This window comes from Streptomyces sp. CY-1, from assembly GCF_047218265.1.
In the GTDB taxonomy this organism is placed as follows: domain Bacteria; phylum Actinomycetota; class Actinomycetes; order Streptomycetales; family Streptomycetaceae; genus Streptomyces; species Streptomyces niphimycinicus.
The window spans coordinates 1-458,300 of record NZ_CP178393.1 but is presented as its reverse complement, the minus strand read 5'-3'; the positions used below and the strand labels follow the sequence as shown (position 1 = coordinate 458,300).

The window sequence follows — 458,300 nt, the reverse complement described above, 5'->3', positions numbered from 1 at the left end:
ACGGCCGACTCGAACCCGGCCGCCGGGACGGCGATCACCGCGAGGTCGGCGCGCTGCGGGAGTTCGGCCATGGAGCGGTAGGCGCGCTCGCCGAGCACCGGTTCACCGCGGCGGTTGATCAGGTACACCGGGCGCCGCTGCCGCATGCGCAGCGCCTGCACACTGATCCAGTTGCCCCATTTGGTCTGGTCGTTGCTGGCCCCGACGATGGCGACCGCGTTGGGCGAGAACAGCGGTCCGAGGTCACGTTCCGGAACGCGCCGCTCAGTGGCGGAGAGGGTCATGGGTGGTCCTTCGGGGACGAGTCCGGCGTGGTGAGGTCGGGTTCCGGCGCGGCGAGGTCGGGTACGGGGTGCCCGGCACCCCATGCGTCCGCTCCGCCGTCGACCACAACGGTGGTGCCGGTGATGTAGGAGCCCTGGGGGGAGGCGAGGAAGGAGATGAGGCCGGAGACGTCCTCGGGCCGGCCGAGCCTGCCCAGCGGCACCGACCCCTCCCAGCGTTGCCGGTCCTCTGGGGTGTAGTGGTCGTCAAGACCTCCGGTGGCGATGGTGCCGGGGGCCACGCACACGGTGCGGATGCCGTACCGGCTCCACTCCAGGCTGAGCCCGGCCGCCAGGTTCTCCACCGCGGCACGCGCGGAGGCGGCGTGGGCGAAGCCGGGAATGCCGCGGCGCGGAGAGAAGGCGAGGAAGAACACGGCGCCGGAGCGCTGCGGAATCATCGCCCGGCGGGCGACCTCGCGGGTCATCGCCCAGGTGGCGTCCACGGCGAGCCGGTGCACGGCCCGCCAGCCGCCCGGGCTGATCTCCTCGGCGGGCGCCGAGAACTGCCCGCCCGCGTTGTTGACCAGGACATCGATGCGGCCGAACGCCTCGAGCGCGTGGCCCACGACCGTGCTGACGCTGCCCTCCTCGCGGATGTCCGCGGACACCGTGAGGCAGGAGCCGCCGAGGGACTCGATCTCGTCGGCGACCTCCGCCAGGGGCTCCGGGCGGCGCCCGCAGATCACGACGCGCGCCCCGCCTGCGGCCAGGTCCAGTGCGGTGGCCCGGCCGATGCCGGTGCCTCCGCCGGTCACCAGCGCGACCTTGCCGGTGTGGATATCCGGCCGTAGCCCGCCGCCCGGCGGCATGGGTTGATCAGTCCGCACAGAGCCTCCTCGATCGGTGCGCCAAAGGTTTGACTGATGCGTCAGTTAGCCCTCTGGGCGAGACTGGCGTCAAGGGGGTGCGGCGAGAAAATTCCCATGAAAGAAGGGCGGTTCAACAGGTCGCGGGACTTGCCGAGGAGTTGACGTGTCAGTCAGAATGACCGGACCCTGAGCGCCATGATCAGACACTGAGCACCGACGCGGACGGGGAGCCAGGACCGAGGAATGGAGAGACGATGTGAGCACCGGCACGAAGACGGAGCCCAGGAGCGATGAGGACCGCAGGGCGAGGATCCTCGACGCCACATGGCAGTTGATCGCCGAGCGCGGCTTCCACGCGGTGCGCATCTCCGACATCGCCAAGGTCTGCGGCACCAGCACCGGCACGGTGCACTACTACTTCCCGGGGAAGAACGACGTACTGGCAGAGGCCCTCAAGTACTGCGTCGACCGGGCCTTCGCCCGCCAGTCCACCCAACTGCGCGCCATTCACAACGCACACGAGCGGCTGCTGAAGCTGATCGACATGCAGTTGCCACGGGTCGGCCAGGTCCGGGACGAGTGGGCCATCTGGCTCCAGTACTGGGCCGAGGCCACCATCCGGCCCGAGTTCCGCCCGGCCCACAACGAGTACTACGCACGCTGGCAGGAGACCGTGCGCCGGATCGTCCAGCGCGGCCAGCGGCAGGGGATCTTCCGCGCGGACGCCGATCCGCAGGTCGTCGCATTGCGGCTGACCGCACTCACCGACGGCGCGGCGATCCAGGTGCTGACCGGAGTGCCCGGCATGACCATCGGCACCATGCGCGAACTCCTGGTGGATTTCGTCCACCAGGAGCTGGTGGCGGGCGCACACTGAGCCGAGCCCGGCCTGGCGCGACGCCGCGCCGCATCGGCGGGGGAGGGACCCGCCGGGGCGGGATCACTGGATCAGCGTGCGCAGGACGGGGGCGCTGGCGCCCGCACTGGTCAGTCCGGCGATCACGGCGGCGGGCACAGGCACGCCGGTAAGGGCGGTGAGGCCACCGATGACAAGGCCGATGACGAGCGCGGTGAGCAGGACGACGGTGGTGTGAACGGTCAGGAACGGCTCCGCTCGGGCGGAATCGTTCGGCGATGAGGGCACCGGTTGCGGCGGCTGAGTGGTGGTCATGCCTCAACTCTGACGGCGCTCGGCGGCCTCACCTGCACGGATCGAACAACTCCGCAGAACCCTGATCAACGGGCCGACACCACCGAACGGCCGTCGCGTTCGACCGAACGCCGGGCCGTGTCGCGGACCGTTCGGTGGTGTTCCGGCAAGTTCGGTACCGTTCCGTGGCCATGGCTCTACCCTGGCTCCCCACGGCACGACGTGGGGGAACGTGGGGAACGGTGGACATGACGCAGCAGCACCAGGCGGCGGTCAGCACTGGCACGTATGACGACCTGCTGCGCCAACAGGCCGCGGAACTGACCCAGTTGCGGCTGCGACGGGGAAATCCGTCACTGCGCTCCATCGAGGCACGCGCGGGGCGCTTGTTCGGGCTGGAGGCGTCCTTACCGATCTCCACGCAAAGCGCGGCGTTCAGTGGCCGGTACGTCAGCCGGGACAAGCTGATGTGGCTCGTGCGCACCCTGATGTCATGGGACGAGTGGGGAGCGGAGTGCGAGCCGCCCGGAAACCGGTCCCATGAGCTGGACGCATGGCGTACCCGCTGGACGGCCATCGCCGCCGCGAAGCCGACACGCCGCAGAACACCGGCCGCGGCCGCACCGGCGGAGGCTGAACCGCCTGTGGCTGCACCGCCCGCACCCGCACCGCCCGTACCCGAACCCGCACCGGCTGAAGCGGTCCCGCCCCAGCCACCGCCGAAGAAAGCGGCGGATAGCCTCCCGCCCGGTCAAGCTCCTGATGAGCCGCCCGCCCCCTCCGGAATCGCATCGTTCTCCCCGGTATCTGCCGTCCTCACCGGCCACAGCAGCACCATCCGGTCCGTGGCGTTCTCTCCCGATGGCGCGCTTCTCGCCACCGGGGGTGGCGATCGGACGGTGCGGTTGTGGGATCCGCGCACCCGCGCCCCCGTTGGCGAGCCCCTCATGGGCCACACCGGCGCGGTCTACGCGGTGGCGTTCTCCCCGGACGGCGCGCTTCTTGCCACGGGGGCCGATGACCGGACGGTCCGGCTTTGGAACCGGCACCCCCGCACGCCGATCGGCGAGCCTCTCCCCACCCACACCAGCACGGTCCGGTCGGTGACGTTCTCTCCCGACGGATCCCTCCTCGCCACCGCGAGCGGTGACCGCACCGTGCGGTTCTGGGACCCACGCACCCGTACCCCGGCCGGCGAGCCCCTCACAGGCCACACCGGCGCCGTCCACGCGGTGGCGTTCTCGCCCGACGGGGCGCTTCTCGCCACCGGAGGCGGCGATCAAACGGTGCGGTTGTGGGACCCGTATACCCGCACGCCGGTCGGAGATCCGCTCACCGGCCACACCGGCTGGGTCCGGTCGGTGGCGTTCTCGCCCGACGGGACCCTCCTCGCCACCGTCAGCGGTGACCGCACCGTGCGGTTGTGGGACCCGCACGCCCGCACCCCGATCGGCGAACCCCTCACCGAACACGTGAGCTGGCTCTACGCGGTGGCGTTCTCCCCTGACGGCACGCTTCTTGCCACCGGAGGCGATGACCACACGGTGCGGCTGTGGGACCCGCATGCCCGCACGCCGGTCGGAGATCCGCTCACCGGCCACGCCGACTGGGTCCGGTCGGTGGCGTTCTCGCCCGACGGCACTCTCCTCGCCACCGCGAGCGGCGACGGCACGGCACGGCTGTACGAGCGCGAGGCGCTGCGAGACCTGAACACCCGCCGACTCGAGTTCCACCACCGAGTCGGCACGGCCATGCTGAACGTATACCGGGGAACGGCAGGAGGCGGCGGAGCGCCCAGCGAGGAGCCGCTGGCGGAGGTCTACCGCGACGTGCTGAAGGCGGCCGAAACAACCTTCGCCCGGGCGACCGAGACGGGGGATGTGGAACAGATGATCGCGGGCTGGGACGAGTTCACCGAGATCGCCACCCGTCTGGGGCAGAGCTCCGCGCTGCTCGGAGCCGCGCTGCTCGGATCGCTGGTCGAGCACACGGGCCTGTCCCCGCAGGAGGTCATCGCCCAGGCCATCGCCACAGCGCGGGCCCACCCCGCCGGGACGCAAGCGGCGCTTGAACCTGTCGAGCCCACCGATCCCAGCTCGCCCACCGGAAGGTGACCCGCCGATGCCCCCTCCGAGCCTCCTCGCGGTTTTCGCGCACCCGGACGACGAGTCCCTGTCGGCGGGCGGCGTGCTCGCCCAGCACGCGGCGGCGGGAGCACGAACCGCCGTCGTCACGGCCACCTGGGCAGAGGACACCCGACGCGCCACGGAGCTGGCCGACGCGCTCCACATCCTCGGCGCCGGCGAGCCACGGATGCTCGGCTACGCCGACGCTCGGGCACCACAGTCGGCCCCGGGCAGCGTCCGCTTCTGCGACGCGCCGCTCGATGATTCGGTGCGTCGGCTGGTCACGCACATCCGTGCGTTCCGCCCGGACATCGTCGTCACCCATGACGCCTATGGCGGACTGACCGGTCACCCGGACCATCTCCACACCCACCGGGTGACCACGCTCGCGGTCGAGGCCGCCGGGCTGGACCGGCTCTACCCGGACACCGGCGCGCCCTGGCAGCCGAGCGCCCTCTACCTGTCCACGCATCCGCACTCGGCCGCACAGGCGCTGGGCGCGCGCCTGGTGCGGGAGGGCAGGGCGATGTACAGCGTCCCCGACGAGTGGGTCACCGCGACGGTTGACGTCAGTCCCTGGCTCGAACAGAAGATCGACGCGGTATTCGCCCATCGCACCGAAGTGGCGCGGGGAGCGCTGCCGGGGCGGCTTGCGGCCCTCCCGTCGACCGACCGAGCGAAACTGGTGTCGACCGAGTGGTACATCCGCCGCGACCTCGTCCCCACGGCGGCAACCCAAACCCAACTGACGTCAGGCTGTTGAGCGATATCAACCGCCTCAAGACTCGTTCGCGCTCAGCTCTGCGGCCGCGGCCCGCTCTCCTCCGCCACTGCGTAGCCGGGTACGGACGGCCAGCGAACGGTCAGCACCACCGACTCCTCCTCCGCGAACCATGAGTGGTCGGTTCCGCGCCCCCACACGACGTAGTCGCCCTGCTCTTCCAGAAGGACACTGCGGCCGGGGAGTTCTACGCGGAAGCGGCCGCTGATCAGAACCAGGAGCGCTGTGCGTTCCTCGCCCTTCACCCACTGCAATCGCTCGTCGCCACGGGGGTGGACGCCCCATTTGATCTCTACGGCCTCGCTGTGGCGCGGATCGCCAACGTCCTTGAAGTGTCCGAGGAGCCATCCCCGGTCCAGCGCCGCATCCTTGCCCGCATTGCCCACGTACACAGTGTCGTTCACAGGACCGGACGCTAGCAGTCGCTCTTGCGGACGCGATCCGCGCCTGATGCGCGCCGACCAGGCCCTAGTGTGCTGCCATGCGCGACGACACGCCTGACGAAACGCGCCGTGTCCGGCTGAGCCGGATCTTCGACGAGGACGCGGAGCTGTACGACCGGGCCAGGCCCGGGTATCCGCCCGAGCTGTTCGACGACCTCATGGAGGTGGCCGGCACCGGCCCCGGCTGTCGTGTCCTGGAGGTAGGGGCAGGCACGGGCAAGGCGACCTTGCCGCTCGCCGAGCGCGGTTGCCGGATCACGGCCGTCGAGCTGGGCGCGGACATGGCGGCCGTCGCCCGGCGCAATCTGGCCGGGTTCGAAGCGGTGGAGATCGTCACGGCGGACTTCGAGACCTGGCCACTGCCGGAGGAGCCGTTCGACGCGGTCGTCTCGGCGACGGCGTTCCACTGGATCGATCCGGCGGTGCGGATGGCGAAGGCCGCCGACGCGCTGCGGCCCGGTGGCGCCCTCGCCGTCGTCGCCACGCAGCATGTGGCGGGCGGTAGCGAAGAGTTCTTCGTCGAGGTCCAGGACTGCTACGAGCACTTCGATCCGGCCACCCCGCCGGGGCTGCGGCTTCCGGCCGCGGCGGACGTCGACACCTCGGATCACGCGGATGAGGTCGCACGCAGCGGCCGGTTCGGACCCGTCGACTTCCGGCGTTACGAGTGGGACCTGACGTACACCACGGCGGAGTACCTGGCAGTGCTGCGGACCTACTCCGGCCACCGGGCGCTGCCGCCGCGGGCCAGGGCGGGGCTGCTGGAGTGCATCGCCGGGCTGATCGACAGGCGGTACGGAGGCCGGGTCACCAAGCGGTATCTCACGGAACTGCGGGTGTCACGAACGGCCCCCGCTCTTCGGTAGGCGCCGCTCCGGCCGTGCCCACCGCACGCGCACATCTGCCGGCTCGCCCCTCAGGTGATGACTCGGCCGCGCAGAATGATGCGACTCGGATGGGCCAGAGCCGAGCTGTCGAGGGTCGGGTCGGTGTCATAGGCGACGAGGTCGGCGGGGCCTCCATCGACCAGTCCGGGCAGCCCCAGCCAGGCTCGGGCCGCCCATGATGCCGCCCCGAGAGCCGCTTCCGCCGACAACCCGGCGCGTACCAGCCATTCGACCTCCGACGTGACCCTGCCGCAGGGGAAGCTGTCAGTGCCTGCCAATACCGTGACGCCGGCTTCGCATGCGGCCCTGACGTTCGGCAGCATGCCCTCCCAGCCGGCCAGCCACCAGTCGCGACGGGCGCTCGGCTCCTCGGCGCGCCGTCGGTCGGCTCCCGCGCCGAAGACACTGAGCGTCGGAACGAACGCGGTGCCCTGGGAAGCCATCTGGTCGATCAGGCCAGGGTCCAGGTGCATGCCGTGCTCCAGGCTGTCGACGCCCGCATGAACGGCACGGCGGCTGCCGTCGGCGGTCTGGCAGTGGGCGGCCACCCGGCCGCCGACCGCGTGTACGGCTTGCACCACGGAGGTGAGGACTTCCTGGGGCAGTGCCGGTTCGTCGTACTTCCAGTCCACGACGACCTTGCACCAGCCCGAGGACGCCTTGGCTTCCTCGACGGCCGCCCGCACCAGATCCGCTTCACTCACATCACGCCCGAAGCCGGGGAAGAAACGGCCCGGAGTGGCCAGCCGCCGTCCGGCCGAGCGCACCCGCGGCAGCTCCGGCTCCTCATCCACCCAGCTCGGTATGGGCGCGGCGGACCCGGGCGTCCGGACCAGCAGTACGCCGGAGTCGCGATGATCGGTCAGATGCCGGCGAAGCGTGTCGTCGCTGAACGGCACATCGATGTCCTCGGTGCCCGGATGCGTATGCACATCGACCAGGCCAGGCAGCAGCCATCCGCCGTCGACGACGAGATCCGCGCCGGGGACCGGTTCGGTCCGTAGCCGGTCCCCGTCGATCCAGAAGGACCGCTCTTCCCGCTCCGGCAACACGACGCCGCGCACCTGGAGTACCACCGGCGAGCGCCTCCTCGAAACCGCATGGGCCGATTTGTCGATCTTACTGATCGGCTCATATCCCGTGGGGCGCCCGCGCGGTACGCATTTCCGGCGCGGTGTCCGGCGTACGGGTCTTTTGGTGGAACAGGCCGCGGATGCCGACGACCAGCGCCCACGCCAAGAGGGGAAACGCCGCGACCCGCTCCATGCCTCCCATGCCGAGGCCGAGATAGTGACGGGAGAGAAAGAGCCCGAAGGCCGTGAGCGCGATGATTCCCAGCAAACTGGTCATCCGGCGCAGGGGAGCCGGGACATCGTCCGCCAGCCTGGCTCCTGCCAGGAGAAGACCGATGTTGCCCGTTCCCATGATGAGCAGGGCGCCCAGGACATGCTGGTTCTCGCGGACGTCCGCGGGCGCCAGCCCGGCCAGGACAAAGCCCATGCCGGCACCGGCCAACAGAAATCGGGTCACGGCCGAGGCGGAGCCGCGGCGCCACAGAACGCCGGTCAGGACGGTGCCGATGACGAGCAGTGTTCCCAGTGCGATGAACGAGGCGTTCATCGCGGCGTGTTCGGGCGAGCAGACATAGCGTGGCTCGGGATCGGGCTGTAGAGCGCAGTGAGCGTTTCCCAGGTCGCTGATGTTGTTCCATGCCCAACTGTACGGTCGCGCCCAGGCCGACTCGACGAACAAGTGGACCGCGAAGAACTGCACCACACCCGCCACCCACGCGGAATATCCGATTCGAGCCTTCACCTATCCGCCTTCTCTCGCACGATGATTGTGCAGACAGCGGATCATGCGGCGTCGGCCTCAAACACTCCGACAAGCCCCCGAAGCGAGGTGGGGCAGGCCCTACCTGTCTCCGCGTCTCAAGGCGTTCACGGAATCGCGGGCAGAGCGGAATTGAAGCTTCATCGCCGGCTCCCAGAGGCCGGGAAAAGAAAGTGGCCCTCACCGACGGGGGATGCGGTGAGGGCCAACCTCAGTGTGGCACGGCCGCAGCGCGGAAGCACGCGTTCCGCGCGTCACAGTCGCATATATCTACAACCGGAACGCGCCCGCCCGCCCCGCTGCGGCGGTCCCGGCGGCCCTGACCTCCTACGTTGTGTCTCGCCGAGCGGCGGCCCGGGTCTTTCCGTCCGCCGTTCCCGGCGACCGCCGGCCAGTGATTACCTGGATGCTCAACTGAAGTAGCTGTGGCGCGCCACCCACCAGATGCTGACCTGGGAATCGGCACCTCAGGTGGCATGAGGCCACTGGCCGCCCCATGCTCTCGCGGGAGAAGCACCATGCCCCACGTCAAACGTTCTGCTCTGAGCGCGGCCGCCGGCCTGGCGGCCGCCCTGTGCTGCGCGCCCCTGGCGGTGGCCGCCGCACCGGCCGCAGCCGCGACCGGCCCCCTGCCGCATCGCCATATGGAAGAAGTCTTCCTTCTGACGGCGAGGCCCACTCAGACCAACTCCGTCGACGTGGCCCCTCCCGGGAACAGTCAAGGGGACCAACTCATCGTCGCCGGGGACCTCCTGCGTTCCAACGTCACGGTGGGCCGATTCGACGAGACCTGCACGGTGACCCGCACCAGCCCCATGGATTCGAGTGACCTTCAGTGTCAGATCACTCTTTCGCTGTCCGAGGGGCAGATCACCGTGCAGGGGGTGTTCGCCATCACCGGTGCCGGTCCCGGCGACATCACCCTGGCCATCACCGGAGGCACGGGGCGCTTCCGCACAGCCCACGGCTTCATCCACGCCGTCAACAGCAGTAACACCGAAACGCAGCTCACCGTCCATCTCATCCGCTGAGCCGGAGAGCCGTAGAAGTTGGCGGGCGAAGGTCCGCGCCTCGTTCCCGTGCGTCCCACCGACTACCCTGATCTCCCACCGCGCCCCACGGGGCACGCGTCCTGCGAGAGAATGGCCCGAGCCCGAGCGAAGGCGTCTCGACTGGGGCCGCGGAACGTCACACCCGACGCGGGGAAGGGAACTCGGAGATGAGCGCACAGCCCGAACACCCCACCGACCGCAGGATCCCGGCGATCCCGAACACGATCAACGGCATCGGCGATGCGCTGTCCGGAGCGAACCGGGCCCACTTCTACGCCGAGGTCCTGGCCGCTGAGGAGGAGACCGTTCCCGGCATCATGCGCAAGTGGTGGAAGGCGGCCATGCTCGACAGCGCCCCCGGCGCGGCGGAGAGCCGTTCCAACGCCGCCGCCGGCACCCGCCTGGTCTCCGTGGAGGACCTCGCCGACCAGCTCGAGGGAATCAGCCGGTGACCGCCCAGCCGCGCCGCGGCTGGGCGGTGTGGACCGAGGAGATCCCCGCACAGACGCTGCTCGACATGCCACCGGACCTCTCCAAGAAGGTGGTGAACTTCCTCGGCGCGCTGGCCCTCGAAGTCGGCGGCGCGATCGACCGCGACCGGCGGCCGCCGGGTGACCCGATGGACGACCTCGGCGCCCGGTACAGCCTGCAGATCGGCGGGGAGCCGATCGTTTTCGAATACGTCGTACTCCCCGAACTCCGCGAGATCCGCGTCCCCGTATTGGTCTGGTTCCGCTGATCGGCCTCTGGTCGGCCCCGGTGCGAGGCGATCAGGACGGCGGCGTGGCGAAGTAGTCGCCGTGCTCCAGGTCGTCGAGCAGTGTCGGGTGGGTGGGCGACCAGCCGAGCAGCTCCTGGGTATGAGAGCTGGAGACGGGCGCGTCGATGCCGTAGACGGTGGCCATGAACGGGCTGACGAAGTGCCCGGCGGCCTCGTCCGGGGTCAGCGAGACCGCGGGCAGATCGAGGGCTCGGGCGATCGTCTCCGCGATAATCTTGAAGGTGACGCCGCTTTCGGCCACTCCATGCAGCACGCTGCCCGCTGGAGCCTGCTCCAGTGCCAGGCGGAACAGGCTCGCCGCGTCGAGCCGATGCACCGCGGGCCACCGGTTGCCGCCGTCGCCGACGTACGCCGAGATGCCGGTCTTTCGCGCGGTGGCCACGAGCATGCCGATGAATCCGTAGTCCCCGGGGCCGTGGACGGTGGGAGCGAGCCGGACCACGCTCGCACGTACTCCCTGGGCGGCGAAGCCGAGGCACGCCCGCTCGCCCGGGATCCGGAATCCGGCGATCCCGGCCGGGTCGGGCTCGTCCTTCTCGGTGGTCTCCCGTCCGAGGGGCATGACGAGCGTGCCGGAGGTGCTGACGAACGGCTTCCCCGAGTGTTCCAGCGCTCGGCCGAGCGTCTCGATCGCGGTCCGGTCGCGCCGCATCATGTCGTCGGGGTCGGCGAAGTCGCCACCGAAGGCCATGTGCAGGACGCCGTCGGCGGCTTCGGCGCCGCTCCGCAGGCTGTCGAGGTCGTCCAGGGAGCCGCGGTGCGGTGTGGCGCCCAGCGACTCCAGCCGAGCGGCGGCGTCGTCCGAGCGCGCCAGGCCGGTGACGGTGTGGCCGGCCGCGACGAGCTCGGCCACGATGGCGGGGCCGGTCAGGCCGGAACCGCCGGTAACGAAGACATGCATGAAACGCTCTCCCACTTAATGTCAGTGACTGGCACTACTTAGTGCCAGTCACTGACTCTACGCGTAGTGCCAGTCACTGGCGCAATGTGGTGTCGGTCACTGACACAACGCGATAGACTCGGGGCGTGCCACGGAGCGGACTAGAAGCGCGCCGCCGTCTTCAGCAGGCGGCGCTGGAGCTGTACCGGGAGCGGGGGTTCGACCAGACCACCACGGCTGAGATCGCCGCCCGGGCCGGTGTCAATGAGCGCACGTTCTTCCGGCACTTCCCGGACAAGCGCGAGGTGCTCTTCCATGGCGAAGCCGACCTGCGCGCCGAGCTGATGCGATCGGTGGCCGAGGCGCCCGACGGTCTTCAGCCCCTCGAAATACTGCTCCGCGCCTTCCGGGAAGCCGGACGGATCCTCGAGGAGAACCGCCCGTTCTCCGAACCGCGGCTGGAAGTCATCGCCAGGACACCAGCGCTCCGCGAACGCGAGTTGGCCAAGGCCGCGTCGCTCACCGAAGCCGTGGCGGAGGCGCTGCGGCAGCGCGGTGTCGCCGACCGGCTGGCCGGCCTGGCCGCCCAGACCGGCTGGGCCGCCTTTCACCAAGCGGCCGGGGCCTGGATCGACGACCCCTCACAGAGCCTGGACGCGCATCTCTCACGGGCCTTCGACGACCTGCGTGCCCTCTCCGCGACGTCGGGAAGCTAGACCGGGAGGGCAGACGCTCGTCGCTCCGTCGACCAAGCGCACAACGCCCCGGGGGCAGGCCGCTCGGCCTGCCCCCGGGGCGCCACCGCCGTCAGGTCCGCCGTGCCGCGACGCAGCGGACGTGGGCCGCCAAGAGGTCCGGCATCGTGAGCCGCGGGCCGTCCGGATCCTTCGCCGCGTCGTCCCAGCGGCGCAGCGCGACCGCGTCCGCACACAGCGGATGCGCCGCGAACTCCGCCGCCTCGTGCTCGTCCATCGGACCGCCCTGGACCTTCAGCGACGCGATCGACGCCGGGCTGAGCAGGGCGTGGTACGCCGGATCGGTCGCCACCAGATAGCGCTTGGCCGGTACATGCTGGGCGATGACCCACGCCGCCCGCTCGCTCACCCGGCGCCGGGCGAACTCGGCGCCCGCCACCTCGTGCGGCAGTCCCGGGTGTTCGGCCCGGACCGGCCGGGCCCGGCCGATGTCGTGCAGCGCCGCGGCCACCACCAGTTCGTCGTCCGCGCCCGCGTCCCTCGCCAGCCACGCCGTCTGAAGCGCGTGGGTCCGCTGGTCGACGGCCTCCCCGCCGTACGGCAGGCCCGCGAGGCCGTCGACGAGTGCGGTCAGCTCCTCGCCCGTGAGCGGGGCAGCGGGAATACCGCCGGTCATCGGTCCTCCGTTCCGCGGATGGTCTCCGCCAGTTCCTCCGCGAGCCGCGGGGTCGCCGCCACCACACCCGACCAGCGGCGGGTGAGGTCGGGGTCGATCTCCAGCGGCCGGCCGTGCACATCGATCACCGCGCCGCCCGCCGCGGGGACCGTCACCATCGCGGCCGCCAGGTCCACGATCCGGTGGGTGTCGGAACCGGCGTCGGCGAACGCGTCCGTCGACCCCTCGGCCACCAGCACCGCTTCCAGGCAACTCGTCGACAGGATGCGGATCCTGGCCGCCCGGGTCGCCACCCGCCACCACGCGTCGGCGATATGCGGCTGCGGCCGCAGCAGACTCACCGCCGCGCCGTCCAGCTCCGTACGGCCGTTTGTGCGGTACGGCGAGGGCCGGCCCGCCACCGTGTGCCAGCAGCGCCCGGTGTCCAGCCAACTGGTCAGTGCCTCCGTCGGCACTCCGTCCACCGCGATGACGCCCGCGAAGGCGGACAGGGGGACACCGGAGGCGGCGTTCGCGGTGCCGTCCACCGGGTCGGTGACCAGTGTGACGGCGGAGCCGTTGTCGATATGGCCCAGCTCCTCGCTGAGCAGATTGATCCGGTGGGCGTTCACGACCTCGGCGATCGCGGTGTCCACCAGGATGTCCAGCCGCATCGTGGGCGTACCGTCCGCGCCGACCTGTACCTTCTCGGCGAGCTGGGCCCGGTCGTACGCCTCGCGTGCGGCGCGGAACGCGTCCGTGGCGGCCCGGGTCGCCTCGGCCAGCGCCGGGTGGACGCCGGAGGGCAGATGCGGTTCGGGCACCCGCCAGGGGATCCGGCCGCTCATGCCGCGTCACCTCCCAAGGCCCCAGAGGCTCCCGAGGCCGCGCGCAGGACGGCCGCGACCACGGGCCAGGGGCGGCCCGGTTCGGCCAGCACCAGGTCGGCCCGCAGACCCGGCGTGAGCCGCCCGCGGTCCGGGAGACCGGCCACGTCCGCGGCGCCGCCGGTGACCAGGCCGACCGCCTCGGGCAGCGTCGCCAGCCCGTCCTCGGCGAGCAGCAGTGCCGCCGAGAGCAGCCCCGACGGCAGGTAGTCGGAGGCGAGCGCGGTGACCAGGCCGCGGCCGACCAGCTCACGGCCGGACGCGTTGCCGTTGTGCGAATGGCCGCGCAGCACGTTGGGCGCGCCCATCACGACCGGCATGCCGTGCTCGCGAGCGGCCTTCGCGGCCGCCGTCGTGGTGGGGAACTCCGCGACCGAGCCGCCCCGATCGCACAGCTCCTCGATCTCCCGCGGCGAGCTGGGGTCGTGGCCGAGCAGCCGGATCCGGCCCGCCCCGGCCTGCTCGCCGAGCCACTCCAGCGCCTCCTCGCGGACGTCGAGCCGGCCGTCCCGGTCCTCGATCAGCCGGTCGACGTAGGCGCGGGCCTCCTCCTCGGTGACGCCACGGGTGCCGACGAGATACCGCTCGTAGTAGCCGCGGTCCGCGTACTGCCCCTGCCCCGGGGTGTGGTCCTCGTGCGACACCAGGACCGGCCCCCGGGCGGTGCCACCGATCTCCGCGAGCCGCTGCCGCAGCCCGGCCAGGCCCTCCGGGCAGCGGATGTCCAGCCGGTGCAGGATCCGGTGGTCCACCAGGCCGTCGCCGCCGCGGCTCTCCACGGCCGCGCAGATCCGCCGTGCGCTCTCCAGGGTGCGGCGCATCCCGCGGCCACCGCTCTCCTCGAACGCCGCGCCGTGGAACGCCGTCGTCACACCGGCCGCGCGCAGCTTGCCCTCGAAGGACAACAGCGCGAACTCCATGGGAAGTTCGGCCCCGGGCCGCGGCAGCAGCTCCTTCTCCAGACCGTCGCTGTGCACGTCCACCAGACCGGGCAGACACAGCATCCCCTGGCCGTCGACATCGGCCTCCACACCGGCCGGGTGCGGTTCGACGGCCGCGATCCTGCCGTCCCGGACCGCGATCAGCGCGTCGTCCAGCAGCCGGTCCGGCAGCACCGCCCGTACGTGCCCCAGCACATAGTCCCGGGGCGGGTCGCCCAGCGTCCAGCCCTGGGCCGGTGCCTCGGCGGGTCCCCTGCTCACCAGTCCCGTGCTCATGCCGCGACCTCCAGCATCTGCTCCGGCGCGCCCTGCCGGGCGATCCGTCCGTCCCCGACGAATACCACCCGGGACGCCAGCCGCCGGATGGCGTCCATGTCGTGGAAGACGGCGAGGACGGCGACGCCCTGCCCCGCCAGCGAGTCGACCAGCTCCAGCGCGGCCTCCCGGTTGGCCGGGTCCAGTGCGGAGACCGGCTCGTCGAGCAGCAGCAGCCGGGGCGGCTGCACCGTGCCCGCGGCGAGGTTCACCCGCTGGCGCTCACCGCCGGAGAGGACACCGCAGTCGACGTCCCACAGCGTCTCGTCGAGGTTCAGCCGGCGCAGCGCGGCCGCGGCGGCCTCCCTCGCCTCGCCCCGGTCGAGCCCGCGCCGCCGGGCGGTCGCGGCGACGACCTCCAGCGGGCCGGTGCGCGGCGGTGCGGCGAGGAACTGTGACACATAGCCGAACTGCCGGCCGCGCAGCCGGGCCATCTCCCGGTCGGGCAGCGTGGTCAGCTCGACCGTCCCGGCCGGTGTGCGCAGCCGTACGGAACCCGAGTCCGGCAGGTAGGTGCGGTACACACAGCGCAGCAGCGAGGACTTGCCCGCACCGCTGGGGCCCGCGAGGGCGACGTGTTCGCCGGTGTGCACATCAAGGTCGACACCGCGCAGCGACGGCACGGTCCGCCCGTCGATGCTGTGCAGGGTGAAGGACTTGTACAGGGCGCGCACGGACAGCACGGTGCCCTGGTTCTCGGACGGGGAGTGGGTGGTGTCGGCGGTGGTGTTCACCGGGCTCACCTCCGGGCGGCGGCGACGAGCCGCTGGGTGTAGGGGTGGTGGGGATCGTGGAAGAGCTGGTCGGTCAGGCCCTGTTCGACGACCCGGCCCATCTGCATGACCAGCGTGCGGTCGGTCAGCGCCTCGATCACCGAGAAGTCGTGGCTGACGACCACGGCGGCGACGTCCCGCTCGGCGAGCAGGCTCCGCAGCAGATCGAGCACACCGGCGGCGACGGAGGCGTCCAGACCGGTGGTGGGCTCGTCGAGCAGCAGCACCGGCGGTTCGGTGGCCAGGGCCTTGGCGATCTGCACGCGCTGCCGCATGCCGCCGGAGAAGGTGTGCACCGGGTCGTCCATGCGGGACAGCGGCACCTCGACCCGGTCCAGCAGCTCCGCCGCGCGGCGCCGGATGGCGTGATAGCCGCGCCGGCCCGCCGCGGTCAGCCGCTCGGCGATGTTGCCGCCGGCCGAGACGCGCAGATCGAGTCCGGCGGCCGGGTCCTGGTAGACGACGGCCATCGAGTCGATCCGCAGCCGCCGCCGTACGGCCGCGGGGAGCGCCAGCACCTCGGACGCGCCGTCGTCCACCGAGGCCAGGTGGACCTGTCCGGCCGTGGCCGGTTCGTCGCCGATGACACAGCGCAGCACGGTGGACTTGCCGGAGCCCGACTCGCCGATGAGGCCCAGGGCCTCGCCGGGCGCCACGTCGAAGGAGACGTCCCATGCGGCCACCACCGCACCGGTGTACGGGCTGATCGCGGTGCCATGCTCGGGACCCGTGCCGGGTACGGCCGCTGCGCCGCCCGCGCCGTGCACCTTGCCGATGCCTTCGACCCGCAGGGCCCACTCGGGGCCGCCGGCCCGGGTCCCGCGGGCGGGCGCCGGCCTGTCGTCAGCCTCGGCGGCAGGGGCCACGGGCGCGCCCCGGCGCCCCGCGCGGGCCGCCGGATCGGGCAGCAGGGCCAGCGGTGCGCGCTCCCGGTGCGCGCCGGTGTCGGCGTCCCCCGCCTGGACCCGCGCGCACCACTCGGTGTCGCTGCACGCGAAGGCGCCCTCGGTACCGGCGTTGACGAGGTAGACGTCGTCGCTGCCGCAGAACTTGCAGCGCCCGCCCGGCTCGTGCTCGACCTCGAAGGGCACATCGTCGAAGGTGAGGGGCCGCACCTCGGTGTGCGGGGGAACCGCGTAGAGGCGCTTCTCCCGGCCGGCGCCGAAGAGGTTGAGGTGCTCGGCCTCGTGGAGCCGGGGGACGTCCCAGCGCGGGATGGGGCTGGTCGCCATCACATAGCGGCCGCCGACCAGGACCGGGTAGCCGGTGCTCGCGGTGATCATGCCGTTGCGGACGATGTCCTCGTAGAGGCTGACCCACATCGCGGAGTAGTCGCCCTCGGCGTGCATCCGCGCGCATTCGGCCACCGACTTCTGCACACCGCGCAGCGGCTCGGGCACCGGCACCTGGTAGACCAGCACATGCTGGGCGCCCAGCGCCTCCTCGGGGACGCGATGCCGGGTCTGCACGACCGTGGCCTCCCGGGTGTCGGCGGACTCGCCGCACCCGGTGGTCCCCGCGATCATGCGGCGCAGATTGGTGGCGTTGACCCCGGCGTCATCGCCCTGGTCGATCACCTTCACCGTGTCCTCGGCACCGATCACCCCCAGGGTGACCTGAAGTCCGCCCGAGCCCCAGCCGCGCGCCACCGGCATCTCCCGGGAACCGAAAGGGACTTGGTAGCCGGGCACGCAGACCGCGGCGAGCGCGGCCCGGCGGATCTCCCGCTTGGCGTCCTCGTCGAGGATCCCGGCGGGCGGGCTGCCCGCGTCCGCCTCGGCGACGAGCGCGCCGATCCCGGACACCTGTGGTGTGTCGTACGTCGTGCTCATCGGCAGTCCTTTCCGGCGGGCTCGGCGGCCCGGGCGGGCGGGTCCTCTCCCGCCTCGGCGGCGGCCCGCATGGCTTGCTTGCGCTCGACCATCGAGCGGAAGGTGACGTAGTGGGGGAGCTTCAGGTGCTCCAGGAAACCGCCCGAGTCGAGGCCGTCGATGGTGAGCAGCAGCAACTGCTCCAGCGGCCCGCTGCGGCCGAACCGGCGGTTGGCGATGTCCAGGTTGGCCATGGCGATCGCCTTGCGCTCGTTGTGCCCGAAGCACAGGCCGTAGCCGATGTCGAAGCGCGTACGGTCCTCGTCCGCGCCGTCCAGGTCCTCGATGGCCTCGGCCTCGGTGACCCGGAACTCGCCGACGGTGACGGGGTTTCCCGTGTGCGGGTGGCGGACCCGCAGCGGCAGCCGCCCGTGCCGCAGCTCACCCAGGGTGATCTCGTGCACATCGCCGTCCGGCCCGAGGATCGAGCGGTACCACAGTGCCACCAGCGCGCCGGATTCGGCGCGGGCCATGGCGGCCAGGACGGCGGACCGGTCGGCGGGCGGCCGGGCGGGCTTGCGGGTGATGTCGTGCGGCTCCCGATCGTCGGCGGTCCGCCCCTCGGCCAGCAGCTCCATCTTCCGCAGCAGGTCCATGAACCGGCGGGGGCTGCGCTGCTCCTCGGTGCGCTGCGCGCTGTCCGTGGCCTCCGCGGTGGCCGAGTCCTTCTGCGACGGCTTCGGCGGGCCGTCGGGCCGCTCCAGCAGGCGGCCGGTGTAGTCGGAGGTACGGCCGAGCAACTGCGGGCCGTCGGGCTCGCGGAACGCGGGCACGATGCGGCGTATCACGGTCATCTCGCCCGGGTCGACGGGTTCGCTGACCGCCAGCCGCGGCAGGGTTGACCGCTGCGCGCGCAGCAGGTGCGATGCCTCCAGGGTGTCCCCCTCGGCCTGCCGGAAGGCGTCGGCCGCGGTGGGCTCGTCGTACAGGCCGGCCTCGCCCATCACCCGGTCGACGGCCAGCCGGAACCGGGCGGTGATCTGCTCGGTGGACGACCATGGCGCGGGCGCGTGGTCCCGCTTGCGGCGGACCAGGTCCTCGGCGGCGAGAATCGCCTCGAGTCCTCCGCGTGCTCCCGAGTACCCCATCAGTCCTCCACCTCGGCTACGGCATCGGCCACGGCACCGGTCGCGGCACTGGTCGGCGCATCGGCCACGATCGTGACGGTCGTGCTGCGCGGCAGGCCCATGACGCGGCCGTCGGGCGTGGCGAGCAGCAGATCGGCCCCCGCGGGGAAACCGCCGACGGCCTCGGCACGCGCCGCCACGAACCCCTCCGGCACACCCCGCGGGGCGATGTCCCGTTCACCCGGCACACCGGGCCCGGACAGCCGCCAGGTGGACGGTCCGCCCTCCAGCGCGGTCACCGGCAGGCACAGAACGGCGCCGTCCTCCGGCGCGTCGGCGGTGCCGCGGGCCAGCCGCAGGATCTCCTCCGCCGCGACGGGCCGTACGGCGGCGGCGAGCCGGGCCTTCTCCAGTGGCACCGCGGGGGCGTTGGTGGCCACGCCCACCACGTCCGACCAGCGGTGCGAGCCATCCTCCTCCAGGACGCGGACACCGGTGCCGAGGTCCGCGAGCGCGAGGACCGGCAGCAGCGCGGACGGCACCGCGCCCGGGACGTCCGAGGGGAACCGGGCCACCGTGCCCGGCCTCGCCAGGGCGTCGAGCACGGCGCGGAAGACGCCCTGGGCCTGGGCCGGGCGCAGCTTGGCCGCGGTCACCAGCTCCGCGGTTCCGGAGGCGCGCGCGGCGGGTGCCGGTTCTGTTTCCACGGCGGTCACGTCAGCTCCTCGAATGCGACGACGGTCGGGGCGAGCTCCGCCCACTCCTGGCTCTCCCGCCGCTCGCGGCGTCCCGCGACGCGCTCGCACAGCAGGTCGATCTCGGCGGCCCGGGGGCGGCCGGACTGCGCCTCGGCGTCCAGCACCGCGGCGGCCAGCGCGGCCGCGCGGTCGTCCCCGAGACGCATGGCCCAGCCGCGGTGGCCGGCGAGCTCCACCTCGGCCCGGCAGGCCAGGACGTCACCGAGCAGGAACCGCTGCTCCAGGACCGGCTCGCGGACCTGCGCGGTCACGCACCCGACCTCGGGCCCCACCAGCACCCGTACCTGTGCCCCGTCGGCGATGCAGGCATCGGCCAGTTCGATCAGTTCGGCCCTCTCGGCCTCGGCCAGCAGGGCACAGCGATGCTCCCTGCTCATGACGTATGTCACTGCTTCTCCTGGTTCTCCTGGTTCATTGGGGTGTGGCGACTCTCCGCGGTGTGGCGACCTCGTCACCGGTGGCCGCCCGCTCGTCGAGTTCGACCACGACCCGGACGGCGTCGGCACGGGTCCAGGTACGGCTGCACATCAGGACGTTGCCGATCGCCTCGTCCCGGCTGACGCTCTCCACCAGCCAGGCGGGCTGGCTGCTCTCCATGCGCAGGACGCGCATGACCTCCGCCGGGGGGACGTCGATACTGACCCGGCACCAGGCCCGCATCGGCCGCACCCGCACCGTCTGGCGGAGCACGAGATCGACGGAGTCGACCGCGTGCAGTGCCAGATCCAGATGCGGCACCTCGTCCACCGGGATCCACTCATGGGTCCAGGAGGCGAGGAGGTCGTCGATGTAGAACTCGCGCACCACCTCGTGCACCGGCGACCCGACGGGCCGCTCGAACCTGTCCGCCAGTCCGGCGGGCAGGGGGATCGTGCGCACCGACTTGAGCAGCGCACGAGGTGTGGCGCCCGCCGCCGCGATCGTGGTGGACCACGACGGCGGGACGCTGCGCGAGATGACGTAGTCGATGCGCCGGTTGACGAACGTGCCCGACCCCTGGGTCCGGCGGACGACGAACCGTCGCTCCAATTCCTGAACGGCCGCGCGTGCGGCGGCCCGGCCCACGCCGAACCGCCGGGCGATCTCGGCCTCGCTGGCGACCCGTGTGCCACGGGCGCACTCGGCCAGCTCGGTGGACAACTGCTCCGCGATCTCCAGATACCTGGTCGCACTCACACCGGGAACTGTGATCGGCCCACTCGTCCGGACAACCTGCCGGATGGCCAACGAGTCAGGCCGGGAACGTGAACAAACGGGACAGTTGTTTCAGGATTCGAACCGGCCTTCTTCCTTGGAATCCAAGGTGTGCAGCGCGCTCGAGAGTTTCGTGATCAATCTGGTCTGGTGGCACGCCGGACATCTGGGCGAGCATCAAGCCCGTACCCATCGGCGGTGAACATCGCACGGCGAGAAGCCACGGCAAGGAACGAGGAGCATTCTTGTTGACGTCCCTGCGGAAACGACACGGTCTGGTCTTCGCCATCGGGGCGGTGTGCATCCTGGTGAACAGGCAGGGTCTGGGCCCGCTCTGGTTCTCAGGCGTCATTCTTCTGGTGCTCGGCGGGCTGATGCGCTGGGACCTGTGGCGTAAACAGCGCCCGCCGCAGGGACAGCCACCGGTCCCGGTCGAGGTGCCCGTCACCGGACGCTGGCAGGCCCTCAACGGCCCGGGCACGAAGGTGCCCAGCCACACGCACAGCCATGCGCAGACCTACGCCATCGACCTGACACACCACCCCTCGGCACAAGCCGCGCCACCGTTCCGCCGGATCTGGCCGCCGGGCCGCCGCCCGCACCATTACCCCGCCTTCGGCAGCCCCGTCCTGGCCCCCGGGGACGGCGTGGTCGTGGCCACCACCGACCGCCAGCGCGATCACTTCTCGCGCACCTCGCTGCCCGGCATCGCCTACCTCTGCCTGGAGGGCCTCATCCGCAGTCTGGGCCTGCCTCGCCATTTATGGGGCAACAACCTCGTGCTCAAGCTGGACCAGGGCGCGTATGCGGGCTTCGGGCACCTCAGGCGCGGATCCTTCCGGGTGGCCGCGGGCGACCGGGTCACGGTCGGCCAGCAGTTGGCCGAATGCGGCAACTCCGGCAACTCCTCCGAGCCACATCTGCACTTCCAGCTCATGAGCGGACCCGACTCCGAGACCGCCCACGGTCTGCCCTTCGTATGGCGCTACCGCGACGACGACGGCACCGAACATGGTGGGGTGCCCAAGGACGGCACCCACTTCACCCCGCCGCGGCCCTCCTCTCGGTCCCAGTGAGAGTTCGGAGTGGCGCGTTCTCCGGTCACCCGGCCGTCCAGGCGGTGAGGATGCGCAGGGCATCGTGCGACGGGGTGCCGGGATCGGCGGTGAGGACCATGAGGCGCTGCCCCGAGCCGTCGGGACTGCTCCAGACGTCGCAGTCCAGCGTGAGGTCACCGACCAGCCGATGCCGGTAGTGCTTGGTGCCGTAGCTGAGGTTGTTGACGCGGTGCTCGGCCCACCAGGTGCGGAAGTCGGCGTCCTGGACGGACAGTTCGCCGACGAGCTGGGCCAGCTCGGGGTCGTCGGGATCCGCCGCGGCCTCCATGCGCAGCGCGGCGACGGCGTCACGGGCGTCGTGCTCCCACTCCCGGTGCATATCGCGGACGATCGGGTCCGTGAACAGCAGACGGAGATAGTTGCGCCGCCCCGGTGGCGTCAGCGCGAAGTCGGTGAACAGGGCGGCGGCGGCAACGTTCCAGGCCACGATGTCCATCCGCTTGCCGAGAACGACGGCGGGGGTCCCCGTGAGCTGGTCGAGCAGGCGCCTCATGGCGGGCCGTATGCGCTGCGCGGACCCCCGCCGACGGCGCGGCCGGGCGTCGGACCTGCCGGCCAGTTCGTAGAGGTACCTCTGCTGGTCGTCGTCGAGGCGCAGCGCGCGGGCGAGGGTGGCGAGCACCGATACGGACGCTCGGACGCGGCCCTGTTCCAGCCGGGTGTAGTAGTCGACGCTGATGGCCGCGAGCTGGGCGACCTCTTGGCGGCGCAGTCCCGCGACCTTGCGATGCGAGTCCGTCTCGGGCAGGCCCAGGTCCTGCGGCGCGAGCTGGGCTCGGCGAGCCTTGAGGAAGGCTCCGAGCTCGCGGGGGGTGGGTGCCGGAGTCATGCCTCCCATTCTGGCGTGAGCGGCACACGTGGTGAGGGGGCAGATTTCTTCCCAGGCAAGAACGTGCCCCTTTTGCGTGCTCAGCGCCACACCGAGGGTGGAGACGTGCCTGGCGATGTGCCGGGCGCGGAGCCCACCGCAGGGGTGCGGCCCCGCCGAGACAGCACTCATGGAGCGTCCCCGTGGCGAAGACCGACGTCACCTTCGAAAGTGTCCGCATCCCGCTCGCCGGGCACCTCTGCCTTCCCGACACCCGGGCACCGGGGCCGCGCCCGGCGATCGTCGTCGGCCACCCCGGCAGCGGTGTGAAGGAGCAGGCCGCAGGTCTGTACGCGCGGCGCCTGGCCGAGAGGGGCTTCGTCACGCTCGCCTTCGACGCGGCCCACCAGGGCGAGAGCGGCGGCGAGCCGCGGGGTCTGGAGGACCCCGCCCACCGCGTCGAGGACATCAAGGCGGCCGTCTCCTACCTCACCACCCGAGGCGACGTCGACGCGGGGCGCATCGGCGCACTCGGCATCTGCGCCTCCGGTGGCTACGTACTGCCCGCCACCGCGAGCGATCACCGCATCAAGGCCGTCGCCACGGTCAGCGCCGTCGACATCGCCCGCCAGTTCCGCCTGGGAGCCGACGGAACCCAGGATCCGTCCGTGTTCCAGGGCATGCTGGAAGCCGCGGCGCAAGCACGCACCACCGAGGCCCGTGGCGAGGCGCCCCCGGTTCTGACCCTCTTCCCCGACACCGCCGAGCAGGCCCGCGCGCTCGGCGGAGAACACGGCGCCGAGGGCTTCGACTACTACCGCACCCCACGGGCCCGGCACGCCCGCTCGGCGGGCTTCTTCACCTGGACCAGCATCGACAAGATGGCCACCTTCGACGCCTTCACCCCGATCCCGCTGATCGGGCAACGGCCGCTGCTCATGATCGCCGGCACCCGCGCGGTCACCTCCTGGATGAGTGTCGAAGCGTTCCAGCGGGCGAATGGACCCAAGGAGATCCACTGGATCAACGGCGCAAGCCATGTCGACCTCTACGACAAGAAGCAGTATGTGGCCCCCGCCATCGAGAAGCTCACCGCCTTCTTCGGCGAGCACCTGGGCCAGCAGTGAATTCCGTCGACAGGCGCCAGGGCGGTCGTGACAATCGAGACCATGGACCGAGGTGGCCGAGGTGGCGAACTGGTGAGCGGTGGCGCGCTTCCCGTTCTGTGGCTGTGCGGACCACCGGGAGTCGGGAAGACCACGGTCGCCTGGGAGCTGTACTCCCAGTTCACACGGGCCGGGATCGAGGTCGGCCACGTCGACATCGACCAACTGGGCATCTGCTATCCCGAGCCCGCGGCGGACCCGGGCCGGCACCTCATGAAGGCACGCAACCTCGATGCGGTGGCGGCAGGTTTCCTGGCGGCCGGCGCCCGGTGTCTCATCGTGTCCGGAGTGGTGGATCCCGCCCAGGGGGTACACATCGACAGCATTCCGCGGGCCTCGCTGACGGTGTGTCGGTTGCGCGCCGACCGGGACGAGCTCCGGCGGCGGCTCGTCGGCCGCGGAGGCGATGCCTCGTTGGTCGAGGACGTGCTGCGGGACTCAGTGGCCGTGACCGCGCCCACGGGTGACGTGTGTCGGGGACGCGGGGCCGGGGGAGAAGGCCGGGTCAGATCACGCGGAAGAGGTCGGCGGCCGCGTGGACGTCGGTGAGGTCCTCGACGGCGCGGAGGTTGTCGCACAGGGCCTCCAGGACCGAGCCGGTATCGGCGGCGCGCGGGGCGCCTATGGCCACGCCGAAGACCCGGAAGCCCAACAGGTGCTTGGCGTCGTTCCAGCCGCGCATCCATTCCTCGGTGACGCCGCATTCGTCGTCGGTGATCATCACGATGTCGCCACGTGTGCGGGCGGTGTCGTTGAACTCCTTCTCCAGCAGCTCGCGGGCCGCTGTCAGCGGCGCCTGGTAGCTGGTGCCGCCGCCGAGGAAGGTCTCCGCGAAGTCGAGGATCCGGGCGATGCCCGCGGCCTGGTCGGACGGAAAGCGGAAGACCTGGATCTTGTCGGCGGCGGCGAACAGGACGCCGACGAAGTCACGCCCCGCATGGCGGGCCTGATCCAGCAGCGCCAGGGCGCACGCCTTGGCCCACGCCTCCCGGGTGACGCCGCCGGGCCCCGCCTCGTACATGGAGTGCGAGGTGTCCACGCACGCGATGATGGCGCCCTGGCCGGTGGCCTGCTCTCCCTGGCTGTCGTAGAGCATCAGCTCCCCGGCGGCGTAGCGCGCGGCGAACACCGCACGCAGCTCGGACAGGCCGAGGTTGGCCAGCTCGGACGGGATGACACGGGAGAGGTCATCGCCGAGCGTGACGCCGACCAGCTCGCCGGTGGCGTTCTCCACCTTGCGGGCGCGCTCACCGCCGGCCATCTGCCGGAAGCGACCGATCAGCTCGGCCCACTGTGCGAGCCGACCGGTGCGCAGCCGCTCGGCGAGCCGGGCGCGCTGGTCGAACGGCATCCGCTCCAGCTCGCCGGGGGCAACGCCCCATGCCCGCATCAGCGTGGCCTCCTCCCGTACGGCGCGGGCCGCCTTCGCCGCCGCGTTCCGCGCGGCGGCACGGATGCCGGGGGCCGCCGCCAGGGCCTGTGCGGCGTCCTGGGCGGCCTGCCGCGCAGCGGCGTCAGCGGCCTTGGCGGCCTCGATCGCCCGTTGTACGGCGTCGGCGGCCGGGGCCGGTACGGTGCCGACCCCGTTGGACCGGTCCGCCTCGTCGGCGGCCTGCTGGAGCGCCGCGCCCTCGGCGTCCCGCTGGGCCCGCTTCGCCCGCTCGGCCCGCTCCTGGGCCGTCCGGGAGCGCTCCAGCATCCCGCGCAGCGCGGCGGCCTGGGCGAGCACGGCCATGGCCGCGGCGTAGGGATCGCCGGCCGTCTCCCGGCGCAGCTCGGCGAACTCCAGTGACTCCACCAGCGAGGAGATGACCTGGTGGTTGACCAGCCGGGAGGGGTCCATCTCGGCGCGCTCGCGCAACCGCGGGCCGACCTTGTAGGCGGCCAGGAACACGTCGGTCAGGAGGTCGGTGGTGTAGCGGTAGTGCTCGTTCAGCTCCTCGGCCACATCGCGCAGTCCGGCCGACTGCTCGTAGGTGTCGCGCCATGTGATCCGGTCGAACCGGTCCGCGACCACGGCCGCGGTGTGCGCCTCGGGAGCGGCGGCGGCCCGGCCCAGCCACTTCCCGGCCCGGCTCGCCAGCTCGTCGAGCCGGCCCGGTGTCCGGCCGGGTGTCCCGCCCGGTGTCTCGCCCATGGTCCTGATCCCCCGGTGTTCAGAGCTGGGCCTGCACCGTGCTCGCGTCCACGCCGAGGGCCTCGGTCAGTACCCGGGCGCGGACGGCGCGCTGGCGGCCGGTGACCCGGTCGATGGCGGCGGTGGAGCGGCCCGCGCCGGCCGCGTCCTGGCGCAGCTTCTCCAGCCGCTTCCCCGCCATGGCGAGCTTGTTGTGGGCCTTCTTGATGACCCACTCGCTCAGCGCCTCGCGGGACTGCCCGGCCATGGCGTCGAGCTGGGCCTCCAGCTCCTCGATGGCGTCGGCCAGGTCGAGGGCCTCCTTGGCGTCGGGGTTGACCAGTTGCAGCACCTCGCGCTCGACGGTCGGACGCTGGGCGGGGGAGTCCCACAGCACATGCGTCAGCACCGACAGATCGGTCTCGGCGACCGCCGGACGGCCGTCGAGGTACGCGGACGCCTGGAGCAGGCCGACCGCCTGCCGCCAACGGCGGTCGGAGGCGATGAGCTCCTTACGGCGCAGGGCGGCCCGCAGCGTACACACCGCGTCGACGATCGCGTCGGGGACGTCCACGGCCGGGACGGCTTCGGTCACGGCGTGCCGTAACGCGGCCAGCTCGACCGTGGTCCGGGCCGGTGCCGCCGGGCGGCTGACGGCGGAGCGGACCAGCGCGGCGAAGTTCGAGGGGTCTTCCAGGTACCCGACCTCGATCCGGACCAGCAGCCGGTCGTAGATCGCGGCCGAATCCTCCCCGCTGGGCAGTTCGTTGCTCGCCGTGATGGCCCCGATCAAGGGGCAGCGGATCGGCTCGCCGCCGCTCTCGGGGTGGTAGATCCGCTCGTTGAGGTAGCCCAGCGTCTCGTTCAGCGCCGCCGTGGAGCACTTGAAAATCTCGTCGATGAACGCGACGTGCGCGGTCGTGGCGCGGCCGTCGTAGACCTGGCGGTACTCGCCCCGGGCCAGCGCGGCGACGTCGATGGGACCGAACATCCTCGTCGGCGCGGTGAACTTCGACAGCAGGATCTCCCAGTACGCCGCCCCCTCGATCCGGCCTGTGAGTTCCCGGGCCATCTCGGACTTCGCGGTTCCGGGCGGGCCGAGCACCAGTGAGTGCTGCCCGGCCAGCAGCGTCACCACCAGCGTCCGCACCACGTCGGCCCGCTCGTAGAAACGGTCCGACAGCTCGTCGCCGATCGCCCGCAGCCGCTTGGCCGTGTCCTGCGTGTCCTGCGTGTCCTGTGCGGTGTCCAACTCAACTCCCTGTCTGCGAAGCCCTGTTGGGCTCACGAGACGGCCCTTCCGCGACCTGCGCCCGATACCGCCCCGGTGTAATGCCGAACTCCCTCTCGAAGGCGTGTGAGAGTGCGTACGGGCTGCCGTAGCCGACTCGGCCGGCGATGGTGGCCAGGGTATCCGGAGTGTCTCGGAGCAGGGTGGCGGCAAGGATCACGCGCCACCACGTGAGGTAGGTCATCGGAGGGCGGCCGACCAGGGTGGTGAACCGGCGCGCCAGGGTGGGACGGGAGACGCCCGCCTCGGCCGCCAGACGGTCATTGCTCCACGGGGCGGCCGGGTTGGAGTGCATCGCCCGCAGGGCGGCGGCCGTCACCGGGTCGCCCAGTGCGCCGGGCCAGGCTCCGCAGGTGGTCTCGGCCATCCAGGAGCGGATCATATAGACGAGGAGGAGGTCGAGCAGATTCGGCAGCGCGACGCAGGAGCCGGGTCGGCTCTCGTCCAGCTCACCGGCGAGCAGGTCTATCGCGGCACGCAGTTCGAGGTGGCTGCCTACTCGGCTGGGGAGGTGGACGACCTCGGGCAGCTCCGCCATGAGCGGGTGCATGCGGCTACAGTCGAGCCAGTACTTGCCACAGAGCATCTCCGTCTCGTCGTGATCAGCCCGGGCTCGCGGCCCTTGCGCCACGAACCATTGCTCGAACGGCACCGCCTTCTCCTCCGCGGCCGCCGCATCGACGGGGGAGTCGGCGATCACATGGCCGGTGCCATGGGGCAGCAGCACCGCGTCACCCACGCCGAGCGGTACCAGGGTGCCGCCGTCGGTCAGCAGCCAGCAGTTGCCCTTCAGGACGACGTAGAAGCCCGCACCGTCGTAGGGGTCCAGCCGTGCGCACCAACTCCCACTCGCCCGCACCCGATGGGACCAGGGGTGGCCGAGGTGCACGGCAGAGATCGCGTCGCTCACCACATCCATGCGCCGAGGATATCTCTCGTATGAGACATGAGACGGATGCGTATTTTCTTGAGCTGGATGCGCATTGAGAGGATCGCTCGGCCTTTTTAGGTTCGAGCACATGATGAACGAGAACGAGCGTGTGCAGAGCATCGTGCTGGGGGATGTCGAGGTCATCCGGGTCATCGAGTGGCACAGGCCATTCCTGCCCACCTCCGGCATGTTCCCGGGAGCTACCGCCGAGGTATGGAAGGACAACGAGGACTGGCTGGCACCGGATCACTGGGAGCCGGACAGCGACCGGACGGTGCTCGCGCTACAGACCTGGGTGCTGCGCAGCGGTGGGCGGACCGTCCTGGTGGACACGGGAGCGGGCAGCGGGCGCGAGCGGCCGGGCATGGCGCCGTTTTTCCACCAGTCTCAGAGTGATTTTCCCGGCCTCCTGGCGAAGGCCGGTGTCCGCCCGCAGGATGTCGACGTCGTCGTCAACACCCACCTCCACGTCGATCACGTCGGCTGGAACACCGTTGACGTGGACGGGGAGTGGGTGCCGACGTTCCCCAACGCCCAGTACCTCATCCCGGCCGCCGACGACTCCCACTACGGTCCGGAGCATGCGAAGGGGAACGGTCTGCGCGAGGTCGACCGGCTGACCTACGAAGACAGCATCGCGCCCATCCACCGGGCCGGACAGGCCATGCTCTGGGATGGCCTCCACCGCATCGACGAACACCTCACCCTGGAGTCCGCGCCCGGCCACACTCCCGGTTCGTCCGTGCTGCGACTCGCCTCCGGGAGCGACCGGGCGGTTTTCGTCGGAGATCTGCTGCACAGCCCGGTGCAGATCCTCCAGCCCTGCTGCAACAGCGACGCCTGTCTGGCCCCGGGACAAGCGGTGGCCAGTCGCCGTCGGATTCTCGGACGGGCGGCCGATGAACGAGAGTTGCTCGTCCCGGCACACTTCGGCGGTGCGGGCGCCCTGGAAGTCCGGCGGAAGAGCGGCGGGTTCGCCCTCGGCCCATGGGCCGCATTCAGCCCGAAGAAGTAGCGCGGGTCAGCTCCGTCAGCTCTGCGGGACGTCCTTGACGAACACGATGCCGTGAGTGCCGGCCAGGTGGGCCGGGTCAAGTGGGGAGTAGCCGAACCAGGGGGACACGCGGGGCGCGGGCAGCGTGTCGCCGAGGGCGGTGGCCAGCCGTGGGGCGTCGATGACGCAGCGGTCCTCCGGGAGCGCGTACAGGAGCCCTTCGACGGTGTCCGGCGGCGGCGTGTCCACTCCCTGGTGCCGGATCGTGCCCAGGGCCGTGGCCACGAAGGCGTACTCCTCGCCGAGTCGGGCGCTCACCAGCGCACCGGCGCCCCACCACTCCAGCGGCATCCCGGCCATCCGCGTCGTGCTCTTCTCCCGCTGGAGATGGCCGTTGTGGGCGTGGACCAATGCCGGGCCCCGTTCCGCGAGGGTGCGGAGGTTGTGGGCCATCATCTGGTCCCGCAGCGCCACCAGCCAGGTCATACGGGCCGGTGAGGTGTCGGCCATCCAGTAGTGGTAGCGCAGCAGGCCGGTGGCGGTGCGCCCGTACAGCCGCGTCCGGTCCCAGTCGTCCCGAGGTGTCGCCGCGAGCAGGTGTGGTGTCTGCATGTCGAGCAGCGCCACCAGATCGTCGGCGAGCAGCCGCAACTCCCGAGCCTCGGCCGACCGCCCCACCGACTGGGTCGGGTCCATCATCGCGGCGGAGTCGGTCCACCGCTCGTCGGCGCCGAGCAGGCGGTCGAGCGTTTCCCCGGTGCAGGGGAGCAGATCCGCGTCCACCCGGTCCGCGAGGTAGCCGTGGAGCGCGGTGAGGGCCTGCCGGGGGCTCGCGGCGCCGGTGATCTCCAGCGGACCGTCGAAACCGGCGAAGCGGAGCCGATCGGACGCGGGCCTGCCGTTGTTGTGGGCGCGCATCCAGCGCACGAGTTCGCGGTTGGCCGCGGAGGCGCCCCAGCCGTGGCTGAATCCATGCTCCATGACCTCGTCGAGCGTGCCGGTGCCCGAGGTGACGTAGTCGTCCACGACCAGGCCCATCAGGCAGTCGCTCTCGATCGCGATCGTCCGGTAGCCCTCCTGCTCGACGAGCTGCCGGAAGAGCTCGTTGCGCAGGTCGAGCAGAGTGTCCTCGCCGTGGGTGGGCTCGCCCAGGGCGAGCAGCCGCGGCCGGGCCGGAAGCAGCCGCATGACGGCGGCGGCCTCGACGGCATGGGCGGTGTCCTTGATCTCGGTAGCCATGCCCTCAACGGTATCGTTGAACCTTCGGTTGAAACTTCTCCACGATATCGGCAGAACCATGGGACGAAACCTTCAAAGCGGTGCACGGCTCAGACCGGTTGATCTGGCGCGCGGGCACGGTCTGTCCACGCAGGCGATCAGGAACTACGAGGAGACCGGCATCCTTCCGGCCGCCGGTCGCACACCCCACGGCTACCGCACCTACACCTCGCTGCACGCGGCAGCCCTTCGCGCGTTCCTCGCCCTGGTGCCCGGCCACGGCCACCAGACGGCGACATCGATCATGCGGGCCGTGAACCAGGGCTCGGCCGATGAGGCGTTCCGGCTCATCGACGAGAGCCACGCCCAGCTTCTCGAGGATCGCCGGACCCTCCAGGCCGTGGAGAGCGCCCTGCGCGACCTGGAGCGCACCCCGGCGCCCGAACCCGGCGCGGGGTCCGAACCCGGCGCGGGGTCCGGGCCGGTCGCGGGGTCCGGGCCGGTCGCGGTGGCCGGGCCCGGCGGCACATTCATCGGGCCGCTGGCGGAGCAGCTCGGCATCGGGCCCGCGACTCTGCGCAAATGGGAGCGCGCCGGGCTGGTGCGCCCGCGCCGCGACCCGCTGACCGGGTACCGCGTCTACGACGAGGCCGCCGTACGGGACGCCCGGCTGGCCCACCAGCTCAGGCGGGGCGGCTACCTGCTGGAGCGGATCGCCCCGCTGATCGCCCAGGTGCGGGCCGCCGGGGGGCTGGAGCCGCTTCAGGCCACCCTGTGCGACTGGCACGGTCGGCTGTCCGCCCGCGGGCGGGCGCTGCTGACCGGGGCCGCGGAGCTGGAGGCGTACCTGCGCGAGCGCGGAAGCGGACTCCTCAGCGCCATCCCCGACGACTGAAAGGTCACTGGTGAAGAACCATCAGCTCTGGCCGCTCGAGGAACCGGGCGATGTCGCGCAGGACGAGTGAACCGAGCTCGCCGTCGACGAGGCGGTGGTCGAACGACATGGCGAGGGTGGCGGTGTCGCGCAGCCGTACGCGTCCCTTGTGTTCCCACGGTGTTCGCCGCACCTGGCCGAAGCAGAGGATCGCCGCTTCGCCGGGGTTGAGGATGGGGGTTCCGCCGTCGATGCCGAACACCCCGATGTTGGTGATCGTGAACGTCCCGTTTCGCATCCGCTCGGGTGGTGTCTTGCCCGCCCGGGCCTGATCGATGAGGTCGGTGAGAGCCAAGGCGATCTCACGCAGGGAGAGCCGCTGGGCCGCGGCGATGTTGGGGACGATGAGCCCTCTGGGTGTCGCCGCGGCGATGCCGAGATTGACGTCGGGGTACTGGACGATCTCACCGGCCGCGGCGTCCCACTTCGCATTGATCCCGGGATGCCGCGCGATGGCGGTGAGCGCCGCCTTGACGACGAGACACAGTGGTGTCAGGCGCACACTCCCGAACGCCTTGTCGGCGCGTGCCCGCTTCAGCAGTTTGAGGGACCGCCGCACGTCGACGGTGACCCATTCCGTGACGTGTGGAGCGGTGAAGGCGCTCGTGACCATGGCCTCCGCGGTGTGCTTGCGCACTCCGCGAATCGGCGTGCGCACCACGTCGTCATGGGGGAGGTCCGGGGTGTTCGACGCGGTTGCCCGCTGCTCGGCGAGGCGGTGGACATCCTCGCGCGTGATGCGTCCCCACGGGCCTGTGGCGGCCACGAGGCGCAGGTCGACTCCGAGGTCGCGGGCCAGCTTGCGCACCGGTGGGGTGGCGAGGGATTTCCCAGTGGAAGGCGTGACGGTCGGAGGCTCGGGCTTCTTCTTTCGCGGGCGTCGCGCTGTCCGCGCGTGCGCCGGCCCATAGCCGACCAGGACGGGTTCGCGGGCGGGGGTGGACGGCTGCTCGTCCTGGTCGGGCGGATCGACGGGCTCTTGGGGTGTGGCGTCGAGTCCGGTCCCCGCCTGCGGGGTGCCGTCGTCCTCGACCTCGAACGCGATGATCGGCGCACCGACGGCCACCGCCTCGCCGGCGGCACAGAGGATTTCGGTGACGGTCCCGGCATACGGGCTGGGTAGCTCCACCACTGCCTTCGCCGTCTCGATCTCCACGAGGGTGTCGTTGACGCCGACCGGGTCGCCGGGTCCCACGCGCCACTCGAGGATCTCGGCCTCGGTGAGACCCTCGCCCACGTCGGGGAGGTGGAAGTGCTTGGTCACGAGCATCGTGTCCTCCAGGAGAGCTCCGCCGGACGGTTCACGAGGCACACACCCGGTCGACGGCGTCGAGAACTCGATCGAGATCGGGCAGGTAGTCGTCTTCCGCGCGCGCCGGCGGATAGGGGACGTTGTAGCCGCCGACCCGTTCCACGGGAGCCTCGAGGTCGTAGAAGCAGTGGGCCATGACCGTGGCGGCGATTTCGGCGCCCAGGCCGACGTTGACGGGCGCCTCGTGTACGACCACGACGCGCCCGGTCTTCGACGCCGAGCGGCACAGCTCGGTGGTGTCGAGCGGCGACAGCGAGCGGAGGTCCAGGATTTCCAGCGACCGGCCTTCGGTGGCGGCGACCTCGGCCGCGCCCAGCGCGACGGCGACCGTGGGCCCGTAGGCGACCACGGTGACGTCGGTGCCTTCGCGCAGGACCTGGGCGCGCTGCAAGGCGTTGCCGTCCACGGGGCGACCGAGTCCGACCTCGGCCCGGTCCCAGTAGCGGCGCTTCGGTTCGTAGAAGATGACGGGGTCGTCGCACGCGATCGCGGCGCGGAGCATGTCGTACGCGTCCTGCGGGTGGCCGCACGCTACGACGCGCAGCCCGGCCGTGTGGCAGAAGTACGCCTCATTCGACTCGCTGTGGTGCTCGACCGCGCCGATCCCGCCCCCCACCGGGATCCGGATGGTGACGGGAAGCCGCAGCAGCCCGCGGGAGCGTGCCCGCATCTTCGCTAGCTGGCTGACGATCTGATCGAAGGCGGGGTAGACGAATCCGTCGAACTGGATCTCGCACACCGGCCGGTACCCCCGCAGGGCCAGGCCGATGGCCGTTCCGACGATCCCGGATTCGGCCAGCGGGGTGTCCACCACGCGGTCGCCGAACTCGGCGGCCAAGCCATCGGTCACCCGGAACACCCCGCCCAGGGAGGCGATGTCCTCGCCGAGCAGAACCACCCGCTCGTCGTCGCGCATGGCCTGCCGCAGTCCCTCGTTCAGGGCGCGTCCAAGTGTGGTCGTGGCGGCCTTGTCCTGGGTGTTCGGCGTGGCCGAGGTGGCCGAGGTGGCCGCGGCGGTGATGCTCACAGGAAGGACTCCAGATACGTCTCGAAGCCTTCGCGCTCGCGTCGCAGGGCCTCGGTCTCCTCGCACAAGGTGTTTCGGAAGGTGTCGCTCAGGGACGGCTCCGGAAGGGCACGGCACTCCCGGCGCGTCCGCGCCGCGAACTCCTCGGCGTCGGACGCGACCGTGGCGAAGTAGTCCTCGTCGGCCCAGCCGCGCGCCGTGAGCAGAAGGCGTACGCGTTCCACGGGGTCGTGGGCCTCCCACCGGGCGAGCTCGGCGCTGTCGCGATAGCGCTTGGGGTCGTCGGACGTGCTGTGTCCGGACATGCGATAGGTGTGCGCCTCGATGAACCCAGGTGCTCCGCCGGCCCGGACTCGCTCGACCATGCGCTGGGTGGCGGCGTGGACGGCCAGTACGTCGTTGCCGTCCACGGACACCGCGTCGAGTCCGAATCCCTTCGCACGTTCCCTCAGCGGGGCGGCGTACTGCTTGCTCGCGGGTGTCGAGATCGCCCATCCGTTGTTCTGGCAGAAGAACACGATGGGTGCCGACGCCACCGCCGCCCAGTTGAGCGCCTCGTTGGCGTCCCCCTGGCTGGACGCGCCGTCACCGAAGTAGCTGAACACGACGCTGTCGACGGCGTCGTACCGAACGCCCATCGCATAGCCGACCGCGTGCAGTGTCTGTGTCGCCAGCACCAGGCTGTAGATGTGGAAGTGATACCGCTCGGGGTCCCACGAGCCATGGCTGGCACCACGCCACTGCGACAGCAGTTCCGCCGGTGCGATGCCACGGCACAGGGCTGCCACGTGCTCGCGGTAGGACGGGAAGACCCGGTCGTCCGCTCGAAGGGCGCGGATCGACCCGGCTTGTGCCGCTTCCTGCCCGAGGGACATCAGCCAGAGCCCGAGCTCACCCTGGCGTTGCAGGGAGTACGCCTCCTGGTCGAAGCGGCGCCCGAGCACCATGTCGCGGTACAGCGTACGGACCAGTTCACCGGTCACCTCGAGCATGCCCGCGGCCGCCTGCTCGTTCAGCGTTCCGGCGGGATCGACCAACTGGAGGACGTCGTCGGCGTGGGTGGCCGCGGACGTGGCGCGGGAGTTCGTGCTCATGGCCGCCTCCAGGTGTGCTCGCGGTCCTCGGCGGTGTGGCCCTTCCGCAGGAGGCGCGGCATCCGGAGTGGCGCCGCCATCACGAGCTCCCGGATGGTGAAGCCGGAGAGCGCTTCGACGAGGGCATCGACATGGGCGGGCTCCGCCGCGGCGAAGACGGTGCAGCGAGTCCGGCCGGCTTCCACGACCTCCGCGGAAAACGCCCGAGCGATGGCGACGACTTCGGCGAGTCGGCCCTCGGGGAAGGCGACCGCCACGAATGCCCCGCGCCGATGGTGCGACGTGTCGTCAAAGAAGCGGATGACCTTGACGACGTCGGGTGACCGGTTCAGGAACTTGACGAGGCGCTCCAGCTCGAGCTCGTCTGCCGTGTCCACCTCGACGGTGATCCTCCGCAGCCCGTCGACGGGCGCGGCGACGTCCATGGTGACCACGTTGAACTGGCGATGCGCCAGGATCGATGCGATCCGAGCGAGCGCCAAGGGCATGGCCACGACATCGAGTCGCAGCACGGCACCGCCATGGTGCGTGTCCGGCTTCATGGCTTCAGAGGGGGCAGCGCGTGTCGCTGCTTGTATCGCGGCTGACATGAGGGACACAGTTCCAAGGGCCCGGTGCGTCCACAACAAAAGTGCGCGCAGCGATGCGAAGCGGGTGCATGTGAGCAGTCCAACCGGGTCGGGAGTGACCGTTTAGGGAAGTGCTGCTTACAGTTGCGGTATGTCAGCACCCGTACATCTCGACTCGGTCGATCTCCAGATCTTGGAGCTGTTGCGTGCCGACGGGCGGCGCACCGTTCGCGACATCGCACGCCTGGTGCAGCTCTCGCCGGCGCCGGTCCGTCGGCGCATCACACGCCTCGAGGAGTCGGGAGTCATCACCGGCTACACGATCACGACGGATCAGGCCAAGCTCGGTCAGGGCCTTCAAGCGGTCACCGAGCTGCGTTTCACGGGTGACACGGACATCCATGACATCGTGGAGTTCGCATCGACTCTGCCGGAGGTCGACGAGGTGTTGACGCTCACCGGCGACGTGGACGCACTTGTCCGGTTGCATGTCGACAATGTCGATGACCTGCAAAAAGTGGTCAATCGTCTGCGTCGTAAGGGGGTCGGCGTGCTCCAGACGAAGACACTGATCGTCATCGCCTCCTGGCAACGCGGAACGTCCGTGCCGTGAGATCGAGATGGCCGACGAGCCGATCGCTTCCGCTCGCACACCGCACGCGGGTCAGGGGTGCTCGCCACCGGCGAGCACCCCCATCCCCTTCGATCGTCTACGGCCGAGTGGTCGACGTCTCCTCGTCGTCCACGAGCGCGAGCAGCGGCCCCTGTTCGTTCTCGGGGACGTAGCCGGCGTAGTAGTCGTAGAGTGTGCGCCGCGAGATGCGTGCCGCCGCCTGGCCGTCCCGTACCCGGATCGCCTCGAGCACTTCCTGGTGGTGGTGGAGCGACTTCCGCATGAGCGCCGTGCTGTTGCCCGCGTGGGCGACCTTGTCCGAGATCAGCGAGAGGACGGCGCCCCGGACCACCTGATTGCAGACCTCGATGAGGGAGTTGCGGCTGGCCACGGCCACCGCCTCATGGAACGCGACGTCCGCCTTGCTGAACTCCTCGTACCCCGCCTCGATCGCGTCCGACATGACGGCGATCGTCCGTTCCATGGCGGACAGCTCCTCCTCGGACCGCAGCCGAGCCGCCAGCAGGCTCGCCGACCCGTCGAGAATCATGCGGAACGAGATCAACTCGGCCATCGAGACGTTGTCGAACTGGACGAGCCGGGTCATCTCCTTGGTCAGGCCGGCCGGTGAGAACGGCAGGATCTCCGGGCCGTTCGGATCACCCGGGCGGGAGCGGACCAGGCCATTGCTCTCCAGCACCCGCAGGGCCTCGCGCACGGTGGGCCGGCTCGCCCCGAACTGCGTAACCAACTCCCGCTCGCTGGGAAGCCGTTGACCGGGCTTCAGATCACCTCGCGCGATCGCCTGCTCGATCTGCTCGACGATGCGCTGATAAAGCCGCACCGGTGAGACCTGCCGGAACTGTGCACCGTCACTCATGGCTGCTTCCCTTCGAGCGTGGTACATGTCGACTTCTCCCCGGGCTCACCGGGGGCGCTGTCCGGCCAGTGCGGAACCGCCTCGGCGGGCCGGTTCCGTTCGTACCACGCCGCCGCCCTCAAGACGCCGAGATCGTCGAAGCGGCGGCCCGCGATCTGTACCCCGATGGGCCGACGGTCCGCCGTAAAGCCGCAGTTGACGGTCGCCGCGGGCTGCCCCGACATGTTGTACGGCGCGGTGAAACCGATGTGGGCCATGGTTTTCGCGTCCCCCGTGAACGGCATCGGCCGCTCGGCCGGAAACGCCGCCACCGGAGCCACCGGCGAGAGCACCAGATCGTACGGGTCCGTCGCCGCCACGGTCCGTGCCTGAATGCTCATGATCTGCTGGTAGCACTGGAGCACCTTCGTGCCCGGTACGTCCGCGCCCCCCTGGCACCACCTGATGATGTGGGGGTGCACGCGCAGCCCGGCCTCGGGCGTCAGTGCGCGGAAGTCGTTCCAGGACCGCACCCGCCAGAACAGATCCAGGTCGTCCAGGAGGTCCTGGCCCATAAACGGCTCCACGGGCTCCACGACGGCGCCCGCCGCCTCGAAGACCGCGGCGGCGCGCTTCACCGCGGCGAGGACCTCGGCGTCGCACGGCTCCCCGCAGCCGGCGTCCAGGTGCACCCCCACCCGCAGTCCGCGCACCTCGCCGGCCGGCGCCGACCAGTCGATGTCCTGCGGTGGCAGGCTGGTCCAGTCCCGGGGATCCGGCCGGCTCAGGACACGCATGAGCAGGGCCGCGTCCGCCACGGTGCGCGTCAGCGGACCGGCGGCGCGCCCCAGGTACGGGGCGTCCAGCGGGATCCTCCCGTAGCTGGGCTTGAGCGTGGCCAGGCCCAGCCAGGTGCCCGGCAGCCGGATCGACCCCCCGATGTCGGTGCCCACGTGGAGTGGACCGTAGCCCCCGGCGGCCGCGGCCCCCGCACCGGAGCTGGAACCGCCCGTGGTCCAGGCGGCGTTCCAGGGGCTGCGCGAAACGCCGTGCCGGCTGGAGACCCCCGAGGAGAGCATGCCCCAGTCCGGCATCACGGTCGACCCGAGGACCACCCCGCCGGATTCGAGGACCCGCGCGGTGATGGGCGCGTCCGCCTCGGGGACGACCGGCTCGGTCCCCGCGTTGCCCGAGGGCATGGGGACACCCCTGCGGGCGACGTTCTCCTTCAGCGTCACGGGCACGCCGTCGATGGGCCCGAGCGGTTCTCCCGAGGCCCATCGGGCCTCACTGGCCTGGGCCGCCTTGCGGGACTCATCCGGATCCCGCACCCAGAACGCGTTGAGCACACTCTCGCGCGCCTCGATGACCGACTGGACGGCGTCGTGGACCTGGACCGGCGACACCGTGCCGTCAGCGAATCGGGCCACCATCTCGACGGCCGGCATGGTGGCCAGGCCCTGTTCCGTGAGCACCCGCAGTCTCCTTCTCTCCCGGCTACCGCGGGGAGGTGCCTCCTGGCGGTAGCCGGGAAATTCGAACCCTTGACAAGAGCAATTTAAGTCGTCACGGTACCTGGCAAATGAGCTTACTGGTCAGGCCAGTCACAACGAAAGGTGGCGTCCATGACGCGGGAGCCCGAGGTCGTGCGGCTTGCCGTCATACCGGGCGACGGGATCGGCCCCGAGGTCGTCGCGGCGACCGTGCCCACGCTCCGCACCGCGCTGGAGGCCGAAGGCCACCGGCTCGATGTGACCTCGTACGACTGGGGAGGCGAGCGGTACCTCCGGCAGGGCGCGGCGATGCCGGCCGATGCGGCCGACCTCGTCAAGAAGGCGGACGCCGTGCTGTTCGGTGCCGTCGGACGTCCCGATGTGCCGGAGCACGAACTGGTCTGGGGCCTGATCATCGGCCTGCGGCAGCAGCTCGACCTCGCCGTGAACCTCCGCCCGGTGCGCGCGTTCCCCGGCGTTCCCACCAAGGTGCGCGACACCGAAGGCGTGGACCTGGTGATCGTGCGTGAGAACACCGAGGGCGAGTACGTCGGCGCCGGCGGGGTGGCGCACGCCGGCAGCGGACACGATCTCGGCATCGAGGTGGCGGTGCACTCCCGTCGCGCCATCGAGCGCGCGGCGCACCAGGCGTTCGCCCTGGCCGGCCGGCGGTCGGGGCATCTGTCGCTGGTCACCAAGTCCAACGCGATGCGATACGGCTATCCGCTGTGGGACCGGGTGGTGCGCGAGGTCGGCGAGCACTATCCGGCGGTGCGGCTGGAAACCGTGCTGGTCGACGCCATGGCCGCCCGCATGATCCAGGCTCCGCGCTCCCTTGACGTGCTGCTCGCGAGCAACCTGTTCGGCGACATCCTGTCCGATCTCGCCGCGGTGCTGGCCGGCGGTATGGGCATGGCGCCCAGCGCCAATGTCCTTCCGGGCGCCGACGTGCCGGGTATCTACGAACCCGTGCACGGCTCCGCACCCGACATCGCCGGGAAGGGCGTGGCGAATCCGGTGGCCTGCATGCTCTCCGGCGCGATGCTGCTCGACGACCTCGGGCACACCGGCGCGGCTCGCCGCGTCCGCGACGCGGTGGCGGCCACCTTGCGCGACGTCCGGCACCATACGGCCGACCTCGGCGGCAACGCCACCACGGCGGAGGTCGCATCCGCCGTCCTGCACACGATGGAAAGCCAGGGGTAGTACATATGAGACATACCAGGCGGCTGGTGCGGGGGACCGGGACCCTCGCGGCCACGCTCGCATGCCTGCTGCTGGCAGCCTGCTCGGCCGGGTCCACGGCATCCGGCGGCACCGGGAAGAACGCCCTGAACATCGGCCTCACCGCCGAGCCGGCCAACTTCGACTTCACCAAGACCGAAGGTGCCGCCATTTCGCAGGCACTGCTCTACAACGTCTACGAGAACCTGGTGAAGCTGGACCAGTCCGGGAAGATACGGCCGCAACTGGCCACCTCGTGGACCCTGTCCAAGGACCGCAAGACGTACACCTTCCACCTGGTGAAGAACGCCAGGTTCAGCAATGGCGCACCCTTCACGGCAAAGGACGCCGCATTCTCCATCGAACGTGTCAGCTCCGATTGGACGATCGCGCAGAAGGCCCAGATGGACGTCGTCGACACGGCGCGGGCGGTGTCGCCCACCGAGCTGAAGGTCACCCTGAAACGGCCGAGCAACGACTGGCTGTACCGGATGACCACCCGCGTCGGCGCGATGTTCAGCCGGACCGGCGTGGACAAGCTGGCCACCGAACCGGTGGGCACCGGCCCGTATGTGGTGAAGAAGTGGAACCGCGGCGACTCGATCACCCTCGGCCGTCGTCATGGCTACTGGGGGCGCGAGCCGCACTTCGCGTCGGTCACCCTCAAGTACTTCAAGGACCCGACGGCCATGAACAACGCGCTGCTCACGGGCACCATCAACGTGATCGGCACCATGCAGTCCCCGGATTCCCTGTACCGGTTCGCCAACAACCCGAAGTACAAGGTCATCGAGGGCACGACCAACGGCGAGGTGGTCCTCTCCCTCAACAATGGCTCGGGCCCGCTGAAGAATCCGAAGGTCCGCCAGGCAGTCCGCTACGCGATCGACCACAAAGCCCTGATGGACACCTGCTGGGCGGGCCGCGGCAAGCTCATCGGCAGCATGGTCCCGCCGACCGACCCGTGGTACCAGAACCTCACGAACGAGTATCCGTACAACCGAGACAAGGCCAAGAAGCTCCTCGAGGAGTCCGGCCAGGCCGGTCGTACGCTGCGGCTGCGGCTTCCGACGCTGCCCTATGCCACCGCATGCGGCACCGTGGTCAAGAGCCAGCTCGAACAGGCCGGGTTCAAGGTCAAGCTCGACCAACTGGAGTTCCCCGCCGCCTGGTTGACCACCGTGTTCAAGAACGCCGACTACGACATGTCCATCATCAGCCATGTGGAACCCCGCGACATGCAGGCGGTGTTCGGGAGCAAGACCTCCTACACCCGCTACGACAGCCCTGAGTTCCGCGCGCTGCTGAAGAAGGCGGACCAGGGCACCCAGAAGGAGCAGATCACCTCCATGCGGGCGGCTGCCCGGCTGCTGTCCAAGGACGCCGCGGCCGACTGGCTGTTCCTGCTCCCGAACCTGATGGTGGCGAACAAGGACATCACCGGTCTGCCGGTGAACACCGTCTCCGAGTCACTGGATCTCACCGGCCTGGGCCGGTCATGAAAGGCGGCCTCAACCCATGATCGTCCGTCTGGCGCAGCGGATCGCGATCCTCCTGGCCAGCCTTGCCGTGAGCTCCGTCCTGGTGTTCGCGTTCATGGCGGTCCTGCCGGGGGATCCGGCGCGCGTCGCACTCGGCACCAGCGCCTCGGACACCGCGGTGGCGCAACTGCGCGAGCAGTTCGGGCTCAACCGGCCGCTCGTGGAGCAGTATCTGAGCTGGATCCACGGACTGGTGACCTTCGACCCGGGCAACTCCTACATCTCACACGCGCCGATCGGCCCGCAGATCTCCGACCGCCTCCAGGTCACCCTGTGGCTCGTCGGCACCGGGATGGTGATCGCCTGCATCGTGGCCATCCCCATGGGCATGGTCATGGCCGTCCGGCACCGCAAGCCGTCCGGGCTCATCCTCTCGGCCCTGTCCCAGATCGGCGTGGCCGTCCCCGCCTTCCTCGCGGGCATCCTCCTGATCACCGTGTTCGCGGTGGGGCTCGGGTGGCTGCCGGCGAACGGCTGGACACCCCCGGTGGAGGATCCGGTCCTGTTCCTCAAACAGTTGGTGCTGCCCGCGCTGTCCCTCGGCGTGGTGCAGGGGGCAGTGCTCACCCGCTATGTGCGCAGCGCCGTGCTCGATGTCCTCAGGGAGGACTATCTGCGCACCGCTCGCGCCAAGGGACTCCGTCCGACGCAGGCGCTGCTGCGGCACGGCCTGCGGAACGCGGCGGTGCCCGTGGTCACCGTCCTGGCGCTGCAACTCGCCACGCTGCTGGTGGGCGCCGTCGTCATCGAACGGGTCTTCGTCATCCCCGGGCTCGGGAGCCTGCTGCTGGACAGCGTCTCCAACCGCGACCTCATCCTGGTGCAGGACGTGGTCATGATCATCGCAACGGCGGTGCTGCTCGTGAACTTCCTGGTGGACATCATCTATCTGCTGATCGACCCGCGGCTGAGGGTGGGTGCGTCATGAGTGCTCCGAACACCGAAGCCGCTGTCGCGTCCGCGGCGCCCGAGGGCCGTCGGCGGCGCCGCCCGGTGCCGGGCAGCCTCCTGGTGGGCGGTCTCATCGTCGTGGCCGTACTCGGCATGGCGCTGCTGTCCTTCGTGTGGACCCCGCACGACCCGACCCTGGTGAACCCCGCGGCGCGGCTGGAGACGCCGTCGTCGGAGTACTGGTTCGGCACGGACAAATTCGGCCGCGACGTGTTCAGCCAGATCATGATGGGCTCGCGCACCACACTCTTCGTCGGCTTCGTGGCGGTGGGAGTCGCCGCCCTGGTCGGAGTGCCGCTGGGCATCGTCGCCGGAATGGCGCCCGGCTGGTTCGGCGAGCTGCTCATGCGCGGCAACGATCTGATCCTCGCCTTCCCGGCGCTCCTGCTGACCATCATGTTCTCCGCCGTGTACGGCGCCGGCACGCTGGTCGCGATGATCGCCATCGGCATCGCGTCCATCCCTCATTTCGCCCGGCTGATCCGCGGCGGCACATTGCAGGTCATGCGGACCGAATACGTCATCGCCGCGCGCGCCGCGGGCCGCGGACCGTTCGCGATCGCCCTGCGGCATGTCCTGCCCAACGTCAGCGGTCTGGTCATCGTGCAGGCGTCGGTCGGATTCGCCATCGCCGTACTCGCCGAAGCCGCGCTGTCCTTCCTGGGCTTCGGAACCCCGCCCCCCACACCGTCCTGGGGCCGGATGCTTCAGGAGAGCCAGGAGATGCTGTCGATCGCCCCCCGGCTCGCCGTGTTCCCGGGCATCGCGATCGCGGTGGCGGTGCTCGGATTCAATCTGCTCGGTGACGGCCTGCGCGACCGCTTCGACCCCAAGATGGAGGACCGCCGATGACCCCGGCACCTGACACGGCACCGGCCTCCGCAGCGGGCTCACCGGACTCTCCCGGCTCGCCCGATGACGTATTGACCGTGCGGAACCTGGACGTCGCGGTGGGCGGCCGCAAGCTCGTCGAAGACGTCGACTTCACCATCCGGGCGGGCGAACGGGTCGGCCTGATCGGCGAGTCGGGCTCGGGCAAGTCGCTGACCGCGCTGAGCGTCATGGGCCTGCTTCCCGAGGAGCTCCGGGCCACGGGTTCGGTGCGGCTCGCCGGAGTCGGCCACGATCTGGTGGGGGCCGACGAGGCGCGGATGTCCCGGGTGCGGGGCAAGGAGATCGCCATGGTCTTCCAGGAGCCCATGACCGCTCTGAACCCCACGATGAAGGTCGGGCGGCAGATCGCCGAGGTACTGCTGATCCACCGGACCAGGCCCGACCGCGCGTCCGCTCGCGCCGCCGCCGTGGAACTCCTCGCCCAAGTGGGACTTCCCGATCCCGCGGTCGCCGCCGACGCCTACCCGCACCAGTTCTCCGGAGGCCAGCGGCAGCGCGTGGTGCTGGCCATCGCCCTCGCGAACGACCCCGCGCTGCTGGTCTGCGACGAACCCACCACTGCACTCGACGTCACGGTGCAGGCGCGGGTGCTCGACCTGATCGTGCGGGGCGTCCAGGACCGCAGGTCGGCCATGCTCTTCATCACCCACGACCTGGCCGTGGTGGCCACCGCCTGCGAGCGGGTCATGGTCATGTACGGCGGGCGGGTTGTCGAGTCCGGCCCGGTCCGGGAGGTGTTCACCCGCCCCCGGCACCGCTACACCCAGGGCCTGATCGGCGCCTCCGACCTGACCGTGGTCGACGACCGCGGCCGGCTGGTCACCATCGGCGGGTCGGTGCCGCCCGCGGGACAGTTCCCCGCGGGATGCGTCTTCAGGAACAGATGCGCCCAGGCGACCGAGGTGTGCGCCACCCGGCCGGAATGGGTCGCGACCGGGCCGGACTCCGGCTACGCCTGCTTCCACCCGGTGTCCGAGAGCGGCACACCCGGGACCGGCACCCCCACCAACCAGGAGGCCGGCCGTGGCTGAGCAGCCGACCAGCGCCCCCCTCGACCCCGGGCCGCGGACCGGCCCGGCGGATGCCATCAGCGTCCGCGCCGTCACCCGCGACTACCGGCGGCCTCGTACCTCGCTGCGCCACCCCAGCCCGCCGGTGCACGCGCTGCGCGGCGTCAGCTTCGCCGTCCCCGCGGGGCAACGGTTCGGCATCGTGGGCGAGTCGGGGTGCGGCAAGTCGACCCTGCTGCGGATTCTGGCCGGGCTCGACCGCCCCACCAGCGGCAGCGTCGCGATCGACGGCCGGGACATCACCGGGCTCCGGGAGAGACAGCTCCGGTTCGTCCGCGAGCGGCTCCAGCTCGTGTTCCAGGACCCGATGAGTTCGCTGGACCCGCGCATGCGCGTCGGCGACATCGTGGCCGAGCCACTCGTCGCGCAGGGCCACGGGAACCGCCGGGAGCGGGTGGCCGAGCTGCTCGAGGCCGTCGGCCTGCGGGCCGACGCCGCGGACCGGTATCCGCACCAGTTCTCCGGCGGCCAGCGGCAGCGCATCTCGATCGCGCGTGCTCTGGCCCCCCGTCCGAAGATCATCGTGGCCGATGAGCCGGTGAGCGCCCTGGACGTGTCCGTACGGGCCCAGGTCCTCAACCTCATCGCCGACCTTGTCGACGAGTTGAACCTCACGCTGGTCTTCGTCTCCCACGACCTGTCCGTGGTCCGCCATGTGTGCGACCGGGTCGCGGTCATGCACAACGGGCAGATCGTGGAGACCGGGGCCACCGAGCAGGTGTACGAGGACCCGCAGCATTCCTACACGCGCAGGCTGATCTCCGCCGTTCCCACTCTGGGCAAGGCACTGTCCGGAGTGTCGGCGGCCGACCTCAACCGGGAGTACCAACCGTGACGACCCATGCCGAACCCGCCGGCGAAAGCCCCGTGGCGAAGGAGTTTCCCGAGGGTCTTCCCATCGGCGACACCTGGGTGGAGGCACCCGCCACCGAGGACGTCCGTTTCCCCTACGACGGGACGCTCGTCGCACGGGCGCCGGTCGGGGACACCGCTCTCGCCCGCCACGCCGTCGACGCGGCCCTCGCGGTCCGCGAGCGCGTCGGCCGGCTCCCCTCGCATGTACGCAGGACGGCGCTGCTCGCGACGCACGAGGCGGTCGCCTCCCGGCGCGCGGACTTCGAGCGGCTCCTCGTCCTGGAGACCGGCAAGCCGCTGGTCGACTGCCGGGTCGAGGTGGACCGCACCCTGCTGACCCTGGTGACGGCGGCCGAGGAAGTGGCCCGGCTGCACGGGGAGACGGTGCCGCTGGACCTGCTGCCGTCGGGGGAGGGGCTGCTCGGCTTCTGGACCCGCAAGCCGATCGGCGTGGTGGTGGGCATCGCGGGCTTCAACTACCCGCTGCTGCTCGCCGCGCACAAGATCGCGCCGGCGCTGGCCGCCGGCTGCCCGATCATCGCCAAGCCCGCCCCGCAGACCCCGCTGGCCACCCTGTGGCTGGTGCACCTCCTCCGTGAGGCCCTGCACGCCGGCGGCGCACCACAGGCCGCGGTGCAACTGGTGACCGGCGGCCCCGAGGTGGGCATCGCGCTGACCACCGACCGCCGGATCGGAGCGGTGTCCTTCACCGGTTCCGCCGCCGTCGGCCACCAGATCGCCCGGGACGCGGCACCCACCAAGGTGCTGCTCGAACTCGGCTCCAACGCCGCCCTGGTGGTGGCCGCCGACGCCGACCTCGACGCCGCCGCCGACGCGGTGGTGCGCGGCGGGTACTACGCGTCGGGCCAGGCGTGCATCAGCGTGCAGCGGGTCATCGTGGTGGACTCCGTGCGGAAGGAGTTCGTGGCCCGTCTGACGGAGCGAGTGGCCCAGGTGACCGTCGGCGACCCCCGCGATCCGCGGACGCGCGTCTCGGCACTCATCGACAAGCGGTCGACCGAGCGGGTGCGCGCGTGGCTGGCCGAGGCGGTGGAGGCGGGGGCGTCGCTGGTGGCCGGAGGATCGGTCACCGATGGTGTGATCGAGCCCGCCCTGCTGCTCGATGTGGACCGGGCCCTCGCCGTCTGGGACGAGGAAGTGTTCGGCCCCGTGGTCGCCGTACGGTCCGTCCCCGATCTGGAGACCGCCTTCGACCTGGTCAACGACTCGCGCTACGGACTGCACGCGAGCGTCTACACCAGCGGCCTGGACACCGCGTTCGCCGCTCTGGACCGCCTGGAGGTGGGCGGAGTGGTCGTCAATGAGGTTCCCGGTTTCCGTTCCGATGTCATGCCGTACGGCGGTGTGAAGGACTCCGGGGCCGGACGGGAGGGCCCGAGGTTCGCCATCGAAGAGCTCACCGTGACCCGTATGGCAGTGATCCGTCCGACGACGAAGAAGCCGTGAGGACCATGCAGGACAACGACCGCACCAATGCGGTAGACAGCTACTCCCGTCTGTTCCGGCTCGACGGCCGCAAGGCGGTCGTGGTGGGCGCGGGCAGCGGTATCGGCCGCGAGAGCGCCCTGGCGCTCGCCGCGCACGGCGCCACCGTGGTGTGCGCCGACCGTGACCTGAGGGCCGCCGAGGAGACGGCGTCGCTGGGCCAGGAGATGTCGGCGTACGCCCTCGACGTGCTCGACGGCGACGCGGTCGCGCGTGCCGCCGAGGAGCTCGGCGCCGTCGACGTCCTCGTCTTCACCGCCGCGACGAATGTGCGCAAGCACCTGCTCGACTACACGGCGGACGAGTTCGACCGGGTCGTGGGGCTCAATCTGCGCGCCTCCTTCGACCTGGTGCGGGCCTTCGGCCGCGGCATGGCCGAACGCGGCCGCGGGAGCATCATCGGGTTCAGCTCGATCCGTTCGGTGGCCGTCGAGCCGGGCCAGGGCGTGTACGCGGCCACGAAGGCCGGCCTCGTCCAGATGCTGCGCACCGCGGCGGCCGAGCTGGGCCCGTCGGGCGTGCGGGTCAACGCCGTCGCTCCGGGAGTCGTCGACACACCGCTGACCGCGCAGATCCGGTCCGTGCCGGAGTGGTCGGATGCCTACGCGTCCAAGAGCGCCCTGGGCCGCTGGTCCCGGCCCGACGAACTGGCGGGCGCCGTGGTCTATTTGGCGTCGGACGCGTCGTCCTTCGTGACGGGCAGCCAGCTCTTCGTGGACGGAGGCTGGACGGCGATCGACGGACGTTATACGCCGCCTAGCTGACCCGGCAAAGACACGAGGGCTCACCACCGTTCCTTCCGGTGGCGGGCCCTCGCGCATGAGCGCGTCAGTCGACGCGCTCGAAGGGCTCCGTGCCCTCTTCGTCCGGCGCGACGTCGAAGACGACCCTCTCGAGCTTGCCGGTGAACGCGAACTCACCGTCGTAGCCGGACGAGGAGGGCGACAGGGTGTCCCGGCCGACGTCGAGGCCCTGCCATCCGAAGAAGTGCGGCAGGACCCGCGGCATGTCCGTCTCACCGGCCGGCATTCCGGACACGTACAGACGACCAACGCCCCGCACGTCACCGGTCTTGATGAAGTCGAAGGTCAACTCGGCCGGGCCGAGCGGAAGTTCGTCCCGCGACGTCACCGTGTAGCGGGTGCCGAGGAAGTTGTACTCGTAGACGAGCCGGTTGTCCTTGACGTACAGGACGTAGCCGCTGCTGATGTTGCCCAGGGACACCAGAACGCCCTCGTCCGACGTGGTGGCCCGGTCGACGTACGCGGTGATGCGGTGGGCGCGGTTCATCACCGGTGGCACCGCGGCGCCGGGCAGGTGCGCCATGCCCGGGTAGTACGTGAAGGTGGTGCGCCTGCGCGGCGACCCGGGGCGCGGGATCTTCGCGCGGAGGGCGAAGCCGTTGTCGTCCAGCGGCAGCACATCGTATTTTCCGGCCTCCACCCAGAAGCGGGCGACCATCTTCTGTAGTTGCTCGGGCTCCGTCTCCGCCAGGTCGTGGCACTCCGAGAAGTCGGTGTCGTGGTGGTAGAGCTCCCACTGGTCGTCGTCGAACGACGACCCCCGCTGATGGAAGGAGACGGCCTTCCAGCCGTCGTGCCAGATCGCACGGTGCCCGAACATCTCGAAGTACTGGGCCTCCTTGCGCGTCGGCGCGGTGGGCTCGTCGAACGTGTAGGCCATGCTCGTGCCGTGGATCGGCATCTGCGGGATGCCGTGGTAGACCTCGGGCGCCCGCAGATCGAGCAGTTCGAAGAGGGTCGGCATGATATCGCTGACATGGTGGAACTGCTGCCGGTTCTCGTCGGTGCGCGACAGCCCGCGGGGCCAGTTCACGATGAGCGGGCAGCGGACGCCACCCTCGTGGGTGTTCTGCTTGTAGCGCTTGAACGGCGTGTTGCCCGCCTGCGCCCAGCCCCAGGGGTAGTTGGCGTGCGCGCGCGTGGTGCCGATCTCGTCGATCCTCGCGAGCATCTCGCCGAAGTCCTCGGAGAGGCCGTTCTGGAACGCGGTGGGGTTGAGGGACCCCTTCTGCCCGCCTTCCTGGCTGGCCCCGTTGTCCGAGAGCAGGATGGTGATGGTGTTCTCCATCTGCCCTATCCGGGTCAGGAACTCCATGAACCGGCCGATGTGGTGGTCGGTGTGGTCGAGCATCGCCGCGTAGGCTTCCTGGAGGCGCACGGACAGCTTCCGCTCGTCGTCCGACAGCTCGTCGAAGGGCTCGACTCCGGGGTTGCGCGGGGCCAGTTCGGTGCCGGACGGCAGGATGCCCCGTTCGATCTGGCGGGCGTGCCGGGTCGCGCGCTCGACGTCCCAGCCGTGGTCGAACCGGCCCCGGTATTTCTCCAGGTACTCCTGCGGAGCCTGGTGCGGGGCGTGCGCCGCGCCGAAGGCCATATACATGAAGAAGGGCTTCTCGGGAGTGACCGACGTCTGGTCCGTGACGAATTCGATCGCCCGGTCCACCAGGTCCTCGCTGAGGTGATAGCCCTCTTCCGGGGTCTTCGGCGGAGCCACGGCGTGGTTGTCGTAGTACAGCTCCGGATAGAAGCTGTCCGTCTCGGCTTCCAGGAATCCGTAGTAGCGCTCGAAGCCACGGGAGAGCGGCCACTGGGTGTACGGCCCGGACGCGGTGGTCTGCTCCATGGGGGCCAGGTGCCACTTGCCCACGGCCATGGTGTTGAAGCCGTTGTCGCGCAGCACCTCGGGCAGCATCGCGGCGGCCTTGGTGACCCGTCCGCGGCCGCTGGGGAAGCCGGTGTCGAAGTTGGACAGCATCCGCATGCCGACCGAGTGGTGGTTCCGGCCGGTCAGCAGGGAGGCCCGGGTCGGCGAACACAGCGTGGTGGTGTGGAAGTTGGTGTAGCGCAGGCCGCCGGTGGCGAGGGCGTCCATGGCCGGGGTCTCGATGTCCGAGCCGAAACAGCCGAGGTCGGAGAAGCCGACGTCGTCGAGCACGATGACCACGACATTGGGCGTGTCCTCGGGCGGCGCCGACTGCTCGGGCCACCACGGGGTCGACTCCTCGTAGGTCGTGCCGATCTTGCCTTGGAAAGCGCCGTTCGCGGACGGCGGATGCGGAGAGGCGTTGGTCATCCAGGACGCTCCTATGCGTGGCGATGGGTGCGCTGTGCCGGCGGTCCGTCAGCGTGGCGGGGGCAGGTCCGCCGCGCAGCGGAACCCCATGTGCCCGGTGCTGCTGTCGGGTGTGTTGGAGGTGCGCGCGGCGACGCGGTAGCGGTTGCAGTACGAGGCATGGCACAGGTAGGACCCGCCGCGGATCACCTTCGCCTCACCGGTGGGAGGTCCGGTCGGGTCCCGGCGGGTCTCCGGGCGGTCGGCCGCGTGCCAGGTGGTGCTCCACCAGTCGGAGCACCATTCCCACACATTGCCCGATGTGTTGTACACGCCGAGGTTGTTGGGCCGGTAGGACTTGACCGGCGCGGTTCCCAGATACCCGTCCTCACCCGTGTTGACCTGCGGGAATTTCCCCTGCCAGATATTGCAGCGGTGCTGCCCCCGGGGCAGGAGCTCATCCCCCCACGGGAAGCGGGCACGCTCCAGGCCGCCACGCGCCGCCATCTCCCACTCCGCCTCCGTGGGCAGGCGCTTGCCCGCCCATGCCGCGTAGGCGCAAGCGTCACGCCAGGAGACATGGACGACGGGGTGGTTCGACAGATCGGTCCATGACGACCCCGGCCCGTAGGGCGCCCGCCAGCACGCCCCGTCCACCGCGAGCCACCAGGGTGCCTGCGCCACCGTGCCGTCGCGCACCAGGTGCCGGGCGTCGGGGTGGACGAGTGCGTAGAACACGAAGGACCAGCCGAAGCGCTCGGCATCGGTCCGGTAGCCGCTGCTGCGCACGAACGTCGCGAACTGTCTGTTGGTGACAGCGGTCGCGTCGATGAGGAACGGCGACAGCCGCACCGCCCGGACCGGGCCCTCACCGTCCTCGGGAAACGCGTCGGCGTCATCGCCTCCCATCAGAAACGTCCCCGCGGGGACGCGCAGCATGGCGCGCAGTCCCTGCGCCCGGTCCCGATCCGAGGACTGACGCCGCACGGCGGACGGCTCGGGGATCTCCCGGTCACCCTCTGATGCGGGGGCGCAACAGGCTCCTGACATCGCTCCTCCAACCACGGCCGCTGTTTCTCACCCGACGTAAGGTCTCCTGAGGTTACTGGTCTGGCCAGCATCATATTCTGGCTAGTTGAACGAGTGTGTTTCGGTCCGAATACCGCTGTCAAGGGAGTCATCGAGCCGCGGGGACGGCACGTGGAGCGGTACGTTCGGCTACCCGTAGCGGAACGAACCCGCCAGAAAGGTGGATCGTGACAGAAGAGCAGTACTTCCAACCGGTGCGCCCGACCCGTGCCTATGAGGCGGTCGTCGAGCAGGTGGAAGAGACGCTCGCGCGCGGCGCCCTGCGCCCCGGCGACCGGCTGCCGAGCGAACGGGAGCTGATGAGCCAGTTCTCGGTGAGCCGCTCCACCGTGCGTGAGGCCCTGCGGGTGCTGGAGAGCGCGGGCCTGATCCGCTCACGACCGGGCGATCCACGCGGCGCCGAGGTGCTGCCGTACTCGACGAAGAACCTGCGCAAACCCCTTGAACGGCTCGCCGGAAGGGACGGTATCCCGCTCGGCGAACTGATCCAGTTCCGCATGATCCTGGAGGGCTCGGCCAACCGGCTTGCGGCCCGGCTGCGCACCGACGAGCAGGTGGCGGCCATCGAGGCCGCGCTGGAGCGGATGCGGGAGGCGATCGACGAAGGATATGCGGCCTTCAGCGCCGCGGATGTCACCTTCCATGACGTGGTGGCGCAGGCCGGCGGGAACAACCTGATCCAGGTCTGCGGTGAGGTGGTGCGCGGCGCGGTCCTCGCGCTCATCGAGGACAAGCTGAAGCGGACCCCCGACAGCGCCGCGCTGATGCGCGAGTCCGTGGCCCACCACGCCGAGGTGTTCGAGGCGGTGCGCCACGCCGACCCCATACGGGCCGACCGGCTCGCGCGCTGCAACCTCTACGAGTACTACGCCTCGTATGTGAGCGAGGAGAGCAAGCCCATGCTTCAGGCACTCCTCGAGGAGTAGCCGCACCGCGTGTTCGCGGCCCGCTCCGCGCTCACCGCAGGGCCGTTGTCCGCGGGATGTGGTCGGTTTCGCGCTGGGCGGCGTACCAGCCCAGTGCGCGCACCATGGCCTTGTGCGGGGTGGGCGGGAGCAAGGGGGCGAGGGTGTCCCAGGTCTTGTCGACGAGTTCGCGGGCCTCGGCCATGCACGCGTCGAGGGCTCCGCTGCGCGTCAGCAGGTCGGACGCCCGGAGCGCACCGCTGTCGGAGCACTGCCGGAGGGCGTCGCGCAGACGTTTGCGGTCGGCGGTGTCGAGGAGGCCGGTGGCGTGGGCCACGGGGTAGGTGACCTCACCGTTGTGGAGGTCTTCGGCGGGGGAGCGGGTGGTGATGCCCTGCCGGTGTTCGTCGGGGGTGCACTGCCCGTACAGGTCGAAGACGTCGTCGGTGATCTGGTAGGCGATTCCGACGGCTTCGAAGTACGCGCAGATCGCTGCGAGTTGTCTCTCGTCGGCGCCGCCGAGGATCGCCGAGACCTCGGCGGTGCTGCGGACGAGCATGCCCGTCTTGAGCCGGTGGGCGGTGCGGATCTGGTCGAGGAGAGGGCGGGCGTCACCGGTTGCCACGGCTTGGTCGAACGCGGTGTGGTGCCCGGCGAGGTCGAGGGCCTGACCGGCGTGGGCGGCACGCAGATCCCGCAGATAGAGCCGGTAGATGCGCAGCATGGTGGCGGGGTCGGCCTGCGGCACGCGCTGGATGAGGGCGTCGAAGGTGTAGTAGCCGAGCGTGCCGGCGGTGATCGCGGGAGCGGTGCCGAAGATCTCGTGGACACTCGGACGGCCGCGCCGGGTGGGCGAGTTGTCCTGGATGTCATCGATGACCAGCGCCGAGACATGGAGCAGCTCGGTGACCGCGGTCAGCGGCCGGTAGGGCTCGGGGTCGGCGCCGAGAAGGCAGAGGACGGCCGCGGCCACGTAGGGGCGCCAGGAGCGTCCGGGGTTGTCCAGCAGATGCAGAAGGGGAGCGGCGACCGCCTGGTGGAGGCGGATCCGGGCGGCACTGTCCAGGTCCGTTCCGCCGCTGGTGCCGGTGAGCAGGCCCAGCGCGGTCTCGTCGGTGGCATCGGTGGAATAGAGCGCGGCGGCTTCCGTGCGGGCGATGTCATGGGTGCGGCGCATGTAGTGCTCGATATCGCCGATGGTGTTGGTCGGCAGGGTCTGAAGAAATGCCGTCCCGGCCACCGACGTGTTTCCCAGGACGCCGCGCACGGTGGCGGGGCTCTCCCAAAAGGCGCGTCCCACGATCAGGGTGCGGACCTCGCCCTCCGCCGCCGGAGCGATCACCTCGACATCCAGGCCGAGGTCGGGGACGCGCACGCGCACCGCGGTGGGGTAGGTGTTGAGGGTGGCCAGCGAGGTCCAGTGGCGTACGGGCTGCCAGTCCACGTCGTGGTAGCTGACGCCGCCGTCCGGGGCAACCGCCGTGGCGCGGGTGAATTCCAGCGTGGTGGCGCCCGTGGCGGGATCGGTGTTGCGCGCGTGAATGGAGCTGATCTCCCAGCCGTTGCCGAGCTGGATACCGGCCCACTCCCAGGTGTGGTCCGGCGTTCCCGGGGTCCGCTCGACGTCGTAGTAGGTACTGCCCCAGTCCTGCTCGAACCAGGCGTGCCCCTCCACCCGTCTTTGGGTGCCGTCCGCCCGACGCAGGGTCCCATGGGCGTGCAGCCGGGGCATGAAGTACGACGTCATCGCGTCCGCGTCGGTCGGAAGCCGCCCCGGATAGCGCCCGCGGGCGTCGAACTGCGGGACCGCCGCCTTGACGGGGGTGAGAAGAAGCTCGAAGCGTTCCCTGTCCTGGAAGGCCAGGCGGTAGCCGTCCTCCGTACGGCGCAGCGCGGCCACCTCCCCGAAGGACATGTCCAGCGTTTCGGCCGACTCCACCACCGGCTCGGGCAGCGGCCGGTCGGGCAGCAGCGGCCCCTCGGCGAGGGCCTCCGCCAGGGCCTCGCGGACCCGGTGATCCTGCGCGGTGTCGCCGCGGAGCGCCTCGCGGACCGCACGGTGCATGGTGGGCGTGAGCCAGGCGCCGTGGGAGACCCCTGCCGGGCCCGAGCACGTGGACACCACGCCGTACCCGGGACCGGCCGCGCGGTCCCGCACATCGTGGTGTTTCAGGACGCTGACCATCCACGTGTACTCGTCGCCGCTCTCATCCCGCAGATGCCCGTTGAGATACCACCCTTCGGCACCCGCCGAAGGGTGCGGCAGGCCCATGGGCGCTGAACCGGCGGTGTGCTGCGGTACGGCCTGCGAGGGGCCCTGCGCCGGGGGATGGGACGCGGAGATGGTCATGCCGGAAACCTAGACGTCCGCAGCCCGCTCACCGGGTGCTGCCGTACCGGCCCCACCTCATCGGATGACAGCGCGGCCCGGATTTCGGGTCGTCACCGTGCCCTCGGCGCCGCCCGCTCGTTATAGCGGGACGCCAAGGGGAGGAGGCCCTCGATGGAGGTGACCGGCGTGTACCACGCTTACGGCCGGCGTGCGGTGCTGGGCGGTGTCGACCTCCGACTGCGCCCCGGTGTACTGGCCGGAATAGTCGGGGAGAACGGCGCGGGCAAGACGACCCTGCCGCGGATTCTCTCCGGCGAACTGGCCCCCGATCGCGGCACGGTCCGCCACCACGGCGGTTTCGGGTACTGCCCGCAGGCCGCCGTCCTCAACGACGCGCTCACCGTCCGCCAGCATCTGAAGTACTTCCAGGTCGCCTACGGCCTCAGTGACCTGGTGCGAGCCGAAGAAATCATGGAGGCACTCCAGTTCAGCGAGTACGCCGACGAGCGGGCCGGAGTCCTCAGCGGCGGAACCCGGCAGAAACTGAACCTCACCCTGGCCCTCATGGACAACCCGCGGACACTGCTGCTGGACGAGCCCTACCAGGGCTTCGACTGGGAGACCTACCAGCGGTTCTGGGACCTGGCCACCCGGCTGCGCGAGGACGGCCGATCGGTCCTCGTGGTCTCCCACCTGGCCTACGACGCCGAACGCCTCGACACCTTGTGGCGCCTGGACGGGGGCCGTCTGCACGGGCAGATCACGGAGCCCACCGCATGACACCTCCCCGAGCCGTACGCCGCGACCGCACCCTTTTCCTGACCGCGGCCCGCTACGCGCTGATCGAGCACCTGCGCAACCGCTTCGCCATGGTCCTCATCGCCCTGTTCATCCCCGTGTGGACCGCGCTGGCGTTCTGGTCCGTACCCAGCACCCCCACCCGCTTCCGGCTGCGTGCGACCGGCCGGCTGCTCACCCCGCACGGCAACCAGCTCACCGAGATCACCGGCGCACTCAACGCCGTCACCCTGATCGTCGGCTTCATGATGTTCGCGGCCTCTTTCGCGGGCGGCCACTTCGACCGCCGACTGGCCCTGGCCGGCTACTCCGCACCCATCTCGTCCTCGCCAAGCTCACCTCCTTGACGCTGGCCTCCGCCGCCGTGGCCACCTACGCGACCATCCTCACCCGTACCTTCTGGGCACCCGAGCAGCCCACCCTGCTCGCCGCCGCCCTCTTCTGCGCCGGTATCACCTATGGCGTCCTGGGCGTGGCCTTCGGCTCACTGCTGCGCCGTGAGGTGGAGGGCATGTTCGCCATCGTGATGACCAGCGTGATCGACCTCGCCCTGCAAAATCCCCTCTACAGCTCCGGCTCCGACGGCAGCGTGGTGCGCTATCTGCCCTCCTACGGTGCGATGCAGGCCGCCACCGGCGCCGGGTTCTCCAGCACTCCGCTTCCGAAGTACCTCGCCATCCAGGCCGGATGGTTCACCGCCGCCGCACTCATCGCCCTCCTTGCCTTCCACTGCCGCACCCGAAACACCCTCGGCAAGAGCGGACGGCCGCGCTCGTGGCGGCCCGTCGAACTCGTCTAGTCCGCTGGGCCGCGCCCTCCCCGGGTGGGATTCGCTTGGATTTCCACCCGGGGGAGGGGCTGCGTTCAGGCCCGAGGGGCTGGGCTCAGGCCGTGGAGATGGCGGCGTTCATCTCCCACATGAGCACCTCGGCGCCGTCGGGGCCGCCGGTGACGCGCTGGCCCTCCGCGCCGGTGACACGGACCGCGTCGCCGGTGGCCAGTGCTCCCGCGCCCTCCAGCTCGGCGCTGCCGCGCGCGACGAAGAGGTGGACGAAGGGAGCGGTGACGATCTCCAGGGTCTCGGCGGGGCGGATGCGGGCCACGTGCAGGGCGGCGTGCTTCTGCCGGATGCCGATCGCCCGCTGGTTGCCGTGCTCGGGCATACCGGAGGCGAGAGTGGCCCAGCCGCCGAGGGCGAGTTCGTCGTTGATGTCGAGCTGCTCGTAGCCGGGGCGGATACCGGACTCGTCGGGGATGGTCCACATCTGGATGAAATGGACGGGGTCATCGTGCTCGGGCCGACCGGTAAGGGTCCAGGAGTCGTTCTTCTCGCTGTGGAGGATGCCGGTGCCGGCGCTCATCCGCTGGGCGAGGCCGGGGTAGATCACCCCGTTGTGGCCCTCGGAGTCCTGGTGGACGAGGCCGCCGTCGAGGACCCAGGTGATGATCTCCATGTCCCGGTGGGGGTGGGTCTCGAAGCCGGTGCCGGGGGCGACGACATCGTCATTGGAGACCAGCAGAAGCCCGAAGTGGGTGTTCTTGGGGTCCCAGTGGCGCGAGAAGGAGAAGGAGTGATGGGAGTCGAGCCAGCCGGCGCGGGTGTGGAAACGCTCGTTGGCGCGCCGGATGTCGAGCAGGGAGGCCATGGTGGTGGTGTCCTTTCTGTCCGTGCGGCCGGGGGTGTCGACCGGTGATGTAGTTGAACGTTATACAACATCGCGAGCCGAATCATTCCCGTCACTCCCGGTCGGCGGCATCATCGTCGCCCCCGGCTGCACGGCCCCTGCCAAGATCGCCGACGGCAACCCCTACGGCACTTCCGGGTCGAGACGCGCGGCCGTTCGCTCGACAAGCTGTCCGGTGCCCAGGTGACCGCGGTGGCCCCTCGCGTCACCCCGCCATGAGGTGGCCGCGCCCGGCTCGCCCCGCCGCGGGCTGCGCGCACGGCAAGCTGCGTGACGCTGTCGGGAATCTTGCAGTTTCCGAGCTCAGGCGGTGCAGGTCGGACGGTGCAGGTAGGCGCCGACGGGTGGGCCGACGACCTTGCCCGCCTGGAGGATGTGGTGGCCCCTCAAGAAGGTGTCGGTGACCTGGGCGGTCAGCTCGAAGCCTTCGAAGGGGGTGTACTGCTGCGTCGATTCCGATTCGGCGGCGCGCACGGTCCAGGTGCGGCCCGGGTCGACCAGGGCGATGTCGGCGTCGAAGCCGGGGGCGAGGCTGCCCTTGGTGCGCAGCCCGTAGCGCCGGGCCGGGTTCCAGGAGGTCAGCGCGGCGACCCGGCCCAGTGGCAGGCCGCGTTTCGTTCCCTCGGTGAGCAGGCCGGGGAGGAGGTACTCGGCGCCGCCGAAGCCGGCCTTGGCGAGGAAGACATCGTCCTCGGGCACGCCGAACTTCACCTCCTCGCGGCAGCACGCGTGGTCGCTGACGACCCAGTCGACGGTGCCGTCGAGCATGTACTCCCAGAGCGCCTCGACGTCGTCGCGGGGCCGCAGCGGCGGGTTGACCTTGCCGCCGAGGCCGCGTGCGGTGGTGATGTCGGCGAGCAGATGCCCGACGGTCACCTCACGGCGGAAGTCGATGTGCGGGAACGCCCGGCTCATCCGCACGGCCGCGTCGACCGCCTTGCGGGACGACAGGTGCAGCAGGTTGATCGTGGGCAGCCCGGTCTCGTGTGCCAGGTAGGAGGCGACGGCGACCGCGAGGCCCTCGGAGTGCTGCGGCCGGGAGGCGCTGTAGGCGGCGAGCCCGGTCAGGTCACCCGACTCCTCGACCAGCCTGGTGTACGCGGTCATGATCTCGGCGGTCTCGCAGTGCAGGGAGAGGGAGATCTCGTCGGCGAGGCCGGGGAACCGCTCGTGGGCGGCCCGCACCCCGCGCATGACGAATTCGAAGTGCGCGTAGTCGTACCGCTCGTCCTCGGGGAGCATCAGGAACGCGTTCTGGTCGGCCGACCTGCCGTGGAGGCCGTGGCTGCCGTAGAACATGAAGACCTTGAACGAGGTGACGCCGAACCGCTCGATCAGGTCGGGAATCTCGTCGATGTGAGCGCGCGAGATCGGCGCGAGGTGGAAACCGTAGTCGACGTGGGCGCGGCCGGAAGCGGCGGCCAGCACCTCGGGGAAGAAGTCGGCGTACGCACCGGCCTTGTTGAGGTAGTAGCGGCCGGTCCGGGTGTAGGTCAGGGCGCTGGTGACGCCTCCCTGTGCGCACGCGCGGCTCTCGCCGGCCGCGTCCTCGGACAGCGGGTGGTAGATCCCCCAGTGCTGGTGGGCGTCGACGACACCGGGGAACGCCAGCCTGCCGCCGGCGTCGACCACCCGACGGGCGCCTTCCGTGGCGATGCCGGAGGCTACGGCGGCGATCCGGCCTCCTTGGACGGCGATGTCCGCGGGGCGCGCGTCATCGTGGTCGTGGGCGACGACACGGGCGTTCTTCACCACCAGGTCGTATGCGGTCATGCGGGCCTCCCCCTCTGTCGTCCTCAGTTCGTCATGCGCCGATCACCCGGTTCTCCTCGGCCCAGAAGACGAGCCGCTTCTGGGCGAACCGGATGACGAAGTGGGCGATCAGCCCCAGCACGGAGAGCACCACCAGCACGGCGAACATCCCGGCGATGTCGAAGTTGTAGTTGGTCTGGAGCAGGAGGTATCCCAGGCCCTCCGTCGCGCCGATGAACTCGCCGACGACGGCGCCGAGGATCGCGAAGACGATCCCGATGTCCAGGCCGGCGAAGATGAAGGGGAGCGCGCTCGGCAGCCGCACCATCCGGAACACCTGGAACCTTCCGGCGCCGAACACCGTGAGCATCTGGATCCGGTCGGCGTCGGCCGAGCGCAGCCCCTCGATGACGTTGATCAGCACGGGGAAGAACGAGATCACCGCCGCCATGACGACCTTGCTCGTCATGCCGAAGCCGAACCAGACGACGAACAGCGGCGCGAGCGCCACCTTGGGCACCGTCTGGAAGGCGACGACATACGGCATGAAGGTGCGCTCGATCAGCCGCACCTGGGAGATCGCGGTGCCCAGCACCAGTGCCGCCGCCACTCCGAGCAGAAAGCCGTAACTCGACTCCAGGACCGTCACCTTCAGATGTCCCCAGAACAACGGGTCCGCCAACTGCGTGCGGAGGGCGTCGAGGATCTGCGAGGGGCGCGGTAGCACATAGTCGTCGATACCGAAGGCGGGGACCGCGAACTCCCAGGTCAGCATGGTGACGACGAAGACGGCGGGAGCGAGCAGCAGTTCGGGGCGCTCTCGCAGGTCCACGCGGAGCCGCCGCTTGCCGAGCCGCCTCATGAGTCGATCACCCAGGTGGCGTGGAAATGCCGGCGGATCCGCTCGACGAAGACCCCGGCGCGGTCCGAGGCCATCGCGCCGAGTGTGCGCGGGCGCTCGAGCTCGATGTCGACGATCTCGGCTATGCGGCCGGGGCGGGGGCTGAGAACCACGACCCGGTCGGAGAGGAAGACCGCCTCGGGGATGGAGTGGGTGACGAACACGACGGTCCGGCCGCTCTCCCGCCAGATCCTCAGCAACTCGACGTTCAACGACTCGCGCGTCAGGGCGTCGAGTGCGCCGAAGGGCTCGTCCATCAGCAGCACGGCCGGGTCGTGCACCAGGGCCCGGCAGATTCCGGCGCGCTGCTGCATCCCGCCGCTCAGCTCATGTGGGTGGCTGCCCTCGAAGCCGTCGAGGCCCACCATCGCGAGCAGCCGCTCGGCCCGCTCCCGGTACACCGAGGCGTCGAGCTTCCGTACCTCCACCGGCACCATCACGTTCTGCAACACGGTGCGCCAGGGCAGGAGGGTCGGCGTCTGGAAGACCATGCCCACCTCGGGCAGCGGCCCCGTCACATCGCGGCCGGCGACGCGGACCGCCCCCTGGCTCCTGGAGACGATCCCGGCGAGGATCTTGAGCAGGGTGGTCTTGCCGCACCCCGACGGGCCGACGACCGACAGGAACTCGCCGCGTCGGACCGTGAAGGTGACGTCCGAGAGCGCGTGGGTCGGCTCCGACCTGCGCGGCCGGTAGGTCTTGTGCAGTCCGGTGACCTCGATCCAGCGGTCTTCGTCCACGGTCCCCCCGCTCTCCTGTTCTCCCCGTCTTCCCGCGTCACCCGGCGGCCTTCGCCTTCGCGATCACGGCCGCCGGGTCGAAGTCGTTCGCGCCCCCCAGCAGGCTGCCGTCCCATAGCTCCGGGAGGGGGACGTCCTTGGTGATCTGGCCCGCCGTCCTGGTGTAGGCGACCGTCTTGTCCCACTCCACGTCGCTGATCGCACCCCAGTCCTCGAAGTTCTCGGGCTCACCGGTGGCGGGCACCGCGGTCTTGATCCACGCCTCGAGGGTCCTGGTGTCGTCGGCGATGCGATCGTCGGCCTTCTTGCCGGTCAGCAGCTTGGGGAAGGTCTGGTAGCCGTCGCGCATCGCGGCCTCGGGATTGACGGCGGAGAAGAGCAGTGCCTTGTAGGAGGCGCGCAAGTAGCGCGTCAGCACCTCCTTCTTCTCCTTCAGGGTCTTCTCGGTCACCGTGTAGGTCAGGGATCGGATGCCGTCGAACGCGTCGGAGTTGTCGAGATAGCGCAGCTCGGTGCCCGTGTTCTCGATGGTGGTGTACGCCTGGGTGTACAGGGCGAGCACATCGACCCTGCCGTCCTCCAGAGCGGCCAGGGCCTGCGCCCCCACGCCGACCGGCAGCAGGTCGATGTCCTTGGCCGCGTCCAGCCCGGCGTCGCTCGCGTACGCACGGGCGTAGATGGCCGAGCCGGAGGCGAGGCTGATGACCCCGATCTTCTTGCCCTTGAGGTCGGCCGGGCTCCTGACCTCACTGCCGGGCCGGACGGCCATGCGCCACGGCCAGTTCCGTACCAGGCCCCCGATGACCTTCACCGGGACACCCTTCTCCCGTGCGGCGAGGATGGCTCCCGCGTCGGCCGGCGCGATGTCGGCGCTGCCCGAGGCGACGGCCTGGACCGCTGCCACCGACCCGTCGGTGTTGATCACCTCGACTTTCAGCTTCTCCTCGGCCAGATAGCCCTCGGCGTCGCCCACCGCGTGGGTGGCGACCTCTTCCTTGGGGGCGATCACGGCCGAGGGAACGGCGAGTTGGAGCGTCGCCCGGACGCCCGAGCCACCTTCGGAGGACGACGAGGGCCCGTCCGCGCAGGCGGAGAGCGCCGCGAGGACGGCGACGCCGAGGCCGAGCCGCAAGGACAGCTTCATGTTTCCTGCCTTTCGTGGCCGTGCCGCTCGATGAGGTCGGCGGCGGTGCGCAGCCCGTCGCGGGCCCGGATGGTCCTGGAGGCTTCCGTCAGCCTGTTCCGCAGGCGGGTGCTGCCGAGCAACTCCGCCACAGCGCCGTGCAGTTGAGCGTCGGTGAAGCGGTAGGGGTCGAGACGGACGCCGTAGCCGAGTTCGGCGATCCGCTGTGCGTTGTCGTACTGGTCCCAGAACAGCGGGAGCACGATCATGGGCTTGCCGAAGTGGAGGCTTTCGGTGGTCGTGTTGTTGCCGCCGTGGGTGATGACGAGGTCGACGAGCGGGAGGATCCGCGTCTGCGGGAGGAACTCCGCGCCCCACATGGTGGGAGGCAGCTCGATCTCGTCGTGCAGCGGACCCTTGGAGACGATGTAGCGGTGCGGGGTGCGCGCCAGGGAGGCGATGATCCGGCGCATGAGGCCGACGTCGGCGGAGCCCAGGGAGCCCAGGCTGAAGTAGATCAGCGCGCTGCCCTCGGGCCGTTCGGGCCACTCCGGCGGCAGGGCGAACTCCTCGTCGGTCTCGCGGACCGAGGAGTCCAGCCGGTGCCAGGCAGGGCCCAGCGGGCGGGCTTCGGCGTAGTCGGCGATCTCCGGGTAGACGTACAGGTTCAGCTCGCCGTCGTGGATGAACTCCAGGTCGGGCAGCGGCCTCGCGCCCTGGTCCACGACCCAGGCGTTGAACTCGGACCAGAGCTCGCGATGCGTGCGGTCGTACTCGGCACGGAACTCGGCCCAGCCCGCACGGTCACCGGCCGGGTACCCGGAGAAGGGCGGGGGAATGTGTTCGCCCTTCACCTCCAGCGGGTTGCAGGAGACGATCCGTACGAAGGGCACGTCCGCCGTGGTCAGTGCGGGGAAGCAGACGACGTTGTCCTCGACGATCACGTCCGGCCGGACCCGGTCGACGATTCTCTTGAGCCGAGGTTCGCAGTACCGGGCGCCGGCGACCAGTTCCTCCCAGACCGGCCTGACCCACGTGCCCAACTGCTCGATCGTGGGCTTTTGGAACTCGGGGGCGGTCTCCCGTACGAAGTCCTTCCAGAACTGGCCCGCCTCCTGGGGCGTTTCGGGCGGCGGGGCCAGGTCGACCAGGTCCTCCTCGAAGCCGAGCGGGGCGAGCCTGCCCTTCCACGACGCCTCCGCCGCGAACACCACGCGGTGGCCCCGTCGGCGCAGTACGTCGCCTATGCCGACGCAGTTGTTGGTCGGGCCGTACGCGCTCTCCGGCGCGAAGAGGATGGTCAGGGGTCCGCTCAAGGGGTGTCTCCCGTCGTCTCGATCAGTACCGCGCTCTCCGGGGCCCACGACAGCGCGACGCGGGCGCCGGAGTTCACCGTGGCCGGGCCCGCCACGGTCAGCAGGACCGGCCGGTCCAGACCGGGGACCGTGACCGCGATCCTCGAGGAGCCGCCGAAGTAACTGATGTCCAACACCGTGCCGTGCAAGGAAGCGTCCGCCTCCCCGGCGGCGAGCCGGATGCTCTCCGGGCGTACGCCGACCAGCCCCGCCGTGTCACCGGCCGGGGCGGGCAGCACACCGACGCCGGGTACGTCGAGTCCGCCGGAGGGCAGCAGCCGTCCGCGGAAGAGGTTGTTGGCGCCGACGAAGCCCGCGACGAACCGGCCCCGAGGGTGCCGGTAGAGCTCGACGGGGGTGTCGACCTGCTGGACGCGCCCCCGGTCCAGGACGGCGATCCGGTCGGCGAGCGACATGGCCTCCTCCTGATCGTGGGTGACGACGAGGAAGGTGATGCCCACCTGGTGCTGGAGGCGCTTGAGCTCCAGTTGCATCTCGGCGCGGACCTGTTTGTCGAGCGCCGACAGCGGCTCGTCGAGCAGCAGCACACGGGGGCGTTTGACGATGGCACGGGCGAGGGCGACCCGCTGCCGCTGCCCGCCGGAGAGCTGGTGCGGCCGTCTGCGGGCCTGTGCTGTCAGCCCGACGGTGGCAAGGACTGCCGCGACCCGTTCGCCGATCTCCGCCCGGGCGAGCCCTTCCCGCGCCAGCCCGTACGCGATGTTCTTCTCCACGTTCATGTGCGGGAACAGCGCGTAGGACTGGAACATGAGGTTGACCGGCCGCCGGTGCGCGGGCACGCCCAGCAGGTCCCGGCCGTCCAGGGTGACCGTGCCGCTGTCCGGGGCCTCGAATCCGGCGAGGACGCGCAGCAGGGTCGTCTTCCCGCAGCCGCTCGGGCCGAGGAGGGCGAAAAACTCGCCCTCCTCGATCTCCAGGCTCACCCCGTCCAGGGCGGTGACCTCGCCGAACCGCCGGGTGACGGCATGGATACGGATCACAGCGCCTCCGTCAGCCGGCTGACGCGCTGGGCGGCGATCACCACGGTGAAGCTGACCGTGAGCAGCAGGGTGGCGAGCGCGTTGATCTCCGGGGTCACACCGAACCTGATCATCGAGTAGATGACGATCGGCAGAGTGGGATCTTTCGGTCCCGCGGTGAAGAAGGCGATGACGAACTCGTCGAGCGAGAGCGTGAACGTCAGCAGCGCGCCCGCCACGATGCCGGGGGCGAGGGTCGGCAGGGTGATGCGGAGGAACGTGGTGACCTCACCCGCGCCGAGGTCGCGTGAGGCCTCCTCCAAAGAGGGGTCGACATGGGCGATCCGGGTGCGCACGACGGCCGTGACGAAGGCGAGGCCGAAGACGGTATGGGCGAGCAGCACCGACTGCAGGCCGAGGGTGGCCGAGACGAGCGAGTGGAAGGCGAGCAGGCCGATCGCGAGCACGATGTCCGGCAGGACGGCGGGCAGCACCGACAGGGCGGGCAGCAGCCGCGACCGGCTCGCGTGGCGGGCGAGTCCCACGGCGAGCAGTGTGCCGAGGAGGGTGGACAGGGCGGTCGCGCCCGCGGCCACGATCAGCGTGTTGGCCAGGCCCCGCAGGACCTCGTCGTCGCCGGCCAGCGTGCCGTACCAGGCGGTGCTGAACCCGGACCACTGGTAGGGGCTGTCCGAGCGGTTGAAGGACATCACCACGAGCACCACGACGGGCGTGTAGAGGAACGCGTACGTCAACCACAGCGGGAGGAGCGTCGCCCGGCGCATCAGCGGCCGCCCAGCCGGCGCCCGGCCCAGGTCTGCGCCATGAGCAGCAGGACCAGGAACGCCATGAGGGCGAGGGCGAGCACCGAGCCGAACGGCCAGTCCCGTGCCGTGAGGAACTGGTCTCTGATCAGGTTGCCGACCATGACCGTGTGCCCGCCGCCCAGCAGTTCGGGGACGACGAAGTTGCCGAGGCTGGGCACGAAGACGAAGACGCAGCCGGTCAGCACGCCGGGCAGGGTGTGCGGGAGGGTCACGCTCCAGAACGTGCGGGCCGGGCGGGCGCCCAGATCGGCCGAGGCTTCGAGCAGCCGGGGGTCGACCCGCTCGATCGCCGAGTACAGCGGCAGCACCATCAGCGGGAGATAGGCGTAGAGCAGTCCGAGGACGACGGCGGGTTCCGTGTAGAGGAGCTTCAGCGGCCGGTCGATCACCCCGATGCCGGTGAGGGCCGAGTTGACCACACCTCGGCTGGACAGCAGCACGATCCAGGCGTAGGTACGGATCAGGAAGCTGGTCCAGAACGGCAGCACCACCAGGACCAGGGCGACCGTGCGCCATCTGCCGGGCAGCCGGCTGATCGCGTACGCGGTCGGGTAGCCGAGGAGGAGCGCGAGCAGCGTGGTGACGGCGGCGATGCGCAGCGAGTCGGTGAGGACACCGACGTAGAGGGGGTCGGTGAGCCGCGCGAAGTTCTCGCCGGTACGTCCGTCCTCGTACGCGATCCCGCCGAAGCGCCCGCGCCGGAAGACCGTGTAGCCGAACAGCAGGGCCAGCGGCAGCAGGAGCAGGACGGCCAGGTAGGACAGGCCAGGGCCGAGCAGGACGAGACGGGCTCGCACGTGTGGTCTTGCCGCCGCCTTCCCCCGGCGGGCCATCAGCCCGCGGTGACTTCCGTGACGATCCGGGTGTACGCCGCCGCGTCGTCCCCGAGGTCGACGACGGACTCCCCCTCGAGCAGTTGCCCGGGGGGCATGGCGAGTGCGGGGTAGCTCTTCAGCAGCGCCGGGTCGAGTTCGGCCATGGCGGCGGTGTTGGGGACCTTGTAGAAGATGTTCGAGGCGACCCAGGAGTGCACCTTCGCGTCGAGGACGTAGTCGATGAAGGCGTGTGCCGCCTCCTTGTTCTTCGACGACTTGAGGATGACCATCGTGTCGGTCCAGAGGTCGCTGCCCTCCTTGGGGACGACGAAGCCGATCCTCTTGTCGTCGGTCGGGCACCAGCCGTCCCAGGCCTCCGCCAGCACGGCCTCCCCGGAGGTGAGCCGGTCGCCGAACGTGGTGTCGTCGTAGGCGAGGAGCCCGTCCTTCGCGGTGAGGAGCAACTTCTTGACCTGGGCGAGCTGTTGCTTGTCGGTGGTGTTCACCGAGTAGCCGAGCGCCTTCTGCGCGGGGAGGAAGAGCCAGCGTTCGGTCTTCAGCATGGTGGCCTTGCCCTTGACCGCGGGGCGCGGCTTGAGCAGGTCGTTCCAGCTATCGGGGGTGTGGCCGACGAGGTCCTTGCGGTAGCAGAGCCCGGTGGTGCCCCAGGTGTACGGGACGGAAATGGCGTTGCCCTTGTCATGGGCGAGCCGGGCGGCGAGCGGGTCCAGGTTCTTGAGGTGCGGGACCAGATCGTGGTGGATGGGTTCGAGCAGCCCCTGCGCCGCGAGTGCCTGCGCGTACTGGCCCGATACGAACGCCACGTCGATGCCGCTGTCGGCGGAGGCGGTCAGTTTGGCGACGATCTCCTCGTTGGTGCTGTGCTTGGCGACGGTCATGGGCGTGCCGACGGCCGACTTGAACCGGGCGGGGAGGTCCTTCGGCATATAGCCGTCCCAGTTCGAGACGGTGAGCCGCTGCTTGCTCAGATCGGCCTCGGGGTCGAGCGACGCGGAGGCGGCGGGGCCGCTTCCGCCCGGTTGGCCGTCGCCGCCGCATGCGGGGAGAAGGAGCGCGAGGACGGCAGCCGTCGCCGCCATGGACACGTGCCTGAACCTCAGTGCGCCTAACACGCCACTCCCTTGCTGTCGCTTGCTGTCGAGATCAGCCGGCTGAGCGTGGGTCGTGCCCGGTTCGCCGAACGGCTCGCGGGCAGGCATCGGTTTCCGGAGTTTCGCACTATTGGCATGCACCGGGCAAGACGGCCGTTTCGTCCGGCCTCGTTCTTGTCCTGTGCGGACGGAGGAACCGCGCCCGGGCACGCAAGCTAGCTATATTGTCTAGAAGTAGAATTTTCGTTGATGATGTGAGCGCGGGACGCGGGCCATGCCTCAGGGCGACGGTGTGCAGGCGATCCGGGCGACGGGAACAACCTTCGAGAAAGCGGACCTCACCCCATGACCACCACCCCCTCCACCACTACCGGGACGCTCGCCGACCCCGACACCCCCTTCGCGGTCGTCGACGTACACAAGACGCTGCGCAACATCGACCGCCTCGCGGCCAGGGCCGACCGCCTCGGCGTCGCCTTGCGGCCGCACGTCAAGACGGCCAAGAGCCTTGACATCGCCGCCCTTGTGCACGGCGGCTCGCCCCACCCCGTCACCGTCTCCACGCTCGCCGAAGCCGAGGCGTTCGCCGACGGCGGCTACACCGACATCACCTACGCCGTCGGCATCGCCCCCCATAAACTCCCCCGCGTGATCGCGCTGTTGCGCCGCGGTGTCACCCTCCGCGTCCTGCTGGACAGCACCGAGCAGGCCGCCTTCGTCGCGGAAGCCTCCCATCGGGAGAGCATCAGCATTCCCACCCAGATCGAGATCGACTGCGACGGCCACCGCGGCGGGCTCAAGACCGACGCCCCCGTCCTCGTCGCCATCGCTCGCACCCTGCACGACGCCGGATGCCTGGATGGTGTGCTGACCCACGCGGGCGAGTCCTACTTCGCCCACTCCGCGGAGGAGCAGCGGCTGGCGGCGAAGAACGAGCGCGACACCGCCGTCGCCGCCGCCGAGAAGCTGCGCGCCGCCGGGCTGCCGGTGGCCACCGTCAGCGTCGGCTCGACGCCCACCGCACACGCCGCCGAGGAGCTCACCGGCGTCACCGAACTACGCGCGGGCAACTACGTCTTCTTCGACCTGGTCATGGCCGGTCTCGGAGTGTGCCAGGTCGACGACCTCGCGCTGTCGGTCGTCGTCACCGTCATCGGACATCGTCCCGAGTACGGCTGGATCGTCACCGACGGCGGCTGGATGGCGATGTCCCGCGACCGCGGCACGGCGGCGCAGCCGCAGGACCAGGGGTACGGCCTGGTCACCGACCTGGCGGGGGATCTGATCCCCGGCCTGGTCATGAGTGCCGCGAGCCAGGAACACGGCACCATCACCGCCCGCGACGGCGCCACCCTGCCCGACCTGCCCGTCGGCACCCGGCTGCGCGTCCTGCCCAACCACGCCTGCGCCACAGCCGCCCAACACCGCGGCTACCACGTCATCGACAGTGGCCGGACGGCGACGGACGCACCCGTCGTCCAGGCCGTCTGGGACCGCATCAGCGGCTGGTGACCAGCCGGCAGCCGGGCGCGAGACCGAGGGATCAGCGACCGGCGAGGTCGGGGGAGCGGTGGCGGACGGGACTGACCGACTCGAGTGCCGCGCCCAGCCGCAGGACGGTCGTCTCGTCGAACCAGCGGGAGACGAGCTGCACACCGATCGGCAGGTCGCCGGCGGCCCCGAACGGCAACGACAGCGCGGGCAGCCCGGTGAGGTTGAACGGCACGGTGGCGCGCATGATGCCGCTCGCCGGTACCGTCCGCTCCCCGACCCGGAACGTCCGCTGCGCATGGGGCGGGGCCGGTACGGGGCACACGGGGCACAGCAGCGCGTCGTAGCGCTCGAAGTATCCGGCGAACAGCGAACTGAGCGCCTCAACTCGCTGTTGCGCGGCGATGTAGTCGTCCAGCGACACCTCCGGAGCGTCGATCGTGTGTTGCATGGCGATGTGCAGTTCCAGTTCGCGACCGGCGGCCACTCGTCGAAAGTACGGCCCCGTCTCCGCGGCGAACAGGATGGCGCTCAGCTCGGTCCCGTCCACCGCCTCCAGGGTTTCCAGCGGAGCGGGTTCGACGGTGCAGCCGGCTTCGCGCAGCGCATCGGCCGCGGCCGAGACCGTGGCCGCCACCTCACCGTCCACGGGACCGAATCCGGGCTCGGCCATCCAGCCGACGCGCAGCCCTGCCAACTCCTTCGGGGGGTCGGTGGGGGGCGGTGAATGCCGCACCTCACCATCCGCGCCATCGGGTCCGGACAGTAGGCGCAGCGAGGTCGCGATGTCCCGCACGCTGCGCGCCATCGGGCCGACGTGCCAGTAGCGACGGGGAACGTCCGGCCAGTGCCCGGTGATCGGAATTCTGCCCCGGGTCGCCTTCAGGGCGACGATCCCCGTGTCATGCGCCGGGCCACGCACCGAGATGGCGATATCGCTGCCCAGCCCGAGCGGTGACATCGCGGCGGCGATCGCGGCCGACTCGCCGCCGCTGGAACCGCCCGGTGTTCGTTCCACATCCCAGGGGTTGCGGCACCGGCCGATGAGCAGGTTGTCGGTTTCGGTCCAGTAGGAGAACTCGGGCAGGTTCGTCTTGGCCAGCGGAATGGCACCGGCTGCCCGAAGCCGCGCCACCGCGGTCGCGTCCGCCGCCGCGACATGGTCGCGGAACAGCACGGAGCCACGCGTGGTCACCACGCCCTCGACGTCCAGCGCGTCCTTGACCGTGAACGGCACACCGTGGAAGGGCCCGAGCGGGGCACCGGCCGCGACCGACTCATCGGCGGCGCGTGCCGTGGCGAGCGCCTGCTCGGTGAGCACCGTCATCATCGCGTTGAGCCGTGGGTTGACCTCGTCGATCCGGTCCAGATGCGCCCGCATCACCTCGACCGCCGACACCTGCCGTGTCCTGATCAGCTCGGCCAGCTCGGTCGCGTCACGGTAAATGGACCTGTCGATACTCATCCAACCTCCATGTGCTGCTGGGGATGTCAATACTGCGTCTGGTCAGCTCATGCGCTTCTCGAACCGAGGGGTGGGCACGGCCGGATTCGACGCGGGTGTGACCGGCGGTTGACGGAACACCCTTGCGAGGATGCCGAGTTGGGTGTCGATCGCGGCGAGAGTCCGCATGGCCACGGCCGCTTCCGGCCCCGGCCCCGGCCCCGGTGGACCGGCCTTCGCCGGTGGATTGGGTCCGGGGGCGCCCTGTGGTGCCGGTCGGCGGCCGATGGCGCGGCGTATGGCGAGTGCGTGCGCCGCCACCTCCTCGCGCCGCCGGCCCAGGCTCGGGTCGTCGGCGAGCGTGTCCGGCGCGGAGGTGATGGCGGCGGTGAGATCACCAACAGGTCCGGCACAGCGCCGCAGGGCCGCCACGGCACGCAGCGCCCCGAGCGCCCCGATGCGCCGCCGTCGCCGTGCGGACGGCGCGTGGGGGAGGGGCAGCGCGGCGAGGATCCGCAGCGGTGCGGTGGTGACCTCCAGTTGCTCGACCCGGTGGCGGAAGCGGGCCCGGGCCAGATGGACGGCCCGGCCGTCGTGCCAGTCGGCTTCCAGCAGCTCGATCAGGGCGGCCAGCGTGGTGGCGGTGCGGGCCCGCACCGCCGAGGAGGTGCGGATCGGCAGCACCAGCCAGGACGCCGTGACACCGATGACCGCGCCGACCGCGATCGCCGCCAGCCGGGTGCGCAGCAAGTCCCCCGGGCTCTGCCCGAACCAGTCGTAGAGGAGCGACAGCACAGCCGTGACGCAGCCCGCCCAGTACGCATAGCTCAACTCCCGCAGCCAGGTGCCCACCGTCAGCACTGCGAAGATCAGCACCACCACGGTGTCCGACCGGGGTCCGAACGATCCGGTGACCGCCCCCGCCACCACCGTGCCGGCCGATGCGCCGACCGTTCGCCACGCCCCCTTCACCAGCACATCCGCACGGCTTCGCGCACCGCTGGAGACCAGGAACGCCGTGAGGACCACCCAGGCCCAGTGGTCCGGCCACAGCATCCGGCCCGCGGTGAACGCCGCGGCCAGCGCGGCCGCCATCTGCAATGCCATCCGGGTGCCGGCCGGTATCCCGCGGCGCGCCGGACCGGCTGCCGTGACCACCTGGGCCGCCGGTGGCCTGCCGACGAGGCCGATACGTTGCGCCACCCACATCAGCAGCGTCCCCCAGGCGACCGCGACCAGTGCCATCACCGCCGCCCACCCGGTCCGCTCGTGCCCGCCCACGGCCCCGGTGCCACCGGGCACGACCAGGACGGCGACCAGCGGCAATGTGACGAGAGTGCCCACCCGTGCGGCGCGGAGTCCGAACCGCCGCAACCAGATCGACCCGGCCATGGCCAGGACGAACACCACGTCACCCACCTGGGGATGGCGCTGGATCAGCGTGGTCAGCTCCGTTCCGCCGGCCGCCGCGCATGGCAGCACGGCGCATGACAGGAGCCGGTCCGTCCGGTCCAGGACCCGCTGTATCCGGCCGAGAGCGGAGGCGATCACGACGCACTGCACGATGCTGTCCACGTGCAGTCCTGCCTTCTGCTCGATGAGCAGCGCACAGCCGTACGCACCGAGCACGGTGGCCATGGCCACGGCGGTGGCCCGCAGGTGCATCCACGTCGGGTCGAAGCGCGGTGTCCGGCGCAGCGGCATCGAAAACGTAAGCATTGCGTAGCATCACCGCCGATGGAATATGGGAGATCGGGCCTTCAGATGCCGTCCGATTCGCCCGGAGGCTGAGCGCGGAGCGCCCCGCGGAAGGGCTCAGCCTCAACAAGTGCAGCATCCTCGGCCACTTGCGGCGCAACGGCCCCATGTCGGCCGGTGCCCTCGCCGCCGCCGACCGTCAGCAGCCGCAATCCCTGACCCGGGTCTTCGCCGAGCTCCAACGCGACGGCCTGATCAGCCGTACGCGTGACACCCGCGATGGCCGACAGCAGGTGCTGGCGATCACGCAGTCTGGCGACGAGGCCCTCGACCGCGACATGGCACAGCGCGACGCATGGCTCGACATCGCCCTGGCCGACCTCAACGAGACCGAGCGCCAGGTCCTCTTGCTCGCCGCCCGCCTGATGGACCGCCTGGCCGACTCCCCGGCCGTTCTGCCCGGCGGCTGACACCGTTCGGCCGGCGAGGCGGCGACGATTCGCGGGCACGGCGGGGGCGAACACCGCGAGGGAGGGGTCAAGTTACCTCTCCGTCGGCGCTCAAGTGCCGTGACTCCGGCGGAAGTTCTGCAAGCAAGATCGAATAGCTGCTTTAATTGGGGTAGCTGATCGTGAGTCCCGGCCCTCGGAAGGCAGCCATGGTGTCCCCCGTCCTCTACCACTCCCGCTCCCGTTCCGACGTCCCGTTCGAGGCTGCCGCCGACGCCGGCGTTCTCCGCGTCATGTCCGACTCCCGTACTCCGGTGTTTCTCACCGTGCACGCACGCGGCCGACGCAGGTACGGCTACTGGCAGCCGTACGACCATGCCGCCGACAGGGGAGGCTGCTACGTCGCGCTGCCCACCCCCGTATGCGACAGGCTCTACTCCCAGGGGCGGATCGCCCTCGGTGATCCCCTCGTGGACCCGGGCAAGACCACGTACCGCGTCTGGCCCGCCCATGACCCGGTCGCGCCGGTGCGCATCCCGGTGGCACCCCTGCCCGCCGTGGCGGCGGCACAGATACTTGCCGCGTGAGACTCCGGCGTCTTCCCTGTCGGCCCGCCCGGTCGGAAACGTTGGCCGTCAGGCTTGCACGGTGGGCCGGACGACGATTTCGCTGATGTCGACGCCGGCGGGCTGCTCGATCGCGTAACCGATCGCGGACGCGATGGCGGAGGGCGGGATGGCAATCTCGTCGCGCTGTCGGGCTGCCGCCGCCGCTGCCTCGGGGCTCGCCCCCTTGCCGACGCCCTCGGTGTTGGTGAACCCGGGGGAGACCAGGGTGACTCGCAGATGGGGTCCCGACTCCTGCCGCAATCCCTCGGTCAGCACCTTCACCGCCGTCTTGGTGGCCGCGTAGACGGCCTGCGGGGACTTCACGACGTAGGCCGCGGTGGAGGCGATGTTGACGAACTGGCCGGAGCGCTGCCGTCTGAAGAGGGGAAGTGCCGCTCCGATACCGTTCAGCAGGCCGGTGATGTGTGTCGCGACCATCGCGTCCCAGTCGTCCCGGCGCAGTTCGTCGAACGGTGACACCGCCATCGTGCCGGCGTTGGAGACCAGGACATCGAGCCGGCCGAACCGGTCGACCGCCGTATCCGTGAGGCGCACGAGGTCCTCGCGGCGCGTCACGTCGATGACCGTCCCCACGGCCGAGCCGCCCCGCGCCGTGATCTGGTCGACCACCGCGTGCAACCGGTCTTCCCGTCGGGCCCCGAGCACGAGCCGGGCGCCCTTCTCGGCGAGGTGGATCGCCGTCGCCGCTCCGATGCCGCTGCTGGCGCCCGTGATCACTACGACCTTGCCTTCGACACCTGACATGATCAACGTCCTTCCAAGGGGGATGTGTACACGTCGGCCATGGCCTACAGTGGAACTGGGGGCGTCCCCACTTACGTGACGAGAGGCTAAGTGGGCGGCCCTCCGTTTAGCAAGTGAAGGGGACCGGAGGGGAATGGCGATCACTGATGGCCGACAGCGCGCAGCGCCCGTTGCGAGCCGACGCGCGGCGTAACAGAGACAGGATTCTCGCGGCCGCGGTGCGCATGTTCGCCGAGGAGGGGCTGGATACGCACCTGGAACGCATCGCCAAGGAGGCGGGTGTGGGCAGCGCGACGCTGTACCGGAACTTCGCCACCCGTGAGGCTCTGATCGAGGCGGTCTACCGCAACGAGGTGGCTCAACTGTGCGACGCCGTCCCCGAGCTGCTCGCGGAGAAGCCGCCCTACGAAGCCCTGCGCGCTTGGACACGCCTCTTCCTGGACTACGTCACCGCGAAATTCGGCATGGTCGACGCCTTGCGCGCCATCGCCGCCGGGGGAAACAACCCCTACGGCCACAGCCGGGAGATGATCCAGGTCGCCATCACCGCCCTGATGGACGCGTGTGCAGCCGCCGGGACGATCCGTACCGACATCAGCCCCACCGATATGGGCGCCGCCCTCGAAGGCATCGCCGTCACCTCGGGCATGCCCGAACACCGGGAGCGGGCCGAGCGCCTACTCGACCTCACCCTGGACGGACTGAGAGTCCGTCCGTGATGGCGCGGGCTCGGAGTCTCGATGCGACAGCGGTTCGGGAGGCACCGGGCCGTCGCCGCCGAGCCGTCGGCCCACTGGCCCGGTTCGTGGTCAGGGGGCCAGCGGGCGGCGGCCGCTTTCACCGGCGAGGTGAGCCCTTGAAGAGGGTCTAGAACAGGCGGTTCAGGCGGAGCGACAGGTAGCAGCCGCCGGCGCGGCCGTCGGTGTCGTCGCTCACGGTCACGGGGTGGCCCTCGTAAGCCGTGTCGTAGGTGTCCTTCGGGCGGTAGTTCTTGCACTGGCCTGAGGCGTCGGCGCCGCCGTCGCCGTAGAACTGCACGTCGAGGCCGACGTCCCCGCGGCCGGACAGGGCGAAGGTGAGGTTGCACCAGCCCGCTCGGCCGTCGGTGTCCACCCGGATGTTGTCGCCGAAGGTCTTGAACGGCTTGATCGGGATCGTGTGCGTGCCGCCGTTCTGGCACTGGCTTTCGTCGCTGCCGGGCTCTGCCACCCAGGTGTAGGTGGCGGTCAGGCCGGCGAGGGAGTTCGACGGGTCATAGATGCCGAAGGCCAACTGGCAGCCGCCCGCGCGGTTGTCGGTGTCCAGGCGGATGGCAGTGGTCCAGTCGGGAGCGGTGACCCACCGCTCCGGCGGGTTCGTCGGCCCGTCGCACTGGCCGTCACCGTCGGGGTAGAAGCGAACGCCCAGTTCGGGTGAGGCGTTGGCCGAGGATGACGCGGCGTTGGCCGAGGTGGCCGTCAGGCCGGTCACCATCAGTAACCCGACCGCCAGCGCGGACGCCAGTCGGGCTGATCTGCTGCCCAGCTTCAGCTTTCTCACGTGTGTCTCGCCAGGATGTCTTCGGTTGATCCCGAAAAGGTGCTGAATCGTTCCATGAGCGTGAATGATCATCACTGCGTTCCTGATCGGCGAGATGGAACAGAGAGGGACAGAGGAGAACAGAGCGGTGCAGAGGGAAACTGAGGTGGATCAGGCGGGGAAGGCGGAAAGGAGCGGAGCCCTCCAAACCTGGCCGCCGCGCTGGCAGTGCGCGGCGGCGACGGCAGAATTATCCAGGGCGCATAAGGGCGGGCGGCAAGCTCCATGTCGGCCAGCCATGGCCGGCCGGCGCCCGGTGTGCGGCCGTGATGGACAGGCTCAGGCGGGCAGCTTCGTGTCGACGACGAAGCTGATCTCGATGACCTGGCCGGGGAAGGTCAGTTCAGTGACGCCGAGGACCGTGCTGACCGGGCGGTGGTCGCCGAAGTACGCCAGGTTGCCCTCGGCGGTCGCCGCGGCGCGCTGTAGCAGGTTCACCACGTACAGGGTCTGCGAGACGACCTGGTTCCGGGTGACGCCGTAGTGGTCCAGGACCTTGTCCAGGTTGATGTAGGTCTGCTCGAGCTGGGCCGCGAAGTCGCCCGCGTAGCGGAACTCACCCGTCTCGTCGAGCGAGAGCTGTCCGGATACGTGGATGAGATCGCCGGACTTGATCGCCTGCGAGTAGCCGAAGTCGCTCTCGGCCGGCACGTTGTGGTTGAAGACATCGTTGGTGGCCAATGGTGCTCGCCCCTTCTGTCTTGCTCTCTTGTAGTTACTGGGAAACTTTAGGAGAGTGGTAGCCTACCTGGAAGAACGCACTTTTCGGTGACTGGGGAACCTGATGGTGACCAAGCAACTGCTCAAGGGCCTGCCCGAGGACGCGGACCTGAGGCGCGCGGACTCGCTGGCGCGGGAGATCTTCTCGGACGTCGCCAATAAATGGGCGTTCCTGATCATCGAGGCGCTCGGTGAGCGCACTCTGCGCTTCAGTGAGTTGCGGAAGGACGTCGAGGGCGTCAGCCATAAGATGCTCACCCAGAACCTGCGCATGCTGGAGCGCAACGGTCTGGTCGAGCGGAAGGTGCACCCCACCGTGCCGCCCCGGGTCGAGTACACCCTCACCGAGGCGGGCCGGGCCCTGCGCGCGACGGTCGACGGCATGTGCGGCTGGACCCACACCTATCTCGGTCATATCGAGGACGCGCGCCGTCGCTTCGGCGCCTGACGGGCGCTCAGCAGCACGCCCCCGGTGGCGTAGTGGCAAAGCTCTGCTTCGAGTCCTCACCCGAGTTCAAGGAGCGCGTATGACGATCACTGTCCGACCGGGAAGCACCGTGATGTTCACCGGCGATTCGATCACTGACTGCCAACGGCTGGAGAGCGAGGACGGCCTGGGGTTCGGCTACCCGCTGCGCGTCGCGGGCGAGTGGGGACTCCGGCACCCGGACCGGCCCGTGACCTGGCTGAACACCGGGATCGGGGGCAACAAGGTGATGGACCTCGAGGCCCGCTGGCAGACAGACGTACTCGACGCGCGCCCGGACGTGGTGTCCATCCTCGTCGGGGTCAACGACATGGGCTGGCACACGCTGGACCCGAAGGGCTACGTGATCCCCGTGGAGGAGTTCGAAGCCGGTTATGACCGCCTGCTCGCGCCCCTCGCCGAGGCGGGCACGAAGCTGATCCTCATCGAGCCGTTCCTCCTGCCGATTCACGGCGTTGTCGAGGCCGGTGCCGGTGTCGTGCGCATCGGAGAGGAAGAGCGCAAGGAATGGCGCACCGACCTGGACCCGAAGATCCAGGTCGTGCGCGAGCTCGCCCGCAGGTACGGCGCGCAACTGCTCGCCGCCGACGGCATGTTCGCCGAGCTCACCGCGACGACCGGGCCGGAGTACTGGGCCGCGGACGGCGTACACCCGACACCGGCCGGTCACGCGGCACTGGCGGCGGCCTGGCTGCGCCTGGTCGCGTGAATCCCGAACGCCAGGGCGCCGCCACCCGTGCTCAACAGGTCGACTATGTCGATGAGATACCTCTCGGCGGCGCCTGGCAGATAGAACAGCAACCCCTCGGCCAGCCAGACGCTCGGTGCGGCCTTGTCGAAGCCGGCGTCGGTCAGCGCTCCGACCCAGTCGGCGCGCGGATCGATCGGGATCGGTACGCGCGCCGCCTTCGGGGTGGCCGACAGCCCGCCGAGCACCTGGTGCTTGAACGGGGGGGTACCGCGCTGGACTTGAAATGGAGCGGGGGACGCCCGAAGGCGATCAGTGAGCGGGTACACGAGCACATCCGCCTGATCGACAGGACGTCCCCCGTGAACTGGAACATCGTCGCCTTCCTGCGCGACGGCACGGTCTCCTGGTAGGCCACAACCAGAGAAGGAGCCTTCGCTTTTCGGATCAAGGTCTGGACCCTGCGGCAGGTGAAACGCGCAGGTCAGTCCCTCGCGGCGTCGCGCTCGAGGAGCTGAAACTGAATCCCCTCCGAGGTGTCGGGCCGGGAGAAGGCATTGAGGTTGCCGTCGATCGCCACGGGCTGAGGAGCGACGAATTCGACGCCGAGGCCACGAAGCGTCTGCATGATCTTGGTGATGCTGTCGTCGACCTCGACTGCGATGTGCTCGATGCGAGCCTGGTCGCCGTCGCCGAGACGGCGCCGGCGGGCCTCGCTGGTGGTGGGTTCGATGAGCTCGATACGAGCCCCGTCACCCACCCGGTAGAACGCGGCTTTTACATTGCGTTCGGGCACCTCGCGTTCGAACTCGAGGGTGAGACCGAGGCTTTCAAGGAATTTCTTCGCGCGGAACAGGTCGTCGACAACGACACCGATATGGTCAATGCGCTTGAGCATGAGCGTGTGTGTCCCTTCAGGAGGTCCGCGATGCGATGGGGTTCGGGGCGGCCTGCGTGCGGTGCAGTTGGGCAGCCGTCAGAATCAGAATGACCACCAGGAAGAGCCAGCCGACCGGGTAGCCGGTGGCGCCGACGAGCGCGCCGAACAACGGTGGCATGGTGGCGGCGATGATCTGATTCAGGGTGATCGCGAAGCTGATTGTGGAGGCGACCGCATGCTGGGGGGCGATGTCGGTGACCTGTACGAGGTAGAGCGGGTACCAGCCGACGCTGAGCAGGCCCAGCAGCGTGCAGAGCGTGTAAGCAAGCACGCGGGGCGAGCCGGGGGTCAGCACGCTGAGTGCAGTGATCGGGATCGTGGAGAAGGCGAGAAGCCACTTCAGGGAGCGCATCCGCATGCCGGGCCAGAAACGGTCACTGATCCAGGCGAGACCGATCCGGCCGGCGATCCCGGCAGCCTGGGCCACCGAGTACATGAAGCCCGCCGTGACAATCGGGATGCGCAGGTGATCGTTGAGGAAGATCAAGATCTGCACGGAGAACACGTACTGGAACGCGGCCAAAGCGAGCCCGGCGATGAGAAGCGAGCGGACAGCCCTGTCGCGCACGAGGCCGAGGATCAAGCGGCGCAGGTTTACCGGCGTCTTTCGCGCACTCGTAGTGGCGTCACCTGTCTGGCGGTAGAAGGTGGCGAAGACCACGCCCCCGAGGATGCCGGCCGCTCCCTGGACGATCATGGCTGCGGTCCAGCTTCGGTGCAGGGCGACGGCGGGCAGGATCGCCCCGGCGATGGAGGCGCCGATCGGCAGACCGGCTTGGCGTATACCAGTGGCCATACCTCGTAGGCCGGGTTCGAACCATCGGGTGATGGCTCGCTGCCCGCCAGGCAGAATAGACCCGTAGAAGGCGCCCATCACCAGGATGAACAGCAGCAGCACAGGGTAATTGCGACCCGCGGCAGCGGCGATGAACGCCGTGATGCCCATGGCGAACATCGTAAGAGAGACGACCCAGCGCTCTCCGTAGCGGTCGATGGCCCGCCCGATGATCAGCATCGAGGTGATCGGCCCAGCCTGGATCGCCGTGGCCGCGAGAGCAGCGGTGGCCGCGGACAGGTGATAGGTGTCCTTCCAGAACGGCAGCAGGACACTGACGCCGGAGTAGACGATCGAGCCAGAAGTCAGCGCGGTAACGGCTACGGCAAGCACGACCCACTTGTACGACCCCGTTGAGTGGACAGCTCGCTCGGCGGGCGCCGCCTCGCCGACCTCTCGCGCCGTCACGCGCCGGGCTCCGATTGCCTGGAGGCCAGGTTCCCCAGATGGGCCAACAGCGGGATGTTCATCAGGTTCAGCAGGACGAGGTTCTGGCTCGTGGGGTTGTCGAAGTGGTGCAGCGACCAGGCCGGGACGAGCAGAAGGTCCCCGAGACTCAGATCGGTTGTCTCGCTGGTGTCGTGGAAGGTGACAGTGCCGGTGCCGGCTTGCACGACGAACAGGTGATACCAGGTATGCGCGTGCGGGGTGGTGTTCTTCCCAGCGGGGATGACCTGGTAGGCGACGGCGACATCACGGATGATTTCGGCGCTGCCGTTCGGCAGGGACAGGGCGAGTGTGCCGCGTTCGGGGTGCTCCGTGTCGCTGAGCCGGCCGGAGGTGTCCGCCCACCGCCACACCACTGGCTCGGGCGGCAGGGTGTCGTAGCGCTTTTTGAAGTCAGGGTATGGAAACTGACTGCCGCTGCCGATCGGCACGGGAATCATCCTCCTCGATGATCGTGAGTTGCTGCCACATGTCGCACACGGCGGCGTTCGCCTCGTCGGTGAATCGCGACTTCTGCCCGTCCCTGGGCAGGTAGTACGTGTAGTACCGCGGTCCTTCGACGGGGTATCCGACAGCCCATACACCTGTGAGCGGCGTCCCGGCCTTGGCGATGACGCGGCCGCTGGGGGTAATGTCCACACCGCCCGGCTCGTAGGAGCCGTTGCCATAGGGACGGATCAAACCGCGTGCCAGCAGGCGGGCGGTCAGCGGGGAACTGTCCGTCTCGGGGTGGAACAAGTCCAGGCGCGCCGCCACCAAGGCGTCGGCGTGCCGGACGGTGGGGCCCTTGGTGAAGTCGGTTTCAACGGTGAACCGGGCCGTCTCAGGGTCGGGGATGACACGGCAGCCCGGTCCTCCGGCCAGATCGACCACACCAGCGTTCATCAGGGCGAGAAGTTCGTAGTTGCGGCGGCGGGGCGGCCCGAACGAGATCCTGTTCATGAGCGGCACCCAGCGAGTGTTGAACACCCGATGCGAATCCGGTGTCAGGCCGGAGAACTCGACGGCCTCGCGCAGGCTGGCGCGGATGTCTCGGATGGCGTCGGTGGCAGCTTTGACAGGGCTCGTCCGGTTTCCTTCCTCGGCGTGCTTCAGGTCCTCGGTGACGAACGCCGTGAAGAAGGCGCGGAAGGAGTCCAGATCCCTGAAGCTCTTGCCGGCCAGCGGGTCGACGATGGCGTCGACGGCGGCCTGATCGGCCGCCGCGAATTCGTACTGGTCGGGCCGGATATGACGTTGCTCCAGTGTGGAGCGGTAAACGTAGCCCATTTCTCGAAGTAGTAGCGGTGCGGCTTCCGCCTCGAAGTCGATCTGCGTGCTGCCGCGCTCCCGCCCCGCATGCTCACGCAAACCGCGTATGGCATCGAGGGTTAAGAAGTGCGGCTGGTAGGCGCCGGCGAGGCCCTTCTGGTTGATGCCGCGTGCGGCGGCGGGCAGGCACTGACGGGAGAACAACAGGATGCTCGGCTCGCGCCCGGACGGTAGGTAGCGCATGTCGTGGCCGTCGCCCTCGAAACGTCCGCCCCTGCCGATGGTGAGGTGAGCGATGACGTCGTGGGCGGTCAGTCCGAAACCCTGCACGGCCACCGTAGCTCCGGGGGCGATGCGCCCAAGCTTGTCGACCGGGTAGCAGTCCGCCAGGTAGGCGAGGCGGTCGTTGCGGCCCTGGTGTTCGCTGACGAAATTCTCGAACCGGATGTCCTCGTCGGTGGGGGTGCGCCGGCAGTGCCCGGTGGCGAGGAACAGGAAATCGGAGGGAATCTCGTAGCCGTCCTCGGTCCGCACCACGTACCTGCCGGGCGGGGACAACTGCTCCATGTCGATGGCGCGAGCCTGATGGTGCACCACTCGCACGCTCGCGGGCAGCGAGCTGATGGTGTGGTCGGACACGAAGGAGAGATACTCACCGAGCAAGTTGCGCGGCAGGTAGTCGTGTGGCCCGATCGGCTCCCCAGATGCCTCGCCAGTGCGGTAGTAGCCACCTGCGAAGCGGCGGTAGTCAACCTGCTGGGCCCAATCGGTGAACGACGGGCCGCTACCGTCGGGGAACATGGTGAGCTGGCTGGCGAGCGTGTTGGTGAGCAGATACTCGGGCTGTCGGTTGGAGTGTGCCCCTTGCCCGGTGTCGCCGGGGTCGACGAGGTGGACGTCCAGCTCAACGTCCTCGGGGAGCTGGTGGGCTCGCTGGGCGATGTGCTGGAGGATGCCGAGGCCGCGCGGCCCCATCCCGACAATCGTGACCTGAACAGCCCTCACGAGATCACCCGCTCGCTCAGCTCCAGCTCCGCCGGGTCGGTGTACGGGGCTATGGGCTCCTCGTGCAACCGCACCCAGCGGGGGGCGTCCTCTACCTGAGGGAAGCGGGTGGCGACCTGAGGATCATGACCGGGGATGATGTGGTCGACGCCGTCCGCCAGATCTTCGACGGTCTCGTACGCCTCGACCATGGAGGCGAGGTGGTCGAGGATCGGGAACGGGGCCCGGCGACGGATGTTGGCCCACAGGTGCGACGAATCGCTCGCCAATACCACCCAGCCACGCTTCGTGTGAACGCGTACCACTTGAAGGCCGGGGGTATGCCCAGGGGCCGGGTGCACCTCGACGCCGGGCACAATCGTCGCCGGGCCCCGGTGCAGGGTGAGGCGCTCGTCGAACAGCAGCCGAATCGCCGCGTTCACATCCTCCGCCTCGAAGGGGCGGCGGGGTGCGGCATGGTGCATGGCGCGGCCGGTGCAGAACGCGAGCTCCCGCTCTTGGAGATGAACGCGAGCCGTGGGGAAGGCGGCGAGGTGACCGGCGTGGTCCCAGTGCATGTGCGTGATCAGCAGATGCGACACGTCGGTGGGGTCGATGCCAAGACCGGCGAGGGCCTCGACGGGGTGATGAAGTTGCTCGCGGCCACGCCGCGCCCCCGTGTGGGCGGCAAACCCGGTATCGACGACAATCACCTGATCCTGACCTCGGATGACCCAGATGTAGAAGTCGAACCCGGCCGGAGTGTCGGTGGCGCAGCGGTCGTCGGCGAACAGGAAGTTCTCCCGCGCGAGTCGCCCTCTCTGAGTCCCGAACCTGAGTGCGAGGAGTTCGTGGGTTGGCAGCCGGCTCACGCGCCCACCACCGCCAGTTCACGAGCCTCGGGTGCCGGGAGCGGAAGCTCGTCCTCGAAGAAGAACTTCTCCGCCCCGAACGCCGGGATGAGCTGGTCGAACCAGGTCGCGTTCGGATCGTATTCGGCGTAGAACGGCCGGCGGGCCCAGTCCGCGTTACGCCCCTGAAGGAGCTGAAGGGCGAACACCTTCTCGCCGTGGATGGTGGGGGTGCCGTCGATGAGAATCTTGCCCGGAAACGCGCTCATCGACGGGCCGCGCACGGTACGGGCAAGGCCGGAGACCCGCTGGTATGCGTCGCGGAAGATCTCGTACGCCCTCACCAGGGGAATCTCGAAGTAGGAGCGGGCGCCGGTATCGCGTTCGACGAACATGTAGTACGGGATGGCGCCCAGCCGCACCCCGGTCGTCCACAGCTCCCGCCACGCCTCGGCGTTGTCGTTGATGTGCCTCAGCACCGGCGACTGGAGGCGCGTGTTCGCGCCTGTGGCGATGATCCGTTTCAGGGCGGTCTGTGCGATGTCGGGGCGCAGCTCGGCGGGGTGGTTGTAGTGGCCCATGATCGCCAGGTGCTTACCAGCGGTGACGATCCGCTCGAACAGCCGGATGAGTTCGTCGGCATCCCGGTCGGTGACGAACCTCTGGGGCCAGTAGGCGACCGATTTGGTGCCGATCCGGATGTTCTGGATGTGTTCGAACTCCGGCGTCAGGAGTGGTTCGATATAGCGGCCCAGAGTGTTTGTCCGCATGATCAGCGGGTCGCCGCCGGTGATCAGGACGTCGGTGACCTCCCGGTGACGGGCGAGGTAGGCGGTCAGACCCTGGGCATCCTTGGCGGCGAAGGCGAGTTCGTCGTCGCCGACGAACTGCGGCCAGCGGAAGCAGAACGTACAGTAGGCGTGGCAGGACTGTCCAGCTTTGGGGAAGAACAGTACTGTCTGGGGGTATTTGTGCTGGATCCCCGGGACTTCCTCGCCGTCCAACTCGGGTATGTTGTGGGTTCGCTGGCCGGCGGGGTGGGGGTTCATCTGCTGACGGAGCCTCCCCACGTGAAGCGCGATCTGCCCTTTGTCGCCGGCGGCGATGACATCCCGCAGGGTGGCGTAGTCGGCGTAGTCCAGCATTGCCCGGTGAGGGAAGTTCAGCCGGAAGATGGGGTCGTCCGGGATGTTGTCCCAGTTGATGAGCTCATCCAGCACGTACTGATTGGTACGGAACGGGAGAACCTGGGAGACCACAGTGACGGCCTCGCGGAGTTCCTCGGGCACCCGCCCCCATTGTGGGGCGCGTTGAATTGTTTTTCCACTGTAGGGCGTGAACTTTCCGACATTCAATTCGAGTCCCTTTCCCTCTTCGAAACCGAGCGGTGTGGGCGAGCGTTGATCCGAGCCCCTCACCCCTAGCCGAGATCATCCTCTGCAGTTCCGGAAGCTTGCGCGACTTGCGGGTTCACCAAGTCGGAGCTAGGGGCGCAATGCGGGCGTCACAGTTACTGCCCCAAATGTCATGACGACGATTCGTGTTGCGGTTCCATGCACGACTGCCCTCAGTCCTCACTGATGAGTGGAGTGATTACTCGTCATGCCGTCCGACGCACCATGATCCTGCCTGAACAATGAGACACCTGTCGCGGCCGCAAGTCGTCGCGCATGCGACTGACGTAAACCCGCCACAGGGCAAAAAGGAATAATTCAACATTAATCGGACTGTCGTCGTCAACGTAAATACAACAAGGCCGGGCATGGCCCGGCCTTGTTGCGCTCGTTGTCGAATGTGATCGCTGGTTCAGTTTTGCTGGGCGATCAGCCTCTCGTGGCCGGCGCGCCGCACGCACACGGTGATGCCGTAGGCGATCCGCTCCAACTCTTCGAGCATGGGGTAAGTGGGGCCGATACGGATCACGGTGTCGTTGGGATCGTCGCCGTAGGGGTGAGTGGCCCCGGCCGGCGTGACGGCGATGTCGGCCTCGGCGGCCAGGCGCACCACTTCGCGGGCGCAGCCGTCGAGGACGCTGAGCGCGATGAAGCAGCCGCCATTCGGCCGTGCCCACGTGGCGAGACCGGTGCCATCGAGCTGCTCGCCGAAGATGCGGGTAGCGGTGTAGTCACGGCGCGCTTCATCCAGGCGTGAAGCGAGGACGTAAGGCATTACGGCCTCGTCGAGCTAACAGACAACTACCCTGCGACTCGCCGATTTTGCTGTCGGGTGCTTTTCTCTTGGAGTATGTCGAGATCACGCAGCAGGTAGCCGGCGTGGAGCCGGTTGTGGGCCCCGATGCGGCGCAGAACCTCGGCCAGGTGGCGCTGGAAGGTGCGCAAGGAGATGCCGAGGCGCTTGGCGACAACCTTGTCGTCATAGCCTTCGACGAGAAGTTCCACGATCGCCGTCTTCATCTCCTCCGAGCTGAACAGCATCTGGTCCCGCTCGTGGGCGAGCGGGAAGGGCAGGGCTTTACCCCAAGCCCGCTCGAAGGCGCCAACGAGGAAGTGGATGACGCTCAGGTCACGTATGAGCAAGGCGCCTTTGGGGTTGCCAACCAGCTCGACGAGGGCGACTTCGCGGTCGAAGACGATGAGCCGCATGAACACATGCGTAACAACACGGACTTCAGCGCCGTTTTCGACAAGCAGTGAGGCGTGGTCGACAGTGGGCTGATGGAACTGCGCCGCGTACTGATAGAGCGTACGCATGCGTACGCCACTCTCAAGCACGCCTACGGCGCAGTCCGTTGTCTCCTTGAGGACGGGGTCGGGGTGAGGGTCGCCGGGTTGGGAGATGAGGATCTCCCTGGTGGCGCGGGCCGAGAGTTCGGACAGGGTCAGGCGGACGGCATCCGCATTGTCGAGACGATGCAATAAATGTTCCCTTACGCCTTCCATGACGCTTTTCTCGTAGACGGGAAGCAGATCCACTAGTTCCGCGCTCACTTCGTTAATCATCATCTGCCGTTCGCGCAGTTCGCGGATCGCCGGCAAAAGAAGTTGGGTGTAGGCGGTGGCCGGCGCCACGGGTATGAGACGATCCGGGTCTCCGGGCTTGCTGGTGAGCACCTTGAGTTGGAGCAGCCTGTCGATCGCCTGTCCGGCCTTATCGGGCGAGGTGTCCGCAAGTCGCAAGAGTTCGGCGCGGGAGACGCTGTCCCGGGCTGCCGCGTAGGCATAGAGGACAGCCATCAGACGACTGTCATCATTGGCGGTTTTGTCGGTTTCCAGGTTTGTATAGCCCGTAGACATGGCTATGTTCCCCTTTCTGGAATTGAAGACCATCCCAATAAACCAACAAGATCGCCAACAGGTACTAACGGCGCAAGAGCGCGAAACCGTCACTGTAAAACGGCTGAACGGCCATCACCACGTCAGTTCGCCCGCGTCCGCCGCATCCGAAGCAAGTGCCGCGAACGGTCGAATTCCTACTATCGTCCATCGTCCATCGACTAACGCGGCACCAACGCGCGGACAATCCGGCGCGCCCAGGGGCGATACGGGGCGCGCTGCGCGCCACTCGGCCCCGGACGACCACTGGCTCACAAAACCGCGGGCCGGCCCCACGCTACGAGCCCGGGAGGACTCGGCACCGAGAACCCCCGCTGGGGCTTCCGATGCGTGCACAGCGAAATACGGCGCCTCGGGCACAAGGTCAGCCCAGCCACCGTCCGTCGGGTCCACCCAGTACGCCCGGCGGCTCCTATGGCAACTCGGCAATCACACCATCGACCATGAAGACGGGATCGGCAGCCGAGGGGGTCGACGTCGGAGCGTTGACGTGCCCGCCCTTGCAGACCACCACGCCCGCCAGAACGAGCAGCGGGTGCCGGTATCCAACCGGAGGCAGACTCCTCCTCGGCAGTCACCGCGCATCCGAACCGCACGACAGCTCAGTCATGCGCCCAAGGTTCGCCGGGTTGGTCAGCCTACGGATGCGAGGTCCGACACCGCCCCGGCGGGAGCGTGGGCGACGGTCGCCACCGCGCCCACAGTCGTGGCCGGCGCGTAGGTCGGCACGGCCGCGGCGAGCTTGACGTCCCTCGCCACCGGCACCGCGTGCCCTGCTGCGCCGCGCAGATGGCTGCCTCGCTCGTGTCCACGCACACCGGCGAGCCGTCCGTGGTCACCAAGTACGGCCGCTCGTCGCGGCACTGCATCGACGGCGCTGAGCCGCCGCCCGTGCTGAGCTTCCGCAGACGGGTCCCGTCAAGGTCCCGGATCGACTGGATCCGGCCCATGCCGTCGCGATTGCCCGCCGGCACCCCAGCGAAGCAGGAGCCCGTCGGACAGGCGACGAGCGCGCCGGAGCGGCGGTCGGTCACGTTACTGATGGTGCGCTGCTGGGGATTGTCGGGGTGCACGTCGAAATACTTCGCCGTCCACCGAGCCTAGGTGATCAACAACAGGTCGCGGCGGGCACGGCCAGGACGATCGGCACGCTGATTCAGCGTCCTCGTCCTGGGGACAGCACACGGTGCAGCCTTGTCGTCACTGTTCCTCCCGGAGATTCGGACAGAAGTCGCCGGCGGGCCGAGACAGCCGGCGGCGGCGCCGGGACCGCCGACGGACAGCACGAGAGGGCGGGGCGGTGGGAGAGTCGGGCGAGGGAGGCAGCGGCGGACACCGCCGGCAGCCACACCCGGGACGGCTTCTCGGCGAAGTGGGTCAGGCGGCGTCCTGCCACCGTGGCGACGCCGCGTGCGGTGACGAACCACGGCGGTTTGGGGACGAGCGCCAGCTCGCAGCCGGCGCCCGGGTGAGGGAAGGGGCGGAAGGGCCCGCGCACGACGGTCCTTTCCGGCTCGGCGATGAGCAGGGCATGGTGCACGATACCTGTACCGCTGTGCGCGTCGTCACGATACCTGTACCGCTGTGCGCGTCGCCGATGGTGCGTCCGGCGAAAGCGCCCACGGAGCAGCCGCGCCGAGGAGTCCCGGACCAGTCCGGGCGCTGATCGCGATGGTGCAGCCGCCAACGGACTCTTCGAGGTCACATCTGGTGCGGTCCTCATCAGCCATGGGCAAGGACGCGACGGCTTCCCGAAGCGGGATGGTCATGGGCGCAGCGGCAATGGAGGCCCGCGGGGGAATGGATATCTGCATGGTGAGGGCGGCGGTTGTCGCGAGCGCCGCGCGGACGGTGGCCTTGAGCGTCTGCAGACCTCCTGCAAAACGGCAACGCGCAGGGGGCGGGGGAGCCGGGAGAGTATGTGGATGGCGAAGCCCGGGCTGCCGTGCGGGCCGGGTATGGCTGGGCCGTCCGACGGTGGCGTCACGGCCGGGGCTTGTTCGCGAACACCCACCGGTTGCCCGCCAGCGCGTCGTTCTGCTCGGGCAGCGGGCCGCGCCCGTGGCGGCGGGTGAAGTCGAAGGGGGTGTGGACCGATGTGGACCAGCCCTTGTCCGTCAGATCACCCGCGGAGTCGGGGCGCGGCTCGCTGTCGAACAGGTTGAGCAGGTCGATGCCGATCTGGTGTTTCGTAGAGGTGTAGAGCGGGCTGTCGCGGTAGGCCAGCAAGTCCTTCTCGAGCTTGACCTCGAACGCCAGGGCGCTGCCGCCCGTGCTCAACAGGTCGACTGTGTCGATGAGGTACCTCTCGGCGGCGCCTGGCAGATAGAACAGCAACCCCTCGGCCAGCCAGACGCTCGGTGCGGCCTTGTCGAAGCCGGCGTCGGTCAGCGCTCCGACCCAGTCGGCGCGCAGATCGATCGGGATCGGTACGCGCGCCGCCTTCGGGGTGGCCGACAGCCCGCCGAGCACCTGGTGCTTGAACGCCAGCACGCCTTCCCTGTCGATCTCGAAGATCACACACCCGGGAGGCCAGTCGAGCCGGAACGCCCGTGTATCCAACCCCGCCCCGAGCAGCACCACTTGGCAGGCGCTTCCCCCCTGTACCGACCGGAGGAGAAAGTCGTCGAGGACCCTCGTCCGCAGCCCGAAGTAGCGCGCGAATCGCCCCCACAGCGGATCCGCGTCTCCGGCCGGAACCTGTTGTATGCGGACCGGCCAGCCCGCGCACGCCGGTGCGGCGAGCACGAAATGCTCCGCGAAGACATCCCGTGCCAGGCTGTCGTGGCGGTGGGTCTCGATCGCCCGTGCCGCGGCGACCAGGAGAGCGGTCAGGCCCACACCCCCTTCCACGCCCTCCACACCGGCGCTCCGATGCGCTGTGCCGACCATGTGTCCTCCCTTGGTGCGAGCAGAGACTACGAACAGCGAGGAATACGAGGAATTCGAAGTACGAATGATGTGGCGGTCGATCGGCTGGGCGTGGCGTCGAGTGCCTCGCTCATCGGCCCGTCCGCGCCGGGATCAGGACGGGTTTGACCACGCGGCCCGCGTCGCAGTCGCGTTCGGCCTCATTGATATCGGCGAGCGGGTAGGTACGGATCAACTGGTCGAAGGGAAACCGCCCGGCCTGCCACAGCGCGGTCAGCCGTGGAATCAGCAGTCCGGGCACCGCGTCCCCCTCGCAGATGTGGGAGATCCTCCGGCCCCGGTCCAGCGTGCCCGGTTCGAGCGGCAGCGCGGTGTGGAGCCGGGCCACCAGGCCGAGGTGGCCGGTGGGGCGCAGGGCCCGCAGCGCGTCGTTGATGAGCTGGCCGGAGCCCGTGGTGTCCAGCGCGTACCGCGCGCCACCGTCGGTCAGTTGCCGAATGCGCTCGGGCAGGCCGGCCGATGCGGCGGGCAGCGGGCTCGCGCCGAACCGCTCGGCGAGGGCCAGCCGTTCGGGGTGCCGGTCGACGGCCACGGTCACCGCCCCGGCGGCGGTGGCCGCCATCACCGCGGCCAGGCCCACCGCTCCCGCGCCGAAGACCGTGATGCTGTCGCCGGGGCCGGCACCGAAGGAGTTGAACACCGCTCCGGCGCCGGTGAGGAAGCCGCAGCCGAGCGGTCCGAGCAGTTCGATGGGCAGCGAGGAATCGACCCGGACGGCGTTGCGGGCCGGGACCATCGCGTATTCGGCGAACGAGGACTGGCCGAACCACCGGGGGGCCAAGGCGGCCCCGGCCGCGTCGGTGAACCGTGTCGCGTTCTCCGTGCGCCCTCCGAAGAGGTTGAGCGGGGCGAAGGAGTCGCAGTAGGCGGGCGCCGCGCCCAGACAGCTCAGGCAGTGTCCGCAGGAGTCGAAGCTCAGCACGACATGGTCGCCGACGCTCAGGCCCGTGTCCGGGCCGCCCGTCTCCACCACCACCCCGGCCCCCTCATGGCCGAGCACCGCAGGCAGTGGTGAGCGGCCCGCCGAACGCCGGACCGCGAGATCGGTCCGGCACATCCCGCAGCCCGCGATCCTGACCAGGATCTCCCCGTCGGCCGGTCCCGCGCCCAGGCTCACCTCCTCGACGGCGAAGGGGCTCTCGTACGAGCGCAGTACCGCCGCACCGAACCTCTTCGTCACGCCTCCTCCGGACGGTGCACGACAAACGGCCTGAGGTTTCCGTAGAGCCCCCACGGCCCGCCCGCGACGCCGACACCGCTGTCCTTGATGCCCGCGAAGGGCTGGGCGAGGGACAGTTCGGCGTGGTGGTTGATCCATGCCGTCCCGCACTCCAGTTGGCCGGCCACCGCCCCGGCCCGGTCGAGGTCGGTTCCCCACACGGAGCCGCCCAGCCCGAAGCCGGTGTCGTTGGCCGCCTCGACGGCTTCGTCCAGACGCCCGTACGGCAGCACCGGCAGGACCGGGCCGAACTGCTCCTCCGTCACCACCGGGCTGCCGGGCGGGACATCGGCCAGGATCGTCGGGGCGAAGAAGTAGCCCGGCCCCTCCAGCCGGTGACCACCGGCCACGGCTCTGGCACCGTCCGCCAGGGCCTGGGCCGTGCGGCGCTCGACCCGCTCCAACTGGGGAGCGTTGCCGACCGGCCCCAGTTGCGAGCCCGGGTCGAGTCCGGGTCCGACGACGACGGTCTTCGCGCGCTCCGCGAGGGCCTCGACCACCTGGGAGTAGAGCCGGGCCGGGGCGTAGACGCGCTTGACCGCCATACAGACCTGCCCGCAGTTGCGGAACGCCGCCCAGAACAGCCGGTCCGCGATCCGCTCCACCGCCACGTCCTCCAGCAGGATGGCGGCGTCGTTGCCGCCCAGCTCCAGGGTGACCCGGGCGAGCGAGGCCGCCGCGCCCTCGGCGACGGCCCGTCCGGTGGGAATCGAACCGGTGAAGGTCACATGGCGGATTCCCGGATGGGACACGAGGCGGGCACCGAGGGGTTCGCGACCGGTGACGATCGTCAGTACGTCCTGGGGGAGGGCGGCGGAGAGGACGGACCCCAGCAGCCGTGTGGCCAGGGGCGTGAACGGGGAGGGCTTGAGCACCATCGTGTTGCCCGCGGCGAGCGCGGGCGCGAACTTCGCCGACGCGAGCTGGAGGGGAAAGTTCCACGGGACGATCGCGGCGACGGGCCCGAGCGGTCGCCAGCGGAGTTCGGTGCGCACCGGCCGGCCGTCTGTGATCGGCTCGGGCACCGGGTCCAGTTCGGCGAAGTAGCGCAGGCGGGCCGCCGTGCGGGCGATCTCCGCGTACGACTCGGCCAGGGGCTTGCCCTGTTCACGGGTGAGCAGCGGAGCGAGGTCGGCCCCGGCCGCCTCCACGGCGTCGGCCGCCGCGAACAGCGCGGTGGTGCGGGCGACGGGGTCGGCCCGCCAGCCGCGCCAGGCATCGTGGGCCCGGTCGACGATGGCGTCCAACTCCTCCGGCCGCTGGTCGGGAGCCTCGTCGAAGGCCGCGCCCGTCGCCGGATCGAGGACGGCGAAGCGCTCGCCGAGGGGCCCCGGCGTGCGATGGGGCTGATGTGTCGGCATGTCCGCGGTCAGCTCGCGGTGGCGACGGTGGCCGCGTATTCCCGGGCGTGCCGGTCCATCTCCGCCCGGAAGGCCGCCACCAGTTGCGGCTGAATCCTTCCGGCATTGCGGTCGCCACCCTCGCAGACCGCCCCGCGCACCCCCACGATGTCCGTGCCGATGCGGGTGAGTTCGCCGAGGTCGCCGGCCTTGACGCTGCCCGCGAGGGCGGCGAGCAGTTCGGCCTCGTGGGCCAGCCGGACGAACTCCGCGCAGACATCGGGCGGAACGTGGTCGAACAGCCGTGTTCCGTCCTTGATGGCGGTGTCGAGCATGGCCGCGTCGGAACCGGAGCGGCGGGCGATGTCGGGCAGCGCGAGCGGGTTGACACAGCCGATCCGGTGGGCGTCGGCATAGCCCGAGGCGACGACGAACGCGTCCGGCCGGTAGTCCTTCACCGCCCGGACGACCCCGCGCATGACATCGATGGCCTGGTCGGGCGTCGCGCATCCGTAGAGGCCGACCTTGATGTAGGTGGCTCCGGAGACGGCCGCACCGAGCGCCGCCTGGGCCACCGTGCCGGGCTTGTACGGCACGTCTCCCACGGTGGCGGACACCGGCTTGTCCGCCGGGACCGCGTCGCGGATCTCCCTGATGACCCACGGGAAGTTCGCACCGAGCGAGCCCTCGTCGGGCTTTTTGACATCGACGATGTCGAGGTGCTCGGCCGCCTTGGCGCAGTCGAGGGCCTCGTCGACGCTGTCCGGGGAGATGAGAAGCAACAACGTACATTCCTTCCACCGCGTATCCACCCGCCACAGGGCAGGTGTGCGGAGTCGTGGATTACGTGCGGTCCGCTCATCATTGCCGCGGCCCGTGGCCACCGGCAGGGCGCGCGGAGTCCGAACGGGTCACTGCATGACGCACCCGCGCCCCCAACGCACGGTCTACGCCGTTTCGGAGCGGCCCAGCCGCACGCGTCGTGGGCCTCGTGACGCCTCGGCCGGCTGTGAGATGACGCACTGGCGGCTGCCTCGCCTGAGAAGATCGTCAGAATTTACGCGATGTTCCCCGAGTGGATAAAGCCGGTGGGCCACCGGAACGACAGATGTCCGACCGTCATGTCCACGGGCGCGATCGGGCGTTGGCGGCGGCAAGCGGTACGGCGGAATGAGGGTAAATCGGATATCGTCCCGGAGTCTCGCTCCCTCATCACTTACCGTTGATCAATAAATTACCGACCGGTATTGGGTCGTGATCCGGACGGGCCTTGCCAGGTGCGTGTGCCGACTGCTTAAGTGACGCTGCCGTCCGCCGAGGAATTCTCTGGCGACGGCCTATCGCTTTAATGAACGGGGGCCACGTGCTTTTGAATTGCTGTTGGCGTATGCCACTCGTCGCCGCCATGCGCCCATTGCGTATGAGCGGGCGATGCAATGCAATGTATGTTCCAAGTGCGTGAGGTGTGAATTCGTGGATATAGCCATAGAGGCCGAGGAGATCCGTAAGAGATACGGGGACCACGAGGCGCTGCGCGGCGTGGACCTGTCCGTTCCGGCGGGAACACTCCTCGGCCTGCTCGGCCCCAACGGAGCGGGCAAGACGACGACGGTGCGGGTGCTGGCCACACTGCTGGAGGCCGACGAGGGCCGCGCGAGTGTCGCCGGATACGACGTACGCACCCAGCCGCGCGAGGTACGCCGCAGGATCGGCCTCACCGGTCAGTACGCGGCCCTCGACGAAAGGCTCACCGGCCGGGAGAACCTCCAGCTCGTCGGGGTGCTCCACCGCCTGGGCCGACGCGGGGCGAAGGCTCGCGCCGAGGTGCTGCTCGACCGGCTCGACCTGGGGCAGTTCGCCGACCGCACCGTCAAGACGTACTCCGGTGGCACCCGGAGACGGCTGGACCTGGCCGCCAGCCTCATCGCCGACCCCAAGGTGCTCTTCCTCGACGAGCCGACCACCGGCCTCGACCCGACCAGCAGACTCATCCTCTGGGACATGATCCGCGAGCAACTGGCCGGCGGTGTCACGGTCCTGATGACCACCCAGTACCTCGAAGAGGCCGATCAGCTCGCCGACCGGATCGCGGTGATCGACGGCGGACGCGTGATCGCCGACGGCACTTCGGACGAACTCAAGGCCAAGGTGGGTGGCGAACGCCTCGAGGTGACCGTGCAGGACGACGCCGCGATCCCCGCGGCCGTCACCGCCCTGCGGGAGGTCACCGCCATGGAGCCGGCCGTCGAACAACACGGACGGATGGTTTCCGTAGCCCTCCGCGACCAGCTCAAAACAGTCGCCGAGGCCGCCTCCGCCCTGGACGCCGCCCAGGTGCGTCCCATCGGATTCGCCGTACGCCGGCCCTCGCTCGACGATGTGTTCCTCGCCCTTACCGGCGGCACCACCAGCAAGGAAGGGTAGGGCGTGGGCACCATGGAACTCGTCAGCGACGTCTCCGCACTGTTCGGCCGCCATATGCGGCATCTGGCCCGCATTCCGGAGAAGCTCCTCAGTGTGACGCTGATGCCGGTCGCGTACGTGATCGTCTTCGGCGTGCTGTTCGGCAGCGCGATCTCCGTTCCGGGCAGCGACTACCGCTCGTATCTGATGGCCGGCATCTTCACCCAGATGATGCTCACCAACGTGGGCAACACCGCCCTGGGTGTCGCCGGAGACCTCGGTAACGGAGTGGTCGACCGCTTCCGCTCCCTCCCCATGTCCCGGTCGGCCGTGCTGATCGGGCGCACCCTCTCCGATGTGGCGCTCGCCGTCATCGCCTGCGCCACGATGGCCATCGTCGGATACCTCATCGGCTGGCGGGTGCACCAGGGCATCCCCAAGGCCATCGCCGGATTCGGCATCCTGCTGCTGCTCGGCTACGCCATGTCCTGGCTGGGCGCCCTCATCGGACTGCTGGCGCGCAGCGCCGAAGCGGTCAACTCCATCGCGTTCATGCTGGTCATGCCGCTCACCTTCCTCTCCAACGCGTTCATTCCGCTGAACGGTCTGCCGGGCTGGCTACGGCTGCTGTGCGAGTGGAACCCGGTGAGTGCCGTGGTGGCCGCCTGCCGCGAACTCTTCGGCAACACCTCGACCGGCACCGGTAAGAGCGCCCTCCCCGTCCAGTACCCCATCCCGCTGTCCCTCGCGCTGATCGCGCTGCTGCTCGCCATCGTCGTCCCCGCCGCCGTCGGCGCCTATCGCAAGGCCGCCGCCCGCTGAGGCACCGCGGGCCCGCCCGGGCCCGCCCGGAATGTGCGTGGAGCCCTCGCGCCGGGTTCTCCGTCCCCACCGCCATTCCCCGTGCCGGCGCTGAGAATTCAGGCGTTCTCCGCTTGGTATATCGCTTGCGGATCGACATCTCGCAGTGGAAGTCATTTCACTTCCATGAAGTTGCCGAGATGTGGTTGACTTCCGAATTTGTCGCGTCGGATGAATCACGCGCCCCAGTGATTCACCATCGATGCGCCATCGCCCGATCAGGACGGATGAACCATGACCGGTTATCAGATTGCCAGCCTGCCGCTCACGGCCGCGCAGTCCGGTATCTGGCTCGCCCAGCGGCTTCAGCCCACGAATTCCCTCTTCAACATCGCCGAATACATCGATATTCACGGCGAAATCGACCCCGAGATTTTCGAAAGCGCGCTGCGCCGCACCGTGGCCGAGGCCGAGACCCTGCGGATCCGGCTCCTGGAGGAGGACGGCCAGGCGGCACAGGTGGTCGAGGAGCACGTCGACTGGACCCTGCCCGTCATCGACGTCAGCCACGAGGACGATCCCCGCGCGAGCGCCGAGAGCCATATGCGCGCCGAGATGCGCCGGCCGGTGGACCCCGCTGCCGGTCCGCTGTTCGCCTTCGCGCTGTTCAAGGCGGCGGACGACCGGTACTTCTGGTACCAGCGCTACCACCACATCGTCATGGACGGCCTCGGCCTCTCCCTGGTCGGCCGCCGCGTCGCCGAGCTCTACACCGCCCTCGCGGCCGGACTGCCCTGTCCCGGGACGCCGTTCGGATCACTGGCCGAACTCCTCGGCGACGAGGCCGCGTACCGGGACTCCGACCGGTTCACCCGCGACCGCGCGTACTGGATGGCACGCTTCGCCGAGCTGCCCGCCGCCACCAGCCTGGCCGACCACACTCCGGCGCTCCCCGATCGGTTGGCGCGCCGCACCGCCTTCCTCGACGAGCCGACGCTGGCCGGTTTGCGCGCCACCGCACGCGAGGCGGAGGTCGCCTGGCCCGCCGTCCTCGTCGCCGCACTCGGCGTCTATCTGCACCGGATGACCGGCAACCGTCAGGTCGTCCTCGGCCTGCCCGTGATGGCCCGGTCCGCCGGACGCGCCCGCACCATCCCCGGGATGATGTCCAACGTCCTGCCGTTCCGGCTGGACCTGCACCCCGGCACCACCGTGGCGGAGGCCGCCCGACTGGCCTCCAAGGAACTGCGCGGCGCGCTGAAACACCAGCGGTACCGCGCCGAGGACCTGCGACGCGACCTCGAACTCTCCGGTGACGAGCACCGCCTCATCGGCCCGCACATCAATATCGTCATGGTCGACTACGACCTGACCTTCGCCGGCCACCGCGGCAGCGTGCACAACCTCGGCGGGGGCCCCGTAGACGATCTGTCGCTCGTGGTGGACGGGCGGGTCGCCACGGAGCCGGGCCCGCCCGGAAGCGGCGAGAGCGCGGCCGGCGGGCCGCGCATCGACCTGGACGGCAATCCGGAGCTGTACGGCCCCGAGCGACTCGCCGACCACCAGCGGCGCTTCCTCGACCTCCTCGGCCACTTCGCCCATGCCGCACCCGACACCCCCATCGGCCGGATCGATCTGCTGGCCCCCGAGGAGCGCGAACGCGTCCTGGACGAGTGGAACGCCACCGCGCGGAAGGTGCCGGACACCTCGCTCCCCGAGCTGTTCGAGGCCCAGGCGGCCCGCACCCCGCAGGCCCCCGCGGTGGTCTTCGAGGGCCGTACGCTGACCTACGCCGAGCTCAACGGGCGCGCCAACCGGCTCGCCCATCTGCTGATCGGGCACGGCGCCGGTCCGGAGAGCCTCGTGGCGCTCTCCATGCCCCGCTCCGACGAGATGATGGTGGCGCTGCTCGCCATCCTCAAGGCCGGAGCCGCCTACCTTCCGGTGGACCCCGGCTACCCGGCCGAGCGGATCGCCTACATGCTCGACGACGCCGGACCGGCGATCGTGCTCACGGCCAACGGGGACACCACGGGCGCCGACGGCCACGTCACACTGCGCCTGGACGCCCCCGGGACGGCCGAACTGCTCGCCGGGCACCCGGACCGCAACCCCGTCGACGCCGACCGCACCACCCCGCTCAGGCCACAGCACCCCGCCTATGTGATCTACACCTCGGGCTCCACCGGCCGCCCCAAGGGCGTCATGGTGTCCCAGGCCGCCGCCGTCGACCTTGCCACCTGGGCGGCCACCGACATCGGACCCCGAGAGCTGAGACGCGTCCTCGCGTCCACCTCGCTCAACTTCGACGTCTCCGTCTTCGAGATGTTCGGGCCGCTGTGCGGCGGCGGGAGCATCGAAGTGGTGCGCGACCTGCTCGCGCTCACCGAGCGCACGGCGGACGGCTGGTCGGGCAGCCTGATCAGCGCCGTCCCCTCGGCGTTCGCCCAGGTGCTGGCACACGGCGAGGTGAACACCTCCGCGGAGACCGTCGTCCTGGCCGGGGAGGCCCTCTCGGCACACGCCGTCGCCGCCATCCGGCACGCCATCCCGGGCTGTCGCATCGCCAACATCTACGGCCCGACCGAGGCCACCGTCTATGCCACCGCCTGGTACAGCGATCGTGAGGCGGACCCCGGCGACCAGGCACCGCCCATCGGCCGCCCGATCTCCAACACCCGGGTGTATGTGCTGGATTCGGCGCTCCAGCCGGTGCCCGTCGGCGTCACCGGAGAGCTCTACATCGCGGGCGAGGGCCTTGCCCGGGGGTATGTGCGGCGTCCGGGGCTGACGGCGGAGCGGTTTGTGGCGGATCCGTATCGCGGGGCGGGTGCGCGGATGTATCGCACGGGTGATGTGGTGCGGTGGCGGGCGGATGGGAATGTGGAGTATGTCGGGCGTGCCGATGAGCAGGTGAAGGTGCGTGGTTTCCGGATCGAGCTGGGGGAGATCGAGGCGGTTCTCGCCCGGCATCCACAGGTCCGGCAGACGGCGGTGATCGCTCGCGAGGACCGCGCCGGTGTGAAGCAGCTCGTGGCGTACGTCGTCACCGAGGGCGACCCCGCTGTGGCGGAGTGGCGCGAGCATGTGGCCGCGGAACTGCCCGAGTACATGGTTCCGGCCGCCTTTGTCACGCTGGAGCGGCTGCCGCTGACGCCCAACGGCAAGCTGGACCGCCGGGCTCTCCCGGCGCCCGACTTCGGGCCGACCGTCACCGGGCGGGCTCCCGCGACCCCGCGCGAGGAGGCGTTGTGCGCGGTGTTCGCCGATGTGCTGGGGCTGTCGGGTGTCGGGGCGGATGACAACTTCTTCGATCTGGGCGGGGACAGTATCGTCTCCATCCAGCTCGTCAGCCGGGCCCGTGCCGCCGGACTGGTCTTCACTCCGCGCGATGTCTTCCAACGCCCCACCGTGGCCGCGCTCGCCGCGGCCGCCACGGACGCGGACACCATCTCGACCCCGACCCCCGACCAGGGCATCGGTGTGGTGCCGCCGACTCCGATCGTGCACTGGCTGCGGGAACGTGGCGGGCCGGTGGACGGTTTCCATCAGTCGGTGTTGGTGCGTACGCCTGCCGGGCTGACGCTTGAGCGGTTGACGGCCGGGTTGCAGGCGGTGCTCGATCACCATGACGCGCTGCGGATGCGGCTGGGGCGTGCGGGTGACGGCGCCTGGGGGCTGGAGACCGGTCCGCGGGGCACGGTCGACGCGGCCGATGTGATCACACGGGTCACCGACCCGGAGGAGCTGCACCGGGATCCGCTGGAAGACAGGCCGCTGAGACCCGGGGCCGGTGAGATGGTCCGGGCCGTATGGCTCGACAACGGCGCGCACGCCCCCGGCCGGTTGCTGCTGGTGGCGCATCATCTGGTGGTCGACGGGGTCTCCTGGCGGATTCTGCTGCCGGACTTGGCCGCGGCGGTCGAAGGGCGTGAGCTGGAGCCGGTCGGCACCTCGCTGCGGGGCTGGGCCGAACACCTCACCACCCTCGCCGGGCACCCCTCCCGACTGGCCGAACTGCCCCTGTGGAAAGGCATGTTCGAGGGTCCGGACCCATTGCTGGGGCAGCGGGCGCTTGATCCGGCGCGGGACACGTCCGCCACGGTGCGCCACCTTCGGCTGACGTTGCCGTCGGAGCGGACGGAGCCCCTGCTGACGCGGGTGCCCGCCGCCTTCCACGGTGGTGTGAACGATGTCCTGCTGACGGCCCTGGCGCTGGCGGTGGCCGACTGGCGCCGCCGCAGGGGCCACGCGGAGGCCACCGGTGTGCTGGTGGACCTGGAGGGGCACGGCCGGGAGGACATCGTCGAGGGCGCCGATCTGTCCCGCACGGTCGGCTGGTTCACCAGCCTCCACCCGGTGCGCCTGGAGCCCGGAGTGGCCGACTGGGACGAGGTCTGGGAAGGCGGACCGCAGGCCGGACGGGCCCTCAAGCGGGTCAAGGAGCAGTTGCGCGGCCTGCCCGACAATGGCATCGGCTATGGTCTGCTGCGCCACCTCAACCCCGACACCGCACGCGAGCTGGCCGCCCTGCCGACCCCGCAGATCGGCTTCAACTACCTCGGCCGCCTCGCGACCGGCACCGACACCGACTGGGCGGTGGAGAGCGCGTCCGGCGGCGGCGACGAGGACATGCCGCTCGTCCACACCGTCGACGTCGACGCGCTCACCCTGGACACCCACGACGGCGCACAACTGCACGCCACCTGGAGCTGGCCGGACGGCCTGCTCTCCGAGGACGACATACGAGACCTGGCCGAGACCTGGTTCCGCGCCCTGGACACCCTCGCCGCCCACGCCGAGGCACCCGGAGCGGGCGGTCGCACCCCCTCCGACCTTCCGCTGGTCACCCTCACCCAGGACGAGATCGACGCCCTGGAGCGCACCTGCCCCGATCTCCAGGACGTGCTGCCGCCCTCGCCCATGCAGGAAGGGCTGCTGTTCCACGCCCTGTTCGACGAGGGCGCCGCCGACGTCTACACCGTGCAGCTCTTCCTCGCCATGGCGGGAGCACTGGACGAACGGGCCCTGCGCGCCGCCGCGCGGACCCTGCTGAACCGGCATCCCAACCTCCGCTCGGGCTTCCGCCACGAACAGCTCGGCACCCCCGTGATGGTCGTCCACCACGAGGTGGAACTGCCCTGGGAGACCAGGGATCTGCGCGGTCTTGCCCCGGACGAGCAGACGGCCGAGCTCACCCGGATCGCGGAGGAGCAGCTATCCCGCGGCTTCGATCCGGCGGCGCCACCGCTGCTGCGCTTCGTCCTGCTGCGGCTCGCCGACGACCGCTGCCGGCTGCTCCTCACGTACCACCACCTCCTGCTCGACGGCTGGTCGATGGCGCTGCTGGCCCAGGAGCTGTTCGCGCTGTACGCACGCGGCGGTGACGACACGGGACTGCCCCCCACCACCCCCTACCGGGACTATCTGGTGTGGCTCGCGGACCAGGACCGGGAGGCGGCCGAGGACGCGTGGCGACAGGCGCTCGCGGGCATCGAGGAGCCCACGCTGCTCGCCCCGACGGGCACCGACACCCCGGCCCTGCCCCCGGAGCGGGTCACCCTCGACCTGTCGCCGGAGCTCACCACCGCGCTGACCGACCGCGCCCGGGGGCTCGGGCTGACCATGAACACCATGGTCCAGGGTGCCTGGGCGGTGCTGCTCAGCCGACTCACCGGAGCCGAGGACGTGGTCTTCGGCGCCACCGTCTCCGGACGGCCGGGCGAGATCGGCGGCGTCGAATCGATGGTCGGCCTGTTCATCAACACGCTGCCCGTGCGCGTGACGCCGCTTGCGGAGGAGAGCTGGGCCCAACTGCTGACCCGCCTCCAGGAGCAGCAGGCGGCGCTGATGGAGCACCAGTACATCGGGTTGCACGACACCCAGCGACTGGCCGGGGTGGGGGAGCTGTTCGACACCCTCACCGTCTTCGAGAACTACCCCCTGGACCCGGAGCTGCTGGACAGCGCCGGCAGCGGGCTGCGGGTCACCGAGGCCGGCGCGGAAGACGCCACGCACTATCCGCTCACCCTCGTGGCGGTTCCGGGCCAGCGGCTCTCCCTGCGCCTCGGATACCGGCCGGAGCTGTTCGCCGCCGACAGCGTGCGGGCCATCGGCGCCCGGCTCAACCGGCTGCTGGAAGCCATCGCCACCGGCCCCGACCGGCCCGTCGCCGACGCCGACATCCTGGACGCCGCGGAGCGCGAGCGGACGCTGGTCACCTGGAACGCCACCGAGCACCACATCCCCTCAAACACGCTCACCGAGCTGATCGAGGCCCAGGCCGCCCGTACCCCGCACACCACCGCCGTGGTCTTCGAGGGCCGGACGCTGACCTACGCGGAGCTGAGCGCCCGCGCCAACCGGCTGGCACGGCTGCTGATCGAGCGGGGAGCGGGCCCGGAGAGGTTCGTGGCCCTCGCCCTGCCGCGCTCCCTGGACCTCATCGTCGCTCTGGTGGCCGTGCTGAAGTCGGGCGCCGCCTATGTGCCGGTCGACCCCGACTACCCGGCCGAGCGCATCCGTTACATCCTGGGGAACGCCCACCCCGCGATGCTGCTCACCACCGCGGACATCACCGAGGCGCTGCCGCCCGACGACGACACCCCCCGGCTGCTGCTGGACACCGCGGACACCCGGGCGGCGCTGGCGGGCCACGCCGACCGCGATCTCACCGACGCCGAGCGGCCCGCCCCGCTGACCGGCCGCAACACCGCCTATGTCATCTACACCTCGGGTTCCACGGGCAAGCCCAAGGGCGTGCTCGTCCCGCACGAGGGAATCGTCAACCGGCTGCTGTGGACCCAGGCGCGGTACGGGCTCGACGCCTCCGACCGGGTGCTCCAGAAGACACCGTCCGGTTTCGACGTCTCGGTGTGGGAGTTCTTCTGGCCGCTCATCACCGGCGCCCGGCTCGTGGTCGCCCGGCCGGAGGGGCACAAGGACCCGGCGTATCTCGCCCGCCTGATCCGGGACGAGAGCGTCACCACGGTGCACTTCGTCCCGTCCATGCTCCAGGTCTTCCTCACCGAGCCCACCGTCGCCCACTGCACCGGTCTGCGCCGCGTCCTGTGCAGCGGGGAGGCACTCCCCGGTGAGCTGCGCGCCCGCTTCTACGAGACGCTGGACGTGCCGCTGCACAATCTGTACGGGCCCACCGAGGCATCCGTGGATGTCACCTCGTGGGAGTGCTCCGCCCAGGACCCCGCCGGGCCGGTGCCGATCGGCGCCCCGGTGTGGAACACCCGGCTGTATGTGCTGGATTCACGGCTGCGGCCGGTGCCCGCCGGAGTCGCCGGTGAGCTGTATCTCGCCGGTGTGCAGCTCGCCCGGGGGTATGTGCGGCGTCCGGGGCTGACGGCGGAGCGGTTTGTGGCGGATCCGTATCGCGGGGCGGGTGCGCGGATGTATCGCACGGGTGATGTGGTGCGGTGGCGGGCGGATGGGAATGTGGAGTATGTCGGGCGTGCCGATGAGCAGGTGAAGGTGCGTGGTTTCCGGATCGAGCTGGGGGAGATCGAGGCGGTTCTCGCCCGGCATCCGCAGGTCCGGCAGACGGCGGTGATCGCTCGCGAGGACCGCGCGGGCGTGAAGCAGCTCGTGGCGTACGTCGTCACCGAGGGCGACCCCGATGCCGGTGAGCTGAGGAAATACCTGGGCACCGAACTGCCCGAGTACATGGTTCCGGCCGCCTTTGTCACGCTGGAGCGGCTGCCGCTGACGCCCAACGGCAAACTGGACCGCCGGGCCCTTCCGGCGCCCGACTTCGGGCCGGTGGCCGAGGGGCGGGCTCCCGCCACCGCGCGCGAGGAGGCGTTGTGTGCGGTGTTCGCGGATGTGCTGGGGCTGTCGGGTGTCGGGGCGGATGACAACTTCTTCGATCTGGGCGGGGACAGCATCGTCTCCATCCAGCTCGTCAGCCGCGCCCGCGCCGCCGGACTGGTCTTCACTCCGCGCGATGTCTTCCAGCACCGCACGGTGGCCGCGCTCGCCGCGATGGCCGGGGAGGTCCGGGCGATGGCGGTGGAGCCACCGGATCATGGCATCGGTGTGGTGCCACTGACCCCGATCGTGCACTGGTTGCGGGAGCGTGGCGGGCCGGTGGACGGTTTCCATCAGTCGGTGTTGGTGCGTACGCCCGCGGGGCTGACCCTGGAGCGGTTGACGGCCGGGTTGCAGGCGGTGCTCGATCACCATGACGCGCTGCGGATGCGGCTGGGGCGTGCGGGTGACGGCGCCTGGGGGCTGGAGACCGGTCCGCGGGGCACGGTCGACGCGGCCGATGTGATCACACGCGTGACCGACCCCGGAGTATTGCGCGGTCAGCCGCTGCGGGACAGGCCGCTGAGACCTGAGGCCGGTGAGATGGTCCGGGCCGTATGGCTCGACAACGGCGCGCACGCCCCCGGCCGGTTGCTGCTGGTGGCGCATCATCTGGTGGTCGACGGGGTCTCCTGGCGGATTCTGCTGCCGGATCTGGCCGCGGCGGTGGAGGGGCGTGAGCTGGAGCCGGTCGGCACCTCGCTGCGGGGCTGGGCCGAACACCTCACCACCCTCGCCGGGCACCTCTCCCGCCTCGAGGAACTCGCTCTCTGGAAACGGCAGTTCGAGGGGCCCGACCCCTTGGTGGGCGCACGGGCACTGGATCCGGATCGGGACACCGCCGCCACCGTCCGCCACCTTCGGCTGACGTTGCCGCCGGAGCGGACGGAGCCTCTGCTGACGCGGGTGCCCGCCGCCTTCCACGGTGGTGTGAACGACGTCCTGCTGACGGCGCTGGGCCTGGCGGTGGCCGACTGGCGCCGCCGCAGGGGCCATGCGGAGGCCACCGGTGTGCTGGTGGACCTGGAGGGCCATGGCCGGGAGGACATCGTCGAGGGCGCCGATCTGTCCCGTACCGTCGGCTGGTTCACCAGCCTCTACCCGGTGCGCCTGGAGCCCGGGGTCGAGGACTGGGCCGATCTCTGGGGCGGTGGCCGTGAGGCCGGGCAGACACTGAAACGGGTCAAGGAGCAGTTGCGCGCTCTGCCCGACAGTGGCATCGGCTACGGTCTGCTGCGCCACCTCAACCCCGACACCGGCCGCGAGCTGGCCGCCCTGCCGACCCCGCAGATCGGCTTCAACTACCTCGGCCGCCTCGCGGCCGGCACCGATACCGATTGGGCGGCGGCGCCGGAGGCCGACGGGCTCGGCGGCGGAGCGGACGACGCGATGCCGCTTCCGCACGCACTGGAGATCAACGCAACTACCGAGGACGGTCCGGGAGGCGCCCGCCTCGGCGTCGTATGGAGCTGGCCGGACGGGTTGCTCTCCGAGGACGACGTACGGGACCTGGCCGAGACCTGGTTCCGCGCCCTGGACGCCCTCGTCGCCCACGCCGAAGGGCCGGGAGCCGGCGGACACACCCCCTCCGACCTCACGCTGGTCTCCCTCACCCAGGACGAGATCGACGCATTCGAAGACGAACTGGAACCGGGAACCGAGTGGGAGATGCCGAAGTGAGCAGCCAGTCGAGGGTCGAAGACATCCTGCCTCTGTCGCCCCTACAGGAAGGACTTCTCTTCCACGCGGTGTACGACACCGAGGGTCCCGATGTGTACACCATGCAGTTCGCGTTCGACCTGGTCGGCCGAGTGGACCTGGCCGCCCTGCGCGCCGCCGCGGCCACCCTGCTGCGCCGCCACGCCAACCTGCGCGCCGGGTTCCGCAGACGCAAGACGGGTGAGGCCGTCCAGATCATCCACCGCGAGGTGGAGCTGCCCTGGGACGAGCGGGATGTGAGCGGTCTGGACGAGGCGGCGCGGACCGCCGAGATCGCCCGGATCCTGGCGGAGGAGAAGGACCGCAGGTTCGACATCGCGAGCCCGCCGCTGGTGCGGTTCGTCGTCGTGACGCAGAGCGCCGAGCGGTACCGGCTCATCCTGACCAACCATCACCTGCTGCTCGACGGCTGGTCGATGCCGCTGCTCGCCCGGGAGCTGTTCACGCTGTACGCACGCGGCGGTGACGACTCCGGGCTGCCCCGGGTCACCCCGTACCGCGACTATCTGGCCTGGCTGGCCGGGCGGGAGCGGGACGCCGCCGAGCAGGCGTGGCGGCGGGCGCTGGACGGCGTCGAGGGGCCCACGCTGCTCGCTCCGACCACGGGCGAACGGCGCGAGGCGGCCCAGCCGGAGCGGGTGACGCTGGAGCTGTCCGCCGAGCTGACCGCCTCCCTGGGACAGTTCGCCCGCGCCCGCGAGCTGACGCTGAACACGCTGGTGCAGGGCGCCTGGGCGGTGCTGCTCGGCCGGCTCACCGGGCGCCGGGACGTGGTCTTCGGCGCCACCGTCTCCGGCCGTCCGCCGGAGATCCCCGGCGTGGAATCCATGGTGGGGCTGTTCATCAACACCCTGCCGGTGCGCGTCGTGCTGCGGCCCGAGGAGCCGCTGTCCGGGCTGCTCGCCCGGGTGCAGGAGCGGCAGTCGGCGCTGATGGGGCACCAGCATCTGGGGCTGCACGAGGTGCAGCGGCTGGCCGGGACCGGTGAGCTGTTCGACACCCTGACCGTCTTCGAGAACTACCCCCTGGACCCCGGTGGCCTGGAGCTGCCCGGCACCGGGGTGCGCATCGCGGGAGTCGATGTCAACGACGCCACGCACTACCCCCTCACCCTCGCCGTGATCCCGGGCGACCGGCTCACCCTGCGCCTGGACCACCGCCCGGACCTGCTCGACCACGACGCCCAGCGGCTGGCCGAACGTCTGGTGCGGCTGCTGGAGACGGTCATCGTCGAGCCCGACCGGCCGGTGGCGGCGGTGGACATCCTGGACGCCGCGGAGCGCGAGCGGGTGCTCGTCGAGTGGAACGCCACCGCCCGCGACCTGACGCGGGCCGGGCTCGGCGAGCTGTTCGAGGCCCAGGCCGCGGCGACGCCCGGGAACGACGCGGTGGTCTTCGACGGCGGCGCGCTGAGCTACGCCGAACTGGACGCCCGCGCCAACCGGCTGGCCCGGCTGCTGATCGGGCGCGGTATCGGCCCGGAGCGCATCGTCGCCCTCGCCCTGCCCCGGTCGGTGGACATGGTGGTGGCGCAGCTCGCCGTGGTGAAGGCGGGGGCCGCCTATCTTCCGGTCGACCCCGACTACCCGGCCGAACGCATCCGTTTCCTGCTCGAGGACGCCCGGCCCGAGCTCCTCATCGCCGGTGGTGGCGCCGTCGTCGCCCACCAGGGGGAGCGGCTGGACCTCGACGACCCCGTGCTGCCCGCCCGGCTCGCCGCGTTCCCGGCCACCGGCATCGTGGACGCGGACCGTACGGCCCCGCTGCGCACGGCCCATCCGGCCTATGTCATCTACACCTCCGGTTCGACCGGCACCCCCAAGGGCGTCGTGGTCTCCCACACCGGTCTGGCCTCCTTCGCCACGGCCGCCGTCGAGAACTTCGACGTCGACGCCGGGGCGCGGGTCCTTCAGTTCGCCTCACCCAGTTTCGACGCCGCCGTGCTGGAGCTGTGCATGGCGCTGACCTCCGGCGCCGCGCTCGTCGTACCGCCGCCCGGACCGCTGGCGGGGGAGGCCCTCGCCGAGGTGCTGGCCGGCCGGCGGGTCAGCCACGCCCTGATCCCTCCGGCCGCGCTGGCGTCGGTGCCGACGACCACACCGCTGCCCGGCTTCCGTTCCCTGGTCGTCGGCGGTGACGCGTGCTCCGCCGAGCTGGTGGCGCGCTGGTCGTCCGGCCGCCGGATGGTCAATGCCTACGGTCCGACCGAGTCGACCGTGGCCGCCACCATGAGCGGCCCGCTGAGCGGGGAGCGGACGCCCGCGATCGGCGGCCCCGTCGTCAACACCCGGGTGTATGTGCTGGACGCGGGGCTGCGGCCGGTGCCCGTCGGCGCCCCGGGGGAGCTCTATCTCGCGGGCGAGGGGCTGGCCCGCGGCTATCTGCGCCGCCCCGGGCTGACGGCGGAGCGGTTCGTCGCCAACCCCTTCGACGCCCCGGGCTCCCGGATGTACCGCACCGGCGATGTGGTGCGCTGGCGGGCCGACGGCACCCTGGACTACCTCGGGCGCGCCGACGAGCAGGTGAAGATCCGTGGCTTCCGGGTCGAGCTGGGCGAGATCGAGACCGTCATCGCCCGCCATCCGAAGGTCGCCCAGGTCGCCGTGGTCGCCCGCGAGGAGCGACCCGGCGTCCGGCAACTGGTGGCCTATGCGGTCGGCGAGGCCGAGGTGGCCGAACTGCGCGCCCAGGTGGCCGAGGTGCTGCCCGCGCATATGGTCCCGGCGGCGTTCGTACGCCTGGACGCGCTGCCGCTGACACCCCACGGCAAACTGGACCGCAAGGCGCTGCCCGCCCCGGACTACGGCTCCGTGACCACCGGGCGGGCCCCGGCCACCCCGCAGGAAGCGGCGCTGTGCGCGGTGTTCGCCGATGTGCTCGGGGTGGAGCGGGTCGGCGTGGACGACAGCTTCTTCGACCTGGGCGGCGACAGCATCGTCTCCATCCAGTTGGTCAGCCGGGCCCGCAAGGCGGGGCTGATGTTCACCCCGCGCGATGTGTTCCGGCTGCGGACCGTGGCCGCGCTCGCCGCCATGGCCACGCCGCGGGAGGAGACGGCGGCCACCGCAGAACCGGACGACTCCGGTATCGGGGTGGTGCCGCTCACCCCGATCGCACACTGGCTGCGGGAGCGCGGCGGGCCCGTCGACGGCTTCCACCAGTCGATGCTGATCCGCACCCCCGCCGGACTGGACCAGGCGCAGCTCACCGCCGCGCTCCAGGCCGTCCTCGACCACCACGACGCCCTGCGGCTGCGGCTGACCCGGGCCGGTGGCATCGTCTGGAGCCTGGAGGTGGCGCCGCGCGGTGCGGTCGACGCCACCGGCTGTCTGACCCGGGTGGACGCGGCCGGGCTGCGCGGCGAGGCGCTGCGCTGTGTGGTGGCCGGACACCAGGGCACCGCGCAGGCGCGGCTGGAGCCCGAGCAGGGGGCCATGGTGCGGGCGGTGTGGTTCGACGGCGGACCGCATGAGAGCGGCAGACTGCTGCTCGTCCTGCACCATCTGGTGGTGGACGGCGTCTCATGGCGGATCCTGCTGCCCGACCTGGCCGCCGCGGGCGAGGCCGTCATGGCGGGCGAGGCCCCGAGGCTGGAGCCGGTGGGCACCTCGCTGCGGCGCTGGGCCGAGCAGCTCACCGCGCTCGCCCAGCACCCGGCCCTGCTGGACGAACTGCCGCTGTGGACCGCCATGCTGGAGGCCCCGGACCCGCTGCTGGGCAGCCGTGCCCTGGACGCCGCGAGGGACACCGTGGCCACCGTCCGGCACATCAGCCTCACCCTGCCGCCCGAGCGCACCGAGCCGCTGCTCACCCGGGTGCCCGCCGCCTTCCACGGCGGGGTCAACGACGTCCTGCTGACCGGCCTCGCCCTGGCCGTCGCGGACTGGCGCCGGCGCCGGGACGACGACGCGGCGGCCCCGCTCCTGGTCGACCTGGAAGGCCATGGCCGCGAGGGCGTCGTCGAGGGTGCGGATCTCTCCCGTACCGTCGGCTGGTTCACCGATCTGCACCCGGTGCGGCTGGACCCGGCGGTGGCGGACTGGGCCGAGCTGTGGGCCGCCGGCCCGCAGGCCGGACGGGCGCTGAAGAGCGTCAAGGAGCAGTTGCGCGCCCTGCCCGACAACGGCATGGGCTACGGTCTGCTGCGCCACCTCAACCCGCAGACCAGCCCGGCCCTGGCCCGGCTGCGCACCCCGCAGATCGGCTTCAACTACCTGGGCCGCTTCCCGGCCGCCTCCGCCGACGGCCAGGGCGCCGACTGGTCCGCCGCCCCGGAGGCCGATGGTCTCGGCGGCGGCGTCGACCCGGCCATGCCCGTTCCGCACACGCTCGAGGTGGGCGCCCTCACCCAGGACCACGCCGACGGGCCGCGGCTGACCGCGACCCTGTCCTGGCCCGGCGATCTGCTGACCGAGGAGGACGCCCGCGATCTGGCCGAGACCTGGTTCCGCGCGCTGGAGGTCCTCGCGGTCCACACCGAGCGGGCGGGAGCCGGCGGGCACACCCCCTCCGATCTGCCCCTGGTCTCCCTCGGCCAGGACGAGATCGACACCGTCGAGCGGGCCCGGCCCGGCGTGGCCGATCTGCTGCCGCTGTCGTCCCTCCAGAAGGGGCTGTTCTTCCACGCCGTCTACGACGAGCAGGCGCGCGACGTCTACACCGTGCAACTGCTGCTGGATGTGAGCGGGCCGCTGGACGCCCGGGCGCTGCGCCGCGCCGCCCACGCACTGCTGGAGCGCCACGCCAATCTGCGCGCCGGTTTCTGGCACGAAGGGCTGCGCACCCCGGTGCAGTTCGTGCCCAGGGCGGACGAGACCGAGCTGCCCTGGTACGAGTTCGACCTGTCCGGTGTCCCCGCCGGTCAGCGGGACGGCGAACTGGATCGCCTGCTCGCCGAGGACCGGGCCCGCCGCTTCGACCTGACCGCGCCGCCGCTGCTGCGCATCACCGTGATCCGGCTCGACGGCGACCGCCACCGGCTGGTGCTGACCAACCACCACATCCTGCTGGACGGCTGGTCCACCCCGCTGCTCGCCCAGGAGCTGTTCACGCTCTACGCCTCCGGAGGAAGCGACGCCACGCTGCCCCGGGTCACCCCCTACCGCGACTATCTGGCCTGGCTCGCCGACCAGGACGCCGGCGCCGCCGAGAAGGCGTGGCAGCAGGCCCTGGAGGGCGCCGAGCCGACCCTGCTCGCCCCCGTGGACCCCGGCCGCGAGGCGGCGATACCGCGGACGGTCACCGTCGAGCTGTCGGCCGGGCTGACCGCCGCCCTCACCGAGCGGGCGCGGGGTCTCGGGCTCACGATGAACACGCTGGTGCAGGGCGCCTGGGCGGTGCTGCTCGGCCGGCTCACCGGGCGTCAGGACGTGGTCTTCGGCGCCACGGTCTCCGGCCGGCCGCCGGAGATCGCCGGTATCGAGACGATGGTGGGCCTGTTCATCAACACCCTGCCGGTGCGGGTGGCCCTGCGGCCCGAGGAGCCGCTGTCCGGGCTGCTGGCCCGGGTGCAGGAGCAGCAGTCGCTGCTGACCGACCACCAGTACCTCGGCCTCACCGACATCCAGAACATCGCCGGTACCGGTGAACTCTTCGACACGCTCACCGTGTTCGAGAACTACCCGCTCGACCCGGCGGCGCTGGAGCTGCCCGGCACCGGGCTCGGCGTGCTGGGCATCGACGGCCGGGACGCCACCCACTACCCGCTGACCCTCGTCGCCATCCCCCAACTGCCCGGCCAGGGGCTCCAGTTGCGGCTCAACCACCGGCCGGACGTGCTGGACCCGGCGGCCGTGGCGGAGCTGGCCGACCGGCTGCCGCGGCTGCTGGACCTCATCGCCGCGGACCCGGAGCGCCCGGTCGGGCGGATCGATGTGCTCGGCCCCGACGAGCGCGCCCGGCTGCTGGCGCTGGGGACCGGGGACACCGGCCCCCGGCCCACCGCCTACGGGTCCATCCAGCGGCGGTTCGCCGACCAACTGGCCCGGACCCCGGACGCGGTCGCGCTGAGCGACGCCGACGGGCAGGAGGTCACCTACCGTGAGCTCGACACCCGCGCCAACCGGCTGGCGCACCGGCTGATCGCCATGGGGGTGCGCCCGGAGAGCCCGGTCGCCGTGATGCAGAATCGTTCCGTCGAGTTGGTGGTCTCGATCCTCGCGGTGCTGAAGGCCGGTGGCGCGTATGTGCCCCTGGACTCCCGCTATCCGCAGGCCCGGCTGACCCTGATCGTCGAACAGACCGCCGCCGGTGTGCTGCTCACCGACCGCGACCTGAGCGAGGCCGCCCGCGCCTTCCCGCACCGGGCCAGGCTGCTGGTCGTCGACGACCCCGCCCTCGACGGTGCGGCGCCGCTCGACGGCGAGCCGGACACCGACCCCGGTATCGACGGACACCATGAACAGCTCGCCTATGTGATGTACACCTCGGGCTCGACCGGCACCCCCAAGGGCGTCGCCGTCACCCACCACGATGTGCTCGCCCTCGCCTTCGACGACGCCTGGGACAGCGGCCACCACACCCGGGTGCTGCTGCACTCGCCCCAGGCGTTCGACGCCTCCACCTACGAACTGTGGGTGCCGCTGCTGCGCGGCGGCCACATCGTGGTGGCGCCCCCCGGCGAACTCGACGTCCAGGACCTGGCCCGGGTCATCGCGGAGCGGAAGGTCACCGGACTGTGGCTGACCGCCGGTCTCTTCCGGATCCTCGCCGAGGAGCGGCCCGAAAGCTTCGCCGAGGTGCGCGAGGTGTGGTCCGGTGGCGACGTCGTCCCCGCGCCCATGGTGCGCAGAGTGCTGGCCACCTGCCCCGAACTGGTCGTCGGCGACGGCTACGGCCCGACCGAGACCACCACGTTCGCCGCCTACCACCGGATGCGGGCGCGGGACACCGTCCCCGACACCGTGCCCATCGGCCGGCCGCTGGACCGGATGCGGCTCTACGTCCTCGACGACAACCTGGCCCTCACCCCGCACGGAGTCGCCGGCGAGCTGTACATCGCCGGAGCCGGACTCGCCCGCGGCTACCTGGACCGCCCCGGCCTCACCGCCGAGCGCTTCGTCGCCGACCCCTTCGGCCCCGCCGGGGCACGGATGTACCGCAGCGGCGACCTGGTCCGCTGGACCGACGGCGGCCTGCTGGAATTCGTGGGCCGCGCCGACGAACAGGTCAAGGTGCGCGGCTTCCGCATCGAACTCGGCGAGATCGAGGCCGTCGTGGCCCGCTACCCCGGCCTCGCCCAGGTCGCCGTGATCGTCCGCGAGGACCAGCCCGGCGACAAGCGCCTGGTCGCCTACGCCGTCCCGGCCGGTGGACAGCCCGCCCCGGACCTGGCCGCGCTGCGCGACCACACCGCGGCCGCCCTGCCCGCCTATATGGTCCCCGCCGCCTTCGTCGCCCTGGAGACCCTGCCCGTCACCACCAACGGCAAGGTCGACCGCCGGGCCCTGCCCGCCCCCGACTACGGCGCCGCCGCCACCCGCCGGGCCCCGCGCACCCCCGAGGAGCGCACCCTGTGCGAGATCTTCGCCGAGGTGCTGGGGCTGGCCGAAGTCGGCATCGACGACAGCTTCTTCGACCTCGGTGGCCACTCCCTGCTGGCCACCCGCCTGGTCAGCCGGGTGCGCTCCGGATTCGGCGTGGAGCTGGCGGTGCGCAGCCTGTTCGAGGCCCCCACCCCCGCCCGGCTCATGGCGGCCATCGCCGGAGCCGCCCGCGCCCGTACCCCGCTGCGGCCCGTCGAGCGGCCCGAGTTCATCCCCATGTCGTACGGCCAGCACCGGCTGTGGTTCCTCAACCGGCTGGAAGGCGCCGCGTCCCCGTACAAGATCCCGATCGCGCTGCGGCTGACCGGACACCTCGACTGCGAGGCCCTGCGGGCGGCGCTGGGCGATGTGGTGGACCGGCACGAGGCGCTGCGCACCGTCTTCCGCGAGACCGGCGGCACCCCGCACCAGGTGGTGCTCGGCACCGACGCCGCCACCCCCGACCTCACCATGGAAACCGTCACCGAGGAGGAACTGCCCGAGGCGCTGCTCCGGGCGGTCGCCCCCGGCTTCGACCTCGCCGTCGACCCGCCCCTGCGGGCCACCCTGTACGCACTCGGCCCCGACCGCCACGTCCTGCTGCTGGTCCTGCACCACATCGCCGGTGACGGCTGGTCGATGGGCCCGCTCGCCCGCGACTTCTCCCTGGCCTACACCGCCCGGCTGGGGGGCGAGGCGCCCGAGCGGGACCCGCTGCCCGTGAGCTACGCCGACTACAGCCTCTGGCAGCGGCAGGTCATGGGCGGCGAGGACGACCCGGACAGCCCGATCTCCCGGCAGCTCGCCTTCTGGACCGACGCCCTCGCCGGGCTCCCGGACGAACTGGAGCTGCCGGCCGACCGCTCCCGGCCCGCCGTCGCCACCTACCAGGGCGGAACCCTGATGTTCCGGCTCGAACCGGAGCTCCACCACGGGCTGCTCGGCCTCGTACGCGACAACGAGGCGAGCCTGTTCATGGTGGTCCAGGCCGGGCTCGCGGCGCTGCTGACCCGGCTGGGGGCGGGCACCGACATCCCGCTGGGCAGCCCGATCGCGGGCCGCACCGACGAGGCGCTGGACGAGCTCGTGGGCTTCTTCGTCAACACCCTGGTGCTGCGCACGGACACCTCGGGCAACCCGACCTTCCGGGAGCTGCTGGCCCGCGTCCGGGACACCGACCTCGCCGCCTACGCCCACCAGGACACCCCCTTCGAGCGGCTGGTCGAGGTGCTCAACCCGGCCCGCTCGATGGCGCGCAACCCGCTCTTCCAGGTCATGCTGGTGCTCCAGAACAACGTCCAGGCCGATCTGCGGCTGCCCGGACTGGACGTTGCCGTGGAGACCGCGGGCGCCCACGCCGCCCAGTTCGACCTGTCCTTCGACCTCACCGAGCGCTACGCCGAGGACGGCGCGCCGCAGGGTCTGGACGGCCGGTTCGACTACAGCACCGACCTGTTCGACCACCCCACCGCGCAGCGGCTGCTCGGCTGCTTCGTACGGTTCCTCCAGGCCGCCGTCGCCGAGCCCGACCGCCCGGTGGGTGACCTGGACATCATCGAACCGGGGGAGCGGCGGCAACTGCTGCTCGACTGGAACCGCACCGAGCGCGACACCGGCATCACCGGGGTCGTGGAGCGGGTCCGGGAGATCGCCGCCCGCCACCCGGAGGCCACCGCCCTCACCGATGACCACCACACCGTCGACTACGCCACCCTGGTCGCCCGCGCGAGCGCCCTCTCCCGCAGGCTGCTGGCGAGCGGTGCGGACGCCGATTCGGTCGTCGCGATCCTCTCCGACCGCACCGTCCGGGTGCCCACGGCCGTGCTCGCCGTCCTCGGCATCGGCGCCGCCTATGTGCCGCTCGACCCGCGCGCCCCGCGGCAGCGCAGCGCCGGAATGCTCGCCGACAGCGGCGCCCGCCGGGTGCTTGCCGCGCCCGAACACCTGGTGCGGGCACGGGAGTTGGCCGAGGCGGCGGAGATCCCCGTCGAGGTGCTGGCGCTGGACGACGCGGCCGACGACGCCGATGAGCTGCTGCCCGTCGCCGGTGGCCCCGGCCACCTCGCCTACGTGATCTTCACCTCCGGTTCCACCGGCCGCCCCAAGGGCGCGATGGTGCACCGGCGCGGCATGGTCAACCACCTCCTCGCCAAGATCGAGGACCTGGGGATGACGGACGCCGACAGCGTGGTGGCCAACGCCCCGCTGACGTTCGACATCTCGGTGTGGCAGATGCTGTCCGGCCTCGTCGCCGGCGGCCGGGTGCGGCTGGTCGGCGAGGACACCGCACTGGACCCGCAGGCGCTGTTCACCCGGGTCGCCGAGGAGCGGATCACCGTCCTCGAGGTCGTCCCCTCCCTGCTGCGCACCGCCCTGGACGCCTGGGAGTCCGGCGCCGACCCCCTCGAACTGCCCCGGCTGCGCTGGCTGATGGTGACCGGCGAGGCCCTCCCGCCGGACCTGTGCGCCCGCTGGTTCGCCCGCTATCCGCACATTCCGCTGGTCAACGCGTACGGCCCGACCGAGTGCTCGGACGACGTCACCCACGCCGTCATCGACTCCGCCACCCCGCTCGGCGGCGTCCGGGTACCGATCGGTGCCACCATCCGCAACACCCGGCTCTACGTCCTGGACACCCGGCTCCAGCCGGTCCCGGTCGGCGTCCCCGGCGAGCTGTACGTGGGCGGCACCGGCGTCGGATACGGCTACGTCGGCGAAGCCCGGCGCACCGCGGTCACCTTCGTGGCCGACCCGTTCGCGGACGAGCCCGGCAGCCGGCTGTACCGCACCGGCGACCGGGTGCGACGGCTGCCCGACGGACAACTGGAGTTCCTCGGCCGCCTCGACCACCAGGTCAAGATCCGCGGACAGCGCATCGAACTGGGCGAGGTGGAGGCCGCGCTGCGCGCGATCCCCGCGGTGACCGACGCGGTGGTCACGGTCGGCACCGACCCCGCGGGGCAGAGCCGCCTGGTCGGCCACATCGTCGGCGCGGTCGACCCCCGGCAGGTGCGCTCCGAACTCGCCGGGGCGCTGCCGGAGGCGATGGTGCCCGCGGTGCTGATGGCCATGGACGCCCTGCCGCTCACCCCCAACGGCAAGGTGGACCGCAAGGCGCTGCCCGCCCCCGACTTCGGGGCGTCGGCCGGCGGCTCCGGACGGGCCCCGCGCACCCCGCAGGAAGAGCTGCTGTGCGAGGTGTTCGCCGAGGTGCTCGGCCTGCCCCGGGTCGGCCCCGACGACGACTTCTTCGACCTGGGCGGCCACTCGCTGCTCGCCACCCGCCTGGTGAACCGGATCCGGTCCGCCTTCGGGGTGGAGCTTCAGGTCAGGACGCTGTTCGAAATGCCCACCGTGGCCCGGCTCGCCACGTCCCTGGCCCTTGGCACAGGAGGCAGGGCGCCGCTGGTCCCGGCCGAGCGGACCGGGCGGATCCCGCTGTCGTACGCCCAGCGCCGGCTGTGGTTCCTCAACCGGTTCGACGGCGACAGCGGCGCCTACAACGTGCCGCTGGCCCTGCGCCTGACCGGTGACCTGGACCGCGAGGCGCTGCGCGCGGCCCTCGGCGATGTGGTGGCCCGGCACGAGAGCCTGCGCACCGTCTTCCCCGAGACCACCGGGCCGGACGCGGACGGCGGCGCCCACCAGAAGATCGTGGACGCCGGGACGGCCCGGCCCGCGCTCCCGGTCACCGACACCGACGAGGCGTCCCTGCCCGGCCGGCTGGCCGCCGAGGCCGCCACCGGATTCGACCTCACCCGCGAACTCCCGCTGCGCACACGGCTGTTCGCACTCGCCCCGGACAGCCATGTGCTGCTGCTGGTGATGCACCACATCGCCAGCGACGGGGCCTCCGCGGCACCGCTCGCCCGCGACCTGTCCTCCGCCTACGAGGCCCGGCTGGCCGGTGCGGCGCCCCGGTGGACACCGCTGCGGGTGGGCTATGCCGACTACAGCATCTGGCAGCGCGAGGTGCTCGGCGACGAGAGCGACCCCCAGACCCCCATCTCCCGGCAGCTCGCCTTCTGGACCGACGCCCTGGCCGGTCTCCCCGACCAACTGGAGCTGCCCACCGACCGCCCCCGCCCCGCGGTCGCCACCGGGGCGGGCGGCACCGTCCCCGTACGGATCGGCCCCGAGCTGCACCGGCGGCTGGCCGGACTCGCCCGCGAGAACCGGGCCAGCGCCTTCATGGTGGTCCAGGCCGGGCTGGCCGCCCTGCTGACCCGGCTGGGGGCGGGTACCGACATCCCGCTGGGCAGCCCGATCGCGGGCCGCACCGACGAGGCGCTGGACGATCTGGTCGGGTTCTTCGTCAACACCCTGGTGCTGCGTACGGACACCTCGGGCAACCCGACCTTCCGGGAGCTGCTGGCCCGCGTCCGGGACACCGACCTGGCCGCCTACGCCCACCAGGACATGCCGTTCGAACGGCTGGTGGAGGTGCTCAACCCGGCCCGCTCGCTCTCCCGCCACCCGCTCTTCCAGATCGCCCTGGCGTTCCAGAACCCCACCGTGGTCGGCCAGGAGGTCACCGGCCTCACCGTGGCCGCGGAACCGCTCGGCAACGCCGGTGCCAAGTTCGACCTGTCGATCAGCCTCGGCGACCGGCGCGACGAGGACGGTGGCCACCAGGGCATCGAGGGCCATGTCGTCTACAGCGCCGACCTGTTCGACGCGGACACCGTCACCGCCCTCGTCGCCCGGCTGATCCGGCTGCTGGAGGCGGCCGTCGCCGACCCGGACCAGCCGATCGGCCGGATCGGGCTGCTCGACCCCGTCGAGCGGACCCGCATGGTGGTCACCTGGAACGACACCGCCACCGACGTCCCCGAGGTGACCCAGCCCGAGCTGTTCCAGGCCCAGGTTGCCCGCACCCCCGACGCACCCGCGCTGGTCTTCGGCGCCGAGGAGCTGTCGTACGCCGAGCTCAACGCCCGCGCCAACCGGCTGGCCCGCCTGCTCATCGACCGCGGTGTGGGCCCGGAGCGGTTCGTCGCCGTCGCCCTGCCCCGGTCGGCACACCTGGTGGTGGCCCTGCTCGCGGTGCTCAAGGCCGGTGGCGCCTATGTGCCGGTGGACCCGGCCTACCCGGCCGAGCGGATCGGGTTCATGCTCTCCGACACCGCCCCGGCGCTGCTGCTCACCGACGCCGACACCGCCGCCACGCTGCCGCAGGACACCGAGGACATCCCGCGCCTCCTCCTGGACGACCCCGCCACCGGCGCACACCTCGCCCGCTTCGACGCCACCGACCCCGACGACGGCGACCGGCTCGCACCGCTGCGCCTGGCCAACCCCGCCTATGTCATCTACACCTCGGGCTCGACCGGACGGCCCAAGGGCGTCGTCATCCAGCACACCTCGCTCACCGACTACCTGGTCTTCGCCGGGGGCGACTACGACGGGGTGCGCGGCACCGCGCTGCTGCACTCCTCGATCTCCTTCGACCTGTCGGTGACCGCCACCCATGTGCCGCTCACCGTGGGCGGCACCGTCCAGGTCGTCAGCGACCTCCAGGACCCGGCCCCGGGGACCGCCGAGGCGCTGCGCACCCGCCCGTGCACCTTCCTCAAGGCCACGCCCAGCCATCTGCCGGTCCTCACCACGCTGCCCGAGGAGTTCGCGCCCACCGCCGAACTGCTCCTCGGCGGTGAGCTGCTGCTGGGCGAGCGGGTCGACGCCTGGCGCGCCGACCACCCCGGCACCACCGTCCTCAACATGTACGGGCCCACCGAGACCACGGTCAATTGCAGCCAGTACCGCATCGCACCGGACACCCCGATCCCGCCGGGCCCGCTGCCCATCGGCGGCCCGATGCCCAACACCCGGTTCCATGTGCTCGACGACCGCCTCGAGCTGGTGCCGCCGGGCGCGGCCGGAGAGCTGTACGTGGCGGGCGACTGCCTGGCCCGCGGCTATCTGGGCCGCCCCGATATGACGGCCGCCCGGTTCGTCCCCGACCCGTTCGGCGCCCCCGGCTCCCGGATGTACCGCACCGGAGATGTGGTGCGCTGGAACCCGGACGGCACGCTGTCCTTCCTGCGCCGGGTGGACGACCAGGTCAAGCTGCGCGGCTTCCGGATCGAGCTGGGCGAGGTCGAGGCCGTGGTCGACCGCCACCCCGCCGTGGCCAGGTCCGCGGTGATCGTGCGCGAGGACCGCCCCGGCGACCAGCGCCTGGTCGCCTATGTGGTGCCCGCGCCCGGCGCCGGGCTTCCGGTCCCGGCCGAGCTGCGCCGCCACGCCGCCGCTGACCTCCCCGAGTACATGGTCCCGAACGCCTTCGTCCCGCTGGACGTACTGCCGCTGACCCCCAACCGCAAACTGGACCGCCGGGCCCTGCCCGCCCCCGAGTCCTCCGCGGTCTCCGGCGGCCGGGCGCCCCGCACCCGCCAGGAGCGGCTGCTGTGCGAGCTGTTCGCCGAGGTCCTCGGGATCGACCGGGTCTCCGTCGACGACGGCTTCTTCGACCTCGGCGGCCACTCCCTGCTGGCCACCCGGCTCATCGGCCGGGTGCGCGCCACCTTCGGGGTGGACATTGCCATCCGCACCCTCTTCGAGGCACCCACGGTGGCGGAGCTGACCGAGCGGCTCGGCACCGGGGAGGACGATGGCCAGGGCGCCCACGGAGCGTTTGATGTCCTGCTGCCGCTGCGCCGCAAGGGCGGCCGTCCGCCGCTGTTCTGTGTCCACCCGGCCAGTGGCTTCAGTTGGTCCTACGCCGGGCTGATGCGCCACCTAGGCCCCGACTACCCGATCTACGGCCTCCAGTCGCGTGGCATCGCCGAACCCGGTGAACTGCCCACCGGCGTCCAGGAGATCGCCGCCGACTATCTGAAGCAGGTGCGCACCGTCCAGCCCACCGGCCCCTATCTGCTGCTCGGCTGGTCCTTCGGCGGACTGGTGGCGCACGCGATGGCCGAACAGCTCCAGCGGGCCGGTGAGCGGGTCGCCCTGCTGGCCATGCTCGACTCCTTCCCCCGGCTCCCCGCGAGCCACGGCGGCACCGTGCGGGCCGGGGAGGAGGACGCCGTCCTGTCCCAGCGGGAGTTCCTCGGCGGAATGCTCGACCTGGCCGGCTACGAGCGGGCCGAGTGGGCCGGGGAGCCGCTGGAGTACGGCCGGGTGGCGGAGATCCTCCGCGGCCAGGGCGGCATCCTCGGCAGCCTGGAGGAGCGGCACGTGGCGGCCCTGTACGAGGTGTTCGAGAACAATTCACGGCTCGCACGGGGTCATGTACCCGGGACCTACGTGGGAGACCTGCTCTTCTTCGAGGCGACGCTCGGCAAGCCGGGGGACGCCCCCGGGCCCGAGGTGTGGGCGCCCTTCCTGGAGGGCTCCATCGAACGCCACCCCGTCGAGTCCACCCACGACGACATGACCCAGCCGGAGCCGCTGGCCGGGATCGGCCGGATCCTCGCCGCCCGGCTCCGCGACTTCACCTGAGCCCCCTCCACAGCCCCCTCCACGGACCTGTCCACGGAAGAGAGACGAGACGCGAGATGAGCAACCCCTTCGACGACGCGGACGCCATGTATCTGGTGCTGGTCAACGACGAGGGCCAGTACTCCCTGTGGCCGGTCTTCGCCGAGGTCCCGGCCGGCTGGACCGGCGTCCACGGCCCCGACGGGCGCCAGGCATGCCTGGATCACATCAACGAGAACTGGACCGACATGCGCCCCAAGAGCCTTGTCGAGGCCATGGGCGCGGCCGCCTCCTGACGGCACGGCCCACGAACCACCCCCCTCGCACCACAAAAACACCCACCCGAGAAACACACCGAGAAACACACCCGAAGGAGCACACCATGTCCGAAGCGCGTGAGCAGCACCTGGACGAGCTGCGCGAGATCGTCGCCGAGGTGCTCGAGGTCGAGCCCGACGAGATCACCGAGACCGGTTCGTTCGTGGAGGAGCACGAGGCGGACTCGCTGCGGGCGATCGAGATCCTCGCCCGGATCGAGAAGAAGTACAAGATCGACATCCCGCAGTCGGAGCTGCCGCAGATGGAGAACCTCAAGGCGGTCTACGACGTGGTGGCCAACCAGGCCGGCTGGCAGGACTGACCCCTTCGCACACCACGGCGACGACGACGTCACGAGGGAAGAAAGCGGATCACCGACATGAATGCTCCGACAGCCCGGGACACCGGGGGACGGCAGATGGCCTGGGCCGGATACACGGCCGCGGTACTGGCCATCGTCTTCGGCCTGTTCAGCTTCTACTGGGCGGCCGGAGGCACCTTCGGCATCGACACCCTGGGCGGCGCGATCCAGCGGATGGCGGAACGCCGGAACTCCGGCTTTCTCGCGGTCGTCTGGATCACCGGCGCGCTCAAGGTCGCGGGCGGTCTGTTCTCGTTGTCGCTCGTCCGGCCGTGGGGCCGCGTCGTCCCCCGCCCGCTGATGCTACTCGCGGGCTGGGGCGGCGCGGTGCTGCTGACCGTCTACGGCGCCTTGCAGGTCGGCAGCCTGCTGCTGGTGGCGTTCGGCGTGCTCACCCCGTCCGACCCCGTCGAGTGGAAGCCGCTGCTGTGGCGCCTGTTCGTCTGGGACATGTCGTTCCTGGTGTGGGGAATCCTGCTCTTCCTCGCCACCCGGACCTATGTCATGAACCATCCGCGGCGCCCGGAAAGGCGCGGAGGAAATTGATGTACGACAGCGCGCAGGACCTGGTCTTCGACCATGTCTTCCTGCGGATCGATGGACTCGTCCCCGATATCCGGCTCCTGCTCAAGATCGAGGGTTTCAATCCGGCCGGTTCGATCAAACTGAAGACCGCCATCGGACTCGTCGAGGACGCCGAGCGGTGGAATCTGCTCAGACCCGGCGGCCACATCATCGAATCGTCCTCGGGCAACCTGGGAGTGGCGCTCGCCTCCGTGTGCGCCGCCAGGGGATACCGCTTCACCTGCGTCACCGACCCGAACACCTCACCCCAGAACGCGGCCCTGATCCGGGCCTTCGGGGCGACGCTGGTGGTCGTCGACAAGAAGGACGCCAACGGCGGTTATCTACAGTCGAGGATCGACCACATCCACGACCGGCTGCGGGAGGACCCCTCCCTGTTCTGGCCGAACCAGTACGCGAACGAGGCCAACCCCCGGATCCACCGGGAGCGCACCGCCGCCGCCATCCTCGAGGAGGTCCCCGAGGTCGACCACCTGTTCATCGGCGCCGGCACCACCGGCACCCTGATGGGCTGCGCGGCCTACTTCCGCGAACGCTCCCCGCACACCCGGATCGTCGCGGTGGACACCGCGGGATCGGTCACCTTCGGCTTCCCGCCCGGCAAGCGGCATCTGCCGGGGCTGGGCACCAGCCGCAAGCCCGAACTGTGCGACCCCCGGCTCGTCGACGACATCGTCATCGTTCCCGAGGCCGAGGCGATCCGCATGTGCCGCACCATCGCCAGAAGCCGGGGCATCGCCACCGGCGGCTCCACCGGCTCGGTCCTGGCGGCCGTGGCGCGCAGGGGCCCGTCGCTGCCGCCCGGAGCCACCGTCGTGGCCATCGCCCCCGACACCGGGGACCGCTACCTCAACACCATCTACAACGACGCCTGGGTCGAGGAACGCTTCGGACACCAGGCCCTGGCCCCGGCGGGCGCGGACGACCATCCGGACGCCGACGGCTCACTGCTCCTGAAAGGCTGACATGTTCGACTTCCATGTCGTCAGCGGCAAAACCGCCCGCCGGGTGATCGGCCGCTCCCGGTCGAAGATCGTTGACCAGGTACGGGACACCTACCTCACCCATGACCTGGGTGACTCGGTCAATCCCAACAGCTACTTCCTGCGCTTCCCCGACAAGCCCGACAGCCGCATCATCGCCCTGCCCGCGTATCTGGGCGGTGAGCACTCGGTCGCCGGCATCAAGTGGATCGCCAGCTTCCCCGCCAATATCGAGCGCTCGGTGCCGCGCGCCTCGGCGGTCCTGCTGCTCAACGACTACGAGACCGGCTATCCGTTCGCCTGCCTCGAAGCCGCCCAGATCAGCGCCGCCCGCACCGCGGCCTCCGCCGTGCTCGCCGCCGAGACGCTGCACGGATCCCGGACCGCCCGGCGGCTCCTGGTGATCGGCGCGGGCATCATCGCCCGCAACATCCTGGAGTTCTTCACCGACCGCGACTGGCAGCTCGACGAGGTGCTGGTGCACGACCGGGACCCGCGCTACGCCGAATCGCTCACCGAGCATGTGTCCGGCGTCCTCGGCCACCGTGCGAGCGTCGCCCCCGACCGGGACAAGGCGATCGCGGAGGCCGATCTGGTGGTGCTCGCCACCACGGCGGGAGAGCCCTACATCACCCGGCCGGGCACCTTCGCCCCCGGTCAGACCGTCCTCAACATCTCCCTGCGGGACATCGACCCGGAGATCATCGTGGGCGCCTGCAACATCCTGGACGACATCGACCACTGCCTCACGGCCAACACCTCGCCGCATCTGGCCGAGCAGAAGTTCGGCCACCGGGAGTTCATCAACGGCACCCTCGCGGATGTGATCCGCGGCCGCCGGAAGGTGGCCACCGACCGGCCCGTGATCTTCTCGCCCTTCGGCCTCGGTGTGCTGGACCTCGCCGTGGGCGCGTTTGTGCACCGGGCCGCCCTCGAGGCGAACGAGGCCACCGCCATCGAAGGATTCTTCGGCGAGACCACCCGCTGGTGAGTGCCACCGGCTGGTGAGTGCCACCAGCTCGTGACCCGTCCTCCTCCCACCACCCACCGGCCCATATCCGGCCCCGAAGCATGAGGTAATTCCCATGTCCACACAACGCCGTGCCCTTGTCACCGGGGGATCGCGCGGTATCGGCGCGAGTGTCGCCCTCCGCCTCGCCCAGGACGGAATGGACGTCGCGTTCTGCTACCGCAGCGAGAAGGAGCGCGCCGAGGAGACCGCCGAGCGGATCCGCGAGCTGGGGGTGCGCTGCTTCCACGCGCCCTGTGACGTCGCGGACTTCGAGGCCGTTCAGTCCTTCATCAAGGAGGCCGAGGCCGACCTCGGCCCCATCGACACCCTCGTCAACTCGGCCGGCATCGTCCGCGACAACCCCCTCGTGCTGATGCCGGTGGAGGACTGGGACGCCGTCATCGACGCCAGCCTGACCGGTGTCTTCAACTTCTGCCGGTCGATGGCGTTCGGCTTCATGAAGCGCAAGCAGGGCGTCATCGTCAATGTCTCCTCGGTGGCCGGTGTCTACGGCAACAAGGCGCAGACGAACTACTCCGCCGCCAAGGCCGGTATCAACGGCATGAGCAAGGCGCTGGCCAAGGAGCTCGCCCCCTACGGCCTGCGGGTCAACGTCGTCGCCCCCGGGTTCATCGAGACCGACATGACCGCGGGCCTCACCGACAAGGTGCGCGCCCAGGCGATGGAGCTGGTCCCCATGCGCCGCTTCGGCACCCCCGAGGACGTGGCCGAACTGGTGTCGTTCCTGGTGTCCGACCGGGCCGGCTACATCACCGGGCAGATCCTCCAGGTCGACGGGGGCATCGTCCTGTGAGCCGCCGGTTCGCTGCCCCGCTCACCGCGGTCGACACGGTGGACATCGCGGACACCCCGGGTGGCGCACGGGTGGAGGCGGTCAAGCGGATCGCCGGCGAGGACCCGTATCTCGTCGGCCACTACCCGGACTTCACCATCTACCCGGGTGTGTTCACCCTCGAATCCGTCCACCAGGCCATCCGCCACTGGGCCACCGAACGGCATGGCCCGGGTGCGGTCGCCGAACTGGCCGCCATCACCTCGATCAGCTTCGCGGCCCCGCTCCTGCCCGGGGACACCCTGCGCATCGGCTGCGATCTGACGACACGCGACGACACCCCCGCGACGGCGCGGGCCAAGGTCCGCTGCCACCGCGGCGACGGCGCCCTGTCCGCCCGGATGACCCTCGAACTGCGCATCGACCGGAGGGGCGGCGATGATCACGCTTGAACACGCCGACATCCGGCGCATCCTTCCGCACCGCCACCCCGTCCTGCTCGTGGACCGTGTCCTGGAGCTCGAACCGGGGTCGCGCATCGTCGCCACCAAGACCGTGACCGGCAGCGAACCCTGCTACGCCGGGCTGGAGGAGGACCTTCCCGCGTCCGCCTACGCCTATCCGGCCTCCCTGCTCGTCGAGTCGTTCGGCCAGACCGGCGCCGTGCTGTGGCTGTACTCCGCCGCCATGGCCGGGGAGCGGAGCGAGGGCACCCTCATCTTCGGCTCCGCCCGCGAGGTGACGATCACCGGCCGCGCCTACCCCGGCGATGTGCTGCGCCACACCGTCGAGATCGACCAGCTCATCGGCGACAACGCGTTCATGCGCGGTGAGACCTGGGTGGGCGACCGCCGTATCGCCACCCTCGGCTCGGTCCTCGCCGTCGTACGCGAGGGGCTCGCCGCCGGCACCGGCCCATGACCCTCCGCACACCACCCAACCCCACCCCAGGCTGTTTCCAGCCGCCCCCGTCCCCCTGCCGAATTCAGGAGAATTCCCATGTCCGAAGCGCGTGAGAAGCATCTGGACGAGCTGCGCGAGATCGTCGCCGAGGTGCTCGAGGTCGAGCCGGAGGAGATCACCGAGACCGGTTCGTTCGTGGAGGAGCACGAGGCGGACTCGCTGCGGGCGATCGAGATCCTCGCCCGGATCGAGAAGAAGTACAAGATCGACATCCCGCAGTCCGAGCTGCCGCAGATGGAGAACCTCAAGGCCGTCTACGACGTCGTGGCCAACCAGGCCGGCTGGCGGGACTGATCAGCCATGAACCGACGAGTCGTCATCACCGGGCTCGGCCCGGTCTCCAGCATCGGCACCGGTGTCACGGCGTTCGGCCAGGCCCTGCGCGCCGGCACCAGCGGCATCTCCGCCATCTCCAGCTTCGACTCCTCCGGCTTCCCGCACTACATGGCCGGTGAGGTCCCCGACTTCGACCCCAAGGCGCTGCTGCGCACCCTCGCCACGTCCGAGTGGGGCCGCACCAGCCTGTTCGCGGCCGCGGCAGCGCGGCTGGCAGTCGAGGACGCCGGAATCGACGAGAAGGTGCTCGCGGGCGCCGCCGCCGGTTCCAGCATCGGCACCACCAGCGGAGAGTCCCAGGTCATCGAGGCGCTCACCGCCGAGTGGGTGCACAGCGGGCTGGACCAGATCACCCCGGCGTACGCGGCCCAGGTCCCGGCCTCCCGGCTGGCCGCCGCCGTCAACCAGGAACTCGGTCTCACCGGTGAGGCGGTGACCCTGTCCACCGCCTGCTCGGCCAGCAACTACGCACTCGGCTACGCGTATGACCAGATCGTCACCGGCGACGCCGACTACATGATCGCCGGTGGCGCGGACTCGGTGTGCCGCTGGGCGCACGCCGGTTTCTACCGGCTCGGCGCGCTCACCGAGAAGGTCTGCTCACCGTTCGACAAGGACCGCTCCGGCATCCTCACCGGCGAGGGCGGGGCCGCCCTCTTCCTGGAGTCCCTGGAGTCCGCCACCGAACGCGGCGCCCACATCTACGCCGAGGTGCTCGGCTACGGCCTCAACTGCGACGCCAACCACATGGTCGCCCCCGACCCGGTGAGCATCGCCGAGTGCATGCGCCGGGCCCACCACAACGCCGGTATCGCCCCCGCCGACGTCGACTACATCTGCGCCCACGGCACCGGCACCCCGGCCAACGACGCGATGGAGGCCCAGGCCGTGGTCGAGGTCTTCGGCACCCGGCCCCCGCCGATCAGCTCCATCAAGTCCATGCTCGGCCACACCATGGGCGCGGCCAGCGGATTCGGCGCCATCGCCTCCGCGCTCGCCATCGACGAGGGCTTCCTGCCCCCGACCACCAACTACCGCACCCCCGACCCCGAACTGCCCGCCATCGACCCCGTGCCGAACGAGAGCCGCCCGGCACAGCCCAAGGTCGTGCAGAACAACGGCTTCGCCTTCGGCGGCAACAACGCCATCACCATCCTCGGACGGGTCGCATGAACGCCACCGCCATCACCCCGGACACCCCCGGCCACCAGGACGTCCGCGAGAACACCCTGGCCATCACCGGCTGGGGCGTCGTCACCTCCCTGGCCATCGGCGCGGATGAGTTCACCACGGCCATCGGCGAAGGCCGCAGCGGGCTGCGCGAGGTCACCGGCATGTTCGACGAAGAGCTGCCCGAGCACGAGGCGTTCGCCATGCCCGACTTCAAGGTGCGCGACCACCTCGGCCGCAAGGGCACCAGCTTCTTCGACCGCAGCACCTCCCTCGGTCTGCTGGGCTGCACCCTCGCCCTCGACGACACCGACCTGACCGTCACCGACGACAACCGTGACCGGTTCGGCATCGTCCTCGGCACCACCGCCGGCAGCATCAAGGCCACCAGCGACTACAGCCGCGAGACCCTGGAGGGCGACAAGCCGTTCCGGGTCAATCCGGTGCTGTTCCCCAACACCGTGATGAACTGCGCCGCCGGCCAGTCCGCGATCTGGCTGGGGCTCAAGGGCGTCAACGCCACCGTCGCAGGCGGCCGGCTCGCCGGGCTGAGCGCCCTGCGGTACGCCCGCAACCAGATCCGGCGCGGCTACGCGGACGCCCTGCTCGTCGGTTCCGCCGAGGAGTTCAGCCCGCACACCGCCTGGTTCAGCCACCGCCAGCACTCCGCCGAGGAGGGCCGGGTCAAGGTCGGCGAAGGCTCCGCCGTCTTCGTCGTGGAGAACGCCGAGGCGGTACACGCCCAGGGACGCACCCCCGACGCCGAGGTCCTGGCCGTCGAGGTCGGCAGCTACGGGGCGCCGGGCCGGGAGCCCGACGCCGGAGCCGGGCTCGCCGACTGCATCGGCCGCGCCCTGCGCCGCGCCGCCGTGGAACCGTCCCAGGTGCGGGCGGTCGCCACCGGCGAGAGCGGAATCGCCCGCCTGGACGACATCGAGCGCCGTGGCATCGAGAGCGCGCTCGGCGGCGAGGTGTGGCGGGTGCGGGCCAGTGAGTGGGTCGGCGAGTGCCAGAGCGCCTCCGGCTCGCTCCAGCTCGCCGCCCTGCTGGCCGGCCACCGCGGCCACCCGGAGCTGGACGGCGCGGTGTCCGTGGTCACCTCGGTCTCGCCCGACGGCGGTGTCGGCGTGGCCGTCGTGAGGGGGTGGCACCGTGCACGTGGCGATCACCGGGGCTGAGCTGCTCACCTGCCACGGCGGCACCGACACCACCTTCGCCGCCCTGGCCAAGGGCGTCGACGGCAGCCAGGGCCTGCGGTTCTACGACACCGACCGCATCAACGTCACCCGTGGCTATCACGTCGACGACACCGACGACGCCGAGGCGGAACCGCCGCTGCGGGCCGGGCGCTGGCTCGCCCGCTGTGTCCTCGGCGCGGTCCGCCAGGCCGGGGTGGACCCGGCCGTCGAGCGGGTGTCCGTCATCGTCGGCACCGGACTGCGCGAACTGCGGGCCATGGAGCGCTGGGCCGTGGACGGCGTGCCGGTGCGCCGCCGGGATCTGCACTTCACCACCGCGGTCCGGGAGGTGCTGCCCGAGGTCACCGAGGTGATCACGGTGTCCAACGCCTGCTCCGCGTCCGGCCACGCCCTCGCGCTCGCCCAGGACCTGCTCGCCGCGGGCGAGGCCGACGCGGTCGTCGCGGCGGGCTGCGACGCGATGAGCGAATCCATGCTCACCATGATCGGCCGGGTGGCCGATGCCCCCACGCCCGCACTCCAACCCTTCCAGGAGGGCCGCGCCGGTGTCCTGCTGGGCGAGGGCGCGGTGGCGGTCGTGCTGCGCCGGGCCGCCGACGCCGGGCCGGGCGCGCTCGCCACCGTCCTGGCCACCGGGCTCTCCTGCGACGCCCACCATGAGACCGCCCCGGACGTGGGCGGCATCGTGGCGGCCATGCGGGACGCCCACCGCCGCGCCGGGGTCACCCCGCACGAGATCGGCCTGGTCCTCGCCCATGGCACCGGCACCGCGCTCAACGACCCGACCGAGGCCGCCGCCCTGGACACGGTCTTCGCCGGTGCCGCCCCGGGCCCGCTGGTGACCGGCATCAAGGGCGCCATCGGGCACACCTCCGGCGGCGCGGCGCTGATGAGCCTGCTCGTCGCCGCCGAGGCGATGCGCTCCGGTTCGGTGCCCGCGACCGTGGGGCTGGCGGAGCCGATCGAGGCGGCCGCCGGACTGCGGCTGGTCGTCGGCGAACCCGCGCCCTGCGACGCCCGGCTGGCCCAGGTCAATGCCTTCGGATTCGGCGGAGTCAACGCCGTCAGCGTGATCGGGGTGGACCGATGACCATGAACCCCGACCAGGTGACCGTCACCGCACACGCCCTTCATGTGCCCGATCCGATCGGGGGCTTCGCGGCGACCGCGGCGGGGGACCTCTTCTCCTCCGTGGCCCCGGAACCGGCCTGCGGCCCGGACCAGGCGCACACCGTACTGGGCCGCAAGGGGCTGCTGTTCAAGGAGGACGCGACCCGGCTGGCGCTGTGCGCCGTCCACCGTGCCTTCGCACTGCCCCCGGGCAAGCTCACCGAACCGCTCCCCGGAGCGGAACACACCGCCGTCGTCGTCAGCTCCAACGTCGGCAACGCCCGGACCGTCCGTGACATCGTGGCCGAGATGCGGGCCGGCTCCGCCCACGACGTCAGCCCGCTGAACGGTCCCAACGCCTCCAGCAATGTGATCGCCAGCACCCTCGCCATCCGCTACGGCTTCACCGGGCCCAATCTGATGGTGTGCTCCGGCGCCACTTCCGGTCTGGACGCCGTCCGGCTGGGTGCCCTGCTGCTGCGCGGCGAACGCGCCCGCCGGGTCGTGGTGGTCGGGGTCGAACCCGACGACGAGGTGGCCCGCGGGCTGGCCGCCCTGCGCCCCGCCACACCCGGCACCACGCTGCCGGTCCCGCTCCGGGCGGCCGCCGCCTGCGTCGTACTGGAGCCGGGCGGGAGCGGACCGCTCCTGGGCGATGTGCGCCGGCACACCCGTCCGGACGACATCGCCGAGGCCCTCGAGCCGCCCGCCGCGCTGCGGCTCACCGCTCCCGGGGCCCCGGGAGCCGGTGGCGGTATCGACCTCACCGCGCATCTGGGCGAGGTCTACGGAGCGCTCGGCGTGGTCCAACTGGCCGTGGCCGCCGCCTGGCTGGGCTCCGGGCAGCCGTCCGGACCGGGCGGGGCGCTGATCACCTGCGGTGACGGCGAGGACGGCTACGCCTCGGTGCGGCTCGACCCGGCGGTCGTCCCCGCCCTCGCGGGAGGCGGTTGACATGGCGGAGCCGAACGGGGCGCGCCCGGGACTCCCGCCCGTCTGGTGGACATCGGTGGCCGAGGTCCGCGGGGCGCGGGAGCGGCTGGCCGTGCTGGGGACGCCGTCCGCGGCACCGCACCCCGGCTCGCCCGTGGTGGCCCTGGTACACGGTCTCGAAGGCGGGTGGGCCGGATGGCAGCCGCTGGCCGGAGAGCTGGCGGGCCGCTGCCGGACCTACGCGCTCGACCTGCCGTGGCGCGCGGGCAACCGCTACCGCTGGCGGCACCACGGCACGCCCGCGCACTGGCTGCGCGAGGCGCTGGCCCTGGTCCCCGAGCCCGTTGACATCCTGATCGGCCACTCCTTCGGAGCCAACGCCGTCCTGGAGCACCTGGCCGACCGGGACGGCGCGCCCCAGCCGCGCGCCGCGGTGCTCCTCGCCCCGTTCTTCCGCCCCGAATCCCTCCGGGTGGACTGGCCCCTGCACGACGCGGCGCTGGCGGGCTTCCGGCAGATCATCGCCGACGGAGTGCGCGTCGGACTGGGGAGGCGGGCCCAGGAGCTTGACCCCGAGGTGCTCGCCGCCATGGCCGAGACCACCGTCGAGCGGATCGGCCCGGTCGGATTCCTCACCCTGTTCCTCCAGTTCACCGGCACCACCGAACTGGACCTGGGCGCCGTCACCGTGCCCACCCTCGTACTGGCCGGAGACGGTGACGCCTCGCTGTCCGAGGACCGCGCGGCGGCCCTGGCCACCGCCATGCCCGCGGCGACGGTCCGCAGACGCCCCGGCTACACCCACTTCTGCCATGCGGAGCAGCCGGGGGATGTCGGCGCGGACATCACCGGCTTCCTGGACGACCTCACCGCCCTCCCGGCGGCCACCTCCCTCGCCACCACCCTTCTCACCACAAAGGAATGACCATGACGGAGCTGCTGGACGGCACCCTCACCACCCCCGTGGGCAGGCCCCGCTACGAGGGCGCCAACATCCGCACCTGGATCGGCTTCAAGCACTTCATGTATCTGACGGAGGAGGCGGTCCTCCAGTACTTCCGCGAACGCGGGGCGGGCGCGGAGACGCTGTACCACACCTACGGCCTCGGCCTGGAGATCGTCGACCACTCGGTCAGCCTGCCCGCCACGCTCGGCATCGACGACGAGGTCACCGCCATCGTGGAGCCGGGCAAGCCCAAGCCCGGCCACGGCGCTCCGTTCAAGCTCCGGCTGACCGTCGAGCGGGACGGCGAGACCGTCACCGTCCTCACCGGCAAGATCCGGGTCGCCCTGGTCGCCCTGAAGGACGCCCCGGCCGACATCCAGCCCGTCCCCGCGCATCTGGAGCCCTACACCGTCCCCGAGGTGGCCGCCCTCGCCGACGCCGCGGAGCACGAGCCCCGGACCGTCTCCGACAGCGAGCTGTCCGCCGTTCTCACCCCGGCCGGCTCCAACGCCTTCCTGTGGTCCTGGCGGATCCCGTACTTCTACTGCCACTTCTCCGACCGGCTCCAGCACTCCGGCTACGTCCGGGCCATGGAGGAGGTCGTGGACCGCTTCCTGGAGGACCGCGGCATCTCCATCCGCACCATGCTCGTCGAGCGCGGCTGGATCCCCGTGGTGTCCCGTGCCCGGGTGCACATGCTCGCCGACGCCCTCATGGAAGAGACCCTGCACACCGTGTTCACCGTCCAGGAGATCCTCAAGGACGTGATGTACACCGCCACCTTCGACACCTATGTCCACCGCGACGGACGGCTGGTGCACACCGCCACCGGGACCATCATGCACGGCTACGCCGTCAGCCGCGGCGAACTGGCCGGCAGCCTCGCCGAGTTCGACGACACCACCCGCGCCGCGCTGCTGGGGGACGCCCGATGAAGCGACCGCCCCGCCTCTACTTCAACCTGCGCTCCCCGTTCAGTTGGATGGGGCTCAAGCGGCTGGAGGAGCGCTTTCCGCAGGCCCCCGAGGTCATCGAGTACTACCCGTACTGGGACCCGGACGAGAAGACCCGGGCCGCGCTGGAGGACCGCGACTCCGGCTTCCACTACACCCAGATGAGCAAGGCCAAGCACCTGTACATCCTCCAGGACACCAAGCGGCTCTCCACCCGCTACGGATACACCATGTCCTGGCCGGTGGACATCGACCCGTGGTGGGAGCTGCCGCATCTGGCCTGGCTCAAGGCGCGCCACCTCGGCCGTGAGCGTGACTTCTACGCCGCGGTGTCCGCGGCCCGCTGGGAGCGCGGCGAGAACATCTGCGACACCGAGGTGCTGCACCGGGTGGCCGAGGCGGCCGGGTTCGACGGCGACGAGATGGTGGCCGCCGCCCACGACCCCGCACTGCGTGCCGAAGGCGTGGACGCCCTCGCCGCCGCCTACGACGACGATGTGTTCGGCATCCCGTACTTCAAGGTCGGACGCCACCGCTTCTGGGGCCTGGACCGGGTCGACGGCTTTCTCGACGAGCTGATCCCGGCGCTGCGGAAGGCCGGTGTGGACGTGGCCGAGCCGGTGCCCGAAGCCATCGACGACCAGATGCCGGCCGCACTGCTGGAGCGGGTCGGCGCCTACGACTCCGACTCGGCCGGCGGCTGCGGCTGAGGCCAGGAGAGATCCCATGCTCATGAACCCCGTCAACGCGGCCGTCGCCCCGCGCGGCCGCACCGTACTGCTCAGCAGCGTGTCCTCGGATTCCCACACCTGGAACCTCGTCTTCCTCCAGTTGCTGCTGGAGGAGATGGGCCACCGCGTCATCAACCTCGGTGCGTGTGTGCCGGACGAACTGCTGGTGCGGGAATGCTCCGCGATCCGTCCCGACCTGGTGGTGATCAGCACGGTCAACGGTCATGGGCAGGTGGACGGCGCGCGGCTGATCGGCAAGCTCCGATCCGAGCCGCGGACCCGGGACACCCCGGTGGTGATCGGCGGAAAGCTGGGCATCACCGGGGGCGCCGAGGCGGACGGCATGGCGCGGCGGCTCGTCTCGGCGGGCTTCAGCGCCGTGTTCCAGGACGACGCGGAACCGGCCGAGATCGGCCGGTTCCTGGCCTCCCTGGACCACCCCGCACCCCGCCACCCCGTCGCCGCCTCATGAGCACATCCGGCTCCTTCGCCGGGCTGGCCGCCCGCCGGCGCGCCACCGGGCTGCTGGTCCAGCCCCGGATGGGCTTCAGCGATTCACGATGGATGCGCGCGGGGCTGGCGGCCGTCCGGCGGGCGCGGGCGGCCACCGTCGGCACCCTCACCCTGGACAGCTATACGCGGGTGAAGGACTATGCCACGGCCGAGCGCGCCCTGGCCGACGGCTATCCGCTCAACGGCTATCCGCTGGTCACCCACGGCCCGGACACCACCCGTGCTGTCCTCGACGGCATCCAGGGCCCCGGCTTCCCGGTCCAGGTCAGACATGGCTCGCCGCTGCCGGACGACATCATCGCCGCGCTCGTCACGGCCGGGCTGGACGCCACCGAGGGCGGGCCCGTCTCGTACTGCCTGCCCTACAGCCGGGTCCCGCTGCGGGAGGCCACCGCGAGCTGGGCCCGCTCCTGCGAGCGGTTCGCGGAGCTGCGGGACCGGGGCGTCGAGCCCCATCTGGAGAGCTTCGGCGGGTGCATGATGGGCCAGATGTGCCCGCCCGGACTGCTCATCGCCATCACCGTGCTCGAAGGGCTCTTCTTCCACCGGCACGGGCTGCGCAGCATCTCGCTCAGCTACGCCCAGCAGACCGATGCCCGGCAGGACGAGGAGGCGGTGGCCGCGCTGCGGTCGCTGGCCACCGCGTTCCTGCCGGAGGACACCGACTGGCACATCGTGGTGTACACCTACATGGGCAAGTACCCGCGTACCCACGGCGGTGCCCTCCTCGTGCTGCGCGCGGCCGCCGAACTCGCCGTGCGCACGGGCGCCACCCGGCTCATCGTCAAGACACCGGCCGAGTCGTACCGCATCCCCACCATCGAGGAGAACGTCGAGGCGCTGGAGTTCGCGAGCGCCGCCGCGGCGGCCGAGGCCACCAGGACACCCCCGGACCCCGTCCGGGTCCCGGACACCGGTATCGCCGCCGAGGCCAGGCAGCTCATCGAGGCCGTGCTCGACCTCCACCCGGACGTCGGACAGGCCCTGGTGCGAGCCTTCGCCAAGGGCTATCTCGATGTGCCGTACTGTCTGCACTCCGACAACCACGGACGTGCCCGCGGCTATATCGACGAGGCGGGGCGGCTGCGCTGGGCATCCGTCGGCTCGATGCCCATCCGGGGCATCACCGGCGGAACACGCGAACACACCGTCGGCAGCTCGGAGTTGCTGTCGGCGCTGTCGTACGTGGAACGCACACACGATCTGCTGGCCCTGCGGAGCCAGGACACGAGGACAAACGATGCACTGGACGCTGGAACGACTGCTGCCGACCTTCGACAAGCGTGAACACCACAGCCGCCGGATCGACGCCCCGCCGGAGCGGGTCTGGCGGGAACTCATGGACCTGCGGGTCGGCGAACTCGCCATCACCCTCGGCCTGATGCGGGTCCGCGGTGGCCCCAAGACCTGGGTGAACGGTGTCGACACCGGCGCCCACGAAGGCATGGACCTGCGGGTCCTGGACTCGATGGCACCCCGGGAGATGGCCGCCGACCCGCCCCATGAGGTGGTGCTCGGCGACATCGCCCGCTACACCGCGCTGCGCCCCGCGCGCCCGGACCTCGAACGCGGCGATCCGGAGGCGTTCGCACACTTCGACGAGGCGGGCTGGTCCAAGGTGGTGATGAACTTCCGCCTCACCCCCGAGGGCGACGGCACCCTCCTGTCCACCGAGACCCGGGTCCTGAACACCGACCCCGCCACCCGCCGCGCCTTCACCCTGTACTGGGGCTTCATGCGGGCGGGCAGCGGCATGATCCGCCATGACCTGCTGCGGGCCATCGCGAAGAAGGTGGTCACCACCACGGGCTAAGAAGGCCCGTCCGCCACGACCACGCAGGCGCCGAGATGCCAGGTCTCGTCCTCCTTCGCGGACAGCTCCAGATCCACCTCGCGTCCGGAGGATCCGCCGTCCAGCGGGATCCGGAGCCAGGTGAACTCCCGGCCGTCGAGCTGCTCGCTGCGGGCGCTCTCGATCCCGTCCACCCGGACGATCAGCGACCTGTTGAAGGTGTTGGGGTCGCCGGTGAGCAGATGCGCGGTGCAGCGTCCGGCGGGCAGCTTCAGCCGCAGCACGGCCGGAGCGCTGTCGCGCACATAGTCCCGGCGGAGCACATCGAAGAGTCCGGTGTCCGTGGCCTCGGGCGTGTTGCCGACCCAGCCGAAGCCGGCGCCCTCGTGCCAACCGCTCGACGGTGAGAGCCGGGTGTAGTCCTTGAGCAGCGGCGCCGAGCCGGGCCCGGCGTCCAGCGCGTGTACGCAGCGCGCGGCGGGTGGCACGACGACTGCCTTGGCCAGGCTGCGCAGCGAGGAGTCGAGCACCGGCACCGCCCCCGACCTCGGGCGCGCGTGCAAGGTGGCGAGCGCGGGCGTCGGCGGCGGCACGACGGGCATCCTCACCGTCTCGCCCTCCCGCGAGGCCACGTAGGCGGCCACCTCCTCCGACCGCCAGCCCTCGGGCACATCCAGCGTGGTCACCGTGCGCAGCCCGGAGCCCGTCGCATTGAGGACCTGGACCGGAAGCTCGTTGCGCTCCCCGCCGAGGAGCACGGTGTCGGCCGGGGCGACGATCGCCTGGAGCCAGGCGCGGCGCTGGTCGCGGATCCGGCTCAGCTCGAACCAGTAGGCCACCAGGGTGTCCCGCCACTTGGCGGCCTCGGTGATCTGTTCCCCGAACCGGCGGTGCACCTCGGCGAACCTGCGGCGGTCGACCCGGCGGCGCAGCCCCTCCCAGTCGGTGCGCATGTCCGCCACCCGCGCCGCGCCGGAGAAGTGCGTGTCGTAGATGTGCTGGATCACGGTCGTGCCGCTGTCCAGTTGGTGGGTGTACGGGACATGGTGGAGGAAGAGGAGCAGTTCCTCGGGGCAGTTCTCCAGCGACTCGTAGGTGTCCCGTGTCGCCGCCGCGTACAGCCCGCTGTAGCCGTCGCCGGTGGCGGCGGTGCGGTCGTAGCCGATGCCCGCGCGGTCCGATTTGTGGAACTGGGTGGTCGTCGTCGGGCTGGGGTCGAAGTGTCCGGTCACCGAGCCGTCCGGCGGATGGGTGAGATATCCCGTGCCCAGCGGCGAGGTGTAGTCCTCATAGGTGCGCCAGGAGTCCAGGAGCAGGGCGGAGACCGTCTCGATGACATGCGGGTCGTTGCCGAAGGTCATCCGGGTCCACTCGGCGGCCAGCTCCCGCGCGGACAGGTCCGGGTTCCAGGCCAGCCGCCCGTAGCCATGGGTGTTGGCGGCGGCCAGATGTGAGCCGGTCCAGTTCCTGGCATCGCCGAAGTTCATCACCCCGGCGAATCCGAAGTGCGTGTAGGAGTGCACCCGGCCGGTCACGACACGGGCCACGGTGCTGCCCTCGCCGGCCTTGAGCGTGTCGAAGTCCAGGACCTCCTTCCACTGCGGGACCAGATAGCACAGATGGGTGGCGTGGCCCGTGTACTCCTGTGTCACCTGGAGTTCGATCATCGAGTTGGTACGTGGCAGCGAACCGAAGAGCGGGTGGGCGGGCTCACGCACCTGGAAGTCGATCGGCCCGTTCTTGATCTGCACCACGGTGTTGTCCGCGAACTTCCCGTCCAGCGGCGTGAAGTCGAGATAAGCCTGCCGGTCCCACTTCTCGTCGGTGTCGTGCACGAACGCCCGCCACATCACGATGCCGCCGTACGGTCTCAGCGCGCCCGCCAGCAGGTTGGCCCCGTCGGCGTGGGTGCGTCCGTAGTCCAGCGGCCCGGGGCGGCCCTCGGAGTTGGCCTTCACCAGGAAGCCGCCGAAGTCCTCGATCTTGCCGTAGATCTCCTCGGCCTTCTTCGTCCACCAGTCGCGCACCCCGGGGTCGAAGGGGTCGGCGGTGTTCAGCCCGCCCAGGTCGATGGGGGCGGCGAAGTTCGCCGTGACAAACAGCGCCACGCCGTAGCGGCGCAGTACCCCGGCGAGCGCGGCCAGTTTGGTCAGGAAGGGCTCGGCAAGGTAGTCCGCCGGGGTGTTGACGTTATTGATCACGGCGCCGTTGATGCCGAGCGAGGCCAGGACCCGTGCGTAGTCCGTGTACCGGGTGTCGAGCCGCGGCAGCTTCTCCCAGTCGAAGAAGGACCGGCCCGCATAGCCGCGCTCGATCGAACCGTCGTCGTTGTCCCAGTGGTCGGCCATGCGCAGCGGGGCGGCCGGGCGCTCGGTGAGGTCGACGTGCTCCAGCGGCTGTCGGGTCTGTACGAGCCGCAGCAGGTGGAAAGCGCCGTAGAGCACACCGCGGTCGGCGTGGGCCGCCACCACGGTGAAGTCCCTGCCGCGCCGGGTGACCCGGCGGACGACATAGCCCTCGTCGCCGAGCTCGGCCAGGTCGGCCGCGGGGACGAGCTCCCGGATCAGGGCGGAACTCCCCGGGGTGCCCACCACCAGTGCCGCGTGCGAGGGGGCGCTGGTGCGTGGCGCCACGCGGGTGCCGAGCAGCCCGGTGAGCCCGCGGACCAACTCCGCCACCGCCGACCGCTGGAGCGGGCCGCCGCCCTGCCATACCAGGGTGCCCAACGCGGCCCGGTAGCGCCCCAGTTGACCGGGATCCTCCACCCGCCCGTAGCGCAGCCACAGGTCGTATCCGTCCTCGGCGGGTAACGTGGCCGCGGGTGGTTCGGCGGCGTGGACCGGCTGTGCCGAGGCCGGGACGGAGAGACCGAGCGCACCGGCCGTGCTTCCCAGAGCGGCAGCGGACAGAAGGCTGCGGCGCCGTATTCCTGAGCTCATGCGTCTCACTTCCGTTGAAGAACGAACAGTGCACATTCAGACCAGGACCGAGCTCCGCAACCGTCACACTCATCACGACATGTGTCAACACAACGAACCACAAGGGAACATGACGCCCTTGTGGCCTATCAAAATCCAACAAACCTGCGTCTGGGTCAGAGCGCGTCCGTCGCGCGGGCGAGCGCCGCCGCGTGGTGGTGGAAGGCGCGGCGGACCGCCGGGAAGCGGCGGGGCTCGCGGCTGGGGTGGACGCGGTTGGTGAGCAGGACGTAGTAGCGGCCTTCCGCGCCGTCCGCCCCCGGCTCCACCCACAGACTCGTCCCCGTGAAGCCCGTGTGGCCGTACGAGGACGGGCCCATCGCCGTGCCGACCGGCGACCCCACCGCGTCCCGCCCCTGCCAGCCGAGGCAGCGGCGCAGCGGGAGGCCCTCCGTATGGCAGGCGGTCATCCGGGCGAAGCCGGGCGCGCTCAGCAGACCGTCGCCGCCCGCCGCGAGCGCCCGGCCCAGCCGGTCCACATCGGACAGCGACGCGAACAGACCGGCGTGGCCGCAGACTCCGCCGAGCACCACCGCGTTCTCGTCGTGCACCTGACCGGTCACCAGACGGCCGCGCCAGGTGCACAGCTCCGTGGAGACCGCGCGCTCGCGGGCCGCGGGTCCCGGCGCGAAGACCGTCTCGCGCATCCCGAGGGGTGCGCACACCTGCTGTGCGACCAGCTCGTCCAGGCCGGTGGCGGTGGCCCGTTCGAGGATCAGGCCGAGCAGGATGAAGCCCGCGGAGGAGTACTCCACCACCGTGCCCGGCGCCCCGCGCAGCGGCAGCTCGCGGAGGGCGGCCAGCAGCCCGTCCCGGTCGCAGTGCGCACGCCACAGTGGGGTGCCCCCGGGCAGTCCGGAGGTGTGGGCGAGCAACTGGGCGAGGGTGATGTCCGCCTTGCCGGGCACGTGGCGGTACTCCGGCAGATACGCGCCGACCGCCTCGTCGAGGCGCAGCGCTCCCGCCTCCGCCAGCCGCAGGGCGGCCAGGCCCACGATCGGCTTCGTCACCGAGGCAAGGTCCCACAGCTCGGTGCCGGTCAGCTCCGCACCGCCCCAACTGCGGGTGCCCAGGTGCCCGTGGACCGTCCGCCCGGTCGCGGTGCCGACCGACCAGGCGGCCGCGGAGTAGATCCCGGTCCGGCGGCCGGCTGCCAGGAGCCCTTCCAGCAGCGCCGGTTCGTCCGCCGGGCGCGGCCCGGCTGTTCCCGTCCGCTCCGCCCCCGGGGTGGTCCGACCGCCCGCGGCCCCGCTCACTCCCGCCCCCGTACGATCCCCAGCGTCCCCGCGCCGCCGCGCAGCGCCGCCGACACCGCCCCGGCGGCGGCGCGCACCATCGGCCCCAGCATCGCCACGCTGCCCTCGTCCAGCGTGAACGTCAGCCCGACGATGCCGACCGCGCCGGCGACCTGGCCGCCGGGCCCCAGCACCGGGGCCGCGATGGCGCGGACGTCCTGCTCCGCGTATTCGTCGTCGACCGCGTAGCCCTGTTCGCGCACGGCGGGCAGCGCCGCGAGCACGGCCGCCGGGTCCGTCGCCGTCCGTGGCGTACGGGCCGGGAGGGGCGCGCTGCCCAGAAGCTCCGCCGCCGTCGGCGACGGAAGGGCCGACAGCATCGCCCATCCCACCGCCGAGCAGTACAGCGGGACTTCGCCGCCCGCGGCCGGCGCCATGTGATACGTGGACGACGGCTCCGAGTGCGTCACATGCACCGCTACGGCCCCGTCCCGTACCGAGAAGTGGGCCAGATGGCCGGTGCGCCGCCGCAGGTCGTCCAGGACCGGGCGGGCCAGCCGCAGCTCGCGGCTGGAAGCCAGCGTCGTGGCGGCGAGCCCGAGCAGACGCGGTCCGGCCTGGTAGTTGCCGCCGGGGCCCGGGACCGCGTACCCGGCGTCGGCGAAGGTCTGGAGCAGACGGTGGACGGTCGGCTTCGGCAGCCCCGTGCGGGCGGCGAGGTCGGCCAGGCGGTGCGGGGCATCGGGCTGGACCAGTGCGTCCAGCACCTCGAGTGCCTTGTCCACAGGGCCCTTCGCGGCGGTACGCGGATCCTCGCGGTGGCTCGCGGGGGTATTGACCGGCTTCGGCATGTCACTCAGCTTAACCCATCGCCGTTCCACTATCCGGAACGAATAGACGATTCAACGGAACGTCCCCCATCGGTACGGGCGAGCCCCCGCTCGCTCATCCCGTCAGGTCCCCGTCCCGCTCGTTGGCCGCGGCGTAGTACCGGAGCTTCTCCTCGTCCACGCTCACGCCCAGCCCCGGTCCCGTGGGCACCCTCAGCCGTCCGTTCTCCAGGTGCAGCGGCTCGATGATGTCGTCGGCGTGCAGGTAGTACATGCTGTCGATGGCGCGCGAGAGCACGGGCGTGCTGGAGACGACGGCCAGATGTGCCGCCGTGGCGATGCCGAGTTCGCCTCCGCTGTGCAGGTTCATGCCCAGCCCGAAGGTCTCGCAGTGCGCGGCCAGCGCCTTGGTCGCCGCGATACCGCCCCACTTGTAGACGTCACCGTGGACGACATCAACGGCGTTCAGCCGCATCGCGGGGGCGAACTCCTCGAAGCGGACGACACACATATTGGTGCACAGCGGGATGCGCACCTTCGCCTTCACCTGGCTCATGCCCTCGATGCCGACGCACGGGTCCTCCAGATACTCGAGATCGAGTTCCTCCAGGGCTATCCCGGCGCGTATCGAGTCGGGAACCGACCAGGCCGCGTTCGGGTCGACGCGCAGATTCACCCCGGGCAGCGCCTCGCGCACCGCGCGCAGGATGGCGACATCGCCCGCGCAGTCCTTCGTGCCCTTGAGCTTGACGGCCTCGAAGCCACCCTCCGCCACGACGCGCACCGCGTGCTCCGCCATCGCCCTGGGCAGACCCGGGCCGTCCGCGCCCGGCGCGTCGGCGCGGGTGATGAGCGCGGTGATCGGCACCTCGTCGCGGACGGCGCCGCCCAGCAGATCGGTGACGGACTGATCGGTGGCCTTGCCCATCGCGTCCCAGCAGGCGACATCGAGCGCGGCGATGGCCGCGTAGCCGAGATAGCCGTAGAAGAACGGCACCATGTGCTGCTTACGGTGAAAGCTCTCCAGCGCGAACGGGCTGGTCCCGATCAGGTCCGGGGCCATCGACCGGACGATCGCGGCGACCGGCGCGCCCCACATCGTCTCGCCCCAGCCCTCGACACCCTCGTCGGTGCGAATGCGTACCACGGTGCGCGTCTCGCCCGTCTTGGTCTCGAACGAGCTGGTGAAGGGGTTGACGAGGGGGAGGTTGACCACCCATACGTCGACGTCAGTGATCTTCACTGCTACTCCTCGCATCATCGGGATGACCGGCTCGCCGCGTCGAAGGCATGGATGGCCCGGGCCAGTCCGCGCGCCCGGTCCTCCAGCAGCCGGTCGCCCCGGGCGGCGTCGGCGTCGCAGGCGTCGTCCGTGGAGCCGCCGACCCGCTCCCATTCCCCGTGGCGCTCCACCGTCAGGCCCGGGTAGGGCGGGGTGTCGAACAGGGGCGGCGGTTCGACCGGCGCGCGGACGGGCACGGGTGTGCGCACCAGGACCGGGTGGGCCGCCAGCATGAGTGACGTCTCGAACCATCCGGCATGCCCCGGGGTGACATCCGGCCGCCCCGCTCCGTCCTCACCCGCGGTGAGCGTCCAGTACGAGCAGGCGGCGACCGTCACCGGGGAACGCAGCGCGAACCGCTTGACCGCCAGCCGCATGATCTCGTCGTTGCCGCCATGGCCGTTCACGACCATGACGCGGCGGTATCCGCTGGTCATGAGCGAGTCGAGGATGTCGTCCAGGACCGCGCCCAAGGTCGCCGCGGAGAGCGAGACGGCCGCCGCGAACAAGTGGTGCGGACTGTGCCCGAACGGCAGCGCCGGCAACCGCACCACGCCGGGCCCGTCCTCCCGGGCGAGCATGTCCAGCGCGCGGTCCACCACCTCCTCGACCAGGAGGGTGTCCGTGCCCATCGGAAGGTGCGAGGCGTGCTGCTCCTGCGAACCGATGGGCAGCAGAGCGATGCCCTCCTCGCCGGCCAGGCGCACCTCGCGCCAGGTGAGTTCGGTCAGTCTCGATTGGCTCACGGTGCTACCTCTCCGAAACGGGGCCATGGCAGAGTCGGCGCATGGCCCACAAACGTTCTCCGTTGCGACTGGTCCCCGAGGCCGCGCCGCAAGCGGCCGCTCCCCAGCCGCCGCGGCGGCTTGGGGCCGTCGAGCTGGTCCCCGGTCGGGTCAGGGCGGCCGTACTGTCCACGGCGGGCCGGATACTGGACCGCACCGAGTCGTCGTACGACGCGGCCACCGCCACCCCCGAGGACATCGACACGGCGCTGGCCGCGGCCGCCGGGGTCTTCCACGGCCATGAACTCCAGGGGATCGGGGTGGCCGCCGCCGGGCTCGTCGACCCCGTCACGGGCCTGATCATGGAGGTGAACGACGCCCCCGGACTGCACGGCTACCCGGTCACCGAGCGGCTCGGCGCGCTCACCGGGGCGAGCGTGCGGGTGGAGCATCGGGCGCGACTTCAGGTGCTCGGCGACCGCTGGTTCGGCGCCGGTCGTGGACGGCGCACCTTCGCCTCGGTCTCCACGGGCGAGGTACTCGGCGTGGGGATCCTCTACGACGGCGAGGTGATGGCCCCGCCCGGCGGGCGCAGCGGCGCCCATATGACGGTGTCGGCCAGCGGCGAGCGGTGCACCTGCGGCAACCGCGGCTGCTGGAAGACCGTGGCCACCACCGGCTGGCTGCGGGCCCGGGCCCGCGCCGCGGGGCTCGGGGGCCGGACGTCCCTGGAGGCACTGGTGAACCGCGGGGACGCGCTCGCCGGGCAGGTGGTGGAGGAGTACGCGCGAAACCTCGCGCTGGGGCTGGTGAACGTGCAGCAGCTCTTCGCACCCGGCCTCTTCATCCTGCACGGCGAGGCGCGCGAGGGCGGAGAGCGATTTCGCACCGTGGTGGAGGAGCGGCTGCGGGACGCCGTCGCCTTCTCGGGCGCCGAGCAGCCGCGGGTGCTCGTCGGCACGGCCGCCGTCGACGATGTGGCGCTGCTCGGCGGCGCCGGTCTCGTCGTCTCGCACCTGTAGCGCGCGGGCGGTCATCGGCTCTCGTCGCCCGTCAGGGACCCGCGGTCCGCCGCGCTCGTCAGGGACCCGCGGCCCGCGGCACGGCGGCCCCTGCGCGGGTCCAGGACCGGCACCGCGTCGAGCAGTTGCCGCGTATAGGGGTGCCGGGGCGTGCGCAGCACCGCGGCCGTCGCGCCCACCTCGACCAGCCGCCCCCGGCGCATCACCGCGACCCGGTCGGCCACCTGCCGTACGACGGCGAGGTTGTGCGAGACGAACACATAGGTGAGGCCCAGCCGCCGCTGGAGATCCGCCAGCAGGTCGAGGACGGTGGCCTGCACGGAGACATCCAACGCGCTGGTGGGCTCGTCGAGCACCAGCAGACGGGGCCGGAGCGCCAGGGCCCGTGCGATCGAGACGCGCTGGCGCTGGCCGCCGGAGAACTCGTGCGGATAGCGGTCCTGGATGCCCGCGTCCAGGCCCACGGCCTCCAGGAGTTCCCCGACCCGTTCCCTGGTGCGGGCCCGGGCGCGCCGCCCGCGGGCCTCCGGATCGTGGGTGACCAGCGGTTCGGCGACGATGTCGGTGATGCGCATCCGCGGGTTCATGCTGGAGTACGGGTCCTGGAGGACGACCTGCATCTGGCGGCGGACGGCACGCAGCCCGGCGGGGGCGAGGGCGGCGAGGTCCTGTCCGTCGAAGCGCACGCTTCCGGCGGTGGGTTCGACGAGCCTCAGCAGCAGCCGGGTGAGGGTGGTCTTGCCGCAGCCGGACTCGCCGACCAGGGCCAGGGTCTCCCCTTCGTGGACCTCGAGCGAGACGTCGTCGACGGCCACGTTCACCGTCCTGGTGCCGAACTCCTTGCGCAGCCCGACGAGTTCCAGGAGGACCTTTCCGGCCGGGGGCGCGGGCACAGCGGCTTCGGTGGTCATACCGCCTCCAATCGCGGGGTGGCGGCGAGCAGTTTGCGGGTGTAGTCGTCGGCCGGACGGTCGAAGACGTCCAGGACGTCGCCGGTCTCGACGACCTTGCCCTTGTTCATGACCGCGACGCGGTCGGCGGTCTCCGCCACGACCGCGAGGTCATGGGTGATCAGCACGACCGCCATGCCGTGCTTGTCCTGGAGAGTGACGAGCAGGTCGAGGATCTGGCTCTGCACGGTGACGTCCAGGGCGGTGGTCGGCTCGTCGGCGATGAGCAGGCGGGGCCGCCCCACCAGCGCGGTCGCGATCATCACGCGCTGCCGCAGCCCCCCGGAGAGTTCATGCGGATACTGCCGGTAGCGCAGGGCCGGGTCGGGTATGCCGACCTCCTCCAGCGCGTCCAGCGCGGCGTCCCTGGCCTCGGCGCGGGACATCCCGGTGTGGTGCCTGAGCACCTCGGCCACCTGCGCGCCGACGCGCTGGAGCGGATCGAGGCAGGTCATCGGGTCCTGGAAGACCATGGCGATGTCGCGGCCCCGGATCCGGCCGAGTTCCCTCTCGGAGAGCGCCAGCAGATCACGTCCGTCGAAGAGGATCTCGCCGCTCGCGTAGACACACGGAGGGCTCGGGTTCAGCCGCGGAACGGACAGTGCGGTGGCGGTCTTCCCGCTGCCCGACTCGCCCACGACGGCGAGCGTCTCACCGGCCCGGACGTGGAGGGAGACGTCCCGGACGGCGTGCACGACGGAGGTCTCGAGCCGGAAGTCGACGCTGAGGCCGTTGATTTCCAGCAGCGGCCGCTCTTCCGCCGGCCGCTGGGACGGATCGGTTGTCGGTCGGTCGATGCTCATCGGCGGTAAGCCTTCGGGTCCGCGACGTCCCGCAGGGCGTCGCCGGTGATGTTGATGGCCAAAGAGGTCAGCATCAGCGCGATGCCGGGGAATACCGCGACCCACCAGGAGGTGCCCAGATAGAGCTGGCCGTCGGAGAGCATGGCGCCCCAGGTGACCGTCTCCTTGGGCACTCCCAGGCCCAGATAGCTCAGGGAAGCCTCGGCCACGATCGCGGCGGCGACGTGCAGCGTTCCGATGGTGGCCAGCGGCGCCGTCACATTGGGCAGCAGATGGCGGCGCATGATGGTGATGTCGGTGACGCCGATCGCCCTGGCCTCGGTGATGAAGTCGCGGGTGCGCAGCGACATCACCTCGGACCGCACGACGCGGGCGTAGGAGACCCAGCCGGTGAAGCCGAGCACCAGGATCACGTACCACAGACCCGAGCCGAGGAAGCCGACGATGGCCAGGGCCAGGAGCAGTGAGGGGAAGGCGAGTTGCACGTCGGCGAGCCGCATGAGCACCCGGTCCGCCCAGCCGCCGAAGTAGCCGGAGGCCAGTCCCACGACGGTGCCGATGACACCGGCGAGCAGGGCGGCCCCCGCGCCGACGAGCAGCGAGACCCGGGCGCCGTAGATGACGCGCGAGAGCATGTCGCGGCCCAGTTGGTCGGTGCCGAGGAGATGGGCACCGCTGCCGCCGTCCTGCCAGGCGGGCGGCCGCAGCCGCAGAAGGAGGTTCTGCGCGTTGGGGTCGTAGGGGGCGACGAGCGGTGCGAACAGGGCGGCGATCAGCAGTACGGCGAGTACGGCGAGCGCCAGGACGGCGAGCTTGTTGCGCAGCAGCGTGCGCAGGACGACGGACCGGGAGCCGCCGGCCGGTGCCGCCGCCGGGGCATGGCCGGTCGCGGCAGGTGGTATGAGGGTCATCGGGACGTCCTCACCCTCGGGTCGAGGAAGCTGTAGGAGAGGTCGACGAGCAGGTTCACCACGACGAAGGTGGCGGCGAAGAACAGGACGGTGGCCTGGACGAGCGGGAAGTCGCGGTTGGAGATCGCCTCGACGGTGAGCTGTCCGACTCCGGGCCAGGAGAAGACCCGTTCGGTGAGGATCGCCCCGCCGAGCAGGTTGCCCACTTCGAGACCGATGACGGTCACCACCGGCAGTGAGGCGTTGCGCAGCCCGTGCCGGAGCACCACCTTCAGCGGCCCGAAGCCCTTGGCGCGGGAACTGCGGATGTGGTCGGAGGACAGGACGTCGATCAGCGAGGAGCGCAGCAGCCGCGCGACGACGGCCACCGAGTAGACGGCGAGGGTGACGGCCGGCAGGACCAGATTGGCGAAGGTGCCGTATCCGGAGGCGGGCAGGGCGCGCAGCCAGACGGCGAAGACCAGGATGAGGAGGATGCCGACCCAGAACGGCGGGGTGGACTGGCCGAGCAGGACACCGGTCATCACGGTGTGGTCGGAGCGGCGGCCGCGGCGCATCGCGGCGAAGATGCCCGCCGGGATGGCGATGACGAGGGTCACCGCCAGGGCGGCGGCGGCCAGTTCGACCGTGGCGGGCAGCCGGTCGGCGAGGATTTCGCTGACGGGCCGGCCGTAGACCAGGGAGTCGCCGAGGTCGAGGCGGGGCAGTCCCCAGAGGTAGTCGAGGTACTGCGTGAACAGTGGCCGGTCGAGTCCGAGGGACGCGCGGAGCACGCTCTCCTGGTGGGCCGTGGCGTCGGGCGGCAGCAGGATCTTCACGGGGTCGCCGGAGAGCCGTACGAGAAAGAACGAGACGGTCGCCGTGCACAGCAGGACGAACAGCGCGGTGCCCAGGCGCCTGATGACGGTGCGCAGCAGCCGTCCCGTGCCCCGGTGGCGCGACGGGGTGTCCGCCGGGGTGGGTGGCTTGTCGAGGGTGAGGGCGCTCATCAGGAGACCTCCGCGCTCTCCATGGCGAGGACGCCTGCGGACCCCGGCGTCCAGCGGGGGCGGTCGTTGCGAGCGAAGATGTTGTCGAGTTGGTAGAGGAAGACGAAGGGCGCTTCCCGGCGCATCAGCCGCTGAAGGTCGGAGAATGCCCGCTTGCGCTTCTCGGGGCTTTCGGAAAGCTCCTCGATGTCGATGAGGCGGTCGGCCTCCTTGGAGTGCCAGCGGCTCTGGCGCCGGTCGCTGCGTACGTTGGACTGGACGATGCTCTGGCCGTCCATCGTCCAGACGGTGCTGGCCGCCAGGTAGACCGGGCCGAGCGCGCCCCGGTTGTCGGAGGTGAGCCGGGCGGCGTAGGTGCCGGGGTCGAGCAGGTTGACCCGGGCCCGCACCCCTGCCCTGGCCAGCAGTCCCGACAGGGCCTCGGCGACGTTGGAGTCGACGTTGGACGCGGTGAGGGTCGTGGCGAAGCCGTGCGGGTGGCCAGCCTCGGCGAGGAGGGTGCGCGCGGTCTCCAGGGAGCGGGTGAAGGGCTTGACCGTGGGGTCGAAGCCGAAGGCGCCGCGCGGCACGAGGGCGGGTGTCTCGGTGGCCTTGCCGCCGAGCACTGCCTTGATCAGCAGGGGGACATCGATCGCGTGGTTGAGCGCCTGGCGCACGCGGCGGTCCTGGAGCGGGCCCCGTTCCAGGGTGTTCAGGGACAGATAGGAGGTGCGGATCCCCGTGTAGCCGTCCAGCGTGACACCGGAGTAGCCGTCGAGCTGCTGAGCGGCGTCCGGGGTGAGCCCGGCGACGAGGTCCACCCCTCCGCTCTGGAGGGCGGCGAGGGAGGACGAGGCGTTGGGCGCGGGACTGAAGACCAGGCCGTCGACGCTCGGCCGTCCGTTCCAGTGGCCGGCGTAGGCACGCATGCGCAGTTCGTGGTCGCGCCGCCAGTTGACGAAGGTGAACGGGCCCGTGCCGACGGGGTGTTCGGCGAACGCGGCGTCGCCCGCCTCCGCGAGGTGGCGGGGCGGCAGGACCACTCCGCCGAACAGGGAGAGCTTGGCGGGCAGGATCGGGTCGTGCACGGTGGTGTGCACATCCACGGTGAGCCGGTCGACCACGGTGACGCCCTTGACGTAACGCAGTTCGACGATCGGTGACTTGGTGGCGGGGTCGAGCAGCCGCTCGATGCTGAACGCGACGGCCCGCGCGTCGCACGCCTCACCGTTGTGGAAGGTCACCCCGGGGCGGAGCGCGAAGCGCCAGGTGCGCGCGTCGGTGGCCGTCCAGGAGAGGGCGAGCCTGGGGTGCAACTGGTTGTCGCGGCCCCGGGTGGTGAGCGTGTCGAACATGTTGATCAGCACGTTCATGGACACCATGTCGCCCTGTTTCTGCGGGTCCAGCGTCTTGGGGTCCCCGGGCTGGGAAACCCGCAGGACGTTGCCGGCCCCGTCCGCGGCGGCGTTCGTGCCGCACGCGCTCAGGAGCGCCGGAGCGCCGAGGGCCCCGAGCAGCAGACCACCGGTCCGCAGGACGCCGCGTCGGGTGGGACGGCCGCGGTCCGCCATGCGCCCCTGGTGACTTCGTTCCATTGAACAACACCTCCGTTCCGTCAGATGGAATGCGGTTGGGTTAAGCTAAGCGACATGGCGAGGGCGGTCAACACCCGATCGGTGGGCCAGGAACGCTCAGCTCGGGGGAGGTGGCGGCGTACTGGGCGGGAAGTTGCGCGGTGTGGACCGTCCCGACGTGGATGCCTCGGGCGGACAGCGCCCGGATCATGCGCACGTCGCGGGTGTCCCGGTCGCGTCCGACCTCGGGGCGAGTGGCGAGCGGGGTCGTCGGAGCGACCGGCCGTGGTGGTTGGTGCCGAGCTGAAGCTCGAACCCGTCGGCGGTGGTCTGCCGGTCGGGCGGGGTCATGACACCGGCGTTGTCGATGAGGATGTGGATCGGCCGGCCTTCCCCGTCATAGGAGCGCAGGCGCTGCGCTGAGGGGGGGGCGATCGTGCCGCGCGGTTTCGTGGTTCCCGGACCGGGCCGTGGGCAGACCTTCGCGTCGAGGTCAGACGTCGTGCCGTCGCGGGATGTCCCGGGCCGTGCGGGCGGCCTGCTCCGCCGTGTCGGTGAGGGCTCCGGCGGCTTCGATGGCCGCGGTGCGGAGGGCCGCTGCCACGCGGGTGACCGGCTCGGTCGGCGGATGGGGGAGACGGGCCAGGAGCAGGCGCCGCTGTTCCTGGGGTCCGCCGCGGACAGGGAGGACGCGGACACCCGGTGGCGCGGCGGAAGCGAGGGCGGCCGGCACGGTGGTCAGCCCGCAGTCGGCGGCGACGAGGTGGAGCTTGGCGAGCCAGTCGCGGGCGGTGTGGGCGATCTCGGGCCGCTCGTCCAGCCCCGGCCACACGCCCATGAGCCGGTCGTCGCCCGAGGAGGAGCCGGCGATCCAGCGCTGCCCGCGCAGGTCGGCCACGTCGACGAAGTCGCCGCGGGCAAGCGGGTGTCTGGCGGGCACCGCCAGACACAGCGCGCGTTCGGTGAGCGTCTGAAGCGCGAGCGGAGGCGACTCGGCGTCGGGCGGCCGGAACGGCGGCGCCGACGCGAGCAGGGCCAGATCGAGACTGCCGGCCCGCAGGGCGCGCACCAGCGCCGGGGTGCCGCTCTCCCGGCCGACGATGCGCAGGCCGGGGTCGGTGCCGCGCAGCGCGGCCAGGGCTCGGGGCACCAGGACGGCTCCGGCGCTGGGGAACCAGCCCAGCCGGACCGTCCCTGACTGTCCGGGCAGGCCGGACAGTTCCCGGGCGGTCGCGTCGATCTCGTCGAGCACGGTCGTCGCGCGGCGCATGACGATACGGCCGGCGGCGGTGAGCCGTACCCCGTCGCGCCGCCGTTCCAGCAGCTCCGTGCCGGCGGCCCGTTCGATGGCGGCAATCTGGCGGGACACCGCCGACTGGGTATAGCCCAGCGACGCGGCGGCCGCGGTGAAGGTTCCCTGTTCTGCCACGGCGCGGAAGACCCGCAGCGCGGTCAGCGACACATCCGTGAAGTCCATGACATTCACGCATGCTAGCCGTGCCGAAGTTTCGTTGGACTCATGGCCGCGGCGTTTTTAGCGTGGCATGCATGAACGCTTCCCGCATCGCCCTCGTCACGGGCGCCAATCAGGGACTCGGCCGCGCCCTCGCCGAAGGACTGGCGGCCCGCATGCCCCCGGACGACCTCGTCCTGCTCACCGGCCGCAGCCACCGCCGTGTGACGGACGCCGCCCGCGAGGTCACCGGGCTGCCCGGCACCCGCGCCCGCGTCGAGGGCCGGGTTCTGGACGTCACGGACACCGACGCCATCGCTCGCCTCGCCGAGGACCTCCGGGCGCGGTACGGCGGTGTCGACGTCGTCGTCTCCAACGCGGTCGCCCGTCTGCTGCCCGGGGAATCACAGGCCGAGCGGGCCGACGAGTTCATCGACGTCGCCAACACCGCCACCCACGCGATCCTGCGGTCCTTCGCCCCCGTGCTGCGCCCGAGCGGCCGCCTGCTCGTGGTGGCCAGCAGCCTGGGCACCCTGGGCCACCTCGATCCGCGGCTGCACCACCTGTTCGACGGCGCGAGCCTCGAACAGGTGGAGTACGCCGTCGAGTCCTGGCGCAGCGCGATCCACACGAGGACCGCCGCGGAGGCGGGCTGGCCCACCTGGCTCAACGTGCCCTCGAAGGTCGCCCAGGTCGCCGCCGTCCGCGCGGTCGCCGCCGAACGCCGCGAGCACGACCTCGCCACCGGCACCCTGATCGCCTCCGTGTGCCCCGGCATGGTCGACACCGCCACCTCGCGCCCCTGGTTCAGCGACTACAGCCAGGCTCAGTCGCCGGCCCAGGCTGCCGGAGCCGTGCTCGACCTGATCTTCGCCGAGCATGTCGATCCCGCCCTGTACGGCGAGTTGGTCCGTTTCGGCAAGGTCCTGACCTGGCACGACGGCACACCCCCGGTGGAACAGGACCGGATGCTCACACCCTGAACGCCGTCGTCCACGCTTCGGCCACAGCAAGGAGTTCACTCATGAGTGCCATCACCACCCCGTTCGGTTTCTCCAGCACGGCTGCCGAGGTCACGGAAGGCATCGACCTCACCGGCCGCCGCGCGATCGTCACCGGGGCCTCCTCCGGCCTCGGGGCCGAGACGGCCCGCGCCCTGGCGATCACGGGTGCGGCGGTCACGCTCGCCGTCCGGGATGTGGCGGTGGGCGAACGCGTCGCCAAGGACATCACCGCCTCGACCGGCAACCAGGAGGTGCGTGTCGCACACCTCGACCTGGCCGACCCCGCGTCGGTCCTCGCTTTCACCGCCGCCTGGCGAGGCCCGCTGCACGTGCTCGTGAACAACGCGGGCGTCATGGCCTGCCCCGAGCAGCACACCGAACAGGGCTGGGAGTGGCAATTCGCCACCAACCACCTGGGCCACTTCGCCCTCGCCACCGGTCTGCACCACGCGCTGGCCGCCGATGGCAACGCCCGCGTCGTCGTGGTGAGTTCCACCGGCCACCAGCAGTCACCCGTCGTGTGGGACGACGTCAACTTCGCCTTCCGCCCCTACGACCCGTGGCTGGCCTACGGTCAGTCCAAGACAGCCAATGTCCTCTTCGCCGTGGAGGCCACCCGGCGCTGGGCCGACGACAACATCACGGCCAACGCCCTGATGCCGGGGGCCATTTACACCAGCCTTCAGCGCCACACCGGCGGCCGGGGCAGCGGCAGGGTCCCCGCCCACCTGATCAAGACCGTCGAGCAGGGCGCCGCGACCTCCGTTCTCCTCGCCACCTCGCCCCTCCTCGACGGCGTCGGCGGCCGCTACTTCGTCGACTGCAATGAGACCGGGGTCGTCGACCGCCGCTCCGGCACGCTGCACGGCGTCGCCCGGTACGCCATCGACCCGGACAACGCACGACGCCTGTGGACACTGTCGCAGGACCTGCTCACACACACCGGCTGACCGCGCGCCGCACGGCGTCGGCTCCTCGGATCACCCGCACCCGCCGTGCGCTCATGGCTCACCGCGGACGCCTCATGCCTGGAGTTCTTCGCCCAGTTTGGCCAGCCAGTCGCTGGTGCCCTGCTCCCGCCAGCTCGGTTCCTCCCTGCCGTCGAGGAAGGTCGCCTGCTCGGTGAGGGTGAGCCGGGTGCCCTCGCCCTCGGCGGTGAGCTCGATCGTGGTCATGGACACCGTGGCAAGGGTGTCGTCGGCAGTCAGTGTCGAGGAGTAGACGATCCGCTGATCCGGGACGATGTCGTGGTACACCGAGGCGAACGCCAGATCCTTGCCGTCCGGCGTCCGGCCACGGGTCGATTCCCGCCCGCCAGCACGGAAGTCGAGTTCATGAGTGCCCCCGGACCCGAACCAGCGGGCCTTCGCGGCCGGATCGGCCCAGGCGGCGAACACGCGCGCCGGTTCCGCGGGGTAGACGCGCTCCAGGTCGAACGTGGTGTGCGTGACGGTCATGATGTGGTCCCTTCTGATGGGCCGGGCTCGGCGAGGAAGTCGCCGAGGTCGTCGAGCCTGGTCTCCCAGGTGGTGCGCTGCCGCCCGAGCCAGCTTTCGCCGGCCCGCAGGGCCTCCGGTTCGATCCGGCAGGTGCGGACCCGGCCGACCTTCTCCGACCGGACGATCCCGGCGGTTTCCAGCACCTGAAGGTGCTGGACGACCGCGGCGAGCGACATGGTCAGCGGCGCGGCGAGCTCGCTCACCGAGGCGGGTCCGCGAATCAGCCGCTCGACCATCGCACGTCGAGTCCGATCACCCAGAGCCCGGAAGACCAGGTCCAGTCGCTCTTCATGGTTAAGCACATTCTTAAGTGAAGGCCCAGTGGAGCGCAAAGTCAAGTAGTCACTTAAGTAATCTCAGGCCATCGCCCGAACGCGGTGCCACCCACCAGGTTGCGCTAACCAGAAGTTAGTGCTTTCCTTTGGTCACTGCTTCCGAGCTGCCTGTTCGGGCTATGCGAGCGCCCCCAGAGGAGTAATTCACCGTGACCACCCCTGTAGTGTCCATCGCGTACCACTCCGGCTACGGCCACACCGCCGTGATCGCCGAGGCCGTCCGCGCCGGCGCCGCCGAGGCCGGCGCCGAGGTGCACCTGATCAAGGTGGACGAGATCACCGACGAACAGTGGGAGACGCTGGACCGCTCCGACGCGATCGTCTTCGGTTCGCCCACCTACATGGGCACCGCCTCCGGCGCCTTCCATGTGTTCGCCGAGGCGTCCTCCAAGCGCTGGTTCCAGCTCGCCTGGAAGGACAAGCTGGCGGCGGGCTTCACCAACTCCGCCTCGAAGAGTGGCGACAAGCTGCACACCCTCCAGTTCTTCCAGATCCTCGCCGGCCAGCACGGCATGCACTGGGTCAACCTCGGCCTGCACCCCGGCTGGAACAGCAGCACGGGATCCGAGCACGACCTCAATCGCCTCGGCGTCTTCGCGGGCGCGGCCGCCCAGACCAACAGCGACGAGGGCCCGGAGGCCGTTCACAAGGCCGATGTGGCCACGGCCGGACACCTGGGACGCCGGGTGACCGAGACGGCCAAGGTGTTCGCGCGGGGGAGTGCCGCCGCGTAGCCGGGCCGCGGGTCCGAGCTGACCTCAGGGCTCGGCGTGGAGAACGGGGGCAGCGGGCCTTCTCGAGTACCTGGACACGCAGGTGCTCTGGCCCCGGACGGCATGACCCCGCGCATGCCCCCGAGGCTATGCGCCCTGCGCCGACTGCCGAATGATCAGGTCGGTCAGCAGGGCCAGCGGAGGCCAGTTGTCGCGACCCCGGCGGGCGACGGCGAAGGCGCGCAGGACAACGTCCGGCGCGGTGAGCGGCACCAGATGGACACCGGGCCGCGTGGAGGTGGCCATCGGCAGCAGCCCCACGCCCATTCCCGCCGCGATCATGCCCTGTACGAGGTCGAGGTTGTCCGCCTGGTGCGTGAGGTGGGGGGTGAAGCCGGCCATGGAGGCGAGTGTCCGGATGACGGTCTCGTCACCGGTGTTGCGCGAGTTGCCGATCCAGTCCGCCGTGCGGAACCAGCGGAAGACCTCCGGGGCGCCCGGCGCCGAGGGACGGGCGACGTTGTCAGGAATGCCCAGGCCCCAGGGAGCGGTCCACAGCGGGGTGATCGCGACCGCGGGGTCCGGCTCGGCCGGTGCCAGGTTGTAGTCGTAGGTGAGCGCGAGGTCGGCCTCGTCGTTGGCCAGCAGATTGAGGGCTTCGGCGGGTTCGTGCTCACGGACCAGGATGCTGAGCTGAGGATGGCTGGTGGACAAACCGCTGATGATGGGCAGCAGTTGGGCTCGGATGGCGGTGGCGAAGCCTGCCACGCGCACTGTGCCGGTCGGCGGCGCGTCGGGGCTCAGGTCCCGCTGTGCGGCCTCGACCGCCGCGAGGATCGTCACGGCGTGTTCCGCCAGACGGCGGCCCGCCGGCGTGAGCCTGACCCTGCGCCCATGCGGCTCGATCAGTGCCGTGCCCATGTCCTGGGCCAAGGCGGCGACCTGCTGGGAAACCGTCGAGGTGGTAGTGCCGGTGGCCTCGGCCACGGCGCGCATCGAGCCTCGCCGGGCCAGCTCGGCCAGCATGTGCAGGCGGCGCGTTTCCATCCCTCCATTGTCCATGAATGTCGAACGAATCATTCAGGATCGGCACGTGGACGTGAACGGTGTCGAGGATCTGTACTGGGCCCATGAACGCTCCCGAACCGCCTGAGGCTCTTCCTTCCCCTCGCTCGCGCCATACCGGCGCCGCGTCCGGTTTGCTCATGGCCGCCACCTCGATGTGCACCGTGCAGCTCGGATCGGCTCTGACGGTTCCGCTGTTCGGACAGCTCGGCGCGCTGGGAACCGCGGGGCTGCGCCTGGGCTGGGCGGGGCTGATTCTGCTGGTCGCCATCCGCCCCCGGCCCCGTGACTTCAGCCCCCGGGACCTTCATGCCTGCATGGTGCTCGGTCTCGTGACCGCCGGAATGATGGTCTTCTTCATGCAGGCCATCGCCCGTCTCCCGCTGGGGACCGCGAGCGCACTGGAATTCCTGGGACCGCTCACCGTCTCCCTCTTCGGCCCGAGGAAGGGACGCCTCGTCTGGGCGGCCGCGGCGGCGACGGGCGTCGTGCTGCTGACCGAACCCTGGCACGGCGGCGCCGACCTCGTGGGGGTGGGGAGCGCGCTGCTCGCCGCGGGGTGCTGGGCCGCGTACATACTGCTGACCCAACGGGTCGGTGATCGCGTCACCGGACTGAAGGGGCTCGCTGTCTCCATGCCGGTCGCAGCGGTGCTGGGGCTGGCGCTCGCCGCCCCGGACCTCGCCGGACGCCTCACGGGGTCAGCGCTGTGGACCATGCTGGTTCTGGCGGTGCTGAGCCCCGTCATCCCCTTCGCTCTCGAGTTTCTCGCCCTGCGTCGTCTGACCGCGTCCGCGTTCGGCACTCTGATGAGCCTTGAGCCCGCCATCGCCCTCATGGTCGGTCTGGTCGTTCTCGGCCAGCGGCCCGGGACGGCTGCGACACTCGGCCTGGTTCTCGTGGTCGTGGCCAGTGTCGGTGCCACCCGCGCCGGTGCCCGTCCCGCGGTGTCCGCCAAAGAGGCACTGGCTTCCTCAGCCTGCGTCTGATCACGCGGCCGGGAACATGTTTTTGGGGCCCCTCAGAGAAAACCTCAGAGGAAAACGCGAGCAATATCAAGCCACTTCTGCGCATCCTTGCCGACCGCCGTGAGGTCGGTTTCGGCTCGGGACCCGCGCCGGGTCACTCGAAGGCAGAAGTCGAGGGCACTGCCCTGAATCCGCTGCATGGCATCTTCCGGGCCCCATGCCCAGGTCTGGCCGTCGGGACCGGTCAGCTCGACACGGAACGGCTCTTCCGGAACAGGCAACTGGGCAGCATAGAAGGACAGCGCTCGCCCAATCACTCCCAGCGAGGCCACATGGTGAAGCCGACCCGTGGGACGGCGTGAGACACCCAGTGCATCGAAAATGTCCTGCCCATGAGCCCACGTTTCCATCAGTCGAAGCGGCACCATGAGCGCCGCGGTGAGCTGTGAGCCGTACCATGGAAACCCGTGGTCCAGTGGAATGTCGCGCAGCGCCGCCGCCACCTCGGTTCGGCCGGTGCGCCATTGTTCCAGCAGTGCCGATCGCGGTGTGGCCGCTCCCGCGGCAGCATCGAGATCGGCGTATTGGCTGCCCGCGGCCTCTGCCCGCTTCAGCACGGCGTCGAACGCGTCCGGGGTGCGTATGGCGATGAGAACGTTCGCATCCGCTGAGGCGAGATGAGCGATCTGGTGGGCGATCGTCCACCCCGCTGCCGGGGTGGGCTTGGTCCAGTCGGTCTGCGCCGATACCAGGGCGTCGAGTTCATCTCCTTCGGCCACCAAGTCGGGCAGAGCAAGGTCGTGCTCTACGCTGGACATGTCAAGGCCGTAGTCCAACATCACTGTCACCTTCACACATTGACGGCAACGGGTCTGTCCCGGTTGGGAGGGGCGAAGTTGATCTCGTGTGATCAGGCTACCTGAGGTTGATTCCTGTCAACTTCTGTCCGCCATCCGCTGTTTCGCTTGGAGGGGACCATGTCCACATCCATCGGCATGCCCGCCGATCCGACGTTGAGCTACCGGGCTATCGAGAACTTGATCGCACGTTACGCCGAGCTCGTGGACGACGGTGATTTCGCGGGGCTCGGAATACTTCTCGCCGAAGCCACCTTCACGGGCACGGGCGAGCCGGTGAGCGGGCGCGACGCGATCGAGAAGATGTTCCAGGACACTCTGATCGTCTACGCCGACGGCACGCCGCGAACCCAGCATGTCACCACCAACGTTGCCATCGAGGTCGACGAACAGGCGGGCACGGCGGTCTCGCGTTCGTATGTCACCGTGTTCCAGGCGCTTCCCGACCTGCCGCTGCAACCCATCGCCGCCGGTCGGTACCGTGACCGCTTCGAGCGCCATGAGGGGCAGTGGCGCTTCGCAGAGCGACGGGTCCGCATCAACCTGATCGGCGATGTGAGCCGCCATGCGCACCAGGCTGCCGCACGGCGGTAGTCGCCTGAAGGGGCCGCGCCCCCGGACAACGGGGTCGCGGCCCTGGCGCAGCTCGACAGGCCGCCCAGCTCGCGTCGCCTCAGATCATGAGCAGCAGCCGCGTGTGCGGTACCAGCTTCCGGTTCACGCTGGTGCTCTGCACGAATATCGTGAAGTCGTTGTTGTGGTCCGGCTTCACGCGAACTTCCGTGTCCGGCAGGCCCAGTAGGGATCGGGCCTCCGGCCCCGTGTACACCCGGTCCGTCTTCTTCTCCAGCACCGCGATCTGCTTCCGCGCCTGGATCTTCTCCGATTTACTCAGTTGATAGAACGCGCCACCGGTGCGGTAGGTGTGCCCGCATTCGATGACCCATTCCCGGATCGCCGCTTCGCGAGCCACCGGAATGAGCTGATACTCCGACGGATTCACCGGGGTGAGACCGGCTGCTTTGATGGTCTCCTTGTTGACCGCCTCCGCACCTGTGGAGAATACCGCGCGCGATCCCCGGATGCCCTGGGCCCGGCCCATCATAAAGTTCTCGGTGGCCTGCTGGATAACCTGCCCTGCCTCCTCCAGGCCCTGTGTGCTCGTGGCGTCCCAGATGGCGATATTGTCCTTCGGGAAGCCGCACTGCATGGCCTCGCGCTTGCCCATCTGGTCCGGCACAAGGACGGCCAGTGTCCAGTTGTCCTCCTGCGTCTGCATCAGGTTGGCCACGGCCTGCACGAGTTCGCGTGGGTTTTTGGTAGGGGCGTCCGGGCAGCGATGGCTCGCGTTCTCCTGGCCGTCCGTCAGTACGAACGTCAGGAAGCTGTGGTCGCCGTACAGTTGGGCGGTCTGCGCAAGCTCCCGCTGCGACTTCAGCGTGGCCGCCAGCAGCGCCGTCATTCCACCGACCCGGTAAAGCTGCTTCAGGGACGGCATACGCAGCACGTCCTTGTCGTAGATGACGCACTCCACCTTGTCCGCGAAGACGTAGACCGTGACGCGGGTTTCCTGGTCCAGTTCCTTCGATCGTCGGGCCAGATACGCAATCTGCTGGTCGGCGACTTCAACGACCTTGCCGCTCAAATGTGACATGGACGAACTCGCATCCAGCACAAGAGCAACGTGATTGATGTAGTTCTGGTTTCCGGACATGGACGCTCCCCTTTTTCCTTCTCGATGCTCCTACCTTCTCACCCACCACTGACAATCGATGTGGAGCACGGGCCCGTGCAGGTGAGTGGAGCGGTGTCAGGAGGAGAAGCGCACGTAGTCGAAGCGTGCGGTCACTCCCTCACCGGCCAGGGAGACGAGGCCGATGCGCGGTTCGGAGCCGGCGGGCAGATGCCAGACCCCACCCCAGATGTAGTGTTTCCCGTCCCGGCTCGTGGCCGACTGGAACCGGTGTTCGCCGGTCGCCGGATCGACGGTATGGCGCAGCCGCAGCCACATGGTGTCGGCCGACGGGCCCAACTGCATCTCCGGCCAACTATCACGGTCCCGGCCGATCCACAGGAAAGCCTGCCGCGACGGGCCGGTCCGGGTCGGAGCCAGATGGATGGAGTTCCCCGGGCTCTGGAAGGCGATCAGCCCGGCCTGGCTGCGTCCGTCGGGGGCGTCGGTGATCGGGAAGCGCAGCTTGGTCTCGACCGTGTAGGTGCCGGTCGGAGCGTCACGAAGCAGCGCCGATGCCATGGTCCCCTTGCCGGAGAAGTCGGCATCCTGCGTCGGCCACACATACTGGCCGTCGGCGACCTTTCCGTCGGCGGGGCCGAACCACGTCCACCCGTCCAACTGGCCGTCGTCGAAGTCCTCGTCGTACTGCGGCAGTCGGGGCCCGATCCGGGGGTCCGGCTGTTTGACGGTCACCGGCGTGTAGAGCCGGGTCACGCCGACGTTGTCAGCCTCGCCCGCACTGTGCGTCGAGGCGACACCGCCACGGCGCCAGTTCTTGGGTACGTCCACCGTCAGCTCGGCCAGCGGCATGTCGAGCATGGCCGAGTCGGCTTGTACCTGCGCGGCCCCGTCGCGGATCTCGGCCGTGAGCGAGTGCCAGGTCCGCGGGTCGGCGTTCGCGGGCAGACGAGCGGTGCGCTTGCGCACCACCTTCCGGTCCCGGGTGACCTCGACGGAGAGGGTGCCGGTGGAGTCCAGCCAGGCCACGACGTGGTTGAACCGGCCTGCGGATGCCAGGACAAGGCCGACCCGGCCCTTGTCGTCGCGCAGCCGGACGTCGGCCTCGATCCTCACATCGCCCTCCGGGGCGTGTCGCGGCAGCAGCAGTTGCGGGATCGCGGCCCGGGACCGGCCGCGGGCGTATCGCCCCGAGTCCGGATCCGAAGCCGTGGTCCAGGACCCGTACCCGGCGGTGTCGAAGCCGCCGAGGCCGTCGTCGAAGGTGCTGCCCGCGTCCCATCCGCTCGTCGGCGCGGTCCGCCGGTCCTCGCTGGTCCAGGCGCCCGCGCGCACCGTCGGCCAGCCGTCGATCCAGTCGAGCCGGTCCATCATGGCCGGCCGTCCACCCCAGTTCGGATCGCTCTCGTGGCGGTCGAATCCGTTGGTGAGGATCCACTCCTGGCCGGACTTGTCCACGACGTTCGCCGAGTGGCCGGTCGCGACCCACTTGTTGCCGTTCGGCGCGTTGACGATCGTGCCGCCGACGTGCAGGTCGGCCAGGCCGACGCCCTCGGCGTCCTTGAAGGGGCCCATCGGGTCCTTGGCCCGCCCGACGAACACCGGATAGGCGCCCTTGTCCCGGGCACAGCAGCCCAGGCCGGAGTAGAACAGGTAGTACCAGCCGTCGCGCTTGACCACGTACGCGGCTTCGCCGCGCCGGGCGCCGACCACCTGCACCGGATCACCGACCGGCGCGGTGCCCTCCTCGTTCAGGCGCACCGCCTGGATTCCGCCGTCGCGGAACGAGCCGTAGTAGAGGTACTTCCGGCCGTCGGAGTCGACGAACACCGAGGGATCGATCTGATTGACCGCCGTCCCGTACGGCAGCACGGGATGGCCGATGTCCTTCCACGGGCCTGCCGGATGGTCCGACGTGGCCAGCGCGATGGTGTTCTGGTCGCCGCCGGCGACCGAGTAGTAGAGGTAGTACTTCCCGTTGAGGTAGCGGATGTCGGGTGCCCAGTAGTAGGTGGTCGCGAAGTCGCGCCACTCCGGGTGGTTGTCGGGCCCGAAGACATCACCGACGTAGGTCCAGTTGACGAGGTCGGCCGAGCGCGTGATCGGCATGAAGTGCTGGGACTCCCATGGACCTCCCTGGTTGTCCCGGCGCATGCTGGTCTGGGTCGCGTACGCGTACCAGTAGCCGTCCTTGCCCCGGATGATCGACGGGTCGGAGAAGGCGTCCGCGACGTTGTCCATCACGGGGTTCTGGTACGTGCCGGGCGGATCGGCGGGATCGGCCGCGGCCGGTCCGGGATGCGCACCGCCCAGGCCGAGGACCATGACCAGGGCGAGGAGGGCGGTGCCGGGTCTGCCCCGGACCGCGCGGAATCGTGCTGACGTCGAAGCCATGTCGGGAGCTCTCCTTTGTGGATACCGGATATGGCGGAGATATCGCGGATGCCGGGTCGCGGGCCGCGCCCGGAAGAACGGATGGGTGTGCGGCGCGGGGGTGGTCTCAGACGATGACCAGGGCCGCGATGCGCCAGAGGCCGTTCAGCTTCGAACCGGTGATCTCCAGGTCGGCGGTGCGCCCGTCCGCTCCACCGTCGAGTCCGAAGGAGAACCAGACGAAGGCGCGGCTCGGCAGGCTGTCGTCGCCGGAGCGTCCGAGGACCGTGCCGTCCTCGGAGATGGTGGTGACACCCGAATCGGTGAGTGAGTCGCCGGTCAGCACCCGCACCGTGTGCTTGCCGGCCGGCACCGGGACGCGCAGGACGGTGGGCTTGCCCCTCTGCATGACGATGTCGCGGCGCAGGTCGTCGGCGTTGCCCCGGTCACGGGTGTTAGGTCGGACGCCGATCCAGCCGAAGCCGCGGTCGCCGGTGTAGTCGTCCTCGGGCGACAGTCTGGTGTACCCGGTCAGCAGCGGGCTGGACGGCGGGCCCGCGTCGAACGCCGTGGCCGCGTCTTCGGGGTGTGGCGTGGTGACCACGGACACCGACCGGCCGCGCTCGATCTCCGCATCGCCACTGGTGAGCCGGATCTCGACGGTGGCGAATCCCGGAGTGGACACCGGGGTCCCGGTGACGGTCAGCTCCCGCTCGGCTCCGGCGGCGACCGACAGGGTCCGCTCGGTACTGGACCAGCCGTCGGGGGTGACGAGGCGGGCGGTGACATCGCGGTCCGTTGTGCCGGTGTTGCGCACCAGCACCGTGACCGGGTTGGCCCGGCCCGCCCACCACACCGGATCCGCCGCCGCCCGCATGACGACGAGGGACGGTACCGGGGCGCCGGGGTCCGTGACGGCGAACGCGGACAGCCGCCAGGGGCCGCCCACCCCCGTGAACGTGATGTCCGTGGTGCGGCCGGTGGCACCTCCGTCGAGGGGGAGCTCCAGCCAGGTGAAGGTTCCGCCGGGCTGCTTCGGACTGGTGGCGACGGTGGCGCCGTCCACCGCGACCCGGGTCGGCGAGGCCGTGGCACCGGTGTCACCGACCAGCACGTACGCGGTGTGCTTGCCCGCCGGTAGGGCGACGCGCAGCACCCGGGACGAGTTGTGCCACAGGTGGTCGCGCAACAGGGGCTCGCCACCGCGGTCCCTGGCCGATGGGGCGGCGCCGACCCAGCCGTGGCCGGCCGACGCGGACCAGGCCGACTCCGGGGTCAGCGCGTCGTAGCCGGGCATCGAAGTCCCGTTCTGTGGACCGGCGTTGAGCGCGACGAGGCAGCGGCTGCCCTCGGGAGCGACGACCAGGGAGGGCGGCCGGCCGTCGAGCCGGGTGAGCTTCGGCGCCACGTCCAGGTCCAGGGCGGCGACGGTGCCCGACAACGGGGGTGCGACCGGCAGTTCGAGGTGCGCGGTCGCGGCGCCGGCCGCGGTCCGTTCGGCGGGCTCGGTGCGCCAGTTTGCCGACGGTGGCCGCAGTGCGACCGTGAGGTCGCGCTCCCGCGCGGAGGCGTTGGTGACGGCGACCGGCAGCAGGTTCGGCCGACCGCCGAGCAGCACCCGCGGCCCGTTCAGTGCCGCTTGCAGCCATTCCCGCCGCGCGTCGACGATGCGGCTCTTGTCGAAGAAGAATCCGACCACCGTGTCGCGCCAGAACCTCGCATGCTCCCGCTGGGCCTCGAAGCCCGCCTTGACGGCGGCATGGCGCTGCCGGTCGACCTTCCCGGACAGTTCGCTCCACCCGGCGAGGTACCGGTCGACGCGGTCGACCCCGGTGAAATGCGTATCGTAGATGTGCTGGATGACCGTCTTGCCCGAGCGCAGTCGATGGTCGTACGGCACCCAGTGCATGAACAGCAGCAGCTCGTCGGGGCAGGTCGCCACGGACTCGTAGTGCTTCCGCCACGGCCGCGGATAGAGCCCGGTGAAGCCGCTGCCGGTCGCCTCGGTGCGGTCGAAGCCGGTCCCCTCGGTCGTGGAGTGGTGTGACTGGAAGAGGGTGCCCAGCGGGCTCGGGTCCAGATGGTCGCCGCCGGGGTCGGTGAGATAGCCCATCCCCAGCGGTGAGGTGTAGTCCTCGTACGTCCGGCGCGAGTGCGTCAGGATGTCGGCCACGACCTCGGTGACCGCCTCGTCGTGGCCGAAGGTCAGCCCGGCCCACTCCGCGGCCAGGTCCCGGGGATCGGCGTCCGGGTTCCAGCACATCCTGCCGAAGGCGTAGGTGTTCGCCGCTCCCAGCAGATGGCCGGTCCAGTCGCGGGCGTTGCCGAAGTTGCTGACCCCGGCGATGCCCGCCCGCGGCATACGGTCCTTGCCGTCCGCGAGGATGTCGGCGACGGTCGGCCCGGCGCCGGGCCCCCGCGTCGGGAAGGTCAGCACCTCCCGCCACAGCGGAGCCAGATAGGTGGTGTGGACCTCGTGGCCCGTGTACTCCTGGGTGAGCTGGAGCTCCAGCATCTGGTTCGTCTGGCGCATCGCGCCGAACAAGGGGTGTACGGGCTCGCGGATCTGGAAATCGATCGGTCCGTACTTGGTCTGGAGGATGACGTTGTCGTCGAACGCGCCGTCCAGCGGGGCGAACACCCGGTACTGGTACTCCGCCCAGTCGCTGAAATCCTCGTGGACGAAGCTGCGCCAGATGATCTGCCCGTCATGCGGTGCGACCGTGCGGGCCAGCATGTTCGCGCCCTCGGCATGGGTGCGTCCGTAGTCGAGCGGGCCGGGCTGCCCCTCCGAGTTCGCCTTCACCAGGAACCCGCCGAATCCGGGCAGGCTCTTGAAGATTTCGGCGCTCTTGTCCCGCCACCACTGCTGGACCCGCCGATCGGCGGGATCGGCCGTCGTGATCGGATCGGCGTCGTCGGCGGTCAGGATCATCGGGCCGGCGTAGTTGACGGACAGCCAGACAGAGATGCCCCACGAGTGGAGAAGTGCCGCCAGGGGTCTGAGTCTGGTCAGCATCTCGCCGGTGATGAAGTCGGCACTGGCGTTGACGTTGTTGAGCACCGAAGCGTTGACGCCGATGGATGCCATGGACCGCGCATAGTCGACCACCCGGCCGGAGATGTCCGGCAGCTTGTCCCACTCGAAGAGCGAAGTGCCCGCGTAGCCACGCTCGATCGACCCGTCGAAGTTGTCCCAGTGATTCATCATGCGCAGGGCGGTACGCGGCTTCTCCACGACGGACAGCTTGTGCAGCGGCCGCTCGAGCTGGAGCAGACGGATGAGATGGAAGACCCCGGCCAGCACACCCCGATCGCTGCGGGCCCCGATGACCAGCCGCCGCCTGCCCGGCGGGCCGGTCATCTCGATGACGAACCCCTGCCGGCCGATCCGGGCCAGCCGGTCGGGACTCATCTGGGATCGCACGACCGGTGACGCGTCCACCGTGCCGATGACGACCGAGGCTCGATCGGCGGGAGCCCGGACCGGTGCGCTGCCGGTGAGGCCCCGGGCGGCCCGCCGCAGTTCCAGCTCGGCGTTGGCCATGACCGGGCCCTCGCCCTGACGCGCCAGGCCGGCCAGGGCCTCGCGGTACTCGGCGCGCCGCCGGGGATCGGTGGTGGGGCGGTAGCGCAGCCAGAGATCGTAGCCGTCCTCGTCGGGGATGCCCGCCGGCGCGGCGAAGCCGGCCGCCGTGCCCCACGGGCTCAGCACGGCGGCGAAGGCGAGAGCGGATGCCTGGAGCACTCGGCGACGGCCGTACTCGTACTCGGATCGGGCCATTGCGGTCTCTCCTCTACGCGAGAACGAAGGGAATTGCGCCGAGCCCTCAGGTGGTGGCGAGACTATGCGCGGGTTCGGGTGAGAATCGCGCGCAGTTCGGCCACGGGGATCTTCGGTTGGCGGTCCGGTGTGAGCAGGCCGTTGGTCTCCTGCTCGGTGTCGGTGAACTGGGTGTAGCAGAAGCCCGCGAGCCCGGAGTCCACCGCGGCGGCCACCAGGTCGGCGAGGCGTTCGGCGAAGTCCTCCTTCGTGGCCACGGTGTCGTAGCCGAACCACTCGGTGCCCTCGGCCGGTTCGAAGGTCGCGCCGCCGAACTCGCTGAGGACGACGGGCTGCCCCTGATGGCGGATGCCGTCCAGGGTCAGCCGTTTGGCGCCGGGCCACTGGTCGGCGAGCTCGCCCTGCCGCAGCGAGGCGTGGCCGTATCGCTTGCGCAGCACGTCCCCGCGCTGGGTGTAGTCGTGGACGCCCCAGATGTCGGCGGCGGAGATCTCCCAGCCGTCGTTGGAGACGGCGGGGCGGGACGGGTCCAGGGCCTTGGTCAGGTGGTAGAGGGCGTCCATGAAGTGGCGCTGCGCGGGGACGAGCGCCGGGTTCGGTACGGACCAGGACTCGTTGACCGGGACCCAGGCGACGATCGAGGGGTGACCGAGATCGCGGGAGACGGCCTCGGTCCACTCGGCGACCACGCGCTCGACGGTCTGCGCGCCGAAGGTGTACGCCGACGGCATCTCCTCCCACAGCAGCAGTCCGAGCCGGTCGGCCCAGTACAGGAAGCGCGGGTCCTCGATCTTCTGGTGGACACGCAGCCCGTTGAGGCCGATCTCCTTCGCCAGTTCGACGTCGCGGCGCAATTCATCGGCCGAGGCCGACAGATGCGATGCGGGCCAGTAGCCCTGCTGGAGCGCGAACCGGAGGAAGTACGGCTTGTGGTTGAGCAGGAAGACACCGTCGTCCCAGCCGATGTCGCGCAGGCCCAGGTAGGACGCCACACGGTCGACCGGTGTGTCCTCGGCCGCGTCACGCAACTCGACCACCGCGTCGACGAGTTGCGGCCGCTCCGGACTCCACAGCAGGTAGTCGAGGTCCTGCCCGTGGCGCAGGGCGGGCACCGCGACATCGAACTCCGCCTCCTGGCCCTCGATCAGCGTCCGCTGCTCGGCGAGCACCCGCTCGCCCCGCGTGAGGCGGACCGTCACGGTGAGCGGGCGCCGCGGCCAGTGGCCGAGACGCAGCCGGCAGCGGACGCGGGCGTGGGCGACCTCGGGGGTCCAGTGCAGAAGCGTGATGTGCTCGGCCGGGACCTCCTCCAGCCACACCGGCTGCCAGATCCCGGAGGTGCGGTGGTACCAGATGACATGTGGATCCCGGCGCCAGTCCTGCTTGCCGCGGGGCTGCGCGGCGTCGAGCGGCTGGTCCTCGGCGCGGACGACGACGGTCTGCTCGCCGTCCCGGTCGATGGCGTCGGTCAGATCGCAGGTGAAGCCGGTGTGCCCGCCTTCGTGCTGTCCCACCCGGCGGCCGTTCAGCCAGACCTCGGCCCGGTGGTCGACCGCGCCGAAGTGCAGCAGGAGCCGCCGCCCGGCGGCCGGCCGGGCCACGTCGATCGTGCGCCGGTACCAGAGCACCGGGTGGAACGCGGTGTCCGCCACGCCCGAGGCCGCGGACTCGGGCGGATAGGGCACGGTGACGGTGCCGGTGAACGGTGCGGAGGCCGCCGGGTCCATCCAGCGGCCGGCGCGGCCGCGGTCCTCGTCGTCGTGGGCGAACTCCCAGGGACCGCAGAGGTCGCGCCAGTCGGGATCGCGGATGAGCTGCGGCCTCGGATGGCCTGCGGCGTCCAGGTGCGGGTGGGGCATGCGTGAACTCCGATGGTGTGGTGCGTGCGTGGGGGACGGGAGGTGGCGCGCCGCGATTCAGTTCTCCTGGGCGTCCGCGGGGGAGCGGAGGTCCACGACCGTGGCGGCGAACGCCAGCGGACCCGGCAGCAGCGGAACCAGCAGCGGAATCGACCAGGCCAGGAGCCCGCTGAGGATCACGGCACCGGCCAGCAGGAGACTGCCGCGCGGATTCGCGGCCGAGCGGACCAGCGCCTCGCGTGCGGACAGCACATGCGGTGTCTCCAGCGCGGTCGCCCGCAGCGCCACGACAGTGGCGCCCAGGACGAGCAGCGCGAGGGCGGGTGCCATGACGGCCGCTCCGGGCAGCGCGGCGCGCATCAGCGCGGTATCGACCAGGACGACCACCGCGAGCAGCGGCGGCACCAGACCGAGAGCCGCCGACCGCGCGGACAGATGGGCACGCAGATGAGCGCCGTACGTACCGGCCCTTACCTGGACGCCGCTGCCCGCGGCCTGTCGCAATGTCGCGGACGCGGCGGCGAACGCGGCCGGGGCCGTGACGACCGGCAGGCAGGCGAGGCTGGTGAGCAGGCCGATGAGCAGCATGTCGGCGAAGAGGGTGAAGCCGGAGCCGAAGACCTCTCCGGGTTCCCGGCGCTCGCGCGGGGGTGCGATCGGTGCGTGGGCCATGGTGTGCCTCACCCCTTCAGTCCGGACGTGGCCATGCCCTGCACCAGGTAGCGCTGGAAGACGAAGAAGAACAGCACGATCGGCAGCACCGAGATCACCGACATGGCGAACATGGGCCCGTACGCGGAGGTGCTGGACTGGTCGACGAAGCTGCTCAGGGCGAGTGTGATGGTGTACTTCTCCGGCGCGAAGAGATAGATCATCTGGGTGAAGAAGTCGTTCCACGTCCAGATGAAGGTGAAGATGGCCGTGGTGATCAGCGCGGGCCGGGCCAGCGGCAGCGTGATCGACCAGTACGTACGGAAGGGACCACAGCCGTCGATCCGCGCGGACTCCTCCAGCTCGCGTGGCAGGCCCCGCATGAACTGGACGATGAGGAAGACGAAGAACGCCTCGGTGGCCAGGAACTTCGGCAGGATCAGCGGCCAGTAACTGTCCACCAGACCAAGCCGGTTGAAGATGATGTACTGCGGGATCAGTACGACATGGTGCGGCAGCATCAGCGTCGCCACCATGAAGGCGAACATCACCTTGCTCATCCTGAAGCGCAGCCGGGCGAAGGCGTAGGCGGCCAGTGAGCAGGACAGCACGTTGCCGAGGACGGCGCCCCCCGCGATCAGCAGCGTGTTGCCGAGCAGATGGGTGACGGTGACACCCGAGACCCCGTCCAGGGCGGTCGTGTAGTTCGACCACTCCAGATGGCTGGGCCACAGATCGAGGCTCGTCATCACCTCGTCGGCCGGTTTCAGCGAGGTGGCGAGCAGCCAGGCCAGCGGATACAGCAGGACGAGCAGCGCGGCGGCCGAGATGGTGTGCGGCAGCCACCGCTTCGTGGCGATGTTCATCGGCCCTCCTCATCCGCGTAGAACACCCAGGACCGGGAGGTCCGGAACAGGATCAGGGTGATCGCGCCGATGGCGATCAGCAGCAGCCAGGCCATCGCCGCCGCGTATCCCATATGCGAGGCCGTGAAGCCGCGCTCGTACAGGTACAGCGTGTAGAACATCGTGGAGTCGGCGGGTCCGCCGTCGCCGCCGCTGATGGCGAAGGCCGGGGTGAAGACCTGGAAGGAGTTGATGACCTCCAGGACCAGGTTGAAGAAGACGACCGGGGACAGCATCGGCACGGTGATGGACATGAACTGCCGCCAGCGGCCCGCGCCGTCGAGTGCCGCGGCCTCGTAGAGGTCGGGCGAGATCTGCTGGAGGCCCGCCAGGAAGATCACCATGGGCGCGCCGAACTGCCACACCGTCAGCAGGACGACCCCGTACACCGCGAGATGGGGGTTGCCGACCCAGCCGCCGGTGTGGATGCCGACCGCGTCAAGGACGTTGGCGACGGTGCCGCCGTCGTTGAACAGCGCCTTCCACACCAGGGCGATGGACATGCTCGCGCCGAGCAGCGACGGCGCGTAGAACGCGGAGCGGTAGAAGCCCCGGCCCCGGCTGAGGCTCTTCAGCAGCATCGCCACGCCGAGGGCGAGGCCCAGCTTCAGCGGGACGGCCACGACGACGTACAGCATCGTGGTGCCGACCGACCGCCAGTAGCGGGGGTCCTCGGTCAGCATCTCGCGGTAGTTGCGCAGGCCCACCCAGTGCGGCGGGTCGAACAGGTTGTAGTCCGTGAACGACAGATACAGGGATACGGCCATCGGCACGAGGGTCAGCACGACCGCGCCGACCATCCACGGGGAGAGAAACACATAGGCGGGCCACTGCCGTTCCCGCACCTGGCGCCGCTTGCTCCTGCGCGGGCGCGGATCCGCCGTGCGGACGGTGCGCGCCGGCGCCCTCGTCGTCGAGACCGTGCTCATGACTCCAGCTCCCGGTTCGCCTCGTCGATGAGTTCACGGGCGGCCTCGCGCGGGGTGGCCATCCCGTAGATCATGCGCTGGTGGATGCGCTTGAACGCCGTCTGGATCGCGAGATCGCCGGGCGGCGGTGCGGTCGGCGGGATCTCCAGGCCGTACTTCTCCATCGACTGCGAGTAGTCGTAGATCTCCCGCTCCGGTCCCTCGAGCGTCTTGGCGACCCGGGCGGCGATCTTGCGGTTGGGCGGGGTGGACCGGGAGAAGCCGAGGATGTCGCCCGCCCGTGGGTCGTTCAGGAGGAAGTCGATCAACTGGGCCGCCTCCTTGGGGTGCTTGCTCTGCGAGCCGATGCCGAGGAGCATGCTCGGCTTGAAGTACGTGCCCTGGTGGCCGCCGGTCGTGGGCACCGGCGCGAAGTGGATGTTCTCGCCGAGCAGGGCCGTGTACCCGGGGAACGGCGCGTCCCAGGTGAAGTCGGCGGCCCCGAGGCGGCGGCCGATGGGGCTGGTCTCGGTGCTCTTGGCCTGCACGGTGTCCCGGGCCTGGGCGATGGCGCCTTCTTCGCGGAGTGTGTTGAGGAACGACCAGAAGGCGGTCAGATCGTCCTCATTGAAGCCGAGTTTCGTCTGGTCCGCGTAGAGGTTCTTGCCGCGGCCGCGCAGCCAGGTCTCGAAGACGTCCTCGTTGCCGCCGCCGTCGTTGGCGCCGGTGAAGTGGCGTCCGTCGGGCGACTTCATGCCCAGGGCGGCGATCTTCTTGTTGGCCTTCGCCCAGTCCTGCCAGGTCCAACTCGGCTGGGGCGTCGGGATTCCGGCCTTCTGGTAGACGGCGGAGTCGTAGGCGTATCCGGTGATGCCGCGCCCCATGGGCAGGGCGAACTGCCGGCCCTGGTAGGTGCCGGTGCGCAGGAAGTCCTTGTCCATATCGGACGTACGGATCGTGCGGTCCTTGATGACACCGTCCAGCGGCATGATCGCCTTGCCGCCCGCGTACTGGGAGATCTGCCGGTAGTCGAGCTGGACCACATCGGGCACACCGCCACCGGCGGCCTGCGTTGCCAGCTTCTGGAGATACGAGGCGAAGTCGCCGTTCGATGTGCGCACGGTGACACCGGGGTGTTCCTTCTCGAAGAGGCGGATCACCTTCTCGGTGCGCGCGGCACGGTCGTCGTTGCCCCACCAGGAGAATCGGAGGGTGATGCCGGACGTGTCGCCGCTCGCGGCGGAGCACGCGGAGAGCGTGCCGGTCAGGGCGGTGCTGAGGCCGATGGCGGCGACCGCGAGGACGGCCCGGCGGCTCGGGTGCGGGAGGCGGCCGCCCTTGTCGCGCGGCCGGGACACGCCGACCGTCGAGGAGAATCCGTCGTGCGCCGCGCTCACCATGTCTGCCTGCCCAGGTGGGCGCTGACCTGCTCGCGGTCCCAGGCGCCGTCGGCGACGGTCACCCGGTAGCCGCGGGAGAGGGTGTCGCCGGGGGCGAGGACGAGCTCCTCATGGAACGCCCAGGACGGCGCGACCGCGGCGAACGGGTCGCTGCGCACGAACCAGTGCGCCGGGTGCGTCCCCTTCTCACCCGCGTGATCGTTGGCCGGGGCGTGCTCGAAGACGACCGTGGCGTGGCCGTCGCGCCCGTCGTGCTCACCGACGTACGCCAGCCAGGGCGCCTGGCCGCCCATGAGGTCGCCGCCGTCCGCCTCGGCGGTGAAGACATGACCGTCGCGGAAGGCGCGCGGGCCCCGCCAGAACAGGCCGGTGTATCCGGCGGCCGGGCGGCCGTGAGTGGTGGGGCTGCCGAAACGCAGCGGTTCCCTCCGGCGGTTGGTGATCGCCGAGGTCCAGGTCAACGACCAGCTTCCGGCCCGCGGATCGACCTCGCCCACCTCGATGCGGCGCTCCTCCTCGGCCCACAGTTCACCGTCGTACGGATGCCAGGTCAGGCGCTCGGCGATCACGGCCCGGTCGTCCACGGCGGAGACCTCCTCGAACGCGACATGCGCCATCGAGCCGATCCGCTCGGGCAGCGCGACATACCCCTCGCCGTGGACATAGGTGTTCCCGCCCCACAGGTTCTGCCCCGACAGATGGGAGGCTGTGAGCTGGAGCCCCTTGTGCCAGCGGTGGTCGTTGGGGCGGTAGTCGGTGACGAGTCCGCCGGAGAGGGTCCGGACCGGGTGCAGATACGGCTTGGGGGCCTCCCACGGGGCTTCGGGGCGGTACACGTAGGCGAACAGTTCGGTGCCGGTCGCCTCGTGCGCCACGGTGATGCGGTCACCGTGGGCGTGGGTCAGTGCGAGCGTCATGCGGGGGCCTCTTCCTTGCCGGTGGTGTCCGGCGCCCAGCCCTGGGCGCCGCCGTGCAGCTCGGTGTAGTAGGGGTCGCCGGGGCCGATCTCCCCCGCGCGGACCGGGGTGTCGGCGAACGCGGACTTGTACAGGGCGGTGATGAACTCGAGCGTCTGCCGGCCGCCCGCGCCGCTGGTCGCGTGGCGCCGTCCCGCCCTGATGTCGGTCACCAGGGCACGGAGCTGCGCCAGATGCGAACTGGGCTCGTCCGTACCGAAGTCGCGCCAGGCGGCCACGGTCTCCTCGGGGACACCGGGGGCCGGGGTGATGCGCCAGTCCGCGTTGCGGTAGCCGTAGAGGTGGGTCAGTTCGATCGTGGCGAGCTCGCAGTCGATGCGGATGCGGCTGACCTCGTCGGGGCTCAGCACGCTGTTGACCACGGTGGCCACGGCGCCGCTGGCGAACCTCACCTGCGCCGTGGACACGTCCTCGGTCTCGACGTCGTGCACGAGCCGCGCCGCCATCCCCCGCACCTCGCTCCAGGGCCCCAGCAGATCCAGCAGCAGATCCGTCTGGTGGATGCCGTGCCCCATGGCGGGCCCGCCGCCCTCGGTCGCCCACCGCCCACGCCATGGAACGGAGTAGTAGGCGGCGTCCCGGTACCAGGTGGTCTGGCAGTGGGCGACGAGCGGGCGGCCGAACGCCCCCTCCCGCAGCAGTCGCCGCACATGCCGCGCGCCGGAGCCGAACCGGTGCTGGAAGACGATGGAGGCGTACGGTCCCGCGCCCCCGGGCGTCTCGGCCGCCTCGATGGCATCGAAGTCGGCGAGGGACGGGCACGGCGGCTTCTCGCACCACACCCAGGCGCCCGCCTTCAGCGCGGTCACCGCCTGGTCGCGGTGGACGGCGGGCGGTGTGCACAACACCACCAGATCGGGGCGCAGTTCGGCCAGGGTCGCGTCGAGGTCCGTCGAGGCGTACGGAATCCCGGCGCCGGCCGCGAACGCGCGCACCGCGTCCCTGTCGACGTCGACGGCGGCGACGATCTCCACCTCGCCCGCGTCGGCCAGCGTGCGCAGCGCGGGCAGATGGCTGGAGCGCGCGATGCCCCCGGTGCCGACCACGGCGGTGCGCAGTGGGGTGGTGGAGCGGTGCGAAGACATGCGGACCCTCTCGGAGATGTGCGGTGAGCGCGGCGCCGTGGGCATGGGCGGGCAGCCCGGACCGGCCGACGGACAGCCGTCGGCCGCCCTCGTGACGCCCCCGGTAGCAACCGCTTGCTATCGATTGGTTCCAACGTTGTAACCGCGAAATCTCGCCACGGTCAACCCCTTGTCGGAAACGGGATTCCGAGCCGTCCCGGCGCTGACAGCCCGCCGAGATCCCTGCATAATGCGGAGAAACACAGGTGAGGAGGTCGGTCAGTGGCCGCGGTGACACTCAAGGACGTGGCGGAGCGGGCAGGGGTCTCGATCAAGACCGTGTCCAACGTTGTACGCGATGCTCCCCGCGTATCCGAGGCCACGCGGAAGCGCGTGCTGAAGGCGGTGCACGAGCTGGGCTACCGGCCGAACCCGTCGGCCCGCCGCCTGCGCACCGGGCACAGCGGCCTGATCGGCCTCGCCGTCCCGGATCTGGCCAAGCCGTACTTCGCCGAACTCGCCCAGCACGTTCGGGCGGAGGCCGCGCCGCTGGGCCTGACCGTCCTGATCGAGGAGACGCTGGGCGACGCGACGGAGGAACTGCGCCTGGCCACCGGCGTCGGCGCGTCGCTGCTGGACGGTGTGATCCTGTCGCCCCTGCGTGTCTCGCCCGACGAACTCGCCGCCGTGGCCAACGAGTTCCCGCTGGTGCTGCTCGGCGAGCGCAGCTACGAGCGCGACCAGGTGGGGGCCGACCACGTCCTGATCGACAACGTGGCGGCGGCGCGCGACGCCACCGCCCACCTGGCCGGCCTCGGCCGTACGCGGATCGCCGCCATCGGCGTGGACCAGCAGGCGTCGGCGACCAGCCGGCAGCGCCTGGAGGGCTTCCAGCTCGCCCTGCACGAGGCCGGGGTGACCTACGACCCCCGGCTGGCGCCCGCCATCAAGGAGTTCGACCGGCGCAACGGCCTGCTGGCGATGCGCGCCCTGGCCGCCCTGCCGGCCGGCGTACGCCCCGACGCGGTCTTCTGCTTCAGCGATCTGCTGGCCGTCGGCGCCCAACGCGCCCTGTTCGAGGCGGGGTTGAGCATCCCGGACGACGTCGCCGTGGCCAGCATCGACGGCTCCGACGAGGCGCTCTACAGCACGCCGTCCCTCACCTCCGTGGTCCCCGACAAGACCGCCATCGCCTCACTGGCCGTGAAGTGCCTGGCGGCCCGCATCCGCTCGGACGTGCCCCTGCCGTTCGAGGTGCATACGGCTCCGCACTGGCTGCACGCCCGGGAATCCACGAACGGCGGGCGCCAGCAGCTTTTCCCCTGACCGCTTTTTCCCTGATCCGGACCGACTCTTCGCTGATCCGGACCGAGGGGCCGCCGGCCGAAGGACGGCCCCTCGGGCACGGGCGCTCAGCCGCGCGCTCGTCGCTCTCCGCGGGCAGCACCTCGCCGGGGGCCAGGGCGGCGATGCGGCGCCGCCCGCCGCCGCACATCGCCGTGCGTCTGCGTACCCGAGCTCGTCGATCGCCTCCCGCACCCGCTGCCGGGTCTCCTCCCGGACGTTCCCGCGGCCGCGGACCACGCTCGACACCGTGCTCGCCGAGACACCGGCGAGGGCGGCCACATCACGCAAGGTCGCGGAACCGCGCGTCGCGGAGTCCGCACCCGCGCCGGAAAGCCGTCCGCGCACAGCTCACCACGCCCCTTCCGCCACGACGGGAGTCTGGCCCGCGCCCGCCGCGGCGCCCGGCCGCAGCCCCACCGACCATCAGCCAGCCGGCACGCCCGCCGCCATGGCCGCTATTCAGCCCAGGCGAACGTACGGGTTCCGCTCACTCCCTCGAAGACGATCGCGTCGCCTGCGCGATGGGCGCCTCGGCCCGCTTCCCCCGCCGGGCGGCCGTTGCGCCAGGCGATCCGGCCGTCCACCGCGATGGTGCGGTCCTTGCGGAGGAGCGGCACGGAGACCCGGCCGGCCGTACCTTTCGGCGCCCGGACCGTGAGGACGAACGAGTCGTCCCCCGCTCCGCGCCGCCACCGTACGGAAATCGTGCCCGCCGGCACCGGCACGTCGCCCTGTGCCCAGTCCAGGTCGACCGGATCGGGCTCCACCGCCCACCTGCGATAGCCGTCACCAAGTGGCCGGATGCCGAGCACGTCCATCGACAGCGCGGGCACCGCGGTGCTCCAGGCGTGGGCCATACCGACATGCCCGCCCCAGGTCACCGACGTGCCGGGCCGGGGGACGGCCGGCTCCCCGTCGGGGCCGACCTCCTCCCAAGGTGTTCCGGGACCCTTGCGGATCATGTGGCCCCATGCGGTGCGGATCAGGCGGAGCGCTCCGGCGCCGTCGCCGTAGCGGAACCGGCCAAGGCTCTCCTGGGCCATCACATACGGGGAGATGTACCGCGTCATGTACGGGTTGTCGGTGTGCCGGGTGGTGAGCGTGCCGTACGGCCCGCTGAGTCGGGTGTCCAGATACGCGATGGCACGGCGGGCCCGCTCGCGGTCCAGCACCCCGAAGGCGAGGGCGGCGGCGTTCGCGTCGGCGGTGTGGTCGTGGCGCGGGTCATCGGTGTTGAGCGTCATGGCCCCCGCCGCCGGGTCCCACATCCTGGTGAGGAGCGCGGCCCGGACCCGGTCCGCCCGGCGGTCGAGCGCCGCCGCGGCATCCCGATCGCCCGCCACGGACCGCGTCAGCCGGGCCAATGAGCGCAGGGCCGCGTAGTACGCGGCGTTGGTGGTGGCGTCGATGCCCGCTGCCCGGTCCGGGGTGTGCCAGTTCTGCGCGGCCAGCCCGTCGTAATCGGCGGTCCGGAACAGCCCGCCGTCCGTGTCCGAGGCGCGTTCACCGAAGAAGCGCAGGGCGCGGCGCGCGACGGGCAGCAACGATTTCACGAAGGCACTGTCCCCGGTGAAGCGCAGGTAGTCGGCCACGCTGACGACCCACAGGAGGGTGAAGCTGTCGAGCCTGACCTTTCCGGCCTGGCCCGGTGGTTCGAACCCGGCCGGCGATCCGTCCGGCGGTCCGGGGTTGCCGGGCTCGCACGGCACGTCGATCAGGCTGGTCGCCGGAAGCGTGCCGTCGGGCCGCTGCTGGCAGGCGAACAGGTTGAGGGTGTCGCGCAGTACGCGGCGGTACGCACCGCCCTGCTGGTAAGCGGCCAGGGCCACCAACTGGACGTCGCCCGCGTAGACGGTTCGGTCCCGTTTGGGGCCGTCCATGACGACCCAGGGCCGTGCTCGCCCCGCGGCGGTACGGCGCCCACGCGCGGTTGACAGGTCCAGGCCGTACGCGCTCGCGTACCAGGCCCGGTTGAGCACCGGGTCGCTGGAGAGGAAGTGCCCGTCGTACGCGCCGGGGAAGGTGGTCTGCCGCACCCGTACGAAGTCCAGGGTGAGCGAGCCGGGCCCGTCCAGCGTGATCGCGACGTACCTCTGGGAGCCGCGCAGACCGGGGCTGCGCAGCACGGTGGACGTACTCGGCGGGGCGTAGACATCCGCTCGTCCGTCGGGATCGTCGTCGGTGCCCAGGGACCGGCCCTGGTGGAAGAAGCCGCCGGGATCGGGATCGGCGTCCCCGTCCGGGGTGAGGTACCGGCGTGCCTCCGCGTACGACGCTCTGACCGGCGCGCCCGACGCCCGCCGGACCCCCAACTCGACATATCCTCCGGCCAGTACGCCGAGGTCGATCACCAGTCGCGCGCCCCGCGGCGCGGTCGTGGTGAGAGTCGCCGCCGCACCCCCCTCCCGTAACACCCCGTCGGCGCCGGTGACCGTGCCTCCGTCCCCCTCCACCGTCACCGATTCGGGCCGTACGAACGTGCCGGGGACGTTGTGCACCTGCTGCCGCCAGGCCGGGTCCAGGACCACCGGCTCCCGGGACAGGGCCACTGCCCGGTCCTGGGGCCCGGCGGCGAGAGTCCCGGAGAGGGTCGCGGCGAGGCAGGCGAGGACCACAGTCGAACGAGTCATTCGGTTCGTTTTCATTGTCTATGCTGTACGCATACGCTGAGTGATGGTCAATGTCAGACGGGGTGACGGCGGATGGAATCCGGCCACGACCGGGACACGAGCGCCGTGCGCGGACTGGAACTGCTCTGGGGCCTGGGTGAGCGACCGAAGCGGGGCCGCCGCCCCGCCTTCACCCTGGAGCAGATCGTGCGCACCGCCGTCGGGATGGCCGACGCCGAAGGGCTGGCCACCGTGTCCATGCGCCGGATCGCCGAACGGCTCGGCTGCACCACGATGTCGCTCTACCGGTATGTGCCCGGCAAGGCCGAACTGCTCGACCTCATGACGGACACGGTGATGGGCGAAGTCCCCCCGGCCGACGCCGCCCCCGGTGACTGGCGGACCAGGCTGGAGCTGTCCGCCCGCGCCGACTGGGGCCTCTACCACCGTCACCCCTGGATCCTGCGCCTCCCGGCCGGGCGTCCCGCCCTGGGCCCCAACGGCTTCGCCTGGTACGAGTCCGTCCTGCGGGTGCTCACCGCCACCGGCCTGCCCCCGACGGCGCTGGCCAACGTGTTCGACCTGCTCGACGCCTACGTTCGCGGCGCGGCCCGCGACTCCCTCGACGCGGCCGCCGTCGAGCGGCACTCCGGCGTCACCGACGAACAGTGGAGGGCCGCCCGCGCCCACTTCTGGGACGCCATCTTCGTCCCGGCCCGCTACCCCGTGCTGGCGAGCCTCCGCGCCGCCGGTGCTCTCCACCACCCCCGCGACCGCGGTTTCGAATTCGGCCTCCAGCGCGTGCTGGACAGCATCGAGACGTTCGTCCGGAACCAGCCCCAACGCCATGACGAAACGTCAAAGCGTTACGAAATCCCGTGTCCGCAGTGCGGTAACCCCGCTCCCGGCCCCGCTCCCACCGGCCGCCCACGCACCTACTGCTCCGACGCCTGCCGCCAGCGTGCCTACCGAGCCCGCCGCACCAGTCGCCTCACATAGCCAACCGCGGCTTCTCGGACAGGCAACGGACGTCAGGCGCCACTCGGCTGGATCATCTTCCGGCCGGCGGTGGCTCCTCCGTCCACGGCGACCGACGCTCCCGTCATGTACGGAAAGTCGTCGGAGGCCAGTCCGAGCACCGCGTGCGCGATCTCCTCGGCCTGGGCCATCCGCTCGAGACCATCGATGTTCAGTGGCCCGAACGCCTGCTTGTACTTCGCCCAGTCCGCGTCCGGGATGTTCGGCGGGCGGACGAAGGGAGTGTCGGTGGTGCCGGGCAGCAGAGCGTTGATTCTGATTCCCTTGGGCCCGTAGGCGAGCGCTGCTGCCTTCACGATGCCCTGCACCGCCCGCTTGCTCGCGGAGTAGGCGGCACCGTTCGGCCGCGCCTGTTCGGCCGCCGACGACGAGGTGCAGATGATGACGCCGCCTGCCGCCCTGAGCATGTGCGGAATCTCGTACTTGATCGCCAGGAACACGCCTCGGGCATTGGTGGCCTGGACGTCATCCCACTCCTCGACGCTCATCTCATGGGGGAGCTTTCCGCTGCCGATGCCGGCGTTGTTGAAGGCCACGTCGATGCTGCCGTAGCGGCTCGCGACCCGGTTCACGAAACTCTCCACCTGGGCGGCTATCCTCACATCGGCCTGGATGTAGCTGGCTTCGCCGCCCGCCTCCCGGATCTCCCGTTCCACCTGGCGCCCCAAATCGGCTCGCCTGCCACAGAATCCGACCCGGGCGCCCGCCGCGGCGAACGCCTTCGCCGTCGCCCTGCCGATACCCGAGGTGGCACCCGTGATAAGCACCGCCTTTCCCTCGAAGCGGCCGCGATTGGTGCGGGAACCGGACTGAGCGCCGGCCGCGTGGCCGGTGGTACCGAAGGCCGCGCCCGCCACGCCCAGGGCGACCGCACCACCGAGGAGGGACCTCCGTCCCGTGGCCGCTGAATTCGTATGCGCGTTGGTGTCCGTGTTCGTGTTCGTATCCATGCCGATCACACTCGCAGCCCGTCTTGGTGCCCGACTCCGTCCGCAGGCCGGACATCGCGACCAGTAGAAGGACTTGTCCTCCTCCCAAGGCAGGACCCTCGGCACACCAGCGTCCGTCTATCGTGGGCCGCGTGAACCGATCTTGGATCGAGCTTGTGTTCGACAGGAGATTCGCCGTCATACGCGCCCTGGTGCTCACGGGCGTCCTGCTCGGTGACTTCCTGCTGGTGCAGCGGCCATCCGGGGCGCGGGACTGGGGCCTGGCCACGGCCGGGCTCGTGCTGTGCCTGGGCTCGGGCAAGTGGACGTTCAGCGCGCTCCTGGCGCAGTCGGGCCTGCTCGTCGCCGCACACGCGCTGGGCACGGGCGTCGTTTCCTCGTTGAAGGCGCTGGCCGCCGTGACGCTCTTCGAGCTGGCGGTACGGCAGTCCGCGCGCCGCCTCGCTGCCGGGACGGCGGCACTGGCACTCGCCGTCGCCGCGAACCGCCTAGCCGATCTGCCCGGCGACGCCCTTTCGGTGCTCTACAAGATGGGCATCGTCGCAGGCTTGCCGCTGCTCATGGGCGCGTACGTGCGAGTGACCCGCAACGCCGCACGCCACGCCCGCGAGCACGCGGAACAGCAGGAGCTCCGCGCGGAGCAACAGATGTTGGCCGCCCGCGCGGCGGAGCGCACCGCCATTGCGCGCGAGCTGCACGACCTTGTGGCGCACCACGTCTCCTCCATGGTGCTGCGGGTCGGAGTCGCCCGACATGTCGTCGCCGCCACCAGCACCACCGACCCGCGGATCACCGACGTCCTCGACGACCTGCACTCCAGTGGCAACGCGGCACTGGCCGATCTGCGCCGCCTGGTGGCCGTACTACGCATCCCGGACGGTGCCGGCCCCGACACCGGCTCCCTGGTCACGCCCGGGGCACTGCCGGCCGCCCTGGAGTCGGTCGTGGAGCGCAGCCGCCGCACCGGCCTGGCCGTCACCGCTTCCGTGGACCCCGGTGTCGGACGGCTCGACGCGGTACGCGGCCTGGCCGTGCTCCGCCTGGCCCAGGAGGGCCTGGCCAACGCGGCAAAGCACGCCGGGCCGGGCGCACACGCCGAGTTCGCCGTGCGGGTGGCCGACGACGTCATACACGTGACGATCCACGACGATGGGGCCGGAAGGGCCCGACCACCGGCCCCGGGCCCTTCCGGACACGGGCTGACCGGCATGCGCGAACGTGTGGACCTGCTCGGCGGCCGACTCGATGCGGGACCCACGGCCCGGGGCTGGCGGCTCACGGCCCAACTGCCCGCCATCGCACCCACCTTGGAGCCCCAGCCGTGATCCGCGTCCTCGTCGTCGACGACCAGCAGCTTGTCCGCATGGGGCTGCGCATGCTCTTCGAACAGGCTGAGGACATCGAGATCCTGGGCGAGGCGGACAACGGTGCGGAGGCGGTACGACTGGCTGAACGCCTCACTCCGGACGTAGTCCTCATGGACCTGAGAATGCCCGGCATGGACGGCATCACGGCCACCCGCCGGATCCTGGCCGCCCGCCCCGCTGCCCGGGTCGTCGCCCTCACCACGTTCGACGACGACGATCACCTGTATCCGGTGCTCGGCGCCGGAGCTTGCGGTTTCCTCGTCAAGGACACCCCACCCGCCGAACTCCTCAACGCCGTACGCCGGGCCGCTGACGGGGAGGCGCCCTTCAGCCGGGACACCCTGGACCGCATTGTCGCCCAAGCGGTCCGCACTCGTTCCGCCTCCGACACCGGACCGGATATCCCGGCGCCGGCCATCACCCCGCGCGAGCGGGAGGTACTCGGCCTGCTCGGCGTGGGCCTGTCCAACAAGGAGATCGCCGACCGGCTGCACCTGGGGGTCACCACGGTGAAGACACACGTGGCGAGCCTGATGACGAAGACGGGCCGAGACAACCGCATCCGCCTCGCCGTCCTCGCCGTCCGGGCCGGCATCACTGCGGACTGACCCTTCCGCGAACCCGGTCCGCACCGCGCACTCGACCCACTGGGGGAGCGAAACCGCTTGAAACGGGCGTGGTTCACGCAGAATTTACCATTGCCCTTCCTGGTTCGCTGCCTGGTGAAGGCGCTCGCAGCCTCGGAGAGTCCCCTGCCAACAGGCGTGACGGGGACCGATGGTGAAGCCGGGAAATCGTGGAGGCGAGTGTTGACAGATGATGGTTACCGCTCGAACATGAGCGGAAATCATCAAGATTTTGCAGTGCAGCCACACGACATCATGCCAGCCCGCAGGAGGACGTGAGTGCGCACCCGCCCGCGCAGAACGCGCAAAGCCCGTAATCTTGTCATGTTCCCGGCCGCTGCTCTCATCCTGACGCTCATGCCGTCCGTGGCCGGTCCCCTCGCCACACCGGCGCAGGCGGACCCCGCTGCCCGGGCGACGGTGACCGAAGACCCCGGTGTCCTCGCCGTGTCCGTGCCGGCCACCAGGAAGGCCCCCGGCTACACCGTCGACATCGCCACCGATGAGCTCGCCCTCACCACCCGGCGCGCCGGTGAAGTCGCGCTCGGCACCGCGCGCGGTGACACGGGGGGCCTGCGCTTCCGGTCCGCGGGCCACTGGCAGCACGCGACCGAGGTCACCGACTGGAGATGGAAGGACGGCGTCCTCACCCTCACCGCGGACACCACACTCGACGGCGCCACCGTCACCGCGCGGCTGACGCCCACCACGGACCGCTACCAGCTCGACTGGGATGTCGAGGGCGGCAGCCCCGACCAACTCGGCCTCGCCTACGACTTGTCATCGGGCGGCCACTGGTACGGCCACGGCGAGGCGGAGACCCCGCAGGGTGGCCCCGGCGTCAACCAGCCCTGGCCGCTCGACACCGGCGAGGTCGACCACCAAACCTTCGGCCCGGCCTCGTACAACATGATCGACCCGTTCTGGTACACCTCCAAGTCGACCGGCCTCCATGTCGACACCGGGGACGTCATGGACGTGGCGCTCAACAAGGGCGGGGACGGCCTCGGCACCTTCACCGTCGAATCGTCCGACACCTACAAGGCCACCGTGTTCGTCGAGTCGACCCCGTTGGAGGTCTACCGCGACTACATCGGCATCGTCGGCAAGCCGAGCAAGAGCGATGCCACCTACGAGCAGTACGCCAAGCCGCTGTGGAATTCGTGGGCGCAGTTCTACACCAAGGTCGACCAGGAGAAACTGCTCGACTACGCCACCGATCTCCACGACAACGGCCTTGACGGGCACACCATCCAGCTCGACGACAAGTGGGAGTCGAACTACGGCAATCTGACCTGGGATCCCACGACCTTCCCCGATCCCAAGGGTATGTCCGAAAAGATCCACGACATGGGGTTCGACTTCGGCCTCTGGGTCACTCTGTGGATCAACCTGGACTCCGCCAACTACCAGTACGCGGCCGACCACGGCTATCTGCTCATGGACGCCAAGGACACGAGCAAGCCGTGCGAAGTGACCTGGTGGAACGGTCGGGCCGGGATCATCGACCTGGCGAACCCCGACGCCAAGGGCTGGTACGAGGGCAACCTCAAGAAGCTCATGGACACCTACGATGTCGACGGGCTGAAGTTCGACACCCGCTTCTTCGACGAGAAGTGCGCGCCGCACGAGGGGCACCAGGCCACGGACTACCAGGAGCTCGGCACGCGGCTCGCCGACGAGTTCGACCTCCAGGGCGCGGGCATCCGGGTGCACTGGAACCGGACGGCCCACGAAGCCGGCTTCGTCACCCGCCAGGTCGACAAGGGGACCGGCTGGGACTCCCTGCAAGCGGCCACCACCCAGAACCTGGCGATCTCCACGATCGGCTACCCGTTCGTCGAGTCCGACATGATCGGTGGTTCGAGCAGCCAGCCCCCGCCGTCCAAGGATGTACTGGTGCGATGGGCGCAGTCCGCCTCGCTGATGCCGCTGATGTACGCCTCGACATCACCGGTGGACACCAATGACACCACCACCGGCCAGAAGGTGGACTACGACCAGGAGACGGTCGACCTGTACCGGCAGGCGATCGAGACGCACGAGAAGCTCGCCCCGTACATCTGGGATCAGGTCCGCAGCACCCTGAGGACCGGCGACCCGATCATGCGCCCCCTGTTCTTCGACTACCCGAAGGACAAGGAGAGTTACACCGTCACCGACGAGTGGATGCTCGGTCCGGCCGTACTCGCCGCACCCAAGCTGAGCACCGGCACCACCCGCACCGTCCATCTGCCGTCCGGCACCTGGTACGACGTCAACCATGGCACGGTGATCCACGGCCCCAAGAACCTCAAGGGGTACGCGGCGCCGCTCGGCGTCACCCCGGCATTCGTCAACCTCAAGGCCAAGGGCGCCGCCAAGGCCATCAAGGCCCTGAAGCGCGACGAGGCCCCGGCCACGGGCTCCGGCACGTCTTCGAGGTGACCACCGAGGTGAAATCGGCGTATCGAGGATCGGCCCGGTCTTCGCGGCCAGGCATGGGACCGTGTCCACCGACAGCCCGTGGGTCAGGGCTTGGAGAAGGAGTCACACTTCAGATCGTTGAGGGCATGGTCGTCGAGGCAGACCGTGACCAGGTCGGCTCCGCCGTCCGTGTCTGCGGGGACGGTGAAGTCGTAGGTGGCGGTGCGGTCGCACACGAAGCCCATGCCCTTGGAACCCAGTCTGTTCCTGGCGATGTCGAAGGTATAGACCCAGGTGGCCCGGCAGTCGTCCGCGCTCGGGGAAGAGTGTTCCCCGGTCACGGTGACGGACCGGTCGTTCCAGGTCACCACACCCCTCGTGTAGGTGGTCGCGTCGGAGATGTCGAATGAAGCGGTGGGGGCGGCCGTCCGTGCGACGGCTCCGGAGGGGGCGAGGAGCATTCCGGCGGCCACAACCGTGACACAGAGACCTGCGGCGATCTGCGTACGCATACTGTCTCCCGCTGCTGAGGAAGGGCAGATGGTGGGCGATTCAACTGATTCGGCCGGTTCAGTCTCCCGGTGGAGAAGTTGTCGCGACCATGACGTATTGCGCCATCCTCCGCGTCCCGAGGCGCGATCGACATCCACGCGGGCGGCCGTCGTCATGGCCGGTGACGACATCGCCAGTCCGGGCAGAATCCTCGCCGAACCGGCAGCGGATGTCGTCGCGGGCTCGGCAGCTCACGGCTGACGTCCTCGTAAAGGCCGAACACCTCGTCGTCCGTGCGGGCCTGATAGGTCAATGGGGCGAGCAGGACCGCGGACGCGCCCGCCTTCTGCGCGTCCTCGGCAGGAGGGCTGACCCGCGCGGTGCGCAGTGCGCCGGTACGCACCATGACCGGCACGCCAGCCGAGTGCGCCGATCGAATCGACGCCGGCGGCCGCGAGACGGGCGACAAGGGTGCGGAATGGGCGCCGGGGGTCCTCTCGGGGCCGCGCCGGCACGCGGTGCCGACGCGGCGGTACAAGCCGTCGTGCGGCGGTGGTCAGGAGGTGGTGGAGTGCGGGTTGTGGGCACGCACCGCCGCGGCGACCGCGCCGTCGTCGGCCCGGCCGCGGGCTTCGAGGCCCGAGATGACGCCCTCGACGTTCTCCCGCGGCTGGTTCTGGCTGAGCTTGAACTTGGCCTCGACACGGCTGATGACCACCTCGACACCGACGACGGCGCGCAGTTGCCGCTCGATGAACTTCGCCGGGGCCTGGTCGACGGACCAGGGCTCGGCGAAGTTGGCTTCATGCCGGTCGGTCAGACGGCGGATCTGCGCCTCGATCCAGACCGGGTCGTCGTGCACGACGAGCCGCCCGTACACGTGTGCGATCATATAGTTCCAGGTCGGCACCACGCGGTGGTGCTCGGCCTTGGTCGGGTACCACGACGGCGTCACATACGCCTCGGGCCCGCGGACGATCACCATGGCCTCGCCCTGGGCCGGTTCCCGCCACTGGTCGTTGCCGCGCGCCAGGTGCCCGATGAGGGCCCCGTTCTCCCCGGCGTCCGGGTCGTACTCGAAGGGCAGCAGGGTGGCCATCAGGCCCTGCGGAGTCAGGGTGATCAGGTCGGACGCGCCGTGGTTGGTCAGCAGGTCACGGACCGCGGCCTCGTCGGGAACGAAGTGTTCGGGGACGTACATGGTCGGCCTTTCGTGCGCATGGCGATGGACGGGGTGGTTGTGCGTGTGGTGAGGCATAGGGCTCGGGTGCTTGTGCCCGGCCCTAGAGGGGGTTCTCGCGCAGCCAGGTCAGGACCTGTTGGGCGTGTTCGTTCGGCGGGAAGATCGGATAGAAGGCGTGCTCGGTCACTCCGTCGCGGACGATGAGGGTGAGCCGCTTGAACAGCCGTCTCCCGTCCGCCTCGAAGGTGGGCAGGCCGAGGCCGTCGGCCAGGCTGAGGTCCGGGTCGGAGAGCATGCCGAACGGCAGCCTCAGCCGTTCCACAACCTCGTTCTGGTAGTCGGTGTCCTGGCTGGACAACCCGAATACCCGGCCGGCGCCGGCTTCGAGGAGGTCCTGGAAGTGGTCGCGGAAACCGCAGGTCTCGGGGGTGCAGCCGCGGGCCCCGGGGATGGAGTTCCAGCCCTCGGGCAGGTCGGTGCCGGGGCGGCCGGTGAGGGGGTAGATGTAGATCACGGTACGGCGGGGGCCGAGCGCGTCCAGCCGGATCGGCTTGTCCGCCGTGTTCCGCAGGACGATGCGCGGCAGCTTGGTGCCGGGCAGATGATCCGCGGCGCCGTCGTCCTCGGGGACGGGCAGGTCCGCGGGCAGGGTCAGGTACTCCTGGCTGTCCCTTCCGGTCTCCTCGGGTGGTCCGACGCCGCTGCCTCGGTGGGCGGCGGCATTGAGGTTGTCGATCAGTGTCGCGCGGCGGGCGGTCAGGACCTCGATGCGGTCGGTGAGCTCGTCGATGGCCTCCCGATAGCTCGCCAGCGAGGCCGGGCAGTCGTCGGCATACGGGCGTCCGGCGGCTAGGCACTCCAGGAACGGCCGGGTGCGCTCGACGGGGATGCCCAGCCGGTGGAGGGTCCTGATCTCACGCACGAGGCGCACATCGTCCTCGGTGTAGTTCCGGTAGCCGTTGGACAGGCGCTCGGGTGTGATCAACCCCAGCGATTCGTAGTAGCGCACCGCCTTGGTCGTCACACCGGCCCGACGTGCGAGTTCACTGATCTTCATGCCGTTCACCTCAATCAACGCTAGACCTTGCCCCCGGGGTCAAGGTCAAGCGCCGGTCCGGCCCGCTCGCTCGATCCGGCTCGCCAGGACGCGCCGGGCATCACGGGGCGGGTTCACGGTGAGCAACGCCGTGATCGCGCCGACCACCGCGACGGCGCCGAGGACCTGGAAGGTCAGCGCGTAGCCGGAGGCAGGGGGAGTCCGCCGTATCGACGATCCATCTTCGAGCCGGGAATAGCCCACGGCGAACGCTGACCGCCAGCCGTGGGCGACCACCAGGTAGCTGAGCACGGGCGCGAGGACGATCTTCGATAGCGCCGCCGCGGAGGTGATCAGGGCGCCGGGCACAGCCCCACTTCAAGGGCGCCCGTTTGCCGGCGGGCCGGCCGCCGATGGCCAGGCCGCCGATGGGCGGGCCGTCGGCGGCCGTGCCGCGGGGGACGCGGGTGGTGGTGGATCAGCGCGATGGCTGGACGCCAAGCCCTGCCCTCGGGGGCAACGTCAACGGGTGTGCGGGAATCCATGCGCCGCGGCGGCCGCGTGATCGCCGGGCCCCGGCTGCCGGAACCCGGGCGGGTTCACTCCGCGAGCAGTTCGGCGGTGCGGTCGGCGACCTCCCGCCGCAGTGCGTCGCGCACCGCGCCCACCGCCGGGTGGGTGACCGCTTCCCGCCGCACGGCCAGGGTGATCGGCAGTCGGATGTCGACCTCGTCGGCCAGCAGCCGACGCAGCGGTTCCCTGCGGGCGAGGAAGGCCGGCAGCACACCGATGCCCGCTCCCAGGCGGGTGGCTTCGAGCTGGGCGAACACGTTCGTGGAGGAAAACGCCGGGGTGGCGCCCGGCAGATGGCGTTCGATGTCGAGATCGCCGACCTGGAGCATCGACTCGATGTAGAAGATGAGCGCGTGATCCCGCAGGTCGGCGAGGGCCTCGGGGGACCCGCACCGGGCGAGGTACTCATCGCTGGCGTACAGCCCCAGCGCGTAGTCGGTGAGGTGCTCGGTCACCAGGCGGCCGCCCGGCGATCCGCCGATCGCCAGGGCGAGATCGAAGCCGGACGGATGGAGGGTCAACTGCCGTGTGGCCGTGATGAGTTCAACCTGAAGCCCGGGGTGGTGCCGTCGCACCCGGGCCAGGGCGGACGCGGCGAAGACGGTGCCGAAGCCGTCGGGCGCGCTGACGCGCACGGTGCCGCGCAGTGACCGTACGCCCTGCCCGGACACCGCGTCGGCGACCCGGGCGAGCGCGTCCTCGATCGCGCGTGCGCTCTCCGAGACCTGCTTCCCGGTCTCCGTCAGGGCCCATCCTTCCGCGCCCCGCTCCATCAGCCGGAGGCCGAGGCTCTTCTCCAGCGCGGCGATACGGCGGGACACGGTGGTGTGATCCACCCCGAGCGCGTCGGCGGCGGCCACCAGACGCCCGGTACGGGCGACCGCGAGCAGGTAGCGCAGATCGTCCGCGCGAAGTCTGCGCGGATCGACCGGGCCGCGGCCGGCCGCCGGACGCGGTGCCGGGCTCTCGTCGGCCGGCCGGGAACGGGGATGCACCAGCACACCGTATCTGCATTTCCGCAGAACCGGTCTGCGTCATTGGTGCTTGAACGCACACCAGGGCGGGCGTCACAGTCGAACAACCTCGGAGCATCCCGCTCCCCCCACCCGCCCTTCTTCCACCCGCCTTCCTTCCACCGTCGAGAGGTTCTCCATGGTTGCCAATCTGTCCCTGCCGCGGATCATGCGCGTCGGCCGAGGTGCCGCCGACGAGTTGGGCGAGGTCAGCACGGGCCTGGGAGTGTGCCGCCCCCTCCTGGTGACGGATGCGTTCCTGGTCGGGACGGGTGCGGCGGAACGCCTCACGGCGACACTACGGAAGGCCGGTCTGCACCCGCGGTTGTTCTCCGGCACCGTGCCCGACCCCACCACCGACTCCCTGGCCTCGGGGCTGGAAGCGCTGCACGACCACCAGGCGGACGCGGTGATCGGGTTCGGCGGCGGCAGCCCGATGGACACCGCCAAGGCCCTCGCCCTGCTCGGCCTCCAGGGCGGTCACATGCGCGACTACAAGGCCCCGCGGATGAACCTCGGCCCCGCGCTGCCGGTGATCGCGGTCCCCACCACCGCCGGCAGCGGTTCGGAAGCCACCCAGATCACCGTCATCACCGACAGTGCCACGGACGAGAAGATGCTCTGCATGGGCCCGGCGTTCCTGCCGCTCGCCGCCGTCGTCGACGCCGAACTGACCATGTCGATGCCGCCCCGGCTGACCGCCGACACCGGCATCGACGCACTCACCCACGCCGTCGAGGCGTATGTGAGCCGCAAGGCCAACCCCTTCTCCGACGCCCTCGCCCTCACCGCGATCGAGACGATAGGCCGCCATCTGCGCCGCGCCTATGCCGACGGCGGCGACACCGAGGCCCGCGAGGCCATGATGCTCGCCGCGACCCAGGCCGGTATCGCGTTCTCGAACTCCAGCGTCGCCCTCGTGCACGGCATGAGCCGCCCGATCGGCGGCCACTTCCACATCGCCCACGGCCTGTCGAACGCCATGCTCTTCCCCGCGGTGACCGCCTTCTCCGTGCACGCGGCGCCCGGCCGCTACGCCGACTGCGCCCGCGCCCTGGGAGCCGCGACCACCACGGACGATGACACCGCGGCCGCCGCCAAACTGGTCGACGCGCTCAGCCGACTCTGCCACGACCTGGCCGTACCCACCCCCCACGACTACGGCATCGACCACGACGAGTGGAACCGTCTGACGCCCCTCATGGCCGAGCAGGCCCTCGCTTCCGGCTCACCCGCCAACAACCCCGTCGTCCCCACCACCGACGAAATCCAGGACCTCTACAACCGGATCTACGCCTGATCCCCGCCCAACAGAAAAGCGCGGATCCGCGTTACCCGGGGCAGGCCCATTCCCACTCGTGAGGCGATGATCAACTCAAGTAAGTCAAGACTTACTTTCAAGGGACTCCGGCCGCATAGTGGTGGCCCGAACCGAGAGGAGTCCCTTGTTGTCGCAGGTGAACGACGTCGCTGTGCGTCAGGTCGAATGGGAACGAGCCCATGTGTCCACGTTGTACGAGCTGCTCACCGAGCGGCTCTCAGAGGCGCGGGCACACCGGGCGGATGTGCTCAAGGCCCCGGCCGAGAGCGCCGGTGAGGTGTACGAGCGAGAGGTCGCCGCGGAACGTCTGGCCAAGGAGATCGACCGGCTGCGGGCGGCGGAGGACGGGCTGGCGTTCGGCCGTGTCGACTGGGCGGATGGCACCACCCTGCACATCGGACGGATCGGGCTGCACACGGAGGGCGAGGACCTGCCCCTGCTGGTGGACTGGCGCGCGAACGCGGCGCGGCCCTTCTACGAGGCGACGCCGGTCCACCCGATGGGTCTACGGCGCCGCAGGCACCTTCGCCTGGAGGAGCGCACGGTGGTCGCGGTGAGCGACGAGCTGCTGGACGGCTCCGCCCCGGGCGCCGAAGACGTCGTGGGCGACGGCCCGTTGGCGGAAGTCCTTTCGGTGCGGCGGACGGGCCGGATGCAGGCGGCTGTCGCGACGCTACAGGCCGAGCAGGACGAGATCGTCCGCTCCGCGCACCGTGGAGTGACGGTGGTCCAAGGCGGTCCCGGCACCGGCAAGACGGTGGTCGCCCTGCACCGGGCGGCCTATGTCCTGTACGCGTTCCCGAGGGCCGCGGAGCACGGTGTCCTGGTGGTCGGGCCGAACACGCGGTTCCTCGACTACATCTCCCAGGTCCTGCCCTCGCTCGGCGAGAGCGACGTCGTCCTGGCGACCTGCCAGGAACTGGCCGGAGTGTTCCCGGACACCATGGAGCCATTCGACGTGGCGCGGCTCAAGGGCGGTTCCGCGCTGGCCGAGGCGCTGGCCGGCCTGGTGCGCTTTCAGCAGGCCCCGCACGGCGGCTTCGCCGTGCGGGTCGGACGGGAATCGGTGCGCCTCCCGGATGACATGGTGGCAACGGCACGCGCCGCCGCCGTGGCGACCGGGCTGGGGCACAACCGCGCGCGCCAGGTGTTCAAGGAGCTCCTGGCCGACGCCGTCACCGATGCGCTGCAACGCGACACGGGCGACATCCTGGAGCAGATCGACGCCGAGGTGGCGGGACTGACGAGCGAGAACCTCGACCTCATGGTGGCGGCCGACCTGCACCACCTCGGCTACGATGACGCCGCCGCCTCGGGACCGGCCGACGAGTTCGACGCGGACGCCGTCCGGGCCGGTCTCCTGGACGACGCCCACGTGGACCGCGCCGTGGAGGTCTTGTGGCCGCGCCTGGCGCCGGGCGATCTAGTGCGGGCGCTCCTGACCGACGCCGACGCGCTCGCCGAGCACCTGCCCCGGCTGACCGATGACGAGCGGTCCCGCCTGCTGCGCGATCCGGACGCCCCGTGGACCGACGCCGATGTACCACTGCTCGACGAGGCGGCGAGCCTGATCGAGGGCCCGCCCGGGCGGACATACGGGCACGTCGTCGTCGATGAAGCACAGGAACTCACCGCCATGCAATGCCGGATGATCGTACGCCGCTGCCCGGCACGGGCGATGACACTGGTGGGCGACTTCGCCCAGGCGGGCCCGGTCGCGACAGCACGCGACTGGCAGGAGGCGCTGCGCCCACATCTCGGCCCGCGATTCGACCTCCATACCCTGACCGTCAGTTACCGCACGACACAGGAGATCCTCGACGCCACCCGAGACCTTCTCGCGCGGATCGCTCCGGAGCAGACACCGGCACGGTCACTCCGCCGTGGCGAGACTCCCCGCACCGTGACCACGCCGCCGCATGCGCTTGCCGCCACTGTCACCCAGGAACTCAAGGCCCAGGCCGCCGCGCACCCTGGCGAGCTCCTCGGGGTGATCTGCGCGGACACCGGGCTGGACGACCTGATGGCTGCGGGGATCCCACAGCACGCACGCGTTGTGCCGGCGTCCGAAGCCCGCGGGCTGGAGTTCGACGGCGTCGTCGTGGTGAATCCGGAGGAGATCGTCGCGGCCCGTCCCAGTGGGGAGAGGGACCTGTACGTGGCCCTGACCCGAGCCACCAAGCGACTCTGCACGATGACCGTCCAGCCCGCCTGACGTACCCTCGTCCGCTTCGGATCCCGCCGGGGGGGGAGGGCACAGCAGGGCCAGAGGGTGAACCGCCGGACCCACAGGTCGCTGCCGAGGGCTGAACCACTCGCGGGAACCATCCTCAGGTGCGGGTGGCAGCGACGGCCAGGGTCCTGTTGGCGGCGTCCTTCTTGAGCGTGATGGTGCTGCCGTCGAGGATCGGGGCGCCTTCGACCCGGACGGGGAATTCGTTGTAGAAGCGGTAGGCCGCCCCGCCGGCGTTCGGGTCGTCCGGGTTGGTGGCGGCGTGACGGTAGTTCCATGCCTGCTTGGAGCTGATCGTGATCGCCTGGCGGTACGTGCCGTCGACGTAGAGGTTCAGCGAGGCGTCGATGCCGCCGCCTCGCGGCGCGTCGGGGATGGAGGCGCGCACGACGAGCGTGTTGGCCTGCTTGCCGGTCTTGTTCACCACCGCCACCGACTGGCCGGTCCGGTCCAGCTTGGCATAGGCGTAGCCGGATGCCTCGGTCTCCGGAGTGGCCTTGGTGGGCGCGGGATCGCCCGGCTCGATGGCGTGGACCTTGGCGCCACCGCCGAGTGTCGCGGACTCCGCCTCCACGGTCGCGAAGGGGGTACGGGCCCCGGCTTCGGCGGCGGCCTTGGCGTCGGAGCCGGCCGCGGCCGCGGGCTCCGCGTGCCCTTCGGCGCCGGGGAGGAAGGTGAGGGCGCCGGCGCCGAGCAGTGCGGCACCGGCGACCCAGACGGAGAGTCGCCGGACTCTGCGGTGATGCATGGATGACCTCTCGTTCGCATGAGCGGCGGTGGGGGGTGGGTGAGCCCTCAGTGCCTCACTGGGCGGACAGGGCGTCACTGCGCGGACATGAAAGTCCATCCAATTGACTTACGTCAATGCGGTCGACCGGCCCTATTCATCGGAAGCGCGGGAGAGTTGACCCGAGGGCATGGGCCCGCGCGTCCCACCGAGTTGCCGACTGAGCGGGGGGTGCGGCCCGTGATGCGGCAGGGAACCGGGCAGCCGGACGCCCTGCCGCAGAGCTCCTGCAATATGGCCCTGAACAGCAGTTTCGCTACCGCATTCCACGGCGTCGGACCCTGGCCGGCAGGGCCTGATGGCATACGGGCAATCCTCCAGGCCAGGGGGCGGGCCGCCAGCCGCGTCCGCATGACAAAGACTTGCCCACGGCTTCGCCCAGTTCGTGTCACCGCCCGAGCGGACCACCCGGAACCCACCGCCGGGGCAGCGTTAGTACAACGTATTGACAAAGGGCTGAGTCGGTTCATACGTTCGCAACGTCGCGACCGGCACCGTCAATCGGTGGCATCTCCCTCTCCTGCCGGACCTGCCGGGCGCGGCTCAGACCACCCCGAAAGCCGCGTCCTGCCACGCGGTGACGAATGGGAGCGTGCATCCACCTTGACCACCGACACCCGGCGGGCGCTGGTCGTCCGCGGCGGCTGGGACGGGCATCACCCCGTGACGATCAGCGACAGCTTCGTTCCGTACCTCAAGGACCAAGGCTTCACCGTCGAGACCTCCGAGGACCTCGCGGTGTACGACGACGCGGAGCGCCTCGCCGCCACCGACCTGATCGTCCAGTGCTGGACCATGGGCAGCATCACCCGCGAGCAGAGCGCCAACCTCGCCGCCGCGGTCCGCGCCGGCACCGGCCTGGCCGGCTGGCACGGCGGCATCGTCGACTGCTTTCATGACCACGGCTACCACCTGCTCACCGGCGGCACGTTCGTGATGCACCCGCCCGGCTACCTCGACCACGGCTACGAGATCGTGCCAGAGCGCGCCGACCACCCCATCGTCGCCGGGCTCGACGACTTCACCCTCCACTCCGAGCAGTACTGGGTGCTCACCGACCCGCATATCGACGTGCTGGCCACCACCACCTTCCCGCCGGACGAGCTCCACGACCGGCCCGCGGTGATGCCCGCTGTGTGGGCCAGGACCTGGGGCCAGGGCCGGGTCTTCGTATCGACCATCGGGCACAAGCCCGACGACTTCGACGTGCCGGAAGTCCGGACGCTGACCGAGAGGGGACTGCTGTGGGCGAGCCGCTGAAGCCACTGCGCGTGGGCATCGTGGGCGCAGGAAAGATCAGCGGCGCCTACCTCGCCACCCTGACCAAGCTGACCTCGGTGGAGCTCACCGCCGTCACCGACCTCGACCGCGGCCGCGCCGAGGCCCTCGCCGCGCGGTACGAGGGCCGGGTCGCCGTGGTGGACTCGGTGACCGACCTGGTGGCGCGGGACGACGTGGACGCCGTCCTCAACCTCACCATCCCGGCCGCCCATGCCGACGTCGCGCTTGAGGCACTACGCGCGGGCAAGCACGTCTACGGCGAGAAGCCCCTGGCCGCGAACCGCGAGGAAGCCGACGCCGTGCTCGCCGCTGCCCGCGAGACAGGTCTGCGGGTCGGCTGCGCCCCCGACACCGTCCTCGGCACCGGCACCCAGACCGCGCGCAAGGCGATCGACGACGGCCTGATCGGCCGACCGGTCGCCGCCACGGCCTTCATGACCGGCGCCGGCCACGAGAAGTGGCACCCGGACCCGGAGTTCTACTACCAGCCCGGCGGCGGCCCGCTGCTGGACATGGGCCCGTACTACCTCTCCGCCCTGGTGCACCTGCTGGGCCCGGTGGTCAAGGTGACCGGCGCGTCCTCCCGCCCGCGCACGGAGCGCACCATCGGCAGCGGCCCGCGTGCGGGGCACAGCTTCCCGGTGGAGGTGGACACGCACATCACCGGCATCCTGGAGCACGCCGGAGGCGCCTTGTCCACGCTCATCATGAGCTTCGACGTACGCGCCGCGCGCCTGCCGCGCATCGAGGTACACGGCACCGCCGCTTCGCTGTCCGCACCCGACCCGAACAACTTCGACGGCGCCGTCGAGCTGAACCGCGGCGACGGCTGGGAGACGCTGCCGGCCTCGGCCGGCTACCCGGACACGGGGCGCGGCGCGGGCCTGGCCGACCTGTCCGAGGCCCTGTCGGCCGGTCGCCCGCACCGCGCGTCCGCCGGACTCGCCGCCCACGTCCTGGACGTCATGCTGACGCTCATGGACGCGGCGGAGCAGGGCCGGGCCCTGCCGATCAGCAGCACCTGCGAGCGCCCCGCCCCGGTCGCCCTCTGACCCGCACACCCCACCACCCGCCGTCGAGACCCGAAAGACAGGCCCTGGATGCACGACGACCGGAAGCTGGTCGAAGCCCGCCTGGAACGCGTCCTCAACGAACGCGTCCGTCCCGCCGTCCACCCCGCCACCACACCCCTGACCGTGGAGATCTGGTCCACGGCGGACGAGCCCGTCCCGGTGGCCGAGGGGCTGGCGGCACCGACCCGCCCGATTGTCACCGGCGCCCCCTGGGGCGTGCCGTGGGGGACAAGCTGGTTCAAGGTGACCGGCGAGGTGCCGGGGGAGTGGGCCGGAAGGACGGTCGAGGCCGTGCTCGACCTCGGCTTCACCCCGCGTACCCCCGGCTTCCAGTGCGAGGGTCTCGTCTACGAGCCCGACGGCACTCCGGTCAAGGGCCTCCATCCGCGCAACAACTACGTCCGCGTCGGCGCCCCGGCCGCCGGCGGCGAGCAGGTCCACTGGCGCATCGAGGCCGCCTCCAACCCCGACCTCGAGGCGGACGGCGTGCCCTTCCAGCCGACCCGGCTCGGCGACAAGGCGACCGCGGGCGACGCGCCCCAGTACGTCCTCGGCGACATGGTGCTTGCCGTCTTCGACGAGACGGTGTGGAACCTGGTCATGGACCTGGAGGTGCTCGGCGAGCTGATGGCCGAGCTGCCCGTCGACGGCGCCCGCCGCTGGGAGCTCCTGCGCGCCGTCGGCCGCGCGCTGGACGCCATCGACCTGCGGGACGTGAACGGCACCGCCCAGGCCGCGCGGGACGAGCTCGCCGAGGTGCTGGCCGCGCCCGCGAGCCCCGGGGCGCACCGCATCAGCGCCGTCGGCCACGCCCACATCGACTCGGCCTGGCTGTGGCCGCTGCGCGAGACGGTCCGCAAGGTCGCCCGTACCACCTCGAACATGACCAAGCTCCTCGAGGACGAACCGGACTTCGTCTTCGCCATGTCGCAGGCCCAGCAGTTCGCCTGGATCAAGGAGCACCGCCCCGAGGTCTACGCCAGGGTCAAGAAGGCGGTCGCGGACGGCCGCTTTGTGCCGGTGGGGGGCATGTGGGTCGAGTCCGACACCAACATGCCCGGCTCCGAGGCGATGGCCCGGCAGTTCGTCCACGGCAAGCGCTTCTTCCTCGAAGAGTTCGGCATCGAGAACGACGAGGCATGGCTCCCCGACACCTTCGGCTTCGCGGCCGGCCTGCCGCAGATCATCAAGGCCGCCGGATCCGGCCGCCTCCTCACGCAGAAGATCTCCTGGAGCAAGACCAACTCCTTCCCGCACCACACCTTCAACTGGGAGGGCATCGACGGCACCCGGATCTTCACCCACTTCCCGCCCGTCGACTCCTACAACTGCGAGATGACGGGCGCCCAGCTCGCGCACGCGGCCCGCAACTTCAAGGAGAAGGGTCTCGCCAGGCACTCCCTCGCCCCGGTCGGCTACGGCGACGGTGGCGGGGGCACCACGCGCGAGATGGTCGCGAAGGCGGCGCGGCTGCGCAGCATGGAGGGCGCGCCGACGGTCCAGTGGGAATCCCCTGCCGACTTCTTCGAGAAGGCCGAGGCCGAATACCCCGACCCGCCGGTGTGGGTGGGCGAGCTCTACCTGGAGCTGCACCGCGCCACCCTCACCAGCCAGGCGCAGACCAAGCGCGGCAACCGGCGCAGCGAGTCCCTGCTGACGGAGGCCGAGCTGTGGGCGGCCACGGCGGCGGTACGGGCGGGAGTCCGGTATCCGTACGAAGAGCTCGACCGGATCTGGAAGACGGTGCTGCTGCACCAGTTCCACGACATCCTGCCGGGCTCGTCGATCGCCTGGGTGCACCGGGAGGCGCGGGAGACGTATGCGCGGGTGGCGCGGGAGCTGGAGGGCATCATCGAGGGTGCGCAGCGGGCGCTCGCCGGTGCGGGTACCGGTGAGCTGGTCTTCAATTCGGCGCCGCACACCCGGCGCGGTGTCCCGGCCGGTGGCGCGGCGGCCGCGGCTGACGAGGGCGGCGTCGTCCCGGTCCCGCGCGACGGCGGCGGTTACCTTCTCGACAACGGCCTCCTGCGGGTCGAGATCGACGCCCGCGGCCTGGTCGTCTCCGCCTACGATCGCGCTGCCGGCCGGGAGGCGATCGCCCCCGGGCAGGCGGCCAACCTGCTCCAGTTGCACCCCGACTTCCCCAACCAGTGGGACGCCTGGGACGTCGACGCCTTCTACCGCAACACCGGCAGCGACCTCACCGAGGTGGCCGCTCTGGGCGTGGAGGGCACCTCGGTGCGAATCGTGCGCACCTTCGGCGGCTCCCGCGTCAGCCAGCTCCTGTCCGTACCGAAGGACGCCAAGCGGCTCGACATCGACACCGAGGTCGACTGGCACGAGACCGAGCGCTTCCTGAAGCTCGCCTTCCCGCTGGATGTGAAGGCCGACCGGTACGCCTCGGAGACGCAGTACGGGCACGTCTACCGGCCCACCCACCAGAACACGAGCTGGGAGTGGGCGAAGTTCGAGGCATGCAACCACCGCTTTGTGCATGTCGACGAGCCGGGCTGGGGTGTGGCAATCGTCAACGACGCCACGTACGGCCACGATGTGACCCGCGCGGTACGCACCGGTGCCCGTGCGGGGACCACCACCACGGTGCGGGCGTCGCTGCTGCGCGCGCCCCGCTACCCGGATCCGGAGACGGACCAGGGCGTACACCGCTTCCACCACGCGCTGGTCCCTGGCGCCACGGTCGGCGACGCGGTACGCGAGGGCTACCGCGCCAACCTGCCCGAGCGCCGCGTCACCGGCACCGCCGCCGGGGTGGCGCCCCTGGTCGGGGTCGACAACGACGCCGTCGTGGTGAGCGCGGTCAAGCTCGCCGACGATCACAGCGGCGATCTGGTGGTGCGCCTCTACGAGGCGAACGGCGCCCGTGCCCGCGCCACCGTCCGCGTCGACGGCTTCGCTGCCACCCGCGCGGTCCTCACGGACCTGCTGGAACGCCCGCTGCCCGGCGCCGAACGGCCGGCCGTGGCCGACGGTGGCGTGGCGCTCGCGCTGCGGCCGTTCCAGACGGTGACCCTGCGGCTGCCGCGCGGCTGAGAGGACCGGACCGATATGACTGCTCCAGTGGCACGCGCGGAGCGCCCCACGGCGGTGTGCGTGATGAGCCCCGACGTCGCCGGTCTCGTACTGCCGGCGGAGCCGCGCGATCGGCTGGCCGAGATGGCGCACCTGGTCCCGGACCCATCGGGTGCTTGCACGCCGCCTTCCCCGAGTCGCTTGCCGAGGCGGAGGTGCTGGTCAGCAGTTGGGGCTGCCCGCGGCTGACGGCCGAGGTGCTGGCGCGGGCACCGAGGCTGCGGGCCGTGCTGCACGCCGCCGGGACGGTCAAGTCGCTGGTGAGCGAGGCAGTGTGGGAGCGCGGCATCGTGGTCTCCTCGGCCGCCGATGCCAACGCCGGACCGGTCATCGCGTACACCGCCGCTCTGATCACGCTCGCCGCCCGGCGGACGCTGACCATGGCGGCGGGATACGGGACCGGGTGGCCGGACCACGCGCTCCGCCGGGGTGGCGACGGCCTGACGGTGGGCATCATCGGCGCCTCCCGCATCGGCCGCGGTGTGATCGCCCAACTGGCGCGCTCCGACGCGGGCTACCGGATCCTGCTCAGCGACCCGTATGTCACGGACAAGGAGGCGCGGTCGCTGGGCACGGAGCCGGTGGAACTCGCCGAACTGTGCCGCCGCTCGGCGGTGGTGAGCGTGCACGCGCCGCTGCTGCCGGAGACGACGGGACTGCTGGACGCGAAGCTGCTGGCGCTGCTCCCCGACGGGGCCGCGGTGATCAATACGGCACGGGGCGCGATTGTCGACACCGAGGCACTGACGCGCGAATGCGTCTCGGGCCGGCTCGAGGCGTACCTCGATGTGACGGACCCCGAGCCGGTGCCGCCGGGGCACCCGCTGGTTTCGCTGCCGAATGTGCTGCTCACTCCGCATATCGCCGGCGCCCAGGGCACAGAGGTGCGGCGGCTGGGGCAGTACGCGGTCGCCGAGTTCGCACGCTGGCTGGCGGGTGAGCCGCTGCGGGGCGAGGTCACGCGGCAGGCGCTTGCCCGGCTGGCCTGAGCCGCCGATCGCCGCCGGGCGGGGCATCGGGCCTGCCCGACCACAAGCACATTCGCTCGATGATGGAAGGGCTCCACCTCATGACAACGGTTCAACAACCGGCCGCTCCGGCGGCCGAGGAGGGCGGAGGGGCGGACATCCGCCGGCCGCGGCGCCTGCGCCCGGCCGGCCGGCGAGACGTGGCGCTGTTCTGGTTCGCGATACCAGGGCTGACGGCGCTGCTGCTGTTCCACTACGTTCCGCTGCTCGGAAACGTCATCGCGTTCCAGGACTACCAGCCGTACATCGGCATCATGCACAGCCCCTGGAGCGGGCTGGACAACTTCGATGTCCTCTTCAACGGTGACGACCAGTTCCTGCGGGCACTGGTCAATACGCTGCAACTGACGCTGATCCAGGTGGTCTTCGTCTTCCCCGCACCCATCCTCCTCGCCCTGGCTCTGAACAGCCTGGTCAGCGAGCGGATCAAGAAGTGGGTGCAGAACGTGCTGTATCTGCCGCATTTCCTGTCCTGGGTGGTCGTCGTCGCCCTCTTCCAGCAGATGCTGGGCAACACCGGCATGCTCAACCTGTTTCTGCAAGCCCACGACCTGGGCACCTGGAACATCATCGGCGACCCGGAGCTGTTCAAGTCGCTGCTCACCTCGCAGGTCATCTGGAAGGACAGCGGCTGGGGCACCATCCTCTTCCTGGCCGCCCTCTCCCGCGTCGACAACGAGCTCTACGAGGCCGCCGCGATGGACGGGGCCAGCCGCTTGCGGCAGACCTGGCACGTCACCCTGCCCGCGCTGCGCGGCCTGGTGATCCTGCTGCTCATCCTCCGCCTCGGCGACGCCCTCTCCGTCGGCTTCGAGCAGATCCTGCTTCAGCAGACCGGCGTCGGCCTGGAGAACAGCGAAGTCATGGACACCTACGTCTACAACCACGGTCTCCTCGGCGGGGACTGGGGCGTCAGCGCCGCCGTCGGCCTCGTCAAGGGGCTGATCGGGGTCGTGCTGGTGCTGGGCGCCAACAAGGTCGCCCACCTCTTCGGCGAGGAAGGTGTCTACAAGTCATGACAACGCTGTCGCCAACCCACCCGGTGCGCCGCAGGCCGCCGCGCCGGGCCTACAGCGCCATCCCCGGCGAGACCCCCGGCACCCCGCCGTGGCGCGCCCTGAAGTCCTTGATCCTCCTGATCTGTGTGGTCCTGGTGCTGCTGCCGTTCCTGGCGATCATCTCGACCTCGCTCGCCGGCACCGCACAGGTCACCAAGGCCGGCGGCTACGTCCTGTGGCCCGACAACCCGGGCTTCTCCGCCTACTCGGCGCTGCTCTCCGGCGGGCTGGTCTCCAAGGCCATGCTCGTCAGTGTCGGCATCACCGTCGTCGGCACGGCCCTGTCGCTGCTCGGCTCCATCTCGCTGGCCTACGGACTCAGCAGGCCGGGCTCCTTCGGGCACAAGCCGATCCTGATGCTGCTGCTGATGTCGTTGCTGTTCGTGCCGGGCGTCATACCCAGCTATCTGATGGTCAAGCAGCTCGGTCTGATCAACAGCTACTGGTCACTGATCCTGCCGACCATGATCAACGCGTTCAACGTGATCGTGTTGCGCTCCTTCTTCATGGGCATCCCCAAGGAGCTCATCGACTCGGCACGCATCGACGGCGCCTCCGAGCTGTCGATCCTGACCCGGATCGTGCTCCCGCTGTCCAAGGCATCGGTCGCGGTCATCGGCCTGTTCTACGCGGTGACGTACTGGAACGCCTTCTTCAACGCGCTGCTCTACATCAACGACGCCGCCAAGTGGCCGATGCAGATGGTGCTGCGCACCTACGTCGTCAACAACGCGGCTCTCAGCGGCGGCCAGGTCGACGTCGCGGCCGGCGCGCCGCTGCCGCCGGCGCAGTCGCTACAGGCGGCCATCCTCGTGCTCTCGATCGTGCCCATCGTGATCGTCTACCCCTTCCTCCAGCGGCATATGAACAAGGGCGTCATGGTCGGAGCGGTGAAGGGATGACGGTGATGAAACCAGCTATGAGCCGCCGCGGCTTTCTCGCCTCGGCCGCCGGTGCCACGGCCGGGTTCACCCTGGCCGGCTGCGGTGACTACAAGCCGGTCTCGGCCAGGGCGGCCAACGCCAAGGCCACGCTGCCCACGTACATCCCGTACCAGGGCGTGCCGACGTCGATGCCCGCGACAGCGGACGGCGTCTCGGTCGGCTACGAGCACTACCCCGCCAACCCCGTCAAGGCGCTGCCGGACGGCCCGCCCGCCAAGGGCCCCGCCATCGACATCATGACGCTGATCTTCAACCCGGTGCCGCCGCCGGTGGACGGCAACGTCATGTGGCAGGCGCTCAACAAGAGCATCGGCTGCGACCTCAACTTCGAGATCACGCCGGTCGCCGACTACCCGAACAAGTTCGCCGTGACGCTCGCGGGCGGCGATCTGCCGGACGCGATGCTGATGCTGCCGCCGAAAGACAATGCCGCGGCAACCCCGGGCATGCTGGACGCCCTCTTCGAGGACCTCACCCCGCATCTGTCCGGGGACAACATCCGGGACTACCCGTACCTCGCCAACATCCCGACCGCCTCCTGGGCGCCCTGTGTGCTCAACGGCGGCATCTACGGGATCCCGATGCCCCGGCCGGTCTCCGGCGGTCCGGTCTTCACCCGCCTCGACCTGCTCGAGAAGCTGGACGTCGACCCGAACCCGAGCAGTTGGAAGGAGTACTTCCAACTGTGCAAGGACGTCACCGACCACAAGCGCAACCAGTACGCCATGGGCGACCCCATCACCGCGTTCGACACGACCATGCAGATGCTGGGCGGACCCAACAAATGGCGCGAGGAAGGGGGGAAGTTCACCTTCTGGCTCGAGACCGAGGAGGCCAAGCAGGCCATGGACGCGGTCCGCCGGATGACGAAGGCCGGAGTCATGCACCCGGACGCCTACACCGTCACGGGCAAGGTCAAGGAGTGGTTCGGCACCGGCCAGCTCGTCATCAACCCCGACGGGGCCGCCGCGTGGAACGACTACTACACCACCTACGCCCCCGCGGCGAAGGGCTTCGACCTCGGCTATCTGATGCCGCCCAGTTGGGACGGCGGCAAGGGCACCTACTGGTCGGGCCAGTCCTATTACGGCTTCCTCATCATCAAGAAGGCGCCCACGGCACGTATCAAGCAGATCCTGCGGGCGTTGAACGCCCTTGCCGCGCCCTTCGGCACGGACAGCTATCTGCTGCGCAAGTACGGCGTCCGGGGCCCGGACCACACCATGAAGGGCGCCGACCCGATCCTCACGCCGAAGGGCACGGCCGAGGTCACCCTGCCGACGACGTTCGCCACGGACGCGCCCTTCACGCTCTACTACCCGGTCAAGCCGGAGATCGTGAGGACGCAGTACGCATTCCAGAAGGACGCCGTCGAGCGGCTGGTCCGCAACCCCACCGAGGCCCTCTACTCGCCCACCAACGCCAAGAAGTCCGCACTGCTCCAGAAGACCCTGGACGACACCCGCAAGGGCATCATGCAGGGCCGCGTCCCCCTCAAGGAGTGGGACGGCGTCATGCGGAACTGGCGCAAGGAGGCGGGCGATCAGATCCGCGTCGAGTTCGAAAAGGCATGGGAGACCCGCTACTGATGCACCACCGCACCCCCGCCGAGGACCGCGCCCGCTGGGAGCGGACCGCCGACGACATGCTGCTCGCCGTCCGTCCGTACGCCACCGAGGGGCACGGCCTGATCCACCTGCCTGGTACGCCGAGCCACAACGGCGTGCACAGCGACGGTCTCGAGGGGTTCGCCCGCACGTTCCTGCTGGCCGCGTTCCGGCTGACGGGGGCGGCGGGCGCGGACCCGCACGACCTCGCCGGGTGGTACGCGGCCGGCCTCACCGCAGGCACCGGCCCGGAGCACCCGGACCGGTGGCCGGCCTTCGCCAAGTGCAACCAGGCGAAGGTCGAGGCGGCCTCCATCGCGCTCGCGCTGCACGAGACCCGGCCGTGGATCTGGGACCGGCTGGACGCGAAGGTCCGGCGGCGAGTGCTGGACTGGCTGGCGCCGATGGTCGGTGATCCGATGCCGGGGAACAACTGGATCTGGTTCCAGGGCGTCACCGAAGCCTTCGCCCGGACCGTCGGAGGCCAGTGGCGCCAGCAGGACCTCGACCGGACCATCGCGCTGACCGATGGCTGGTACGCGGGCGACGGCTGGTACTCCGACGGGCTGACCGGCGGCGGACACCGTAACTTCGACCACTACAACGGGTGGGCGATGCACCTCTACCCGCTGTGGTTCTGCCGCATCCTCGGCGATGCGGCGCCCGCCGGGCTGCTGGACCGCTACCGGGAGCGGCTGCGGCGGTTTCTGGCGGACCAGCGACTGCTGGTCGGAGCCAACGGCTCACCGCTGATCCAGGGCCGTTCACTCACCTACCGGCATGCGGCGCTGGCTTCCGTGTGGACCGGCGCCGTCTTCGATGCCACACCGCTGGCGCCGGGGGAGACCCGGTCGCTCGCGACCCGCATGCTCGACCACTTCACCGGGCACGGGGCGCTGGACGCGCGGGGGCTGCTCACGCTCGGCTGGCACCGCCCCTTCCGCGGCATCCTCCAGAGCTACTCCGGCCCCGCCTCCCCGTACTGGGCGAGCAAGGGCTTCATCGGTCTCGCCCTGCCGCCCGACCATCCGGTGTGGACGGCGGAGGCGACGCCGCCGGCTGTCGAAGAGGGCGATTTCGCGCAGGCGTTGGCGGCGCCCGGCTGGCTGGTCTCCGGCACCGCCGCCGATGGCGTCGTACGCGTCGTCAACCACGGCGGTGACCACGCCGACCCGGCCCGTCCGCACGCCGACGACCCGTGCTACGCGCGCTTCGCCTACTCCACGCACACCGCGCCGGAGACCCCTGGCGACCCGACCGTCCCCGGCGGCAGCGCGGACGCCGACCCGCTCGACAACGCGGTCGTGCTGCTCGACGCGGCCGGGCGGGCCTCGCACCGGCGCCCCGCCACCCGTATCTCCATCGACGGCGCCACCGCCGTCTCGCGCTCGCGCGCCCACTGGCTCGAGGACGCGACATGGGATGTGTTCGGTGGCCCCGACACCGACTACATCCTCGGCCCCTGGGTGACTGTCGGCTCCGCGCTGCGCGGCTCGGTCGAGGTCCGCGCCGTACGCGTCGACGGCGACCCCGGGCCCGGCCATGTGCTGCGGGTCGGCGGCTGGGCCCTGGCCGTGGGCGACACGCCACCGGACGCTGACACCGCCCGGGGCGAGGGCACCGACGGCCCCGCCCGGGTCGAGGGCACCGACGGCCTCATCTCCCTCGTCGTAGGCGTGCGAGGGCTGCCCAACAGCGCGGTGTGCCCGGGCTCCGGCAGCAACGCCCTCGGCCCCGCCTCCGCCACCCCCGTCGTGGAGACCGAAGGCCCCGTGGCCCACGGCACCCTCCACATCGCCCTGGTGCACCTCGGCGGCACCGACCCCGCCGCCCTGCCCCAGGTCACCACCGGTGCCGACGGCACCACCCTCCTCGCCGATGTGACCTGGACGGACGGCACCCGGGACACGATCCGGCTCCCGGCGCCCGATCCCGCCGCGTACGACCCCTGGAAGGATTACCACCGTGCATGACGACCGCAGGATCATCGAGGACCGGATCCGCAGGCTGCTCGACCGGGTCGTCCGCCCCGCCCTGTACAGCGCTGCCCGGCCGCTCTCGCTCAGCGCCTGGTTCGTGGACGGAGAGCCGGTGCCCGTGGCCGACGCGTTGACCGCCGCGTACGAGCCCTTCCAGCTCGGCTCGGCATGGGGCGGGCCCTGGTGCACCACCTGGATGCGCGCGGGCGCCGAGATCCCCGCCGACTGGGCCGGCCGCCGGGTCGAGGCCGTCTTCGACCTGGACTTCGACCTCACCAAGGGGCCCGGCGGCCAGGCCGAGGGCCTGGTCCACGACGCTCATGGCGCGCCCATCCAGGGCCTGCACCCGTACCACCGAAGCGTGCTCCTCGCCGACCCCGCCACCGGCCGCGAGGGCGTCGATCTCCTCATCGAGCTGGCCGCCAATCCGCCCATCACCGGCAGTGCGGGGATCAACACCCACTACGGTTCGCGGGCGACGGCCGGCTCCGGCCATCTCTACCGCCTCAAGCAGGCCGAGATCGCTGTCCGCGAGGACGACGTCTGGCACCTCATCCACGACATGGAGGTCCTCGGCGAGCTGATGGGCGAGCTTCCGCTCGGCTCCGCCCGGCGGCACGAGATCCTCCACGCCCTGCGCCGCGCCGCCGACGCCGTCGACCCGGCCGACGTGGCGAGCACCGCCGCAGCGGCACGCGACCGCCTCGCCGATGTACTCGCCCGGCCGGCGCACGCCTCGGCGCACACCCTGGCCGCCGTCGGGCACGCCCATATCGACTCGGCCTGGCTGTGGCCGGTGCGCGAAACGGTGCGCAAGTGCGCGCGTACCTTCACCAACATGACAGCCCTCGCCCAGGAGTACCCGGAGCTGATCTTCGCCTGCTCCTCGGCGCAGCAGTACGCGTGGATGCGCGAGCAGCGCCCCGAGATCTTCGCGCGGATGAAGAAGGCGGCCGAGGAAGGCAACTGGGTCCCGGTCGGCGGTATGTGGGTCGAGGCCGACGGCAACCTCCCCGGCGGCGAGGCCATGGCCCGCCAGCTCGTGTACGGGCGGCGCTTCTTCGCGGAGGAGTTCGGCGTCGAGCAGAAGGGCGTATGGCTGCCGGACTCCTTCGGCTACACCGCCGCCTACCCGCAGTTGGCCAGGCTCGCCGGCGCGGAGTGGTTCCTGACCCAGAAGCTCTCCTGGAACGAGACGAACAAGCTGCCGCACCACACCTTCGACTGGGAAGGCATCGACGGCACCCGCATCTTCACCCACCTGCCGCCCGTCGACAGCTACAACGCGTCGCTCACGGGGGCCGAACTCGCCTACGCCGAGCGCAACTTCGAGGACAAGGGGGTGGCCACCCGCTCCCTCGTCCCCTTCGGCTACGGGGACGGCGGCGGCGGCCCCTCCCGCTCCATGCTGGAGAAGGCCCGCCGGCTGCGCGACCTGGAGGGCTCGCCCAAGGTCGCCATCCAGGCACCGGACGCCTTCTTCGCGGCGGCGCGTGCCGAGCGCACCGGGCTTCCGGTGTGGCGCGGCGAGCTGTACCTGGAGAACCACCGCGGCACCTACACCAGCCAGGCCCGCACCAAGCGCGGCAACCGGCGCAGCGAAGCACTGCTGCGCGAGGCCGAGCTGTGGGCGGCCACGGCGGCGGTACGGGCGGGCGCGCCGTACCCGTACGAGCGCCTCGAAGCCCTGTGGCAGCGGGTGCTGCTCAACCAGTTCCACGACATCCTGCCGGGCACCTCCATCGCGTGGGTGCACCAGCAGGCCGAGCGGGAGTACGGGGAGATCCGCGACGAGCTGGAGGGGCTGATCGCGGATGCGGCGGGCCGGCTGCCGGGTGCTGCCGGAGCGCTGCTCAACGCGGGGCCGTACGCGCGCCGCGAGGTCGTGCTCGTGCGCGGGGCCGAACTCCCCGGTGCGCAGCGCCTGTCGGACGGGCGCAGCGCCGTCCTGGCCGAGGTGGACGCCCTCGCCTCCGGTGGCACGGTGGCCGCGCCGCGCCAGGAGGTCACGGCCGTTTCCGAGGGCGGGGGCTTCGTCCTCGACAACGGCGTGGTACGGGTCGTGGTGGACCGGCGCGGTCTGATCACCTCGGTTCACCACCACGCCGCCGGCCGGGAGGCGATCGCCCCGGGCAGCGCCGGCAACCTCCTCCAGTCGCACCCCGACGACCCCAACCTGTGGTCGGCCTGGAACATCGACTCCTACTACCGCGACACCGTCCGCGACCTGGCGGAGGCCGAGTCGGTGACCCTTGTCGACCAGGGCCCGCTGCTCGCCTCGGTGCGGGTGGAGCGCGCCTTCGGCGCCTCCCGGATCGTCCAGCACCTGGACCTGGCCGCCGAATCCGCTCAGGTGACGGTCCGCACCGATATCGACTGGCAGGAGCGCGACACCGTGCTGAAGGCGGCCTGGCCGCTGGACGTGCACGCGGAGCGCGAAAGCGCCGAGATCCAGTTCGGGCATGTGCAGCGGCCCACGCACGAGAACACCAGTTGGGACGCGGCCCGCTTCGAGCTGTGGGCGCACCGCTGGGTGCATGTGGGGGAGCGGCGCTGGGGCGCGGCGCTGCTCACCGACTCCACATACGGGCACGACATCCGCCGCGACACCCGCGCGGACGGCGGCACCACGACCACGGTGCGGCTCTCGCTGCTCCGCTCGCCGCACAGCCCCGACCCGCAGGCCGACCGCGGGCGGCACAGCTTCAGCTATGCGCTGGTGGCCGGAGCGGGCATCGAGGACGCCATCGCGGGTGGGTACGCTCTGAACCTGCCACTGCGCCCGGCCCCGGTGTCGGCCGCCGCGCTGGTGTCCGTCGAGCCCGGCGACATCGTGGTGGAGTCGGTAAAGCTGGCCGATGACCGGGGCGGCGACGTCGTGGTACGGCTGTACGAGGCGTGCGGCGGGGCGGTGCGGGCCGCCCGGCTCACGGCGGGCTTCGAGCTGGCCGCCGCGTACGACTGTGATCTGCTGGAGCAGCCGGGCGCGCAGGCGGCCGTGTCCGAGGACGGGGCCGTGGCCTTGAAGTTCCGCCCGTTCCAGATCCGTACGCTGCGGCTGCGTCCCACGATGCCGCCGAGCCAGGGAGAGACACGTTGACGACCGCGAAGCCCGAAAAGCCGGCCATCAGGCGCGGCACCAACCTGCCGCGGATGGCGGACTTCAACGAGTCCGTGATCCTGGACGCCATCCGCCGGCACGCGGACGGCCTCAGCCGGGTGGAGCTCGCCCAGGCCACTGGCCTGTCGGCGCAGACCGTATCGAACATCACACGCCGGTTGCTCGACCAGGGTGTGGCGCGCGAGTCGGGCAAGCAGCACACCGGTAGCGGCAAGCCCCGCACGCTTCTCGAGGTCGTGCCGAGCTCGCGCTACGCCGTCGGCGTTCACCTCGACCCCGCCGTGATCACCACGGTTCTGGTGGACCTGGCCGGCACGGTCGTCGCCCAGCGCAGCCGGCAGACGCCGAGCGGCGGCGACACCGACCGGACCAGCGCCGGCATGGCGGCGTCGGTGTCGGCGCTGGTGGCCGAGTCCGGCATCGACGACGCCCGGGTACTGGGCCTGGGCATCGCCGCTCCCGGCCCCATCGACGCGGAGGCGGGCTGGGTGGTGGACCCGCCGGAGCTGCCGGGCTGGGGCCGCTACCCGCTGCGCGATCGCCTGAGCGAGGCCACAGGCTTCCCGGCGTTGCTCGACAAGGACGTGACGGCGGCGGTGGTGGCCGAGCGCTGGGCCGGCGCGGCCACCGACAGCCGCAACCTGCTCTTCTTCTACCTCGGCACCGGCTCCGGCATGGGCCTGGCGGTGGAGGACACGGTGCTGCGCGGTGTGTCGGGCAACGCGGGCGAGGTCGGCGGCCTCGGCGCGTCCTTCTCGGCCCGTACGCTCGTCGACGAGGCCATCGCCCTGGGCGTGCTCGGCACCGAGTACACCTGCCTCGACCCGGCCGACGCCCAGCGCGGCCTGGAACGCCTGGCGGCGCTGGCCGCCGCCGGGGACGTACCGGCGGACGGCATCATCGAGCGGCTGGCCATCCGCATCGGCCGCGGCGTCTGCGCGGCGGCGACGCTCCTGGACGTGGACAGGGTCGTGTTCGGCGGTCCGGTGTGGCAGTTGCTGTCCGATCGCCTCCTGCCCACGATCGAGTCGATGGTGGCGCGGAGCCCGTTCGTCAGGCCGACCCACCCGACGACGGTCACCTCGACCACCCTGGGCGAAAACGTGGCGGCGATCGGCGCGGCCGTCCTGGTCCTGGACCGCACCCTGTCCGCTCAGCCCAGGTCACTGCTGCTGGTCTGAAGCGCCCGAAAGCGCCCGGGCGCTGCGCTCTCGGCCATATGACGCCCGCGGGCGGCCCGCGCGTGGTGCCCGGGTGCGCGCCGATGTCCGCCGTCGCCGTGTGGGCCACGGCGGCGGGGGTCTTCCACATGACCTTCGCGCCGCGGCCGCGCACGCACACCGGGCCGCAGCCCCGGCCCATCACCTTCCACCCGTCCCAAGTCCCCCACTCTCCCGGAGCCCTAGGCCATGCCCGGCTATCCCCGTCTGACAGAGCTGTTCCCGCCCTCGCTGGTCGCCGCCCGTATGCCGCGGATCGGCGAGTGGAGTCCCGTACCGTCCGCGGCGGACCGGGGCGCGTGGGAGGGCATCGGCGACGACACCCGCGACCGCGTGCTGCGGGCGGCCGGCTCGGCGCTCGGAGAGCCGTGGCCGTCCCTGCCCGCCTCGCTGTTCGCCCGCTTCGCCCGCGACGGCGACCGCTGGGATTACCAGGCGTCGGCCGCCGCGCGGCGAGAACGGCTCGGGTGGGCGGTGCTGGCCGCCGCCATGAGCCCCTCGTCCGCGAAATTCCTGGACGAGGTGATGGACGGCGTCTGGACGCTGTGCGAGGAGACGAGCTGGGTGCTCCCGGCACACGACTTCCGGGTCCTCGGCTCCCACGGCCGCGAACGCGGCCTGTTGCCGGACCCGGAGTGCCCCACCCTGGACCTCGGCGCCTCGATGACGGCCGTGCTCCTGGCGCTGGCCGACGCGATCGTCGGCGAGGAGCTGGACCGGATCGACCCGCTGGTGCGCCGTCGGCTGCGCGGGGAGGTCTCCACCCGGGTGCTGCGGCCGTATCTGCGACGCGACGACTGGGGCTGGTATGACGGTTCGACCGCCAAGCCGAACAACTGGAATCCCTGGATCCGCTCCGAGCTGCTGCTGGCCACCGCGCTGACAGAGGAGTCCGACGAGGTCCGTAGCTCAGTGGTCTCCCGCCTCGTCCAGGGCCTGGAGAACTACCTGGCCGCGCAGCCGGATGACGGCGGCTGCGACGAGGGGCCGCACTACTGGTGGCGCGCCGGGGCAAGCCTCTTGGAATGCCTGGAGACCCTCACCTCATTGCTCGGCACCGACGCGGGGGTGTTCGGCCATCCGCTGGTTCGCGCCATCGCCCGCTATCCCCTGGCCACCTGGATCGGCGACGGCTGGGCGGTCAACTTCGCGGACGGGCCGGCGCGTCCGCGCGAGATGGGGGCGGCGGTGCTGCACCGGTACGGCCGCCGCACCGATCAGCCGGAGGTGTCCGCACACGCCCGGGCGCTGCGCGGCGGCGCCGATGCCGCGATCCCGGAGACCGGCGGGCCGTTCGACCTGCGCCGTACCGTCGATCCTCTTCGACGCCGACTGGCAGACGGCCGCTCCCGCCCCCTTCCCACTGCCCGTACGCAGTTGGCTGCCCGACACCCAGGTCCTGGTCAGCCGCGCCGCGGCGGGCACGGAGCGCGGTCTGCTGCTGGCGGCGAAGGGCGGCCACAACGACGAGAGCCACAATCACAACGATGTCGGCACCTTCATCGTCGCCCTCGACGCCCGGCCGCTGCTGATCGACGCCGGGGTCGGCACGTACCGCAAAGAGACGTTCGGCCCGGAGCGTTACGGAATCTGGTCGATGACCAGCGAATATCACAACGTGCCGGTCGTCAACGGCCTCGGCCAGCCGCCGGGGCCGGGCTTCCGGGCGGCCGCGGTCGCCCACCGCTGCGACGGCACCACTGACGAGCTGAGGTGTGACCTCGCCGCGGCCTATCCGCCTGAAGCGGGGCTGACTCGCTGGCAGCGCACGTTCCGGCTCGTACGCGACCCGTACGACGGCGAGCGCATTGAGATCGGCGACGCCTGGGGCTGCTCCGCCCCGCCGGGCTCACTGGCGCTGAACCTCCTGGTCGGCGGGGAGGTGGCCCTCGGGGACGGGGGCGGCCGGGCCGTCGTCAGCCCGTCGGCCGGGCGTGGGCTGATCCTGGACTGGACCGCCGTGGCGTTCACCGCCTCGGTCGAGACGATCCCGCTCACCGACCCGGCCTTCACCCGCGTGTGGGGCCCGGCGATCCACCGGCGCGTCCTCACCGCCCGCCGGCCCGCGGCCGAGGGCGAGCACACGCTGACGGTGCGGCCGACCGGGGGTCAAGGGGCCGCAGGTTCGAATCCTGTCGTCCCGACGGTGTGAGAAGCCCCGCTGACAGGGAGAAACTCCAGGTCAGCAGGCGAGTGTCATCGGCATGGGGCTGCCGGCCCCCGCAGGATGAGGAGGACCAGCCCGTCGGCATCGTGCCGCTCCGCAGCCGCCCAGCGACTCGGCAGGCGGACAAGCTCGTCCTCGCTCAGGGCGATCCCGCGCCGCTCAGCGGGGGTGTCGGCGGCGAGCGGCGTGATGAGGACGAGCGCGCCGCCCGGCCGCAGCCGATGGCCCAGCGTGTCCAGGGTGCGGTCGCGGAAGGTGAGGAACGGAGCGACGAATCGCAGGGTGATCAGGTCATAGCCGTCGGCGTTCAGCGAGGTTCCGTCGTCTTCCTCGACGTCGAGACGGAGCCAACGGGCAGCTTCACCGTGGCGGGTGCGGGCTTCGGCGAGGGCGGTTTCGGACCAGTCGATGGCGTCCACGGTGTAGCCGGATGAGGCCAGGTGCGCGGCGAGTTCGCCGGTCCCGCACCCGACATCGAGAGCCGGAGCCTTGGCGGCGGGCGGCAGATGTGTGGCGAGCAGGGTGCGTTCGGTGTCGGTGAGTGGCCGATAGCGGTGACCTTCGGCATAGCCACGGTCCCATTCGTCCTGCGTGGTGAACATGTGCGACGGCAGGCCCTTCTCGGTAGCGGTTCTGGCAACGGCAGGGCGGCTGAATCCGCTGGTAGCCGCCTGGAGCCGGTCGTTCGGATGCGGACTTCGTCAGGACCAGCCCATGGGGGCGTAGAGGGAGCCGCGGGAGATGGCGGCCAAGGCGACGCGTGCGTACTCGACCGTGGGCTCGGGCAAGGCGTCCAGCGGTCAGAAGCGCCATTCGGTGCAGCGCTCGGGTTCGCGTACGAGGGGTTCGCCCTCCCAGCGGGAAGGAGCGAAGAACAGCCCGATGCGTGGGATCGTGCTCCCGGGGTCGAGCAGGTCCAGGACGTGGACGAGCGACAAGTCGCCCTCGGCGAGGGCGTCGACCCAGGGAAGGTCCCAGGTGTCGACGGTGACGACGATGGCGTCGAAGCCGCCGTCCGGCACGATGCTGGCGGCTTCGAGCATGTCGGCCTGTAGCCAGGGCGCGGAGATGGAGCTGGTGATGCGGCCGTCGTCGCTGTGGCGGGTGGCGACGATGTCGTTGGCGTATGCCTTGTGGGCCGGTACTCCGGGTGCGAAGGCGTGCCGGGGCACCGCGCGCAGGGCTTGGTCGACCGCGGGGGTGCGGATGTGCCCGGCAGCGGCGAGTTTGTCGGCCATCTGGTGGCGCAGGGCGGTGGTCTCGTCGAGGTCCGTGGTGGGGGATGTCGTCACGGCGGGCCTTTCGGTCGAGCGGGTCATGCGGGATCCGCGACGGTCGGCGTCGTGGGGCTCGGGATGTTCGCGGTGGGGGCGTACTGGGCTGCCTGGGCGTCGAACATGGCGGCGTAGCGGCCTCGTGCGGCGATGAGTTCGTCGTGGGTGCCGTGCTCGGTGAGGTGTCCGTTGTTGAGGACGTAGATGTGGTCGGCGTGGCGGACGCCGGACATGCGGTGGGTGACCAGGACGACGGCCCGGTTCGGCGCGGCGAGGCGGCGGATGCGGTCGAAGGCTTCGATCTCGGCTTGGGGATCGAGCGCGGACGTTGGCTCGTCCACGATGAGGACGCCGTCCGCGTGTGATGTTGCACTACGCCAGTGCGTGCGGGCCAGACCTACTTTCTGCCATTCGCCGCCGGACAGTTCGATGGCGCCGCGGAACATGCGGGCCAGCAGACTGCGCAGGCCGTCGGGGAGTTTGGCGATCACGGGGCCGGCGACGGCGTAGTCGACCGAGGGCTCCAGGTCCTGGTCTGTCGCGGGGTGAGCGGGGCGGCCGAGGCGAATGTTCATCGCGGCCGTCAGGGGCCAGCGCTGAAAGTCTTGGGTGAGCAGGGAGACTCGCTCGAAGACCTGAGCGCGGTCGAGGTCGGTGAGGTCCGCCTCGCCCCAGCGCAGAGTGCCGCTATGGGGCAGCAGCATGCCCGACAGGATCTTCATCAGCGTGCTCTTGCCGGAGCCGTTCTCGCCCACCACCGCGGTGACCGACCCCATGGGCAGCGTCAGCGACACTCCTTCCAGGGCCGCGGTGTCACGGTCGGGATAGCGGTAGGTGACGTGGTCCAGGACGATCTCCTTGACCCGTTCAGGAACGGGCGCGCCGCCTGCGGGCAGCGTCCGCTGGCCGGCCTGGGTGAGGAAGCGACCGTGATCGCGGACATAGAGGCTTTCCTCGTGCAGTTGGTTGATGTTTATGACGAGGGCGCCCAGGCTCGCGGAGCCGGTGCGTACCGCGACCACGGCGGTCCCGGCGACGGCGAGGCTCATGTGCCCGGCCATGATCAGCCAGAACATGGCTCCGTAGGTTGCGGCCATCGCCAGGCCGGACAGCGCGGAGGCGACCCATTCGGTCAGGGCTTTGCTGGAGGCGAGGCGTTCCTGTTCGGCTTCGGCGCTCTCGGCCATGCGCTCGTAGCGGCTGAGGAGGAAGGCGCCGACGGCGTGGAGGCGTACCTCCTGGGCGGCGGTGCGTTCGGTGAGCAGGTTGCCGATGAGGCGGCTGGCGCGCACGTGCTCGATCCAGCTCATCACGGACACGTACCGTTCCTGGGCCACGCGCATGGCGCCCCAGCCGCGCGGGGCGGCGATGAGGATCAGCATGGGCAGCAGGGCGGGGTGGAGTACGGCGAGGACGCCGGCGGTGGTGATCAGGGAGATGAGGCCGTTCAGCGCGGCGACGCAGGAGCTGATCATGCGGCGGGCTGAGCTGGGGCCGTGCTGGGCGATGTCGACAAGCCGCCGGAAGTCGGGGTCGTCGATGGCCTCCAGTTCCACGCCGGCTGCGGCGGCCAGGTACTGGGTGGTGGCGATCCGCTCGACCTTGGGCTCCAGGCGACCCGCGCGGGAGGTGGAGCAGGCCGCCAGGGCGGAGTTGATGACGCCGATGGCGGCGGCGGCCAGCAGGCCGGGTAACAGGGCGTGCAGCCGCTCAGCGGCGCTGCCGCTCCCGGCGAGCAGCGCGTGCATGACGGCATTGACGGCGAGCAGGCCGGCCGCTGCGGCAATGCCCTGGCCGATCTCGCTGATTCCTACGGCGAGCAGGGCACGCCGGTCTGCCTGCCACGCCATGCGCAGCGTGGCGCCGACGAGCGCGGGCATGGAGCGCAGCGCGGACATCATGGTCAGGTCCAAGGTCGCGTGCTCGTGCTGGGACCATCCCATGTCGTAGCGCAGGGGCCCGCCGAACAGCTCTTGTTCGGCGTCGGAGACATGAGGGTCGGCCATCGTGACCGGGCCGAAGAATCTCTTCACCGGGCGCCTCCCGTGGGCCAGTTCAGTGCCCGGTGGGACGGGCCGTGGGTGAGCATGCGGAAGATCGCGACCGTGTAGGGGTGACAGTCCGGTGGGGGCTTCTCGGTGACGAGCGGGCCCGGTTCGCCGCGCCCGAAGTCGATCAATGCCCAGCGGCTGCCGTTCCACAGCAGGTTGCGCTCCCAGAAGTCCCCGTGCCGCCACCCGGCCAGTAGCGGTCCGCAGTCGGAGAGCGTGCTCACCAGATGCCGCAGCGTGTCGGCTAACGCGGCGGGCAGATGGTCACCGGCCTCCGCGAGGTGCTTGTCCAGCCCGGCCACCGTGTTCTCGACGACTCTGGCGGCTTCGGGCTGGACCAGGGAACCGGTCATGGCGTCGTGGAAGCGGCGCAGGAGCTGGCCGGCTTGCCGGTGGGCAACTCGGACCCGGCAGGCACAGGTCTCGCGCGTACACAGGACCGGCTTGGGCGCCAGGGCGGTGCGGCCGGAGGCGATGTGAGGGTTGGTGCCCGAGGAGACGGCGGGGTTTTCGAACGCGGGATGAACGAGCGCAGGGCGGCGTACGGGATGCATGGGGACTCCTCAGGGCGAGATGCGGACAGGTAATCGGATAACGGAGGTTCTGCTGTCGCCGTAACGGGTTGGGGCGGCAAAATCTAGAACCCGAATTCGAATACCGGGGCCCTCTTCTTGTGTGGCCGAGTTGACGGTCCGTGATGCTGCGTTCGATCACTCATGTGGGTTGCGGTAACTCCTTCGGGGGATTGCCCGGTACCGCCTTGTTGCCGCGCAGTAGTCGCCTCAGTTCGGTTTTCGCGGAGGGTGACGGCCTTGGACAGAGACCGCCGGTAGTCCGCGGGCAAGGTGCCGGCCCCGAGACCAGGCCACGTATCAGACGCCCATCGGCCGCGAGGCGGCGCGGGCGTCGGCCGGCGCGGGTCCAGTCCGGCTTCGCGGATCACGGCCGACAGCGGCATCACGCACCGCTCGCGCGTGGTTGGCGCCCTTATCGAGGCTGCGGGCCGTGGCTGAAGGCGCTATGTGATGGGGCTGCGTAGCCATCCATTGTGTTCAGCGCATCGTCGGGCGGTGGCGAGGACGCTCGCAATGGCGGGCGACGGATCCTTCGTGGGCCACAGCACCGAGAGTTCTGCCACGATCGACGGATCGACGACATCGCGACGAATGATGCTGGTGCTGGCCTTCGCGGCGTGCTCGGCGAACGATGTAGGGGCCAAGCCGACATTGCGTCCGCTGGAGAGCCGGGCGAGCATGGCGTTTACCGGCGGTTCCTCGAACGCGCAAATCTTGGGTGAGAAGCCTGCTTCGTGGCACGCGGCGACGATGCCGTCGTAGTACGCCGGTGCGAGACGGCGAGGGAAAAGCTGCAACGTCTCGTCGCGGAGGACCGTCACCGGGATCGTAGGTGCGGCAGCGAGGCGGTGGCGAGTGCTGAGGAGCGCGGAAACGGGCTCTTCACGGAGAATCTCGCCACCTACCCCGTCGAGCGGCTGCGGTGAGAGGGCGAGACCGATGTCCAGGTCGCCGGCGCAGAGCCGTTCGGGAATCTCCGCGCTGAAGCACTCTCGAGGGTCGACCGTGAAGTCGGGGTGGTCTTCCTGGAGAGCGTCCAGAAGCACCGTGAGCGTGTCGAAGCTCGTGACCGGCGTATAGCCCAACCGAATCGTCGTCGCGATCCCTGCCCCCGCCCGCCGGGTGAGCTGCACGGCTTGCTCCAGCGCGGCGAGCGCAATCGGTGCCTCGTGAACCAGCGTCCGGCCCGCCGCGGTGAGCTGCACCCGACGGCTCGAACGCACGAAGAGCGGGGTTTCGAGGGTCTCCTCGAGCTTGCGGATCTGATGACTCAGGGACGGCTGGGAGATGTAGAGACGCGTGGCCGCGCGGCCGAAGTGGAGCTCCTCGGCCACGGCCATGAAGTAGCGGAGGACGCGGGGGCTGACATCCATAGACGAATCCTATTGCCCGGCGTCCGGACAAGTCTTGGACGCCCTCCGGATGGCCGCCGTAGCGTCGTTTCACGCCACGGGAGACGTTCCCACGTGCCCCGTCGAGTCTGGCCGAGCCTGGTCGGATCCGGTCTCGGTTGACGTGACCGGCCTCCGTGGCACATCAGCCCGGCAAGGAGTCAAGCATGAACATCACCGTGATCGGACGAGGCAACGTCGGCGGCGGGCCGGCCGACCTGTGGGAACGTGCCGGGCACCAGGTGACGCGGCTGGGGCGTGCAGGCGGCGAAGCCCAACGCCTTGTCAAGCAGCTCGGTCTCGACGCCGGGTACGACGCGGTCCGCATGGGCGACCTGAAGATGGCCGCCACTCAGGAAGGCATGGCCGGCCCGATCTTCGCAATCGCCCAGTCCGGGCTCGGCCGGTTCGTCTACCGGATGGCATCACCCGAACAGCTCTGACTCTCACCATCGAACGCTCAACTCATCACGCAGAAGGAACCATCGTGACTCGCACTGCAAAGGCCGGACTCGAAGCACTGCTCACCCCCGAGGAAAGCGTCCTGGTGCTCATCGACCACCAGCCCTTCCAGTTCTCCAATCTCAACAGCCACGAACCAACCATGATCGTCAACAACGTGGTCGGCCTGGCCAAGGCCGCGAAGGTGTTCGACGTCCCCACGGTGCTGACCACGGTGATAGAAGAACGTGGCGGCTACCTCATCAAGGGCCTCCAGGACGTCTTTCCGGACCAGAAGCCGATCAACCGCACGTTCATCAACACCTGGGAAGACCGTCGCGTCGTCGACGTCGTGGAGCGAACGGGGCGCAAGAAGCTGATCATTGCCGGGCTGTGGACGGAGGTCTGCGTCGCCATGCCCGCCATCCAGGCGCTGGGTGAGGGGTACGACGTCTTCGTCGTCACGGACGCCAGCGGCGGGGGCAGTGCCGAGACGCACGACATGGCGGTGCGTCGCATGGAGCAGGCCGGGGTGGTGCCCATCACCTGGATGGCTGTGATCAGCGAATGGCAGCGCGACTGGGCTCGCGAGTCAACGACCGACGCGCTCGCGCAGGTTCTCTTCGACCACGGTGGCGGTAGCGGGATCGCGCTCGCCTGGGAGCTGCAACTGCTGGCCACACCCACCGCCGATGGTGCTGGCGTGTAGCGCTGACCGCTGCTGAGCCGGAGGCGGGGCGAGCGCTCACGGCCGTGAGCGCTCGCCCCGCCTCCCAGTATTTCAACGAGCGGTCGGCGACCGCACACTAGTGAGCTGGCCGGTCGTCATGTGGCGGAAGTTCGTGACGGCTGAGGAAGTCCGCGTTGGCGTTGGCATCGTGGCCCAGGACCGTGTTGGATCACGTGTGTGGAGCTTCAACAACCGATCGCGGACAGCCCGTACGGATATCCCGACTGGCGCAGTGTCCCCTATGTGGGTGCGCGCCGGGGAGCGGGGCCGGATGAGGATGCGCTGGGCCGTTTCGGCGCCCGCTTTGCCGCCCGGGTGCTCGATATCGGTGTCCTGGTCGTCGTCGTGCTCCTGGCGAGCGTGCTTACCGACTTCGCCGGGGACGCCTTGCCGACGCTCCTCGCCATGGTCGTGGTCGGCGGGTATGAGCCGGTGCTGACCGCGGTGTACGGGGCCACGCTGGGCAAGCGGCTGTGTGGGCTGCGGGTCGTCCGGCGTGGCGAGGGCAGCGGGCTGGGCTTCGGCCGGGCGTTGTGGCGCTGGGCCTGCGTGTTGGTCGGGTGCGCCGTGCCGGTTCTGGGGGTCGTCAACTTGCTGCGGTGCGCCTGGGACCGGCCGTACCGCCAGTGCCTCCACGACAAGGCCGCGGACACCGTCGTCCGCCGCGCACAGTGCTGAAACCCGTGTCAAAGCGCTGATCTTGCGCTCGATATCGTGTCGGCATGGGGTTGTGGAAGAGAAGTGTGCCCGCCGCTCAGCAGCCGGTGTGGGGATGGCAGGCGTGGGACTGGCAGGGGTGGCAGCCGCCCAGCGCCGTCGAGCAGCGGCTGCTGGAGGCGAAGTCACGCGGTGACTGGGCCGGATATCTCGAGGCGGTGGTCCACACGGACCTGTTCTTCGCCGATCAGCGGGCGCGCGCCGACTCCCGCCCCGGCACGGTCCGCTTCACCCCGCAGTGGAACCCCCATCTGCGCGCTGATTGCCTGGCTCTCTTCACGGAGGGAATCCTTCCACCGCCCGACCCGGAGCTGGTCTTCCAGTCCATGACGCTGGAGTGGTACGCGAGCGTCTGGGACGAGAAGGAAGCACCGTGGATCGCCATCAACCCCGGCACCCCCTGCGAAGCCTTCTTCCCCGCAGCCACCCCGGAGACCAGGGCCGTCTGGCGACGGCACACCCACGACGGCGACGGCTGCTGCCACGCCCACCCCCACGGCCGGCTCCGCGGCCTGTCCGTTGGCGGGCCGCTCCAGGGTCCGGTCGCGCATGGCCTGGCCTGCGCGGCACTGCTCTTCGTCAACAACGGCGAGCTGTGGAACTCCATGGCCCACCACGGCAACGGCTACAACGACGCGAAGAGCAGACTCAAGGAGTGGTGGGGGGTGACCTGCCGGGAGGAATGGGCCAACACCCAAAGGCGCCTGCTCGATGCCGACATGGTCAGCCCGGTGTGGGAGTTCGCGCTGAGCGTCCGCCGTTCCCTCGCCCAGGACTTCGCAGGCTCAGTCGAACTGGAACACTGGCGGCAGGCCGCCGAGCGCGTACTGCGCCACAACGCCGCCCAGGCCACCGAGCCCCGGATCACCCCCGACGGAGTCACCCCGGCGCGCCTCCCCAGCACCGCCGAAGTCGAGCCCCAGGTCGCCGGAGTACAACGGCTCATCGGGCGGATCGTCCGCTACGAGGCCCGGTTCCGCGCGGACGGGCTGCTGGCGGACAACGCCTTCGTCCGCTCCGTCGAGGCATGGGACTACGGCAGGGCCTCCGCCATGGCCCGCTTCGGCCTGTCCGCCCGGTACTGCACCCTCCAGGAGGCCGAAGAGGCCGTGGTCGCCGCCGGCCGCGCCTCCTGCCACAACTACCGGTCTTGGCAGGAGTTCTCCGCCGCCTACATCCTCGGGCGCTGTCTGCACTTCGACGAGGAGGAGTTCGGCAAATGGTACGAGGACATGCTCACCGCCCACCGTGTCCTCAGCACCGACCCGGCCAGCCCCTGGCTCACCATCCCCTGGAACTGACGAACGGGCAATCACACACGCCGTGCGCGGCGGCCGTGCGACTCAGCGAGGACGATGAACACGGTGACTGCCATGCCTGCCAATTGCCGCTACCGACTCATTGCGTTCCCGGCTTGCGGCTTCCGGCTCGGTTCTTCGCGATGTTTCGTATCTTCTTTCTGCTGCCTGACTCGGCGACCAGGGCGAGTACCGCCGACGACGCCGAATGCTCGGCGAGGACGCGCTGCATCCAGTCCGTGACCTTCGCCAACTCGGCCGGTGTCGGCACGTGACCATCTTCGATGGACAGGTAGAACAGCCAGTCGTGGACGCGGCGGCGAATGAACTCGCGGAAACCCTCCGTCTTGAGCTGGTCGATCTCCGGCAGTAGTTCGGCCGACCACTGCCGGAACTCGGCGGGACCGGTCGCCTTCGTCGCGATCTTGTCCACGAGGGCGACCACCGCCGTCTTGGACACCAACTCGACGGGGTCCCGCAGGATCGTGGCCACAATCTCGCGGTCTCGGATGCGGCTCCGCGAGGAGGTGGTCACCGAGACGACGCGTTGGTACGCGGACGATCGGACGTGCTCGTCCGCGACGGCATCGTCGACGTCCACGTCGAGGATGCCGGCCCCCGCCAGCAACTCGGCCACATCGGAATGCAGTGTCATCGTTTCATCCCTTTTTGCGGGGTTGGTTTTTGACGGCCTCGCGCTGCTCCCACTGCCACTCCTCCCGGGGGCCGTCGGGGGCCTCGCGCCAGGCGGGTTTGCCTCCTCACCACCTACGCGGAGTACTGCAACGTGGGACGGGCCCACCGTAGCCTCGGCCGGCGAGCATCCGACGACGACCCGAACGTCATCCTCCTGCCCGCCGGCGCGGTCAGGTGGGACCGGCCCGGTGGCAGACGACGGCCGAGCGCGGCGGCCACGCCTGCGGATCGAGGATGCCCAGTACATACGCCCGGCTGACCAGCGCCAGCCGGGTGGGTGCCGCCAGCAACTCCCGCAGCCGGCCGAGGTGGTAGTCCAGGGTCTGCCGGGAGAGCCGGAGCGAGGCGGCGATCTCGTTGTTGCCGTGCCCGGCGGACAGCAGGGTGAGGATGCGCAACTGCGCCGCGGTGAGCGGTGGCAGCGGCGGGTGCGGCAGGGTGTGGTGGGGCAGTACCGCCCAGACGCCGCGGGCCCGCCGCGAACCGCTGCTGACGGCGGTGAGCAGCACCCGGGCCCGCCACTCGTCGCCCCGCGAGTCGAGGAAGACCGCGGAGGTCTGGAACCGGCGCCAGCGCCGGTTCACCAGATCCCGCCAGGCGTCGCGCAGTCCGGCCAGATCGTCCGCGGGGGCCAGATAGCGGTGGGCGGGGCGGCCGAGCAGATCGGGCACGCGGACCCGGAGCAGTTCCGCGGCCGAGGCGCTGACCCGGCGTATCCGGCCGCCCGGCGAGAGCAGGGCGCAGGGCAGACCGCTGTGTTCGCTGAGCGCTTGGAGGTCCTCCTCGGCGGCGCGCCGCTGGCTCAGGGCGAGGGTGTAGTCGGTGATGTCCATGTAGATCCCGGCCACACAGGTTTGGCCACCCTCGGCCACCGGGAAGCGATGGCCGACCGCGCGCCCGGGTGAGCCGTCGGGGCGGTGGTAGCCGATGGTGTGCCGTACCGGCTTGCCGGAGCTGAGCACCTGCCGGTCCAGGGTCTGGAAGGCAGCCACGTCCTCGGGGGCGTCGACATCGGTGACGCTGCTGCCGATCACGGCGTCGGGGGTGGTGCCGTACAGATGGGCGTAGGCGTGGTTGGCCCACAGGTAGCGGCCTTGGGCGTCGCGGATGAACGCCGCGGCGGGCGCGAAGTCGGCGAAGTCGGTGAACGCGGCGTAGCCGTGGCGTCCGAGCTCCAGGGCGCTGATGTCCACCGCGAGCCCGCTGACCCCGCCCCGGCCGTCACCGGCCAGTCGGCGGGGACAGGAGGTGACGTCGAACAGCCGCCCGCCGAACCGGACCTGGCGGCGGTCGATCCCCGACTCCCGACCCTCGGCGGCCGCCCCTTCCCGCGCGGCGTCGGCCGTGCCGCCGAGACTGTCGACGAACCGCTGTGCGGTGCCGGGGTCGTGGAAGGCGCCCCCGCCGCAGTTGACGATGCGCAGCCCCTCATCGGCTTCCCACCATGACACGGGCATGCGCTCGAGCAGCGTACTCAGGCCCATATGGGACACCAGCCGCCTTTCCGGTCCGGCCTCCGGGCACATACCGCCGAAGGCATGGCCAAGGAATGCCCAGGCCCCGCGCTCACATGCGCCGTAACCAGCCGGAACGCAAAAGGGACCGAGAAGGGCTGAAACGCACGCCCGACGGCCTCGCTCAGCGTGAACCCATCGTGACACTCAGGCATTTGCCTGAGCGCCCACCCCCGATTCGGGGGGTAGGCGTCATGCCCGACTGGTTCGCTTGACGGGCTCGGAGCGCGGCGGATGTGCCGGCCCGCCGGTTTCGCCGAGCCATCGAGAAACTCTGAACCGAGGAGTCGTTATCTGTGAGTAAGGTGCTGTTTGTCTACGCCAAGGGCGGGCCGCCGCTGGAATACGCGCTGTCCCGGGTCGCCACGAAGGCCGAAGTGCATCTGCTCGTGCTCAGTCCCCTTCCGCCCTCCGCCCACGAGGTGGCCACCCGGCTGTGCGCCTCGGTGGTCGCCCCCGTGGACACCGCGTCCCAGGACCTCGTCGCGCTCATCACGGCTCAGGCACAGGCCGTCGGCGCCGACGCGGTGTTCACCCCGTCCGAGTACGCCGTGGTGGCGGTGGCCGACGCCTGCGAGCGGCTGGGTCTCGCCGGGGCCGGTGCGCACTGCGTGCTGGCCCGGGACAAGCGGATGATGCGCCGCACCTGGGACGCGCACGGAGTGTCCCAGCCGCGGTTCCGCTCCGTGGCCACCGAGCGCGATCTGCACGAGGCCGCGGTCGAGCTCCCGTACCCGATGCTGATGAAGGCGGCCTGGAGCGCCGGGTCCACCGCCCATCAGATCCTGCGCGGCCCGGAGGACATCGCGCCCGCCTGGGCCCGGGCCCGTGAAGTGATGGAGGACTCCGCCCGCCAGGGCTACGCCGAGCTCCATGTGGCCGGGGCCGACGCGGACTTCCTGGTCGAGGAGATCGTGACAGGCACGGCCGGGGACTGGTTCGAGGAGCCGGGCTGGGGCGACTACGTCAGCGTCGAGGGCGTCGTGGCCGAGGGCGTCTATCACCCGGTGTGCCTGAGCGGACGGATGCCCACCGTCGAGCCGTTCACCGAGCGCGCCGGGATCATCCCCGCCCTGCTCCCCGAGGACGCCCAGCGCAAGGTGGTGGAGCTGGCGACGGCTGCCGTGGACGCGCTCGGCCTGCGCACCTGCGGCACCCACACCGAGATCAAGCTGGGCGCCTACGGACGGATGTGGGTCATCGAGACCGCCGCCCGGTTCGGTGGCGCGATGACCGTCCCCCAGATCGAGGAGGTCTTCGGGGTGGACGTCATCGGCATGCTCATCGACCGGCTGCTCGGCCGCGAGGTCGACTGGCCCGATCCGGGGGCCGGTTCGGTGCTGGGCGCCGCGGACGCCAAGGGCGCGGCCGGCTCGCTGGTGGTGCTGGCCGTGGACGGCTCCGGCGCGCCGTGGCCGGACCGGCGGCTGTGGGACTTCGAGGCCGTGCAGCGCTCCGGACTGATCTCCACCGGGGCGCGGCTGACGAAGGTGGCCGAGCACTCGCTGCCGGACGGCACCCCGGTGCCGGTCTACGACCCGGCGGCGGGCGCGAACACCATGGCAGCGCTGTGTCTGCTGGTGGCCGACGATCCGGTCACGGTGATACGTGACTTCGAAAGGCTCAACGATGCCCTGCCCACCGCCCTGCCGCCGGTCCCGGCCACCGGGAGGCCGTGATGGCCGGCATCCGCGCGTTTCCGGGCCCGGCCACCGCGCCCGGCACCGATGCCACCGTGGTCGGCGAGAACCTGTCGCTGCCGCTGTTCCGGTCGCTGTCCGGAGTGCTGGCCGGACACCCGTATCTGAAGGTGGTGGTCGACCGCACCGAGCACACCTGGCATCTGCTGGACACCGCCGTCCACCCCTTCCACGTCAACTATGTGGCCACCCGCATCCTCGGAATGGACCTGGAGGAACTCGACGCCGGGCTCGACGCGTTCAACGCCTCGGTGTACACCGACCCCGGCCGCCGGTTCCTGCTCGGTGTGCTGTCCCTGCACGCCGACGAGGACACTGAGGGCCGGGACCGGCCGTTCCTGGTGCTGGAGACCACCGAGGCCGACACCATGGACGGCCCCTTGCTCCAGGAGTTCTACGACTTCGTCCGGGAGCGGGTGGACGGGCGGCTGCCGTTGCTGCTGAAACCGGCCAACCACGGTCAGGAGGCGGCACTCGCCCCCGTGAGCGACATACGGCTGCCGCGCATCCTCAGCCACGAGCTGTTCATCAGCCGCCCCCGCACCCCGCTGAACACCGGGGAGGCCATCGGCCGGCTGCGCTGGTTCGCCTCGCTCGAGGAGTACCGCGCGCACGACGCGGACCTCGGCTGGTCGGACATCGTGGCCATGGACTGTCTGCCCGACGATGTGCCACGGGTGGCCGGATTCATCAACGCCGCCCCCATCACCCCGCTGTCCCACACCAATGTGCTGGCCTCCGGCTGGGGCATCCCGAACGCCATCGTGCGCGACATGGCCCGGCTGATGGAGTCGGAGGAGCTGGACGGGGCGTGGGTGCGCTACCGGGTCCAGGACGACGAGGTGAGCCTGGTCCGGCTGCACGAGGTCCCGGAGCTGGAGGAGCCCGCGTGGCACCAGCAGCGGATCCGGCTGGAGCCGCCGCTGCTGGAGGACGTCCCCGTCCTGGAACTGCGCCGGCTGCGCCGCGACGACCGCGACCGCTACGGCACCAAGGCCGCCAACCTCGGTGAACTCCACCATGTGCTGGACAGCCGCACCGCCGATCTCACCGCCTTCTACGGCCGCGCCCGGCCGCCCCGGAAGGATCTGTACGGCCATCTCGCCTCCCGGCTGACCGCGTCCGCCGACCCCGAGGCGCTGCGCCGGGCGGCCTCGGAGTTCGTGGCGGCCACCGTCACCGCGCCCGACGGCGTGGCGCTGCCGTTCGCCCTCCAGCACCGCTTCCTGATCTCCTCGCCCGCTCTGCAACAGGGCATCGGCAAGCTGAAGATGGCACTGGAGCTGGGAGCCACCGATGTGCTGGACCCGCTGTGCCTGAGCCTCCAGCATCTGGTGCGCGGCACCCCCGTGCCGGAGGATGTGGCCGCGCGGATCACCGGCCCGTTCGCGGACCGGGTGTGCCGCAAGCGGCTGGTGGTGCGGTCCTCCTCCAATGCCGAGGACCTGCCCGGCTTTTCCGCCGCCGGGGTCTACGACTCCATCACCACGGTGCACGGCACGGACGAACTCCTGGACGCCGTACGGCAGGTGTGGGCCTCACTGCTGTCGCCGCGCAGTGTCCGGCTCCGTCACGAGGCGGGCATCTCCCTGGACGACACCTATATGGGAGTCATCGTGCAGGAGTACACCCCGGCCGAGCTGGGCGGGGTGCTGGTCACCTGCAACCCCACGCGGCGCGAGGACTTCCGCAACGTCTACATCAACTGCACGCCCGGTTCGCCCGAGAGCGTCGTCGACGGCACCGCGCTGCCGTTGCAGTACCTCTACAACACCGTGGAGGGCGGGGGCCGCACCGTGGACCTCGGCTCGATGGTTGAGGACCTGCCGTCCTCGGCCCGGGCGCGGCTGGCGGATCTCGCGCTCACCGGGCGGCTGCTCCAGTCGCACTTCGCGGACGATCCGGACGATCCGCAGGACATCGAGTGGCTGATGACCGAGGGGGGCGGTATCAAGCTGGTCCAGCTCCGCCCGTACGCGCTGTGAAGGGCCGTGTGCCGTTCCTCCGCCGCTCCCCGGCGGAGGGGCGGACCCCGCTCACGGCCGGGGCACGCCGGGTCATCGCCCTCAACAACGGTTTCCAGCTCCTGTTCAACCTGCTGTGGTGGATGCCGGTCTTCTACGCCTACCAGCGGCAGGCCGGGCTCTCGGACGCGCAGATCTTCGGCATCCAGTCCCTCTACTACATCGCGTTCTGCCTGTTCGAGATCCCGACCGGCCTGGTGGCCGACCGGATCGGCGCCCGCAACTGTCTGCGCGCGGGCGCCGTGGTGATGACCGCGGCCAACCTGGCCCCGGTGTTCTCCCCCGACTACACCGGTTTCCTGGTGCACTTCCTCGCCATCGCCGCGGGCCGCTCCCTCACCTCCGGGGCGGCCAGCGCCTACCTCTACGACGCGCTGCACGCGGAGGGCGCGGACGACCACTATCTGCGCGCCGAGGGCACCGCGCGGGCGCTCGGGCTGGCCGCGAAGGTGGTGTGCTGGCCCCTGGTGGGACCCCTGATGGCGCTGTCCCGGCCCACCCCGTACGTCCTCAGCGCGGTCAGCGCCGGGGCGTCACTGGCCTGTGCCATGACCCTGCCCCGGCTGGTGGGCGCGGAGTCGGACGAACGCCGGTCGGGGGTGTGGCGGGAGGCCGGGCGGGCGCTGCGGCTGCTGCGCGGCTCCCCGTGGCTGGCCCTGGTGATGGTGCAGGGCGTGGCGGTCTTCACGCTCTCCCGGATCTGCCAGGTGAACCTGTTCCAGCCGATCCTGATCGACCAGGGCATCCCGGAGCCCTCGCACGGCGGTGTGCTGGCGGCGGTGACGGTGGCCGAGGCCGTGGGCGCGGCCCGGCCGCAGTGGCTGGGCCGCAAGCTGCAACCGCTGACGATCGTGTCCGTCTTGAGCCTGGCGATGGCGGTATCCCTGGCCGGGATCACCCTCGGCGGGCCGATGGCGGCGGTGGCGCTGCTCTGCCTGTTCTCGGCGGTCACCGGCTTCGCGTATCCGATCCAGCGCAAACTGGTGAACGACGCGGTGCCGCCGGGCGCTCCGCGTGCCACCCTGCTGTCGGTGGAGAGCATCATCGACCGCGCGGTGTGCGCCCTGGTGGCGGTGGCCGCGGGCGCGTACCTCTCGGCGGGCCGGATGGACGCGCTGCTGTGGCACAGCGCCGCCGTGACCGCTGCGGTGATGCTCGCGGTGCACCTGGCCGTGCTGATCGGACGGCCCCGGCGCCCCCGCCCGCCACGGGCCGCCCGCGAGGAGGGTCAGGAGGCCGTCGGGCACGCACGAAGGTGATATCGGGCTTGCCCGAAGGCCGGGACAGCGCGGAAATCATGAAGCCGCCTGCTTGCCCTGCGGATCGCCCGCCAGCGCAAGCGCACCGGCCGAGGCCGGTGCCACCATGTCGAGCGCCTGCTCCGGTGTCCGGGCCACGCGCAGGATGCCGGCGTCGCGCACGAAACCCCGTTTCAGCAGCCGCTCGACATAGTTGAGCAAGGGCAGCCAGTCGTCGTCCACGTCCAGGAGCACGAGGGGACCGACGTCCTGTCCGAGTGCGGCCATGGACACCACTTCGAGCACCTCGTCGAGCGTGCCGTAGCCACCCGGAAGCGCGACGAAGGCGTCCGCGCGGTCGATCATGACGCGCTTGCGTTCCAGGAGATCCTCGGTGAGCACTATCTGCTGTGGCGGCAGGTGGTCGTTCATCTCCTTGGCGCGCAAGAACTCCGGGATGACCCCGAGGATCGGCGCACCGCCCTCGGCGGCACCGCGCGCCACCGCGCCCATCAGGCCGGCCCCGCCCGCCCCGTAGACCAGCCGGTGGCCGCGGGCGGCCAAGCCGGCGCCGAGCTCGGTGGCGGCCTGGACGTACCGGTCCGACGGTCCCGTGGAGAAGCCACAGAAGACTCCGAGCGCCAGGGAGCTTTCAGAGGTATCCATAACTGAGCCAGCCTCCGTCGACGACCAGGGTCTGGCCGTTTATGTAGTCGGCCGCAGAGGAGGCCAGGAACAGGACGGGTCCGACGATGTCGTCCGGCCGGCCGCGCCGGCCGGAGGGGATGCGCCCGACGATGGCGTCCTCGTCGAGCGCGGCCGGATGCGGGGTCTCGATGCGGATCATGCCGGGGGCGACCGCGTTGACGTTGACGTTGCGCGCCGCCCACTCCACCCCCAGGCTGCGGGTCAACTGGAGTACGCCGCCCTTGCTCGCGGCGTACAGCGCCCGTTCCGGGAAAGCGGTGTAGGACAACAGCGAGCAGAAGTTGACGACCTTTCCGTGGCCTTGCTCGAGCAGGTGCCCGCCGAAGATCTTGCAGGCCAGGAACGTGCCCATGACGTTGGTTTCCAGCAGGGTCCGCGCGGATTCCGCTGGAAACCCGGCAGTGGGCCCGAGACTGAAGACGCCTGCGGCGTTGACGAGGACGTCCACGCCGCCGAACCTCTGGACCACCCGCTCGGCCGCCTCGCCCAGCGCCGCCTCGTCCGCGACATCCACGGCCACGGCCACGCTCTCGGCGCCGAGTTCCCCGATCTCGCCTGCCACCGACTCCACCTGGGACCCGGTGCGGGCCAGCACCGCGACCCGCGCACCGCGGGCGGCGAAGCCGAGGGCGACGGCACGCCCGATGCCCCGGCCACCGCCGGTGACCACGACCCGCATCAGCGCGCCCGGAACTCGCCGAACCAGTGCAACTGGTCCGGCTTGGAGCGGGTGGGCACGTTGCGGTACACGTACAGCGCCACGCACTCGAACCGGCCGGCGGTGAACGTGGTGAGGATCTCCTCGCTGGTGATCCGGCGCGGGCCGGTACCGGCCACCATCTTGTCGGAGAAGGAGTTCAGCAGGAACAGGCCGCCGGGTTTGAGCAGGCGGTGCACCTCGTCGGCGTAGCGCGACCTGGCGTCGTCACGCATGTTGTGGAACACGAAGGAGTCGGTGACGACGTCGGCCGAGGAGTCCGGCAGCGGGACGTCGAGCACGTCGCCCTGGATGAACTCGGCGTCGGCACCGGCCAGTTCGGCCCAGCGGGTGGCCTGGGCGACGGCATCCGGGGACAGGTCGACGCCGGTGACGTCCAGGCCCTGCACGGACAGAAAGACGGCGTCGACGCCGGGGCCGCTGCCCAGATCGATCAGGCGCTGACCCGGTTTGAGCGTGCCGTCGATCACCCGCTTGATCAGCTCCAGGCCGGGGGAGGCGTTGAACCAGGAGAGCTTGGCCAGCGACTCGTCGGCGTAGACGGAGGAAAAGGTGTCGGTCCAGCTCTGTGTGAAGGCAGTCATCGGGTGACCTCCTGGGTCGGGCCGCTGAGCACAGTGGCGGTGTCCTCGGTGACGAGGCGGACGTAACCGGGTACGGCCGGGATCCGGTCCTCCGGCATGGTGAGGACGACGCGGTCCTCGGAACGGGACACGACAGCGAATCCCGCGAATCGGTAGGTGACGAGCATCTGCCGGTTCCGGTCAGTGGGCCGGAAGTGGGCGACGGTGCGGGCACCGTGCGCGGCGGCGGTGCGGGCCAGCGCCGCGATGAGCGCGGTGCCGACGTTGCGGCCCATGACCCGGCAGGACATCAGCAGCAGCCGGATCGTCCACTCGGGACCGGTGGACAGCACGACCAGCCCGATGGTGCCGTAGGTGCCGAAGCGGTCGTCGAGTTCGGCGACGATCACCCGGTGGCCGGGGTCCCGCACCAGCTCGGCCAGCTCATTCCGGTCGAAGGTGATGCCGGTGGTGTTGAGCTGGTGGGTGCGCCGGGTCAGCTCCGCCGCGCGGTCCAGATCGCCCTCGGTCGCGTTGCGCACCCGCAACGTCATGCCCAGCGAGGACAGGAACTCCTCGGCCGGGCCCTGGAACGTCTCCTCGTGCCCGCGGCGGCGGTCCTCGGCCTGGTACATCTCCCGGCGGCGGGCGGCGTCGGCGGTCACCTGCCGCGGCAGGACCCGGCCGGCGGCGACCAGTTCGTGCAGCTTCTCCCGCGTCACGCAGCGGACTTCGGGCAGTTCCCCGGCCACCTCGGCACGTTCGAACTCCGAGTCGTCGACGAACAGCACGCTGTCGGCGCTGATGTTGAGCACTTCCAGCAGCGTGCGCAGCGAAGCGGATTTGGCCGACCAGCCGAGCTGCGGGTGCAGGAAGTACTTGTCGAGCCCGAAGCCGCGGAGCCGGTCCTCGGCGGGGCCGGGCTCGTTGCGGCTGGCGACGGACTGGAGGATGCCGTGCTCGTCCAGGACGCGCACGAGGGTGCGGTTGGCGTCGGGAACGTGGAGTTCGTCGCCCTCCAGGAGCGTGCCGTCCCAGAGGGTGTCGTCCAGGTCCCAGACCACGCACTTGACGGTGTTCTCGGCCGTGGCCGGGGTCATCGCTGCTTTCCTTTCCCCGTGGCGCCCCGGTCGCGCAGCAGCGCGGTGGCCACGACGTCCTGGAGCACCTCGGTGGGCCCCTCGATCACCTCGTGCACCCGGGCCGCGGCCGCCAGCCGGGCCAGCGGATGGTTCTCGGTCTGGCCCTCGGCGCCCAGCAGGCGCGAGGCAGTGGCGGTCACGCTGCTGGCCGCCCGGGAGGCCAGCAGCTTGGCGCGGGCGGCGGTCACCGCCGCCGTCGGCGTGCGGTCCTCGACCTCCTGCGCCGCCGACCGCACGTAGTGGATCGCGGACTCGGTGGCGAGGGCGGCATCGGCGAGCAGCCCGCGCACCAACTGGTGGTCCCCGAGCACGCGGTCCCCCGTGGAGCGGGTGGCCGCGTGGCCGACGGCCAGGTCGAGCGCGGCCTGTGCAATGCCCGTCGCCCCCGCCGCGACGCAGAGCCGGCCCAGGGTCAGGCACGACGTCGCGACGAACGGGATGCCGGTGCCCGGTCGCCCCACCACACGGGCGGCGGGGGCGGTCGCCCCGTCGAAGGTGACGCGGGCCAGCCGCGCGGCCCGCAGGCCCGCGGTGCGGGGTTCGGGCTCGACCCGAACCGCACTGCCCGCGTCCACCAGCGCGCAACTGTCCAGGCCCGCGGTGAGGCCGAAGACGAGGTAGGCGTCGGCGATCTGGCCGAAGGACAGCCAGCGCTTCACCCCGGTGACGCGCAGGGTGTCGCCATCCCGGTCGATCCTGGTGGTCAGTGCCCCGGCGTCGGCTCCGCCGCCGGTCTCGGTGAGGGCGAAGGCGGCGAGCACCCGGCCGGTGGCCAGCTCGGGCAGGAAGGCGTCGCGGGTCTCCCGCACCGCCCAGCGGCGCAGGGCGTGACAGACCATCGCGTGGACCACCAGCAGGCTGTGCAGGCTGGGCGAGGCGGCGGCCACCAGCCGGTGCACCTCGGTCACGTCCACCAGCGGGAGATCGCTGCCGTGGTGCGCGGTGCCGACGGTCATGCCGAGCAGTCCGTGCCCGGCCAGGCGCTCGACGTCCTCGCGCGGGACGGCGCCCGCCCGTTCCCAGGCCGTGGCCCGGTCGGCGAACCGCTCGCCCCGCAGCACGTCGAGGACCGCTTCCGGCGCAGTGGTGCTCACGCCGCCACCCGGCGGGTGACCAGGGCGGCCAGTCCCCGCACGGAGTCGAAGTTGAGCAGTTCCAGGTCCTCGTCGGCCACCTCGACGTGGAAGGTGCGCTCGACGAAGTCGACCATCTGGACCGCGGCGATCGAGTCCAGGACGCCCCCGGAGATCAGCGGCCAGTCGTCCTCGATGTCCGGGTGGCCGCTGAGCCGGGCGATGAACTCCCGCACCACGGCGGCGATTTCCTCGTTCGTGGGCGTGCTCTGAGCAGTCATCGTGTCAGCTCCCGTCGTAGGAGTAGAAACCGCGGCCGCTCTTGGCCCCGGTCCGGCCCTCGTCGACCATCCGGCGCAGGTGCGGGTGGGTGGCGAACTCGGTGGTCCCGTAGTGCTCGTGCAGGACATCGAGCGTGCGCACGACCGTGTCGAGGCCGATCAGGTCGGCGGTGCGCAGCGGCCCGGAGGTGTGGCCGAGGCAGCCCTTGAACAGCTCGTCGACCTGGTTCGGGGTGGCGACACCGTCCGCGACGACGGCGACCGCGAGGTTGACCACCGGCATCAGCACGCGGTTGATGACGAAGCCGGGGGCGTCGTTGACCACGACGGAGCGCTTGCCCATGCGACCCAGCAGGTCCCGGGCCGCGGCCAGCGCGGTGTCGGAAGTGGACGGGGCGCGGACGACCTCGACCATGTCGATGCGGTCGACCGGGTTCATGAAGTGCACGCCGACCACGCGGCCGGGGTCGGCAAGGCACTCCGCCAGCCGGGCGATGGGGATGGCGGAGGTGTTGGCGGCGATGGTCACGCCGGGCGCCAGCGCCTTGTCCAGCAACGGGTACAGCTCGCGCTTTCCCGGTTCCGATTCGGTGGTGTTCTCCACCACGAACCCGGCGCCGGCCACGTCGGCCAGGTCGGTGCTGGAGCGGATGTCCAGCGGCCGCGGTCCCCGGCCGCCGAGCAGCGCGGCCAGCCGCTCGTGCCGCCGGACGGCCGCGCGGGCCGCGTCCAGTGCGGCGGCATCGGTGTCGACGAGGGTGACGGCGTAGCCCGCCGCCGCGGCGGCGTGGGCAACGCTGGAGCCGATGACACCGGCTCCGATCACTCCGAGCGTGGGTGCGCTCATGACACTGGGCTCCCGTGGTCGAGGGGTTTTGGTTCGTGCTCGGTGGCGGCGAGCCAGTCCTGGACCTCGCGCGTCATGCCGCCGAGGGTCGCGGAGGCGAAGACGACGGAGGAGGGCACGGCCCGTCCGGTGAGTTCCTTGAGGCCCGCGATCAGGTGCACGCCCATCAGGGAGTCGCCACCGAGGTGGAAGAAGTGGTCGTCGGGGTGCACTTGGCGCAGTCCGAGCAGGACCCGGAAGCGGTGGGCCAGGAACTGCCCGACGGTGGATCCGGGTGCCTCCTCCGGCGGCGCCGGCGCGGGGGTCTCGGCCACCGGCTCGGCCTGCCGCGTCGTGGCAGGCGCCGGCCAGGGACCGGCAGGCGGCTCGGTGTCGGGCAGGTACCGGCGGCGCAGCAGGGCGCGCGGGGGCAGGCCGGCCCGGCGCGCCGGGTCACGGCGCAGGCGTGGCCAGTCGGCCTCGGCCCCGTGGGCCCACAGTGCTCCCAGTGCCTCCAGCAGGATCTGCCGGTCGCCGGCGTTCTCGTAGGACTGCCGCACGGTGCGCACGCACACGGCGTCCGGATCGGCCTGGGCGATCCAGGGACGGGCGGTGCCCGGTCCCACCTCGACCAGGACCCGGTGCCGGGACAGGACCAGCCCGGCCGCCGTGCGGAACCGCACCCGGCTGACCATGTGGTCACGCCAGTAGCCGGGTTCGGGTACCTCCCCGTCCAGCCACGCGCCGAGCACGCTCGAAGCGATGGGGATGCGGGCCGGCGCCAGGTCCACATGGCGCAGATCCTCGCCGAGCAGGGCGGCGGCGCCCGCCAACTGCGGTGTGTGGAAGGGATGCGTGGTGTCCACGGGCAACGTGGTGAACCCTGCGGCACGCAGCCGGCCGGCCAGCGTCGACACGGCTTCCGGCCGGCCGGAGAACACGCAGTGGCCCGGCCCGTTCTCGGCCGCGATCCAGGTGTCCTCCACGGCGTAGCCCTCCACCTCCTCCGCGGCGGCGAGCACGCTGAGCATGGCGCCCGGCCCGGCGGTCTCGACCAGGTCGGCCCGGCGGGCGACGGCGGCCATCGCGTCCTTCGGCCCGACGACCCCGGCCAGCACGGCCGCCACCCATTCCCCCAGGCTGTGGCCCAGCAGCGCGGCCGGGCGGATCCCGAGGTCCATGAGCGTGCGGGCCATGGCGTGTTCCATGCAGAACAGCGAAAGGTGCACCTCGCGCAGTTCCCGGGGCGCGGGCGCCGGGCCGCCGCGCCGCAGCAGGGCGCGCAGGTCCACGCGGTCGCCCCGGCGGCCCGGCCGGGCCGGCTCGGTGGCGAACGACCGGCCCACGGCACCGTCGGTCAGCGTGTCCGCCACGGTCACGACGGCCTGGAGGTGGCGGGCGAACAGCGGGTCCGTGCGGGCCAGTTCGGCGCCCATGCCCGGGTAGTGACTGCCGATGCCCGGCAGCACGAACACGACCTCGGGGGCGTCGGCTGTGGCGTGGCCGCGCTGGATTCGCAGCCGGTCACCGCCGAACGCCGCGGCCACCTCGTCGGGGGAGCGCACCACGGCGTAGGCACGATGCGGATAGCGGTGGCGTGCGGTCTGGGTCGTCCACGCCGCGTCGGCGATCCGCGAAGGGTTCTCGCCCAAGTGGTCGCGCAGAGCGGCCAGGTCGACGTCCAGGGCGTCCGGGTGGTGGCTGGACAGCAGCAGCAACTCGGGATCCCGCGAAGGCGGCGTCACCGGTGCGGCGGGCGCTTCCTCCAGTACCACGTGGCAGTTGGTGCCGCCCAGGCCGAAGGCACTCACCCCGGCCCGCCGGGGCCGGCCGGGCACCGCGGGCCAGTCCAGGGCCTCGCCCAGCGGCCGCAGCGGGCCGGACCGGGCGGCCAGGTCGGCGGGCAGCCGCTCGAAGTGCGGGGTGGCGGCGAGACGCCGGTGGCGCAGCGAGAGCACCGCCTTGGCGAAGCCGGCCAGGCCCGCCGCTTCCCGCAGATGCCCGAGACCGCCCTTGACCGCCCCGACGTGGACCGGGTGGCCGGCCTCGGCGAACACCTCGGCCAGTGCCGACCACTCGGTGGAGTCCCCGATCCGGGTTCCGCTGCCGTGCGCCTCCACGTAGTCGATGTCCCCGGGCCCGAGCCCGGCCACGTCCAGTGCGGCCCGGATCACCTCGGTCTGGGCGGCGGCGTCGACCCCGGCGAAACCCGACTTGTCGGAGCCGTCGTTGTTCATGGCACTGCCCCGTACCACGGCCCAGATCTCGTCGCCGTCGCTCACCGCGTCGGCCAGCCGCTTGAAGACGACGGCGCCGACGCCGTCGCCGGGTACGGACCCGCCCGCCGCCGCGTCGAAGGGGCGGCACACCCCGTCCGGGGAGCCGATGCCGCCGAGCGGGGCCTCGTAGCCGCCGGGAGCGGGGACGCGGACCGAGGACACGGCGGCCACGGCCAGGTCGCTGCCGTGGCCGAGCAGGTCCTGCACGGCCAGGTGGACGGCGGTCAGCGCGGTGGAGCAGGCCGATTGCACGGTGACGGCGGCGCCCTGGAGGCCGAGCCGGTAGGCGACCCGGGTGGCGGCGTAGTCGCCGCGGTTGGTCATCTCCAGGGACTGGGCGTCGACGCCGGAGCGGCCGGCCAGCGCACTGCCGACCCACCGCTCGTAGTCGCTGTGGCCGACCCCGGCGTAGACGCTGACCGCCATCGTCCCGGCCCGGTCGACGTTGGCCGTGGTCAGCGCCTCGTCGACGGCCTCCAGCAGCAGCCGCTGCTGCGGATCGGTCAGCAATGCCTCGGACGCGGCGATCCCGAAGCGGTCGCGGTCGAAGTGACCGGGACTCGGCACCGATCCGTAGGCGGGCACGAACGTGCCAGCCGTGGTGGCCTCCCGCCGGGTGATGCTGTCTTCGCCGGCTTCGAGGATGGACCAGTACCGCGCCACGCTGTCACAGCCGGGCAGCCGCACGGACAGGCCGACGACCGCGACGGCGTCCTCGTGGTCGAGCGCGTTCACCCCGAATCACCTCCTTCGACGTGGGGGGCGGTCCGCGAGCGGACGCGCCGGCGGCGGTCGGACGGCCGCCGGGCGGGTGGGCGGGCGGGCTCCTCGGTGTCCAGCAGGCGGGCGCAGCCACGCGGGGTGCCGGCGGCGAACACCTCGGCCAGCGCGAACTGCCTGTCCGCCGCGGTCTCCAGCGCGCCGCGCAGCAGCATCAGGCGCAGCGAGTCGCCGCCGAGGGCGAAGAAGTCGTCGTCGAGGCCGACCTCGTCCAGCCCCAGGACGCGGGCCACGAGCTCGACGGCCCTGCGCTGCCCGCCAGTGGCCGGTTCGGCGTAGGGCACATCGAGTTCCGGACGGCCACGGGGCACGACCCGCAGTGCCTTGCGGTCGACTTTGCCGCTGCCCAGCAGGGGCAGGGCGGGCACCGAAGCCAGCCGCGCCGGCACCATGAAGTCCGGCAACCGCCCGGCCAGGTACTCACGCAGCCGCTGGACGGGGATCTCCTCGCCCGCGGGCACGACGTAGGCGACCAGGGCGGCCCCCTGGTCGGGATCCGGCGCGCTGACGACGACGGCGTTGGCCACGCCCGGGTGCCCCCGCAGCGCGGTCTCGACCTCCGCCGGCTCCACCCGCTGCCCGCGCACCTTGACCTGGTCGTCGGCCCGGCCCAGGTACTCCAGCTCGCCGCTGGGCAGGTACCGGGCCAGGTCCCCGGTCCGGAACACGACCGGCGGGCGACCGGGATCGTGCCGGTTGGGCAGGAACCGCTCGGCGGTCAGGTCGGGCCGCCCGAGGTAGCCGTCGGACAGCCCGGGGCCGCCGGTATGGATCTCGCCGGGGATGCCGGGCGGCACCAGCCGGCCCGCTGGGTCGCACAGGTACACGCGCATGTCGAGTGGTACGCCGACGTTGGTGCCGGGGCCGCCGGTCCCGGGTGTGGCCGGGGCCGCGGTGCGGTGGCAGACGTAGTCGGCCTCGCTGAGGGTGTAGGTGTTGTGCACCTCGAAGCCCAGCGAGCGCAGTTCGTCCTCCAGGTCCTGGCTCAGCGCCTCGCCTCCGACGAACACGTGCCGCAACGCGGGCGCCGTGCGGAACGCGGGCTGGGCCAGCAGGAGCCGCAGCATTGACGGCACGAAGCTGACGGTGGTGATGCCCTCGTCGTGGATGAGCCGGGCGAGGTAGCGGTCGTCCCGGTCGCGGCCGGGCTCGGCCAGCACCGCGGTGCCGCCGCCGGCCAGCGGCCGGACGAACTCCCGGAAACTGATGGGCGACTTGAGCAAGTGCCGGTCCGCCGGGCCGGGGCCGTAGAGGTCCTGTTCGAGCCGGATGCGGGAGGTGTGCATCCGGTGCGGGCGCAGCACGGCCTTGGGGGTGCCGCTGCTGCCCGAGGTGAAGAGGACGTAGGCCGTGGTGTCGGGCTGTGCGGTGTCCGGCGGGGGACCGGACGGCTGGTCGAGGGCGAGCAGGGCCTCGACCTTCCGGGCCTGCCCGCCGACGGCGGTGTGGCCACTGGCGGTGGTGAGCACGGCCACCGGGTCGGTGAGGCCGAGGATGTCCGCGGCCCGCGGTGCGGGCAGTGCCGGGTCGAGGTAGACGAACGCGCCGCCCGCCTTCCAGATGCCCAGGATGGCGGTGAACAGGACGAGGTCCCGCTCACCGGTCAGCACCACGAGGTCGCCGGGTGCCCCGAGGTACGGGAGCAGGGCGTGGGCGAACCGGTCGGAGGCCGCGTCCAGCCGGCCGTAGGTCAGTTCGGTGTCGCCGTACCGCAGGGCGACGGCATCCGGCGTGCGGGCGCTCTGCTCGCGGAAGAGGCGGTGCAAGGTGACGTCGGCGTGCGGGGTGTGCGGGGCGTTCCAGGTTTCCAGCAGGAGCGTGCGCTCCGCCGGCAGCAGCAGCTCGACGTCGCCGGCGGCCCGGTCCGGGTGCTCGGCCACCTCGTGGGCGAGCAGCGCCAGGTGTTCCGCGACCCGATCCGCACTGCCGTCGTCGAATACGGCGGCGTCGTGTGCCAGGTCCAGGACGTCACCGTCGGCGGAAAGCGTCCAGACGGGCCGGCCGAGCACGGCCGGTGGCACCTCGGCGGGGGCCGAGAGCACGGCCGCGTACAGCTCGCCCTCGGCAGGCGGCGCGGCGGGCCGCGGCCGGATGGCGCAGGCGAGTTCGCCCAGCGGGGTGGTCTCCTGGTCCGCGTCGCTGTCGTGGCACACGACGGTGCGGCCGTCGTCGGCGACTGCGACGACATCCCAGCCGGCGCCGTAGCGGTGCAGCAGCAGACGGCTCAGGGCGGCCAGCCGGGCCACCCCGCCGGGCCCCTGCACCAGAGCTGCCGCCGGGGTGCTCAACCGTGCCGTGGCGTGCCGGGGTCGCGGCTCGCCGTGATCGGGAATGCGCTGCGGGAGAGTGATCATCACCGATCCCCGTCCGTCACGGTCGCCAGGCCGGCCCGGCGGCGCAGCACGGAGCGGGCCGCCGCCATGCCGGTCGCGGCGCCGTAGGTGATGCCGATGATCTTCGAGGAGCTGTCGCCGACGAAGTACAGCCCGGGGAGGGAGGACTCCAGGTCCTCGGAGAGCTCGATGTCGGGGAAGATCCGCTCGACAACGGGGGCGGCGACGGTGGCCGTGCCGGGCACGAGTCCCGGGTGCAGGGCGTTGAGCCGCTCGACCATGGCCAGCACGTCGCGGACCAGCGACGGGGGCAGGCACTCGCGCAGGTCGCCGTGGTGGTAATTGATCAGGCTGGTGATCAGCGGCCCCTCCGGGACAGGGCGCCGCGCCAACTCGTCCACGGTGGACACGACCGGAAGACCTCGGCCGTAGGCCGCGACCCTGGCCGCGAACGCGGCGGCGTGCTCGGTGCCGTCGGTCCCCTCCGGCAGGTCGACGGTGGTGAGAACACCCATGTTGGACTTGCTGGTGGGCTGGTTGAGGCAGTGCTGCCCGTCCAGGGCGACGGCGTCCAGGAAGCCGTACTGCATGACCCGGCCGCCCCCGCAGACGCAGAACGTCCGCACGGAGTGGCCCTCCTCGTTGAGGAAGGACAGCTTCGGGTTGTGGCAGCCGTCCAGCAGGCGGTCGAGGTCCTCCCGCCGCGTCTCCAGGCGCACGCCCAGATCGACGCGGCGGCTGGGCCGGTGGCGCACGCCGATCCGGCCGATGAGCTCGCGCACCCACGGCAGGCCGAGCTTGCCCACGCCCACCACGACGTCATCGGCGTGGAAGGCGGCCGGCCCGTCAGGAGTGGCCGCGCGCACCTCGAACCCGCCGCCGTCCAGCGGCTCGATGTCCTCGGCGCGGTGGTGCAGCAGCACGCGGCCGCCGTTCTCCTCCAATTCGGCCTTGAGACGGGCGATGACGACCAGGGAGTCGTCCACGGTGACGCTCTGCGAGAACGCGGTGTCGACGTGCTGGAACATCGCACCGAAGGAGTCGTCTTGTCCGGCGTGGACGGGCTCGACGGGCGGCAGGCCCAGTTCGTAGAGGATGCGGTACGCCTCGGAGATCAGCTCCTGGGCGTGGTCGAACGAACCGAGGGCGCGCTCCAGCCCGCTGTAGGAGCGGACCGTGCCGTCCGGCGCGGACTCGATTTTGGAGCGGGTGAGCGAGGAGATGTAACCGAGGTTGGTGTCGAAGTGGAAGGCGGCGCCGCCCAGCCCCGTCAGGCAGGTGCAGCGGGGGCACTGAAGGCGGAACTTCTCGGCGTCCCGCACGGACCGCCCGTCCATGCGGGCCACCAGGCGGGAGCACAGGCTCTCCCGCATGTCACCGCCGGCCTCCAGCAGGGCGACGCGGCGGCCGGCCCGCACCAGGGTCAGGGCCGCGAACAGTCCGGCGGGGCCGCCGCCGATGACCACGGCGTCCGTACGGACCGGCGTGGCGTTGGTATCAGACATGGATGCTCCCGTCGACCGTTGGGCGCCGTTCGAGGTAGCGCTCGCGGAAGGGGCGGTAGAAGAGGCGGCTGGTGTCGCGGCCTTCGGCCTCGATGCGCTCGATCAGCCACTGGCAGGTGAACGGCAGCAGGTCGAGCACGCGGCCGGGCCGCTGACCGGTGTGGGCGCCGTAGTGGTCGAGACCGCGGGCCAGGACGGAGCCGAACCAGTGCTCGCCGTCGAAGACCTGGTCGTAGAGCCAGTCGAAGCCGCGCTCCTGGTAGTCGGGGAAGACCGCGAGCGCCGTCGTGATGAGCAGGTTGACGACGTCCATGGCGGCGATGCCGGTGGCCCGGTAGTCCTCGAAGTCCAGCACCCTGGCGGTGCCGTCACGCGGGTCGCAGCGGACGTTCCACGGGCCGAGGTCGCCGTGGGTCGGCGCCAGCAGTGCCGTGCGCAGTGCCTCGTCGGCGTGCTGAACGCCGAACTCCGGCGTGCGGACGTAGTGGGCGGCCGTCTCCAGCGCGAGCTGGGGCGTGCTGGAGACCGTGGGATGCGACCGGTGCAATTCGACGACGCGGTCCACTGCCGGGCGCAGCACCTGCCACAGGCCGTCAGGGGTGTCCACGCCCGTGACGGCGGTGGGCAGGTCGACGCCGGGCAGGTAGCTCATGGTGAACCCGCCCCCCAGCGCGTCGAGCGGAGCCGGACAGCCCAGGGGCGACGGAGGCCGGAAGGAGCGCAGGACCTCGAGCTCGCCGGCGAGCTTCGGGTCGCTGTGCGACAGCGGGATCTTGGCCACCGCCACGGCCTCGCCGTCGATGTCGAGACGGACGAACGTCCGACGGCGGACCTTGCGGGCGCTCGCAGGCGTCCAGGTGCTGATGTTCACGCGCTCCGGTGACACCTCGCCCTGCCCGGTGCGTTCCCGGTGGGCGGCCAGCATGAGTTGGGCGATCTCGTCGGTGTCGACGGTGCGCTCCGCGAGGTCGGCGGCGGTCACGATGTCCTCCCGGCGGGAGTGAGGCGGTCACCGACGTGGGCCAGCAGGTCGGCCAGGGCGGGGCCGCCGAGAAGCCCGCCGAGCTCGTCGACGGCCGCGTCGCGTTCCTGGTTCGTCAGTTGCCGGTAGTCGGCCAGCCGCTTGTCCAGGTAGTCGGCGAAGGAGCGGTACTCCGCCTCGTCCGAGAGGAGTTCGCGGGTGAGCCGGTCCAGCGCCCGAGTGCCCTCCAGATCGTCCTCCGGTACCTTGAACCGGGTGCCGAGGTCGATGAGGCTGGCCGCGTTGTCACCGATCGCGGTACCGCGCAGGGCACGCAGGTTGGTGACGTGCCCGTAGTGCTGTTCGGGCAGCAGCAGCGGGAGCTTGCGCAGGATGACCGCCTCGTGCAAGGAGGTGAGGCTGGGCGGCACCGCGTACAACGGGGCGTGGGCCAGGTGCCGCAGGAAGTCCCTGTGCGGCAACATGGCGTACTCGATCTCGACGCCTCCGTGGGTCTCGGTCACCGAGTCGCGGAACGCACCACCGCACACCAGGACGCGGCGCAGCTCGGGCTGCGCAGCGGCGAGTTCGGCGACCCACCGGCGCAGCAGGTCGAGATAGGCGTTGTGGGACTCGTAATTCAGGAAGAAGTTCTGGAAGCCACCCAAGTTGATCAGTAGGTCGGGAATGCGGTCCGGTGCGGGAGCGGACAACGCGGCATCCAGCGCGCCTCGGTCCACGATGGGGCCGCATAGCTGGATGTGGCTCGCGCCCGCCCTGGTCAGGGAGTCGATGCGGGCCGCGACACCGGGGAAGTTCTGTGCGTAGGACCGGGTGGCCAGCAGGTGGGCCAGCAGGATGCGCTCGTGCGGCGTCAGCGTGTCGAAGACGAACCGCGCGGTCTCGTCGTCGGACCAGCGCACGAGCTGAGCGCGGGCGGCCAGTTCCGCAACGCTGCGCTCGGTGAGCCAGAAGCTCAGCAGGCTGTCGAAGAACAGCACCGGCACGTCGGCGCGCACCGCCCAGAAGACGAGTTCCGCGTCCATCACGCTGACCACGAAGTCGGCCTTCGCCAGGCCGGCCGCGACGTCCTCGTACCGCTGGGTGTCGCCCTCGTTGATGTTGGTGAAGCGGTGCATGTGGCGCCGCGCGAAGTCCAGCGCGACGTCGCGACCCGTGAAGTCGATCGTGGCGCCCTCGAACAGCGGCGATATGGCGGTGAGTTTGGAGATGGGTCCGAAGCCGCAGGCCTGGGCGCTGGAGAAGATCCTCATCGTCACGCTTCCCTCGTCTTCCGGTTGCGGTAGCTCAGTACGGCGGACCGGATGCCCTGGCCGTCGACGCCGTAGAAACGGAGAAGGTCCTGGTGGGCGGCGACCGGCGGGTACCGGTGGTCGGTGTGCAGGCTGATCACCGCCGGACCTCGGCGGCCGAGTGCCTCCGCGGTGGACGGACCGAGACCGCCGGGCGCCAGGGATTCCGCCGCGGTCACGACGAGCGGCCGGCGGCCGGCGAGCTCTCGGATCGCGGTGGCGGGAAAGGGGTGCAGGGTGGTCACCGAGGCGACGGCCGCCGCCACCCCGTCCGCGGCCAGCCCGTCCGCGGCGTCGAGCGCCTCGGCCACGCATCGCCCGGTTGCCAGGACCAGGACGTCGTCGCCGTCCCGCAGCAGCCGGGGTCCGCGGGGATCACCCCCGGAAGCCGCGGCCGGCAGCACGGGATCAGGCCGCGCGGAGAGCCGCACGTAGGCCGGTCCCGAGGGGTCGGCCAGCAGCGTTCGCACCACGGAGACGGCGTCGGCGGCATCGGCCGGGCAGTACACGCTCATGCCGGGCATGGCCGACATCAGGGTGATGTCGTCCGGGGCGTGGTGGGTGGGGCCGAGCGGGCCATAGCCGAAGCCGCCGCCCACGCCGAGCAGTACGACCGGCAGGCCGGGCACGCACACGTCCAGCCGGATCTGTTCGTTGGCCCGGCGGACCAGGAACGGCGCCATGGCGGCGGCCACCGGACGCAGGCCGGCACGGGCCAGCCCCGCGGCGACGCCGACCAGGTTGGCCTCGGCGATGCCCGCGTCCACATAGCGACGCGGATCCCGCTCGAGGACCTGGTTGAACAAGGCCCGTCCGTCCGCACCCAGGGCGATCAGGCTGGGGTCGGCGTCCACGGCGGAGGCCAGCACCGGGGCGAGCGCGGCTCGCATGCTCTGCGGCGGGATGGATGTGTGGTGCGGCGGGATGGATGTGGTGGTCAAGGTGGTCTCCTCACGCCGTCGCGGTCAGCGCCGCGACGGCGATCCGGCGTTGGGCGGCGTCCAGCTCTCCCATGTGCCAGGCGGGATCACCCTCGGCGAAGGGAACTCCCCTGCCCTTGGTGGTGTGGGCGATCAGCACCGCCGGGCCGTCCCCGGCTTCCAGCGCGGTGGCGGCGTCGGCGATGGCCGTGATGTCGTGGCCGTCGCACTCGCCGACCCGCCAGCCGAAGGCACGCCACTTGTCCGTCAGGGGTTCCAGCGCGCAGACCTCTTCCGTGTCACCCTCCTGCTGAAGGCGGTTGCGGTCGACGACCGCCACGAGGTTGCCGAGCCGGTGGTGGGCGGCGAACTGCGCCGCCTCCCAGTTGCTGCCCTCGTCGAGCTCGCCGTCGCCCGTGATCACGTAGACCCGGCGGTCCTTGCCCGCGAGCCGTGCGCCCAGCGCCAGGCCACTTGCGAGGGACAGGCCGTGGCCCAGCGCCCCGGTGGCCGCCTCGATCCCGGGAATACCGTCCGACGGGTGCCCTGGCAGCTCGTTCAGGTCCGTGGTCAGCACGCCCAGTTCGGCGAGCACGGCGTACAGGCCGTAGACGCCGTGGCCCTTGCTGAGGACGAGCAGATCGCGGTCCGGCCAGTCGGGGCGGGCCGGGTCGCGACGCAGGATCCTGGTGTAGAGCGCGACCAGCACGTCGATCAGCGAAAGCGCGGGGCCCAAGTGGATGGCCTTGCGCGCCGCCAGTTCGACGACGCGGAGTCGGGCCCGCCTGGCCAGTTCGTCCACGTTCGACATAAGGAACACTCCTCGCGAGAACGGGGTTGGAATGAGCCGGATAAGCGCAGGACAAAGCCGTCTGGCCTTTAGGCGCAGAAAGGGTCTTCCATGATTTCGTGCGAAACTTCCTCGCTCGGATCCCGTTCGGCCGCGTAAGCCATGTCGATGATCGTGCGACTCCAACACCTGTTCACCCGCGACGTCGCTCAACGCCTTGACGAAGGCGGGGCTGTTGTACAGAGCGACGGCCGCGCCCCCGAACGACACGGCCACCGGAGTCCGGATTCCGCCTGAACGACTTCTCGCCAGTCTCAGACAGCTCTCCACCTCCTGATCGAGGCCGGGCAGATGCCCACCTGCGGTCGAGAACGGTCGTCTCTGCCGCTCCCGGTGGACCCGAAAGAAACGTATCGCTTTTTTGTATCAGCCTGGATCGCCCGGTTGCCAGTAATCTAAATGCCACCTAAACGCCCGTCTATACCTCGTCTAAATGACGTATTGTCGACGCCTTGAAAACTTGGACAGCTACGGGTTGCCGTGTTGTGATTGGAACCACGGCGTCCGTGATCACCACAGGTCGGCTGCGAATCGAGCTGGACGGAACGCCAGTCCCATACGGTACTGCACGGCTCAAGCCGACCGACCCGAGCAGCCTGCCGGCCAATACGGCTTTGCGCGCATGGACATCCCCGTTCTCTGTCCCATCCTTTTCCGGAAAGGAACATTCATGTCTGCTGGCTACGGGCGGCTGATCTGGCGCAACGGCGTCCTCTTGCCGTGGGAGGAGGCCACCGTCCACATCAGCTCAGTGGGCCACGCCTCGGTCTCGGCCGCGTTCGAAGGCGTGCACGCGTACTGGAGCAGCTCGCGGGAGACGCTCCACGGCTTCCGGTTGCGCGACCACATGCAGCGCCTGCTCGAATCGCTGCGAATGAGCTGGATGGAGCCCGAGTTCGACGCGGACGCGCTCGTCACCGCGACGGTCGAACTCCTCGCGTCCTGGCAGACCACGGGCAAGGACCTGCACATCCGCCCGTGGGGCTTCGCCGCCGGAACGCATCGCCAGCAGATGGTGCCGCGCGGCACCCCGGCCGAGATCGCCATCGAGACCTGGGAGTTCGAGAGCAAGCTGGGCCAGGGCCACACCTGCACGCTCGCGGTCAGCTCGTGGCCGCGGTTCAACCACGGCGCCTCACCGGCGTCGATGAAGGTGTTCTCCAACTACCACAACGGCCGACTGGGCAACATCGACGCCAGAGCACGCGGGGCCGACTGGCCGGTCTTCCTCAACACCAACGGCCACGTCACCGAGTCGTCGGGGTCGTGCATCGCCCTGGTCAAACGCGGCCGGCTGGTCACCCCGACCCTGTCCGACGGTGTGCTGGACAGCATCACCCGACGCACGCTCATCCAGCTCGTCCAGGAGGAGCTCGGCCTCGACGTGGAGACCAGGCCGGTGGAGCGCACCGAGCTGTACCTCGCCGACGAGATCTTCCTCATGGGCACCTCGGCCGAGGTGCTGCCCGCCGTCGAGGTGGACGGCTTCCCGATCGGCGACGGCAAGACCGCGGGTGAGATCACGCAGACGATCGAGGCCCGCTACCACGACACCGTGCGAGCCGTGACCGGCAAGCACGACGAATGGCTGACCCCGGTGCACCTCGACCGAGCTCCTGGTGCGCCGTCGGTCCTGTCCCTCACTGGTTCGAGCGATGCCGGGAGTTCGAAGTGAAGCGTCTCGTCCATGCCGTCCTGGGCTGCGGCCGTGTCGCCCCCAACCACGTCGACGGCTTCTCCGTCCTGCCCGACGTGGAGGTGCGCTGGGCCTGCGACCGCGATCTGACGACCGCGGAGTCGCTGGCTCGTGCGCACGGCCTGCCGCGCGTCACGACGGACGTGCACGAGGTGCTGGCCGACCCGGAGGTGGACAGCGTCTCCGTCGCGACCGGGCACGCCACGCACCACGGGCTGGTCGCGGCGGCGCTCGAAGCGGGCAAGCACGTGCTCGTGGAGAAGCCGCTCGCCCTCGGCGCCGAGGACGGCGCGGCCCTGACGTCCCTCGCCGAGCGCGCCGGACGGGTGCTGTCGGTCGTCTCCCAGCACCGCTACGACCGTGTCGTCACCGCCGTCCGGGACTGGATCGGGGCCGGCCTGCTGGGCAGCCTCGTCTCGGGCGTGGTCAGCCTCCAGTGCGGCCGCGACGACGCGTACTACGCGGGCAGTGACTGGCGCGGCACCTACGCGGGTGAGGGCGGCTCGGCCCTGGTCAACCAGGGCTACCACGCGCTCGACGTGACCCGCTGGCTGACCGGCGGGCTCGCGGTGGTCGGCGCGGCCGCCGGGCACACCGCGCCGCGGGGCGGCATGGAGACCGAGGACACCCTCGCGGCTCTGCTACGCGGCCCGCAGGGCGCGCTCGTGACCTACCAGGTCACCGTGGCCAGCAGCATCACCTGGCGCACCCGCGTCGAGATCATCGGCACCGGAGGGTCGGTCCTGTTCGACCTCGACCACCCCGGGACCCTGCACGTGGCGGATGGCAACGAGGAGCTGCGCGCGGCGGCGGCAGAGCTCGCCTCGGCGGAGGTGGAGCAGGCTCCGCCGGGGATCGGCTACTACGGCATCTCCCACCGCCGGCAGATCGCGGATTTCGCGGCGGCCGTGCGGGACGGGCACAGGATGATCGCCGACGACCGGGCCGGGCTGGACACCCTGATCCTGCTCCAGGACATCTATCGTGCGGCCCGGCACGAGGTGGCGGCCCCCGTCCTGTCAGCGCTGGGGAGCTGAGTCACCGGCGGCGGACATCGTGGCCGCGGTCCGCGTCCAGCGTGCTGAACCGGCGACGGCGGAGGAATTCAATTCGTCAAGCAGTTTCTGGAAGCGAGTGAATGGGAGTCCGAAGCATGCTGCACGACGTCACCGACGCCACGCGCCGGTTTATCGGATTGCTGGACGCCGGCCAACGAGAAGACGCGATGCGCTCGGTCACCGACGATCTCAGGCACCGCTGGGGGTACGCCCCCGGCACACGACCTGGCCTGGTGCTCGGCGATCTGCGGCGAGACCAGCGCAAGGCGGTGCACGGCATGCTCACGACAGTGCTCAGTCCTCACGCCTACACGCAGGCCGCGGCGGTCATGGCGCTGGAAGACGTCCTCGACCACCGAGAGGGCGGGCACCGCGACCGTCACAGCGGCGACTACTGGACCATCCTCTTCGGCACCCCGGACGGCGACGAACCGTGGGGATGGCGAATCGAAGGCCACCACCTGTCGGTGAACGTCCTCGTCGCCGACGGCCGCGTCTCGGCGACACCGATCTTCCTCGGCGCGAACCCGGCCCGCGTCACCTACCGCGGCCGCGTCGTCGGCCAACCGATGCTGCTCGAAGAAGAACTCGCCCGCGAACTCCTCGACCGCATGGACCCGACCGCCCGCCGCCTCGCCGTCGTGTCGGACCTCACGCCACACGACATCCGCAGCGGCGACTCCCCGCGCATCAGCCCATCAGAACCGGTCGGCGTGACACCGGCGCAACTCAGCAGGCCCGCCGGCGAGCTGCTGTTCGACATCGTCCGCTTCTACCTCGACCGGCTCAGGCACGAACTCGCCGACGAGGAGTTCGCGCGGATCGACCGGGACCGCCTGCACTTCTCGTGGGAGGGCTCGCTGCGTCGCGGCGAAGGCCACTACTACCGCGTCCAGGGCCCGGAACTGCTCATCGAGTACGACAACACATTCAACGAGGCCAACCATATTCACACCGTCTGGCGTCGCCATTCGGGTGACTTCGGCGACGACCTCCTTGCCGCCCACTGCGACGCCTCACGGCACACTGTCGCCCTTGGAGTGGCCCAGAACGGTTGAGGAACCCGGGAGGAAACCGATGGAAGTCCGTCTGGACGGCCGCAGCGCCATCATCACAGGTGCCAGCAAGGGGCTTGGGCTGGCGATGGCCAAGGAATTCGCCGCCTCCGGTGCCAATGTGGCGATCCTGGCCCGCAATCCCGATACGCTGGCCGAAGCCAAGGCTGTCGCATCGGCCGGTGCTCAGGGACGGGTCGAAATCTTCAGATGCAACGTTTCCAAGGCCGCCGACATCCAGAATGCCCATGATGCGGTCCTCCGCGCGTTCGGGCAGGTCGACATCCTGATCAACAATGCCGGCCAGACCCGGTCCATGCCGTCGGACCAGATTACCGATGACATCTGGCAGGAAGACCTGGATCTGAAGGTTTTCGCGGCGATCCGCTTTACCCGGCTTGTCTGGCCGGGCATGAAGCAACGCAAATGGGGCCGGATCATCAACGTGCTCAACACCGGGGCCAAGACACCGCAGGCCAATGGTGCCCCCACGGTGGTGTCGCGGGCGGCCGGCATGGCGCTGATGAAGGTCCTCGCCGGTGAGGGCGCCCCGCATGGCATCCTGGTCAACGCCATGCTTGTCGGCCAGATCGTGTCGGATCAGATCGCGCGTCGTTACCAGGCCGAGGGCACGAACGTTTCATTCGAGGACTATGTTGCCAAGGCCGGCGCCACTATCCCGGTCGGCCGCATGGGCAAGGCCGAGGAGTTCGCCGCCATGGCCTGCTTCCTGTGCTCGGATCGGGCGGGCTTCACCGCCGGGACGGCGATCAATATGGACGGCGGCGCCTCGCCCGTGGTTTGAGGCCGCCGCGCGCCATGACTGACGGCCTCCGAGGTCAGGACTCCACCGGCGACCGGTGCGAACGCAGTCGCGAGGCGACGGCGCTCGAGATGGCCCGCTTGGCCCGCCCGACGTCGTCGGACCGCACGATGTCGTGCACCTTCACCAGGTCGCCGCCGGGCTCCAGACCGAGCCTGTCCGAGAACGTCTGACGGGCGTTGCCGAACACCCGTAGCGCCTGGGCACGATGACGGGTCAGGAGAAACGCCAGCATGAGCTGCTCGTGCAGGATCTCGTTGAGCGGATTCCGCGGCACTTGCTGAGTGAGGAAGCCGATTGCCTCGTGGTAGAGGCCGGCGCTGAGCTGTGCCCATGCGGTGAGTTCCACGCATTCGGTGCGCGACTGCCGCAGCCATGAATCGAACGAGCTGAGGATCGGTCCCGAATACACGCCCCCCACCAGGCTGCCCCGGTGCAGGGCGAGCGCGTTGCGCCATGCCCGCGCCGCCCCCTCGTGATCACCGTTGGCCATGCTGAGATGGCCGTCGGCCCGATACCGGCCGAACAACTGCACGTCCAGTTGCTGACCGCGGACAAGCATGGTGTAGCCGGGGAACTGGCTGTCGACGACCCCATTCCCGATCTGGTCCCTCAGCTTGGAGATGTAGACGTAGATGGCATCCCGGGCCCGCCGGGGCGGCTGGTGCCACACCTCGCCGATCAACTCCTCGACACTGACCACGCGGCCACTCCGGACCAGCAGGGTGGTCAGGATCACTGACAGGTTTCGCGACCGGATCGCGTGGGGGCGACCGTCGACGACGAGGCGGGGTGGGCCGAGGATCTCGAAGCGCAAGTCGTGGGTCATGGTTCACGCTCCTCCGGGATCGACGCAGGACCGGGGGTGCGTTCCGGCATGAAGTCTCCTCGGGTCCTCGCCGGTGTCGTTGCGGTGGCGCAGGATCCCGTCGACTCCCCGCAACGCGATACCGGGTGGCCGACGGACGGATCATGCTGGCCGCGGACGTGGGCAATTGGCTCCGCCCTGATGCGCCGACCAGCGAGGACCGGTTGTTCCGCCACGTCTATGGGCGCGGTGACCGCGGGACGGATCAGTTCGTGCCGGCCCGGCCGTACTCCTTGACGCGGTCACCGCGCTTGATCCCCCCCGTCGACGACCAGCTTGATCAACTCGATCCCCGGCGAGGCGGTGAACCAGGACAGCCGCGCCACGGTTCGTCCGAGCAGGTGGTGGAGAACTTGTCGACCCAACGGTCGGTGAACGCCCTCATTCGCCATTCCCCTCACGCCATCACTTCCGCGGCACACAGCGTCGCGCTGAATTCCTGAAGTCTCCACGACGCGTCTTACGGCCGTCTTGTCCGTCGGCTTGTCCAACGCCTTGTTCACCGCCTTGTCCAACTCCTTGTAGGGATCACGCAGTCAGCTTCCAGGCGTTTACGTGATCGGCCGGTTGAACAGTAGCCGCCGCGGGAATCAAGCCGGCCGCAAGAGCCCCGTAAGGAGTTGGACAAGCCCGCGGACAAGACAACCGCAAGGAGCGTGGGGGAGACTTCCGGGACTGGCACCACGCACGGATCGACCACGCCGTATCGACCATGGCGACGGAATCTGTTTCCCTGGCCCTGAATCCCATCGCCGCTTATTCCTTTGAGATGTGGGGGATCCTCGGCCGTACGCGACGTCATCGAGACACATTTCACCGTGGAAACGCCCGGATACCGTCCCGCCCTCGGCAAGGAGTTCGCGCCTTGAAGCTGCCTCCGTCCGAACCACCCGCGACCTCGTCCACCCTCCTTCTGGTCGGATCCGGGTCCCGCCTCCGTCAAGGACACCTGCTGTCCCATCTGGCCGCCGCCGCTGACGTGGTCCTCCTCGACACCGTGGCTCCGACCTGGCAGAAGCCCTGGCTCAAGGGCGCGGAGGCGTACGACCCCCGGGACACGCCGTTCCCCGTGGAGCAGGCCCGCCGGCTGTGCCGGGACCACCACGTGCGGGCCGTCGTCGCCTACAACGAGTCGGAAATCCTCCTGGCGGCCGAACTCGCCGCGACGCTCGGGCTGCCCGGCCTGCCCGTCGAGGCGGCGCGGATCAGCAGGGACAAGCACCGGCAGCGCGAGCTGCTCAACCGCACGGGTCTGTCGCCCACCGCGTCCGTCCTCGTACACGACGTCCACGAGGGGCTGCGGGCCGCCGCCGACATCGGCTACCCCGTCGTGGTCAAGCCGCGCGGCCTGTCCGGAAGCCTCGGTGTCGGCCGCGTCGCCGACCCGGCGGACTTCACCCGGTTCTTCGAACTGGCCGCGGGAGTCGACAAGATGGACCTGGCCAGCGATGGTGTCCTCGTCGAGGAGTGCGTGACGGGGACCGAGTTCCTGGTCGACGTCTGGAGCAGCGGGGGAACGGCCGAGGTCGTCTACTGCGGTCGGAAGTACATGGCGCACGACCCGTACCCGATCGACACCGGGCACATCATGGGCGAGGGCGCGCTTCCCGCAGCGGAGTACGCCGCCGGCCTCGCCCTGGCCCGGGAGGCCGTCCTGGCCGCCGGCATCGACCGCACGATCGCCAACCTGGACGTCGTGCTGACGCCCCGCGGCCCCCGCGTCATGGAGATCAACGGGCGCCCCGCCGGGGACCTGGCCTCTGTGATCGCCCACCTCGGCACCGGTCTGAGCGTCGGCGGCCTGCTGGCGGACGCGGCTCTCGGGCGCCCGCTGCGCGCCGAGCCCGCTCCGGGCCGCGCCGCCGGCATCAAGTTCCTCTACCCCGCCCGCCGGCAGCGCTTCGAAGGGCTGGCCGAGGCACCGGAGCTGAGGGCACAGCCGTGGCTCCACGAGGTCGGTGAACTGCCCGAACGCGGCGCCGTGGTGGAGCCTCCGCCCGAGGACTTTTTCGGCCGGGCCGGGTGGGTGATCGCGGAGGGCACCCACGCCGATCAGGTCCACGAACGCCTCACCGAGGCCGAACGCGCCCTGACCGTCCAGGGGCCCTATGTGTGACCTACGAAGGGAGTGCGCGATGAAGGAAATTCAGGCTGCCATCAGGTCGATCATCGTGAACGACTTGTTCTGCGAGATCCCCGAATCCGAGATAGGAGTCGACGACGGCCTGCGGAACGTACTGGCACTCGACTCACTCGGCTTCCTCGAGTTGCGTGTCATCTGCGAGCAGCAGTTCGACATCGAGATCTCCGAGGACGACTTCACTCCCGAGAACTTCACCAGCATCCGATCCATCTCCGACCTGGTTCTCCGCCTGCGTGAGACCCAGCTCGAAACGACCTGAGCCTATGGCGTCCGCACAGGACCTCCCGCGAAGCGAGCTGCCTGATATGACTCACGGACATGACAGCGAAACGATCGAGTCCTGGTTCGACCGCACGATGCACATGGACCAGTACGGAACGCGGCTTCCGTTCGGCAGCCTCGGCGCCAAGGGGCTGACTCACCGCTTCGTGGAGCTGAGCGGTGCCGACCGGGGGCGGGAGCTGAACGTCCTCGACGCGAGCGGTGGTTATGCCAGCGCGTGTCTGGGGGCCGGCTCACCGGTGGTCGGCGCGGCTCTCTCCCGCGCCGTGGAGGAGGCGGGCTATGTCACCGACGAGATCCACTCGTGGGAACGCTCGAAACTGCTCGAACTCCTCTTCCGCGGGGACGGGTTGTGGGCCGAGCAGTTTCCGGCCGACGAGTACCACGTCGCCGGTCGCAATTCCGGGTCGGAGGGAATGGAGATGGCGCTGCGGCTGGCGCTGGAATCCCGCTTCGACCACCGTCGCCTACGGCCCGCGGAAGGGCGGGGACATCGGGACATCGTTCTCGCCTTCGAGGGGGCGTGGCACGGCTGGACCGGTGGGTTGCTCCCGCTGCTGAACAAGAGGCACTACCGGATCGGACTGCCCTCCGTGGCACCGGAACCGTACGGCTTCACCGTCCGGCACATCCCGTTCGGGCAGTTCGACGCGGCCCGCGAATTCTTCGCACACCACGGTGACCGCGTACTCGCGGTGGTGATCGAACCCGTTCAGGGCGACGCCGGAATCATCGTGCCGCCCGCCGGCTATCTGCGCGAAGTCGCCCGGTTGTGCACGGACAGCGGGGCCCTCCTCGTGGCGGACGAGGTGCTCACCTTCGCCAAGACGGGCCAGTACTTCGGCATGGCCGACGAGAACGGGCCGATTCCGACCGATGTCTCCGTGGTGGGCAAGAGCCTCGGCATGGGCGTGCTGTCCACGTCCATGGTCATCGCCCGCCGAAACCTGACCGTACGGGCCACCGGCGCCATTTCCACCTCGGACCTTCGCCCCCTCACCTGCGCGGTGATCCGAGCGGGCCTCGAACACATCCAGGCCGAGGGAATGGTGGAGAAGTCACGGGGCCTGGGTGAGCACGTGGCCAAGCGGCTGGACGAGGAACTCGTCACCGTCTTCCCGGAGCTCTACACCGAGAGCCGAGGATCCGGCGTCATGCACGGCGTCGAGCTGACGCAACGCGTGGCCGACCGATTGGGCGAATTCCGCGAGACGATGATCCGCAGCGGTGTGTTCGTCGAATTCATGGGCGGCGCGGGTCGGCGTTCGGGCGGCCTGCGCTACATCTTCCCGACCATGCGGGTCGCCCCTCCCATCATCTCCACCCTCGCGGACGCGGACGCGATCGTGGAGCGTCTGGCGGCCGGTTCCCGCTCCTTTCTCGAGGTATCCGCGTGACCGCCGTGGAACCCGTACCGCGGGAATGGGCGGAGGTCCGTCGACGCGTGGAGCACGTCGACACCGACGCGTCCGGTGTCGTGCACTTCTCCCGATACTCCTCCTGGCTCGAAACCGCGGTGCTGGAGAATCTGGATCGCCTCGGCGCCGGGCTCGACGCCCTGGCTCGCGCGAACCTGGAACTGGCCGTCGTGGAACTGCGCATGCTCTACCACGCGCCGGCCCGCTTCCTGGACCACGTCCGCGTCAGAGCCCGTGTCGAACGAGTCGGGCCCGCGCGCGTCCAGGTCTCCGGGGAGATCTCGCGGGAGAACCCCGGCGACGTGCCGCGGTGCGCGTCCGGGAGCCTGCTGCTCGGCGCGGTGGACCGGTCGACCGGAGCACCCTCCCTGCTCCCCGAAAATGTCAGGACCACACTGAAGGAGTGCACTGTCCGTGCAGAGGGTTGATTCCGCCCAGACGACAGAGCCGACGGCGAAGCGGGCCATGGGCTTCACGGAGCTCAAGAGCTGGCTTCGCCACCGCCACCCGATGGTGTATCTGGACCGGATCCTCGACTACGAGCCCGGGGTCCGGCTCCGGAGCAGCCTGTCGGTCTCCGGGACCATGGACGTGATCGCGGGACACTTCCCGGACCGGGCCGTCTTCCCCGCCAGCCATCTGACCCAGGCGTTCGCCCAGTCGGGCATCATCCTCTACCAGCTCAGCACCTCCCGCCTCACCGACGACGAGATCACCCTCATCGGCTCGGTGAAGGCGCGCTTCACCCGCGTCGTGGTCCCGGGCGACCGCGTGATCTTCGATGTGCGGAGTGACCGCCTCAGGGGCAACACCTTCAGCTTCTCCTGTCGGGCGACCGTGGACGACCACCTCGTCGCGGCGTTCAAGGGCACGCTGGTGCGGTCCAGGATCGCGGACTTGGGCGAGCAGTTGTGGTGACGTCCAGTTCACGTCCGGCACCGACGTCAACTCCCGCGTCGGCGCGGGAGAACGCGGACGTGTGGGTCACGGGCATGGGGTGGGCGACCGCGCTCGGATGCGGGCTGGAGGAGGTCTGGAGCGCTCTGCTGCACGGCCGTACCGGTGTCGACGCGGTCCCCTCCGAGCACCGCTTGCGCAACGGCGACGCCGCGGTCGTCCGCGACCTTCCGCTGTCCATGACCCCGGTCGAACGCCAGCACCTCCTCACCCGGGACACCCTGGCCGCCGCGGTGCGCGACGCCGGACTCGAACTCACCGACGCGCGCCTGCGGCCCGTGCTGGGCACCAGCTACGGACCACACCTGGACACGGTCGGCGTACCGGCCCTCGACCGCTGGGCCGCCGATGCCGTACGGGCACTGGGCATCGCGAAGGCCCCGCTCTCGGTGACGACCGCCTGCTCCTCCGGCTCCGACAGCCTCCTGGTCGGCGCGGAACTCATCCGCAGCGGTGCGGAGGACCTCTGCGTCTGCGGAGGAGCGGACGTCCTCACCCCGGCCAAGAGACTCGGGCACTCGGCGCTCGGCACCATGTCGCCCACCGCGCTCCGCGCCTTCGACGCCGACAACGACGGCACGATCCTGGGGGAGGGCGCGGCGTTCCTCGTCCTGGAATCCGGCCGGTCGGCCCGTGCGCGCGGGGCTCGGGCGCACGGTTTCCTCGTCGGCACCGGCTCGGCCAATGACGCGGTGAGCCCCGCGGCCCCCGACGCGACCGGTGACAGCGTCGTACGGGCTGTCGGCAAGGCGCTGCGCGGCGCGGCCCGTGGTGCGGCGGAGGTGAACGTGGTCAACGCCCACGGCTCCGGCACTCCCGCCAACGACGCGGTCGAATCCGTCAGTTACACAAGACTGTTCGGCACCGGCGGCCAGGCGCCAGGCGCCCCTACGGTGTTCGCCACCAAGGGGGCGTTCGGCCACACCCTCGGGGCGACCGGTGCGATCGAGGCCATCACCGTACTGCTGGCTCTCCGTGACCGCACGGTGCCACCGGTCCACGGCCTCACCACGCTCCGTCCGGACTTTCCGCTGCCGGTGCCGAAAAGCCGGCCCGCCGCGTTCACCGGCCGACTCGGGCTGAGCGTGACCCTCGGATTCGGCGGCTTCAACACCTGCCTGGCCTTTGAGGGGACACCATGAACGCCTTCCCGGCCTTCGGGCCGTACACCATCTGCCCGCCGGACACGGCGGACGTCGCCGTCGTGGGCCACGGGGACGCCTGGCGGGAGCAGTTGACGGCTGTCCGCAGCCGTATCCCGTCCCTGTACGCCGACCCGCTGGCCTGGCTGGTCGCGGACGCGGTCGAGAACGCGCTGTCGGAGTGCGCCGCCGATGTCCTGGCCTGCCGCGAAGACGTCGCCGTGATCCTGGTGAGCGCGCACTGCACGCTGCACACCATGGACGCGGTGGCGCGTTCGCTTCCCGCCCCACGCGTGTCCCCGCTGCGCTTCGCGGGCGCGAGCCCGGGCAGCGCGGGAAGTCTGCTCTGCCTGCTGCACGGCTTCAAGGGATCGTCCCTGACGTTCTCGATGACACCCGAGGACGGTCTGCCCGCCGCGCGTACGGTCGCCCGTTCATGGCTGCGCTCCGGTGCCGCCCCCTACGTGGTGCTCTGCGCCCACCAGGTGCACGAGGGACAGGGGCACTCGGTGCGCTGTGCCGTGCTGGCCCCCGCGGTCGGCGTCGCACACGCCGGGGATGTGGGCCGTGTCACGGCGGGCCGGGAGTGAGCGCCATGCCGACGGACTCCCTTCCGGACGCGGACGTGATCGAGACGTTCCTCGGCAGCACGGTGGACGTGCACGGGCACGGCCCGCCCCGACCTCTGGCGGCCGCGCTCGACGACCTCGCCGGGACGGTCGTGGGCGCGGGGGACCCCGTCCTGATCGCCATGCCCAACGGTACGTCCCTCCTGACGGCCTTCTTCGCGGTGCTCCTCCACGGTGGCGTGCCCGTTCCCCTGGCACCGGCGTCGAGTTCCGCCCGTATCACCGAAGTGGCCCGCCGGCTCGGCGCACGTGCCCTCATCGCGCCGAGAGTTGACGCACGGCGCTACGGTGCGGCGCCCCCGCGCCCGTTCGGGGACGCCGATCTGCTGCTCCTGCCGTGGAGCGAACGGCGGCACCACTCCCGTGGTGAGGTCATCCTGATGACCTCGGGCACCTCCGGTATCGCCAGTGGGTGCCTGCACGCCTTCGACTCGCTGCTGGAGAACGCGGCACGGCACGCGAACGCCGTCGGCCAGCGGGAGGGCGACACGGTGCTGCTCAACCTTCCGCTGCACTACTCGTACGCTCTCGTGGCGCAGGCCCTCGCCGCGCTGGTCCGCGGCTCACGCCTCGTCATCACGGGTCCGCCGTTCACTCCGCGGACCTACGTCGAGGCGCTGCGGACCCACCAGGTCGCCCTCTCGTCCCTGACCCCGGCCGCGGTCGCACGGTTCATCGAGCAGGACTTCGCCCTGCCGGGCACACTGCGCACCCTGACCGTGGGCGGAGACCGGCTGCCACCGGCCCACGTGCAGCGGCTGCTGGCGTCCGGGCCTGGACTCGAGCTCTACCTCACGTACGGCCTCACCGAGGCCGGCCCGCGGGTCACCACTCTGGCGGCGCACCGCGAGCCGCCCCACCGGTACGCGTCCAGCGGCCTTCCGCTGCACGGAGTCCGTACGCGGCTGCGGCCGTCCGGTCTCGCCGACGGCTCCCAGGAACTCCTGGTGGAATCCAGCACGGTGCTCCGCCGCAGGGTGCCGGACGACCAGAGCAGTCCGCTGGTCGCACCGGGGACCATCGCCACCGGCGACCTGTTCACCATCGACGAGGACGGATACCACTACATCCAGGGCAGGCTCTCCGACTCCGTCATCGTCAACGGCGAGAAGGTCTGGCTCCCTTCGGTCCGCGCCGCCGCCGAGGCCATCCCGGGCGTGCGCCGGTCCACGAGCCGGGTGCACGCGGAGAACGGCGAGCACCGCTACGAGCTCGACGTGTACGTGGACCAACCGAGTCCGGCGCTGGCGGCGGACATCAAGCGGACCCTCTACCGCCTTCTGCTCCGCAACGAGCGACCGCACCGCATCACCGTACGGCGGGCGCGGACCACCGACTGGCACAAGTGACAGCGTCCATGCGCCGGTTCGGGGCCGGGTCATGGGCCCGTACGGGATCGTGGTGCGGCAGCCGGCGACGGCGTCTCCGCTCCACGGGGACCTCTGCGGACCACGTCCCGCTGAACGCCCGCTTCGGCGCACACGACGGGCCTTGGGTCACCGCGACGCCCACGCCTTTTCGGCGGGCTGGACGGTGTCCTCGCGCGGGGTGGTCCTCCGGGTGCGGAAGGACCACAGGACGTACAGGGCCAGGCAGTAGCCGAGGAGTTGGACGGAGAGATAGCTCCCCCTCCCGCCGCTCTCCACGACGGGAAGCAGCACCAGGGGCGCGACGAACATGCCGAGGCCGTGCGCGAGCGACGTGGCGGCGGCATAGCCCTCCACCGCGCCCGGCGGAGCGGTCCGGGTGACGAGCGGTTGGACGCTGGGGGCGATGAGGCACTGCCCGATGGAGAACACGAGGCCGAACAGGACTCCCAGCAGCAGTCGGCCACGCGGCGCGGGGACCAGCAGGGCGCCCGCCAGGAAGGCCAGCGCCGCCATCCAGGCCACGATCGCCACCGACAGGGCACTCGTGTAGCCGACGCGTTCGACGACGCGCAGGGCGAGCCCCTGAAAGACGATGATTCCGGCGGTGTTGCACGCGATGACGACGCTGATCGCCACCACCGAGAGGTGCGCGTCGCGCAGTACGGCGGGCACCACGGACTCGAACTGGCCGAGTCCGAAGATCACGAGGGCCGACTGGAGCACCAGCAGACGCAGGAACACGGGATCGCGCAGGGCGGCGGAGCGCCTGCCCGGCGTGGCGGCGGCCTCGGTGTCGGTGTCGGTGGCGCTGGACACCGTGCCCCGTGGCTCCACGTGTGTCCGCCCGAGGCGGACCAGCATCACCCCGTACACCAGGTAGCTGACGGCGTTGGCCGCCAGGCACACGGTGTAGCCGTCGTCACCGAGCCGCTGGACGGCCTGGCCGCCCAGCAGCGAACCGGCCGTCATCATCAGCGCGGACGCGCGGTGTTGGCCGGACAGCACACGGCTGAACGCCGAGTCGCCGAACGCCCTGGTCAGTAATGGGGTCTGGACCGCGTAGTAGATGCCCGTGCCCGCACCGGACAGGCAGGCGGCGGGCACCGTGGCCGCCATCGAGTCCGCCGCCGTGAGCCAGGTCGCGCCCGCGGCCTGGAGGACGGTGGCGGCGACCGCGGTCGGGCCGGGTCCCCGGAGGCGGCCGATCCAGGCGGCGAACGGATTGACCACGAGCCCGGAGAGCGCGAACAGCGCGAAGTAGAGGGAGACGCCCGAGGTGGACACGCCGAGCGTCTCCCGCAGGTAGGCCACGATGAGGGGCAGCATCAGACCGCTGCCGAACGCGGTGGCGCTCCAGCCGGTCAGGAACCCCCCGTAGCCGGGCAATGACGCGCGTGTGGATGTGGGCCCATGGGCAGGGGGCATACGGAGATATCCAAACCGAGGCAGAACAAGACAAGTGGGACCATATCCTGCCGGTCTGACGGTCCGTCGGGCCCCTGACGCTGATCGCCAAAAGGCGGCCAAGGACGTGGGGCAAGCGGATACGGACCTGGCGGGAAGGGTAACAAACCACGGTAACGACGAAGCACGGCGGGAGAGTTATGAGTGAGCTGCGACGTGCGCGTTCCGCCCAGGGCTTGAGGATGCGGGTCTTCGGGACGATGGCCGCCTTACACGGGACGCGGGAACTGTCGTTAGGCGCTCCGCGCCATCGGGCGCTGCTGGGACTCCTGATGGTGCGGCTGAACCAGGTCGTCCCCGTCCCCCAGCTCATCGAGGAGTTGTGGGGTGACCGTCCGCCCCGGCGCCCAACGGCCGCCCTGCACACGTACATCTGCCATCTGCGTCGTGCGCTCAGCTTCGGCGCGAGGCCGGGAGGCCCGTCGATGCTGGTGCGCCACCAGGCGCCCGGCTACGTCCTCGCCCTCGATCCGGACCAGGTCGACGCCCACCGGTTCGAGCGGTTGGTGATCCAGGCACGGCGCGACATGGCGGCCCAGGACCACCGGGTGGCGCAGGACCGGCTCAGCGCCGCACTGGCGTTGTGGCGGGGCACCCCCTACCTGGAGCTCGTCGACTACGAGCCGATGGCCGAGGAGAGCGCCCGGCTGGAGCAGGCGCGGTTGACCGCCGTGGAGTTGCACGCCGAGGCGTCCCTCGAGCTCGGGGAGAACGACGCCGTCGTGGCGCGGCTCCATCCGGAGGCCCAGCGGCACCCGACGCGCGAATGCCTGATCGCGTATCTGATGACCGGTCTGTACCGGCTGGGCCGGCAGGCCGACGCGCTGCGGCTGTTCGAGCGGACGCGTGCGCACCTGGCGGAGGAGCTGGGGGTGGACGCCGGCGTCGAACTCCAGCGGATCCACGCCGCCATACTCCGGCATGAGCTGCCGTTCGGCGACCGTGCCGCCACGCGTGTGGAGGTGACCGCGGGCGAGGACCGGGCTGACGCGCCGGCCCCACCGCAGGCCGAACACCCCACGGGTGGCGGCCACGAGGACGTGGTGACGTGCGGCGCGCGGAAGGCCCGGTCGCCCCTCTCCCATGAGCGGGCGGAGCCGGGCGCCGGGGCCGCGGTTCCGCACACTGCCGGCGTCCCGCACAGTGCCGGCGTCCCGCACAGTGCCGGGGTTCCCCATCCCCTGACATCGTTGCCATTTGTCGGCCGCACCTATGAGCTGGCCGTGCTCGGCGCCTGGGCGGACGCGGCCCTCTCCGGCGAGGGCGGTCTGGCCGCGGTGACGGGTCAATCCGGGATCGGCAAGACCGAGTTGACGATGGAAGTCACGCGTGGGGCGCAGGAGGCCGGGCACGAAGTGATCGGCGTCTCCTGCCGCGGGAAGGACGGTCCGGCGTACGGGGTGTGGGCCCGGATACTGCGACAGCTCTCCCACACACGCCCCGATGCCTTCCGTACGGTCAGCGCACGGTACAGCCGTCTGCTCGGCGGCCTCCTGTCCGACGTGCCGTCAGACGCGGCGGAGGACGTGCAACCGCCGCTCCAGGCGCCCTTTCTCGTCGAGGACGCCGTGTGCGCCATCCTCGTACCGCTGGCCCGGCAGAAGCCGTTCCTGCTGGTGCTGGACGATCTGCAGTCGGCCGACTACTCCTCCCTGAACCTGCTGCACCTGCTCACGTGCCGGTTGCCCGAGGTGCCGCTGGGCGTCCTGGTGGCCAGCGCCGACCCGCGCCCGGCGTCCGAGAGCACACCGCAGACGGCGCTGGACCATCTGCTCGGCAGCGCCCGGACGTTGACTCTGCGGTTGGGCGGCCTCTCCGAGCAGGCGGTCGCCACCCTGGTGGCCACTCACGTCGACGCCGACGTCGACGCCGAGGCGACGCTGGAGCTGCACAAGCGCAGCGGGGGCAGCCCGTACGCGCTGCGTCGGCTGTTGTCGCTGGCATGAGGATGCCCGCGCCCAGGGCGCTGAGGGCCGTCTGCACGATCGCCCGCAGATCGAGGTGGAGATACCGCTGACTGGTCATCAGCGAGCCATGTCCGGCGGGGACGCGTAGCACATACAAGGGGATTCCCGCGTCGGCCATCCAGGTCAGCCCCGTATGCCGCAGATCGTGGCGGCGCAGATGCTCCAGGCCGAGCGAGGTGACGACCTCGTCCCGGTGGGTGGCGGAAGTCGGCTATTGGCCTGGGTGAGCGATCCATTCGTGCCACCTGCCGGCGAGGACGATCTCAGTGAGCCTGTGGTAGCCCGCGCTGCCCGGGTGGGCACCGTCGCCGGCCAGCGCTTCCCTCGTCCAGGCAGGGTCACTGGCAAGGGCCTGGGTCGTGGCGATGAACGGGACGTGCCGCGAACGGCAGAGAGCGGCCATCTCCTCGGCCAGTCGCGAGGTCCGTCGCAGATGGCCTTCACCTGCGTCGACGACGGGCGGGGGACCTACGACCAGCGCACCGATCGCCCGCTGCCCGCACCCGTCGAGGAGCGAGGCCAGGTTGTCCACACACCGGGAGTGAGCAACGCGGACCTTGCCTTCCTCCTCAACCATGTCGTTGCTGCCGAAGGAGACGACCAGCCGATTGTCGGCATCGGGCAGTGTGCGCGGTGCGACCTCCTGCCAACAGCGGCGCAGGACATCCTCGGAGGTGTCGCGCCGGATCCCGAGATTGAAAGCCGTGACATCACCGCGGGTGGCCTGGAGTACCCGGCCAACCCAACCCCGGTGCTCCGGATCACCGATGCCCTGGACAAAGGAGTCGCCGATGAAGCACATGCGTAGATCCCTGCTCATCGGGTCAACCCTACGGCTGGCCCGATGGCGGTGAGTGCCAGGACGGAGGAAGTGCGTGTCAGGGCCCACGCCGAGGCGCTACTTACGGCTACCTCGGTAAGTGGCCGTACGTGGGGAGTTGAGGTGGCCGCTGTTACCGAGAGCTCAAACGCGCGATGTTCCTCTCCGCGTTCGCCGCCCTCCACGATCCCGCCTCCCGCACTCACTACGACCGCTGAGGGTCGCCGCGGGCAGCGCAGAAGTTGAGATCCGTTCGATCTTGTTTGCACTGGCTGGAACAATGCGGTGAATTGCTGCTGGCATTGACTGTTTATGTTGCTTTTGGTCCTCTTGCCTGCGCACCGCGTCAGATATCGGATTCGCCGCACCGACTACTCCACCGACCCAATTATCTGGACCGAGGTGGGCAGGTCACCCTGCTGCACGCAGTGCCGAGGTCCGCGGCAGAGCGGTCCTCCAGACCGTGCTGCTCCCGCCGATCGAACGTACCCGGGTCCCCGGCTCGCCCGCCGGGATCCACCCACCCCCAACCCCCCACTCCCCACCGGAGGCATCCATGCGTGTGCTCTCCCGTCTGCTGTTCGCCGTATCCCTCCTGCTGCCCCCGCTCGGCGTTCCCCTGCTCACCGCGGGCCCCGCCCAGGCCGTGGGCAACGGCGTGGCCCTCACCCCACCGATGGGCTGGAATAGCTGGAACACCTTCGGCTGCAACGCAACCGAGCAAATCGTCAAGGACACCGCCGACTTCATGGCATCCAGCGGCATGCGCGACGCCGGCTACCAGTACCTCACGATCGACGACTGCTGGATGGAACGGTCCCGCGACTCCGAAGGGCGCCTCGTCCCCGATGCGGCCAAGTACCCCCACGGCCTGGCCGAACTCGCCGCGTACGTACATGGCAAGGGCCTGAAGTTCGGCGTCTACGAGAGCCCGACGTACCACACGTGTCAGGGCTTCCCCGGAAGTCTTGGTTATGAGCAGAAGGACGCCGACACCTTCGCCTCGTGGGGCGTGGACTTCCTTAAATACGACAACTGCACCGCCAGCGACCCCAATCAGCGGCCCGGCGACGAAAAGCTGCCGCTGGAAACCCGGGACAGCACCATGCGCGACGCCCTCGGGCGGACCGGCCGTCCGATCGTCTTCAGCCTCTCGCTCCAGCCCGCGGCCCAAGGCGAGTCTCCTTGGGAATGGGGCAAGGGCGTGGCCAACATGTGGCGCATCGACGGGGACCGGGACGCCTCCTTCGACGGCCTCAAGCGACTCATCCACACCGACCTGGACAAGGCGAAGTGGGCTGGTCCCGGCGGATGGAACGACATCGACATGCTGGGGACCGGAAACTACGCTTTCGCGTCGGGTTCCAACGACCCGAACAAGCGCCTGACCTATGACCAGGAGAAGTCCGAGCTTTCGGTCGCCGCCGTGCTCGCGGCCCCGCTGATCTCGGGTGCCGACCTGCGTACCCCCGCGGCCGCCGGCAGTTCCGGCTTCCCCATCAGCGACCAGGACCTGAGCGTCTACCTCAACAAGGACGTCGTCGCCGTCAATCAGGACAGCCGTGGCGAACAGGGCACGGCGGTCACCACCGAGAACGGCCTGAACGTGCTGCGTCGCCCCCTGGCCAACGGCGACGTCGCCGTGGCCCTGTTCAACGAAACGCCCTCCCAGGCCGTCATCTCCACCACCGCGGCGGCCGTCGGCCTCCCGACGAGCAGCGCCGGCTACAACCTCAACGACCTATGGGCGCACACCAGCCATGTCAGCACCGACGGCACCATCGGTGCCACCGTTCCGGCCGGCGGCACCGTGCTCTACCGGGTGAGCCCGCGGACCCCCGGCCACGGGCCCGACGAATGAGCCTCGATCCACCAGGTGAAATCCGCTCATCGGCTTCGGGGGGATGGTCCTTCGGAAGCGAGGGTAGGAGCACAGCGTGTGCTCGCCGGTCGCCATGAGTGAGTGCGGAGGCGGGCTGCCTGCGGCACCGACGCCGCAGGCAGCCAGGTGCCTGACCGGTCGGCCAGGGCCGACTTGTTGATTGTTGCGCATCCGGGCGCGGCTGTCACTGACAGTGCTCGATGCTCTGGTGGAGACCTCTCCGGCCGTAGGGCGCGATGACGTCCTGGCGGTGGAATAATTGTTCGGGACGGAGGGTCGAGGCATGGAATCACGAGCCTTCGGGCAATCGCGCCGCTCTGCTCCTGATGGCGGAGTCCACCTGGTTCCACCGGAAGCAACCGTGCCGTCCGAATTCGAAGGCGCTGCCGCTGTTGCGCTGGATGCTGACGGAACGATCACCGGCTGGTCTGTGGAGGCCGAGCGTCTTCTGGGATATTCGGCAGGGGAGATGGTGGGCCGATCGGTGACGGCCTTGCTGGCCGATCCGGCGGCGCCGCCTGTCGGCCTCCCGACTCCGGAGAACTGGACGGGTGTAGTCACGGTCTGCCGTGCTGATGACGAGCAGGTGCAACTCGGGGTTCGGCTCTGGACCGTACAGGGGCCCGGAGGAACCGGCCCGGGGGCGATCGCGGTCGGTTACGACCTGTCCGAGATGCCTTGGTGGGAGGCGAACCGCCCGTTGCTGGAGCGTCTCCTGGCCCGTTCACCCATCGGCATGGGCGTTCTCGATACCGAGCTGCGGTACGTGTGGGCCAACGACGAACTCGAGCGGCTCGGCGGTGTTCCGCTGGCCGAGCGCCTGGGGCGTACTCCGCATGAGGTCCAGCCAATGCTGGATCCGGACTCCGCCGAGGCGGTCATGCGGCGGGTCCTTGAGACTGGCGAACCCGTCCTTGATTTCGAGTTCGCCGGCCGTGTCCGGAAGGCCCCGCATCAGCATCACGCCGCGGCGGCCTCCGTCTTCCGCATCCAGGATGCGGCCGACCGGGTGTTGGGCATCTGCTTCATGGTCATCGATGCCACCGACCGCTGGCGCTCCCGGGAACGCCTCGCCTTGTTGAGCGAGGCGGGAGAGCGCGTCGGTAACACCTTGGACATCTTGCACACGGCGCAGGAACTCGCCGATGTCGCCGTGCCTCGGCTCGCCGACTTTGTCACCGTCGACCTGTTCGAGCCGGTGATCCAGGGGCAGGAGCCTACCCCGCAGTCGCCACGTCGCGCCCGCACACTCCGTCGTGCGGCACAGCAGTCCGTCCGCCCCGGTGCCCCCGAATCGGTCGCCCGCATCGGCCAGGAGACCAGCTATGCCCCCGGCTCGCCTGTCGGACGCTGTCTTGAGGACGGCAAAGCCCACCTTGAAGCCACACTGGAGCCCGCTGACAGCCCATGGATCCCTGATGATCCCGAACGAGCCGCCAAAGTCGCGGAGTTCGGCCTCCACTCCTACATGAGCGTGCCGATCCGTGCCCGGCAGACGACCCTGGGCGTAGTTGGCTTCCTGCGCTGGCAGCGTTCGGACCCGTTCGAGGAAGAGGACCTGGAACTGGCCAAAGAGGTCGTCGCCCGAGGTGCGTTGTGCATCGACAATGCCCGCCGCTACACCAGGGAGCACACCGGAGCACTCGCACTTCAGCGCAGCTTGCTTCCCCGGGAGACAAGCGGATCCGCGGAACTGGATGTTGCCACCCGTTACCTCCCCGCCGGTTCCAAGGAGGGTGTCGGCGGTGACTGGTTCGACGTGATTCCCCTCTCGGGGGCTCGGATCGGCCTGGTGGTCGGAGACGTGGTCGGCCACGGAGTGAACGCCGCAGCCACGATGGGCCGGCTGCGCACCGCCGTGCGGGCGCTCGCGGACATGGATCTGCCTCCGGACGAGCTGCTGGCCCACCTCGATGACCTGGTGACCCGCTTCATCGATGAGGACAGCTCGGGGGACCGCTCCGCGAGCAATGCCCTGCTGGGCTCTAGCTGTCTGGTCATGAACCTCGATCCGGTCGCCCAGCGGTGCACAATGGCCCGCGCAGGACACCCGCCACCCGCGCTCGTCGGCCCGGACGGCACCGTACGATTCATGGAAATGCCCGCAGGACCGCCCCTCGGACTCGGCTACCTGCCATTCGAGACCACAGAGATCGACGTGCCACACGGCAGCCTGCTCGTCCTGTACACCGACGGACTCGTGGCGGGCCCTGAACAGGACATGGAAGCCGGCCAGCACAAGCTGAGCGGGATACTCGGCCGCGGCGGAGACGACCCCGAAGCCGTCTGCGACGATGTCGTCGCAGAGCTCGTCCCTGCCAAGCCCCGCGACGACATCGCCCTGATGGTGGCCCGTGCCTGCGCGGTCCCCCAGGACCGAGTGGCTGTCATAGAGCTGGACTCCGACCCTGCCGTCGTCGCCTCGACCCGTGCCGAAGTGGACCGGCAACTGGCCGATTGGGGGCTGGACGACTTGGCCTTCTCCACTGAGCTGATCGTCAGCGAACTGGTCACCAACGCTATCCGCTATGCGACCGGACCGCTCAGGCTGCGTCTGATCCGGCAGTCCGTGCTGATCTGCGAAGTCGTGGACGGCAGCAGCACGTCACCGCACCTGCGGCATGCTCGCACCACGGATGAGGGCGGTCGCGGCCTGTTCCTCGTGGCACAGCTCAGCAAGCGCTGGGGCACCCGGTACCTCCCGACCGGGAAGATCATCTGGTCGGAGCAGGAGCTTGCCGCCGCGTAGTCCTCGACGGGACCGTCCGCTTTACGCGACGCCACAGACCGTGACCGGCACCGCCGGAGGGTGTCCTGATCAGGACGGCGGAGCACATCGATCGCGGACAGATACTGCCCGAGGAGGAGGACCGGTGCACCCGCCGGCTCCGGGATGGCGCACGGGCCCGCGGCGCGGGACAGTCCGTATCACCACGACCGGCATGCTGCCTCAAAACCTTGAGTCGGGCCTCGTTGCGGCTCACCTCGAGCCGTGACCACCCCAAGCTCGTTTCGGCGTTGGTGACCCGCATGGATGGATCGAGGCTTAATCCGCCTTGAGGGCGCGCATCAGGAGCGGGAAGGCTTTCTCGAGTTGGCGCGCCCAGTATGGCCAGGAGTGCGAGCCGGGGTAGATGTCGGTGGTGATGTCGAGTCCGGTGTGGGTGGCCCGCTCGATGAACTCCCGGTTCTGCCGGACTTGGGCTGCCTCGTACCGAACGGGGGTGCTGGAAGGGTCGGTTCCGGTGGGGTCCAGCGGGCCGATCCGTCCGTCGCCGCAGGACACGTACAACTTCGTGCCGCGCAGTTTCGGGATGAGATCCGCAGGGTTGTGGGCTGCCCACACGGTGCGCTGGGCGGTGGGGTCGCCGAAGAGCGCGAGCGGGTCGTACCCGTTCGTCGCATAGTTCTCCTCCAGCAGCCAGGTCGGGAACGACTGGGAGGAGACCGGTTCGATGGTCGGGTGGAGGGTGTCGAGCGTGCCGCTGAAGGAGGCTGCCGCACGGAAGTAGCCGGGATGGCGGCCTGCGTACGACACGGCTCCGAAGCCGCCCATGGAGAGGCCGGCGATCGCGCGCCGATCACCGGCCTGGAGCCCTCGCTCGATGATCTGTGGGAGCTCCGCCAGGTGGAATGTCTCCCAGCCGGGTTTGCTGTTGCCGTGAGCCCACCAGTCCGTGTAGAAGCCGAGTTGCCCGCCGTCCGGCATGACGACCAGCACATCACGGGTGCGGGCCAGCCTCTGGACGTCGCAGTGTTGTGTCCAGTCGGCGTAGCTGCCGTAACCGCCGTGCAGGAGGTGGAGGACCGGCCATGAAGCGCCGGTATGCGCGCTGAACCGGCTCGGGAGGATGATGCGCGCCGATGCGGTGTGGCCGAGTGCCACCGAGTCGATGGTGATGTCCACGGTGCGCGGATCAAGGAGATGCTGCGCGATCACAGTCGTGTTGTTGTCGGCGTGGACGCCGATGAGGTTCGGCGTTCGTCCCCGGCTGTCGTGTGCGATGGCTGTGCCCGGTGTCACCGCTGCGGCGGCTCCGGTTGCCGAGGCGGCCACGAGAAATCGCCTGCGGTTGAGCCTCGTCATTGTGCGGCCTCCCTGGTCTGAACAGGATGGTTTGTGCCGACCGGTGCCACCTAGAGCCTATTGAAGTGACTTCAATTCAGGCAGGCTAAAGTCTCGTTTCGTACATGTCAAGAAGCCGGCGTCGGCCGGTGGGTCTGAGTCTTGAGAAGGCGCCTCATGTGCGGCGCGCCGGGCCCATGGCCGCCGACCTGGTCGCCGATGCCCACGAGAAGATGGCGGCGCTGATCGGGCGGCTGTGTCCGTGGGCTGGAGTTTCCCGTCGCCGGTGGGTCTTTGTCCCTACTTGGGGGAGGCGGTTTCCGGCGCGTCCGGGGACGGGCCGGTGGCCTCCCAGGCGGCTTCGATCATGTAAAAGGTCTCGTCCACGGCGGCCTGCGGGTCGGCGGCCTCGCGGGCCAGTGAGAAGGCGTCGATCGCGAACCGGGCGATGGCGCGGCAGGCGGTTGTGGTCTGCGTCAGGTCGGGGTCGGCGGCGATGGCTGTTGCCAGTGACTCCGCGTGGCGCAGCCTCATCGATTCCTCGTACCTCCGCAGGGCGGGTGAGGTGTCGATCATGTGCCAGATCGGGGCGGCGCTGGCCGCGGTGCAGTGTCGTACCAGGGCCTGGATCTCGCGGTGCAGTGCGGGGATGAGGGGTTCGTGCGGGGCCCGGCCGGTGACGGCCTGTGTGAGGCGTTGCTCGAAGTTCTCGTCCTGCTCGAATACCAGGGCCTCTTTCGAGGCGAAGTGGGAGAAGAGCGTGGTGACGGCGACGTCGGCCTCGGCGGCCACGTCGCGGATGCCCACCGTGTCGTAGCCGTGTTCCAGGAAGAGCCGCAGGGCGGTGTCGGCGATCTTCTGGCGGGTCGCGGCCTTCTTGCGCTCACGGCGTCCGGTCGGCACGGTCATGCCCTGACGCTATCAGATGCGAAGCCGTAACCGTTTTTAAACGCTAACCGTTAGTGCTACGGTCGGCGGCATGAAGAGAGTGAGTTTCGCCGAGTTCGGCGGTCCGGATGTTCTGCAACTCGTGGACGCCGAGGAGCCCCATGCGGGCCCCGGCCAGGTGCGTATCGCTGTGCGGGCGGCGGGTGTGAATCCCGTCGACTGGAGGATCCGTGAGGGCCAGATCCTGGGGGCCCATCCGGTCGAGTTGCCCTCCGGGGTCGGGCTGGACGCTGCCGGGGTGGTGGATGAGGTCGGTGAGGGGGTCGAAGGAGTCGAGGTCGGCGACCACGTGTTCGGCGAAGGCTCGAGCACCTATGCCGAGTTCGCGGTGCTGTCGGCGTGGGCCCGGATGCCCGGGGGGCTGTCGTTCGAGGAGGCGGCCGGGTATCCGTCCGTGGTGGAGACCGCGCTGCGCATCATCCGCGAGGTCGGTGTGCAGCCCGGGCAGACGCTGCTGGTCAGCGGTGCGTCCGGGGGAGTCGGGTCGGCGGTGCTTCAGATCGCGCGCGAGCGCGGCATCGCGGTGATCGGCACGGCCGGGGCGGCGAACCAGGACTATCTGCGGAGTCTGGGGGCCATTGCCACGACGTACGGCGAGGGCTGGGTCGAGCGGGTGCGCCGGCTCGGCCATGTCGACGCGGCGCTCGATCTGGCCGGTTCGGGGGTGATCCGCGAGCTCGTCGAGCTGACCGGGGATCCGGGGAAGGTGGTCTCCATCGCGGATCTCGGTGCGCCGGAGTTGGGTGTCCGGTTCTCCGGTGTGGCCGGGAGTGTTCCGGAGGCGCTGGCCGAGGCGGCCGGTCTCATCTCGCGGGGGAAGCTCCATATCCCGGTCGAGAAGTCGTACACGCTGGCCGAGGCGGCTGCGGCGCACATCGACAGCCAGGCCGGTCACACGCGCGGGCGCCGGGTCGTGCTCGTCTGACCCCTTTCCCGCGCGGGTGCAGGGCCTGGCAGGCTGAAATTCCTTGACGGTGGAGTACGTCGGCAGCCGACTCCCGCCGGAAACCACGGTCACCGGCCGCCGCCCTACAGACCGCCACGCGGTCTCCAGGCCGGGACCCGGTCAACCCCACCGGACCCCGGTGGGGTTGACCGGCGCGGGAGAGCTTCCGCCGCCTTCCCTGTCGCTCCAGCCGCCCCGGGTCAGTTCTGGCGGCCCCGGTCCAGGCGGTCGGCCGGCCCGGCGGCGGTGAAGGCGGCCGTCAGGTGGTCGCGGCCCTCGCTGAAGTGGGCCCAGCCGTCGTAGTGGACGGGGACCACGCGGCCCTCGCCGGTCAGGACGAAGCCGACGACCTGGCCGGTGACCGGTTCGGCCTCCGCGCGGGGGCCGGGGCCGTGGACGGCGAGGACACCGGTCGCGGTGATCGTGCCGCTGCCGGGGCGGTTCACTTCGATGGGCTCCCAGCCGGTCAATCCCCTGGCCTTCACCCCGAGTTGCTCGCTCAGGCGTTCGCCGCCGCCGGGCGTGTCGGTGTCGTAAGTGTGCGCACTCGCCCGGGCATAGCGGAGTCTGTCCCACGTCCGGACACGAGCCGTCTGGCGGCGGCTCTGGGCCCAGGAAGAACGCGGTGGTCTGTGCGGCTGAGACAGAACCCGATGCGGGGCCCGATGAGACGTTCTTCCACCGGGCGTGGCCGCGTCGGATGACGTGGCCACGCCGCCCCCGCTCTCCGGGGTACCGCAGGGCGGACGGCCCGGCCGCGGAGCGGCGTATCGACATCTGGTGCTCGCCGCCCTCCGCCGGAACACCTGATGGCGACACCGCGTCCCGGCAGCGCCGCCGCGTCGGCGGGCGGTCAAAGATGCGTGCCGGTTTCGCATGCGGCGGGGGAGTGGGCCGCCGTCGGCCACTCGGTGGGGCCGGCTCCGGCCGGGCCACGTCTCTCGTGCGCCGCCGCCATCGCGTGCCTGAGAACTTCTCGGAGATTCCCTTCGGCGAGCGATGAGTTCCGTGGGACGGCACGGTCCATCCCTGTGCAAGGCCACAGACGAAGGAGACGGCCCGTGTACCAGCAGATGATCTTTGTAAACCTCGCGACGAACGACCTGGAGACCTCGAAGAAGTTCTTCACCGAGCTCGGCTACTCGATCAACCCGCAGTTCACGACCGATGACTGCGCATGTGTGGTCATCAGCGAGACGATCGTCGCCATGCTGCTCACCAGACAGCGCTACCAGGACTTCACCAACAAGGAGATCGCGGACTCCACCAAGACCTCCGAGGTGCTTCTGTGCCTGAGCGCGGAGAGCCGCGCGAAGGTCGACGAGCTGGTGGACAAGGCACTGGCCGCGGGCGGCGCGCCCGCGGGAGAACCCCAGGACCACGGCTTCATGTACGGCCGGTCCTTCCAGGACCCCGATGGTCACACCTGGGAAGTGGTGTGGATGGACCCGTCGGCTGTCCAGAGCTGAGCCGTCCCCCGGACGCGCATACGAAGGCGCTCCGGCCACCACGGCGCGGCGGGGCGGCCGGAGCGTCTGCCGGCCGGACGCGCGCCGACGCCTGGGCCGGCCGGCCGTACGACGTCGTACGGCCGGCCGGCCCAGAGTGGTGTTCTGCCGGGTGGCGGGCTCGGGCGGTGGCGAGGCCGCCCTTGAGGGCGGTGGTGAGGCGCACGATGCGCTGGGCCTGGACGCGGGCGGCGTCGCGGGTGGTCTGGTCGACGGGGTCGCTGTCCTGGGCGTCGACGTGGGAGGTGTCGCCGCCCGCCCGGCGCTGAACGGCGTCGACCGGGGGCCGTGGCCACCTTGGCGGTGAACCATTTCTGGTTCGACACCTGCCGGTAAATCCATGTAGCACGCGGGCCGAGGCGGCGTGGCATCGGATGCGAACGTTCCATCGCAGGTCAAGGCCGTGACGGTCGCGGCCATCCCTGGCACCGCCGGAAAAGCTTCGTGTTAACTCCGGGACCACCCCTTGCCAAGCGGAGATAGTACGTGTTCGGATTATCTCCGTCGGCCGGACAACGCAACCGGTCCGAGTCCACTGTTCGCCATGGGCGGCGAGGGGCCCTGCGCCCCGTCCGCTCTTCGCCATTCCCCTCGACCGCCGCCTTCAGAGCCTGGCCGCGGCATGCCCGCCGTCACCACAAGGCCACGGTCGGTACCGCAAAGCGACCTGGGAGGAAAACGTGTTCGATCTCTCTTCCGCCGATCTGCTCGACGCCTTCACCCGCGAGTTGCAACTGTGCAAGGTCCGCGAGGGCGAGCACGTGGTCGTACTGTCGGAGCCCGGCAGCCGGGGCGACTACGTGGCGGCTGCCTTCGGCGCGGCCAAGGCGTGTGGCGCACACGTCATCGCGGCAACCGTTCCCGGGGGCAGCCCCGCGCCGATGCCGAGCACACACACCGGCGCCGGCCCCGGGCTGCTCTCCGTCCTCAACGACAGCGCCGCCCAGGACCTGCTGAAATCCGCGGATCTGGTCGTCGACCTGACCCGCGAGGGCTTCATCCACGCGCCGGTACAGCAGGAGATCCGGCGGGCCGGCACCCGCATCATCTTCATCTGCGACGCGCCCGACGTGCTCATTCGCAATCTGCCCAAGGCAACCGACAAGGCGGAGGTGCAGGAGGGCGTCGACCTGCTGGAGAGGTCGTCCGTCATGCGGGTCACCTCGGCCGCGGGCACCGACCTGACCGTGCAGCTCGCGGGCTCCAAGCCGGAGTTCCAGTGCGGCTTCGCCGACGATCCGGGCCGCTGGGACCACTGGCCGAGCACCATGGTGCTGTGCTGGCCGGAGATCTCGGACGGACAGATCGTGCTGGATGAGGGCGACATCCTGCTGCCCTTCAAGGAGTACGTCAGCAGCCCCGTCACGCTTGAGGTATCCGACGGCCACATCGAGAAGGTCTCCGGCGGAGCCCAGGCCCGGATGCTGTCGACGTTCTTCGACGACGCACAGGACCGTTGGGCACGCAGCCTGTCCCACATGGGCTGGGGGCTGATGCGTACGGCCGACTGGTTCGCCACGGCGATGTACGGCAAGGACGAGCTGATGGGCATGGACGCCCGCGCGTTCGCGGGGAATTTCCTGTGGTCGACCGGTCCCCACCCGGTCCTCGGCCGCGAGTCGTACGCCCACCTCGACATCGCCATGCGGGGCTGCACCGTCTCGGTGGACGGCACCGAGGTCGTCACCGCCGGGACGCTCACCGACCGCTGAGCGCCTCCGGGGGCGAGCCGCCGTACCGCCGCACACAAGACCATGACGCGCCCGCACATTGGAGGAAGAGTGGCGTCCAGTCAGTCGTTCGAAGTCACCGTCGTCGGGGGAGGACTCGGCGGTCTGACCGCCGCTCTGGCGCTGCGCCACCGTGGCCTGCGGGTCACCGTCCTGGAACAGGCCGCCGAACTCGGCGAAGTCGGCGCGGGCATCCAGACCGCGCCCAACGCCAGCCGCGTCCTGATGGGTCTCGGGCTGCGCCGGCAGATGGAGTCCATCCGCACGGAACCGCTGGACCAGGTGCGGCGCCGGTGGACGGACGGCCGGATCGTCGGCCTGACCTCGCTCGGGCAGCGCTGCAAGGACGAGTTCAACGCTCCGTACTGGCACTACCACCGGGCCGATCTGCACCGCATGCTGCTGGACGCCTGTGTGGACCCGGCGGGCCCCGGGCCCGTCGTGGCGGTCCGCACCTCCAGCAAGGTCGTCGAGATGGACCGCACCGATCCCCTGCGGCCCGTGGCGGTCACCGAGGACGGACGGCGCCACGGCGCCGATGTGATCATCGGCGCCGACGGCGTCCGATCCCAGGTGCGGGACCTCATGGGTGCCCCCGACACGCTGCTGTTCTCCGGCGAGATGGCCTACCGGGCGCTGATCCCCGGTGAGCTCATCGCGGCCGACCCGGCCACCCGCTGGCTCGTGGACCGCTATCAGAGCACCATCTGGTACGGGCCCGACCGGCACCTCGTCCACTACATGATCCGCGGCGGCGACTACCTGAACGTCGTGGCGTGCGTCCCCTGCACGGACGCGGTCCGGGAGAACTGGACGCTTCCCGCCACCGTGCAGGAGCTCGTCGACGCGTTCCCCGGCTGGGACGACCGTGTCCCGGCGATGCTGTCCAAGGCGAAGGACGACGTCATGGCCTTCGCCCTCTACTACCGGCGCCGCGACCCCGTATGGCTCGACGGCCGCGTCGCCCTCCTGGGCGACGCCTGCCACGCGATGCTCCCGTATCAGGCTCAGGGCGCCTCGCAGGCCATGGAGGACGCGGCCGTACTCGCCGAGGAATTGGGCGCTGTCACCACCTCCGGCATAGAAGGGGCGCTGCGCCGCTACGTCGACCGGCGCGCCAAGCACGCCGGGATGGTCCAGGACGCGTCGCTCGCCAACAAGACCTTCTACCACCTGGCCGACGGCCCGGAGCAGCGGGCCAGGGACGAGAAGCTCAAGAACTTCGACGGCGAGTCGGACGTGTCGTACGACTGGCTGTGGAGCGGAACGCCGCTCAACGACCCGGATCTGGGGGCGTTCTCCTACCAGTTCGCCCGCTGAGCCCACCGCCCGTGGCGGGAGCCCCGAGCACTGACGACCCGCACGTTCGAGCCGTGCGTACCACACCCGCAACGGCGCGGCATTCACCCTCACGCGACCACCGTGGAGCGAACATGAAAACCGGTGATCAGATCGTTCAAGAACTTCCCTGGAGATGGGGCGTCCAGGGACGCATATTCATCATCGGAGGTCTCGGCTACCTCTTCGACGCCTACGACATAGCCCTGAACGGCTTCCTCATGCCGCTCCTGGGCTCGCACTTCGGCCTCTCACTCGGCGAGCGCGGGCTCGTGGCGACCGCCAACCTCGTCGGCATGGCCGTGGGGGCCATCGCCTGGGGCGCGGTCGCGGACCGCATCGGACGCACCAAGGCGTTCAGCGTCACGCTGCTGATCTTCGCCCTGTTCTCGGTGCTGGGCGCCCTCGCGCCCACCTACCCACTCTTCCTGGCCCTGCGCTTCCTCGCGGGTGTGGGGCTCGGCGGCTGCATCCCCGTCGACTACGCACTGGTCGGTGAGTTCTCGCCGCGGGCGTACCGCGGCCGGGTGCTCACCGCGCTCGACCTGTGGTGGCCGGTGGGTGTGACGCTGTGCGGCCTCGTCTCGACGGTGATGCTCCCCCTCGACGGCAACTGGCGCTGGATGCTGGCGACCATGGTGCTGCCCGCGCTCCTGCTGTTCTGGGTGCGCCGGGGCATCCCCGAGTCACCGGTCTACCTGACGAAGAAGGGACGCGAGGCCGAGGCCAGGGCCGTCATCGACGACCTCGTCGCCCGTACCGGCGCTCCCGCCGAGCCGTACGTCATCCCGGAGCCCGTCGCCGGGACCGGCCGACGTGGTGTGGCCGCCGCCGTGGAGCAGTTGCGCGACATATGGGCGCACAGCCCGCGCGTCACCTCCGTGGCCTGGTCGCTGTTCGCCACCGTGATGCTCGTGTACTACGCGGCTCTCAGCTGGATGCCCTCCATCCTCAAGGAGGAGGGCCTGGGGGACACCGCCACCTTCATGAACACCACCGTGATGAGCGGCGTCGGCATCCTCGGCGTCCTCGTCTCCACCGCCCTGGTGGACGTGGTCGGCCGCAAGTGGCTCATCGGGGTCTCGGCTCCGGTCGCCACCCTCGCGCTGGTGGTGTTCGCGCTGGTGATGAGGGCACCGACCGGGTCCGTCGTGGCGATCGCCGTGTTCGGCTTCGTCATGCAGCTCACCATCCCCGCCATGTACGCCTACGTCTCCGAGCTGTACCCCACACCTCTGCGGGCCAGCGGCTTCGGCTGGGCCTCCTCGGTCAGCCGGGCACTCACCGGGTTCGCGCCGCTGCTGTTCGGGTCGGTGATGTGGCCGGCACTCGGGCTCGCCGTGACGTTCGCCGTGCTCGGACTCGCGGTGCTGGTCGCCGTCATATGGATGGCCATCGCGGCGCCGGAGACGAAGGGCCGGGGCCTGGACGGGGACACGGCGGACGTCCGGGCCAAGGACCCTCGCGCGGTTCGCGAACAGACGGTGGTCTAGGCCGCCGGGACACGCACGGAACCGCACACGAGGCGACCCCACGCAAGGGAGGACAGGAATCCCATGAAGCCCGCGCCCTTTCAGTATCACCGGGCCCGTGACGTAGCCGGCGCCGTACGGCTGCTGGCCGAGCTGGGTGACGACGCCAAGGCCATCGCGGGCGGACAGAGCCTGGTCGGAATGATGAACTTCCGGCTGGCCCGCCCGCACCACCTCGTCGACATCGGCGGCCTCCGGGAGCTCGACCGCATGCACCGGGATGCCGACGGCGCTCTGCGTATCGGGGCGCTCACCACCCACCACACGGTGGAGACAGACCCGGCGGGCACACTCGCGCAGGGCTTCGAGGTACTGCGCCGGGCCATGGCCTGGATCGGGCATCTGCCGATCCGTACCCGCGGCACGGTCGGGGGCAGCATGGCACACGCGGACGCCACCGCCGAATGGTGTCTGCTCGCGGTGCTCCTGGACGCCGAGTTCGTCGTACGCGGCCCGCTGGGCGAACGCTCGATCGCGGCCGGGGACTTCTTCCTCGGTTACTACACGACCGCCCTCGCCCCGGACGAACTCCTGGTGGAGATCGTCTTCCCACGGACGGCGCCGCACGCGGCGCTCACCGAGTTCGCCGAGCGACGCGGCGACTTCGCGATCGTGGCGGCGGCCGTGGACCTCGACGTCGTGGACGGCGCCGTACGCGGCGGCCGGGTGGCGCTCGGTGGTGTGGCGGCAGCGGCGATCCGCGTTCCGGAGGCGGAGGCGGTGCTGACCGGCGGCGGCTCCTTCGACGCCTGTGCGTCCGCCGCGGCGGCGGCCGCCGACCCCCCGGGCGACGCGTCCTGTGGCCCGCTCTACCGCAAGGAACTGGTCCGGACCCTGGTCCGGCGCGCCTGTGAGGAGGCGATGTCCCGATGACAGGTCAGGAACAGGGGCGGCCACTGGTCGGCCGGTCGGTCCCGCGCCGGGAGGACCGGCGGCTGGTGTCCGGGCGCGGCCGGTTCGTCGATGACATCGCCCTGCCCGGCATGCTGCACGCGCAGTTCGTGCGCAGCACGGTCGCGCACGGCGAGATCGTGTCCGTGGACCTGTCGGCGGTACGCCGTGTCCCGGGCGTCGTGGCGGCGTTCACCGCGGACGACCTGGCCATCGCAGACATCACCGCTCAACTGGGACGGCCCCGGTCGCAGTTCGTGCCGACCGCCATGCCGGTCCTCGCCCGCGACAAGGTCCGCTACGTCGGCGAGCCCCTCGCGATCGTCGTGGGCCTCGACGCCTATGCCGCGGAGGACGGGCTGGAGGCGGCGCATGTGGAGTACGCCCCGCTGCCACCGGTCCTCGGCGAGGAGACCGCGCTCGCCGAGGACGCGGTGCTCGTCCACGCGGAGGCCGCCCGCAACACCCTCGTGGACGTGTCACTCTTCGCGACCGACGGAATCGACGACATCTTCGACGCCGCGCACCGCGTCGTCGAGGTGGACGTCACCACCGGCCGTCAGAACGCGCTGCCGCTGGAGACCCGAGGCGCCGTGGCGCACTGGGACGACCGCGAGGAGCAACTTCTCCTCCAGACCTGCACCCAGGTTCCGCACCAGGTGCGAACGGTCGCCTCGCGCTGCCTGCGCCTGGACGAGCGGGCCGTGCGGGTCGTGGTCCCCGACATGGGCGGCGGCTTCGGCCAGAAGTGCGTGGTCGGACGCGAGGAGATCGCGGCCGCCGCGGCCGCGCTGAGACTCGGGCGGCCGGTGAAGTGGATCGAGGACCGCAAGGACGCCCTGTCCGCGTCCTTTCTCGCCCGCGAGCAGCACTACCGGGCGCGCGCCGCCTTCGACGCCGACGGCCGGATCCTCGCTCTCGACGCGGACGTGGTGTGCGACATGGGCGCCTACTCCTGCTACCCGTTCACCGCGGGCATCGAGCCGCTGATGGCGTCCGCCGAGATGCCCGGCGTGTACAAGGTGCCCGCCTACCGGGTCCGCGGCCGGGCCATCACCACCAACAAGGCGCCGACCGCACCGTACCGGGGCGTGAGCCGCCCGCAGTACGTGATGGTCGTCGAGCGGCTCTTCGAGCGCGCCGCCCGCGAACTCGGCCTGGACCCGGTGGAGATCCGCCGCCGCAATGTCATCACCGACTTCCCCTACACGGGGGTCAACAACATCACCTATGACCCCGGCTCGTATCTGGAGTCCCTGAACCTGTGCGAGCGGGTCGTCAGGGACGAGGGCTGGTACGACACGCGGACCGCGGCAGCGGCCGAAGGACGGCACATCGGCATCGGCTATGCCTGCTTCAGCGAGCGCACCGGTTACGGCTCCTCGGCTTTCGCGCAGCGCAAGATGCAGGTGGTGCCGGGCTTCGACATCTCCGAAGTACGGATGGACACCAGCGGCGCGGTGACGGTCACCACCGGCACGATGAGCCACGGGCAGAGCCACGAGACGACAATGGCGCAGATCGTCGCCGACGCACTCGGCCTCGACATCGCCCGGGTCAGGCTCCACCAGGGTGACACCGACCGTGTCACCTACGGTTGGGGCACCTTCGCGAGCCGGTCCATCACCGTCGGGGGCAGTGCGGTGCGGCTGGCCGCCGAGCGACTCGGCGACAAGCTGCGCGCCATCGCCGCCGCCCTGTGGGACACCGAGCCGGAGCAGGTGGAGCTGGCGGACGGCCAGGTGCGCCGCCGAGGCGGCGACGGTGCCCGTGATGTGCTCACCCACCAGGAGATCGCCGACGTCGCCTACCTCCGGGCGGATCTGCTGCCCAAGGACATCGAACCGGGTCTGACCGCGACCGCCACCTTCGACGTCTTCAACGACGGCACGTTCTCCAACGCCACCCACGGTGTGGTCGTCGAGCTCCACCAGGACACCGGGCAGGTGGAGATCCTGCGATACGTGTGCGTCGAGGACTGCGGCGTCGCGATCCACCCGCAGGTCGTGGAGGGACAGTGCCGGGGCGGGATCGCGCAGGGCATCGCCGGTGCCCTGTACGAGGAGGTGACCTACGACGCGGTCGGCGAGCCGTCGGCCACGAGCTTCATGGACTACAAGGTGCCCACGGCCCACGAGATCCCCGAGGTGTCGATCCATCACCTTGAAACCCCTTGCGCGTTCACGGCCACGGGAGCGAAGGGCGCCGGAGAGGGCGGCACCATCGGGGCGCCCGCCGCCGTCCTCAACGCCGTCAACGACGCCCTGCGGCCCACCGGTACCGAACTCGACCACACTCCCATCACGCCACAGACCGTGCACCGCGCCCTGAACCCGGAGCCCGTTCCATGACCGATGACACCTTCACGACGCCGCGGGAGCCACAGCTCATCGCGTTGAATGTCAACGGCGAGCAGCACGAGGTGATCACCGAAGCCCGCCGCACCCTCGTCGATGTGCTCCGCCACGAACTGCGCCTGACCGGCACCCACGTCGGGTGCGAGCACGGCATCTGCGGCGCCTGCACCGTGCTCGTCGACGACCGGCCCGTACGTGCCTGCCTGATGTTCGCGGCACAGGCCGAGGGCGCCCGCATCCGTACGGTGGAATCCCTCGCCGACGGCAACCGGCTGAGCGACCTCCAGCGGGCGTTCAGCGAGCACCACGCCTTGCAGTGCGGCTTCTGCACACCGGGGTTCCTCATGCTCGCCGAGGGCTTCCTCGCCGAGCGGCCCGAGGCGACCAAGGAGGAGATCCGGGAGGTCGTCGCCGCCAACATGTGCCGGTGCACCGGCTACCAGACCATCGTCGAGGCGATCGACGCCTGTGCGACGGCCCGCCGCCGGGCCTGCGCACGGGCGTGCCACAGCAAGGAGAACTGACCTATGCGGCTCACCAATTCCATTCCGGTCAAAGCCTCACCCGATGACGTCTTCACCTTGATGAACGACGTCGAACGGGTCGCCTCGTGCATGCCGGGCGCCGCTCTCGAAGGGCAGGACGGCGACACCTGGAAGGGCAGCGTGAAGGTCAAAGTGGGGCCGATCACGGCCGCGTACGCCGGCACGGTCCGCTTCCTGGAAGTCGACTCCGAGCACCGGCGGCTGCGAGTCCACGCCCGCGGCGCCGACACGCACGGAAGCGGCGACGCGGAGGCCGAAGTCGTCCTCGATGTGCTGGGCGCGCCCGAGGGCGCGCTGCTCCAGCTCGCCACGGATCTGGTGATCCGGGGCAAGATCGCTCAGTTCGGCAAGGGGGCGATCGGCGCGGTGTCGGAGCGGATCCTGCGGCAGTTCGCGCAGAACCTGGTCGGTCTGCTCGATCAGGAGCATGCCGCCGGTCCCCCCGGTCCGCTGTCCGCGGTGCCCGCCACCCCTTCAGCCACCGCTCCCGCCGCCGCGCACCCCGTCCGCACCTCGGCCGCTCCCGCTCGGCAATCCGAACTCGACGGCCTGTCCATGGTGTTCGGCCCCGCCGCCGCCAAGTACGGGATGCTCGCCGGGGCGTTCGCGTTCGGTCTCGTCCAGGGCCTGCTCGTCGGCCGGATGCGCGCCCAGTCACGCGAACTGCGCGCCCTGCGGAGGTCGTTGTGAGCCAGGCGAAGTACGGGCAGGACACGGAACGCACCTACGACCGGGCGGGCTTCGGCGCGCCGGTCCGGCGCGGCGCCCGGCCGGCGATCGTCGTGGTCGATCTGACGCGCGGGTTCACCGAGGACCGGTTCCCGTCGGGGGCCGATCTGACCGAGGTGGTCGGTGCGACGTCCGCCCTCATCGAGGCAGGCCGTCCCGCCGGAGTGCCGGTCGTGTTCACGACCATTGCCTACACCGCGGTCGAGGCGACCGGAGACGCGGTGACCTGGCTGCACAAGGCGCGGGGCATGCGGGCCCTGGTCGAGGGCGGTGAGGAAGTCACGATCGATCCACGGCTGCCGCGTGCGGCACGGGACCACGTGATCGCCAAGAAGGGCGCTTCCGCGTTCTTCGGCACGACGCTGGCCTCCTTGCTGACCGGGCTCGGCCGCGACACCGTGCTCGTCTGCGGGGCTACGACCAGCGGCTGCGTGCGGGCCACCGCGGTCGACGCCGTGCAGTGGGGGTTCTCGGTGCTGGTTCCGCGCGAATGCGTCGGCGACCGCGCGGCGGGTCCTCATGAGGCGAACCTGTTCGACATCCAGGCCAAGTACGGCGACGTGATCGACCTCGAGGACGCCACCACCTACCTCTCAGCGCTCCCGGGCGCAGCGTCATGACCTTGCCCTACCCGCACCACCCGCCGTTGGAGGCCGCATGACCCCGCACCCGCACCCGTCCCAAGCTGCCCGCCGCCTGCCGCAGAGCGCGCTCGCCGATCTCGCCGATGTGCCCGCCACGAGCCGCTGGGTGCGCTCGGGCACCACCCGCCTGCACGTCCTCGACTACGGCGGCACCGGTGTCCCGCTCCTCGTCCTGCCCGGCATCACCAGTCCCGCGATCACGATGGACTTCGTCGTGCGTGAGCTGACCGACCTCGTACGTCCGGTGGTCGTCGACGTCCGCGGGCGCGGGCTGTCCGACGGTGGCGGCGACTACGGCCTGGAGGAGTACGCCGAGGACACGGAGGCCGTCGTCATGCGGCTCGGGCTCGACCGGCCGGTGCTGTTCGGGCATTCCATGGGAGCGCGCATCGCCGCGGTCACCGCGGTGCGGAACAAGGTCCCGCTGCGGGGCACGGTCCTGGGCGACCCGCCCATGAGCGGCCCCGGGCGCGGACCCTACCCGACACCCGTGGACGCCTTCCTGGACCAACTGGCCCAGGCCGTACGCGGCACCACCGCCGCCGAAGTGGCCAGGGCATGGCCACGGTGGCCGCACCGGGAGCTGGAGTTGCGGGCCCGGTGGCTGGCCAGTTGCGGCGAGGAGGCCATCACGGCCACCCATCGCGGTTTCGAGAGCGAGGACTTCTTCGACTGGTGGCCCTCCGTACCCGGCCCCACGGTGCTGCTGCACGGCGCGGACAGCCCCGTCGTCACCGAGTCGGGCGCGGCGGAGGCGGCCCGGAAGAACCCCACGGCCTCACTGAGCCGGATACCGGACGCCGGCCACATGCTGTTCTGGGACAATCCTCCCGCCGCCCTCGCGAGTCTGCGGGAAGCACTGCGCCCGATGCTCGCCTGACCGGTGGCCCCTCGATTCCCAGCCACTCGAACCCCCCGCCGGGGCGATGACACGGCGTGCTTAAGTAGGCGCCATGGCTGACGAAACCGCACCCCCGACGTCCGCGCGGCCCCGGCCACCCGCCGCGCTGACGACCGCGCCCGGGTACCAGGTCCGGCGCCTGTACCAGGCATACCTCGCCGTCTGGATCAGGGCGGTCGACCCGCTCCTGACCGGGCCGCAGTTCGCGGTGCTCCAGGTCGTGGACGCGAGCCCGGGGCACGACCAGCGTTCGCTGGCGTCAGCGGTCGCCCTCGACACGTCGACCATGACGGACGTCGCCCGCCGACTGGAGAAGCGCGGCCTGATCGTCCGCAGAACGGCAGCCGACGACGGCCGGCGCAAACTGCTCTACCTGACGGAGGAAGGCAAACAGACCCTCGACGACGCGAACCGCCGCGCCCGCCTGCTCGACGAACAGCTCCTGGAGCCGTACGGACCACAGCAGCGCGACGACATCACGAACCTGCTCGCATCCCTCGCCGACCACTGGGAGCAACTGACCCAGGACGGGTGAACCGCCGTGGCACGGCAGGCCACGGGAATGGGCCCCGGGACGTCGGCGAGCCCCGAACACCGGACAACCGGAGGATTCCGTGACCGATCACCACGTCGGCCTGATCGTGCCCAGCTCGAACCTCACCATGGAAAAGGAGTTGCCCCGGATCATGCGGCTGCGCGAGTCGGCGGCCCCCGAGGACCGGTTCGTGTTCCACAGCAGCCGGATGCGCATGCAGCATGTGACCCCCGAGCAACTGCGCGCCATGAACGCGCAGACCGAGCGTGCCGCGCTGGAACTCGCCGACGCACGGCCGGACGTCGTCGCCACAGCCTGTCTCGTCGCGATCATGGCCCAGGGCACCGGGTACCACTGCACGGCGGAGGACGAGATCACCACGGTGCTGCGCGCCCAAGGCGCACAGGCGCCCGTGGTGTCCAGCGCGGGTGCCCTTCTCGACGGCATCAAGGCACTCGGGGCCAAGCGGGTCGCGATCATCACGCCCTATATGAAGCCGCTCACGGGGCTGGTCGCGAACTACATCGAGGACGCGGGCATCGAGGTCGTGGACGCGCTGAGCCTGGAGGTACCGGACAATCTTGCCGTGGCCCGGCTGGACCCGGCGGATCTGCTCGACCACTGGCGGCGCCTGGACCTGTCACGTGCCGACGCCCTCGTACTGTCGGCATGCGTCCAGATGCCGTCACTGCCGTCGATCCAACCGGCCGAGGACGCGGTCGGCCTGCCCGTCCTGTCCGCGGCCACCGCCACGGCGTACCGCATCCTCGTCGAACTCGGCCTGCCCCCGCATGTGCCGGGCACTGGCAGTCTCCTCGGCGGCCGTCTTCCCGCCCCCACCGGTAGCGCTCCGGAATAGCTTCATCTGAGCTGGTCCTACCGTAAAGGCGTGGGTCCGGGCTCGCCCGGCTTCTCCGTTTCCATGGTGGCCGCTGCGTCGGCGACAGCGATCTCGGTCCAGTCGCCGGTGGCGGCGCTGTGCAGCAGCGCGTCGATGATCTCGATGGACCGCAGCCCGTCGTCGACCGTGGGAAGTCCGGTGCGCCGTTCGCCCCTGACGGCGGCGTAGGTGTCGGCGCAGAACGCCGCGAACGCGTCGGGCCATCCCTGCGGGTGACCGGGTGGTACGCGGTTGAGTCGTCCCTGGTCGCCCGCGACCTCACCTTCACCGCGACGGACGAGCGTGGCACCCCGCTCGCTGCCGAACCAGACGGATTCGGGCTGCTCCTGGTCGAAGACGGCCGACCTGCGCGAGCCGTCGAGCTCCAGCCACAGCCGGTTCTTGCGGCCGGCGGAGACCTGCGAGATGACGGTGTTGGCGAGCACGCCCCTTTCGGTGCGGAACGTGGCGACCGCGATGTCCTCGGTCTCGACGGGCGCGCGCTCGCCGTGCGCATCGCCGCTGAAGGAGGGGCCGGAGGCAACGGGTCTGGTGGGATAGGCGATGGAGGTGCCGGCGGTCACGGCGGTGAACCGCTCGCCGGAGACGAACTCGGCCAGATCCGCCCAGTGCGATCCGATATCGGCGAAGGCGCGCGACGCGCCGCCGGTGCGGGGATCGACCCTCCAGGTCGACGCGTCGGGGGACACGAGCCAGTCCTGCAGATAGGAACCGTGCACGAGGAGCAGTTCGCCCAAGTCGCCCGACTCCCGACGGCTGCGAATCTCCCGCACCAGCGGGTGGTACCGGTACACGTACGGCACGGTCGCGACCGTGCCGGCGGCACAGACGGCGGCCGCCAGCTCCCCGGGTCGAGGAGCTGTTCGATGGTCTCCTGGCGGACCTTCCGCGCGATGCGCCTGCCCTGTGGGGCATCGGTATCGGCGTGCTGGGCCCCGTCGACGCCTTGGCAGGTTGCCCGATCCCGCTCAGCCTGCTGGAAGGGTGGGGCGGATACCCGGTCCGCAAGCGGCTGGCCGAGCGATTCGAGGTGCCTGTATGGGTGGACAACGAGGTCAATCTCATGGCTCTCGGCGAGTATCGAGGCAACCCCGGGCACGATGCGGACGATCTCGCCTACGTCAAGCTCGGCTCGGGTGTCGGTGTCGGCTTGATCTCCGCCGGCAGGCTCACCCGCGGCGCCCGGGGCAGTGCCGGAGAGATCGGCCACGTCAGCGTCGTCGACGACCCCTCCGCGCTCTGTCGATGCGGTTCCACCGGCTGCCTCAATCTGTACGCAGGAGGAGGGTTGCTCGCCGATACCGCCTCCGCCGCCGCCCGCGCCGGGCGCAGCCCGGCATTGGCCGCCCGACTCGAAGCCCACGGACAGATCGATGCACGGGACATCGCCGAAGAAGCACGTGCGGGAGACCAGTACTGCGTATCGCTGCTGACCCGAGCCGGGAACATGATCGGACGGGCGCTGGCCTCTCTGGTGAACATCACCAATCCGTCCCTCGTGCTCATCGGGCGGTGGCGTCGCCAACAGTGGAGACCTTCTGCTCGCTGCCATTCGGAAGGAGGTCTGCCGTCTGACGTTCCCCTCCGCCGCTCACGACCTGCGGATCGAGGTGTCTCCGCTCAGCGATCGCGCCGGCCTCGTCGGCGCCGCCTTCATGGTCGTCGACGAGCTGCTGTCCCCCGCCCGGCTCCCGCGTTGGATCGACGCCGGTTCGCCGGCCGGGCTCGCGGAGGTCGTGCATAGCTGACCGGGCGCGCTGGGGAAGACATGGCCATCCCGAAGGTGGCCATGCCATGCCGGAACGTGACCTGCTCGCGCGGCACGGCCGGGCTCGGCAGCCCGCGCGTCGTCACCGCTGCCCAGGGGGAAGCTCGGAGCAGCGCTGGCGCCCACGATCCGGCCGTCGCGGTGGTCGGTGACCGTGTGCTCCGGCAGCGCCATACCGATACCGCCGGTCATGGCGCCGATGGCCTGGCTGTCGGCCGGCTTGGGGCTGATGATCCGGCCGGCGTCGAAGTCGCCGAGCATGCGCCGTACCCGCACCAGGCCCAGGCGGGCGTCCACACCGACCTCGGCGAACACCGCGCCGTAGGCGTACATCGAGGACCGGGACCGACCCGGGGTCCAGGAGCCGAGTCGCCGTCGCGGGGGGAGCGGGGGGCCTGGGATTGCGGCGACTCCATTGGGCGACGGTGGCGTGGAGCTCCATCGCGTTGTGATGGTTGCGGGCGGGCCGGTAGGTCATCTCCAGCCGGACGGGCGCGTCGCGCAGGGCCGCCTCCGCGTCGCCGCGCGAGTAGGTCCGGGGCTCGCCCGCCGCCGCGGCATCGGTCAAGTCGGTGGTGGCCCGTCCGGCGTCGTGGTCGACCTTCACCAGGGTCGCGGCGAGCCCGGACTTCGCCAAGTCGTGGGAGCGCTACGACGTCATCGGGCGCAAGAGAGTGCAGAAGACCTTCCACCACCCCCAGATCGGCGTCCTCACCCTCAGCGGTCAGAGCACGCACCTCGAAGGCACTCCGGGACAGCGCCTCGACGTCTACACCGCCGAGCCCGGCACCCCCGACCATGACGCCATGCTGCTGCTCGACCTCGCCGCGCCCCAGCTCGTCGAGCACCCGGACACCACGCGCGAACAGCGACGGCGCTCACAGTCCTGACCAGCGTCATGGACAGCACTCGTGGCGTGGGGTCAGACCGTACTGCTCCTTCTCGACGGCGGATTATGGGCCGTGCGGAGCCTGCTCCGTGTGTGCCTGCACGGCGGCCTCGAGGATGGCGCCGATCGCCTCGGGGCTCATGGCCGACAGTCCGTCGAAGAGGTTGCTCGACCGCAGGGCGATGACGCCGATGAGGCAGGAGATCAGGACTTCGGCCCGGCCGACGGGATCGTCGGCGCCTTCCGCCGCCAGTCGGTTGGCGAGAGGTGAGATGAGCCGGGTGCGCATCTCGTCGGCCGCGGAGGCGCGTACTTCCGGGGCGCTGCCCCGGGAGAGAAGCGCCTGGACGAGCGGGCCCGGTGCCCCTCTGCGGTCCGCTCGGTGCAGTGCGTACGCGGTGAAGGCTCCCAGGTCCAGGGTCTGTGCCGGGGCGCTGACCTCACGGCTGTCCTCGGCCACGGCCGACCTGTAGACGGCGGCCTTGTTGCCGAAGTACCGCGCGATCAAAGAGGCGTCGACACCAGCGCGCTCACCGATGTCCTTCAGCGTCACGGCTTCGTACCCGTGGCGGCCGAACAGATCGCGGGCGGCGGTGAGCAAGGCGGCACGCGTGGCGTCCGAGTCTCGCTTCTTGCCACGTGAGCGATCCGTCTCCGAGCCCATCAAACGTCCCTTCCGGCCTGGTTCCCGTCACTGCGGGGAACCACGGCGGACGATACCCGACCGGGTCCCGCCGACCGTGTGCCGGCGGCCGGGCCCCCTGCCGCCACGGCGGGCGCCGCATCGGAGCGGGTGCTTCGGCGCGGCGGAAGGACGACGGCGGCGATGACACCGAGGAAGGACGCGGCCGCGGTCACCAGGAAGGCCGTGGTGTAGGCGGTGCCGCGGGGCAGGTCGCCGCCGGCCGGAGTGTAGGCCAGCATGATCGCGGAAATGGCGGCGCTGCCCATGGAGCCGCCGACCGTTCGCAGTACCTGGTTGAAACTGGTGGCGCTTCCGGTTTCGGACGGCGGTACGTGTCGCACGATGAGCAGGGGCATGACCGCGTACGCCGCCCCCACGCCGTTGCCGAGCAGAAACGTGCCGAGGACGAGGACGGCCACGTGGTCGCGACAGAAGGCGAGCAGGACGAGGTCGACGCAGACCACGAGAGCGCCCAGCGGAAGCACGCGGTAGAGCCCGACCCGCGCCACCAGAGCCGAGGCGACACGGTTCGCCGTGAGGCTGCCCAGCGACAACGGCATCAGAACGAGGCCGGCAGCGGTGAGGGACAGGTGGAAGCCGTATCCGGCAGCGGCGGGGACCTGGGTGTAGAGGTTGACCAGGGACAGCACGCCGTACATGCCGATGCCCATGAGCAGGGCCGTCGTGTTGGCGGCCAGGACCGCGCGGTTGCGGATCAGCCGGATGTCGACCAGAGGGTGCCGTGCGCGCAGGGCCTGTAGCACCCACAGGGCGAGCACCACGAGACCCGCACCGAAACAACCGAGGGTGGCGGCCGAGGACAGGCCCCAGGCCACACCTCGGCTCAGGGCCAGCAGGATCACACCCAGCCCCGAACAGAGCAGCGCCGCCCCCGCCACGTCGAGCGGACGTCGCGGAACCGATGAACCCACGGGCACCACCCACGACACCACCACCAGAGCGAGGGCACTGAGGAGCGCCGCGAACCAGAAGCCCGCACGGTAGTCGAGATGCTGGGCGATGATCCCCGTGACGGGGTAGCCGAGTCCCGCTCCGACCGATGTGGTGATGGAGAGCGAGGAGATGCCGGAGCGCATGCGCTCCTTCGGAAGGTGGTCGCGGGCGACGGCGATCGCGAGCGGCATCAGGCCCATCCCGAGACCTTGCAGGGCGCGTCCCACGAGCAGCAGCCCGAATGCGGGGGCGGTCGCCGCCAGGACGCTTCCGGTGAACACGCCGGCCAGGGCTCCTTGGATGGCCCCGCGCCGGCGCGGCCCGTCCCCGAGTCGGCCGAGGACAGGGCCGGATATCGCCCCGGCCAGCAATGTCACGGTCAGGACCCACTGGGCGGCGCTGAGGGACACATGCTGTTCGCGGGCGATGGTCGGCACCATCGGTGCCCCCAGTGTGCTGATCACGGACACCGACAGGGCCGTGAACATCAGCGAGGGCAGCAGTATCGGCGGACGCCCCGCGCGGCCGCGGAGTCGCTTGCGCGGGCGGGAGTTCTCGCGGCTTCCGATCATGCTGTGGGTTTCCTCCGGACACTCGCATGGCTGCATGTCATTGATGGATGTCATCGAGCAATGACAAAGCTATCCGGTGATTGTTTCACCGTGATGCCAAGGCGGCACCCCGCCCGTGATCGAGCCGGGCGGGGCTGAGGGGTGTGGTGAGCTCTGCCGCGTACGGTTCAGGGCACTAAGTACCCTCCTTGAAGGAACTCAGTGCCCTCTCTGTTCTTCCCGCCGCACTTCGTCAAGGCGCTGGATGATCTGCCACCTCGGGGTGTTGCTCTTCGTGACCAGGACGAGCGTCTCGCCAGTGTCGCTCCATGTGCGATGGACGAGGTCGAGTGCCTGGTCCACGCCCGCGGCCGCGTCGCCGCGGGCTCCGGAGCGCAGCCAGGCGCGCAGGCCGAAGTTGTGTGCGGCCACGACGCTCGCGGCGACCGTGTACGCGCGGACGTCGCCGTCCGGCAGCGTGGCGAACCGGCGTTTGAGGTAGGCCGCGAGGGCGCGCTCGTAGCGCCGCACCACGGACGTTTCGTAGGCATTGAGCGCCGCGACCTTACGGGTGAGCGCGTACCGCTTCACCGAGAACTCGGCGTTCTCCGCGTACATGCGCATGACGAGCCGGGCGGCGCCACAGGCGCGACCGACCGGGTCGGGGTCCTGGGTGCCGTCTTCCAGGTAGCGAACCATGTCGGCAAGGGCTCGTTCGTGATCGGGGAAGACGACTTCCTCCTTGGTGGGGAAGTACCTGAAGAACGAGCGGCGCCCCACGCCGGCGCGGCGCACGATGTCGTCAATGGTCGTGCTGTCGTAGCCGCGTTCGGTGAAGAGTTCGAAAGCGGCCGACACGAGGAGGTCCCTGATGGGGACCTTCTCCTGGTCGTCTGTGGCTGCGGGGCGGCTCTCCCCGCTCCGTCCTGCTCCGCCGTGCTGATCGTTCATGGCCACGAAACTACCGACTCCCTTTTGGCGTGGCACTCCACATGCATAATGAGGGTACTGAGTGCCATGTCTTAGGAGAATCTGTGTCGGACTTCGACCTATATCGCCCGTCCGAGGAGCACGACATGCTCCGGGACGCCGTCCGCTCGCTGGCCGAAGCGAAGATCGCGCCGTACGCCGCCGCGGTGGACGAGGAGGCCCGTTTCCCGCAGGAGGCCCTCGACGCGCTGACCGCCAATGAGCTCCACGCCGTGCACGTGCCCGCGGAGTACGACGGCGCGGGTGCCGACGCCCTCGCCACGGTGATCGTCATCGAAGAAGTGGCCCGCGCCTGCGCGTCCTCCTCCCTGATCCCCGCGGTCAACAAGCTGGGCTCGCTGCCGGTCATCCTCTCCGGCTCCGAGGAGCTGAAGAAGAAGTACCTGGCGCCGCTCGCCAAGGGCGACGCGATGTTCTCGTACTGTCTCTCCGAGCCGGACGCGGGCTCGGACGCGGCGGGGATGAAGACCAAGGCGGTGCGCGACGGCGACTCCTACGTCCTCAACGGCGTCAAGCGCTGGATCACCAACGCCGGGGTCTCCGAGTACTACACGGTGATGGCCGTCACCGACCCCGAGAAGCGCTCCAAGGGCATCTCCGCCTTCGTCGTCGAGAAGGGCGACCCGGGCGTCTCCTTCGGCGCCCCGGAGAAGAAGCTCGGCATCAAGGGCTCCCCGACCCGTGAGGTCTATCTCGACAACGTCCGCATCCCCGCCGACCGCATGATCGGCGAAGAGGGCACCGGCTTCGCCACCGCCATGAAGACCCTCGACCACACCCGGATCACCATCGCCGCGCAGGCCCTCGGCATCGCCCAGGGCGCCCTGGACTACGCCAAGGGGTACGTCCAGGAGCGCAAGCAGTTCGGCAAGCCGATCGGCGACTTCCAGGGCGTCCAGTTCATGCTCGCCGACATGGCCATGAAGCTGGAGGCCGCCCGGCAGCTCACCTACGCCGCCGCCGCGAAGTCCGAGCGGGGCGACAGCGACCTCACCTTCCAGGGCGCCGCGGCCAAGTGCTTCGCCTCGGACGTGGCGATGGAGGTCACCACGGACGCCGTCCAGCTTCTCGGCGGCTACGGCTACACCCGTGACTACCCCGTGGAGCGCATGATGCGCGACGCCAAGATCACACAGATCTACGAAGGCACCAATCAGGTCCAGCGGATCGTCATGGCCCGCAACCTGCCCGGCACCCGGGGGAGCACACGATGAACACGAACGACCCCGTCATACGCAAGGTCGGCGTGGTGGGCTGCGGACTGATGGGCTCCGGGATCGCCGAGGTATGTGCACGCAAAGGCATGGAGACCCTCGTGTACGAGGTCGACGGCGCGGCGCTGGAATCCGGCCGAGGAAGGATCACCCAGTCCCTCACCCGAGCCCTCGAACGAGGCAAGCTGACGGCGCAGGACCGTGACGCCGTCGTGGACGCACTCGGGTTCACGACCGATCTGAACGACTTCGCCGACCGGGACCTGGTGATCGAGGCCGCGCCGGAGGACGAGGCACTCAAGACCGACATCTTCGCCACCTTGGACCGGGTCGTTCTCCGCCCCGACGCCCTGTTCGCGTCCAACACCTCGTCCATCCCCATCATGAAGCTCGGCGCGGCTACTTCACGGCCGGGCCAGGTGATGGGGCTGCACTTCTTCAATCCCGTTCCGGTGCTCGATCTGGTCGAGCTCGTGCCGTCTCTGGTCACCGCCGACACGGCATGGGATCGAATGCGCCACTTCGCTGCCGACGTCCTGGGTCGGCATGTCATCGTCTCCCAGGACCGAGCGGGATTCGTGGTCAACTCCCTGCTGATTCCCTATCTTCTCGCGGCCGTCCGTATGTTCGAGTCCGGATTCGCCGTTGCCCAGGACATAGACGAAGGCATGGTGCGCGGCTGCGCGCACCCGATGGGGCCCCTCGCGCTGGCCGACCACATCGGCCTCGACACGACCCTGGCCGTTGCGGAGTCCCTCTACGGCGAGTTCAGGGAGCCGCTTTACGCACCGCCGCCACTGCTGTCCCGGATGGTCGAGGCCGGCCACCTCGGGCGCAAGGCCGGCCGGGGCTTCTACACCTACTCGGCATCTGCGGCCTGATGATCGCGCTGTACGGATCGTCGACAGCCGCCGCGCGTTTCCGTCCTGTGCAGGGGGGCCTTGTCGCACCCCCGAGTAACACGGTGATGCATGCTGCGCACACCATCCCGCACGGACTTCGCTGGGCGTTCGCTCCAGGAGTCACGGGTCGCCATCGCGGACTACGACGACACCGCGGGCCTTCGGCGCAAGCGGAACGACACCACTCATGGGCGCCGGCCCGGCGATCCCGCCCGCGCCGCGCAGGCCATCATCACGGCCGTGGACTCCGCCGACACGCCGTTCCGGTTGTTGCTGGGCAGTGACGCGGTCAAGGTCGTCGGGGATGAGCTACAAGCCCAGATCGAGGAGCTCCAGGCGTGGAAGGAGACGAGTCTGAGCACCGATTTCCCCGAGTGACGTCCGGCGTTCCGCGCCCCGGCGCCGCTGTGGGCCTCGGAGTCACTCTCCCGAGGCCCACAGTCCTACCGGTCGCGGGCGGCGGTCACGGACGCCCGGCGAACAAGGGGGACGGCCGCTGACTGACTCGTCTGTGAATTCCCGGCTCTTCTCCGGAGAATGGAAGGATTCTGAGCTGCGGTACTCCGTCCGGATCGGCACGATTGATCACGGCATCGCACAGGACCTGCCATCGGTCGGCGGAAGGCAGTCGGCCTGCAATTCCGGTTCCCCACCCCTGATGCCTCGGCCCTATGCGTCGAGTTGGGTGATCTGCTGCGAGTGCAGGATGCGAGATCCGGCACCGTCCAGCCGCGCAACAGCGATCATCGCGCGCCCGAGATGCTCGGTACTGGTCACGTAGCGGGGTATGAGGCGGCGCACGAGTGGATAGAGCCAGGAGGTGAGCCGGTAGAGGAGCCGGTACCAGCTCGTTCCGGAAGTCTCGCCGTGTATGGGCTGGATCCATCCGGGACGGAAGGCGTAGGTATGCATGTCCATGGCCAGCAGGGCATTCTCCGTGCGGCCCTTCACCCGGGCCCAGAAGGTGCGCCCTTGCTCCGTGCTGTCGGTGCCTTCTCCCGACACGTAGACGAATGTCAGCCGAGGATTGCCGGTGGCCACGACCCGTGCGGCTTCCATCGTGTAGGTGTAAGTGACCTTCTCGTACTCCGCGTTGCTGCGCCCCACCGACGACACGCCAAGGCAGTAAAAACACGCATCAGCATCTGCGAGATCCGCTGCGATCGGGGCCAGGTCCTCGAAGTCCGTGTGGAGAACTTCGCGAAGCTTGGGAGCAACGCGGCCAAGTGGCCGTCGCACGATGGCGATCACTTCCGTCACCTCCGGGTCCTCCAGACACGCGCGGAGCACCCCCTGGCCCACCATGCCCGATGCTCCGAAGAGAACTACTTTCATTACGGCTCCTTGGGATTCTGTCCCGGGCGAGGTTCGCCGCAGGCGATGTGCTCGATGCCCTGCGGGGGCTGGGGATCGGCCTGGCCGCCCGCTCCTCGCTGGGGCGCGCCTTTCCCTCCGGCGCCGTCACCGGCCCCGACGACCTCGCCGAGGCCCGAGGTGCAGAGTGTCTCAGGAGTGGAGCATCGCGGTGCCCAGGTCCCAGAGCCGCTTGGCGTTGTCCGTGTCGAGTGCGTAGGGGCGCACGCCGCTGTCGGCATAAGGGTTGGGGTCGGTGTTGAGCTCGGCCTCGTTGCAGTCCTCGAAGTAGCGACCGGTGACGCCTTCGAGTAGGGGGGACGCGGCCACCAGCACCGAGGTCGCGGCACCTTCCTCGACGGTCTTCCAGGTGAAGTTGGCGAAGGCTTCCGCGACCTCCGGTGTCGTGTTGCCCTCCTGGTGGCGCTGGAGTCCGGTGCGTATGCCGCCGGGCATGACCGCGTTGGCGGTGATGCCGTCATCGGCCCACCGCTCGGCCGCTCCGACGGCCAGCAGCACATTGCCGGTCTTGGACTGGCCGTAGGCCGCCCACTCCTCGTAGGGGCGGCGCTCGAAGTGGATGTCATCGAAGACGACCGGGGAGAACAGGTGGCCGCTCGAGCTGAGCGAGACGATGCGCGCGCCACCGGCGGTCGCGAGCGCGTCGTGGAGGCCGAGGGTCAGGTTGAAGTGGCCGAGGTAGTTCTCGTAGCCGCGGGCGGAAATCCGTTCGCGCAAAGCCGCGAGCGACTCGATGAAGCCGTCGGCGCACTGCTGGCGGCAACCGCGGCGACAGGGCTTACGCGATCAGAGGTCGAACCGGACGATGTGGTGGTGTCACTCAGTGGCATCGCCATGGTCGCAGGCGTACTCGAGGATCGCGATCAGCTCGGTCGAGTGCTCGACCTCTTGTATGAGGGGCTGCGTACCCGACCATAAGCAGCTACGCGGACGGCTGCCCACACTCCGCGCAGCGCGCAGTCGGCGCTGGGGTCCGTCTTCAAACGGATCTTGCCCAGAGCAGGAATGAGGCGAGTGCGACCGCCGCTTCAGTGGCGCCGGACAGTGCGCTTGCGTCGAGTTCAGTCGGCGACCGCGATGGACACCGTCCCGGGCGGATCAGGTAGCGGTTGCAGGGGGGCGGAGCCGCAGGCGGTGAGGCGTTGCGTGTCGGGGAGACGCACCGGCCTCGGAGCGGCCTGGAGGGGGAAGCGCCCGGGCTCGCTGCCGAGGGTCTGGTAGACGGTGCTGATCGCGTGCGGTGTGGCGACTTCCTTCCGCGGCTACCGCGGCACCCGCCGTGGCGCCCCGTCGGGCACCTCCGGCTCCGGGCCCGCGTCGACGGTGTGGTCGAATACGAACATGTGGCCCGGGTAGTGGGCGATGGTGTACGGCGCCCGTGTCGCGGGGAGCGCCAGTTGCGGTGTCACCCCGCAGGCCCAGAACACCGGGACGTCGCCCTCCTCGATGACGGGGGAGGGGCCGAAGTCCGGCCGGGCCAGGTCGGCGATGCCGAGCGTCGCCGGATCGCCGATGTGCACCGGCGCCCCGTGCCCGGCCGGATAACGGGCGGTGATCTCGACGGCGCGCGCCACCAGCCGGGCCGGTATCGCGCGCATGCTGACCACCAACGGTCCGGACAGCCGCCCGGCGGGGCGGGTGGCCATGTCGGTGATGTAGACGGGCGGCGACGCCGACTCCGGCGCGTACCGGACCGGGACACCCGCCGCGCGCAGCGGTCCCTCGAAGGTGTGGCTACAGCCGAGGAGGAAGCCGACCGCGTCCGCGCGCCAGTGGGCGGTGATGTCATGTGGTTCGGCGGTCAGTTCGCCGTTGTGCCAGACCCGGTAGCGCGGCAGGTCCGTCCGCAGGTCGGCGACCGTGGTGCCGAGCCGCACCACCGGGTCGCCGGGTTCGGTGACGGCGAGGACGGGACAGGGCGCGGGGTTGCGGGTGCAGTACAGCAGGAAGTCGAAGGCGAGGTCGCGCGGGACGATCACGAGGTTGGCCTGCTGGAAGCCGTCCAGCAGACCGGCCGTGGGCCCGGTCCACCGACCGTCCGCCACCAGGCGCCGCAACGCCGCCGGGGTGGCGGGGACGTCCCCGGGAAGGCCATCTCCACAAGGGGCGGGGCCGGGCCGCACGGCGGCCGTCATGCCAGTTCCCCGTGGCTGGACTCGGTGACGGTGCGCAGCGTCAGCAGGGCGACGGCCACGGCCGCCATCAGCAGGAAGCCCGGGGCGAGCAGACTGCCGGTGGCCGAGATCAGCCAGGTGGCCAGATAAGGGCTGAGCCCACCGCCGACGATGGTGCCGATGTTGAAGCTGAACGAGAGCCCGGTGTACCGCACCCGGGTCGGGAACATCTCGGCGTACGTCGGGTACGTGACGGACTGTACGACCGGCATCGGCAGGGCCAGCACCACCATGGCCGCGACGGCGAGCGGGAAGCTGCCCAGCCCCATGACCAGCATGGCGGGGAGGACCAGGATCGCGTATCCGGCGAAGCCGACGGTGATGAGCCGCTTGCGGCCAAACCGGTCCGACAGCGCCCCGCACACCGGCATCAGGGCGGCCACGAACAGGCTGATTCCGCCCATGATCCAGAAAGTGGAGTCCTTGGGGTAGCCGAGGTCGGTGGTCAGGTAGATGTTCATGAAGATCAGGCCGACCCAGTAGCCGCAGTTGGAGCCGATGGCCAGCAGGGTCACCTTCAGCACCGGGCCGCGGTGCCGCGTGAAGACCTCGGTCAGCGGCGCCTTGGCGGTGGCTTGCTCCGACTTCGCCGCGAGGAAACTCTCGGAGTCCGCGAGCCGGTTGCGGGCGATCAGGGCGACCGCGATCAGCGGGAGCGAGAGCAGGAACGGTATGCGCCACCCCCAGGCGTCGAGCTGGCGTTCGCTCAGCGCGGTCGTGGTGACGCCCGCGACCAGTGCCGCGGCTCCGCCGCCGAGGGCCACCCCGACCGGAGTGAAGGCCCCGAAGAAGCCGCGCCGCCCGGCCGGGGCCGACTCGGCGAGGTAGGTGGCCGAACCGGTCACCTCACCGCCCGCGAAGAACCCCTGCACGAGCCGCACCACCAGCAGAGCGGCGGGCGCGGCCATGCCGACGGTCTCGGCCGTGGGCAGCAGCCCGACGGCGGCGGTCGCGCCGCCCATCCCGGTCACGGTGAGGATCAGTACGGGCTTGCGGCCTACGCGGTCTCCGAGCCGGCCGAGCAGAATGCCGCCCAGCGGCCGCATCAGGAACGCGCTGCCGAACACCGCGAGCGTGGCGAGCAGGGCGGCGGTGGGGTCGTCCCCGGGAAAGAAGTGCGGGCCGATGATCACGGCCAGATAGCTGTAGACGCCGAACTCGTAGTATTCGATGGCGGTGCCGGCGGCCGCTGCCAACGCCGCCCGGCGCGGACCGCCCCGCGCCGTGGCGGTCACGGTGGCAGTGGAGGCCGCGTCCCCGGTGTCTTGGGGGGTCGTTGATACGCTCGTCATGGGTTCCTCCGGGTCTGACATGTCCTATGGCCGGGATGTGCTGTCAGTGCCGCTGGTACGGCGCCGGGGGCCCGCACGACGGTCATCCGCGGGACCAGTCCTCCCGCTGATGACCGTCGTCCTTCCGGGCCGGGCGCCGCTCGCCGGTCGGACGGCGAAGACGGCGAAGAATCAGATGGCGAAGAGCTGTCCGAGGTCGGCGAACGCCTTGAACTCCAGCGCGTTGCCCGCCGGGTCGAGGAAGAACATCGTCCACTGCTCACCGGGCTCGCCCTCGAAGCGGACGTACGGCTCGATCACGAACCGAGTGCCCACCTCGGTGAGCCGCTCGGCCAGCTTCTTGAACTCCGGCACCGGGAGCACCAGGCCGAAGTGCGGCACCGGCACCTGGTGGCCGTCGACCGGGTTGGTCCCGGCGATGCCGTCGCGCGGCGTCCCCGACGGGCCGTCGCCGACCTGGTGGGTGACGACCTGGTGGCCACCGAAGTTCCAGTCGATCCATTTGGTGTCCGAGCGGCCCTCGGCGAAGCCGAGCACCTTGCCGTAGAACTCGCGGGCGGCAGCGATGTCGTCCACCGGAATGGCCAGGTGGAAGGGAACGAGGGAGGGGGACTGCGCGGTCATGTTCGGTATCTCCTCAAGGGGTTTCAGGGAGTTTCAGAGGACGGGGGCGAGCCGCAGCCCGTCCCCGGGGAGGGTCTGGCCGACGAGATCGATGTCGGCGTCGGTGACCACCCCGATGACGGGGTAGCCGCCGGTGACCGGATGGTCGGCGAGGAAGACGATCGGCTCGCCCGACGGAGGCACCTGGATGGCGCCGCGCACCGTACCCTCGCTGGGCAGGTCGACCGAGCCGATGGCCAGCGGCGGTCCGGTCAGCCGCGCGCCCACCCGGTCGCACTGGGCGGAGACCCGCCAGGGCGTGGTGGTGAGCCGGTGCCGGTCCGCGGCGTCGAACAGCTCGTGCCGCGGCCCCCAGCGGAACCGGACGGTGACCGGGCCACCGCTCGGGACGACGCTGAACGCCAGTTCCAGCGGGATGGCCGGAACCGGGCGCACCGGACCCAGTCCGTACTCCGCCCCGCTGCGCACCGGGGCGGGGCCGAGCCCGGTGAGGGAGTCGCGCGAGGCCGACCCCAGCACCCGGTCCGCCTCGATCCCGCCGGAGACGGCGAGATAGCTGCGGCAGCCCGCCCAGGGACGGCCGATCGTGAGCACTGATCCGGCACGCAGCCGCAGCCGCGGCGCGCCGTCGACCGGCACCCCGTCGACCATCAGCGGCGCCGGGGCCCCGGTGACCGCGACATAGCGGCTGGCGGAGAGGGTGATCGCGAGGCCGCCGAGGGTGACCTCCAGGGCCGGGGTGTTCTCCGGGTTGCCGGCCAGCCGATTGGCGAGCCGGAAGCTGCGCCGGTCGGCCGGGCCGGAAGCGGGGACGCCCAGATGGGCCATCCCCGGGCGGCCCAGGTCCTGCACGCTGGTCGCCGCCCCCGCCTCGACGACCGTCAGCACGGCGGGCTCCGGGCCGGCCCCGGGGCCGGGCGGACGGTGCTGGGGACGGACCCGGCGGCCCGGGGCGGCGGAGGTGACCGTCATGGCGCCACCGCCTCGAAGACGACCCGGTCGCCGACCGCGAGCCGGTTCGGCGGATCGGCGGTCACGTCCCACAGCCGGGTGGTGGTGACGCCGATCTGGTGCCAGCCGCCGGGGGTTCCGCCCGGGTAGACGACCGTCTGGTTCCCGGCGATGGCCACCACCCCGGCGGCCACCCTCGGCCGCGGGCTGGACAGCCGGGGCAGCCGGAGGCTGTCCGGTACGCCGTCCAGATACGCGAAGCCGGGCGCGAAGCCGAAGAAGCCGACCCGGTACTCCCTCGCGCCGTGCCGCCGCACGACCTCCTCCGGGGCCAGTCCGAGCCGTTCGGCGACCTCGGGCAGGTCCGGTCCGTCGTAGCGGACCGGGATCACGATCCGTCGGCCCGGCGGCGGTCCGGCGCGGTGAGCGCCGGACTCGTCGAGCACGGTGCGCAGTCCGGCGGCGAGCTTCCCCATCCCGGCGGCGGTCTCCGCCACCACCAGCACGGTCGTGGCGGCGGGCACGACCTCCCGCAGTCCCGACGCCCAGGGCTGGGCGCGGATCGAGGTGGCGACCTCGGCGGGGCGCAGGCCCGCGCACTCGATCAGCCAGCCCCGGTCACCGGCGCGCCGAAGGATCGTTTCGGCGGGCGTCATGGCCGTGCCTCCGCCACCTGAAGGCCGGCGGTGGCGCCAGGCGGGCCCACCGCGATCCCGCCCGCGGCCAGCGCCTCCCGTACGGCGGCGGCCAGCCCGGCCGCGCCGGGGGTGTCGCTGTGCACGCACAGCGCGGCCAGCTCCCCGCCGTCCGGGGCGATCCGTACGACGGTGCCGGTAACCGAGACCACCGTCCCCGACTCCGCCATCCGCAGGGCGCGTTCGGCCGCCTCGGCCGGGTTGGTGATCAGGGCGCCCGACGCGGAGCGGGGCACCAGCAGCCCGTCGTCGGTGTAGCCGCGGTCGATGAACCCCTCGGCCAGCGGGCGCACCCCGGCCTCCACCGCCCGCTCCCACACGGCGGTGCCCGGCTGGCACAGCAGCGGCAACCCGCGGTCGTACAGGGCGACCGCCTCGACGAGCGCGGCCGCGTGCCCGATGTGCCGGGCCGCCGCGTTGTAGAGCGCGCCGTGGGCCTTCACATAGCCGACGCGGTCGCCCGCGAGGCGGGCGAACACCTCCAACGCGCCCATCTGGTACAGCAGTTCGTTGACCAGCGTGGCCGGCGGAACGTCGATGAAGCGGCGGCCGAAACCGGCCAGGTCGCGGTAGGAGACCTGAGCGCCGATCGCCACGCCCCGGGCGGCGCTCGCCTCACAGGTGCGGCGCAGGATGTCGGGGTCGCCGGCGTGGAACCCGCAGGCCACATTGGCCGCGGTGACCTGGTCGAGCAACTCGCCCTCGTCGGCCGGCCCCCAGACCCCGAACCCCTCGCCCACATCGCTGTTGAGCGCGAGCGCGGTCACTGGGCCGACTCCGCCCAGTACGCCTGGAGGGCGCCGCTGCTGTTCTCCCAGGCCGTGTGCAGCCCTTCCTGGCCGCCGTCGATATGGGCCGTGATCTGCCGGGCCAGCTCCTCCGCGTCCCCGTCGGCCAGCGCCTGGACCATCGCGGCGTGCTCGTGGTGGACCCGGCCGTACGCCGAGGTGCCGTGGACGTAGAACCGGGAGTACGGCTCCAGCCGGTGGTACATCTGCGAGATGATCTCGTAGCGCATGGGCAGCCGGGACAGCCGGTACATGTCCAGGTGGAAGGCGAGGTTCGTGCGCGACCAGACGTCGGCGCCGGTCCCGGCAGCCTGCTCCATCGCGGTGGCCATCTCGTCGAACCGGCTGATGTCGCGCCGGGAGACCCGCTCGGTGACGTGCTCGGCGAAGCTCGGCTCGATCAGCCGCCGCAGGTTGTAGATCTCGTCGATCTCGTCCAGGTCCAGCACCGTCACGAACGTGCCGCGGCCCGGGGTCGAGCGCAGCAGGCCCTCGCTCGCGAGGGTGCGCATGGCCTCGCGCAGCGGGATGCGGCTGACCCCGAAACGGTCGGCGAGTTCGTCCTGGACCAGTCGGTGACCCGGCGGGTAGACGCCCTCGACGATCAGCCGGCGCAGCTCGGTTGTGAGCGCGTCCGGCGCCATGGCGTCACCGCGACGACCTCTGTCTTCTCGGTTCATATACTGTGTATACAGTGGATGCGCCGTACGGGTGAAGGGGTTCGACCACAGGAAATCCGGCTTTTACCCGACCGAAATCGGCCACCCTCCCCCGAGACGGTGTGTTCAGCCGAAGCTCCCCGGTCGTGAGCGAGTTCGCCGATGATGAGGAGCCCGCGGTCGCGGGTGTCGCGGGGACGCGGTGGCGAATCCCGAGGGGACCGACGCCATCCGGGTCTCCGAGAACCGGTACGGCGGGGCACGGGGCGGGCGGCGTGCCTGTCATCGACGGGATCGCCACCCGGCCGGCCACGATGGGCGACACCCTCGACATCGGGACGAACCTGGCGGTTCGAAACCGCGTAGGTGAGTTGACTCTCCCGGCCATGTGAAAGGCCGCCTTCCCGACATCTGGAGGGCGGCCTTTCGGCTCCCCCGCGGGTCATCGCGAGCGACGCACCGCCGAGCGCTCGTTCACGACGCCGTGCTGACCCGGTAGGTGATCCGCGCGTCCTCGGCTCCGCCACTGTTGCGGGCGGTGATCGTGAACTTGCTGGTGCCCTTCCGGGTGGGCACGCCCGTGATGCCGCCGGTGTCCTTGTTGAGGGTCAGTCCGGCGGGGAGGCTGCCGGACGTGATCTCGTAGCGCACCGTGCGCGGGGTGCTCGACGTGACCTTGAACGCGTACAGCGTGCCGATCCGGGCGTCGGGCGGCCGGGGCGTGGTGAAGCCCGGTTTCGGGGCGTTGACCGGCTGGGGCTTGCCGGTGGCCTTCCCCGAGGAGTCCGTCTGTTGCAGGGACCATTCCTGATTTGGCGTCACTTCGCTCAGGTGCCAGTACGAGTCCGGGTCGCCCAGCAGTTTCTTCTGGTCGGTGCTGAAGGCGCCGGCGGCGCGCGCGGCCTCCCACACCCTGACCGCTTCCAGCAGCGCGGCCGTGTTCGACCCCGATGCCAGACTCTGCACGCTGGTCTCGAAGTTGATGCCCGCGTTCAGGGATGCCGCGCGCGCCATGGTGACTTCGATCTTCTGTAGGCTGTCGTTGCCGGAGAACCCCTGCTGCCCCATCATCCCGGGCAGATAGTTGGCGCGGTAGAAGGTGTTGCTGCGCAGTAGCTGCGCGTAGTCCGTCCTGCCGATCTCGCCCCAACTGGCGCGGGACTGGGCGTCCCAGGTGTTGGACGCGAGGTTGCTGCACTCCGTGATGAATTCCTTGGAGTCGAGTTGCCGGTAGACACCGTTGACCAGGCGCGCGAAACCGTAGCCGCCCCAGCCGTTGTAGCCCGCCGACTCCAGGCCGTCGTACGACGTGGCCCGTATACCGGTGTCGTTGTACGCCGTGGCCAGCCGGGTCGCTATCTCGTCGGTGATCGGCAGACTGCCGAGCGCGCCGCCGTAGCCGTTCTGGATGAGCCGGGCGACGGTGGTGCCGGCCGGACAGGCCAGTGCGGTCGATCCCCACTGCGCCCGCGCAAGGCCGTTGACCTGCCACTCACTGTCGCTCACCTTCGTGACGGAGCCGTAGGTGAGGATCTCGTCGCCGATCCGCAGCCGGTGACCGTCGACGCCAGGACCGAGCGGGCGGTCGCCGTCGGCGTACAGCGTGGTGTCCGAGGCGCCGAGCGGACGGGTGAGCCTGACGCTGCCGCCCACGGCGAGACGCGGATCCGCCGGGGCCTTCACATACGGGTCGTGCGCGTCGATGAAGACGGACAGCGTGTGCACGCCGACCTCGGTGCTCTCCTTCGTCGCCGCCGCCACCAGACGGGCCGCCGCGGCGTCGGAACCACCGAACGCGCTGTTGAACTGGTAGTGCCCGTGCGAAGCCCAGGGCCCGTCACCGGAGATGGCGTAGATGTTCCTGACCCCGGCCTGCGCCGCGAACCGGCTCGCGGCCGTGACATTGCCCGTGCTGAGGTCGTGCACCCAGAAGTGGGACTGCGACGTGCGCTGTGCCGCCTTCTGCCACTGGCCGTCGAGGGTCGGGTACGCCTGACCGTGCTGCGTGGCGATGTGGCTCAGCACGGTGAGGGCGAGATCCGGGGCGCTGCCGAACAGGGCGATCTTCGACCCGACGATCCGCCCCTCGGGCGCGGGCAGCGGCCCCAGCGGGATCTCGTACCCGTTGGTGCGCTGCCGGGTCCGCACCTTGCTGTAGTCGTAGGTGGTGGCGCGCAGCACGCTGCCCCAGGTCGTTTTCGCCGCGACGTTGCTCGCCAGCCACTCGTCCTTCTCGCCGGTCTGTAGGCCGTACGGATTCCAGACGAGATCCGGGCCGAACCCGTAGGCCAGATGCTCGTTCGGCCAGCCGCCGACGGTCTTGTCGTTGAGCGGGCGGACCCCCACGACGAAGTCGTCACCGACGACCACACCGGCGGTCTCACCGATCGTCCTGTCGAGCTTCGTCGGCAGCGGTCCCCACAGCAAGGTCTGCACATCGACACCGGGAGCGGCGGTCAGACCGACCACCTCGAGCGTGGCGTGGGTGGGGAAGTCGACGACCTTGACCTCGACCGTCACCTTCTCGCCGGTGAACACCAAGACGCGGCGGTCCCGCGGCGAGACCTTCACCGCGGCGGGGACCTCCTGCCGGCCGTCGGCCACCACACTGACCAGCGGTACCGATCGGCCCGCCGCCAGGTGGTCGGTGCCGCTGCGCCGGTCCACCAGGCTGCGCACCCGGCCAGAACTGGTGAGCCCCATCGACAGGAAGCCCGCGGAGATCCGCTCCGCGCGCGGTGCCTTGCCGGTGGCGGCGTACACCGTCTGGGCGGGGGCGGCCGTGAGTCCCATCGCGGTGATCGAGCTCAGGCCGCTGACGGCCAGAAAGTGCCGTCTGTCCATGTTTCCTCCTCGTGAGGTGAATCTCGGCGAAGCAGGGATGTGCTGAACGAGCCGTGAGAGGGGCGATCGGCGTCTTCCCGCATAGTTCGTACTCTTGGGCCCCGGGATGGAGTGTGCGGGTGATGGGTCGGTGTCCTTCGCGGAGCCTTGTCAGGAAGACAAATCCTGGCCTCTTACGGCTGGACGCCCCAGCGCGGGCGTGATCCAGCGTGCCGCCGAGCAGGCAACGAGTCAAGATTTAGTTAGGATCTATCTGGGCACTCTTTGGTGGATGGTTGTGTTTCATCTCTTGACACTGTCGCGAACCCAATTCGATACTCGGACCGCTCTCTGCGGAGAAGCGCTCGGAGAGAGCGGTCCCGCTCGAGAGGGGGAGGACTCGGCCAAGAGTCTGAACCATGTGGCCGATTCGGCGGACGGTCGGGAACGGATCCCCACCTGGTCGTGGCACGACAAGGGACACACCACCGCCTCCGACAGCGACGGGCAGGGACAGAAACGCATGACTCGTTATTCGATGGTTCTGAGGGGCGCCGCCCTCGCAGGCGCTCTTCTCCTGACCGGGTGCACGGCCGGCAGCGGTGGTGGCAGCGCGTCATCAGGGGGCAAGGCGACCCTGACCTTCCTCACCTTCGAGACGCCCAATCTCGACGCGAAGTACTGGGACGCCGCGATCGCCCGTGCCTCCGCGAAGGTGCCCGGAGTGACGATCAAGAAGCTCGTCTCACCCAGCGCCGACCGCACCGGATATGCGAAGCAGCTGGACAGCACCGGGCAGTTCCCGGACATCATGATCGGGCTCAACCCCGCCGGATTCGCCGAGTCGGGCAAGCTCGAGCCATGGACGGACAAGGAACTCGCGGCGTACACCGAGCCGCACGCCAACGCGTACGACGGCAAGGTCTACCAACTGCCCTACGCGGCCCAGGCGACGCTCGTCTACTACAACAAGAAGGACTTCGCCGCGGCCGGCATCGGCACCCCGCCGCGCACGTACGCCGAACTGCTCGACGCGAGCTCGAAGTTGAAGAAGAAGGGCATCAATCCGTTCGTGGTCGGCGGTGGTGGCAAGGATTCCTGGGCCGACATGTTCCCGCTGATGTGCACGGTGGCCACCGACGTCTACAAGAAGACACCGGACTGGCTGACCCAACGCGGCGACGGCAAGGTCAAGTTCACCGACAAGGCGTTCGTGGCCGCCGCCCAGAAGGTCGCCGGTCTGGCCGACAAGGGCTACATAGACCGAGCCGGACTGTCCCGTTCCTATGCCGACACCGAGCAGGCATTCCGGGACGGGAAGGGCGCCATGTACCCGATGGGCAGTTGGTTCGCCGCCTCGGCTGACGGGAAGAGGCCGAGCTTCGACACGGGGGTGTTCACCTGGCCCACGGACCAGGGAGCCCTTGCTCTGCCGAGCGGCGTCGGTGGCGGCATGACGGTGAGCTCCAAGGCGCCCGACGTGCAGCTCGCCAAGAAGTGGGCGAAGGCATTCATGGAGGATCACAAGAGCCTGGACGCCGCCGTCAAGTCCGACGCGCTCATCATCGACATCAAGGGCTACACCCCGCCGGACAACATGGGGCCGGTCTACAAAGCGACCGTGCAGGAATATCGGAAGGCCCAGAAGGACGACGGACTCGTCAACTCGTTCTCCACGGAGTCCGGTGACGGCTCCATGCCTCCCGGGCTGGCGGACAAGGCCGCGACAGGCGTGCAGAAGCTCATCAGCGGACGAATGACGGCCAAGCAGTTCGGCGCCTATATGGACGAGCAGTGGGACAAGGCCACCCGATGATGCGGCTTCGCACCCCCCACCGACCGGAAGCCTCCCCTGCCGAACCCGTGAAAAGGAGCGCGGCAGGGGAGCGGGGGCGGGACACGCATCCGAAGCGGTCCTTGCCGGTGACCCGGCGGGAACGCTCGAAAGGCGGCCTGAGCCGCTTCGCCGTCTTCGCGGCCCCAGGGCTGCTGGCCTACCTGGCGCTCGTACTGGTGCCGATCGGCATGACCGTCGGCTACAGCCTCACCAACAGGAACCCGTTCAATCCACCGACCCGATGGGTGGGTCTGGACAACCTCACGAGCCTGGTCTCCGACGACGAATTCCTCAAGGCGCTACAGAACACCGTCGTCATCACCGTGATCGTCACCTTCGTGACCAACGCCGGCGGGCTGGCGATCGCCCTGCTCCTCGACCGGCGCGGCTGGCTGTACAACGTCCTGCGCAGCGTGTTCTTCGTGCCGGTCGTGCTCAGCGGCGTGGTGGTCAGCGTCATCTGGCAGGCGATCCTCATCGATGACGGCCTGCTCAACTCCATGCTGCGACATCTGGGAGTGAGCGATCCGCCGGGGTGGCTGTCCGATCCGAATCTCGCCCTCTACACGGTCTCGTGGGTCATGGCCTGGCAGGGGCTCGGATTCTGCGTGGTGATCTATCTGGCCGGACTCCAGGGCATCCCGCAGGAGTTGCACGAGGCGGCGGCCATCGACGGCTGCGGCCCGCTGATGCGGTTTCGCCATGTCACGTGGCCGATGCTGGCGCCTGCCCTGACCATCAACACGGTGATGTCGCTGATCGGCGGGTTCAAGGCATACGACCAGGTTCAGGTCCTCACCAACGGCGGCCCGGGACCCGGCACCACCTCCACCCTCGCCTTCCAGGTGGTCCAGACCGCGTTCACCGGCAACCACATCGGCTACGCCTGCGCGATGGCCGTGGCGATGCTGGCCCTGGTCGCGGCGGTCTCCGTGATCGCGCTCGGGCTGCTACAGAAACGCGAGGTCTCATCGTGAACGTCCACAGGGCCCAGGCGTGGATCCGTCCGATCGTCGCGCTGCTTGCCGGCGCCCTCTTCTTCCTGCCGATCTACCTCGTCCTGGTCAACGTGTTCAAGGACGGTTCGGCGATCGTGTCGAACCCGGTCGGCCTGCCGACCTCACCCACCCTGGACAACATCCAGGGAGTGCTGTCGCGCCCCGACCAGCTCTTCTGGTACGGCCTGGTCAACAGTACGGAGGTCACGGTGATCTCCATTCTTGTCATCACCGCGATCTCGGCCATGCTCGGCCACTATCTGGCCCGGTCGACCGGCATCCTCCCCAAGGTCACCATGGTCGTGCTGCTGTGCGGGCTCATGGTGCCGTCGGCGGTCATCGTCTCCCCGATCACCGAGGTACTGCGGGCACTTGGGCTCATGAGCACGGTGCCGGGCCTGATCCTGGCATACGTCGGCTACTACATGCCCTTCGGGGTGTTCGTCTTCGCGGGCTTCGTCAAAACGATCCCGAAGGAACTCGAGGAAGCCGCGGCAATCGACGGTGCCGGAGCGTTCCGCGCCTTCTGGCAGGTGGTCTTTCCGCTGATGCGACCGGCGTCGGCCAGCGTGCTGATCTTCCTCGGCGTCTGGATCTGGAACGACTTCCTCAACCCGCTGATCATCCTGGGGCCGGCCGCGGGCACCACCGTGACCGTCGGCATCTACCGGGCCATCGGCGAGCACCAGGCGGACTACGGCTCCGTCTTCGCCTTCATGTTCCTGGCGACCCTGCCCATCCTCGTCTTCTACCTGGCCTTCCAGAAGCAGTTCATCAAGGGCCTCACCGGAGGAGCGACGAAGGGCTGACCGGCCGGCACCGGGGCGGGGACCGCGCACCTCCCCGCCCCGGTGCTTCCCTGTCCGCCGTCCGGCCGGCGCCCCTGAACGAGAGGCGAATGCGAACTCATGCGCACCACCACCCCGGGCGGCGAACTGGCCCTGGGTGCCGCGCCCCTGGGCAACCTGCTCCACGCGATCAGCGGCGAGGACGCCGCCGCCATCGGCGCCGCCTGATCCTTTGGGATCCGCCGCTCCGGCACCGCCCCGCACTACGGCCTCGGCTTGTCGGAACGCCGCCTCGGCGCGGCCCTGCGCACCCGGCAGCGCGAGCAGTACACGCTCTCCACCAAGGTCGGCCGCCTGCTCGCCGTTCGTCCGCGACCCCGACTTCGACGTGGTCCTGCCGGCCGACCGCTACTCCCGCTCGACCAGAGCGGGTTGACCGCCCTGCTGCCCCTGGCCGCGCGCCGCGGGGCCGGTTGACGTCGAGAAGGGGGTGGGCGCGCACGCGCCCACCCCCTTCTCGAACGAGGGTGAAAAGCACCGCCGGACTCGTCACCAGCCCGGCTGGTCGAACCCGATGCCGGGCGCCGTCGGAGCCTGGACAAGGCCGTCGGCACCCACCGAGGGCTCGAGCACTACGGGATTGGTGTACACCAGGGACTCGTAGTACGTGGTGTTCGGTATCGCCATGCACAGATGGGCGTTGACCACGCCGCTGCCGTGCACCTCGGCCCGTAGTTGGTAGCTGTCGGCGAGATGCGCGATCCGCAGGGCCCCGGTGATCCCACCCTTGTACTGCGCGCTGGTACGGACCCGGCCCGCCGCGCCCGCCATGATGAAGTCGCCGGCGTTGAAGTGCGCGCCGTCGGAGGTCTCCGCGACCAGCAGGGGAACGGTGACCTGCTCGGCCAGCCAGCGGTAGGAGGTCACACTGAACTCGCGCATGGGCTCCTCGTACCACAGGTAGTCGGCTTCGCCGAGAGCGCGGCCGAGATGCACCGAGTCCGCGAGGTCGAACCCGGCCGAACCGTCGTACATGAGGGCAATGTCATCGCCGACGTGTGCCCGCAGCTTCTGGCACAGCTCCGCGTCCGCCTTCACATCGCCCCAGCCGTGCAGCTTGATGCCGCGGTACCCCAACTCCAAGCACTGGTCGGCCACATCAAGGTATTCCTCGACACTGCCGAAGGTGACCGTGCTCGCGTACGCGGGAACGGCCTCGCGATAACCGCCCAGCAGCCGGTGCACCGGCAGCCCGGCCGCCTTGCCCGCCAGGTCCCACAACGCCACGTCGACCAGGCCGAGGGCGTAGATCGGCAGCTCCTCGATGCGGTCCAGCTCCCACATCCGCTGCCACAGCAGCTCGCGCATCAGCGGGTCACGGCCGGTCAGATCCGCACGGATGCGACGGTCGACCAGGTCGGAGACGATCAGCCCGCGCCTCGTGTGCGCCTCGCCTACAAGACCCTCGTCGGTGTGGACGCGCAGGATCCCGCCGACCACCGCGGGCTCCGAGCCGGGCAGCCCGGCCCGCCACCGGAAGGGCGGCTGGGCGGGCAGGTCGACCAATTCCACAGTCACATTGGTGATTCGCATGGATGTCCTTCACGGCTGGAAGTCCGGGGAGGGAGACCGGGTGTGCGAGGGTTCCCCCTTGTGGGATTGCTGTATGTCGTACCCTGACCCGGGCGCGAGGCAGTATGTTTCACATACATACAGCGATTTCGGCTCAGTGAATCACATCCAGGTCCGTTGATGCCAGAACCGGTAACCGTAGACCGTCCATCACGGTCGGCGTCTCCTCCAGGGGGAGTCGTCCTGGGTGAACGGAGGTTGAGCCCTCGTGCGTGCGCGGCTCCGCCAGGGAATCTCCGTGCGGACCGGTGATACGGATGCGGCATGTATCGGATCCATGTCCTTCCTGACGTATGCGAACGATCCAGGGCGCGTATTCGGTTGTGATCAACAGATGGCCCGGACGAGGTCCTTGAGCCAGATCATCGAGGCGCGAAGGTAGAGGCCGGAGAGGTAGCTCGCGTGTGTCTTGTCGTACCGGGTAGGGAGGACCGCCTTGATACGGCGTTTGCGCAGGTGGGCGCAATTGCCATGCGACGAGTACGCTTTGTCTCCGGCGACTGCGTCAGGCCGGGTGCGGGGACGGCCGACGAGCCCGCGCACCCGATCGAAGACCCTGGCGTTACGCCACTGCCGGAAGCGGTTGTGGACGGTCGGCCAGGCGCCGAACTGCGCCGGCATCTCCCGCCACTGCCCGCCCGTCCTGAACCGCCGGACCACACCCTCGAACTGTTGCGCCGCGAAGGCAAATCTCGCAGATTGATCACGACGTGATGCGCGCCCTGGCACTCCAGCACCGGTTTTCGGCTGGACTTTTCCCGAGCCAAGCTCGGCACACGGCGGCCCGGAGTCCATTGTGGCCCGTGCGGTCCAGAACTTGTATGGTGCGGGTATGCCTCGACCTCGTGAGTTCGATGAAAATCGTGTGCTTCTCGCCATCCGGGACGAGTTCTGGGACAAGGGCTACGCGGCGACATCGATGGACGATCTGCTGCGCGTGAGCGGGCTGGGCAAAGGCAGCCTCTACGGGGCGTTCGGGGATAAGGGCAGCCTGTTCCTGCGGGTGCTGCGCGACTACGACGACGCGAATCTGCTGATGCTGCGCGAGCGTCTGGTTTCCGCGGCGCGGGGGATCGACGTGGTGCGCGAGTTCGTACTCGGCCTGACCGGCGATCCGACCGGGGCAGTTGCGCGTCGGGGTTGCCTGCTGGCCAACAGCAACGCCGAGCTTGCCGCCAGTACTCCGGACGTCGCAGCCGAGGCTCGCCGCAGCTACGACGCGATCGCCACCCTCCTCACCGCGGCGCTGGAACGCGCCCAGAGCGAAGGCGACCTCGACCCCGACATCGACCCCTCTGAGACCGCCCGCGCGGCCCTCGTCGCGCAACTCGGCCTCATCGCTCTCGGGCGCACCGGCATGGGCATCGGAGCGCTCACCGTGATAGCCCAGTCCGCCCTGGCACGGTTGCTGTCCACTCCGGCGCAGTAGCGGCAACGCACCGGCCGACCTGTACCGCCACGGGCTGCAACCGGCTCCGAACCCTGGGGCGCGCCCTGAAGCTGTGCGCTGCGGCTCCTGCGGAGGGCCGCGCTCCGCAGGCCGGGCTCCTGCGCGCTGCCAGTCGTCAGGCGACTCGAATCGCGACCCGGCAGGCCGAGACCGCCGCGGCGGCGGTCGGTGCTGCCGGTGGTGTGGCCCCGCAGTGGTCCGACCAGAGGTCGCGGGTGCGGGACAACTGCCCGCGGCCTGCGCGGCCCGTCTACGGGGCCGCGCCGGGAAGCCCCGATGCCGAACCAATCTTGACTGTGCGGTCCATATCGGAGGGTTGTGGACGCAACAGTCCATAACTTGAGGGAGGGCGGCATGGCCGTCTTGGAAGACAAGGTCGCCGTGGTCACCGGGGCCGGCACCGGGTTCGCGACCGCGCGCGCATTCCGCGACGAGGGCGCCACGGTGTTCATCACCGGTCGCCGCAAAGACGCGCTCGACGCCGCGGTTGCCGAGCTCGGGCCTGACGTGACCGGCGTGGTCTGCGATGCTTCGGTGCCCTCAGAGCTCGATGCGTTCTACAGCACCGTGCGCGACCGGGCCGGACGCATCGACGTGCTGGTCGCCAACGCCGGCGTCGGCACCGCGGCGCCGTTCGGCGAGGTGACGGAAGATCTGATCGACTCGGTGTTCGCCACCAACGTCAAGGGAACGATCTTCACTCTCCAGCAGGCGCTGCCGCTGCTCAGCACAAACGCTTCGGTAATCCTGACGGGTTCGACCGCTGCGACACGGCCCAACCTGGGACTCGAGGTCTACGCAGCGTCGAAGGCCGCAGTGCGCACGCTCGCCCGCGGCTGGGCTCTCAGCGCGGGCACACACGGCTTCCGGGTCAACGTCGTATCCCCGGGCGGTACGCGCACCTCTGGTCTGCTTGAGCTGGTGGTCACACCCGAGATGCTCAAGCAGGCCGAAGGCGCTGTTCCCCTCGGCCGGCTTGCCGAGCCCGAGGAGATCGCCGCCGTGACGACGTTCCTCGCCTCGGACGCGTCGAGCTACGTCAACGGTGCCGAGTTCTTCGCCGACGGTGGATACGCGCAGGCATGAACGCTCTCGTAAGCGCCGATTCAGGTGTGTCTCGTGCACGGTCCGGGGCTGGGGCGGTGGCTTGGAGGAGGCGTGTCTCGATGACCTGACGGCGCGCGGACACCCACGTGCATGATATGCGCCCAAGCGCCACGCCAGGCGGGGTACCGGTGTTGATGACGTCGCCGGGACGCGGCACCATGTACTGGCTCAGGTACCAGATCAGATACGCGACCTCGAAGATCATGTTCTTGGTGTTTGCCGTCCTGCCGCACCTCGCCGTTGACGGCCAGCCGTAGGCTCAACGACTGGGGGTCTGCGACTTCGTCCGCCGTGACCGGCCAGGGGCCCTGCGGGTTGAAGGTCTCAGCGGACTTGCCCGGATCCCACTGCGCGGAGCACGCGGGCTGGAACTCCCGCTCCGAGACGTCGTTGCCGACCGAGTAACCGGCGATGTGGCCGAGGGACGGCCAGGGATGGTGCCGGTACCGGGCAGGGGCATCACGGGCTCCTCGGGGCAGGGGTCGGACGTCCACGCGTTCTCGCAGGTCGGCGTGGCACGGTGTCGCCTCCTTGTACGAGGGGGGTCGGGGGACTCGCCGGCCCATCGAGGGGCCGACGGGGGACTCGTCACCAGCCCGGCCAGTCGAACCCGATACCGGGGGCCGTCGGAGCCTGCACCAGGCCGTCGGCGCCGACCGCCGCCTCGTGCTGCACGGGATTGGAGTACGGGCCTCGCCCACCGGGCCCTCGTCTGTGTGGACACATAGGATGCCGCCTACCGCTGCCGGCTCGGAGCCCGGCAGCCCGGCAGCCCGGCAGTCCCGCTCGCCGGCGGAAGGGCGGCTGAGTCGGCAGGTCGACCCAGTTCGACGGTCGCATCGGTTATTCGTATGGCTGTCCTTCAGGTCCGGGGGTCTGGAATTCAGGTGTTGGTGTCGTCGCCAGGAACGACACGGCGCCAGATCTCCCGTTGGAACTGTTGGGCGGTCATGTCGATGTGCTCGGCCATCAGGGCCTCGGCGCGGCTGGGCTCTCCGGCGGCAATGGCTTCGGCGATGGCCTCGTGCTGTCCGGCGGCCACTTGCAGGGATCCGCCCGCGACCCCGGCCAGTCCGATGGTCGTGACTTGGCGCTGTAGGTGGCGCACCGCGTCGACAGTGGAGGCGAAGAACATGTTGGCGGCGGCGGCGGCGATTCCGAGGTGGAATGCCTCGTCCGCGGCGGAGAAGGCGTCGATGTCGCCCTGCTCCGCCGCCTCGGCGGACTGTCGTGCGGCATCGCGCACCGCTTTGACCTGTGCGGGGGCGGCTCGCAGTGCGGCCAGGCTGGCGGTGGTGGTCTCCAGGTAGCGGCGGAACTCGAAGAGCTCGTCCACCTGCCGCAGGTCCGCGGGCAGGAAGTTGGCGAGCGACTGCTGCCAGGAGGACTGCTCGGGCTCGGCCACATAGATCCCGCGGCCCTTCTGCACGGACAGCCGCCCCAGGGCGGAGAGGATCTTCACCGCTTCCCGGACCACGGTCCGGCTCATCTGTACCTCGTCGGCCAGATCCTTCTCGGTCGGCAGCCGGGCGCCGGGCTGAAGGCCCGCCTGGACGACGTACTCGAGGATGCGTTCAGCGGCGACCTCGTACCCGGGACGATACCCCCGCCCCGCGCTCGCGGGTGCGGAGATCTTCTCTGAGTCGGTCAACGACTACCCCTCAGCTCGCTCTTGAGGCCGTCAGAAGCGCTCGTTTCACGCCCGCCGACCCTACATGTTTCCGATATATATTGCGCTTGGGCTCAGTGAAGCACATCCAAACCCTTGACGCCAAGGTTCCGTCACCTTCAGACTCATGCCCACCCCGTCGACTGGGGCGCCTCCTCTCGTCTTGTCTCCTATCAAGATCAGATATGTATCAGGTCTATATCTCCGCGCATTGCGCCATAGATGGGATGTTCCGATGCGCATTCGGCGTGGCAGTGGACACAGCGACTACAGCTACAAGGGCACCCAGTACGTAATCCCCAAGGATTTCGACACCGTCGGGCTCTGGTACAGCAAGATCCTGCCGCAGGGCACCAAGCGGGATCCAGGCCCGGCAGGCCGGGGTGTGGGAGATCGTCACGGCGCTCAAGCCGTTCACCGAGACCACCCGACTGCCGCCAACACTCTCCGCCGGACTGGCCACTCCAGAGCGAGCACTTCACCGACTACTCGGTGCTGATTGCCGGGCCGCTGATCGCCACCGTGCCGGTGATCGTGGCCTTCGTGCTGCTGCAACGGCAGTTCATCCAGACCATCGCCTTCTTCGACAGCCAGGGCTAGCCCGTCAGACCCCCTTGAAAGGACAAATGCATTGGACGACATACAGCTCGGCGTCATCGGCCTGGGCATCCGCAGCGATTTGGTCGCGCTGGCCCATCGGCCCGGCTCGGGGTCGCTGGTGTCGGCCGCCTGTGACCGCGACCCTCGTCTGCTGGCTCTCGCCGAGGAGCGCTTCGGCCCCCGGGTGAGGATCACGCCGGACCACCGCGCACTGCTCGACACCGGGCTTGACGGTGTGTTCGTGCTGACCCCGGACCACACCCACGAGCAGATCGGTCTGGACTTCCTCGAGGCCGGTGTGCCGGTGTTCCTGGACAAGCCGATGACGATCACCACCGAGGGCTGCGACCGGCTGCTCGCGGCGGCCCACAAGCACCGGACGCCCTTGTACGTCGGCCACAACATGCGGCACATGCCGGTCGTGGTCGCCATCCGCGAGCTGATCGTCAGCGGGGCGATCGGTGAGGTCAAGGCCATCTGGTGCCGCCACTTCGTCGGCCATGGCGGGGACTTCTACTTCAAGGACTGGCACGCCGACCGGCGCAACACCACCGGATTGCTGCTCCAGAAGGGTGCCCACGACCTCGATGTCATCCACTGGCTGGCCGACGGCTACTCCCGGCGGGTGAACGCCATGGGCGGGCTGACCGTCTATGGCGACATCGACTCGCGTCGCGACCGCAGTGGGGAGCGGATGACCGAGTGGCTGTCGACGGAGAACTGGCCGCCGCTCAGCCTGACCGGCCTCAACCCGGTGGTGGATGTCGAGGACCTGAGCATGATGCAGATGCAGTTGGACAACGGCGTCTTCGCCAGCTATCAGCAGTGCCACTACACACCGGACTACTGGCGCAACTACACGGTCATCGGCACCGAGGGCCGACTGGAGAACTTCGGCGACACCGAGGGATCGGAGGTCCGGGTCTGGAACCGCCGCTCCGACTACCGCGCCGAGGCCGATCTGGTAGTGCGCGTCCACACCCCGGCCGGCTCCCATGGCGGCGCCGACCCGGTGTTGGTCGAGGAGTTCCTGCGGTTCGTGCGGGAGGGCGGGGCGACCGTCACCTCGCCGGTCGCGGCCCGGGAAGCGGTGGCCGCCGGCCACGCGGCCACCGTGTCGCTGCGAGACGGAGGACGGGCCATCGACGTCCCTCCCGTGGACCCCGAGGTGGCCGCCTACTTCGCACACGGCCAGAAGTGAGCCGGTCACCCTCCGAGCACGCGAGCTTGCTCCCCCCCGGGACTCCCCACTTCCCCTGAACAGCCGAATCGTCTCGGCCTGCGGGCGGTGTGGGTATGCCTCTCTTGACTGCTCGTCATGTAGCCGTGCCCGGAAGCCCGGCCCTCATCCCTGGAGTTCGCCGCCCGCTGCCCAGCCCCGGGCAGCCGCCTGCCGTGTGACCACCGCGCCGCCCTGGAGCTGCTCCGTCGCCAAGCGGCGACGGCCGCGAGCGTGCCCGTGGGGCAGCATGGGCGCACAGCCGATTCACTCGCACGCGGAGCCGGACCGGACCGCGTGCCGCGGTGCGCGGAACGAGGAACGAGGAACGCGGAAGGCATCGCGGCCGCGCTCGAGAGCGAGCGCGGCCGCGATGGAGTTCTACCCCCGCACCGAACGAATGCGTACGTCTCGCCCGGCTCGGCGGCCCGGTCGCGAGGGCGGCCCCAACCGGGCCCCGGTCACCCGAACACCGCGTCGTGGAACGCGATTTCCGCCTCCAGCATGCCGGTGAACCAGCGGGTCAGCCGCTCCTGGGGGATGTCGTCCGGCAGGGCATCGACCTCCGCCGCGAGGGCCTGTACCCCGTCCCGGAACGCCTGGTCGGCGTGGAGCGCCACCCAGGCGCTCATCGCTCCTTCGGGGACGGCTCCGTGCTCGTGTGCCCGGGTGCACCAGGTGAGGTAGAGGCTTTCCGCGGCGAACAGCATGGTCATCACCGCCGGGTAGCCGCCTTCCCGCGCCACGTCGAGTGCGTACCGCGACAGCACCTCGGCCCGCCGGGCGGCGCCCGGCCGGGCGGGGACGGGCCAGGCGGCGCGGGCTTCGCGGAAGTAGTCCGCCTGGGTGGTGGTCAGCGCGTGGACCGCACGGGCGTTGCGCTCCAGCGCCGTCCGGTCGGGGGCGCTCCACACGGCCAGTCCGTGCAGCCGGGTGGCCGTCTCCACGAACGCGGCCTCGATCTCCAGGTAGTCGGCGTAGTCGGCGTCACTGATCGTGCCGGCCGTGACCTCGGCGACGAAGCGCATGCGCAACGCCCGTTCCATGACCTGGGCGGCGGCCCTCAGGAGCCGCTCGGACCGGCTCATCGCGAGAGCCATTCGACGAGGCCGCCGAAGACCCGGGCGTAGCCGTCCCACTGTTCGCAGAACGCCGCGGGCGCCCAGTGCGGGGAGCAGTCGGAGGTGAAGACCGCCGACCGTCCCGCGCCGTATTCGGCCACCGCCACCAGGGGGTCGCCGCCCAGGGTGGCCAGGACCTCGGTGCCCGGACGCGGCCGCACGCGGTTGTAGCCGAGCAGCGGCGGCCATTCGCCGGTCACCCCGCCGAGGGCGGGATGGCCGGTGGAGACGGCCGACGCACGGCCGCCCGCGGGGAGTTCGACCCGGTCGTCCTCGGGCAGCAGCTCGACCGGCAGCACCTCGTGCAGCGCGGTGTTGCGGTAGGCGGCCTTGCCCTCGAAACCGGTGAAGGAGAGATAGCCACCGACCATCAGCAGCCCGCCGCCGTCGCCGACCCATCCGCGCAGCGCGTCGATCCGGTCGGCCCCCGGCGTGCCCCCCTCGAACACCTCGGGGGAGAGCTGGAGGGAGTTCGCCCCGATGTCGGAGAGGATGACGACGTCGTAGCCGGCGAGCGCCTCGGCATCGCCCGGGAACTGTCCGGGTACCAGATGCGCGGGCAGGTGTGTGACCTCGTGCCCGCGGGACTCCAGCGCCCGTCGCAACGGCTCGACTCCGGTCACATAGCTACTGGTGGTGAACGAGTCGACCCCCTTGATGTGTGTGGACTGGGAGATCCAGCTCTCACCGGCTATCAGGACGCGGCTCACAGGGTGCTCCTTCGTGACGGGGATGGGGCGAAACGCCAAGGCGGTGGTCAGGACGTCAGGACGCGGCGGCGTGCTCGAACAGCCGGGCCGGGTTGGTGTGCAGCAGGCCCGCGGCGGTCCGCCGGGGCACGCCGTGCTCGACGAGCCGGGAGAGGAACAGCTCCGGCACATAGCGGAAGCCGTTGCCGCCGTAGGCGGTGAGCATGGTTTTGAGGAACACGTCGTGGCTGAGCAGCAGCCGGTCGCCGTGTCCGCGGGCGATGAGCCCGGCGATCGCGTACGCGGTTTCGTGGGGTGCCGGGGACTGCCCCTCGCCGGGGTAGTGGAACGGCATGCCGATCATGTCGAATTCGAGCCAGACGCCGCGGTCGGCCACCGACCGCTGATAGTCCGGGTCGGCGTGCGAGGGGTCCATATGGCACAGCACCACGGCGGCCGGCGTCACCCCGTACTCTCCCAGCACCAGGTCGAGGACCTCGTGGGCGCGGCGCTGCCAGCCGGGCAGATGGATGTAGAGCGGCACACCGGTCTCCCGCTGGGTGCGTGCCGCGGCGCGCAGCGCGGTGTGCTCGCCCTCGGTGAACCGCGGGGAGACCCCGATCTCGCCGATGACGCCCGGCCGGATCCCGGTGCCGTCGGCGCCCTCGGTGAACTCGGCCAGCAATGCGACGGCGAGGTCGCGCTCGTCCGCCGGCGACAGCGGCCGGGGATGGTAGGGCTCCAGGTACCAGCCGCTGCCCATGACCACACGTACGCCGCTGTCCTCGGAGAACGCGCGCAGCGCCGCCGGATCGCGGCCCAGTCCGCCCGGGGTGACGTCGACGATCGTGCCGCCCCCGGCGGCGGCGAACGCGCGCAGATCGGCCAGCATGCCTTCGGTGTCGTCGAGCACACAGTGGTCGAGGCAGGCGTAGGGCTGCTCGCGCAGCAGCCAGGCCAGTTCGGGTGTGGTGCGGGCGTCGCGCAGATGACCGAGCCGGGGGTCGGCCGGGGTGGTGACGGCCTTGCGGACGTCGTTGCGCAGATGCTCATGGGTGAGGGTGAGGCCGAGCCCGGTGCTGGGCACCGGCCCGGTCACCGTGGTCACGGTGCGGGGGGCGGGGCCGCTCATGAGCGGCCCGTCAGATGGGCGAAGAGATCGGCCATCGCCCGGCCGCGCAGGTTGATCCAGATCGCGGCCAGCAGCACCAGTCCGGTGACGATGGGGGTGAGGAACGGGCTCACGCCGAGCAGGTTGAGGCCGTTGGCGATGACTCCGGTGATGAGGGCCCCGATGACGGTGCCGAGTACGGTGCCCCGGCCGCCGAACAGATTGGTGCCACCGAGCACGACCGCGGCGATCACGGTCAGCTCGAAGCCCTGTCCGGAGTTGGCGGAGCCCGACCCCAGCCTGGCCGCGGTGAGCAGCCCGGCGATACCGGCGGCCACCCCGGTCATCATCAGGGTGATCATCTTGACCCGGGCGGTGTTCACCCCGGCCCGCCGTACCGACTCCTCCTGGGCACCGATGCCGTTGACGTAGGAGCCGAACGGCAGCTTCGACAGCAGGACCGCTCCGACGGCGACCGTGGCCAGGGCGATCCAGGCCAGCGCGGACAGCCCGAGGAAGGAGGCGTCGCCGAGCTTGGCGACGAAGAGCCGGGCGTCGATGGGGACGGAGAACCCCTTGGTCCATAGCTGTGCCAGACCGCGGACGACCGACATGGTGGCGAGGGTGACGATGAACGGGGGGATCTTCTGATAGGCCGACAGCCATCCGTTGACGGCACCCCAGAAGAGCCCGGCGAGCAGCGCCACGATGATCACCACGGAGGAGTCCCAGCCGGCCTGGAGCATCTCGGCGGTACAGGTGGCGGTGAACGCGAGGATCGATCCCACGGACAGGTCGATCTGGCCGGTGCTGATCACGAAGGTCATGGCGACCGCCACGATCAGGGTGATCGCCACCTGGGTGGCCAGATTGGACAGGTTGGTGAAGGTCAGGAAGTTGGGGGCGGCGATACCGAAGCCGAGGAAGAGCGCGACGCCCACGCCGAGCATGGCCAGGGTGGCCTTGTTGGCGCGCTGCCAGCGGCCAGGGGGGCGGCCCAGTACGGCGGTGGTGCGCATCGCGGTGTCGGCGCTCATATCAGGCCACCTCCTCGGTGTCGGGCCCGCCGTGCGTGGCGCCGGATCGGGTGATCATGGCGACGAGCCGTTCGATGTCGAGATCGTAGATCGGAGCGTCCTCGACGCTGCGTCCCTCGTACATCACGGTGATCCGGTCGCAGACCTCGAACAGGTCCTGTAGCCGGTGGGTGATCAGGATGACGCCGACGCCCTGGGCGGCGACGTCGCGGATCATCTTCAGCACCTGCCGGACCTCGGCGACGGCGAGCGCGGCGGTGGGTTCGTCCAGGATCAGCACGCGCGGGCGGAACGACACCGCACGGGCGATCGCCACGGCCTGCCGCTGCCCTCCGGACAGCTCGCCGATCTCCTGGTAGGTGGATTTCACCCGGACGTGCAGTTCGGAGAGGGTTTCCGCGGCGCGGGCGTGCATCGTGGCGCGGTCGATGAAGGGGCCTTTGCGCGGTTCACGGCCGAGGAACAGATTGCTGGCCACATCGAGTGTGTCGCACAGGGCGAGGTCCTGGTAGACGATGCCGACCCGCTCGCGGCGGGCGTCGGCGGGACTGGTGAAGCGGACGTCGCGGCCGTCGATGGAGATCTGCCCGCCGTCGTGCTGGACCGCACCGGCCAGGACCTTCATCAGGGTCGACTTCCCGGCGCCGTTGTCGCCGACCAGGCCGAGTACCTCGCCCGGGGCCAGGGTCAGGTCGACGCCGCGCAGCGAGCGGACGGCGCCGAACGATTTGGTGATTCCTCGCAGGGAGACCAGCGCGCTCTCGCCCATCACTTCTCCAGGTAGTAGAGGTAGTTCTTGACGTTGTCCGGGGTCACCAGTTGGGTGGGAACGGGCACTTGCCGGCGGGTGGTGCGGCCGCAGGCCAGGTCGATCGCGGAATTCATGGCCTCGTAGCCGAACCGGAAGGTGTTCTGCTGGAGCACACCGGTGATCCAGCCGGCCCGCAGCCCGTCGACGGCCTGGCTGGACAGGTCCCATCCGACGACCTTGAGGTCCTTGGTGCGGTGCTGGCTGACCACGGCGGCGGCCAGGCCGATCAGGGCGGGCTCGCCGGTGGCGTAGGCGTACTTCAGGCCGGGGTCGCGGGTGAGCAGGTTTTCGGCGGCGGTCTGGGCGTTCTCCTGGATATTGCGGCCGTCGACCACGTTCTGGATCTTCATGCCCTTGGCGGTGACGGTGTTGGTGAATCCTTTCTGCCGCTCATTCTGGATGGTGCTGTTGAGCGCGCCGACGACGCCGATCCCACCGCGGTTGCCGGCCGTTTTCAGCAGGGCCTCGCCGATCCGCCGGCCGCCTTCCGCGTTGCCGACGCCGACCTGGGCGGAGACCGCGGGGTCGTCGATGGTGGCGTCCACGGCGACGACCGGCACGCCCGCGGCCTTGGCCCGGCGGATGGCGGGCTTGATGCCCTCGGTGTCGACCGCGTCCACGATGATCGCGTCGTAGTGGTTGGCCACCAGGTCGTCGATGGCGTTGGCCTGGGTGGCGGAGTCGTCGTTGCCGTTGACGATCTGGGTTTTGACCCCCGCCTTGCGGGCCACGGTCCGGGCGCCGGTGTTGATCTGGTTGAAGAACAGCGCCTGGAGGTTGATGGGCACGATGCCGATCTTCGGAGCGTGGCCGCGGACGGTACAGGAGCGGGCGACCTTCGCGGGCGGCGGCGGGCCCTGCTCGGTGGTCTTCTTCTCGGCCGCCATCTCGCGGCGGGCCTGGGTGTCGCAGCCGACGGTCGTCAGCAGCAGGCCCAGCGCGACCACGGCCGTCACTTTCTGGCGCATCTGCTCTCCTTGTCCTACGGGGTGCGGGTCGGCTCCGGGGTTTCGGACGGGGGGTGGGCCGCGAGCCAGGATTCGATGGCTCGCCGGTCGGGCAGCCCGTCACGGGCGCCGGGGCGGGTACAGGACAGGCCGGCGGCGACGGCGGCGAAGCGCGCCGCCTCCAGCGGGGACCGGCCCCGGTCCAGTTCGGCACAGTATGCGCCGGTGAAGCAGTCTCCGGCCCCGGTCGCGTCGACCGTGTCCACCTCGATCGCCGCACCGTCGTGGCGTTCACCGGTCGGGGTCAGCAGGGTCCAGCCGCGCGAGCCGTCGGTCACGACCAGATGGACGTCCAGGTCGGCGGCGGCCCGGGCCAGGGCCGGTTCTCCGCCCAGCAGCGCGATGGCCAGCGGTCGGCCGACGACGGCGTGATCGGCCGCGGACAGCGCGGCGCGCATCGCCTCCGCCCGGTCGCAGCCGTCGAGGTCCACCACCAGGCCCGGTCCGGGCGTTCCGGGCGGGGCGTCGGCGGCGGCCTCGGCCAGCGCGGCGGCGGCCTCGGGGAAGCGGTAGCCGTCGAGGTAGAGCCAGTCCGCCCCGGCCTCGCGCGCGGCCCGTACGGTACGGGTGATGTGCCGGGCGTCCAGCTCGTCGTCCTGGCTGATGACGGCGCGTTCGCCGTCCGGGGTGAGCAGCACGACGGCGGTGGTGAGGGTGCCGGTGCGGGCGGTCCAGTCGGTGCGGACCCCGTCGGCGGCGAGTGCGGCGAGAAACGCCGTGCTCCGCGGCTCCGGTCCGACCACACCGGCGAACCACGCGTCGGCCCCCGTCCGGGCCGCGGCCGCCGAGGCGTTGGCGGCCATCCCGCCGTGGCCGTGGCGGATGGCGGTCGCCTGCACTCGGTCACCGGGAGCGGGCAGCGCGGGCACACCGACGGTCAGGTCGATGTTGGCGTACCCGCAGAAGACGATCACGGGAGCACCACTCCGGCCTTGGCCGCCGCGGTGGTCAGCTCGTGGACCTTGGCCCGGTCGACCCGGCCCCACCAGCGGCCGTTGTCCTTCACCGAGGACGCGACGATCACCCCGTCGCAGGCGGGCAGCAGGCCGCCGATGTTGCCCGCGGTGATACCGGAGCCGATCACCACCGGCAGGGTGGTGTGGGCGGATATGCCCTCGACTTCCTCGATCGAGGCGGCGTCCCCGGTCCGGGAGCCGGTGGCGATCAGCACATCGGCGCCGAAGAACTCGGCGTCCTCGGTCTGTTCGGCCAGTGTGCGGTCGGCGACGATGGCATGCGAACCGTGCTTGACGTGCACATCGGCGAATACCTTGACCGGACCGGCACCGATCCGGCTGCGGTAGCGGCTGGCGTGTGCCGACTGGCCCTCGATGATGCCCTCGTTGGCGACATAGGCGTTGGCCCACTGGTTGACCCGGACGAATCCGCCGCCGCCGGACCAGGCGGAGGCGATGGCGCACTCGGCGGCGTTGGACAGCACGCTGACGCCCAGCTTGCCGCCGGCCCCCGCCAGCACGGCGTGCCGCACCCGGTCGGTCACCACGGCCATCGCCGCCGATGTCTCATAGCCGTGTTCGCCCGGCTTGAGGAACGGGATGTCCCAGTGGTTCTCCACGATCAGCCCGTGGCATCCGCCCTCCAGATAGGCCCGCGCCTCCTCGACCGCGAAGGCGCAGATCTCGTCCAGCGGGGTGCCCTCGTAATGCGGGCTGCCGGGCAGCGGTGGCAGGTGCACCACGCCGATGACGACCTTCGGAGTGCCGAACAGCTCCTTGATCGCGTTCGGCCGGGGTGGGAAGACCCCGAGGTCGCTTGTGTTCGCGGATGTCGTCATCGCGCCACCTCAATGCAATCGATTACAGTCGAGTTGCGGAGGACCGTAGGCAGGGGTCAGGTGCCGTGTCAAGGCTCTATGCTGATTCAACGCGCCAGGTCACGTCGCCGTTGGAGCCATGTGACCAACATGTTTCCCGGCAGGAAGGTAATCGATTGCAACGGGTTACGATCGCTCAGGTCGCCGAGCGGGCCGGTGTCTCCACCGCCACCGTGTCACGGGTGCTCTCCCGCCGGGGCCAGGTCTCGGCCGCGGTCGAACGCAAGGTCCGCCGCGCCGCCGACGACCTGGGCTACCAGGTCAATGTCATCGCCAGGGCACTGCGCAACAGTCGTACCGACACCGTGGGGATGGTCGTGCCCAGCATCACCAACCCGTTCTTCACCTCCCTGGTGGAGAGCGTGGAACACGCCCTGGGCAAGGAGGGCAAGGAGCTGTTCCTGTGCGACGCGCGCTCCGACCCGCGGATCGAGGCGCGCCGGCTGGCCTCGCTCGCCGCGCGCAACGTCGACGGGATCATCGTCAGCCCGAGCCACGGCGTCGACAGCCGGCCCGCCGTGCAGCAGACCGCGGAGCGGCTGCCGCTCGTCCAGCTCGACCGATTCGTCGACGGCACCACCACCGACTGGGTGGGCGTCGACGACGTCGCCGCGATGCGACAGGTCATGGACCACCTCCACGACGGCGGGGCGCGGTCGGCGGCCTTCATCGGCTCGCTGATGACCCACTCCTCCACGGAGCAGCGGTTCGCCGGGTTCCGGCGGCGCGCCGAGGAGCTGAACATCGAGGTGAAGCCGGACCAGGTGCTGCTCGGGGACTACAGCGTGGAGTGGGGCGAGGCCGCCGTGGCCCGGCTGATCGCGGCCGGCGGCCTTCCGGACGCGCTCGTATGCGCCGATGACCTGATCGCGCTCGGGGCCACCCGCGCCTGCCGGGCCCACGGTTTCGCGGTGCCCCGGCAGGTGCAGGTGACCGGCTACGACGACATCGAGTTCTCCCGGCTCGCCGAGCCGGCCCTGACCACGGTCCATCAGCCCCGCGACCGGATCGCCGCGGAGGCGGTACGGCTGCTGGCCGCGGCGAGCCTGGCCAAGGACGCCGAGCGCGGCCCGCACGCCCATATCTCACTCGTACCGACCCTGGTGGTGCGCGACAGCACCCGGGCCACCCAGGCGCCCCCGGACCGCATATGACGACGACTCACCACAACCCCAGGAGGGCCCCGATGGACGACGCGGACACCTGGCGCGGTGCGACGGACCTCGCACGGCGGCTGGTGCGGATCGACACCCGGGGCGGCCGGGAGGCACCGGCCGCCGCACTGGTGGCGGACCGGCTGGACGACGCGGGGTTCGACGTCCGGGTCGAGGAGCCGATACCCGGCCGGGCCAACGTCATCGCCCGGTTCGGGCCCGCGGTACCACGGGTGCCGGTCACCTTCACCGGACACCTGGACACGGTGCCCGCCGACCCGTCGGGCTGGTCGTTCGACCCGATGAGCGGGGAGCTGCGCGACGGCCGGCTGCTCGGCCGCGGCAGTAGCGACATGAAAGCGGGCGTGGCCTGCCAGGTCGAGGCGGCGCTACGGGCCGCCCGGGAAAGCCCGCGGGACACCGCCGTACAGATGGTCTTCACCTTCGGCGAGGAGACCGGCTGCCATGGGGCCGAGGAGATCGACGCGGCGTCGCTCACCCCCACCGACCTGCTCATCGTGGCCGAGCCGACCGGCAACCGGACCGTCCTCGGCCACAAGGGCGTGCTGTGGCTCGCAGCGACGGCCCGTGGGATCTCCGCGCACGGTTCCCGCCCGGAGCTGGGCCGCAACGCGATCGCCGCGCTCGCCGCCGCGGCGAACAGGATCCACGCGCACCGTGACTGGCCGGTGAGCCCGACCCACGGCCCGGCCACGGTCAACATCGGCACGTTCCACGCGGGCGAGCAGCCCAACCTGGTGCCGGACCGCGCCGAGATGCGGCTGGACGTACGCACCGTTCCCGGCTTCGGACGGGACGAGGCGATCGCCGAGATCGCCCGGCTGTGCGGCGACGGCATCGGCCTCGAGGTGCTCCTGGACCTGCCCGGCGTCGCCACCGACCCGTCGGCCGCCGCCACCGCGCGGGAGATCCTGGCCCCCGGCTCCTCGGCCCGCCCGGCCGAGTACGCGACCTACTTCACGGATGCCTCGGTGCTGACCGGCCGGCTCGGCGATCCGGCGGTGGTGGTGTACGGACCGGGCGACCCGGACCAGGCCCATGTCACCGATGAATCCTGCTCGTTGGCCGCCATGACCGAGTCCGCGGAGGCGATGCACCGGCTGCTGCGGCGCTGGTAGTCCGACGAGCGCGGTGCCGTCCCGGGCCCGGGTCCGCCCTCCCGGACCCGGGTCCGGTGACCACCTCGACAGGTGCCGTGCGCTATAGTCGATCTTGCTGAGGTCACCCGAACTCCGGGCAGCCGGCCGCGCGTTGGTGGTCGAAGGAAAGACGCCCCGCTTCCTGCGGGGAGATGCAGGTGCAAGACCTGCCCAGCGCTCAGAGGACGAGCCCATCCCGCTCGCGGGGTGGGCTCGCTGTCACGCGGGTCGCTACCCGACCGGCCAGTCCCCGGTGCGGGCGAACAGCTCGATGTCGGCCTCGTACGGCGCGGGGTCGAGTCCCCGCGCACGGACCCACTCCGTATTGAGGTGGGTGTTCCGGTACGGATCAGCGATGTCGCCGATGATGGTGACGACGCTGCCCCGCGTCCCCGCTTGGCGCATCCGTGCCACGAGGTAGCACGTTCCCCAGAAGTTGGTGCCGGTCGCCGGTCCGGCTTCGATCCCGGCGGCGGCACGAAGCCACCGCATGGCCGCAATGGACGCCGCGTCCGGTACCGGGATCATCAGGTCGATCACGGTTGGCAGGAAGCCGGGCTCGGTGCGTGGGTGACCGATGCCAGGTATCCGCGAGGGTATCCCCGTGGTGTAGTCGGCGCACCCGCTCGCCCACGCGGGGAAGTAGGCGGAGTTCTCCGGGTCCACCACGGCCAGCCGAGTCGGATCACCGTGTCGCCGCAGGCGGCGTCCGATCGCCGCCGAGGTCGCTCCGGTTCCGGCACCAGTGACGATCCACTCCGGGATCGGGTGCGGTTCCCCGCTCATCTGGTCGAAGATCTCGTCGGCGATCGTTGGCTCACCGCACCCGGCCACCGCCCGCTCCGCGTCGCTGAAGTGGTCCAGGAAGTGGCCGCCGAACTGCTCGGCCAACGTCCTCGCCTCCTCCTGCACCGCGGCGGGCGGCCGCTCGCCCACCTGCCACCGTCCACCCTCCCCTTCGATCCTTGCCAGGACGTCCACAGAGGTCGTCGCCGGTACGACGGCGGTGAACCCCAGGCCCAGCAGTCTCGCGAAGTGGGCTCCGGCGACAGCGACCGCTCCGCTCGTAGCCGCGATCACCGGTGTGTCCGACCTGATGGCGCCGCTTGCGATCGCCTCACAGAACATGGCCCGCACCAGGCGATACTTCATGCTGCCGGTGGGATGCGCGGACTCGTCCTTGATGTAGATCTCGACGTCCCGGATCGCGGGTAGCGGAAGCGGGCGCAGGGGCGTCGGTGTCAGATGCGGGCCGTCTGTCCGTACCCGCCGGATCGCTTCGGCAGCCCACGAGTTGGGGTGTTCCGTGGTCATGATCGGACCCTACTGGAGCCGCGGCACCGGGCAGCTCACCAAGCTCGGCGGTCATCGTCGACAACGAGCCTGCCGCCGCGCGTAGTCCGGCGGTGACGGCGTCGAGGCCGGGGCGTCGAGTTCGGGGCAGTGGGTGCGCACGCGTCTGCGGCAGGCCGGCAGGCACCGGCCGTCAACGAACAGCCGCGTTCGCGCACTGCGGCGGGCCGGTGTCGTCGTCGAAGCGGCCGAGCGCGTCGAGGACCATGAACTGGGTCGGAACCCGGCTGTCCTGCTGGGCTTGACCTTCGAGTCGGGTCGAAGGTTTACGTTCGGGGGCGTGAGCACGATGCGAATCTCCCAGCTTGCCGAGCGCACCGGCGTCCCGGCCACCACGTTGCGCTTCTATGACGACGCGGGGCTGCTGTCCGCCGGACGGAGTCCGGCCGGTTACCGCCTGTACGGCGAGGACGCGGTCGCACGACTGACGTTCATCGGCGCGGCCAAGCCGGCGTCATCGCGCTCGGCCTGTACGGGGTGGTGGCCACCTTCCAGAACGACGACAACTTCGGACGCATCCTCGCCGCCTACGGCGGCATCTTCGTGGCCGGGTCGATCGCCTGGGGCATGGTCGCCGACGGCTACCGCCCCGACCGCTTCGACGTCATCGGCGCTCTGATCTGCCTCGCCGGGATGGCCGTGATCATGTACGCCCCTCGCGGGCGCTGACCGGCCTTCCCAGGGGCGATCTGGTCGCGGCGAGGCCGCGTCCAGGAGAGCACGTCCAGCTTTGGTGAGCTTGTGCGTGGCCATGCGACCGGCCCGACTGCTGTCGATCAATCCGGCGTCTCGCGGGACTGCCAAACGTTGGCTGGCCGTCGGGGTGGTGGCGCTTGGGCAGACGACGTGACCCGGCTCGCGCACGCCGCCGCAGTGCGCGATTCCGCCTTGACGGACCTGGCTGCCCAGGTCACCGAGCTCGCAGCCCGGCAGTTCGGCAGCGGCCACGCCTGACACGCCCTCAATGCCTCGTGTGGTTACCGGACGTCCAGGAACTGGCCGGGCAGTCGTGGCGGACCTCTTCACGGGCCCGCCCACCCACAGGCTGGGTGGCAAGAGGTTATGGGGCAGGTTCCAGGGGGCCGTTCCGTACAGTGAGTCTCATCGCCCGGCCTTGTGCGTCGGTTCAGGGGAGCCAGGGGAGTATGAGCGGCATGACACGTCTCCGGGGTCCGTTTGGCAGGTGGGATCCCGCATCGCTGAGCGAGGTTGTCGCGAGGTTCTCCGGCTTGGAGTCCCGCTGGTGGGTGGCTGGGGGACTCGCGATCGAGCTCGCGGTGGGCCGCCGAATCCGGAGCCATGGGGACGTCGATGTCCTGCTGTTGCGGCGTGACCAGCTCATGGCCCAGCAGGCGCTGTCGGGCTGGCAATGGTGGGCCGCCGACCCGCCGGGAAGCCTGCGTCCGTGGGTGCCGGACGAGGTCCTGTCCCTGGGAGTGCATGACATCTGGTGCCGAGCCGGGGCCGACGATCCATGGCGCATTCAGATCATGATCGACGAGTCCCGCGGCCGGGAATGGGTGTCACGGCGTGACCCTCGGGTGCGCAGGCCGATCAGCTCGCTGGGGATGACCTCGGCTGAGGGTGTCCCCTTTCTTGCTCCGGACGTTCAGCTCTACTACAAGGCCAAGACACCTCGACCCAAGGACGAAGAGGACTTCGACGCTGCCCTGCCCGTGCTCACGGATCAGCAGCGACGCTGGCTCGTCGACGCGATCTCCAAGACGTACGGACCTCACCCTTGGATCAAGCGCCTGCATGCCTAGTGCTGTGACCGGGATGGTTCACCGTGGGTGGGAGACGGTTCACGGGACGAGCGCGGTCCGCGAGGCGAGTGGTATTACTGGTGCATGCAGGAAGAGACCGCGCGGTCCGCGATCGACACGTTCATCTCCGCGTTCAACGCCTCGGACGACAGCTATGTGACTGCGCTGCTCTCCCAGGCCCTGACCTCGGACGTGGTCTTCTGGGGGCCGTTGGGTCGCAGTGAGGGGATCGAGGCGGTCGAGCGGTTCGTGCTGGACATCCGGCGCCACCCGGCGGGGACCGGCACGATGGTGCGCTGTTCGGCGGTGGACATGCCGGGCGAGTGGGCCCGGTACCAGTGGGTCTTCACGACGCCGGATGGAGGCCCCCGCCTGGCGGGAACGGACGTCGTCCATCTGCGGCGGAGCCTCATCGACCAGGTCATCGTCTTCGCGGGGGAGATCGAGCCGTCCGCCTCCTGAGTCATTCTCCTCTGGCGCCGTCCTTCTCCTGAACCGGCCCCGTTCGGGGCTCCGGGTCTGCCCAGCCGAGATCATCTTCACTGCGCTTCGGTCGTCCGCGCTTGGCCACGAGCGGACCGATGATGCGCTGTGGCTGTGTAAGTTCGCGGTTGGTCAGGCTGCGGTGTTGAGCGGGCGTCCGCCCCAGCGGATGCCCTTCTCGCTTCGGATGCGGGCGCGTTCCCTGCGTTCGGCGGCCAGGACGTCGCGGTGGCGGGCGTTGGCGTTGCGCCAGCGTAGATAGGCGTGCAGGGCTCGTGTCTGCACGGTGTGGTTGGGGTGGTTGGAGTTGGCGATGGTGAACTGCCTCAGCGGTCCGAAGTGGGCCTCGATGGGGTTGGCCCATGAGGCGCAGGTCGGGGTGAAGCACAGCTCGGCCTTGTGCTTTGTAGCCCAGCGGCGGATGTCGGTGCCTTTGTGGGCGGACAGGTTGTCCAGGATCACGTGGATGGGGGCGCCGTCGGGCCGGGCGGCGCGGATCGACTTGAGCGCGGCCAGCGTGTTCGCGGCACCTTTCTTGCGGCGGTTGACGCCCCACAACATGTCGTCGCCGACCGAGTAGCAGCCGTGGAAGTACCGGACTCCATGGGTGCGGTGGTAGGTGGCCGGCACCCGGTCGGAGTGTTTCCGTTCGGCCCAGCCCGAGCCTGCGGTGGGCCGGATCCCGAGTGGGCCGAACTCGTCGAACGCGAAGACCCGGTCGGGGAAACGGTCCAGGACGTGCTCGATCCGGTCCAGCTTCGCCTCGCGGTCGGGGTCGGGGTCGGTGGATTCCTTCCAGGTCTTGGTGCGCTGGAAGGTGACTCCACGGCGGGCGAGCAGGCCGCGTAACGCCTCGCGGCCGATACGGATCACTCGGCCGTGGACTGTGCGCAGATAGGCGACGAGTTTGCGTAGCGACCAGCGAGTGAAAGGCTGGCCGAGCTTGGTGGGGCGGGTGGCGGCCGTCTGGACGACGAAGTCCTCGTCGTCATCGCTGAGCAGGCGGGGACGGCCTCCCGCCCACCGAGGGTCCAGGCAGGCCAGGCCGATCTCGTTGAACCGGTGGATCACATCGCGCACGGTGTCCTCGTCGGCCGCCACGGCGATCACCGGCACCCGATTCCCGCCGGCCGAGGCCAGCAGCATCATCGCGCGCCGATAGCGCACCGAGTTGGTGCTGCCCCGGCGCACGATCTGCTGCAGCCGCTGCCCTTCCTGGTCGGTCAGTCTGCGCACACGGGCAGGCTCGGCCACCGCGCCAGCAGCGGTCGGATCGGACGTCACCGCACATCCAACCGCCACGACGACCAACCCGGCGAACCTATGCGGTCACAGCACCAGCTTCAAGGCCGCGATACCTGGCGGTGCCTCACCGGCGCCGTGGAGATCACCGGTTGTGGTCGTCGGCCCCGTCAGCCGCGTTTCGCCGACGTCCCGGCCCGCAAGCCGTCGACGAGCAGGTCGAGCATCCGCCCGGCCTGCTCGCGGTCGTCGGTCGCGAGGAAGATCCCTACCAGGGTGCTGACGACGTCGTCGGGGCGCACGTCTGCCCGGAGCGTGCCCTCTCGCGCCCCGGCGGCGATCAGCGCGCCGACCGCGCCGTTGATGTTCGCTCGCGCGGGGCGGAGGCGATCGTGTCCTCTGCGGTGATCGCCTTGTGCGTCTCGGCCATGCCGCGCTTGGTGGCGATGAAGTCGGCATGGTCGTCCATCCACGTGCGCGGTGCGGTGACGGGCTCGTGCTCGGTGAGCAGCGGCTCCACGCGGGAGCACAACTGCGAGCGCTCGGCACGGTAGGCGGCGTGCGCCACCTCGAGGAGGCGGTCCCGATTGCGCCGGGCGTCCCGTCGCCCGCATCGGCCACGGCGCGATGCAGCTCGAGCACGGTGACGACGAGCCCGCCCTCGCTGTGCTGCGTCGGGCCGCCGAGCTGGGCTTCGACCACATCGACACCGCCGAGTTCTACGGAGCGGGCCGCGTCAACTCGCGCATCCGAGCCGCACCCATCCCTACCCCGGGCACCTGGTGCTGGCCGGCAAGGTCGGCGCCACCAGCGACCCGGGCGGCCAATACGGGCTGCGTCCGGCGCAAAAGCCCGCCGAACTGCGCTCCGAGCTGGAGGCGAATCTGCGCACGCCGGGCGCCGGGCTGATCGGCGGAATCGGCCTCTGCCGCGTCGACGCGGACCAGCTACGGCACGCCCTGCCGGCCGGCGTCGTCTGCGTGCAGAACGCCTACAGCCTCGTCGACCGTTCGTCCGAGCCCGTGCTCGGCCTCTGCCGCGAACACAACATCGCCTGGGTGCCGTACTTCCCGCTCGGGTCGGGGTTCCCGGAGCTGGAGGCGCTGACCGTGTTGGAGGGATGAACCGGGCTTCCGTCGAAGTGGTGGACAACCTCGTGGCTGGTGTCCTCGTCCGCGGCCACCAGCCGAGCGATCATCGGCACGGCGCTCCCGTCGGCCGGGGTCGGCGGCACCATTGCCCGCCGGTAGCGCACCGCGCTGGAGCTGCCCCCAGCGGTTACGCTGCCGGCGGCTTCAGCTCTCCATCGCCGAACTCCCCGCTACGTCATTGCTTCCCGCCCTCTCGCGGCGGGTGATCGCGAGCGGGGGAGACGCTGTGAGGTCGCGCCCAGTCGGAGCGGACATGCAGTAGGTGCTGGCGGATCAGGTCCTCCAGGCCGTTCATGTCGTTGCGGGCGATGGCTTCGAGCATGTGGTGGTGCTCGTGGGCGGAGTTGTCGAGAACCCCCCGTTCCGCAAGTGCCTCGAGGCCGTACAGCCGGGTCTGGTCCCGCATTGCGGCGACAGTGGCCACCAGGCGCCGGTTGCCACACAGTTGGAGCAGGCCGAGGTGGAAGCGTCGGTCCGCTTCGAGGAAGCCGACGACATCACCTTCTCGAGCCGTTTTCGCGATCTCGTCCGCGATGACCGTCAGGCGTGTGAGGTCCTCGGGCTGGGCATTCGCAGCCGCTTGTAGCGTGCCGGGGACCTCCAAGAGCAACCGCATGGTATAGACCTCGTCGAGGTCGTGTTCGCTCATGGGGATCACTCGGTAGCCGCGGTTGCGGACGGGCTCCATAAGGCCCTCGTTCACCAGTGTCAGCATGGCTTCCCGGACCGGACTGCTGGAGACGCCCAGCCTGGTCGCCAGGGCCGCGGCCGAATAGATGTCTCCCGGTCGGATCTCCCCGGATACCAATGCCTGTCGGACCAGGGCAAGGACCTGTTCGCGCAGGTTCGTGCGCTGAAGCGGGCCGGTCAGCGCGTCGGGTGCCATCGGTTCTCCGTTCATCTCTTCAACTCTTCTTGACGTGGCTCCCACCTGGATGCATCTTAACGTCTTACCGGCGACCGGTGGTCGGTAACCGGTTACTCAGGAGTAATGATGACTGAGAAGCACGGGTACTGCACTCTGTGCCGCTCTCGATGCGGTGCTGTCTACACCATTGAGGCAGGTGCGCTGCGGGGAGTGCGGCCCGACCCCGAGCATCCGACGGGTGCGGCGATGTGCCCGAAAGGACGCGCGGCACCAGAAATCGTGCACAGCCCGGACCGCCTGACCCAGCCGCTTCGGCGGACCACTCCCAAGTCCGATCCGGACCCCAGGTGGGAGCCCATCGGCTGGGAGGAAGCACTGAGCGAGACCGCCGAAAAACTAGGACGGATCAAGGCTCAGGACGGCGCGGAAGCTGTGGCCTTCGCCGTGACTTCGCCCAGCGCTACCGCACTGTCGGACTCCATCGACTGGATCGAGCGTTTCATCCGCCTCTTCGGCAGCCCCAACACCTGTTACTCCACTGAAGTGTGCAACTGGCACAAGGACTGGGCCCACGCCTTCACGTTCGGAAGTTCACTGCCGACCGCGGACTTCGCCGCGACAGACCTCGCCGTGCTCTGGGGCCACAACCCCGCCAAGACATGGCTGGCTCAGTCGACGGCCCTGGCGCAAGCCCGAGCGGATGGAGCCCGCCTGGCGGTCATCGACCCCCGCCGCTCGACCAGTGCGCTGGAAGCGGACCAGTGGCTGCGGGTCCGCCCCGGTGCGGACGCGGCCCTCGCCCTGGGCGTCGCCCGGCTTGTGCTGGAACGTCATGGCTACGACGACGCATTCGTTCGGGCCTGGACAAATGCTCCCCTGCTCGTTCGCCATGACACAGGACACCTTCTGCGTGCCCAAGAGGTCGATCCGGACCTCGACGGCTACGTCGTCTGGGACACCGCTGACGACACCTGGCGGTCATACGACACCCTCCGCGCCGCGCGGGACCCCGGCCGCTTCGCCCTGCACGGCATCCATCGAGTGCGTACCCGCACCGGCACGGTCGACTGCGAGCCCGCCTTCGAGCGGTACCGCGACGCCTGCCGGCCGTGGACCGTGGAGGAAACCGCCCGCACCACCGGCATCGAGCCGGCGGAGCTGACCGCCTTCGCGGACGCACTCATCCGGGCACGGTCCGTGTCCTACCACGCATGGACCGGCGTCGGGCAACACGCCAATGCCACCCAGACCGAGCGAGCCATCGCCACGCTGTACGCGCTGACCGGCAGCTACGACGCGCCCGGAGGCAATGTCATATGGCCACGGCACGCCCTGAATCCGGCCACCGACCTGACCCAGCTCCCACACGACCAGCGGGCCAAGGCCCTCGGCATGGCGGAACACCCGCTCGGCCCCCCTGCCCAGGGCTGGATCAGCGGTCGGGATCTGTGCCGCGCGATCCTGTCGCAGGATCCCTACCCGGTACGAGCCTTGGTCGGATTCGGCAGCAACCTGGTGCTCTCACAGCCGGATCCGCGACGCACCGCCGCCGCTCTTCGCAACCTCGACTTCTACGTGCACCTCGATCTCTTCCCCAACCCCACCTCCCAGTTCGCCGACATTGTGCTTCCGGTCAACAGCCCCTGGGAACACGAGGCGATCAGGGCGGGATTCGAGATCAGCCGGCGGGCCCAGGAACACGTCCAGCTCCGGCCGCGCATGGTGGAGCCGGTGGGCCAGTCCCGCTCCGACACCGAAGTCGTGTTCGACCTTGCACAGCGTCTGGGTATGGGCGCCGACTTCTTCAACGGCGATGTCACGGCCGGCTGGAATCATCAACTGGGGCCCCTGGGGTTGACCGTCGACGAACTCCGCCGCCATCCTCGCGGCCTGCGGGTCCCACTCGAAACGGTCTACCGCAAGTACGCCCGGAGCACCGAAGACGGCCGGGTCACTGGGTTCGCCACCCCGACCCGACGGGTCGAGCTGTACTCGGAACGGCTCGCGTGGCACGGCTACTCCGCTGTCCCCATCCATTCCGCGCCCGGTACCGAACCCGACTCCCGCTACCCGTTGTTGCTGACGTGCGCGAAGAACGGCTACTTCTGCCACAGCCAGCACCGCGGGTTGTCCTCCCTGCGCAAGCGCAGCCCGGAACCCACTGTCGACATCAGCGGAGCACTGGCACAGCGGCGCAACATCAGCGATGGCCAGTGGGTGGCGCTGTCCACGCGCATGGGGACGATCCGCATGCGCGCACGTATCGACCACGATCTGCACGAGGATGTCGTATGCGCCGAATACGGCTGGTGGCAGCAGGCTCCGGACCTGGCACTGCCGAGTTTCGATCCCTATGACGAAGCCGGCAGCAACTACAACCTCCTGATCGGCGACGACGTACGCGACCCGATCAGTGGGTCGGTGCCGATGAGGTCCAGCAGTTGCGACATCCAACCCATCGCGACGTCTCTATGGGAAGGGACCAAGGAGTTCGTCATCGTCTCCGCCGTACCGGAAGGACCCGATGTCCTGGCCTTGAGCATGGAACCCGCCGACGGTTCGGAGCTGCCCGATTTCAGGCCAGGCCAGCACATCACCCTCGGCTTCTCCACCACCGGCCCCGCAGGCGCGGAACGATCACCGGCACGTTGCTACTCCCTGACCGGCCCCGCGCAGGACAAGGACCGCACGTCGTACAGCATCGCCGTACGCCGCGTGCCGGACGGACAGGTCTCCGGCCAGGTGCACGCAACCGCGATCGAGGGGAAACGCGTGCATCTGACGGCACCGGCAGGACTCTTCGCCATCCCGCCCGACATCAGCCGGCCAGTCGTGCTCCTCGCCTCCGGAATCGGGATCACGCCGTTCATCGGCTACCTCGAGACGCTGGCCCGCGGCGGCGGCAGTGTCCCCGAGGTCGTACTGCACTACGGCAGCCGAAATTCCACCTCACACGCCTTCCGGGACCGCATGAGCGAACTGCGGGACGCCATCCCGCAGCTACGCGTCCACACCCACTACAGCCGACCGGAACCCCACGACGCCATCGGCCGCGATTACCACCACTTCGGACGCATCAGCGCCACCGACGTCGATGCCCGACTCATCGAACGCCGCGCCCGGTTCTACCTCTGCGGACCGGAGGCCATGCTTTCCGACCTCACCACCGGCCTTGTCGGCCGAGGCGTGCCGCGCTTCGACATCTTCACCGAAAGGTTCCACGCCGCCCCACAGCGCGTCGACATCCCCGAAAGAGCACAGGCCACCGTCCGCTTCACCCGCGCCAACCGCGAGGTCACCTGGCGCAGAGAAGACGGCACCCTGCTGCAACTGGCCGAGAAGGAAGGGATCCGCCTGCCCAGCGGCTGCCGCTTGGGCCAGTGCGAAAGCTGCGCCATCACCGTCCTGGACGGGCGCGTCGCGCATCTGGTCACCCGCCCGGAGGACCTGGCCGACGACCAGTGCCTGACCTGCCAGGCCATGCCCGTGACCGACGTCACTCTCGACGCCTGACCGCCTGACCGCCTGATCGAAAGACGACGATGCTGAATATCGACGCCCAACAGACCATCGAAGCACTGCCGTTCCACGACCTCATCCCCGCGCTCCGGCAAGGTTTCGTCGACGGCGCCAGCACTCCCGCCCGCCACCACCACACCGTCGACGCCGACACCGACGCCACCCTCCTGCTCATGCCCGCCTGGTCCCACCGCCAGTTCCTGGGTGTCAAGCTCGTCAACGTCTTCCCCGCCAACGCCCGCCACGGCAGGCCGGCTCTGTCCTCCGCATTCGTCCTGGCCAGCGCCGCCACCGGGGAGCACCTGGCCATCATCGACGGCAATGAACTGACCCGGCGCCGCACCGTGGCGACCTCCGCTCTGGCCGCCACCTACCTCGCACGCCCCGAGAGCACCACCCACCTGGTGGTCGGAGCCGGGCATGTGGGCAGTCTCGCCGCCGAGGCGTACCGCAGCGTCTTCGACATCCGGAGTGTGCTCGTCTACGACCGGTCCTCCGGCCACGCCCATCGCCTGGCCGACACCCTGAAGCAACAAGGGCTCGACGCCCGTGCCGTCGCCGACCTGGCCCCCGCGGCCGCCGAAGCCGACATCATCAGCTGTGCCACCCTCGCCACCGAGCCCGTCATCAACGGCGACTGGCTGGAACCCGGCACCCACCTCGACCTCATCGGCAGCTTCCGCCCCACCATGCGAGAGGCTGACGACCGGTGCATACGCCGCGGCACCATTTTCATCGACACACCACAGGCCCTGCACGAATCCGGTGATCTGACGCAGCCCATCGACGCCGGCCTCCTCACCCCGGACGACATCGCCGGAACCCTGCCCGACCTGTGCGCCGGCACCATCCCCGGCCGCCGCACCCAGGAAGAGATCACCGTCTTCAAAGCGGTCGGCAGCGCACTCGCCGACCTCACCGCCGCCTCGGCGGTCTACCGCTCACACGGCCCGTCCCCCCGGGCCCACGCCTGCCAGGAGCCATCATGATCGAGCAGAGGCCCGAAGAGGGCGGCGACTGCGCACCGCAGCAACCGCCACGCGATGGATTCCTCGCCCGCGCTGCTACCCGCAGCGCGGCCGTGGCCGAACGGTGGTTCCCCAACACCCTCGTCTTCGCGCTCCTGACCGTGGCCGTCGTGGCCATCGCGGCAATGGGTATCGGATCAGGTCCCGCAAAGGTCGCCGCTGTCTTCGGCAACGGCTTCTGGGACCTGATCCCCTTCACCATGCAGATGGCCATGGTCGCCATCGGCGGTTATGTCGTGGCCACCTCCCGCCCCGTCCAGCGAGTCATCATCCGCCTCGCCCAGATCCCCGCCACAGAGCGGGGCGCCGTCGCCATGGTCGCCACCGTCAGCCTCACCTCCGCCCTGCTGAACTGGGGACTCAGCCTCATCTTCAGCGCCCTGCTGGTCAGGCGCCTGGCCGAACGCGACAATCTGCGCGTCGACTACCGGGCCGCCTCAGCGGCCGCCTACCTCGGCCTGGGCGGTAGCTGGGCCCTCGGTCTCAGCTCCTCGGCCGCTCAGCTCCAGGCCAACGCGGAGAGCCTGTCGCCGTCCCTGCTGTCGATCACCGGCGTCATCCCCTTCCGGGAAACCATCTTCACCTGGCAGTCCCTCACCCTCGCGGCTGTCGTGATCGTCGTCTGCGTGTCCATCGCCTACCTCACCGCTCCACGTGGCGACAGCGTGCGCACCGCGGCCGACCTCGGCATCGACCCCAGCGACCCGGTCGAAGACGACGAGCCCCGCACCCGGCCGGGGGAGTGGCTGGAGTACAGCCCTCTGCTGACCTTCGTCGTCGTCGCCCTCGTCGCCGGATGGGCCGTGCAGGAGTTCGCCGGCAAGGACCCCATCGTCGCGATCTCCGCACTCAACACCTACAACCTGCTCTTCCTGACGCTCGGCATGCTGCTGCACTGGCGCCCACGCCGGTTCCTCGCGGCGGTGACCAAGGCGGTTCCGGCCACGGCCGGCGTGCTCATCCAGTTCCCCTTCTACGCCGGCATCGCCGCCATCATGACCCAGGCCACCAACGGCGGGGGCGACAGCCTGTCCCACTACCTGGCCTCGGCCTTCACCGGCGTCGGATCCTCGGCCCTCTTCCCGCTGATGATGGGCGCCTACTCCGTCATCCTGGGTTTCCTCATCCCCTCCGGCGGCGGGAAGTGGATCATCGAGGCGCCCTACGTCATGCAGGCCGCCAACGACCTCAACGTCAACCTCGGCTGGACCGTCCAGGTCTACAACGCGGCCGAAGCACTTCCCAACCTCATCAACCCGTTCTGGATGCTCCCGCTGCTGGGCGTCCTCGGCCTCAAGGCCCGCGACATCGTCGGCTACACCTTCCTCTACCTCGTCGCCCTGCTGCCGATTGTGCTCGGCCTGCTCACCCTGCTGTCCACCACGCTGCCCTACCACCCGCCTGTCCAGCCCTGACGACCTCGTGTGTGCACAAGCTTGTCTTCGTCGACCGGCGGCCGGCCACACTGATGAGCCTGCGCCACGGCACCACTCATGACGTGCCGGCCCGCTGGTTCGGCGTGGACAGCTCCACCATCACGTGCGTGCTCGGCGAGGTGCGCGAGGCGCACTCCTCACGGCGTATCCGCGTCGAGCACGGCATCGCACACAGCCCTCGACATACCACGGCCGATCACGCACGAGGTCGTTGGTCGGTGTCTTCAAACGCGCGTACGTGCTGAGGTCGTCGAACACATTCCGTTGACTGAGGGTTGGCCGCGGCACGACACTGTCGCCCTGGTCGGGATCAACGGCATACATGGGGCGGTGTGCGGTGGCTGGCTCGGACACGGCCCGTGACCTGCAAGTCAAGGAGACCTCGTCTGATCCGTCGCTGTGGACAGCGGCCTTCCGGCTGTTCTTCACCGCCCGCACCACCTCTTTGCTGGGCGACGCGATGCTCCCTGTCGCGATCACGGCCGCCGTGATCCGGGCCGGATACGGGGCGAGTGGGGTGGGCTATGCGCTCGCCGCGCTCGTAGCGCCGTTCGCAGCACTGATCATCTTTGGCGGGGTGCTGTCCGACCGCTTCGGTGCCCGGCGGCTGATGGTCGTCTCGGACACAGCTCGGCTGTGCTCTCAGGCGGTACTGGCGCTGCTGTTCCTGCTGGGTACGCCGCGGCTGTGGCAGATCCTGGTGCTGCTGGCCCTGATCGGGGCGGGCAGCGCAATCTTCCAGCCGGGAGTCGCCAGCATCACCCCGCGCATAGCCCAGGACGTACAGAAGGCCAACGCCACACTCCGCATCTCGGAGTCCGTCACCGCCGTGATCGGCCCGTCGCTGGCCGGCCTGCTGCTGGCGGTCTCCTCACCGGCGACGGTGGTCGGCCTCGACGCCTTGACCTACGGGGTCAGCGGCGTCTGCCTACTCCTGCTCCGCTCGGTCCCGATGGGCCCGGCCGCGCGGGACGGCGAATCGTCGTTCCGGGCCGATCTCGTCGAGGGATGGCGGGAGTTCCGGGCCAGGACCTGGCTGTGGAGCGTCATCGTCGTCTTCATGCTCTGGCAGTTGGCCGGCGCCGGTCCCACCATGACCCTCGGCAACAGCACGCTCGTCACCGACTACGGAGCATCGACGTTCGGCTTGGTCATGTCGTCCCTCGGGGCGGGAAGTGTGCTGGGCGGGGTCGCCGCGATCAGGCTCCGTCCGCGATATCCGCTCCGGGCCGGCGCCCTCTCCATGATCCTTTGGGCGCTTATGCCGTTGGGGGTCGCTCTCGGCCTTCCCGCGCCGCTCATCGCCGGGTGCTACGGGGTGAGCGGTGTGGGCATGGCGTTCTGGATCGTCATGTTCCACACGAGCGTGCAGACGCACATCCCGCAGGACGTCCTCGGCAGGGTGCACGCCTACGACGCGGCCGGCTCGCTGGTGATGAAGCCGGTCGGGCAGGCACTGGCGGGGCCGCTCGCGGTCGTCGCGGGGACGGTGCCGCTGCTGAGCGTATCCGCGTCGATGGCGCTCGTCGCCTGCGCCCTGCTGCTGGCAATCCCGGCCGTGCGCGGCCTTGAGCGCGTCGAGAGCTAGCAGTGCCCGTACCCTCATCGAGGACGGCCGCTGCGGTGGGCGGCTCTTCGGCTCCCCGGCGGGTCATCGCGAGCGACGCACCGCCGAGTGCTCGTGATCTCGTAGCGCACCGTGCGCGGGGTGCTCGACGTGACCTTGAACGCGTACAGCGTGCCGATCCGGGCGTCGGGCGGCCGGGGCGTGGTGAAGCCCGGTTTCGGGGCGTTGACCGGCTGGGGCTTGCCGGTGGCCTTCCCCGAGGAGTCCGTCTGTTGCAGGGACCATTCCTGATTTGGCGTCACTTCGCTCAGGTGCCAGTACGAGTCCGGGTCGCCCAGCAGTTTCTTCTGGTCGGTGCTGAAGGCGCCGGCGGCGCGCGCGGCCTCCCACACCCTGACCGCTTCCAGCAGCGCGGCCGTGTTCGACCCCGATGCCAGACTCTGCACGCTGGTCTCGAAGTTGATGCCCGCGTTCAGGGATGCCGCGCGCGCCATGGTGACTTCGATCTTCTGTAGGCTGTCGTTGCCGGAGAACCCCTGCTGCCCCATCATCCCGGGCAGATAGTTGGCGCGGTAGAAGGTGTTGCTGCGCAGTAGCTGCGCGTAGTCCGTCCTGCCGATCTCGCCCCAACTGGCGCGGGACCGGGCGTCCCAGGTGTTGGACGCGAGGTTGCTGCACTGCGGACCTGGCAGTCCACGATGGGGGCGGTCCGCGAGGCCAAGGGCTCGATCACCTGGGCCCAGGCCGTCACCGTGCTGTTCGAGTACATCGAGGATTTCTGCGACACCAGACGTATCCAAAAACGTCTTGAGCGGCTCGGCACCAACGAATGGGAGCACGCCTACCACGCCAGTCAGGCAACGACCGAAGGATTGAAATTATCCGCTCCCGCATCCACCCTGACCAGCCGAAACCGCCTCCCGCGAACCGGGGAAGCTCAGCCGGGCGGCGATGGGACGGTGGTCGGCGACGGTCGGTCTTTCGTCACCGAGTTGCGGACGGGCCCCGGGGCGCCTGGGCGGAGAGCTTGTCGACGGAGGTGACAAGCGGCAGCAGGTGCGGAAGCTGGACGAGAAGAGCAAGCTGGTCACGATCGACCTCGACTCCTGAGTGCCGAGCCATCCTGTCCTGAGGTGAGCCATGAATGTGGAAGCTGATATTCCGGGCTTCGTCGGCGTCCACCATCTGAAGCTGCCGGTACGCGACCTCGCCCGCTCCGAGGCGTGGTACGGGCGCACGCTCGGCTACCGGCGGGCAGCCGAGTTCGTCGAGCGGGGGGTGTTGACAGAGGTTGTGCTGAGCCATCCGGCCGGCGGACCGGACTTGGCGCTGCGGCTCGACCCGGGCCGGGCCGAGGTCGCCGCCGGCTTCGACTACTTCGCGATCGCGGTGCCCGACACCGCCGCGATCGAGGCGCTCGCCGCTCGCCTGGAGGCCCTTGGCGAGCCGCACGGCGGCGTCTGGCGCGGCCTGCGCGGATGGTTGCTGCCACTGCTGCATGACCCCGACGGTCACGAGGTGCGTTTCTACACCATCGAGGAACACACCTCGCGCGCGCCCGGTGAGGTCATGCGCATGGTGGACCCGCAGGAGGATGCCGAGCAGGTGCGGCCCGCCGCGCCGTAGGCGGCCCGACCAGAGGGTCCGCAGATGGTCACTGCTGCGGATCCCGCGAGAGGGCGTCGCGGAGTTGGGCCCTGGCGCGGATGCCGAGCTTGGGGAAGATCTTGTGCAGGTGGTAGCCGACGGTCCGGGGCGAGAGGTAGAGCCGGGCCGCGATGGCGCGGTTGGTCAGGCCCTGAGCGGCCAGTCCGGCGATCTGCCGTTCCTGCGCGGTGAGCTCGCTCGCCGGGGTCGCGGCCGTCCCTGCCGGGGCTCCTGCGGCCCGGAGTTCCGCGGCTGTGCGGTTGGCCCAGGGGCGGGCGTCGAGGCGCTGGAAGCACTCCAGTGCCGCGTTGAGGTGCGGGCGGGCCTCGGCGCTGCGGCGGCGCCGGCGCAGCCACTCGCCGAAGTCGAGCCGGGCGAGGGCCTTTTCGAAGGGCCAGCAGTCGGTGGCCGGGTCCTCGAGGGCGGTGCGGAAGTGGTGCTCGACGTCGTCGGTGTCGGTCAGCAGGGCGGCGGCCCGGTGGAGTACGGCGGCCAGACGCGGGGAGGGGTCGGGCTTCAGATGCCGCTCCACGGCGTCGACCACCGTGCGCGCGTCGTCCACCCGCTCGGCGCGGACCGCCGCGGCCGCCAGGTCGCCCAGGTAGTAGAGCGAGGCGTGGTAGTGGACGGGGGCCGGGCGGAAGTCATGGGTGAAGGTCGCCTTCTGGCTGGGGAAGACGTCCGCGAGCTGCGGCAGGATCGGGCCGGAGAAGGACTCGGCGGCCACGGTGCTCAGCACGGCCGGCACGTCGAACGCCTTGGCGGCCTTGGCCGGACCCAGGGTGGAGTTGATGCTCGAGGTGCGGTCGCCGCTGGCGGTGCCGAAGAACATCTGCGGCTGGTGGTCCACGAACAGTACGGCGCAGTTGTCGGAGGTCAGCAGATCGGGGCTGGGGGCAGCGGTTACCCGGGCGATGTCGACCATGACGAAGAACCTTTCTCAGCGAAGGGTGGGATGGTGACCCGGAGGGAGGAGGGGCACGTGCCGTCCTTCTTCCGGGAGTCTCAGAGGAAGCAGGTGTCGGACGGCGTGGCGGCGCCGTCCGGGATCAGGCCGCGCCGGACCCGCCATGCCCGGTGCAGCTCGGACTCGCTGACGGCCTCGCCCAGCGCCTCCGCCTGGCGTACGCCCGCCGGTCCGCGCGGGGCCGCCTGGTAGCCGCCGAAGTGCGCCACCGGGCTCCAGCCGGGGGTGATGGCCGGCAGCTCCTCGTCGAGGCCCTCGTACTCGCCGGCGGCGTAGACGATCCGGCCGCCGGTGACCGTGAGCAGCGACTCGATGTGGGCGATCTCCGGCTCGGGCACGGTGAAGTAGTCGTCGGAGAGGATCGCGAGGTCCGCGAAGAAGCCCGGGCGCAGGATGCCCTTGACCCCCTCCTCACCCGTCAGTTCGGCGCCGGCCCGGGTGAACATGCGCAGGGCTGTCTGCCGGTCGACACGGTTGGACCGGGGGCGGAGCACGAGGTCACCGGCATTGCGCCCGCTGATCAGCCAGTGCAGGGCGACCCATGGGTTGTAGGTGGAGACCCGGGTGGCGTCGGTGCCGGCGGCCACGGTCAGCCCGCGCTCCAGCATCTCCCGGATGGGCGGGGCGTCGGCGGCGGCACCGGGGCCGTAGCGGCGCAGGAATGCCTCGCCCTGGAAGGACAACCGGTTCTGCACGGACATCGCACCGCCGAGCGCGGTCACGCGGTCGAGGCTCTCCGCCGACACGGTCTCCCCGTGGTCGGACAACCACCGGTTCCCGGCCGGGAAGAGGCCCTCGGCGGCCAGCTTCTCGAAGACCGCGAGATCCCGGCGGATGGTCTCGTCATAGGTGGCGTGCAGCCGGAATCCCCAGCCGTTCTCCATGAGAAGACGCACCGCCTTCTCGAACTCCGGCTCGTAGTCGTCGAGTTCGGGGCGCGGCTGGTTGAAGTTCTCGAAGTCGGCGGCCGCCCAGGTGAGGTTCTCGCCCGCGCCGTTGAGACGCAGCCATTCGTGGCCGTCCCCGTAGTCCGCCATCTCGATCCAGCGGGTGAGGTCGGCCACCTCCTGGCCCGGGGTCTGCGGGAAGAGGTGATAGGCGATGCGCAGCGACAGCTCACCGGCCTCGGCCAGCTCGATGACGGTGCTGTAGTTCTCGGGGAAGTTCTGGAAGCCGCCGGCCGCGTCGATCGCGGACGTCAGCCCGAACCGGTTCAGCTCGCGCAGGAAATGCCGGGTCGAGGACTTCCGGTGCTCCTGGTCCAGCACCGGCGCCTTGGCCAGCGTCGAGTAGAGGATGAGGGCGCTGGGCGCGGCCAGCAGCATGCCCGTCGGCTCGCCGTCCCGGCCCCGCACGATCTGGCCGCCCCTCGGGTCGGGGGTGTCCTTGTCGAATCCGGCGACCTTGAGCGCCGCCCGGTTGAGGACGGCCGACTGGTACAGGTGCAGGACGAACACCGGGGTGTCCGGGGCGGCCGCGTTCAGCTCGGCGACGGTCGGCAACCGCCGTTCGGCGAACTGCTCTGCCGACCAGCCGCCCACCACCCGCACCCACTGGCCCTTGGGGGTACGCGCCGCCTGCTCGCGCAGCATCCCCAGGCCCTGCCGCAGCGTGGGCACCCCGTCCCAGCGCAGCTCCAGTACGTAATTGAGCCCGCCGCGAATCACGTGCAGATGGGCGTCGTTGAGACCCGGGACCACCCGTCGGCCGAGCGCGTCGACCACCTTGGTGGCCGAACCGACGTGCGGGGCCACGTCCTTGTCGTCCCCGACGACCGTGATCACACCGTTCCGGACGGCCATCGCCCCCGCCTGCGGGCGGTTCGGGTCTCCGGTGTGGATTTTCGCGTTGCGGACGACGAGTTCCGCGGAATCGTCGACGACCCGAGGAACCAGACCGCCGACCGGCATTGAGGACACGCTTGCGGGACCCCCTCCGGGATGGGAATTGCGGTGCCGGGGTCCGTGTTTGCCGTCGGTCCGCCGCCGTGTGATCGGCCTGCCCCCGCCCGGCCGAGTGATGCTGCACGGCGGCGACCGTCCCGGTCGATCGCGGGACCGAGGCCGTGGCGCCGGTGGCGCCGGCGAGCGCGAACCCTCCGGTGAGAACGGCCGCGGAGGCGGCCAGGGCGATGTGCTTGCGAGCGTTCATGAAAGGGTTCCTTCCCCGTGTGAGCGATGAGGGTGGCGTGGGGTGAACCGCGCCGTCTGGCTTGCCCCACCGAGATTGCCGATCAACCTTGGCGTCGAGCCAGGGAGTTTGGCCGGTTGCCGTTACCGGACGTACTTCGCGTTCTTTCCGATTCGATCTCAACGAGCAGCGCGCCCGGATCGACCCCCATTTTGAGAGCACGCCATCCGAGGACTGCTCCTTACCGACTTTCAAGCACAACAACAGGGAACCGTTCGCGCATAAAAAGTCAGTGAATTCAGGGATCGCCGAACGGATGTTCTTCCTCGAAGGTGCCGACCCTGGTCACTGGCGCTCCGGTGAGCCGCCCGGTAGTGCGGAGAGTCCCGCGATCGGACTTTCGGACTTGTGGCTGGTTACGCACTGGGGCCGGTTCATCCTGGGGGACTACGGTGATCGGGCATCCGTAGAACAAATGGAACGCGGAGGCGAGACGCGAGCGGAACAGGCGGTCTTCAGACGGCTGTGCGAGAAGCGCCAGTGGGGTCGGCCAGAAGTTTTTCTCAAGGCGTATGCCAGGGTCGCCGCCGGCCTCGGAGAGCCACCTCCGCCGGGGACATGCCTGACATCGGCGGTGATTCCGCCTTCGAGGTGGAGCTGCGCGAGTTGGCGGTGACGCTGACCTTCGCCGCGGGCCAGCGTCTCTATGCAGTACCGGTTGCCTCGGCCTCGAGCCGAGTGAACTCCGTCTGGAGGTTGGTCGCGAGCTCGGTCAGGGACATCTCCGCTCCGCGGACCGACGACCGCACCAGCCCGCCGCATGGTTAACCTGGCGGCATGGAAGCAATCCTGGTGAGCGCGTGTCTGCGCGGGGTGCCGTGCCGCTTCGACGGACGTCATAAGGTTTCGGCGGAGTTCGAGGCGGCAGTGGCCGGTCGCGAGGTCGTCTCCTTCTGCCCGGAGGTCGCGGGCGGGCTCGCGACGCCGCGGAGGCCGGCCGAGCTGGTGGGCGGTGACGGGCACGACGTGCTCGACGGGACGGCGCGGGTCGTTGCGGACACCGGGCATGACGTGACGGAGGCGTTCGTGACCGGTGCACGGCGCGCCCTTGCGGCGGCGCGGCAGGGAGGCTGCACGGAGGCGCTGTTGATGCCGCGTAGTCCATCGTGCGGACGGGGTGTGGTGTACGACGGATCGTTCACCGGGGAGCTGGTGCCGGGAGACGGGGTGACTACGGCGCTGCTCGAGCGGAACGGGATCGCCGTGCGGCCCGCACCGGGCGTGTGAGGTTACATGTCCCGGCGATGGACAGGCATCCGCCCACCGTGCCGGTGGCGGGGCCGAAGCGATGAGCCGGGCCGGATGGACGCGGTTGCGGTCGGTGTGCTGGGCGGGTCCGAATGCGGCGGCTGAAGCCGTCGGCGGGAACATGGGTGTTGAGCGGGGCGGCGCGTACGGCGTGGGGAGCAGGACCTGCCCCCACGCTCGACACCGCACCCTTGATCGCCCGGCCAGGACGGCTAGTTCATATCCCGGCTGCCTCGAAGTGGGCCGCGGCGAGCACCAGGTCTTCCCAGGCCATGCCTACGCTCTTGAAGAAGCGCGGCCGGTCCGGGGAGATCTCGTGCCTGCCCGATACGACATCGGCCAGGCACACCAGCTCGCCGGGATCGACGGCGCCCGCCTGGACCGCCTGGACCACATCGCCGGCTTCGCGCAGCGCGGCCGAGACCGCTTCGACGATCACCGTGGACCTGGCGACCACCGTTTCGTCGACCTCCCGGGCGTCGGGCTCGTGCGAGCCGACGGCCACGATGGTCGCCGATGCCGGCAGCCGGGCGCCGTCGAACAACGGGGTGCGTGCCGTCGTGCAGCACGCGACGATATCCGCGTGCACGATGTCGTCCACGGTGCCGACCCGCGCCCCGGCCTCGGCCGCGAAAGCGCGGGCACGGTCGGCGTTCCGGCCGATGACCGCGACGTCCTGGATCGGCCGGACGCAGCGAAGGGCCTCGAGATGGGACCGGGCCTGCGGTCCTGTTCCGAACAGGACAAGTCGGCTCGCGTCCGGCCCGGCCAGCGCGTCGGCGGCCACCGCCGACACGGCGGCGGTGCGTACGGATGTGAGGGCGATCCCGTCGAGCAGGGCCAGCGGTGTGAGGGTCTCGCCGTCCAGGAGCAGGTAGTTGCCCTGAATGCGGGGGAGGCCACGGGCCGCGTTGCCCGGTGCCGCGGTCACCATTTTCACCCCGGCGTAGTTCCTCCAGTGCGCGGGCATGAGCAGGAGCTGGCCGTGTGGCACCGGGACGACGGAGCGCGGCGGCCCCGCCTCCGGGTCCAGTCCGTCGAGCAAGCTCTTGCGCAGGACATCGATGGCGGCCGCCATGGGCGGGGCGCCTTCCAGAAACGGGATCACAGGTAGAGGCCCTCCGGGAGCGAATCCTCCGGGTCGAGGAAGAACTGCGCGGTTCCGGTCAACCACGCACGACCAGTGATCGTAGTGATGACGGCCGAAGGATCGGACATGACCGAGTGCTACGACCCCTACAGCGCGCTTCCTCCGGTACCGGAGTTCGTACTTCGCAGCACCGACGTCGCCGACGGTGAGTGCGTGTTTCCAATCAGTAGTCAGGTGTAGTTCGGTGAGCGTGGCGCCGTGCCGTGCTCCGCTGGATGGCTGCGTAGGTGAGAACGGCCCGTCCCTGCCCGTCAGGGACGCGGGGCCTTCTCGCCGTGCACGGCTGTGTATTCGACTGCGAGCCAAGGGCCGAGGTCGTTGATGAGCATCCCGAGTACCGCCTGGTCGGGTGAGGGTGCACGGCCAATGGACGCGGCGATGCGCATCTGCTCGACGCGCTCTGGGTAGTCGGGTGTGAGGCGCTGCTGGTCGCCGAGGCCCGCAACGTCGGCTGGCGGCCCGTGCTCAAACCCGGGATGCCCGCCCTGACCCGTGACCGCCTCGCGCACGTCAACGCGAACTACCTGCGCCTGGACACCATCCGCGCCGCGAACGCCGCCCTGATCGACGCCCAGGCCGGGATCGGGTCGGCGCAGATGTGGGGCGGCGGGCACGTCGCGAGCGTGGACGGGACGCGGTTCGTCGTGCCGGTCAACACCCTCCACGCCGGGCCCAACCCGCGCTACTTCAACCGGAAGAAGGGCGCGACCTGGCTGAAAGATGGTCAACGACCAGGCCGCCGGGCTCGGCGCGAAAGGCGCACCATGAAAGCCCAGGGCAACCTCCAGGAAGGCCGCCACGCCCTCGGCCGGGACCTGTTCCACCGAACTGCGCCAGCGCTACTACGAAGGCATGGAAGACCAGCTCTGTGCCCTCGGCCTCGTGTTGAACGCGGTCGTGCTGTTCAACAGGTGCACGATGTCGAGGACGAGGACGAGGACGAGGACGAGAACTCGGGTAGGCGCCACTGCGCAGGCCGGCCCCACCGGCAGACGTGCTGTGATGCGGTCGCCGCAGGCTTTGATGGCGGGAACTGTCGGGGCGGTGGTCTGGGCGCTCTTGCGGCTTCGCCGCCTTCGACGTGGACTCGGGCGGCGGCGGGCCCACCACCGCGATGCACGTCACCTACTACGCGGTGTCCGGGCCCTGTGGCGACCTGCTGCCGGTGGACCGCTTCACCCTCACCCGCTCCCGCCGCGCCTGACCCGCCGGCGGGGGCCGGTCCTCCGGCTTGACTTCGAGCGCGCTCCAAGTCCTAGTTTCGGAGGCGTTCGTCAGTGCTCAAGGTACCGCCCGGTCCGCCGGGCAGGAGGAGTATCCGCGCATGATCACCCGAACCACGCTCGGCTCGCCCGGTCTCACCGTCAGCGCGATGGGCCTGGGGTGCATGGGGATGAGCGAGAGCTATGGCGCCGCCGACTGGGACGGCGGCCTGGCCACCATCGACCGGGCCCTGGAGCTGGGCATCACGTTCCTGGACACCGCCGACGCCTACGGCACCGGGCACAACGAGGTGCTGGTGGGCCGGGCCATCCACGGCCGCCGGGACCAGGTGCGGCTGGCCACCAAGTTCGGCATCGACCGCAGTGCCGGCGACCGGGCACGCCACATCCGCGGTGCCCGGGACTACGTGCTGCGCTCCTGCGACGCCTCGCTGCTGCGGCTGGGCGTCGAGGTGATCGACCTGTACTACGCCCACCGCCCGCCCCAGGACGTGGAGATCGAGGAGACCGTCGGGGCGATGGCCGAACTGGTCGAGGCGGGCAAGGTCCGCCATCTGGGCCTGTCCGAGGTCGACGGCGAGCTGCTGCGCCGGGCGCACGCGGTGCACCCGATCACCGCGGTGCAGAGCGAGTACTCGCTGTGGACCCGCGACGTCGAGGCGGTCACCCCGGTGATGGCCGAGCTGGGGGTCGGGCTGGTGCCGTACTCGCCGCTGGGGCGGGGGTTCCTGACCGGCACCCTGGACCGCTCCACACTGGGCGAGAAGGACTTCCGGCGCACCAACCCCCGCTTCGCCGGCGAGGCGGGCGAGGCCAACGAGAAGATCGCGCAGACCGTGCGCGAGGTGGCCGACCGGCTGGGTGCCACCCCGGCCCAGGTGGCGCTGGCCTGGGTGTACGCCCAGGCCGAGCGGCTCGGGGTGGCGGTGGCGACCATTCCGGGCACCCGCAGCCCTGCCCGGCTGGAGCAGAACGCGGCCGCGCTGGAGCTCACCCTGGACGCCGGGGCGCTGGCCGCGCTGGACCCGCTGAGCGACCAGGTGATGGGCGAGCGCTACACCCCCGCGCACACCGCTGAGGTCGCTCGGGGTTAGCGGTGGGCTCGACGCGCACGACGTCCAGCTCGACGACGTCGTCGACGTCGCGCCCACCGGTGACCTCGCCGGTCACGACCAGCCGGGGTCGGGCCGGCGGTTGAGGTTGTTCGGTTCGAGGTTCGGGTGCCGCGCCAGTTCGTTGCGGAGCGGTGGGGGTGGGTTTCGGAGTCACGGGCGAGGCGACGGTGGTGCATGAGCCGGCCGGTTGGGTCGGCCGCGCGGTGAGGCGCTCGCCGTGGAGCGAGTCCTTGTCGCGCGCGGCCTCCCGCCCCGCAGCCGCTGCGAGCGCAGCGGCTGCGGAGTCTGGGAGAACTCCTCAGAGGTGCTGCTCGGTGGACCGAGTGCGCTGGTACTCCTCCTGCCGTTCGTCCGTGATGTACGCCGGCACCGGGAAGTCCCACCAGCCAGGCACCCAGGGGCCGGCCGCGTCACGGTCCGTCGGGACTTCCACCAGGGCGGGTTCGCCCGACTGGACTGCCTTGTGCAGGGTCGGCTCCAGGGAGTCGGCGTCCGATACCTTCCACGATTCGATGCCGAAGGACCGGCCCATGGCGGCGAAGTCGGGGGAGTAAGGCGTGCCGTCGGGATACGAGAACTCCGTGCCGATGTGCCGGGAGGTCTGCTTGCGCTGGCCACCGCGGATCGACATGTAGCCCGCGTTGTTCTGGACGACGAAGACCACCGGTGCGCCGGTGGTGACGCTCAGAGCGATCTCCTGCGCGGTCATGAGGAAGTCACCGTCGCCCAGGACGCACACCACGGGGCGGTCCGGCCGGCCCAGCTTGGCGCCGACCGCGGCCGGGATGGCCCAACCCATGGAGGAGAAGCCGCCCGAGGTGAGGTGAGTGCGCGGGGAGTACACGGGGAAGGTCTGCTTGACCGCACCCTGGGCGTTGCCCGAGCCGGCGACGATGATCGCGTCGCGGGGAAGGGCGGAGCGCAGGGCACCCAGCGGGCGCTGTGAGGTGAAGGGGAAGCGGTCGCTGTCGCGGCGCCCGGCGAGCGTCTCCTCCCACTGCTCCTTGAGAGTGGCCAGCTCGGCCAGGTATTCGGAGCGATCGGCACCCTGTGCGGGCAGGGAGCCGACGATCGCGGCCACAGCTCGCTGCGCGTCGGCGACGATACCCACCTCGGCGGGGTAGTTCTTACCGATCTCGTGGGGGTCGATGTCGATGTGAATGAGCTTCGCCGGCGGAATGGAGAAGCTGATGCCCTTGGCGTAGCTGGAGGCCGACCAGTCGGTGAAGCGGCAGCCGACGGAGACCACGACATCGGCGGAACTGGCGATCGCGTTGCCGACCAGTGTGCCGGTCTGACCGACGCTGCCGGCGAACAGCGCATGGTCCTCGGGAAAGGCGCTCTTGCCGTTCCAGGTGGTCACGACCGGAATCTGCCAGCGTTCGGCCAGAGCCAGGACCTGGTCGGAGGCATCGGAGGTGACGGCGCCACCGCCGACGACGATGACCGGCCGGGCGGCTCCACGAAGCACCTCAACGGCGCGGTCCACCGCTTCCGGGTCGGGGTGCTGGCGTCCGACGGGCACGCGTCGCGCCAGGTCATGCAGGTCGACGTTCGCGGCCTCGGCTTGCACGTCCATCGGCACCTCGAGGTGCACGGGACCCGGGCGACCGGTCAGCATGGAGTTGAAGCAGCGGTGCAGGACGAAGGGCAGCTCCTCGACGCGGGTGACGACCCAGTGCCGTTTGCTGACGGCCTCGGCGACCTTGGGGAAGTCGTTGGCCGTGTAGCGGTCGAGTTCCTGAAGCAGGCCATGGCCGCGCATGTGGGTCGGCGGACCGCCGGTGATGACCAGGACGCTGGTGGAGTCGGTGAAAGCGGTCCCCATCCCGATCACGGTGTTGCTGGCGCCCGCGCCGATGGAGGTCACCGCGGCCTGGGGACGGCCGGTGACACGGTAGTAGCCGTCGGCGAGGTGGACGGCGCTCTGCTCGTGGAAGGTCTGGATGAACGGGATCTTGGATTCGTTGTCAAGGAAGGCGTCGGTCAGAGACCAGATGCCGTGACCGGGAATGCCGGCGACGTAGTCGACGCCGTAGTTGCGCAGGGTCCGCGCGACGATCTGGCCTCCGGTGAGGACAGGCATGTGGTTGCTCCCACTCAGTTCGGTTCGGTGCTTGCGGTCACTGACCCCGGCGGGCGGCCCAGGCGAAGCCCTGGGTGCACAGCCGGGTCACGTCGGGGTTCTGCAGGTCATCGAGATCGTGTCCGACCGCGCTGTAGAAGACCCGGCCCCGGCCCCAGGTCCGGATCCATGCCTGGGGAATGGTCTTACCCTCCAGCCAGGGCAGATGCTCACCGGTGAAGGTGGTCTGCGCCAGGACGTGGTTGTTGGGGTCGACCGACATGTAGTACTGCTCAGAAGCCACGCGGAAGTCCCTGACCCCTGCCGTGATCTCATGGCCAGTGTCGGTGATGGAGACCTCGTAGGGGTACTTCACCCCCTCACCGGCAGGGTGCTCCAGGAAACTGCCTCCGATCAGCCAGTGGTACTTCAGGCTCATGCGGAACGCTGCCGCGGCGTCGTTCCGCGATGTCGTGTCCTGCGCACGCCAGCCTGTGATCCTTCGGGGTGAGGAGTGGGGCTGGCTGCACCTTCTGCACGGCAAGGCGCAGCCGAGCCGCACCGATCTGCGCACGCTGGAACGGGCAGCCGCAGCAGTAGCGATCACTCTGCTGAGTGAGAGAGAGCACGGGGCGCGCTCGGCCCAGCGCCAGACAGCCCTCCTGAACCGGCTCCTGCTCGGCGACATCACCGGGGAGAAGTTCGTCAGTCTGGGTCTGGCGCTCGGGCAGGACCTCCGTGGGCGTGACCTGATTGTCGTCACGGCGTGCGCGGGGGACGGCCAACCCTTCAAGGACCACACCCTTGCCCGGCTGTTCCATGACGCCGACTGGCCCGCCGTCGTCGGCGACACCGGGGATTTCGACACGGCGGTCGTCGGTCTTCCCGCCGGCAGTGACCCGAGTCAGGTGCGGATCACATTGAGCGACCACGGCGTCGGAGGTGGCATCAGCCGCGTCGTGCCACCGGCGGCATTGCCGCTTGCGCTGAGGCAGAGCCGCAGCGCCGCCTCAGTGGCAGCAGCCGCCATGGAGCCGCAAGTGCGGCATTTCGATGACCTGGGAGCGCTTCGTCTGCTGGTGGCGCTCTCCGAAGGACCCGAACTGACACGCTACGTCGAGGACGAACTGGGACCGCTGCTCGAGCACGACGCCCTGGCGAAGAACCCGCTACTGCCGACTCTGCGGACCTTCCTGGATTGCGGCGGCAACAAAGCACGGGCAGCAGACGTGCTCTTCATTCAGCGGCGGACGGTCTATCATCGCCTCGAAAAGCTGTCCGAGATCCTCGGAATCGACCTTACTCAAATCGAAAACCAGCAGCGTCTACAGCTCGCAGTCCGAGGCTACGATCTGCTGCGCAAGCCGACGCCTCGACGTACCTGATACCAAATTTCGCAACCCGCACCTGCGGCTTCCGAAATTTCATGACGCAAAATCCGGTTCAGCTCTTGGTAGATTGTGCGATCGACGGAGCGACGCGCAGCGCGTTGGCGCCGATCGTCAGGGCCGGGTTGAGCGCGGCGGACGATGGGAAGAACGAGGAGTCGGTCACCCAGAGGTTCTCGATATCGTGGCTGCGGCAAAAGGGATCGAGGACGCTCTCCGCGGGATCGTGGCCTGCGACGGCAGTGCCGCACATGTGCGAGTTGGTCTCGATACCCATGCGCTGGGTAAAGATCAGTGGATAGCCCGCCCTACGGACCATTTTGGTGACCCGGCGCACGAGTTTGTGGTGCGGCTGGAGGTTGTTGGGCTTCCAGTCGATGAGGATCCGGTCACCATCCACCCGGACCCGGTTCTCCGGCGACGGGAGATCCTCGGTCGTCAAGTAGATGTCGATGCTCCTGTCCGACATGAACTTCAGGACCCGCATCGGTACCCACGGGCGGGCGGACTTGAGCATCGGAGCCTGAAGCTTACCCAGCATCTGCAGGTTGCCGAGTGGGAAAGGCGTCCCCGGGCCCGCCTCGTAGAAATCGTTGACCCCGAGCGTCTTCTGCCACTTCGTGGGGTTGATCTGCAGCGGGTTGACGCCCATGAAAAACGTGCTGTTGTGGACCATGTAGTTGCGGCCCAGCAGCCCTGACGAGTTACCGAGCCCCCGCGGATGCGCGTCGTCGGCCGAGCGCAGCAGCAGCGCTGCCGAGTTGACCGCGCCGCCGGCTACGGCGAAGCTTTTGGCGCTGATGCGGACGGTGCGGCCCGCATGTCGTGCCTCGGCCGCGACAACCTTGCGGCCGTCCGAGGAGGTGATCAGCCGGGTGATCTCCGCTCCCGTCATGATTTTCACACCGCCGCTCAGCGCGGGCAGCAGAATCCTGTTCTCCGCGTCAGACTTCATCCCGGTCTCGTCTGGGCAGCCATCCGCGGTGGCCACGGCAGCACGGTCGTCCTGACCACGCACATTCAGCGCGTTCGGGGCGTGGAACGGGTGCAGGCCCTGCCTGCGCAATGACCCGGCGAACCTTTCGACCACTGGTTCGTGCTTGAGCGCCGGGTAGGGGTAGGTCTGCGAGTGCGGCGGCTCGGTCGGGTCTTCATCGGTCTGACCGTGCACCTGGAGCAGATGCTCCAGGATGCTGTAGAAAGGCTCCAGATCCTCGTAAGTGAACGGCCACGCCCGCGAGGTGCCTTCGTGGTGCTCCACCTCGGTAAAGTCGCTGCGCCGGAAGCGGGGCAGCATGGCGCCGTAGAAGCGGGTGTTTCCGCCGACCCAGTAGTACACGCCCGGTGCGAACGGCTTTCCCGTGCTGCCGTCGTACCAGTAGCCGGCGTTCTTGTACCGGCCCTTCAGGTACATCTCGGTCGGCTGCGAGTTCTCGGGCTCGCGGGGGAGGAAGTTGCCGCGCTCGACGACCAGCACCTGGTGCCCGGAATCCTTCAGGGCCCAGGCCAGGGTGGCGCCGCCCATGCCGGAGCCGATGATCAGGACATCCGTGTCAATCTCATCCGCGGTTCCGACCGAGATCAGGGAGTCCGGCCGCAGCTCCGCGGGCGTGTAATCCTGCGAGACCGAGCTGTCCATCAATTTGACTTCCTTTCGGTGTCTTTACGCTTGTTCGGTGGATGGGGGAATGCTGTCCATTGCGGCCGATTGAACGCGGCAGCTTTTACTTCGACGAGCTGGGTTGCTGGGCTCAACTTGGGCCGGTTTGGGTGACACCCTCCGGATGTGAGGCCGAGCATGGAAAGGTCTTGCCCGGAGTGGTTCTTGAAGAGGCTAAACAGTCCCCTGCGCGTAGGGCATGCACGAAGTGAGCAATGGTCGGTCATTGAACAGCGCACTATGAGCACCGCGATTCTGTGCGGGAGAGCTCACTGCGGTGCCGATTGACTCTGAAGGATTGCCGACCACAAGGGACTCGTCAGGCGGTTTTGACGGCGGTGCCGCCGCTTTCGAGCGCGGCCACCTCGTCGGCAGGTGCCGTGGCGTCGGTGACGAGGGTGTTCAGGAGCGTGGAGGGGCCGACGTGGGCGTAGGCGGTGCGGCCGACTTTGCTGCCGTCCGCGACGGCGACGATGCGGCGTGCGGAGGCGATGCCGGCCTTCTTCACCGCCGCGTCGTCGAGGTCGTAGGCGGTCAGGCCCTCGGCCGCGCTCAGGCCGCAGCAGCCGACGATCGCGGTGTCGAAGCGCAGTGCCGCCAGGGACGCCAGCGTGAGGGGGCCGGTCAGGGCCCCCTCGGCGGCGCGGGGCCGTCCGCCCGGCACCATCAGCGTGGTCGAACCCGGAGAGTCGCCGAGTACGTGTATGGCCTGCAGTGACAGGGGCATCACGGTGACCCGCCGGCCACGCAGCAGACGGGCGACCTCCAGACACGTGGTGCCGCTGTCGAGGAGGACGGTCTCGCCGTCGGCGATGAGCGAGGACGCCTCGGCCGCGATCCGGCGCTTGGCGTCGACGGCTTCGTGGGCGCGCAGCGCGAAGGGCGGCTCCTCGCCCCTGAGCAGCAGGGTCCGTGCCCCGCCGCGGACGCGTTCGAGGACGCCGTGGGCGGCCAGTGTGTCGAGGTCGCGCCGGATGGTCATCTCCGAGGCGCCGGTCAGCGCGGCGAGTTCCTGGACCGTGGCACTGCCCGACTCTCCGACGGCCTGGGCGATCAGCCTGTGTCGGTCTGCGTTGCTCATACCGCGATTGAACATCACCTCGAAACGCACAAGCAAGCTGTTCGTTTCATGGCGTTCCAATCACAAAATAAGTTCGTTATGGTGGTCGGCATGGAACGCTCGCTTCGGTCCGCCCGTGTGGCGAACTTCGTCTGCTTCGTCCTGTGCGGCACGGCTGTGGACTGCCCGGCCTGGCCCGGGGCCCCTGGATGCCGGCGGGTGTCCTGCTGGTCTTCGGCCTCCGCAACGGGTGTCTCGACGTGAGCATGAACGCCCGCGTGGCTACCACGGCATGCTCTCCGGGCCCGCCGCCATCGGCCGGCCGACTCATCTCGTAACCCTCAACCACGCCTTCGTGCCGCTGACCGCGCTGTGCGCCATCACCGCTGCGGCCGCCCGAATCCCGCGCGCCCGATCCGACCGGTCCGACCGCACGCGCGAGATGGCACGGAGCAGCCACTGACCGCCTCTACGGCACGGCCCCTGACACCGTGCCGCACACCGGCCCCTCCGCTCGCCCCGCGCGGCCGCCGGACCGGTGGGGGAGAACCCACCGCCACCAGAAGGAGCCCTTGATGCCCGAGACCGATACCACCCCCGCTCGCGGCCGTGTCGGGATCATGCTTCCCCGGGACCTGCCCGTCCGGGACGTGCTGCCCTACGCCCGGCGGGCCGAGGAGCTGGGGTTCGACCAGGTATGGGTGGTGGAAGACCTCGGCTGGCGCGGCGCACTCGCCCAGGCCGGCCCCATCCTCGCCAGCACCACCGGCATCACCGTCGGTATCGGCATCATGCCCGCCGGCGCCCGCAACGTGTGCTTCGCCGCAATGGAACTGGCCACCCTCGCCCAGCTCTACCCCGGCCGCCTGATCACCGGCATCGGCCACGGCATGCCCGACTGGATGCGTCAGGCGGGAGCCTGGCCCGCCAGCCCCCTGACGCTGATCAAGGAGTACACGACCGCGCTGCGCCTGCTCATGCGCGGCGAGCCCGGCCCGGCGGCCGGCCGCTATGTGCGCTGCGAAGGTGTCGTCATCACCGAGACCCCCGACCTCGTCCCCCCAATCGTCCTCGGCGTACGCGGCCCCAAATCGCAGGCGGCCGCGGGCGAGGTGGCCGACGGTCTCCTTCTGGCCGAGCCCGCGGCCCCCGCCTACATCGCCTCCTCACTGCGGCACCTGGGCAGCGTCTCCGATACGAGCGCCCCTGAAGTCGTCACCTACGACGCCGCCGCCGTCGATGACGACGAGGACGCCGCTCTCGCCCGCGTCCGCGACGGCCTGAGCGCCGTCGGCGAGCCGGCCTGGGCTGCTCATATCGACCCCCTGCCGTTCGCCACGCGGCTGCGCGAACACCGCGCTGCCTGCGCCGACGCCCGGCAATTCGCTCAGACCATGCCCGCCGCCTGGGTCCGCCAACTGAGCATCGCCGGCACCCCCGACCAGGCACGGGAAGCGATCACAGCCCGCCACACAGCGGGCGCGACCAGCGTTGTCCTCACTCCCACCGGCCCTGACGCCCTGGCGTCCCTCGACTCGCTCGCCCGCGTCCTGGACCCCCGCCCCTGAGCCGAAAACGGCTGCACCTCGGAGGAACCGTCATGTTCACCGACTGACGGATCGTGCTGTTCGACCTCTTCGGAGTCATCGCCCTCCACCAACGCCCGGGCGCCTTGGCGGAGATGGCCGCCCGGTGCGACGCACCCGCGGACGCCTTCGCCGAGGCATATTGGGCCTGCCGCCCGCCCTACGATGCCGCGCGGCAGTCCGCGCCCGAGTACTGGACGGCCGTGCTGCGGTGGCTGTCACTCCCCGTCGACGCCGACATGATCGAGGAGCTGCGGCTCGCCGACATCGACAACTGGTCACGCGTCGACAACCGCATGGTCGCCTATGTTCAGTCCCTCAGGGAGGTCGCCGAGGTCGCCCTGCTGTCCAACATTCCTGCGGACCACGCGGACGTCTTCCTCGCCGCACAACCCTGGCTGAAGAACCTTGACTACGCCGCCTTCTCCGGAAAGATCAATGCGGCGAAACCAGACCCAGCGGCGTTCCATCACTGCGTGGTCTCCATGCGGGCCGCGCCCGCCGACTTCCTCTTCGTCGACGACCGCGAAGAGAACGTACGCGCGGCACGGGCCACCGGTATGAGCGGACACGTCTTCACCGGACTCGACGAACTGGCCGCAGCCATCGACACCTGGCTCCCGACCCGATAAAACGCGCCGGAGCCCGTGGTCCTGGCGTCCTCGATCGGACACGATGACAGTTTTCAGCCCGCGATCGAGTGCTGCACCGAAACCTGCAAGGATGTGGGTGGGCCGAAGAACCCGTTGGTGCGGGCGGACATGACGCTGTCGCAGGTGCCCGGCCAGGGCTCGGTCTTCTCGGCGGGATCGATCTGCTTCGTCGGTGCACTGCCGGTGAATGAGTTCGACAGCCCTGTCTCCATCGGCGGGCCTGGCCGGGTAGATTCGTCACCGCCCTGCGGAGCGGATGAACGAGGCTGCCCGCTCCCCGATCATGATGGCCGGCGCATTGGTGTTTCCGGTGACCAGGGACGGCATGATCGAAGTGTCTGCCACACGGACGTTGTCCAGCCCGTGCACGCGGAGTTCGGAATCGACGACCTTGCCCATCATGCACGTACCCGACGGGTGGTAGAACGAGAACGACTGGGTGTGGATGAAGTCGTCGATGTCCTGGTCGCGGTCCGATACGGGAGCCAGCCCCGCATCCGCGGCCCCGCGGAGGTCGGACTCCAGTACCTCGGTGAGCCGCGACTCGCGGGCGATGCGCATGCAGATGCGCATGCCTTCCCGCAGCCGCCTGCGGTCGTCCTCGTCACCGAGATAGTTGTGCACGATGCGCGGCTTGGCGTAGGGGTGTGAGTGCCGCAGGCGCACGGAACCGCGGCTGCTCGGACGCGCGACATACGGCCCGAAGGACATACCCGGCTCAAGCGGAGCCGCAAGTCCTTCGTCACGGACGATGCCCAGCGCGGCGTGCACCTGAATGTCCGGAGCCGGCAGGTCATCGCTGGTACTGAAGAAACCGCCCACCTCGTTCCAGGCCATAGGTCCATCACCCCGCTCACGCAGCCGCTGCTCCTCGCGCGAGGTGTCCGGGCCGAGAAGGGGCTCGGTGTCGCTGAAGAAGCTGATGAAGCACCCGGCGTGGTCCTGCATGTTCCGTCCCACGTCCGGCAGGTCATGCAGAGGCGTGATGCCCCCTGGGCGAGCTCGTCCGCGGGGCCGACGCCGGACTGCAGCAGCAGGTGGGGAGAGTTGTAGGCGCCCAGGGACAGCACGACCTCACGGTTGACCCGGATCAGTCGAACGGTGCCCAGGTGGTCGACCTCCAGTCCCTGGGCGCGGGTGCCGTCGAAGCTGAGGCGGAGGGCGGTCGTCGAAGGGAGGATGGTGAGGTTCGGGCGGTCGGCCGCCGGCTCGAGGAACGCCACCGCACTGCTGCATCGCAGCGCGTTGCGCTGGGTGACCTGGTGGTAGCCGACACCGTCCTGCTCGGCTCCGTTGAAGTCGGGGTTGGACTTGTGGCCGGCGTCCTGGGCCGCCTCCACCCAGGCCGTCAGCAGCGGATGGACGGAGACCGGGTCGCTGACGGTCAGCGGGCCCCCGGTGCCGTGGAAGGCGTTGGCTCCGCGCTGGTTGTCCTCGGACTTCTTGAAGAACGGCAGGACATCGTCATAGCCCCAGCCGGGGTTCCCCATCCGCTCCCATGTGTCGTAGTCGTAGCGGTGGCCGCGGACGTAGAGCATGGTGTTCATCGAGCTGGTTCCGCCGATCGCCCGCCCACGCGGCAGATAGATCCTGCGTCCGCCCAGATGCCCCTCGGGCTCCGTGGCGAAGTCCCAGTCGTACGCCGTCTTGAGCTGCTGCGAGAACAGCGCGGGAATCTCAAACAGACGCCCTGTGGCGGGTGGCCCGGCTTCGACCAGAGCCACTGTCACGTCCGGATCTTCGGAGAGCCTGGCAGCAAGCGCACAGCCCGCTGAGCCGGCCCCCACAACAACGTAGTCGTACGTTACCGCGGTCCCCGTCATATCGCCTCCATAGGGATCAGGCCGCATAGCCCTGTGTGCTCGATATATGTTGATATATGTTCACCAGACCTGTATCCGGTGATTCTGAGGAGCTGAAATAAGCCGTCCTCACCGTGGCGGCTTCTGGAGACACTAGGCAGTCACGCGATCGCAGCACATACGCAACGTGAGCGGTCCTGGCCAGAAGCAATACACACAATGTGCACCGGGGGGCGGCGGGGGCGATGAGCTGACGGCTGTGTCATCGGCGGGGCGCCGAGGACAGAGGCGAAGGCCCGCGCTCAGTCCGAAGACGCAGGTCCTGGGCTTGCGGGCATGGTTTCTTCGGAGCGGGTCCGGAGGACGGCAGCGGCCACGTCCCCCTGCGCGCGGGGTCCCTGTGGAGCGAAGGCCGGCGCTCTTCGACGCAAGCCCTGTCGGGGGACGGGCCCGCGTGCCCTCGCGGGGCCCTGCGTGCGCGTGCGATTGCCAGAGCGCGCCGCGCACCGTGATGGGCTCCAGTGTCGCGTCGATGAGGCATCCCCGCGTCCGGGTTGCGGCAGCCTTACCGCCTGGGCGCCCGCAGTGTTCCTGGGGCTGTTCACCTTCGGTGTGGGCACGGGCTTGGCCGAGGTCGCGATCAACGTGCCCGCGGCCGGCCAGGACGACGCGGACAAGAAGATCGCAGGCCGCAAACGCCGCTCTTCAGGAGCTGGACTCCAGTGAGGGCTTTCGCATCGCCAAGGGGCCTTGGACCAGTCGGGCTCGCGGTAGTCGACCGATGCCGGCAGAGCGAAGAGAGCGTCCAGGATGGACACCACGCACGCGGCCGTCATGTACCAGCCGAAGCTGATGTCATCGCCGGTCAGGTCGTGCGGCCAGACCGCGACCAGGCCGGCGGTCGAGCCGATCAGCGAGGTGCCGATGTCGAAGTTGAGTGCCGCCGCGCTGGAGCGCACCTCGGGCGGAAAGCTCAGTACATAGGCGATGTTCAGGGGCGCGGCCACCAGGTTGTTGATGATGGTGAACACCACGACGGCGATGGCGGCAAGGACGGTGGACTCGCTGTCGATGGCCATGAAAGTCGGCACGGTGAGGGCCACGAACAGGCCGTAGCCGACCAGCAGCGGCAGCCGGGCGCCGTAGCGGTCCGCGAGTACGCCGCCCCGGACGCTGGGCAGTGGACCGACGGCATAGGTGAGCATGGAGGCCAGCAGCGCCAGCGAGGTGGGAAAGCCTGCAGTGATCAGGGCGGTGACGAAGTACGCCTGAATGGTGTACGAGCCGATGCGCTGGCCCGCGCCGAGGCCGATGGCCTTGAGCATGTCGCGCCAGTAGAGACGCACCGCGTCCTTCAGCGGTGCCTGCTTTGCCTCGGCGGCGGCGATCTGGCGCTTCATCTCCTCGAACTCAGTTGTCTCATCGAGCTTGTTGCGGATGTAGAAGCCAACGGCCGCGATGGGGATGGCGAGCGGGAACGGGATGCGCCAGCCCCAGCTCTCGAAGGCCGACGCCGGCATGGTGATGATGAGCACGAAGGAGACGGCGGAGCCGAGCAGGGAGCCGACCGGGCAGGTGGCGTTCATCAGGCCCGCCAGATAGTTGCGGCGGCGGCTGCCCGGCTCGTGTTCGAGCATGAACTGGGAGGCGGTGGTGTACTCCACGCTGGCGCCCAGCCCTTGGAGCACCCGGGAGAACAGCAGCAGGATCGGAGCGGCCGCGCCTAAAGGGGAACGCGCTTCGGCGAGCTCCCTGGCCAGTTTCGCGTGGCACCGGGTGATCAGTTGGTGGACGGCACTGCACCGCTGGAAGCGGAAGGACGCCGGTGCTCAGTGGCCGACACGGAAGGTCGCGTCCTGCTGCTCGGTCGCCGTGGAGACGGGGTCGATGCGCAGGACGTAGTCGGAGTGGCGGATGTAGCGGGTGGGGTTGTTGTACGAGCGGAAGGATGTCCAGGTTGAGTCGGCCAGGCCGGCCGTGCGGTAGAAGGTGGCGTCCGCGGCGAACGTCGATGTCCCGTCGTTGACGTCGAGCCGGAGTTGGTAGTTGTAGTGGCGCAGATGGCGGGTGGGGTAGTTGACCGACTGGAAGGAGACCCCCGAGCTGTCGGCGAGGCCCGGCACCAGCTTCCACAGCGAGTCGGTGTACGGGTCGAAGGGGTATGTGTCGATGCGGCCGGCGTAGTCGGAGTGGCGGACGTAACGGGCTGGGTGGTTGTACGACTTCAGCCGGTTCCAGACCGGGGAACCCCATTTGGCGATCAGGTTGTTGTACTCGGTCGTGGTGATCGTCGTGATGCCGCAGTGCTTGGAGTTGACGGGCTGGGTGTAAGCCTTCTGGTCGAGCGCGGTCCAGGTGCCGGAGGCGAGGTCGGTGCTCCGCCAGGCGTAGAAGACACCGTTGGGGGTGTAGGTGTCGCCCCACAGGTACCAGGTGTTCGAGGTCAGGGACTTGTAGACGGTCGGGGCCTCGGTGCCGCCGTGCGCGATACCGGTGCTGAACTCGGTGAAGCTACCCGGGTTCAGGGAGGTGGAGCGGGCGGCCACCAGTGTCTGGTTCTTCTTGAAGAACAAGTAGTTGTAGCCGTTGACGCCGACGGCCATGTCTCCGTCGATCACGTCGTAGCCGGGGTCGAAGAAGACCTGCGGGGCGGAGGCGGTGACGAAGTCGCTGGTGTAGTTGACCATGATCACGTTGTGGCCGCTGGAGTTGACCGAGGAGTAGATGACCGCGTACTGCCCTCTGCCCGCGTCCCAGAACGCCTCGGGGGCCCAGCTATGAGTGGTCATGTCGTGGAGCTTCAGTCGCCGGTAGCCGGTGAAGGTGCGTAAGTCGGTGGAGTCCCAGACATGGATGTACTGGCTGTTGTAACTCCAGTCGGTCCCCTTGAGGTCGGTGGCGAGGACGACGAACGTGCGGTCCTGTTTGCGCACGAGGAAAGGGTCGCGCAGGCCGAGGGCGCCCGCGGTGGGGGTGACCACGGGGTTGTTCTGGTTCAGCGGCGTCCAGTTGAGGGAGTCCGTGCTGACGGCGAGGTGCAGGCCGTAGTCGGTGCCCTCGCCGAGGCTGGTCGACTCGGTGAAGTAGCACATCGCATAAGCCGAGTCGGTGGCGTGGGCTGTTCCGGCGCCGAGGGCCAGTGCGCTGGACGCCGCCAGGGGAGTGGCGGCGGCCATGCCGAGGAAGCGGCGGCGGGACGGCTGGGGGCGGGGGCGGGGCATCGCACTCATCTTGGTCTCCAAGGGAGGTGCATGAGCCGGGTGAGCGGCTGCGCTTGTGAGAGCGTCGAGGACATGAGATATGTAGCTCGACACCAGATTTGGCCGATATTTCGAACTGAGTTCGGTGAATCGATCGGAAGGTAGACCGCGGCATCTGGTGTGTCAATCGTTGTGCCGAGCCTGTGTTCATTCATGATGCGTGGAGCCGCTCGTTCGGTTCGGAGCTGTCGAACATGGCCGCACGCCTCCTGCCGGACCCGGCTTGGCCACGCGGCCGGTACCGGGCGGGGCCGTGAGGGCGCCCTGCCCGCTGCGTCACTCGTCGCGGCGGTGCCCAGGACCGGGCCCGCCGTGATAGCGGTGTGGGCGCAGTCCCGTACCACCGCGAGTCGGCCACTGGCTCGGCACGTCGCCGCGATGGAATGGGGTACAGCCGTGCAGGGCGCTCGGTGCGTGTTTCTCAAGCCCCGGCCCTGAGCAGTTTTGAGACCCGGCTTGGTGGCAACGGCTGAGGCCGGGGCCCGGCGAGTAATGGTCAAGATCTGTGGATTGGCGAAGTCACCGTCTGATGCTCCGATGCCATTGGATCTCGCCGTCGTGCCATTCGTTGGTGGGCGTGAGCCCGGCGGCAGTGGCCACGGCGGCGGATGCCCGGTGTTCGGGGTGGATATGGGCGATGACGGTGTGCACCGGCTGCTGGCTGAGCCAGCCGATGAGTCCTTGGGCTGCTTCGGTAGCGAAGCCTCTTCCCTGCCACGGGGTTCCCACCACCCAGGCGATCTCGGCGATGGGGCCGTGGACGGAGGGGCTGACTGTCGCCTGGACAGTGCCCGTCAGGTCGGCCTTGTCACGGAGCCGGATCACCCAGTTCAGCCAGGAGACGGCCGGATCGGGAGAGCCCGCGGTCATGCGCTGGTAGCGCGAGCGCAGGGCTCGCGGGGTGTCCGGAGTGCCGCCGATGAAGGTGTGCAGGGCCGGGTCGGACAGTACGGCGGCCATCTCCTCGGCGTGCTCGACATGCAGCGGCAGCAGGTCCAGCCGCCTGGTGGTGATGGCCTGGGCCGCGAGGGTGCTCACGCTGCGACCGCCTCGGGGCCTTCGACGAGCTGTGCCTTGGCCTCCTCCAGGCGGACGAACCGCTTGCGCTCGCCCGTGGCCTCGTCGACGCGCTTGTCGCCCACCCGCGGTGCCTTCACCTCGACCACACCGGCCCCGGTTGCGACCCGCCGGGGCCCGTGATAGCCGTTGCGCACCACCAGACGGTGCCCATTGCCGTCGCTTTCGTCGCCCAACTCCGCTGTGCAGGAGTTGACTTCGGCCTCCAGTGCGGCGGCGAGCATCCGCCGTGCGCCTTCCCGAACGATCTCATCCAGCAGCGAGCTGCCGCTTGGCGTGGTGCCGTCCTCCTTGACTACCGTAAGCACGGGCGTGCCCTCCCGACCGACGCTACAACGTCGGCCTTGCTCGATGACCTGTCGATCGATCCATCGGGAAGGTACGCCTCCCTCCGTCAGGAGTGATCCACAGGTATTGAGCATTGCTCGGCCCCGGCCGGGGCGGAGTTCTGTTCGTCGGTGTGTCGGTCCAGGCAGTGGCGTCGATCGTGATTTTGCTGGTGGTGCCTGTGGCACGTGGGGCTGATCGATATCGGATCGCATGAGACGGTGCGAGCTGGCACGCTGCCTCCATGGATCCTGCGGAAGTGCTGCTCATCGGCGGACGGGCTGGAGTCGGCAAGACGACGGTGGGATGGGAGGTCTCGGCGCTGCTGCGGGCCGCGGCGGTCTCTCACGCGGTTATCGATGGTGACTTCATGGGGCAGGTGCATCCGGCCCCGGAGGGGGACCCTCACCGTTCGGAGATCACCGAGAGCAATCTGACCGCCGTGTGGGCCAACTTCACCCGGCGCGGCTACCACCGACTGATCTATACGAACACTCTCAGTGTGCTGCCCGAGACGACCGGTATGTTCCAGCGGGCCATGGGGGCGGGGGTGCGGATCGTGCGGGTCCTTCTCACCGCCTCCGATGCCACCGCCCGCGAGCGGCTGGTGCGCCGGGAACTCGGCTCGGAGCTGGAGCAGGAGCTGGAAGGCAGTGCCCGCAAGGCGCGGTTGTTGGACCAGCGCCTCCCCGCGGATGCGGTGCGGGTGGAGACGGACGGGAGACCTGTCGTGGACATCGCTCGCGAGGTGGTGGCCGCCACCGGCTGGTCTGGACAGTGCTCCGCGACCAGGCCGTGATCGAGGTCCAGCAGAGCATGCACGACCTCCGCGTCGCCATCGGCGACGCGGAGGAAGAAGAGGGGTGAAGAGGATGGTCAGCCGTCGGCCGGCACCGGTTTCCTCGGCCGGGCCGAACGCGCGGGGGCCCGGTGTTCTTGGAGACCTCGGAGGCGGACAACGTGTGGTTTTACGAACGTCTCGGCTGCGCCGTCACGGCCGAGGTGCCCCTCCCCGGCGGTGGCCCCCGCACCTGGTGCATGTTCCGGGAACCCACGCCCCCGGTGGACAGCGAGTTGCGATCGGCCAATCGGCCGGGCGCTTGCGGGAGACAAAATATCCTCTCCGGCAGCGGCCCGTCCGGGCCGGGGCTTTGAGGAGCACCTTTGAACGCTTGTACGCTCGGCGATCTCGTCGACAGCTTGGCCCTGCGGCTCCACACCGCGCCCGCCGGCCCCGCCACCCCGGTCACCGAGGTGCTGCTGTATGACGCGCACGTCCCGCTCCCGCATGCGCCCGGGGCCCTGCTGCTGGCGGTCGGGGTGCGGGCAGCCGCGGCCGGGTCGCTGGTGCCGGCCGCGGCGGCGGCCGGGGTGACCGGGGTCGTGGTGCGGGGCGCGGACGGGCCGGTCGGGGAGGCCGAAGCGTATGGTGTGGCGCTGCTGTCGGTCGACGAGGAGGTGTCCTGGCACCATGTGTATCTGATGCTGGCCTCGGCGATCGGCGCCCGGTCCGCCCCCGGAGGTGGGCCGGGTGACCTGTTCGCGCTGGCCGACGCGATTGCGGCGGCGACCGGCGGGGCCACATCTGTGGAGGACCCGCACCAGCGGATTCTGGCCTACTCCACGGTGCCCGGTCAGCCGGTCGATGAGGACCGCCGCCAGGGCATCCTCGGCCTTCAGGTCCCGGACGGTGTGGCGAACGAGGACCAGGTCCGGCTGGTGTTCGGCTCGGACGGGCCGGTGCGGCTGCCTCCGCTCACCGCGGGGGAGCTGCCGCGGCTCGCCGTCGCGGTGCGGGCCGGTGGCGAGACGCTCGGCTCGATCTGGGTGGTCGACGGCGGCACGCTGGCCGCGGGCGTGGAGGAGACCCTGGCCCAGGGGGCGTCCACGGCGGCGTTGCTTCTGCTGCGCGCCCGCGTGGCCCGGGAACTGGCTCGCGATCAGAACACCTACCTGATACGCCGGTTGCTGGAGGGTTCGGCGGATGCCTCGACGGCGGCGCACCGCCTGGGGTGGGACGCGGTCCGGGTGGCCGCGTTCGTGCTGGACTCATCGGCGAGTGTGCCGGACGCCGAGCGGACCCTGCTCAGGCTGCTGGACGTGGTGCGCCTTCAGTGTGAGGCCCGCCATGGGCAGCATGGGTGTGTGCTCCTGGACGGGGTGGTGTACGCCTTGCTGCCCGCTCCCGGGAAGCAGGGCGGGGAGCGTACGACGCAGGAGCAGAGGACGGCCGACCGGCGGCACCGGCAGTTGGCGGAGGACATCGTGCGCCGGGCCGGGCGGTCGCTGCGGGTGCCGGTACGGGCGGCGCTCGGCGAGGTGGTGCCCGACCTCGGCGAGGTGGCGGACTCGCGTGCGGACGCGGACCTGGTACTGCGGCTGCTGAACGACGATCTGCCGGTGGCCACCGTAGCCGAGGTGCGTTCCCGGGTGACGCTGCTGCGGCTGCGCGATGTGATGGGGGAGCGGCGGGAGTTGAGGGCGGGTGCCTGGCGGCGGGTGCTGGCGGCGGACGCCGAGCACGGCACCGATTACGCCCGCACCCTGATGTCCTGGTTCGACGCGGGCTGTGACGTGGCAGGCGCGGCCAAGACGCTGTCCGTCCATCCCAACACCTGCCGCTACCGTCTGAAACAGGTCGGCCGGCAGCTCGGGATCGACCTGGCGGACCCCGACGAACGGCTGGTCCTCTGGTTGCAGTTGAGGGTTCTGGCCGAAGGCTCCTGGTCGGATGGTCCCTGACGGCCGCTCCCCGTCAGCCGCTCCCCGGTCAGCGCAGGTCGCGGATGAGTTCGCGGAGGATGGAGTCCACCTTGTCCTCCTTGAACTCTTCCGAGCCGATCAGCAGCGTCACGCCCCGCCGCCCGTCATCGGTGACAGCGTTCCTGAGCTTGTGGCCGGTCTCCATGAAGCCGCTGTGTCCCCAGGTGACAAAGCCCGGGGTGGTCTCATATCGCTCGACTCCCAGGCCGTAGCGCCCGCCGCTCTCCTCGGGGTCCGCAACGGTCCGCTTCATCTCGGCCAGCTCGGCCGGGGCCAGCAGCTTCCCGGACATCAGCGCGGTGAAGAAGGTGGTGACGTCGGCACCGGTGGAGACCAGCGCACCGGATGCGTCGGCCGCGGAGACGTTCCACTCCGTCCAGTCCAGCACTTTCCCGGACCGCTCCACGTAGCTTCGCAGGTCCGGCTCGGGGAGCGTGGTCCGGTCGCCCGGCCAGGAGGTGTGGCGCAGTCCGAGGGGCTTGATGATCCGCTCTGTGATCTCGGTGCTGATGCTGCGGCCGGTGACCTTGGTGACGATCAGGCCGGCCAGGTTGTAGTTGGTGTTGGAGTAGGAGAAGCGGTGCGGAGTGCTGTTGTCGGCTGGGGGCAGAGTCAACGCCTGTAGGACCGTGTCCAGGGGCTCGAAGTGATCCCAGCGGTGCGCAAGCTCGTCCTCCCAGTACGGCGCCTCCAGGTAATCGGGCAGGCCACTGGTGTGCTGGAGCAACTGCCTAATCGTGATCTTGCGCCCGTCATAGTGTTCGGTGCGGATCAGACCCGGCAGATAGTGGTCGACGGTGTCATCGAGCCTGATCCTGCCTTCGCCGACGAGCTGGAGCACGACCGTGGCCACCCAGGTCTTGGTGTTGCTGGCGATACGGCTGTGCTCATTGCCGACGACCTTACGTCCCGTCCTCAGGTCGGCGAGGCCGACTCCGGCGTTCCGCACACCGCAGCCTGGACTCTTCACCGTCACGCTGATCCCCGAGGCGTCGGCGCTGCCCAGTTCCTTCAACGCCTTCTCTATGGGCTTCGTGTCGCACCCCGGTGCCGCGGCCGACGCGGCGGGAGCAGCCAGCAGGGGGACGATGACCGCCAATGCCGCAACAACGCTTGTCCTACGTCGCATCAAGTCTCCTTCATCCCGTGCGGTTACGTGTGGCGCAACCAGTTGCGCACAGCATCGGGCATGGGCCGACCCTGGGCATGCAGCGCCTGGCAAGGGATTTCACGCATGGTTTGTGCGCCTGGCCAACAAGCCGTCTCGTTCAATCTGTTATGCGGCGGAGCTTTGTCCACACGTCCAAGCAACGACCTGCTGATTTGTTCTGCGAGACCAAGGCGCGGGGGCTCACCGTGCGTACGTTGAGGACACGTTCCCCGAGCCCCCCCCGCAGGCATGCCGGGGTCACCTCTGCTCCCGTCCCCGCGAAAGGCTCCGCCGTGTCCTTGAACCCGCGTCACCGCGCCGTCGTCGCCGATGCCCACAACGACCTCCTCATGGCCGTCGCGGCCCGTCCCGCGAAGCGCTGGGGCGGCTACTTCCGGGACCGGTGGCTGCCGCAACTGCGCGAAGGCGGCGTGGACATCCAGGTGCTGCCGGTGTTCGTCGACGACCAGTACCGCCCCGAGGGAGCGCTGCGGCAGACCCTCCGCATGGTCGAGTGCGGCCATGTTCTCGCCGAGGCCAACGCCGACCAGGTCGCGCTGTGCGGCAACGGTGCGGACATCGACAGGGCCCTCGCCGAGGACAAGATCGCCCTCGTCCTCGCGCTGGAGAGCGCACCGGGCATCGACGCCTCCGTCGAACTGTTCTCCACCCTTTTCCGGCTCGGCGTGCGGATCGCCTCGATCGCCCACTGGGGACGCACCCCGCTCGCCGACGGCAGCCGGGAGAACGCCACCGGCAGCCGGCTCACCCTCCCCGGCATCGAGGCGCTGCGGGAAATGGAGCGCCTGGGCATGCTCTTCGACATCTCCCACCTGGGGGAGAGCGGTGTCGCCCATGTCCTTGAGCTCACCACCCGCCCGCTGATCGCCACCCATTCCTGCGCCCGCGCCCTGCGGGACCACCACCGCAACCTCACCGACGACCAGATCCGTGGGGTGGCCGACACCGGCGGCGTTGTGTGCGTGAACTTCGTCCCGGACTTCCTCACCGACGACCAGGCGAAGGTGAACGTCGACCGGGTCGTCGACCACATCGAGCACATCGCCTCCGTGGCCGGGATCGACCACGTCGGCCTCGGCTCGGACTTTCTCCGTGAGGTCACGGCGGACCTCACCCCACCCTGCTGCGAGAACACCGACGAGGACCCCCTGTTCGACTTCCCCGGCCTGGCGGGCCCGGCCGACATGCCCCTGGTGACCGAGGCAATGACCCGCCGTGGACTGCCCGAGGAGGACGTCCTGAAGATCCTGGGCGGGAATCTGCGACGGCTCATGACCACCCACATGGGCTGACGCCGGCGCCAGCCCGACGGAGCCCCGGGCGTCCTGCGTCCGGCCCATCAGTCGTTCCGCCTCTGGAGGTTTCACCCCGTGCCGCACGATGATGACCGCTTCTCCGCGCCGGCGGACGGTGCGCCGCCCCTGGACGCCATGCTCGCGGACCTCGAAGAACTCGTCACCTGCGAGTCCTACTCGGCCGACCACGCGGCCCTGGCCCGCAGTGGCCAGGTGGTCGCCGCGCAGGGCGGCCGTCTGCTCGGTGCCCCGCCCCGAACGCTGGTCATCGAGGGGGTCACCCACCTCCAGTGGGGCTTTGGCACGCCGCGCGTCCTGCTGCTGGGCCATCACGACACCGTCTGGCCGACCGGCTCCATCAGGACCCTGCCCTGGTCGGTCGAGCAGGGCGTCGCCCGCGGGCCCGGGGTCTTCGACATGAAGGCCGGTCTGGTCCAGATGTTCCACGCCCTCGCCTCGCTGCCCTCCCTCGATGGCCTGTGCGTGCTCGTCACCGGTGACGAAGAGACCGGTTCGGCCACCTCCCGCCCGCTCATCGAGGACATCGCGCGCCAGTGCTCGGCCACCTTCGTCATGGAGCCATCGGCCCCCGGAGGGGCCCTGAAGACCAGCCGCAAGGGCGTATCCGGCTACGACATCACCGTGCACGGCCGCGCCGCCCACTCCGGGCTCGAACCGGAGAAGGGGATCAACGCGGCCACCGAACTTGCCTGCCAGATCCTCGCTCTACAGAACGTCGCCGACACCGTCATCGCCTCCACCGGGCCCGGGACGACCGTCACTCCCACGGTGATGCGGGCCGGCACCTCGAACAACACCGTACCCGCGCGGGCCGAGCTGAGCGTGGACGTGCGCGTGCCCGATCCGGCGGCGCAGGAGGCGGTCGACCGGCTCATCAGGGCCCTGGAGCCGCAGTTCCCGGGCGCCCGACTGCAAATCGGCGGCGGTCCCAACCGGCCGCCCCTGGCCCCCGGCGCCTCCCGGGCGCTGTTCGAGCTGGCCGCCGAACAGGCCGCACGGCTCGGCCTCGGCCCGCTGCGCCAAGCGGCTGTCGGCGGAGCCTCCGACGGCAACTACACGGCCGGGGCCGGATGCCCCACGCTCGACGGCCTCGGTGCGGTCGGCGATGGTGCGCACGCCGACCACGAACACGTCATCACCGCCACCATGCCGGCCCGTGCCCGGCTGCTGGCCCATCTCCTCGGAGCGCTGCGATGAACGTACCGACTGTCCGAGAGCTCCACGTCATGGAGGACTTCGACGCCGTCAATCTCCTCTACGCCGACATCTGGGGGACCGAACCCGGCAGCAGCTCGCCCATCTCCGCCGAGGTCATGCGGGCCCTGTCCCACTCCGGCAACTACGTGGCCGGAGCGTACGAGGACGACCGGCTGGTCGGTGCCTCCGTCGCCTTCTTCGGCGAACCCGCGGGCACCAGCCTGCACTCGCACATCACCGGCGCCGTCATGGGGCGTGGCGTGGGCCTTGCCCTCAAGACGCACCAGCGGCAGTGGGCACTCGCCCGCCGGCTGCGGCGCATCACCTGGACCTACGACCCACTCATCCGCCGCAACGCCTATTTCAACCTGGTCAAGCTCGGCGCCCGGCCGGAGGAGTATCTGACCTCCTTCTACGGTGCGATGGACGACGCCGTCAACGGCGGCGACGAGTCCGACCGGGTCCTGGCCGCCTGGGACCTCACCGCGCCCGCCCCGCCCGGGACGATCGAGCCGCCTCCCGGCGCCGCGCACGGCCTCCGCAACCACCATGGCCGCCCGGAGACCGCCGCAACCGACGCCGGCACCGTACTCATCGACCTCCCGGACGACATCGAGGCCCTGCGCCGCACGGATCCCGGCGCCGCCCGGGCCTGGCGCCTGGCCGTACGGCACACCCTGGGCGGCCTGCTCGCCGAAGGCGCCCGCGTCGTCGGCTTCCACGAACGCCGCCACTACGTGGTCCAGCGCACAACACCCCGTTCCTGACCGCCTACAGAGGAGCCACCAGTCATGAAGACGAAGATCTCCGGCGTCGAGCTGCGGCGGATCGCGATGCCGCTCGTCGCCCCGTTCCGTACCTCCTTCGGCGTGGAGACCAGCCGCGATGTGCTCCTGGTCCGTGTCGTCACCGCCGACCGTGAGGGCTGGGCCGAGTGCGCGGCCATGTCCGAACCTCGCTACTGCTCCGAGTACGTCGACGGTGCGCAGGACGTCCTGCGCAGGTTCCTCATCCCCGCCCTGCCGAAGGACGGCCTGGACGCGCAGGCGGTGGGTCGCGTCCTGGAGCCCTTCACGGGCCACCGCATGGCGAAGTCGGCGCTGGAGACAGCGGTGCTGGACGCCCAACTCCGCGGCGTCGGCGAGTCCTTCGGCGGCTATCTGGGTGCCGCCCGGGACCGGGTGCCCTGCGGTGTCTCCGTCGGGATCATGGACTCCGTGCCCGCGCTCCTCGACGCCGTGGCGGGATACCTCGCCGAGGGCTACGTCCGGATCAAGCTGAAGATCGAGCCCGGTTGGGACGTCGAACCCGTACGCGCCGTGCGCGAGCGCTTCGATGACGATCTGCTCCTGCAAGTCGACGCCAACGCCGCCTACACCCTGGCCGACGCTCAACACCTCGTCCAGATGGACGACTTCCGCCTTATGCTGATCGAACAGCCGCTGGCCGACGACGACTTGGTCCAGCACGCCGAACTGGCGAAGCTGTTGCGCACCCCGATCTGCCTGGACGAGTCCATCAAGTCGGCCGCCGACGCCGCGGCGGCCATCTCTCTTGGCTCCTGCTCCGTCATCAACATCAAGCCGGCCCGGGTCGGCGGCTATCTCGAAGCCCGCCGCATCCACGACCTCGCCCGCGCCCATGGCATCCCCGTCTGGTGCGGCGGCATGCTGGAGACCGGTATCGGCCGCGCCGCCAATGTCGCCCTGGCCGCCCTGCCGGGCTGCACCCTCCCCGGCGACACCTCCGGCTCCAGCCGCTACTTCGCCACCGACATCACACGGCCGTTCGTCCTCACCGACGGCCACCTCAATGTCCCCACCGGCCCCGGCCTCGGCGTCGAGCCGCTGCCCGACGTCCTCAACGAGGTCACCACCTCCAGCGAATGGATACCGCTGTGAGCACCTATCGGGTCTGAGTGGCGAGAATGGCGTATCCGACAGCGGGCCCGAGCCGGGAGTGGAGATGGACGCGGTGGTGGAGTGGGTGGACGCACGCGAGAGGCTGCCGAGGGACGGTATGCCAGTGGCGGCGGCGACATCGGGCCGCTACCCGCCCGACCGCGAGGCAGAGCCCGATGCCACGTCCGGACAGGACTTCTGGCTGGTGCTGCCCATGTACTTCACCACCCTCCACATCGACGCGGACGGGACCGAGTACCGCGACTGCTTCGTCGACTCCGACCGGGTCGTCCGCCTGCCCCACGGCCGCCCCTGCGCCGAACCCGTCACCCACTGGGCGGAACTGCCCACCCTGCCGGGCATGGCCGTGCACCAGGTGGTGGGTGAGGAAGCGCGGACCGCTCTCCGCGATATCCGGGATGAGTGAACGGCAGGGGCACCGCGCACGACCTGCTCGGGTTGCTCGCCCCAGACGCAGGCCGAGCCGATGGCGAGGGCTTCGGCCTGATCTACTTGGATTCGACCCGTCCGAGCGGGTCGGGGCCGGAGGCCGGTGCGTCGCGCACGGTCTGCCAGGTGGAGTCCCCGGGGTAGAGCTCGCTGCGCAGATAGGCCCAGGTGAGGCGCGCGACCATGGCGACCCGCTCGGGGTTCTCGTCCGTGGTCTCGGCGACGTCGTATCCGGGGATCCCGCCGAGTGCGTGCCCCGCGCCGAACAGGGTGAGCAGGGATTTGGGGCTGGGGCCGAGCGTGTAGGGGTCGGCGTGCCAGTCCGGTCCCATGTCGGTGAAGTGCCGGGAGTCGTCTTCGTCACCGGCGACGACCAGCGCGGGGGTGGCCATCGTGGAGAAGTCGATGGTCGCGAGGACCGGCAGCATGTCGCCCATGGGCCCGTTGAGGACGTCGCCCCTGCCGGGCGCGGCGAGCAGCACGCCCGCCTTGATCCGGGGTTCGAGGAGGTTCACCTCCTTGCCGGTGTCGGGGTCGGTGAGCTTGGCTCCGAGCAGGGTGCTGGAGGTGAAGCCGCCGAAGGAGTGTCCGGCGACGGCGACCTTGGTGTGGTCGATCCGCCCGGCCAGCAGCGGCACGGCCTTCTCGATCTCGTCGAGCCGGTCAAGGATGTGGGTCATGTCCTCGGCGCGCGAGCGCCAGAAGAAGGGCGCTCCGGGGGCGTCGGCGACCAGGTGGCTCAGGGTCCTGGAGGTGAGGTGGGTGGGCTGGATGACGACGAATCCGTGGGCGGCCCAGAAGTTGACCAGCGGCGCGTAGCCGTTCAGCGAGGAGAGGTTGTTCGAGGGGCCTTGACCGTGGGAGAGCAGGATGACGGGCAGGCCGGTGCCGGTCTCGGGTGCGGAGACGCGTACTTGGAGGTCCACGGGACGTCCGGGTACGGACAGCACCACCGGGCTGTAGGACAGGACCGGGGCGGGCGAGCCCGAGGTGTCGGCGGTGGTGGCGGATGTGCTCATGATGCGTTGGTTGCCCTTCTGCGGACCCTGCCGCCTTGCGGTCTGGTTCGACCGGCGCGTGACGAGGCGGTCAGGAGCGTTCCGCCTCGGCCAGCTTGAAGTGGAGCGTTGCTCCAATTAGTATTCGGAACGGTGCTCCGGTTTGTCAAGCTGGTTGGGAAGAAGGGCGTCATGCCCACCGAGAGTCCCACCGGGAAGGCGCCGGCCCGAAGTGAGCAGGCCGACGCGCTGGGCGGCCAGCGGCCAGCGGCCAGCAGCCAGCAGTCAGTCACGCGGCACGCCGAAGTCTGGCCAGGGAACTGGGCATCCGGGGGAGCAGCCTGGAAGAGGAGGAGGTCGTACGACCGGCAGAAGGGACAAACGCGCCTACATCGAGGCGACGCTGCCGACGGCGGAAGTGCTGGCCGACGCGTTCAGCGACTTCGACTGCGAGGCATCGCTGAAGCGCATCGCCCAACTGGCGGTCAGCCGGGCCACGGACGAGATGGATCACTGCGCACCCATGGTGAAGGCCGAGTCCGGGTCCCGGGCGCGATCGCAGTACTACGGCCGCCCGGTCTGCCGCCAGGCCGCGACCGATCTGGACAGACTCTCCTCAGAGGTAGTGCGCGACACGGACGCGGTGGACGTGGACGCGGGCCCTGAGCCAACGAAGCTCGCCGACGCCGTGTGTCGACCGGACGCATCCACCGATGAGGACTACGGCCATGTGCCCCGGCCCGACCCCGCACGCGCCGCCGAGCTCGAAGAGCACTTCGCATAGCGGGCAAGAACACATCAACCCTCGTGGCCGGGCAGGTACGAAGACGTCGTACCTGCCCGGCCGGGCTCCGGCCCACGACCTGACTCCGGGCTGACCCGCGCGGGGCGAGCGGAAGTCAGCTCACCCCGCGAGCCGCGCCACTGCCGATCCGGCGTGGGGCTTTCGTCAGGAGCGGTGGTCGAAAGCGGCGAAACCGTCGGTGGGTGACCTGCGCCACACAGCATTTGACGAGCAGTCTCCAGCGCAGGAGGGCTCTGTGTCACGCCGGGCCGACCAGCGCGGTCCCGGACACACCTCATGCGAACGGCCGGCGTGGCTACCTGTAGAGCGCATTCACCCCAGGACGGGGCCGCAGGCACGCGCGCTCGCGGGAAGCGGCTGCGGAGAGCAGGAGGCGCGCCCAGCGGTCGGCGGCATCGTTGGCCGACGGTCGGGTGCCGGCTTCCCGGCCGGGAAGCGGCCGGTGACGGGGTGCCGGAGGTGATGAGCGGCGCTCAACCGAGCCTGCCCCTGCGGCGCTCCGGTCGCGACTCTCGCAGTCGACTGCTTCGGGCCCTACGAACTGCACTTCGACCCCGTCCGGATGTACGTGTTCTGATTGGACCACCCCTGGACTGGTGAACTGGGGGTGCGGGGTGGCACGGCCGAGGCTGCGGGACGTCGACAACGAACTCTGATCGGTGATCGAGCCGCTGCGGACCAGGACCGGACCATCGTGGTGAGCACACCCACGGCCGACGCCGGCTCTCGGACAGCGTTCACCCTGTCGGCCCAGACCGCGTTCTCCATCTGCGCCAGACCAGAGGCCGGCCTCACATGACATGCCTACAGGTGATTGAGCGGGCGGCTATGTGTCAGCCCTGCTGTCGTACGCCCGCTGGCAGTTCTGGATTTCCTCGCCGTGCTCGACAGTCCAGTTGTAAAGGTGCCCGAAAGGCTCGCGCAGGGACTCGCCCAGCGCCGTGAGCGAGTACTCGACGCCGACCGGTGAGGTCGGCAGTACCTTTCGCTGAATCATGCCGTTCCGCTCAAGACGGCGCAGTGCCTGAGTGAGGACACGCTGCGTCACACCTTCCAAGCGGCGCTTCAGCTCGTTGAACCGCATGGGCTGCTCCAGCAGCGCCATGATCATCATCGACCACTTGTCCGCTATCTGGTCAAGGATCGGCCGGCTGGGGCAGTCCGCCCGGAAAACGATGCGTACTCCCGCGTCAACGCCGTGCGGTTCGGTATCCCTCATGGCCCTTGGTTCTCCCGGAGTGCGTTCTTGACGGTCCCAGCGGCGTCGCCGACGGTAGGTATGCATGGCAAACCTACATGCCTATCGATAACTGATGGAGAACATCTTGACCACCAATGGACACTCGACCCTGCACATGAGCATCGAAGGCGGCGTCGCCCGGATCGTCTTCGATAATCCGCCGGTGAACGCGCCCGACGCGACGATGATGCGCGAGCTCCGCGCGGAGCTGGACGCCCGGACTCCTCCGCGAGAACGAGGCGTGGGCCACTCGGATCGCTTTGCCTGCCGTTCAGCAGTTGATGGGCCGAGGACCGCGCAACGGGGCGCAGACACCGGCAGGCGAACGTGGCCTCGAGGAACTGATGCGCAGTGCCGCGCACCGAATGAGTCAGGCCCAGTAGCTGAGGCCAGGACGGCCGTGCGGGCCGGTGACGCGATCTGCGCAGTAGATCGTCCGCCAGCGGTTGATTGCCGGTTTTTCGGTGCTCGAATCGGTGGCGGACGTCCGCTTCCCGACGCGCTGCCGCCGGCGCTGCGCCGCCTGCTGGCCGTCGAGTCCGACCGTTTCGACGAGACCTTCCGCGCCGGGGGAGAAGGCCGCAGTCATCCGCAGCTTTGATTATTGACATGTTCACGGCTGGCCCTTATGGTCCAGGCCATTCTCGTCTGTATGCGGGAACGATGTTCTCATTCATGAACTGAGGAGTCGGCGGATGGCACCAACCAGAACCGCGTTACTCAGTGTTCTCGCCTTGCTGGCCGGCCTGCTGAGCCTTCAGTTCAGCGGACCGGCCCCACGGGCCACGGCCGCGCCGGCCGCCTTCACCCATCCCGGGGTGCTGGTGAGCCGGGCCCAACTCGACTACGCCCGTTCGAAGGTGCAGGCCGGTCAGCAGCCCTGGAAGGCCGCCTACGACAACATGATGGCCAGCTCCTACGCCTCGCTGTCGCGCACCCCCCAACCACGCGCCGTCGTGGAGTGCGGCTCGTCGTCCAACCCCAACCACGGGTGCACCGAGGAGCGCCAGGACGCCATCGCGGCCTACACCGACGCGCTCGCCTGGTACTTCACCCGGGACAGCAGGTACGCCAAGAAGTCGATCGAGATCATGGACGCCTGGTCCTCCACGATCACTGATCACACCAACAGCAACGCCCCGTTGCAGTCCGGCTGGTCCGGTGCCACCTGGCCGCGCGCCGCCGAGATCATCAAGTACACCTACGACGGCGGCTGGTCGGGTGCCGGACGCTTCGCCACCATGCTGCGGGATGTATACCTCCCCGAGGTGATCAACGGCGCGGCGACCAAGAACGGCAACTGGGAACTGGTGATGACCGAGGCGGCCATCGGCATCTCGGTGTTCATCGAGGACCGCTCCGCCTACGACAAGGCGGTCGGTACCTACCTCGACCGCGTCCCTGCGTACGTCTACCTGACCGCAGACGGCGATCTGCCCAAACCGCCCGCGAACAGCAGCATCGACACCGAGGCCGAGATCATCAAGTACTGGCAGGGCCAGCGCACCTTCGCCGACGGCCTCGCCCAGGAGACCTGCCGCGACTTCGGGCACACCGGCTGGGGCATCGCCTCCATCGCGGACATCGCGGAGACCAGCCGCATCCAGGGCCAGGACCTCTATCCGAAGATCCAGGACCGGCTGCGCTACGCACTGGGTTTCCACACCGCCTATGAGAACGGCTCCACCGTGCCCTCCTGGCTGTGCGGCGGCACCGTCAAGAAGGGCCTGGACCAGGTCACCGAAGTCGGCTTCAACGCCCTCCACAACCGCCTCGGCATCAGCATGTCCAACACCCAGAAGTACACCGAGGCCCACCGCCCGTCCGGCACCGACAACTACTTCAACGCCTGGACGACCCTCACCCACGCGGACAACCCGTCCTGACCGAGCGGCGCCGCGGCCGGCCCGACGCCCGCGCGGGCGGTGCCGCGGCCCGCTCGGAAGTCCTCCAGCCCTGGTCACCCTGCGGTCCGCAGTCGCCGGGGGCCGGGGCCGCTCACCGGCGCTCCGGGTGCGGCCACGCTGTCCCTGCTGCACGGGCTGATCACCGTCCTTGCCGACGCCGGGGCGCTCACCCGGCTGCCGCGCGGCGATGTCCCGGCGCGCGCCGGACGGCATCACCCGTGTAGCGGTCCGGATCGACTTCGGCAAGGTCTGGGTCACCAACGGTGAACTCACCTCCCCGAGCGAGGTCAAGCGCTCACTGCCCATCGTGGTGATGCTGCACGGCAGCGGGCGCAATGGCATGAACCGGACTGTGGTGGATCAGTAGCCGTAGATCATCTTGTAGGCGGCCTCGGGGAGGAACTCGCCGGCCGAGGAGCCGGCTCCGACGCCGCAGTTGCCGTCGGACTCGCCCGGGGTCTTGATCCACAAGAGCATCTCGGCGCCTCCGCCCATCTGGGTGGCGGTGCCGATGCGGCGGCCCGAGGGGTTGCACCACTGGCCGTTGGAGCCGTTGCCGTTGCGGCTGGTGTCCACGACGAACGGCTTGGTGTAGCCGTAGCGGGCGTTGAGCTCGCTGTTGACGGCGTTGCCGTAGGCGGTGTTCTCGGCCGTGGTGAAGTAGTTGGAAACGTTGAGGGAGAAGCCGTGGGCCTGTCGAAGACCGGCTTCGTGGAGGCGCCGGGCCATGGTCGCCGGGTCCGCCCAGCCCGGGTTGCCGGCGTCGAGGTAGACCCAGGTGTTGGGGGCCTGCCGGTTGAACTGGGCGAGGGCGCCGGTGAGCATGCCCTCGCGTTCGTCGATCTGAGCCTGGGTCATGCAACCGTAGTCCCCGAGAGAGTCCGGTTCGAGGATCACGACAGCCGGGCGGTTGGCTATTCCGCCGGCGAACTGGGCGATCCAGGTCGCGTAGGCGGACGGCGAAGCGGCCCCGCCCGCGGAGTGCCCGCCGCAGTAGTCACGGTTGTAGATGTTGTAGGCGACGAGGATGGGCAGTTTATCCGCACTGTCCGCGGCGCCCACGTACGCGCCGGTGGCGGTGCCGATGGTGCCGCTCCAGGAACCGAACCAGCGGGCCATCGGGGTATTGGCGATGGAGGCGTTGATCGCGGGCGCCCGGCCGTCGCCGGGGTTGGCGGCGGCCCACCTCTTCGCGCTGGAGTCGGGGTCCACGTAGAACCCGTTGGTCATGGTGGTCGGATCGGCCGCGTGGGCGGACGGTGCGATGGCGAGCGCCAGCGGCAGAGCGAAGAACGCTGCCACCAGGGCGCGGAGTCTGTGGCGCATGACTGTACCTCGGTTTCCTGGCAGGGATGCGTCGCACGCTCTCGGTCACGAGCGAACGACGTGCTGAGGAAGTGCGGTGGTACGAGGCCCCCTTGTGCCGGCGACTCGCGGTGGAGGCGACAGGGCCGAAGGCTGGCGGCGAGTATTGGGAGCACTCCCAATGGGAGCGCTCCCAATTGCGCTGAGAGTGCTTGGGGCGTGGCAGGTATCGTGTTGTGGGCTGGTGAAACTGTCAAGGGTCGACGTAACAACTCGCCCTTCACGGGGGCGAGGTCAAGGCTCTGCGGCTCCACAATTGGAAGCGCTCCCAACCCTCCGGTCCCTGGCGGACCCGTACTCGTCCTCGTCGCCCACCGGGCCGGTGGCAGCGGAATGAGCCGGGGTGAGGCGTGTCCCGTCCGATCGCGAGGGAAGGGCGCATGGCTCATGGCAGAAGACGCGACGCGATCCGGGGCCGCCATCGATTTCCCGACCTGGCTTGTTCGGCCGGCAGAAGGCGGTGCGACTGCACGAGGGGCCGCGAGTGTCAGAATGACGGCTCGCAGGCGGTGTTGATCGTGCGGGTGACGTACGTGACCCGGCAGGCGGCGAGCCCGTCGGGAGCGGGGAAGAGTGGCCGTGGTGGACAGTCGTGGGGGAGCGTCGGTGGACAGCGGGAAGGGCGCGCGGAGTGGCGGGCCGACGTCGGTGAAGATCGCGCACATAGCCGAGTTGGCGGGTGTGTCGGTGCCCACGGTGTCGCGGGTGCTCAATGGCCGGCCAGGGGTGTCCGACGAGACCCGGGCCCGGGTCGAGGACCTGATCAACGAGTACGGATACCGTAAGTCCTCGGACAACAAGCAGAGGTTCGTGGAGCTGATCTTCCGCGAGCTGGAGAGCATGTGGGTGGGGGAGATCATCCGCGGTGTCGAGGAGGCGGCCCGCAGGAACCACGCGGGCGTCGTGGTCTCCAAGTTCGGCCTGCACGACGCCGACGCCTCGGTCGACGACACCGTGGGGCGACGCCCGCTGTGTGTCCTGTCCGTGTTCCAGCTCCCTGAAGCGGAACGGGAGCGATTCAAGGCGAAAGGCATCCCTTACGTCGTCTTCGATCCGGTCGACGACGTTCCCGACGGTGTGCCCTATGTCGGTGCCACCAACTTCAAGGGAGGCCAGTCCGCGACGCGCCACGCGCTGTCCCTCGGGCACCGGCGCATCGCGATGATCGACGGTCCCGATCACGCGTTCTGCCTGGCCCGGGCGGCGGGCTACCGGTCCGCTCTCGAGGCGGCCGGACTGCCCGTGGACCCGGATCTGACGGTCCGTGCCCAACTCACGCGGGAGGGCGGCCAGATCGCGGCCCGCACCCTGCTCGGCAGGTCCGAACGGCCCACCGCGATCGTCACCGCGAACGACATGCAGGCGCTCGGCGTCTATCAGGCGGCCCGCGAGGCCGGGCTTCGTGTCCCGGAGGACCTGAGCGTGGTCGGTTTCGACGACATGCCGGTCGCTGTCTGGGCGGATCCGCCGTTGACGACGGTGCATCAGCCCTTGAGTGAAATGGGCGCTGCCGCAACGGAGTTGGCCCTCGCGCTGGGCCGCGGCGAGAGGGTTCCGCAGCTCGGTCTGGAGATCGCCACGGAACTCGTGGTCCGCCAGAGCACGGCACCGCCGAGGAGCTGAGCGCGGCTCTGTCGACGCGTCGGGCGCGGCGTGTGGCGTGTGGCGTGTGGCGTGTGGCGAGAAATTTTCACGCAAGAGTTTCTGGTCCAAGGTTGAAAATCTTGCGCACACAGGATTGACCGAGCTCCGTCAAGCGCCTCATCATTCCTACGTCCGAAGGTTCGGTCGTCGTTCGAAATATCGACCATGCTTCGTGCTTCGCCGCATGCGCACCAGATGAGCCGCTATGGAGTCGCCCATGCCCTTGTTACCTCGCCATGCCTATGTGGTCCTGCTCATCGCCCCGTTGGCGGCGTGCTCGGCCGTGCCCGCGAAGGGAGCGACACCGGCGGGCACCCGCCGGCAGGACCTGCCGGGCAGTTTCCGCTGGTCGTCCACGGCATCGGTGATCTCACCCCAGCAGGACGGCAGCGCCATCGGCAGCGACGGCAACCGCAACGACCAGACCATGACCGTTGACCCCTGCCGGCTCCAACTCCTCCACCAGGGCCGCAACCCCAACTCCAGCGGCGAGTACTCGCAGTTGCCCTACCGGCTCGGCCTGGCCACCCAGACCGACCCCACCTGCTGAGACCTCCCTGTCCCCCACGCAAGGAGTTACACATGTCGACCAGTCGACGCACCTTCCTCGGCCTGACCGCGGCCGCGACAGCGGGCCTGAGCATTCCCCTGCTCGGCCCGGCACCGGCTACCGCCTCAGGGGCCGAACCGGCCGCGCCCGCCGGGCAGTTCGCCGTCGGTGTACGCCAGTTCAACTGGAGCCGCGGCGCCCGCTCGCTGCTCACCAAGGTCTTCTACCCCACCCCCGGAGCCCCTGGCGGCGCCCCCATACCCAACGCCCCTCTCGCCGACGGTGTGTTCCCCGTCGCCGAGTGGAGCCACGGCATGTACGGCAACTCCGACTCGTACGCCTCGCAGACCCACGCGATAGCCTCCGCCGGCTTCATCTGCCCCGCCCCCTCGTTCTCCGACAACACCAATCTCGGCTCCGTGTACGGAGGCGAATGGTCGAGGGACGTCTCCGAGGTCATCACCCGGACCCTGGCGCTCAACGGCAGCACGGGCGGCCCCTTCGCCGGGCACATCGACACCGCGGCCGGCGTCGGCGTCTCCGGGCACTCGATGGGCGGCATGACCACCCACGGCCTGGTGACCGCCTGGCCCGACGACCGCATCACCGCCGCGGTCCCGGTCGCCTGCGTGGACATGGGCACGCCCGCCGCCTCGGTCCGTGCGGGCGTGCTGTTCATTCACGGCGACAAGGACCCGACCTGCGACTACGCCCTGGCCCGGCGAGCGTACGAGGAACTGCCCGCACCCAAGGCGTTTCTCACCCACCTCGGCGCGGACCACGCCGCATATCTGAACCCGGGGTTCCCCACCTTCGAGCGGACCCAGAACACCCTCGTGGACTGGTTCCGGTGGCGGCTGTACCACGACACGGCCGCCCGCGACCGCCTCCCGGCCGATGCCACCGGCGCCGGTACCCGCTGGGAATCCGCCCTCTCCTGACGGCCGCGGGCCGGACGAATTCCAGTCCCTGCACAGCCACCCACCCCCATCAGAAAGGGATCCGGAATGACCGACAGATCCTCCCGAAGGCGTACCCCGCGACGCGCCCGGACGGCGATCACCGCCGCGGCGACCGGCGTCACGGCGGCAGCGGCCGTCCTGGCGTTCTCACCCACCGCTCATGCCGCCGACACCCTCGGCGGTGCGGCCGCCCAGAAGGGCCGGTACTTCGGCGCCGCGGTCGCACCCCACCTCGGTGAGACGGACTACGAGTCCACGTTGAACCGGGAGTTCTCCAGCGTCGTCGCCGAGAACGCGATGAAGTGGGACGCCACCGAGCCGAGCCCGAATCAGTTCAACTTCAGCGGCGGCGACCAACTCGTCAACTACGCCCAGCAGCGCGGCAAATGGGTACGCGGCCACACCCTGGTCTGGCACGCCCAACAGCCCGGCTGGGTACAGGGATTGGCCGGCGACTCCCTGCGCCAGGCCATGCGCAACCACATCACCAAGGTCGCCGCCCACTACGCGGGCAAGATCGACTCCTGGGACGTGGTCAACGAGGCGTTCGAATGGGACGGCAGCCGCCGCCAGTCCAACCTCCAGCAGCAGCTCGGCAACGGCTGGATAGAGGACGCCTTCCGCACCGCGAAGGCAGCCGACCCCAAGGCCAAGCTCTGCTACAACGATTACGGCACCGACGGCATCAACGCCAAGAGCGACGCCATCTACCGGATGGTCCAGGACTTCCGCGCCCGCGGCGTCCCGATCGATTGTGTCGGTTTCCAGAGCCACCTGGCCTCGAACTCCGACCTCGGCACCTATCGGCAGAACCTCCAGCGCTTCGCCGACCTCGGCGTGAACGTGCAGATCACCGAGCTCGACGTCGGCGGCTCCGGATCGGCGCAGGCCAATGTGTACCGGCAGGTCGCCCAGGCGTGCGTGGCAGTCGCCCGCTGCAACGGCATCACCGTGTGGGGCGTCACCGACAAGTACTCCTGGCGCGCCCAGGAAACCCCGCTGCTCTTCAACGGCAGCTACCAGAAGAAGGAGGCGTACGGCGCGGTCCTCGCGGTACTGAACAGCGCCTGAATCCGGCCGGGGCCCGGTGGTCGTTTCGCCGGGCCCCGTATCGGGACTGTCATGGTCCTGGCCCCTTCGAGATCCAGGCCGGTGGCGAAGGCCCTGCACAGGCAGGGGTCGCCCGGTCCCCAGGCACCACTTTGATCCGCGCACCACATCGGCAGTCCGGGCAGCCTCTGACGGGGCCATCCGGAACCGCGTACTCAAGGATGACGAGGTACCCATGCGCAGACGAAGCATCAGCCGCAGACATCTGTCCGGGGTGTTCGCCGCTGCGGTTGCGACCCTCCTCTTGCTGGCGGCGACGCTCGTCGCCAACCCGGCTCAGGCTGCCACCAGCGGTGCCTTGCGCGGTGGGGGTTCCGGCCGGTGTCTCGACGTACCGAACGCCAACCAGACCGACGGCACGTCCCTACAGCTCTGGGACTGCTCGAGCGGGACCAACCAACAGTGGACACGGACGGACAGCAATCAGTTGACCGTGTACGGCAACAAGTGTCTGGATGTCCCGGGCCACGCCACGACGGCCGGTACCCGGGTGCAGATCTGGACCTGTAGCGGCGGTGCGAACCAGCAGTGGCGGGTCAACTCCGACGGCACGATCGTCGGCGTGGAGTCCGGGCTGTGCCTGGACGTCTCTGGTGGCGGCACGGTCAACGGCACGGCGGTGCAGATCTGGACGTGCAATGGCGGCAGCAACCAGAAGTGGACCGGCCTGTCCGGGACTCCGGGCGACGCGTGCGCTCTTCCCTCCGCGTACCGGTGGACGTCGACGGGTGTGCTGGCGCAACCGGCGAACGGGTGGGTCTCACTGAAGGACTTCACCAATGTCGTGTACAACGGCAAGCACCTGGTCTACGCCTCGAACGTTTCGGGATCTTCGTACGGCTCGATGGCGTTCGGCCCCTTCACGAACTGGTCGGACATGGCGTCGGCCGGCCAGACCGGCATGAGCCAGTCCGCGGTGGCGCCCACGCTGTTCTACTTCGCGCCCAAGAACATCTGGGTACTGGCGTATCAGTGGGGCGCCTGGCCCTTCATCTACCGCACGTCGAGCGACCCCACCAACCCCAACGGGTGGTCCTCGCCGCAGCCGCTGTTCACCGGCAGCATCCCCGGCTCCGGCACCGGCCCGATCGACCAGACCCTGATCGCCGACGGCCAGAACATGTACCTGTTCTTCGCAGGTGACAACGGCAAGATCTACCGGGCGAGCATGCCGATCGGGAACTTCCCGGGCAACTTCGGCTCCTCCTACACGACGGTCATGAGCGACACGCAGAACAACCTGTTCGAGGCGCCGCAGGTTTACAAGGTCAAGGACCAGAACCAGTACCTGATGATCGTTGAGGCGATCGGTGCGAATGGGCGCTACTTCCGCTCGTTCACGGCCTCCAGTCTGAGCGGTTCGTGGACCCCGCAGGCCGGCAGCGAAAACAGCCCCTTCGCCGGCAAGGCCAACAGCGGTGCCACCTGGACCAACGACATCAGCCACGGTGACCTGGTCCGCAACAACCCCGACCAGACCATGACCATCGACCCCTGCAACCTACAGTTCCTCTACCAGGGCAAGTCCCCCAATGCGGGCGGTCCCTACGACCAACTGCCCTGGCGGCCGGGCATCCTTACCTTGCAGCGCTGACCTGCCCGATCCACGATGATCGCGATCTGATGCGGTCTACCGGTGCTCGGACGCACGGTTGCCGGGAGTCGGTTGTTCTTCTGTGCCGGTCGAGGTCAAGTGGCACCCCGGCCCTGCAAGGGCCGGGGTCGGAAGGGTGGTGGCCCAAACGCCGACGATGCCGCTGAGACCCGCGCTGCTGAACCTGTGCGCGATCACCGCTTGGACGGGCCTGTGCCGACCGTAAAGGCACGCTGTCCTATTGCGCGTGATCAAACCAAACTGATATTGGTTCAGTATTGATCGGCGACCAGCGAGAAGACCGTGAATCCCGGAGTGGTGTTGATGAACCAAACCTCCTGCCACCTCAGCGGCATCGCACAACCTGGACTACGCCTCATGCTGCCCGTCACGGTGGTACCGGCATGATGCGGACTGGACGGGAGATCCGGGTCAGGGCATACCCGGCCGGCAGCGTCAGCCCGGACGACTTCGAGTTGGCCGAGGCCCACGTGCCCCGGCCCGGGCCGGGGCAGGTGCTCGTACGCAACACGTGGACATCGGTGGACCCGGGCCTTCGGCTGCGGCTACGTCCCGACGCCCCCTCCGGCTATTTCGCCGCCTTCCCACTCGGACAGGCCATGGACGGCATCATGACCGTGGGGGAGGTGGTGGAGTCCCGGGCCGAGGGCTTCGCCTCGGGCGACGTCGTGTGGCACGCCCAGGGCTGGCGCGAGTACGCCGTCGTGGACGCGGATGCCGAGCAGCTCGGCGGACTCGGCACCCTGACCCGCTTGGACGTCGACGCATGCGAGCCGCAGTGGTATCTCGGCCCGCTGGGCGGTATGGGTCTGACGGCCTACGCCGGTCTCCACGTCGTTGACGCGCTACGAGGTGGGGAAACCGTCTGGGTCTCGGCTGCCGCGGGGGCGGTGGGCAGCTTGGCCGTGCAGATCGCGCGGCTCACGGGCAACCGGGTAGTGGCCAGCGCGGGCACCGACGACAAGGTCGACTGGCTGCGCGACCGCCTGGGCGCCGAAGCCTTCAACTACCGGGTGGGGAACCTCGAGGCGAGGCTGGGCGAGATCGCGCCCGATGGAATCGATGTCTATTTCGACTCCGTCGGGGGGACCCACCTCGAGGCCGCCCTGTCACACCTGAGGAGGGGCGGGCGGGTAGCGCTGTGTGGCTCGATCTCGGAGTACGAGTCCGGCCCGGCCGGGCCGCGGAACCTGTTCCTCGCGGTCTCCAAGGACCTCACCCTCCGCGGGTTCCGCGGGAGCAGCAACCTGCATCTCATGGGGCAGATGCAGCGCCGGATGACCGGGTGGCTTCGCAGCGGCGAGCTGGATTATCGCCAGACCGTGTTCGCAGGTCTGGAATCGGCTCCGCACGCGCTGACGGAGATGATCGCCGGCCGAACGACTGGAAAGACGCTCGTCAGCCTCGGCTGACGCGATGCATGAGGTGTGCCGGGCCGACGGTGGATGAACACAACGACGGCGGCTCGTCGGCAGCAGCCCGCGGTATCGGCCGGAGCACAGGACCAGGACGCCCGGTCCGCCGCGCAGGTCGTCAGGCCGCGCCGTCCCCGTCCCACCCGTGTCCAGCTCACCGGACCGGACAGCGGCACCGACCCCGAGCTGATGGAAGCCCTCGGAACTGACCCGCGATAACGGCTCGACCTTTGACCCGGGTCGAAGGTTTACGGTCGGCGGTGTGAGCACGATGCGGATCTCCCGGCTCGCCGTGCGCTGCGGCGTCCCGGCCACGAGGCGGACGTTTGTCAGGCCAACCGCCCAGCCGATGACACGCCTGCCGGGCGCTCATCCGGCAGGCGTGCGACACGCAAGGAATCACCAATGTTCACCGGACACGAGCAGACCCGTGATCCGCTGGCGAGGTGACCACAGTGACCGTCACCTCTTGCTCGGGTGCCTCACCCGCTCCATGACCTCCGTGGAATGGTCACCGTGGCCGGTGAGCCGCCGACCGGTCGGCGGCGTGTCCGGCTTACGCGGGGCACTACCGGTGTGCCGGTACCACCCGTGTTGTCGCGGTGACGTCCGGCAGGGGCCGTTCGCCGGTGAGTACGGGCAACCCGTCCTGGTCGCCCTGGAGTTCATAGCCGAAGAACGCGGTCGCGTAGGCGATGAGTGCGTCCTGCTGCCGGGAGGGGGACAGTTCCTGGGCCGGGCAGGTGCTGTCGTCGTCACCGAACAGATACGGCGGCGTCCATGTCGTGTTGTAGTAGTCGTGGTTCGCGTTCTTCAGCGAAATCGAGTAGTCCGCTACGGTGTTCAGCCCGCTGACGTCGTCCAGGTACTCCTGGCCCGCCTCGTGGACCGCGCCGTCACAAGAGCTGGTGACCACCGCGAACGGCAGCTTGGTGATGAGTGTGTCGCTGTGGTCGCCCTCCGGGACGTCGAACTTGACCGGAGCCAGCCCCAGGACCGCACGGACGCGCACACCTGCGGGCCATTCACCCCGGTGCTTGTCCGACGCCTGCCACATCACACCCTTACCGCCACGTGAGTGTCCCAGGGTGCCGACGCGGTTCATGTCGACATGGCCGGTGAAGTCCCGTGCCACCGGCCGCCCGGACGGATCGACGAGATGCCCTGCCAGCGGTCCGCCCCCGCCCGCGGCCAACTGCTGCCACAGCCGAAGGTGTTCGTTGATGAGCCGGGCACGGTCGCCGTAGTCGTTGGACACCTGGTTGATGCCGTCCACACTGATCGACACCACGACGAAACCGCGGGCGGCCAGCGCGGCGCCCAGATAGTCGTAGCCGCGGTAACTCGGGAACGGGCTCGAGCCCTCCGTACAGGGCCAGTCGTCGACGGCGTCCTTGGAGTCACAGGCCCACCACGAGCCGTGTGACATGACGATCAGGGGGAGCCGGCCGGTCGGGCGCCGAGGATAGTGCACCTGCGCGCGCACCTCGCTGACCGTGCCGGACTGGGAATCGGTGAACGCCGTGTCACCCAGGTCGTACTCTGCGACCGCGACCGAGCCGACACCGCCCTGCGCCGTGGCGGGCACGTGCGCACCCCCCGCCAGCAGGGCGGAGACGAGCAGCAGCGTGGCCGCCAGACGGATCGTGATTCTCATGTGTGATCTCCCGACCCGCTTGAGGTGTCGCGCGCCGCGGCCGTTCCACCGCCGTGCTCCGCTGCCGGGTCGAGTGACCCGAGGGACCCCGGGAAGAGGTACTTCTTCTCCGGGACGGTGGTGCCGTGCGCCCACGCGCCGAAGAAGCCGGTGAGGTCCTTGCCGGAGACATTCCCCATGAGCGCCTCGAACTGCGGCCAGGACGCGTTGCCGTAGCGGTGGTCGCGCTGCCAGCGCTTGAGGGTGCCGAAGAACGCCGTGTCGCCGACCGTGCGGCGCAGGGCGTGCAGCATCATGGACCCCTTGGAGTACAGGGCGCTGGCCAGTTCGCGGCCCTTGCCGGGGTCGTAGAGCCGAGTCGTCCAGAAGTCCGGGTCCGCCGTGCTCTCCTCCACCATGGAGCGGTAGAAGCCGTTGTCCAGGTCGGCTCCGTGCTTCTCCTCGTCCCATAGCTGGCCGGCGTACTGGGCGAAGCACTCGGCCAGGCAGCCGTCGCGCCAGTCGGAGAGGGAGACGCTGTTGCCGAACCACTGGTGGGTGTTCTCGTGGACCATGGAGACGTCGGAGAACCCCCCTTGGTACGTCGGGCGGCTCTGTGTCTCCAGGGCGTTTGGGCCGTCGTCGTCGTTGCCGTCGATGACGATCGCCCCGGCCGAGGAGAACGGGTACGGGCCGAACTTCGAGGCCAGGAAGTCGATGATCTCCGGCAGTTGTGCCTCCTCTTCGGGGCGGACGCCGGCCCCGGGGCTGTAGGCGTGGATGACCGGGGTGCCGTCGGAGAGCTCCGACGTGCGCATCGTGAACTTGTCGATGCCGATGGTGCTGAGGAACGTGGCCATCGGCCGGTCCTCGTACCAGCGGAACGTGCTCGTGCCCCGGTCGGTGCTGGTGGCGCCCGGCCGCCCGTTGCCGACCACCTTCCAGCCGGTGGGGACCGTGGCCGTGAGCCGGAAGGTCGCCTTGTCCGAGGGGTGGTCGTTGGCCGGGTACCAGGCAGTGGCGGAGTGCGGCTCACCTGTGGCGCTCGCGCCGCCGTCGGCGAGGGTGTGCCAGCTCGCGCCGACCGGTTTGCCGGAGTAGCGGACGCGTACGGAGAAGGGCGTGTTCTTCGCGAGCGGCCGGGCGGGGGTGACGACGAGTTCGTGCGCGCCCTCGCGGGAGACGGCGCTTGCGGGCGTCCCGTCCACGGTGACGGAGGTGACCTGGAAGCCTTCCAGGTCGAGGTGGAAGCGGTCCAGGTCCTGTGTCGCGACGGCCTGTACCGTGGTGTCGCCCTCCAGATGGCGGGGGCGGGCCGGGTCGTAGTTCACGCGGACGTCGTACTCGGAGACGTCGTAGCCGGAGTTGCCGTCGTCGGGGAAGTACGGGTCACCGACGCCGGAGCCGCCGGGGGCGGCGGAGGCCGGCATGGCGGTGAGCACGATGCCGGCGGCCAGGGCCGTGGCCAGGGTGGTGGTGCGGTGGCGGTGTTTCCAGCGGGCAGGCATGCGTCTGCTCCTTCGGGGGTGTTCCGGGGTGTTCGGGGGTGTCGAGAGGCCGGGACCGGGTCAGCGGCGCGCGGCGAGCTGCCAGACCGTGCTGATGAACGCGTTGGTGCTGGTGGTCTCGGTCACCGGGGCCACGTTCTCGACGCGGTCACACGCCTCGTGGATGCAGTCGTCGATCCCCGTGGCGAAGCCGCCGACCGGGATACCTGCTTCGCCGAACGACACATGGTCGCTGCCGCCGATGCCGATCTCGAACGTAGGCAGGTTCCGGGCGGCGAAGTACCCCTCGAACGCCTCGGCCGCCGCGGGGTCGTCGTGGACGACGAGCCACGGCCGGTTGTTGCCCTTGGTACCGGCCATGTCGACGTTCAGGTAGACGTCGATCCGGTCGCGCTCGGCGGCGGGCAGGTCCCGCACATAGGCACGGGATCCTGACAGTCCGCCTTCCTCGGCGCCCCACCAGGCGAAACGCAGATGGCGGTTGGGCTTGAGACTGGCCTTGGACACCTCCAGGGCGGTGGCGAGCAGGGCTGCGGAGCCGGAGCCGTTGTCGTTGATGCCGGGGCCGGTCTCCACGCTGTCGAGGTGCGCCCCGGCGAACAGGACGTGCTCGGGGTCGCCGCCGGGCCAGTCCGCGATGAGGTTGTAGCCGGTGGCGCCGTCGCGCGTGAAGCTGTGCAGGGTGGTGCGGAAACCGGCCTTGTCCAGCGCGGCTTGCACATAGGCGACCGAATCGCGGTAGCCCTGGGTGCCGTGGGCGCGGTTGCCGCCGTTGCGGTCCGCGATCCGCTGAAGTGCGTCCAGATGCGGCATGACCTGGTCCGCGGTGACGACGGGCGAGGTGAGGCCGGTGCGGGGTTCGGCCATGGCGGTGGAGGCGCCGGCCACGAGGGCGACACACAGGCCGAGGACGGCGGTCGCGCGGCGCAGGCCGCAGGACATGCGGGGCCGGGTCGTGCGACGACCGGCTAAGTGGTGACCTGAAGTGTTGATCGAGTGCATGAGTGGGGCTCTCTCCGAAGGGAGTTGACGGCGGGTGTGCCCGGATGACCGGGCACGGGAGATCACGAACAGGGCGCTTGCGATGCCCTGGATTCCAGAGGGAGAGACGGTTTTGCGGCGAACCGAGTTGTAAAGAAACGGCAAAGCGCCAGGGTGGTCTCCGGTCACGCAGGAGAGCGGGGCCGTCCGCTGATTTCCGGACGCCGGCCAGGCCCGTGGATGCAAGGTTTTGTGAATTCAGGCTTCGGTGTACTGTCGCTGATGTGCTGACTCTCGCTGCTGACATCGAGGTGCTGGCGCGGTTCGGCCGTGCCCTCGCTGACCCGATCCGCTGCCGGATCCTCCTCGCCCTGCGCCAGGCCCCGGCCCATCCCGCCGACCTCGCCGACACCCTGGAGATCTCCCGAACCCGGCTGTCGAACCATCTGGCGTGCCTGCGCGACTGCGGCCTGGTCGTCGCGGTGCCGGTCGGCCGCCGCACCCGCTACGAACTCGCAGACGATCGCCTTGGCCACGCGCTGGACGACCTGCGCGTCGCCGTGGTGGCGGTCGAGGCCGACAAGACCTGTGTCGAGGCGGACGAGAAGGGCTGCTGCTGAGGTGACCGCCGAGATCCCCTTCGGTACAAGTCCGGCCCCGGCCCGCCGTGACGCCCTCGCCAAGCGGATACGGCTGCTGGTCGCGGCCACCATCAGCTACAACGTGATCGAGGCGATCGTCGCGATCACCGCTGGGACGATCGCCTCCTCCACCGCGCTGATCGGCTTCGGCCTGGACTCCGTCATCGAGGTCTCCTCCGCCGCCGCGGTCGGCTGGCAGTTCTCCGCCCGCGACCACGCGGTCCGCGAAGCGCGGGAGAAGACCACCCTGCGGATCATCGCGGTGTCGTTCTTCGCGCTCGCCGCGTACGTCGCCTTCGACGCGGTCCGCGCCCTGGTCGGCGCCGCCGAGGCCGACCGCTCGATCCCCGGCATCGTCATCGCCGCCCTGTCGCTGGCCATCATGCCGTTCTTGTCCGCCGCCCAGCGCAAGGCCGGACGCGAACTCGGCTCCGTCAGCGCGGTCGCCGACTCCAAACAGACCCTGCTGTGCACCTACCTCTCCGCCGTCCTCCTGGCCGGCCTGGTCCTCAACGCCACCCTCGGCTGGTCCTGGGCCGACCCCATCGCCGCCCTCGTCATCGCCGCCATCGCCGTCAAGGAAGGCCGCGACGCCTGGCTGGGCAAGGGCTGCTGTGCGACACCCGCCGCCGTGGAGGTCCCTTCCGCCGGCACCGGGACAGACGTGTGCGGCTGCCGCCCCGGCTGCGACTGCTGCGGCTGAGCAGACATCCGCACACGCACAGGACCCCGGCCATCATGTGACCGGAGTCCCGTGCCGTCCGCAGCCGCACGTCCGCCTCGGCGTCCGCGTCGTAGCGGACACCGGCGAGGGCGGCCGCTCGGTCGAGGATCAGGGAGTAGTCGAGGCGCGAGCCATCGGAAGAGCCGGCAGGCGAACTGATGGAGCAGACGTGCCGCCACGACCCGGCACGATGCCGCACAGCACCCACCAGCCTCCTGCGCTCCGACACATCCGCCGGGCTGCCGCTCGAGGCGGTGCGCGTCCCCGCCCGGCGGCCCAGGCACCCGATCGCTCTCCAGGGCTTCCTCGACCGGCAGTGCATCCCCCGCCCCCGGTCCTGGCGCGTCGCCACCCATCCCGCAGGTTGAAGTGATCGTTCCTAACGGAGTCCTACCGCCGCAGCCGGCCGTCGCCCCGTGTGCGCCGCGGCGGGTCCGCAGCGCACACGATGGCCGTGCCCCGGTCCGGTAGCCCGGACCGACTACCGCCTCGGTCCCGCGACGGCGTAGGCCGTGGTGCCGGCGATCGTGAGGACCAGGGCTGTCCAGGTGCCCGCCGCCGCGCCGGGGGGCAGCAGCATCCAGGACGCCACCTGCGTCGGCACGCTCGTCGGGGGCGGGGCGACGAACGAGAACGAGAGCCAGGCGAACGGCAGCGTCCACGCGTACTGTCCCCCGCACACCGCCGCCCCGGCGGCGGCGAGCCCGATCAGGCCCGCGTTGTCCCGCACGACGAACGCGGCCGTGGCCAGATCCTTCCCCGCCCCCTGCACCGCCAGCAGCACCACGTCGACGACCGAGCCGGCGAGCAGCACGTGCACCGCCCTGCGGGGTGCCCAGCGGATCGCGGCCGTCCGGTCCAGTGCGAGGTCCTGCCCGCTGAGCCCGGTCGAGACCGCCATCGCCCCCATGGCGAGGACGAGCGCGGGCAGCCGCAGATCCCCCGGCCCCCCGCTGCCGTCCTGGGCGAGTGCCCACACCGTCACCGTGGTGATCACCACCGCGGCGAGTGACGCGGGTACCTGACGCGAGCGTGCGTACAGCGTCAGCCATCTCATCGGTGCGCACCACCAGTCAGCGTGTCGAGTGCGTCTCCCTTGCAGGAGAGCGCGGCGGCGCGCATCGCGTTGATCCGCGAGAGCTGCCCGGCCCGTGGCAGCGCTTTGAGGTCCTTCCACGCCGCGCGGGCCTGGGTGTCGACCTCGCGCCGCACGTTCAGTGACTCCTGGCCGGGCAACCCGAGGATCCAATCCACCGCGACCCTCCGCGCGATGTCCTCTCCCCCCGTGCCGGCCCAGCCGACGGGCAAGCACCCCGGCACCATGCCTTTGGCGATCAGGGCCCAGGTCAGCTCCTCGCCCTTCGCGGTGGCGATGATGTCGTCGTCGAAGTCGAAGAGCACGGTCTCGCGGGACCACCGCGGCATGGAACCTTCCGGCTGTACGGCGGTGTTCTCCCGGACCGAGACCGGCGCCTGGCTCCCCAGAGCGCTGTGCAGCAGGCGCAGCGCCTTTTTGCCGTGACGCGCGAGGCCGGTGAGTTGTGCCTGGTGGGTCCTGGTCACGCATACCGGGCCATCGCACACCAGCTCCGCGGCGGCCTTGTCGAGGACATACATCCGGCGCGGGTCGGAGGGGAGGACGAGCAGGGCGACGACCGCGCCCGCCAGGACGGGCGTCAGGGCGAGCAGCCGGGTGCGCGGGGTCGCGGCGACCAGCAGCCCGAAGCCTGTCGCGGCCAGGCCGAGCAGCCAGATCGTCTGCCCGACGTGCACGGAGGCGGAGAGCGTGACCAGCGCGTCACGCACCTCTTCCACCGCGGGTGACAACAGCGAGACCCGGTTCGGCTCCGTGATCGGGATCCCTGTCACCGTGTCCGTCTCCGTCCGGCCCAGCGACATCTGCATGAGGGCCGTGAACGCGAAGGCGCCCATGGCCAGCAGCGGCGGGGTGAGCACGGACGGCAGGGCGCGCCCGGCCCCCATGCCCAGCACGGCTCCCGCGACGAGTGAGAGTGCCCCCACCAGCGAGATCGGCAGCCATCGAAGGTGGGTGTACTCGGTGTTGGCGAGCACCTGGACCGCGCCCACGAGGACGAGCAGCGCGAAGGCCGAGGCCAGGGTGATCGCCATCGTGCCCGCCAGCGTGGCGGCGCGGTGCCAGGCGGGACGCGACGTGGTCGTCAGCAGCTCGGACATCTTCGAGCGGTGGTCACGCAGGCCCTGTAGCGCGCCGAGCCCCACGGCCAGCGGCCACAGGTAGTACAGCAGGCCGCGGGTCCACAGGGCCAGGGACGTCCACTGGGCGGTCCACGCCGTAGTGCCCCTCCACCATCCGGCGTCCACCAGGTACAGGAACGCCAGCGCGCTCGTCAGGACCACGGTGCCTGCCCAGGGGGCGACGGAGCGCTTCAGCTCGGTTCGCAGGACACGCGTATTCACCAGGCGCCCCTTCCCTGGCCGGGACCCAGCAGCAGTGCCGAGTAGCCGCGCTCCAGCGGGCTGTCGCCCACGTGCTCGGGGCCGCCCGCCGCGGCCAGGTCGTCCGGGGTGCCCTGGAAGACCAGTCGGCCCTCGGCGAAGAGCACCACGTCGGTGCAGGCAGCGGCCACGTCCTCCACGAGGTGGGTCGAGACGACCACACAGGTGTCCTTGCCCAGTTCCTGTAGCAGCTCGCGAAAGCGCAGCCGTTGCGCCGGGTCCAGGCCGGCCGTGGGCTCGTCCAGCAGCAGGATCGACGGGTCATTGACGATGGCCTGGGCGATGCCCACCCGCCGCACCATGCCGCCGGACAGGGTCTTCATCCGCTGGTCGGCACGGTCGGCCAGGCCCACCCGCTCCACGGCGTGCTGCACCGCCGCGGGGATGTCCGCCTTGGGCACCTCCTTCAGCCACGCCATGTACTCGACGAACTCGCGGACCGTGAAGCGCTTGTAGTAGCCGAACTCCTGCGGCAGGTAGCCGATCCGCCGGCGCAGCGCACGGTGCTCACCCCTGCCGCCCGCGGACTCGCCGAGCAGTTCCAGGGTGCCCTCGGCGGGGCGCAGTACGGTGGCCAGAGCCCGGATGAGGGTGCTCTTGCCCGCCCCGTTCGGGCCGAGGAGGCCGTGTACGCCGGTGCCCAGCGACAGGTCGAGACCGTCGACGGCGATGTGGTTTCTGCCGACCCTGACCTTCAGCCCGGTGGCCCGGATCTCCCAGGCGTAAGGCGTCGGTGCGATGTCGGCCGCGCTCACCGCGGGCATCATGTGGTGTCCCTTTCTCATGGTCAACGATGGGCTCCCAGCACGGAGTACGCGCCCCTGCGGGCGATCACGACACCGATGCCGAGCGCGAGGACCAGCCCCCACACGGGCAGACCGTCCCTCGCCAGGGCGAAGGTCGTACGGCCGGCGGCCAGGGTCGGTGCCACGACCACAACGGCCCACCCGGCCACCAGCCAGGCTGCGGCGCGGGTCACACCGACGACACCGCCGAGCGCCAGGGTCGTCGAGGTGAAGGCCAGACATGGCAGCAGCCATTGCGCGGCCATCACCCCCGTCACCCATCCGCCCAGCAGCAACGCGGGGACGACCACGGCGAGCACGGACGCGGTACGCCGCAGCACCAGGTACAGTCCCGCCCTCGGCGCGGAGGCCGTCAGCTCGTACGCCGGGTCCAGACCGCGCGACCACGACGCCGCGACGCCGAGCACGGGCAGGACCGGGGAGAGCAGCAGCACCAGCGACACCTCGCCGGAGCCGGTGTCGGCCAGGTCGAGCAGCAACGCGAGCAGCGTCACACCCACGACCATGGCCAGCCACGACACCATCACGGGCGTCATCCACCTCGACAGCCGCGCCGGCCAGCGCCGTCGACGCGGTACTTGGGCGGTGCCGGCGAGCTGGGGTTCGAGCTCGGACCACACCGTGCCGACCAGCGCCGCGACGGCGGGCGCCTGCGCCGTGACGGAGGCCGACAGCCGGTCACGGCACACCCGGCACGCCTCCAGATGGGCCTCCAGGGCCCACACTTCGTCGGCGGCGAGGTCCGTGTCGCCGCGCGCGTAAGCTTCGATGATCGGAATCGACGCGTGTTCCACACTCATGCCAGTGCCTTCCGCATCTCGATCCGGGCCCGGCGGGCACGGGTCTTGACCGTGCCCTCGGGCAATCCCAGCAAGACAGAGGTCTCCCGGACGGACAGCCCGTCGAGCACCATGGCCTGTAGTACCTGTCTGAGCTCCGGCGCGAGGCGCCGCAGCGCGTCCCCGACCTCACCATCGACGGTCGCCGCGAGCGCCTCCTCCTCGGCGGCAGGCGCCATGGACTGCGGGACAGCCGCACGCGGCGGCTCCGCGTGGTGGGCCCGGCGCCGGAACGCGTCGACGAGCCGACGCGCCGCGATCCTCCACAGCCAGCCGACGGCGGTTCCCCCAGCCGCGGCCCCGGTGAACGCACCCGCCGCGCGCCACACCGCCAGATACGTCTCCTGCATGACCTCGGCGACGATCTGCTCGTCCGCACAGCGGCGGCGCAGCCGCACCGCCATCCATGGCGACGTACGCCGGTACAGCTCCTCGAACGCGGCACGGTCGCCTCTGGCCACCAGCCGGACGAGGTGCTCCTCGTCCGGTTCGCCCGATGTTTTCCTGACTGATCTCACACCCGCAAGACGCCGAGCACGGACGCCAGGTTTTCTCTCCGCCGTGATCCCCGTCACATACGGTGTCCCGCACACTCCGCCCCGACGGCAGAGGTCAGGCCCTCACAGCGCACCGCACGCCGGCCGACACACGCGGCACAGCGACATGAGCAGAGGAACGCCGCCCACCACGCCCGCACGGCCGGCTGGATGTGGCAAATCCCGTGGTTCGCCCCGGTCTCCGCCCGGCTCGGACTCGCGGCAGCCTCGCCACCGTATAGGCCACCACCGTGGCCGTTCGCTCAGCGGGATGCCAAAAGTCCGTACAGCAAAGGGATCCCCGGCTCCGGCAGCCGCCACCAGCCGGATGAGCCACGAACCATCTGGGGCCAGCGCGGCCAGGGCAGTTCAGGACTCTCGCGCAGCCGTCGGATGTCCAGACCCGCCCCGATCACGGCATTGACGACCTCGCCCAGCCCGTGCATCCACTCGTAGCTGTCGGTGGCGCCCTCGACGGCCGGGCCGTCGGTGTAGGTATGTGTCGCGTCGCGGTGCACGGGGCCGCCGAGCCCCAAGTAGTCATGCCTCAGCAGGAGTTCGGGTCCCTCCCCAGGGGCGGGCTTGGGGCCCAGCGAGTTGAGGAGCGGGTGGAACTCCGCGACGTACAAGCGGCCGCCGGGACGCAGCAGTTCGGCGACGACACCAGCCCAGCGGTCCAGGTCCGGGAGGTAGCACAGGGCACCCTTGCCCGTGTAGACGACGTCGAACCGCCGCCCGCCGAGGGCCTCCACGGCGTCGTACACATTGGCCTGTACATACGTCACGTCGAGGCCCACACGCGCCGCGATGCCGGTCGCCGCCGTCACAGATGCCGCGGAGAAGTCGAGGCCGACGGTCCGCGCCCCGCGCTGCGCGAAGGCGATCGTCTCCGTGCCGAGGTGGCACTGCAGATGGAGCACGTCGCGTCCGGCCACCTCGCCGAGGTCGTCCCACTCCCACGAGGCGAACCAGCGGAACGGGTCGGGCTCCCCGTCGATCCCGTAGAACCTGCTGGCGAGGTGGACGGGGGTCCGGGCGTCCCAGTTCGACTGGTTGGCCCGCATCATCCACTCGTACGCGTCGGTCATGGGCCCACTATGGCAGGCGTCCGCGGGGGGCGGGGGAGCCCCGGAAAAGCCAAGAGCGATGGATCGCACGGACCGTGGAACTGCGATGCCGCTTGCCCGCATGTCGACCGTCGCACCGGCGAGGGGAATCGGCCGAACTACGCCGTAGGAGTCCCGCACGCCGGACACAGCATGGCTACATCCCGATACTCGAGGTCACCGCCGACTACGGAACAGAGCGCCTCGGTGCCGCGGACGGACCAGCGGGCCGAGGGCGACTGCTGCCTGCGAGGACTGATGCTGGACGGCCTCGGTAAGTCCATCCAGGCCATGGCGTCACGGTTGCTGGACGGCAACGAGCGGAACGCGGTTCGTGAACCAGTCCACGTGGGATCCGGTGCCGGTGCAGCGTCGGATCTGCGAGCGGGTACTGCCGTTGATCGAGCCGACGGGGCCAGACCGGACCGGAACGGCAGGCGGATCGCCTGCCCTTCCGGTCTGGTCATGAAGGCGAAATCGACCACGGACAGTCACGGCCCCCTTGTGGAGAGGGCTGTGACGAGTGAAGCACGAGCCCGTACGTGGGTCGACGTCACAACTGGCGATCCCACAGAAGGCGACCCCGCAGGCATGCCGGGCTGTTGGCGATCCTGTCCACCCCGGAGGGCGCCACCGACTACATCGACGCCGATTTGCACGACCCCGACACCATCCTGCGTGAAGCGGCCAAGACCCTGGACTTCAGCAGGCCGGTCGCCCTGACCCTGATGCAGGTCTCGGGGCACATATCCGACTACGACGAGGCCCGTACGATCGTGGGCACGATACTGCGGGCGCTGCCGCCCGGCAGCTATCTGGCGTTCAACGACAGTGTGGACACCAACAAGGCCAACGCCGAGGCCACTCGCCGTTACAACGACAGCGGTGCGGTCCCCTACTACGTACGCAGTCCGGAGCGGCTGGCCGGTTTCTTCGAGGGCCTGGAGCTGCTGAAGCCCGGTGTCGTACCACTGGCCGAGTGCCGGCCCGAGCCGGGCGCGGGCGCCGCCCCCGGAGAGGTCATCGCCATCGGAGGCGTCGGGCGCAAGGCGTAGGCCCGCGCGTCGGCGGAGCAGGCATTGGGACTGCCGCACATCGCGGCGCCCGGCCCCCTCCCGCCCCAGGGCTGTTGCGAAGTCCGTTGATCTGGGTGCGGTTCAGGCGAGGCCGAGGAGGTCGAGCGGCTGGCGGAAGCAGTCGTAGGACATCTCGCGGAGGCCGGCCGCTATGTTCGTGTGGCCCGCTGTTCGCAGCGGGTTGATTGCGAGGCTGCGGAGGGTGGCCATGTCGTCCGGCCCGTGACCGGTGCGGACCTTGGAGGCTTCCTCGGCGAAGGTGGTGTCGCGGACCGCTCTGTTGATCACGATCAACCGGCGGTGTCCGGCATCGGATTCCCTGGCTCCCCGCGAGCGGGCGGAACGGCTCGGCCGGGCGGGGATCCCCGCCCTCGGCGTGAAGGTGCGCGTTGATCGAGACGGAGAGATCCGGACGAGGTCGAATGAGCACGTCTACCAGTTCATCGCCGCGGAGAAGGCCTTCTACCCGGTGACCCTGCTGTGCCGTGTCCTGGGCGTGGTCCGTTCCTCCTTCTACGCCTGGCGGGAAGCCGGACAGCACCGGCGGGCACGTGAGCGCGCCGATGAGGCTCTTGCCCACGAGGTCGCCGCGACCTACGCCCCGACCACCATCGCTCACAGCGAGACGGTTCTACGACGTCCACCGCGATGCGGGCACCGGCCCGTTGCTCAACCCGATCCCGTTGGACCTGTCACGCTACTCCGGCGGGCGCATGCACACCACAACCCGATGGACGGTTGGCGGCCCGAGCGGGTGGGCCGCTACCGGCCCAGTCCTCCGCGGCGGATCCCGTGCTCGATCCCCGACGAGTGGTTCAACCAACTGTTCGCGTCGCTGCCCTCCAACCGTGACCGGGCCCTGGTCGCGTTCTGGATCTCTGCCGGAGTAACAGTCCCGGTCCTACGCGTTGGTCTTCCTCGGGCACGGCACACGCCGCTGCCACATCGGCGGCGTGACCGTGTATCCGACCGGACAGCGACCTGAAAACCCCGCGAGGGCTGCTGCGGACCCGTGTCCTTAGCGGCCCGATCAATGAGTACAGGTACACAGTTTGACCAGCAGTGACGCGCTTCTGAACAGAACACGACCGACTTGCCGGTTCAGCAAAGAATTTGTCGCTTACGGAGGCGTGCGTGCAGGCTGCATCCAGAAAGTGCTGGCTCAGAAACCAGAGCCGGTACCTCTCGGACTCGGTCGTGTTCCCTTATTTGCCGGGAACCCCTCCGGCCCGAGCGGTACGTCTGAACTCGCAATTGCCTTACAGAACAGAGGAGGCGGCAGATGGAAAATCGTCATGTCGTGATCATTCCGATTGAGATCGACGAGGAGAAGGCAAGCTCTTATCTCGATGCCTGGCAGGACGCCGCGGACGTGATGGCGGCCCAGCCCGGTTTCATTCGGACGTACATGTTCCGCACGATCGTTCCGGGGAGCAAATTCTTTCTCGTCAACGTGGCGGAATGGGAGTCCACCGCTCACTGGGAAGAGGCGATGAACGTCTGCCCGATGATGGGACAGCAGATAGCCGTCGTCCATGCCTCGAACTATGAGGCGATCCGAACGGTCCTGCCCGCCACGGAGCAGAGCCTGGGCTCCGGCGAAGGTCACACGCCCGCCGACCTGTCTCCTGCCGAGGCGCGTCGCCGCGTCGTGGACGGGAAACTCACGCTGGTCGATGTCCGCGAAGACGATGAATGGGCAGTACGCCACCCGGCCGGCGCCGTCCATGCGGCGCTCAGCACGCTGCCGGCCACGCTGTCGGATTTGCCTGACGGCCCACTGGCCTTCGTATGCCGCACGGGCGCACGCAGCGTACAGGGCGGCGCCCAGGCGATCCGTGCGGGCCGGTCCTCCGTCTACAGCGTGGCGGGCGGCCTTGAGGCATGGGAAGCGGCAGGGCTGCCGGTCACCCATACGACCGCGGGGACTCGGTGAAAATTCCCTGCCGCCATTTCGGGCAGTGATCGTTCGGGCGAATGGCGGCGGTTTCCCGATACGGGAATTGCCCGGGTGCGCCATCCCAGAAAGGAGCCACACCATGTTTTTTGTCGACACCCTGGAGTTCGAGGGGCTGGGCAACCGCAGTTACCTGGCCGGCGGTCCGAGAGCGGCGGTCGTGGTCGATCCGCCGCGGGACGTCGACCAGGTGATCGCCACGGCCGCCCGGCGAGGGGTGCGCATCGCCTACGTGGCGGAGACGCACTTGCACAACGACTACGTCACCGGCGGGCTGGAACTGGCCCGCCTCACCGGCGCCCGCTACCTGGTCCCGGCCGACGCCGACGTCTCCTTCCCTCGCACTCCCGTCACGGACGGCGACACCTCAGAGGTGGACGAGCACCTGGTGCTGCGTGCGATTGCCACCCCGGGCCACACCCCGCACCACACCTCATACGCACTGGAGGAGGACGGCCGCGCGGTGGCGGTCTTCACCGGCGGCTCGCTGCTGATCGGCACCGTGGGGCGTCCGGACCTGGTGGACCCGCGGCTGACCGAGCACCTGGCCCGCGCGCAGTACGCCTCCGCCCACCGGCTGGCGGCAATGCTCGACGACGAGGTGCCGGTGCTGCCCACGCACGGCTTCGGCAGCTTCTGCTCCTCCTCCCAGGCCGAGGGCGATGCGAGCACGATCGGCGAGGAACGCACCAGCAACGACGCTTTCACCCTGGACGCGGACACGTTCGTGAAGCGGGTCCTGGCCGGGCTGGAGGACGTGCCCGCGTACTACACGCACATGGGCCCGGCCAACGCCGCCGGTCCCGGGCCCGTCGACCTGACCCCGCCCGAGCCCGCCGACGCCGCACAGATCGCCAGGCGGCTGGCGGCGGGTGAGTGGGTGGTGGACCTGCGCAACCGGGTCGCCTTCGCCGACGGTCATGTGGCCGGATCGTTCAACTTCGAGGGCGACGGCAAGCCGGCCACCTATCTGGCCTGGCTGATCCCGTGGGGCAAGCCGGTCACCCTGCTCGGCGACACCCCGGCGCAGATCGCCGACGCGCAGCGGGAGTTGACCCGGGTCGGCATCGACCGCCCGGCCGCCGCCGCCACCGGAGATCCAGCCACCTGGATCCGTGCGGGGGAACGGCTCGGCTCCTTCCCCCGCGCCCGCTTCGCCGACCTCGCCGATGTACACGAGCGCGGCGAGGACGTGGTGGTGCTGGATGTGCGCCGGGATTCCGAACGCGCGAACGGCGTCATCGAGGGCTCCGTGCACATTCCGCTCCACCAACTGCACGGTCGGGTCGGCGAGGTACCGGACGGCACGGTGTGGGTGCACTGCGCCGGCGGGATGCGCGCGGCGATCGCCGCTTCCCTCCTGGACGCGACCGGACGAGAGGTCGTCGCCATCGATGACGGCTTCGAGGCCGCCGTCGGCACGGGCCTGAGCGTCACCCGGCCCTGAGTCCCTTGCTCCTCCCACACAGTCCTTGCTGCACCCGCACAGAAGGCACGCGATGTTCCTCTCCCGCCACGGCCCTGGCCGCCTCGGCCCCGAACCGGCCCACCCCCGCGTCACCGGGACCGGGCTGCCGGTGCCCGGCGCCGGCGGACACAGTGGGCGAACAGCGTGACCGCCCTGCTCCTGGCCCTGATCGCAGGAGCCGTCGTCGGCCTGACGCTCGGCGCCCTCGGTGGCGGCGGCAGCGTCCTGGCGGTGCCCGCGCTGATCTACCTGCTCGGCTTCACCCCCGCCGCGGCCACCACCGCCGGCCTGATCATCGTCACCGCCACGTCCCTGACCGCCCTGTACGCGCACGCCCGGGCCGGGCGGGTGCGGTGGAAGGCCGGAGCGGCGTTCGCGGCCGCCGGGATTCTTCCGGCGGCCGCCGCCGGAGCCGCCGCCGTCCACATACCCCAAGCCGTCCTCACCATCGCCTTCGCCGTTACAGCCATCCTCTCCGCCATCAAAATGCTCCGGCCCGGTGACACCGCCCGCCCCGGGAGCGGCGACGTACGGCCGGGCAGGGCAGCCGGGGCCGGTGCCGGCCTGGGCACGCTGACCGGACTGCTCGGTGTGGGCGGCGGCTTTCTCGCCGTCCCCGCCTTGGTCACCGTCCTGGCCTTTGAGATGGAGGCCGCGGTCGGCACCAGCCTGCTGGTCATCACGGCCAACTCATTGGCTTCTCTGGCCACTCGCTCCGGCGCCGCCGCCTCGCTCGACTGGGCGGTGATCGGCCCGTTCATCGGAACCGCGATCCTGGGCGCCTGGGACGGCAAGCGCATGGCCGCGAAGGTCGCCGGGCCCCGCCTCCAGCGCATTTTCGCGGTGGTCCTGCTGGCCGTGGCCGCTTTCATGCTTGCCGACGCCGTGACGTGATGGCAGCCCAGGCCGGCGAGAACTTCTCCAGACGGGCCCGCATCCGCTCGGTATCCTCGGCCGCCTACCCGCCCCGCTCGCTCCTTGACGAGATCAAGCATCAGCCCCAGACCCTGATCGCCGGCCTCCAGGCCGCCGATCGCTGAACCGGCTCCTCCACGACAACGGTGAGAACCTTCTCCACCCTGATGAGGAGCATGACGCGCATACGCTCGGACAGCCGAGGAGGGTTCGCAACCCGTTTTCGTCGTGAAGGGCTTGCCGCGGGATCTCCGCGTCAGAACCAGGTCTGTCGGTCTGTATTCGCGTGCTCGTGGTTCTGTCCCCCTTGTGGGGGGAAGGGTGGGGGATTTCAGTTGTTGCTGGGGTAGCCCTTCGGGAAGACCAGGCGTCGGTTCATTTCTGTTTGCGCGATCTTGAGTGCCCCCGCGTATTCGGGGGAGTGGTACCGCTCGTGTGCGCGATTCATGGTCGGGAGTTCGAGGTTGGCGAGGTTCGTGTCGGGTTCCCCGTGGCCTTCGGCGACGTCGGGTGTGTTGCTGGCGGCGACCATGTGTCCGCCGGGCTGGCTGATGGGGCTGATCGAGAAGCGCACCCCGAATTGGTAGCCCTGCCCGAACCCCCGGCCGCGCGCCGGGGGTTCGCACCTGGAGGAATAGGGGTGGGTGTCCGTTGGGTGGGGTGGTGGTATGCCCGTGTCTTCAGGTGGGCGAGGTTGCTGAAGGCAGTGCGGGAGCGGGGCGGTGACGGGCCGCGAATCGGGCGACCGTGGTGTCTGCCGCTTCAGGACCGGGTGCTGGTTGTGGCTGTTTACTATCGGACGAACCTCACTATGCGGCAGCTCGCGCCAGTGTTCGGGGTGTCACCGGCCACGGTGTGCAGGGTCATCCAGCGACTCCGGCCCCTCCTCGCGCTCGAGCCGTCCCAGGCGACGATGGATTCGGACTGCGCCGTCAGGAACTCTCGCCACGTCGGCCCACCTCTACGGGGTGCAGGACCTACGCCGGCAGCGGTCAGGATTCCCCAGACCGTGGAAGCGCTGATCTGATACCCGAGCCGTGCGAGCTCACCTTGGATCCGGCGACACCCCCTGCGCGGATGCACAGCGCGCGCAGGCGTCGACGTGCTCTTCCGGCCAGTGGAAAGATCCCTTGCCGAAGCGGCCGCGGCACGGCAACCTCCGGCCCATCATGATCGATGGACCGCGCCAGGGGTCGCGCCTCGCGAACCTCGACCTCAATCTGTTGGTGACCCTGCGTGCACTGTTCCGCGAGCGCAATGTCACCCGCGCGGCCAGACACCTGGGCGTTACCCAGCCGGCCGTCAGCGCCTCACTATCGCGGTTGCGGCGGCACTTCGGCGATGAACTGCTGGTGCGTGTGCAGGGCGTGTACGTACTGACGCCGCTGGCCACGCAGCTCTCCGCGCAGGTGGAGACGGTCTGCGCCGCCGCGGAACGGCTGTTCGCGACGGGAAGCGCCTTCGAGCCCGGCGCGTCGCAGCGTGCGTTCACCCTCCTCATGGCCGACTATCCGGCGACCGTCCTGGGCCCCGGGCTGTCCCGGCTGTTCGCCGAGGAGGCCCCGCAGGCATCCCTCCACCTCCAACTCGTCCGCGAGACGCTCGGCCGGGACGCCGACGGCCTCATCCGCCTCGTCGACGGCGTGGTGTCCCCACCGCTCGGCCACTTCCGCAACCCCGGTGTGGCGTCGCGGCCGCTGTTCCGGGACCGCTGGGTGTGTCTGGTCGCCGAGGGGCATCCCCTGGCCGAGGCCGGGTCCTTCTCCGTGGCGGATCTGGCCCGGCAGCCCTGGGTGGTGCCCTATCACCGTGACGACGGCTATCTGTCGGCCGCTCCCGCCAGCCGGCAGCTCAGCGCGTTGGGGATCCGGCCGCACATCGCCGTGCGCGTCGAGAGCTACCGCGCCGTGCCGGACTTCGTGGCTGGGACGCGTCGAGTGGCGCTCGTCCCGGACCGCCTCGTCGCGGCGCTTCCGCGGACGGAAGGGCTGCTGAGGCTCGACTGTCCCGTATCGCTCGATCCGCTGGAGGAGCACCTGTGGTGGGACGCGAGCCATGACGAGGACCCGGCGCACTGCTGGCTACGGGACCTCGTGATGCGGGCATCCGTCGGTATCTGCCCCTGAGCGGCCCTGAAAGCCGTGCGGCCCTGAAAGCCGTTGAGAGCCCCGAAAGCGCCTGCCCGCTGTGGCCGTGCGTGGCCGCACCATAAACGCCATTGATGGGTCCCAGCCAAATGCTCTATTGACCTGGGCATTCCCTCCCTGCCATCAGGCTTCCTACTGTGCCCGGCAGGCCGCGCACGAGCCGACCGCCGCACCGGACCCCATCCCGAGCACTGCCCAGGAGGCAGCCATGCCGCATGCCCTGACCGAGCTGAAGGTGCGTACCGTCACCAAACCCGTCGGCGCCGACAGCCACCCGCTGACCGCCGACGTGTGTGTGGTGGGAGCGGGCGTCGCGGGACTGTCCGCGGCGATCGAGTCGGCACGGCTGGGACGGGACGTCGTCCTCGTCGACAGCCTGCCCGTCCTCGGCGGCCAGATGGTCAACTCCCTCATCGGCCTGTTCTGCGGGGTGTTCGGCAACGGCCCCGCCTACCGCCGCCTCACCCGCGGCATCTTCGACGACATCTTCTCCGACCTGGGCAAGTCCGCAGATGTGCACTTCAACCGAGGCCACACCGTCACCGTCAGCTACGACGAGGTGGCGCTGGGCCGCTGGGTCGAACGACGGGTCCGCGAGCTGGGCATCCGCGTCGTCCTCGGCGCCTGCCTCACGGAGGTGGCACGTGATGGCCGACGGATCACGGCCGTCTCCTTCGCCACCCGGTTCGGGACCGTCCGCGTCGCCGCACCCGGTTTTGTCGACGCGACCGGCGACGCGGCCCTCGCCTGGGAAGCCGGTCTGCCCTGCCGTCTTCCGGAGCGCACCATCTACGGGTCCCAGCAGCTCGTCCTGGAGCATCTGCGCGAGGAGCACCAGCCCGGACGTGAAGAGCTCGCCGACCGTGTCCACGCCAGGGCCGGCCACTACGGGCTGCCGCGCCGTGACGGCCTCGCGTTCTTCTTCCCCGGCCGGAACACCGTCGTCCTCAACATGACCCATATTCCGGCCCCGCTTGACCCGGTCGAGGCATCGGCGGCCCAGCTCGACGGCCGTGAACAGGCCGATCGCGTGGTGGAGTTCCTTCGCGCCGAGTTTCCGAAGGCATTCGGCGAGGCGAAGGTGCGTGCGTACGGCTTCCCGGGGCGGCGGCAGACCCGCTGGATCAAGGGGCTGCACCAACTGTCGCTGGACGAGGTGCGCTCCGGCACCCGCTTCGACGACGCGGTCGCCCGCACCTCCTGGCCCGTCGAACTGCACGATCGGGCCGACGGCTATGTGTGGGAGACCTTCGACGCCGACCACGTGCACTACGTGCCGCTGAGGTCGCTGCTCTCCCCGGACTGCGACAACCTCGTCGCCGCCGGACGCTGCGCCGACGGCGACGCCGCCGCACTCTCCAGCGTCCGTGTCATGGGGCCGTGCGCCGCCATGGGCGCGGGTGCCGCCCATGCCCTCGACCTGGCCGGTCGCGACGGCACCGTCCACGCCGTGGACCTCACCGCCCTGCGCGCCCGCCTCGCCCCCAATGTCGACCACTGAGGAGCCGCCACCATGACCGACCTGCGCAGCAACTACCCGCCGGGCAGCTCGCCGTGGGCGGTGCGTCGCGCCCAGTGGCGGGCGCTCGGCCTCACCGACGAGGACATGGCCAAACCGAAGATCGCCATCGTCAACTCGTCGTCGCAGCTTGCCACGTGCTACAGCCATCTCGACGACGTCGCCGCCGCCGCGAAGGAGGCCATCGCCGGAGCCGGCGGCATCGGGTTCGAGATCCGCACCGTCGCCCCCAGCGACTTCATCCACAGCGCGGGCGGCCGGGGCGGCTACATCCTCTCCGCTCGCGACCTGATCACCCATGACATCGAGGCCTCGGTCGAGGGCGCCCAGCTCGACGGCATGCTGTGCCTCGCGTCCTGCGACAAGACCGCCCCCGGCCAGTTGATGGCCGCCGCTCGCCTCGACCTGCCGACGGTGATCGTCGGCTGCGGCTACCAGCCCTGCGGAACCTTCGCGGGGCGCCACTGCGACATCGAGGACGTGTTCCTCGGGGCCGGACACTACGCCCAGGGCCGTATCGGACTCGACGAGCTGACCGGTATGAGCGAGAACGCCGTCGCCGGGCCGGGCGTCTGCGCGGGGATGGGTACCGCCAACTCCATGCACATCGCCTGCGAAGCGCTCGGCATGGCTCTGCCCGGCTCCACACCGGTCCTCGCCAACAGCGCTCGTATGTGGGCCGATGTACGGACGGCGGGCCGCCGCGTCGTCGGCCTTGTACACGAGGACCTGCGCCCGCGCTCCCTGCTCACCCGGGACGCCTTCATCAACGCCGTCACCGTCATGCTCGCCATCAGCGCCTCCATCAACTCCGTCAAGCATCTTCAGGCGGTCGCCGAAGAGGCCCGGACCGGCATCGACGTGTACGGCCTGTACGAACAGCTCGCCGACCGGATCCCCCTGCTGACAGCCGTCCGGCCCAACGGTCCCCATTCCATAGAGGAGTTCGAGGCGGCGGGTGGTGCGAGGGGCGTGATGCGGGAGCTGCGCGACGTGCTGTGCACCGACGCGCTGACCGTGACCGGCCGTACCCTCGGCGAGGAACTCGCCGCGCCCGACGGCGCCGGCCCACGCCCCGCCGCGGACACCGAGGTGATCCGCCCCCTCGACCGTCCGTTGGGCCGCGGGCCCACCATCGTCCTGGTCCGCGGCAGCCTCGCCCCGGCGACCGGCATCGTGAAACTCGCCGTTGACGAGGAACGCCCGGCGGTCTTCACCGGCCCGGCCGTGGTGTACGAGTCGCCGCAGGACGCCCTCGAAGGGCTGCGAGCCGGGGACGTCCGGCCCGGGCAGGTGCTGGTGCTGCGCGGCCTGGGGCCCAAGGGCACCCCCGGTATGGGCATGGCGTCCCGACCGGTGTTCGCCCTGGATGGTGCCGGGTTGACCGGGAAGGTGGCCGTTGTCACCGACGGGCAGCTCTCCGGCCTCGTCAACAAGGGCATCGTCGTCGGAGAGGTCTCCCCGGAAGCCGCCGATCAAGGACCGCTCGCCCTTGTCCGGGACGGCGACACCGTCTCCATCGACCTCGCCGCGCGCCGTGCCGATCTCCTCGTACCGGACGAGGAGTTGGCAGTCCGCGCCGCCGCGCCCGCGCGCACCTGGGACGCCGACGACAAGGGCGGCTGGCTCTCGGTGTACCGGCGCACCGTGCGCCCGCTCCAAGAGGGCGCCGTCCTCTCCCCGCGGACCAGCACGGAAGGAGAACGCCCCGCATGAAGCTCAGCGACGCCGACAAGGCGATGCTCGACGGCACGGAAGGACCGGCCGTCGCCGCTGCCATGGACCTCCTCGTCCGCTACGGCCGTGCCTTGGACGCGGAAGAACTCTGCGACGTCCGCAACGTCGCCGGCACCATGACCCAGCCCTCACCGGTCAAGGCCCGGCTCGTCCGGGAAGGCGGCTGGCACAAGGCGTACGCGGTCCTCAACCTCGACAGCGACGACGACTTCACCATTCCCGACATGAAGGTGCCCACCTGCCAGTTGCAGCAGAGCTTCGGGCCCGACGCGGAGGGCGTCGCCCCCTACCCGCCGGAGCTGGTCCAGATGCAAACGGACGCCGAGGCGTTCTACGGCCGTAAGGGCGTCAACATTCTCGCCACCTGCACCCCCTATCAGGTCGGCAACATCCCCGTGCGCGGTGAGCACATCGCGTGGATGGAGTCCTCGGCCGTCGTCTACGCCAACTCGGTGCTTGGCGCCCGCACCAACTGCGAGGGCACCGCCTCCACGGGCGCCGCCTCCCTCACCGGCCGTATCCCGTGCTGGGGCAACCACCACCCCGCCAACCGCGTCGGCACGCACCACATCGATGTGACGACACGGGTCGGCGGACCGCTCGACTGGGGCATGCTCGGCTACTTCGCGGGTGGCATCGTCCAGGAGCAACGCCCGGTCGTCACCGGAGGGCTGGCCCAGCCGGACCTGCTGGACCTGAAGCACTTCGGTGCGGCGGCCGCCTCATCGGGCGGCGTGGAGATCTACCACCTTCCGGGTATCACGCCCGAAGCGCCCACCCTGGAAGGCGCCTTCGGGGGGCACCCGGTACCCGAGGCGATCACCTACGGCGAGCGCGAGCGCAAGGCCGTCTACGACGACCTGAACTCCCAGGGAAGCTGCTCCGATGTCGACTTCGTCCTCCTCGGCTGCCCGCACGCCTCCCTCGACCAGGTCCGCGATACCGCCCGGCTCCTCGACGGGCGCCGCCTCGCCTCCGGCACCCAGTTGTGGCTGATGGTGCCGCGCGCCCTGCGCACGACCGCCGACCGCAACGGCTGGACGGGGACCATCGAGCGCGCCGGAGGCCGTGTCCTCACCGACTCGTGCCCGGCCATGTCCCGCTCCGCGCCCCCCGGCACGAAGGTCTTCGCCACCGACTCGGCGAAACAGGCTCACTATCTGCCCGCGATCCTCGGCATCGAAGCCTGGTTCGGCACGCTCGCGGAGTGTGTCGACGCCGCGGTCACCGGCCGATGGCGAGGAGGGCAGCGATGACCGCCCGACCGTCGGCCGAAGGAGAGCGTCCGGCGACTGTCGCCCCCGCCACACCGCTCACCCTCCACGGCCGCACCGTCGTCCCCGGCATCGCGGAGGGCGAGGCCCTCGTGTCCGCCGAGACCATCTCCGGCTGGGGCGGCATCGATCCGGCGCGCGGCGTCGTCATCGAACGCCGCCATCCGCTGTACGGCCAGTCCTTCGCCGGGAAAATCCTGGTCTTCCCCGGGGCCAAGGGGTCCTCCGGGTGGGCCGGGTTCTTCCAGGCCACCCGGCTGTCCGGCACCGCGCCCCTCGGCATGCTCTTCGTGGCGATGTCCTCCAAAGCCGCACTGGGCGCCGTGGTGACCCGCGTTCCCACCATGACCGGACTGGACCGCGACCCACTGACCGTGATCCGCACCGGCGATCAGGTTCGCATCGACGCCGACCACGGCACGGTCACCGTCCAGCCCGCCGACGCCGGACCTTGAGCACGACGCGCCTCATCCACCCCTCAACGACGAGGACTCGCCCATGAGAACCACACCACCGGTCATGGAACTCGCCCCAGTCACGGAGCGGCAGCGCGCGAGCCGCTCCTGGCTGCTGATGTACGGCGTCTGCTGCCTCATCACCTTCCTCGATGGCTTCGACTTCCAGATCCTGTCCTTCGCCGCCACCTACATCCGGCACGACTTCGACCTCACCGGCACCGAGATCGGCACCCTCGGTACGGTCGGCCTGTTCGGCACCATGATCGGCGCGCTGATCATGGGCTACCTCGCGGACCGGGTCGGCCGCCGTCCGACGATCCTGGCCTCGGTCGTCGGCTTCGGTGCCTTCATGATGGCCTTCGCCTACGCCGACACCTATGCCCATCTGTTCGCCCTGCGCTTCGTCTCGGGCCTCTTCCTCGGCGGCGTCCTGCCGCTGACCTGGGCGCTCGCCGCCGAGTACGCGCCCAAACGGTTCCGGGCCACCGGCGTCGCCATCACCATGGCCGGTTACACACTCGGCGGGGCGGCCGGTGGCCCCGTCTCCAACTGGCTGGTGCCCGAGCACGGCTGGCGCTCGGTATTCGTCCTCGGCGGTGCGTGTTCGCTGCTCGCCGTGGTGGCCGTGTGGTTCTTCGTGCCCGGGTCCGTGAAGTTCTTGGCGCTGCGCGCCCGACCTGGCAGCGACGAGAGGATCGCCCGCACTCTGCGCCGCCTCCAGCCGGGCCTGGCCATCGAGCCGGGCACGCGCTTCACCACCGGCGACCCCCAACAGGCCGCCGCGACCATGGGGTTCACGCCCGCATCCCTGTTCCGCGGCCCGTTGGCGGGCATCACCCCGCTGCTGTGGCTGGTCTACCTGCTCTCCTCGGCGCTGATCTACTTCATGGTCTTCTGGACCCCGATGATCAATGAACGGATGGGCTTCAGCGTGAGCGCCGCCGCGACCATAGCGGCCGCGGCCAGCGTCGCCGGGGCGATCGGTCAACTCGCCATCAGCCGGTTCGTCGACCGCAAGGGCGCCGGTACCATCCTGTGGATGCCGCTGTTCGCGGTGGCCTGCATGCTCACCCTGGGCCTGGGGGCACTCGCGCCCGTGGTGTACGCGGGGTTCGTCATCTGCGCCAAGATGTTCGTCAACGGTGGCCACGGCGGCATCACCAGTATCGCCGGCACGTTCTACCCGACCGCGATCCGTGCCAACGGAGCCGCCTGGGCATCGTCCGTGGCCAAGATCGGCGCGATGATCGGCCCCTGGCTCGGCGGCGTCCTGCTGGACACCGGCCTCGGCGCCCGCGGTGCCTTCGAGGTGTTCGCGATCTGCCCGGCGGTGATGGTTGTGCTCCTCATCGCCCTGGGGCGGGCCCAGCGTAGGCTCCCGGCCGACGCGGAGGGTGCACTGGTGAGGGAAACGCCGGATCCCGCCGACGCGGAGGCGCGTCCGGTGCCCCACAGATGACCGCGCGCGTCGGCATCGTTTGATGACAGACGGCCGGCGCGTCCAATGAACCCGTGCAATCCGGGGGTTCACGGCGGCTCGAGTCCGATCAGATCCGCTGGTGATTGATGACAGGGTTTGACGACAGCTAGGGTCCGATCCTCCGCACGGAAGGGGCCCCTCGGCGGCGAAGCTGGTCTACAAGCGGGTCTCGACCGACCAGCAGTCCACCGCCCGGCAAAACCTCGTCCTTCACGAGGCCGGCATCGAGGACCCGGTTGTCTTCGAGGAGGACGGCGGCACCTCCAGCCGCCTCCACCCCCTCCAGCGCCCGAAGCTCCGCGAACTGCTCACCTACGCGCGGCCGGGCGACACCGTCCACATCTCCGAGATGTTCCGCCTCGTCCGCGGCACCGGCCACATCCTCGATGTCCTCCACCGCGACCGCCTCGCCCTGCGCATCCACGACGGCGCGTTCTCCGCCATGGACCTCACCGCCCGCCACCCGCGCACCGGCGAGCGGCTGTCCACCGTGAAGTTCATGGTGCAGACCCTCGCCGCCGCCGGCGACCTTCAACGCGACCTCCAACGCGAGCTGACCTACGACGGACTGCGGGCCGCCGAAGCCCAGGGCAGCAAGGGCGGCCGCCGCCCCGCCGTCCCGGCCGACAAGACCGAGGCCGTCCGTACCGCCTACCTGGAGAGCCGATCCATCGCCGCTCTCGCCCGCGACCACGGCGTCAGCCGCGGCGCTATCCGCACCGCCGTCGCCGACCTCATGCCCGGCCACACCGCCATCGAGGAGGACGCCCCAGCCCCGGAGCTGCCGGTCATGGGCATCGACCCCGCCGGCAGCATCTACCGGTACACCAACAACGACGCCAGCGGCACCAACCCGTGGATCAAGATCCCCGGCGCCGCCACCGACATCGGCGCGGGCGCCGACGGCACCGCGTGGCACGTCAACAGCGCCGGCGACATCTACCGGTACACCGGCGACCAGCCGAGCTGATACCGGCTCTGTGCGAGCCCCTTGCCGGGACGGGCCGGGGGCCCGCACGGATGGCTTGGCCAGTACGCCCTGTACTTCAACTACTCAACCCGGGCGCCGACGTCGAAACCTCAGCAGTTCAGAGAAGTCACCAAACCGAAGCTGACAGCTCCACTCCAGACGGAACATGGGCCACCTCCTACGCCCCCCTGGGATGTCCCAGCGTAGTGTAGGGTCTCAAGATCCGTGTCCTAATCTCACAGTCGATGGCCGCCCGGTGGCAGATCGGACACGATTCTGAGAACGGCTGGTCAGTCCACTCACGCTCTGGAGACCGAGCGAGCAAGTAAGGCATCACACGATGATGATGCCAACTACACCGCCCACAATTGCTGTGATCAGGACGACATAGCTGACCGCCTTCACAGCGTTGGGATGCTTTAGCTTCCCGTCATATGAATCGGTGAGCGAAGCGATATAGATCTGTCCCATCACAATCAACAAGATCCCTACCACCACCGCCCCCGGAAGGCCGGCGAACCACCTGATCCAGGCTGGTGCTCCATGCCCTCTCGCAGTGATCAACGCAGCCACTTCAAGGAAGGTCAAGACGACCAGGTTGAATGTCTGGAAGTAGAGATCAATGTCGTACCAGACGGTTTGTGAAATGGATCCATCAATGCGCACCTGATGCTGGTGACGGGCTTCCACGACGATCGCCAGAATCACAACGGGGATCACCTGGGCCAGTACCGCAGCGAAATTTTCCTCGCTCATGCGGCGATATTGGCAGGCCAGTGGGATGGAAAGGCGGAGGTTGATCGGTGAGCTTCAGGCAGCCCGGCATGGCCACACTAATGGCTGAGCCTGCTGGATTTGAAGGCAGTTGCACGCAAGTACGGCTGCCTGGAGTAAGAGAGTCCAACGATCTTGGCAAACCAGGAGAGGCCATACCTCTGAGACTGATCCGTTGTCCTGGCGACTTGAGACAGCGGAACAACGAATGGTCAGAACGCACGCCCAGGCCGTGAACTCCCAGAACCTGCAATCACCCAGCTGTTGGGTCTTACGGCTGATGTCGTAATCGCACGAGCCGTGTCGTACCGATGTCGTATACGACATCGCCGTGAGACTAGCGCGTGGGTGGGTGTTGCTGCCCTGGGTGTGGTGCTCGTCGAGCTCCTGTTGGACTCGACGCGTTTCAGTGGTCCGTCCGTCTGTGGTGACGGATCTCGTTGCCGTTCCTCTGTGGGCTAATCAGCCACTCCATGGATTGGGCGGCGCACAGAGTCGGCGAGACGAGATATACGGAGGTACCAGTGAAGGCAATCGTCGCGACGGATCCGGCTGCGGAAGCAGCTGGGATCACACTCGCGGAGCGGCCTGAGCCGACGCCGGCGATCAACGACGTCGTCGTTGAAGTCCTTGCGTCGGGCTTCGTCCCCGCGGAGTGGGAGTGGCCCTCGACGTGGGTCGATCGCGCCGGTCGCGATCGAGCCCAGGCGATCATCGGCCACGAGTTCGCCGGAGTGGTCACCTCCCTCGGCTACGGCACGACGGGGCTCTCGCTGGGACAGCGGGTGTTCGGGATCACGGACTGGCACCGCGATGGAACTCTGGCCGAGTACGCGGCCGTGGAGGCACGCAACCTGGCGCCGCTGCCGGGAAACGTCGACTTCACGGTGGGTGCGAGCCTGCCGATCTCCGGCCTGACCGCGTGGCAAGGTCTGTTCCAGCACGGTCGTCTTCAGGCGGGGCAGAGCGTCCTCGCACACGGCGCCGCCGGCGCAGTCGGGTCTGTGGTTACGCAGCTCGCCCGGGAGTTCGGCGCCTACGTCATCGGTACCGGGCGGGCGGCGGACCGCCAGGCGGCGCTCGACTTCGGCGCGAACGAGTTCCTCGACCTCGCCACCGAGGATCTCGACGACATCGGCGGGGTCGACGTGGTCTTCGATGTCATCGGCGCTGACGTCCAAAGGCGCTCGGCGAGAATCATCCGGCCTGGCGGGACGCTGGTGTCGGTGGTCGGGCCTGTTGAGGCTCGCCCTGTCGACGGCTTGGCGGTCGACTTCGTCGTCGAGTCCGTTCCGAGTCAGCTGGTGGAGATCGTCGACCGGGTGCGGGACGGGCGCCTTCGCATGCACATCGGAACCGTCGCGGCCCTCGACGACGCCGTCCCTGCGCTCAACCCGACCGAGCGGCGCAAGGGCAAGACCGTCATTCGCGTGCACCCCTGAGCGTCCTGGGATGAGCCAACAGCGGTGGTGGGCTGGATGACCGCTGACCTGCCCGGTGTCGGACGAGGAAATGCCACGGACTTGAGACTGATCATGGTGACACGGCCGTAAGACAACCAAGAAAGCCCAGGTCGCAAAAGATCGACATGTCGGACGCGGCGAGACCCTACACGTAGACACGCCAACGGCAGAGTGCCCAGCTCAGACCGCTGCCGGCCTGATGCAGGTACTGGAGCCCGGCCCCTGCTGGGTGCGCTGGGGCGACCGGCGGGCGATGCCGCCCCCGTCGGCTTCAGGGCGTGGAGAGATGACGGGCATCGCAGGTGGTGCACGGGTTCGCTGCCCGGCCGGGTGAGCTCGCGCAGCGCCTGGTCGAGCGTGAGGTCCGTGCCACTGGTCGGTATCCAGCATGACTCGTGGTGGATGCCCCGGCGTCCGGGGCCGCCGGCGGGCGCGGGCAGATGCTGCACGCTCCACCGGCCGACCGGGGCGGCGGGGGAGGAGCGGGGTGGTCGGGCTGGCCGGTGTTTCCGCCGGGTCGGCACGGAGGAATAGTCGGTGCCCTCGATGGCGCTGATCAGGCGATCACGATCGAGCCGGGCTCGACCGTGATGCGGTTCGGCAGCCGTCCCGGCCTTTGGTGAAGGTTTTGGAAGGTCTACGCGCTCACGACGAAGAGGCCGTCGAGTTGCTGGCCATTCCGCAGGAACCACAGAAGGACGTAGCGCAGCCGTCCGAGTACATCGGCGCAGCACCCCGGAGATGATGAGGAGGAATCCCGTCTCCTGCTCCGTTTTGCCGCCCCCAGGGACCCGGCGATGGTCGCGGACTGGGTGAGCTTCAACGTGATCGACACCGAGCGGCAGGACTGGGCCCGCGGCTGGGCGAAACTCAAGGCGTTCACGGAGCGTGAGGGGCACGCCCGCGTTCCGTACGAGCACAAGGAGGGCGCGTTCCCACTGGGGACCTGGGTGGCTGAGCACGGGAAGCTCACCGCGGACAAGCTCCAGGCGCCGGCCGCGCTCGGGCTGGAGTGGGCCGCGTGACGGCATGATCGTTGTGCCCGCTCCGATTATTCGGAATGGGCTCGGTCAAGAAGCCACGGCCGACGTCGGTGCCTGAGGCTGGGATCGGACCGCAGCCTTCCTCCAGGGCGCTGCGGGATCTCCCAAGGTGTCGAGCATGAGTTGGCACCAGGTGATGGCTGTATTGGCAGCCAGTCGGGCGTGGCGGATTCCAAGGTTGGTGGGCGCGCTGGACTGGCCATGTCCAGTGCCTTATCCGCGGTTGCGCAGCTCCGCTACGCCCACGGCGATCGAGGCCACGCCACCAAGGATCTTCTTCACCGCGTCAGTGCCGTCCGGGCCGGGGCGGCGGCCGAGGCGTCGAGATGGAGCGCCTTCTGGGCCTCGACGAGGGCCGGCACCTTCGTGTGCTCGTCGAAGGTGATTCCCCGTTCCCGCAGTACCGTCTTCGCGGTCGCTTCGATCATCTGCTTGGCGCTTCCGATCGCGGCGGCTGGATCGTCCGCGATGGTGCGGCTGACCCGTTCCAGTTTCGCAAGGATGCCCGACGGGTCGGTCAGCTTCTCCAAGTACCCCGTGGTGACTGGCCAGCGCTGCCACGAGATCCGTCCACGCTCGTCTACGCTCAGGCTGTCGCGTTCCAGCTTGACGGTGACTTCCTCCAGCCAGTTGCCCTCCCAGCCGCTCTGTCGGTAGTAGCAGATGAAGTCTTCGAAAACGAGAAGAGCACGTGAGACTTGGGCGTAGTCCGTCCAATCGACCGCAGCGGCGTACGTCTCGAACGTGGTGCGGCGCACGCTGCTGTCGTCGTAGTTCAGTTCGTCCTCGGGAACGGGAGCGAATGTGGTTCTGCCACGCCTCGGCCACAAGGCGCACCGTCATGTCGGTCGCCGGCGAGCGGAACTCCTTGCGTGTGGCGCGACTGACGAGGTCTCTGCGGTACGACGACATGTTCAGACGATACGGCTCGCCGCTGACCTTGGAAGCCCAATTTCCCGGCTCCTGCCCCGCCTCCCCGTCAACCTCTGGGAGGTGGCCACTTCCGCGGCGGCTGTTGCACGAGCGGCAGAGCGTGCGCAGGTTCCCTATCCCGTGCCGACCTCCTGCCGACTGGTGCTGTATGTGATCGATGGTGAGGTCGTCTTCGGAACCGCATGCCAGACACCGGAAGCCGTCATGCCTGAGGACGGCTATCCCCGTGGTTTGGCGCGGCCGTTGGTCCACCAGCGGCAGCAGGATACGGCCCAGGTGCGCGCAGCGACTGCACAGCATGTGGTTATCCGACGTCACGGTCGACCCCCCTCTACAGCGAGCGGAAGGCCTGAGGCCGAGGACCCCCCCCGACCGTCGCAGGCCTCCAACTTGCCACTAGGCGCAGTGCACGTACCGAGCGGAAACGAAGATCCCCGACAGCGCCAGGTACTCACACTGACCTGACTGTTCTCCGGGCAGAGAAGCGATGAGATCGCCCGGCTCCGGGTGGGCTGCAGTCGATCACCATCCTCCCGGCCTGACTCAACGAGCCAGACCATCGAAGGGAGTCGACCTTGGGAGATCGAAGTGGTCCACTTTTGAGGTTTCGCCGACACACACCCACACGCCGACGCTGCGGCATCCACTGACGCTCGCTGGTCAACTCCTCTTCGGCGGGCGCAACAGGACGGCCGCCATGACGGCAGTGACGACCAGCCCGGCCGCGGCGATGGCCACCACGGTCGTAAAGCCGTGGTCGTACGCCTGTTGTGCCGCGCGCCGCAGCGCCTGCGCGGTCTGGGACGGAAGATGCTCGGTGAGGTCCGCGGCGTCCGCTAACGACTCCTCGGCCGTCGCCCGCCCGTCCGGGCCGAGCCCCGGTACCTGGGGCAGGCCGGTTCGGTACACGGCCGTCAGGACGGTGCCGAGGACGGCAACGCCGAGACCCGCGCCGAGTTCGAAAGCTGTCTCCTGGATGGCGGCCGCTTCCCCGGAGCGTTCCGGCTGCGCGGCGCTCATGATGGAATCGGCGCCCAGGGTCATCACGATGCCGGCGCCGTATCCCGCGCCCAGCAGCGGCACGACCAGCACCCCGTAGTAGGCGGTGTCGCCGACGGCGGCCATGGCGGCGAGAGCGGTGGCGAAGAGGGCGAGGGCCCCGGTGAGCGCCCACCGGTTGCCCCACCGGTTCGCGGCCCAGGGCGCCGTGACAGCGCCGATGGCGTTGGCGCCGGCCAGTGGCATCAGTGCGAGTCCGGCGCGCAGCGGTGAGTACTCGCCCACCTGCTGGAGCCACTGGGTGAGGAAGAACAGGAGGGCGACGTAAGAGCCGAAGCAGCCGATGACGCACAAGGTGGCGGTGGTGAAGCGGCGCTCGCGGAAGAGGGAGAAGTCCAGCAGCGGCTCGGCGATGCGCCGCTGACGGCGTACGAAGACGTAGAGCAGGACGCTTCCGGCGACGGCCGTGGTGACGATGACGCCGTTCACCCCGGCGTGCTCGCCAGCCTGTTTGAGGGCGTAGACCACGCCGGCCAGGCCGGTGACGGACAGCGCCACACTGGCCAGGTCCCAGCGGCGGGGAACGGGGTTTTGGGACTCGGGGATGACCCGGGCACCGACGGCCAGGATGACGACGATCACGGGGACATTGATCAGGAAGACCGCGCCCCAGCCCCACTTCGCGGTGACCAGACCGCCAGCCAGCGGACCGATCGTGGCGCCGACGCTGTGGGCGGCTGTCCAGATGCCGATGGCCACGGCCCGTTCGCGGTCGTCGGTGAAGACGACCCTGATGATCGCCACAGTGGACGCCATGATCATCGCCGCGCCGACTCCGAGCACGGCGCGCGCGGCGATCAGATGCGCCGTCGATGTCGAGAAGGCGGCCGCCGCCGACGCGAGGCCGAAGGTGACAAAGCCGCTGAGCACCATGCGGCGCCGGCCGATCCGGTCTCCGAGGGTGCCGCAGGTCACCAGCAGGGCCGCGAGCGTGAGCGAATACACGTCGACGATCCACAGCAGCCCGGCGGGAGAGGGCTTGAGCTCCCGGCTCATGCTGGGTACGGCGACGTGCAGCACGGTGAGGTCGATACCGCACAGCAGCAGGCTGCCCGACACCACGGCCAGTACCAGCCACCGCCGCCTCGGCGGGGCGGCCGCGGTCTCCCCATGCTCCGTCTCTTCGATTGCTCGCATCGGTGCGGGTGCCTCCTCGTTTGACATATTCTCAGTATCAGGATGTACCGACACGAACAACAAGTACGGTCTTTGCTATCCCCTAGTACCACGCTGTATACCAATGGAGGTCAGTCGTGCGTTCCAGCGTCGAAAACGCACCGGAACACTGCGCGATCGAGTTCGCCATGGAGATGCTCGGAGGGCGCTGGAAGCTTGCCATTCTCAAGCGGCTGGCCACGGACACCCATCGATTCGGTGAACTCAGGCGCGCACTGCCGGGCATCACCCAGCGCATGCTGACCCGCCAGTTACGGGAACTTGAAGCCGACGGCCTGGTGACGCGGACCGTATACCGCGAAGTGCCGCCGCGGGTCGAGTACGCGCTCACCGAGGTCGGGCACAGCCTGGACGCCATCACGGAGGAGTTGGACAAGTGGGGCCGCTGGTACCGCGAGACAGTGCGTCCCGAAGGCCCGTCCGGCCGTCGCCCACCCGCGTGACCTGGGCGACGGCCGGACGACGCGGCGTCACAGTGTCGTACACACCTCACTGTGGGACAAGCGGGGTCCGCGCGGCCGCTCCCCGGAGCACTCGGGCCGCCCGATGTTCACCACGAGCAGCGCCGACAGGTCGCCGGACGGGAAGAACTCCCGGTTGACGCCGTCCTCATCGAAGCCGCTCATGGGGCCGGCGGCAAGACTCGCAGCCCGTATGCCGATGATGAAATAGGCAGCCTGCAGGGTGCCGTTCAGCAACGCGGACCGTTCCCGTAGCGCGGGGTTCTCGGCCTAGAGATCCGCAGCTCCGGGAAATGTGGGGAACAACCTGGAAAGTTTGCCGTGGAATTCGTTGTCCACCGCCAGCAGAGCGGTCAGCGGTGCCCGCAGGGTTTTCTCCCGGTTGCTCCGCGAGAGATGAACAGCCAGCCGTGTACGGCTTTCCTGGGAGCGGAGCAGAAGAATCCTGAGAGGCTGCTGGTTGACAGCAGTCGGGCCGAAGCGGACCAGGTCGTACACAGCCCGGATCGTGTCGTCGGGGACCGGTTCGCTGGTGAAACGGTCCGCGGTACGCGCCTGCCGGAACAGCAGGTCCTGAGCGCTCGCATCCAGAACCAGCCGGGGCTTCGTGGTGCCGTTGAAGATGTAGTCGCGCTTGTCGTACCGGGTGGCCACGGCGCGGAACTGCTTCCACTTGTTCACGCACCGCTCGACCGCGTTGCGGCGACAGTACTGGGTCTTGTCGAAGGCCGGGGGCCGACCACCGGAGCGTCCGCGGCGCTTGCGGTGGGCCCGCTGGTCGTCGGGCTGTGCGATGGTGGCTTTGATACCGCGCCGTCGCAGGTAGTCGCGGTTGTCGCGGCTGGAGTACGCCTTGTCGCCGCGCACCCGGTCCGGCCGGCTGCGCGGGCGGCCCGGGCCGCGGTGCCGGATGCGTAAGCCGTTCAGCACCGGGGCGAACATCGGGCTGTCACCGCGCTGACCCGGCGAGGTCAGCCAGTGCAGCGGGCGGGCCCGGTCGTCGGAGAGCAGACGCACTTTGCTGGTCAGCCCGCCCCGCGAGCGTCCCAACGCCTCACACCCATCTGCCTCCTCACGGGCCCCGCCCCCTTTTGCGGGTGGTCGGCCGGAGGCTTGCGGGGTGCCCCGGCCGCGTGCTGATGCGCCCGGCAGGAGGTCGAGTCGATGTTCACGGTCCACTCCTGCCGGGACACCTGGCGGGTGAGCGCCCCATCCGGGTCACCTTCATCTGCCTCGATCTGCAACTCCTGAAGGATGACCTGCCAGGTGCCGTCGGCCGACCAGCGCCGGTGACGCTCGTAGACGGTCTGCCAGGGACCGTACCAATCCGGCAGATCCAGCCAGGGCACCCCAGTCCGGGCCCGGAAAAGCCCCCCGTTGATCACTCTGCGGTGATCGCCCACTGCCCGCCCGGCTTGCCGTTGCCGGGCAGCAGGGGTTCGATCGTCTGCCACTGCGCGTCCGTGAGCTCGTGTCGCCGCACCATACGGGCGTCCTGCCCGACCAACCACGAGATCCACCCAGTCCACCAAGAGCCATCAGAAACGCCCTAGCCGACTGGGTCGCCAGAAGGCCTCAAGGACGCAGGATCATCGGGACGATGGGCTGGGCGTGATCGCCGGCGTCGCGTGCACTGACGACACCGGCGCGCTGGACCCCCGGTCGTCGCAGCGCCTGGCCGCCAGTGTGTCGAGCGCGGTCTCCTGGTGTGTGTGCCTTCCACACTCGGCGGCGCCATGCTCAAGATCATGCCGCCGGTCACGACGTCCGAATCCGAGCTCGCTGAAGCGCTGGCTGTCTTCAACGCGGCCACTGATGCTGTCTGACTCGCCTGACGTCGCAACGTGGCGGCGTCTGACCGCAGGCCGACGGGCTCTGCTCGCCTTGGCTCACCTGCGGTGCGGCGATACCTATGCCCAGCTCGCCGCCGGGTTCCGCATCGGCATCGCGACCGTCTACCGCTACGTACGCGAGGCCATCGACGTCCTGGCCGCCCTCGCACCGGCCCTGACCGAGGCGATGGACACCATCCGGACCAAGGCGTTCGTGATCCTGGACGGCACTCTCCTGCCGATCGACCGGATCGCCGTCGACACCCCGTACTACTCCGGGAAACACAAGCGCCACGGCATGAACGTCCAGGTCCTCACCGATCCGTTCGGCCGGCTGCTGTGGGCGTCCCCCGCCCTGCCCGGATCCACCCACGATCTGACCGCCGCACGCACCCACGGGATCACAGACGCGCTTGCCGCGGCCGACCTGAAGTGCTGGGCGGACAAGGCGTACCAAGGCGCCGGCCACCCCGCCCGCGTCCCGTTCCGCGGCCGTCGGCTCAAGCGATGGAAGCGCCGACACAACAGCAGTCACACCAAGATCCGCTGCCTGGCCGAGCAGGCCATCGCAGTCCTGAAGAGCTGGCGACTCCTACGGAAGCTCCGCTGCAGTACCAACCGCATCACCGCGATCGTCCAGGCCGTACTCGTCCTCCATCACGCGTAGCGTGAGGTTGGAAAAGGCTCCAGGTCGTCCTGGAAGACGGCTAATGGTGGAGTCGGGTATTGGAACTCCCGGAATGCCTCTGACTGAAGGGGCATAGGCCCCGAAAAAAGAGGGCTGAGCCGGACGTCTCCCGACCTACGATGCGGCCCATGACGATCACGTATGAGTGGCGCGGCGACTTCGACAACGCTGCCGTCAACGCGCTCCACGCGGAGGCGTTCGGTCACGCCCAGATGCCCATCGATTGGCAGACACAAGTGCACCGTCACAGCCTCGGCTGGGTCTGTGCCCGAGAAGACGGCAGGCTCGTAGGGTTTGTCAACGTCGCCTGGGACGGTGGCGTCCATGCCTTCGTTCTCGACACGATGGTCGCTCAGGGCATGCGCAAGACCGGTGTCGGGACCGAACTCGTGACGACCGCAGCGCAGGGCGCCCGTGCAGCGGACTGCGAATGGCTCCACGTTGACTTTGAAGAGCATCTGCGTCCCTTCTACTTCGACGCGTGCGGCTTCAGACCGACGGACGCAGGGCTCATCCCCCTGCGCTAGGGTCCGTCTTCAAAGATCATCCGGGTGGTGGATCATGGTGTCGTGGTACGTCGTCATGAACTCACTGACCAGGAGTGGGAGTTACTCGCTCCGTTGATACCCCGGGCCGCGATGGGGCGGCCTCGGGTGGAGGACCGGCAGGTCATCAACGGGATATTCTATAAGATCCGCACCGGGATCTCCTGGCGTGACCTGCCGGAACGCTACGGGCCGTGGAAGACCGTGTACCCCCGCTTCCGCCGCTACGCCCTCGACGGGGTGTTTACCCAAGCCCTGCAGCCGATCCAAGCTCACGCCGACGCGGCCGGCGACATCGACTGGCTGGTCCAGATCGACTCCACCATCGTCCGCGCCCAGCAGCATGCCGCCGCCACCGGCCGAAAAGGGGGCGGCATCGGCAGGACGAACCGGACGATCACGCCCTCGGTCGATCCCGAGGCGGGCTGACCACCAAGACAGCAAGGGCCGCCCACTCGCGATCCTCGTGACGCCCGGCCAACGCCACGACAGTGTCTGCGCACGCCCTCTGCTGGAACGGATCCGTGTTCCCCGCACCGGCCTGGGCCGACCTCGGTGCAGGCCCACCAGGTCATCGCAGACAAGGCTTACAGCTCCCGCGGCTTCCGCGCCTACCTGCGAAGACGCGGCATCGCACACACCATCCCGGAGAAGACCGATCAGCAGCGCCACCGGCGGAACCGGGGCCGCCGAGGCGGCAGACCACCCGGGTTCGGCCAAGAGGCCTACCGTCGGCGCAACATCGTCGAGCGCTGCTTCAACCGGCTCAAGGGCTTCCGCGGGATCGCCACCAGATACGAGAAGACCGCCACTTCCTACGAAGCGGCGGTCACCCTCGCATCGTTCCTGCTCTGGGCAAGATCCGTTTGAAGACGGACCCTAGTGGCGGGGCGATGTGCCGGTTTGGACCAGGGCTCGTGCCAGGTCGGTGCTCTCCGGAAGGCTGTCGAGCGAGAGGGGCTGCGTGGCGACAGCACCCTCATGCAGCACGAGGAGTTGGGTAGCGAGGGTGGCCGGGTGTGAGCAGCCCGCTGTGGTGGCGAGTTCCTTGAACAGGTTCAGCAGCCAGAGCTTCTGGTTCGCGGCGATGCGGTGTGCGGGATGCGAGGAGTCCGGGAGTTCGGCGAGTGCGTTGATGAAGGCGCATCCGCGGGTGTTGGTTTCGCTCCAGGTCCGCAGTGCCTCGAAGGGCGCGGTGACGGCCTCGGCGGGGGTGTCGCTGGCGTCGACGACGGCACGGACGAGTGACCGCCAGCGTTGGTCGCGCTCCGTGAGATAAGTCGCCACGAGGTGGTCTTTCGAACCGAACTGGTTGTACAGGGTCCGCTTGGTTACTCCTGAGTGCTTCGCGATCAGATCTACGCCGACCGCTGTGATTCCGCGGTTGTAGAACAACTCCTCTGCGGCCGCCACGATGCGGCGGCCGGCCGGCGTCGTAGGTCGCGCTTCCTGCACTGCGGGTCCCTTCACTGATCGGTGTACGGTGGGGGATGTTCACAGATCAGTATACCTGCGAGGAGGTTCAAGCGATGGGTGTGTCCGATTTCATGCGAGCGGTGCGCATCACCAGGCACGGAGGACCGGAGGTCCTTGAGCTGACGGAGGTCGCCGTCCCCGCCCCTCGGGCAGGGGAGGTGCTGGTCCGGGTCAGCGCAGTAGCGCTGAACAACACCGACCTGTGGACTCGGGAGGGCGCCTACGGCCGTCCGGGAGACCCGAAGGCGATGTCGGGCTGGCGCGGCCCGATCGACTTCCCGCGTATCCAGGGCGCCGACGTGGCCGGCCGCGTCGTGGCCGTCGGGAACGGAGTGGAGGGGGGCCTCGTCGGACGCCGAGTGGTCGTCGACCCCGCGATCTACGACACCGAAGCGCCGGACGCCAACCCGGTGGGCCTGATGGGGAGCGAACGCGACGGCGGATACGCCGAGTACGTGACAGCGCCGGTAGAGCGTGTACATGACGTGACGGAATCGCCGCTCACGGACGACCAGCTCGCGACGTTGCCGACCGCCTACGGCACGGCGCTGGGCATGATCGAGCGAGGCCGGCTGCGGAAGGGGGAAACCGCCCTGGTCTCGGGAGCGTCCGGCGGCGTCGGCCTCGCGCTGATGCAGATCGCCCGTGCGCGCGGCGCAAGGGTGCTCGCCATCAGCAGCGGACCCAAGATCGATGCGGTGCGCGCAGCAGGCGCGCACGAAGTCATCGACCGCGCAGGAGACGTCGCCGAGCAGATCCGCACCGCCGCCCCGGAGGGCATCGACGTCGCACTCGACGTCGTGGCCGGCGAACTGGTCAGCGAGGGGCTGCCGCTACTGCGCGAAGGGGGCCGGTGGGTCATCGCCGGCGCACTCGGTGGCTACGACGTGACGTTCGATGTGCGCCGCCTCTACCTGCACAACGCCCAGGTCATCGGGTCCGCGATGCACACGCCCACACACTTCGACCTCCTCATGAAGTTGGCCCGTCGGGCCGAGGTCCAGCCCGTCATCGCCGCGACCTTCCCACTGAACCAGGCTGCTCAGGCGCAGGAAGAACTCTCCCGCAGGGGGCACGTGGGAAAGATCGTCATGCACCCCTGAGCTCCATCCGACGGATCACGGGCGGAGCCATAAGCGGACCGCCCCTGCTCGCCGACACCTGCGAGATGTGCGGGTCGCACGACGGTGTCGAAGTGCACCATATTCGGCACCTCAAAGGCCTGACCGTCCGGGGGCAGGCCCTCAAGCCCGCCTGGGCCCAGGTGATGGCCGCCCGCCGTCGGAAAACCCTGGTCGTCTGCCGCGTCTGCCACGAGGACATCCACTACGGTGCGAGTCGCTCACGGCAGAACTCATGAGAAGAAAGGGCGCTGGAGAGCCGGATGCGGTTACAAGCCGCAACCTGGCCACCAACCTGCCCCGCCCCGGCTCACCCCGCGCGCAGCAGAGCCGGCACTGCGGCGGCCGGCAGTGCATGGGCTCGGGTCTCCAAGGCAGCGATCTTCAGGCCGTCGTGACCTGTCGGCCGACTCGGGCTGCGGCTCGCGGGAACAAAGGCAGCGCATTGCGGCCGATGGCTTCGAGTTGATCACGGGGTAGCCCGGTGAAGTCCGCCACGGCGTGCCGGTTGGTTTCCAGCGTGTGCTCCGTGCTGCAAGGAACGCCGGAGTCCGAGCCGTACACGATGTGCTCGGGTGATGTCATGGCCAGGGCTGGTGCGAGGGTGTGGATGGTGCCGGTGGCGGCGGTGTCCAGATACAGCCGGGCGAGGTGGTCCCGTATCTCGCTCTGGGTGAGTCCGTTCGGGTTCGGCACCCATGCCTCGGTGCCCAGCAGATGCAGGCGGCCGGACAAGGCAGGCAGCGCACCGCCGCAGTGCGCAACGATCAGCCGCATGTTCGGGAACCTGCGGAAGATGCCCGCGTAGAGCATGTCGATGACCGTACGGGCGGTTTCGAAGGCGACTTCCAGCAAGGGGCTGGGCCGCCCCATGGACGCCGCGGCGTAGGCGTCCGGGTGGGCGAACACGGTCGAACCTCGGCGATCGAGTTCGGCCCAGACCGGTTCCAGACTTGCATCGCCCAGGTAGACCCCGTTGTAGTGGCAGGTCACCGCGAACCCGTCCGCGTGCAGTTCGCTGGAGGCCCGCTCGATTTCGGCGAGGGCGACGGCAGGGTCGTCGGTGGGCAGGGCCGCGAGCAGACCGAACCTCGCCGGATGGTCCGCCACGACCGACGCTCCGTAGTCGTTGGACGCCCGAAGGGCGTCCGGAGTCTTGGGGACGTTGCTCAACAACTGCATCGCGACACCCGCGCGATCCATGTAGTCCAGCGTCCCGTCGACCGTCCATTGGTAGGGCTCCGGCGCAAGGAACTGCGCTTCACGCATCGCATGCCAGCGCGCTTCGCGTTCCTCGGGCGTGGTGGGTGGGGTGAAATGGGCGTGCACGTCGATCACATCAGGGATCATCACCGTCAGGTCCTTACTTCCACAGGGTCGCCAATGCCGGGCCAACCGCCCCCGCTGCATCAACAGTGCATCGAGGGTCGCAGTGAAGGAAGCACATACCTTCCATGGTGCATATAGGCCGGCTCTATGGCACGGCGGACGACGGCTCGGTCCCCGAGCAGCACTGAGACCGCCGGCGGTTGGCTCCATGGTGGCGGGCTCGGCGACCGAACCGCAGCCCCAAGGGGTGCCCCCAGGCCCCCGGCCCCGAGGCCGCGCCACCGGTCACCGCCAGAAGCGCCGCGGCCGGGCGGAAGTGCGCGTGGCGTGCGGTGTCGCGGGGCGAGAGAACCCCGCCGGTGGTGCAGACCCTGAGCACGTCGGCTCCGGCCCGGATGACCTCGCGGGCCCGTTTGCGCATCTCCTCCGGACCGTCCACAGCACCCTCCGGCCGACCCGGGGCGCGGCGAAGGACGCGACGTAGGTCCCGGAAGGCGACCAGCCGTCGTTGTGCTCGCCGGTCTGACTGAGGATCGTGATCGCGATGCGCAGCCGGGCCCTCGATCAGCCCGTCCTCCACGGCTTGGCGGACGCCGAGGTCGGCACCGCCGGCGTCGAGCACGGTGGTGATGCCGCAGTCCAGAGTGGCGGCGAGGTTGCGTACCACTTCGAAGTAGCCGTAGGAGAAGGCCAATTCAAGCTTTGCACAGATCAGCCAATTCAATCCCTGTGCAGTTGGCTCACATCGACGGCGTGGGCACGTACCAGCGCAGGTGATGTGGGTCGAGTCCGAGGTCAGTGTGCTGGGCAAGGTGGTGTGCGTCGTGGTAGCGGACGCCGGCCTCGGCGAGCAGCCGTCCGCCGTTGTAACCGTCGCCCGCCGGACGTGCCAGGTGCGGGTACTGCTGGGCATCCTCATAGGTGGCCAGGACGGCCAGCAGCAGGTTGTCGGTACCGGGATCGTGGCGACCACGCTGCTTGGCCTGCGCGATCGTTTCGAGTCCCGCCCAGACGACCGGCGCCTGGGCGTAGTTGGGCCGCGCCCGTGAGAACAGCCACATCGCCCATTGCCGCCAGCCATATGTGCGGTACTTGATGCGCCCGAGCGTCGCGGGGGCGTCGCAGTTCGGCGTCGACCCGGTATTCGGCGGCCCCCAGGAGGATCCTCGCGGTGATCAGGGACCCCTCGCCCTGGACGAAGCCGGTGCAGGTGGCGATGACACCCCAGCACATCATGAGGCAGGGCCAGCCAGCGGCGGGGGCCGAACCGGTGCAGGGCCAGGTTGCTGGGTATCTGGAGGGCGATGTAGCCGGCGGAGAAGATGCTGGTGGCGAAGCCGAAGGCGGCGCCGCTCAACCCGAGGTCGGTGTTCATGGTCAGGGCTGCGGTACCCATGTTGACGCGGTCCAGGAAGGCAGCCGTGTACATGAGCAGCACCAGGGGCACAAGGCGCCAGGTGACCTTGCGCAGCGCGCGCCGCGGCACTGCCTCGATGGTGGCCGGCGCCTCCGCTCCCTTTGCCATCGCTCACTCCCTCTCGGTCAAAGAGGTGTCGAGGACCTCGGTGGACGGACTCCAGCGGGACACCTCGCTCAGCCCGGAGGGCAGGCGCAGGCTCTTGCTGTAGCCGAATTCGTGGAGTGTCTCCAGGGCATGCTCACGGCCGTAGCCACTGTGGCCGACGCCGCCGAAGGGCGTTCCGGTGAATGCACGGTTGTAGTTGTTGATGAAGACCATCCCGGCGGCGATCCTGCGGCTGACGCGCAGGGCGCGCTCGGAGTCGCGGGTGAAGACGCCGGCGACCAGTCCGAAGTCGGTGGCGTTGGCGATGTTGACCGCTTCGTCTTCGTCGTCGAAGGGGATGACGGCCACGACCGGGCCGAAGATCTCTTCGCTGGCGATGCGCATGTCGCGCGTCACGTCCGTGAACAGGGTGGGACGCACGTAGTAGCCACCGGCGAGTGCCGGGTCAGTGGGCAGGTCGGCCTGGGCCGCGAGCGTGGCGCCTTCGGCGATCCCGATGCTGATGTAGTCCTGGACGCGCCTGCGCTGGGCCTCGGTCACCAGCGGACCCACGTGGGTGGAGTGGTCAGCGCCGTTGCCGACGCGCAGCCGGGTCACGGCCTGGGCGAGGCGCCGGGCGACCTCGTCGTGGATGCTGCGCTGTACCAGCACGCGAGAGGCCGCGGTGCAGGCTTCGCCCTGGTTGAAGTAGCCGCCTTCGACGGCCCAGCGCAGGGCGGAGTCGAGGTCGGCGTCCTCGAAGATGACGAAGGGGTTCTTTCCGCCGAGCTCCATCAGGGTCGGGGTGAGGTTGTCGGCGGCCGTCTTCAGCACGGCGGAGCCGGTGGTGGGGGCGCCGGTGAAGGAGATCTTGCCCACGAGCTTGTGGCCCGCCAGGTGGGCACCGACCTTGCCCAGACCGGGAAGGATGTGGATGACGTCGTCCGGGAGGACCGACTGGGCGATCTCCATCACGCGCATCACCGACAGAGGGGCCTGCTCCGGGGGCTTGATGACGACGGCGTTGCCTGCCGCAAGGGCGGGAGCGAGCTTGCCGGCCGTGTGCAGCGGCGGCCAGTTGAACGGCACGATAGCCGCGATGACGCCGTACGGCTCCAAGGTGGTGACGTCGAGCGTGCTGCCCGCGTCGCGCACTTGGTTGGGCATCACTTCGCACAGGCTCGCGAAGAGTTCGAAGATGGCGATGCATGCCTCGAGATCGAAGCCACGGGCCTGGGTGAACGGCTTGCCGTTGTCACTGGACTCCAGCGCGGCGATCTCGTCCGCGTGCTCACGGATGGCCTGGGCCACCTTGTTCAACCAGCGGCCCCGCTCGCGGGGAGCGCGCGCCTTCCAGGCGAAGTGGGCGTCGTGGGCCGTGGTGACGGCCTGATCGACCTCCTTCTGGCCGGCTCCCTGGATGGTGACGATCGGGCTGCCGGTCGCGGGGTTGTCGACGATGAAGCGGTCTGCTTCGTCGTCGGACGACCACCGGGTGCGGAGGATTTCCGCCGGGTCGAAAGCGGTTGACATGGCGGTCTCTTTCATTCGGGTCCATTCGGATTCATTCGGAGTTACGTGCAGCCGCGGAGGTTCACGGCTGCGTGGGAAGGAGGGCCTCGCGGGCCTGGCCGATGCCGGCGACGGGCCGGTCCAGGGACTGGGCCAGGCGTACGGCGCGCTGGACCAAGGGCCTGTTGTCCGGGGCCAGTTCGCCTTTGCGCAGATGGAGGGTGTCCTCCAGGCCCGCGCGGGCGTTGCCGCCCAGGGCCAGGCCGATCCCGGTGAGGGCCAGGTTGTGTCGGCCGATGGCGATGACCTGCCAGACGGCGTCCTCGGGCAGGCGCTGGGCCAGCAGGATCAGGTTGGCGGGGGTGGCGGCCATGCCTCCGCGGACGCCGAGGACGATGCTGAACTGAAGGCGTCCGGTGAGCAGTCCCTTGTCGCGCAGTCGCAGACAGGCATCCAGGTGGCCGGTGTCGTAGATCTCCAGTTCCGGCTTGACACCCAGTTCCTGCATGCGGGCGGCGAGGCGCTCCACTCCGGCAGGCGGATTGCGGAACTCCCCGGCGCCGAAGGACATGCTGCACGGATTGAGGGTGGCCATCTCCGGGCGCAGCTCGACCAGGCCGGCACGTTCCTCGAACGGAACGCTCAGACCGACACCGGTGGACAGATGGATGAGGATCGGGCAGCGTTCCCGGATGAGTTCCATGGTCCGGCGGGCGACGGACAGATCCGCGGTGGGCCGGTCCTGATCGTCACGCAGGTGGAGGTGGGCGACCGAAGCACCGTCCGCGTAGGCCCGGTGAACGGCTTCGGCGATCTCCTCGGGCTGGGTGGGCAGTGCCGGATGGTCGGCCTTGGTGGCGGTGGGGCCGGTCGGCGCGACGGTGATGACGGCGCTCACAGCGTGCTCCTTTCCGCGGCCGACCGCGGTATCAGGTCCAGCTCGGCGGCGTTGGCGAAGGCGATCCGCGTGGTCTGGTACGCACTCAACCGGGCGGCGTGCAGGCGGTCGAGGGGATCGGTCACACCCATGTCGAAGGGGTAGTCCGAGCCCAGCAGCACCCGCTCCGCACCCGCTGCGGCCACCAGGTTGCGCAGGTCCTGGGCGGTGTAGACGAGGGAGTCGAACCACAGGCGCTCCAGATAGGCGCTGGGAAGCTGAGCGCAGGACCGGGCTTCGGCGCGATGCAGCCACGCGTGGTCGGCGCGGCCCAGGACGGTCGGCAGATAGCCCCCGCCGTGGGCCGCGATCACCCGCAGACGTGGAAAGCGGTCCAGGACCCCGCCGAAGATCAGATGGGACAGGGCCACCGCGTGTTCGACGGGCTGTCCCACGGAGTTGGACAGGTACCAGCGGTTCAGGCGTTCATCCAGGGTGCACCCCCACGGGTGCAGGAAGACGACCGCCCCGAGTTCTTCCGCCCGCCGCCACAGCGGGTCCAGACGCGGGTCCGAAAGCTCCACGGAGGCGCGCGTATGCGCGTCCCAGGCGTGGGAGGGTATCTGGATGCCGCGCAGGCCGCAGGCGACAATGGCGTGTTCCAAGCACTCCTCGGCCAGCTCCGGGTGCTGCAACGGCACCGCGCCCAGACCGACCAGCCGCTCCGGCTCCTGTGCGCAGTGCCGCGCGACACCTTCGTCGGTGGCCTGCGCAACCTCCACGGCCAGTGCGGCCGGGGTCCAGGTGTGGTACTGGGTCGGCACCACGGACACGACTTGAACGCCGATTCCGGAGGGGTCCATCGCAGCCAGCCGCTCGCCGACGTCGGTGAGCCGCGGCCGGCGCTCGGCGAAGGCTTTTTCACTCACCGCGGCGGACTCCAGGCCGGACCGCAACAATTCCAGATCCGTGAAAGCGAGGAATCCGGGATGGCTTTCCACCAGGTCGTGAACTTCGGGAAGCCATACGTGGGCGTGCACATCCGTTGCGGACGTGCGGCTCGTATTGACCATCAAACAGGCCTCTCATATCGGTAACGACACGAAAGAGTCTGAATCGCCCAGCAGTCCAAAGGAAGCCTGTTCTTCCGATGGAGGGTATAGATGCGCTCTATTCCGGATCCATGAGCTCTCGTGCAATGTCACGCAACGTGTCGCGCAGCCACCTGTGTCCGCTGTCACTGTCGTACATCGGGTGCCACCAGAAAGCCTCGATCAGCGGAACGGCATCGAAAGGACATTCCAGTACCCGCACCCGCAAAGCATCGGCAAGGGGCGCCACCAGTCGCTCCTGGACCAACGCGATGCCCTGGGTGGCGCGCACCAGTTGGGGCATGGCCAGGAAGGAATCGGCGATTCCGCACACGCGCGGTGTGACGCCCAGCAATTCCATCTGGCGCCACGCCGGCGCGCGGCCCAAGGGATCGTGGAACGTCGTCACCCAGAGCAGCGCGTCCAGGTCCTCCATGGTCAGCTCTTCCCCGACCAGCGGGTTGTCGGCCGCGACCACGCACATCCAGCGGTCGCGATGCAGGTCGATCTGCCGGGGCAGATCGATGTAACCGTGGGGCATGAGCACCCCGTCGAGGGTGCGGTAGAAGTCAGGGTTGCGGCTGAGTGCTTCGGGTGTGACCGGCTCGAAGCGTACGCAGGCACCCGGAGCCTGTTCCTGCAGGCGTGCCACCAGCGCCGCGCCGACCACGCTGATGCCGTAGTCGGAGGAGACGACGGTGAACACCCGGTCGGAGGTGGCCGGGTCGAACTCCGACTGGGCCGCGAAGACCCGCTCGACGGCGGACACGGCCATGGCCACCAGCGGACGCAGTTGCTCGGCGAACGGCGTGAGCTGGTAGTGGTTGCCGACCCGCGTCAGCAGTTCGTCGGAGAAGTGCCGGCGCAGCCGGGCCAGCGCCGCGGACAGCGTGGGCTGGGTGCGGCCGAGCCGCCGTGCGGCGCCGGTGACCGACCGCTCACTCAGCAGGGCGTACAGGGCGTGAATGTGGCCGATGTCCAGACCATGCAGGTGTGCGGCCCCTGCCGGCTCCTTCGCCTCCATGAGGACCTTCTATCGTGCCGGAGGATGGGGTGGGATCAGCGGGCCGCTGTGCTGGACGGGAATGCCGCCGCGTAACCGGTGTCCCGGTCAGGCCAGGCACGTCAGGGGCCGGCCGCCGTTGAAGGTGACCATGTCGTGCAAGGCTGCCCGGACGTCGAGCGAAGCGCCCATCGGGCTACCGTCGAGCTCGGCATAGGCGCGGTGGAGATTGCCCACCAGGCGTTCACTGTCGCTGAGGGCGGCGAACCGGCCCAGTTCGGCTCCACGGGCCGCTTGCAGAGGTGTCAGCCCCGCAGCGTGGGCGCGTTGAGCCACTTCCTGCACAAAGCGCAGGTAGTCCAGCACCTCGTCGATGATCTCCGGGCCACCGACCGGACCGTGGCCCGGCACGATCACTTCGGCGTCGAACTGCTTCAGCCTGCCCACCACGGCCAGGGCCCCGCGCAGGGAACCGGCCAGCAGGAACGGCGTGCCGCCATTGAACAGCAGGTCCCCGGCAAAGAGAACCTTGCGCTCCGGGATCCACACCACGGCGTCGTTGGTCGTGTGAGCGGGCATGCCCAGATGCCGCACCTCGCACAGCAGGTCGTCGGCGTAGACGTTCACGCTGTCAGTAAACGTGACGAAGGGCGGGGCCAGGTGGATCGTGCCCCATTCCCGCTCGCCCCAGGCCCCGCTGCCGGCGACCGGGGCCGTATGGGGCAGGCCCTCGGTGATCAACGCTTTGCGGCAGGCATCGTGCGCAATGACGGTCGCGTCCCTGAAGACGAAATTTCCGTGTGTGTGGTCACCGTGATGGTGAGTGTTGATGAGCGTTCTCACTGGCTTTTTGGTGACGTTGTCAATCGTGCTCAGCAGTCTCCTGCTGCGTTTTTCCGTCGCACAGGAGTCGATCGCGACAACCCGGTCATCGGCGACAACGAAGCCAGTATTATTGATCCACCAGGTCCCATCCGGCTGAACGTAGGCGAATACGCCGTCGCTGATTTCGGACAGTTCTGCGTCACCCACATCAGCGCGGTTGTCCACTACTGGGCTATTGCTCATGGCGACTCTCTCATGCGGCTTGTCAGGAAGACGCGTCTGTCGGTACTCGCCGTGCAGCATCCGGCATTCACGTTCCGAAGCGAAAGTGCATCCCGGTGGCGAAGGCGGGGCTTGCAGTGCCGTGCACAGCACTGCGATGGACACCGGAGCCCTTGCCACGTCGATTCAGCAGAGATTCTGGCAGCGCCGACGCACTGAGGGAACCCTATAACGTCGATGACCTCCATCGATGGCATCGATGCTCGATTGCCGCATGTCTGGCGGGCCGGCCGGGTGGGCGACTCGCAGCCATGTCGATGATCCGCGTCGCCAAGGACAAGCTCCTTGAACTCTGGCGCGGCTTAGTACTCCAGCAGCGTTTCGCTATCTGGCCTGGTCAGAGGCGTTGTCGGGAGTGTAGTGGGCTGGTGGTGTGTCAGGGGCGGTCTTGCCGGACCGCCCCTCCTACGAGTGGAGTCGTCGGCGGTAGTGGCAGGGGCGGGCGACGGCCTGGCGCCTGCGGCGCCAGCGTGACCAGTTCAGCATGTGCGCGCGAAGCGGCCGGTCGGATCGGCGGTTCGCGGCGAGGCGAGGTGCCAGGAGCCGCCGGACTTCTGCCACGGTGAGCGGAGTTCAGGGGGCCGGAAGCGTTTCTGCGCTCCCCTTTGCTCCCGCGTCGGCCGCCATGGCCGCGAGGTAGGCGTGGGCAAGCATGGCCAGGGTGATGTGCCGGTGCCAGCCGATGTAACGGCGGACCTCGTACTGGTCCAGGCCGCACTCGTTCTTCGCGGCCTGGACCAGTACTCCTCGGTCTGCCGGCGCATCCCGGCGATCCGCACCAGGTCGGACACCGCGGCCTCCCGTGGGGCGTAGGCGAGGAAATACGCGATCTCCTCGGGTTTGCTGAGGCTGCGGCGGGCCAGTGCCCACCGCCGGCGGATGGGAACCTCGCCCTGGTAGTCGAACTCGGCCACCGTGGGCAACTCCAGTGCCGCCCAGTGGTAGAGCCGCGGTCCCTTGGCCCCGTCACCGCACGAGATCGGCTCCCATGCCTCCACGGGAGCCTGAGCGAAGAGGTGGTCGATGCGCGGGCCGAAGACCTGCTGGGACTTGGACACTGCGGGCACGTAGCCGAGACCGGACTGCTCCAGCAGACGGCGGAAGCGTCCCTCCTGCCCATAGGCGGCGTCCGCGGCCACCCAGGCCAGGGGGAGACCGGAGGCCAGGGCACGCGGTACGAGGCGCTTGGCCAGCTCTCCCTTGGTGGCGAAGCCGCGTTCGTCGGGGACTTTCGCCGCCTGGCAGCGCTCGCGGTCCTTTGTCCATGACCTGGGCAAGTACAGCTCCCGGTCCACCAACGCCCGTCCGGTGCTGGTGGCGTAGGCGGCGAAGACACCGATCTGGCAGTTCTCGGTGCGGCCGGCGGTGCCGGAGTATTGGCGCTGCACTCCGGCCGAGGTGGTGCCCTTCTTGATGAAGCCGGTGTCATCGATGACGAGCACCCCGCTGTCATCGCCGAGGTGCTTGGCGACATATGACTGCAGGTCGTCGCGGACGTCGTCGGCGTCCCAGGTTGCTCCATTCAGCAACCGCTGGAGGCCATCGGGGGTGCGATGCCCGGCGAACTCGGCCAGTTGCCAGCCGTTCGTGCGGCCGACAGGGGCGAGCAGGCTCCGCACATAGTCCCGCATCCGGCGCCGCAGGCCGGCACGGCCAAACCGGTGGCCGATGCAGAGGAAGAGGTCGTCGAGTTCTCGTTCCCCGGCCGCGTCCGCATGTTCGTCGATCACGTTGGGAGGCTGTCCGTATCACAGCCCAGCCATTTCCCCGATCCACTCGTTGGAGGGGCGGTCCGGCAAGACCGCCCCTGACACACCACCGGCCCACTACACTCCCGACAACGCCTCTGACCAGGCCAGATAGCGAAACGCTGCTGGAGTACTAGTAGTGCCGGGCCCTTACCGCCGGTTACGTAGTGCATGCGCACACCGCGGACGGTCGAGAACTTGTGCTTGAACGTCGCGTTGAACTCTGCGTCACGTTTCGTCACGGCGTCGTACGACGCCGCCGGCCCGGCCGTCGAGACGGTAGCGGGAGGTGATGCGGCGGCCCCGTCGTGCTCATCGCACCCTGCAGTACTGCCCACGGCGAGTGAGAGGGCCAGCGCGCCGGCTCCGAGGAGGAGGCGTCGGCGGGGAGGGTGCCTGTGGTTTCGAGTCAGGTTCATGTCGCAATCTTCAGGACCGGCCAGTGACGGAAGACGAAGCGGTATTGCAGAACGTCGGTCCGAGGCTGCGGGGCTTCCGCAAGGCTCTCGGCGTCACCCTCACCGATCTGGCGGAAGGCACAGGGCTCACGTCTCGGCTCGAACGCGGACACATTCGGCCGACTCTGGAACAGCTATTGCCGCTTGCCCGCGCCTACGCTGTGCCGGGCAGATCGAATCAATCGAGTTGATGCGCTACGCCATCACCCGCCAGTTCTCACAGCCCGGCGAAGTCCTCCAGCAGCACGTGGTGCACGTCGCCACCACCAACGGCATGCGCGGCGAGGTCCACGCCGCGGTGTACTTCCGCTTCGACGACAAGGGTCTGATCACCCGCATCGAGGAATATGCGAACTTCGTCCCCGCAGGCCAAGGCAACTAGTACTCCAGCCGTAGATCGTGATCTTGCCGGTCTGGGCAGGTGCGGAGGTGGTTATGGCGCCAGGTCCTGGGCGAAGTTGAGCGAGGTCCGGTTTCCGTCGATCTCGCTGCTTTGATGTGAGCCAGGGCGGTCGGGGTGCCGGTGCTCGGGTGCTCGATTGTGCGCTGGGGCTGTGGTGGAGTCAGCCCAGGACTCCGGTGAGGGCGCGGGCCAGTACGGTGGCGAAGCGGTCGTGGGAGGTTCGTTCGGGCTGGGCGGCGGCGAGGATTGCGGAGATGCGGGGGTGGGTGCCGGCGGTGGCCACGTGACGCAGGTAGGAGGACTGGCGCTGGGCACCGGGGTCCGATGCAGTCAGTTCATTCTGGACGAACAGCGCGGTCAGCGCGTTCAGTACGGCGAATGCCTCGAGTTTGTGGGCGGGCTCGGCCGGGTGGTCGGCGAGTACGTCGAGTAGGTGCTCAAGCAGGTCGATCCCGTGCGGGCCGAGGGTAGGACGCGTGACGACCAGGATCGGCAGCCAGGGGTGGCGTCGCATGATCTGTCGGGCCTGGTGAGCGATCTCCAGAAGGTCCGCCTGCCAGTCGCCGCTTGGGGCGGGCAGGTGGTATTCGCCGGCGGTGCTGTCGATCATCAGGTCGAGCAGGTCGTCGCGGGTGGCCACATAGCGGTAGAGCGAGGCGGCGCCGGTGCCCAGGGCCGCGGCGAGGCGGCGCATGGAGAGGGCATCCAGGCCCTCCCGGTCGGCCAGTTCCACTGCGGCGGCGGTGATTTCGGCGCGGCTGCGCTCGGCCGGGCGTCCGACCGGTGCCTGTTCCGGCCGCAGCCAGATCACCGCTTCTTGCTGTCCTGCCACTGTCGCCTCCCGCGTTGCCGCCACTCTACCTTTCTGAGTACGGTGTTCGCGAACGACGTTTGCAATCGATTGGGAGTCGGCATGCCGCGCTTCGCGTACAACGACGAAATCCAGATCGCCTTTGAAGACCTCGGCGGGGCGGGCGGCGACCCGCTGCTGCTGGTGATGGGATTGGGAACCTCGCGGTTCTGGTGGCCGGACGGGCTGGTGGACGAACTTGTCCACCGCGGCTTCCACGTTGCGGCCTACGACCACCGCGACGCCGGCCAGTCCACGCACCTGCCCGGCCGGCGTGAGGGCCCGCCGGTCGCAGCCCTACTGCGTCACGCGCCCCCGGCCTACAGCGCCGAGGACCTGACCGACGATGCGGTCGCCGTTCTCGACGCGCTCGGCTGGGAGCGCGCTCACCTCTTCGGCCACTCCATGGGCGGGCTCGTGGCGCAGCGCATCGCGATCCGCCATCCACAACGCGTGCACACTCTCACCACGTCCTCGGCCGTGCCCAGCGACGTCAAGGGACTGCGTGTCCTGCGCTACCTGCGCTTGGCACCTCTGGCCCGCTTCGCCAGGTTGCATTACCCCGAGACCCCGCAGGGCAACCTGGCCCTGGCCCTGGCCGTCGCCCGCATCCTGGCCGCACCCGGCCAGCACATCGACGAGTACGACGTGCGTGCGTTCGTGGACAAAGAGGCCGCGCACCAGGTCGCCAGCTTCCGCGACCAGAAGGCACAGAGCCGCCAGATCGGTGCGAAGTGGCGCGGCGGCCCGCTGGCCAGGATCACCGCACCGTCCCTGGTGCTGCACGGATTGCGAGACCCGCTGCTGCGTGTGTCTGCCGCACGCGACATCGCCGGTGCCGTCCCCGGGGCCCGCCTGCGCGTCCTGCCGGGCGTCGGACACTTCCTGGTCGGCGACGTCTGGGCCGCTTACGCCGACGAACTGCGTGCGCTCGCCGACCACGTCCACGACCAGCCACCCACCCTTTGTGAAGACTGAAGATCACGCGGTGGCCGCGGGTCACAACGTAGACCCTGCCCGCTGGCAGGAGGCGTTCGAGGTCTTGATGGGCCGGATAGCCAGCCGGTTCGCGTGGGTCGAACCGCGCCGTCGGGTGCGGGACTTGGTGCTGGGGCTGTTGTCGGACCTGCCGCGCAAGAACTGCTGGAGCATCGCGGAGTGGGCCGGGGAGACGAGTCCGGACGGCATGCAGCACCTGCTCGGCCGGGCCAGGTGGGATGCCGACGCCGTGCGCCACGACGTGTGTCGCTTACCTACAGAGTTGCCACATCAGCAGATCCTTGACCTGGGGTGCGGTAGTTGTATCGGCAAGAATAGAGAGCCCCTGTGACCTGCTGCTATGTGGTTGCCTCTGACTTGATCATGCTAGTGACCTGGAATGCGGTTGTTTAAATGGGAGATGTTGCAACTCCGTCGGTAAGTGCTTTGAGTTTGGGGATGCGATTGAGGTCTATCAATCTGGCATGTTCATGGCATATCTCCTGGGTGGGTCGGGGCGCGGAGTGCTGTGTGTCGGGGGCATGGGTGCTGTCTGTGAGCCCGTTCTGCGGTCTGACACGGCGTGTTAGAAGTCCGGTGCCCGTTGGTGGGGTGGGGAGGGCGGCGGAGAGTGACCTGCTGTCAGTGCTTCCTGGGACACTCGGCGTGGAGGAGCGCGACAGCAAGGGAGATACCTCGTGGCTCGAAGCAGCGGATTCAAGATCAACAGGCAGGGCATCCGGCAGATGATGGGGGAGATCCAACAGGAGATGGACAAACACCCGGTCACCGCCAGGGTGCAGGCCGACCCTGATGTGGCCTTTGGCGACACGAATGTCTTCAACGGCCCGGTCATCCATGGCGACGTCCGTGGTTCCCAGCTGGCTTGGGGCAACAACTCTGTGAACCAAGTCCAGGACCAGAGCAAGCCGATCGCTCCGGGCTTCGAGGCCATCGCCGAGGCCGTGGTAGACACGCTTCGGCAGCTTCCCACCCTTGGTGTGTCGGACGAGGACCTGGAAGATGCCTCGGCGGTCGGCGAGGAGGTCCTCAACGAGGTCGTACAGCCCGAGCCGGACCGTGGCGTGATCCGGCGTGCTGCGGCTGCGCTCAAGGGCTACCTTGCGCCGATCGCCACAGGTGCGGTCGCGGCCGGGGCCGTGACCGGGGGTGAGGAGACCGCACGTGTCCTGATCGAGCGTCTCAGTACTGCTCTGTAGACCAGACCCGGACTGCTGGCTGATGCCTCTGCTGGGCACCCACCTTCGTGGGTGCCCAGCAGAGGCATCAGTGCTCTCGCCGCTCAGTCATCCGCCGTCGAAGGCGTCTCGGGGGGCCCGAGCAGAACCAGACTGGAGAAAATCGGTGGGCCCAGTCCGGAGCTGTGCCGATACTGGCGACGACGGAAGTGAGGCTCCCATGCCGCAGGTTGAACCGAGTGTTCTCGGTGCCCTCATGGAAGCGGCGAAGGACACCGTTTCCTATGAGGCCATCGCCGTCGTGCTCGCGGCCGCGGACATCGACACGACCACGGCCGCCGCACAGCAGCGTGATGCACTGCTCGCCGCGCTGCGACTCCGGCTACCCGGGACCGGGAAGGCACAGGGCTCCACCGGAACCCTCTCCGGTGGCCCGCTCAAGAGGCGCTCTGTGAGCCTGGCCGAGGTCACGGCCGACCAGCTGGAGATCTGGAGCGCCTACGCCGACGCCGTGAGCACCCCGTTCGTCCGGGGCCGCCTTCATCATCTGCTGTTGGCCGCAGGACACAGCCGCAAGCCCGATCACGCCCGGGGCGCGGCCGCCGGATACCTGGACGCGGCACCGCTTCTGCTCGCCCTCCCGAAGCGTTTCCCCGGCCTGGTACGCGCGACCGAGTGCCTGCGCTGGGCCGGAGACCTCGCCTGGACCTTCAACCAGAAGGACCTGCAGAAGCGCGTCACCGAGGACTTGGTCGCCCTGGTCGAACACATCCTGGCCGATACCGAGGACCACCCGGGGATCGCGGACTGCCTTCTGGAAGGACTGCGCGTTCAGCGTTACGACGTCACGGACTTCGCGGAGCGCGCCGCACGTCGCTATGTCGGCGATGTGCACGCTCATGTCGGCTTCCTCAAGTTGCTGCGGGAGGTGGCGCCCGCCTCCCGCCGAGCCGACATTGACACGGCGATCGTTGATGCCCTCCTCGACGCCGCCGACGCCGACGTCAACGCCGGGTTCCGTCGTCATAACCTGCTGACCTGGGCCGCGACCGAAGCACGGGACCGGGGTCTGTCCGAACTGAGGGTGCGCGCCGAGATGGCCCTGCAACAGACCGATCCGGACTCTCTGGGATGGACTCGGCTCTCTCGCGTAGTCATCCCCCCGCGGGGACTGTCCGCGGGGGCGCGAGCGCACATCGACGCCGCCGTGGATCTGAGAGACGCCCTGTGGCGAACCGCGCAAGACGTGCATCCGGCGATGCGCGAGCACGCCGACGATACGCACGGGCTGGAAGGGCTGCTCCGGATTCCGCGCACGCGCATCAACACGGCCGGACCTGTCCAGGTCACCCCGCCCGTCGACGCCGAGGACAACCACGTCGTCGCGCTGCAGGTCCTCGCGATGGACTTTCTCGGGCACCTCACCGCTGATCAGCTCGACCGCATCCAAGAACGCTTCGTACCCGACGAGGCCGAGCTGATCACCGCCCTGGCCCACGACACTGTCTTGCCCGAGCCTCGCGCCCGAACCTTCGCCCACGCCTTCCGGTACTTCTGGCTGGGGGGAGTTCGACGCGGCGGCGTGCATCGCCCTGCCCCAGGTCGAGCAGATCCTCAGACAGCTCCTGCGCCCCCGAGATCCGATCGTGTCCGTGGCCCAGGGGAAGACCCCCGGCACCGTCGACCAACTGGGCGGACTCATCCGCAGCATGCCGGCCGCCGGGTATCCCGCGGATTGGAGCCGAGCCCTGGAGCTCCTCCTCGTTGACCCCGACCGCGGCATGAACCTGCGCAACAACGTCTGCCACGGCTTGATCGACACCCCGCCCAAGCACCGCATCGCGCTCATCCTCCAGGCAGCGCTGTATCTGCTCAGCCACGCCCACGGCCATCGAACCCCCGCTCCCTTCACCACGCCCGCCCCCTGAATGGGTTCCAGACAAGCTGCTCGACATGTCCCCGCTCGTACAGCACGAACGCGTCCACCCCGCCCAGGCAACCACTGGCCCTCTGCGAGGCGCCGTCTTTGTTGACGAGATCTGCTTCCAGAGAGGTGGCGTCGATCAGCGGGACGTCCAGGAGGAGAGCGGGGTCCATGTCGTTGTCCGAGCACATGGCCTCCAGATGATCCTCCAGGCCGAGTTCGGCATGGCAGAGCACGTCCAGGTACCGCTGGTCGGCGGCCAGTCCGGGGTGGCGCAGGACGCGGACACCACGGCCGACGAACTGGTAGAACTCGCCGAAGCTGCCATAGGGGCGCAGCGGCACGACCACAGTGATCGGCGGGAAGTCGTAGCCCTGGCCGAGCATCCGCAGCTGCACGCAGGAGGAACGCCCGAACAGACACATCGGCGGAGCGTCGACGTAGTGCAGTGGCTGACCGCCCTGCCAAGCCCCGCAGGGACGCCACGCCGCCTACGAGAGGGTCGCTTCTCAACTCGTGCGCGTTCTACCCAGCCGGGCTGGCAGAGCCGTCGACCTCCAGACCGTCGCGCAGCAACCGCGCCTGGTCATCGGGGCAGGGGGGCGTGCAGAAGCCGGGCCAGCTCGGCCAGTACGGGGCGCTGCCGTCCACGGCTCTACGGAAGTACCGCTCGGCCGGGGACGCGTCGCCTACGATCAGTGTCTGCTGGCCCAGAAGCCGACAGGCATCCCTTTACGCCCAGACGCCTTTTCAAGTGTGGTCGTGCTGCTGCGAGGATGATCGCCGTCCGCGGTGGGTTCGGGGCCGACCGGCTGCGGCCCCTCAGTCCGCGCGGACTGGACTGCCGCGCGTGCCTGCGCCCAGTCGACGCCGTCGAGGCGGACCAAACAGTCAGCCGTGGAGGTACTGCGGTCAGCACCGGCAGCGGCAAGCAGCAGGGTGGCCGCCTTTCACCCCGTCGATTTCGTCGGGGATCTTCGCGTGCCGCAGCCACGGCTCCAAGGTGCTGGGCGCCACGCCGGTTTGCGCCTCTTGGCCGGGGGAGACGGGGGGAGTCGCTTCGAGGGCGCTGCACGATGATGGAGAGCGAGGGGGCGTGGCTTTGAACGAGCCCACATGCGTTCCGGTGCGCATGGTGCTACTTGCCGCGGAGCTCATCGATCCGACGCTCCCACCACTCCAGGATCATGTCGAGCCGCCTGACGGACGGTTCGATACGGCTCAGGGTTCGGTCCAGGTTAATGAACGGAATCATCAGATCGGTGAGCGACGACGTCTTGGACTTCAATCCCTTCGCCTGTTTCCCCCAGGACGGCAGGTGCTTGGACATGTGACTGAGTCCGGTCAGCATGCGGACCATGTCGTCATCTGGCAGGGAGGCGTCCGCTTCCCCGGAGCTGTTGAAGCCCAACAGTTGCTGCGCGGTGGCTACGGCCTCGATGACGGCGTGCACACGCTTCACTGCGTGATCGTGGAACCGGCGGGCCATCGCCTTGACATCGACATCGACGCCTTCGACGAGCTGGCCCCGAAGCTGCTGTGGCGTCACAACGGGAGCTGGGTCCGATGACGCCATCGTCCACGCGATCGGGTTGTGTCGGCCGATAAGTTCGTCGGCCAGAACCCTGTAGGCCAGTACAAGATCGGAGATGAGATCCGGCTCCAGCGTGTCTCGGTGATATGCCGCATTGCGGTACCGGTGGAGCCGGTCGAGCACTTCGCGTTCCTGGTCTGTCAGCACGCCTCTCTGCATCAGGAACTTGGTTTTTTCGTGCAGGTGGTCATCCATAGACTTACGGCGATCCGGTCCCACGTGCTCGTCGACCAGTCGGCTCAGCTGCTCGTTGAGCTGTCCGCCGCTGTCGCGGAACTCGCGCATCTCCTCAACGACGCTGTCAGCGATCTGGAACGCCAGTTGGACGTTGACCTCACGGCCGATGACCACCTCAACCAGGTGGTCAAGAAGGATGAGAGCAAGACGGTCGTGTGCCTGATCGCCTGCCTCGGCGCATCGCCGAATCTCGGCTATCTCGACCGCGAGCCAGTTCCACTGCTCGGCCTGTTGAACGGTCACACGGTCCCAATCAGACGCGAAAGGCTGCATAGGCATGGCACCAGCCTCTCACCGCCTGACCGCACGATACCGGTGACGCGTGGACGATGCGGCCGCCATCGCGCAGCGTGGGCAGCGCGGGATCACCCAGCGTTGCTGTGTCGAGGGCCCAGTCGGTGCCACCAGGAACATGCTTGCGCACGCCCCGGAGCGCCAGGCGGGCTGATGCCTCTGCTGGAGGCATGCGAGGAACCGCAGGGGGTGATTTGGGTGAGAAGAGGATACTCCTCTTTCCTGCCGTGCCGATCGCACCCCACCGTCGGTAGACATGAGTGCGGATCCCACCGTCTAAGCCCGCCGTAAGCGGGCCCAGACGGGCAGCCCTTGGAGTAAAGCGGTCAGCTGCTGGGGATTCCGGCAGGATGGCACCGGCGCGCTTTGCGCCCCGAGCCGCAGGGGCAGGCCGCGTTCTTGGCCACGCTGCGCCCGGGACCTTCCGGTCGTTGAGGCGTGCTGCGGCGAACCATGCTCTCGCCACGCTTCCGCCACCGCTGAAGCGGCACCGGGAGGGCGTCGGCGTGCTCGAGAACCCAGGGGCCCACAGCGCTGAATGCCTCGTCCTTAGAGCCGCGCGAGAATTCGAGGATCTCCTGTTCGCTGCCCTTCAGCAGCAGTCCTGCAACGGCAGGGTAATGCTTACCCGCGAAAGCCTTCATGCCCTGCACTTTGAAGATGTCCTTGGCAAAGGCGGCGCCCGCGATGAGCGCCGCTCCGGTGACCACGTCTCCCTCGCCATGATCGTCGAGCCGGTTGAACAGGCGGATCAGCAGTTCCTCCGCGTCGCTCACCGGCAGGTCCCGTTCGCGTGCCAGAGCGTCGGCGAACCGTTCCTGGACCTCCTCAGGGGAGTGGTAGGAAAACTCGTCCCGGTGCCCCTTGTGTTCGAAGTGAAGAGTGTGGACACCCGGCTGCAGCCCCGACTCGTGGGCGATCACAGCGCTTGTGGACTCGAAGCCGACGAACCGCACCACGGCGTCCCGCACGATCCCCTTGCGGAATTCGTCCCCCAGGCGGGAATGCGGCGAAAACAGGTAGGGGCACACCTGGGCCGCGTACAGCGCGCACACCTCGTGCACCGGCGCTTCCCCGCTGACAGCAGTTGGCAGCGGCCCTTCTTCCTGGAACACCATCTGCCAGCGCAACTCGTCAGCGAAAGGCATACCGCACACGGCGCACCAATCAAACGTGGCCAGAGCGAGCTTGCGTCGTTCGCTGATCGCTCCGAAGTTCACCCCCTGCGGACTGCGCTCCACCGTCGCGATCACCGGATAGCCACGACGATCGACCCCCAGGTGCTTCATACGACGCGGTAACCCCACCGTGTTCTGCGGCGCAGGCTTCATCCCAACCCCCTTGCACCTGACACCGGTACACGCCGGCGCCAGCCCTCCCATGAGCAACGTGCCAGTAGGCCCTGCCGCCTTGTAGCCGGGCATACTGGTGGAAAAGTATCCCACACCAGGAGCCGCGCCCGGCTGTCCTGCCTGTGCCTGCGAGATGCCCTCGGCACGATGAAGCGCAGCAAGCCGCACCCACGAACGCATCCCGGCCCGCTTCCGGACCGCAGCCGTGCAGGCCGTTTCATGCCAGTGCCGGATAACCGCTCCGCCCTGGAGATCACCTCCTTCCCGCAGCCGGATCGCAGTGTGGCCTTCCCGCCTACAGCGGTTGCTCCTTCGTCTGCCTGCAAGACGGACCAGCTCCCACGACGCCTTCCAGTCAAGGCGTCCGGCATGTCAGCCAGGCCCTCTATAGTCGAATCCTCCTTGTTGGTCGCCTTATCGGAGCCGGGATGAAACGCGAACGCGCGACGCAGCTTCTGACAGACATGCTTGACCGCCTGGAAGCGGGCGGTTGGCCGCTGGACCTGGTCGACGAGGTGTATGTCTTCGGTTCCTACGCCCGCGGAGCGCTCGAGCCGGCCGACGTCGACGTCGTTGTCGAGCACGGCACGGACGACCGGCTGACCGCCGAGTTCGTCCATTCCTTGTCCTACGGGCGTGATCCGTCGGCGTCCATGAAGCGTGCCTTGAAGGGACGATCGCGCGGGATCCAGCTCCAGCTGCGCCAGCGCGAGTATCTGGAGAAGGACGGCATCGCGCTGACGCTCCTGTGGCGCAAGGGGGAGTCCATGGCTGCTGCGCGAGCCCGTCTGGCCGACCTCACCTCCGACCCGTCGGCCGGACGGGCCCAACGCGACCACATGATCGAAGCCTTTGAGGGCATCGACCGGTGGATCCCCCGCCCGGTGCGTGCAGACCTTGCCACGCTCGTCGATACCAAGGCGGTGAGCATTAGCCGACTGGAACTCGAGGGAACCGAGCCGGCACACCCGCTGTCCCAGCGCGCGCTGAAGCGCTGGTCTCCCACGAGCCCTCTGCGCAGGGCAGCAGCCGCAGCCCTCGCCCACGCCGAGAGCCGTGGGCGCGATATGGAGGCGGTGCACCTTCACGGACAGCCCTTGCACGGACACTGGGACACCGCTCCCAACCCCATCCTGGGGATCGGGTTGGGCTGGCAGCGCTACGGCCGCCTCGCCCACCTCCTCGAAGATGTCACCGAGTGGATCGAAGTCATCCGCCCCACGCGCGCCCAGCCTCTGCACGCACTGCACATCACCGTCACCAACCGCAGCGCCTTGCCGCGCCCCTGACCGCCGACTAGCCGGGGCCACCGGCAGGTCTGGAATGGCCGTCAGGCGCTGGGCGTGTCCTCGAGCAGCGGCGCGTGATCGAAGTAGCGGTGTTCGGGGTTCAGCCGGATCTCGCGGACACCGGGATAGGCCTGAGGCAGGGGGTCGTTGGTGACAGTAATGACCTGGCAGGCGAAACCGTCTGCGGACGGATCGTCAGATGCAGTGATCAGGGCTGTCAGGAGCCGGGTGCTGGTCTGCTCATCCAGGCCCTGAGCACCGAATCCGCTCAGTGGGGAGTCGATGAGCAAGAATGGAGAGACGGTGACCGATGGCTCCTCGCGTGCGAGATCCCGCAAGGAGAGCAAAACTGCGACGTTGGTGACCGTCTTTGGACCTCCGGCGACCGAGCTGTCCTCGAAGACCTTGCCGTCGACCAGCGTGGTGAAGTTCTCGGCGTCGATGGTCGCGACGTTCTTGCTCGGGTCGATCTCGCGTACACGGGACAGAAACAACTCCGACCAGCGGTGCAGCAGCTCTTTGCGGCGCTGTGCGTGCTCCGTACGCGCGGCGTCCCGTTCGCGGAACGCGTCCTTCCTGTCCTGCTCGCGGGCCTTCACCTCGCGTTCCTGCACGGCGATGTAGCTGGCTTCCTCCAAGCGAACGGCAAGCTGCTCGATCTCTTTGGACAGCCCATGGGCTGTCTTTTCGAGCTCGTGTACCTTGGTTCGCTGCGGGCCCAGGGTCTGCTTTTCGTAGGCGTCGCGTGCATTCAGCGCGGCCCGTGCCACGGCCTCCGCGTGCGCAGCCGCGTCGGTGGCGGCGCGGGCGGTCTCCTCACGCGTCGTGCGGAACATGACAGCGCGGTCCAGCTCCGCCTGAGCCCGGGCGGGCGCCTCCTGCCGCCGCTCCTCATCGCTGGTTTCCGCGGGGCAAGGCTGCCCGCACTGCCGGCACAGGCCCGGCTCCCGCTCAGGCAGCGCCTGCCCGCACCGTGAACAGTCCCTCTTGTCTCTCGCCGCAGCGGCATTGAGGCCGTTGAGGTGCCCCTGGGCCCTGCCCTGTGCCTCAGCCGCAGTCCGCAGCAGAGCCACCGCCTCCTCCGCTTTGCGCCGAGCTCCGCGGAGGTCTTTGTCCGCCACTTCGTATACGGCCTTCAACCGCCCGTATTCACCGGCCATACCACTGTAGGCGGCTGCTGAGTCTCATTTCAATGTCCATTCATATTTCTCGTTGTGATGTCACTGGTGCGGGAGCTTAGGCAGGTAGCTGACCTGGTGTCACCGCAAGTACGTCCCTTTTGTGAGACGACACCGGGTGAGAAAAATGACTGTCACGTTGTGAGAATTGCCAGGACATTTTCGTGAGAATTACTATAGCGAGTCCCGTCTGACCTGTGGTTTTCTCGGTGGTCGATGCTGTCATGCCTGCAGGATCGACGGCCGTGCCCCCGCCTACCGCGAATGGCTCCAACCGCTTGACCAGCATCAACACAGGCAATCCATCTTGCTTGCGCGGCGCTTACGGCGCGGAGGTTCCTTAGCTCGTGCCCATCCCTGCTTGCGCGGGGCTTACGAGGCGATGAGCTGGGCGGCAGACACCGCGATCGAGCCATCCCTGCTTGCGCGGGGCTTACCCTTTACGACCTGGTGTTTTCGAATGGCTTTGCCAACCTTTTGTGTGTCCGCTGGTGTCGCGTGGTCAGGGTATCGCTGGTGGTGTCGGCAGTTCTACTTGAGTAGGGGCGACTTGTGCCCGGTGGGCGTGCGAGGTCTGCTTTCCGGGTCAGTGAGAAGTCCCGGGAAGGTCATCGATGTTTGTGCGGGGGACGCTTGCTTCGCGCTGGGGGCGGGTGTCGCGGTACACGCCGTCACATAGATGAACAGGACATTGTCTGCGGCATCCTCGCCGCATCGGACCTGTCCCGTCAGCTCCGGCTGCGGGTGGAGCCCTTCGCCCTTTGAGGGAAGTCGAACGCCGGCTGCCTCGCGCAACCGGTCCCCTCGCTGCCGAGGTCCGTGCCGGGTGGCCCCGGGCGGCTACCTCGCACTCGGCAGTACCCGTTCATCTTGGCCGACGATGCATGCTGGAAAAACTCGGTTGGCCGTTTGGACAACAGGACATGATCGGCCGCGTCAAGACAATCGCGGACTACCGCAGCAAACTGGCCCACTGGAACATCGGCGCCCCCGGCCAGGAAACCGACGCCTTGGCGGTCACGTGCCAACTCCTGAAACTACTTAAGGTCGTCGTCCGAGATCCCGTCCCCTGGCGCCTCTGGGTAGCGGCGACCCCGGGCTCCTCCACACACTCGTTGCCACGGGACCCGGCCGCCCGCGGTCCGTGTATCCCCTTGATCGTTCCGCGAGGGTGACTTATTGCTACCGATTGCCGGAGGGGTGTGATGCGTCGCTGCCCCGACGGAGTCCGTTCGTGTGTGACGGCGTACAGGACGAAGCTGGATCCGTTCCTGCTTGCGCAGGGCTTACCAGACCGCCGCCCTGAAGCTGCTGCGCACCGCCGAGTCATCCCTGCTTGCGCGGGGCTGGCTGTCGCCTCTACATGACCGCGACTCCACGCATCGATCCAGTCCCGCTTCCGCAGGACTTGCCGTCGCCTCTACATGACTGCGACCCCACGGCTCGATCCATCCCTGCTGGCGCGGAGCTTGTCCCGAGAAGGTGCGCGTGGACCGCGGTAAGGACGATTCATTCCTGCTTGCGCGGGGCTTGTCTCTTCGTGGCCTGATGTTCTCGGGTGAGTTTAGCAGCGTTTGTGTGTCATCGGTGGTCGTGTGGCGGACGGTTGCTTCCGGCCGGGGTGGGTGACGTGGTGTGGGCTGTAAGGGGGGCTGGTGCGTGGGAGGGTTGTGGTTCTCGGTGGACCGGTGGTGGGGGTGGCGGTGATGGGGGCTGTTGAGGACGCCCAGCTGGGGGGTATCGATCTGGGGCCGTGGACGGAGTTCGATGCGGCTTCGAATACGGTGTATCCGCTGTTGTTCGGGATGCTCGACAGTGCGGTGATGGCGTTCGAGGTGTGGGAACGTGTGGTGACCGTTTCCCAGCGGGATATGCTGAGCGAGGGTATGGGGCTGCCTGCGGCGCAGGCGCGGTCGGTGGTGGCGTTCCTGGCCGGGCTTCAGGATCTGGGACGCATGGTTCCCCGATTCCAGCGCGCGCACCATGCCGCCTGGGCGCGGCTCGATGACACGCTGGTGGAGCAGGCGGGCGGCGATACCGGGTGGACACCGACCGCGCGCAGTTCGATGCATGTGGCGCTGGGGGTGCTGACCATGAGCGGCTACGCGTGCGCCGGCAACGCGAGTCCCGCGGTGCGGGCGGCCCAGGTGGTCGGTGGCTGCAGGGGATTCTTCCTCCAGGCTGATATCGAGGGTGCGGCGTCCGCGCGCCGGGTGTCTGTTGCAGCCGGGGGAGAGGCATGGGACAGGCTGCGTCACCGTTACGCGGCCGTGGTGCGGCATCTGACGGGAGCCGTGCACGTTCCCGAACGGCTGTCCGTCCCCGCGGCGGTACTCGCGGCCGGTGTGGGGACGGTGGCCGGCCGGCTGGCGAGGCAGCGGTCCTACTGGCTGCCGAAGGCGCACATGCCGGCCTTCGGGGCGGCCGAACACTTCACTCTGGCAAGCGGGGAGGCGCGGGACGTTCTGGATGCGGCATGGCTGGAGAAGCTGGAGTGGCAGGACGTGCCGTTCGCGGTGGCGCATCCGCGCGCCAGGCGCCCCAACAGGTTCCAGGAGTCGCTGATGACCCAACTGCCGTCCCTGGTCGGGAAGTCGGGCAGCGGTATCCTGGTGGCGGCGGATGCGACCGGGACGGGCAAGAGTGTCGGCGCGCTGCAGGCGTCGCGGATCTTCAACGCGGCCTGCGGGAGTAGGGGAGTGGCGTGGCTGTCGCCCAGCACCGCCACCGCGGATGCCTCCTGGGAACTGCTCGAGGACTACGTGCGCCGGCACGATCCCTACCGGGCACCGGTCGCTCTCGCGCACAGTCACAGCTGGCTCAACGCCGCCTACAGCGACCGCCGGCTCGCCGCGGTGGAACTCGCCCCGGTCCCGGTGGCCGCAGGGGAGAGGGTGCCGCCGACGGGGGACGCCGCTGGCGCGGGTGATGACGATCCGGAGGTGACGGAGCCCCCGAGGCTGCTGCGGGGGCACGACGCGGCCTTGCTGGCCCCGTTCTGCGCCGCGACGGTCGATCAGGCGCAGATGGCTGTCCTGCCCGTCCACTCCAACGCGGTACGGCTGCTGGGCCTGTCCGGCAAGACGGTCGTCGTCGACGAGGCGCACGCCCTGTCTGCCTTCAGCCACCTGCAACTGCTGTGCCTGCTGGGCTGGTTCGGGGCCCTGCGCACCCCCGTGGTGCTGCTGTCGGCGACTCTGCCCGCCTCCACTGCCGACGCACTCGTGCGCGCCTACCTGACAGGTGCCGGCCACAGGGCCTCCGCTCTGCCGCAGGGTGCCTTCAGCCCGTCGTATCCGGGCTGGCTGTTCGCCGATGCCGCGACCGCGACCGCCACCGTCATGGACGAGACCGCACGCCTGCGTCACGCCGCAGGCCAGCACCGTCAGGCCCGTATCCGCGTCCACGACGTGCGGCGCACACGGCTCGGCCCGCAGCCGCGCACCGTCGGGAGCACAGAGCGCCTCGCGGTGATCGGTGACGTGCTCACGCCCGTCATCAGCCACGGCGGATGCGCCGCGGTGACCTGCGCGACTGTCCTGGACGCCCAGGACACCTACCGGCACCTGAAGCACACCTGGCCCGGCGACCCGGCCGACCTCGTCCTGCTGCACGCCCGCTTCCCCGGCCACCACCGTGAACGTCTCCTGCGCACCCTGCGCCGCCGGCTGGGACCCACCGGCGAGCGCCCGGAGCGGCTCGTTGTTGGGCGACGCTGAAGATGCCGACGGTTGCGGCATTGAAGATGCCGATGAGTGAGCATGTGGACGCCCCGCTGGGGTGGTCCCAGCGGGGCGGTTGTCGGGGAGGTGCCGGTTTGGTCGGCAAGGTGTCGGTTGGTTCAGTCGAGGATTTCGGTGACGGCGGACTGGGCGGCTTTCTCGTCGACGATGGACTTGCCGCCGGCGAATGTGGCGACGAGGGATTGCAGGCAGAGGTTGTTGACCGCGCGGGGGAAACCGCGGGCGGTGGTGTGGATGAGGTGATGGCGTCCTCGGTGAACAGCTGGTCGGCCGGCCGGCGAGTCCGAGGTGGTGCTTGATGTAGCTGACGGTCTCGGTCGAGGTCATGCCTGGCATGGTGTAACGCAGTGCGGTGCGCTGTTCGAGGGCCGCGAGGACGGCGAGTTTCATCGTGCGGCGGAGGGGTGGGCTGGCCCACGAGCAGGCAGGACAGGGGCGAGTCCTGGTCCATCGCGGTGTTGGTGAGCATGCGGACGGCTTCGAGTTGTTCGTAGTTGAGCAGGTGGGCTTCGTCCAGGACCAGGACCGGGGTGCGTCCGCGTTCCTCGCGTTCGGCGGTGAGCGCGTGGCCGGTCTGTGCGGTGAGCCGGGATCCGAGATGGGCGGGCTGCTGGCCGAACGCGGAGACGATCGCTTCGTGGATGCCGCGGACGCCGACCATCGGGTTGGGCAGGTAGATCACGGTGTGTTTTGACGGGTCGAGGCTGTGCAGGACGGTGCGGACGGAGACGGTTTTTGCCCGCGCCGACCTCGCCGGTGACCACGCCGATTGAGCGTTTCGGCGATGCACCAGCCGATGCGGGCGACGGCTTCGTTGTGGGATGCGTGGCGGTGGAGCATGCCGGGGCGAGGTCGCGGCCGAAGGGCATGCGGTTGAACCCGTAGTGGGCCTGGAGCTTCTCAATCACGCTGTTTCTCCTGCTCAGAGGATCGGTGGCCTGGTTCAGTCACTGCTCGGGCCGGGATTCCGGGTCGGGTTCGGTGGCGAAGGCCGCGTAGTTGACCTTGTCGGCTGAGCGTGCGGGTGTGGGCGGCGTCGATGAGACCGAGGTAGTCGATTCCCGTGGTCGGGCGGGGCAGCTCGGCCGGGTTTCCGGACGTGCTTTCGGATGGGAGTGGTGGCTGATCTGGTGGGGCAGCGCGGTCCCGGCGTCCTGACCGTTCGCCCGGACCCGGAGGAAGGACAGGTCGAAGGGGTCGAAGACCAGCTCGACGCGCTGGCCGGACAGGAGCGGGTCGACCTGGTAGCGGTTGCCGTGCAGGGAGACCAGCGCGGTCTGGGACACGGTGCGGTATTCGGACCAGCGGAAGGCTTCGGCCAGGTCGGCCGGTGCGGGGACAGGGAAGGGGCCGCCGGTCATCCACCGGCCGAGCGGGGCGGCTCCGGTCTCGGTGTGCACGCGGCGGTGGTAGACATTCTCGACCCAGGCGGTGAACAGCCGGTTCATCTCCAGCAGGCTGGTGATCTGCCGTCCGGGCCGTCCGTCACCGGAAGCGATCTCGACAACGAACTCACTGTTCACCGTGCGGAAGAACCGCTCGATCTTGCCCCTGCCCTGCGGTCTGCCGGGAGTGGAATGGACCAGCTTGATGCCGAGTTTCGCGCAGGCTCGCAGCAGCCACGAGTCCACGAACGCGCTGCCGTTGTCGACGTAGACCAGGCGCGGGACACCACGGGAGGCGAGGGCTGGCCGCAGGGCGGCGGCCAGCCGGACCGTGTCCTCCGAGAAGCCCCACCGGTGGCCAACCACGGCCCGCGAGTGGTCGTCGATGAACGCGAACAGATACGTTTTCCGGCCCTCGACGATCGGCCCGTGCAGGGCGTCCCCGGTCCAGAGTTCGTTGGGACCGTCGGCTTCGAACCGGCCGAAGACCGCGGGCGAGGCCGGAGCCTGGAGTGCGTTCAGGCCCTCGCGGACAATCATCCGCTGGATGGTGCGTTCGTCCGGCGCCCAGCCCAGCTGGGCGGCCATGATCCGGCGGATCTGTGCGGCCGACCGCGTCGGGTTCTCCTTCTTCAGCGAGGCGGCCAGCTCCATCACCTCCGGTGGGGTGCGAGGCCGGGACTGGCGGGTGAGGGCACCAGGGCATCGAAGCCGCCCCGGCGCCAGTCCGTGATCCAGCGGTCCAGCGTCCACCGGGTGATCCGCACGGTCCGGCCATCCGGATCGACATGGGTGACTGCTGCCAGATCCCGCACCAGCGCGCCGCGCTGACGGCGCGACAAGGTCGGGTCCGCCGCCTCCCGGATCAGCATGTATCGGAACAGCCCGATTGCCTGGGCCCGTTCCAGTCGCGTCTGGTCTTCCTGTCCTGCCACCCGCCCACCAGCCTCTCGATCATGGCGTCGACAGACGCACGCGCAGAGGTTGACAGGACTGACCGGCGTGGCGTCAGGGGCGGCTCGTGTTGATCGTTTCCGCTGGCCAGGCGGGGGCCAGCAGTATGCCGCCGGTCACCGCGCAGGCCGTCAGCCAGGGCGACACCGTGCTGACGCCCGGCCACCGCGACGTCATCGACCCACCAGGCTCCAACCACCGCCGGCGACCGCGTCCGCGAAGAGGGTCCGCCCCGTCCCGGGCGGTGCCGGGTCAACCCCGGCGTCCACGAGCAACACCGTGAAATACCGCCGCACCACCTCGGCCGGGCAGCAAACCGGCGCAGCCACCCGCGCACCGTCTCCACGGCCGGCCCAGCCGTTCAGCGATCACCCGGACCCCGGCCCCGGCCGCTTTCGCCGCCAGGGCCGCCCCGATCACCTCTGCCATATCCGCCCGCCTGACCAGCGCGAACACCGGAAGGAGCACATGCGAGACGCCACAGCTGACACATCTGGTCCGTCGCGGACGCACCACCACCAGACCGCCCGCCGCGTCCCGCAGTACACGCGAACGTGCCCAGCCCCACCGGGTCAACAGCCCCTCACACGCCGGACAGACCAACTCGCCCGCAGCCAAACGCATTTCGACCCGCGCCGGGTCGGCCTCTACCGTGAGCACAGCGCCTCCGCGCGCTACACGGCCCTCCCGGCGCTCGGCCAAGAGATACCGGGAGGGCCTTTCGCATGCCCGTCGTCGGCAAGGTGCCGCCCCAAATCTGCACCTATACGTCGGCAGGCATGCTTACCGATCTTGTCGGCACCAAACTGCCCAAACTGCCGCACTTGTAGGCATTTCCAATGACGCCTAACAGCCTGTGGAAGGCAGCCGCGATCGAGAAGGCCCCGCCCGCACCTGGCCGGCCGCGGCCGACGGACCCGGCAAGTCCGCACCCCCGCCTCCCTGGGCCAGGAACTGACGCGACTGCGCCTGAGGCCGGCCGGCCCTCTTACAGTGCCATCGAAAAGGCGACCAAAGCCGACGGGCACCGTGTATCGCGTTCGACAGCCCACCTGATCCTCAACGGGAAGGTCCTGCCCAGCCGAGAGCAGCTGTCGCGCTCCTGAAAGCCTTCGACGTGAGCGTCGTGGACGCCGCCCAGTGGCACGCGGTCCTCGATCGCGTCGAGGACCGCCGGCGACCGCCCGAGCCGACCCGGCGAGGCAGAGGGTACGCGTGCGCGGACGCCGACCCGGCCGTGCAGGAGTACCTCGAACGCCGCGAGCGCGACGAGGAGATCAAACGACGCACCGGACAGATCCATCCGGACGAGACGTACGAGGACTACGAGGAGCGGATGCGCTGAGAGGGCGTTCCAGCAGCAGACCTCGGACGACTGGCTGTACGAGGACTGCGACGAGCCGGAGGACGAGGCACAGAGACAAGCGCGGGCCGCTGAGCAGGCCGCCTTCGAACCCAGCTGAAGGCTTTGGTAGAGCGCGCCACCCCACAGGACAGGTCGCCGATCACGTCTGACAGCCGGCTTACCGTTTCCGCCCATCGCCACCTCCCATCCTCCTGAGCAGGACCAGTTCCGTGATCACCCACGACTCCCACCCCGGCGGTACATAATTCCACTGAATATTATGTACCGTCAGCTAGACTGGGCAGCAGCGTTACATTTTTTGGCGTCCGTCGTTCCGCATCCGCTGGCGGCCGCTCCCGAGCCGACTGCCCGACCTGCCCCTCGCAACCCTTGCCGCGTCTGTTCTTGGAGTCCGGAATGTCCTCCTCGCATTCATCCCGCACTGCCGGTGAGGCGTCTTCCGGCGCTGCCATGCCGGACAACTCCGCCCCGCTGCTCCGCCCGCAGCCTCGACGGAACCGTCCGACCCCGCTCCGCGCTGGGCGGGCCACTGGCCCCTGAGCTACCCCGAAGACGCCGACCGCCGACACGGCGAGAACACTCCCGAGCCAGTTGAAGGCATGGTGGAGGACCCGGGAACAACCTCCACCGCCCCTGACGCGGAAACACCACACGCCATGGCGCGCACCCGCCGGCGACGCTGCACGGGGCCCGCAACGCACTCAAACAGTTGATCGACGCAGCTATCCAAGGGCAACCCACGCCCCTGACGCGCGGCCCGCACCACGCACTGCTTACCACCCCCGCCCACGCAGCCAAGCTGGGCTGGAACCTCACCCAAGCCCCGACCCACAGCTTCGCGGACGCCCGCAAAAAGCTCGGAGACCTGATCCAGTACAGCGCCGAGGGCCACCCCCAGGTACTGCGCCGCCACAAGACCCCCGTCGCCGTCCTGCTCGCCGCAGCCGCGGACGGCACTCCCATGCCGCCCGCACTTCAAGCCGAGCCCGCACCCGACAACCGTGGCTTCGACTGCAACGGCAGCCCCAGACTCCGCCGCAACACCCCCTGAGGGCCAGCAAGCAGTCCAAAACCCCTCCCGACCACAGCAGCCGAAGTCGAGGCCGCCAAAGACCTCGCACCCGCGCCGACAACTACCCCTGCCAAAGCGGCCATTGCCCCCACCACGTCTTCGGCACCGCATCCGGAACCGGCGCCGACAGCCCACGACACGCCTGCACCTGCCCATACGCCCCCAACTCACCCGACACCGCTCCAGCCACACTGACCGCCCCCGCCAACTCGCCGGCCGCTCCCGCACTCCAGCACCCCGGTCACACCGCCGACCGCTCTCCCCGTACCCCCCTGGCCCCCGTCCGAGCCGAGCCCGTCGGCCCCGCTCCCGCGATGCCCGATACCGGTCACGAGACACCACGCCGACCGGTGGCCCCCAGCCATCACTGCGCCGCGCACCCCGCGGCGCCTGGCCGCACTCGCGCAAGCCCTGGACACCGTCCTGCCGACCACCGCTCCCACCGGTGACGCCACCACACCACCGCCCTGATGGGGCCTGTCGACCGGCATCCGCGCCCTGGACGACGTCCTTGGCGGTCTCCAGCCCGGCCGCTTCTATCTCGTCGCCGCTGCCCCGGGCGCCGGATCCAGCCTGATCGCCACCGCCGCCGCCCGTACCAGCGCCCTCGACCAGCACCAACCCGTTCTGTATGCCGCCTCCGGACTCACCCGGACCGACATCGCCGCACGCATCGTCGCCGCGCACCTGCCCGTCGACTACCGCCGCCTGCGAGCGGGCCGCCTCACCCCCACCGAACAGGACGACGCTGCGGCCCTCCACCACCACCTGGCCCAAGCCCCGCTCTACATCGACGACGGCACCGACCTGACCACCGATGCAATTGCCGAAAGCGTCCAGACCTGCCGGGCCTGGCCCTCGTCGTGGTCGACCGCCTACAGACCACCGAGGACCCCGGCTGCCGCTGTCCGGCCCGTCCCAGATCACCGACGCCGCCCAGGCCCTCGCCCACCTGGCCCGCACCACGAACTCCCCGTCCTCGCCGCCATCGACACCGACGACCCCCAGCTAATCGCCGCGCTCAGCCTCGACATCACCATCACCCTGGCCCGCGACGCCGACCAGATCCACGCCACCGTCACCGAGCGCGACCTCGGCCCGCAGGCCACCCTCACCCTCCACGCCGACCTCGCCCACGCCCGCATCACCGACCCCACCCACCCCTACGCCAGCCCCACCACCCCCACCTCGGCACCACAGACAGCCCCCTGGCCGCGACCCCACCCACCCCCGCACAGACCCGCAGACGCCTGCCCAAGCCCCCACCAGCCCGCCCTCGGCCCCCACGCCCACCCGGCCCGCCCCGAAGGCCCACACCGCCGCCGCCCCGCCCAGGCCCTCGCCCCGCCGCACCACCGCCTCACCCCCGCCCCAAGGCGGCTACGCCAACCGGGACTACAGCTACTTCACCGGCATGATCACCCGCGCCGTCGACGAAGCCCTCCACGACCACGACGGCGACATCACCGCCGCAACCGAAGCCCTGGTGAAAAAGGCCGTACCGAACGCCATGGCCCTGTTCGAAGCAACCCGCGTCGGCGGAAACTACGAACACACCGTCTACCCGGAAACCCTCGAATTCCTCCGGAAGAAAACTAAGGACGGCGCCGACGAAATCTGGGAAGGCCGCCACAACTGGGCCAACACCCACCTCATGGACGCCCTCCAAAACGGCACCCACCCCCCGATCACCGTCAATGCCCTCGACACCAACGCCAGCTTCCTGTCCGCCTTCAAGACCCACCTGCCCATCGGCGCCCTGATCCACGACCCCCACGGGGGCTTCGACCCCAAACGCTCCGGCATCTACCGCCTCCCCACCCGCCCCACCTGGCACCACCCCGCCCTGCCCGACCCCATCGGCAACCGCCGCGAAGACGGCCCTGTCCTCCTCGACGACGCCACCATCCGCCTCCTCATCCGCTGCGCCCGTCTCGGCCTGTGCGAGGCCCCGCACATCACCGAATGCTGGACCTCCGGCGCCAGCGAAGGCCTCCTGGAAAAATTCCGCCGAGTCCTGACCGAGGCCCGCACCAGCGCCCTCGAAACCGACGACACGGTGACCGTCGAATACATCAAAGCCATGTACTCGAAATTCACCTCCACCATCGGAGAATCAAGCGTCAACCGCGACATCCGCCGACCCGACTGGATGCACATCATTCGCTCCCAGGCATTCGCCAACCTCTGGTACAAATCCCACCGGGCCCACAGCAATGGCCTGACCGTCGTCCGCGTCCGCGGCACCGACGAACTCCACGTAGCCGGCGACTGGCGCACCGTATTCACCGAAGGCCGCCTCACCACCCAGATGAAACAAAAAGACCAGTACACCCTGCCAAGGAAGAGCGCCCGATAGATGTCGACCGACGGATGGAAAAACTTCGGCAACTACGGCGCAGACCGCGACCCCGGAAACGTCCACGGCAAAATCGCCCTCGCCCGCGCCCTCGAAGACGCCCTCGAACGCATGATCATCGACGGCGGAATCAAATCCCCCGTCGGCACACGCCGCGGCCTGAAAGCCCGCATGCGCTACCTCACCACCACCAAAGGCGGCCCCCAAGCCCTGGCCGACGCCGGCATCCACGCCACCCCCACAACGATCCGCGCCTGGACCCGCGGCACCCAACGCCCGCGCCCCGCCAACCTCGAAGCGATCGACACCGCCTACTGGAACCTCCGCGCCCACAACGTGCTCGCCAACCCCGGCGCCCTCAAGCAGCACCTCAACCGAGGCGGCCGCGGAACCCGCATCGAGATCCACCCCGTCAACCAAGCAGCCGTCGACGAGCCACGCCGCCGCGACAACCTGAGGATCCAGCACCGGCAGGTCCGCTACATCTGGGACGACGCCGTCGACGCCCTCGTCGCCAGCGACCTGGACACCATGGAAGACCTCTGGGACGACATCATCGCCGAACTCGACTCCGACTGGGGCGCCTACACCTACGTCTCCTACATCGGCATCGGCGCCTGACACGACCGCCTGCAGCCTGCCTGACCGGCTCAAGAAGGCGTCCAGCGGCCCAAAGACTCCCGGGCCCTGTGGGTGCGGTTGCCGACTCCTCCGCCGGAAGAGAGCCATTCCCGGCACGAGCGGTTGGCCAGCCGCCCGGCGCCCCCGCAGTCGGCCCGACCGGCCGCCTCCCATCCAGGCCAGGCCGCATGCAGAGCGGATACCCCACTCCGTCCCCGAGCCACCGGCCCGGCTGGGGCTCGGCCCGCACTGTGCCCCAGGCCGACGGCCCAGATGCCGCGCGGCCGGATGCCGGTTCAGCGGCGCACAGGCCGCTCCTTGACCGATCGGAGCTGAGCGGCGGGATCGTCGTAGGGGAGCAGGGAACTCTGCTCGACGAAGGACGTGATGACGGGCCACAGGCCCTCGCCCACGTCGGAGGGGTTGCCTTCATGACGTTCGGTGACGGCTGCTGCCGCACCGGCCAGGAGGTCGGCGAGCTGGATGGAAGGGTGGTCGACAGAGTCGCCGCGGACAACGCCGGCGACATCGGCACCGCGTTCCCGTGTCAGCAGGGTCATGCCGACAGGAGCGCAGGCGTACTCTCGCACGGTCCGCAGGGCGTCGTCGGTGAGCATCTGCTGTTCATCGGTGAGGACACTGACACGGCCGACACGACGCTCCCACCGGCGGGCCGTCTGGGCAACTGCGGGGATGAGCATCTCCAGCTGCGGAAACACCGGGTCGGCCGGGTCCTCGTGGAAGGTGGCGGCGTAGTCGCGAGTCCCGCGCAGCCTGGCCAACAGAGCGGTGACCGCTTTCCTCGTCGAGGCCGCCCACGCCTGGTCGAGGGCGGCCACGAACACGCCGAGCGCCTCGTCCTGCCGGCTCGTGCCGCGCCGGGAGGCCAGCGTCACGAACGCGGACATCAGCTCCTGGAACAGGGCGCCACGCAGAGCCCGCGGTCCTTCGAGCGCGAGCGTGCGCGCCAGAGCACGGGCCTTTCCGTCGGCGTACAGGTTCCCTCCTTCGTCGTGCTCCTTCTCTTCCAGCAGCAGGTCGATCACTTTCGCTGCTGCCGCGTACTCCTTGTCGACCACGTACACCGAGCACCTGTCGTGGAGCGCACCGCCGGGCTCCCATAGCTGCTGCAGCAGCGACCACCGATTGGTGCGGTTCTTGAACAGGTCGAATTTCAGTTCCTTGGCCTGCCGGATTCCAGCCTGGTCCCGCAGCTGCTGTATGAGCGCGGCTGCTTCGACGTCATCGACGGCGACGGAGGCGTAGACCATGAACCGGCGCTGGCGGCCGACGAGTTGCTCACCATCCCAGCCGGACTCGTCGCAGGCGATCCACCGCCCACAATCCTCACCGTCTGTGGTGGCCTCGGGCTGGTTCAGCTGGGTGTACTTCTCTCCGGTCAGCGACACAACGGCATTCTCCCTGCCGCCCGGAACCTGCCCGCACCGGGATCGAGGCGGGCAGGCCGCACCGTCGGTGAACAGGGCCCGGCCGTGGACAAGCAGGAGGCAGGCATGCCGAGTTCACCAGCCGGGCGCGGCCGTCTTCGACGGTGCGATTGGAAAATCACCGCTTCAGGCTGACAGCACCCCCGCCGTCGACCGACCGATGCGAGAGCGTCAAACCCGCTCCCCCCGCCGGGATCGCCGGGCGGACCGCACAGGCGTTGAGGCGGCGTGCGGTTGCCCCTCCAGGACTCTGTCACGCCGCCCCATGACTGTCCCGGTCCGCTGCCCGGCTATGCCGCCGTCACCGGCCGGATGCCTCCTAGACACCGGGCAGCCGCAGCAGCCCCAGTCCGGTGTCGGCCTGTTCGGCAAGCGGCGCCTCCAGCCAGGCGGCGAGCGCGGCGATCTCGGGGGGCCAGACACATCACGAGTGCGTGGGGGGTACCGGACGGGTTGACCACCTGAGGGACGAGGTGGGAGACGACCAGGGGCGAACCCGGACTCGTCGACCCTCGCCCGCAGGCGGGCGAGGACGGGGTTGTCGGGCATCAGCAGCCCGTGCATCACGTACAGGAAGCCGATCATGGCGAGTATCCGCGCCACACTGCGCGCCGCGGCGATCTCAAGGCGCCAAGGAAGTCATGGCTCATTGTCAGTGCCAGGCTCGATAATCCGGAGTCATGGTCAACGAGTTAGAGGGGTCGGCGGCTCGCCAGCGCGTCACCGCAGCGTACGCAGCTCACGAGTGGGCTCCGCACCCAGACGTCGACTTCGAAGATTTGAGAGCGGCGACGAGACTGGCGTGGGCAGAGCTGGAACGCGCAGGCGCGCCACTGGACGCTCCCGGAGGGCGTCTCTACCTGCTCGGCTTTGTGGGCCCTGGTCCTGATCTGAAACTGGGCATGATCACGCGGAAGCCCAGCAGTCCGGACAACTCCGTGTTGAAGTATCTGAAGAGCCACGAGCGCAGGGCCAACGCCTACAGATGCTTCCTGGTACGCGGATGGATCTCGCGGCCGGTCAAGGCCATGGTGCGTGACTGGGAGGAGAAGGCTCTCAATGCCGTTGGGGCGCTCGACGGCACGTTCCGCGACGGCGAGTATTTCTATGACGTGGACTTCGATGCGGCCGTCGCGGCAGCGCAAGCCGCACGTAGGAACTCGCTTGCGCACTGAGTACATACGCTACCGGGCACACTCCGGGGCCAAGTCTGGCGATACCGTGGAAGCACATGCCAGGAAGCCCCGGATGAGCGAGCAGTCAGCCCCCACGCCCGACTGCCAGCCCCTCGATGAGCATGCCGCCGCGTCCGTCCGGGCGTACGCGGCCGACCGGCGCGCGAAGGTCGACGTCCTCGCCTCCGTGCTGGAGGAGATCGCGGACAACGGCTACCCAGCCGCAGAGTCGGGCGTGCCGTGGGAGGAAGCCCGGGACGCCCACTTGGAAGGCCTCGCCGGCGAGCAGCCCCGTGTCGCCTGAGCACGCGCCACACGGCGAGAGACCCACCGCCCGGACCGCGCGATCGTCGCGATCAGCGTCAACCTGATGGTCTGCAGGGAAGTGCCCATTGTCCTTCGTCCTCTGAGTGTTGGTGGCGCAGGCGTGGTGACCTGGTGGTTGACGCTGAGGGGTGGTGCCCACCGTTGCTGACATGCGTAACGAAGGGTTATGCCAATCTCACGGACCACCAGCCTCCCCGGCCAACGGCCGGCCCCGTGCTGGAGATCTTCTGGAGGTTGTCATCGAGTACCCGTATGTCCGCATCACCGTGTTCGGCGTCAGCCGGGCGGACGTCCGCACCGAGTCCCCGCTGACCGAGGGGGACATTCGAAGCGCTTATGAGGAACAGCCCGCACACATCCGCGCCGAGGCCGGTTGTGTGACCGTGGCCTTCGACGACGCCGGACCGACGTGCACCTACTACAGCGAGCGCCTGGCGGACTGGGGGGCGGAAGTTTGACCGCCGAGCGCTGCTGTGGCGGTCAGGCGGCGTGGGTGCCGGTCGTGGGCGGTGGCGGTGCCGGGACGCGGGCGCGTGCCAGCGCCGGGGGAGGGCCGGGCCGTTGCCGGTGGGTCTTGGTCTCGTAGAGGACCGTGCCGCCGTCGGGGGCGTGTGCGATGAGGTCGATGCCGTGGTCGTCGGTGTCGGGCCGGGTGGGGCCGGTGCCGTGGGTGAGGAGGCGGCTGGCGGTGAGCCAGTCGGGTGGGGTGGTGCCGTTGCGGTGTGCTTCCCGGCTGGCCGAGCGGTACATGACGGCGAGGGTGTCCGCGAACACCTGGACGCCCGTGGCCATGACGGTGGGGGCGTTGCGGATGCCGGGGTCCGCGGCGAGGGCTTCGATGGCCGGTCTGATGCCGGCGGCCAGCCGGGTGACGTCGTAGCGGGCGAGGTGTGCGGCGAGGGCTTCGATGGCGGGTCTGATGCCTGCGGCGAGTCGGTCGACGTCGTAGTGGGCGCCGGTGTCCGGTCCGCCGTGGGCGAGGGGGAGCGGGTGGGGGCGGCGGATCACGCGCTGTGTGAGCTGCGTGCGCGGGGGTGCGGGGCGGGTGCCGCGCTGGGCGGTGACGTGGCTGTAGGCGTCGAGGTACGGGCACTGTGCGGCCGGATGGATGCCGCACACGGTGAGGAACGTGATCAGCTGCTCGCGGCTGGTGGGCAGAGCCTTGCGGTTGACGATCCGCCAGGCGGTGGTGGGCGGCACCGGGGCGCGGCCCGGCCGGTCGAAGTCGCGCAGGGGCGGAGCGCCGGCCCGTTCGTACGCCGCGGCCAGGACGAGGCCGAGGTCGCGCTCGTCGCGGACGAAGGCGGGGGTCGGCGCCTGGAGTGCGCGGAGCTTGCCGCGCTGGGCGGCGCGGCCGAGGGCGTACAGGCGGCGGGCCTTGTCCTGGTCGGCCGGGCCAGCGCCGCAGGTGCGGAGGTAGGCGTCGAGGACGGCCGCGGTGGGCGGGGCGGTGCCGGACTCGGCGCGCTGGACGGCGCCGCGCGAGATGTTGGCGGCGTCGGCCAGGGCGCGCTGGGTCAGCCGGGCGGCGTCTCGCAGGGCGGTGAGGTGCTCGGCGAGGCGGGCGTAGTGGCGGTCGGGGCCGACGGCGGGGGAACGGGGCATGTCCGGCGCCTACTTGCCCGCGCCGGAGCGCACGGCGGCCTCGACGAAGAGGCTCATCAGACGGCGGCCGCCGCCAGCGGCGGTGAGCGTGGCCGCGCCGATCGCCCCGCAGCCGCCCAGGAGGGCGAAGACGGTCTCCAGCTCGGTGCCGGCGAGGAACAGGCCGCTGCCGAGCCCGAGGACGGCGATCAGCAGGATCAGCGCGTGGGTGGGCCCGAACCGCCCGGCGGCGCCGTCCGGTTCGCCGCCGCCCGTCGGCGCCTCCGCGGCGGGTGCGCAGGTGCAGGCCGGGGCGGGCCCGGCCGGGTGGGGGAGAGGGGGAAGGCTCATGGTGCGCAGGACTCCATCCTGACGGGCGCCGCCGACGGCATGCCGGGGCTACTGGTCGCAAAGTGAGGCAGCCCTTAAGGCAGTTGGCCCTGCCGTTGGTCGGGCTGCGCGGCACACAGCCTTCCACGATCCGGTATCCCGCCGCCCCGCCCCGGTGCGGCTTTTGTCTGGTGTGCGGCTTGCTGGCCCTGCCGGTGTTCCCCGTCCCGCCGTGAAATCCGCCGCCCGGCCGACCCGCCAAAACCGGCCCGGCGACGACGGGTTGCGTGCCTGCCGCCCCTCTGGCGGCCCACCGTTTGTTCCGGCCGGCTTGCGGCCTAGGCCGTATCAGCAAGACGGTGGTCCCAGCACGACACCGGCGGCGAGGCTGCCGGTGTCCTCCTGACGGCTACTGGTCGCAAGCCCGAACCGCTTCAGGACTCCCGGCAGGCGCGTTGGCCCGCGCCCGCCGCCACGCCAGGCCGGCGCCGCTCTCGGTGCCGGCCTGACGTGCCTCCAGGGCGACGGCGGTGACTCCCGCGCGCCCCGGGCCTGCGGCGAGGCCGTCGCGCAGCTGCTCGACCGGCCGCTGTGCCGCGGGGCGGGTGTCGAGGAGGAGGGCGTTGCCGCGGAGAGCGTCGTTGTGGCCGACGTTGCTGGTGACGACGGTCCGGCCGGTCGGTGGTGTTCGGCGTTGTTCGGTGGTGTTCAGCGCGGTGTTCGGGGCCGTCCGGCGCCACCGGGAAATCCCATACATCGTTCAGAATCTGCTCTTCCAAGAGCATCGCGCAGCGTCACCCTCGCACGCTGTCTCACCTCACCCGAGGGCCGTTCATCTGCGCCCGGACGGCCCGCCCGAGGATCGCCGTACGCCCGGCCGCGCTCTCGTACGCGGGACGTCCTGCTGCTCGCTGCTCGCTGCTCGTGCACGGTCCGGGCCCGACGGCGGTGTCGTACGCCTCGACGAGACGGCCCCCGCCACCGACGCCGCGGCCTCCGACGACCGGAGCACCGCGGTGTTGCTCCTCGCCGCGCTGCGCGACGCCTCCCCCGGCCCGGCGCCCGGCGCCGCCGCCCACACGGCGGCCGCCTTCCTGGCCGACCCCGCCATTCTGGACGATCCGGCCGTCTTGTGGGCCGAGTTGGCCACTGGCAGCGGGGGAGCGGACGCGGCCGGCCTGCTGCTGGCCGCCATCGCCACCCGCACCCCGCGCACCGACGGCCCCGTTCCCCCCGACGCCGCCGAACGACTGGCCGCGGCGGCCGACCTCTGGCGCGCAGCGCTCGCGGCCGGCCTGCCGTCCGGCGCCCTGGCCGGCGCGGGCGCCTTCGCGGACACCGGCCTCGACGAGGACCTGTGGCTGTCCCTGACGCGGGCGAGCGCCGAGCACACCCCGGCCCTGACGAACGCGACCTCGTCGCCGAACGCGCCGCCCGCCACCCCGACAGCGAGGACGCACTCCTCCTGACCGCGCAGCTGTTCACCCACCCCGCCGAGACCGGGGCAGGACACGGCCGTACGACGCCACGCCCGCGCCCTCCTGGACGCCGCCGCAGCCCGGCCCGCAGACGAACACGCCGCCGCGCTACGGGCGTTGAGGGAGGTGCTGGTCAACTCCGGCGACATCGACGCCGCCCAGGCCTGAACCGTCGTACGACGGCGAGCAGCCGCTCACGCGCGCCCAGCGGCGGAGGGGGCGCTGTTACGGCTGTGCGTGCCGGTTGTCCGCCGAACCGGGCCGTCGTTACGGCTGCGCGTGTGATGGTCTGCAGGGAAGTGCCCGTTATCCCTCGTCATCTGAGTGACGCTGACGGGTGATGCCCACCGTGGCTGACATGAGTAACGAAGGGTCATGTAATTCTCACGCCGACCACTAGGAGAATACTATCCGGAGGGAATCAGTAAAGAATATCCAACCCTTCACGAGAAAAAGATGATGCAACGCGAATGAATGAACCAGAAATATGCCTTTCTCTCAGCTCAAAAGGGCGAAGAATTTCGTAAGAGGTCTAGACCACCACCTCGAACACGGAGAGTAGTCGTTACATAATTATGTACCGATCCCGAGAGCGGTACATAATGGGTACACATCAGATGCAGGAGGGGGCGCCCGGAGGGCGGTGTTTCAATCCAAGTCAAGCCTAAGAGACTAAATTAGCAGGTCAGAAGCGCATAAGGAGTCAGTAGAGCCCCGATGTCGCCACTCCAATTATGTAACGGACCGACGAGGGCGGCCATGGCCGGCCCTAGCCAGCCTGTAACGCCGCGGAGCGGCGTTACAAAACCGTCGCGGA

396 protein-coding genes, 1 tRNA gene and 34 pseudogenes (1 of these 431 running past the window's edge) are annotated in these 458,300 nt (G+C 69.9%); 211 read left to right on the top strand and 220 right to left on the bottom strand.

The annotated features are described in order from the left end of the window. Positions 1-284, bottom strand: the beginning of a protein-coding gene (locus ACK1X7_RS02155; RefSeq protein ID WP_385145981.1) for an acetate--CoA ligase family protein. Its footprint begins 1,792 nt before the window's first position; only the first 284 of its 2,076 coding nucleotides appear in the window; the start codon lies at positions 282-284; the stop codon falls past the left edge of the window. Then, positions 281-1,153, bottom strand: coding sequence for an SDR family NAD(P)-dependent oxidoreductase (locus ACK1X7_RS02150; RefSeq protein ID WP_385145983.1), 873 nt, complete (start codon positions 1,151-1,153; stop codon positions 281-283). The genes ACK1X7_RS02155 and ACK1X7_RS02150 overlap by 4 nt, the downstream gene beginning before the upstream one ends. A 238-nt stretch (positions 1,154-1,391) precedes the next feature. On the opposite strand from ACK1X7_RS02150, the gene ACK1X7_RS02145 reads away from it, so the two are divergent. Next, positions 1,392-2,012 carry a TetR/AcrR family transcriptional regulator gene (locus tag ACK1X7_RS02145; RefSeq protein ID WP_390794277.1) on the top strand — a complete coding sequence of 207 codons (621 nt, stop codon included), beginning with the start codon at positions 1,392-1,394 and terminating at the stop codon, positions 2,010-2,012. A gap of 63 nt (positions 2,013-2,075) precedes the next feature. Here ACK1X7_RS02145 and ACK1X7_RS02140 read toward each other — a convergent pair whose 3' ends face one another. Continuing rightward, a complete protein-coding gene (locus tag ACK1X7_RS02140; protein WP_385108929.1) occupies positions 2,076-2,306 on the bottom strand; it encodes a hypothetical protein in 231 nt (76 codons plus the stop codon). A 227-nt stretch (positions 2,307-2,533) separates the two neighbouring features. Here ACK1X7_RS02140 and ACK1X7_RS02135 point away from each other — a divergent pair, with 227 nt between their 5' ends. Together ACK1X7_RS02135 and ACK1X7_RS02130 are read left to right on the top strand one after the other, a co-directional pair. Then, the gene (locus ACK1X7_RS02135) at positions 2,534-4,399 is read left to right on the top strand and encodes a WD40 repeat domain-containing protein (RefSeq protein WP_398159232.1); all 1,866 of its coding nucleotides are present in this window, start codon (positions 2,534-2,536) and stop codon (positions 4,397-4,399) included. A gap of 7 nt (positions 4,400-4,406) precedes the next feature. Beyond that, positions 4,407-5,174 (top strand): PIG-L family deacetylase, encoded by a 768-nt coding sequence (locus ACK1X7_RS02130; protein ID WP_390794275.1) that lies wholly within the window; start codon positions 4,407-4,409, stop codon positions 5,172-5,174. A gap of 32 nt (positions 5,175-5,206) precedes the next feature. On the opposite strand, the gene ACK1X7_RS02125 is transcribed toward ACK1X7_RS02130, so the two are convergent. Beyond that, entirely contained in the window at positions 5,207-5,596 is a 390-nt protein-coding gene (locus ACK1X7_RS02125) for a signal peptidase I (protein WP_382951300.1), read from the bottom strand. A 77-nt stretch (positions 5,597-5,673) separates the two neighbouring features. Here ACK1X7_RS02125 and ACK1X7_RS02120 point away from each other — a divergent pair, with 77 nt between their 5' ends. Continuing rightward, positions 5,674-6,501: a class I SAM-dependent methyltransferase gene (locus tag ACK1X7_RS02120; protein ID WP_390794274.1), complete on the top strand. Its 828-nt coding sequence runs from the start codon at positions 5,674-5,676 to the stop codon at positions 6,499-6,501. 50 nt (positions 6,502-6,551) lie between these two features. Here the strand turns inward: ACK1X7_RS02120 and ACK1X7_RS02115 are convergent, their stop codons facing one another. Then, the gene (locus ACK1X7_RS02115) at positions 6,552-7,598 is read right to left on the bottom strand and encodes an amidohydrolase family protein (protein ID WP_413114566.1); all 1,047 of its coding nucleotides are present in this window, start codon (positions 7,596-7,598) and stop codon (positions 6,552-6,554) included. Between the two features lie 55 nt (positions 7,599-7,653). Next, entirely contained in the window at positions 7,654-8,337 is a 684-nt protein-coding gene (locus tag ACK1X7_RS02110; protein WP_385145995.1) for a DUF998 domain-containing protein, read from the bottom strand. 536 nt (positions 8,338-8,873) lie between these two features. Here ACK1X7_RS02110 and ACK1X7_RS02105 point away from each other — a divergent pair. The 3 genes from ACK1X7_RS02105 to ACK1X7_RS02095 all read left to right on the top strand — a co-directional run bounded on the left by ACK1X7_RS02105 (position 8,874) and on the right by ACK1X7_RS02095 (position 10,146). Then, positions 8,874-9,386, top strand: coding sequence for an allene oxide cyclase barrel-like domain-containing protein (locus ACK1X7_RS02105; protein WP_413114565.1), 513 nt, complete (start codon positions 8,874-8,876; stop codon positions 9,384-9,386). A 188-nt stretch (positions 9,387-9,574) separates the two neighbouring features. Continuing rightward, entirely contained in the window at positions 9,575-9,859 is a 285-nt protein-coding gene (locus ACK1X7_RS02100) for a hypothetical protein (protein WP_216340790.1), read from the top strand. Next, entirely contained in the window at positions 9,856-10,146 is a 291-nt protein-coding gene (locus ACK1X7_RS02095; RefSeq protein ID WP_216340791.1) for a hypothetical protein, read from the top strand. The genes ACK1X7_RS02100 and ACK1X7_RS02095 overlap by 4 nt, the downstream gene beginning before the upstream one ends. A 31-nt stretch (positions 10,147-10,177) precedes the next feature. Here ACK1X7_RS02095 and ACK1X7_RS02090 read toward each other — a convergent pair whose 3' ends face one another. Then, a complete protein-coding gene (locus tag ACK1X7_RS02090; RefSeq protein ID WP_390794270.1) occupies positions 10,178-11,089 on the bottom strand; it encodes an SDR family oxidoreductase in 912 nt (303 codons plus the stop codon). A 125-nt stretch (positions 11,090-11,214) separates the two neighbouring features. Between ACK1X7_RS02090 and ACK1X7_RS02085 the strand changes: the two genes are divergently transcribed. Then, on the top strand, positions 11,215-11,784 hold the full coding sequence (locus tag ACK1X7_RS02085; RefSeq protein WP_385146001.1) for a TetR family transcriptional regulator: 570 nt from the start codon (positions 11,215-11,217) through the stop codon (positions 11,782-11,784). 91 nt (positions 11,785-11,875) lie between these two features. Here ACK1X7_RS02085 and ACK1X7_RS02080 read toward each other — a convergent pair whose 3' ends face one another. The 9 genes from ACK1X7_RS02080 to ACK1X7_RS02040 are packed head-to-tail and all read right to left on the bottom strand — an operon-like array spanning position 11,876 to position 20,206. Continuing rightward, positions 11,876-12,439, bottom strand: coding sequence for an HD domain-containing protein (locus ACK1X7_RS02080; RefSeq protein WP_398159229.1), 564 nt, complete (start codon positions 12,437-12,439; stop codon positions 11,876-11,878). After that, on the bottom strand, positions 12,436-13,266 hold the full coding sequence (locus tag ACK1X7_RS02075) for an inositol monophosphatase family protein (protein WP_413114564.1): 831 nt from the start codon (positions 13,264-13,266) through the stop codon (positions 12,436-12,438). Before ACK1X7_RS02075 ends, ACK1X7_RS02080 begins: the two co-directional genes overlap by 4 nt. After that, entirely contained in the window at positions 13,263-14,522 is a 1,260-nt protein-coding gene (locus ACK1X7_RS02070; protein WP_398159227.1) for an alpha-D-ribose 1-methylphosphonate 5-triphosphate diphosphatase, read from the bottom strand. Before ACK1X7_RS02070 ends, ACK1X7_RS02075 begins: the two co-directional genes overlap by 4 nt. Further along, a complete protein-coding gene (locus ACK1X7_RS02065; RefSeq protein WP_385151741.1) occupies positions 14,519-15,295 on the bottom strand; it encodes an ATP-binding cassette domain-containing protein in 777 nt (258 codons plus the stop codon). The genes ACK1X7_RS02070 and ACK1X7_RS02065 overlap by 4 nt, the downstream gene beginning before the upstream one ends. Positions 15,296-15,300: 5 nt before the next feature. Beyond that, the gene (locus ACK1X7_RS02060; protein ID WP_385151737.1) at positions 15,301-17,166 is read right to left on the bottom strand and encodes an alpha-D-ribose 1-methylphosphonate 5-phosphate C-P-lyase PhnJ; all 1,866 of its coding nucleotides are present in this window, start codon (positions 17,164-17,166) and stop codon (positions 15,301-15,303) included. Continuing rightward, entirely contained in the window at positions 17,163-18,293 is a 1,131-nt protein-coding gene (locus tag ACK1X7_RS02055; RefSeq protein ID WP_398159225.1) for a carbon-phosphorus lyase complex subunit PhnI, read from the bottom strand. Before ACK1X7_RS02055 ends, ACK1X7_RS02060 begins: the two co-directional genes overlap by 4 nt. Further along, entirely contained in the window at positions 18,293-18,988 is a 696-nt protein-coding gene (gene phnH, locus ACK1X7_RS02050) for a phosphonate C-P lyase system protein PhnH (protein ID WP_385151731.1), read from the bottom strand. Before phnH ends, ACK1X7_RS02055 begins: the two co-directional genes overlap by 1 nt. Further along, positions 18,985-19,407: a phosphonate C-P lyase system protein PhnG gene (locus ACK1X7_RS02045; RefSeq protein ID WP_385151728.1), complete on the bottom strand. Its 423-nt coding sequence runs from the start codon at positions 19,405-19,407 to the stop codon at positions 18,985-18,987. Before ACK1X7_RS02045 ends, phnH begins: the two co-directional genes overlap by 4 nt. A 34-nt stretch (positions 19,408-19,441) precedes the next feature. Further along, positions 19,442-20,206, bottom strand: coding sequence for a GntR family transcriptional regulator (locus tag ACK1X7_RS02040; protein ID WP_390794265.1), 765 nt, complete (start codon positions 20,204-20,206; stop codon positions 19,442-19,444). A gap of 263 nt (positions 20,207-20,469) precedes the next feature. Between ACK1X7_RS02040 and ACK1X7_RS02035 the strand changes: the two genes are divergently transcribed. Beyond that, on the top strand, positions 20,470-21,300 hold the full coding sequence (locus ACK1X7_RS02035) for a M23 family metallopeptidase (RefSeq protein WP_398159224.1): 831 nt from the start codon (positions 20,470-20,472) through the stop codon (positions 21,298-21,300). Between the two features lie 25 nt (positions 21,301-21,325). On the opposite strand, the gene ACK1X7_RS02030 is transcribed toward ACK1X7_RS02035, so the two are convergent. After that, entirely contained in the window at positions 21,326-22,171 is an 846-nt protein-coding gene (locus ACK1X7_RS02030; RefSeq protein ID WP_390794154.1) for a helix-turn-helix domain-containing protein, read from the bottom strand. Between the two features lie 182 nt (positions 22,172-22,353). Between ACK1X7_RS02030 and ACK1X7_RS02025 the strand changes: the two genes are divergently transcribed. Next, entirely contained in the window at positions 22,354-23,277 is a 924-nt protein-coding gene (locus ACK1X7_RS02025) for an alpha/beta hydrolase (RefSeq protein ID WP_398159223.1), read from the top strand. A gap of 42 nt (positions 23,278-23,319) precedes the next feature. Further along, the gene (locus ACK1X7_RS02020) at positions 23,320-23,865 is read left to right on the top strand and encodes an AAA family ATPase (protein ID WP_413114563.1); all 546 of its coding nucleotides are present in this window, start codon (positions 23,320-23,322) and stop codon (positions 23,863-23,865) included. On the opposite strand, the gene ACK1X7_RS02015 is transcribed toward ACK1X7_RS02020, so the two are convergent. Genes ACK1X7_RS02015 through ACK1X7_RS02005 form a run of 3 tightly spaced genes read right to left on the bottom strand, consistent with a single transcriptional unit; the run spans position 23,822 to position 27,642 of the window. Further along, entirely contained in the window at positions 23,822-25,453 is a 1,632-nt protein-coding gene (locus tag ACK1X7_RS02015) for a VWA domain-containing protein (RefSeq protein ID WP_413114562.1), read from the bottom strand. The genes ACK1X7_RS02020 and ACK1X7_RS02015 overlap by 44 nt on opposite strands. A gap of 19 nt (positions 25,454-25,472) precedes the next feature. Next, on the bottom strand, positions 25,473-26,684 hold the full coding sequence (locus ACK1X7_RS02010) for an AAA family ATPase (protein ID WP_385151706.1): 1,212 nt from the start codon (positions 26,682-26,684) through the stop codon (positions 25,473-25,475). 1 nt (position 26,685) lies between these two features. Then, on the bottom strand, positions 26,686-27,642 hold the full coding sequence (locus ACK1X7_RS02005) for an AraC family transcriptional regulator (RefSeq protein ID WP_390794158.1): 957 nt from the start codon (positions 27,640-27,642) through the stop codon (positions 26,686-26,688). A 100-nt stretch (positions 27,643-27,742) separates the two neighbouring features. Between ACK1X7_RS02005 and ACK1X7_RS02000 the strand changes: the two genes are divergently transcribed. Beyond that, entirely contained in the window at positions 27,743-28,669 is a 927-nt protein-coding gene (locus ACK1X7_RS02000; RefSeq protein WP_390794159.1) for an MBL fold metallo-hydrolase, read from the top strand. 15 nt (positions 28,670-28,684) lie between these two features. Here ACK1X7_RS02000 and ACK1X7_RS01995 read toward each other — a convergent pair whose 3' ends face one another. Further along, positions 28,685-29,887: an erythromycin esterase family protein gene (locus ACK1X7_RS01995; RefSeq protein ID WP_390794160.1), complete on the bottom strand. Its 1,203-nt coding sequence runs from the start codon at positions 29,885-29,887 to the stop codon at positions 28,685-28,687. Between the two features lie 58 nt (positions 29,888-29,945). Here ACK1X7_RS01995 and ACK1X7_RS01990 point away from each other — a divergent pair, with 58 nt between their 5' ends. Further along, positions 29,946-30,761 (top strand): TioE family transcriptional regulator, encoded by an 816-nt coding sequence (locus tag ACK1X7_RS01990; protein WP_398159218.1) that lies wholly within the window; start codon positions 29,946-29,948, stop codon positions 30,759-30,761. A 4-nt stretch (positions 30,762-30,765) separates the two neighbouring features. Here the strand turns inward: ACK1X7_RS01990 and ACK1X7_RS01985 are convergent, their stop codons facing one another. From ACK1X7_RS01985 to ilvN, 4 genes are read right to left on the bottom strand one after another with little or no spacing between them, the layout of a single operon-like run. Next, positions 30,766-32,070, bottom strand: coding sequence for a dihydrolipoamide acetyltransferase family protein (locus ACK1X7_RS01985; protein ID WP_398159217.1), 1,305 nt, complete (start codon positions 32,068-32,070; stop codon positions 30,766-30,768). A 31-nt stretch (positions 32,071-32,101) separates the two neighbouring features. After that, on the bottom strand, positions 32,102-33,139 hold the full coding sequence (locus ACK1X7_RS01980) for an alpha-ketoacid dehydrogenase subunit beta (protein WP_390794163.1): 1,038 nt from the start codon (positions 33,137-33,139) through the stop codon (positions 32,102-32,104). Further along, the gene (locus ACK1X7_RS01975; RefSeq protein ID WP_385157695.1) at positions 33,136-34,233 is read right to left on the bottom strand and encodes a thiamine pyrophosphate-dependent enzyme; all 1,098 of its coding nucleotides are present in this window, start codon (positions 34,231-34,233) and stop codon (positions 33,136-33,138) included. Before ACK1X7_RS01975 ends, ACK1X7_RS01980 begins: the two co-directional genes overlap by 4 nt. After that, positions 34,230-34,775, bottom strand: a complete 546-nt coding sequence (gene ilvN, locus ACK1X7_RS01970) for an acetolactate synthase small subunit (RefSeq protein ID WP_413114561.1) — start codon at positions 34,773-34,775, stop codon at positions 34,230-34,232. The genes ACK1X7_RS01975 and ilvN overlap by 4 nt, the downstream gene beginning before the upstream one ends. Before the next feature lie 178 nt (positions 34,776-34,953). Between ilvN and ACK1X7_RS01965 the strand changes: the two genes are divergently transcribed. Further along, positions 34,954-35,415, top strand: coding sequence for an Lrp/AsnC family transcriptional regulator (locus ACK1X7_RS01965; RefSeq protein WP_093470041.1), 462 nt, complete (start codon positions 34,954-34,956; stop codon positions 35,413-35,415). Between the two features lie 97 nt (positions 35,416-35,512). On the opposite strand, the gene ACK1X7_RS01960 is transcribed toward ACK1X7_RS01965, so the two are convergent. Together ACK1X7_RS01960 and ACK1X7_RS01955 are read right to left on the bottom strand one after the other, a co-directional pair. Beyond that, positions 35,513-36,295, bottom strand: a complete 783-nt coding sequence (locus ACK1X7_RS01960) for a FadR/GntR family transcriptional regulator (RefSeq protein ID WP_385157687.1) — start codon at positions 36,293-36,295, stop codon at positions 35,513-35,515. After that, positions 36,292-37,749 carry an amidase gene (locus ACK1X7_RS01955; RefSeq protein ID WP_390794165.1) on the bottom strand — a complete coding sequence of 486 codons (1,458 nt, stop codon included), beginning with the start codon at positions 37,747-37,749 and terminating at the stop codon, positions 36,292-36,294. Before ACK1X7_RS01955 ends, ACK1X7_RS01960 begins: the two co-directional genes overlap by 4 nt. A gap of 150 nt (positions 37,750-37,899) precedes the next feature. Between ACK1X7_RS01955 and ACK1X7_RS01950 the strand changes: the two genes are divergently transcribed. Genes ACK1X7_RS01950 through ACK1X7_RS01915 form a run of 8 tightly spaced genes read left to right on the top strand, consistent with a single transcriptional unit; the run spans position 37,900 to position 46,572 of the window. Further along, positions 37,900-38,973, top strand: a complete 1,074-nt coding sequence (locus ACK1X7_RS01950) for an isocitrate/isopropylmalate dehydrogenase family protein (protein ID WP_385148785.1) — start codon at positions 37,900-37,902, stop codon at positions 38,971-38,973. Between the two features lie 5 nt (positions 38,974-38,978). Continuing rightward, on the top strand, positions 38,979-40,493 hold the full coding sequence (locus ACK1X7_RS01945; protein ID WP_385148788.1) for an ABC transporter substrate-binding protein: 1,515 nt from the start codon (positions 38,979-38,981) through the stop codon (positions 40,491-40,493). Between the two features lie 16 nt (positions 40,494-40,509). Further along, positions 40,510-41,460, top strand: a complete 951-nt coding sequence (locus ACK1X7_RS01940) for an ABC transporter permease (protein WP_361495672.1) — start codon at positions 40,510-40,512, stop codon at positions 41,458-41,460. After that, complete coding sequence (locus tag ACK1X7_RS01935) at positions 41,457-42,335, top strand: ABC transporter permease (protein WP_361495670.1); 879 nt, start codon at positions 41,457-41,459, stop codon at positions 42,333-42,335. Before ACK1X7_RS01940 ends, ACK1X7_RS01935 begins: the two co-directional genes overlap by 4 nt. Then, entirely contained in the window at positions 42,332-43,408 is a 1,077-nt protein-coding gene (locus ACK1X7_RS01930) for an ABC transporter ATP-binding protein (RefSeq protein WP_385108861.1), read from the top strand. The genes ACK1X7_RS01935 and ACK1X7_RS01930 overlap by 4 nt, the downstream gene beginning before the upstream one ends. Further along, positions 43,401-44,282 carry an ATP-binding cassette domain-containing protein gene (locus ACK1X7_RS01925; RefSeq protein WP_385148794.1) on the top strand — a complete coding sequence of 294 codons (882 nt, stop codon included), beginning with the start codon at positions 43,401-43,403 and terminating at the stop codon, positions 44,280-44,282. Before ACK1X7_RS01930 ends, ACK1X7_RS01925 begins: the two co-directional genes overlap by 8 nt. Further along, the gene (locus ACK1X7_RS01920; RefSeq protein WP_385148797.1) at positions 44,279-45,769 is read left to right on the top strand and encodes an aldehyde dehydrogenase family protein; all 1,491 of its coding nucleotides are present in this window, start codon (positions 44,279-44,281) and stop codon (positions 45,767-45,769) included. The genes ACK1X7_RS01925 and ACK1X7_RS01920 overlap by 4 nt, the downstream gene beginning before the upstream one ends. A gap of 5 nt (positions 45,770-45,774) precedes the next feature. Beyond that, positions 45,775-46,572 (top strand): SDR family NAD(P)-dependent oxidoreductase, encoded by a 798-nt coding sequence (locus ACK1X7_RS01915; RefSeq protein WP_385148800.1) that lies wholly within the window; start codon positions 45,775-45,777, stop codon positions 46,570-46,572. Positions 46,573-46,636: 64 nt separating this feature from the next. On the opposite strand, the gene ACK1X7_RS01910 is transcribed toward ACK1X7_RS01915, so the two are convergent. Both ACK1X7_RS01910 and ACK1X7_RS01905 read right to left on the bottom strand, forming a co-directional pair. Next, a complete protein-coding gene (locus ACK1X7_RS01910) occupies positions 46,637-48,904 on the bottom strand; it encodes an arylsulfatase (protein ID WP_413114560.1) in 2,268 nt (755 codons plus the stop codon). A 48-nt stretch (positions 48,905-48,952) separates the two neighbouring features. Beyond that, positions 48,953-49,933 carry a formylglycine-generating enzyme family protein gene (locus ACK1X7_RS01905; RefSeq protein WP_385148806.1) on the bottom strand — a complete coding sequence of 327 codons (981 nt, stop codon included), beginning with the start codon at positions 49,931-49,933 and terminating at the stop codon, positions 48,953-48,955. A 206-nt stretch (positions 49,934-50,139) separates the two neighbouring features. On the opposite strand from ACK1X7_RS01905, the gene ACK1X7_RS01900 reads away from it, so the two are divergent. Further along, positions 50,140-50,898 (top strand): FadR/GntR family transcriptional regulator, encoded by a 759-nt coding sequence (locus ACK1X7_RS01900; RefSeq protein WP_385148809.1) that lies wholly within the window; start codon positions 50,140-50,142, stop codon positions 50,896-50,898. A 31-nt stretch (positions 50,899-50,929) separates the two neighbouring features. On the opposite strand, the gene ACK1X7_RS01895 is transcribed toward ACK1X7_RS01900, so the two are convergent. Further along, the gene (locus ACK1X7_RS01895) at positions 50,930-53,227 is read right to left on the bottom strand and encodes a polyprenyl synthetase family protein (RefSeq protein WP_398159210.1); all 2,298 of its coding nucleotides are present in this window, start codon (positions 53,225-53,227) and stop codon (positions 50,930-50,932) included. Positions 53,228-53,380: 153 nt separating this feature from the next. On the opposite strand from ACK1X7_RS01895, the gene ACK1X7_RS01890 reads away from it, so the two are divergent. Continuing rightward, positions 53,381-53,989, top strand: coding sequence for an ATP-binding cassette domain-containing protein (locus ACK1X7_RS01890; RefSeq protein ID WP_413114559.1), 609 nt, complete (start codon positions 53,381-53,383; stop codon positions 53,987-53,989). Continuing rightward, positions 53,986-54,806, top strand: a pseudogene (locus ACK1X7_RS01885) (ABC transporter permease). The gene ACK1X7_RS01890 and the pseudogene ACK1X7_RS01885 overlap by 4 nt, the downstream one beginning before the upstream one ends. 85 nt (positions 54,807-54,891) lie before the next feature. Here ACK1X7_RS01885 and ACK1X7_RS01880 read toward each other — a convergent pair. From ACK1X7_RS01880 to ACK1X7_RS01835, 10 genes are all read right to left on the bottom strand, one after another. Then, positions 54,892-55,653: a pirin family protein gene (locus tag ACK1X7_RS01880; RefSeq protein ID WP_385148818.1), complete on the bottom strand. Its 762-nt coding sequence runs from the start codon at positions 55,651-55,653 to the stop codon at positions 54,892-54,894. A gap of 342 nt (positions 55,654-55,995) precedes the next feature. Next, positions 55,996-57,465, bottom strand: a complete 1,470-nt coding sequence (locus ACK1X7_RS01875) for a dihydroorotase (protein WP_413114558.1) — start codon at positions 57,463-57,465, stop codon at positions 55,996-55,998. Between the two features lie 31 nt (positions 57,466-57,496). Next, positions 57,497-58,306, bottom strand: coding sequence for an ABC transporter permease (locus ACK1X7_RS01870; RefSeq protein WP_385148824.1), 810 nt, complete (start codon positions 58,304-58,306; stop codon positions 57,497-57,499). Further along, positions 58,303-59,085 (bottom strand): ABC transporter ATP-binding protein, encoded by a 783-nt coding sequence (locus ACK1X7_RS01865; protein ID WP_390794172.1) that lies wholly within the window; start codon positions 59,083-59,085, stop codon positions 58,303-58,305. Before ACK1X7_RS01865 ends, ACK1X7_RS01870 begins: the two co-directional genes overlap by 4 nt. A gap of 37 nt (positions 59,086-59,122) precedes the next feature. Then, entirely contained in the window at positions 59,123-60,229 is a 1,107-nt protein-coding gene (locus ACK1X7_RS01860) for an ABC transporter substrate-binding protein (protein WP_413114557.1), read from the bottom strand. Continuing rightward, positions 60,226-61,524, bottom strand: coding sequence for a glycosyltransferase (locus ACK1X7_RS01855; RefSeq protein WP_385148833.1), 1,299 nt, complete (start codon positions 61,522-61,524; stop codon positions 60,226-60,228). Before ACK1X7_RS01855 ends, ACK1X7_RS01860 begins: the two co-directional genes overlap by 4 nt. Continuing rightward, positions 61,521-62,564 carry an ABC transporter ATP-binding protein gene (locus tag ACK1X7_RS01850; RefSeq protein WP_398159208.1) on the bottom strand — a complete coding sequence of 348 codons (1,044 nt, stop codon included), beginning with the start codon at positions 62,562-62,564 and terminating at the stop codon, positions 61,521-61,523. The genes ACK1X7_RS01855 and ACK1X7_RS01850 overlap by 4 nt, the downstream gene beginning before the upstream one ends. Then, the gene (locus tag ACK1X7_RS01845; protein WP_398159207.1) at positions 62,561-63,328 is read right to left on the bottom strand and encodes an ABC transporter permease; all 768 of its coding nucleotides are present in this window, start codon (positions 63,326-63,328) and stop codon (positions 62,561-62,563) included. The genes ACK1X7_RS01850 and ACK1X7_RS01845 overlap by 4 nt, the downstream gene beginning before the upstream one ends. Beyond that, complete coding sequence (locus ACK1X7_RS01840; RefSeq protein ID WP_385158134.1) at positions 63,328-64,167, bottom strand: ABC transporter permease; 840 nt, start codon at positions 64,165-64,167, stop codon at positions 63,328-63,330. Before ACK1X7_RS01840 ends, ACK1X7_RS01845 begins: the two co-directional genes overlap by 1 nt. Positions 64,168-64,202: 35 nt before the next feature. Continuing rightward, entirely contained in the window at positions 64,203-65,285 is a 1,083-nt protein-coding gene (locus tag ACK1X7_RS01835; protein WP_385158132.1) for a polyamine ABC transporter substrate-binding protein, read from the bottom strand. Between the two features lie 357 nt (positions 65,286-65,642). Here ACK1X7_RS01835 and ACK1X7_RS01830 point away from each other — a divergent pair, with 357 nt between their 5' ends. Beyond that, entirely contained in the window at positions 65,643-66,809 is a 1,167-nt protein-coding gene (locus tag ACK1X7_RS01830) for a DSD1 family PLP-dependent enzyme (RefSeq protein ID WP_413114556.1), read from the top strand. A gap of 31 nt (positions 66,810-66,840) precedes the next feature. Here the strand turns inward: ACK1X7_RS01830 and ACK1X7_RS01825 are convergent, their stop codons facing one another. Beyond that, entirely contained in the window at positions 66,841-68,253 is a 1,413-nt protein-coding gene (locus ACK1X7_RS01825; RefSeq protein ID WP_413114555.1) for an amidase, read from the bottom strand. A 42-nt stretch (positions 68,254-68,295) separates the two neighbouring features. Next, the gene (locus ACK1X7_RS01820; protein WP_413114554.1) at positions 68,296-69,951 is read right to left on the bottom strand and encodes an FUSC family protein; all 1,656 of its coding nucleotides are present in this window, start codon (positions 69,949-69,951) and stop codon (positions 68,296-68,298) included. Here ACK1X7_RS01820 and ACK1X7_RS01815 point away from each other — a divergent pair. After that, positions 69,951-70,400 carry a MarR family winged helix-turn-helix transcriptional regulator gene (locus tag ACK1X7_RS01815; RefSeq protein ID WP_390794179.1) on the top strand — a complete coding sequence of 150 codons (450 nt, stop codon included), beginning with the start codon at positions 69,951-69,953 and terminating at the stop codon, positions 70,398-70,400. The genes ACK1X7_RS01820 and ACK1X7_RS01815 overlap by 1 nt on opposite strands. A 188-nt stretch (positions 70,401-70,588) precedes the next feature. Then, a complete protein-coding gene (locus tag ACK1X7_RS01810; protein WP_385157110.1) occupies positions 70,589-70,966 on the top strand; it encodes a hypothetical protein in 378 nt (125 codons plus the stop codon). A 48-nt stretch (positions 70,967-71,014) separates the two neighbouring features. Here ACK1X7_RS01810 and ACK1X7_RS01805 read toward each other — a convergent pair whose 3' ends face one another. Beyond that, on the bottom strand, positions 71,015-71,752 hold the full coding sequence (locus ACK1X7_RS01805; protein ID WP_413114553.1) for an SDR family oxidoreductase: 738 nt from the start codon (positions 71,750-71,752) through the stop codon (positions 71,015-71,017). Positions 71,753-71,898: 146 nt separating this feature from the next. Here ACK1X7_RS01805 and ACK1X7_RS01800 point away from each other — a divergent pair, with 146 nt between their 5' ends. Next, entirely contained in the window at positions 71,899-72,471 is a 573-nt protein-coding gene (locus ACK1X7_RS01800; RefSeq protein ID WP_385157115.1) for a TetR/AcrR family transcriptional regulator, read from the top strand. 148 nt (positions 72,472-72,619) lie between these two features. On the opposite strand, the gene ACK1X7_RS01795 is transcribed toward ACK1X7_RS01800, so the two are convergent. Beyond that, positions 72,620-73,291, bottom strand: coding sequence for a hypothetical protein (locus ACK1X7_RS01795; RefSeq protein ID WP_390794181.1), 672 nt, complete (start codon positions 73,289-73,291; stop codon positions 72,620-72,622). Positions 73,292-73,609: 318 nt separating this feature from the next. Next, positions 73,610-74,011: a RidA family protein gene (locus ACK1X7_RS01790; protein WP_390794182.1), complete on the bottom strand. Its 402-nt coding sequence runs from the start codon at positions 74,009-74,011 to the stop codon at positions 73,610-73,612. Positions 74,012-74,114: 103 nt separating this feature from the next. Here ACK1X7_RS01790 and ACK1X7_RS01785 point away from each other — a divergent pair, with 103 nt between their 5' ends. Next, positions 74,115-74,498, top strand: coding sequence for a winged helix-turn-helix transcriptional regulator (locus ACK1X7_RS01785; protein WP_390794183.1), 384 nt, complete (start codon positions 74,115-74,117; stop codon positions 74,496-74,498). 79 nt (positions 74,499-74,577) lie between these two features. After that, complete coding sequence (locus tag ACK1X7_RS01780) at positions 74,578-75,246, top strand: SGNH/GDSL hydrolase family protein (RefSeq protein ID WP_390794184.1); 669 nt, start codon at positions 74,578-74,580, stop codon at positions 75,244-75,246. On the opposite strand, the pseudogene ACK1X7_RS01775 reads toward ACK1X7_RS01780, so the two are convergent. Then, a pseudogene (locus tag ACK1X7_RS01775) lies at positions 75,246-75,491 on the bottom strand (class I SAM-dependent methyltransferase); the annotation flags it as partial. The gene ACK1X7_RS01780 and the pseudogene ACK1X7_RS01775 sit on opposite strands and share 1 nt — an antisense overlap. 15 nt (positions 75,492-75,506) lie before the next feature. On the opposite strand from ACK1X7_RS01775, the gene ACK1X7_RS01770 reads away from it, so the two are divergent. Further along, the gene (locus ACK1X7_RS01770) at positions 75,507-75,638 is read left to right on the top strand and encodes a hypothetical protein (RefSeq protein WP_413116975.1); all 132 of its coding nucleotides are present in this window, start codon (positions 75,507-75,509) and stop codon (positions 75,636-75,638) included. 71 nt (positions 75,639-75,709) lie between these two features. Here ACK1X7_RS01770 and ACK1X7_RS01765 read toward each other — a convergent pair whose 3' ends face one another. The 14 genes and pseudogenes from ACK1X7_RS01765 to ACK1X7_RS01700 all read right to left on the bottom strand — a co-directional run bounded on the left by ACK1X7_RS01765 (position 75,710) and on the right by ACK1X7_RS01700 (position 90,101). Further along, positions 75,710-76,123 carry a VOC family protein gene (locus ACK1X7_RS01765; RefSeq protein ID WP_385147400.1) on the bottom strand — a complete coding sequence of 138 codons (414 nt, stop codon included), beginning with the start codon at positions 76,121-76,123 and terminating at the stop codon, positions 75,710-75,712. Between the two features lie 16 nt (positions 76,124-76,139). Then, positions 76,140-77,408, bottom strand: a complete 1,269-nt coding sequence (locus ACK1X7_RS01760; protein ID WP_390794185.1) for an MFS transporter — start codon at positions 77,406-77,408, stop codon at positions 76,140-76,142. After that, entirely contained in the window at positions 77,405-77,878 is a 474-nt protein-coding gene (locus tag ACK1X7_RS01755; RefSeq protein ID WP_413114552.1) for a cupin domain-containing protein, read from the bottom strand. The genes ACK1X7_RS01760 and ACK1X7_RS01755 overlap by 4 nt, the downstream gene beginning before the upstream one ends. After that, a complete protein-coding gene (locus tag ACK1X7_RS01750) occupies positions 77,841-79,673 on the bottom strand; it encodes an FAD/NAD(P)-binding protein (protein ID WP_385147391.1) in 1,833 nt (610 codons plus the stop codon). Before ACK1X7_RS01750 ends, ACK1X7_RS01755 begins: the two co-directional genes overlap by 38 nt. Positions 79,674-79,699: 26 nt before the next feature. After that, complete coding sequence (locus tag ACK1X7_RS01745; protein WP_385147388.1) at positions 79,700-80,554, bottom strand: N-acyl homoserine lactonase family protein; 855 nt, start codon at positions 80,552-80,554, stop codon at positions 79,700-79,702. Further along, positions 80,551-81,822 (bottom strand): KamA family radical SAM protein, encoded by a 1,272-nt coding sequence (locus tag ACK1X7_RS01740; protein WP_413114551.1) that lies wholly within the window; start codon positions 81,820-81,822, stop codon positions 80,551-80,553. The genes ACK1X7_RS01745 and ACK1X7_RS01740 overlap by 4 nt, the downstream gene beginning before the upstream one ends. A gap of 517 nt (positions 81,823-82,339) precedes the next feature. Beyond that, positions 82,340-82,702: a hypothetical protein gene (locus ACK1X7_RS01735; RefSeq protein ID WP_398159196.1), complete on the bottom strand. Its 363-nt coding sequence runs from the start codon at positions 82,700-82,702 to the stop codon at positions 82,340-82,342. 26 nt (positions 82,703-82,728) lie between these two features. Next, a complete protein-coding gene (locus ACK1X7_RS01730) occupies positions 82,729-83,787 on the bottom strand; it encodes a LuxR C-terminal-related transcriptional regulator (protein WP_413114550.1) in 1,059 nt (352 codons plus the stop codon). A gap of 696 nt (positions 83,788-84,483) precedes the next feature. Next, positions 84,484-84,752 (bottom strand): annotated as a pseudogene (locus ACK1X7_RS01725) (molybdenum metabolism regulator); the annotation flags it as partial. Next, positions 84,744-84,899: pseudogene (locus tag ACK1X7_RS01720) on the bottom strand (L-threonylcarbamoyladenylate synthase); the annotation flags it as partial. The pseudogenes ACK1X7_RS01720 and ACK1X7_RS01725, both read right to left, overlap by 9 nt. A 910-nt stretch (positions 84,900-85,809) precedes the next feature. Continuing rightward, entirely contained in the window at positions 85,810-86,718 is a 909-nt protein-coding gene (locus ACK1X7_RS01715; protein ID WP_390794188.1) for a class I SAM-dependent methyltransferase, read from the bottom strand. 109 nt (positions 86,719-86,827) lie between these two features. Next, positions 86,828-87,937, bottom strand: a complete 1,110-nt coding sequence (locus ACK1X7_RS01710) for an NAD(P)-dependent alcohol dehydrogenase (protein ID WP_413114549.1) — start codon at positions 87,935-87,937, stop codon at positions 86,828-86,830. After that, entirely contained in the window at positions 87,934-89,337 is a 1,404-nt protein-coding gene (locus ACK1X7_RS01705; protein WP_390794190.1) for an aldehyde dehydrogenase family protein, read from the bottom strand. Before ACK1X7_RS01705 ends, ACK1X7_RS01710 begins: the two co-directional genes overlap by 4 nt. 8 nt (positions 89,338-89,345) lie before the next feature. After that, positions 89,346-90,101 carry a (5-formylfuran-3-yl)methyl phosphate synthase gene (locus tag ACK1X7_RS01700; protein WP_385147372.1) on the bottom strand — a complete coding sequence of 252 codons (756 nt, stop codon included), beginning with the start codon at positions 90,099-90,101 and terminating at the stop codon, positions 89,346-89,348. 688 nt (positions 90,102-90,789) lie between these two features. On the opposite strand from ACK1X7_RS01700, the gene ACK1X7_RS01695 reads away from it, so the two are divergent. The 23 genes from ACK1X7_RS01695 to ACK1X7_RS01585 all read left to right on the top strand — a co-directional run bounded on the left by ACK1X7_RS01695 (position 90,790) and on the right by ACK1X7_RS01585 (position 131,730). Continuing rightward, positions 90,790-91,740 carry an ATP-binding cassette domain-containing protein gene (locus ACK1X7_RS01695; protein WP_413114548.1) on the top strand — a complete coding sequence of 317 codons (951 nt, stop codon included), beginning with the start codon at positions 90,790-90,792 and terminating at the stop codon, positions 91,738-91,740. 12 nt (positions 91,741-91,752) lie between these two features. Further along, positions 91,753-92,541 (top strand): ABC transporter permease, encoded by a 789-nt coding sequence (locus tag ACK1X7_RS01690; protein ID WP_385147421.1) that lies wholly within the window; start codon positions 91,753-91,755, stop codon positions 92,539-92,541. 273 nt (positions 92,542-92,814) lie between these two features. Continuing rightward, positions 92,815-102,021 (top strand): amino acid adenylation domain-containing protein, encoded by a 9,207-nt coding sequence (locus ACK1X7_RS01685; protein WP_413114547.1) that lies wholly within the window; start codon positions 92,815-92,817, stop codon positions 102,019-102,021. Next, positions 102,018-117,032 carry a non-ribosomal peptide synthetase gene (locus tag ACK1X7_RS01680; RefSeq protein ID WP_413114546.1) on the top strand — a complete coding sequence of 5,005 codons (15,015 nt, stop codon included), beginning with the start codon at positions 102,018-102,020 and terminating at the stop codon, positions 117,030-117,032. Before ACK1X7_RS01685 ends, ACK1X7_RS01680 begins: the two co-directional genes overlap by 4 nt. Positions 117,033-117,088: 56 nt before the next feature. Beyond that, positions 117,089-117,307, top strand: coding sequence for an MbtH family protein (locus ACK1X7_RS01675; RefSeq protein WP_413114545.1), 219 nt, complete (start codon positions 117,089-117,091; stop codon positions 117,305-117,307). Positions 117,308-117,393: 86 nt separating this feature from the next. Beyond that, positions 117,394-117,651 carry an acyl carrier protein gene (locus tag ACK1X7_RS01670; protein WP_361505802.1) on the top strand — a complete coding sequence of 86 codons (258 nt, stop codon included), beginning with the start codon at positions 117,394-117,396 and terminating at the stop codon, positions 117,649-117,651. A 57-nt stretch (positions 117,652-117,708) separates the two neighbouring features. Next, positions 117,709-118,236, top strand: coding sequence for a DUF3995 domain-containing protein (locus ACK1X7_RS01665; RefSeq protein ID WP_382951475.1), 528 nt, complete (start codon positions 117,709-117,711; stop codon positions 118,234-118,236). Continuing rightward, the gene (sbnA, locus tag ACK1X7_RS01660; protein WP_390794193.1) at positions 118,236-119,240 is read left to right on the top strand and encodes a 2,3-diaminopropionate biosynthesis protein SbnA; all 1,005 of its coding nucleotides are present in this window, start codon (positions 118,236-118,238) and stop codon (positions 119,238-119,240) included. The genes ACK1X7_RS01665 and sbnA overlap by 1 nt, the downstream gene beginning before the upstream one ends. A 1-nt stretch (position 119,241) precedes the next feature. Continuing rightward, positions 119,242-120,249 carry a 2,3-diaminopropionate biosynthesis protein SbnB gene (gene sbnB / locus ACK1X7_RS01655; RefSeq protein WP_385156812.1) on the top strand — a complete coding sequence of 336 codons (1,008 nt, stop codon included), beginning with the start codon at positions 119,242-119,244 and terminating at the stop codon, positions 120,247-120,249. Positions 120,250-120,343: 94 nt separating this feature from the next. Next, complete coding sequence (gene fabG, locus ACK1X7_RS01650) at positions 120,344-121,084, top strand: 3-oxoacyl-[acyl-carrier-protein] reductase (protein WP_078638230.1); 741 nt, start codon at positions 120,344-120,346, stop codon at positions 121,082-121,084. Continuing rightward, a complete protein-coding gene (locus ACK1X7_RS01645) occupies positions 121,081-121,515 on the top strand; it encodes a 3-hydroxyacyl-ACP dehydratase FabZ family protein (protein ID WP_385151290.1) in 435 nt (144 codons plus the stop codon). The genes fabG and ACK1X7_RS01645 overlap by 4 nt, the downstream gene beginning before the upstream one ends. Beyond that, positions 121,502-121,984: a 3-hydroxyacyl-ACP dehydratase FabZ family protein gene (locus ACK1X7_RS01640; RefSeq protein WP_385151293.1), complete on the top strand. Its 483-nt coding sequence runs from the start codon at positions 121,502-121,504 to the stop codon at positions 121,982-121,984. The genes ACK1X7_RS01645 and ACK1X7_RS01640 overlap by 14 nt, the downstream gene beginning before the upstream one ends. A 78-nt stretch (positions 121,985-122,062) precedes the next feature. Beyond that, on the top strand, positions 122,063-122,320 hold the full coding sequence (locus ACK1X7_RS01635; RefSeq protein ID WP_385151296.1) for an acyl carrier protein: 258 nt from the start codon (positions 122,063-122,065) through the stop codon (positions 122,318-122,320). A gap of 6 nt (positions 122,321-122,326) precedes the next feature. Further along, positions 122,327-123,535: a beta-ketoacyl-[acyl-carrier-protein] synthase family protein gene (locus tag ACK1X7_RS01630; protein ID WP_382951490.1), complete on the top strand. Its 1,209-nt coding sequence runs from the start codon at positions 122,327-122,329 to the stop codon at positions 123,533-123,535. After that, complete coding sequence (locus ACK1X7_RS01625; protein WP_390794196.1) at positions 123,532-124,710, top strand: beta-ketoacyl synthase N-terminal-like domain-containing protein; 1,179 nt, start codon at positions 123,532-123,534, stop codon at positions 124,708-124,710. The genes ACK1X7_RS01630 and ACK1X7_RS01625 overlap by 4 nt, the downstream gene beginning before the upstream one ends. Next, positions 124,685-125,821, top strand: coding sequence for a beta-ketoacyl synthase N-terminal-like domain-containing protein (locus ACK1X7_RS01620; protein ID WP_385151302.1), 1,137 nt, complete (start codon positions 124,685-124,687; stop codon positions 125,819-125,821). The genes ACK1X7_RS01625 and ACK1X7_RS01620 overlap by 26 nt, the downstream gene beginning before the upstream one ends. Continuing rightward, on the top strand, positions 125,818-126,795 hold the full coding sequence (locus tag ACK1X7_RS01615) for a beta-ketoacyl synthase N-terminal-like domain-containing protein (RefSeq protein ID WP_385151305.1): 978 nt from the start codon (positions 125,818-125,820) through the stop codon (positions 126,793-126,795). Before ACK1X7_RS01620 ends, ACK1X7_RS01615 begins: the two co-directional genes overlap by 4 nt. A gap of 1 nt (position 126,796) precedes the next feature. Next, on the top strand, positions 126,797-127,699 hold the full coding sequence (locus ACK1X7_RS01610) for an alpha/beta fold hydrolase (protein ID WP_390794197.1): 903 nt from the start codon (positions 126,797-126,799) through the stop codon (positions 127,697-127,699). 2 nt (positions 127,700-127,701) lie between these two features. Further along, on the top strand, positions 127,702-128,655 hold the full coding sequence (locus ACK1X7_RS01605; RefSeq protein WP_385151311.1) for a thioesterase family protein: 954 nt from the start codon (positions 127,702-127,704) through the stop codon (positions 128,653-128,655). Continuing rightward, positions 128,652-129,383, top strand: coding sequence for a 2-hydroxychromene-2-carboxylate isomerase (locus ACK1X7_RS01600; RefSeq protein ID WP_413114544.1), 732 nt, complete (start codon positions 128,652-128,654; stop codon positions 129,381-129,383). Before ACK1X7_RS01605 ends, ACK1X7_RS01600 begins: the two co-directional genes overlap by 4 nt. 16 nt (positions 129,384-129,399) lie before the next feature. Beyond that, the gene (locus ACK1X7_RS01595; protein WP_078638219.1) at positions 129,400-129,876 is read left to right on the top strand and encodes a cobalamin B12-binding domain-containing protein; all 477 of its coding nucleotides are present in this window, start codon (positions 129,400-129,402) and stop codon (positions 129,874-129,876) included. After that, the gene (locus ACK1X7_RS01590; protein ID WP_413114543.1) at positions 129,873-131,204 is read left to right on the top strand and encodes a methylaspartate mutase; all 1,332 of its coding nucleotides are present in this window, start codon (positions 129,873-129,875) and stop codon (positions 131,202-131,204) included. The genes ACK1X7_RS01595 and ACK1X7_RS01590 overlap by 4 nt, the downstream gene beginning before the upstream one ends. Then, positions 131,158-131,730 (top strand): hypothetical protein, encoded by a 573-nt coding sequence (locus ACK1X7_RS01585; protein ID WP_385151320.1) that lies wholly within the window; start codon positions 131,158-131,160, stop codon positions 131,728-131,730. The genes ACK1X7_RS01590 and ACK1X7_RS01585 overlap by 47 nt, the downstream gene beginning before the upstream one ends. On the opposite strand, the gene ACK1X7_RS01580 is transcribed toward ACK1X7_RS01585, so the two are convergent. The 5 genes from ACK1X7_RS01580 to ACK1X7_RS01560 form a co-directional block, all read right to left on the bottom strand. Further along, positions 131,727-134,648, bottom strand: coding sequence for an alpha-glucuronidase family glycosyl hydrolase (locus ACK1X7_RS01580; protein WP_413114542.1), 2,922 nt, complete (start codon positions 134,646-134,648; stop codon positions 131,727-131,729). The two genes, ACK1X7_RS01585 and ACK1X7_RS01580, sit on opposite strands and share 4 nt — an antisense overlap. Positions 134,649-134,803: 155 nt before the next feature. Continuing rightward, positions 134,804-135,943: a serine hydrolase domain-containing protein gene (locus tag ACK1X7_RS01575; RefSeq protein ID WP_413114541.1), complete on the bottom strand. Its 1,140-nt coding sequence runs from the start codon at positions 135,941-135,943 to the stop codon at positions 134,804-134,806. Further along, complete coding sequence (locus ACK1X7_RS01570; protein ID WP_382951519.1) at positions 135,940-136,773, bottom strand: IclR family transcriptional regulator; 834 nt, start codon at positions 136,771-136,773, stop codon at positions 135,940-135,942. The genes ACK1X7_RS01575 and ACK1X7_RS01570 overlap by 4 nt, the downstream gene beginning before the upstream one ends. Positions 136,774-136,867: 94 nt before the next feature. Next, complete coding sequence (locus tag ACK1X7_RS01565) at positions 136,868-137,995, bottom strand: mandelate racemase/muconate lactonizing enzyme family protein (RefSeq protein ID WP_385151328.1); 1,128 nt, start codon at positions 137,993-137,995, stop codon at positions 136,868-136,870. A 14-nt stretch (positions 137,996-138,009) separates the two neighbouring features. Continuing rightward, the gene (locus ACK1X7_RS01560; RefSeq protein WP_413114540.1) at positions 138,010-138,780 is read right to left on the bottom strand and encodes a creatininase family protein; all 771 of its coding nucleotides are present in this window, start codon (positions 138,778-138,780) and stop codon (positions 138,010-138,012) included. Between the two features lie 62 nt (positions 138,781-138,842). Between ACK1X7_RS01560 and ACK1X7_RS01555 the strand changes: the two genes are divergently transcribed. Continuing rightward, a complete protein-coding gene (locus ACK1X7_RS01555; RefSeq protein ID WP_385151341.1) occupies positions 138,843-139,781 on the top strand; it encodes an ROK family protein in 939 nt (312 codons plus the stop codon). 11 nt (positions 139,782-139,792) lie between these two features. On the opposite strand, the gene ACK1X7_RS01550 is transcribed toward ACK1X7_RS01555, so the two are convergent. The 7 genes and pseudogenes from ACK1X7_RS01550 to ACK1X7_RS01520 all read right to left on the bottom strand — a co-directional run bounded on the left by ACK1X7_RS01550 (position 139,793) and on the right by ACK1X7_RS01520 (position 146,464). Next, on the bottom strand, positions 139,793-140,692 hold the full coding sequence (locus ACK1X7_RS01550) for an ATP-binding cassette domain-containing protein (RefSeq protein ID WP_413114539.1): 900 nt from the start codon (positions 140,690-140,692) through the stop codon (positions 139,793-139,795). Further along, entirely contained in the window at positions 140,689-141,534 is an 846-nt protein-coding gene (locus ACK1X7_RS01545; protein WP_385150282.1) for an ATP-binding cassette domain-containing protein, read from the bottom strand. The genes ACK1X7_RS01550 and ACK1X7_RS01545 overlap by 4 nt, the downstream gene beginning before the upstream one ends. After that, positions 141,531-142,445 carry an ABC transporter permease gene (locus ACK1X7_RS01540; RefSeq protein WP_385150285.1) on the bottom strand — a complete coding sequence of 305 codons (915 nt, stop codon included), beginning with the start codon at positions 142,443-142,445 and terminating at the stop codon, positions 141,531-141,533. Before ACK1X7_RS01540 ends, ACK1X7_RS01545 begins: the two co-directional genes overlap by 4 nt. Then, on the bottom strand, positions 142,442-143,434 hold the full coding sequence (locus ACK1X7_RS01535) for an ABC transporter permease (RefSeq protein ID WP_398159187.1): 993 nt from the start codon (positions 143,432-143,434) through the stop codon (positions 142,442-142,444). Before ACK1X7_RS01535 ends, ACK1X7_RS01540 begins: the two co-directional genes overlap by 4 nt. Beyond that, positions 143,434-145,008 (bottom strand): ABC transporter substrate-binding protein, encoded by a 1,575-nt coding sequence (locus ACK1X7_RS01530; RefSeq protein WP_413114538.1) that lies wholly within the window; start codon positions 145,006-145,008, stop codon positions 143,434-143,436. Before ACK1X7_RS01530 ends, ACK1X7_RS01535 begins: the two co-directional genes overlap by 1 nt. A 100-nt stretch (positions 145,009-145,108) precedes the next feature. Further along, a pseudogene (locus ACK1X7_RS01525) lies at positions 145,109-145,380 on the bottom strand (hypothetical protein); the annotation flags it as partial. Positions 145,381-145,480: 100 nt separating this feature from the next. After that, positions 145,481-146,464, bottom strand: coding sequence for a LysR family transcriptional regulator (locus tag ACK1X7_RS01520; protein WP_413114537.1), 984 nt, complete (start codon positions 146,462-146,464; stop codon positions 145,481-145,483). A gap of 71 nt (positions 146,465-146,535) precedes the next feature. Between ACK1X7_RS01520 and ACK1X7_RS01515 the strand changes: the two genes are divergently transcribed. Together ACK1X7_RS01515 and ACK1X7_RS01510 are read left to right on the top strand one after the other, a co-directional pair. Continuing rightward, positions 146,536-147,423: an SDR family NAD(P)-dependent oxidoreductase gene (locus tag ACK1X7_RS01515; protein ID WP_385150297.1), complete on the top strand. Its 888-nt coding sequence runs from the start codon at positions 146,536-146,538 to the stop codon at positions 147,421-147,423. A 41-nt stretch (positions 147,424-147,464) separates the two neighbouring features. Further along, on the top strand, positions 147,465-148,394 hold the full coding sequence (locus tag ACK1X7_RS01510; protein WP_385150327.1) for an SDR family NAD(P)-dependent oxidoreductase: 930 nt from the start codon (positions 147,465-147,467) through the stop codon (positions 148,392-148,394). Between the two features lie 72 nt (positions 148,395-148,466). On the opposite strand, the gene ACK1X7_RS01505 is transcribed toward ACK1X7_RS01510, so the two are convergent. Both ACK1X7_RS01505 and ACK1X7_RS01500 read right to left on the bottom strand, forming a co-directional pair. Beyond that, on the bottom strand, positions 148,467-148,901 hold the full coding sequence (locus ACK1X7_RS01505) for an SRPBCC domain-containing protein (RefSeq protein ID WP_385150300.1): 435 nt from the start codon (positions 148,899-148,901) through the stop codon (positions 148,467-148,469). Continuing rightward, the gene (locus tag ACK1X7_RS01500; RefSeq protein WP_361512243.1) at positions 148,898-149,245 is read right to left on the bottom strand and encodes an ArsR/SmtB family transcription factor; all 348 of its coding nucleotides are present in this window, start codon (positions 149,243-149,245) and stop codon (positions 148,898-148,900) included. Before ACK1X7_RS01500 ends, ACK1X7_RS01505 begins: the two co-directional genes overlap by 4 nt. A gap of 182 nt (positions 149,246-149,427) precedes the next feature. On the opposite strand from ACK1X7_RS01500, the gene ACK1X7_RS01495 reads away from it, so the two are divergent. After that, on the top strand, positions 149,428-150,012 hold the full coding sequence (locus tag ACK1X7_RS01495; RefSeq protein WP_385150303.1) for a flavodoxin family protein: 585 nt from the start codon (positions 149,428-149,430) through the stop codon (positions 150,010-150,012). A gap of 126 nt (positions 150,013-150,138) precedes the next feature. On the opposite strand, the gene ACK1X7_RS01490 is transcribed toward ACK1X7_RS01495, so the two are convergent. Beyond that, positions 150,139-151,038 carry a LysR family transcriptional regulator gene (locus ACK1X7_RS01490; protein ID WP_390794207.1) on the bottom strand — a complete coding sequence of 300 codons (900 nt, stop codon included), beginning with the start codon at positions 151,036-151,038 and terminating at the stop codon, positions 150,139-150,141. Between the two features lie 158 nt (positions 151,039-151,196). Here ACK1X7_RS01490 and ACK1X7_RS01485 point away from each other — a divergent pair, with 158 nt between their 5' ends. Beyond that, entirely contained in the window at positions 151,197-152,045 is an 849-nt protein-coding gene (locus tag ACK1X7_RS01485; protein ID WP_385150309.1) for an EamA family transporter, read from the top strand. A 44-nt stretch (positions 152,046-152,089) separates the two neighbouring features. Here the strand turns inward: ACK1X7_RS01485 and ACK1X7_RS01480 are convergent, their stop codons facing one another. Beyond that, positions 152,090-152,863, bottom strand: coding sequence for a TIGR03084 family metal-binding protein (locus ACK1X7_RS01480; RefSeq protein ID WP_385150312.1), 774 nt, complete (start codon positions 152,861-152,863; stop codon positions 152,090-152,092). 138 nt (positions 152,864-153,001) lie between these two features. On the opposite strand from ACK1X7_RS01480, the gene ACK1X7_RS01475 reads away from it, so the two are divergent. Next, positions 153,002-153,475 (top strand): nuclear transport factor 2 family protein, encoded by a 474-nt coding sequence (locus ACK1X7_RS01475; protein WP_361507677.1) that lies wholly within the window; start codon positions 153,002-153,004, stop codon positions 153,473-153,475. A 79-nt stretch (positions 153,476-153,554) separates the two neighbouring features. On the opposite strand, the gene ACK1X7_RS01470 is transcribed toward ACK1X7_RS01475, so the two are convergent. The 10 genes from ACK1X7_RS01470 to ACK1X7_RS01425 all read right to left on the bottom strand — a co-directional run bounded on the left by ACK1X7_RS01470 (position 153,555) and on the right by ACK1X7_RS01425 (position 168,516). Next, complete coding sequence (locus ACK1X7_RS01470; protein ID WP_385150315.1) at positions 153,555-154,595, bottom strand: vWA domain-containing protein; 1,041 nt, start codon at positions 154,593-154,595, stop codon at positions 153,555-153,557. A gap of 96 nt (positions 154,596-154,691) precedes the next feature. Next, positions 154,692-156,968, bottom strand: coding sequence for a family 43 glycosylhydrolase (locus tag ACK1X7_RS01465; RefSeq protein WP_413114536.1), 2,277 nt, complete (start codon positions 156,966-156,968; stop codon positions 154,692-154,694). 106 nt (positions 156,969-157,074) lie between these two features. Then, positions 157,075-160,731 (bottom strand): alpha-glucuronidase family glycosyl hydrolase, encoded by a 3,657-nt coding sequence (locus tag ACK1X7_RS01460; protein WP_413114535.1) that lies wholly within the window; start codon positions 160,729-160,731, stop codon positions 157,075-157,077. Between the two features lie 62 nt (positions 160,732-160,793). Continuing rightward, positions 160,794-162,590: a sugar-binding domain-containing protein gene (locus ACK1X7_RS01455; RefSeq protein WP_390794210.1), complete on the bottom strand. Its 1,797-nt coding sequence runs from the start codon at positions 162,588-162,590 to the stop codon at positions 160,794-160,796. Positions 162,591-162,647: 57 nt separating this feature from the next. Continuing rightward, entirely contained in the window at positions 162,648-163,262 is a 615-nt protein-coding gene (locus tag ACK1X7_RS01450) for a hypothetical protein (RefSeq protein ID WP_413114534.1), read from the bottom strand. 8 nt (positions 163,263-163,270) lie between these two features. Further along, positions 163,271-164,107, bottom strand: a complete 837-nt coding sequence (locus ACK1X7_RS01445) for a carbohydrate ABC transporter permease (protein ID WP_078638168.1) — start codon at positions 164,105-164,107, stop codon at positions 163,271-163,273. Further along, the gene (locus ACK1X7_RS01440) at positions 164,104-165,075 is read right to left on the bottom strand and encodes a carbohydrate ABC transporter permease (protein ID WP_385151170.1); all 972 of its coding nucleotides are present in this window, start codon (positions 165,073-165,075) and stop codon (positions 164,104-164,106) included. The genes ACK1X7_RS01445 and ACK1X7_RS01440 overlap by 4 nt, the downstream gene beginning before the upstream one ends. Continuing rightward, the gene (locus ACK1X7_RS01435) at positions 165,072-166,454 is read right to left on the bottom strand and encodes an ABC transporter substrate-binding protein (protein ID WP_413114533.1); all 1,383 of its coding nucleotides are present in this window, start codon (positions 166,452-166,454) and stop codon (positions 165,072-165,074) included. Before ACK1X7_RS01435 ends, ACK1X7_RS01440 begins: the two co-directional genes overlap by 4 nt. Continuing rightward, positions 166,448-167,371, bottom strand: a complete 924-nt coding sequence (locus ACK1X7_RS01430; RefSeq protein WP_385151176.1) for a PmoA family protein — start codon at positions 167,369-167,371, stop codon at positions 166,448-166,450. The genes ACK1X7_RS01435 and ACK1X7_RS01430 overlap by 7 nt, the downstream gene beginning before the upstream one ends. Beyond that, positions 167,368-168,516: a Gfo/Idh/MocA family protein gene (locus tag ACK1X7_RS01425; RefSeq protein ID WP_385151179.1), complete on the bottom strand. Its 1,149-nt coding sequence runs from the start codon at positions 168,514-168,516 to the stop codon at positions 167,368-167,370. The genes ACK1X7_RS01430 and ACK1X7_RS01425 overlap by 4 nt, the downstream gene beginning before the upstream one ends. 261 nt (positions 168,517-168,777) lie before the next feature. Here ACK1X7_RS01425 and ACK1X7_RS01420 point away from each other — a divergent pair, with 261 nt between their 5' ends. Further along, on the top strand, positions 168,778-169,821 hold the full coding sequence (locus ACK1X7_RS01420) for a LacI family DNA-binding transcriptional regulator (protein WP_390794213.1): 1,044 nt from the start codon (positions 168,778-168,780) through the stop codon (positions 169,819-169,821). Between the two features lie 192 nt (positions 169,822-170,013). On the opposite strand, the pseudogene ACK1X7_RS01415 reads toward ACK1X7_RS01420, so the two are convergent. Together ACK1X7_RS01415 and ACK1X7_RS01410 are read right to left on the bottom strand one after the other, a co-directional pair. Next, positions 170,014-170,121 (bottom strand): annotated as a pseudogene (locus ACK1X7_RS01415) (LacI family DNA-binding transcriptional regulator); the annotation flags it as partial. Positions 170,122-170,297: 176 nt separating this feature from the next. Further along, positions 170,298-172,472, bottom strand: coding sequence for an alpha-L-rhamnosidase C-terminal domain-containing protein (locus ACK1X7_RS01410; RefSeq protein ID WP_413114532.1), 2,175 nt, complete (start codon positions 172,470-172,472; stop codon positions 170,298-170,300). Positions 172,473-172,544: 72 nt separating this feature from the next. Here ACK1X7_RS01410 and ACK1X7_RS01405 point away from each other — a divergent pair, with 72 nt between their 5' ends. Next, positions 172,545-173,450 carry a TetR/AcrR family transcriptional regulator gene (locus tag ACK1X7_RS01405; protein WP_385151188.1) on the top strand — a complete coding sequence of 302 codons (906 nt, stop codon included), beginning with the start codon at positions 172,545-172,547 and terminating at the stop codon, positions 173,448-173,450. 32 nt (positions 173,451-173,482) lie between these two features. On the opposite strand, the gene ACK1X7_RS01400 is transcribed toward ACK1X7_RS01405, so the two are convergent. Further along, positions 173,483-174,346, bottom strand: a complete 864-nt coding sequence (locus ACK1X7_RS01400; RefSeq protein ID WP_385151191.1) for an SDR family NAD(P)-dependent oxidoreductase — start codon at positions 174,344-174,346, stop codon at positions 173,483-173,485. A gap of 224 nt (positions 174,347-174,570) precedes the next feature. Between ACK1X7_RS01400 and ACK1X7_RS01395 the strand changes: the two genes are divergently transcribed. The 3 genes from ACK1X7_RS01395 (at position 174,571) to ACK1X7_RS01385 (ending at position 178,859) form a co-directional block, all read left to right on the top strand. After that, complete coding sequence (locus ACK1X7_RS01395) at positions 174,571-175,764, top strand: sensor histidine kinase (protein ID WP_385151194.1); 1,194 nt, start codon at positions 174,571-174,573, stop codon at positions 175,762-175,764. Next, positions 175,761-176,414, top strand: a complete 654-nt coding sequence (locus tag ACK1X7_RS01390) for a response regulator (RefSeq protein ID WP_385151197.1) — start codon at positions 175,761-175,763, stop codon at positions 176,412-176,414. The genes ACK1X7_RS01395 and ACK1X7_RS01390 overlap by 4 nt, the downstream gene beginning before the upstream one ends. A 375-nt stretch (positions 176,415-176,789) precedes the next feature. Next, entirely contained in the window at positions 176,790-178,859 is a 2,070-nt protein-coding gene (locus tag ACK1X7_RS01385) for a glycoside hydrolase family 31 protein (protein WP_385151200.1), read from the top strand. A gap of 83 nt (positions 178,860-178,942) precedes the next feature. Here ACK1X7_RS01385 and ACK1X7_RS01380 read toward each other — a convergent pair whose 3' ends face one another. The 6 genes from ACK1X7_RS01380 to ACK1X7_RS01355 all read right to left on the bottom strand — a co-directional run bounded on the left by ACK1X7_RS01380 (position 178,943) and on the right by ACK1X7_RS01355 (position 183,117). After that, positions 178,943-179,350, bottom strand: coding sequence for a hypothetical protein (locus ACK1X7_RS01380; RefSeq protein WP_385151203.1), 408 nt, complete (start codon positions 179,348-179,350; stop codon positions 178,943-178,945). Between the two features lie 152 nt (positions 179,351-179,502). After that, positions 179,503-179,736, bottom strand: a complete 234-nt coding sequence (locus ACK1X7_RS01375) for a hypothetical protein (protein ID WP_413114531.1) — start codon at positions 179,734-179,736, stop codon at positions 179,503-179,505. 150 nt (positions 179,737-179,886) lie between these two features. Then, positions 179,887-180,531 carry an FMN-binding negative transcriptional regulator gene (locus ACK1X7_RS01370; protein ID WP_413114530.1) on the bottom strand — a complete coding sequence of 215 codons (645 nt, stop codon included), beginning with the start codon at positions 180,529-180,531 and terminating at the stop codon, positions 179,887-179,889. Between the two features lie 82 nt (positions 180,532-180,613). Beyond that, the gene (locus tag ACK1X7_RS01365) at positions 180,614-181,570 is read right to left on the bottom strand and encodes a MerR family transcriptional regulator (protein ID WP_398159183.1); all 957 of its coding nucleotides are present in this window, start codon (positions 181,568-181,570) and stop codon (positions 180,614-180,616) included. Between the two features lie 45 nt (positions 181,571-181,615). Further along, positions 181,616-181,918, bottom strand: a complete 303-nt coding sequence (locus tag ACK1X7_RS01360; RefSeq protein WP_390794218.1) for a hypothetical protein — start codon at positions 181,916-181,918, stop codon at positions 181,616-181,618. A 230-nt stretch (positions 181,919-182,148) separates the two neighbouring features. Continuing rightward, positions 182,149-183,117, bottom strand: a complete 969-nt coding sequence (locus ACK1X7_RS01355) for a LysR family transcriptional regulator (protein ID WP_398159182.1) — start codon at positions 183,115-183,117, stop codon at positions 182,149-182,151. Between the two features lie 157 nt (positions 183,118-183,274). Between ACK1X7_RS01355 and ACK1X7_RS01350 the strand changes: the two genes are divergently transcribed. After that, a complete protein-coding gene (locus ACK1X7_RS01350; protein ID WP_413114529.1) occupies positions 183,275-184,435 on the top strand; it encodes an iron-containing alcohol dehydrogenase in 1,161 nt (386 codons plus the stop codon). A 148-nt stretch (positions 184,436-184,583) separates the two neighbouring features. Then, complete coding sequence (locus ACK1X7_RS01345) at positions 184,584-186,671, top strand: HelD family protein (RefSeq protein WP_413114528.1); 2,088 nt, start codon at positions 184,584-184,586, stop codon at positions 186,669-186,671. A 115-nt stretch (positions 186,672-186,786) separates the two neighbouring features. Here ACK1X7_RS01345 and ACK1X7_RS01340 read toward each other — a convergent pair whose 3' ends face one another. Next, complete coding sequence (locus ACK1X7_RS01340) at positions 186,787-187,437, bottom strand: hypothetical protein (protein ID WP_390794222.1); 651 nt, start codon at positions 187,435-187,437, stop codon at positions 186,787-186,789. 642 nt (positions 187,438-188,079) lie between these two features. On the opposite strand from ACK1X7_RS01340, the gene ACK1X7_RS01335 reads away from it, so the two are divergent. The 11 genes from ACK1X7_RS01335 to ACK1X7_RS01285 all read left to right on the top strand — a co-directional run bounded on the left by ACK1X7_RS01335 (position 188,080) and on the right by ACK1X7_RS01285 (position 206,029). After that, entirely contained in the window at positions 188,080-188,736 is a 657-nt protein-coding gene (locus ACK1X7_RS01335) for a ThuA domain-containing protein (protein ID WP_385157005.1), read from the top strand. Beyond that, positions 188,721-189,809 carry a Gfo/Idh/MocA family protein gene (locus ACK1X7_RS01330; RefSeq protein ID WP_413114527.1) on the top strand — a complete coding sequence of 363 codons (1,089 nt, stop codon included), beginning with the start codon at positions 188,721-188,723 and terminating at the stop codon, positions 189,807-189,809. Before ACK1X7_RS01335 ends, ACK1X7_RS01330 begins: the two co-directional genes overlap by 16 nt. A gap of 48 nt (positions 189,810-189,857) precedes the next feature. Then, complete coding sequence (locus ACK1X7_RS01325; RefSeq protein ID WP_413114526.1) at positions 189,858-192,881, top strand: alpha-mannosidase; 3,024 nt, start codon at positions 189,858-189,860, stop codon at positions 192,879-192,881. A gap of 155 nt (positions 192,882-193,036) precedes the next feature. Further along, positions 193,037-193,909: a hydroxyacid dehydrogenase gene (locus ACK1X7_RS01320; RefSeq protein WP_390794225.1), complete on the top strand. Its 873-nt coding sequence runs from the start codon at positions 193,037-193,039 to the stop codon at positions 193,907-193,909. 80 nt (positions 193,910-193,989) lie between these two features. Next, positions 193,990-194,967 carry an ABC transporter permease gene (locus tag ACK1X7_RS01315; RefSeq protein WP_413114525.1) on the top strand — a complete coding sequence of 326 codons (978 nt, stop codon included), beginning with the start codon at positions 193,990-193,992 and terminating at the stop codon, positions 194,965-194,967. Continuing rightward, a complete protein-coding gene (locus ACK1X7_RS01310) occupies positions 194,964-195,908 on the top strand; it encodes a carbohydrate ABC transporter permease (RefSeq protein ID WP_385156765.1) in 945 nt (314 codons plus the stop codon). The genes ACK1X7_RS01315 and ACK1X7_RS01310 overlap by 4 nt, the downstream gene beginning before the upstream one ends. A gap of 5 nt (positions 195,909-195,913) precedes the next feature. Next, positions 195,914-197,539, top strand: a complete 1,626-nt coding sequence (locus ACK1X7_RS01305) for an extracellular solute-binding protein (RefSeq protein ID WP_390794226.1) — start codon at positions 195,914-195,916, stop codon at positions 197,537-197,539. Then, positions 197,539-199,530, top strand: coding sequence for a DUF2264 domain-containing protein (locus ACK1X7_RS01300; RefSeq protein ID WP_413114524.1), 1,992 nt, complete (start codon positions 197,539-197,541; stop codon positions 199,528-199,530). The genes ACK1X7_RS01305 and ACK1X7_RS01300 overlap by 1 nt, the downstream gene beginning before the upstream one ends. Next, positions 199,523-202,636 (top strand): alpha-mannosidase, encoded by a 3,114-nt coding sequence (locus tag ACK1X7_RS01295; protein WP_413114523.1) that lies wholly within the window; start codon positions 199,523-199,525, stop codon positions 202,634-202,636. The genes ACK1X7_RS01300 and ACK1X7_RS01295 overlap by 8 nt, the downstream gene beginning before the upstream one ends. Positions 202,637-202,689: 53 nt before the next feature. Next, complete coding sequence (locus ACK1X7_RS01290) at positions 202,690-203,838, top strand: ROK family protein (protein WP_308403658.1); 1,149 nt, start codon at positions 202,690-202,692, stop codon at positions 203,836-203,838. A 1,003-nt stretch (positions 203,839-204,841) separates the two neighbouring features. Continuing rightward, a complete protein-coding gene (locus ACK1X7_RS01285; protein WP_413114522.1) occupies positions 204,842-206,029 on the top strand; it encodes a heparinase II/III domain-containing protein in 1,188 nt (395 codons plus the stop codon). A 44-nt stretch (positions 206,030-206,073) separates the two neighbouring features. On the opposite strand, the gene ACK1X7_RS01280 is transcribed toward ACK1X7_RS01285, so the two are convergent. From ACK1X7_RS01280 to ACK1X7_RS01260, 5 genes are all read right to left on the bottom strand, one after another. Then, positions 206,074-206,646 (bottom strand): class I SAM-dependent methyltransferase, encoded by a 573-nt coding sequence (locus ACK1X7_RS01280; RefSeq protein ID WP_385155334.1) that lies wholly within the window; start codon positions 206,644-206,646, stop codon positions 206,074-206,076. Between the two features lie 198 nt (positions 206,647-206,844). Next, positions 206,845-207,363: a hypothetical protein gene (locus ACK1X7_RS01275; RefSeq protein WP_385155331.1), complete on the bottom strand. Its 519-nt coding sequence runs from the start codon at positions 207,361-207,363 to the stop codon at positions 206,845-206,847. Next, on the bottom strand, positions 207,360-209,351 hold the full coding sequence (locus ACK1X7_RS01270; RefSeq protein WP_413114521.1) for an ATP-binding cassette domain-containing protein: 1,992 nt from the start codon (positions 209,349-209,351) through the stop codon (positions 207,360-207,362). Before ACK1X7_RS01270 ends, ACK1X7_RS01275 begins: the two co-directional genes overlap by 4 nt. Then, the gene (locus tag ACK1X7_RS01265) at positions 209,348-209,923 is read right to left on the bottom strand and encodes a phosphotransferase (RefSeq protein ID WP_390794232.1); all 576 of its coding nucleotides are present in this window, start codon (positions 209,921-209,923) and stop codon (positions 209,348-209,350) included. The genes ACK1X7_RS01270 and ACK1X7_RS01265 overlap by 4 nt, the downstream gene beginning before the upstream one ends. Positions 209,924-210,387: 464 nt before the next feature. Then, positions 210,388-211,317: a LysR substrate-binding domain-containing protein gene (locus ACK1X7_RS01260; protein ID WP_390794233.1), complete on the bottom strand. Its 930-nt coding sequence runs from the start codon at positions 211,315-211,317 to the stop codon at positions 210,388-210,390. 185 nt (positions 211,318-211,502) lie between these two features. On the opposite strand from ACK1X7_RS01260, the gene ACK1X7_RS01255 reads away from it, so the two are divergent. From ACK1X7_RS01255 to ACK1X7_RS01240, 4 genes are all read left to right on the top strand, one after another. Then, a complete protein-coding gene (locus ACK1X7_RS01255) occupies positions 211,503-211,778 on the top strand; it encodes a hypothetical protein (RefSeq protein WP_385155319.1) in 276 nt (91 codons plus the stop codon). Positions 211,779-211,822: 44 nt separating this feature from the next. Further along, complete coding sequence (locus ACK1X7_RS01250) at positions 211,823-212,485, top strand: hydrolase (protein ID WP_385155316.1); 663 nt, start codon at positions 211,823-211,825, stop codon at positions 212,483-212,485. 198 nt (positions 212,486-212,683) lie between these two features. Next, positions 212,684-213,184 carry an RDD family protein gene (locus ACK1X7_RS01245; RefSeq protein WP_390794234.1) on the top strand — a complete coding sequence of 167 codons (501 nt, stop codon included), beginning with the start codon at positions 212,684-212,686 and terminating at the stop codon, positions 213,182-213,184. Positions 213,185-213,228: 44 nt separating this feature from the next. Then, entirely contained in the window at positions 213,229-214,524 is a 1,296-nt protein-coding gene (locus tag ACK1X7_RS01240) for a DUF1266 domain-containing protein (protein ID WP_413114520.1), read from the top strand. 97 nt (positions 214,525-214,621) lie between these two features. On the opposite strand, the gene ACK1X7_RS01235 is transcribed toward ACK1X7_RS01240, so the two are convergent. Both ACK1X7_RS01235 and ACK1X7_RS01230 read right to left on the bottom strand, forming a co-directional pair. Further along, on the bottom strand, positions 214,622-215,176 hold the full coding sequence (locus tag ACK1X7_RS01235) for a hypothetical protein (protein ID WP_413114519.1): 555 nt from the start codon (positions 215,174-215,176) through the stop codon (positions 214,622-214,624). A gap of 211 nt (positions 215,177-215,387) precedes the next feature. After that, entirely contained in the window at positions 215,388-216,674 is a 1,287-nt protein-coding gene (locus ACK1X7_RS01230) for a PAS domain-containing protein (protein ID WP_385157821.1), read from the bottom strand. A 353-nt stretch (positions 216,675-217,027) separates the two neighbouring features. On the opposite strand from ACK1X7_RS01230, the gene ACK1X7_RS01225 reads away from it, so the two are divergent. The 3 genes from ACK1X7_RS01225 to ACK1X7_RS01215 are packed head-to-tail and all read left to right on the top strand — an operon-like array spanning position 217,028 to position 221,714. Then, a complete protein-coding gene (locus tag ACK1X7_RS01225; RefSeq protein ID WP_413114518.1) occupies positions 217,028-218,410 on the top strand; it encodes an ATP-grasp domain-containing protein in 1,383 nt (460 codons plus the stop codon). Continuing rightward, positions 218,410-220,416: a PEP/pyruvate-binding domain-containing protein gene (locus ACK1X7_RS01220; RefSeq protein WP_385145361.1), complete on the top strand. Its 2,007-nt coding sequence runs from the start codon at positions 218,410-218,412 to the stop codon at positions 220,414-220,416. Before ACK1X7_RS01225 ends, ACK1X7_RS01220 begins: the two co-directional genes overlap by 1 nt. A gap of 8 nt (positions 220,417-220,424) precedes the next feature. Further along, a complete protein-coding gene (locus ACK1X7_RS01215) occupies positions 220,425-221,714 on the top strand; it encodes an MFS transporter (RefSeq protein WP_398159173.1) in 1,290 nt (429 codons plus the stop codon). Between the two features lie 36 nt (positions 221,715-221,750). Here the strand turns inward: ACK1X7_RS01215 and ACK1X7_RS01210 are convergent, their stop codons facing one another. Genes ACK1X7_RS01210 through ACK1X7_RS01145 form a run of 14 tightly spaced genes read right to left on the bottom strand, consistent with a single transcriptional unit; the run spans position 221,751 to position 237,906 of the window. Continuing rightward, entirely contained in the window at positions 221,751-222,359 is a 609-nt protein-coding gene (locus ACK1X7_RS01210) for a TIGR00730 family Rossman fold protein (RefSeq protein WP_361507481.1), read from the bottom strand. Further along, positions 222,346-223,080: an SDR family NAD(P)-dependent oxidoreductase gene (locus ACK1X7_RS01205; protein ID WP_390794238.1), complete on the bottom strand. Its 735-nt coding sequence runs from the start codon at positions 223,078-223,080 to the stop codon at positions 222,346-222,348. Before ACK1X7_RS01205 ends, ACK1X7_RS01210 begins: the two co-directional genes overlap by 14 nt. Next, positions 223,080-223,703: a class I SAM-dependent methyltransferase gene (locus tag ACK1X7_RS01200; protein ID WP_390794239.1), complete on the bottom strand. Its 624-nt coding sequence runs from the start codon at positions 223,701-223,703 to the stop codon at positions 223,080-223,082. Before ACK1X7_RS01200 ends, ACK1X7_RS01205 begins: the two co-directional genes overlap by 1 nt. Next, a complete protein-coding gene (locus ACK1X7_RS01195) occupies positions 223,700-224,782 on the bottom strand; it encodes an HAD-IIIC family phosphatase (protein WP_390794240.1) in 1,083 nt (360 codons plus the stop codon). Before ACK1X7_RS01195 ends, ACK1X7_RS01200 begins: the two co-directional genes overlap by 4 nt. Next, positions 224,779-225,918, bottom strand: a complete 1,140-nt coding sequence (locus ACK1X7_RS01190; RefSeq protein ID WP_390794241.1) for an acyl-CoA dehydrogenase family protein — start codon at positions 225,916-225,918, stop codon at positions 224,779-224,781. Before ACK1X7_RS01190 ends, ACK1X7_RS01195 begins: the two co-directional genes overlap by 4 nt. Next, on the bottom strand, positions 225,915-226,178 hold the full coding sequence (locus tag ACK1X7_RS01185; RefSeq protein ID WP_137964954.1) for an acyl carrier protein: 264 nt from the start codon (positions 226,176-226,178) through the stop codon (positions 225,915-225,917). Before ACK1X7_RS01185 ends, ACK1X7_RS01190 begins: the two co-directional genes overlap by 4 nt. A gap of 4 nt (positions 226,179-226,182) precedes the next feature. Continuing rightward, positions 226,183-227,025 (bottom strand): 3-hydroxyacyl-CoA dehydrogenase family protein, encoded by an 843-nt coding sequence (locus ACK1X7_RS01180; protein WP_385145374.1) that lies wholly within the window; start codon positions 227,023-227,025, stop codon positions 226,183-226,185. Further along, on the bottom strand, positions 227,022-230,018 hold the full coding sequence (locus ACK1X7_RS01175; protein WP_413114517.1) for a type I polyketide synthase: 2,997 nt from the start codon (positions 230,016-230,018) through the stop codon (positions 227,022-227,024). The genes ACK1X7_RS01180 and ACK1X7_RS01175 overlap by 4 nt, the downstream gene beginning before the upstream one ends. Further along, a complete protein-coding gene (locus ACK1X7_RS01170) occupies positions 230,015-232,417 on the bottom strand; it encodes a non-ribosomal peptide synthetase (protein WP_398159171.1) in 2,403 nt (800 codons plus the stop codon). Before ACK1X7_RS01170 ends, ACK1X7_RS01175 begins: the two co-directional genes overlap by 4 nt. After that, positions 232,417-233,901 (bottom strand): FAD-binding protein, encoded by a 1,485-nt coding sequence (locus ACK1X7_RS01165; RefSeq protein WP_413114516.1) that lies wholly within the window; start codon positions 233,899-233,901, stop codon positions 232,417-232,419. The genes ACK1X7_RS01170 and ACK1X7_RS01165 overlap by 1 nt, the downstream gene beginning before the upstream one ends. Beyond that, a complete protein-coding gene (locus ACK1X7_RS01160; RefSeq protein ID WP_390794245.1) occupies positions 233,894-234,883 on the bottom strand; it encodes a phosphotransferase in 990 nt (329 codons plus the stop codon). Before ACK1X7_RS01160 ends, ACK1X7_RS01165 begins: the two co-directional genes overlap by 8 nt. Continuing rightward, positions 234,880-236,136, bottom strand: a complete 1,257-nt coding sequence (locus tag ACK1X7_RS01155; protein ID WP_385145386.1) for a hypothetical protein — start codon at positions 236,134-236,136, stop codon at positions 234,880-234,882. Before ACK1X7_RS01155 ends, ACK1X7_RS01160 begins: the two co-directional genes overlap by 4 nt. A gap of 2 nt (positions 236,137-236,138) precedes the next feature. Further along, complete coding sequence (locus ACK1X7_RS01150) at positions 236,139-237,116, bottom strand: transketolase C-terminal domain-containing protein (RefSeq protein ID WP_385145388.1); 978 nt, start codon at positions 237,114-237,116, stop codon at positions 236,139-236,141. Between the two features lie 10 nt (positions 237,117-237,126). Further along, positions 237,127-237,906: a transketolase gene (locus ACK1X7_RS01145; RefSeq protein WP_385145390.1), complete on the bottom strand. Its 780-nt coding sequence runs from the start codon at positions 237,904-237,906 to the stop codon at positions 237,127-237,129. A gap of 709 nt (positions 237,907-238,615) precedes the next feature. Here ACK1X7_RS01145 and ACK1X7_RS01140 point away from each other — a divergent pair. The 4 genes from ACK1X7_RS01140 to ACK1X7_RS01125 all read left to right on the top strand — a co-directional run bounded on the left by ACK1X7_RS01140 (position 238,616) and on the right by ACK1X7_RS01125 (position 242,559). Beyond that, positions 238,616-239,620: an aminotransferase class IV gene (locus ACK1X7_RS01140; protein WP_385145392.1), complete on the top strand. Its 1,005-nt coding sequence runs from the start codon at positions 238,616-238,618 to the stop codon at positions 239,618-239,620. Beyond that, positions 239,617-240,678 (top strand): Gfo/Idh/MocA family protein, encoded by a 1,062-nt coding sequence (locus tag ACK1X7_RS01135; RefSeq protein ID WP_385145394.1) that lies wholly within the window; start codon positions 239,617-239,619, stop codon positions 240,676-240,678. The genes ACK1X7_RS01140 and ACK1X7_RS01135 overlap by 4 nt, the downstream gene beginning before the upstream one ends. A 116-nt stretch (positions 240,679-240,794) precedes the next feature. Continuing rightward, positions 240,795-241,757, top strand: coding sequence for a DUF3500 domain-containing protein (locus ACK1X7_RS01130; RefSeq protein ID WP_385145396.1), 963 nt, complete (start codon positions 240,795-240,797; stop codon positions 241,755-241,757). Between the two features lie 19 nt (positions 241,758-241,776). Further along, positions 241,777-242,559: an SDR family oxidoreductase gene (locus ACK1X7_RS01125; RefSeq protein ID WP_413114515.1), complete on the top strand. Its 783-nt coding sequence runs from the start codon at positions 241,777-241,779 to the stop codon at positions 242,557-242,559. Positions 242,560-242,593: 34 nt separating this feature from the next. Here ACK1X7_RS01125 and ACK1X7_RS01120 read toward each other — a convergent pair whose 3' ends face one another. Next, positions 242,594-243,406, bottom strand: a complete 813-nt coding sequence (locus ACK1X7_RS01120) for an AfsR/SARP family transcriptional regulator (RefSeq protein WP_390794248.1) — start codon at positions 243,404-243,406, stop codon at positions 242,594-242,596. A 143-nt stretch (positions 243,407-243,549) separates the two neighbouring features. Here ACK1X7_RS01120 and ACK1X7_RS01115 point away from each other — a divergent pair, with 143 nt between their 5' ends. The 9 genes from ACK1X7_RS01115 (at position 243,550) to ACK1X7_RS01075 (ending at position 251,365) form a co-directional block, all read left to right on the top strand. Then, positions 243,550-243,888, top strand: a complete 339-nt coding sequence (locus ACK1X7_RS01115; RefSeq protein ID WP_413114514.1) for a hypothetical protein — start codon at positions 243,550-243,552, stop codon at positions 243,886-243,888. A 422-nt stretch (positions 243,889-244,310) separates the two neighbouring features. Next, positions 244,311-245,561, top strand: coding sequence for an ATP-grasp domain-containing protein (locus ACK1X7_RS01110; RefSeq protein WP_385145404.1), 1,251 nt, complete (start codon positions 244,311-244,313; stop codon positions 245,559-245,561). A 19-nt stretch (positions 245,562-245,580) separates the two neighbouring features. After that, a complete protein-coding gene (locus ACK1X7_RS01105; RefSeq protein ID WP_059143064.1) occupies positions 245,581-245,847 on the top strand; it encodes an acyl carrier protein in 267 nt (88 codons plus the stop codon). Positions 245,848-245,893: 46 nt separating this feature from the next. After that, complete coding sequence (locus tag ACK1X7_RS01100) at positions 245,894-247,267, top strand: aminotransferase class III-fold pyridoxal phosphate-dependent enzyme (RefSeq protein WP_385145406.1); 1,374 nt, start codon at positions 245,894-245,896, stop codon at positions 247,265-247,267. Beyond that, positions 247,264-247,716, top strand: a complete 453-nt coding sequence (locus tag ACK1X7_RS01095; protein ID WP_385145408.1) for an acyl-CoA thioesterase — start codon at positions 247,264-247,266, stop codon at positions 247,714-247,716. The genes ACK1X7_RS01100 and ACK1X7_RS01095 overlap by 4 nt, the downstream gene beginning before the upstream one ends. Then, the gene (locus ACK1X7_RS01090) at positions 247,703-248,206 is read left to right on the top strand and encodes a 3-hydroxyacyl-ACP dehydratase FabZ family protein (protein ID WP_385145410.1); all 504 of its coding nucleotides are present in this window, start codon (positions 247,703-247,705) and stop codon (positions 248,204-248,206) included. Before ACK1X7_RS01095 ends, ACK1X7_RS01090 begins: the two co-directional genes overlap by 14 nt. 74 nt (positions 248,207-248,280) lie before the next feature. Beyond that, positions 248,281-249,387 (top strand): beta-ketoacyl synthase N-terminal-like domain-containing protein, encoded by a 1,107-nt coding sequence (locus tag ACK1X7_RS01085; RefSeq protein WP_385145412.1) that lies wholly within the window; start codon positions 248,281-248,283, stop codon positions 249,385-249,387. After that, positions 249,384-249,977 (top strand): coronafacic acid synthetase, encoded by a 594-nt coding sequence (locus ACK1X7_RS01080; RefSeq protein ID WP_385145414.1) that lies wholly within the window; start codon positions 249,384-249,386, stop codon positions 249,975-249,977. Before ACK1X7_RS01085 ends, ACK1X7_RS01080 begins: the two co-directional genes overlap by 4 nt. Positions 249,978-249,982: 5 nt before the next feature. Further along, positions 249,983-251,365 (top strand): class I adenylate-forming enzyme family protein, encoded by a 1,383-nt coding sequence (locus ACK1X7_RS01075; RefSeq protein WP_385145416.1) that lies wholly within the window; start codon positions 249,983-249,985, stop codon positions 251,363-251,365. Positions 251,366-251,512: 147 nt separating this feature from the next. On the opposite strand, the gene ACK1X7_RS01070 is transcribed toward ACK1X7_RS01075, so the two are convergent. Beyond that, positions 251,513-252,772, bottom strand: a complete 1,260-nt coding sequence (locus tag ACK1X7_RS01070) for an MFS transporter (protein ID WP_385153942.1) — start codon at positions 252,770-252,772, stop codon at positions 251,513-251,515. Between the two features lie 218 nt (positions 252,773-252,990). Here ACK1X7_RS01070 and ACK1X7_RS01065 point away from each other — a divergent pair, with 218 nt between their 5' ends. Further along, positions 252,991-254,796, top strand: coding sequence for a BTAD domain-containing putative transcriptional regulator (locus tag ACK1X7_RS01065; protein WP_398159166.1), 1,806 nt, complete (start codon positions 252,991-252,993; stop codon positions 254,794-254,796). A 232-nt stretch (positions 254,797-255,028) separates the two neighbouring features. Here the strand turns inward: ACK1X7_RS01065 and ACK1X7_RS01060 are convergent, their stop codons facing one another. Continuing rightward, on the bottom strand, positions 255,029-255,619 hold the full coding sequence (locus ACK1X7_RS01060) for a GDSL-type esterase/lipase family protein (RefSeq protein WP_385153936.1): 591 nt from the start codon (positions 255,617-255,619) through the stop codon (positions 255,029-255,031). 574 nt (positions 255,620-256,193) lie between these two features. On the opposite strand from ACK1X7_RS01060, the gene ACK1X7_RS01055 reads away from it, so the two are divergent. Together ACK1X7_RS01055 and ACK1X7_RS01050 are read left to right on the top strand one after the other, a co-directional pair. Then, positions 256,194-257,498 (top strand): glycoside hydrolase family 27 protein, encoded by a 1,305-nt coding sequence (locus ACK1X7_RS01055; RefSeq protein ID WP_413114513.1) that lies wholly within the window; start codon positions 256,194-256,196, stop codon positions 257,496-257,498. 304 nt (positions 257,499-257,802) lie between these two features. Beyond that, complete coding sequence (locus ACK1X7_RS01050; protein WP_385153930.1) at positions 257,803-260,268, top strand: SpoIIE family protein phosphatase; 2,466 nt, start codon at positions 257,803-257,805, stop codon at positions 260,266-260,268. Positions 260,269-260,565: 297 nt separating this feature from the next. Here ACK1X7_RS01050 and ACK1X7_RS01045 read toward each other — a convergent pair whose 3' ends face one another. Next, the gene (locus ACK1X7_RS01045; RefSeq protein ID WP_413114512.1) at positions 260,566-261,606 is read right to left on the bottom strand and encodes an alpha/beta hydrolase; all 1,041 of its coding nucleotides are present in this window, start codon (positions 261,604-261,606) and stop codon (positions 260,566-260,568) included. A gap of 279 nt (positions 261,607-261,885) precedes the next feature. Next, entirely contained in the window at positions 261,886-262,494 is a 609-nt protein-coding gene (locus ACK1X7_RS01040; protein WP_413114511.1) for a TetR/AcrR family transcriptional regulator, read from the bottom strand. Positions 262,495-262,564: 70 nt separating this feature from the next. Here ACK1X7_RS01040 and ACK1X7_RS01035 point away from each other — a divergent pair, with 70 nt between their 5' ends. Beyond that, positions 262,565-263,458: an NADP-dependent oxidoreductase gene (locus ACK1X7_RS01035; RefSeq protein ID WP_385153923.1), complete on the top strand. Its 894-nt coding sequence runs from the start codon at positions 262,565-262,567 to the stop codon at positions 263,456-263,458. Between the two features lie 221 nt (positions 263,459-263,679). Here the strand turns inward: ACK1X7_RS01035 and ACK1X7_RS01030 are convergent. Continuing rightward, positions 263,680-264,003 (bottom strand): annotated as a pseudogene (locus tag ACK1X7_RS01030) (MBL fold metallo-hydrolase); the annotation flags it as partial. Positions 264,004-264,540: 537 nt separating this feature from the next. Between ACK1X7_RS01030 and ACK1X7_RS01025 the strand changes: the two are divergent. Further along, positions 264,541-264,948, top strand: a complete 408-nt coding sequence (locus ACK1X7_RS01025; RefSeq protein WP_078638105.1) for a VOC family protein — start codon at positions 264,541-264,543, stop codon at positions 264,946-264,948. A 169-nt stretch (positions 264,949-265,117) separates the two neighbouring features. Here ACK1X7_RS01025 and ACK1X7_RS01020 read toward each other — a convergent pair. Beyond that, positions 265,118-265,234, bottom strand: a pseudogene (locus ACK1X7_RS01020) (NAD(P)H dehydrogenase); the annotation flags it as partial. A gap of 433 nt (positions 265,235-265,667) precedes the next feature. Here ACK1X7_RS01020 and ACK1X7_RS01015 point away from each other — a divergent pair. The 11 genes from ACK1X7_RS01015 (at position 265,668) to ACK1X7_RS00965 (ending at position 277,048) form a co-directional block, all read left to right on the top strand. Further along, positions 265,668-266,699, top strand: a complete 1,032-nt coding sequence (locus ACK1X7_RS01015; protein WP_390794254.1) for a hypothetical protein — start codon at positions 265,668-265,670, stop codon at positions 266,697-266,699. Positions 266,700-266,768: 69 nt separating this feature from the next. Next, entirely contained in the window at positions 266,769-268,037 is a 1,269-nt protein-coding gene (locus tag ACK1X7_RS01010; protein ID WP_385151832.1) for an FAD-dependent monooxygenase, read from the top strand. Positions 268,038-268,150: 113 nt separating this feature from the next. Continuing rightward, positions 268,151-269,548, top strand: a complete 1,398-nt coding sequence (locus ACK1X7_RS01005; RefSeq protein ID WP_385151835.1) for an MFS transporter — start codon at positions 268,151-268,153, stop codon at positions 269,546-269,548. 63 nt (positions 269,549-269,611) lie between these two features. Continuing rightward, positions 269,612-270,460: an FAD binding domain-containing protein gene (locus ACK1X7_RS01000; protein ID WP_390794256.1), complete on the top strand. Its 849-nt coding sequence runs from the start codon at positions 269,612-269,614 to the stop codon at positions 270,458-270,460. Continuing rightward, complete coding sequence (locus tag ACK1X7_RS00995) at positions 270,457-272,829, top strand: xanthine dehydrogenase family protein molybdopterin-binding subunit (RefSeq protein WP_413114510.1); 2,373 nt, start codon at positions 270,457-270,459, stop codon at positions 272,827-272,829. Before ACK1X7_RS01000 ends, ACK1X7_RS00995 begins: the two co-directional genes overlap by 4 nt. Further along, positions 272,826-273,359, top strand: coding sequence for a (2Fe-2S)-binding protein (locus ACK1X7_RS00990; RefSeq protein WP_385151844.1), 534 nt, complete (start codon positions 272,826-272,828; stop codon positions 273,357-273,359). The genes ACK1X7_RS00995 and ACK1X7_RS00990 overlap by 4 nt, the downstream gene beginning before the upstream one ends. A 3-nt stretch (positions 273,360-273,362) precedes the next feature. Then, positions 273,363-274,070: an SRPBCC family protein gene (locus ACK1X7_RS00985; RefSeq protein ID WP_413114509.1), complete on the top strand. Its 708-nt coding sequence runs from the start codon at positions 273,363-273,365 to the stop codon at positions 274,068-274,070. Next, positions 274,067-274,729 carry an isochorismatase family protein gene (locus tag ACK1X7_RS00980; RefSeq protein ID WP_390794259.1) on the top strand — a complete coding sequence of 221 codons (663 nt, stop codon included), beginning with the start codon at positions 274,067-274,069 and terminating at the stop codon, positions 274,727-274,729. Before ACK1X7_RS00985 ends, ACK1X7_RS00980 begins: the two co-directional genes overlap by 4 nt. A 37-nt stretch (positions 274,730-274,766) precedes the next feature. Next, positions 274,767-275,633, top strand: a complete 867-nt coding sequence (locus ACK1X7_RS00975) for an alpha/beta fold hydrolase (protein WP_385151852.1) — start codon at positions 274,767-274,769, stop codon at positions 275,631-275,633. 73 nt (positions 275,634-275,706) lie between these two features. Then, positions 275,707-276,189 (top strand): MarR family winged helix-turn-helix transcriptional regulator, encoded by a 483-nt coding sequence (locus tag ACK1X7_RS00970; protein ID WP_390794260.1) that lies wholly within the window; start codon positions 275,707-275,709, stop codon positions 276,187-276,189. 79 nt (positions 276,190-276,268) lie between these two features. Continuing rightward, the gene (locus ACK1X7_RS00965) at positions 276,269-277,048 is read left to right on the top strand and encodes a maleate cis-trans isomerase family protein (RefSeq protein WP_385151855.1); all 780 of its coding nucleotides are present in this window, start codon (positions 276,269-276,271) and stop codon (positions 277,046-277,048) included. A 17-nt stretch (positions 277,049-277,065) separates the two neighbouring features. Here the strand turns inward: ACK1X7_RS00965 and ACK1X7_RS00960 are convergent, their stop codons facing one another. Further along, positions 277,066-277,893 carry a Gfo/Idh/MocA family protein gene (locus ACK1X7_RS00960; protein ID WP_385151858.1) on the bottom strand — a complete coding sequence of 276 codons (828 nt, stop codon included), beginning with the start codon at positions 277,891-277,893 and terminating at the stop codon, positions 277,066-277,068. Positions 277,894-277,940: 47 nt separating this feature from the next. Here ACK1X7_RS00960 and ACK1X7_RS00955 point away from each other — a divergent pair. Next, positions 277,941-278,834: pseudogene (locus tag ACK1X7_RS00955) on the top strand (ROK family protein); the annotation flags it as partial. A 132-nt stretch (positions 278,835-278,966) separates the two neighbouring features. Here ACK1X7_RS00955 and ACK1X7_RS00950 read toward each other — a convergent pair. After that, positions 278,967-279,212, bottom strand: a pseudogene (locus ACK1X7_RS00950) (molybdopterin cofactor-binding domain-containing protein); the annotation flags it as partial. Between the two features lie 266 nt (positions 279,213-279,478). On the opposite strand from ACK1X7_RS00950, the pseudogene ACK1X7_RS00945 reads away from it, so the two are divergent. Then, positions 279,479-279,748 (top strand): annotated as a pseudogene (locus ACK1X7_RS00945) (transcriptional regulator); the annotation flags it as partial. Between the two features lie 63 nt (positions 279,749-279,811). On the opposite strand, the gene ACK1X7_RS00940 reads toward ACK1X7_RS00945, so the two are convergent. The 3 genes from ACK1X7_RS00940 to ACK1X7_RS00930 form a co-directional block, all read right to left on the bottom strand. Continuing rightward, a complete protein-coding gene (locus tag ACK1X7_RS00940) occupies positions 279,812-280,411 on the bottom strand; it encodes a TetR/AcrR family transcriptional regulator (RefSeq protein WP_385151861.1) in 600 nt (199 codons plus the stop codon). After that, a complete protein-coding gene (locus ACK1X7_RS00935; RefSeq protein ID WP_390794261.1) occupies positions 280,411-281,958 on the bottom strand; it encodes an MFS transporter in 1,548 nt (515 codons plus the stop codon). The genes ACK1X7_RS00940 and ACK1X7_RS00935 overlap by 1 nt, the downstream gene beginning before the upstream one ends. A gap of 198 nt (positions 281,959-282,156) precedes the next feature. Next, positions 282,157-282,888 (bottom strand): TetR family transcriptional regulator, encoded by a 732-nt coding sequence (locus tag ACK1X7_RS00930; RefSeq protein ID WP_385151867.1) that lies wholly within the window; start codon positions 282,886-282,888, stop codon positions 282,157-282,159. A gap of 41 nt (positions 282,889-282,929) precedes the next feature. Between ACK1X7_RS00930 and ACK1X7_RS00925 the strand changes: the two genes are divergently transcribed. From ACK1X7_RS00925 to ACK1X7_RS00915, 3 genes are all read left to right on the top strand, one after another. Then, positions 282,930-284,141, top strand: coding sequence for an acyl-CoA dehydrogenase (locus ACK1X7_RS00925; RefSeq protein ID WP_413116840.1), 1,212 nt, complete (start codon positions 282,930-282,932; stop codon positions 284,139-284,141). Continuing rightward, complete coding sequence (locus ACK1X7_RS00920; RefSeq protein ID WP_413114508.1) at positions 284,138-285,022, top strand: 3-hydroxybutyryl-CoA dehydrogenase; 885 nt, start codon at positions 284,138-284,140, stop codon at positions 285,020-285,022. The genes ACK1X7_RS00925 and ACK1X7_RS00920 overlap by 4 nt, the downstream gene beginning before the upstream one ends. 90 nt (positions 285,023-285,112) lie before the next feature. Further along, complete coding sequence (locus ACK1X7_RS00915; RefSeq protein ID WP_385157207.1) at positions 285,113-285,421, top strand: hypothetical protein; 309 nt, start codon at positions 285,113-285,115, stop codon at positions 285,419-285,421. 291 nt (positions 285,422-285,712) lie between these two features. Here ACK1X7_RS00915 and ACK1X7_RS00910 read toward each other — a convergent pair whose 3' ends face one another. Both ACK1X7_RS00910 and ACK1X7_RS00905 read right to left on the bottom strand, forming a co-directional pair. Next, positions 285,713-286,378 (bottom strand): NAD-dependent epimerase/dehydratase family protein, encoded by a 666-nt coding sequence (locus ACK1X7_RS00910; RefSeq protein WP_413114507.1) that lies wholly within the window; start codon positions 286,376-286,378, stop codon positions 285,713-285,715. Positions 286,379-286,549: 171 nt separating this feature from the next. Then, entirely contained in the window at positions 286,550-287,134 is a 585-nt protein-coding gene (locus ACK1X7_RS00905; protein WP_385157214.1) for an SDR family oxidoreductase, read from the bottom strand. On the opposite strand from ACK1X7_RS00905, the gene ACK1X7_RS00900 reads away from it, so the two are divergent. After that, positions 287,063-287,335 carry a hypothetical protein gene (locus tag ACK1X7_RS00900; RefSeq protein ID WP_413114506.1) on the top strand — a complete coding sequence of 91 codons (273 nt, stop codon included), beginning with the start codon at positions 287,063-287,065 and terminating at the stop codon, positions 287,333-287,335. The genes ACK1X7_RS00905 and ACK1X7_RS00900 overlap by 72 nt on opposite strands. 344 nt (positions 287,336-287,679) lie before the next feature. On the opposite strand, the gene ACK1X7_RS00895 is transcribed toward ACK1X7_RS00900, so the two are convergent. The 8 genes from ACK1X7_RS00895 to ACK1X7_RS00860 form a co-directional block, all read right to left on the bottom strand. After that, positions 287,680-288,552 (bottom strand): putative hydro-lyase, encoded by an 873-nt coding sequence (locus ACK1X7_RS00895; RefSeq protein WP_413114505.1) that lies wholly within the window; start codon positions 288,550-288,552, stop codon positions 287,680-287,682. Next, the gene (locus tag ACK1X7_RS00890) at positions 288,549-289,883 is read right to left on the bottom strand and encodes an MFS transporter (protein ID WP_390796110.1); all 1,335 of its coding nucleotides are present in this window, start codon (positions 289,881-289,883) and stop codon (positions 288,549-288,551) included. Before ACK1X7_RS00890 ends, ACK1X7_RS00895 begins: the two co-directional genes overlap by 4 nt. Before the next feature lie 171 nt (positions 289,884-290,054). Beyond that, complete coding sequence (locus ACK1X7_RS00885) at positions 290,055-290,507, bottom strand: VOC family protein (RefSeq protein ID WP_385157226.1); 453 nt, start codon at positions 290,505-290,507, stop codon at positions 290,055-290,057. A gap of 33 nt (positions 290,508-290,540) precedes the next feature. Then, the gene (locus tag ACK1X7_RS00880) at positions 290,541-291,479 is read right to left on the bottom strand and encodes a biotin-dependent carboxyltransferase family protein (protein WP_390796109.1); all 939 of its coding nucleotides are present in this window, start codon (positions 291,477-291,479) and stop codon (positions 290,541-290,543) included. Next, positions 291,476-292,114 carry a 5-oxoprolinase subunit B family protein gene (locus tag ACK1X7_RS00875; protein ID WP_385158254.1) on the bottom strand — a complete coding sequence of 213 codons (639 nt, stop codon included), beginning with the start codon at positions 292,112-292,114 and terminating at the stop codon, positions 291,476-291,478. Before ACK1X7_RS00875 ends, ACK1X7_RS00880 begins: the two co-directional genes overlap by 4 nt. Continuing rightward, a complete protein-coding gene (locus ACK1X7_RS00870) occupies positions 292,111-292,920 on the bottom strand; it encodes a 5-oxoprolinase subunit PxpA (protein WP_390796108.1) in 810 nt (269 codons plus the stop codon). Before ACK1X7_RS00870 ends, ACK1X7_RS00875 begins: the two co-directional genes overlap by 4 nt. Then, positions 292,917-293,621: a GntR family transcriptional regulator gene (locus tag ACK1X7_RS00865; protein ID WP_390796107.1), complete on the bottom strand. Its 705-nt coding sequence runs from the start codon at positions 293,619-293,621 to the stop codon at positions 292,917-292,919. Before ACK1X7_RS00865 ends, ACK1X7_RS00870 begins: the two co-directional genes overlap by 4 nt. A 453-nt stretch (positions 293,622-294,074) precedes the next feature. Beyond that, positions 294,075-296,444, bottom strand: a complete 2,370-nt coding sequence (locus ACK1X7_RS00860) for an Ig domain-containing protein (RefSeq protein WP_413114504.1) — start codon at positions 296,442-296,444, stop codon at positions 294,075-294,077. Between the two features lie 502 nt (positions 296,445-296,946). On the opposite strand from ACK1X7_RS00860, the gene ACK1X7_RS00855 reads away from it, so the two are divergent. From ACK1X7_RS00855 to ACK1X7_RS00840, 4 genes and pseudogenes are all read left to right on the top strand, one after another. Beyond that, the gene (locus ACK1X7_RS00855) at positions 296,947-298,239 is read left to right on the top strand and encodes an extracellular solute-binding protein (RefSeq protein WP_390795782.1); all 1,293 of its coding nucleotides are present in this window, start codon (positions 296,947-296,949) and stop codon (positions 298,237-298,239) included. Between the two features lie 107 nt (positions 298,240-298,346). After that, entirely contained in the window at positions 298,347-299,237 is an 891-nt protein-coding gene (locus ACK1X7_RS00850) for a carbohydrate ABC transporter permease (RefSeq protein WP_385157251.1), read from the top strand. Then, a complete protein-coding gene (locus ACK1X7_RS00845; protein ID WP_390795783.1) occupies positions 299,234-300,067 on the top strand; it encodes a carbohydrate ABC transporter permease in 834 nt (277 codons plus the stop codon). The genes ACK1X7_RS00850 and ACK1X7_RS00845 overlap by 4 nt, the downstream gene beginning before the upstream one ends. A 99-nt stretch (positions 300,068-300,166) precedes the next feature. Then, positions 300,167-300,406: pseudogene (locus ACK1X7_RS00840) on the top strand (aldo/keto reductase); the annotation flags it as partial. Positions 300,407-300,595: 189 nt separating this feature from the next. On the opposite strand, the gene ACK1X7_RS00835 reads toward ACK1X7_RS00840, so the two are convergent. Both ACK1X7_RS00835 and ACK1X7_RS00830 read right to left on the bottom strand, forming a co-directional pair. Beyond that, positions 300,596-301,639, bottom strand: a complete 1,044-nt coding sequence (locus tag ACK1X7_RS00835; RefSeq protein ID WP_382958334.1) for an enolase C-terminal domain-like protein — start codon at positions 301,637-301,639, stop codon at positions 300,596-300,598. 366 nt (positions 301,640-302,005) lie between these two features. After that, positions 302,006-302,353: pseudogene (locus ACK1X7_RS00830) on the bottom strand (transposase); the annotation flags it as partial. Positions 302,354-302,543: 190 nt separating this feature from the next. Here ACK1X7_RS00830 and ACK1X7_RS00825 point away from each other — a divergent pair. After that, positions 302,544-303,107, top strand: coding sequence for a TetR/AcrR family transcriptional regulator (locus ACK1X7_RS00825; protein ID WP_413114503.1), 564 nt, complete (start codon positions 302,544-302,546; stop codon positions 303,105-303,107). Positions 303,108-303,482: 375 nt separating this feature from the next. After that, the gene (locus ACK1X7_RS00820; protein WP_390795785.1) at positions 303,483-304,214 is read left to right on the top strand and encodes an SDR family NAD(P)-dependent oxidoreductase; all 732 of its coding nucleotides are present in this window, start codon (positions 303,483-303,485) and stop codon (positions 304,212-304,214) included. Here ACK1X7_RS00820 and ACK1X7_RS00815 read toward each other — a convergent pair. Both ACK1X7_RS00815 and ACK1X7_RS00810 read right to left on the bottom strand, forming a co-directional pair. After that, positions 304,168-304,687: pseudogene (locus ACK1X7_RS00815) on the bottom strand (fumarylacetoacetate hydrolase family protein); the annotation flags it as partial. The gene ACK1X7_RS00820 and the pseudogene ACK1X7_RS00815 overlap by 47 nt on opposite strands. Positions 304,688-305,118: 431 nt before the next feature. Then, positions 305,119-305,886, bottom strand: a complete 768-nt coding sequence (locus ACK1X7_RS00810) for a FadR/GntR family transcriptional regulator (protein WP_385155366.1) — start codon at positions 305,884-305,886, stop codon at positions 305,119-305,121. Positions 305,887-306,535: 649 nt separating this feature from the next. Here ACK1X7_RS00810 and ACK1X7_RS00805 point away from each other — a divergent pair. Continuing rightward, the gene (locus ACK1X7_RS00805; protein WP_413114502.1) at positions 306,536-307,705 is read left to right on the top strand and encodes a Gfo/Idh/MocA family protein; all 1,170 of its coding nucleotides are present in this window, start codon (positions 306,536-306,538) and stop codon (positions 307,703-307,705) included. Positions 307,706-308,184: 479 nt separating this feature from the next. On the opposite strand, the gene ACK1X7_RS00800 is transcribed toward ACK1X7_RS00805, so the two are convergent. Genes ACK1X7_RS00800 through ACK1X7_RS00765 form a run of 8 tightly spaced genes read right to left on the bottom strand, consistent with a single transcriptional unit; the run spans position 308,185 to position 315,294 of the window. Beyond that, positions 308,185-308,811 carry a TenA family protein gene (locus tag ACK1X7_RS00800; RefSeq protein WP_385155372.1) on the bottom strand — a complete coding sequence of 209 codons (627 nt, stop codon included), beginning with the start codon at positions 308,809-308,811 and terminating at the stop codon, positions 308,185-308,187. Continuing rightward, on the bottom strand, positions 308,808-309,554 hold the full coding sequence (locus ACK1X7_RS00795; protein ID WP_385155375.1) for a glutamine amidotransferase: 747 nt from the start codon (positions 309,552-309,554) through the stop codon (positions 308,808-308,810). Before ACK1X7_RS00795 ends, ACK1X7_RS00800 begins: the two co-directional genes overlap by 4 nt. Positions 309,555-309,609: 55 nt before the next feature. Further along, entirely contained in the window at positions 309,610-310,665 is a 1,056-nt protein-coding gene (locus ACK1X7_RS00790; protein ID WP_385155378.1) for a phosphotriesterase family protein, read from the bottom strand. Next, positions 310,662-311,681, bottom strand: coding sequence for an ABC transporter permease (locus ACK1X7_RS00785; RefSeq protein ID WP_216339975.1), 1,020 nt, complete (start codon positions 311,679-311,681; stop codon positions 310,662-310,664). The genes ACK1X7_RS00790 and ACK1X7_RS00785 overlap by 4 nt, the downstream gene beginning before the upstream one ends. A gap of 1 nt (position 311,682) precedes the next feature. After that, positions 311,683-312,450, bottom strand: coding sequence for an ATP-binding cassette domain-containing protein (locus ACK1X7_RS00780; protein WP_413114501.1), 768 nt, complete (start codon positions 312,448-312,450; stop codon positions 311,683-311,685). Beyond that, positions 312,450-313,460 carry a substrate-binding domain-containing protein gene (locus tag ACK1X7_RS00775; RefSeq protein ID WP_385158492.1) on the bottom strand — a complete coding sequence of 337 codons (1,011 nt, stop codon included), beginning with the start codon at positions 313,458-313,460 and terminating at the stop codon, positions 312,450-312,452. Before ACK1X7_RS00775 ends, ACK1X7_RS00780 begins: the two co-directional genes overlap by 1 nt. A gap of 14 nt (positions 313,461-313,474) precedes the next feature. Then, positions 313,475-314,413, bottom strand: a complete 939-nt coding sequence (locus ACK1X7_RS00770; protein WP_390795788.1) for a carbohydrate kinase family protein — start codon at positions 314,411-314,413, stop codon at positions 313,475-313,477. Then, a complete protein-coding gene (locus tag ACK1X7_RS00765) occupies positions 314,410-315,294 on the bottom strand; it encodes a BtpA/SgcQ family protein (protein ID WP_390795789.1) in 885 nt (294 codons plus the stop codon). The genes ACK1X7_RS00770 and ACK1X7_RS00765 overlap by 4 nt, the downstream gene beginning before the upstream one ends. Positions 315,295-315,449: 155 nt before the next feature. On the opposite strand from ACK1X7_RS00765, the gene ACK1X7_RS00760 reads away from it, so the two are divergent. From ACK1X7_RS00760 to ACK1X7_RS00750, 3 genes are all read left to right on the top strand, one after another. After that, the gene (locus ACK1X7_RS00760) at positions 315,450-316,487 is read left to right on the top strand and encodes a LacI family DNA-binding transcriptional regulator (protein ID WP_390795790.1); all 1,038 of its coding nucleotides are present in this window, start codon (positions 315,450-315,452) and stop codon (positions 316,485-316,487) included. 32 nt (positions 316,488-316,519) lie between these two features. Further along, on the top strand, positions 316,520-317,626 hold the full coding sequence (locus tag ACK1X7_RS00755; protein WP_385153673.1) for a M20 family metallopeptidase: 1,107 nt from the start codon (positions 316,520-316,522) through the stop codon (positions 317,624-317,626). 130 nt (positions 317,627-317,756) lie between these two features. Further along, a tRNA-Gly gene (locus ACK1X7_RS00750) sits at positions 317,757-317,826 on the top strand. A gap of 52 nt (positions 317,827-317,878) precedes the next feature. Here the strand turns inward: ACK1X7_RS00750 and ACK1X7_RS00745 are convergent. Further along, positions 317,879-318,961, bottom strand: a complete 1,083-nt coding sequence (locus ACK1X7_RS00745; protein WP_390795791.1) for a PLP-dependent cysteine synthase family protein — start codon at positions 318,959-318,961, stop codon at positions 317,879-317,881. 319 nt (positions 318,962-319,280) lie between these two features. On the opposite strand from ACK1X7_RS00745, the pseudogene ACK1X7_RS00740 reads away from it, so the two are divergent. The 4 genes and pseudogenes from ACK1X7_RS00740 to ACK1X7_RS00725 all read left to right on the top strand — a co-directional run. Beyond that, positions 319,281-319,448: pseudogene (locus tag ACK1X7_RS00740) on the top strand (MerR family DNA-binding transcriptional regulator); the annotation flags it as partial. Then, a pseudogene (locus tag ACK1X7_RS00735) lies at positions 319,448-319,669 on the top strand (YnfA family protein); the annotation flags it as partial. The pseudogenes ACK1X7_RS00740 and ACK1X7_RS00735, both read left to right, overlap by 1 nt. A gap of 485 nt (positions 319,670-320,154) precedes the next feature. Further along, positions 320,155-320,766 (top strand): nucleotidyltransferase domain-containing protein, encoded by a 612-nt coding sequence (locus ACK1X7_RS00730; RefSeq protein ID WP_413116839.1) that lies wholly within the window; start codon positions 320,155-320,157, stop codon positions 320,764-320,766. A gap of 84 nt (positions 320,767-320,850) precedes the next feature. After that, positions 320,851-321,228 (top strand): nuclear transport factor 2 family protein, encoded by a 378-nt coding sequence (locus ACK1X7_RS00725; protein WP_018088611.1) that lies wholly within the window; start codon positions 320,851-320,853, stop codon positions 321,226-321,228. A 153-nt stretch (positions 321,229-321,381) separates the two neighbouring features. Here the strand turns inward: ACK1X7_RS00725 and ACK1X7_RS00720 are convergent, their stop codons facing one another. The 3 genes from ACK1X7_RS00720 to ACK1X7_RS00710 all read right to left on the bottom strand — a co-directional run bounded on the left by ACK1X7_RS00720 (position 321,382) and on the right by ACK1X7_RS00710 (position 323,059). Continuing rightward, positions 321,382-322,503: an IS630 family transposase gene (locus ACK1X7_RS00720; protein WP_413116838.1), complete on the bottom strand. Its 1,122-nt coding sequence runs from the start codon at positions 322,501-322,503 to the stop codon at positions 321,382-321,384. A 158-nt stretch (positions 322,504-322,661) separates the two neighbouring features. After that, positions 322,662-322,832, bottom strand: a complete 171-nt coding sequence (locus ACK1X7_RS00715) for a hypothetical protein (protein ID WP_385153685.1) — start codon at positions 322,830-322,832, stop codon at positions 322,662-322,664. Then, on the bottom strand, positions 322,832-323,059 hold the full coding sequence (locus ACK1X7_RS00710; protein ID WP_390795800.1) for a hypothetical protein: 228 nt from the start codon (positions 323,057-323,059) through the stop codon (positions 322,832-322,834). Before ACK1X7_RS00710 ends, ACK1X7_RS00715 begins: the two co-directional genes overlap by 1 nt. A 59-nt stretch (positions 323,060-323,118) precedes the next feature. On the opposite strand from ACK1X7_RS00710, the pseudogene ACK1X7_RS00705 reads away from it, so the two are divergent. Both ACK1X7_RS00705 and ACK1X7_RS00700 read left to right on the top strand, forming a co-directional pair. Beyond that, positions 323,119-323,169: pseudogene (locus ACK1X7_RS00705) on the top strand (hypothetical protein); the annotation flags it as partial. A 104-nt stretch (positions 323,170-323,273) separates the two neighbouring features. Beyond that, entirely contained in the window at positions 323,274-323,615 is a 342-nt protein-coding gene (locus ACK1X7_RS00700) for an aldo/keto reductase (protein ID WP_413114500.1), read from the top strand. A 202-nt stretch (positions 323,616-323,817) separates the two neighbouring features. Here ACK1X7_RS00700 and ACK1X7_RS00695 read toward each other — a convergent pair whose 3' ends face one another. Continuing rightward, positions 323,818-324,528 carry a GntR family transcriptional regulator gene (locus ACK1X7_RS00695; protein ID WP_390795793.1) on the bottom strand — a complete coding sequence of 237 codons (711 nt, stop codon included), beginning with the start codon at positions 324,526-324,528 and terminating at the stop codon, positions 323,818-323,820. A 105-nt stretch (positions 324,529-324,633) separates the two neighbouring features. On the opposite strand from ACK1X7_RS00695, the gene ACK1X7_RS00690 reads away from it, so the two are divergent. The 5 genes from ACK1X7_RS00690 (at position 324,634) to ACK1X7_RS00670 (ending at position 332,081) form a co-directional block, all read left to right on the top strand. Continuing rightward, positions 324,634-328,023, top strand: coding sequence for a molybdopterin-dependent oxidoreductase (locus ACK1X7_RS00690; protein ID WP_413114499.1), 3,390 nt, complete (start codon positions 324,634-324,636; stop codon positions 328,021-328,023). Positions 328,024-328,052: 29 nt separating this feature from the next. After that, positions 328,053-329,018, top strand: coding sequence for an ornithine cyclodeaminase family protein (locus tag ACK1X7_RS00685; protein WP_390795795.1), 966 nt, complete (start codon positions 328,053-328,055; stop codon positions 329,016-329,018). Beyond that, on the top strand, positions 329,015-330,472 hold the full coding sequence (locus tag ACK1X7_RS00680) for a short-chain fatty acid transporter (RefSeq protein WP_385158252.1): 1,458 nt from the start codon (positions 329,015-329,017) through the stop codon (positions 330,470-330,472). The genes ACK1X7_RS00685 and ACK1X7_RS00680 overlap by 4 nt, the downstream gene beginning before the upstream one ends. An 11-nt stretch (positions 330,473-330,483) precedes the next feature. Next, on the top strand, positions 330,484-330,738 hold the full coding sequence (locus tag ACK1X7_RS00675) for a hypothetical protein (protein ID WP_413114498.1): 255 nt from the start codon (positions 330,484-330,486) through the stop codon (positions 330,736-330,738). Between the two features lie 92 nt (positions 330,739-330,830). Beyond that, positions 330,831-332,081, top strand: coding sequence for an MFS transporter (locus ACK1X7_RS00670; RefSeq protein WP_385158249.1), 1,251 nt, complete (start codon positions 330,831-330,833; stop codon positions 332,079-332,081). 14 nt (positions 332,082-332,095) lie between these two features. On the opposite strand, the gene ACK1X7_RS00665 is transcribed toward ACK1X7_RS00670, so the two are convergent. Continuing rightward, on the bottom strand, positions 332,096-332,899 hold the full coding sequence (locus tag ACK1X7_RS00665; protein ID WP_413114497.1) for a hypothetical protein: 804 nt from the start codon (positions 332,897-332,899) through the stop codon (positions 332,096-332,098). A 112-nt stretch (positions 332,900-333,011) separates the two neighbouring features. Here ACK1X7_RS00665 and ACK1X7_RS00660 point away from each other — a divergent pair, with 112 nt between their 5' ends. Together ACK1X7_RS00660 and ACK1X7_RS00655 are read left to right on the top strand one after the other, a co-directional pair. Then, complete coding sequence (locus ACK1X7_RS00660) at positions 333,012-333,170, top strand: hypothetical protein (protein WP_390795990.1); 159 nt, start codon at positions 333,012-333,014, stop codon at positions 333,168-333,170. Between the two features lie 30 nt (positions 333,171-333,200). Further along, the gene (locus ACK1X7_RS00655) at positions 333,201-333,686 is read left to right on the top strand and encodes a VOC family protein (protein WP_398159146.1); all 486 of its coding nucleotides are present in this window, start codon (positions 333,201-333,203) and stop codon (positions 333,684-333,686) included. A gap of 28 nt (positions 333,687-333,714) precedes the next feature. Here the strand turns inward: ACK1X7_RS00655 and ACK1X7_RS00650 are convergent, their stop codons facing one another. Continuing rightward, positions 333,715-334,632, bottom strand: coding sequence for a LuxR C-terminal-related transcriptional regulator (locus ACK1X7_RS00650; RefSeq protein WP_413114496.1), 918 nt, complete (start codon positions 334,630-334,632; stop codon positions 333,715-333,717). A gap of 80 nt (positions 334,633-334,712) precedes the next feature. Next, the gene (locus tag ACK1X7_RS00645; protein ID WP_413116837.1) at positions 334,713-336,584 is read right to left on the bottom strand and encodes an amidohydrolase; all 1,872 of its coding nucleotides are present in this window, start codon (positions 336,582-336,584) and stop codon (positions 334,713-334,715) included. A gap of 1,057 nt (positions 336,585-337,641) precedes the next feature. Here ACK1X7_RS00645 and ACK1X7_RS00640 point away from each other — a divergent pair. Further along, complete coding sequence (locus ACK1X7_RS00640; RefSeq protein ID WP_385156228.1) at positions 337,642-338,091, top strand: DUF523 domain-containing protein; 450 nt, start codon at positions 337,642-337,644, stop codon at positions 338,089-338,091. A gap of 238 nt (positions 338,092-338,329) precedes the next feature. Here ACK1X7_RS00640 and ACK1X7_RS00635 read toward each other — a convergent pair whose 3' ends face one another. The 3 genes and pseudogenes from ACK1X7_RS00635 to ACK1X7_RS00625 form a co-directional block, all read right to left on the bottom strand. Beyond that, a complete protein-coding gene (locus ACK1X7_RS00635) occupies positions 338,330-339,190 on the bottom strand; it encodes an ornithine cyclodeaminase family protein (protein ID WP_390795986.1) in 861 nt (286 codons plus the stop codon). 26 nt (positions 339,191-339,216) lie between these two features. Then, positions 339,217-339,315 (bottom strand): annotated as a pseudogene (locus ACK1X7_RS00630) (proline racemase family protein); the annotation flags it as partial. 198 nt (positions 339,316-339,513) lie between these two features. Then, a pseudogene (locus ACK1X7_RS00625) lies at positions 339,514-339,669 on the bottom strand (nucleotidyltransferase); the annotation flags it as partial. Between ACK1X7_RS00625 and ACK1X7_RS00620 the strand changes: the two are divergent. The 3 genes and pseudogenes from ACK1X7_RS00620 to ACK1X7_RS00610 all read left to right on the top strand — a co-directional run. Then, positions 339,670-340,027: pseudogene (locus ACK1X7_RS00620) on the top strand (Tn3 family transposase); the annotation flags it as partial. A gap of 316 nt (positions 340,028-340,343) precedes the next feature. Next, the gene (locus tag ACK1X7_RS00615) at positions 340,344-340,466 is read left to right on the top strand and encodes a hypothetical protein (protein ID WP_385156234.1); all 123 of its coding nucleotides are present in this window, start codon (positions 340,344-340,346) and stop codon (positions 340,464-340,466) included. Between the two features lie 120 nt (positions 340,467-340,586). Then, a complete protein-coding gene (locus ACK1X7_RS00610) occupies positions 340,587-341,579 on the top strand; it encodes an aldo/keto reductase (protein ID WP_385156237.1) in 993 nt (330 codons plus the stop codon). Positions 341,580-341,898: 319 nt separating this feature from the next. On the opposite strand, the gene ACK1X7_RS00605 is transcribed toward ACK1X7_RS00610, so the two are convergent. Together ACK1X7_RS00605 and ACK1X7_RS00600 are read right to left on the bottom strand one after the other, a co-directional pair. Next, positions 341,899-343,686, bottom strand: coding sequence for a thiamine pyrophosphate-binding protein (locus ACK1X7_RS00605; RefSeq protein ID WP_413114495.1), 1,788 nt, complete (start codon positions 343,684-343,686; stop codon positions 341,899-341,901). Positions 343,687-343,723: 37 nt separating this feature from the next. Further along, positions 343,724-344,104: a ThuA domain-containing protein gene (locus ACK1X7_RS00600; protein ID WP_390795983.1), complete on the bottom strand. Its 381-nt coding sequence runs from the start codon at positions 344,102-344,104 to the stop codon at positions 343,724-343,726. Between ACK1X7_RS00600 and ACK1X7_RS00595 the strand changes: the two genes are divergently transcribed. Next, positions 344,103-345,050, top strand: a complete 948-nt coding sequence (locus ACK1X7_RS00595; protein ID WP_390795982.1) for a PucR family transcriptional regulator — start codon at positions 344,103-344,105, stop codon at positions 345,048-345,050. The two genes, ACK1X7_RS00600 and ACK1X7_RS00595, sit on opposite strands and share 2 nt — an antisense overlap. Positions 345,051-345,108: 58 nt before the next feature. Here the strand turns inward: ACK1X7_RS00595 and ACK1X7_RS00590 are convergent, their stop codons facing one another. Both ACK1X7_RS00590 and ACK1X7_RS00585 read right to left on the bottom strand, forming a co-directional pair. Beyond that, a complete protein-coding gene (locus ACK1X7_RS00590) occupies positions 345,109-346,692 on the bottom strand; it encodes a GMC oxidoreductase (protein WP_413114494.1) in 1,584 nt (527 codons plus the stop codon). A 340-nt stretch (positions 346,693-347,032) separates the two neighbouring features. After that, complete coding sequence (locus ACK1X7_RS00585) at positions 347,033-347,794, bottom strand: DeoR/GlpR family DNA-binding transcription regulator (RefSeq protein ID WP_385154821.1); 762 nt, start codon at positions 347,792-347,794, stop codon at positions 347,033-347,035. A gap of 554 nt (positions 347,795-348,348) precedes the next feature. Between ACK1X7_RS00585 and ACK1X7_RS00580 the strand changes: the two genes are divergently transcribed. Next, positions 348,349-349,341 carry an LLM class flavin-dependent oxidoreductase gene (locus ACK1X7_RS00580; RefSeq protein WP_413114493.1) on the top strand — a complete coding sequence of 331 codons (993 nt, stop codon included), beginning with the start codon at positions 348,349-348,351 and terminating at the stop codon, positions 349,339-349,341. A gap of 50 nt (positions 349,342-349,391) precedes the next feature. Then, on the top strand, positions 349,392-349,991 hold the full coding sequence (locus ACK1X7_RS00575) for an HAD-IA family hydrolase (RefSeq protein WP_385154830.1): 600 nt from the start codon (positions 349,392-349,394) through the stop codon (positions 349,989-349,991). Between the two features lie 53 nt (positions 349,992-350,044). Here the strand turns inward: ACK1X7_RS00575 and ACK1X7_RS00570 are convergent, their stop codons facing one another. The 7 genes and pseudogenes from ACK1X7_RS00570 to ACK1X7_RS00540 form a co-directional block, all read right to left on the bottom strand. Then, entirely contained in the window at positions 350,045-350,224 is a 180-nt protein-coding gene (locus ACK1X7_RS00570; RefSeq protein ID WP_385154815.1) for a hypothetical protein, read from the bottom strand. Positions 350,225-350,249: 25 nt separating this feature from the next. Beyond that, positions 350,250-350,960 (bottom strand): GMC family oxidoreductase, encoded by a 711-nt coding sequence (locus tag ACK1X7_RS00565; protein ID WP_413114492.1) that lies wholly within the window; start codon positions 350,958-350,960, stop codon positions 350,250-350,252. A 113-nt stretch (positions 350,961-351,073) separates the two neighbouring features. Then, a pseudogene (locus ACK1X7_RS00560) lies at positions 351,074-351,835 on the bottom strand (GMC family oxidoreductase); the annotation flags it as partial. A gap of 281 nt (positions 351,836-352,116) precedes the next feature. Continuing rightward, positions 352,117-353,517, bottom strand: a complete 1,401-nt coding sequence (locus ACK1X7_RS00555; protein WP_413116836.1) for an MFS transporter — start codon at positions 353,515-353,517, stop codon at positions 352,117-352,119. Positions 353,518-353,643: 126 nt separating this feature from the next. After that, positions 353,644-355,044, bottom strand: coding sequence for a glycoside hydrolase family 43 protein (locus ACK1X7_RS00550; RefSeq protein WP_390795347.1), 1,401 nt, complete (start codon positions 355,042-355,044; stop codon positions 353,644-353,646). A gap of 549 nt (positions 355,045-355,593) precedes the next feature. After that, on the bottom strand, positions 355,594-356,112 hold the full coding sequence (locus tag ACK1X7_RS00545) for a GNAT family N-acetyltransferase (protein ID WP_413114491.1): 519 nt from the start codon (positions 356,110-356,112) through the stop codon (positions 355,594-355,596). Between the two features lie 56 nt (positions 356,113-356,168). After that, positions 356,169-356,459, bottom strand: a pseudogene (locus ACK1X7_RS00540) (IS256 family transposase); the annotation flags it as partial. Between the two features lie 263 nt (positions 356,460-356,722). On the opposite strand from ACK1X7_RS00540, the gene ACK1X7_RS00535 reads away from it, so the two are divergent. Together ACK1X7_RS00535 and ACK1X7_RS00530 are read left to right on the top strand one after the other, a co-directional pair. Continuing rightward, on the top strand, positions 356,723-357,277 hold the full coding sequence (locus ACK1X7_RS00535; protein WP_413114490.1) for an AAA family ATPase: 555 nt from the start codon (positions 356,723-356,725) through the stop codon (positions 357,275-357,277). Positions 357,278-357,642: 365 nt separating this feature from the next. Next, positions 357,643-359,220, top strand: a complete 1,578-nt coding sequence (locus ACK1X7_RS00530; protein WP_413114489.1) for a PucR family transcriptional regulator — start codon at positions 357,643-357,645, stop codon at positions 359,218-359,220. A gap of 28 nt (positions 359,221-359,248) precedes the next feature. On the opposite strand, the gene ACK1X7_RS00525 is transcribed toward ACK1X7_RS00530, so the two are convergent. Continuing rightward, the gene (locus tag ACK1X7_RS00525) at positions 359,249-360,370 is read right to left on the bottom strand and encodes a serine hydrolase domain-containing protein (RefSeq protein WP_385158245.1); all 1,122 of its coding nucleotides are present in this window, start codon (positions 360,368-360,370) and stop codon (positions 359,249-359,251) included. A gap of 314 nt (positions 360,371-360,684) precedes the next feature. Between ACK1X7_RS00525 and ACK1X7_RS00520 the strand changes: the two genes are divergently transcribed. The 5 genes from ACK1X7_RS00520 to ACK1X7_RS00500 all read left to right on the top strand — a co-directional run bounded on the left by ACK1X7_RS00520 (position 360,685) and on the right by ACK1X7_RS00500 (position 365,253). Beyond that, positions 360,685-361,704 carry a dipeptidase gene (locus ACK1X7_RS00520; RefSeq protein WP_413114488.1) on the top strand — a complete coding sequence of 340 codons (1,020 nt, stop codon included), beginning with the start codon at positions 360,685-360,687 and terminating at the stop codon, positions 361,702-361,704. Between the two features lie 138 nt (positions 361,705-361,842). After that, on the top strand, positions 361,843-362,925 hold the full coding sequence (locus tag ACK1X7_RS00515; RefSeq protein ID WP_385158164.1) for a M20 family metallopeptidase: 1,083 nt from the start codon (positions 361,843-361,845) through the stop codon (positions 362,923-362,925). Continuing rightward, positions 362,922-363,692, top strand: coding sequence for a GNAT family N-acetyltransferase (locus ACK1X7_RS00510; RefSeq protein WP_385158160.1), 771 nt, complete (start codon positions 362,922-362,924; stop codon positions 363,690-363,692). The genes ACK1X7_RS00515 and ACK1X7_RS00510 overlap by 4 nt, the downstream gene beginning before the upstream one ends. Positions 363,693-363,716: 24 nt before the next feature. Beyond that, the gene (menC, locus tag ACK1X7_RS00505) at positions 363,717-364,826 is read left to right on the top strand and encodes an o-succinylbenzoate synthase (protein WP_413114487.1); all 1,110 of its coding nucleotides are present in this window, start codon (positions 363,717-363,719) and stop codon (positions 364,824-364,826) included. A gap of 64 nt (positions 364,827-364,890) precedes the next feature. Next, positions 364,891-365,253 carry an AQJ64_40280 family protein gene (locus tag ACK1X7_RS00500; RefSeq protein WP_216341830.1) on the top strand — a complete coding sequence of 121 codons (363 nt, stop codon included), beginning with the start codon at positions 364,891-364,893 and terminating at the stop codon, positions 365,251-365,253. 82 nt (positions 365,254-365,335) lie between these two features. On the opposite strand, the gene ACK1X7_RS00495 is transcribed toward ACK1X7_RS00500, so the two are convergent. Beyond that, positions 365,336-366,295, bottom strand: a complete 960-nt coding sequence (locus ACK1X7_RS00495) for an alpha/beta hydrolase family protein (protein ID WP_390795353.1) — start codon at positions 366,293-366,295, stop codon at positions 365,336-365,338. Positions 366,296-366,692: 397 nt separating this feature from the next. Here ACK1X7_RS00495 and ACK1X7_RS00490 point away from each other — a divergent pair, with 397 nt between their 5' ends. Next, positions 366,693-367,058 carry a hypothetical protein gene (locus tag ACK1X7_RS00490; RefSeq protein WP_390795354.1) on the top strand — a complete coding sequence of 122 codons (366 nt, stop codon included), beginning with the start codon at positions 366,693-366,695 and terminating at the stop codon, positions 367,056-367,058. A gap of 847 nt (positions 367,059-367,905) precedes the next feature. Here the strand turns inward: ACK1X7_RS00490 and ACK1X7_RS00485 are convergent. Next, positions 367,906-368,298, bottom strand: coding sequence for a winged helix-turn-helix transcriptional regulator (locus ACK1X7_RS00485; protein ID WP_413114486.1), 393 nt, complete (start codon positions 368,296-368,298; stop codon positions 367,906-367,908). Between the two features lie 94 nt (positions 368,299-368,392). Between ACK1X7_RS00485 and ACK1X7_RS00480 the strand changes: the two genes are divergently transcribed. The 3 genes from ACK1X7_RS00480 (at position 368,393) to ACK1X7_RS00470 (ending at position 370,593) form a co-directional block, all read left to right on the top strand. Beyond that, complete coding sequence (locus tag ACK1X7_RS00480; protein WP_413114485.1) at positions 368,393-368,920, top strand: hypothetical protein; 528 nt, start codon at positions 368,393-368,395, stop codon at positions 368,918-368,920. A 94-nt stretch (positions 368,921-369,014) separates the two neighbouring features. Beyond that, positions 369,015-370,205 (top strand): alginate lyase family protein, encoded by a 1,191-nt coding sequence (locus ACK1X7_RS00475; RefSeq protein WP_413114484.1) that lies wholly within the window; start codon positions 369,015-369,017, stop codon positions 370,203-370,205. A 208-nt stretch (positions 370,206-370,413) separates the two neighbouring features. After that, a complete protein-coding gene (locus ACK1X7_RS00470) occupies positions 370,414-370,593 on the top strand; it encodes a hypothetical protein (protein WP_385158085.1) in 180 nt (59 codons plus the stop codon). On the opposite strand, the gene ACK1X7_RS00465 is transcribed toward ACK1X7_RS00470, so the two are convergent. After that, positions 370,587-371,552: a glycoside hydrolase family 6 protein gene (locus tag ACK1X7_RS00465; protein ID WP_385158083.1), complete on the bottom strand. Its 966-nt coding sequence runs from the start codon at positions 371,550-371,552 to the stop codon at positions 370,587-370,589. The genes ACK1X7_RS00470 and ACK1X7_RS00465 overlap by 7 nt on opposite strands. 645 nt (positions 371,553-372,197) lie before the next feature. On the opposite strand from ACK1X7_RS00465, the gene ACK1X7_RS00460 reads away from it, so the two are divergent. The 6 genes from ACK1X7_RS00460 to ACK1X7_RS00435 all read left to right on the top strand — a co-directional run bounded on the left by ACK1X7_RS00460 (position 372,198) and on the right by ACK1X7_RS00435 (position 378,884). After that, on the top strand, positions 372,198-373,214 hold the full coding sequence (locus tag ACK1X7_RS00460) for a LacI family DNA-binding transcriptional regulator (RefSeq protein ID WP_413114483.1): 1,017 nt from the start codon (positions 372,198-372,200) through the stop codon (positions 373,212-373,214). A gap of 238 nt (positions 373,215-373,452) precedes the next feature. Then, positions 373,453-373,785 carry a hypothetical protein gene (locus tag ACK1X7_RS00455; RefSeq protein WP_398159136.1) on the top strand — a complete coding sequence of 111 codons (333 nt, stop codon included), beginning with the start codon at positions 373,453-373,455 and terminating at the stop codon, positions 373,783-373,785. A 32-nt stretch (positions 373,786-373,817) separates the two neighbouring features. Then, positions 373,818-374,726 carry an alpha/beta hydrolase family protein gene (locus tag ACK1X7_RS00450; RefSeq protein WP_390795359.1) on the top strand — a complete coding sequence of 303 codons (909 nt, stop codon included), beginning with the start codon at positions 373,818-373,820 and terminating at the stop codon, positions 374,724-374,726. Between the two features lie 66 nt (positions 374,727-374,792). Continuing rightward, on the top strand, positions 374,793-375,818 hold the full coding sequence (locus tag ACK1X7_RS00445) for an endo-1,4-beta-xylanase (RefSeq protein ID WP_385156824.1): 1,026 nt from the start codon (positions 374,793-374,795) through the stop codon (positions 375,816-375,818). A gap of 214 nt (positions 375,819-376,032) precedes the next feature. Beyond that, positions 376,033-377,451 carry a non-reducing end alpha-L-arabinofuranosidase family hydrolase gene (locus tag ACK1X7_RS00440; RefSeq protein WP_385156826.1) on the top strand — a complete coding sequence of 473 codons (1,419 nt, stop codon included), beginning with the start codon at positions 376,033-376,035 and terminating at the stop codon, positions 377,449-377,451. Positions 377,452-377,855: 404 nt separating this feature from the next. Beyond that, a complete protein-coding gene (locus ACK1X7_RS00435) occupies positions 377,856-378,884 on the top strand; it encodes an NADP-dependent oxidoreductase (protein ID WP_390795362.1) in 1,029 nt (342 codons plus the stop codon). 571 nt (positions 378,885-379,455) lie between these two features. Here ACK1X7_RS00435 and ACK1X7_RS00430 read toward each other — a convergent pair. From ACK1X7_RS00430 to ACK1X7_RS00420, 3 genes are read right to left on the bottom strand one after another with little or no spacing between them, the layout of a single operon-like run. Next, positions 379,456-380,544: an alpha/beta hydrolase gene (locus ACK1X7_RS00430; protein WP_413114482.1), complete on the bottom strand. Its 1,089-nt coding sequence runs from the start codon at positions 380,542-380,544 to the stop codon at positions 379,456-379,458. Beyond that, positions 380,541-382,031 carry a M1 family metallopeptidase gene (locus tag ACK1X7_RS00425; protein WP_413114481.1) on the bottom strand — a complete coding sequence of 497 codons (1,491 nt, stop codon included), beginning with the start codon at positions 382,029-382,031 and terminating at the stop codon, positions 380,541-380,543. The genes ACK1X7_RS00430 and ACK1X7_RS00425 overlap by 4 nt, the downstream gene beginning before the upstream one ends. A gap of 60 nt (positions 382,032-382,091) precedes the next feature. Continuing rightward, positions 382,092-382,973 carry a M20/M25/M40 family metallo-hydrolase gene (locus ACK1X7_RS00420; protein WP_413114480.1) on the bottom strand — a complete coding sequence of 294 codons (882 nt, stop codon included), beginning with the start codon at positions 382,971-382,973 and terminating at the stop codon, positions 382,092-382,094. Positions 382,974-383,296: 323 nt separating this feature from the next. Here ACK1X7_RS00420 and ACK1X7_RS00415 point away from each other — a divergent pair, with 323 nt between their 5' ends. Both ACK1X7_RS00415 and ACK1X7_RS00410 read left to right on the top strand, forming a co-directional pair. Continuing rightward, positions 383,297-383,632 carry an ArsR/SmtB family transcription factor gene (locus ACK1X7_RS00415; RefSeq protein ID WP_385154443.1) on the top strand — a complete coding sequence of 112 codons (336 nt, stop codon included), beginning with the start codon at positions 383,297-383,299 and terminating at the stop codon, positions 383,630-383,632. Between the two features lies 1 nt (position 383,633). After that, positions 383,634-384,356 (top strand): cation transporter, encoded by a 723-nt coding sequence (locus ACK1X7_RS00410; RefSeq protein WP_390795366.1) that lies wholly within the window; start codon positions 383,634-383,636, stop codon positions 384,354-384,356. Positions 384,357-384,858: 502 nt separating this feature from the next. On the opposite strand, the gene ACK1X7_RS00405 is transcribed toward ACK1X7_RS00410, so the two are convergent. From ACK1X7_RS00405 to ACK1X7_RS00380, 6 genes are all read right to left on the bottom strand, one after another. Continuing rightward, positions 384,859-385,434 (bottom strand): hypothetical protein, encoded by a 576-nt coding sequence (locus ACK1X7_RS00405; protein ID WP_413114479.1) that lies wholly within the window; start codon positions 385,432-385,434, stop codon positions 384,859-384,861. Next, a complete protein-coding gene (locus ACK1X7_RS00400; protein WP_413114478.1) occupies positions 385,431-386,816 on the bottom strand; it encodes a hypothetical protein in 1,386 nt (461 codons plus the stop codon). The genes ACK1X7_RS00405 and ACK1X7_RS00400 overlap by 4 nt, the downstream gene beginning before the upstream one ends. Continuing rightward, entirely contained in the window at positions 386,813-387,619 is an 807-nt protein-coding gene (locus ACK1X7_RS00395; RefSeq protein WP_390795392.1) for an ABC transporter ATP-binding protein, read from the bottom strand. Before ACK1X7_RS00395 ends, ACK1X7_RS00400 begins: the two co-directional genes overlap by 4 nt. 23 nt (positions 387,620-387,642) lie before the next feature. Further along, a complete protein-coding gene (locus tag ACK1X7_RS00390; protein ID WP_413114477.1) occupies positions 387,643-388,461 on the bottom strand; it encodes a zf-HC2 domain-containing protein in 819 nt (272 codons plus the stop codon). Then, entirely contained in the window at positions 388,458-389,018 is a 561-nt protein-coding gene (locus ACK1X7_RS00385) for an RNA polymerase sigma factor (protein WP_385154457.1), read from the bottom strand. Before ACK1X7_RS00385 ends, ACK1X7_RS00390 begins: the two co-directional genes overlap by 4 nt. A 281-nt stretch (positions 389,019-389,299) precedes the next feature. Continuing rightward, positions 389,300-390,124 (bottom strand): class I SAM-dependent methyltransferase, encoded by an 825-nt coding sequence (locus ACK1X7_RS00380; RefSeq protein WP_385154460.1) that lies wholly within the window; start codon positions 390,122-390,124, stop codon positions 389,300-389,302. A gap of 171 nt (positions 390,125-390,295) precedes the next feature. Between ACK1X7_RS00380 and ACK1X7_RS00375 the strand changes: the two are divergent. After that, positions 390,296-390,551: pseudogene (locus ACK1X7_RS00375) on the top strand (transposase); the annotation flags it as partial. A gap of 193 nt (positions 390,552-390,744) precedes the next feature. Further along, on the top strand, positions 390,745-391,197 hold the full coding sequence (locus ACK1X7_RS00370; protein ID WP_385154463.1) for an SAM-dependent methyltransferase: 453 nt from the start codon (positions 390,745-390,747) through the stop codon (positions 391,195-391,197). A gap of 102 nt (positions 391,198-391,299) precedes the next feature. Here the strand turns inward: ACK1X7_RS00370 and ACK1X7_RS00365 are convergent, their stop codons facing one another. Further along, complete coding sequence (locus ACK1X7_RS00365) at positions 391,300-391,506, bottom strand: hypothetical protein (RefSeq protein WP_385154466.1); 207 nt, start codon at positions 391,504-391,506, stop codon at positions 391,300-391,302. Between the two features lie 994 nt (positions 391,507-392,500). Here ACK1X7_RS00365 and ACK1X7_RS00360 point away from each other — a divergent pair. The 4 genes from ACK1X7_RS00360 (at position 392,501) to ACK1X7_RS00345 (ending at position 395,683) form a co-directional block, all read left to right on the top strand. Next, positions 392,501-393,154 carry a rhodanese-like domain-containing protein gene (locus tag ACK1X7_RS00360; RefSeq protein WP_385154469.1) on the top strand — a complete coding sequence of 218 codons (654 nt, stop codon included), beginning with the start codon at positions 392,501-392,503 and terminating at the stop codon, positions 393,152-393,154. Between the two features lie 103 nt (positions 393,155-393,257). Further along, a complete protein-coding gene (locus ACK1X7_RS00355) occupies positions 393,258-394,622 on the top strand; it encodes an MBL fold metallo-hydrolase (protein WP_413114476.1) in 1,365 nt (454 codons plus the stop codon). Positions 394,623-394,787: 165 nt separating this feature from the next. Then, positions 394,788-395,537: a sulfite exporter TauE/SafE family protein gene (locus tag ACK1X7_RS00350; RefSeq protein ID WP_413114475.1), complete on the top strand. Its 750-nt coding sequence runs from the start codon at positions 394,788-394,790 to the stop codon at positions 395,535-395,537. Further along, positions 395,537-395,683, top strand: a complete 147-nt coding sequence (locus ACK1X7_RS00345) for a hypothetical protein (RefSeq protein WP_390795371.1) — start codon at positions 395,537-395,539, stop codon at positions 395,681-395,683. The genes ACK1X7_RS00350 and ACK1X7_RS00345 overlap by 1 nt, the downstream gene beginning before the upstream one ends. Positions 395,684-395,889: 206 nt before the next feature. Here ACK1X7_RS00345 and ACK1X7_RS00340 read toward each other — a convergent pair whose 3' ends face one another. Next, positions 395,890-396,132, bottom strand: coding sequence for a DUF1330 domain-containing protein (locus ACK1X7_RS00340; RefSeq protein ID WP_385152218.1), 243 nt, complete (start codon positions 396,130-396,132; stop codon positions 395,890-395,892). 150 nt (positions 396,133-396,282) lie between these two features. Between ACK1X7_RS00340 and ACK1X7_RS00335 the strand changes: the two are divergent. Then, a pseudogene (locus tag ACK1X7_RS00335) lies at positions 396,283-396,459 on the top strand (helix-turn-helix domain-containing protein); the annotation flags it as partial. Here ACK1X7_RS00335 and ACK1X7_RS00330 read toward each other — a convergent pair. Next, positions 396,459-396,638, bottom strand: a pseudogene (locus tag ACK1X7_RS00330) (integrase core domain-containing protein); the annotation flags it as partial. The pseudogenes ACK1X7_RS00335 and ACK1X7_RS00330 overlap by 1 nt on opposite strands. Positions 396,639-396,727: 89 nt before the next feature. Between ACK1X7_RS00330 and ACK1X7_RS00325 the strand changes: the two are divergent. The 7 genes from ACK1X7_RS00325 to ACK1X7_RS00295 all read left to right on the top strand — a co-directional run bounded on the left by ACK1X7_RS00325 (position 396,728) and on the right by ACK1X7_RS00295 (position 405,143). Beyond that, positions 396,728-397,684, top strand: a complete 957-nt coding sequence (locus ACK1X7_RS00325; protein ID WP_385152215.1) for a LysR family transcriptional regulator — start codon at positions 396,728-396,730, stop codon at positions 397,682-397,684. A gap of 229 nt (positions 397,685-397,913) precedes the next feature. Beyond that, positions 397,914-399,206: an FAD-dependent oxidoreductase gene (locus tag ACK1X7_RS00320; RefSeq protein WP_413114474.1), complete on the top strand. Its 1,293-nt coding sequence runs from the start codon at positions 397,914-397,916 to the stop codon at positions 399,204-399,206. Positions 399,207-399,218: 12 nt separating this feature from the next. Then, the gene (locus ACK1X7_RS00315; protein WP_413114473.1) at positions 399,219-400,940 is read left to right on the top strand and encodes a dihydroxy-acid dehydratase; all 1,722 of its coding nucleotides are present in this window, start codon (positions 399,219-399,221) and stop codon (positions 400,938-400,940) included. Beyond that, positions 400,937-402,217, top strand: a complete 1,281-nt coding sequence (locus ACK1X7_RS00310; protein ID WP_385152206.1) for an aconitase X — start codon at positions 400,937-400,939, stop codon at positions 402,215-402,217. Before ACK1X7_RS00315 ends, ACK1X7_RS00310 begins: the two co-directional genes overlap by 4 nt. Then, complete coding sequence (locus ACK1X7_RS00305) at positions 402,214-402,690, top strand: aconitase X swivel domain-containing protein (protein ID WP_385152203.1); 477 nt, start codon at positions 402,214-402,216, stop codon at positions 402,688-402,690. Before ACK1X7_RS00310 ends, ACK1X7_RS00305 begins: the two co-directional genes overlap by 4 nt. Before the next feature lie 43 nt (positions 402,691-402,733). Then, positions 402,734-404,152 (top strand): MFS transporter, encoded by a 1,419-nt coding sequence (locus tag ACK1X7_RS00300; protein ID WP_413114472.1) that lies wholly within the window; start codon positions 402,734-402,736, stop codon positions 404,150-404,152. A 172-nt stretch (positions 404,153-404,324) separates the two neighbouring features. Continuing rightward, complete coding sequence (locus ACK1X7_RS00295; RefSeq protein WP_413116835.1) at positions 404,325-405,143, top strand: recombinase family protein; 819 nt, start codon at positions 404,325-404,327, stop codon at positions 405,141-405,143. 333 nt (positions 405,144-405,476) lie between these two features. On the opposite strand, the gene ACK1X7_RS00290 is transcribed toward ACK1X7_RS00295, so the two are convergent. After that, positions 405,477-405,899 (bottom strand): hypothetical protein, encoded by a 423-nt coding sequence (locus ACK1X7_RS00290; RefSeq protein WP_385158321.1) that lies wholly within the window; start codon positions 405,897-405,899, stop codon positions 405,477-405,479. Positions 405,900-406,441: 542 nt separating this feature from the next. On the opposite strand from ACK1X7_RS00290, the gene ACK1X7_RS00285 reads away from it, so the two are divergent. Both ACK1X7_RS00285 and ACK1X7_RS00280 read left to right on the top strand, forming a co-directional pair. Beyond that, a complete protein-coding gene (locus ACK1X7_RS00285; RefSeq protein ID WP_413114471.1) occupies positions 406,442-407,359 on the top strand; it encodes an NADP-dependent oxidoreductase in 918 nt (305 codons plus the stop codon). A gap of 818 nt (positions 407,360-408,177) precedes the next feature. Continuing rightward, the gene (locus ACK1X7_RS00280; RefSeq protein ID WP_413114470.1) at positions 408,178-408,405 is read left to right on the top strand and encodes a helicase associated domain-containing protein; all 228 of its coding nucleotides are present in this window, start codon (positions 408,178-408,180) and stop codon (positions 408,403-408,405) included. 45 nt (positions 408,406-408,450) lie between these two features. On the opposite strand, the pseudogene ACK1X7_RS00275 reads toward ACK1X7_RS00280, so the two are convergent. The 4 genes and pseudogenes from ACK1X7_RS00275 to ACK1X7_RS00260 all read right to left on the bottom strand — a co-directional run. Beyond that, positions 408,451-408,624 (bottom strand): annotated as a pseudogene (locus ACK1X7_RS00275) (hypothetical protein); the annotation flags it as partial. 77 nt (positions 408,625-408,701) lie between these two features. After that, positions 408,702-409,181 carry a hypothetical protein gene (locus tag ACK1X7_RS00270; RefSeq protein ID WP_413116974.1) on the bottom strand — a complete coding sequence of 160 codons (480 nt, stop codon included), beginning with the start codon at positions 409,179-409,181 and terminating at the stop codon, positions 408,702-408,704. A gap of 250 nt (positions 409,182-409,431) precedes the next feature. After that, a pseudogene (locus ACK1X7_RS00265) lies at positions 409,432-409,656 on the bottom strand (HNH endonuclease); the annotation flags it as partial. A 360-nt stretch (positions 409,657-410,016) separates the two neighbouring features. Further along, the gene (locus ACK1X7_RS00260) at positions 410,017-411,552 is read right to left on the bottom strand and encodes an MFS transporter (protein ID WP_413114469.1); all 1,536 of its coding nucleotides are present in this window, start codon (positions 411,550-411,552) and stop codon (positions 410,017-410,019) included. Between the two features lie 116 nt (positions 411,553-411,668). Between ACK1X7_RS00260 and ACK1X7_RS00255 the strand changes: the two genes are divergently transcribed. Beyond that, the gene (locus ACK1X7_RS00255) at positions 411,669-412,034 is read left to right on the top strand and encodes a winged helix-turn-helix transcriptional regulator (RefSeq protein ID WP_390795380.1); all 366 of its coding nucleotides are present in this window, start codon (positions 411,669-411,671) and stop codon (positions 412,032-412,034) included. Positions 412,035-412,061: 27 nt separating this feature from the next. Here the strand turns inward: ACK1X7_RS00255 and ACK1X7_RS00250 are convergent. From ACK1X7_RS00250 to ACK1X7_RS00240, 3 genes and pseudogenes are all read right to left on the bottom strand, one after another. Continuing rightward, a pseudogene (locus tag ACK1X7_RS00250) lies at positions 412,062-413,102 on the bottom strand (malonic semialdehyde reductase). Next, positions 413,078-413,437 (bottom strand): transposase, encoded by a 360-nt coding sequence (locus ACK1X7_RS00245; protein WP_413114468.1) that lies wholly within the window; start codon positions 413,435-413,437, stop codon positions 413,078-413,080. Before ACK1X7_RS00245 ends, ACK1X7_RS00250 begins: the two are co-directional and overlap by 25 nt. After that, entirely contained in the window at positions 413,434-413,538 is a 105-nt protein-coding gene (locus ACK1X7_RS00240; RefSeq protein ID WP_413114467.1) for a transposase, read from the bottom strand. The genes ACK1X7_RS00245 and ACK1X7_RS00240 overlap by 4 nt, the downstream gene beginning before the upstream one ends. Before the next feature lie 359 nt (positions 413,539-413,897). Here ACK1X7_RS00240 and ACK1X7_RS00235 point away from each other — a divergent pair. The 3 genes and pseudogenes from ACK1X7_RS00235 to ACK1X7_RS00225 all read left to right on the top strand — a co-directional run. Continuing rightward, positions 413,898-414,551: pseudogene (locus tag ACK1X7_RS00235) on the top strand (transposase family protein); the annotation flags it as partial. 149 nt (positions 414,552-414,700) lie between these two features. Beyond that, positions 414,701-415,099 (top strand): GNAT family N-acetyltransferase, encoded by a 399-nt coding sequence (locus ACK1X7_RS00230; protein WP_413114466.1) that lies wholly within the window; start codon positions 414,701-414,703, stop codon positions 415,097-415,099. Between the two features lie 42 nt (positions 415,100-415,141). Next, positions 415,142-415,987: pseudogene (locus ACK1X7_RS00225) on the top strand (IS5 family transposase). Between the two features lie 9 nt (positions 415,988-415,996). Here ACK1X7_RS00225 and ACK1X7_RS00220 read toward each other — a convergent pair. Further along, positions 415,997-416,572: a TetR/AcrR family transcriptional regulator gene (locus ACK1X7_RS00220; RefSeq protein WP_413114465.1), complete on the bottom strand. Its 576-nt coding sequence runs from the start codon at positions 416,570-416,572 to the stop codon at positions 415,997-415,999. A 74-nt stretch (positions 416,573-416,646) separates the two neighbouring features. On the opposite strand from ACK1X7_RS00220, the gene ACK1X7_RS00215 reads away from it, so the two are divergent. Together ACK1X7_RS00215 and ACK1X7_RS00210 are read left to right on the top strand one after the other, a co-directional pair. Continuing rightward, positions 416,647-417,696, top strand: coding sequence for a zinc-binding dehydrogenase (locus tag ACK1X7_RS00215; protein ID WP_413116834.1), 1,050 nt, complete (start codon positions 416,647-416,649; stop codon positions 417,694-417,696). A 65-nt stretch (positions 417,697-417,761) separates the two neighbouring features. Further along, positions 417,762-417,953 carry a hypothetical protein gene (locus tag ACK1X7_RS00210; protein WP_413114464.1) on the top strand — a complete coding sequence of 64 codons (192 nt, stop codon included), beginning with the start codon at positions 417,762-417,764 and terminating at the stop codon, positions 417,951-417,953. Between the two features lie 145 nt (positions 417,954-418,098). On the opposite strand, the gene ACK1X7_RS00205 is transcribed toward ACK1X7_RS00210, so the two are convergent. From ACK1X7_RS00205 to ACK1X7_RS00165, 9 genes and pseudogenes are all read right to left on the bottom strand, one after another. Continuing rightward, positions 418,099-419,064, bottom strand: a complete 966-nt coding sequence (locus tag ACK1X7_RS00205; RefSeq protein WP_413114463.1) for an amidohydrolase family protein — start codon at positions 419,062-419,064, stop codon at positions 418,099-418,101. Positions 419,065-419,188: 124 nt separating this feature from the next. After that, entirely contained in the window at positions 419,189-419,737 is a 549-nt protein-coding gene (locus tag ACK1X7_RS00200) for a hypothetical protein (protein ID WP_390795383.1), read from the bottom strand. Between the two features lie 46 nt (positions 419,738-419,783). After that, positions 419,784-420,104 (bottom strand): hypothetical protein, encoded by a 321-nt coding sequence (locus ACK1X7_RS00195; RefSeq protein ID WP_390795384.1) that lies wholly within the window; start codon positions 420,102-420,104, stop codon positions 419,784-419,786. Between the two features lie 467 nt (positions 420,105-420,571). Then, on the bottom strand, positions 420,572-422,080 hold the full coding sequence (locus tag ACK1X7_RS00190) for an aldehyde dehydrogenase family protein (RefSeq protein ID WP_390795385.1): 1,509 nt from the start codon (positions 422,078-422,080) through the stop codon (positions 420,572-420,574). 61 nt (positions 422,081-422,141) lie between these two features. Continuing rightward, complete coding sequence (locus ACK1X7_RS00185) at positions 422,142-422,957, bottom strand: 3-keto-5-aminohexanoate cleavage protein (protein WP_413114462.1); 816 nt, start codon at positions 422,955-422,957, stop codon at positions 422,142-422,144. Beyond that, complete coding sequence (locus tag ACK1X7_RS00180) at positions 422,954-424,009, bottom strand: amidohydrolase family protein (RefSeq protein ID WP_413114461.1); 1,056 nt, start codon at positions 424,007-424,009, stop codon at positions 422,954-422,956. Before ACK1X7_RS00180 ends, ACK1X7_RS00185 begins: the two co-directional genes overlap by 4 nt. A gap of 97 nt (positions 424,010-424,106) precedes the next feature. After that, on the bottom strand, positions 424,107-425,051 hold the full coding sequence (locus tag ACK1X7_RS00175; RefSeq protein ID WP_413114460.1) for a LysR family transcriptional regulator: 945 nt from the start codon (positions 425,049-425,051) through the stop codon (positions 424,107-424,109). A gap of 87 nt (positions 425,052-425,138) precedes the next feature. Next, positions 425,139-426,098 (bottom strand): MBL fold metallo-hydrolase, encoded by a 960-nt coding sequence (locus ACK1X7_RS00170; RefSeq protein WP_413114459.1) that lies wholly within the window; start codon positions 426,096-426,098, stop codon positions 425,139-425,141. A 612-nt stretch (positions 426,099-426,710) separates the two neighbouring features. Continuing rightward, positions 426,711-427,807: pseudogene (locus ACK1X7_RS00165) on the bottom strand (IS701 family transposase). A gap of 520 nt (positions 427,808-428,327) precedes the next feature. Between ACK1X7_RS00165 and ACK1X7_RS00160 the strand changes: the two are divergent. Together ACK1X7_RS00160 and ACK1X7_RS00155 are read left to right on the top strand one after the other, a co-directional pair. Beyond that, positions 428,328-428,534, top strand: a complete 207-nt coding sequence (locus tag ACK1X7_RS00160) for a helix-turn-helix domain-containing protein (protein WP_413114458.1) — start codon at positions 428,328-428,330, stop codon at positions 428,532-428,534. Continuing rightward, positions 428,534-428,725, top strand: a complete 192-nt coding sequence (locus ACK1X7_RS00155) for a hypothetical protein (RefSeq protein ID WP_413114457.1) — start codon at positions 428,534-428,536, stop codon at positions 428,723-428,725. Before ACK1X7_RS00160 ends, ACK1X7_RS00155 begins: the two co-directional genes overlap by 1 nt. A gap of 181 nt (positions 428,726-428,906) precedes the next feature. Here ACK1X7_RS00155 and ACK1X7_RS00150 read toward each other — a convergent pair whose 3' ends face one another. After that, positions 428,907-429,578: a TetR/AcrR family transcriptional regulator C-terminal domain-containing protein gene (locus ACK1X7_RS00150; RefSeq protein WP_413114456.1), complete on the bottom strand. Its 672-nt coding sequence runs from the start codon at positions 429,576-429,578 to the stop codon at positions 428,907-428,909. Positions 429,579-429,620: 42 nt separating this feature from the next. On the opposite strand from ACK1X7_RS00150, the gene ACK1X7_RS00145 reads away from it, so the two are divergent. The 5 genes and pseudogenes from ACK1X7_RS00145 to ACK1X7_RS00125 all read left to right on the top strand — a co-directional run bounded on the left by ACK1X7_RS00145 (position 429,621) and on the right by ACK1X7_RS00125 (position 433,701). Beyond that, positions 429,621-430,574, top strand: coding sequence for an alpha/beta fold hydrolase (locus tag ACK1X7_RS00145; protein ID WP_413114455.1), 954 nt, complete (start codon positions 429,621-429,623; stop codon positions 430,572-430,574). A gap of 67 nt (positions 430,575-430,641) precedes the next feature. After that, positions 430,642-430,866: pseudogene (locus ACK1X7_RS00140) on the top strand (transposase); the annotation flags it as partial. 406 nt (positions 430,867-431,272) lie between these two features. Next, complete coding sequence (locus ACK1X7_RS00135) at positions 431,273-431,794, top strand: hypothetical protein (RefSeq protein WP_413114454.1); 522 nt, start codon at positions 431,273-431,275, stop codon at positions 431,792-431,794. A 199-nt stretch (positions 431,795-431,993) separates the two neighbouring features. Further along, the gene (locus tag ACK1X7_RS00130) at positions 431,994-433,541 is read left to right on the top strand and encodes a hypothetical protein (protein WP_413114453.1); all 1,548 of its coding nucleotides are present in this window, start codon (positions 431,994-431,996) and stop codon (positions 433,539-433,541) included. Between the two features lie 13 nt (positions 433,542-433,554). Next, complete coding sequence (locus ACK1X7_RS00125; protein ID WP_413114452.1) at positions 433,555-433,701, top strand: hypothetical protein; 147 nt, start codon at positions 433,555-433,557, stop codon at positions 433,699-433,701. Here the strand turns inward: ACK1X7_RS00125 and ACK1X7_RS00120 are convergent. The 3 genes from ACK1X7_RS00120 to ACK1X7_RS00110 form a co-directional block, all read right to left on the bottom strand. Further along, positions 433,682-434,122, bottom strand: a complete 441-nt coding sequence (locus ACK1X7_RS00120) for a hypothetical protein (RefSeq protein WP_413114451.1) — start codon at positions 434,120-434,122, stop codon at positions 433,682-433,684. The genes ACK1X7_RS00125 and ACK1X7_RS00120 overlap by 20 nt on opposite strands. A gap of 713 nt (positions 434,123-434,835) precedes the next feature. Then, positions 434,836-435,807 carry a hypothetical protein gene (locus tag ACK1X7_RS00115; protein ID WP_413114450.1) on the bottom strand — a complete coding sequence of 324 codons (972 nt, stop codon included), beginning with the start codon at positions 435,805-435,807 and terminating at the stop codon, positions 434,836-434,838. 341 nt (positions 435,808-436,148) lie between these two features. Then, positions 436,149-437,153 (bottom strand): SEC-C metal-binding domain-containing protein, encoded by a 1,005-nt coding sequence (locus tag ACK1X7_RS00110; protein ID WP_413114449.1) that lies wholly within the window; start codon positions 437,151-437,153, stop codon positions 436,149-436,151. Positions 437,154-437,602: 449 nt separating this feature from the next. Here ACK1X7_RS00110 and ACK1X7_RS00105 point away from each other — a divergent pair, with 449 nt between their 5' ends. After that, complete coding sequence (locus ACK1X7_RS00105) at positions 437,603-438,463, top strand: nucleotidyltransferase domain-containing protein (protein WP_413114448.1); 861 nt, start codon at positions 437,603-437,605, stop codon at positions 438,461-438,463. Between the two features lie 41 nt (positions 438,464-438,504). Here the strand turns inward: ACK1X7_RS00105 and ACK1X7_RS00100 are convergent, their stop codons facing one another. Next, positions 438,505-439,623 carry a hypothetical protein gene (locus ACK1X7_RS00100; RefSeq protein ID WP_413114447.1) on the bottom strand — a complete coding sequence of 373 codons (1,119 nt, stop codon included), beginning with the start codon at positions 439,621-439,623 and terminating at the stop codon, positions 438,505-438,507. Between the two features lie 1,724 nt (positions 439,624-441,347). Between ACK1X7_RS00100 and ACK1X7_RS00095 the strand changes: the two genes are divergently transcribed. Continuing rightward, positions 441,348-443,360, top strand: a complete 2,013-nt coding sequence (locus ACK1X7_RS00095) for an HD domain-containing protein (RefSeq protein ID WP_413114446.1) — start codon at positions 441,348-441,350, stop codon at positions 443,358-443,360. Positions 443,361-443,458: 98 nt separating this feature from the next. After that, positions 443,459-443,683: a hypothetical protein gene (locus ACK1X7_RS00090; protein WP_413116973.1), complete on the top strand. Its 225-nt coding sequence runs from the start codon at positions 443,459-443,461 to the stop codon at positions 443,681-443,683. Between the two features lie 167 nt (positions 443,684-443,850). Here ACK1X7_RS00090 and ACK1X7_RS00085 read toward each other — a convergent pair. From ACK1X7_RS00085 to ACK1X7_RS00075, 3 genes and pseudogenes are all read right to left on the bottom strand, one after another. Then, positions 443,851-444,066, bottom strand: a pseudogene (locus tag ACK1X7_RS00085) (AAA family ATPase); the annotation flags it as partial. 265 nt (positions 444,067-444,331) lie between these two features. Next, entirely contained in the window at positions 444,332-445,423 is a 1,092-nt protein-coding gene (locus ACK1X7_RS00080) for a DDE-type integrase/transposase/recombinase (protein WP_413114445.1), read from the bottom strand. After that, positions 445,423-445,704 carry a hypothetical protein gene (locus ACK1X7_RS00075; RefSeq protein WP_413114444.1) on the bottom strand — a complete coding sequence of 94 codons (282 nt, stop codon included), beginning with the start codon at positions 445,702-445,704 and terminating at the stop codon, positions 445,423-445,425. Before ACK1X7_RS00075 ends, ACK1X7_RS00080 begins: the two co-directional genes overlap by 1 nt. A 1,136-nt stretch (positions 445,705-446,840) precedes the next feature. On the opposite strand from ACK1X7_RS00075, the gene ACK1X7_RS00070 reads away from it, so the two are divergent. The 3 genes and pseudogenes from ACK1X7_RS00070 to ACK1X7_RS00060 all read left to right on the top strand — a co-directional run. Then, a complete protein-coding gene (locus ACK1X7_RS00070) occupies positions 446,841-447,068 on the top strand; it encodes a hypothetical protein (protein ID WP_413114443.1) in 228 nt (75 codons plus the stop codon). 730 nt (positions 447,069-447,798) lie between these two features. Next, positions 447,799-448,140: a hypothetical protein gene (locus ACK1X7_RS00065; protein ID WP_413114442.1), complete on the top strand. Its 342-nt coding sequence runs from the start codon at positions 447,799-447,801 to the stop codon at positions 448,138-448,140. A gap of 498 nt (positions 448,141-448,638) precedes the next feature. Then, a pseudogene (locus ACK1X7_RS00060) lies at positions 448,639-448,989 on the top strand (DnaB-like helicase C-terminal domain-containing protein); the annotation flags it as partial. A 180-nt stretch (positions 448,990-449,169) separates the two neighbouring features. Here the strand turns inward: ACK1X7_RS00060 and ACK1X7_RS00055 are convergent. Continuing rightward, a complete protein-coding gene (locus ACK1X7_RS00055) occupies positions 449,170-449,298 on the bottom strand; it encodes a hypothetical protein (RefSeq protein WP_413114441.1) in 129 nt (42 codons plus the stop codon). 277 nt (positions 449,299-449,575) lie between these two features. Here ACK1X7_RS00055 and ACK1X7_RS00050 point away from each other — a divergent pair, with 277 nt between their 5' ends. Both ACK1X7_RS00050 and ACK1X7_RS00045 read left to right on the top strand, forming a co-directional pair. After that, a complete protein-coding gene (locus ACK1X7_RS00050) occupies positions 449,576-450,520 on the top strand; it encodes a dihydrolipoamide S-succinyltransferase (protein ID WP_413114440.1) in 945 nt (314 codons plus the stop codon). Then, positions 450,521-451,141: a hypothetical protein gene (locus ACK1X7_RS00045; RefSeq protein WP_031185860.1), complete on the top strand. Its 621-nt coding sequence runs from the start codon at positions 450,521-450,523 to the stop codon at positions 451,139-451,141. 296 nt (positions 451,142-451,437) lie between these two features. Here the strand turns inward: ACK1X7_RS00045 and ACK1X7_RS00040 are convergent, their stop codons facing one another. Beyond that, positions 451,438-452,550 (bottom strand): DUF3800 domain-containing protein, encoded by a 1,113-nt coding sequence (locus ACK1X7_RS00040; RefSeq protein WP_413114439.1) that lies wholly within the window; start codon positions 452,548-452,550, stop codon positions 451,438-451,440. A 719-nt stretch (positions 452,551-453,269) separates the two neighbouring features. On the opposite strand from ACK1X7_RS00040, the gene ACK1X7_RS00035 reads away from it, so the two are divergent. From ACK1X7_RS00035 to ACK1X7_RS00025, 3 genes are all read left to right on the top strand, one after another. Then, positions 453,270-453,764, top strand: coding sequence for a hypothetical protein (locus tag ACK1X7_RS00035; protein WP_413114438.1), 495 nt, complete (start codon positions 453,270-453,272; stop codon positions 453,762-453,764). A gap of 73 nt (positions 453,765-453,837) precedes the next feature. Beyond that, positions 453,838-454,068 (top strand): hypothetical protein, encoded by a 231-nt coding sequence (locus ACK1X7_RS00030; protein ID WP_413114437.1) that lies wholly within the window; start codon positions 453,838-453,840, stop codon positions 454,066-454,068. Between the two features lie 172 nt (positions 454,069-454,240). Continuing rightward, positions 454,241-454,549 (top strand): hypothetical protein, encoded by a 309-nt coding sequence (locus tag ACK1X7_RS00025; protein WP_413114436.1) that lies wholly within the window; start codon positions 454,241-454,243, stop codon positions 454,547-454,549. A 22-nt stretch (positions 454,550-454,571) separates the two neighbouring features. On the opposite strand, the gene ACK1X7_RS00020 is transcribed toward ACK1X7_RS00025, so the two are convergent. The 3 genes from ACK1X7_RS00020 to ACK1X7_RS00010 all read right to left on the bottom strand — a co-directional run bounded on the left by ACK1X7_RS00020 (position 454,572) and on the right by ACK1X7_RS00010 (position 456,762). Continuing rightward, entirely contained in the window at positions 454,572-455,696 is a 1,125-nt protein-coding gene (locus ACK1X7_RS00020; RefSeq protein ID WP_413114435.1) for a helix-turn-helix domain-containing protein, read from the bottom strand. Between the two features lie 9 nt (positions 455,697-455,705). After that, on the bottom strand, positions 455,706-456,026 hold the full coding sequence (locus ACK1X7_RS00015; protein WP_031185855.1) for a hypothetical protein: 321 nt from the start codon (positions 456,024-456,026) through the stop codon (positions 455,706-455,708). 388 nt (positions 456,027-456,414) lie between these two features. Next, positions 456,415-456,762: a hypothetical protein gene (locus ACK1X7_RS00010; RefSeq protein ID WP_413114434.1), complete on the bottom strand. Its 348-nt coding sequence runs from the start codon at positions 456,760-456,762 to the stop codon at positions 456,415-456,417. Between the two features lie 259 nt (positions 456,763-457,021). On the opposite strand from ACK1X7_RS00010, the gene ACK1X7_RS00005 reads away from it, so the two are divergent. Continuing rightward, a complete protein-coding gene (locus ACK1X7_RS00005; protein ID WP_413114433.1) occupies positions 457,022-457,474 on the top strand; it encodes a hypothetical protein in 453 nt (150 codons plus the stop codon). Positions 457,475-458,300: the final 826 nt, after the last annotated feature.

Bases quoted from the DNA above. Each gene is read 5' to 3' on its own strand.
- ACK1X7_RS02140 (WP_385108929.1), bottom strand. From the start codon at position 2,306: ATGACCACCACTCAGCCGCCGCAACCGGTGCCCTCATCGCCGAACGAT.
- ACK1X7_RS02135 (WP_398159232.1), top strand. From the start codon at position 2,534: ATGACGCAGCAGCACCAGGCGGCGGTCAGCACTGGCACGTATGACGAC.
- ACK1X7_RS02130 (WP_390794275.1), top strand. From the start codon at position 4,407: ATGCCCCCTCCGAGCCTCCTCGCGGTTTTCGCGCACCCGGACGACGAG.
- ACK1X7_RS02120 (WP_390794274.1), top strand. From the start codon at position 5,674: ATGCGCGACGACACGCCTGACGAAACGCGCCGTGTCCGGCTGAGCCGG.
- ACK1X7_RS02105 (WP_413114565.1), top strand. From the start codon at position 8,874: ATGCCCCACGTCAAACGTTCTGCTCTGAGCGCGGCCGCCGGCCTGGCG.
- ACK1X7_RS02100 (WP_216340790.1), top strand. From the start codon at position 9,575: ATGAGCGCACAGCCCGAACACCCCACCGACCGCAGGATCCCGGCGATC.
- ACK1X7_RS02090 (WP_390794270.1), bottom strand. From the start codon at position 11,089: ATGCATGTCTTCGTTACCGGCGGTTCCGGCCTGACCGGCCCCGCCATC.
- ACK1X7_RS02080 (WP_398159229.1), bottom strand. From the start codon at position 12,439: ATGACCGGCGGTATTCCCGCTGCCCCGCTCACGGGCGAGGAGCTGACC.
- ACK1X7_RS02075 (WP_413114564.1), bottom strand. From the start codon at position 13,266: ATGAGCGGCCGGATCCCCTGGCGGGTGCCCGAACCGCATCTGCCCTCC.
- ACK1X7_RS02070 (WP_398159227.1), bottom strand. From the start codon at position 14,522: ATGAGCACGGGACTGGTGAGCAGGGGACCCGCCGAGGCACCGGCCCAG.
- ACK1X7_RS02060 (WP_385151737.1), bottom strand. From the start codon at position 17,166: ATGAGCACGACGTACGACACACCACAGGTGTCCGGGATCGGCGCGCTC.
- ACK1X7_RS02055 (WP_398159225.1), bottom strand. From the start codon at position 18,293: ATGGGGTACTCGGGAGCACGCGGAGGACTCGAGGCGATTCTCGCCGCC.
- ACK1X7_RS02045 (WP_385151728.1), bottom strand. From the start codon at position 19,407: ATGAGCAGGGAGCATCGCTGTGCCCTGCTGGCCGAGGCCGAGAGGGCC.
- ACK1X7_RS02030 (WP_390794154.1), bottom strand. From the start codon at position 22,171: ATGACTCCGGCACCCACCCCCCGCGAGCTCGGAGCCTTCCTCAAGGCT.
- ACK1X7_RS02020 (WP_413114563.1), top strand. From the start codon at position 23,320: ATGGACCGAGGTGGCCGAGGTGGCGAACTGGTGAGCGGTGGCGCGCTT.
- ACK1X7_RS02015 (WP_413114562.1), bottom strand. From the start codon at position 25,453: ATGGGCGAGACACCGGGCGGGACACCCGGCCGGACACCGGGCCGGCTC.
- ACK1X7_RS02005 (WP_390794158.1), bottom strand. From the start codon at position 27,642: ATGGATGTGGTGAGCGACGCGATCTCTGCCGTGCACCTCGGCCACCCC.
- ACK1X7_RS02000 (WP_390794159.1), top strand. From the start codon at position 27,743: ATGATGAACGAGAACGAGCGTGTGCAGAGCATCGTGCTGGGGGATGTC.
- ACK1X7_RS01995 (WP_390794160.1), bottom strand. From the start codon at position 29,887: ATGGCTACCGAGATCAAGGACACCGCCCATGCCGTCGAGGCCGCCGCC.
- ACK1X7_RS01990 (WP_398159218.1), top strand. From the start codon at position 29,946: ATGGGACGAAACCTTCAAAGCGGTGCACGGCTCAGACCGGTTGATCTG.
- ACK1X7_RS01985 (WP_398159217.1), bottom strand. From the start codon at position 32,070: ATGCTCGTGACCAAGCACTTCCACCTCCCCGACGTGGGCGAGGGTCTC.
- ACK1X7_RS01975 (WP_385157695.1), bottom strand. From the start codon at position 34,233: ATGAGCACGAACTCCCGCGCCACGTCCGCGGCCACCCACGCCGACGAC.
- ilvN (WP_413114561.1), bottom strand. From the start codon at position 34,775: ATGAAGCCGGACACGCACCATGGCGGTGCCGTGCTGCGACTCGATGTC.
- ACK1X7_RS01965 (WP_093470041.1), top strand. From the start codon at position 34,954: ATGTCAGCACCCGTACATCTCGACTCGGTCGATCTCCAGATCTTGGAG.
- ACK1X7_RS01960 (WP_385157687.1), bottom strand. From the start codon at position 36,295: ATGAGTGACGGTGCACAGTTCCGGCAGGTCTCACCGGTGCGGCTTTAT.
- ACK1X7_RS01950 (WP_385148785.1), top strand. From the start codon at position 37,900: ATGACGCGGGAGCCCGAGGTCGTGCGGCTTGCCGTCATACCGGGCGAC.
- ACK1X7_RS01945 (WP_385148788.1), top strand. From the start codon at position 38,979: ATGAGACATACCAGGCGGCTGGTGCGGGGGACCGGGACCCTCGCGGCC.
- ACK1X7_RS01940 (WP_361495672.1), top strand. From the start codon at position 40,510: ATGATCGTCCGTCTGGCGCAGCGGATCGCGATCCTCCTGGCCAGCCTT.
- ACK1X7_RS01935 (WP_361495670.1), top strand. From the start codon at position 41,457: ATGAGTGCTCCGAACACCGAAGCCGCTGTCGCGTCCGCGGCGCCCGAG.
- ACK1X7_RS01930 (WP_385108861.1), top strand. From the start codon at position 42,332: ATGACCCCGGCACCTGACACGGCACCGGCCTCCGCAGCGGGCTCACCG.
- ACK1X7_RS01915 (WP_385148800.1), top strand. From the start codon at position 45,775: ATGCAGGACAACGACCGCACCAATGCGGTAGACAGCTACTCCCGTCTG.
- ACK1X7_RS01910 (WP_413114560.1), bottom strand. From the start codon at position 48,904: ATGACCAACGCCTCTCCGCATCCGCCGTCCGCGAACGGCGCTTTCCAA.
- ACK1X7_RS01905 (WP_385148806.1), bottom strand. From the start codon at position 49,933: ATGTCAGGAGCCTGTTGCGCCCCCGCATCAGAGGGTGACCGGGAGATC.
- ACK1X7_RS01895 (WP_398159210.1), bottom strand. From the start codon at position 53,227: ATGACCATCTCCGCGTCCCATCCCCCGGCGCAGGGCCCCTCGCAGGCC.
- ACK1X7_RS01890 (WP_413114559.1), top strand. From the start codon at position 53,381: ATGGAGGTGACCGGCGTGTACCACGCTTACGGCCGGCGTGCGGTGCTG.
- ACK1X7_RS01880 (WP_385148818.1), bottom strand. From the start codon at position 55,653: ATGGCCTCCCTGCTCGACATCCGGCGCGCCAACGAGCGTTTCCACACC.
- ACK1X7_RS01875 (WP_413114558.1), bottom strand. From the start codon at position 57,465: ATGACCGCATACGACCTGGTGGTGAAGAACGCCCGTGTCGTCGCCCAC.
- ACK1X7_RS01870 (WP_385148824.1), bottom strand. From the start codon at position 58,306: ATGAGGCGGCTCGGCAAGCGGCGGCTCCGCGTGGACCTGCGAGAGCGC.
- ACK1X7_RS01860 (WP_413114557.1), bottom strand. From the start codon at position 60,229: ATGAAGCTGTCCTTGCGGCTCGGCCTCGGCGTCGCCGTCCTCGCGGCG.
- ACK1X7_RS01845 (WP_398159207.1), bottom strand. From the start codon at position 63,328: ATGCGCCGGGCGACGCTCCTCCCGCTGTGGTTGACGTACGCGTTCCTC.
- ACK1X7_RS01835 (WP_385158132.1), bottom strand. From the start codon at position 65,285: ATGGCGGCGACGGCTGCCGTCCTCGCGCTCCTTCTCCCCGCATGCGGC.
- ACK1X7_RS01830 (WP_413114556.1), top strand. From the start codon at position 65,643: ATGACCACCACCCCCTCCACCACTACCGGGACGCTCGCCGACCCCGAC.
- ACK1X7_RS01825 (WP_413114555.1), bottom strand. From the start codon at position 68,253: ATGAGTATCGACAGGTCCATTTACCGTGACGCGACCGAGCTGGCCGAG.
- ACK1X7_RS01820 (WP_413114554.1), bottom strand. From the start codon at position 69,951: ATGCTTACGTTTTCGATGCCGCTGCGCCGGACACCGCGCTTCGACCCG.
- ACK1X7_RS01810 (WP_385157110.1), top strand. From the start codon at position 70,589: ATGGTGTCCCCCGTCCTCTACCACTCCCGCTCCCGTTCCGACGTCCCG.
- ACK1X7_RS01805 (WP_413114553.1), bottom strand. From the start codon at position 71,752: ATGTCAGGTGTCGAAGGCAAGGTCGTAGTGATCACGGGCGCCAGCAGC.
- ACK1X7_RS01800 (WP_385157115.1), top strand. From the start codon at position 71,899: ATGGCCGACAGCGCGCAGCGCCCGTTGCGAGCCGACGCGCGGCGTAAC.
- ACK1X7_RS01785 (WP_390794183.1), top strand. From the start codon at position 74,115: ATGGTGACCAAGCAACTGCTCAAGGGCCTGCCCGAGGACGCGGACCTG.
- ACK1X7_RS01780 (WP_390794184.1), top strand. From the start codon at position 74,578: ATGACGATCACTGTCCGACCGGGAAGCACCGTGATGTTCACCGGCGAT.
- ACK1X7_RS01765 (WP_385147400.1), bottom strand. From the start codon at position 76,123: ATGCTCAAGCGCATTGACCATATCGGTGTCGTTGTCGACGACCTGTTC.
- ACK1X7_RS01750 (WP_385147391.1), bottom strand. From the start codon at position 79,673: ATGGGGCCGCGCGGCCTCGGCATCCTCCAGCACATCGCCCAGCGAGCC.
- ACK1X7_RS01735 (WP_398159196.1), bottom strand. From the start codon at position 82,702: ATGCCTTACGTCCTCGCTTCACGCCTGGATGAAGCGCGCCGTGACTAC.
- ACK1X7_RS01730 (WP_413114550.1), bottom strand. From the start codon at position 83,787: ATGTCTACGGGCTATACAAACCTGGAAACCGACAAAACCGCCAATGAT.
- ACK1X7_RS01715 (WP_390794188.1), bottom strand. From the start codon at position 86,718: ATGGTCGGCACAGCGCATCGGAGCGCCGGTGTGGAGGGCGTGGAAGGG.
- ACK1X7_RS01705 (WP_390794190.1), bottom strand. From the start codon at position 89,337: ATGCCGACACATCAGCCCCATCGCACGCCGGGGCCCCTCGGCGAGCGC.
- ACK1X7_RS01690 (WP_385147421.1), top strand. From the start codon at position 91,753: ATGGAACTCGTCAGCGACGTCTCCGCACTGTTCGGCCGCCATATGCGG.
- ACK1X7_RS01685 (WP_413114547.1), top strand. From the start codon at position 92,815: ATGACCGGTTATCAGATTGCCAGCCTGCCGCTCACGGCCGCGCAGTCC.
- ACK1X7_RS01675 (WP_413114545.1), top strand. From the start codon at position 117,089: ATGAGCAACCCCTTCGACGACGCGGACGCCATGTATCTGGTGCTGGTC.
- ACK1X7_RS01670 (WP_361505802.1), top strand. From the start codon at position 117,394: ATGTCCGAAGCGCGTGAGCAGCACCTGGACGAGCTGCGCGAGATCGTC.
- ACK1X7_RS01665 (WP_382951475.1), top strand. From the start codon at position 117,709: ATGAATGCTCCGACAGCCCGGGACACCGGGGGACGGCAGATGGCCTGG.
- sbnA (WP_390794193.1), top strand. From the start codon at position 118,236: ATGTACGACAGCGCGCAGGACCTGGTCTTCGACCATGTCTTCCTGCGG.
- sbnB (WP_385156812.1), top strand. From the start codon at position 119,242: ATGTTCGACTTCCATGTCGTCAGCGGCAAAACCGCCCGCCGGGTGATC.
- fabG (WP_078638230.1), top strand. From the start codon at position 120,344: ATGTCCACACAACGCCGTGCCCTTGTCACCGGGGGATCGCGCGGTATC.
- ACK1X7_RS01640 (WP_385151293.1), top strand. From the start codon at position 121,502: ATGATCACGCTTGAACACGCCGACATCCGGCGCATCCTTCCGCACCGC.
- ACK1X7_RS01635 (WP_385151296.1), top strand. From the start codon at position 122,063: ATGTCCGAAGCGCGTGAGAAGCATCTGGACGAGCTGCGCGAGATCGTC.
- ACK1X7_RS01630 (WP_382951490.1), top strand. From the start codon at position 122,327: ATGAACCGACGAGTCGTCATCACCGGGCTCGGCCCGGTCTCCAGCATC.
- ACK1X7_RS01625 (WP_390794196.1), top strand. From the start codon at position 123,532: ATGAACGCCACCGCCATCACCCCGGACACCCCCGGCCACCAGGACGTC.
- ACK1X7_RS01615 (WP_385151305.1), top strand. From the start codon at position 125,818: ATGACCATGAACCCCGACCAGGTGACCGTCACCGCACACGCCCTTCAT.
- ACK1X7_RS01610 (WP_390794197.1), top strand. From the start codon at position 126,797: ATGGCGGAGCCGAACGGGGCGCGCCCGGGACTCCCGCCCGTCTGGTGG.
- ACK1X7_RS01605 (WP_385151311.1), top strand. From the start codon at position 127,702: ATGACGGAGCTGCTGGACGGCACCCTCACCACCCCCGTGGGCAGGCCC.
- ACK1X7_RS01600 (WP_413114544.1), top strand. From the start codon at position 128,652: ATGAAGCGACCGCCCCGCCTCTACTTCAACCTGCGCTCCCCGTTCAGT.
- ACK1X7_RS01595 (WP_078638219.1), top strand. From the start codon at position 129,400: ATGCTCATGAACCCCGTCAACGCGGCCGTCGCCCCGCGCGGCCGCACC.
- ACK1X7_RS01590 (WP_413114543.1), top strand. From the start codon at position 129,873: ATGAGCACATCCGGCTCCTTCGCCGGGCTGGCCGCCCGCCGGCGCGCC.
- ACK1X7_RS01585 (WP_385151320.1), top strand. From the start codon at position 131,158: ATGCACTGGACGCTGGAACGACTGCTGCCGACCTTCGACAAGCGTGAA.
- ACK1X7_RS01580 (WP_413114542.1), bottom strand. From the start codon at position 134,648: ATGAGCTCAGGAATACGGCGCCGCAGCCTTCTGTCCGCTGCCGCTCTG.
- ACK1X7_RS01570 (WP_382951519.1), bottom strand. From the start codon at position 136,773: ATGCCGAAGCCGGTCAATACCCCCGCGAGCCACCGCGAGGATCCGCGT.
- ACK1X7_RS01550 (WP_413114539.1), bottom strand. From the start codon at position 140,692: ATGACCACCGAAGCCGCTGTGCCCGCGCCCCCGGCCGGAAAGGTCCTC.
- ACK1X7_RS01545 (WP_385150282.1), bottom strand. From the start codon at position 141,534: ATGAGCATCGACCGACCGACAACCGATCCGTCCCAGCGGCCGGCGGAA.
- ACK1X7_RS01540 (WP_385150285.1), bottom strand. From the start codon at position 142,445: ATGACCCTCATACCACCTGCCGCGACCGGCCATGCCCCGGCGGCGGCA.
- ACK1X7_RS01535 (WP_398159187.1), bottom strand. From the start codon at position 143,434: ATGAGCGCCCTCACCCTCGACAAGCCACCCACCCCGGCGGACACCCCG.
- ACK1X7_RS01530 (WP_413114538.1), bottom strand. From the start codon at position 145,008: ATGGAACGAAGTCACCAGGGGCGCATGGCGGACCGCGGCCGTCCCACC.
- ACK1X7_RS01520 (WP_413114537.1), bottom strand. From the start codon at position 146,464: ATGGACTTCACGGATGTGTCGCTGACCGCGCTGCGGGTCTTCCGCGCC.
- ACK1X7_RS01515 (WP_385150297.1), top strand. From the start codon at position 146,536: ATGAACGCTTCCCGCATCGCCCTCGTCACGGGCGCCAATCAGGGACTC.
- ACK1X7_RS01510 (WP_385150327.1), top strand. From the start codon at position 147,465: ATGAGTGCCATCACCACCCCGTTCGGTTTCTCCAGCACGGCTGCCGAG.
- ACK1X7_RS01505 (WP_385150300.1), bottom strand. From the start codon at position 148,901: ATGACCGTCACGCACACCACGTTCGACCTGGAGCGCGTCTACCCCGCG.
- ACK1X7_RS01490 (WP_390794207.1), bottom strand. From the start codon at position 151,038: ATGGAAACGCGCCGCCTGCACATGCTGGCCGAGCTGGCCCGGCGAGGC.
- ACK1X7_RS01485 (WP_385150309.1), top strand. From the start codon at position 151,197: ATGGCCGCCACCTCGATGTGCACCGTGCAGCTCGGATCGGCTCTGACG.
- ACK1X7_RS01480 (WP_385150312.1), bottom strand. From the start codon at position 152,863: ATGTTGGACTACGGCCTTGACATGTCCAGCGTAGAGCACGACCTTGCT.
- ACK1X7_RS01475 (WP_361507677.1), top strand. From the start codon at position 153,002: ATGTCCACATCCATCGGCATGCCCGCCGATCCGACGTTGAGCTACCGG.
- ACK1X7_RS01470 (WP_385150315.1), bottom strand. From the start codon at position 154,595: ATGTCCGGAAACCAGAACTACATCAATCACGTTGCTCTTGTGCTGGAT.
- ACK1X7_RS01465 (WP_413114536.1), bottom strand. From the start codon at position 156,968: ATGGCTTCGACGTCAGCACGATTCCGCGCGGTCCGGGGCAGACCCGGC.
- ACK1X7_RS01460 (WP_413114535.1), bottom strand. From the start codon at position 160,731: ATGGCCCGATCCGAGTACGAGTACGGCCGTCGCCGAGTGCTCCAGGCA.
- ACK1X7_RS01455 (WP_390794210.1), bottom strand. From the start codon at position 162,590: ATGCCCCACCCGCACCTGGACGCCGCAGGCCATCCGAGGCCGCAGCTC.
- ACK1X7_RS01450 (WP_413114534.1), bottom strand. From the start codon at position 163,262: ATGGCCCACGCACCGATCGCACCCCCGCGCGAGCGCCGGGAACCCGGA.
- ACK1X7_RS01445 (WP_078638168.1), bottom strand. From the start codon at position 164,107: ATGAACATCGCCACGAAGCGGTGGCTGCCGCACACCATCTCGGCCGCC.
- ACK1X7_RS01440 (WP_385151170.1), bottom strand. From the start codon at position 165,075: ATGAGCACGGTCTCGACGACGAGGGCGCCGGCGCGCACCGTCCGCACG.
- ACK1X7_RS01435 (WP_413114533.1), bottom strand. From the start codon at position 166,454: ATGGTGAGCGCGGCGCACGACGGATTCTCCTCGACGGTCGGCGTGTCC.
- ACK1X7_RS01430 (WP_385151176.1), bottom strand. From the start codon at position 167,371: ATGACGCTCGCACTGACCCACGCCCACGGTGACCGCATCACCGTGGCG.
- ACK1X7_RS01425 (WP_385151179.1), bottom strand. From the start codon at position 168,516: ATGTCTTCGCACCGCTCCACCACCCCACTGCGCACCGCCGTGGTCGGC.
- ACK1X7_RS01410 (WP_413114532.1), bottom strand. From the start codon at position 172,472: ATGACTCGTTCGACTGTGGTCCTCGCCTGCCTCGCCGCGACCCTCTCC.
- ACK1X7_RS01405 (WP_385151188.1), top strand. From the start codon at position 172,545: ATGGAATCCGGCCACGACCGGGACACGAGCGCCGTGCGCGGACTGGAA.
- ACK1X7_RS01385 (WP_385151200.1), top strand. From the start codon at position 176,790: ATGCCGTCCGTGGCCGGTCCCCTCGCCACACCGGCGCAGGCGGACCCC.
- ACK1X7_RS01380 (WP_385151203.1), bottom strand. From the start codon at position 179,350: ATGCGTACGCAGATCGCCGCAGGTCTCTGTGTCACGGTTGTGGCCGCC.
- ACK1X7_RS01375 (WP_413114531.1), bottom strand. From the start codon at position 179,736: ATGGTGCGTACCGGCGCACTGCGCACCGCGCGGGTCAGCCCTCCTGCC.
- ACK1X7_RS01370 (WP_413114530.1), bottom strand. From the start codon at position 180,531: ATGTACGTCCCCGAACACTTCGTTCCCGACGAGGCCGCGGTCCGTGAC.
- ACK1X7_RS01365 (WP_398159183.1), bottom strand. From the start codon at position 181,570: ATGAAGATCAGTGAACTCGCACGTCGGGCCGGTGTGACGACCAAGGCG.
- ACK1X7_RS01350 (WP_413114529.1), top strand. From the start codon at position 183,275: ATGGTTGCCAATCTGTCCCTGCCGCGGATCATGCGCGTCGGCCGAGGT.
- ACK1X7_RS01340 (WP_390794222.1), bottom strand. From the start codon at position 187,437: ATGCATCACCGCAGAGTCCGGCGACTCTCCGTCTGGGTCGCCGGTGCC.
- ACK1X7_RS01325 (WP_413114526.1), top strand. From the start codon at position 189,858: ATGCACGACGACCGGAAGCTGGTCGAAGCCCGCCTGGAACGCGTCCTC.
- ACK1X7_RS01315 (WP_413114525.1), top strand. From the start codon at position 193,990: ATGACAACGGTTCAACAACCGGCCGCTCCGGCGGCCGAGGAGGGCGGA.
- ACK1X7_RS01310 (WP_385156765.1), top strand. From the start codon at position 194,964: ATGACAACGCTGTCGCCAACCCACCCGGTGCGCCGCAGGCCGCCGCGC.
- ACK1X7_RS01305 (WP_390794226.1), top strand. From the start codon at position 195,914: ATGAAACCAGCTATGAGCCGCCGCGGCTTTCTCGCCTCGGCCGCCGGT.
- ACK1X7_RS01300 (WP_413114524.1), top strand. From the start codon at position 197,539: ATGCACCACCGCACCCCCGCCGAGGACCGCGCCCGCTGGGAGCGGACC.
- ACK1X7_RS01290 (WP_308403658.1), top strand. From the start codon at position 202,690: ATGGCGGACTTCAACGAGTCCGTGATCCTGGACGCCATCCGCCGGCAC.
- ACK1X7_RS01285 (WP_413114522.1), top strand. From the start codon at position 204,842: ATGACGGCGGCTGCGACGAGGGGCCGCACTACTGGTGGCGCGCCGGGG.
- ACK1X7_RS01280 (WP_385155334.1), bottom strand. From the start codon at position 206,646: ATGTTCACCACGCAGGACGAATGGGACCGTGGCTATGCCGAAGGTCAC.
- ACK1X7_RS01275 (WP_385155331.1), bottom strand. From the start codon at position 207,363: ATGACCCGCTCGACCGAAAGGCCCGCCGTGACGACATCCCCCACCACG.
- ACK1X7_RS01265 (WP_390794232.1), bottom strand. From the start codon at position 209,923: ATGCATCCCGTACGCCGCCCTGCGCTCGTTCATCCCGCGTTCGAAAAC.
- ACK1X7_RS01260 (WP_390794233.1), bottom strand. From the start codon at position 211,317: ATGGATGTCAGCCCCCGCGTCCTCCGCTACTTCATGGCCGTGGCCGAG.
- ACK1X7_RS01255 (WP_385155319.1), top strand. From the start codon at position 211,503: ATGAACATCACCGTGATCGGACGAGGCAACGTCGGCGGCGGGCCGGCC.
- ACK1X7_RS01240 (WP_413114520.1), top strand. From the start codon at position 213,229: ATGGGGTTGTGGAAGAGAAGTGTGCCCGCCGCTCAGCAGCCGGTGTGG.
- ACK1X7_RS01235 (WP_413114519.1), bottom strand. From the start codon at position 215,176: ATGACACTGCATTCCGATGTGGCCGAGTTGCTGGCGGGGGCCGGCATC.
- ACK1X7_RS01230 (WP_385157821.1), bottom strand. From the start codon at position 216,674: ATGCCCGTGTCATGGTGGGAAGCCGATGAGGGGCTGCGCATCGTCAAC.
- ACK1X7_RS01220 (WP_385145361.1), top strand. From the start codon at position 218,410: ATGGCCGGCATCCGCGCGTTTCCGGGCCCGGCCACCGCGCCCGGCACC.
- ACK1X7_RS01210 (WP_361507481.1), bottom strand. From the start codon at position 222,359: ATGGATACCTCTGAAAGCTCCCTGGCGCTCGGAGTCTTCTGTGGCTTC.
- ACK1X7_RS01205 (WP_390794238.1), bottom strand. From the start codon at position 223,080: ATGCGGGTCGTGGTCACCGGCGGTGGCCGGGGCATCGGGCGTGCCGTC.
- ACK1X7_RS01200 (WP_390794239.1), bottom strand. From the start codon at position 223,703: ATGACTGCCTTCACACAGAGCTGGACCGACACCTTTTCCTCCGTCTAC.
- ACK1X7_RS01195 (WP_390794240.1), bottom strand. From the start codon at position 224,782: ATGACCCCGGCCACGGCCGAGAACACCGTCAAGTGCGTGGTCTGGGAC.
- ACK1X7_RS01185 (WP_137964954.1), bottom strand. From the start codon at position 226,178: ATGACTGCTCAGAGCACGCCCACGAACGAGGAAATCGCCGCCGTGGTG.
- ACK1X7_RS01180 (WP_385145374.1), bottom strand. From the start codon at position 227,025: ATGAGCGCACCCACGCTCGGAGTGATCGGAGCCGGTGTCATCGGCTCC.
- ACK1X7_RS01170 (WP_398159171.1), bottom strand. From the start codon at position 232,417: ATGATCACTCTCCCGCAGCGCATTCCCGATCACGGCGAGCCGCGACCC.
- ACK1X7_RS01165 (WP_413114516.1), bottom strand. From the start codon at position 233,901: ATGTCTGATACCAACGCCACGCCGGTCCGTACGGACGCCGTGGTCATC.
- ACK1X7_RS01155 (WP_385145386.1), bottom strand. From the start codon at position 236,136: ATGAGGATCTTCTCCAGCGCCCAGGCCTGCGGCTTCGGACCCATCTCC.
- ACK1X7_RS01145 (WP_385145390.1), bottom strand. From the start codon at position 237,906: ATGTCGAACGTGGACGAACTGGCCAGGCGGGCCCGACTCCGCGTCGTC.
- ACK1X7_RS01140 (WP_385145392.1), top strand. From the start codon at position 238,616: ATGTCTGCTGGCTACGGGCGGCTGATCTGGCGCAACGGCGTCCTCTTG.
- ACK1X7_RS01130 (WP_385145396.1), top strand. From the start codon at position 240,795: ATGCTGCACGACGTCACCGACGCCACGCGCCGGTTTATCGGATTGCTG.
- ACK1X7_RS01125 (WP_413114515.1), top strand. From the start codon at position 241,777: ATGGAAGTCCGTCTGGACGGCCGCAGCGCCATCATCACAGGTGCCAGC.
- ACK1X7_RS01120 (WP_390794248.1), bottom strand. From the start codon at position 243,406: ATGACCCACGACTTGCGCTTCGAGATCCTCGGCCCACCCCGCCTCGTC.
- ACK1X7_RS01115 (WP_413114514.1), top strand. From the start codon at position 243,550: ATGCTGGCCGCGGACGTGGGCAATTGGCTCCGCCCTGATGCGCCGACC.
- ACK1X7_RS01105 (WP_059143064.1), top strand. From the start codon at position 245,581: ATGAAGGAAATTCAGGCTGCCATCAGGTCGATCATCGTGAACGACTTG.
- ACK1X7_RS01100 (WP_385145406.1), top strand. From the start codon at position 245,894: ATGACTCACGGACATGACAGCGAAACGATCGAGTCCTGGTTCGACCGC.
- ACK1X7_RS01085 (WP_385145412.1), top strand. From the start codon at position 248,281: ATGGGGTGGGCGACCGCGCTCGGATGCGGGCTGGAGGAGGTCTGGAGC.
- ACK1X7_RS01080 (WP_385145414.1), top strand. From the start codon at position 249,384: ATGAACGCCTTCCCGGCCTTCGGGCCGTACACCATCTGCCCGCCGGAC.
- ACK1X7_RS01075 (WP_385145416.1), top strand. From the start codon at position 249,983: ATGCCGACGGACTCCCTTCCGGACGCGGACGTGATCGAGACGTTCCTC.
- ACK1X7_RS01065 (WP_398159166.1), top strand. From the start codon at position 252,991: ATGAGTGAGCTGCGACGTGCGCGTTCCGCCCAGGGCTTGAGGATGCGG.
- ACK1X7_RS01060 (WP_385153936.1), bottom strand. From the start codon at position 255,619: ATGTGCTTCATCGGCGACTCCTTTGTCCAGGGCATCGGTGATCCGGAG.
- ACK1X7_RS01055 (WP_413114513.1), top strand. From the start codon at position 256,194: ATGCGTGTGCTCTCCCGTCTGCTGTTCGCCGTATCCCTCCTGCTGCCC.
- ACK1X7_RS01050 (WP_385153930.1), top strand. From the start codon at position 257,803: ATGGAATCACGAGCCTTCGGGCAATCGCGCCGCTCTGCTCCTGATGGC.
- ACK1X7_RS01045 (WP_413114512.1), bottom strand. From the start codon at position 261,606: ATGACGAGGCTCAACCGCAGGCGATTTCTCGTGGCCGCCTCGGCAACC.
- ACK1X7_RS01040 (WP_413114511.1), bottom strand. From the start codon at position 262,494: ATGACCGTGCCGACCGGACGCCGTGAGCGCAAGAAGGCCGCGACCCGC.
- ACK1X7_RS01035 (WP_385153923.1), top strand. From the start codon at position 262,565: ATGAAGAGAGTGAGTTTCGCCGAGTTCGGCGGTCCGGATGTTCTGCAA.
- ACK1X7_RS01005 (WP_385151835.1), top strand. From the start codon at position 268,151: ATGAAAACCGGTGATCAGATCGTTCAAGAACTTCCCTGGAGATGGGGC.
- ACK1X7_RS01000 (WP_390794256.1), top strand. From the start codon at position 269,612: ATGAAGCCCGCGCCCTTTCAGTATCACCGGGCCCGTGACGTAGCCGGC.
- ACK1X7_RS00995 (WP_413114510.1), top strand. From the start codon at position 270,457: ATGACAGGTCAGGAACAGGGGCGGCCACTGGTCGGCCGGTCGGTCCCG.
- ACK1X7_RS00990 (WP_385151844.1), top strand. From the start codon at position 272,826: ATGACCGATGACACCTTCACGACGCCGCGGGAGCCACAGCTCATCGCG.
- ACK1X7_RS00985 (WP_413114509.1), top strand. From the start codon at position 273,363: ATGCGGCTCACCAATTCCATTCCGGTCAAAGCCTCACCCGATGACGTC.
- ACK1X7_RS00975 (WP_385151852.1), top strand. From the start codon at position 274,767: ATGACCCCGCACCCGCACCCGTCCCAAGCTGCCCGCCGCCTGCCGCAG.
- ACK1X7_RS00970 (WP_390794260.1), top strand. From the start codon at position 275,707: ATGGCTGACGAAACCGCACCCCCGACGTCCGCGCGGCCCCGGCCACCC.
- ACK1X7_RS00940 (WP_385151861.1), bottom strand. From the start codon at position 280,411: ATGGGCTCGGAGACGGATCGCTCACGTGGCAAGAAGCGAGACTCGGAC.
- ACK1X7_RS00935 (WP_390794261.1), bottom strand. From the start codon at position 281,958: ATGATCGGAAGCCGCGAGAACTCCCGCCCGCGCAAGCGACTCCGCGGC.
- ACK1X7_RS00930 (WP_385151867.1), bottom strand. From the start codon at position 282,888: ATGAACGATCAGCACGGCGGAGCAGGACGGAGCGGGGAGAGCCGCCCC.
- ACK1X7_RS00925 (WP_413116840.1), top strand. From the start codon at position 282,930: ATGCATAATGAGGGTACTGAGTGCCATGTCTTAGGAGAATCTGTGTCG.
- ACK1X7_RS00920 (WP_413114508.1), top strand. From the start codon at position 284,138: ATGAACACGAACGACCCCGTCATACGCAAGGTCGGCGTGGTGGGCTGC.
- ACK1X7_RS00915 (WP_385157207.1), top strand. From the start codon at position 285,113: ATGCTGCGCACACCATCCCGCACGGACTTCGCTGGGCGTTCGCTCCAG.
- ACK1X7_RS00910 (WP_413114507.1), bottom strand. From the start codon at position 286,378: ATGAAAGTAGTTCTCTTCGGAGCATCGGGCATGGTGGGCCAGGGGGTG.
- ACK1X7_RS00895 (WP_413114505.1), bottom strand. From the start codon at position 288,552: ATGACGGCCGCCGTGCGGCCCGGCCCCGCCCCTTGTGGAGATGGCCTT.
- ACK1X7_RS00890 (WP_390796110.1), bottom strand. From the start codon at position 289,883: ATGACGAGCGTATCAACGACCCCCCAAGACACCGGGGACGCGGCCTCC.
- ACK1X7_RS00885 (WP_385157226.1), bottom strand. From the start codon at position 290,507: ATGACCGCGCAGTCCCCCTCCCTCGTTCCCTTCCACCTGGCCATTCCG.
- ACK1X7_RS00880 (WP_390796109.1), bottom strand. From the start codon at position 291,479: ATGACGGTCACCTCCGCCGCCCCGGGCCGCCGGGTCCGTCCCCAGCAC.
- ACK1X7_RS00875 (WP_385158254.1), bottom strand. From the start codon at position 292,114: ATGACGCCCGCCGAAACGATCCTTCGGCGCGCCGGTGACCGGGGCTGG.
- ACK1X7_RS00865 (WP_390796107.1), bottom strand. From the start codon at position 293,621: ATGAACCGAGAAGACAGAGGTCGTCGCGGTGACGCCATGGCGCCGGAC.
- ACK1X7_RS00860 (WP_413114504.1), bottom strand. From the start codon at position 296,444: ATGGACAGACGGCACTTTCTGGCCGTCAGCGGCCTGAGCTCGATCACC.
- ACK1X7_RS00855 (WP_390795782.1), top strand. From the start codon at position 296,947: ATGACTCGTTATTCGATGGTTCTGAGGGGCGCCGCCCTCGCAGGCGCT.
- ACK1X7_RS00835 (WP_382958334.1), bottom strand. From the start codon at position 301,639: ATGCGAATCACCAATGTGACTGTGGAATTGGTCGACCTGCCCGCCCAG.
- ACK1X7_RS00820 (WP_390795785.1), top strand. From the start codon at position 303,483: ATGGCCGTCTTGGAAGACAAGGTCGCCGTGGTCACCGGGGCCGGCACC.
- ACK1X7_RS00800 (WP_385155372.1), bottom strand. From the start codon at position 308,811: ATGAGCCGGTCCGAGCGGCTCCTGAGGGCCGCCGCCCAGGTCATGGAA.
- ACK1X7_RS00790 (WP_385155378.1), bottom strand. From the start codon at position 310,665: ATGAGCGGCCCCGCCCCCCGCACCGTGACCACGGTGACCGGGCCGGTG.
- ACK1X7_RS00785 (WP_216339975.1), bottom strand. From the start codon at position 311,681: ATGAGCGCCGACACCGCGATGCGCACCACCGCCGTACTGGGCCGCCCC.
- ACK1X7_RS00780 (WP_413114501.1), bottom strand. From the start codon at position 312,450: ATGGGCGAGAGCGCGCTGGTCTCCCTGCGAGGAATCACCAAATCGTTC.
- ACK1X7_RS00775 (WP_385158492.1), bottom strand. From the start codon at position 313,460: ATGCGCCAGAAAGTGACGGCCGTGGTCGCGCTGGGCCTGCTGCTGACG.
- ACK1X7_RS00765 (WP_390795789.1), bottom strand. From the start codon at position 315,294: ATGACGACATCCGCGAACACAAGCGACCTCGGGGTCTTCCCACCCCGG.
- ACK1X7_RS00755 (WP_385153673.1), top strand. From the start codon at position 316,520: ATGGACGACGCGGACACCTGGCGCGGTGCGACGGACCTCGCACGGCGG.
- ACK1X7_RS00745 (WP_390795791.1), bottom strand. From the start codon at position 318,961: ATGACCACGGAACACCCCAACTCGTGGGCTGCCGAAGCGATCCGGCGG.
- ACK1X7_RS00730 (WP_413116839.1), top strand. From the start codon at position 320,155: ATGACACGTCTCCGGGGTCCGTTTGGCAGGTGGGATCCCGCATCGCTG.
- ACK1X7_RS00725 (WP_018088611.1), top strand. From the start codon at position 320,851: ATGCAGGAAGAGACCGCGCGGTCCGCGATCGACACGTTCATCTCCGCG.
- ACK1X7_RS00695 (WP_390795793.1), bottom strand. From the start codon at position 324,528: ATGGCACCCGACGCGCTGACCGGCCCGCTTCAGCGCACGAACCTGCGC.
- ACK1X7_RS00690 (WP_413114499.1), top strand. From the start codon at position 324,634: ATGATGACTGAGAAGCACGGGTACTGCACTCTGTGCCGCTCTCGATGC.
- ACK1X7_RS00685 (WP_390795795.1), top strand. From the start codon at position 328,053: ATGCTGAATATCGACGCCCAACAGACCATCGAAGCACTGCCGTTCCAC.
- ACK1X7_RS00680 (WP_385158252.1), top strand. From the start codon at position 329,015: ATGATCGAGCAGAGGCCCGAAGAGGGCGGCGACTGCGCACCGCAGCAA.
- ACK1X7_RS00660 (WP_390795990.1), top strand. From the start codon at position 333,012: ATGGGACGGTGGTCGGCGACGGTCGGTCTTTCGTCACCGAGTTGCGGA.
- ACK1X7_RS00655 (WP_398159146.1), top strand. From the start codon at position 333,201: ATGAATGTGGAAGCTGATATTCCGGGCTTCGTCGGCGTCCACCATCTG.
- ACK1X7_RS00650 (WP_413114496.1), bottom strand. From the start codon at position 334,632: ATGGTCGACATCGCCCGGGTAACCGCTGCCCCCAGCCCCGATCTGCTG.
- ACK1X7_RS00645 (WP_413116837.1), bottom strand. From the start codon at position 336,584: ATGCCGGTCGGCGGTCTGGTTCCTCGGGTCGTCGACGATTCCGCGGAA.
- ACK1X7_RS00640 (WP_385156228.1), top strand. From the start codon at position 337,642: ATGGAAGCAATCCTGGTGAGCGCGTGTCTGCGCGGGGTGCCGTGCCGC.
- ACK1X7_RS00635 (WP_390795986.1), bottom strand. From the start codon at position 339,190: ATGGCGGCCGCCATCGATGTCCTGCGCAAGAGCTTGCTCGACGGACTG.
- ACK1X7_RS00610 (WP_385156237.1), top strand. From the start codon at position 340,587: ATGATCACCCGAACCACGCTCGGCTCGCCCGGTCTCACCGTCAGCGCG.
- ACK1X7_RS00605 (WP_413114495.1), bottom strand. From the start codon at position 343,686: ATGCCTGTCCTCACCGGAGGCCAGATCGTCGCGCGGACCCTGCGCAAC.
- ACK1X7_RS00595 (WP_390795982.1), top strand. From the start codon at position 344,103: ATGCGGAACGCTGCCGCGGCGTCGTTCCGCGATGTCGTGTCCTGCGCA.
- ACK1X7_RS00600 (WP_390795983.1), bottom strand. From the start codon at position 344,104: ATGAGCCTGAAGTACCACTGGCTGATCGGAGGCAGTTTCCTGGAGCAC.
- ACK1X7_RS00590 (WP_413114494.1), bottom strand. From the start codon at position 346,692: ATGGACAGCTCGGTCTCGCAGGATTACACGCCCGCGGAGCTGCGGCCG.
- ACK1X7_RS00585 (WP_385154821.1), bottom strand. From the start codon at position 347,794: ATGAGCAACGCAGACCGACACAGGCTGATCGCCCAGGCCGTCGGAGAG.
- ACK1X7_RS00580 (WP_413114493.1), top strand. From the start codon at position 348,349: ATGCCCGAGACCGATACCACCCCCGCTCGCGGCCGTGTCGGGATCATG.
- ACK1X7_RS00570 (WP_385154815.1), bottom strand. From the start codon at position 350,224: ATGGAGACAGGGCTGTCGAACTCATTCACCGGCAGTGCACCGACGAAG.
- ACK1X7_RS00565 (WP_413114492.1), bottom strand. From the start codon at position 350,960: ATGCAGGACCACGCCGGGTGCTTCATCAGCTTCTTCAGCGACACCGAG.
- ACK1X7_RS00550 (WP_390795347.1), bottom strand. From the start codon at position 355,044: ATGAGTGCGATGCCCCGCCCCCGCCCCCAGCCGTCCCGCCGCCGCTTC.
- ACK1X7_RS00535 (WP_413114490.1), top strand. From the start codon at position 356,723: ATGGATCCTGCGGAAGTGCTGCTCATCGGCGGACGGGCTGGAGTCGGC.
- ACK1X7_RS00525 (WP_385158245.1), bottom strand. From the start codon at position 360,370: ATGCGACGTAGGACAAGCGTTGTTGCGGCATTGGCGGTCATCGTCCCC.
- ACK1X7_RS00515 (WP_385158164.1), top strand. From the start codon at position 361,843: ATGCTCGCGGACCTCGAAGAACTCGTCACCTGCGAGTCCTACTCGGCC.
- ACK1X7_RS00510 (WP_385158160.1), top strand. From the start codon at position 362,922: ATGAACGTACCGACTGTCCGAGAGCTCCACGTCATGGAGGACTTCGAC.
- menC (WP_413114487.1), top strand. From the start codon at position 363,717: ATGAAGACGAAGATCTCCGGCGTCGAGCTGCGGCGGATCGCGATGCCG.
- ACK1X7_RS00500 (WP_216341830.1), top strand. From the start codon at position 364,891: ATGGACGCGGTGGTGGAGTGGGTGGACGCACGCGAGAGGCTGCCGAGG.
- ACK1X7_RS00495 (WP_390795353.1), bottom strand. From the start codon at position 366,295: ATGAGCACATCCGCCACCACCGCCGACACCTCGGGCTCGCCCGCCCCG.
- ACK1X7_RS00485 (WP_413114486.1), bottom strand. From the start codon at position 368,298: ATGAGGGATACCGAACCGCACGGCGTTGACGCGGGAGTACGCATCGTT.
- ACK1X7_RS00480 (WP_413114485.1), top strand. From the start codon at position 368,393: ATGGAGAACATCTTGACCACCAATGGACACTCGACCCTGCACATGAGC.
- ACK1X7_RS00475 (WP_413114484.1), top strand. From the start codon at position 369,015: ATGGCACCAACCAGAACCGCGTTACTCAGTGTTCTCGCCTTGCTGGCC.
- ACK1X7_RS00470 (WP_385158085.1), top strand. From the start codon at position 370,414: ATGTCCCGGCGCGCGCCGGACGGCATCACCCGTGTAGCGGTCCGGATC.
- ACK1X7_RS00465 (WP_385158083.1), bottom strand. From the start codon at position 371,552: ATGCGCCACAGACTCCGCGCCCTGGTGGCAGCGTTCTTCGCTCTGCCG.
- ACK1X7_RS00455 (WP_398159136.1), top strand. From the start codon at position 373,453: ATGCCCTTGTTACCTCGCCATGCCTATGTGGTCCTGCTCATCGCCCCG.
- ACK1X7_RS00450 (WP_390795359.1), top strand. From the start codon at position 373,818: ATGTCGACCAGTCGACGCACCTTCCTCGGCCTGACCGCGGCCGCGACA.
- ACK1X7_RS00445 (WP_385156824.1), top strand. From the start codon at position 374,793: ATGACCGACAGATCCTCCCGAAGGCGTACCCCGCGACGCGCCCGGACG.
- ACK1X7_RS00440 (WP_385156826.1), top strand. From the start codon at position 376,033: ATGCGCAGACGAAGCATCAGCCGCAGACATCTGTCCGGGGTGTTCGCC.
- ACK1X7_RS00435 (WP_390795362.1), top strand. From the start codon at position 377,856: ATGATGCGGACTGGACGGGAGATCCGGGTCAGGGCATACCCGGCCGGC.
- ACK1X7_RS00430 (WP_413114482.1), bottom strand. From the start codon at position 380,544: ATGAGAATCACGATCCGTCTGGCGGCCACGCTGCTGCTCGTCTCCGCC.
- ACK1X7_RS00425 (WP_413114481.1), bottom strand. From the start codon at position 382,031: ATGCCTGCCCGCTGGAAACACCGCCACCGCACCACCACCCTGGCCACG.
- ACK1X7_RS00420 (WP_413114480.1), bottom strand. From the start codon at position 382,973: ATGTCCTGCGGCCTGCGCCGCGCGACCGCCGTCCTCGGCCTGTGTGTC.
- ACK1X7_RS00405 (WP_413114479.1), bottom strand. From the start codon at position 385,434: ATGAGATGGCTGACGCTGTACGCACGCTCGCGTCAGGTACCCGCGTCA.
- ACK1X7_RS00395 (WP_390795392.1), bottom strand. From the start codon at position 387,619: ATGCCCGCGGTGAGCGCGGCCGACATCGCACCGACGCCTTACGCCTGG.
- ACK1X7_RS00390 (WP_413114477.1), bottom strand. From the start codon at position 388,461: ATGAGTGTGGAACACGCGTCGATTCCGATCATCGAAGCTTACGCGCGC.
- ACK1X7_RS00380 (WP_385154460.1), bottom strand. From the start codon at position 390,124: ATGACCGACGCGTACGAGTGGATGATGCGGGCCAACCAGTCGAACTGG.
- ACK1X7_RS00360 (WP_385154469.1), top strand. From the start codon at position 392,501: ATGGAAAATCGTCATGTCGTGATCATTCCGATTGAGATCGACGAGGAG.
- ACK1X7_RS00355 (WP_413114476.1), top strand. From the start codon at position 393,258: ATGTTTTTTGTCGACACCCTGGAGTTCGAGGGGCTGGGCAACCGCAGT.
- ACK1X7_RS00345 (WP_390795371.1), top strand. From the start codon at position 395,537: ATGGCAGCCCAGGCCGGCGAGAACTTCTCCAGACGGGCCCGCATCCGC.
- ACK1X7_RS00325 (WP_385152215.1), top strand. From the start codon at position 396,728: ATGATCGATGGACCGCGCCAGGGGTCGCGCCTCGCGAACCTCGACCTC.
- ACK1X7_RS00320 (WP_413114474.1), top strand. From the start codon at position 397,914: ATGCCGCATGCCCTGACCGAGCTGAAGGTGCGTACCGTCACCAAACCC.
- ACK1X7_RS00315 (WP_413114473.1), top strand. From the start codon at position 399,219: ATGACCGACCTGCGCAGCAACTACCCGCCGGGCAGCTCGCCGTGGGCG.
- ACK1X7_RS00310 (WP_385152206.1), top strand. From the start codon at position 400,937: ATGAAGCTCAGCGACGCCGACAAGGCGATGCTCGACGGCACGGAAGGA.
- ACK1X7_RS00305 (WP_385152203.1), top strand. From the start codon at position 402,214: ATGACCGCCCGACCGTCGGCCGAAGGAGAGCGTCCGGCGACTGTCGCC.
- ACK1X7_RS00300 (WP_413114472.1), top strand. From the start codon at position 402,734: ATGAGAACCACACCACCGGTCATGGAACTCGCCCCAGTCACGGAGCGG.
- ACK1X7_RS00290 (WP_385158321.1), bottom strand. From the start codon at position 405,899: ATGAGCGAGGAAAATTTCGCTGCGGTACTGGCCCAGGTGATCCCCGTT.
- ACK1X7_RS00280 (WP_413114470.1), top strand. From the start codon at position 408,178: ATGGTCGCGGACTGGGTGAGCTTCAACGTGATCGACACCGAGCGGCAG.
- ACK1X7_RS00260 (WP_413114469.1), bottom strand. From the start codon at position 411,552: ATGCGAGCAATCGAAGAGACGGAGCATGGGGAGACCGCGGCCGCCCCG.
- ACK1X7_RS00240 (WP_413114467.1), bottom strand. From the start codon at position 413,538: ATGGTGCGGCGACACGAGCTCACGGACGCGCAGTGGCAGACGATCGAA.
- ACK1X7_RS00230 (WP_413114466.1), top strand. From the start codon at position 414,701: ATGACGATCACGTATGAGTGGCGCGGCGACTTCGACAACGCTGCCGTC.
- ACK1X7_RS00215 (WP_413116834.1), top strand. From the start codon at position 416,647: ATGGGTGTGTCCGATTTCATGCGAGCGGTGCGCATCACCAGGCACGGA.
- ACK1X7_RS00210 (WP_413114464.1), top strand. From the start codon at position 417,762: ATGTGCGGGTCGCACGACGGTGTCGAAGTGCACCATATTCGGCACCTC.
- ACK1X7_RS00205 (WP_413114463.1), bottom strand. From the start codon at position 419,064: ATGATCCCTGATGTGATCGACGTGCACGCCCATTTCACCCCACCCACC.
- ACK1X7_RS00195 (WP_390795384.1), bottom strand. From the start codon at position 420,104: ATGTGGCTGTTCTCACGGGCGCGGCCCAACTACGCCCAGGCGCCGGTC.
- ACK1X7_RS00190 (WP_390795385.1), bottom strand. From the start codon at position 422,080: ATGTCAACCGCTTTCGACCCGGCGGAAATCCTCCGCACCCGGTGGTCG.
- ACK1X7_RS00180 (WP_413114461.1), bottom strand. From the start codon at position 424,009: ATGGTCAATACGAGCCGCACGTCCGCAACGGATGTGCACGCCCACGTA.
- ACK1X7_RS00175 (WP_413114460.1), bottom strand. From the start codon at position 425,051: ATGGAGGCGAAGGAGCCGGCAGGGGCCGCACACCTGCATGGTCTGGAC.
- ACK1X7_RS00170 (WP_413114459.1), bottom strand. From the start codon at position 426,098: ATGAGCAATAGCCCAGTAGTGGACAACCGCGCTGATGTGGGTGACGCA.
- ACK1X7_RS00155 (WP_413114457.1), top strand. From the start codon at position 428,534: ATGCGCTACGCCATCACCCGCCAGTTCTCACAGCCCGGCGAAGTCCTC.
- ACK1X7_RS00130 (WP_413114453.1), top strand. From the start codon at position 431,994: ATGCCGCAGGTTGAACCGAGTGTTCTCGGTGCCCTCATGGAAGCGGCG.
- ACK1X7_RS00125 (WP_413114452.1), top strand. From the start codon at position 433,555: ATGAACCTGCGCAACAACGTCTGCCACGGCTTGATCGACACCCCGCCC.
- ACK1X7_RS00120 (WP_413114451.1), bottom strand. From the start codon at position 434,122: ATGTGTCTGTTCGGGCGTTCCTCCTGCGTGCAGCTGCGGATGCTCGGC.
- ACK1X7_RS00115 (WP_413114450.1), bottom strand. From the start codon at position 435,807: ATGCCTATGCAGCCTTTCGCGTCTGATTGGGACCGTGTGACCGTTCAA.
- ACK1X7_RS00110 (WP_413114449.1), bottom strand. From the start codon at position 437,153: ATGAAGCCTGCGCCGCAGAACACGGTGGGGTTACCGCGTCGTATGAAG.
- ACK1X7_RS00105 (WP_413114448.1), top strand. From the start codon at position 437,603: ATGAAACGCGAACGCGCGACGCAGCTTCTGACAGACATGCTTGACCGC.
- ACK1X7_RS00100 (WP_413114447.1), bottom strand. From the start codon at position 439,623: ATGGCCGGTGAATACGGGCGGTTGAAGGCCGTATACGAAGTGGCGGAC.
- ACK1X7_RS00095 (WP_413114446.1), top strand. From the start codon at position 441,348: ATGGGGGCTGTTGAGGACGCCCAGCTGGGGGGTATCGATCTGGGGCCG.
- ACK1X7_RS00080 (WP_413114445.1), bottom strand. From the start codon at position 445,423: ATGGAGCTGGCCGCCTCGCTGAAGAAGGAGAACCCGACGCGGTCGGCC.
- ACK1X7_RS00050 (WP_413114440.1), top strand. From the start codon at position 449,576: ATGATCACCCGCGCCGTCGACGAAGCCCTCCACGACCACGACGGCGAC.
- ACK1X7_RS00045 (WP_031185860.1), top strand. From the start codon at position 450,521: ATGTCGACCGACGGATGGAAAAACTTCGGCAACTACGGCGCAGACCGC.
- ACK1X7_RS00035 (WP_413114438.1), top strand. From the start codon at position 453,270: ATGGTCAACGAGTTAGAGGGGTCGGCGGCTCGCCAGCGCGTCACCGCA.
- ACK1X7_RS00030 (WP_413114437.1), top strand. From the start codon at position 453,838: ATGAGCGAGCAGTCAGCCCCCACGCCCGACTGCCAGCCCCTCGATGAG.
- ACK1X7_RS00025 (WP_413114436.1), top strand. From the start codon at position 454,241: ATGCGTAACGAAGGGTTATGCCAATCTCACGGACCACCAGCCTCCCCG.
- ACK1X7_RS00020 (WP_413114435.1), bottom strand. From the start codon at position 455,696: ATGCCCCGTTCCCCCGCCGTCGGCCCCGACCGCCACTACGCCCGCCTC.
- ACK1X7_RS00015 (WP_031185855.1), bottom strand. From the start codon at position 456,026: ATGAGCCTTCCCCCTCTCCCCCACCCGGCCGGGCCCGCCCCGGCCTGC.
- ACK1X7_RS00010 (WP_413114434.1), bottom strand. From the start codon at position 456,762: ATGTATGGGATTTCCCGGTGGCGCCGGACGGCCCCGAACACCGCGCTG.